The sequence below is a fragment of the Pseudorhizobium banfieldiae genome, assembly GCF_000967425.1.
Classification (GTDB): Bacteria; Pseudomonadota; Alphaproteobacteria; order Rhizobiales; family Rhizobiaceae; genus Neorhizobium; species Neorhizobium banfieldiae.
In genome coordinates this window covers 2,148,259-2,596,030 of record NZ_FO082820.1, presented here as the reverse complement: position 1 = coordinate 2,596,030, position 447,772 = coordinate 2,148,259, and the positions used below count along the sequence as shown (strand labels likewise).

Here is a 447,772-nt window from a genome sequence, read left to right as displayed (position 1 = left end):
ACCGATGAAAAGGTTCAGGACTGCGTAGGTAGACAGCAGGATGAACGGCACGAAGAAGGCCCAGGCCTGCGGATGGACCTCCATCACCGGTCTGACAATGCCCATGGACCAACTCTCCAAAGTCATCACCTGGAAAAGGGTGTAGAGCGAAGCCGACAGGGTGCCGAACCAGTCGGGAAAGCTCTGACCGAAGAGGTTGGTGCCCATGACCGCGGCGACGTAGAACAGCATTGCCATCAGAACCAGGATCGAACTCATGCCGGGCAGGGCGGAGATGAGACCTCCGACCACCCGGCGCAGCGCCGGCATTGTCGAGATCAGCCGCAGCGCCCGCAGGATGCGCAGGGCACGGAGCACCTGGAACGGGCCAGTGGCGGGAATGAGTGCAATCGCCACGACCGAAAAGTCGAACAGACTCCAGGGATCGCGGAAGAACCGTGGACCAAACGCGTAGATGCGCAACACCAGTTCCACCACGAAGATGGCGAGGATCACGGCGTCGAGGAACTGCAGGACGGCTCCATAGGCCGCGACGATCCCGGGGTAAGTCATTAAACCCAGGACAATCGAGTTCAAAACGATGATGGTGATGATCACCTGTTCCCATAGCCGGGAGGCGAGCAGTCGGACGAGCGTTTCACGCATTTGCAATCTTCCCCTGAAATCGCGCAGATGAAGATGCCGGCGAGCTTATTTCGTCAAGGGCGTCTATGCCCGCTGCGGCCAGGATTGGCCTGGTAAATATACTATGGGTATCTGCGGCGATCGTCGTCTTTCCTGAGCCGCGCCCCAAAGGGTAAGAATGGCCTCTCGATCAGGGTCGAGAGAGGCAATTCAAAGGGACAGGTACTCTGGGGTCCTTGGGCGACGAGCCCTCGTGGACTACATGGACACCCAGCCGAAGGCTTTGACCTTCTGCCCAAGAAGCCGCAAAGGCGCGAACCCGGAACTGCCTCTCGGTCGTGACGCCATTCTCGATAACGTGAACCTTGAAACGCTCGCTGTCTGTAGTCAGGACGACGCTGTTCGTTTCCATCGCATGATCCCCATCACGGAAATGCGACGATAGCGCGTTATAATCCTTGGAACAGTGCGAGAATTAGCACTGACTAAAGAATACATTAGACGAAAGTCGAATCCTTGACTTTGGCGGGCGCAAGCCCGAGTTTCCCGCTGCCTCAAAACGCCGGGACGCCATGCCGCTCAATACGAATACCTTCGCACGCTCATCCATCTTCATGCTGCTGATCGGAGCGGCGATCCTCGTCGGGATCGTCCTGTCATCCCTGTTCCAGGCGCGTATGACGCAGTCCTATTTTGAAACCGTCGTGCGCCTGCGAAACGCACGCGCCGCCTCTTCCGACATGCTGGTCCTGCTGCAGGCGGCAGAGACCGGTCAACGAGGATATCTCCTGACGCAGAACCGGGACTTCCTGGAGCCATACGAGCGGTCGCTGGCGGAGCTCCCGGCGCGGATGGAGAGACTGAAATCGGCGCTGGAGGCGGAAACCACCTTTTCTGATTCCATCTCTCGCGTCGAATCGCTCGTTACGGAGAAACTCGACGAACTGAAGCGCACGGTAGCGATGGTGGAACGCGGTGACGTCGCGGGTGCGTTGCAGGTCGTACGGGTGGAATACGGTCGCCAGGTGATGGTGGAGGCGCAAGATCTTTTACAGGGGCTCATCACCTCCTTTGAGGGTCGGCTGGACGAGGGGGTGGAGGAACTGTCCGCCTCGGCCGAACGGATGCAGTGGATTGCAATCGGCGGTGGCATCGTCATCATAGCGGTGGTCGGCGGCGCAATCCTCATCGTCGCACAGCATGTTCGGGAGCTTTCGCGAGCCCGCACTGCGGTCGAGGAACTCAATGCAAGCCTGGAGGAACGGGTCGAAGAGCGTACCGAGGACCTCATGCAGGCAAACCGGGAAATCCAGCGTTACGCCTATATCGTCTCACATGACCTGCGCGCGCCGCTCGTCAACATCATGGGCTTTACCAGCGAGCTCGATGCCACGCTCGCCGCGGTCAAGACCTATGTCCTGGCCGAAGGCGGGACGCTGACGGAAGAAGAGATCAGGGATGCGCGACTTGCCGTGGAGGAGGACCTACCCGAGGCGATTTCCTTCATTCGTTCATCGACCAAGAAGATGGATGCGCTGATCAACGCGATCCTGAAGATCTCTCGGGACGGGCGGCGTGAACTGAAGCCTGAGCCAGTCAACCTGGCAGAGCTGCTGGAGAACACGGCGGCCGCGATATACCATCAGGTCGACGAGGCAGGGGGCGAGATCCGCATCGCGGTCGGTGGTGCGCGGGGCATGGTCTCGGACCGATTTTCGCTGGAACAGATATTCGGCAACCTGTTCGACAACGCGGTGAAGTACCGGCACCCGGACCGTCCGCTGCATCTTGCGGTGCGGGCCATGCCTGCCAAGCGCAATGGCGTACGGATCGAAGTGGAAGACAATGGACGCGGTATCGCGCCGGAAGACCACGAGAGAGTTTTCGAACTATTCCGCAGATCGGGCGTGCAAGACAAGGCGGGAGAGGGTATAGGCCTTGCCCACGTGCGATCGTTAGTCAGAAATTTAGGCGGCGAGATTACCGTGACGTCGACCTTGGGGGGCGGATCCACTTTCATCATCCGCTTGCCCACGGATCTGTCCCAGTATGTTAGGAGTAGCGGGTCATGAAAGCTGCAGCGAAGGAAGTCACCATCGTCATGGTGGAAGACGATGAAGGCCATGCGCGCCTCATCGAGAAGAACGTCCGGCGCGCCGGCGTGAACAACGAGATCGTTCCGTTTATGAACGGCAATGCCGCTCTGGACTACATCCTCGGCAGCGATCGCACCGGCGTCAGTACCCAGGACCGCCACCTGCTGATCCTTCTCGATCTCAACCTGCCGGACATGTCAGGCATTGACATCCTGGAGAAGGTGAAGTCCAACCCGCATGCGAAGCGCCTGCCGGTCGTCATCCTGACCACCACGGACGACGAGCGGGAAATCCAGCGTTGCTATGACCTCGGTGCGAACGTCTACATCACGAAGCCCGTCGACTACGACAGCTTTGCCCACGCGATCCGTCAGCTCGGTCTGTTTTTCTCTGTGATGCAAGTGCCGGGGCAATAACGGAAGCAGATGCCGCAGACCATACTCTATGTTGACGACGATCTTGCGCTGGCCCGCCTGGCGCAGAGATATCTGGGGCGTGCCGGCTATGACGTCGTGCATGCCGCGGATTCGTCTTCGGCATTGGAGGCGCTGGAGAACGCATCGTTCTCGGCAATCGTGCTGGACCACTACCTGCGTTCGGAAACCGGGCTGCAGATCCTGGCTGCGCTGAAGCAGCGCAATATCTCGCTTCCGGTGATCTACGTCACCGGCTCGAGCGAGGCGACCATCGCTATCGAGGCTCTCAAGAGCGGTGCCTCCGACTACGTCATCAAGACGGTCGGCGAGGAGTTCTGGCCGTTGATGGAAAGCGCGCTGCGTCAGGCCATCACCAATGCGGAACTGCGGCAGGCCAAGGAAAAGGCCGACCAGGAAATCCGGTTTGGCAAGGAACGGGCGGAAGTCCTGCTGGCGGAAGTCAATCATCGCGTCGCCAACAGCCTGGCGCTCGTCGCTGCCCTCATTCGCCTGCAGGTCTCCAACAGCCGCAGCGAAGAGGTCAAGGAGGCGCTGACCGAGACCCAGGCGCGCATCACGGCGATCGCCGGCATGCACCGCAGCCTCTACACGTCCGACGATGTGCGGCAGGTGGAGATGGACAAGTATCTCGGGACACTCGTCAAGGAAGTCCAGAATTCGGTCAATATGGAACAGCAGGGGCCGGTGATCCGGCTTGAGGCCGATCCGGTGTCACTTGCCTCCGACCGAGCCGTGTCCGTCGGGATGATCGTCACCGAGCTCCTGACAAATGCGATCAAGTATGCCTATCCTGAGGGAGGCGAGGGAGAGGTTCGTGTCGCCCTGCAGCAGCAGGGAGGCGAGAAGGTGCTCCTGAGCGTCGAGGATGACGGAATCGGCTGGACGCAGAACGATGCGCCCAAGGGTACGGGCCTCGGCAGCCGCATCGTCAAGTCCATGGCTGCGACGCTCGGCTCAGCCGTCCAGTACAGGCCGAGAACCAGCGGGACACGCGCCGAACTCCTTCTGTCGCTCCAGTCCTGACGCCATGTCGACCAGTTGGCTGCCATTGCCACCGGGGCTCCCGGGCCCTATCATTTTCTTCACCTGGATAAGCGACCTCTGCCGGTGCGATATTGGCACGAGACGGCCGCGAAATCCCTGGACGGAAGTTTCTGGGCGACCTGCACCCAGTCGCGCTGCCGATGCGGTGTGCAAGCGGGTCGGTTCCGTCCCAACAGAGAGCTTCTCTTGTTAGTCGAAATTTCGATTGTTCTGGCCCTCATCGTCGTCAACGGCGTTCTCGCCATGTCGGAACTTGCCGTCGTCTCGTCGCGCCCAGTACGGCTGAAGGTCATGGCCGAGCAGGGGAACAAGGGTGCCAGGATGGCGATCCGCCTCGCCGATGACCCGGGCCGGTTCCTGTCCTCGGTTCAGATCGGCATCACGCTGGTCGGTATCCTGTCCGGTGCATTCTCTGGCGCAACGCTTGGATCGCGCTTTGCGGGATGGCTGGCGACGCAGGGTCTGGCAGTCGGCACTGCGAACGCCATCGGCGTCGGTACGGTCGTTGTCGCCATCACCTATCTCTCTCTCATCGTCGGTGAACTGGTGCCGAAGCAAATTGCGTTGCGGGCTCCCGAAACGGTCGCGGCCCGCGTTGCTCCGGCGATGACGCTGGTCGCCAAGATCGGCGCGCCGCTCGTCTGGCTGTTGGACATTTCCGGCAAGCTCGTCCTCGGCCTGCTGGGGCAGAAGGGCGAGTCTGCCGATCGGGTGACCGACGAGGAAATCCGGACCGTTCTTGCCGAGGCGCAAAGCGCCGGCGTCATCGAGACCGAGGAGTCCGCTATGATTTCCGGCGTCATGCGACTTGCAGACCGTACGGCGCGCGGGTTGATGACCCCCCGCCGCGACGTCGAGGTGGTAGACATCGAGGACGATGCGGCGGAAATCCGGGAGCAGTTGAAAGCTACTCAGCGTTCGCGCCTGCCCGTTCGCAACGGGAGTTCCGACGAAATCCTGGGCGTTCTCTTCGTCAAGGACGCCTTTGACTTCATAGCCACCGGCAAGAATCTTGAAATACGGTCCCTGATGCGGGAGGCGCCCGTCGTCTCCGACCTGACTGGCGCGTTGGACGTAATACAGGCACTGCGGCGCACGACGTCGCACATGGTCCTGGTCTATGACGAGTACGGGCACTTCGAGGGCGTTATCACCTCGGGGGATATTCTCGAGGCCATCACCGGTGTCTTCCAGGAGGACGAGACGGAGGAGCCGGCCATCGTCGCCCGCGACGACGGTTCCTTCCTGGTGGCGGGCTGGATGCCGATCGATGAATTCTCTCATGAGATGGGTCTTCGAGTAGACGGGCACCCGGATTATGAGACCGTCGCGGGATTCGTGCTCGACGAGATCAAGCATCTGCCTGAGCTCGGCGAATGCTTCGAACGCCAGGGCTGGAAGTTCGAGGTCGTCGACCTCGACGGCCGGCGGATCGACAAGCTTCTTGTCAGCAAAGCCGGAGAACCGGCTGCATGATGGACGACAGTGCAAGCAAGCCACACCTGAGGGCCGGTCGGCTGGCGGCCCGCGATGCGATCCCGGTGGCGGAGCGTATCGAAAAGAGCCTGCAACTGGCGGATCACGGTCTCGCTACAATCCCGGTCAGCCCCGGGGGCATCGTATCCGGTTTCCTCCCGATCCGCTCCGAAATGGACCTGCGCCCGCTGATGGCGGGCCTGAGGCAGCGCGGTGCGCGGATCTGCGTGCCGGTCATTCTCGACAAGGAGCGGATCGTATTCCGGGAACTCGTGCCCGGTGCGCCACTGGTCGACTGCGGTTTCGGTACGTCAGCACCGGGGCCGGATGCCGCCGAACTGGAGCCGGACATCATGCTGGTGCCGGTCGCCGCCTTCGATGCGACTGGCCAGCGGATCGGTTATGGAGGAGGCTATTATGACCGCGCCATCGCCCGGTTTCGCGAAAAAGGCCTGCAGCCGCGTTTGATCGGGATTGCTTTCGACTGCCAGGAAGTGGCATCAGTCCCGGCCGAACCGCACGACGTCAGGCTGCCGGCCGTGCTGACCGAAAGTGGCCTGCGCCACCTCGACTGATTTGATTGGACAAGCATGCGGCTTCTGTTTCTCGGTGACATGGTTGGCAAGAGCGGGCGCACGGCGGTGTGGGAACGCCTTCCTGGCCTCATCTCGGACCTGCGGCTCGATTTCGTTATCGTCAATGGCGAAAACGCAGCGGGTGGCTTCGGGATCACCGAAGACATCTTCCTCGAAACCATTAACGCCGGTGCCGATGTGGTCACGACCGGCAACCATGTCTGGGACCAGAAAGAAGCGGTGGTGTTCGCTGACCGCCACGAGCAGTTCCTCCGCCCCGCAAACTATCCGTCCGGTACGCCGGGTCGGGGTTCCGGCATCTACTACGGCCGCAACGGGGCGAGAATCCTGGTCGCCAACATCATGGGGCGGGTGTTCATGCATCCGGAACTCGACGACCCGTTCAAGAGCGCCGAGGCGATCCTCGATGCCTGTCCGCTGAAGGAACAGGCGGATGCGATCGTGTTCGACTTTCATGCAGAGGCGACCAGCGAGAAGCAGTGCTTCGGCCACTTCGTCGATGGCCGCGCCAGCCTCGTCGTCGGAACGCATACGCATGTGCCGACCGCCGATTGCCAGATTCTCAACGGCGGCACCGGCTACATGTCGGATGCCGGCATGTGCGGTGACTACGACTCCTCGCTCGGGATGGACAAGGAAGAGCCGCTGAACCGCTTCATCTCGAAGATGCCGAAGGGCCGTTTCGAGGCCGCGAGCGGTCCGGCGACCATTTGCGGTGTCGGCATCGAGATCTCCGATTCCAGTGGGCTGGCAGAGAAGATTGCGCCGTTGCGAATTGGTCCGCGCCTGAACGAGACGATACCGGCGTTCTGGGCCTGACCTACATGACACAAATGTGAGGAAGGTGGCGGTCAAAGCCGCTGGACCGCCTTTTGCTGTTGCCGCATTCTCTCCCGTGCAACGGGTCAGGGAGTGGCATGATGCTGCGGACTGTCGCCTTCCTTTTATTCGGACTTTCGCTTGCGGGGCCAGTCGCCGCACAGGATGCTACCGTGGCGGTCAGCCAGTGCCAGGCGATCGCGCAGTCACTGCCGGATACGCGCTTCGCCCGCTGGTCTCCCAAGGATGCCCTGCCGGTCATCCTTGCCCAGACCGAACAGCCTTCGGAACTTGTCGACAGGGAGACGGTGAGGATCACCTATGTCGGTCATTCCACCTATTTCATCGAAAGCCCCGGCGGCATCGGCATCGCGACCGACTACAGCGGCGTCTACAGGCCCTCGCGGCTTCCCGATGTCGTCACCATGAACAAGGCGCACTCCACCCACTTCACGCTCGCCCCGGATGCCGGCATTGAACATGTCCTTCCCGGATGGAGCGACATGCCGGGTGAGAAGGCGCAGCACAGTGTCGTCGTCGGCGACGCCTATATCCGCAATGTCCCGACCGATATCCGTTCCTGGGGTGGCGACTTCGAGGAGAACGGCAACTCCATCTTCATCTTCGAGATCGCGGGCCTGTGCATTGGGCACCTTGGGCATCTGCATCACGAACTGACCGACAGCCACTATAGCGAGATCGGACGTCTCGATATCCTCATGGTCCCCGTCGACGGTGGGTTGACGCTCGGCGCCGACAGCATGAGCCGGGTCGTCGACCGGTTGCGGTCGTCCATCATCCTGCCGATGCATCGGCCCGGCGCCCTCGACCGGTTCATTTCCATGCTCGGCGAGGGCTTTGATGTCACCTATGCGCGGGAGCCGACCATACGGGTTTCCATGCGCACGCTCCCCAGGCGGCCGACCATCCTCGTGCCCCAGGGGATGTGAGACGGCTGCGATGCGTGAAACGGTGACGGGCGCTTGAACCGGCGGCTCATCGAAACTATAACCCGCGGCATTCCACGAAATAGACGTGATCAGGGGTGTCATGGCCGGCCATTCACAGTTCAAAAACATCATGCACCGCAAGGGACGGCAGGACGCGATCCGTTCCAAGATGTTCTCCAAGCTTGCGCGCGAGATAACCGTCGCCGCGAAGTCGGGGCTGCCGGATCCCGCGGCGAACTCGGCGCTGCGGCTGGCGATCCAGAATGCCAAGGCGCAGTCGATGCCGAAGGACAATATCGACCGGGCGATCAAGAAGGCTTCCGGCGCTGACGCGGAAAACTACGACGCCGTGCGTTACGAAGGCTATGGCCCGGGTGGAGTCGCCGTCATCGTCGAAGCGCTAACCGACAACCGTAATCGCACCGCATCTTCCGTCCGCTCGACCTTCAGCAAGGCCGGCGGCGCGCTCGGTGAGACAGGCTCGGTATCCTTCTCCTTCGACCATGTCGGCGAGATTACATACAAACTCTCGGCCGGCGATGCGGACAAGATGATGGAAGCAGCCATCGAGGCGGGCGCCGACGACGTCGTTACCGACGAGGATACGCACGTCATCACTTGCGCCTTCGAAAGTCTGGGCGAAGTGACCAAGGCGCTGGAAGCGAGCCTCGGCGAAGCCGAAACCGTGAAGACGGTGTGGAAGCCGCAGAACACCGTTCCCGTGGACGAAGAGAAGGCGCAGTCGCTGATGAAGCTCATCGACACGCTCGAAGACGATGACGACGTACAGAACGTCTACTCCAATTTCGAAGTCTCCGACGAAGTCATGGCAAGGCTCTCGGCCTGAGATACTTTGGGAGGAGGCGCCCCCCTAGAGCGCCTTCTCCATCATCGGCAGGCCGGCGAAGAGCTCGACCGACCTCAGCCGCGCCTCGATGTCGTGGATCGGCGTCGAGACGATCAGTTCATCGGCTCCCGTTTCAGTCAGGAAGGGCGTGAGCTTCGCCTCCAGCGTCGAGGGCGAGCCGACCGCAGCATACCGCAGCGTGTGCTCGACGCTCATGCGTTCCATGTCCGACCAGAGGCCGTCCATCGTGTCCACTGGCTTCGGAAACTTGCCACGGACATTGCGGCGAAGGTTGATGAACTGCTGCTGCGACGAGGTGAACAGTCGAGCGGCCTGTTCATCCGTATCGGCGGCCACCCCCATGACGCCTACCATCACATGAGGTCTCTCAAGCGTCTCCGAAGGCTGGAAGCGCTCGCGATAGATGGCGATAGCGTCGATCAGCATGTCCGGGGCGAAATGCGAGGCGAAGGCGTAAGGGAGGCCAAGAGCTGCGGCGAGGTGGGCGCTGTAGATGCTGGACCCGAGCAGCCAGAGGGGCACATTCGAGTTGGCGCCGGGTATGGCGAGTATCGGCTGGTCTTCCGTCGGCGCACCGAGGAGACGCTGCAATTCGACGATGTCATGCGGAAAGTTCTCCGCGCCTGCCTCGAGGTTGCGGCGGAGCGCCCGGGCGGTGCGCATGTCGGTGCCGGGGGCGCGACCAAGGCCGAGGTCGACACGACCGGGGAAGAGCGCCTCAAGGGTACCGAACTGCTCGGCAATCACCAACGGCGAGTGATTGGGCAGCATGACGCCCCCCGAGCCGATGCGGATCCGGCTGGTCGCTGCCCCGATGTGGCCGATGACGACGGAGGTGGCGGCACTGGCGATGCCCGGCATGCCGTGATGTTCTGCGAGCCAGATGCGCTTGTAGCCATGTTCCTCTGCCGTTCGTGCCATCTGCCGCGACTGGTCGAGCGCGTCGCGGACCTCGAGGCCGTCGGGTACGGGAGAAAGATCGAGAATGGAGAACGGAATCATCTGCAATCCTGAAAGAACGGAGCGGGAGGTCCGCCTCATATAAGCATTCGATCAGGCGATGCGAGCCGCTGACAGGCGATCCTTCCCAGCGGCCCGGTTCGTTCAGGATTTGACGAGCTTCAGATGACTGCGTCGGCCGCTTCCGGGGCTCGGCGTGATGGGCGGGTAGCTTTCTCCCGCCGATTTGAAGCGGTCCGCTTGCCGCTCGATCTCCGCGGCTGCCCTGTCAATGGCGTCCAGATGGAAAAGAGGCGGGTGTGGCATCCGGTCCGGATCCTGAACCCTGCGCGAGGTCAAGCCGAGCTCTGACCGGATTGTCTCCAGTTCTCTTTCCTGCCGACGGGCATCTTCACCGAGTGCCTGCGCCTGCGTGCCGGCTACCTCCAGATAAAGATGCTGCGCCTGAAACTCCCGATCCAGTTCGCCGATCGCATTCTTTGAAGCGTCGACGGATTGGATTGCCCCATCCGCTTCGCGGTCGATCGCTTCGAGCGTGGTGCCGATCTGCTGGGTCAGGGCATGTAGCGTTTTCGCAGCACCAAGAGTGTCGATGCTGGCGGGGCCGGCTTGCGCGGCATTGACGCCGCTGTTGAGGGCAAGCAGGGCTGCTTCCCGCACGACCGGCCGAAGGTCCTCCACCAGCGCCTTCAACTGGGCGAGAGAGTGGGCGGCATGGCCTGTCGTGGTTCCGGCTGCCGTCGCCGCCTGGCGGGGCCGGTCGAGGTCTAGACGGGCGTTGTGCAGGATGGTGGCGACATGCTCGGCGCGGCCGGACTGGCTGCGCGTGGCGTTCGAGACACCGCCAAGAGAAGCAAGGGCCGCGGATACGGCAGCGGTTCGCGCGGCGTCGTCTTCCCCGTTGAGGTGGAGGCTGAGACGCAGTTCGGTGGATTCCGAACGCAGCTCACGGGTGCGGCTGATGATCTCGTCGAGGCTGGCGGTCAGCGACCTCAGTCCTCGGTTGAAATCCTTCCGCATGCCATCGAAGGTGCGGGGAAACGCGATATCCATGTTCTGGTAGATGTCGCCGGCGGCAAATCTGCGAAGGCTGCCGTCAAGGGCGTCCGCCACCGCGCGTAGTTCCAGCAGTTCGTTCTCGAGCCTGTCTCGATCCCGCATGTCGGCCTCCTCATGATTCCGTATGCGCATGTTCTGGCGAGCTAATTCACCATGAGGAAGAGTGTTGCACGCGAGGCGGGTCTTTTGCACCGAACTTGGCCAACATGGTTAACGCCAGATCAGCAGTCCCGCTCGCCTTCCGTTTTTGTTTTGTTCACATTTTGCGTGGCAATGCTGATGCTCCAGCCTTAGGATGACGGCTATGACAAACACGATTCGCATCATCGGCATCGATCCCGGCCTCAGGCGAACAGGCTGGGGCATCATCGAGACGCTTGGCAACTGTCTGCGGTTCGTCGCGTCCGGCACGGTGACGTCGGACGGCGACATGGATCTCGCCTCACGCCTGTGCCAGTTGCATGATGGGCTGGCGGAAGTCGTGCATGCCTATCAACCCGACGAGGCAGCGGTGGAGCAGACCTTCGTCAACAAGGACGCGGTGGCAACGCTGAAGCTTGGGCAGGCGCGAGGTGTGGTGATGCTTGTTCCGGCACGGGCGGGTCTGCGGGTGTCGGAATATGCTCCCAACGCCGTCAAGAAGGCCGTGATCGGGGTGGGGCATGGCGAGAAGCAGCAGATCCACATGATGCTGAAGATCCTGATGCCGAAAGCCACCTTCGTGGGGAACGACGCGGCGGACGCGCTCGCAATCGCCATCTGCCACGCCCATAATCGCGGCGGTGACCGCATGCGGAAGGTGCTGGCGACTGCCTGACCGTGTTCTTGACTTGTTCCGTCGGTAATAGTAAGTATTACCAATCAGGAGCACGAACATGCGCGTGACGTCGAAGGGACAGGTAACCATTCCGCGGGATCTGCGGGAACTGGTTGGCATCGAACCGAATTCCGAAGTGGTCTTCACCGTCGAGAACGGCAAGCTGGTGGTCGCGCCAAAGAACGATCCGTTGCACGAGCAGGAGCGGCAGCGGCTTGACGGCTTCATGGCGACGCTGCGGCGTCTCGAGGGGACCGGGGATCCGTCTATCGATGCGGATGCCCTGATGGGTATGACGAGAGACCGTTGAAATGGCCGTTCTGGTCGACACCAACATCCTCGTCGATATCGCCGTACGCGACCCGGTTTGGCTCGAGTGGTCGCGCGGAGCGCTTGCGAAGCTCGCCGGGCGGGTGCCGCTGATCATCAATCCGATCATCTATGCCGAATTCTCCGTGCGCTATCGCGATATGAACGAGGTTGAGGCGTTGCTGCCGGCGGAGGAATTCCGACGCGAGGGCTTGCCGTGGGCCGCCGCCTTCGCGGCCGGCGCGGCGTTCGGCTTGTACCGGCAGGCTGGCGGAGCGCGGGAGCGAGTGCTGCCGGACTTCCTGATCGGGGCGCACGCCTTGGTCCGCGGTTATTCGATCGTCACGCGCGATCCGAATGGCTATCGCCGCTACTTTCCTGACGTTCGCCTCATCACCCCCGAAACCCGTCACCTGTAACGGACGAACCCACCCATGATCGGCAAGCTCAAAGGCACCATCGACGAGATCGGCGACGACTATGTGGTTGTGGATGTTCATGGCGTCTGCTACGAGGCATTCTGCTCGTCCCGCACCCTTTCCCGGATGGGGTCAGCCGGCGAGGCGGTGGTGCTTTTCATCGAGACCTATGTCCGTGAGGACCAGTTGAAGCTGTTCGGCTTCCTGTCGGCGCTGGAGCGGGAGTGGTTTAACCTGCTCCAGAGCGTGCAGGGCGTCGGCGCCAAGGTGGCGCTCGCCGTGCTCTCGACGCTGACGCCGTCGGAACTGGCCAACGCCATTGCGCTGCAGGACAAGACAGCCGTGTCGCGGGCGCCGGGCGTAGGACCCAAGGTGGCGGTCAGGATCGTCACCGAACTCAAGAACAAGGCGCCTGCATTCGGCGGCGAGGCTGTTGCGAACATCGGTCTGAAGCAGGAACTGGGAGAGGGCGTGGCCTCCGCGCCAGTGGCCGATGCCGTGTCGGCACTCACAAATCTCGGCTATTCCCGCGATCAGGCCGCCAATGCCGTTGCCGCCGCGCTGAAGACAGCGGGCGAGGGGGCAGACAGCGCAAAGCTGATCAGGCTGGGGCTCAAGGAACTGGCGCGGTGAGGGTTCTGTGCGGGTGCCAAGTCTGCCGCCTTCGTGTATGGATCGGCCAGGAGTTTCTGACGGACATGAATGATGAGTGATGCTGCCCGCCTCATATCGCCGGAAAAGCGGGGCGAAGACCTGGACACGACGCTGCGCCCGCAGTCGCTGGACGAGTTCACGGGCCAGGCGGAGGCGCGGGCCAATCTCAAGGTCTTCATCGAGGCGGCGAAGAACCGTGGCGAGGCGCTCGACCATGTGCTCTTCGTCGGACCGCCCGGCCTCGGCAAGACGACGCTGGCGCAGATCATGGCCAAGGAACTGGGGGTCAATTTCCGCTCGACCTCCGGCCCGGTGATCGCCAAGGCTGGCGATCTCGCAGCGCTCCTGACCAATCTCGAGGAGCGGGACGTGCTCTTCATCGACGAGATTCACCGGCTCAACCCGGCGGTGGAGGAAATCCTCTATCCGGCCATGGAGGATTTCCAGCTCGACCTCATCATCGGGGAAGGCCCCGCTGCCCGCTCGGTGAAGATCGACCTCTCGAAATTCACCCTCGTGGCGGCAACCACCCGGCTCGGGCTGCTCACCACGCCGCTTCGTGACCGATTCGGCATTCCCGTCCGGCTCGCCTTCTACACGGTCGAGGAACTGGAACTCATCGTGCGTCGCGGCGCGCGGCTGATGAACCTGCCAATGACCGACGATGGAGCGCGCGAGATCGCCCGCCGTGCCCGTGGAACGCCGCGCATTGCCGGGCGGCTGCTGCGGCGCGTTCGCGACTTCGCAGAAGTGGCGCGGGCCGAGGCGGTGACGCGGGAGATCGCCGACGAGGCACTGACGCGGCTTCTGGTCGACAATCGCGGCCTGGACCAGCTCGACAACCGCTATCTGACGATGATCGCGATGAACTTCGGCGGCGGTCCGGTTGGCATCGAGACCATCGCCGCGGGCCTGTCCGAACCGCGCGACGCGATCGAGGACATCATCGAGCCCTACATGATCCAGCAGGGCTTCATCCAGCGCACGCCGCGCGGGCGCGTCCTGACCGCGACCGCTTGGAAGCATCTCGGCCTGCAGCCGCCAAAGGACCACCTTGAGGCAGCGCAATTCCGCCTGACGCTCGAGGACGAATAGTTGCTCACGCGCCGAAGCTTGCTGAAGCTGGCGGGCGCGGGACTGGCGAGCCTAGCAGCGGCCGTTGCATTCCCGCGCGACACCGTTCTTCCGGAGCTTGGGAACGAGCGAGCATCCTAGCAGTTTCGCCGTCGGAACAGGGAGAACGAGATGGCGAAGATCAGCAAGGGCGACGACGTCGAGTGGACGTGGGGTGCGAACAAGGCCCAGGGCAAGGCGGATCAGAAGTTTACGAGCGACGTCGAGCGCACCATCAAGGGCACGAAGGTGAAGCGCAAGGCGAACGAGGAAGAGCCGGCCTTCCTGATCAAGCAGGAGGACGGCGATCGGGTGCTGAAGAGCCAGTCGGAACTCAAGAAGCGGTAGCGTTCGGTCGGAGATGGCCCCTTGCGAGCTTTTCGGCCGTCGCAGCAAGAAGCGCGAATCCGCCGGGCTCCCAGCCGAGGCTGCGGATTCGGTCTGTTGACATTACGGCGACCTGTGCGGTCTCGGCTTCCCGCGGCAATGGGTGAATGGAGCCAGCGATGCGCTGGACCGGCTCAAGGATCGTCCGGGTATCGGTGACGATGTCGGATATGTTGAAGGCGCCGCGGACGAGGTTCGCGTCGGATTCGATCATCAGGCGCACCGCCTGCGCGACGTCTTGCCCGTGCACCTCGCTGCCGGCGCGCAGGAAGACCGGTCTTCCCGCGAGGTAGTCGGCAATCAGGTCATCCCATTTGTTCGGACGAAGCTCGCCATAGACGCCGGTCAAGCGCAGGCTGGAGGTGACGAAACCGGGCCCCTCGAGGCGTGCCAGCGCCCGTTCTGCCTCCAGCTTGACCTGCCCGTAGAGCGACGTCGGGGAGAGAAACGCGTTTTCGTCGAGTTTCTGGCCGGGGGGAATGCCGTCATAGACGGCACGGCTGGAGAGAAAAATTGTCCGCCGAACCCCGGCTGCCTTGGCCTGCTCGAAAAGATGGGTGCTGGCGTGGAGGTTGAGCCGGCGAAAGCGCTCCGGATCGCCACCTTCGCCGCCACGATATCGACCGGGCAGATGGTCGAAGGCGGCATGAACGAACGCATCAATGCCGGCAAACGCGCCTCGCTGGTCGAGATCGGGATCCAGTGACAGCGGCACGAACGGGACCGGATTAACAAACCAGTCCGGCGGTGGCGCGGTCCTGCCGCCCACCACGACCTCATGTCCCGCGCCCAGCAGCCCGTTGACGATATAGCGGCCGACGAGGCCGGCGCCGCCGGAGACCTGCACCCTCATCCGGCTGATCCCGGTCGTGGGAGCGTCGACAGGTCGGGGAGCTTTCCGTTCCGGTGGACGAAGTTCCAGAGCTCGATTAGCGGCCGGAGCCTCTCCGCCTTCGGATGGTTCTCCTCCCACGGCTTCTCGTACTGGTAATGCAGGATCGAGATGCTGTTCCAGTCCCACAGTTCCGGCAGGTTGAACCAGACATATTGCAGCATGTTCATGAAGACCGGCAGGCCGTGCCAGTCCGGGAAGAAGGTCTCCAGGAAACTCTGGTCGGTGCGCCGCCAGAAGGCGTCCGGCTCATCCAGCCGCTCCAGCATTCGCCCGAAGGTCTTAGCGGAAGGCTTGGCAACGAAGACGCCGGAGTTCAGGCGGTGGAAGTCTGCAAGACCCTCATAGACATTCGGGGCTGCCGAGAATTCGGGATAATCAAACAGCCTGTCGATGTTGCGCAGCACAAGTGCGTCGGCATCGATGAAGACACAAGCGTTGTATTCCTCTAGCTGCCAGAGGCGCAGCTTGCAGAAGTTGTCGAGCGGCGTATGGAAATCGGGCTTTCTGCCCTTGGCGAAGGGCGCTGCGCCATGGACCGCTTTGCGGGCATGGCGGGCGTTGAACGCGTCCGACAGCGGCAGGTGGTCAACCTCCACAAGCCGGCATTCGAGAGCCTCCAGCGGCGCGAGCGTGGTTGCGTCCACGCCTCCGGTATGCAGGATGACGATGTCTGCGGACGTGGCGGTGAAACGCAGCGACTGCGCCAGCACCTTCGCACCGAGAGCGTAGTCGGCATTGGTGACCAGGGTAACGAAGGCCCGCCCAGCGGGGGGAGGGGCGGCGCGAGTTTCCGCTCCAGGTCGCCCGGTCATCAGGACACCGACTTCAGCCGCTTGCCCTCCGGATCGTGCTCGACCTTGGCGGCGATGTCCCTGGTCCAGGCGGAGACGGCCGGGACGCGGGAGCGGTCGACGCGATAGGCGAACTTCTTCGCCACGTCGACGATCTCTTCAAGCAGCCCTTCGCCGAGCGTCGTCGGCGCGAGCCCGAGGTTCAGGAACTTCTCGTTCTTCACCACCAGGTCGTTTTCCGCGGCTTCCTTGCGGGGGTTCGGCAGCCAAGCGATCTGCGCTCCGGTCATCCGTGCAACCATCTCGGCGAGGTCACGCACCCGATGGGTCTCGGTCATCTGGTTGAAGATCTCGACGCGGCCACCGCCCTGGGGCGGGTTCTTCAGGGCGATCTCGATGCAGCGGACGGAATCCTGGATGTGGATGAAGGCGCGGGTCTGGCCGCCGGTGCCGTGTACCGTCAGGGGATAGCCGATCGCTGCCTGGATGAGGAAGCGGTTCAGCACGGTGCCGTAGTCGCCGTCATAGTCGAAGCGGTTGACGAGCTGTGCATGGCGGCGCGTCTGCTCGGTATGAGTGCCCCAGACGATCCCCTGGTGCAGGTCGGTGATCCTCAGGCCGTCGTTCTTGGCGTAGAAGGCGAAGAGCTGCTGATCCAGGCATTTCGTCATGTGGTAGATGGAGCCCGGATTGCTCGGGTAAAGGATCTCCTGGCTGACCGTACGGCCGTCCATGGTTTCAATGCCGACCGGCAGGTAACCTTCGGGAATCGCCGCGCCGACGGTGGAATAGCCGTAGACGCCCATGGTCCCGAGATGGACGAGGTGGGCGTCGAGATCGAGTTCCACCATTGCGTTCAGCAGGTTGTGCGTGGCGTTGACGTTATTGTTGACCGTGTAGTTCTTGTGGCGGTCGCTCTTCATGGAGTAGGGCGCGGCGCGCTGCTCGGCGAAGTGGATGATGGCGTCCGGCCGATGCCTGGCGAGCCAGCCTTTTAGCAGCTCGTAGTCCTTGGCGAGGTCGATCAGGTGGAAGTGGATGCGCCGTCCCGTCTCCGCATGCCAGACCCGCGTCCGCTCCTGGATGGAATCCATCGGCGTCAGCGACTGAACGCCCAGTTCCGTGTCGATCCAGCGGCGTGACAGGTTGTCGAGGATGTGGATTTCGTGGCCCGCGTCGGAAAGGTGGAGGGAGGTCGGCCAGCCGACGAAACCGTCGCCACCAAGCACTGCAATCTTCATGAATCAACTCCGCTGGTTGTCCGTCCGGGTTTCAGATAGGGCGGATTTGTGACAGGAACACAATACCTCCCAACGGCCCGGCGGCCATCGGGGCATCACGTCGATCCACTAAGGCATGACTATGACAGACGAGGTTTTTCTTCTTTCGGGGCAGTTGACCAAGACCGGGCACCAGCTGGTTCAGCGGGTCTACTATGAGGACACGGATTTCTCTGGGCTCGTCTACCATGCCCGCTACCTGCATTTCCTGGAACGGGGACGGACGGACTATCTGCGATGCCTCGGCTGCCAGCAGAGCGATCTTCTCGCGGCGGACGAGGAGGGGCTGGTCTTCGTCGTTCACCGGATGGAGATCGACTTCAAGATGCCGGCGAGAATGGACGATGCCCTGACGATCCTGACGACGACGGAAAAGGCTGGCGGTGCCAAGATGGTTCTCAGCCAGGAGATCCGCCGCGGCGAGACATTGTTGATCGCCGCGAAGGTGGTAATTGCGGTGATCAACCGGCATGGCCGTCCGAGGCGGTTGCCGGAAAGCGTGGCTGAGAAGTTTCTGCGGTCATCGAACTAGGTCGCGATTGATCTCCGGTAACCGATCCTTAACCATAATGAGCGCTTACTGAAACGCGAGGAAGTTGTGCAACGCACGCCTTCCTTTGACCAAATTTGAAAGCGAGAAGCCATGCTGAAAGCTCAGGGCACCTTGGGATAGAGCGCAACCAGCGACCATGGTTTTTCGCGAGAGCGCTTTTGAACCCGCCCGGTCCCGTGCCGGGCGTTTGGATTCGGGGATATTGGATAGATGGAAGAGGTAGGTTTGGCGGCAGCGACCCACGACGTCAGTCTCTGGGCGCTGTTCATGCAGGCGGGTTTCGTCGTCAAGCTGGTCATGATCGGTCTCATCGGAGCCTCGGTCTGGACCTGGGCGATCGTCATCGACAAGTATGTCAGCTACAGCAAGGCGAAGCGCCAGTTCGACCAGTTCGAGCAGGTGTTCTGGTCGGGGCAATCTCTGGAAGAGCTCTACCGCACGCTCGCCGAACGGCAGAACGGCGGCCTTGCCGCCATCTTCGTTGCCGCCATGCGTGAGTGGAAGAAGAGCTTCGAGCGCGGCGCGCGGTCTCCGATCGGCCTGCAGATGCGTATCGACCGAGCCATGGACGTGACCATGGCGCGCGAGAGCGAAACCTACGAGTCCCGCCTCGGCTCGCTGGCGACAATCGGATCGGCTGCGCCGTTCATCGGCCTCTTCGGTACCGTCGTCGGCATCATGACCTCTTTCCAGGCGATCGCCGGCTCAAAGTCGACCAACCTCGCCGTCGTTGCGCCGGGTATTGCCGAAGCGCTTCTCGCAACGGCGATCGGTCTCGTGGCGGCTATCCCCGCTGTCATCGCCTACAACAGGTTCTCCGCCGAGGCTGGCAAGCTCACCGGTCGCATGGAAGGCTTTGCCGACGAGTTCTCGGCCATCCTGTCGCGGCAGATCGACGAGAAGCTGCAGCCCCGCGCTGCGGCTCAGTAAGCGGCCGAAGGAGACACGTCCATGGGTATGTCGGTAGGAGCCAAGGGTGGCAGCGGCGGGCGCAGAAGGCGCGGCGGACGCAAGAACGGCCTGGTGAGCGAGATCAACGTTACGCCTCTCGTCGACGTCATGCTCGTGCTCCTGATCATCTTCATGGTCGCTGCACCGATGATGACGGTCGGCGTGCCGATTGACCTGCCGGAAACGCAGGCGAAGGCGATGAACGCCGATACGCAGCCGATCACCGTCTCCGTCAATCCGGCGGGCGAGATCTATCTCCAGGAAACCGCGATCGCCCTCGACGAGGTCGTGCCGAAGCTCGAGGCCATTGCCACTACCGGATACAACGAGCGCATCTATGTGCGCGGAGATACCGCTGCGGCTTACGGCGTCGTCATGAAGGTGATGGCGCGCATTTCGGCTGCCGGCTTCAAGAATCTCGGGCTCGTCACCCTACAGGAACAGGAGCAGTAACAGGTCGCGATGAAGGGAAGTCTCGGGACATCTCTGGTAGTGCACTCGCTGGTGCTGGGCTGGGCGCTCGTGTCGCTCGGGTCCCCGGCGTCGTTCGACGTGGCCGAAGTCGAGGCGCTGCCGGTCGATATCATCCCGGTGGAATCGATCACCCAGATCCAGCAGGGCGACAAGAACGCGCCGATGGCAGAAAAAGCTGCGCCGGTGCCGACGACCAAGCCGAACATTGTCGAGAACGCCGAAAACGCCGGCGACAACGATATCGACCTGAAGTCACCGCCGACACCGGCGAAGCGTCCGGTCGAGACGGAGGTTGCCGCGGCGCCGGAGAAGACCGAAAAGCCGCTGCCCAACCCCACGAACGAGACAAATCAGGTCAAGGAGATCGTGCCGGAAGAGACGGCGCCGAAGCCGACCGAGGTCGCAGCACTTCCCGAATCGAAGCCCGAGATCGCGCCCGAGCCGAAGCCTGAGCCGACCCCCGAGCCGGTGCCTGAAGAGGCCGTCGCCGAGGAACTGCCTCTGCCCGACGCCGTTCCGGTGCCTGCTGCGCGGCCGAAACCGGAGCCGCCGAAGGAACAGGCGAAGCCCGTTGAGAAGCCGGCCGAGAAAAAGCAGGAAACACCAAAGGCGGCCGAGAAGCCAACAGACAAGAAGGTTGCGGACAAGAAGCAGGAGACCGCCAAGTCGACCTCTTCGAAGGAAAGCGACTTCAACGCCGATGAAATCGCCGCCCTCCTCAACAAGCAGGACGCCGCCGGTGGCGGCGCCAAGCGCTCGACGGAGACGGCCTCGCTGGGTGGCAAGAAAACCACCAGCGGCTCCACACTCAGCCAGAGCGAGATGGACGCCCTGCGTGGGCAGATCCAGAACAACTGGTCGATCATTGCCGGTATCGAGGGCGCCGAAGGCGTCATCATCACCGTCAGGATGAGCCTCGACGAAAGCGGCCAGATCGTCGGCCGGCCCCAGGTCTCGGCGACCGGCGGTTCCGACACGGCGCGGCGCACGCTGGAAGGCAGCGCCCTTCGCGCCGTCATGCGCTCGGCACCGTTCAAGAACCTCCCTGTCGAGAAATACGATGCCTGGAGCGAGGTTGTCGTGAACTTCGACCCCAGCGAAATGCTGTAAAAGCTGAAAGGCTGAACACTATGATGAAACGTTCTTTCATCCGCCTGATGATCGCGTTTGCCGGGATGGCGATGTCCTTCGCCCCGGCTCACGCGCTGGTGGAGATCAATATCAACAAGGGCAATGTCGAGCCGCTGCCGATTGCGATCACCGACTTCCAGTCGGGCAATGAGCTCGGCGCGCAGATCAGCCAGGTGATCGCCGCCGACCTTCAGCGCTCCGGCTTGTTCGCGCCGGTGAACAAGAGTGCCTTCATCGAGAAGATCTCCAACCCGGACCAGCAGCCGCGGTTCGAGGACTGGAAGGTGATCAACGCGCAGGCGCTCGTAACCGGCCGCGTCACCCGTGAGGCCGACGGTCGTCTTCGTGCCGAATTCCGTCTCTGGGACACCTTCGCCGGCCAGCAGATGACCGGACAGCAGTTCTTCACCCAGCCGGAGAACTGGCGTCGCGTCGCCCACATTATTGCCGACGCGATCTACGAGCGCATCACCGGGGAGAAGGGCTATTTCGACACCCGTGTCGTGTTCGTGTCCGAAAGCGGTCCGAAGAACGCTCGCCAGCGGCAGTTGGCCATCATGGATCAGGACGGCTTCAACGTCCGCCAGCTGACGAACAGCAAGGACATCGTCCTGACGCCGCGTTTCTCCCCCAACCGGCAGGAAGTCACCTACATGTCGTTCGAGGGCGACCAGCCGCGCGTCTACCTGCTGCAGCTTGAGACCGGGCAGCGCGAAGTCGTGGGCAATTTCCCCGGCATGACGTTCGCGCCGCGTTTCTCGCCCGACGGCCAGAAGGTCATCATGAGCCTCCAGCAGGAGGGTAACTCCAACATCTACACCATGGACCTGCGCTCGCGGACCACGACGCGGCTCACCAACACGGCAGCCATCGACACCTCGCCGTCCTATTCGCCGGATGGCAGCCGCATCGTCTTCGAAAGCGACCGCGGCGGGCGCCAGCAGCTCTACGTGATGGGCGCCGACGGTTCTGGGCAGACTCGCATCTCCTTCGGCGACGGGTCCTATTCCACCCCGGTCTGGTCCCCTCGTGGCGACCTCATTGCCTTCACGAAGCAGTCCGGCGGCAAGTTTTCGATCGGTGTCATGAAGCCGGACGGTTCGGGCGAACGCATCCTCACCACCGGGTTCCACAACGAGGGCCCGACCTGGGCGCCGAATGGCCGCGTGCTGATGTTCTTCCGGCAGAACGCCGGGGCAGGCGGTCCGCAGCTCTATTCGATTGACCTGACCGGCTATAACGAGCAGCAGATCAAGACGCCGGCGTATGCATCCGACCCGGCATGGTCGCCGCTGCTTGAATAATGGCGGAATGCGGACAGAGGCAGGTTGCTGCCTCTTTGCCGCCCCATTCTCCTGAAAAAGGAGCGACTTAAGGGACGTCGAATCGGTTTGTTAACCATATGCATTTCAGGTGGGTTAACCGAGACCAGTTAGAGTTCAGCAACTCTGATACGTTGATCTAAGGAGAGACCGGCTATGAGCCGCACCGTTACCCCGGCGATGAGCCGCATGCAGACACTCGCTCGCAACCCGGCCGTCATTGCCCTGACGCTGGCACTCGCGCTTGCCGGCTGTGCCAACAAGAAGAACCTTCCGAACAATGCGGGGGATCTCGGCCTCGGTGGTGCCGCCGGTGCCGCAACGCCCGGCTCCAGCCAGGACTTCACCGTCAATGTCGGTGATCGGATCTTCTTCGATACTGACTCCACCTCCATCCGTGCCGATGCGCAGCAGACGCTTGACCGGCAGGCACAGTGGCTGCAGCGCTACCCGAACTACGCGATCACGGTCGAAGGCCATGCCGACGAACGCGGCACCCGCGAATACAACCTGGCGCTCGGCGCGCGCCGTGCCGCCGCCACGAAGGAATACCTTGCCTCCCGCGGCGTTCCTGCCAACCGGATGCGCACGATCTCCTACGGCAAGGAAAAGCCGGTCGCGGTCTGCGACGACATTTCCTGCTGGTCGCAGAATCGCCGGGCAGTAACCGTCCTCGGCGGCGCCGGAATGTAGTCGTCCGCGACGACAAACGATTTCGTGAAGGCGGTCCAGGTGGCCGCCTTTTCACTTTTTCATAGTTTGGCCGAACTTCGCTCCAATTAAGGTTGAGAGTTCAGTTGCATTTTGGCGCGGATTGACAAAATCTCCACTCGCGCCAAAGGGGCGCAGATCAAAGCAGGACGGACGATATGAAGAAACTTGTCTTGGCAGCAATGCTGGGGCTGATGGTGGCGGGCGGCCCTGCCGGGGCATTCTCATTGCCCGAACTTCTGCCGGGGGAAAGACAGGCCCCGCAGCAACCAGGCGGCTCTGAACAGCCGATGGTCCTTGCGCAGAGCGGCGATGCATCCATCCGCGTCCAGCAGCTGGAGGAACAGATCCGGCAGTTGAATGGTCGGATCGAGGAAATGAGCTTCCAGTTGCTGCAGATGCAGGAGCAGATGCGAAAGACGCAGGAAGACAATGAGTTCCGCTTCCAGGAGCTCGAGAAAAGCGAAAACGGAGCGGCCGGGAAACCGGCCGTCGCCGCTTCAGGCTCGCCGCAAGCGGTCCCCGAGTCGCCAGCTGACGACGTAGCGCGTATCATCGAGACCCCGCCGGCAACGGAACCTTCGCGGGCCGCTCCCGGCGAAACGGTGCTCGGCTCGATCGAGTTCGACCAGAGCGGCAACCCGAAGACGGTTACCCGCAACGAGACAGACAACTCCGCTGGCCTCCCCGGTGTCGACGCGGGACCCGGCCTGCCGCAGGCGCAGGATCCCCAGCAGACCGCGTCGCTCGGTAGCGAGAGCGATGTCTACCAGGTTGCCTACAATCACATTCTCTCCGGCGACTATGCACTGGCTGAACAGGAGTTCACGCAGTATCTCGCCAGTTTCCCGGAAGGCTCCCGCTCGGCAGATGCGAGCTTCTGGCTGGGTGAGGCGCAGTATTCGCAGGGCAAGTACAACGAGTCGGCGCAGACCTTCCTGAACGCCCACCAGACCTACGGCACATCAGCGAAGGCCCCCGAAATGCTGTTGAAGCTCGGCATGTCCCTTGCTGCCCTCGACAATAGCGAGACGGCCTGTGCCACCCTGCGGGAAGTGACGAAGCGCTATCCCAAGGCCCCTCGCGCCATCCTTTCCAAGGTTTCTTCCGAGCAGAAGCGTCTCGGTTGCTGATCGCGGCCGTGCAAACCGGCACCCAGCCACCCATTTCGCCTGATGAAGCCATCCGCAGCCTGCTGGCGCGACTGGCAAGGCCGGCCCGGCTCCTCGTCGCCGTGTCCGGCGGGAGCGATTCACTCGGTCTCCTGCTCTCCCTGGCCCGCCATCCACATGAAGGCATCACCCTCCTTGCGGTTACCGTCGACCACGGCCTGAGGGCGGCATCGGCGCAGGAGGCGGCTGAGGTGAGCCGCATCTGCCAGGGACTTGGCATCCCGCATGCGACGAAGAGGTGGCTCGGAGACAAGCCCGCAACCGGTGTTGCGGCCGCGGCCCGCGAGGCGCGCTACCGCCTGCTCTGCGAAGCGGCGGATGAGGTCCGCGCAACCGCCATCCTCACCGGCCACACGCTTGACGATCAGATCGAGACGGTGACGATGCGGGCGGGGCGGACGAGCGAACCCGATGCCCCCGGACTTGCCGGCATGGCTGAGGCCGTGCTTCTACATCGCCGCCACTGGCTGTTGCGGCCGTTCCTTCGGACGCGCCGGGAAGACATCCGTGTATTTCTGGACAGATTAGACCAGGACTGGATCGACGATCCTTCCAACGCCGACCGCCGTTCTGAGCGGGTCCGCACGCGGCTTGCACTGGCGGAGAAGCCAGCGGTCCTGCTCGACCAGATCGATGCCGTCTCCCGCCGACGTCAGGACATCGCCAACTCTGCGGCCGAATGGCTTCTAACCAACGCCACTGTCCAGCACTCGGTGCTGATGCGGGTACCCGTCGAGGGGCTTTCGGCGGACCCGGTCGTTCTGCGTTATGCCCTGTCCACGTCGATTGCCGTTCTCGGCGGACGCGAGCAGGGACCGGCGGGCCACACGCTCGACAAGCTCGTTGACGCATGCCGGCTCTACACGCCCTGGAAGATGACGGCAGGACGGGTGCTGATCGACCGCCGCAGGTCCGCGCTCTATCTTTGCCGCGAGAGCCGCAATCTTCCTTCGCTGACGCTGAATGCCGGCGAGATAGCTGTCTGGGACGGCCGATTCCGGATCGTTAATCGCGGTGCTGAGCCGCTGTCGCTGGTTCCGGCGAGAAACCCCGAAGGCGCCGCAGGACTGTTTGGGGAGGTCCCACCCTCGATCGCACTGCGGGCAGCGGGGGTGTTGCCTCCCGACCCTGCCGAAGGTTCCGTGGGTACGGCACTGGAAGCCTTTTTCTGCACGCCGCTGCTTGCCCCATTCGACCGCTTTTTGCCGCAGTTCGACCTTAGTGTCGCGAGCGCCTTCGCAAAGCTGATGGGCTGCGACGATTTTGCGCCCGTTCCCATCGAGGATTCGGTTCGGAAAAGATAACCAGTCCAGCCGCTTTGCCTTGGCAAGGGCTAGGTGCACCCCTATGTTAGCCGCAAGCACAGGCGGCTCTCAGGCCACCTCTCACTTCCGGGGAGTTCGATGAACCCAAACTTTCGCAATTTCGCCCTCTGGGCGATCATAGCGCTTCTGCTGATCGCGTTGTTCAGCATGTTCCAGACGGCGCCGTCACAGACGAGCTCTCGGGAGATCGCGTACTCGCAGTTCCTCAGTGATGTGGAGAGCGGTCGCGTTCGTGAGGTCGTGGTCACCGGCAATCGCGTCATGGGGACCTATGTCGAGAACGGCGCCGGCTTCCAGACCTATTCTCCGGTGATCGACGACTCGCTGATGGAGCGCCTCCAGTCGAAGAACGTCACCATCGTGGCGCGGCCGGAGAGCGACGGCTCCTCGGGTTTCCTGAGCTATCTCGGAACACTCCTGCCGATGCTGCTGATCCTCGGCGTCTGGCTGTTCTTCATGCGACAGATGCAGGGCGGTTCCCGCGGCGCCATGGGGTTCGGCAAGTCTAAGGCGAAGCTGCTGACGGAAGCGCATGGCCGCGTGACCTTTGACGACGTCGCTGGTGTCGACGAGGCCAAGCAGGACCTCGAAGAAATCGTCGAGTTCCTGCGTGACCCGCAGAAGTTCCAGCGTCTCGGCGGCCGCATTCCCCGGGGCGTTCTGCTGGTTGGTCCTCCCGGTACCGGCAAGACCTTGCTGGCCCGCTCCGTTGCCGGCGAGGCCAATGTGCCGTTCTTTACCATTTCCGGTTCGGATTTCGTGGAGATGTTCGTCGGCGTTGGCGCGAGCCGTGTCCGTGACATGTTCGAGCAGGCCAAGAAGAACGCGCCCTGCATCATCTTCATCGACGAAATCGACGCCGTTGGCCGCCATCGTGGCGCCGGTCTCGGCGGCGGCAATGATGAGCGCGAGCAGACCTTGAACCAGCTGCTGGTCGAGATGGACGGCTTCGAGGCGAACGAGGGTATCATCCTTATCGCTGCCACCAACCGTCCGGACGTCCTTGATCCCGCCCTGCTGCGTCCCGGCCGTTTCGACCGCCAAGTCGTGGTGCCGAACCCGGACATCGTCGGGCGCGAGCGTATTCTCAAGGTTCACGTCCGTAACGTGCCGCTGGCGCCAAATGTCGACCTCAAGGTGCTTGCCCGCGGTACGCCCGGTTTCTCCGGTGCCGACCTGATGAACCTCGTCAACGAAGCAGCCCTGATGGCGGCGCGTCGCAACAAGCGGCTCGTCACCATGCAGGAATTCGAGGACGCCAAGGACAAGATCATGATGGGCGCGGAGCGCCGTTCCTCGGCCATGACCGAGGCGGAGAAGAAGCTCACCGCCTATCATGAAGCAGGTCACGCCATCACCGCGCTCCGGGTGCCCGTCGCGGATCCCCTGCACAAGGCGACGATCATTCCGCGGGGCCGGGCTCTCGGCATGGTCATGCAGTTGCCGGAAGGCGACCGTTATTCCATGAGCTACAAGTGGATGGTCTCACGTCTGGTCATCATGATGGGCGGACGCGTTGCCGAGGAACTCACCTTCGGCAAGGAGAACATCACTTCCGGCGCGTCCTCCGACATCGAGCAGGCCACTAAGCTTGCACGGGCGATGGTCACACAGTGGGGATTCTCCGACGTGCTCGGCCAGGTCGCCTATGGTGAGAACCAGCAGGAGGTCTTCCTCGGCCACTCCGTGTCACAGTCGAAGAATGTCTCCGAGGCAACGGCACAGAAGATCGATGTCGAGGTTCGACGCCTGATCGACGAGGCCTATAACGAGGCCCGTCGAATCCTCACGGACCATCATGACGAGTTCGTCGCGATCGCCGAGGGGCTGCTCGAATACGAGACCCTCTCGGGCGACGAGATCAAGGCGTTGATCAAGGGGCAGAAGCCCAGCCGCGATCTCGGCGACGACGCTCCGCCGGCTCGCGGGTCCGCTGTCCCGACTGCCGGGACCAAGAAGGACGAACCCAAGGGCGGCGAAGCCGAAGGCGGAATGGAGCCGCAGCCCCACTAGCTATCGGGTCATCAAAATTAACTCTGGAAAGAGCCGTCCCTTTGGGCGGCTCTTTTCTGTTGGTAACGGGATGTAATGGTCTTTGACGCTATTTTACGTGTCAGGACCTGTGAAATATGGCATGACCGCAGCCCCTGAGGGACGGATGAGCCCCGTTTGGCCGCGGCAGATGCCGCGAAGCGCGCCATGGAGGCGCGGCACGAAGGAGCATGCATGACACGCCGCTATTTTGGCACCGATGGAATTCGAGGGCATTCCAACGCATTTCCGATGACCCCGGACCTGGCGATGCGCGTCGGGATCGCCGTCGGGAAGATCTTCCGCAATGGCAGCCATCGTCACCGTGTGGTGATCGGCAAGGACACCAGGCTTTCGGGCTACATGCTCGAGAACGCCATGGTCGCAGGCTTTACCGCCGCTGGTCTTGACGCCTTCATCCTCGGGCCGATCCCGACACCTGCAGTGGCGATGTTGACTCGATCGCTGCGCGCCGATGTCGGCGTGATGATCTCTGCCTCGCACAATCCTTACCAGGACAACGGCATCAAGCTCTTCGGTCCGGACGGCTACAAGCTTTCGGACGAGCTCGAGATGCAGATCGAGGATCTGATCGAGCAGGACCTTGCCGGGCAGTTGGCAAAGGCCGGCGACATCGGCCGCGCGAAGCGCGTCGACGGGGTCCACGACCGTTACGTCGAGCATGCGAAGCGGACTCTGCCGCGCGATGCCACGCTGCAGGGTCTCCGGGTCGCCATAGACTGTGCGAACGGCGCTGCCTACAAGGTGGCGCCCGCCGTCCTCTGGGAACTCGGCGCCGACGTGGTGACGATGGGCGACGAGCCGGATGGCCAGAACATCAATCTCGACTGCGGCTCCACCAGCCCCGGTGCACTGCAGAAGAAGGTTCACGAGGTTCGCGCCGACATCGGCATCGCACTCGACGGTGACGCCGACCGCGTGATTATTGTCGACGAACTGGGCGAGGTGGTCGACGGGGACCAGCTGATGGCAGTCATCGCCGAAAGCTGGCTGGCCGAGGATCGTCTCCAGGGCGGCGGGATCGTCGCGACCGTCATGTCGAACCTCGGGCTGGAGCGCTACCTCACCTCCAAGGGGCTCGGGCTGGCGCGGACGAAGGTTGGCGACCGCTATGTCGTCGAGCACATGCGTGCGCACAACTTCAACCTCGGGGGCGAGCAGTCCGGACATATCGTGCTGTCCGATTTCGGCACAACGGGCGACGGATTGGTGGCCGCTCTGCAGATTCTCGCTCGTGTGAAGCGGACGGGGCTGCCGGTCAGCGAACTCTGCCGCCGCTTCGAGCCCGTGCCGCAGCTTCTGAAGAATGTCCGCTTTGGAGGCGGCAAGCCTCTGGAAGATATGATCGTCCAGCAGGCAATTGCGGATGCCGAAGCCGAGCTCGCAGGCAAGGGTCGGCTCGTGATCCGGCCATCGGGAACCGAACCGCTGATCCGCGTCATGGCGGAAGGCGACGATCGCAGCCAGATCGAACGGATCGTCAATGAACTGGTCGGCATCATTGCCAATGTACGGGCGGCGGCTGCCTGAGTTAGCCGTTGTCCCCTCCAAGGAAAGGCCGGCCACAGCGCCGGCTTTTCTATTTGCTTCTTGGTAAAGCGGTATAGTTAAGCGGGTCTTTACCTTTCCTCTTCATTATCCATCGCGGATCAACCCGTTGGTTATGGCGTCGCCGGCCAATGACGATGCGAGCTTGGAGATGAAGCCATGAAATGGAGCCTGCCCGGCGCGGCTGCGCTGTTGCTGACGGCGAGTTTTGCCCACTCCGCCGACCTTTACCAACCCGCCGAACCAATGCCGTTCATGGACGCGCCTGAGATCACCGTTCAGGAAGCCAGCGGCTGGTATCTCCGGGGAGATGTCGGCTATTCGTTCAACAAGATACGCGGTGCCAAATACTATCAGGGCTCGAACGAGCTCCTCAACGACTTCGACACCGCATCTCTGAAGGACAGCTTCCTGATCGGCGGTGGCGTCGGCTACCAGATCAACAGCTATCTGCGTACGGACGTGACCTTCGACTACCTCACCTCGGCAGATTTCCGCGGCAGCACGAGCGGGGTTTGCGGTGACGGGGCAGGCAATCCCTTCGTCGCCTGCTCGTCCACCGACAAATCCTACATGCAAGCCTACTCGCTGATGGCGAATGCCTATGTCGATCTCGGCACCTACGGCTATGTCACGCCTTATGTAGGCGCCGGCATCGGCGGCACCTATGTCAAATGGGGCAAGTTGAAGAATCGGATCTGCGACGATCCCTATCAGCCCGGGTGCTACGGCGGCGATCACGACGGCGAGAAGAGCTGGCGCTTCACCTACGCGCTGATGGCTGGTGCCACCGTCGATATCACCTGTGCCCTCAAGGCGGACGTCGGTTACCGTTTCCGTCACATCGCCGGCGGCGACATGTTCGGCTACCTCGACAGAGGCGGTCCCGGATACGACAAGGGCTTCTACAGCCATGAGGCCCGTGTGGGCGCCCGCTACGTCTTCGGCGGCTGCGACACCCCGGTCGCATATGAACCGGCGCCGGAGCCGATCGTCTACAAGTAAGGCAAACATCTGTCCGAATGCAAAAGGCCGCACGGGATTCCCGCGCGGCCTTTTGCATATCCGCAGGCACCACCGGAATCACAGCCCGCGACATTTCTCCCTTGACTACGACTCGATCGAGGAATACCCACGGCGGCGGGACACCTCTCCCCAACGAGAGGCTTTCTATCTGGAAGGATAGCCATATGGCGGATCTCGCACAAAAACCGGACGTACGTCCGAACAACACCCATTTTTCCTCTGGTCCTTGCTCGAAGCGTCCTGGCTGGTCGCTCGAAGCCCTCTCCGATGCTCCGCTCGGTCGTTCGCACCGCGCCAAGATCGGCAAGGCAAAGCTGAAACAGGCCATTGATCTCACTCGTGAAATCCTCAACGTGCCGGCGGACTACCGCATCGGCATCGTCCCGGCCTCCGATACCGGCGCCGTGGAAATGGCGCTCTGGTCGCTGCTCGGCGAGCGCGGCGTCGACATGTTGTCCTGGGAAAGCTTCGGTGCTGGCTGGGTGACTGACGTTGTCAAGCAGCTAAAGCTCAAGGATGTGCGCAAGTTCGAGGCCGACTACGGTCTGCTGCCGAACCTCGCCGAGGTCGACTTCGACCGCGACGTCGTCTTTACCTGGAACGGCACCACCTCAGGCGTTCGTGTTCCGAATGCCGACTTCATTCCGGCGGACCGGAAGGGCCTGACCATTTGCGACGCCACGTCCGCGGCCTTCGCGCAGGACATGGACTTCTCCAAGCTCGACGTCGTCACCTTCTCCTGGCAGAAGGTGCTGGGCGGGGAGGGCGGCCACGGCATGCTAATCCTGTCGCCGCGCGCCGTCGAGCGGCTTGAAAGCTACGTTCCGGCCTGGCCGCTGCCGAAGATCTTCCGCATGACCAAGGGCGGCAAGCTGATCGAGGGCATTTTCGTTGGCGAGACGATCAATACGCCGTCGATGCTCTGCGTCGAGGATTATCTCGATGCCCTCAACTGGGCGAAGTCCCTTGGCGGGCTGAAGGCGCTCATCGCCCGTGCCGATGCCAATGCAAAAATGATCTTCGACTTCGTGGCCAAGAACGACTGGATCGCCAATCTCGCCGTCAAGGACGAGACCCGTTCCAACACATCGGTGTGCCTCAAGATCGTCGATCCCGAGATCACGGCACTCGATGCCGATGCACAGGCGGCTTTCGCCAAGGGCATCGTCTCGCTGCTGGAGAAAGAGGGCGTGGCCGTCGATATCGGCGCCTATCGCGACGCGCCATCCGGTCTTCGTATCTGGGCCGGCGCCACGATCGAGACGGCGGATATGGAAGTTCTGATGCCGTGGCTCACATGGGCTTACCAGACCCAGAAGGCGGCGCTGAACAAGTCCGCAGCCTGACCTGACGTGCTTCCGATCCCGTACAAGCGGGATCGGCTCATCCCGATCCAGAGACTGAACCTCTTTCAAGGAGCCCAACAATGGCACCTCGCGTTCTCGTATCCGACGAACTTTCGGAAACCGCCGTCCAGATCTTCCGCGACCGCGGCGTCGAAGTCGATTTCCAGCCGAAGCTCGGCAAGGACAAGGAAAAGCTCGCCGAAATCATCGGCAACTACGACGGCCTCGCCATCCGCTCTGCAACCAAGGCAACGGAGAAGCTGATCGCCGCCGCCAGCAACCTCAAGGTGATCGGCCGCGCAGGCATCGGCGTCGACAACGTCGACATTCCGGCGGCTTCCAAGCGCGGCATCATCGTGATGAATACGCCGTTCGGCAACTCGATCACCACGGCCGAGCACGCCATTGCGCTGATGTTCGCCGTTGCCCGGCAGATTCCGGCCGCCGATGCTTCCACCCAGGCCGGCAAGTGGGAGAAGTCGAAGTTCATGGGCGTCGAGATTACCGGCAAGACGCTCGGCGTCATCGGTGCCGGCAATATCGGCGGAATCGTCTGCAGGAAGGCGATCGGCCTCGGCATGCATGTCATTGCCTATGATCCATTCCTCTCCGCCGAGCGCGCGGAGGAAATGGGCGTGACGAAGGTCGAGCTCGACGAACTGCTCGCCAAGGCAGACTTCATCACCTTGCACGTGCCGATGACCGACAAGACGCGCGGCATCCTGTCGAAGGAAGCGCTTGCCAAGACGAAGCCCGGCGTGCGCATCATCAACTGCGCCCGCGGCGGGCTCGTCGATGAGGCGGCACTCGCCGAAGCCATCAAGTCGGGCCACGTCGCCGGTGCCGGCTTCGACGTCTTCGAGGTAGAACCCGCCACGGAAAGCCCGCTCTTCGGCCTGCCCAACGTCGTCTGCACGCCGCACCTAGGCGCGTCCACGACGGAAGCCCAGGAGAACGTCGCCCTGCAGGTTGCCGAGCAGATGTCGGACTATCTCGTCAAGGGTGCCGTTTCGAACGCCATCAACATGCCGTCGATCACTGCGGAAGAAGCGCCGATCCTTAAGCCCTTCATCCGACTCGCCGACGTGCTGGGCGCCTTCGTCGGCCAGGTAACGGAAAGCGCGATCAAGGAAATCGAGATCCTCTACGATGGCTCGACGGCCGAGATGAACACCAAGGCGCTCACCAGCGCGCTGCTGGCCGGCCTCATCCGTAACCAGGTGTCGGACGTCAACATGGTCTCGGCTCCGATCATGGTGAAAGAAAAGGGGATCGTGCTGTCGGAGGTCAAGCGCGACAAGACCGGCGTCTATGACGGCTACATCAAGCTGACGGTGACGACGGAGAACCAGACGCGCTCGATCGCAGGCACCGTGTTCTCCGACGGCAAGCCGCGCTTCATCCAGATCAAGGGCATCAACATGGATGCGGATGTCGGCGCGAACATGATCTACATCTCCAATACCGACGTGCCCGGCATGATCGGCTTCATGGGCACGACGCTCGGGGAAGGCGGCGTCAACATCGCGAACTTCCAGCTCGGCCGCGACAAGCAGGGCGGCGACGCCATCGCGCTTCTCTACGTTGACGAGCCGGTGAAGCAGGAGGTGCTCGACAAGCTGACCGCCAATCCGGCGATCCGCCAGGCCAAGTCCCTGGTATTCAACGTCGACTGATCGTCCTCCCAAGGACCAGTGCGGAAGCCCGGGCGGAGAAATCCGTTCTGGGCTTTTCCGTTAGCCGCCTTTCTGAAGGTCGGTGATCAGCCCCTTCATCTCGTTGATCTCTCGGCGTTGGGCGTCGATGATCTCGTCTGCGAGCTTCCGGGCTCGCGGATCGGTGATGGTCGCCCGTTCGCTCGTGAGGATGGCAATCGAATGGTGCGGGATCATCGCCTTCATCCAGGCCACGTCTCCTACGGTTTCCTGGCTGCGGACCAGATAGAGCGAGCCAGCAAACAGGATGGCCGCGCCGGCGTATATCGCGAGGTTCGCAGCCATGTTGGTATACATGTTCAACATGAAGGTGAGCATGACAACGGCCATGACGGATCCCATGATCAGCGCCATGAACAGCCGCGTCTCGCTGAAGAAGACATGATCGAAGCTGAAGACGTTCAGGTACATCAGCCCGAACATGATCGCGGTGGAGACGGCCACCATCGTCAGGACGCGGATATAGGACATGGCGGGGCTCCTTTCCTTGCTACACTTTGAACGGTGGCAAGGACGTGCTGTTTCCCGCCCGGCTGGGGAAGCCCGCAGCGTGGATGTAAGGGCAGAGGACTTATATTCCGGAGGCGGGGTCGCTATATGCTGGACAATGTCCGCACGTTGCGGATCGAGAGGAGACAAGAATGCTTTCATCCATCCGCCGCTTCAGGCACGTCTTCGCGATCGCGGCGATCGCCATGGCGGTTTCACTGGTTGCCGTCGACTTCGCAGAGGCCCGACGTGGCGGCGGCTTTGGCAGCCGTGGAACCCGCACGTTCAGCGCGCCTCCCGTGACCCGGACTGCGCCCAACCAGGCCGCACCGGTGGATCGGACCATGGCGCCGCGTCCGCAGCAGAATGCGACGACGCCGAACGCCGCGCGCCCGCAGAACGCGCCGCAGAATCGCGGACTGTTCGGTGGTCTTGCCGGCGGCCTTCTCGGTGGCCTTTTCCTCGGTGGCCTGTTCGGCATGTTGATGGGCTCCGGCTTCGGCGGCGCGGCCGGCTTCCTCGGGATGCTGCTGCAGATCGCGCTGATCGGCGGTCTGGTGATGCTCGCCATGCGGTTCTTCGCGCGGCGCCAGCAGCCTGCCGGTGGTCCCTCCAGTGCCGGCCACGGTCATGCCTACCAGTCCCCACAGGGCGAGGGTCGCGGCTTTCAGATTCCAAAGATCGGCGGTCTTGCGGGCGGAGTAGGTGCGTCTGCGTCTCAAGCCGTTCGCCAGGCATCCGACGCTACTGACGAGATCGGTATCACCAATCGCGACCTCGACCAGTTCGAGAAGCTGCTGAAGCAGGTCCAGGCGGCCTATGCGGCTGAAGACTATGCGGCCCTTCGCGCCATCACCACGCCCGAGGCCATGTCTTACCTGGCCGAGGAGCTTGGCGAGAATGCCACCAGCGGCCTCAAGAACGACGTACGCGACGTGACGCTGCTGCAGGGGGACCTCTCGGAAGCCTGGCGTGAGAACGGTCAGGAGTATGCGACTGTCGCCATGCGCTATTCAAGCATCGACGTCATGCGCGACCGGAACACCGGAACTGTCGTTCAGGGTGATCCGGATAATGCCACAGAGACGGTCGAGATCTGGACCTTCGTGCGGAAGCCTGCCCAGGACTGGCAGCTTTCGGCGATCCAGAACGCTGTCTGAAATCAGAGGCGGGCGAGGGTGAGAGGATCCTCCTCGCCATCGTAGAAAGAATGGAGGGCTCGCTCGAATGGCGAGCCCTTTTCACTGACGGCGGCAAAGAGCGTCATTGAACTCCTGAACTTCATGTCGTCGGGGGAGCCGAGGATCTCGTTTGCACTTCGGTCTGGATGATCCAGCATCAGCCGCGTGCATTCGAGCAGCCGCGGACCGAGCACGGGGTGCTCCAGATATGCCTCGGCTTCTGAACGCGAGGCGATGGCATACCGCTGCGCCATGGCAGACGAGCCCAGCCCCTGCACCTGCGGGAAGACGAACCAAATCCAGTGCGACCGCTTGCGGCCATTCCTGAGTTCGGTCGTCACCTGCCCGTAGACGCTGCTTTGCGCGTCGATGAAGCGTTGCAGGTTGAATGGATCGTTCACCGCCTTCTCCTCGTTTCTCTGGCTGCCGCGAGTGTGCCGCATATGTGAAATTGTGGCGACCGGTCTTTTCTCCGCTGCATTGCACTCTAACCTAGGGAAGCATGGAAGCACGTCTGGAACAGTATATCCACGCCATCATCCGCTGGCTGCCGGATCCTATTCTCAGCATCCTGATCCTCACCGCGAGCTTCGGGGCAGGATGGCTCCTGCACAACATCATTTCCCGGATCCTCACACGGCTCACGGAGAAACGCGACCTTTTCTGGCGCTCTCTGGTGCAGCGGACGAAGCGTCCCCTGCGGCTCGCGATCCTCACCTGGACGCTCTCGCTTGGCGTGGTGGTTGCACCTCTCAGCAATGAAGGGGAAAGCACCCTCCGCCATATCCTCCTTCTCTGCTTCATCGTCGTCGTCGGCTGGATGGCGCGGACGACACTGCACATCTGGACCACGGTCTATCTTCGTCGGTTCAAGCTTGACGCGGAAGACAACCTGCTTGCGCGCAAGCATGTGACGCAGTCGCGCATACTGGAGCGGGTTGCGGCAACGCTGATCATCGCGCTCACCCTGTCGGCTGTGATCATGACCTTCCCCGCGGCCCGCCAATATGGCGTCAGCCTGCTCGCTTCCGCAGGTGTTGCCGGTATCGTCCTTGGTCTTGCCCTCCAGCCCGTCCTGAAGAACCTGTTCGCCGGCATCCAGCTCGCCATCACCCAGCCGATCCGCATCGACGATGCGCTGCTGGTGGAGGGTGAGTGGGGCAAGGTCGAGGAGATCACCTCCACCTACGTCGTGGTTCGCCTGTGGGACTGGCGCCGGCTGATCCTGCCGCTCGGCTACTTCATCGAAAAGCCGTTCCAGAACTGGACCCGCGAGGGAGCCGCGCTCATCGGCACCGTGATGATCTATCTCGACTACAGCGTCGCGGTGGAGGAGATCCGGCGAAAGGTCGAGGAGATTGCGAGAGGTTCCAAGCTGTGGGACGGGCAGGTTGTGAATATCGCCGTTACCGACTTCCGCGAGAACGTGATGGAGGTGCGCATCCTCGTGTCGGCCGCCGATGCGGGCAGGGCCTTCGACCTGCGCTGCGAGGTGCGCGAGAAGCTGATCGATTTCATCCAGCGCAATTACCCGTCGGGGCTGCCGAAGGTGCGGGCGGAGGGAGTGGCCGGTTCCGGCGCCGATGCCGCCGTGGTGGATGGGGCAGGGGCCCGGTCGCTGCAATCCTGATCAAGCCGTGCGATCTTGCGTGGAGGGGCATTCCTTTCTATATCCGGGCGATCCGGGCCGCGACGGACGATCCCTCCGAGCCTGTTCTGCTGCTTGCTGCGATTACCGCAGGCGAGCGACCGAGTGAGAGAGTTCCGTGAATACGCTGGATTTCAACAAGAGGCCGGAAGATACGCGCGTCGTGGTCGCCATGTCCGGCGGCGTCGATTCCTCGGTGGTCGCCGGTCTTCTGAAGCGACAGGGCTATGACGTGCTCGGCATTACGTTGCAGCTCTATGATCATGGTGCTGCCGTCCACCGCGCCGGCTCCTGCTGTGCCGGCCAGGACATCGACGATGCGCGGCGTGTCTCCGAGACGCTCGGCATTCCCCACTACGTGCTCGACTACGAGAAGCGCTTCCGTGACGCGGTGATCAATCCCTTCGCCGAAGCCTATGCCATGGGCGAAACGCCGATCCCCTGCGTCGCCTGCAACCAGACGGTCAAGTTCGCGGATCTGCTGGCGACGGCGAGGGAGCTCGGGGCGGACGCACTCGCCACCGGTCACTATATCCGCTCCAAGCCAAATCCGTCGCAGAGCAACCCGAAGCGCCGCGCCCTCTACCGGCCGATCGACGCCGATCGCGACCAGAGCTGGTTCCTGTTCGCCACGACCCAGGAGCAGATCGATTACCTGCGCTTCCCGCTCGGCGGCATGTCGAAGGCGGAGGTGAGGGCGCTTGCCGAGGAGATGGGCCTCGTCGTTGCCCAGAAGGCGGACAGCCAGGACATCTGCTTCGTGCCGCAGGGCCGCTACACGGACGTCATCAACAAGGTGCGGCCGAACGCAGCGCTGGGTGGCGACATCGTCCACATGGACGGGCGGGTGCTCGGGCAGCATGAAGGCATACTCCACTACACGATCGGCCAGCGGCGCGGCATTGGCGTGGCGACGGGCGAGCCGCTCTACGTGGTCTATCTCGATGCCCGCGGCCGCCGCGTCATCGTTGGCCCGAAGGAAGCGCTGGATACGCGCCGCGTCTACCTGCGCGACGTCAACTGGCTGGGCGATGGCACGCTGGTGGAAGATGCTGCCAACGGCTTTTCCTGCTTCGCCAAGGTGCGCTCCAGCCGTCCGCCCACCCCTGTCGTGCTCCACAGTGACGAAAGCGGCATCTATGTCGATCTCCTCGAAGGGGAGGCTGGCGTCGCGCCGGGACAGGCCTGTGTTCTCTATTCCGCGCAAGGCGCAGATGCGCGCGTCTGGGGCGGTGGCTTCATCGAGCGCTCGGAACGTGCGCCGGATGCCGAGGCTTCGCTCAAGGCGCTGCTTGCAGAGCCCGTAGCTGCCTGAGGCCACGGATCGCTCCTCGTGGCAAAAACGCGAAAGACCGTGCTTGACACTTCCATCGCACCGGTCTTATAAGCCGCACATCCGAACGGAGCCGCCTTTTCAGCACGCTGAAAACCAAGGGCCGGTCATCGTGTGGCGGGGTAGCTCAGGTGGTTAGAGCAGCGGAATCATAATCCGCGTGTCGGGGGTTCAAGTCCCTCTCCCGCTACCACTTTTCTCCAAAATATCAGCAGTCACTGCATCTCTGTCAGCTGCCGCGAAGGCGCCGTCGTGCCCTGTCCGCAATCGCTTGGACCCTTACCCGGTGAACGGACCTGATAATGCTGCTGCAAATCCTGGAACGGCTGCGGGTGGCTGATTGACGTCAATCAAGGATCGGCCGGCATCTATCGCTAATGCTCCTGTCGAAGGAGAATGATGATGATTGAGCCGAAGATGCTGACCGAACCAACCCGCTACCTGTTCTTCACAGGAAAGGGCGGGGTCGGCAAGACGTCGCTCAGTTGTGCAAGCGCCATCACGCTGTGCGACAGGGACAAGCGGGTGCTCCTCGTCAGCACCGACCCTGCCTCCAATCTGGACGAAATGCTGGCGACGCCGCTCCGGGATACCCCCACCGAAGTCTCATCCGTTCCCGGCCTTCACGCCATGAACATCAATCCGGAGGCGGCCGCTGACGGTTATCGCGAGCGCGTGCTGGCACAAATGGCCGCCGACGCCTCCGACGATGAACGGAGCACGGTCCGGGAGCAGCTCTCGGGAGCCTGCACGACCGAGATCGCGGCGTTCGACGCATTTGTCGGGCTTCTTGCGGAGGATATGCCGGAATTCGACCACATCATCTTCGATACCGCACCCACGGGTCACACCTTGAGGCTTCTCAGCCTACCGAAGGCCTGGACGGGTTTCCTGGAAGGAAACGACCGGGGCGCATCCTGTCTGGGGCCGCATTCCGGCCTGAAGATGCAGGAGGTGCGCTTCCGGGCGGCGCTTGCATGTCTGGGAGACCAGACGCGGACAACGATCGTGCTGGTTGCCCGTCCGGATGGGAGCGCTCTTCGCGAGGCCGCGCGTACATCCGCGGAGCTGTCGGCTCTCGGGCTGAGGAACCAACTGCTCGCGGTCAACGGCCGCTTCCATGCGACGAAGATCGATGATCCGATTGCGGTAGGTATAGAGCAAGCCCAGGATTCCGCGCTTTCGACGATGCCAGTTGCGCTGTCGACGCTTCCACGCGACGAGTTTCCGATGCTGCCCTTCGACATGGTCGGCCTCGACGCCTTGCGCGCCTTGTTCATGCCCGGATCACCTGTGGTGGCGGCTTCAGGATCGGTGGAGGAGGCCAAGGTCGGCCTGCCGCCCTTGGCCACGCTTGTTGACGAAATCGCCAAAGGTGAAAAAGGCCTCGTCATGGTGATGGGGAAGGGGGGCGTGGGAAAGACGACAGTCGCTGCTGCGATTGCAGTCGGCCTCGTCGAACGCGGCCATGCCGTTCATCTCACGACTACCGATCCGGCAGCACATCTGTCCTTTGTGGTCGAGGGAGCGATGCGTGGACTTACGGTTGACCGGATAGACCCCGTGGCCGAGACGAAACGGTATATCGACAAGGTGATGGCCTCCCGGGGCCGCGATCTCGACGAGGAGGGCAAGGCACTGCTTCGGGAGGATCTCGAATCTCCGTGCACCGAGGAAGTCGCTGTCTTCCATGCCTTCTCCAGGATCGTGGCAGAAGCCCGCGACGCCTTCGTGGTCATAGATACTGCCCCCACGGGCCACACGCTCCTCCTACTGGATGCGACGGGGGCCTATCACCGCCAGATGACGCGACAGATGGAAACGGTCGTTCCTGGTCGGATCGTCACGCCACTGATGCGCCTTCAGGATCCGGACTATACTCGCGTCATCCTCGTTTCCCTTCCGGAGACAACGCCGGTCTCCGAAGCGGCGATGCTGCAGGAAGACCTGCGGCGCGCGAAGATCGAGCCCTATGGCTGGGTCGTCAACAGGACCATGTCGGCGAGTGGCACGACGGACCCGCTTCTGCAGTCGCGGCCTGCGGGAGAGAGGGTCCAGATCGACCGAATCAAGCACCAGTTAGCCGAGAGAGCCTATATCCTCCCGTTCCAGGCCGTTCCTCCAGTGGGCATCGAGGTTCTGAGGCGGCTTTCCGGCAAGGGCTGAGGCAAGCGGAGACTCTCGCTCTCAAGCGCAACCCGATGCCCCGTTCTCCGCACGCCCGGTTGCAATCTCCATCCGGCTGCGCTAGGTACTCTTCAATATTTCAAGGATCGTAGAAATGTTGAATCAGAAGCAGGCACTTGGGGCCTTCAGTGCCCTCTCACAGGAGACCCGCCTCTCGATCGTGCGATTGCTCGTGGTCGCGGGGCCGGACGGCATGGCAGCGGGTTTGCTCGCCGAGAAGGCAGGCGTCTCTCCTTCCAACATCTCTTTCCACCTCAAGGAACTCGAACATTCAGGGCTGGTGTCCCAGCAAAGGGAATCCCGGTCGGTGATCTACCGCGCGAATATCGGGATGCTCGGTGACCTGGTTCGCTTCCTGATGGAGGATTGCTGTGCCGGGCATCCGGAAATATGCGCGCCTGCGGTTCAGGCGGCCTCCTGCAGAACGCCCGTTCAAGCCACGTCGTGAGTTCATGAAGTCATCCGGCGGCCAGTGCTGAGCCGGAAACCAGATGTCTGTCATCCACCGTTACCGAGGACAAAGTCATGTCGGACCGCATCTACAATGTTCTGTTCCTCTGCACGGGCAATTCGGCCCGCTCCATCCTTGCCGAAGCCATCCTGAACAAGGAAGGCAGTGGACGATTCAGGGCATTTTCTGCCGGAAGCCAGCCTAAAGGGGAGGTGAACCCGTATGCGCTGAGGGAATTGGCCGTCCTGGGCTATCCGACGGAAGGTTTTTCATCGAAGAGCTGGGACGTCTTCGCCGAACCTGGCGCTCCCGAGATGGATTTCATCTTCACGGTCTGCGACAGCGCGGCCGGCGAAGCATGCCCGGTCTGGATCGGTCATCCGGTAACCGCGCATTGGGGCGTCGAGGATCCGGCATCCGCTGTTGGAGCCGAAGCAGAGGTGCAGCGTGCCTTCGCTCAGGCTGCCCGCTTCCTGAAGAACCGCATCACCGCATTCCTCGCCCTTCCGCTCCAATCCATCGACCGCATGGCCCTGGAGGCGAAGCTGCGGCAGATCGGCTCCATGGAGGGAAGCACGAACCCGGAAGGAAAGGCGTCCTGACATGTCGACGTTCGAACGATATCTGACCCTCTGGGTCGCGCTGGCAATCGGTACGGGCATCGCGCTGGGGTCTATCTTTCCCGATCTGTTCCGGTTGATCGGCGCGGCCGAGATCGCCAAGGTCAACCTGCCGGTCGCCGTCCTGATCTGGCTGATGATCATTCCCATGCTGATGAAGATCGACTTTGCGGCAATCCGCGAAGTTGGAAGGCATTGGCGCGGGATGGGCGTGACCCTGTTCGCCAACTGGGCAGTCAAGCCTTTCTCGATGGCCCTGCTCGGCTGGATATTCATCGGCTGGCTCTTTGCACCTCTGCTGCCCTCGGACCAGATCGACAGCTACATCGCCGGCCTGATCCTGCTCGGAGCCGCACCCTGCACCGCCATGGTGTTTGTCTGGTCCAATCTCACGCGGGGTGATGCTCCCTTCACGCTCACCCAGGTGGCGCTCAACGACGCCGTCATGGTTCTCGCCTTCGCTCCCATCGTCGCGATCCTGCTCGGGGTATCCTCCATCGTCGTGCCGTGGGAAACCCTGCTGATCTCGGTCGCCCTCTTCATCGTGGTTCCGGTCGTCGTCGCGCAGGCGCTGCGGCGTATCCTGGGCGGCGGCGACGGTCGCGCCCTCCAGCGCTTCCAGGACAAGATCCAGCCGCTGTCGATCGGCTCGCTGCTTTTGACGGTGGTGCTGCTCTTCGCCTTTCAGGGCACCCAGATACTGGCGCAGCCGGTCGTGATCGCGATCCTCGCCGTGCCGATCTTCCTGCAGACCATCTTCATCTTCGGCTTCGCCTATATGCTCAACCGCATGACGGGGGAGGTGCATTGTGTTGCAGGTCCCTCCGCCCTCATCAGCGCATCGAACTTCTTCGAACTGGCCGTCGCAACCGCGATCAGTCTCTTCGGCTTCACTTCCGGGGCCGCACTTGCCACCGTTGTCGGTGTGCTCATCGAAGTTCCGGTGATGCTGATGCTGGTGGCGATCGTCAACCGATCGAAGGGCTGGTACGAGGCTGCGCCCTCCGTTTCCCGCAACACGCTCAGCGAAAGGGCATGATCATGGACGTCACGATCTATCACAATCCGGCCTGCGGAACGTCGCGCAACACGCTCGCCCTGATCCGGGCTGCCGGGATCGAGCCGAAGGTCGTCGAGTACCTCAAGACGCCTCCGACACGCGACGAACTGGCAAGGATGATTGCTGATGCAGGCCTGGCGGTCAGGCAGGCGATCCGGGAAAAGGGGACGCCCTATGCAGAACTGGGCCTCGATAGGCCGGACCTGACCGATGAGCAGTTGCTGGACGCAATGCTGAAGGACCCCATCCTCATCAACCGACCGTTTGTCGTCACACCCTTGGGCACGCGACTTGCCCGCCCGTCCGAGGCTGTCCTCGACATCCTGCCGGAGACGTTCAAGGGGGCTTTCGTCAAGGAGGACGGCGAACAGGTCTTGGACGAGAGGGGCAAGCGCATTGGTTGAGACATTCCCTGCCCTGGAAGGTGGGCACCTCAACGAGATAGACCTTGCAGGCTTGCGGCCCCCGTTCTCGACACACAAGCCCCGTATCCTCATCCTCTATGGGTCTCTCCGCGAGGTCTCCTACAGCAGGCTGCTTGCCCACGAAGCGCGGCGTCTGCTGGAACGCCTCGGCTGCGAAGTGCGGATGTTCGATCCGAAGGGGCTGCCGCTTCCGGACGAAGCGCCTGCGAGCCACCCGAAGGTCCAGGAACTCCGCGGACTCTCGGAATGGTCCGAGGGGCAGGTGTGGGTCAGTCCCGAACGGCATGGCGCGATGACCGGCATCATGAAGGCGCAGATCGACTGGATTCCCCTGTCGCTTGGGTCGATACGCCCGACGCAAGGCAGGACGCTTGCGGTGATGGAGGTTTCCGGCGGTAGCCAGTCCTTCAATGCTGTGAACCAGATGCGCATACTGGGCCGCTGGATGCGGATGATCACCATCCCGAACCAGTCGTCCGTGGCACGCGCCTATCAGGAATTCGATGCCGACGGCAGGATGAAGCCCTCCTCCTATTACGACCGTGTCGTGGATGTCTGCGAGGAACTGGTGAAGTTCACGATCCTGACGAGAGACGCATCGGCCTATCTGACGAACCGCTATAGCGAGCGCAAGGAAGATGCGGCCAAGCTTGAAAAGAGTGAAGCTGAAGTCGATCTGAATAATTCGACAACCGTGGAAATAGCCGTTGACGGCAGATCACCACGCTGTTAGCTTATTTCCATGGTTATCGAAAAAGCAGCATCGCAACTTGAAGCCTTGGGGAATGTCACGCGTCTGCGAATTTATCGTGCCTTGGTGCGGGCAGGAGAAGAGGGGCTGCCCGTCGGCCGCCTCCAGGAAAAGCTCGACATCCCGGGATCAACGCTGTCGCACCATCTGAAGCGCCTCGTCGACACCGGGCTGGTCGTCCAAGACCGTCAGGCTACGACGCTCATCTGTACTGCGAACTACAAGCACATGAACGATCTGATCGGCTATCTCGTCAATGAGTGCTGCGCCGATCAGGGATGTGGACAAGCCGCGGCGGGAGTCGCTGTCTGAGGCTTTTTTTGGATGCTATTTCCATAATTCTAGAAGCACCGATGAGGTGATGCCATGAAGTCTACTGATACTCTTCCTATTGCGGTGCTTGGAGCAGGTCCTGTCGGGATGGCAGCCGCTGCCCGGGTCATCGAGGCCGGTCTCACTCCGTTGATCTTCGAGCGCGGCAGCTCGGTCGGCACATCACTCCTCGAATGGGGTCATGTGCGGGTGTTCTCGCCGTGGAAATACAATATCGATGACGCTTCACGACGCCTACTCGATGCGGCAGGATGGACCGCTCCCGCCGCCGACGATTTGCCGACTGGGCGCGAGATCGTCGAGGAGTATCTGGTACCTATGTCACGTGTTCCCGCCATCGCGCGAGCGTTGCAGCTCGGGGCGACTGTGACGGCCGTCGCGCGAGTGGGGCTGGACAAGGTCTCTTCGACGAGAAGGACGGACACGCCGTTCCTCATCCGATATCGTGATAAAAACGGCGAGCAGGAGGTCACCGTGCGGGCGGTGATCGACGCCTCGGGGACATGGCTGCGGCCCAATCCGATGGGTGTGAACGGACTGCCGGTTCTCGGGGAAGGCGATTGCGACCGGATTTCCTATGGCATTCCGGATGTTGCGGGGGAGAGGCGCTCGGAGTTCCTCGGAAAGCGGACGCTCGTGGTCGGGAGCGGCCATTCGGCCATCAATGTCGCCATTGCCTTGCTCGAACTCCGGGAAACTGATCCATCCACCGTCATCTATTGGGCGCTTCGACGTCACGGCGTCGAAAGGCTTCTCGGCGGCGGATTGAACGATCAGCTTCCCGAACGGGGAGCCCTCGGCGTGAAGGCGAAGGATGCCATGGAGGCAGGTCACCTCCGGATGCTGACCTCCTTCTCGGCGACCAAGGTAACAACCACGGACGATCGGATTGTCGTGGCGGCAATCGCCGAGGGCAGCCCGGTGGAACTGGACCTGGACCAGATCGTGGTAGCGACGGGCTTCCGTCCCGACGTTTCCTTCCTGCGGGAAGTGCGCATCGAGCTTGATCCTGCGGTCGAAGCTCCCCCGGCACTGGCTCCACTCATCGACCCAAACCTGCACTCCTGCGGTACCGTACCTCCGCATGGCGTCGATGAACTGACGCACCCGGAAAAGGACTTCTACATCGTGGGTTCGAAGTCATACGGAAGAGCACCGACCTTCCTCATGAAGACCGGCTATGAACAGGTGCGATCGGTGGTTGCCGAACTGGCGGGTGACGCCGTTGCCGCACGCCGTATCGAACTGGTGCTGCCGGAGACGGGCGTCTGTTCGGTCTCTCCATCCCCGTCCACGTCCTCTACTTCTACCGGATGCTGCGGTGGCCCGGCTCCATCGGCCGTGGATGCCTGCTGCGTTGCCGATGCGGAAGCGAAAGCCGAAGGCAGGTCGGGCTGCGGCTGCGGATCGGCGATGGTCGAAGTCGAGCGGGCATGATGCCGGAAGGGCAGAAGCTGCCGATATGGGCACTTGTTGGCCTCGGCGCATCACAGAACATCGGCTACGGCACGGTATACTACGCCTTCAGCGTTCTGGTTCCCGATATTGCCCATGACATTGGCAGATCGGAGCAATGGGTGTTCGGCGCGTTCTCGGTCGCGTTGCTCGTCGGGAGCCTTGCAGCACCCTTGTCCGGACGTCTTGCGGACAGGATCGGCGCGGGACGTCTCATGGCCCTCGGCTCCTTCCTTGCCGCTGCCTCTCTGGTGGCGATGGCAATGTCGTCGGGTCCGCTTACCTTCGCGGTCGCGCTGACATTGACGGAGGTGGTATCGTCAGCGGTTCTCTATGCGACTGCCTTCACCGCCATCGTTCAGGCGGGCGGCAGGAAGGCGCAGACGTCCATCGTGCACCTGACGCTGATTGCCGGCTTCGCGTCATCGATGTTCTGGCCGTTGACGTCCTGGATGCATGGATTTCTCTCCTGGCGTGAAGTCTATCTCGTCTTTGCCGCCATGAACCTCATCGTCTGCGTTCCCGTTCATCTTGCTCTTTCGCGACTGACCACCAGCGCCGTCAAAGGTTCGGCACCCGCAACCCCGTCCGGCTTGCCGACGGCACCGGCCGGCAACACGAACCACCTCTTCCTGCTGATGCTGTTCGGCTTCGCCATCGAGGGATATGTGCTGTCGGCCATCCTGGTCCACATGGTTCCGCTGACGCAGGCGCTGGGCATGGGGGCGGCAGGGCTTCTTGTCGCGTCGCTGTTCGGGCCGTCGCAGGTCGCCAGCCGCCTGATCAACCTCGTCTTCGGCCGTGAGTTGCCGCAGAGGTGGCTCGCGATCATTGCGGCATCGCTGATCCCGCTCGGCCTCGCAATCCTGATGATGACGACGCCATCGATATCCGGTGCTGCCGTCTTCGCCATCTTCTTCGGCCTCGGCTCCGGGCTGATCAGCATCGTCAGCGGGACCCTCCCGCTGGAGCTGTTCGGAAAAGAGGGCTACGGGGGGCGCATCGGCTGGGTGACGTCGGCGAAGCAGATGACGTCGGCGATCGCGCCGATCGCCATGTCGCTTTCGCTGGCCGGGATTGGCGTCGGCGTCTCGATCTGGGTGACGGCAGTGATCGGGATCGTAGCGGCCGCAGCCTTCCTTGCGATTGCCGTTTCTGTCCGACGGGGGCAGGTGCTGGTCACAGCATCGGTCCCCGGATCGGAACAGGTGGCGCGCTAGCCCGGGACTACCGCCCCCAGATTGCGGTAGAGGATGTAGGCCGCGACGACGAAGATCAGGGCGGCGAACAGGCGATTGAGGACATTCTTGTAGGCACTGAGCCGTGTGGCGAGGAGCATGCCCAGTACGCCGCCGACGATGCCGCCGCCGATGAACTCCGCTGCGAGCCACCAGTCGACGAGTCCCGAACTTGCATAGTTCAGGGCGGTCGCCAGCCCAAATGCGCCGACAGAAAGGAGCGAGGTGCCGATGGCGTTGATCATCGGCATGCCCGTCGCAAGCATCAGCCCGGGAACGATCAGGAAGCCCCCGCCGATGCCGAAGAAGCCGGATGCTGCGCCAGCGGCGAGTGCCACTGCCGCAGTGGTAAGGCACATCCTGAGGTCGACTGGCCGGCATTCCGCCGTCAGCGCCTTCCTTGGCTTCAGCATCAGCACGCCGACAACGACCATCAGAACGCCGAAGAGAAAGATCAACCGGTCGCCATCCATCGCCTTGCCGAGGCTGGAGCCGGCAAGCGCGCCGATGACTCCGAGTGCGGAGAAGACGGCGGCACACCGCCACCAGACGTGACCCTTGAATGCGTGACTTGCGAAGTTCGCAAAGGCGTTCACCGAAACGGCAAGCGCGCCCGTTCCGATGGCGACATGCGGCTGTGCCACCCCGACGACGTAGAGGAGAAGCGGGGTGGCAAGAATGGATCCGCCGCCGCCGAGCAGGCCGAGCATGAAGCCGACGATCCCGCCGGAGCCGACGGCTGCCACCAATGAAGTGCTCATGAGCGGTTTCTCCATACCCGGTCATGCAAGGTCATGCCGGCCAGCATGGCGACAACGAACAGCGCCGTCTGGGGAAGTCCGATCGACAGCGACGCGACGGCCGGACCCGGGCAGAAGCCGCCGATCCCCCAGCCCAGGCCGAACAGGGCCGAGCCGATCAGGAGCGGCGCGTCGATCCGGTTGTTCACCGGCAGGTGAAAGCGGTCACCGAGGACCGGACGCCGCATTCGCTTCATTGCCTGCACTCCGACGAAGGCGACGATCACGGCGCCTCCGAGAACGAAGGCGAGGCTGGGGTCCCATGCTCCGAAGATGTCAAGGAAGCCCTGGACGCGAGCCGGGTTCAGCATCCCCGAAATCGAAAGTCCGAAGCCGAAGACGATGCCGGAAGCGAGCGCTGCGGCGAACTGGTAGACATTCCTGCTCATATACCCAGCCCTCGCAAGGTCGCCACGGCAACAACACCGGCCGTCAGGAAGGTGGCAACTGCCGCCATGGAACGGCGGGACAGGGTCGCGAGGCCGAGCACGCCGTGGCCGCTGGTGCAGCCCGAGCCCATCCTCGACCCGAAGCCGACCAGCAGTCCTGCGACGATGATCAGCGGCCAGCCGACGGTGATCTCGACTGCCGGAAAGCCGCCGAAGGCGAGCATGTAGACGATTGGTCCGAGCAGCAGCCCGAGCACGAAGGCGAGATTGGTGGTCAGTCCGATGCCCTGAGCGAGGCGACCGACGATCCCGCTGATGCCGGCGATCCGTCCGTTGAGGAGCAGGAGCATGACGGCCGACGCGCCGATCAGCAGTCCTCCGCCCAAGGAGAGGAGATAGGTGTTCATTCTTATTCTTTCACGCAAAAGATGTCATAGAGGGCGGCAACCAGCTGGGCAGCCTTTTCTTCCGTCAGGTGATAGAAGACCTGCTTTCCCTTGCGACGGGTTTCGACGATGCCGGAGCCGCGCAGCACGGTCAGGTGCTGCGACAGATGCGGCTGGTGGACGTCGATCTTGTCTTCCAGTTCGCCGACCGAATACTCGCCTTCCACCAGCGTGCACACAATCATGAGGCGCGCTGGGTGGGAGAGCGTCTTCAGGAGGTTTGCAACCTCCGCCGCGGGCAGGGCGAGCTCAGCCGGGGACATTCCCGGCTTCACCAGTCCATCAAGTTCGGCGTTCATTCCCAGGCTGCTCCCTGCAACGCATCGAGCGGGAACTTCAGGTAGCGCTTGCCATTCGATTCCGGCTCCGGAAGACGGCCGCCACGAATATTGACCTGCAGTGCATGGAGGATGAGTTTCGGCATTGGCAGCGTCTTGTCACGCTTCGTCCGGAGCGCCACGAATTCTTCTTCCGTCACGCCTGCAAGATGCGGATTGGACTTCTTCTGCTCGGCCACGGTGCTTTCCCAGCGGGGTGCCCGCCCGTTCGGCTGGTAGTCGTGGCCGGTGAAGATCCGCGTTTCGTCGGGAAGCGCCAGGATGTCCTGGATCGACTTCCACAGGATGCGCGCATCACCTCCCGGGAAGTCGGCGCGGGCAGTGCCGCTGTCGGGCATGAAGAGCGTGTCATGCACGAAGGCTGCATCGCCGATGACATAGGTGATGGAGGCCAGCGTGTGTCCCGGAGAGAAGAGCACCTTCGCGTCGATCGACCCGACCTTGAAGGTCTCGCCATGGGCGAAGAGCTGATCCCACTGCGAGCCGTCGGTGGCAAGTTCGGGCCAGTTGTAGATGCCCTTCCAGAGCTTCTGGACGTCCACGACTCGTTCTCCGATGGCCGTCTTGGCGCCGGTCTTTTCCTTCAGGTACTGTGCTGCGGAAAAGTGGTCGGCATGCGGATGGGTGTCGAGGATCCATTCGACCGTCAGCCCCTCGTCGCGGATGTAGTCCAGGATTGCATCTGCGTTGATGGTCGCGGTCGCCCCGGCCTTCTCGTCAAAGTCGAGAACGGGATCGATGATGGCACACTTGCGGGTCGTCGGGTCGGAGACCACGTACTGGACACTCCAGGTGCGCTTGTCGAAGAAGCCCTTCACATGCGGCCGGCGTGTCGCATGCTTATCGAGCCACTGGGCAGCGGCGCTCGTATCGTAGCCGCGGCTGCGTCCGAACCCGACCACCTCGTTGGCAGACATGCGGCCGTCAAGAACCTCTCCGATCAGATAGAGGTTCAGCGATCGAGTTCCGCTCTTGCAATGGGCGAAGACAGGACCGTCGGATTCATCGACGGCACGCTGAAAAGCCCGTACGTCCGCCTCGGTGATTGTGCCGCCAGTAACGGGGATGAAGGCATAGGACAGGCCGCAGTGTTTCGCTTCCTGCGCTTCCGCCTGCGTTCCCGGCTGATCCGGATCCTCGTCGTCCGGACGATTGTTGATCAGCGTCTTGAACCCCTGCGCGCGAAGCGACTGGATGTCATCGAGGCTCGGCTGCGACGAGACCGACAACTTTTCGGAAATGGTGGTAATCTTCACGTTCAGCTCCGTGTTCACATCATTATATGAAGTTATATATTGTAAATATAATATCCTTCAAGGCCGGTCGAGGAACTTTGTGCTTCTCCTATAGTTCCCGGGGGAGAGGAGATTGACCATGGCTACGACAGCGAACCGGGTGAGCGCCCAGACATCAGACGAAATCAATCGACGCCTGCGCTGGCAGATGGAAGAGAGGCTCGCCTACTACGAGGCTCATCCCGACCAGATCGATGCGCGGCTGGCGGAGCTCGGCAGGGAGTGGGATGTCGAACGAACGCTGGAGGCGAATGCTTCCACCCTGGCCTTCACGGGGACGGTCCTGGCGGCCACGGTGGACCGTCGATGGCTGGCCTTGCCTGCCATTGTCACGGGGTTTCTCTTCCAGCACGCCGTCCAGGGCTGGTGCCCACCGCTCCCGATCCTCCGCAGGCTTGGCTTCCGGACAGCGGAGGAGATCAATCAGGAACGTTATGCGCTGAAGGCGCTGAGGGGCGATTTCGAGGCAAAGGATGGCAACAGGTTCGATGCCGTCCTGCGTGCCGTGGGCCTGAGACGAGGTAGCCCATGACAGCGGCATCCGTCGGTCCGGAAGAGGCTGGTCGCGGCGGCTTGCCCGCAACGCTGATCTGGGCCGGGTACGCGCTGGGCTTCGGGCTGGGTGGGTTCTTCGACGGGATACTGCTGCATCAGATCCTGCAATGGCATCATCTCCTGAGCGGCCTGGAGGAGGCGCGTCAGGACATCCGCCTTCTGATCCTGACGGACGGTCTTTTCCACGCTCTCATGTATGTCATCGCCGCGGCGGGGTTGTGGCTGCTGTGGCGTTCTCGCGCTGCCTTCGCTGTCAGCGGTGCAGACAGGCTTCTGTTCGCGAACGCGATGATCGGTTTCGGCGCCTGGCACATCCTCGACAGTGTCCTTTCCCACTGGATACTCGGAATTCACCGGATCCGGATGGACGTCGACAACCAGTTGTTCTGGGACCTCCTCTGGTTTGTCGTCTTCGGCCTCGTCCCCTTGGCCCTTGGCACCTACTTGCGCCGGAACGGCAATGGAGGCGGCGGGCGTCGGGTCCCCAAGGGGCCGGCCGGACTGGCCTTGGCGGTCCTCATCGCAGGCCCCCTCGCAGCGCTGCCTGCGCCAGACGACGGGACTGTGATGGTCGTGTTCGGTCCCGGCACCACTCCGGCACAGGCCATGCAGGGACTTGAGGCGAGCGGCGGACGCCTCCTTTGGTCCCACGCGTCCGAGACGGTCTGGGCTGTCGACATTTCCGGTGGAGGGGATGCGAACCGGTTCTACGACCATGGAGCCCTCCTGATCAGCAATTCGATCCTGTCGGCAGGATGTCTCAACTGGACTCAGCTCTAGGCCGTCGATGAGGCGCGTGTGTTTCCACGAGAACCAACGAGACGGTCCATTGGCTCCTGCAAACAGGACAGGCGATGGCGTTACATCCGTATCTTGTCGGGATTCGACTTGGAGCGAAGCGTGGTCACAAGCTTCCAGCCGAGTGCGATGGCGACGGTCCCCGTAACCAGGAACCACGTCAGGGACCCGAGGATATCCGCCAGTGCTGCAACGCTGCTGCTGAAGAGCATCCCGGCACCAAGATAGACGGAAACCCAGACGAACTCCCCTGCGATCACGAGAAGGGAAAACCTGGCCCACGAGTAGTGGGTGAGGCCGGAATAGAGGTTGACCCAGGGCCCGAGCGGGCTGAGCAGCCAGCGGCTGAGAAAGATGCCGAGATCGCTCCAGCGATTCTGGAAGGCTGCGGCTCTGGCAAGCGATGTCGCCAGCCAGGCCGGTCCGCCGCTCCCTTGCTCAAGAAGGCCGGAACCAAGCCTACCGATCATGTAGCCGGCCTGGTCTCCGGCGACCGCTCCACCGAAGCCGATGAGGAAGTAGGGGAGGATGTCCATGTCTTCATGCTGAAGGAAGGATCCGAGCGCCATCATCACGAGCGAGCTGGGAACGGGCAGACCTACGCAGCTCGCCATCAGGATCGCGGCAAGGCCTAGCGCGCCATAGTCCTGGACGATGGCGATGAGCTGTTCCGGCACCTACGGCTCCTGTCCCAAGGCAGGGGCTTCCGCGGCCTTCCGCTTCTCCTCGGCGATCGCCGCTTCCAGCAGTGTGCGGATATCTGCGAACCGCTTGTTCTGCTCACGTGCAATCTCTCCCAGCGGACGGCGATCCCGTATATCGGTCGGAAGACCGAGCGCAACGAGGAGCGCGGCGGGGGCGACCTGATGGGAGCGCGCGACATATCCCACCCACATCCATTCCTCGATGGATTCGTCGCGATGGGACGCCCAGTAAAGGGTGTGGATGAGAAGCCGGACTCCGAAAAATATCGCTGCTGCGAGCGCCAGCAGGAATGCTCCAGCCAGGAGAAGGAGCCGTCGACGGCTGAGGTTCGATCTCAAGCTGCCCCCACGAGATACTCCACGCGATGCCACAAGGCCTCGCTCCCGCCCGGCGTGAAGGAGCCGAGCCTACCACCGCCTTATTCCGTTGGAATGAGTGATAGCCTGGGCAACCGAGGCTGTCGATCGCTGGTCGTTTTCCCGGTCATCGAGCGCATGCTTAATCGCCGGTCGTTTCGTCCACGATCTCTTCAAGAAGAAGATTCACCTCGTCGCGGCCGTCACCGGCGGGCAAGCGACGGAAGCCGACGCGCACGGTTCCAGGCACCGTCTCGGCTTCGTAGACAAAGAGGACATAGGGGCAGAAGCCGATATTCTCCAGATCAGCTTCCATCGCCTTTCGAGAGACCGTCGCGGAGCAGAACTGCATGAACTCGGCATTGCGATAGAGCGCTTTTGCGGCACCGACATCATCAGCTGTCCGCGCCAGCATATCGCCGATCCGGCCATGGTAGTCCACCACATAGCCCCGATTGACGATTGCATCCTGCAGGTCAGCCACGACGTCTTCAAACGCCGCGTCCGTCTCGCGAATCGTCAAAGGAGAATCCTGCGCACTGGCTCCCATTGGCGACAGCGCCAAACCGGCAACAAGACATGCGTACATCCACCTGGTCATGAGTTCCTCCCGCTCGCGAGACCGCTGAGGACACTCTAGCTCAACGGGTTGAAATATGCAAAAATATATATGTATTGATGGTGGAGGAATATGAAGTGACCCCGAACAGATTAAGCGCTCTTGGCAGACGCCACTTTCTCATGGCCACTGCCTTGGCCGCAGGTTCCACGCTCATGCCGTTCCGCAGTCTTGCGGTCACGCGGCAGCAGGTGGGCGACGGCGAGTTGATCGTCATCAGCGACGGGGCGCTTTCGTTGCCGATGAACTTTCTTTACCCGGACGTCCCGAAGGAGGAGCTCGAGGCCTTCCTGAAAGCAAACGACCTGCCCACGGACGCATTGCAGCCGCCCTGCAACGTCACCCTGCTGCGCCAGGGCGACCGGCTCGCCATCTTCGACGTCGGGTCGGGAGCGAACTTCATGCCGACGGCGGGGAAGCTTCTCGAAAACCTGGCTGCTGCGGACATCGACCCGGCCGAGGTCACGGACGTGCTATTCACGCATGCCCACCCCGATCACCTCTGGGGTGTAACGGACGACTTCGACGAGCTCGTCTTTCCCGAGGCGCGCTACCAGATCGGTGAGGCGGAATGGGCCTATTGGTCGTCCAAGGATACGCTGGACAGCGTTCCTGCGGACCGCCAGACCTTCGTGGTCGGTGCGCAGAACCGCTTCGCCGCGATCGAGGACAAGGTGGAGATGATCAAGCCGGGGCAGGAGGTGTTGGCCGGAGTGGAGGCGATCGACACGTCTGGTCACACGCCGGGTCATCTCTCGTTCCTGGTGCATGGCAATGGAGCAGGTACGCTGATCGGCGGCGATGCGCTGAGTCACGCCACCATCTCCTTCCAGCATCCGGAATGGCGGACCGGCAGCGACCAGGATCCCGACAAGGGTGTGGAGACGCGCCGCCGCCTGCTTGACCGACTCGTCGCCGACAAGCTGCACCTGATCGGGTATCACTTCGACCATTCCGGCGCAGGTACCGTCGAGGCGAAGGATGGAGCCTACTCCTTCGTTCCGCTTGCATAGGCGGTCGTCAGGCTCCGGCGGCGTTGGAGCGGAAGGCGGCCAGGCCGGAGCCTTCGATCAAGTAGGCTAGTCCGATCCGGGCTCCGAATGCGATCGAGATGAAGACCAGCGGCGCTGACAGTGCCAGCGCCGACACGGCCGTGACGCCTTGACCGATGGTGCAGCCCATCGCAAATACGCCTCCTATGCCCATCAAGGCCGCCCCTGACAGATGCCTGCCCAATTCCCGGGCATCGTCACAAGCCTCCCAGCGCACGGTGTGATGCGCCAAGGCATGGATGGTGGAGCCGAGTACCACGCCGACGACGAGACCGACGCCGTAGTCGGGGACGGTGCCGGTAAACGCCACCAACTGCATCAGGGTATCGGCAACCGGAACGACGAAAGAGGCAGCCTCGATCTGGACGATCTCGAAGGATTGCTCCGAGGCGAGGGTCGTGGCGACCCAGCCGAAGCTGATGATGGCGCCAATCACGACACCGGCTGCGATTGATCTTGGCCGACGTCGGTAATTGCCATCGGAGAAGATCCAGAAGAGAAGAGGTGCCGCCAGCAGGAGTGTGACGAGGATGCTCAGATCAACTCCCGCGAAATAGCTGGCGATCAGACCCAGCGACTGGCCGCCGGCAAAGCCGAAATCGATGGCGAGATTGTCGATGATGTAGACCCGCCCCTGTGCGACCAGTCCCTTCTGGGCCGAAAGAGCAGTCACGGCCAGCACGAGAAGGACGATAAGGGATCTCAGGCTTCCACCGCCGAGCCTCACGAGCGCACCGAAGCCGCAAGTGCCGACGAGAGCCATGCCCATCCCGAACATCAACCCTCCGAGGATGGCGCCGGTCCAGGCAAAGCTCGAATGGACATAGAAGCTCTCGTTGATGGCGGCGAATTGAAATACCTGGAGCGTCTGGCTGAACAGCAGCGCCGATGTTGCCGCCAGGATCCAGGTGCGCAGGCCGGTTCCGTCGCCGACATACCAGTACCGTTCAAGTGCGGACATCGTGCAGAAGCGCTGGCTTCTGGCGACGTAACCAAGCAGGGTGCCGGCGAGCAGGCCAGCCAGAGGCAAGAACCAGGCTGATGAGGCGATTTCCTCCATCGAACTCCTCCTGCAGACCGAGATCTGCCTTTCTCGGCGATTGCCGCTCTGTCGAGGCCGTCAGGCTTCGGTTTCGCTATTCCTGATAGGTGCGCAGAACAGGTCGTATAGGGTGCCGATAACCGGGGCGACTTCCGTGCTGGCGAGCGAATAGTATATTACGCGGCCATCCCGGCGCGTATTCACCAGTCGATCGAATCGCAGGCGTGCTAGCTGCTGGGAGACGGCGGCCTGGGTCATGCCCATAGTCTCCTCAAGCTCGGAGACGGACCTTTCCCCCTCAGTCAGAAGGCAGAGAATGACCAGTCGGTCTTCGTGCGATAGCGCCTTCAGCAGTTCGCTGGCCTTGCGCGCCTGGGCAAAGAGCTTCTCTCGCTCCTCCTGCGTCTGCAGCGTGCTGAACTGAGGGAGGCTCATGCGAATGCTCCTGGTGTCACGTCTCCGGTGCCGCGGCTTGCTTCCGTGGATAGCTAGTCTTTGGGAAGCCTGTCAATGAGTTCACCGATCTGAAACCAGAAGAACTCGTCGCCGGGATATCCCCGCAAGCGCCCCAGTTCCTTGCCGTCATCGATGAGGATGAAGGTTGGCGTGAACCGCTCCGGTTCAAGTTTCGGAAGATCCTCCGGCCACGGCTGCGTGATGTCGACCCGGCGAAGCGGTGCGCGCGCGCCTTCTGCAGTGCGCGGCCAGGCTGGCGCGATCTCGGCGTTGAACTTTGCGCACCAGGGGCAGCCCGGCTGCTCCAGCATGATGAGCTGCGTCTGGGCATCCGCTCGCACCGGCAGTGCAAGAGCCGAAAGAAGTCCCAGCAGGAGAATTGTGCGGTGAAGGATCGAAAGCGTCATTTGCAATACATAGCAATTTCTGAATACATAGGACAGTCAATAGTGCGGCGTGTTCGGGAGGAATTGCATGCTTGACGTCAGTCTGTGGGGGGCGTTCCTGGCGGGGCTTCTCTCCTTTGTGTCGCCTTGCGTCCTGCCCATCGTGCCGCCCTACCTCGCATGGCTTGCCGGCGTGAGCTTCGATCGACTCAAGGACAGCAATCCGGGTGCAGCCGAACGTCGCCAGATCGTGCTGTCGGCGGTGTTCTTCGTCCTTGGCTTTTCAACGGTCTTCGTTGCGCTTGGCGCGACCGCCAGCGTCATCGGCAAGACGATCGCGCAGTATTTCGATGTGCTGTCCGTCGTCGCGGGCGTTCTGATCATCCTGATGGGTCTGCACTTCCTGAAAGTCTTCCAGATCGGCCTGCTCTACAGGGAAGCGCGCGTCCAGGTGGCGTCGAAGCCTGCCGGGTTCGCCGGTGCCTTCGTCATGGGTCTGGCCTTCGCCTTCGGCTGGACCCCTTGTGTCGGCCCGGTTCTTGCCGCCATTCTCTTCGTCGCAGGCGGGGAGGGGACGGCGGCAAAGGGCAGCCTGCTACTCGCGGCCTACTCGCTGGGGATCGGCCTTCCCTTCATTGCATCGGCCGTCTTCGCCAGCCGCTTTCTGGACTGGGCGGCACGGTTCCGGAGGCACATGCGCAAGGTGGAGATTGCGCTCGGCCTGTTCCTGATCATGACCGGCATCCTGTTCGTCACAGGCCAGATGTCGGCGATAGCATTCTGGCTGCTGGAGACCTTCCCGGTCTTCCAGTCCATCGGATAGGAGGAGAGAAGATGTTGAAGTTTCTGGGCCTGACCCTGCTCGCGGTCGTGGTGGCGAGCCTGCCTGCCCGTGCGGTGACTGTGGGCGAAGATGGTCTTCACAAGGAAGACTGGTTCTCAATGACGTTCCGCGACATCAAGGAAGATGTCGCGGACGCGAAGGCCGCGGGAAAACGGCTTGCAATCGTCTTCGAACAGCGCGGCTGCATCTACTGTCGGGAGATGCACGAGAAGATCCTCTCCGACCCGGAGGTTCGCGACTACATCAAGGCGAACTTCATGGTGGTCCAGTACAACATGTTCGGCGACGAGGAGGTGACGGATCTCGACGGAGAGACGCTGACCGAGAAAAGTGCTGCCCGGAAGTGGGGCTATGTCTTCACGCCGACCATCGTCTTTTTCCCCGAGGAGGTGACCGGCGATGTTCCCGTCAGCGAGGCCGCCGTTGCGACCATGCCGGGTGCCTTCGGGAAATGGACGTTCCTCAACATGTTCCGGTGGGTACGCGAGAAGGGCTACGAGGGGGACGAGCACTTCCAGACCTATCACGCGCGCATCATCCAAGAATTGCGGGCAGCGGGCAGGCTGGGTGCGGAGGAATAGCTGCCGACAGAAACATTCAAGAATTCATATTTATCTATTGATAGCTGCAGGGCATGAAGCTATCGTCTCGGTCAAGACTCGAGCCGCCGTTCAGGTTCGACGAGTTTGGGAGGACTCGACACATGCATCGCTTCTTCGTCTGTGCCGTCATGGCCGGTGTTCTCGGCTCGCAGGTCGCAATAGCGTCCGACATCGCGCCCACTGATGTGAAGTTTGAGGACATGAGCATCGGTCAGTCGCTGACGGGCGTGCCGGGCAACCCGGAGGAAGGCGCCAAGGTGCTCGCCAATCGAGGCCTCGGCAACTGTCTTGCCTGTCATGCGGTGACGCCGCTCGAGAACGAGCAATTTCACGGCAACGTGGGGCCATCCCTCGATGGTGTGGCTGATCGATGGTCGGCCGAGGAACTGCGGGCGATCGTGGTGAATGCCAAGCACATCTTCACAGAGCAAACCGTCATGCCGGCCTTCTACAGCCTCGACTACGGGATCAACCCCCGCAAGGATCTGGAGGGCAAGACCATACTGACGGCGCAGCAGGTGGAAGACGTGGTCGCGTATCTCGGTACGCTGAAGGAACCCGAGTGAGATTTCCGGAAAGAGGAGAAGAATTATGAGTATCACCAGGCGTCAGATGCTCGGCGTTTCAGCCGGATTCGCGCTGATGTCGGTGGCGGGCACGCGCATTGCCCTCGCCGATGTCGAGGCTACGGACAAGTTCATCATGGAGTTTACCGGCGGCAAGAAGCCGGAGACCGGCAAGATCACCCTTACCGCCCCGGAGATTGCGGAGAACGGCAATACGGTACCGGTGTCGGTCGAGGTGGAAAGCGCGATGATCGACGGTGATCTGGTGGAGTCGGTCCTGCTCGTTGCAGACGGCAACCCCAACCCAGACGTCGCGACGTTCCATTTTACCGCGATGAGCGGAACTGCGGCAGCCACCACTCGCATGCGCCTCGCGAAGACGCAGAACGTGATCGCCGTCGCCAAGATGGCAGACGGCTCGGTCTTCATGGACAAGAAGGAAGTCAAGGTCACCATCGGCGGCTGCGGCGGCTGACGGGATCGACAAGGGAGTAATTTGAGATGGCAGCAAAACCAAAGCCGCGGATCAAGGTGCCGAAGGAAGCCAAGGCAGGCGAGGTGATCTCGCTGAAGACCCTGATCAGCCACGAAATGGAATCCGGTCAGCGGAAGGACAAGGAAGGCAAGGTGATCCCGCGGAAGATCATCAACAAGTTCGCCTGCGAGTTCAACGGCGCACCGGTCTTCTCGTGTGACATTGACCCGGCAATTTCGGCGAACCCCTATTTCGAGTTCACCGCCAAGGTGAGCGAAAGCGGCACGTTCAAGTTCACCTGGACCGATGACGACGGCTCTGTCTACACGGATGAGCACGAGATCACCGTCAACTGAGAAATTGCCCGCCGGAATCCGGCGGGCTTCGCAATCCGGTTCGCCTGAGGGCGGTGTTATCTTGGGAGGGGTAACGATGAGGAAAATTTCTGTCCTGGTGCTGGCCGGAATGTCATCGATTTCGAGCTTGGCCATGGTCGCTTATGCAGACCCGGTCGACGACAGCCTGGAGATCGACGGCGCGCCGATCATCACACGGGCCAAGGCACCCGAGGGGCATCCCTTCGACGAAGTGCTGTCGGGCTGGCTTTTCCGGGAAGCTGAGACGCGGGCGACGGAAGCCGATTCCTTCGCCAATCCAGGCATGTTGTCGGTCGAGCGGGGCGAGGAAATCTGGAATACCGTGGAGGGCACCGCAGGGAAATCCTGCGCCTCTTGCCACAACGACGCGTCGGAAACGATGAAGGATGTTGGCGCGCATTTCCCCAAATGGGACGCCGCCGCAAACAAGCCGAAGAACCTCGAGCTCCAGATAAACCACTGTCGCACCGAACAGATGGGTGCGGAGCCCTACAAGTTCGATGCCGAGGGGCAGGTGGCGCTGACCACCTATATCAAGCACCAGTCTCTCGGCACACCAGTCTCGATCGACCTCAAGGAAGGGGAGATGCAATCCTGGTGGGACAAGGGCAAGGAGCTCTACTACACGCGCACCGGCCAGCTCGACTTCTCCTGTGCCTCCTGCCACGAACAGAGCATGGGCAAGTACATACGGGCGGACCATCTCAGTCAGGGGCAGAACAACGGCTTCCCGACCTATCGCTTCAATACCGGCGGCATGGTCTCGATCCACAACCGCTTCCGCGGCTGCATTCGCGACACTCGTGCCGAGATGCCTGCGGCATTCTCCGATGAGTTGATGGCGCTCGAGGTCTACGTGACCTGGCGTGGGACGGGCCTCTCCGTCGAGACGCCGGCCGTTCGCCAGTAGTCGGCGGCGATACAAACGCAGATGATTTTGTCAGGGTGCAGCATGGGCTGCACCCGCCAAGGAGTGCATGAATGTTTTCACGTCGAGAGATGCTCATGGGCGCAGCCGCCCTGTCGGCGATCCTCGGGTCCGGCCTCGCCGGCCGGTGGTCGCGCGTCGCGGCGCAACAGTCCCTGTCCGAGCAGGACCTGCTGGCCTTTGAGCCCCTCGGTAATGTCACCATCCTGCACCTCACGGACATTCACGCCCAGCTCATGCCGGTCTACTTCCGGGAGCCTTCGGTCAATCTCGGCGTCGGTAGCGTCGCCGGCTTGCCGCCGCATGTTTCGGGAGCGGACTTCCTGAAGCTCTACGGCATCGAGCCGGGCACCCCGGAAGCCTATGCCTTCACGTCGGAAGACTTCGTGTCACTCGCGAGAAGCTACGGCAAGATGGGTGGTCTTGATCGGATCGCCACCATCGTGAAGCAGGTGCGCGCCGAGCGTGGCGAGGACGTGCTCCTCCTCGATGGCGGAGACACCTGGCAGGGCAGCTACACGTCGCTCCAGACCAAGGGGCAGGACATGGTCGATGCCATGAACAGCCTTTCGCCGGACGCCATGACCGGGCACTGGGAATTCACCTACGGCACGGAGCGAGTCCAGGAAATCATCGACGGCTTGCCGTTCCCCTTCCTCGGCAGCAACATCTTCGATGCCGAATGGGACGAGCCCGCCTTCGACGCCTACAAGATGTTCGAGAAGGGCGGCGCCAAGATCGCCGTCATCGGTCAGGCCTTTCCCTATACGCCGATCGCAAACCCGCGCTGGATGTTCCCCAACTGGTCGTTCGGCATCCGCGAGGAAGAGGTTGCGAAGAACGTGGCTGCGGCCCGCGAGGAGGGAGCCGACATCGTCGTGCTGCTCTCCCACAACGGCTTCGACGTGGATCGCGCGCTTGCCGCGCGTGTCGAAGGGATCGATGTCATCCTCACGGGCCATACCCATGACGCAATCCCTGAGCCTGTCATCGTCGGCAAGACGCTGCTGATCGCGTCCGGATCGCACGGCAAGTTCGTGACGCGCCTGGACCTCGACGTGCAGGATGGTGCTCTCAAGGGATATCGTCACAAGCTGATCCCGGTCTTCTCCGACGTCATCAAGCCGGACGCCGATATGGCGAAGCTCATTGCTGACATTCGGGCGCCGTATGAGGCCGAGCTGTCGCGCGAGCTGGCCACCACGGAGAGCCTGCTTTACCGCCGCGGCAATTTCAACGGCACCTTTGACGATCTCATCTGCCAGGCCCTGCTCGATGTCCGGGAGGCGGACATTTCGCTTTCGCCGGGCTTCCGGTGGGGCACGTCCGTGCTGCCCGGCCAGAAGATCACGGTGGAGGATGTGCACAACGCATGTTCGATGACGTATCCCAGCGCCTACCGCAACACGATGACCGGCCAGACGCTGAAGGATGTGCTGGAGGACGTGGCCGACAACCTGTTCAACAAGGATCCCTACTATCAGCAGGGTGGCGACATGGTCCGTGTCGGCGGCATGGGCTATGCGATCAATCCGGAAGGCGAGATGGGTTCGCGCATTTCGGGAATGACGCTGCTCAAGACCGGCGAGCCGATCGAGGCGTCGAAGGAATATACCGTGGCCGGCTGGGCGTCCATCAACGAGGCAACTGAAGGGCCAGCAATCTGGGACGTGGTCGAGGAGTTTCTTGCCCGCAATCCGGTCGTGACGGTCGAGGAAAATCGATCGGTCAAAGTGGAAAGCCGCAAAATCTAGGCTCATGCCGCATTGGCAGGAGTAGCGCGCCCTGATATATAGGAAAAATTGAATGTTTATCTGTGTCATCTGTTCGGGAGGAACTGATGAAATCTGACACCAATCCCACCCGCCGATCCTTCCTGCGAGCAGGGCTTGCAGGCGGCGCTGCGATCGCGGGGGGCGCAGGCGGCGCCTTCGCAGCCGGCGATCCACTGATCACCGAGATCCAGGACTGGAACCGTTACCTCGGTGAGGGAGTGGATGCCCGTCCCTATGGTTCGCCATCGCAGTTCGAGGCGCATGTCGTTCGCAAGAACGTCCCCTGGCTGACGTCGGACGCGGTTTCCTCCATCAACTTCACGCCGCTGCATGAACTGGACGGCATTGTCACGCCGAGCGGGCTCTGCTTCGAGCGACACCATGGCGGGATTGCAGAGATCGATCCGGCCCAGCACCGCCTCATGATCAATGGCATGGTCGAGAAGCCGCTGGTCTTCACGATGGCGGACCTCAAGCGTTTTCCGCGCGAGAACAAGCTCTATTTCCTCGAATGCGCCGCCAATTCCGGCATGGAATGGCGGGGCGCACAGCTCAATGGCTGCCAGTACACCCATGGCATGATCCATTGCGTGATGTATAGCGGCGTGCCGCTGCGGACCATCCTGGAGGAAGCCGGGGTCAAGCCGGAGGGCAAGTGGCTGCTCGCCGAGGGTGCGGACGCCTCCGCGATGACGCGCTCCATCCCGCTGGAGAAGGCGATGGACGACTGCATGGTCGCCTTCGGCATGAACGGAGAGGCTTTGCGTCCCGAGCAGGGCTACCCGATCCGCCTAGTCGTTCCCGGCTGGGAAGGCAATATGTGGGTCAAGTGGCTGCGTCGACTGGAGATCGGAGACGAGCCTTGGCATCAGCGTGAGGAGACGTCAAAGTACACGGACCTTCTCCCCAACGGGAAGGCTCGCCGCTTCACCTATGTGATGGATGTGAAGTCCGTCATCACCAACCCCAGCCCCCAGGCGCCCATCACGCACGGCAAGGGACCACTGGTGATCAGCGGGCTCGCCTGGTCCGGCAATGGCCGCATCAAGCGTGTCGACGTGACGACGGATGGTGGCCGGAACTGGCATACCGCCCGTATTGACGGGCCTAGCCTGCCGAAGGCGCTTCACCGCTTCTACTACGAATTCGAGTGGGATGGTTCTGAACTGTTTCTGCAGTCGCGTGCCATCGACGAGGATGGATTTGTTCAGCCGACGAAGGACGAGCTGCGATCGGTGCGCGGAACGAATTCCATCTACCACAACAACGGCATCCAGACGTGGTACGTCAACAAGGACGGAGGCATCGAAAATGTCGAGATCTCTTAAGACGATCGCGGCTCTGGGCCTCGCCGCATTCGCAGGCGCGACCAGTGCATTGGCGGACGATCCGGAAGCCGGCAAGAAGGTCTTCGCCAAGTGCGCCGCCTGTCATGCGGTGGGAGAGGGGGCAAAGAACAGGGTTGGCCCGCATCTCAATGGCGTGGTCGGTCGCAAGGCCGGGGCGCTTGAAGACTACAAGTACTCGAAGGCGATGACCGAAGCCGGTGCAGGGGGGCTTGCCTGGGATGAGGACAATCTGACGGCCTTTCTCGCCAATCCGCGCGGTGTCGTGAAGGGGACGAAGATGGCCTTTGCCGGCCTCAAGTCCGAAGATGATCTGAGCAATGTCATTGCGTATCTTGAGACGTTCTCGGAAAAGCAGGCTTCGACCGCCCCGACCACAGAAAAGGTAACGGAGCCGGAGACGAAAGCCGCAGAGGATGTAGCGGAAGCGACGCCCCCCACGGCCCCGCAGGATGCTCCCGCCAAAGCGGAGGCGCCCGCGGGCGCAGAGCCCGGTGCAGGGAAGCACCTCAAGCTCGGCCGCGCGGCAACGCCCGAGGAGATCGCTGCATGGGATATCGACGTGCGCCCGGACGGCCTCGGTCTGCCCGAGGGTCGCGGAACCGTGGCCCATGGCATGGAAATCTATGATGAGAACTGTGCCTCCTGCCATGGCGATTTCGGCGAGGCGGTCGGACGGTGGCCGGTTCTCGCCGGTGGCCAGGGAACGCTTCAGGCGGAACGTCCGGAAAAGACGATCGGCTCCTATTGGCCCTATCTGTCCACAGTCTATGACTATGTGCGTCGGGCCATGCCATTCGGCAATGCGCGCTCCCTTTCCGACGACGACGTCTACGCGCTCACCGCCTATCTGCTCTACCTCAACGATGTCGTGACGGACGAGGAATTCGAGCTGTCCAAGGAGAACTTCACCGAGATCCAGTTGCCTAATGAACCCAATTTCATCGACGACGATCGCCGGGAAGAGCCATTCTATGCGGAGAAGAAAGAGCCGTGCATGGAGAATTGCCGTCCCGGCAAGGCAGAAATCAGCATGCACGCTGCCATTCTCGACGTCACTCCGGAGGACGCCGGCGAAGACGACCAGCCAGCCGGTGGCGGTATCGACTGAGCGGCTAAAGCGTAACTCGCCGCCAAGGCAATGGCCTGTTGCTTACGCACGGGCCAAGTCCTTGGCGGGGTCGCATCTTCTTCAGTTCACAAGGACGGCGACGCAGAAGGCACGCGTTGCGGGCTCGGGTTCCGCATTGTGCAGATGATGTTGCCGAAAACAGGAGAGTATTCGTGAAGACACTGATTCTTGCAGCGTTCGTTTCATCCATGCTTGCTGGATCCGCGCTTGCCGCTGACTACAGGGTGGAGATGAAGAACAAGGGCTCCAACGGGTCGGCGATGGTCTTCGAGCCGCGCCTTGTGAGGGTCGAGGTTGGTGATACCGTGACGTTCATCGCAACCGACAAAGGCCACAACTCCGCCAGCATGAAGAATGGCGTACCTGATGGTGCCTCCCCCTGGAAGGGCAAGGTCAACGAGGAGATCACCGTTACCATCGAAACGCCGGGCGTCTACATGTACCAGTGCACGCCGCATGTCGGCATGGGTATGATCGGTGCCATCGTCGCGGGTGAACCTTCCAATCTGGAATCCGCCAAAGCGGTGAAGTATCCGGGGAAGGCGAAGAAGGTTGCCGAAGAGATCTTTTCCGAGATCGAGGCTGGCAACTGATCGGTTACCGAGGAGGGCTCTGCGAGGCAATCGCAGAGCCCTCCATTGATTAGGATCGTTCCGCCCTGCGTCATTTTCCGGACGTGAGCGCATGCCTTACCCGCAGGATCGTCAGTGCCACGGCGCCGACGACGACAGGTATGGATATCAGCATGACGAGTGGGCTTACGCTGTAGCCGGCATATTTCATGCTCTCGATCACCACCTTCATGAGGCTCAGGAGGTAGTAGCTGATGGCGATGATCGAGAAGCCCTCGACAGCCCGTTGAATCCTGATCTGGGTGGCGGTCCTCTCCGCCATCGCCTTTATCTGCAGAGAGTTCTGGTATTCGATCTCGACCTGTATGCGAGTCTGCAGCAGGTCGATGAGATGCATCGTCGCGCGTGACAACTGATCGAGGCGCACGGCTGTTGCGGCGCAGGTTCGCACGGCAGGCTTGAACCGCCGGTCAACAAAGACGCCGAAGCGCTGGAAGCCTTCGACGCGTTCTTCGCGAAGCTCCGCGATCCGTTCATCGACGATTGCCGCATAGGCGGCCGTTGCGCCGAACCGGTTGCGTGTCTCTGCCGTCGCCGAGATCACCTCGGCTGAAAGCGCGGTAATGTCGTCCAGCAATCTCTTGTGCTCGGACCTCGGCGTCGCCAGATTGCGATTGCTCAGTTCAACCAGCTTCGCATCATAATCTCCCAGAAGCGGAGCGAGGCGTCGCGCCTCAGGCAGGCCCAGTAGTGCCATGGCACGGTAGGTCTCGATCTCGTAGATCCTCCTCACCATCCGCCCCAAACGGGAGGCGTTCAGGTCCTGATTGAAGAGAACGACGCGGGTCGACCCGTCGCCGTGGAGACGGAAGTCGGAGCAGACATGGGCAGAACCTTGGCCGACCGAGGAGACGGCGGTGTCGCCGAAACCAAGCTTCGAGAGGACCGGTGCGATCTCGCGCGGGGCCGTACCGGCGACCAGGATGGACGTCCGGCAGATGAGCTCTGCATCGGGTGTCGCCGCCAGTTTTTGGAAATCTGCGACCGAAAGCTGGCTTTCAGGCCATTCCGCCGGCTGCGTGTCCAGTTGCGTCACGACCGTGATGGTTATGAATTCCGTATGATATTCGATCTGGCTGCTAACATGCCTGTCACCAGCAACAGACGCACCGACGACCGCCTGCGTACTATGCTGCCCAACGAACTTGGCCGGCATGAGTGCAACGTGCTCGACAATCGCGGGCCCAAGAAACTTGATGGAGGGACGCGCATGCAGTTCGGCATTGAAGTCGTTGGCCATAGAACCGGTCCTCGCTTCGCAATCCGACTGTTCTAGCAGCTATTTTCACGCCCTCTCAGATCGCAGCATCGTCTGCGACAGCAAGTCGCTGGTGCGTCCGGCAGATGTGCGACCCTTAAAGCTAAGACCGTGGTTGCTCAGTCCTGCCGCGGGATGATGCTGAGCGAGCCGTCGCTTTCCAGGATCACTGCTTCCACGTGCTCCAGCCCTTGCAGGCCCTGCGCACGCACGGCCGACAAGACCTCGTCCTCGGTCAGCCGTTGCCTCACCATCGCATCGCCATAGAAGGTCCCGTGGCGGGCGAGGAGGCTCGGCTGGGACCTGACCAGCTTGGCAAACCGAGTGGAGCGCACGGAGAGGAACGTCACCAGATACTGAAGGGCGATGAGCAACCCAAGTGCGGTGACACCCTGGGCCAGGGATATCGACTTCTGCAGGAGGACAGATGACAAGGTCGATCCGAGCGCAACCGTCACGACCAGGTCGAAGGCATTGAGCTTGGCAAGCGTCCGCTTGCCGGAGATCCGTATGAACAGGATGACCGAGACGTAAGCCAACAGCCCCACCACGATGGTCCTGAATATATTCTCCCATTCCTGGAAGAACATGTCGCTCCAGTTCAAAACGTCCTCCTTCTAAAGAGGCTTGAACCGGTTGGCGCGGGCTTGGTTCCATGGGCCGCGCAGGACACTTGAACATGTCGGGGTGCATTGAAACGCGGCGCGGCTAGACGTCCGGAAGGCCAACTCGCTCGCTACCGCATTTCTCTAGAGTGAGTGTCCGGCTTCCTGCCGCAGCCTCAGCGCGGCGGAAAGGAGCGATCTTGTCCGGAAGGCAGCCATCGGCAGTGGCCCCTGACCATCCCGGGCAGAGCGAATCTGCTCCTCCACATAGTCGAGCGCCTCAGCGATCTCCTTACTGCACACAGTATCGTCGCCTGCCAGTCTTCTTGCCATCACTGCTATTGGGTCCTGCATGACGCTCCCACTGGATGGATACGCATTCAACGTAGTTGTTTATGTGCGTATTGCATCCTCTACTCACGTTGCGCTGCATTCAAGCCGCCCCAGAAGTATTTTCGTACCTTGGTTAAATTCAGAGGTTCGAAAATACTACGCTCAGTCACCCGGCTTCAGCGTAGCCGGACGCAAACGTCGCCATTCCTGCTCGACCATTCTGGAAGAGTGCGGCGATGAGATCGGACTGGGTGATGATGCCGACGACATGATTGTCGTGGTCGACAACCGGCATGTGGTGCAGGCCCATGTCCGCCATCGGGGGCACAAGCTTGGCGATCATGGTTTCGGGGAGGGCAGACTGGACGCGCCGCGTCATGATGTCGGAGACCGTCCGCGGAATACCTGGACGGCGGACAAGCCCCCCGGCGCGCGTCGCGAGCTTCAGCCCGCCTTTCTGGTTGAGCACGGACATGCGCATGAAATCCGTCTGTGTCACGATGCCCACAAGCTGGCGGTCCGGCGCGACCACGGGTAGCGCCTTGATCCTTGCACGGACCAGCACCTCCCAAGCGGCTTTCAGGCTGGTTTCCGGTGAGACGGTCAGGACGTCGCGGGACATGATTTCGGCGCAGGTGATCTCGCCGGAGCGACGCTCGTAGGCGCGGATCTGCGCCTGGTGGAGGAGAGCGTCCAGATCCTCGAGGCTGATGTTGACGACCTCGTCATACTGCTCCAGCACAGCGCGGAGATCGTCGGGAAGGACGCCGATGCGGTGGGAGGGGGTGGCATCAACTGTTTCATGGGAATTCTGCGCGGCTGGGGGCGCGACATGTGGATAGCGTCGCCCGGTCGCATTGTTGAAGGCAAAGGCGCTGACCAGCAGCAGGATCGTGTTCAAACCGACCGGCAAGAGGACGAACCAGTAGCCCAACTCATGGATCGAGGCGCCGCCGACGACGGCGGTGAGCGCGACGGCGCCGCTCGGTGGGTGCAGGCAGTTGAGGAGCAGCATGAGCGCGATCGAGAGCGCGATCGCACTTCCGGCGGCGATCACCGGATCCGCAATGGCGAGTGCGCAGGTAACGCCGATGACGGCCGAGACGAGATTGCCGCCAAGGATCGACCATGGCTGGGCAAGCGGGCTGCTTGGTGCCGCGAACAGCAGTACGGCAGAGGCGCCCATCGGCGCGATGAGCAGGGGGAGCGCGTCGCTATTGCCAAGCGCCATCCGCGACAGGAGACCCGTCAGCATGATGCCGACCAGCGCACCGACGGACGCTCGCATGCGTTCTGCCGAACTGACGGGCACGATCGAAGGGTTGAGGCGTCGGAGGAGAGACATGGGGGCGGGGGTACTCGACTGCGGGAGCAGACGACTAGCAGACCGAGCGATGATGCAGGAGGCAAATTCCACCAAACTTGGCCTCTCTGCTAGAAAATCCGTGGCGGTCAGCGTTCGGCAACCGGCTCCACGATGTCACGTGACCTGCCGTGCCTCGGTGCGACGCAGGCGCCACTTGTCCAGTTCCGTCACCACAATGACCGATGCAGCACCTAGCAGCATCAGGGCCCATTCCGCCAGGCTGATCGGGGCGAGGTCGAGGGTGTCGCGCAGCCAGGGTATGTACATTGCGGCGATATGGAGCCCTTGGGCGGTGATGACGGTCCCCAAGAGGAGGGGGTTGCCGAAAAACGGGATCGAAAAGACCGAACGGCGCTCGGACCGGCTGGTGAATGTCTGGACGTTCTCAAACATCACGAAGAGGAGGAGAAGCAGGTTGCGTGCCTGGGAAACTTCGTATCCTTGCGCGAGCAGCCAGTAGAACAGGCCAAAGCCACCGAAGCCCATTACTGCGACGGTGACAAGAATGCGGCGGATCATGATGGCGTCGAAGATCGGCTCCCGGGGGCGTCGCGGAGGGCGCTGAAGTTCGTCTCCTTCCCGCTTCTCGCCGGCCAGGGCCACATCCTGGATACCGTTGGTTACGAGGTTCAGCCAGAGCAACTGGACGGGCAGGAGCGGCATCGGCAGCCCGAGCGGAATCGCCAGCAGGAACAGCAGGACCTCGGCGATCCCGGTCGTCACCAGCATCAGGATGACCTTGCGGATGTTGCTGTAGGCGACACGCCCCTCGCGGATGCCGCTGACGATGGAGGAGAAATTGTCGTCGGTGATGACGATATCCGCGCTCTCCTTCGCGACGTCCGTCCCCTTCCGGCCCATGGCTACGCCGACATGCGCATGCTTCAGCGCCGGTGCATCATTGATGCCGTCCCCCGTGACGGCGACGAAGTGCCCGTTGCGGGCAAGCGACCGAACGATGGCAAGCTTCTGTGCCGGCGCGACGCGAGCATAGATGCGGGCGTGCGCGGTCAGTGAATCGAGGCCTGCTTCTCCAGTCTCCTCGGCCAGTTCGACGTCGTGGCCAGTAACCACCTGGTCCTCTTTGAAGGAGAGTCCTGCGTGCCGTGCAATGGTGGCGGCCGTCTGCGGGTCATCGCCCGTAACCATGGCAATCTCGACGCCCGCCGAACGGCAATCGGCAACCGCCTGGGGCACTTCGGGACGAACGGGATCCTGCATGCCGACCATCCCGAGAAAGACGAGATCGACCAGATGGTGTGCCCCAAGGTCGCTGCTCTCTCCCGAGGAAATCTCGCCGTCGGCGAATGCCAGCACGCGAAGACCTCGTGCCGCCATCTCCTCCTTCTGTCGCAGAAGGGCTTTCCGGTCGATCGGCACAAATTCCGTACCCATGTCCATCCGGTCTGCCATGCCGATCAGCGTCTCCGGGGAACCTTTGGCGAAGACGCGCACGACATCGCCGCGCTGGTGGAAGGAGGCGGCGTATTTCAGGTCGGGCTCGTAAGGGATGCGAGTGAGAAGCGGATAGTGCTCCGCCAGTGCCTGATGCTCGAGGCCTGCCTTGCGTGCGGCGGCCAGCAGGGCGACGTCGACGGTGTCACCGACACCCGCCCAGCCATTCTCATCCCGGATCAACGCGCCCTCGTTGGGCATTGATGCTGCCTTGAACAGACGGGAGACACGTTCGTTTGCCGAGACGTCGTGTCCTGCAACGCCGAGGATTCGGCAGGCATCGATCTCGCTTCCCGTCTCGCACTCGAAACGGCTGCCGCCCGGAAGCACGATATCCGTCACCGTGAGTTCATTCAGGGTGAGTGTGCCGGTCTTGTCGGTGGCGATCATCGTGCAGGAGCCGAGCGCTTCGACGGCGGGCATGCGGCGCACGATCACGTTCTGTCTCGCCATGCGACGCATGCTGATTGCCAGGGCGACGGAAATGGCCACCGGCAATCCTTCCGGTATCGCGCTGACGGCGAGGCCGACCGCCATGAGGAAGAGGTCCCCCCAAGCGAGCCCCCGGATCAGGCCCACCAGGATCAGGAAGAGCATGGCAAAGCCGACGAGCCAGGCAATGAGGTTGGAGAACCTCGCGAGTCGGATCATCAGCGGCGGCTTGGCAGAAGGCTCGTTTCCAAGCTCCGCCGCGATCCTGCCGATCTCGCTCGACATGCCCGTCGCGACAACCACGCCCCGCCCGCGTCCCCTCGTGACGAGGGTGCCGGCAAAGGCGGGAACGGCATCGTCCTGGCCGGGCGGGATGATCTTCTTGACGGGAGCGGATTCTCCGGTCAGCAGGGACTCGTCGCATTGAAGGTCGTTGGCCTGGAACACGCTGACGTCGGCAGGCACCCGCGCACCCGCCTCCAGCAGCACGATATCACCCGGTACGACGAGCCGGGCGGGGATGGTCACCACGGCCTGATCGCGCAGCACCGTGGCACTCGCCTCCTCGAGCTTCCGCAGAGCCGCGGCGGCCCGTCCGGCGGAGTGCTCCTGCAAGCCGCCGACGATGCCGTTCAACATGAGCACGATCCCGATGAAGAAGCTGTCCTCAAGGTCTCCCAAGGCTGCCGAAAGGGCCGCTGCGACAAGCAGGATGTAGATGAGCGGGCTGCGGAACTGCAGCAGGAAAGTCGTCAGGAATGAAGGGATCTTCGGCTCGGGCAGGAGGTTGGCGCCGAATCGGGCCAGCCGTTCCTCAGCTTCGAGCGCTGTCAATCCCATCTTGGCAGAGGTCGGGTTGCTCACTCGGCTTTTCCGGTCATTGTCAGAGAGACGTGCGGGTTGTCCGCCAGCCTATTCGAGATAACCAAGCCCAGGTTGATATATGTCAACAAGGGTTCCGCTCCCTGTGAAAGGATCAGCATGCTTGGGGTAGCTCCCCGCAGACTGCCGATGCCGGTGAACGGCTTCGAGACTGATACGAGAGGAGATCGTAATGCCGTTCAAGACCGTTCTGGCCGTAGTCGGCGGCAAGGAGACTGCCGCCGACCTTCAGCAGGCGATATCACTTTGCGCCGCAAGTGAGGCGCATCTTTCGGTCCTGGCGTTGCAGGTCGCGCTGTCACCGACGCTGAGTGACTACCCCGTTGACACGGATTGGCTGGATCGCCGGCACCATCACCAGCACGATTTCAAGGCGGCTGCCGAGGCGCATGACGCTGCCTGCGCCGCCAGCGGAATCTCCTATGACTTCGCCAGCTTCTACGACGAGCCGGTGTTCCTGACCGAGGAACTGACCCGGCGCGCCTTCTATGCCGACCTCATAACGGTAGGTCCACGGGTCATGGCAGATGCTTCCTTGGTCGGCATCGCCGTCAACGGTGGGCTGTTCGACGCCATGTCGCCGGTGCTGCTCCTGCCCGAAGGCAGTCAGGCCAGCCTGCGTCCGAAACGGATCATGTTGGGCTGGAATAACAAGATCGAGGCCATACGGGCGGTTCGGGAATCGATGGACACGCTGATGGCCGCCGAGGCGGTTTATGTGGCCGTCGTCGATCCGGAGAGCCCCTATGCGGATCATGACGGCGAGCCCGGCGCCGAACTTGCGACGTTCCTGGCGCGGCACGGGGTGAATGTGACCGTGGACCAGATACCAAGCGGCGGGCGGCCCGTCGAAGACGTGTTGAACCAGCGTGCTCTCGAAGTATCGGCGGATATGCTGGTTCTCGGTGCCTATGGCCATGCCCGCTGGCGGCAGCGAATCTTCGGCGGCGTAACCAGTTCAATGATGAAGGGTGTCAGACTGCCCACGCTTCTGGTTCGCTGACCGGCAGGCCCACGTCGCGAAAGGGCCCCGTCTGACCGCTCTGGGAACCCTCGTCTTCCGGATGAGTTGTCGCCGCCTGAAGACCCGGTAACGAGAACAGTATGGAAAGCGGTACGACAGGCGCAGGTTCTGCGCGGCAGGATATGTCGGGGACGCCGTTCGACTGCGTGGTTGTCGGCGGTGGGCCCGGCGGTATGACGGCTGCAATCTACCTCGCCCGAATGAACCGGAAGACGCTCGTCGTCGATGGCGGAGCAAGCCGTGCCTCGCTGATTCCGCGCTCCTATAACCATCCAGGTTTTCCCGGCGGTATCAGGGGCGAGGCTCTTCTGGCGCGAATGCGCGAGCAATTGGCGCTGCTGCGGGTCTCGGTGGTCGAAGCCGCGGCTTCAGGCCTCGAAAAGACAAGGGACGGTTTCTTCCGAGCGCGCCTAGATAACGGTTCCGGCCTTGTGGCGCAGAGCATCATCCTGGCCACCGGGCTGAAGGACAACCTCCCGCCGTTTGCGGACGCGGAAGACATGATCGCCGGCGGTTATCTGCGGATATGCCCGATCTGCGACGGGTTCGAGATCGCCGGCCGGCCGGTCTGCGTGATCGGCAATAGCCTGCGGGCAGTGGCCGAAGCCCGTTTTCTGCAGACGTTCAGCGATGCCGTCTGCATCGCCACGCTGGGCGAAAGGCCGGAGTGGGACGGGGACACCGAAGCGTCCCTTTCGGAGGTGCGGATCGACGTGATCACGGCTTCCCTTTCATCGGTGGAGCGGGCAGGCGAGAGTGAGACGTCGCTGACATTCTCTGACGGTAGGCGGCTCGAAGAGGTGGTTCTTTATTCCGCTCTCGGGGTGCGTCCGCGCTCGCGCCTTGCTGCGGGCCTCGGGATCGTCCTCGAGGAAGACGGGCGGATCGGTACCGGCGCCCATCAGGAGACGGCGGTTGACGGCTGCTTTGCGGTAGGTGACGTAGTGACAGGGCTCAATCAGCTGGGGGTGGCCATGGCGCAGGGCGAGATCGCTGCGGTGGCCATCCACAATCGGCTGCGGGGCGTCTGACGCCGGAGGAACCGGTGCGGCCGCTCATCGTTTTCCGGTGAAGCACGCCGACCAGGGAGAGTGGGCTATGAGACATTTCCTGATCATCGCAGCCTTGGCGCTGACCGTCTCCGGGTGCACATCCGGCTCGCTCAGCGATGCGCCAGGTCTGGAGCCGATTCCCGGCAGCATCACCTACGGCGGCCAGCCGCGCACACGGTTGACGAAGGCGCCGGTCGGCAGCTCGGTCAACCATCAGTTCACGAACAATCTCGGCCAGCGGGTCGAGGAGCGCTACGTGATCCAGCCCGATCGCAGCCTCAAGCTCGTCTGGCGGCGCATCTACCGGGGCTGGCCCTTCGACGATCTTTGATTGGCCGGCGTTCGACACCTCCCCGCATCGGGTCACTTTGACGCGCACCGCACGAAACCCTTGCCGCCTGCCGGGGTTGGGCGTTTAAGGGACCGGTTCGGGAAAGGAAATAGCATGTCATCTGATGCCCAGTGGCCCCCATTGTCTCCCTATAGTACCGGTGTTCGGGGACGCTGCCCGCGCTGTGGCCAAGGCCACCTGTTCAACGGCTTTCTGACGCTCCGGCAGAAATGCGAGGTGTGCGGCCTCGACTATTCCTTCGCGGATCCTGCGGATGGCCCTGCCTTCTTCGTCATGTGCTTCGCCTGCGTGCCGAGCGTCGCGCTCGCGGTCTGGATCGAGGTGGCCTTCCAGCCGCCTTTCTGGGTGCACCTGCTGACCTCGCTGCCATTCATGCTGCTGACATGCATTCCGCCACTGAGGCCGCTGAAGGGGTGGCTGGTGGCGAGCCAGTATTTCTACAAGGCGGAGCAGGGACGGATCGACCGGGAGCATGGGCGACATCCTGTCTGACGGGCGCGGGCGCGGGCTCCACGAAGATCAAGGAACCTTTCCCGCCTGAAACAATTCGTCAGGTACAGATATGGACGGAGCCTGATGATGTTGAATGTCGAGAACAACACCGATGACGAAACCCACCGCCGCGCTCTCGCCGTCGAAGGAGCGATGCTCATGCTGATCGATGGGCTGGCGGCACGCGGCACGATCTCGGCCGACGAGGCCGAAGACATGTTGCGCATACTCTCGAAGAGTTCCGACTTTTCGGCGGCACGTGCTTCCGGTTCGCTCCGCATCATCGATCACTTGCGGCGGCTGCGCGGTGGCGACGGTCAGGTGACCCCTGGCGCTTGACCAGTGCCTGCGGCTCTGCGGCCGCTACCCCGGACACCCTCCAGCGATATTTCATGCCGCCGCATCTCATGGATGCGGCGGCATTTTTCGTTTCGCCCCTTGGCTGGCTGCTTCTTGAACCGCCGGGAACTTAGCTCCAGCGTTGCCGTTCGGACGTTGAACTCCCAGCAAAGAGGACATCATGAGCCACTATCCTAAACCGCCCTTTCCCGACCAGCAGCAGTCGATGCCGGGTTACACGAGCAGGATGCAGCCGATCCCTGACCACGGCGAGCAGTCCTACAAGGGATCAGGCCGACTTGCCGGCAAGAAGGCGATCATCACCGGCGCCGACAGCGGCATCGGCCGGGCTGTGGCGATCGCCTATGCTCGAGAAGGCGCGGATGTGCTGATTTCCTACCTCGACGAGGATCAGGACGCGCAGGAAACGAAGAAATGGGTCGAGGAGGCGGGCCGCAAGGCCGTTCTCGTACCGGGCGACATCCAGTCGGCCGAGCACTGCCGGAAGATCATAGACACGGCGGTCAAAGAACTCGGTGGCGTCGACATCCTCGTCAACAATGCTGCCCACCAGGCAACCTTCGCCGATATCGGCGACATCAGCGACGAGGAGTGGGATCTTACCTTCCGCGTCAACATCCACGCCATGTTCTACCTCACCAAAGCCGCGGTGCCCCACATGAAGCCCGGCAGCGCGATCATCAATACTGCATCGATCAATTCCGACAGTCCCAATCCGAGCCTGCTCGCCTATGCGACCACCAAGGGCGCGATCCAGAACTTCACGGCCGGCCTCGCGCAGTTGCTGGCGGAGAAGGAGATCCGCGCCAATGCCGTGGCGCCCGGTCCGATCTGGACGCCACTCATTCCATCTACGATGACGGGGGACAAGGTGAAGAACTTCGGCAAGCAGGTGCCGATGCAGCGCCCGGGCCAGCCGGCGGAACTCGCCACGGCCTATGTGATGCTTGCGGAGCCGCTGTCGAGCTACGTCTCGGGTGCGACCATCGCCGTGACCGGCGGCAAGCCCATCATCTGACGCCAAGGCGCGGCGTCGGCAGGCGCCGTGCCGTCCTACCGATTCCGTTCACGTACGGCGCCCGACCTCGCGTGCAAGGTCCTCGAAGTCGAAGCTCTCGCCCCGTTGCGCGGCCTCGTTGGCGAGAAGCAGGATCCGGATCGGGAACGCCACCGCCTTCTGATGCGACTGCGAGACAGTTAGCGGCTTGCTGTCGTCGAGCACGGTCTGCTCAGCGGCCTGCAGTGCCTGCTCAACTTCCTCATGGCTGACGATCCCCTTGCTGACCAAGAGACTGTTGATGGCCCCAATGGCAAGATAGAGGCCCTCGAGTTGAGGATTGGCGGTGTTCATGTCTCTGTCCTTTCCGTCGATGCGGGAACTGCCGCGGCGGCATTCTCGTCGATGATGCGGGCACCGCGTTGCCTTGTGGCGTAGCGCCATATCCACTGGATGCTGACGAGCAGCCGTTTTTCGAAGTTGACCAGCAGGTAGACGTGCACGATCGCCCAGAGGAACCAGGCGAACCGCCCCTTGAGGCGCCGTTTCCCGAAGTCGAAGATGGCGGCGTTTCGGCCGATGACGGCGGTGTTGCCCCGCTCGTTGAACCTGAAGGGTTCGGGCTGCCGGCCCTGCGTCAGGCGCAGACGCAGCGCCTTCCCGAGGTATTCGCCCTGCTGCTTGGCGACCTGCGCCAGTGCGGGGAGGGGCTTGCCGTCTTCCGCGAGGCCGAGCGCGGTGTCGCCCACAGAGTAGACGTCGGGGTGGCCTGTGACGCTCAGGTCCGGGTTGACGGGAATCCGACCCCCGGCCTTTCCTTCGATCCCGAGCCATAAGGCGGCAGGCGATGCCTTGACGCCGGCACCCCATATGACGCTGCCGGTCCTGATGGATCGGCCGCCTGCAACGACAACCTCTTTGCTGATCGACTCCACCGGCAGGTTCGTGAGTACCTCGACGCCCGCCTTCTCCAATTCCTTGCGCGCATAGTCCGCCAGTTCCTCGGGGAAGGCGGAGAGAATGCGGGGGCCGGCTTCGACCAGGATGACCCGGAAATGCTCCGGCTGCAGCCGGCGGAAATCGCGAGAAATCATGAAATGCCCGAGTTCGGCGATGGCGCCCGCCATCTCTACGCCGGTGGGTCCGCCGCCGATCACGACGCTGGTCAGTAGCGCCTGTTTTTCCTCGGAATCGGTCGAGAGTTCCGCCTTCTCGAAGGCCAGAAGCAGTCGCTGGCGGATCAGGCGTGCCTCGTGGATGGTCTTCAGGCCGGGCGCCCAGGCACGCCAGTCCTCGTGGCCGAAATAGTTGTACTCTGAGCCGGTGGCGAGGACGAGGATGTCATAGTGGACAGGCTCGCCCTCATCGAGCAGGATACACTTGGCCAGAAGGTCCAGACCGGTGACTTCTCCCAGCAGCACCCGGATGTTGCGGTAGCGCCCCAGCGTCCTGCGGATCGGTTCGGAAATATCGGCGGGCGACAGGGCGGCGGTCGCCACCTGATAGAGCAATGGCTGGAACAGGTTGTGGTTGCGCCGGTCGATGACGGTGACCTCGATGTCGGAGTTGCCGAGCTCGCGGGCGCAGGCCAGACCGCCGAAGCCACCACCGACGATCACGACGTGACGCCTGGCCGCCGGAGTATTCTGATCCGTTGCTTGAAGCACGTGCTGATCCCCTCGTTGACGCTGGTTCCTTGCCCTGGCGAAAGTCAACATCGCCTGTCGCCAAAATGTTCCAGGGTCATTGGACAGACGGAACCTTTTCCACGAGCCGCCGTTCCCTTCCCCAAGAAACAAAGGAGAACGCTATGTACAGCATCGTGTGGTTGGTGGGCGCCGTCGTGATCGTCATCGCCATTCTCAACCTCGTCGGCTTCGCCTGATCCCCCACTTCCCCAGAGATCTGATCAACAAGGAGAGAGACATGAACAGCATTGTTTGGCTTGTCGGAGCGGTCGTTATCGTTCTCGCCATCCTGTCCTTTATCGGCCTCGGCTGAGAGCGGATTAGACCCGAAACACGAAAAAGGGCGCCGATCTCGCGATCGGCGCCCTTTTTCGTGGGTTTATGCCTCATGCCGAGAGAAGCAGCGCAAACGGATGGTCGACGAATGCCCAGGCGATTGGCAGGCTTTCGGCAGGATCGAACCGCCGACCCGTAAAGACGTCCCGATAGGCGCGACCGCCGACTGAGCCTGGCAGTGGCAGCAGCGTTTCCTGCCACCGGTCCGACAGTGGTCGATCCCCTTCCCGGAATGCGCCCAGCACAAGACGGGGCGCGATCAGAATAAGTGACTTGTCTTCGGTTTGCCGGGCGAAGGAGACAAGGTGCTCTGCCCGCTTGCCCGCAGGCGCCAGCGGCAGGTAGTCGCCGGTGCGGAACAGGAGCGGGTGGTTGCGGCGCAGGTGAAGGACGCGGCGGACGATCTGCTGCTTGAGCCGCCCTGATCGCCAATCCTCCTCTTCCGTGGGAAGCCTGCCTTCCGCAAGTCCGGTCGTGAGGGTGTCGAAGTCCGGCTCCCGCCGGTTGTCGGGATCGACCAGGCTCAGGTCCAGCCGCTCGCTGCCCTGGTAGATGTCTGGTACTCCGGGTGCCACGAGCTTGATGAGCGTCTGCGTGACGCCGTTGACGAGGCCAGCTCTGACGAAAGGTTCGAGCGTTGCCCGGTAGTCTTCCAGGAAGGATCGATTTTTCGACGAAAGCAGGTGGCTTGCATAGGCGCGAACCGCTCCCTCGTAAGCCTCGTCCGGATCGCCCCACGTCGTTCGTTGCTTGGCTTCTCGCAGGGCTTTCTCGACATATTGCAGAAAGCGCTCCTCCAGTGCCTTCAACCCGTCTGTGTCATCCGACGCAAGATCGGTCGGCCAGACGCCAGCGAGCGCCTGGTAGAACATCCATTCGGTTGCCGGCTCGGGTGCCGGCCCACCGGGCAGCGCCCTGATTGCAGCCCGATTCATCTCGCGCCAGCGGTTCACGGACTCCGCCCAGTGATCGGGAGCCTCGCTGATGGCATAGAGGCGGGCGCGGGCGTCCTCGCCCCGCTTCGTGTCATGGGTAGACGTGCCCGACAGGGCATCCGGCTGATGCTGCAGCCTAGTCTTCATCTCCACGTGAAAACGGGCGAGGGATGCCGGGTGCGGATCGGCTTCGCTGCCGACTTCATTCAGCGCCAGAAGGCGGTGATTGCGGAAGAAGAGCGTATCCTCCAGCGACTTTGCCATCAGCGGCCCGGTAAGCTGCTGAAAGCGGGTACGGAAGAGGCGCGCCTCGTCACTGTCGTCGCCCTCGGTTCCTGCAAGCAGGCGATGCAGGAAGGCGAGGGCCTGATCGTCAGGTGCGTGGCTGCCGCCTCTGACGTCGCCGACAACGCGATCCAGAAGCGCCTTTCCTTCGGCGGGCATGCCGTCCGTCGTCCCATAGGTGCGGTAGACGGGAAAGGCGACCAGCAGTTCCCGAAGGGCCTCATGCATCGCCTCGGATGGAATGGCCGTGGCGTCCTCTGCTTCGTGCAGTTTCAGAGCAAGCTTCAGAAGCGTTGCGACTTCGCCTTCGAAGTTGTTGTTGGCCATGGATAATTTGGCGTCGCGCAACGCATCTTCTGGTGTCGCAACGTCGCCGGCCACGCTCCGGTAGGCTGCCGTCAGCGCTTCATGCGTGCTGCCGTCCACGAGGACGTTGCCCAGCGCCGTGATGAATTCGTAGCCGGTGGTACCGGAAACCGGCCAGTCCTGCGGAATCTGCTCGCCTTCCCCGAGGATCTTTTCGATGACGATGTAGACGTCCGGCCCGACCGCTGCCCGCAGCCGGTCGAGATACCCCTTCGGATCGGCGAGGCCGTCGACATGGTCGATTCGCAGGCCATCCACGCGGCCCTCCCGAACCAGATCGAGCACCGTCCGGTGCGCTGCCTCGAAGACATGGGGATCCTCCACCCGCAGCCCGACCAGACCGGTGATCTCGAAGAAGCGCCGATAGCTCAGGTCGCGCGGAGCGTCCCGCCAGGACATCAGCCGCCAGGGTTGGTGGTCGTGAAGTGCCGCGATCTGATCCGGCCTCGTGGCTTCCAGGACCTCTCGCTCCCGTCCTTCATAGGAGGAGGGGGTGAGGGGATAAAAGCTCTCGTAATAGGCGATCGCCGGCTTGCCGGTTTGCGGATCTGCCTTCACCGAGAGGTCGCCCTTCGCCAACACCTCCTCGAATGTGTCGCCGAGAAAGGGCAGGGTCAGCCTGCGGCTCCAGTCGATGTCGAAATAGCGGGCGTAGCGGCTCTCTTGCCCGTGCTCCACCACGTCGCGCCACCATGGGTTCTCGAGCGAGGCGGCCATGTGGTTCGGCACGATGTCGAGGATCAGCCCGAGGCCATGCTCCCGCAGGGCATCGGACATCCTCAGGAAGCCGTCGCGACCCCCGAGCACAGGGTCAAATTCGTTGGCATCGGTCACGTCGTAGCCATGGGTGGAGCCGCTGGTGGCGGAGAAGATCGGCGAGGCGTAAAGATGGCTTATGCCGAGCCGCTGGAGGTAAGGCACCAGACCAGCCGCGCGATCGAAGGTCATGCCATTGCGGAACTGAAGCCTGTAGGTGGAGGTCGGGATCGTCATCCTCGCTCTCCGGCCCTGATGGTGACCACGATGCTGGCGGGACCAAGCTCGCCGCCCGCGCCCGCATCCGCAGGCAGGCGATGGACGTGTTCGCCCGGGAGCTCCGGCAGCGGCTTTGGCTTGTCGCCGAGGTTGATCGCCATGCCGATCTCTCCCTTGGGGAAGTCCCACGCGACCGCGACCAGTCCATCCTCTGCCTTCAGAACGCGACCGCCTGCTGCCCGCGCTGATCCCAGCATAGGCACGATCACCTCGCGGCGGAGCGCCAGCAGGTCGCGGGTCAGGTTCATCCATTCGACCCCATCCGGCGAGGCCGGCTTGCGCCAGTCGATCTTGCAGTCCGTGAACGTTGCTTCCGCATTGGGGTCGGGAATCTCCTCATCCTCCTTGCCGTGCCCGGCATGACCCTCGAATTCCTTCCGCCGTCCCTCGCGCACTGCCTTGGCCAGATCGCCATGGAAGTCGGTGAAGAACAGGAAGGGCCGGGTTTCGCCGAATTCCTCGCCCATGAAGAGGAGCGGGATATGCGGTGACAGCAGGAGAGCCGAAAGTAGGGCCTTCGTCTTCTCCGGGCCGGCCAGGGTGAGCAGCCGCTCGCCGAAGGCGCGGTTGCCGACCTGGTCGTGGTTCTGGATGAAGTCGACGAAGGCGACGGGTGGTTGGGCGGTACTCGTGATGCCACGCGCCTCGCCAGAATGCTGCGAGACCTCGCCCTGATAGGCGAAGCCTTCCGCAAGCGTGCGGGCAACAAGTCGCTCGGTCTCCACGGCGAAGTCCTTGTAGTAACCGTCGGTCTCGCCGGTTGCGTAGACGTGGATAGCGTTGTGGAAGTCGTCGTTCCATTCGCCGGTGAAGCGGGGCACGCTGCCGTCTTCGCCTCGCTCGTGCAGGAAGGTGACGTTGCGGGAGTCCTCGGTCGTCAGGTGGATGTGGCGGTCCGGGAACTCGCGGCGAATCCGTTCGGCCATCTCCAGGAGTATGTGCTGGTCCGACTCCTCGTCCCCGATCTGGTCGATGGCATCGAACCGCAACCCGTCGAGCTGGAACTCATGCAGCCAGTAGAGCGCGTTCTCGACGAAGAAGCGCCGGACCGGCTGCAGTTCGTAGGCGATCGCAGCACCCCAGGGGGTGTGCTTGTCGGGGTGGAAGAACTCGGGTGCGAGGAGCGGCAGGTAGTTCCCTTCCGGGCCGAAGTGGTTGTAGACGACATCCAGCAGCACCATCAGGCCGTGGCCGTGAGCGGCATCGATGAAGGCCTTGAAGGCCTCCGGCGCGCCATAGGCACTGTGCGGGGCATAGAGCAGCACGCCGTCGTAGCCCCAGCCGCGATTGCCGCCGAAATGGGCGACGGGCATGACCTCGACTGCGGTAATGCCGAGTTCCACGAGGTGCGGCAGCTTCTCGATCGCGGCGCGGAATGTCCCTTCCTCGGTGAAGGTGCCGACATGCATTTCGTAGATCACGGCCTCCTCCCATGGGCGACCGCGCCACTCGGCGTTCCGCCACTCGTAGGAGGTCGGGTCGATGACCAGCGAAGGCCCGTTGACGTCATCCTTCTGGCTGCGCGAGGCAGGATCCGGCAGGGCGGTGCCATCCGCCAGCACATAGGAATACTCGCTTCCGGCGGAGACACCGACGGCCAGAAGCTCGAACCAGCCATCGGCATCCCGCGTCATCGGCGTCTCGCTGCCGTTGAGGCGGAGCGCGATCTGCTCCTGGCCAGGGGCCCATAAACGGAAACGCACTTCACCGACGGCGGTGTACTCGGCACCCCATGTGCGGGGAAAGGCATGGAACTCGTCAGCTGCTTGGATGGCGGAAGTCATGTATTACCCCTTGAGAGAGAGTGCGCCAAACGGGCGAAATGGCCCCGGGTTCCGCTCCTGTCGCAGGCGTCGCGGAAGCCGCAAGAAAATTGCCGGTCCGCAATACAATTCGCAGTTTAGCGTCACGCAATAAAATTGCTCAACCAGCCTGTCGGCCCTAGATTATCGGGAGGTTTTGTTTCGAGGAGGAAACGAGCCTCACAATCGGTTCTCAGGGAGGAGAAGCGAGAATGACCGAAGCCCCAAGGCTCAGTCTGCATGTGCCGGAACCGGAAGTGCGGCCGGGCAACAAGCCTGACTTTTCCCATGTCACCATTCCCAAGGCGGGCTCCGTGCGGCGGCCTGAGGTCGATGCCGACCCTGAGAGTATCCGCGACCTTGCCTTTTCCATCATCCGAGTCCTCAACCGCGAGGGCGAGGCGGTCGGCCCCTGGGCCGGAACCCTGACGACCGAGGAACTGATGGACGGGCTGAAGCACATGATGGTGCTTCGCGCCTTCGACCAGCGCATGCTGATGGCGCAGCGTCAGGGCAAGACCTCCTTTTATATGCAGCATCTCGGGGAGGAGGCGGTCTCCTGCGCTTTCCGGCGCGCGCTGCAGCCCGGAGACATGAACTTCCCAACCTACAGGCAGGCGGGCCTCCTGATCGCCGGCGACTATCCGCTGGTCGACATGATGAACCAGATCTACTCGAACGATGCCGATCCGCTGAAGGGACGTCAGTTGCCGGTTATGTATTCCTCCAAGGAGCACGGCTTTTTCTCGATCTCCGGCAACCTCGCCACGCAATATGTACAGGCGGTGGGCTGGGCCATGGCCTCCGCGATCAAGAACGACACCAAAATCGCCGCGGCCTGGATCGGCGACGGTTCCACCGCGGAATCGGATTTCCATGCGGCGCTTGTCTTCGCATCGACCTACCGGGCGCCCGTCATCCTCAACGTTGTCAACAACCAGTGGGCCATCTCGACCTTCCAGGGGATCGCCCGCGGCGGCTCGGGAACCTTCGCCGCCCGCGGCCTCGGTTTCGGCCTGCCGTCGCTCCGGGTCGACGGAAATGACTACCTCGCCGTCCATGCGGTGGCGAAATGGGCGGCGGAACGGGCCAGACGCAATATCGGCCCGACCCTTGTCGAGTATGTCACCTACCGCGTCGGCGCCCACTCGACCTCCGATGATCCGTCCGCCTATCGGCCGAAGGAGGAATCGGAAGTCTGGCCCCTCGGCGATCCCGTCATCCGGCTGAAGAACCACCTCATCCGCATCGGCGCCTGGAGCGAGGAACGCCACACCCAAATGGAGGCGGAGATCCGCGACACCGTCGTCACCGCCCAGAAGGAGGCGGAACGGCACGGGACGCTGCATTCAGGCGGTAGGCCGTCGATGCGCGACATGTTCGAGGGCGTCTATGCGGAGATGCCGGCTCATCTGAGGCGTCAGCGCCAGAAGGCGGGGGTCTGAGCCATGGCACGCATGACGATGATCGAGGCAATCCGCAGCGCCATGGACGTTGCGATGGGGCGCGACGCGGACGTGGTGGTCTATGGCGAGGATGTCGGCTATTTCGGCGGCGTCTTCCGCTGCACGCAGGGGCTCCAGCAGAAGTACGGCAAGACCCGCTGCTTCGATGCGCCGATCTCGGAGTCCGGCATTGTTGGCACGGCGATCGGCATGGCGGCCTATGGGCTGAAGCCCTGCATCGAGATCCAGTTTGCCGACTACATGTACCCGGCCTACGACCAGTTGACCCAGGAAGCGGCGCGCCTGCGATACCGCTCCAACGGCGACTTCACCTGCCCGATGGTGGTGCGCATGCCGACCGGCGGCGGCATCTTCGGCGGCCAGACGCATAGCCAGAGCCCGGAGGCGCTGTTCACGCATGTCTGCGGCCTGCAGGTCGTCGTGCCGTCCAATCCGTATGACGCGAAAGGCCTGCTGATCTCGGCGATCGAAAACCCCGACCCGGTGATTTTCCTGGAGCCGAAGCGTCTCTACAACGGACCCTTCGACGGTCATCACGAGCGGCCGGTGACCTCCTGGGCCGGTCACAGGCTCGGTGAGGTGCCGGAGGATTATTTCTCGGTGCCGCTCGGCAAGGCGGTGGTGCGACGCGAAGGTTCGGCCGCCACCATTCTCGCCTATGGCACCATGGTTCATGTCGCCGAGGCGACGGCGGAGGAGACCGGCATCGACGCCGAGATCATCGATCTGCGGACGCTGGTTCCGCTCGACCTGGAGACGATCCTGCAGTCGGTGAAGAAGACCGGCCGCTGCATGGTTGTGCACGAAGCGACGCTGACATCCGGCTACGGCGCCGAACTCGTGGCCCTGGTGCAGGAGCACTGCTTCTACCATCTCGAGGCGCCGATCGCGCGCGTGGCCGGCTGGGATACGCCTTATCCGCATGCTCAGGAATGGGACTACTTCCCGGGCCCGGCGCGGCTCGGCGAAGCGCTTCGCGACCTGATGGAGGCGTAGGATGGGAATTCAGTCGATCAAGCTTCCGGATGTCGGCGAAGGCGTTGCCGAGGCCGAACTGGTGGAGTGGCATGTCAATGTGGGTGATCCGGTCCGCGAGGACATGGTGCTCGCCGCAGTGATGACCGGCAAGGCGACCGTCGAGATTCCGTCGCCCGTGGAGGGCGAGGTCGTCTGGCGGGGCGGTGAAGTCGGGGACGTGATCGCTACGGGCACCGTCATCCTCAAGATCAAGGTCGCAGGCGAGGGCGGCGACGAAGAGGCAGCGGAAGCGGCTCCTCCTGAAGAACCCGCCGTTGCCGACGAGAAGCCTGCTTCGATTGTGCCGGCAGATGTCTCGGAGCCTGCGCGGCAGCCGGAACAGAAATCTCCGACGCCTCAATCGACACCCAGCAGCGGTCCGCCGCGGGCGCAGGGCGAAAAGCCGCTCGCCTCGCCGGCCGTGCGCCTCAAGGCGAAGGAGGCAGGTATCGACCTGCGGCAGCTATCCGGCAGCGGACCCGCGGGGCGCATCACCCACGACGATCTGGATGCCTTTCTCCAGCAGGGAAGTGCCGCTCCGGTCAGGGGCGGTCTGCAGCCAAACAAGGCCATCACGGAGATCAAGGTCGTCGGGTTGCGCCGCCGCATTGCCGAGCGCATGGCGCTGTCGAAGTCGCGCATCCCACACATTACCTATGTGGAGGAGGTCGACATGACGGCGCTGGAAGAGCTGCGGGCCCGCCTCAACGCCGACCAGAAGCCTGGACGCCCGAAGCTGACGATCCTGCCTTTCCTGATGCGGGCGATCGTCAGGGCGGTGGCGGAGCAACCCATGGTCAATTCGCTCTATGACGACGACGCGGGGATCATCCGCCAGCATGGCGGCGTCCATATCGGTATTGCGGCGCAGACGCCGGCGGGACTGGTCGTGCCCGTGGTCAAGCATGCGGAAGCGCGCGACCTCTTCGGCTGCGCCCGCGAGGTTGCGCGGCTAAGCGAGGCCGCCCGTAACGGCACGGCGCAGCGGGAGGAACTGACCGGTTCCACCATCACCATCAGCTCGCTGGGTGCCATGGGCGGCATCGTCTCCACGCCGGTGATCAACCATCCGGAAGTGGCGGTCATCGGCGTCAACAAGATCGCAATGCGCCCGCAGTGGGACGGCACCCAGTTCGTGCCGCGCAAGATGATGAACCTGTCCTCCAGCTTCGACCACCGCGTGATCGACGGCTGGGACGCCGCCACTTTCGTGCAACGCCTCAAGGCGCTGCTGGAGGCGCCGGCCATGATATTCGTCGAGGGATGAGATGAAGGACATCACCTGCAAGCTTCTCGTCATCGGTGCCGGTCCCGGCGGCTATGTCTGCGCCATCCGGGCCGGACAGCTCGGCATCGACACGATGATCGTCGAGATGACGAAAGCCGGCGGCACCTGCCTCAATGTCGGCTGCATTCCCTCCAAGGCCATCATCCATGCGGCAGACGAGTTCGCCGCCGCGGTCGGCATGGCGGCGGGGCGAAACCCGATGGGGATAGGCGCTGCCGATCCGGCCATCGATTTCGGCAAGACGATTGCCTGGAAGGACGGCATTACCGGACGCCTGTCTATGGGGGTCGTCAACCTCCTGAAGAAGGCGGGCGTGAAGGCACTTGTCGGCCGGGCGCGCTTCCGCGACGGCAAGACGGTAGAGGTGGAAACGGAGACAGGCCTGCAGGTCGTCCGCTGCGAGAATGTCGTCATCGCCACCGGATCGTCGCCGGTGGAACTGCCGGCGCTGCCCTTCGGCGGCAATGTGATCTCATCGACCGAGGCGCTGTCGTTGAGGGAGGTGCCGAAGAGCCTCGCCGTCGTCGGTGCTGGCTATATCGGTCTGGAGCTCGGCACCGCCTTTGCCAAGCTGGGATCAAAGGTCACCATCGTGGAGGCGCAGGAACGCATACTGCCACTGTACGACTCTGCGCTGACACAGCCGGTTGCCAAGCGGATGGCGGCGCTCGGGATCGAGGTGCTGACGACGACGTCGGTCAAGGCGCTCTCCCCGGATGGCGACGGTCTCGTGGTGGAGCACAGTGGTGGCGAGCGGCGCATTATTGCCGACAAGATCCTCGTTACCGTCGGACGCCGTCCGGTCACGGAAGGCTGGGGTCGGGAGGAGCTTGAACTCGACATGGAGGGCCGCTTCATCCGGATCGACGGCCAGTGCCGGACCTCCATGCGCGGGATCTACGCGATCGGCGACGTCACGGGCGAGCCCATGCTGGCGCACCGGGCGATGGCGCAGGGCGAGATGGTGGCGGAAATCGTTGCCGGCAAACGACGTAGCTGGGAGAGGGTGGCGATCCCCGCGGTGTGCTTCACGGACCCCGAAATTGTCTCGGTGGGGCTTGCCTCGGAAGAAGCGCGGCGAGCGGGCCACGAGACGAAGGTCGGCCAATTTCCGTTCACGGCGAATGGCCGAGCGATGACGCTGGCATCGGAAGACGGCTTCGTGCGGGTCGTCGCGCGGGCCGACAACCACCTGGTCCTTGGCATCCAGGCTGTCGGGGCCGGGGTATCAGAACTCTCCGCCGCCTTTGCGCTGGCGCTCGAGATGGGCGCGCGACTGGAGGATATCGCCGGAACGATCCACGCCCATCCGACCCAGTCGGAGGCATTTGCGGAGGCCTCGCTAAAGGCGCTCGGGCACGCCCTGCATATCTAGAGCCTGCGTTCAAGGTCCCGGTGCCGGGCTGCCCCTCGTGCCGGACTCGCGGCTCGTCTTCTCCTGTTCTGCGTTCCGGTCCTTGCTGTCCTGACGCGCCAGTTCGCGATCGATGGTCTCGCGGGATCCTTCCGCGGGGTCCTGCTCCGGGTGGTTCTTCGGGTCTGTCATGGTGACGGTCTCCTTCCTTGCCATCCGAACCGCCGGCACGCCGGCTTGTTCCTAGAGTTCCAGCAGCGCATAGGGGCGACCGGTCGGCTTTTCGATGTGGGAGGCGACGTTGTAGACGGGTGCGCCGCCCGGCGTCCTGCCTTCGTAGGTGCCGCGATGGGCATGGCCATGGACGACGGCGGAGACCGGGAAGCGATCGATGGTTTCCGCGAGGCGCGAAGATCCGAGGAAGGGATAGATTTCCTGTGGCTCGCCGACAACCGTCTCGGGGATGGGGGCGTAGTGCAGCACCACCATGGCGCGCTCGGAGCGGACCTGTCGCAGTGCGTTCTCCAGCCGCATGGTCTCCTCGACGCTTTCGGCCACCATGGCCTTGATCGCCGGCTCGCCGAAGGAACCCAGCATGTACCGGCCGAAGCCGCCGGCGAAACCCTTCACGCCGGCAAAGCCGACACCGTTGATTTCCACCGCCTGTCCCTCGAGCAGCTGTACCCCGGCATCCTTGATGATCGATTTTACCTCCTCGACATGCCCGCATTCGTAGTCGTGGTTGCCGAGTACGGCGACGATCGGGATGGAGCAGGAGCGCATGTCCGCCGCCAGCAGTTCGGCCTCCTTCGGCTTGCCAAGGTCGGTCAGGTCGCCGGTCAGGACGAGGATGTCGGCAGCCTGCGAGATCTCGGTAAACAATTCCTTGTAGGAAGTGCCGCCATTTTCCTTAACGTGCAGGTCGCCCATCGCGGCGATCTTCTGCTTGCTGTTGCCCCTCTGCGGCGTCTTCGCCGCCGCGTCCTCGATCGTCGTCTTTGCCACCCCAGACCTCCTTATGCCGGTTCCTCGTTTACGCCTTCGCGCCATTCGCCTTCGCCGCCGACGTCGGCAAACCCCCATTCCTTGACGTCGATTTCGAAATCCACCCGACTGAACATGCGGCCGCGGCAGACCTTCATCTGCGGCAGGGGCAACTGGCGCTGCGCCTGCAGACGATCGAGTAGTTCGTCGAGCAGCCAGTCAGGCACCTTGTCGCGCTCGGTCGGATAGATCCACCTGAAGTTCAGGAGGTGGATCAGGAGCACCTCCCAGTGGACTTCCATATGGTTCAGCAGCCGTTGCCAGTCGATCTGGTCGTGGGCGCGCAGGATGATATGCACCACGTCACCGCCATCGTACCGGTGGCGAAGCTGCACGAAACACTTCGACCAGATGAGTTCCGTCGGGGCGACGATCCTCACCGGACGGCCGTTCATGTCGATCTGGCGGGCATTGTCGAACCAGGCATCGCCGATCGGCATGGTGCCGTTGGAGCCCGCGAATATGACGTCGAAGAAGTGCTTCCCCCTGATCACCTTGCCCAGCCAGCGGTCGTCCTCAACCTCGATGTCGTAGCCCTTCGCCTTGAAGTGGGCGAGGATGCGGGCGTAGTCGCCGGCGCGGCAGAAGATGTCGAGGTCCTTCGTCGGTCGCGAAATCCCCGTATAGGCGCTTACGGCATAGGTGCCGGCGAGCAGGAAGGGGATATCGGCCCGCGTCAGTTCCTCAAGGGCTTCGCTGACGAACGCCTCGGCCTCAGCATCGACCAGCGTCGGTGCCGCCTTCGCCTCGATATGCGGCATCGTGTCGATCATGTCTCGCTTGGCCCGCTCCGGAGGCGGTGCGATTTCGGCGTCCATTGCATTCTCCAGAGGGTTCCTGGCTGGAAGAGCCGCTCAGCGTTCCGGATTGTCGGCATTAGCCAGCGCGCTGATGCTGCCGTCGTCGTTCTCGATGTCCTCACGGTCTTCGAGCTCCTCCAGATCGCTCTCGACCAGATAGGTATCACCGCCCCCGAGCCTTGATGCCTCTCGGACCGCGTCGAGGCTGGTCATGTCGGTCGTGGCGTGAAGGGCGTCTTCCGCTCGCTCGCGGCCTTCCTGTTCGAAGCGGGCGGAGGAATTCTTCTGGTCGGCAATCTTGTCCTTGGCGTCCATGGCCGGGGTCCTTTCATCGCTATGCCGCCTTCCAACGGCAGCCAATCCGCTTGGTTCCCTGCAGGAAGCGGAACCAGTCGCGCCGACGCCGGTTGAATCCTGCAGTTGCAACCGAAGGAGGCAGACATGCCGGCAAAATCCCAGGCACAGCAGAAGGCGGCGGGTGCTGCGCTCGCCGCCAAGCGCGGTGACATCAAGAAGAGCGAACTGAAGGGCGCATCGAAGAGCATGGAGAAGTCGATGAGCGAGAAGGAACTCCACGACATGGCTTCGACCAAGCGGAAGGGAAAACCAGAGCACGCCTCGCAGTAGCCCGTCCATCCGATACGGAACCCGCGGGTGGAGCGGGCGTTCAGCAATCCTGCAGCACGCCTCTCTTTCCGCGGGACCTCCATGACGGAAACGCCGACGACGCCCCTCCACGACCTCGAGCCTCGCACGGGCACCCCAAGCCCCCGTATGGAGCGGGACGAATTCATCCGCCGCTTTCTCACCCGGTTCCGCGACCCGGCTTTCGATCCGCTGTCGAGCGAGTTGCGGAAGGTGGCCGACGCCGCATGGGACGGCTATTGCAATTCGCGCAAGAGCCCAAGAACCCGCAAGGCCGGTCCGGGCTTTGCCGATCCGGATTACGATCTGTCGGTCGACTGGCTGGCGGCGCAGGAAGCGATCAGGCTGGCCGAGCAACGTTATCAGGATGCAGAGAGCCCTCTGCGTGTTCTCCTGATCAACTCATCACCGCGAAGCGAGCACACCTGTCCTGGCGAAATGTCGAAGAGCTACCGCTTGGTAGACGTGGCAAGGGACGTGCTGCATCAGCAGCCGGGCGTCGAGGTCAACCTACTCGATCTCAGCCGGCTGACATCGGAATACGGCCGGCAGATCCACCCGTGCAAGGCCTGTTTCTCTACGGCTGCGGCGCTCTGTCACTGGCCGTGCTCCTGCTATCCCAATTACTCGCTCGGGCAGGTCCACGACTGGATGAACGATATATATCCGATGTGGGTGGAGGCGCATGGGATCATGATCGTGACGCCGGTCCACTGGTACCAAGCGACCTCGCCGCTGAAGCTGATGATGGACCGGCTGGTCTGTGCCGATGGCGGCAATCCCGATCCAACGAGTACGCATGGCAAACACCCCAAGGAGGCCAAGCAGATGGAGATGCGGGGCTGGGACTATCCCCGCCACCTTGCAGACCGGCTGTTTTCGGTGGTCGTACATGGCGATGCCGAAGGCGCCGAAAACGTCCGGCGCAGCATGAGCGACTGGATGCAGTCAATGGAACTCCTTCCGGCGGGTAGCCTCGCGGAGCTTGACCGCTATATTGGCTATTGGGAACCCTATGCCACCAGCCACGAGGCGCTTGATGCGGACGAGGCCCTGCAGGAGGAGGTGCGCAATGCCGCGCGCACCCTCGTGGAGGCAATGCTGGCAAAGAGGGAAGGCAGGCTCGTCGTTCCCGGCGCGAAGCTGAAGCAGCCGCGTCAGAAGTAGCAAGATCAGCACCGGAGGATCGCATGCCGCCCGAGGAACTCGACAGGACATTGACCGCCCTCCCGCTTCGGGTAGGGACGTATGTGCCGGATGATTTGCTGGAAGACTGGTTTGCGCCGGGAACCGGCATGAATCCGGTCAGTGCGGAGGCGCTGAAGGCGGCGGAGGCGTATGGCCGGCGCTTCGAATGCGAATTCAAGTATTATCCCGAGAGGCAGGAGGGGGTGTTCTGGAAGTGGGTTCCCGCAATCTAAAGCGGCTCAGAAGCTCTCTTCCGTTTCCTGCTCCGGAAGCCCTTGCCCGCAGTCCATCCATGGACGCCGGCTTTCGACGCCGTAGTGGTACTGCGGCTTGACGCGTTCGGGATGATCGAGCGAGCCGCCCGTAAGGCGGATCCTGTTGTCATCGTCGTAGCGGAGGAAAAGCGGGCTGCCGCAATCCGGACAGAAGCTGCGCTCGGCAATCGGGGAGGAGCGATAGACGGCTGGAGGGGGCGGTCCATTCAAGCGCTGCCTCATCTACCCTCACCAGGAAGGCGAAAGGCCCGCCGGTTGCCCGGCGGCACATGCTGCAATGGCAGTAGCCAGCGTTGGAAGGTGCTTGCCGGAAGCGATAGCGGCGCTTGCCGCAGAGACATCCACCGGTCCAGTCGTTGTCGCTCATGACGCGCGAACATCCGGCATGTGCCGGATGTTCCACGGGTAAGAAAAATCAGGCGCCGGCGTATCGGTCGCGCAGCGCCTCGAACTGCGCCAACTGCTCGCTGATCAATTCCCGCTGCTCGTTGCGGCGGACGAAGATCTTGAACATGGCAGAGCCCTTCTCGTTCATGAACCAGACGGAGCAGGAGCGGCGTCCATGGAACTGGCGGTCGACGAAGGTGATCGCGGCGCAATTGTCCTTACGGATATGACCGCCGATCGGGCTGTCGCCGTGGATGTTGAACCAGCCATGGCCCTCCGATCCCTGCGGCAGGCTGCCTTCCGCCTCCAGCACGATATCCTCGGTGTGCACGATCAGGAGAATCTTGCCCCAGCCGGTCATGTCGGTCCAGATGTCAGCGAATGCATCCTTGGCGACGGTGACCGCCGCGCCTTCGGGCAGGAGGCCGAGAATCTCGGAGGGCGTGACCTCGGCCTTGGCGGCAAGAGCCTCCACCACGCCATCGGGCTTTTCCGCAAGTGCTGCAAGCGCCCGTTCGCGGCGATCGTCAGAGGATTGTGCGAGTGCGCTCATGCCGCCCTCACGCGGCATCGGCTTTGCGGGCGCCACTGCGGTCCTCGTGGATGATGACCTCGAAGCCTTCGAAGTGGGGGCCGGAGAGGTATTCCACCTTGCCGCGATTCTCGCCGGCCTTGGCATGGGCTGCACGGAACTGCTCGGACTTCGTCCAGGCCTGGAAATGTTCGAAGCTCTCCCAGACGGTGTGGGATGCATAGAGTGTATGATCCTCCGCCTTCGGGCCCTTCAGCATGTGGAATTCGATATAGCCCGGCATCTCGGCCAGGCGGCCTTCGCGGCCGCGCCAGATGGCCTCGAAAGCCTCTTCATAGCCTGGAACGACGCGGAAGCGGTTCATCGCGATGTACATTCTCGAAGATCCCTCTTTTAAAGTTTCACTTTGCGCTCAAGATATCTCTCGGCGGGCCGCTTGAAAAGCTGAAAAAACTTGCGTAGTCAACTCAAGTTATCGGTGCGAGGGCGCCGCCGGCCCCACAACAGGGCGCAAAGTGGCACATGACGGGATATGTCGGTATGTTGAGGACGAATTTTCTTGCGGCTGCGGCCACGGTTTTGATGTCGGCTTTGCCGGTCCTGGCGGCGAGCGAAGGCAACCCTTCGGCGCAACGCATCGTATCCATCGGCGGGACGATCACCGAGGTGCTCTACGCGCTGGGCGCGCAGGATCGGGTCATCGCCGTGGATTCGACCAGCACCTATCCGAGCGAGGCAATGTCCAAGCCGGATATCGGCTACATGCGTGCACTTTCTGCTGAGGGAATTCTGGCGCAGCAGCCGGACCTGGTGCTGGCGGAAGAAGGCTCGGGACCGCCACCGGTCATTGAAATCCTGAATGCCAGCAAGATTCCGATGGTGACGGTGCCTACGCCTCCGGAAGGCATAGCGATCGGCCAGAAGATCCGCGACATCGGGAAGGCGGTCGGCCTGGACAGCGAAGCAGAAGCGCTCGCTGCGAAGACCGAAAGTCAACTCGCGGCGCTTGCGGAGGATGTCGCGAAAATCGCTGAGCCGCGCAAACGGGTTCTTTTCGTGCTGTCGCTCGCGAACGGGCGGGTCATGGCCGGCGGGGCCGGGACGGAGGCAGCCGCCATCATTGAAATGGCGGGCGGCATCAATGCCGCTTCCGGCATTTCGGGCTACAAGCCCTTGTCGGACGAGGCGGTGATCGCTGCCAAGCCCGACGTGGTCCTCACCATGATTCGTGGAAACCATGAACTGAAGCCGGAGGATGTCTTTACCCTTCCGGCGCTGCAGACCAGCCCCGCGGCCCAGGCAAAGGCGCTCGTGTCGCTGGATGGCCTGCTGCTGCTGGGATTTGGTCCCCGCACGTCGGAAGCCGCGAGAACGGTGATGAAGGAGCTCTATCCCGCCGGAACGAACTGATGAGCACGATGGCATTGCCGACGAAGTCCTCGCGGGTCGAGGGAGACCGGACGTTGCATGGCTATCTGACACTGGCGGCGCTGGTCGTGCTTGTCGCCGTGGCGTCACTGATCTCTCTGTCGAGTGGGCCGACCGGGGTGGGCCTGGGCGATTTCTTTGTCTACCTGCTTGGCAAGGGAGAATTGTCGGACCAGGACATCGTGGTGCTGGAGGCGGTGCGTCTGCCGCGGACGGCGCTTGGCCTGCTGGTCGGGGCAGGGCTCGCCGTTTCCGGTGCCATGATGCAGGGCCTGTTTCGCAATCCACTGGCCGATCCGGGCATCGTCGGTGTCACATCGGGTGCAGCACTTGCGGCCGTCGTCTCGATCGTGCTCGGTCCGACGCTACTTGCCCCGATCGCGATTTTGCTGGGCAATCAGTTCCTGCCGCTGATGGCCTTCCTGGGCGGCCTCCTGAACACGTGGGTGCTCTATGTCATCGCGACGCGGGACGGGCGCACGTCGACCACGGCACTCATCCTTTCCGGCATTGCCATCGGCGCGTTGGCGGCAGCGGTGATGGGGCTCCTGATCTTTCTCGCCGATGACCGGCAGTTGCGCGACATCACCTTCTGGAGCCTGGGGTCGCTTGGAGGCGCCACCTTCGGACGGCTACTTTCCATCCTGCCGTTCATCGCCATCGTGATGGCGGTGATCCCCTTCGTGGCACGCGGCCTGGATGCGATCGTCCTCGGAGACGCGGCCGCCTTCCACATGGGCGTGCCGGTGCAGCGGCTGAAGCGGATCGTCATCGTCGCGGTGGCAGCAGCCTGCGGTTCGACCGTCGCCGTCGCGGGTTCGATCGGTTTCGTCGGCATCGTTGTGCCGCATCTCCTGCGGCTCGTCACCGGACCCTCGCACCGCTTCCTGCTGCCCGCATCGGCGCTCGGCGGCGGCGCATTGTTGCTGATTGCCGACAGCGTTGCGCGCACCGTCGCCGCACCCGCGGAACTGCCGATCGGCGTGATAACGGCGCTGTTTGGTGCTCCCGTTTTCCTCTTCCTGCTGCTCGGCAAGGGAGGCATCCGGATGGGAGAAATGCCATGATTTCCGCCCAGTCCATCGGTGTCACGAGAGGCGACCGGAAGCTTCTGGACGATGTCGCTGTAGACCTGCAGCCTGGACGCTTCACTGTCATCATCGGGCCGAACGGCGCGGGCAAGTCTACCCTGTTGAAGGCGCTTTCGGGCGAGATGCGGCCGGATGTCGGCAAGATAGCCTATCACGGTCGGGAGATCGGCGGCTACCAACCGGTCCAGCTTGCACGTCTGCGGGCCGTCCTGCCGCAATCGGTGCAGCTCTCCTTTCCCTTTACAGCCCTGGAGATTGTCCGCATGGGCGCGGTCGCTCAGGGCTCCCGCCATCCGACGGAGCAGGCGAGGCAGGCGCTGTCGCGGGTCGGCCTGCGTGGCTTTGAGGCGCAGCCCTATCCCTCGCTCTCCGGGGGCGAACAGCAGCGCGTCCAGTTTGCGAGAGCGCTGGCACAGGTTCCGGAACCTGTCATCGATGGGGAGCCGCGCGCGCTCTTCCTCGACGAGCCGACGGCAAGCCTCGATCTCGGCCACCAGATCTCCGTGCTGGAGGTCGCCCGCGATTTTGCAGAGGCCGGCGGCATCGTGCTCGCCATCCTTCACGACCTGAACCTGGCGGCTGAATTCGCAGATCACCTGCTGGTACTCGACAAGGGGAGGGTGGTGTCGCAGGGCGCGTGCCTCGAGACCGTCAAAGACGCCACGATTGGCGGCGTCTACGGGATTGCCGGTGCCGTCGGACGGCTTCCGGCAGAGCACATCCCCTTCGTGCTGCCGCAGGCGCGGTACAGGCCGGGCGCCTGACAGCCTGCTGCGGCTTCAGGCGGATGGCGGCTCTGGTCGTGTCACGACGTAGATGGCCGGCAGGATCATGACAGCCGCGACGATGGCCGCGCGCAGTCCCGGTGGAGAGGTGACAAACCAGAAGAACGCGTAGCTAATCGACATCATCACCACGGCGGCAATCTTCGCTCGTCGGGGTATTGCTCCCCGTTCTCGCCAATCCCGCAAGGGGCCGCCAAACCTCGGGTGATCGAGCAGCCATGCCTCCAGGCGCGGCGAGGATCGGGCGAAGCAGGCGACCGCCATGATCAGGAAAGGCGTGGTCGGGAGGATCGGCATGAAGGCGCCGAGGATGCCGATCGTAAGAAGAAGCCAGCCGAGGCTGAGATAGACGATGCGCATGAAGTCCCTTTCCGGACCAGCCGGTTTCCATCCATGCCATGCGGCGCCGACGCGGGGCACAGCGCCATATGATCATCCCGCCCGCCTATTTCAATCAGCCGCGACGCCGCAAGCTCGATGTGAATTGCGCGATAGCGCGATTGGCAACGGGCGCAGGATTTCCGATAAAGCCATCCGATGCACTAGAGGAGTTGTGACGTGGCAAAGATGATCCATTCGATGATCCGGGTGCTGGACGAGGAACGATCGGTCGATTTCTACCAGCGTGCCTTCGGCCTCCGGATTGCGGAGCGCGTCCCTTTCGATGGTTTTAGCCTTAACTATCTCTCCAATCCGGAAACCGGCTTCGAACTGGAGCTCACGGTCAATGCCGGACGCGACAAACCCTACGACCTGGGCGACGGCTATGGCCATCTCGCGGTGACGGTCGAGGACGTCGAGGCCGAACACAGGCGCTTCAGTGAACTTGGCTTCACCGTGGGCAAGCTCGTCGACATGCCGCGCGACGGCAAGCCGTTCGCGCGCTTCTTCTTCGCTACCGATCCGGATGGCTACAAGATCGAGGTGCTGCAGCGCGCTGGCCGGTTCCAGTAGAGGCTGCCGTGGTGGAGGGGGTGAGACTGGAGGAGAGCTGGAGACAGGCGCTGGCGCCCGAGTTCGGCAATCCGTACATGAGCGAACTGCGCCGCTTCCTCATGAGCGAGAAGGAAGCGGGAAAGCGTATATTCCCCAAGGCAGGGGAGTATTTCCGGGCCCTCGACCTGACCCCGCTCGACCAGGTCAAGGTCGTGATCCTCGGGCAGGACCCGTACCATGGCCTTGGCCAGGCCCATGGCCTCTGCTTCTCCGTGCAGCCCGGCGTGCGGATCCCGCCGTCGCTCGTCAACATCTACAAGGAACTGCAGAGCGATCTCGGCATCCCGCCCGCCAGTCATGGCTTCCTGGAGCATTGGGCGAGGCAGGGTGTTCTCCTCCTGAACAGCGTGCTGACGGTGGAGGAGGCGCAGGCTGCGTCGCACCAGCGCAGGGGGTGGGAACGGTTCACCGATGCCGTAATCCGCGCCGTCAACGAAAGATGCGACGGCGTCGTCTTCCTGCTCTGGGGCTCCTACGCCCAGAAGAAGGCGGCCTTTGTCGACCGCGACCGGCATCTCGTCCTGCGCGCGCCGCATCCATCGCCTTTGTCGGCGCATAATGGCTTCTTCGGCAGCCGGCATTTTTCGCAGGCCAACGCCTTCCTCGTTTCCAAGGGCAGACAGCCTATCGACTGGAAACTGCCGGAACGGGTATGATTTCTTGAACGCCCTTAGCGGGGTCTTCGTATGAAATGTGAACAATGCGTTCGTTTCGGCTCTCTATGCGAAGGCGGTCGCAATGGCCAAATATAGCCCCAAGAAAGGCTCACGGAGCCAGAAAGGGTTTTCACATGCTCGACCAGATCAAGGGGCTGCATCACGTCACGTCGATGGCGGCGAGCGCCCGCACCAACAACAGGTTCTTCACCGATACGCTCGGCCTGCGCCGGGTGAAGAAGACCGTCAACTTCGACGCGCCGGACGTCTACCACCTCTATTACGGGGACGAGGTCGGTACGCCCGGCTCGGTGATGACGTACTTCCCGTTCCCGCATATCGCCCGCGGCCGTCCCGGTTCGGGGGAGGTGGGGACCACGCTGTTCTCTGTTCCGGAAGGGTCGTTCGGATACTGGAGAGAACGGCTGACGAAGGCGGGCGTCGAGGGACTGAAGACGGACAGCGCCTTTGGCGAAAACCGGCTTCACTTCGCGGGGCCTGATGGTGACGGGTTTGCCCTCGTTGAAGTCAAGGATGATCCGCGGGAAGCCTGGACCGGTAATGGCGTCGGCGAGGATCACGCGATCCGCGGCTTCCACTCGGCCTCGCTGCGGCTGCGGGACGAGGGGGCGACGGCGGAACTCCTGAAGTTCATGGGTTATGATAAGGTCGATGCGAAGGACGGTGTCCAGCGCCTGCGTATTCCGGGTGGCAACGGTGCCGACGTCATCGACATCGAGACGATGCCGAACATCAATGGCGCCCGGCTCGGTGCGGGGTCGGTCCACCACATCGCCTTCGCCGTCGAAAACCGCGAGAAGCAGCTCGAGGTCCGCAAGGCGTTGATCGATACCGGCTACAACGTCACGCCGGTTATCGACCGGGACTATTTCTGGGCGATCTACTTTCGCACGCCCGGCGGCGTGCTGTTCGAGATCGCCACCAACGAACCCGGCTTCGATCGCGACGAAGACACCGCGCATCTCGGCGAAGCGTTGAAACTGCCCACGCAGCACGCGCATCTGCGCGCGATGCTCGAAGAACATCTCGAACCGTTGGACGCTTAGGATGTTAGGCGCGCAAGGAGGCAATCATGAGCCATGACAGTTACGTGCACCGGGCGCGGCCCGGTGCAGCCGGTGCGCCGATCTTCTTCGTGTTCCACGGGACCGGCGGCGACGAGAACCAGTTTTTCGATTTCGGTGGCCACCTCTTGCCGGAGGCGACCATCATCTCGCCACGCGGCGACATTTCGGAACACGGAGCGGCACGCTTCTTCCGTCGCAAGGCGGAAGGTGTCTATGACTGCGAGGATCTGGCCCGGGCGACGAACCGCATGAGCGAATTCGTCGCCGCGAACCGGGAGTTCTACAAGGCAGGCCCGGTCATCGGGCTCGGCTTTTCCAACGGCGCCAATATCCTTGCGAGCATGCTGATCCACAAGCCGGGCCTCTTCGAGGCCGCCGTGCTCATGCATCCGCTCATCCCGTTCGAGCCAAAAGAAAGGACGGAGAAGGTGGGTGGAAGGGTCCTCATTACCGCGGGAGAGCGCGATCCGATCGCCTCCGTAGAACTGACCCAGTCGCTCGCCGATTATTTCCGGCGGTCGGGCGACGAGGTGGAGCTCGAATGGCATCCGGGCGGGCACGAGATCCGTGCGGTCGAGATCGATGCGGCCAAGCGTTTTCTCGCCCGCTACGGCAGCTAGAAAGGCGAGGCATTCCGCTTGCGGATGGATCGGGTGTGCCCGATAGTGAAGCCGCCTTCCGCAGCGGAGCCTCGCCCATGAGCAATCACCTCAAGTTCTTCATCGACGGTCGCTGGGTGGAGCCGGCCATTCCGGTGGCCCTCGATGTCATAAATCCTGCCACGGAAGAACCGTTCACGCAGATTGCGCTGGGCTCGTCCGAGGACGTTGACCGCGCTGTGGCTGCCGCGAAATCGGCCTTTCCCGCATTCTCGCTCTGGTCTAAGCAGGAACGGCTGACGCTGCTCCGCCGCATTCTTTCCGAATACAAGGCTCGCTACGAAGAGATTGCCCGGGCGGTGAGCCGTGAAATGGGCGCACCGATCGCGTTTGCGCGCGACAGTCAGACGGCCGCCGGCAAGGCGCACCTCATCGCGACGATCGAGGCGCTGGAGGACTTCGTCTTCACCGAACGGCGCGGCACGACCATGGTGGTGCGCGAGCCGATCGGCGTCTGCGCATTGATCACCCCGTGGAACTGGCCGCTGAACCAGATCGTCTGCAAGGTTGCCCCGGCGATCGCCGCCGGCTGTACCATGGTGCTGAAGCCGTCCGAGATCGCGCCCGTCAGCGGCATCATCTTTGCCGAGATCATGGAGGCGGCCGGAACACCCGCGGGCGTCTTCAACCTCGTCAACGGCACGGGACCGGACGTCGGGCAGGTGATGGCTGGTCATCCTGATGTGGACATGGTCTCGTTCACCGGCTCCACGCGCGCAGGTGTCATTGTTGCCAAGACCGCAGCGGATACCGTCAAGCGTGTGGCGCAGGAGCTCGGCGGTAAGTCTGCCAACATCATTCTCCCCGATGCCGATCTTGAACACGCGGTTTCGGAAGGCGTCGTCTCCTGCTTCGGCAATTCCGGACAGTCCTGCGACGCGCCGACCCGCATGCTGGTGCCAAGCGATCGGCATGGCGAGGCGATGGGGGTCGCACGGCGTGCTGCGGAGCGAATGAAGGTGGGCGACCCGCAGGCGGCCGATACCGATCTCGGGCCGGTCGTCAGCGAGCAGCAATACGACAAGATCCAGCGCTTGATCGAAGCGGGCATCAAGGAGGGGGCGACGCTCGTGACAGGCGGTCCCGGGCGGCCCGAGGGGCTCAATCGCGGCTATTACGTCCGGCCCACCGTCTTCGGCAACGTCTCCAACGACATGACGATTGCCCGCGAAGAGATCTTCGGCCCTGTCCTGTCCATCCTACCCTACAATGACGAGGAGCAGGCGATCGCCATCGCCAACGACACCCTCTACGGTCTCGCAGCCTATGTGCAATCCGGAGATCTGGAGCATGCCCGCAATGTTGCGGCCCGGTTGCGAGCAGGTTCCGTCTACGTCAACTATCCGGACTGGGATACCCGAGCTCCCTTCGGCGGCTACAAGCAGTCCGGCAACGGCCGTGAGTACGCCGACTGGGGCATCCACGACTTCCTCGAGATCAAGGGCATCGTCGGCTACGGCGGGTGAGCGCCGACTGTCAGCGCGTGTCGCAGTCGGTGAGGACGTCCCATGACCGCTCGATGGACACGAAAACGGCTTCTCAAGCGGCGTCTCCTGCCGCTAGGATGCCGTACGGCCCCGTGCCGTCACAGAGGATGGAACACATGAAGAAAACACTGCTAACATCGACAGTCTTCGCCATGACCGCCGCCTTTACGTCCTTCGCCGCAGCGCAGGACGCCGAAATTCGCATTGCGACCGAGGGAGCATACCCGCCCTTCAACTTCACGGATACGGATGGGTCGCTGAAGGGCTTCGATGTCGATATCGCCAATGCCCTTTGCGAGGAGATGAAGGCGAAGTGCGCCATCGTGGCGCAGGACTGGGACGGCATCATTCCCGGACTGATGGCCAACAAGTACGACGCCATCATCGCGTCGATGAGCATCACCGAGGAGCGCAAGCAGCAGATCGACTTCACCAACAAGTATTACACGACGCCGCTTGCCGTCATCGCGCCGAAGGACGGCGACGTGAAGGGCGTGTCGGTCGAGGACCTGAAGGACAAGGTCGTCGGTGCCCAGGCCTCCACGACCCAGGCCAACTATGCAACCGACGTCTATGAGAAGGCCGGCATAGAGGTGAAGCTCTATCCGACGCAGGAAGAAGCGGCAGCCGATCTGCAGAACGGTCGTATAGACGCGCTGATCTCCGACAAGTTCGTCGTTGTCGACTGGCTGAACGGCGACGGCAAGGATTGCTGCGCCATGGTGGGCGACGTGCCGGGCACGGAGACAGAGGCCGGCATCGGCATCCGCAAGGGCGAGGAAGAGTTAAAGGAACGCTTCAACACGGCGATCGACGCGATCGTCGCCAACGGCACCTACGGCAAGATCGTCGCCAAGTACTTCCCCTTCGATATCTACTGATCGGGCCGAAACGATCTTATGCGGCCGCCGGCTTGTCCGGCGGCTTTTTCGTCAGTAGCCGCAGGAGCGCAACTGGGCCTCGTATTTCTGCGCCATGCCGGCGGAGCGCTGGGCCGCCTTCCTCGCCGTCGGTGTGAAGTTGCCACGGGAATAGCCCGCATGGCCGGAATAATAGGCGAGGTAGAGGTTGTAGGTGTCGTTGCGGGGGATGCCGTTCTTGACGCTGCTGCGGTTGTGATACCAGCCGACGAAGTGGATCGCGTCGCCGAAATCGCTGCGGCGGGCCGACCAGCGTCCGGTGGATCGCTGGTATTCAAGCCATGTGCCGTCCAGCGCCTGCGCGTAGCCATAGGCAGACGACTGCCTCTTCCACGGGATGAAGCCGAGCAGCTTGGTGCGGGGCGGGCGGGCATGCGCCTTGAAACCTGACTCCGTGTAGATCGTCGCCATCAGTACCGGGACCGGGACGCCGAACTCGCGCTCGACGTTCCTCGCCTCTCGCGACCAGTTGTTGAATAGCCCGTCCTTCTGCTCGAACACTGCACAGGCATTGTTGATCCGGCTCGGTGCCGATGCGCAGGCAGACAGCAGCAACAGGAGCGCGATGGAGAACGCAATACGCATCGCTTAACCTCTCGTTTCGGAAGATTAATGACGCGTAAAATTTAACGAAAGGTTTCAGGGCCGCGGCCGCGTGCACGAAAGGCGTCCCGTCGCGACCTGTGCCAAGACAGGAAAAAATCCGATTTCCATAAAATTGCATCTTTCGACTTAAGCGCCCCGAAAAGGCGTTCGTCTATGGTGAGGGCATAGGCGGCATGAAGCCCATAGATCCGAGATGACTTCGGAACATCAAGCGAGACGGCGGAAAACGCTGTCCATCAAAACAGGGTTTCGAACATGCCGATGAAAACTCTCCTTGCTGTGGCATTCATGGCAGCTCTCGTCTCTGGTGGCTCCGCGCAGGCTGGCGGCCCCGGCGGCTTTGCCCGCTCCTTTGCCTCGTCGCCTGCCGTCCAGTACGACCTGGCGATGAACGGTCCGATCCGGTCCAGTGTCGGAGCGGAAGTACCGGCCCTGACCGAGTCCCTCGCCGTGGAACTGGCGCGCATCAACCGCAGCGTCAACACGTCCATCAGAGCCATCGACAGCTACCTCGACGGCTTTGCGCCGGATCTCGCCAGCGCAATCGGCAGCGAGCGCTGCCACGATTGTGCGGATCTGAAGCGCGAACGTCTCGCTGCGCTCGGCTGGCCTGCCGGTGCTATGCGGATTTCCTACGCGCTGACCAGCTCCGGCAGTGTGGAGCGGGTCCTCGTCGTCTCGACCGACCGAGGGCAAGTGATCCTCGGTGAGCGCCTGACGATGATCGGCAAGCGCGTCACGGCCGGTTCCCGTTCTTCGGCAAGCACCTGGGCGCGGGGCGCGATGCGACCGGCATACGCCGACATCTGACCTTCTGCGGAGCCGGTCCTTCTCCGCACCCGCCTTCCTTCAGGGGGAGGCGGGCTTTCCCTTTTCGGCGATCGCGATGCCGCCCAGCGCCAGCACGAGCGCGGCAATGTGGAAGAACTGCAGCTCCTCCCCGATGATCGCAACAGAAAGCAGCGTGCCGAAGACGGGGATCAGATTGATGAAGAGGCTCGCGCGGTTCGGGCCGATCCCTTCGACACCCTTGATGTAGAGCACCTGGGCGAGCAGCGACGCGAACAGCGCGGTGTAGAGGGCGATCACCCAGCCGCGTGTATCGGGCCATAGCGCAGCATCGCCGGCATGTTCCCAGAGGACCAGCGGGACCGTGGTCAGGAGCGCGAAGAGCGCCGGGATGGCCATCAGCGTGCGCCAGTCGATGACCGGCTTCCACCGCAACGATACGGTGTAGACGGCATAGGCGACGACGGCGATCAGCATGAGCGCGTCGCCGAAATTGAGCGTGAGGTCGAGGAGGCTCGCGAGGTCGCCATGCGATGCCGTCAGGGCGACACCGACGAGCGTCAGGGAGAAGCCGAATACCTGTGCGAGCGATACCCGCGTCCTGAACAGCACGAAGTTGATGAGGAAGATCAGCATCGGAATGCCGGCCTGCTCGATCGCGACATTGATGGCCGTGGTGTATTTGAGGGCAGTGTAGAGCACTGCGTTGAAGGTCGTGTAGCCGATGACGCCGTAGAAGATCAGGATCGGCAGCCGCTTGCGCACGACAGGCCAGTCCTTCCTCAACTGCGGCAGGGAGATCGCGAAGATGATCGCGACTGCGATGGCCCAGCGCCAGAAGGTCAGCATCATCGGGCTGATATGCCCGAGCGCAAGCTTGCCGGCCACGGCATTGCCACCCCATGACAGCGTTGCGATCACGAGACAAAGATATGCGGTTCTGTGCAAGATCATCTCCGTCGGAGAGCAGGGTGGATGCAGCGTGGGCCGATCGCAGATAGACCGCGGCCCGCGGTTTTGTCACGTAAAAACCTCTTTTGGAGGCACAAACAGATCGCAATCCTCGAAACTAGGCCTTATAGATGCGCCGGTTTGAGTTGGCGCAAGAGCTTGCGCGAAAACAGGAAAGCGAAAGATGACGAACGTCGTGGTAGTCGGCTCCCAATGGGGTGACGAGGGCAAGGGCAAGATCGTGGACTGGCTCTCGGAGCGTGCCGACATCGTCGTCCGTTTCCAGGGCGGGCACAATGCCGGTCATACCCTCGTGATCGACGGCGTCAGCTACAAGCTGTCCCTGCTGCCCTCGGGCGTCGTGCGTCCCGGCAAGATGGCGGTCATCGGCAATGGCGTCGTGGTCGACCCGCATGCGCTGATCGCCGAGATCGACAAGCTGGCGAAGCAGGGCGTGACGATCACCCCGGATAACCTTCGCATCGCCGACAATGCGACCCTGATCCTCTCGCTCCACCGGGAACTGGACGGCATGCGCGAGGATGCGGCCTCCAACAGCGGCACGAAGATCGGGACGACCCGCCGCGGCATCGGTCCGGCTTATGAGGACAAGGTGGGCCGCCGTGCGATCCGGGTCATGGATCTCGCCGACCTCGATACGCTGGGCGGCAAGGTCGACCGCATCCTGACCCATCACAATGCCATCCGCCGCGGTCTTGGTGCGCCGGAGGTTTCCCACGAGACGATCATGGAGGAACTGACTTCGGTTGCCGAGCGCGTTCTGCCGTTCCGGGAAACTGTCTGGCTGCTTCTCGACAAGGAGCGCCGCAAGGGCGCCCGCATCCTGTTCGAGGGCGCGCAGGGTTCGCTGCTCGACATCGACCACGGTACCTATCCCTTCGTGACCTCGTCGAACACCGTCGCCGGACAGGCGGCGGCCGGCTCGGGCATGGGCCCCGGCACGCTCGGTTATATCCTCGGTATCACCAAGGCCTATACGACGCGCGTCGGCGAGGGACCGTTCCCGACCGAACTCCACGACGAGATCGGTCAGTTCCTGGGCGAAAAGGGCCATGAATTCGGTACGGTCACCGGTCGCAAGCGCCGGTGCGGCTGGTTCGATGCGGCTCTGGTGCGCCAGTCGGTGGCGACCAATGGAATAACGGGGATTGCCCTGACCAAGCTCGATGTCCTTGACGGCCTCGACGAACTCAAGATCTGCGTCGGCTACAAGCTCGACGGCCAGGAAATCGACCACCTTCCGGCGAGCCAGGCGGCGCAGGCTCGCGTCCAGCCTATCTACATCACGCTGGAAGGCTGGAAGGAATCGACGGTCGGCGCCCGCAAATGGGCGGACCTGCCGGCGCAGGCGATCAAGTATGTCCGCCAGGTGGAAGAGTTGATAGGCGCCCCTGTCGCCCTACTTTCCACCAGTCCGGAACGCGACGACACCATACTTGTGACCGATCCGTTTGAGGATTAAAGTTCCGGCCACGTTATCGTTACCAGCCGGTTAATCGACCGGTGACCATGAGAAAGTGCTGATGGCAGATTTTGTAGCGGTTATCCGCCGCGCTGTGGACGGTCTGGCGAACAATACGCCGGACATGCGTGCAAAAGTGTACGACAAGGCGCGCGGTGCGGTTCGGCGGCAGCTCGAAAACATGAAGCCCACGCCGTCCGAGGACATGATCCTCAGGCAGATGGGCAAGCTCGAGGCGGCGATCGAATCCGTCGAGGCGGAGCATGCCGAGGCACTGCCGCCGGACGAACCTTCCGCCGCGCCGATTCCACTGGCGCCTGATGTCGTCGATGAGCAGGAGCCGGTGACCGAGCCGCCGTTTGCAGAGGCTGAACCGGAAGCTCCGCCGGTGGCATCCGCGACGGAGGGGCGGCAGGACGACGAGCTTCCGGCGGCGCGGCCCGGATACACCGGAGAGCCTTTTGGCGAGGCGGTGGAAAGTCAGGTCGACCACGGCCAGCCTGTTCATGACTACGACCAGCCTGTCGCCGATACCTATGCGGCAGAGCCTCTTGCTGCGCACGAACAGGACTACGTGGCGCCGTCGGAGGAATCCGATAGATTCGCCGAAGCCCCAGAGGAGCCGTGGGCGCAGGAGACCGAGGCTGGTACCCAGGACGACCCGTATCCGGACTTTGGGGGCGAACCCGCGGAGGCCGGCGAGCCGCCTCATGTGGAAACGGAGATCCAGCCCGCCGCTTGGCCGGCAGAGGAGGAAGCGTATCCGGCCCACGAAGAGCCGCAGGCTGATCACGAGCCGCTGGAGACTGTCTCCCCGGAACCCTCCGTCGACGAGAACCGAGGATGGCATCCCGAGGAGGTTCAGCCAGCCGCACCCGCTGCAGCGGACGAGTGGATCTGGCCGCCGGAGGAGCCTCGGAAGGATGCCACGCCTGCCTGGGATCAGGGCGATTCATTCGAGACCAGCGCTGAGCCTGCGGATGCTTCGCCGGAGCACCAGCGCCCGATCGAGCCGGTCGAGGCGCATTTTGGCGAGGAGACGCATGTCTCCGCCGACTCCGTCCGGATGCCGTCGGTTGCCGATTTCCCGGGTCTTGGACAGGCCGAACATGTGGACCTGGGGCGGCCGGAAGACGAGGCCGCTTATGCCTCGCCGGTTGCCACTGACCAGCCGCCCCGGAAAGACGAAAGCGATCCCTGGAGCGATCTCGAGGAGCTTATCGGCTACAACAAGGACGCGCTTCCTGCGGCCGGTGCGGCTGCTATCGGCGCCGAGGCCGACGAGGACATGGTTCCGCCGCCGCCGCGCACCTACCGCGTGGCGCCCAAGAAGCGCAGCTATACCGGGCCGATCCTGGCATTGATCGGCCTGCTGATCGTTGCCGCCGGTGGTTATGCGCTCTGGATCAACAGAGACGCGATCACCGATGTCGCGGGCCTGTCCGACACATCGACACCCGCTGTAGCCCCGACGGCAACGACAGAGGAGCCGGCTGCAGAACCACCGGAAACGGCACAGGAGGCTGCTCCCCCTGAAGGTGAAGCCGCCGAAACCGACACCGCTCCTGTGGCGCCGGAAGACGGTGTTGCCGCGGACGCGAAGTTCACGCAGCGGCTGCTGCCCGACGGCACAGAGGTAGACGAAGGTCCCGCAGCGGCAGGTGCCACCGGGGAAGGACAATCCGTTGCGCAGCTGAACGCTCCACCTGCAACGCCTGCGGAAGCGGGTGCTGCTGCCGAGGCGCCGGCCGAACCGTCCGCCACTCCGGCGGATGCCGCGGCTCTCGCCGGCGAGAAGATGTTCCTCTACGAGGAGCGTCTTGGCCAGACGGCGCCGACGGCAATCGAGGGTGCCGTGTCATGGACCCTCCAGCAGGAGGCCGGCCAGAATGGCAGACAGGAACCTGTCGTGCAGGGCCGCATCAACGTGCCTGGCCGTGGTTTGACCGCGCTCCTGACGTTCAAGCGCAATACCGATCCATCGCTCCCCGCCAGCCATCTGGTGGAGATCGTCTTCGCGGTTCCGCCCGGTTTCGAAGGCGGAGCGATCGACAGCGTCCAGCGGATTGCGATGAAGCAGACGGAGCAGGATCGCGGCGACGCGCTGATCGCCGTGCCGGCGAAGATCACCGACGATTTCCATATGATCGCGTTGAACGATTTCCCCGATGCCCGAGCGACCAATATCGAACTTCTGCGGACGCGGAACTGGATCGATATTCCGCTTGCCTACCGCAACGGACGACGGGCCCTCCTCACCATGCAGAAGGGGGAAGCGGGAACCCAGGCCTTTAATGACGCGATCCGCGAGTGGAGTGCGCTCAGCGGAAGCACGACACCGGCCCCCGCCCCGGCTCCAGCGGGGCAGTGACAAGAAAGGCCGGCGGAGCGATCCGCCGGCCTTTTTCATTGGATGTCACGAAATCGTATCGCGATCAGGCGTCGACGACGCGCAGTGCATTGGCCTGGGCCAGTGCTTCCTTCAGAACTGCTTCCTGAACCTTCTCGAAGGCACGAACCTCGATCTGGCGGACGCGCTCGCGGCTGATGTCGAATTCGGACGAGAGCTCTTCCAGCGTGATCGGATCATCGGCCAGACGCCTGGCCTGGAAAATGCGGCGCTCGCGCTCGTTCAGGACGCCCATCGCCTTGGCGAGCATGCGCCGGCGCGTATCCAGTTCGTCCTGTTCGATCAGCACTTCTTCCTGGCTGTCCTGGTCATCCACGAGCCAATCCTGCCACTGTCCGGATTCGCCTTCCGTCGCGCGGATCGGCGCATTCAGGGAGGCATCACCGGAGAGCCGGCGGTTCATTGAAACCACTTCCTCCTCGGAGACATTCAGCTTGGTGGCGATCTCGGCTACCTGCTCCGGCTTCAGGTCGCCTTCCTCGATCGCCTGCAGTCGGCCCTTCAGCCTGCGCAAGTTGAAGAACAGGCGCTTCTGGTTGGCGGTGGTGCCCATCTTAACGAGCGACCATGAGCGCAGGATGTATTCCTGGATCGAGGCCTTGATCCACCACATTGCATAGGTGGCGAGACGGAAGCCGCGTTCCGGATCGAACTTCTTGACGGCCTGCATCAGGCCGACATTGCCTTCGGAGACGACCTCGCCGATGGGGAGGCCATAGCCGCGGTAGCCCATGGCGATCTTCGCCACGAGGCGGAGGTGGCTGGTAACCAGTTGATGTGCGGCGTCGCGATCCCCATGTTCGGCGTAACGCTTGGCGAGCATGTACTCCTGCTGCGGCTCAAGCATCGGAAATTTGCGGATTTCATCAAGATAGCGATTGAGACCGGCTTCGCCGGCCGTAATCGACGGCAGTGTATTGCGGGCCATAAAGCACCCCCTTCCGAAAGATTTCTCCTGGCTCCCTCTTCACGAGCGACAGGCGCTGAGGCGAGCCAAACGGTACGGATCATTTCCGACCCCGCACCGACCCAAGTGACAGATAAGTACGGCAGAACATTGATGCAAGCGGCGGGCCGGCATCACATGAACGTTATTCCATTACATTTCTGTAATGAAGCTGCGCCTTCGATATGGGCCCTAACTTCGCAGTGCGTCGACCAGTTCCCGCATGTCTTCCGGCATCGGAGCCTCGAACTCCATGACCTCCCCGGAACGGGGGTGCTCAAAGGCAAGGAGGAACGCGTGAAGGGCTTGCCGATTGAAGCGGCCGGCGATCGTTTTGGCCGGCTCCGGCAGGACGTTCACCTTCGTCCGAAAGCCGCCGCTGTAGTCCGAATCTCCGATGAGCGGGCAGCCGATATGGGCCATATGAACCCGGATCTGATGCGTACGCCCCGTTTCCAGCCGGCATTCCACAAGCGAGGCGAGGGCGGTTGCATCCGGTTTCTCGTGAAAGCGCTCAACCACTTCGTAATGGGTGATTGCTTCGCGCGCGTCGTCGCTATCCTCGCGCTTCACCGCCCGCTTCGTACGATCACCGCCACCACGGCCGAGCGGTGCATCGATTGTTCCCTTCAACTGCTTCGGCCGGCCCCAGACGACCGCCTGATAGGCCCTTTCCAGCGGCCCTGTCCGTCCGTGATCAGCGAACTGCGCGGCCAGGTGCCGGTGGGCAATGTCGTTCTTGGCAGCAACCAGTACGCCGCTGGTATCCTTGTCCAGCCTGTGGACGATGCCCGGTCGCCGGACGCCGCCTATTCCCGACAGGCTCTCCCCGCAGTGGTGGATCAGCGCATTGACCAAGGTGCCGGTCCAGTTGCCGGCGCCGGGATGGACGACGAGTCCGGGAGGCTTCAGGATGACGATGACATCCGCGTCCTCGTAGAGCACGTCGAGAGGGATGTCCTCGCCTCTCGGTTCGGCATCCTCCGGTTCCGGCAGGACAATCTCCACGGCGTCGCCCGGCGCAATCTTCCGCTTCGGCTCGGTGCAGACTGTCCCCTTCAGCGAGACGGCTCCCTGCTCGATCAGGGCCTTGATACGGCTGCGCGAAAACTCTCCCTCCAGCGCCGTCGTCAGCCAGGCGTCCAGCCGGCCTTGCGCGTCTTCATCGGCAACCAGCACTTTCCTTGGCGCATCGGCTTGTTTAAAGGGGTCATTCATTCACGGTAATCCGAAAGCAGCGAGGACGTTCAGCAATGGCCCATCCTGATCCCGAGGAACAGGAAGAACCACTTGATCCGGCAATGGAAAGGATCCGCCGGAAGATGGTGCTTCTGCAACTCGTCTCGGGCGGCATTCTGTTCGTCTGCTTTATGGCGGTCCTCGCAGCGGTTGTCTACAAGGTCTCTCAGGGGCCGGAGGAGGCCTCTGTTGCCTCGTCGGGCTTTGCAGTGCCGTCGGACCAGCCGCTCACCTCTTCCGTCGATCTTCCTGCAGGGTTCGAGATCCAGTCGGTCTCGATCTCCGGTTCGCAGCTTCTGTTCTACGGGCGCGTTGCGGGAGCGCAGAAGGCACTGGTCTATGACCTTTCGCTCGGCCGGATGGTCGCCGACGTTGCGGTCGGGACTGCACCCTGAGCCGTGGCCGCTGACCTGATCCGCATCTGCGATCCGGACGATGTGCGCATCGCCGAGTTCCGGAACATCCGTGAGCGCGACCTGACCGGCCGTGAGCACCGGTTCATCGCCGAAGGCACGGTGGTGCTGAGGATGCTTGCGGCCGCGCATTCGCGGAAAGATGCTTTCGCTGCGGAGAAGATCCTGCTTCTCGAGAACAGGGTCGCTGGACTTTCCGAGGAACTGTCGGCCTTCCCCACTGATGTGCCTGTCTATGTCGCGTCGGCCGAGGTTCTCGATGCGATCGCGGGTTTCCACCTGCATCGGGGCGTGCTCGCCCTCGGCCGGCGCCTCAGTTGCTCAGAGCCTGCACAACTGCTGGAGACGCTGCCGGAGCGCTCGCTCGTGGTTGCCGCCTGCGGGATCTCGAACCACGACAATATTGGTGCAATCTTCCGCAATGCTGCGGCCTTCGGAGCCGATGCCGTCCTGTTGGACGAGACCTGCTGCGACCCGCTCTACCGGAAGGCCTTGCGGGTGTCCGTCGGGACGGTGCTCAAGGTGCCTTATGCGAGAGGTGGCGCGATAACGGACAATCTCTCGGCGCTCGTGGAGGCCGGTTTTCATGTGTGGGCGCTGTCGCCTTCCGGATCAACCGACGTCCGCGATATTCCTACGGCTCCCCGTGTCGCACTTGCGACTGGGACGGAAGGGGCGGGCCTTCCCCAAGATGTTTTGGAGAGATTCGATACGGCGAGGATCGCCCAGGCGCCGGGCTTGGACAGCCTCAATGCGGCAACCGCAACTGCCGTGGCTCTCTACCAGATCGCCGCCGGGCAGGGCCGCATCTAGGTCAGCTTGCGGCCTCCTGGGGCGCACCGATCGCCGCTGCCGCGCGCCCGGCCAGGCTTTCGCGGTCGGACGATGACGTAGACGCCTTGTTGGCAAGAATTGGAAAGATCGGCGAATCCGGCCCTTCCGCCTTCGCCGTCAGCGCAACCATGGTCGCGGCGATCGACGCAAGCTCGTCGCGCAGGGCTTCATCATGAATATCCGACTTCGCCTTCAGCAGCCGGTCAGAAAGCGCCCTGGAGCGGTTATGGACCTCGTCTGCCATGGCGGAAAGTTCGGGCGAGGCCGCGATCACATCGGAAATCGTAGCGTCTGCGTTACCATTCGCTTCAGGCAGTTCGGCAGCTTCGTTTCTGGGAGTCGAGACGTCCTTCAATGACACGCCATTGGACTTGCCGGACTTTCTTGGAACGCGGGACACTTCGCGCATTTCCGATCCGGAATTCCTGAGCTTCTCCTTCAGCCGCTCGATCTCCTGAAGGCGTCTTTCGAGTGCATTCTCCTTGTCGCTGCGCGCGGCAATCTCGCGGGCAAGCTTGTCCTCCAGGCGCATGGCGCGGTGCTCTTCCTGAGACAGCCGCGTTTCTGCGTCCTTGGCCCGCGAGGTCTGCAGCTTGATGTCGGCCCGTAGCGCGTCGCGCTCGTCCCGAAGCGACGTGATGCGGAACTTCAGGTTCTCGATCTCGGTATCGCGCGCCGAGATGTCGATGCGCAGACCGTCCAGGTCGGTGGTCATCTTCGCGAGTTGCCGCTCGAGGGTCTCGATTTCCATGCCCTTTGCCGCATCCGCCTCTTCGGCCGCCTCGACAGCCGCTTTCAGTTGCTGGATGTAGCTGTCTTCCTGGCGCAGGCGCGAACGCAGGTCCGCTGCCTCGACGTCCATGTCGTTGATCTGCATCTGCAGGTCGTGGTTCTCGGACTGGAGTCGGCGCGCCTCTTCCGCCAGTTTTTCGTGGCGCAGCTTCAAGCTCAGCGACTTGTCTCGCTCGTCCACCAGCTCCTGCTTGGTGCGGGCGTTCTCGGCCGCATACACAGCGCGTGCAAGATCCCGCTGGGCACGCACCTCCTGCGGGCTGATCGGCATGGTCGCCTTGAGGCGGTTCTCCGTGTACCGGACAATCCTGCCGTGAATGGCAGGCGCAATCAGCATTGCAAGGAGTGCGGCGGTCAGGAAACCCAAGCCGAAAAGAAGGGCGAACTGGATCACGATGCGGTACCGCCGGCCTGGATGGTTTGAGGGATTGCCAAGCCTTTAAGCATAACCCCTGTTCGCCCGCAAGCGAGTGCAGCATCATCGAATGGTTCGGAATGCATGAAATCCCTCCCTGTGGCCGGGAGGGATAATCGGCTGGATCAGAATGGGTTCCACGTCGGCGAACGCGTCAGCTTGAGGTAGCCGACATTGATGCCGAGCCGGGCGCCGACGCCCGTGCGGATCGGCACCAGGACCACATCATTGTTGCGCATTACGGTCATGCCGACACCGGCGACGACGAAGGCGGAGCCGGACACGCCGCCGAAGCGGGCGTAGAGGGCTTCGATCGCCGGCAGGTCGTAGACCAGCATCATCGCGCGTGAACCCTGGCCGCCATAGTCGATCCCCAGTGAGGGGCCCTGCCAGAAGACCGGGTGCTGGCCTGCATTCTTCGTGTAGAGTTCACCCTCGCCATAGGTCAGGCCGGCGATGAAGGCGCCCGAGCCCTCCTGGCCCAGGATATAACCGTTCGGAAGGCCATACTGCTCGAAGGCTCTCTCCACGACCTTAGCCAGGCCGCCGCTGGTATTGCCGAAGAAGCTGTGGCCGGCGTCGATCACTTCCTGCACCGAGTACTGGCTGCTGTCCTGCGCCAGCGCTGGCCGCACGGTTGCCGCGCTCATCACGAGCAGGGCGAGCATGGTCGCAGCAAGGCGGGCGAGGGGGGAGTTGTCATAAAGGCGCATCGTTCGGTCCGTCTTGTTTGTCGGTACGGGTGCGGGTTTCCCATATTGTGTCGAGGGGTCTTAACAATCGGTTTACCAAATATGTTGTCATTATGGCCGGGGTCACGCCATGTTCGCGCAACCTTGCTGAGGCATCAGCGGTCGCGTGACCAGCATCAGGAGAAAGATATGCCCAAGAACCCGAATCTCACCCTCGAAGGGCCAGATCTTGCGGCGCTCCTGTGCAGTCGCGTCTGCCACGACGTCATCTCGCCGGTCGGCGCGATCAACAACGGCCTTGAACTTCTCGACGAGGGCGCGTCCGACAGCGATGCGCTCGACCTGATCCGCACCTCGGCACTCAATGCCGCCGTTCGCCTCAAGTTCGCACGGCTTGCCTTCGGCGCATCCGGTTCCGTCGGTGCGTCGATCGATACCGGCGAGGCGGAGAAGGCGGCGAAGGATTTCGCATCGGCAGAGAAGAAGACGGAGGTGACGTGGAACGGACCGCGCGCCATCGTGGCCAAGAACCGGGTCAAGCTCCTGCTCAACCTCTTCCTGGTGGCCTATGGCGGCATCCCGCGCGGTGGCTCAATTGACGTCACGCTGGAGAATCCGGAATACGACGCGCGGTTCATCATCACCATCAAGGGGCGGATGATGCGCGTGCCAGCAAAGTTTGTAGAGATCGCCGAAGGCACGCTGGAAGAGCCGGTCGACGCTCACACCATCCAGCCCTATTATACCGTCCTTCTGGCGGAGGAATGCGGCATGGATCTCCGGCATGTCGTGTCCGAGGACAAGATCGTCTTCATCGCCGAAGCCCGCCCGACCTGATCGACTTTAAGACGTCCGGTAACCATTCCTTAGCGGCATAGGCCTATGCTGGAGCTTGTCCCTGTCCAAAGGCAGGGCCATTGATGGGAGTGGTCAATGCAGCGCCTGATGATTGCCGATGCTTCGGATGTCGTCCGCAAGGTCGGAAAGCGTATCCTGTCCGAGCTCGGGTTCGTGGTCGTCGAGGCCGAGAGCGCCCGCGACGCGATCAGTCGCTGCCAGGCCGAATTGCCAGCCTTCCTCATCGTGGATGCCGCACTGGAAGGCGCCCTGGACGTGATCCAGGCGGTCAGGGGCCTGCCGAACGGCAAGGATGTCCGCATTTTCTACTGCGTCATCGAGGCGGACCTGAAGAAGATGATGCTCGGCAAGCGGGCCGGCGCGAACGACTTCCTGCTCAAGCCCTTCGACCGTAAGATCCTCACCTCGGTCTTCGGTGGCCTGGCGGTCGCCGCCTGATATCCCCTCCGGACAAGCGTATATCGACGGCTACACGGCTGCGACTGTACGAGCGCTGCATGGAGCGTGACCGCAACCTGTTGCCACATACAAAAACGCCCGCGGCAAGCGCGGGCGTCGTCAAGGCGATTGGGCGGGGGTGCCTGTTCAGGCGATGTCGGCGTATTCGTTGCCTTCCGGCTCGCGCAGCACATAGCCGCGGCCCCAGACCGTTTCGATGTAATTGGCGCCGCCGGCCGCATTGGCGAGCTTCTTGCGCAGCTTGCAGATGAAGACATCGATGATCTTCAGCTCCGGCTCGTCCATGCCGCCATAGAGGTGGTTCAGGAACATTTCCTTCGTGAGCGTCGTGCCCTTGCGGAGCGAGAGCAGCTCCAGCATCTGGTATTCCTTGCCGGTCAGGTGAACGCGCTGACCGCCGACTTCCACCGTCTTGGCGTCGAGGTTCACGATGAGCTCGCCGGTGATGATGATCGACTGCGCGTGGCCCTTCGAACGACGGACGATGGCATGGATGCGGGCAACCAGTTCGTCCTTGTGGAAAGGCTTGGTCATGTAGTCGTCGGCACCGAAGCCGAGGCCGCGCACCTTGTCCTCGATGCCGGCCATGCCGGAGAGGATGAGAATCGGTGTCTTGACCTTGGAAAGCCGCAGCGTGCGGAGAACCTCGTAACCCGACATGTCGGGCAGGTTCAGGTCGAGGAGGATGATGTCGTAGTCGTACAGCTTGCCGAGATCGACGCCTTCTTCGCCCAGATCGGTCGTGTAGACGTTGAAGCTTTCCGATTTCAGCATCAGTTCGATGCTCTGCGCTGTCGCGCTGTCATCTTCGATGAGTAGAACCCGCATGTTTTTCCCCTTTACCGCCGCTCAGGCAGTCCGTTCCACCTGAGCGATACGGATCCAGCCGCGCCTGATTTGGAAGCTGCCACCAAATGGTTAACAAATTCTGATTCACTCTGGCAAGAGATATCGAACTTATTAAGCATAAAGCTCAGCCAACTGATTTACCATGAGGATTGGTCATCGCCTGACTTGAACCATCGCGTGAGGAAAACCCGCTAAGTGATTCATGCGACTCTCCATTGTCGCGCCCAATTTCGGCCTCGGCATTTACCGACCCTTAAATGATCACGCGTATTGTTAATGATGCCCGTAAACGAAAGGTTAACGCGGAAGGAGTTCGGATTAACACAACCGGATATTTTTGACCGGCAGTGTATCGATCCGGTTACAGGCGGGGTGCCGCTACCCACGGAGTATTGCGTATGAAGTCGCGTGACAGCCTAGTTCGCCTGAAGGAATTTCAGGTCAATGAGAAACGCCGCCAGTTGCAGCAGCTACAGATGATGATGTCTGAGTTCGAGCGGATGGCGAAGGAACTCGAACACCAGATCGGTCTGGAGGAGAAGAAGTCCGGTATCTCTGATCCGGCCCATTTTGCTTATCCGACCTTTGCGAAGGCGGCTCGCCAGAGGGCAGACAACCTGCAGGTCTCGATCCGCGAGCTGAAGGTACAGCAAGAGGCTGCGGAACTGGCGCTGGAGGAGGCCCAGGCCGAATTCGCCAAGGCGGCAGCCCTGGAAGAGCGAGACGGTGCAATGCGCGCCCGCGCCTGAACGAGCGGTTCTGGCGCATCTCACTCCTGGCCTTTCGAGAACGTCCGCCGGCATTCTGCCGACGGTCGCTACGTGCTTATCGTGTCCTTCCAATCCGAATGCCGTAGAGCCTGGTCACGCATGAACGGGCAGAGCGGCAGGATCTTCCAGCCACCGCGGCGCGCCTCTTCTACGGCATGCAATGCCAGCGCCTGCCCTACGCCCCGGCCGCGCAAGGCGTCCGGAACGCCGGTGTGATCAACGATGACAAGCGAGGCTGACGCGCGCGAGTAGGTGAGCTCTGCCTCGTGGCCGTCGATCCGTGCCACGTAACGGCCGCCGGATTTCGCCGGCTCATGTTCGATGTCCACTGATTTCCCCTATACGCTGGCTAACAGACCGCATATCGGGCGCACATAGGGAGGCCGGCCCCGAAGGGAAGGCTGGCGACGGCTCCAAGACCCCATGGCAGGCATCGGACAAGGTCGGCAATGCGAAAAGGCGCCGCGGTGTGGTCTCCCGTTCGGCGCCTAAGTTGCAAGTCGTTCCGTACCGGGCCTAGTGCCGGTACTGCTGTATCCGTGTCGTCCGCAGACCGGCAAGCCCGTGATCGTTGATGGAGGACTGCCAGGAGAGGAACTCTTCGACGGTCAAGGTATAGCGCTCGCACGCCTCTTCGAGGCTGAGCAGACCGCCCCGTACCGCGGCAACCACCTCCGCCTTGCGGCGGATGACCCAGCGGCGGGTATTGGCCGGCGGCAGGTCGGCAATCGTCAGCGGACTGCCATCGGGGCCGATGACATATTTAACTCGGGGTCGTATCAATTCGGTCATGGGACTCTCTACACAAACACAAGACCACGGAGGGGAGCCTAGACCCGCAGTTTTAACATTTACCTAAATGTGGCGAAGCAATTGTTCCAGAAGCTGCCAGCAGTTGAAATCGGTCTGGCGGCCTGGGCTTCGCGCCGTTGAAACTTGTCGGCGCGGCTTCTCCGCCGACCTGATCGCTCGACGAATGCTGCTGTTCGCAGCACCTACAACATCGCCAGCGACAGGTGCGTGCTGTCGTCCCCCAGCATGACCGTAGCGGTGCCGCTATGATGAAGGGATAGAAGGTCCCCGGCTTCCAGTTCCATGACCATGCTGGCGGAAAGGGTTCCCGATGACCCGGTGGCGCTCGCGACTTGGAGGGCGCTCGGACTACCGTTTGCGGCGACGGCGGTCACATGGCCGGAGGAGGAGGCAGTCCTGACTTGCAGGCTCGCCAGGTAGGTTCCGCTCGCCGGGACAAGGATTGCGCTGCCGCCGCCGGGGGGCGAGCCCGATAGCTCGAGGCCGCCGCGATTGACGCCAAAATGCGTGAAGCCCGTTTGCTGCCCGTCCGCCGGTTCCATGCTGGCGCCTGTCCGGTAGGCCCTCATCGCCGGCTGGTTTGGCCGGGTGTGGCGACCACCGGCGTCGATGGCGAGCGCGGTCTTCCACATGTTTCCGTCGCTGACCTTGATCGAGAAGGCATTGTCTCCGGCAAGGCCGAGTTCGGCATAGCCCGTATACGCTGTCTGGAAGAGCAGCGATCCGGTATCGCCGGCGGCAGCCTTGTTGATCTTCAACTGGTGGCCGCTTCCGGTGTGGTCGAAGAGCGAGGCGGGGGAGGTGACAACCAGCCGATTGGTGGCGTCACTGTCGGCATTGATCCCGATCCCGTCGAACCTCGGCGAAAGAGGCAGGACAGAACGCCACTCGTTCTCCCAGAAGACCTTGAGCGCGCCGGTGGTTGCAAACCATGCGCGCCAGCCGGGAAGAGGCTGGTGAAAGCTCCACCCACCATCCTGCCATGACGCGATCTGTTCCTCCTTGCCAGACCAATCGCCCGAAGCTGCTTGTGCGACCAAGAAGCAGGTGCCCTCCGGTGGGTTGGGCGGGGGATCGGCACGATCGTCGGTGATGGTCAGTTGCACCATCGTATCCAGAACAAGCAGTGCCTCATTGTGGGTGACATGCTTCTGTGCCTGAGAGGGAAGGATGAAAGGCATTTCCAGCTTGGTGGTCCTGTCGGCCATTGTCTTTGCTCCGCTAATGGAGCTTCAGAATAGGCGGGGTGGAGACTGCGGGGATGGCGCACCAGGCAACCGGTTGTTTTTCTGATGCTGCCCGCGCAAATTCGCACCCGCTCAAGCGAGCTTTCCAGGTGCGCGCGCCGGAAGGAAACCGCCTTGGACGTGAGGCGCAGCAATTTTGGGCGGATGGCTGCCTCAGAACCGAAAACTGCGCCTTTTCAATAGGCAGGCTGTTGAGAAAGACGCGTTTTCGCCTCGTTCTCGGCTTTTTGTCTTCACATTTGACCTGAAACCGGTATTGGATGCGCGCCGGAGCCCGGGAGACTCGCCGGGGCGGGAATAGAGAAGATGCGGCCTTCGGGAACCGCATCCAGGGGAAAATTGATGGAGTACTTTATCCAGCAGCTCGCGAACGGGCTGACGCTTGGATCCATCTATGGCCTGATCGCAATCGGCTATACGATGGTTTACGGCATCATCGGCATGATCAACTTTGCCCATGGTGACATTTTCATGCTCGGCGCCTTCGCCGCACTGATCGTCTTCCTCATCCTCACCTCATTCATCGCTGGCGTGCCTGTCGCGCTGGCGCTGCTGGTGATGCTGGTGGTTGCCATGCTGATGACCAGCCTGTGGAACTGGACGATCGAGCGCGTGGCATACAGACCCCTTCGCGGCTCGTTCCGCCTGGCGCCGCTGATCACCGCAATCGGCATGTCGATCGTGCTGTCCAACTTCATCCAGGTGACACAGGGACCGCGCAACAAGCCGATCCCGTCGCTCGTGACCGATGTCTACCACTTCGGTGCCATCACCATCTCGCTAAAGCAGATCATCATCATCGCCGTCACGGCGGTTCTGCTGACGATCTTCTGGTACATCGTCAACAAGACGCCGCTCGGGCGTGCCCAGCGCGCCACGGAGCAGGATCGCAAAATGGCTGCGCTTCTCGGCGTGGACGTGGATCGCACGATCTCGATCACCTTCGTGATGGGCGCCGCACTCGCTGCCGTCGCCGGCACGATGTACCTGATGTATTACGGCGTCGCGACGTTCAACGACGGCTTCATCCCGGGGGTCAAGGCCTTCACGGCTGCCGTTCTCGGCGGGATCGGATCCCTTCCGGGCGCCGTGCTCGGGGGCCTGCTGATCGGTCTCATTGAATCGCTCTGGTCTGCCTATTTCACGATCGCGTACAAGGACGTCGCAACATTCGCGCTCCTTGCCTTCGTGCTGATCTTCAAGCCGACCGGCATTCTCGGTCGTCCGGAAGTGGAGAAGGTTTGACATGTCGCAGGCTTCCACTTCCGAAAACGCGGGGCTCATGAGCAAGGCGCTGAAGGAAGCGCTCTTCGCGGGCGCCATGGCCTTCGGCCTCTTCCTTCTCTATGTCGGTATCGAGACCTACCAGAACATCAACAACCAGTTGGTCTGGCGTACCCGGTGGGGATTGCTGGCAATCTTCGTGATCGTTGCCGCAGTCAGCCGGTTCATCGTCGTGGCCTTTGTGAAGCCGCACCTTGACAAGCGAAAGCTTGCCAAAGCCAAGGCTGGGGTCCCGGAGGTGTCGGACGAGCAGGGCTTCTTCCACAAGCACTTCCTCAAGATCGCGCTGGTGGCACTGCTTGTCTATCCGATCGTATCGGTGATGCTGGCGGGGACGCAGGGGTCGCTCAAGTATGTCGACAACTTCGGCATCCAGATCCTCATCTACGTCATGCTTGCTTGGGGACTAAACATCGTCGTCGGTCTGGCGGGCCTGCTCGACCTGGGGTATGTCGCCTTTTATGCCGTCGGCGCCTACTCCTATGCGCTGCTTTCGGAACACTTCGGACTTTCCTTCTGGCTGCTGCTGCCTTTGTCGGGCATCCTCGCCGCCTTCTGGGGCATCATCCTAGGCTTTCCGGTGCTGCGTTTGCGGGGCGACTACCTTGCCATCGTGACGCTCGCCTTCGGCGAAATCATCCGCCTCGTGCTGATCAACTGGACGGACGTGACCAGGGGCACCTTTGGTATCTCCGGTATCCCGAAGGCATCCTTCTTCGGCATCTGGTCCTTCGACGTCGGGGCGGCGAACAATTTCACCAAGGCGTGGGGCCTCTCCATGTCGTCCGCCTACTACAAGATCTTCCTTTTCTACCTGATCCTCGCGCTCTGCATGCTGACAGCCTATGTGAGTATCAAGCTGCGCCGCATGCCGATTGGCCGCGCGTGGGAAGCCTTGCGTGAGGACGAGATCGCCTGCCGTTCGCTCGGCATCAATACGGTGACCACGAAGCTCACGGCATTTGCCATCGGTGCCATGTTCGGTGGTTTCGCCGGCGCCTTCTTCGCAACCCGCCAGGGCTTCGTCTCCCCCGAGAGCTTCGTCTTCCTGGAGTCGGCCGTGATCCTCGCGATCGTCGTCCTCGGCGGCATGGGTTCGCTGACAGGCATCGCCATTGCAGCGGTCGTCATGGTTGGCGGTACGGAACTGTTGCGCGAGATGGAGTTCCTGAAGCACGTCTTCGGCCCGGACTTCACGCCGGAACTCTACCGCATGCTGCTGTTCGGACTGGCGATGATCACCGTCATGGTCTTCAAGCCGCGCGGTCTGGTCGGTTCGCGTCAGCCGACGGCCTTCCTCAAGGAGCGCAAGGCGGTCTCAGGCAGCTTTACCAAGGAGGGCCACGGCTGATGACCCTCGGAACGAACAGCATGAACAAGGACACGATCCTCAAGGTCGACCACCTGTCGATGAAGTTCGGCGGCCTGATGGCCATCAATGACTTCTCGTTCGAGGCCCGTAGGGGCGAGATTACGGCGCTGATCGGCCCAAACGGGGCGGGAAAGACAACCGTCTTCAACTGCATCACCGGCTTCTACAAGCCCACCATGGGGATGATCACCCTGCAGCAGAAGGACGGCCACACCTACCTTCTCGAGCGCCTTCGGGACTTCGAGATCACAAAGATCGCGAAGGTATCCCGCACCTTCCAAAACATCCGCCTGTTCTCTGGACTGACGGTTCTGGAAAACCTTCTTGTGGCCCAACACAACGCGCTGATGAAGGCCTCCGGCTACACGGTCCTCGGTCTTCTCGGCTTGCCCGCCTATACCAAGGCATCGGCAGCCGCGATCGACAAGGCAAGATATTGGCTCGACAAGGCGAATCTCACCGAGCGAGCTGATGATCCTGCCGGTGATCTTCCATATGGCGCGCAGCGTCGGCTGGAGATTGCCCGCGCCATGTGCACCGGACCGGAGCTTCTTTGCCTGGACGAGCCGGCCGCGGGTCTCAATCCGCGCGAGTCGGCGGCTTTGAACGCGTTGTTGCACTCCATCCGCGACGAGGGCGTCTCGATCCTGCTGATCGAGCACGACATGTCGGTGGTGATGGAGATCTCGGACCATGTCGTGGTGCTGGAATACGGCCAGAAGATCTCCGATGGCACGCCGGATCACGTGAAGAACGACCCGAAGGTCATAGCGGCCTATCTCGGCGTCGAGGATGACGAAGTTGAAGAAATCGAGGACCAGCTCGACGAGGGGAGGATCTGATGTCCGGTGAGCCCCTTCTGAAAGTCCAAGGCGTACAGACGTTCTATGGCAATATCCGGGCGCTCGACGGCGTCGACGTGCATGTCAACCGTGGCGAGATCGTGAGCCTGATCGGCGCCAATGGCGCCGGCAAGTCGACGTTGATGATGACGATCTGCGGCAGCCCGCAGGCCCGCCACGGCTCGATCATATTTGATGGTGAGGATATCACGCACCAACCGACGCATCTGATTGCGCGGCGCCGCATAGCGCAATCGCCCGAGGGCCGGCGCATCTTCCCGCGCATGACGGTCTACGAAAACTTGCAGATGGGTGCGGGCCTCGACAACCTCAAATATTTCAACGAGGACGTCGAGAAGATCTTCACGCTCTTCCCGCGCCTGAAGGAGCGGCAGAGCCAGCGTGGCGGCACGCTTTCCGGCGGCGAGCAGCAGATGCTGTCGATCGGGCGCGCGCTGATGGCGCGGCCGAAGCTTCTCCTGCTCGACGAGCCGTCGCTCGGGCTAGCGCCTCTGATCATCAAGGGCATTTTCGAAGCCATTAAGAAGCTGAACCAGGAAGAGGGACTGACGGTCTTCCTCGTGGAGCAGAACGCCTTTGCCGCGCTGAAGCTGTCGGACCGCGCCTATGTCATGGTCAACGGCAAGGTGACCATGTCTGGAACCGGCAAGGAACTGCTGACGAATCCTGAAGTGCGCGCTGCCTACCTCGAGGGTGGCCGGCATTGATCGGCGCGACTGGGAGAGATTGAAATGCAAGGTTTATTCTTCGAAACGGATACCGGTGTTCGCTACGTCCTGCGCACGCTGGTCATGCTGATCGGCTTCTGGACAGCCTGGCGGACCGGAAAGGCTGTGGCCGAAGGGTGGAATAATTATCCGACCGTCATCGTCTACACCTTGCTGCTTGCGATGGTGATGCGTTTCCTTCACTACGCCCTGTTCGAGGGACCGTTCATCAGCCCCTTCTTCTACGTCATTGACGTGGTGTTGCTGCTGGTCTTCTCGACGATCGGATACCGGACGTGCCGCACCGGCCAGATGGTGAACAACTACTACTGGCTCTACGAACGAACCTCAGCTTTCTCATGGAAGAAGAAAGATTGACAGTCACGGAAAACTGGCCTCAGATTGGCTAAAGGTTCAACCGTGACAAGACCTTAGAGTGGAACAGTTTCCGGCGCGATGATGGTGGGTATCGTGCAGGCTTTCTCAACCCAACCCGCTTATAAAAACTGGGAGTAACATGATGAAGAAGTCTCTTCTTTCGGCCGTCGCACTGACAGCTGTGGTCGCCTTCGGCGGCAGCGCATGGGCTGACGTGCTGATCGGCGTCGGTGGTCCGTTCACCGGTCCGAACGCTGCCTTCGGTGCGCAGCTCCAGAAGGGTGCCGAGCAGGCGGCTGCAGAGATCAATGCTGCCGGCGGCATCAATGGTGAGCAGGTCAAGATTGTTCTGGGCGACGACGTCTCCGACCCGAAGCAGGGCATTTCGGTTGCCAACAAGTTCGTTGCCGATGGCGTGAAGTTCGTGGTCGGTCACTTCAACTCCGGCGTTTCCATTCCTGCTTCCGAGGTTTATGCCGAGAACGGCATCCTGCAGATCACGCCAGCCTCCACCAACCCGGAATTCACCGAGCGCGGCCTGTGGAACACCTTCCGCACCTGCGGCCGTGACGACCAGCAGGGCTCGATCGCCGGCGCCTATCTCGCCGAGAACTTCAAGGACGCCAAGATCGCCATCATCGACGACAAGACGCCTTATGGTCAGGGCCTTGCCGAGGAGACCAAGAAGGCGATGAATGCGGCGGGTGTCACCGAAGTCGTTCGTGAAGGCGTCAACACTGGCGACAAGGACTTCTCCGCACTCATCGCCAAGATGAAGGAAGCCGGCGTGTCGATCATCTACTGGGGTGGCCTCCACACCGAAGCTGGTCTGATCATCCGCCAGGCTGCCGACCAAGGCCTCGACGCCACGCTCGTTTCGGGGGACGGCATCGTCTCCAACGAGCTGGCTTCGATCGCCGGCGACGCCGTTGAGGGCACGCTGAACACCTTCGGCCCCGACCCGCGCCTGGCCCCGCAGAACAAGGAGCTTGTCGAAAAGTTCCGTGCCTCGGGCTTTGAGCCGGAAGCCTATACGCTGTACTCCTACGCAGCGATGCAGGTGCTCGCCGAAGCTGCGAAGAAGGCCGGTTCCAACGATCCGGAAGCCGTTGCCGAGGCAATGAAGGCCAACACCTTCGCGACCGCTCTGGGCGATATGGGCTTCGACGAGAAGGGCGACCCGAAGCTTCCCGGCTACGTCATGTACGAGTGGAAGAAGGGTCCCGACGGCAACTACAGCTACTTCCAGAAGGAAGACTGATCGCTGTACGCAGTTCGCGAGTTTTGGGAGGCCCGGCGCAAGCCGGGCCTTTCTGTTTCATGTGCTTGCCGGCTGGAGTTGTAGCACTGGCAGACATTTAGTTCCGCCGGTCATCGATACTTTTCGGACAATTTGGACTCCAGTCTTTCCCGTGCCCAAGTTGAGGCGAAAGAATGGCGGGCTATTACTGTTAACGGGTCAATAATCGCATGGCTTCCATGCGTTTTAATCGTTTAAACAGTCGCTAATAAATGCTATCACTTCCGCAGTTTTCCAACAGGCCGCAGAGAGTTGAAGACCCTGCACCCCGCTAGCGAGGCGCTTGATGGCATTTGCACGCATTGATGGTTTTTCCGGTTCCGCCGCTCTTGCCAGGTTGATCGCCGCAGGTGCGTTTTTCTTGGGCGCAAACGCCGCGCTTGCTGACGGATGCGGGCGGCCGATCCAGCCGGGCCGGCATGAGTTCAAGGTCCAGTCGACGGACGCTGAACGTACCGGTGTCATTTTCGTACCGTCATCCTATGCCGGGACCGAAAAGGTTCCGGTGGTCTTCGACTTCCACGGCAGTCACAGCAACCCCGTCGGGCAGTTGAAGCGCAGTTCGTGGGACCAGGTGGCCGAAAAGGAGGGTTTCATCGTCGTGGCCCTGCAGGGCAGCCTTGCGGGGGCCTTTGATGGAACCCACGCCTGGAACGTGCCGCTGGTGACGACGCAGGAGGGTGGACTTGACGAAGTCGCCTTCATTGGCGCCGCGGTCAAGGCTGTTGAACAGGCGGCTTGCGTCGACCGCAGCCGCATCTATGCTTCCGGCTATTCGGGCGGCGGACGCATGCTCTCGCAATACATCTGCAGTGGCCGCAGCGATTTCGCGGCTGCCGGTTTCGTCCATTCCTTGAGGGCAGGGGCGCCGGTGAACGTGGACGGTCAATGGAAGCCCGATCGCGCAACCTGCGCACCGTCCCGGCCGATGTCGATCATTGCCTTCGCCGGCGAGAAGGACGATGCCAATCCCTATGCGGGCGGGGGAAAGCCCTATTGGCAATATGGTTTCCTCACTGCCCTGCAGCGCTGGGGCCAGATGGATGGCTGCACGGGCGACGCCGTGACCCATACGGTCGGCGACGTGACGCAGCGCCTCTACGATACCTGCAAGGCCGGCGCGCGCATTGCTGCCTATGTCTACGCCAATGGTACGCATGCCTGGCCGAAGACTGCGGCTGCCGAAGGCATGATGGCTTCGGCCTCGTCCTCGTCTTCACCGTCCGGCGTCGTGCAGGTCGCGTCGGCGGTCAAGGCGCCTGCCTTCGATCCATCTGTTGATCCGGCTCCGCGGATGTGGGAGTTTTTCTTTGAGGCCGACAAGCGCAATGTCGTCGCGGAGGCAGCGCCGGCCATCGTGACGACTGGCACGACTGTTGCTTCCGATTGTGCCGTGAACGGTGATCTTCAGGAGACGAATTGCAGCAGCCAGCCGAGCAATATGCGCCGCAGCGCGCAAGGGGTAAGGGGCGCCTTGTAACCAAGCCTCTCGACGGGCGGACACGGCTTGCCGAGTTCTACCAGGAAGGCTGCGCAAAAATTCGCCTTCCCGAAACATTCTCGCCCGATATGGAGGCGATCCTCATCAATACGTCAGGGGGACTGACGGGCGGCGACGTGATCGAATGGTCCGTCGCCGCCTCTGATTCCACCCGATTGACAGTCACGACACAGGCGAACGAGAAGGTCTACAAGGCCTCTGCTGGCACTGCCTCCGTGACCACCCGGCTCGCCGCCGGCGCCAATGCGAGCCTTCACTGGCTGCCGCAGGAAACCATTTTATTCGACCAATCCTCCCTCAGCCGGCGGCTTGACGTCGATCTCCACGAGACGGCAGAGTTCCTCGCCGTCGAAGCAGTCCTCATGGGACGGCAGGCGATGGGCGAGCGGCTCCGTCACGGTCTCTTCCGGGATCGCTGGCGCGTCCGGAAGGGCGGTCGCCTGCTGCACGCGGAAGAGATGCGGCTCGACGGTGAGATCGACCTGCTCGGCTCCGGGAATGCGACCCTCGGTGGCGAGACTGCCTTTGCCACGATCCTCTATGCCGGACCCCTGGCAGAGGCTATGCTGGCCAAGGTGCGGGAGGTGCTCGGCAACGGAAATGGCGGTGCCAGCTGTTGGCAAGGGAAGCTCATCGTCCGGATGATCGCTCCGAGCGGCTTCGAACTCAGAAAAGTGCTGGTACCGGCAATTGCCGTATTGCGGAACGGCGCGCCGGTGCCGAAGGTCTGGAACATTTGACGGCGAGCGCAGGACCAAGATGAACCTCACCCCCAGGGAAAAAGACAAGCTGCTGATATCCATGGCCGCGATGGTGGCGCGGCGGCGGCTGGAGCGTGGCGTCAAGCTCAACCATCCCGAGGCGATCGCGCTGATCACGGATTTTGTCGTAGAAGGGGCACGCGACGGCCGCTCCGTGGCGGATCTGATGGAGGCGGGGGCCCATGTCATCACCCGCAGCCAGGTGATGGAAGGTGTCGCGGAGATGATCCACGACGTTCAGGTGGAGGCGACGTTCCCTGACGGTACGAAGCTCGTCACCGTACATGAACCGATACGTTAAATAGGTGCGAGGCTGATTCATGATCCCGGGCGAAGTCATTGCTGCTGCTGGTGAAATCGAGCTGAATTCCGGTGCGCCAACGATCACGATCGACGTCTCGAACACCGGTGACCGCCCGATTCAGGTCGGCAGCCACTACCATTTCTTTGAAACCAATGAGGCTCTGTCCTTTGCGCGCGAGATGACCCGCGGCATGCGGCTCGATATCCCGGCCGGCACGGCGGTCCGGTTCGAGCCGGGCCAGACCAGGCAGGTGACGCTGATCCCGCTGTCGGGATCGCGCAAGGTTTTCGGTTTCCAGCAGAAGGTCATGGGGGAGCTATGAAGGAGCTGGTGATTTTGTCGGCGATGCTGATGGCAGCATTCCCAGCTACCGCGCAGGACGATCCGGAGGTCGATTGCGAAAACCCGGTGACGCAGATGGAGATGACCTATTGCGCCGAGCAGGATTTCGCCGAGGCCGATGAACAGCTGAACGCGCAGTACAAGGTCACTCGTCAGGCCATGAAGGACTGGGATGGGGATGCCATGGATGGCCTCGGCAGTGCCGCAGACGCTCTCCTGGCGTCGCAGCGGGCTTGGCTCGCCTTCCGCGATGCGCAGTGTGCCTTCTACGGCTACCAGGCGCGAGGCGGCACCGTGGAACCCATGCTCATCTATGGCTGCCAGGCGGAACTGACGCGGCAGCGAACCCAGCAATTGAAGGAACAGACGGATCTCATGGGCGGCAACTGACGCGCAATCCGGCCGGTTCAACACGTCCTCTCAAAAGGTCTCTTCATGCCCCACAAGATCTCCCGCGCCGCTTACGCCTCCATGTTCGGCCCAACCGTCGGCGACAAGGTGCGGCTCGCCGACACCGAACTCTTCATCGAGGTGGAAAAGGACTTCACCACCTATGGCGAGGAGGTGAAGTTCGGCGGAGGCAAGGTGATCCGCGACGGCATGGGCCAAAGCCAGGCGACCCGCGCCGAAGGCGCTGTCGACACCGTCATTACCAATGCCCTCATCGTCGACCACACAGGCATCTACAAGGCCGATGTCGGCCTCAAGGACGGCCGCATCCACGCAATCGGCAAGGCCGGCAATCCGGATACCCAGCCGGGCGTGACCATCATTGTCGGTCCCTCGACCGAGGCCATCGCTGGTGAAGGCAAGATCCTGACCGCCGGCGGCATGGACGCGCATATCCACTACATCTGCCCGCAGCAGATCGAGGAAGCGCTGATGAGCGGCTTTACCTGCATGCTGGGCGGCGGCACGGGTCCCGCCCATGGCACGCTCGCGACGACCTGCACCGGCGCCTGGCACATCGAGCGGATGATCGAGAGCTTCGATGCCTTCCCGATGAACCTAGCGCTCGCCGGCAAGGGCAATGCATCGCTGCCGGCGCCGCTGGAGGAGATGATCCTGTCTGGCGCCTCGTCGCTGAAGCTGCACGAGGACTGGGGCACGACACCGGCGGCGATCGACAACTGCCTGACGGTCGCCGACGAATACGACGTGCAGGTGATGATCCACACGGACACGCTGAACGAGTCCGGCTTCGTCGAGAACACGGTGGCGGCAATAAAGGGACGCACCATCCACGCCTTCCATACGGAAGGGGCGGGCGGTGGCCACGCGCCGGACATCATCAAGGTCTGCGGTCAGCCGAATGTAATTCCGTCGTCGACCAACCCGACGCGGCCTTACACGGTTAATACACTTGCCGAACACCTCGACATGCTGATGGTCTGCCATCACCTGTCGCCGTCGATCCCGGAGGACATCGCCTTTGCCGAGAGCCGCATCCGCAAGGAGACCATCGCGGCCGAGGACATCCTTCACGATATCGGTGCCTTCTCAATCATCTCTTCCGATAGCCAGGCCATGGGCCGTGTCGGCGAGGTGGCGATTCGCACCTGGCAGACCGCCGACAAGATGAAGCGCCAGCGCGGGCGGCTTGCCGAGGAAAAGGGTGAGAACGACAACTTCCGCGTCCGCCGCTATATCGCCAAGTACACGATCAATCCTGCAATCGCCCATGGCGTCTCCCACGAGATCGGCTCTGTGGAAGTCGGCAAGCGGGCGGACCTGGTACTGTGGAGCCCCGCCTTTTTCGGCGTAAAGCCGGAAATGGTGTTGCTTGGTGGCTCGATCGCTGCTGCACCCATGGGTGACCCGAACGCTTCCATTCCGACGCCGCAGCCGATGCACTACCGGCGGATGTTTGCCGCCTACGGAAAGCTCAGGACCAATTCCTCCGTCACCTTCGTCTCGCAGGCTTCGCTCGATGCCGGGCTCGCGCAACGCCTCGGTGTGGCAAAGAAGATGGTCGCGGTGAAGAACGTACGTGGCGGCATCTCCAAAGCTTCGATGATCCACAATTCTCTGACGCCCCATATCGACGTCGATCCGGAGACCTACGAAGTACGCGCCGATGGCGAGCTCCTGACCTGCGAGCCGGCGACCGTCCTGCCGATGGCGCAGCGCTATTTCCTGTTCTGAGGATGACCTTGAAACCTGTATCCGTCAGACCGCTGACGTCCCTCGACGGGGAGCCGTGGTCAAGGCTGCGGCAAGCCCTGTGGCCGGATCAACCGGCTGACGCGCATCTGGTCGAGATAGAGGAGATGCTGGGCGGGCAGGGCGCTGTCGGCTACGGCTACGGCGCGTTTGATCCCGAAGGCGAGCTCGTAGCCTTCGCGGAGGTCTCGATCCGTGCCTATGCCAATGGCTGTACCTCTACGCCCGTACCGTTTCTCGAAGGCATATTCGTTGAAGAGCGCAGCAGGCGAACGGGCGTTGCTGGCCAGCTGCTGGCCCAGATCGAGTCTGATCTTCGAAACAGAGGTTTTGTCGAGCTTTGTTCGGACGCCGAAATGCACAACACCTCCTCCCATCTGGCCCATCGACAGTGGGGCTTTGTCGAGACAGAACGCGTCATTTACTTCCGCAAGCCGCTGGGGACATGATCCTCGCTCAAGGATGAACGCATGCAACGCATCACCGCCTACCACCATGCCGGTGTCATCACCGATCCTCCGGTCGACATCATCGCCTTGCCGCATGACTTGCGGCATCTTCGCCGCAAGGTGCTCCACCTTTCAAACGGCGAGATGGTAATGCTCGACCTCAAGGAGCCGGTGCTGCTTGCCGAGGGCGACCGGCTGATCCTCGAGGACGGCAGCAATGTCGCGATCGCCGCCGCGCCGGAGAAGCTCTTCGAGATCACCGCGCGGGACCGCCTTCATCTGACGGAGCTCGCCTGGCACCTTGGCAACCGGCATCTATCGGCGCAGATCGAGGAGGGGCGCATCCTCATCCTGCGCGACCATGTCATCCGCAAGATGCTGGAGGGCCTCGGTGCCACAGTAACGGAGGTCGAGGAACCCTTCCATCCGGTTCGCGGCGCCTATCACGCCCATGGCGGGCACGCCCACGGACACGATCATCCTCATGCGCACGACTGAGCAAGATGGGTGAGGGGCTGCAGACGCAGGCACTGCTTCGACTGATGGCGTGGATGTCGCCGGCCTTCCCGATCGGCAGCTTTGCATGGTCGGGCGGGCTCGAGCGGGCCGTGCATGACGGGCTGGTGAAGGATGCCGATGACCTGGTGTCCTGGCTCGACACAATCCTCGGCCACGGCAGCCTCTGGAATGACGCGACCCTGTTCGCCGAGGCTTGGCGGAGCCATGCTGACACAGAAGCGATACGGGAGCTATCCGAACTGGGGCTGGCGCTTGCCGGTTCAGGTGAGCGACACTTTGAAACGCTGTCGCTGGGAAAGGCTTTTGCTGCCGCTGCAACCGCTTGGCCCCATGAGGTTCTCGGACGGCTACCGCAAGACGTGCCGTTTCCGGTGGCGGTGGGTGCGATTGCCGCTGCCCATGCCGTGCCGCTTGAGGACGCGCTGGCGGCTTTCCTGCATGCAGCAATTTCGCAGGCCGTTTCGGCCGGTATCCGCTTGGGTGCCTGCGGACAGGCCCAAGGGCTGGCGATACTGGCTGAACGGGAGCCGCGCATCCTGGATGTCTGCCGTCGCGCCTCCGCCAGCACACTGGATGCGCTCGGCAACGCAGCCATCCAGGCGGAGATCGCTTCGCTCAAGCACGAGACCCAGCATTCCAGGCTCTTTCGATCCTGACGAAGGCCTGTTGAGGAAAGGACAAGACGATGAAATCTGCAAACGGTCCGTTGCGTGTCGGCATTGGCGGCCCTGTCGGCTCCGGCAAAACCGCGCTGACGGAAAAGCTCTGCAAGGCGATGCGCGAGGACTATTCCGTCGCTGTGGTGACCAACGACATCTACACGCGGGAAGACGCCGAGGCGCTGGTGCGGATGCAGGCGCTGTCTTCCGACCGTATTGTCGGGGTGGAGACCGGAGGCTGCCCGCACACCGCCATCCGCGAGGATGCGACGATCAACCTGCAGGCGATCGCAGGCCTCAACGAGCGCTTCCCCGACCTGGATGTCGTCTTCATCGAGTCCGGCGGAGACAATCTGGCTGCCACCTTCTCACCGGATCTCGCGGACCTTACCATCTACGTGATCTCCACCTGCCAGGGCGAGGAGATCCCCCGCAAGGGCGGGCCGGGGATCACGCGCTCAGACCTGCTGGTGATCAACAAGAAGGACCTGGCACCCTATGTCGGCGTCGATCTCGACGTGATGGACCGCGACGCCCACAGGATGCGGGAGGCAAAGCCGCATCTCTTCACGGACCTGAAGCGCGGCGACGGCGTCGATCACGTCGTAAGGTTCCTGAAGGAGAACGGTGGCCTCTGAGGGGGCGTGGCCCGTCCTTCAGACGTCCCGCAACGACTTCACGTCGCTGATCTGAATGATTCGGCCGCGGACGGTGACGCCGGCGCGGCGCAGGGATGAGAAGGCGCGTGACAGGGCCTCCGGCGCCAGGCCCAGCATGCCGGCGAGAAGGCTCTTCTGGAACGGCAGGCGGACGGATGCCGGACCGCCATCTACGGGACAGGCCTTCAGCAGATATTCCGCCACGCGTTGCGGTGCGGTGTGAAGACGGTCGTTCGCAACGCAGTCCATGGTCGTCAGCAGATGGTGTGACAGACAGGACATGAGAGCCCTGGCGATATCGGGCTCCTGCTCGGCCAAATGGCGCGCGGTGCGGATATCGAACCGGGCAAGTGTGGCGTTTTCGGCCGTCTGTGCATTGAAGCGGTAGATGTCGTCGCCGTAGATCAGGCATTCCGCGAAGGTGTCGCCCGGACCGCAGATGCGGATATCCGCTTCGCGGCCTTCCCGGTTCAGGCGGTAGAGGCGGACGTAGCCCGAAAGCACGCAGTAGAAATGGTCGGCGGTCATGCCTTCGCGGAAGACGATATGGCGGGCGGGGGCGCTGGAAATGGACGCCGCATTCAGCATCTTCACCAGCGCTTCCCCACTCAGGCCGGCCATGAACGGCGCCCGCACCAGAACGGCTTTGTCGCGGCTATTCACTCTCAGGCTCTTGTTCATGGTGACCGTCGGTTTTTCCATCGCGATAGGCGGTTGCTCGTGGAATCCTGAAACCAAATCTAGCATCTGCGACAAGAAAGCCTTTGACATCGATCAAACAGGAAAGCGGTTCCCATGAACGGAAAGGGCCGGGTTCTCACCCGGCCTTTTCCGCTGGTATCGCTCTTTAGGCTATTCTGCGGCCCAGGGCGTCATTCGCATGACGTTCGACCCGGGTGAGGTACCGGACGCCTTGTCGTCATTGGCGCCCTTCTGCTTCTCGATGGAAGCGAGGCGTTCCTCGAGCGTCGCAATCGAAGAGGCGGCCTCGTGCGCACGGCGGCTGAGCTCCTCGGTCGAGAGGCCCACGGCTTCCTCCTCCTTCTTGCCGAACATGCCGCCGAAGATGCGGCCGAGCAGTCGCGACATGTCGTCCATGATCAGGAAGAAGGCAGGTACCACGACCAGTGACAAGACGGTCGAGACGATGATGCCGCCGATTACGGCAATCGCCATCGGGGAACGGAAGGAGCCACCTTCGCCGACACCGAGCGCGGACGGCAGCATGCCGGCCGACATGGCGATGGAGGTCATGATGATCGGCCGGGCACGCTTGCGGCCGGCTTCCACCATGGCATGGACACGCTCCATCCCGTGTCGGCGCATCTCGATCGCGAAGTCGACCAGCAGGATGGCGTTCTTCGTGACGATCCCCATCAGCATCAGGATGCCGATCAGAACCGGCATGGAGAGCGAATTCTGCGTGATGATCAAAGCCACCGCCACGCCGCCGATGGCGAGCGGCAGCGAGAAGAGGATGGTGAACGGCTGTATGACGTCCTTGAACAAAAGGATCAGCACGACGAGCACCATCATAAGGCCGAGCAGCATGGCATTGCCGAAGCTCTGGACCATCTCGGCCTGCACCTTGGCATCGCCGCTCTCCGCCAGCCGCACCGTCGCCGGAAGCTCCGTCGCATCGACAATGCGCTTGAACTCCTCCGTTGCGGTATCGAGCGCGGTGCCGAAGGGAACGTCGGAGCCGATTGCCACGACGCGGCTTCGGTCGTTGCGCTTGATCGAGCTCGGGCCTTCCGCATAGTCGATGTCAGCCACGCTGTAGAGCGGTACCGTCTCGCCGGTCGCGGTCTTGATCTTCAGCGCGCGGATAGACGCGAGGTCCCGCCGCAGGTCGAGCGATGCCTGGACGCGGATCGGGATCTGCCGGTCGTCGATCGACATCTTCGCAAGCTGCGCGTCGATGTCGCCGATGGTTGCGACGCGAACCGTTTCGGCGATCTGCTGCGGCGTGATGCCGAGCCGGGCCGTTTCATCCTTGCGCGGGCGGATCTGCAGTTCCGGCCGCGGCAGGGCACCTTCCGAGCTGACATTGGCGAGGATTGGCGAGGCACGCAGTCGCGATTCCAGCAGGCTCACGGCTTCGTTCAGGTCCTGCTCGCTGGACGAGAGGAAGTTGAAGCTGAGTTCCCGCTCCGCGCGGTCATTGAGCTTGGAGATGCGGACGTCCGGAATGGTCCGCACTTTCTCGAACAGTTCCCGTTCGACCTCCCACTGCGGCCGGGTGCGGCCGTTGTCCGGGATCTTGGGAACCAGGTCGCCCAGCAGCGGAATGCCGCCAAGGCCCTTGTTGACCAGGGTCTTCAGAAGCGAGTGGTCGATGTTCTGCAAGATCACGCGAACGGTGGCGCGGCGCAGTTCCAGATCACCCTTGGGTGACGCGCCGCCGAGGATGAAAACACTCTCGACGCCGTCGATGTCGCGGACGGCATCGTAGATGACGTCGGTGGTCGCGGCGGTCTCGTCCAGGGTCGCGTTCGGCGGCAGTTCGACTGAGAGCACGATGCGCGATGAGTCCTCCGGCGGCATGAAGCTGCCCGGCACCTGGCTCAGCAACGCAATCGATCCAATCAGGAAGGCAATGGCGCCAAGCAGCGTCGCGTAGCGCATATACCACTTGCGCGTCGTGCCGGTGACGAGGCGCGTATAGGCCTTCATCAACCGACCGTCATTGTCCTGGTGGTCCTCCATCGCGTCTTCGGCGCGCATCCAGTAGGCGGCCATCAGCGGTGTGATCAGACGCGCCACCATTAGCGAGAAGAAGACGGAGAAGGCGACCGTCAAGCCGAACTGGATGAAGTACTGGCCCGGAATGCCCGGCATGAAGGACACGGGCACGAAGACGGCAATAATGGTAAAGCTCGTCGCGATCACCGCAAGACCGATCTCGTCGGCGGCCTCCAGCGCGGCGCGATAGGGCGTCTTGCCCATCTTGATGTGACGGGCAATGTTCTCGATCTCGACGATCGCATCGTCGACGAGGATCCCCGTCGCGAGCGTCAGCGCAAGGAAGCTGACAAGGTTCAGCGAGAAGCCGAGCAGGTCCATCACCCAGAAGGTCGGGATGGCGGAAAGCGGTAGGGCGACGGCTGCAATGATCGTCGCCCGCCAGTTGCGGAGGAAGAGCATCACGACGATGACGGCGAGAAGCGCGCCCTCCATCAGTGTATGAAGCGCGGCCTCGTAGTTGCCGTAGGTGAAGTAGACGGAATCGTCGACCATTTCGATCGTGACGCCGGGATGGGCGGCGCGAACCGTTTCAAGACTTTCCGCCACCGTCTCCGCAACCGAGACCTCGCTTGCACCCTTGGCGCGGAAGACGGCAAACGTCACCGACGGGGAGCCGTTGAAGCGTGAGAAGGACTTCGGCTCCTCATAGGTGTCGGTGATGGTGCCAAGTTCAGACAGCTTCACGAAGCGGCCGCCGGAAAGCGCGATCGTGGTATCTGCGAGCTGCGTAACGGTGCGGGCGTCGCCGAGCGTACGGATCGTCTGTTCGTTGCCAGCCACCTGGCCGCGGCCGGACCCAAGATCGACGTTGGTGCCGCGAAGCTGGCTGTTCACGTCGACGGCGGTGATGCCGTAGGAATCCAGTTTCGCGGGGTTGAGCGCGACGCGGACTTCGCGGTCGGCGCCGCCATAACGGTCGATACGGCCGATCCCGGGCTGTCCCTGCAGTTCACGCTTGATCGTATCATCGACGAACCAGGACAGCTCCTCGAGCGTCATGTTCGGGGAGGTGACGGAGAAGGTCTGGATTGCCTGGCCTTCGACGTCGATCTTCGAGACCACCGGTTCCTCGGCGCTCGCCGGAAGATCGCTGCGAATGCGGTCAATCGCATCCTTCGTGTCCTGGACGGCTTCGTCCGTCGGCTTCTCGATGCGGAAGAGCACGACGGTCTGGGACTGGCCGTCGGTCACTGTGGACTGTATCTCGTCCACTCCGCTGATGGAGGCGACGGCGTCCTCGACTTCTTTCGTCACCTGCATCTCGAGTTCGGCCGGGGACGCGCCGCTCTGTGCGACGGTGACGGAGACGACAGGAACGTCGATGTTCGGGAAGCGCGTGATCGGCAGCGAGTAGAAGGACTGCAGCCCCATGAAGAGCAGCAGCGCAAAGCCGAGCAGCGGCGCGATCGGATTGCGGATCGACCAGGCTGAGAAGTTCATCTTTCGTCCTCGATCAGTTCGACACGGTCGACGCGGCGGGCACCGGCTTGATCCGGTCACCATCCCGCACGAAGGCACCGGCCTTCTCGACGACCATGTCGCCAGCTGCCAGCCCGCTTGTCACCTCGACGAAGCCGCCATCCTGAATGCCGATGGCAACCTCGACCTGCTTCACGACCCCGTCTTCCACCTTGCGGGCGTATGAGCCGTCACGTGCTGTTGTCACCGCGGAAAGAGGCAAGGCGAGGGCGGTCTTCTCATCGATGATGATTTCGGCGTTGCCATACATCCCGGCGCGCGCGCCGCTCTTCTCGTCGATGTCTATCCGCACGTTGCCGAGGCGGCTGACCGGATCGACAGTCGGTGACACGAGGCGGACTTCTCCCTCGATCTCGCTGCTGCCTCCGGCGATGGTGATCACTGCCCTCTGGCCGGGCTTGATCCTGTGGATGTCCGTCTCGGTCAGTTCTGCTACCAACTCAAGCGCACCGTCGCGGATAACGGTAAAGAGGGGTTCACCTGCGCCGCTGGCAATCGCGCCAACCTTCGCATTGCGCGCCGAGACAATGCCGGCAACAGGGGTCTTCACCGCGGTCCGGGCGAGCTTCAGGTCGATGTCGGCGATCTGGCTCTCGACAACCTTGATGTCCGCCTCGCCCACCGAGATGGCCTGCTGGGCTGCCTGGAGGCGCGCTTCGGCCACTTCGGCGGCCGCCGTCGCGCGTTCGACTTCGGCGACCGAACTGGTGCCGGTCTTCCCCAGCCTCGTTGCGCGGTCACGCTGGCGGACGGCATCGTCCAGGTTGGCCTGTGCTTCGACGACCTGGGCGCGGTATTGCGCAAGCCCGGCCTCGGCCTTTGCCTTGTTCGCTTCCAACTGGCTCTTCTGCAGGATCAGCGTGTCTTCATTCAGGGTCGCGAGAACCTGTTCTGCCTCGACCTCATCGCCCACATCGGCTTCTAGCGTGCGGATGGACAGGCCATCCACGAGCGGCTGGACGTAGACCTCCTGCACGGCCCGGATCGTTCCCGTAGCCATAACGCGATCGGTCAGTTGTCGCTCCAGAGCCTCGGTGACGATGATCGACGGCAGGGTAGCCTCGGGTGTGGCTGCCGGCTGGGCGTTCTCCTGTGCCGCACCGGGGAGTGCAGCAAGCGAGAACAGGGCAGCCGGTATGATACAGGCCAGGCGAAGAGACGTGCGAAGCATGCGTACGGGATCCAGTTAGGCAATGGGTTCAATCGGCCCCGCCATCATGCGGGAAGAATCTATCTGGCCCTCGACGGTCCAAATCGATTTACAATTGGTGCCGGGCAGAAAGGCTTGCAAGAGCGGCCCGGAAGTTTCATCGGCTGACGTTTCTATGATCCTCCAGCCCGCAAATCAAGCCTGTTCGGTTATTGTTCTCATTACATTTTGTTATGTATTACGTAACAACGCGCGGCGGAGGCCGCGCGTTGCTTGTCTGCCATCAAGTATACCTTAGCCGTTATTGCATGGCCGCGTCGGTGATCTCGGCGGTGTAAGCGCCTTCCGGCTCCTTGGTGATGATCTTCTGGTCGAGAAGCGCCTTGGCAGTACGCTCGTAGACGGCCGGATCGAGTTTGCCGGTGCCGTCACCGATCAGCTTGGCGACCTCGCCCATCATGCGCTTCTGGTGGTTTTCGTCCTGGCCGCCGTTGTCCATGACGATCTCCGCAGCTTCATCCGGGTTTTCCATGGCGTATTTCCAGCCCTTCATGGAGGCGCGGACGAACTTCACCATGTTTTCCTTGAATTCCGGATCGGCAAGCTTGTCCTCCAGAACGTATAGGCCATCCTCCAGCAGGTCGTTGCCCATCTCCGTGTAGTTGAAGACGACAAGGTCCTCCGGCTTGAAGCCGGCATCGATCGCCTGCCAGTACTCGTTATAGGTCATGACGGAGATGCAGTCCGCCTGCTTCTGGACGAGCGGCTGCACGTCGAAGCTCTGCTTCAGGACCGTCACCCCGTCCGGACCACCTTCGGTGGAGAGGCCGAGCTTGTTCATCCAGGCAAAGAACGGATACTCGTTGCCGAAGAACCAGACACCCAGCGTATGTCCCTTGAAGTCAGCCTCGGTCTGGATCGGTCCGTCCTTCGGGCAAATCAGTTGCAGGCCGGACTTCTGGTAGGGCTGGGCGATGTTGACGAGCGGCACGCCTTTTTCGCGGGCGACCAGCGCGCCGCCCATCCAGGCGACGATGACGTCGGCACCGCCGCCGGCGATCACCTGTTCCGGTGCGATGTCGGGGCCACCGGCCTTGATCTCGACGTCCAGGCCTTCCTCATCATAGAAGCCCTTGTCTTCGCCGACGTAGTAGCCGGCAAATTGCGACTGGGCCACCCACTTCAGCTGCAGGGTGATGTCGGCGGCCGAGGCCGCCTGAACCGCCGTGAGCGACATGGCACTCGCCATCAATGCAACAAGGATATTTCTCATTGTTCTTATCCTTTCCCTCTGAGGTTTTGCCGCCCTCCGTCGTTGCGGAAGGCGGATGCGTCTAGCCACCACGGTTAGACGGATGCCAGAATGTCGTTGCCCGCTCGGCGAGCGCAACGACACCATAAAAGACCGATCCGATGACCGCCGCAACGGCGATTTCCGCCCAGACCATGTCGACGTTCATGCGGCCGATCTCGGTCGAGATGCGGAAGCCCATGCCGACGATCGGCGTGCCGAAGAACTCCGCCACGATCGCGCCGATCAGCGCCAGGGTGGAGTTGATCTTGAGCGCGTTGAAGATGAAGGGCATGGCGGCGGGCAGGCGCAGCTTGACCAGCGTCTGCCAATATCCGGAGGCATAGGAGCGCATGAGGTCGCGCTCCATGGACCCGGAAGCCGATAACCCGGCGACGGTATTCACCAGCATGGGGAAGAAGGTCATCACGATGACGACGGCAGCCTTCGACTGCCAATCGAAACCGAACCACATGACCATGATCGGTGCCACGCCGATAATGGGAAGCGCCGACATGAGGTTGCCGATCGGCAGCAGGCCACGCCGCAGGAAGGAGATCCGGTCGGCGAGGATTGCGACCGCGAAGCCGGCGGCGCATCCGACCACGTAGCCGAACAGCACGGCCTTGAAGATGGTTTGTCGCACATCTGCCGCGAGGATCGGCACGGAGCTGACGATCCGGTCCCAGATCGCCGACGGTGGAGGTAGCAGGATGAAGGGAACGCCGGCCCCGCGGGTGATGGATTCCCACAGGATGAGGACCCAGGCGCCGAAGATCGCCGGGATCAGCAGCCGCAGTGCCATCATGGTCTGCCGGCTGGCCGGCCGGATTTCCGCCAGTTCAGAAATGCACCGCCAGCCGAGGAGCCAGCTTGCCGCGATCAGCAGGAAATAGGACAGGCGGGCATCGCCCTCGTTGCCGGAAATGCCGCCGATCAGCAGCCAGGCAGCGGTGTGTGCCGTGACGAACAGGATCAATGCCCTTGCAGCCCGGCTGTTACGCATGAAGGAGGCGAGGGCGCCGACCGCGGTCAACAGCAGGATGGCGATCGTCCCTCCGGCAGCGAATGGTGTCGATGCGCCCGTCGCGAGCAAGGGCAATCGCGCTACCGCGAGAAGACAGAGAAGAAGGGCAATGCTGCCCTGCCAGGAGCGGAGAAAGAGGGTCATGCCGATCGCACTCCCATCCGCCGGTCGATCAGCCGGGCGCCGATCCCCACGAGGGTGACGAGCATCGCCGCCAGCAGGGAGCCCGCGATCAAGGCGGCCCACATGTCGATCGTCTGGCTGTAGTAGGAGCCGGCAAGCAGTTTGGATCCGATGCCGGCGGCAGCACCCGTCGGAAGCTCGGCGACGATGGCGCCGACGAGGCTTGCGGCAACCGCGACCTTCATCGAGGTGAAGAGGAAGGGCATGGAAGCAGGCACCCTAAGTTTCCAGAAGGTTTGCCACCGGCTGGCATTGTAGGTGCGCATCAGTTCGAGCTGGATGATGTCCGGTGAGCGCAGGCCCTTCACCATGCCGACAGCCACCGGGAAGAAGGAGAGGTAGGTGGAGATCAGCGCCTTCGGTATAAGACCGGTGACGTTGATTGCCGCCAGCACGACGACCACCATCGGGGCTATCGCGAGGATCGGCACTGTCTGCGAAGCGATGATCCACGGCATCAGGCTACGGTCGAGCGCCTTCACATGCACGATGCCGACCGCGATCAGGACGCCGAGCAGCGTTCCGAAGGCGAACCCCGCGAGCGTCGAGGAAAGCGTGACCCAGGAATGATAGACGAGGCTGCGATTGCTGGTCACCTTGCGCAGGAAGGTATTCTCGAAGACATTCTGCGCCACCTGGTGCGGTGCAGGCACGATCGGCTTCGGCTGCGACAGCGTCTTGCCGATGAACTCCATGGTCGTGGAGGTGACGTCTCCCCGCCGGTCCAGATCGCGCTGGAAAGGCGCGTTCATCCAGACCGCAGCTGCGTACCAGATCACGATGATGGTCGCGACGATGGTCAGAACGGGGCCGATGCGGGAGGCGAATGTCTCACTCCTCATAGCTGTGCCCCGCCCTCAGTCCCTCCCGCACGCGGTGGGCGATCTCCAGGAATTCCGGCCTCTCGCGGATTTCCAGGGGCCGTTCACGCGGTAGAGTTGAATGGATCACGTCGGTCACCCGGCCGGGCCGCGGCGACATGACGACGATCTTGGTGGAGAGGTAGACCGCCTCCGGGATCGAGTGGGTGACGAAGCAGATGGTCTTCTCCGTTGCCGCCCAGAGCTTGAGGAGCTGTTCGTTCAAGTGGTCGCGGACGATCTCGTCGAGAGCCCCGAAAGGTTCGTCCATCAGCAGCAGGTCGGCGTCGAAGGCGAGCGCGCGGGCGATGGAGGCGCGCTGCTGCATGCCACCCGACAGTTGCCACGGGTATTTCTTCCCGAAACCGGAGAGGTTGACGAGGTCGAGCGTGCGGCGGACGCGCTCCTGCTGCTCCGTCTTTCCATGACCCATGATCTCGAGCGGCAGGGCGACGTTCTTCTCGATCGTCCGCCAGGGATAGAGCGCTGGGGCCTGAAAAACATAGCCGTAGCAACGCGACTTGCGGGCCTCCTCCGGCGTCATGCCGTTGATGGTGATCTCTCCCGCCGTATTCTTCTCAAGGTCGGCGATGACACGTAGAAAGGTGGTCTTGCCACAGCCGGAGGGGCCGATGAAGGAGACGAAATCTCCCTTTTCCACCTCCAGGTCGACGTCGGACAGCGCGTGCACCGGCCCGTCACTGGTCTGGAAGGTGAGGCCGAGTTTCCTGGCCGATACGACGGAGGCGGGAGAAGCATTCATGGGATGCGGCCAGTCATGAGTTCTGTGGATGCGAAAACGCGAGTGCGTGTTATGATTGCAGGCGAGAGGGCGCCTGGCGATGCCGGCTGCCGGTCAAGGGAGGAAGTCCATGGACGCGTCATCGAAGCCCACCTGCCGGATCGTGAAGCCGGGCTCCACCTATGACGGCAAGCAGGGGCTCAGCTACTTCGAAGGCATTGCGGCGGAGACAGTCGGATCGGCAGGCATCTACATGCACCTCCTGACCATTCCGCCGGGCGGGCGCGCCAAGGCGCATCTGCACCAGAGCCACGAGACGGCAATCTACATGCTCTCCGGCTCGGCCCACACCTGGTACGGCGACCGGCTGGAGCACCACGTCGTCGTCCATGCCGGAGAACTCTTCTACATCCCTGCCGGCGTGCCGCATCTGCCGGCCAATCTCTCCAACACCCCCTGCACGGCGATCATCGCCCGGACAGATCCCAACGAGCAGGAGAGCGTTGTGCTCCTGCCGGAACTGGATGGGTTGGTGGAGATTTGAAGCGCAACCGATCTCCCCCCTTGAGGGGGAGATGCCCGTCAGGGCAGAGGGGGGTAGTGTGTCTTCAGCGGTCAATGAAGTGCTCCATCCCGATGGTGCTTATGATAGCAGCGCAAACATTCTGCGGCTGTTTCAACACCTCGTCATTCCAGACTCGCATGACTTTCCAGCCGAGAGCCTCCAGTCGCCCCGTCCTTGCCTGATCATAGGTGATGGCGTCAGCCTCACCGTGTTGGGAGCCATCGACTTCGACGACGAGTTTGTATGCTGGGCACGCAAAGTCCACGATGTACCCCGCGATTGGCATCTGGCGTCGAAAGCTCAGCCCCATGAGCCGATGAGCCCGCAGCTCATTCCATAGCCTCAACTCCGCATCGGTCAGAGCACGCCGCATGCGCTTGGCGTTTTTTCGATTGGTCGGAGCGACCTCAAAATGAGGCATAGATCAGGCCTCCAGCATACCCCCCTCTGTCACTTCGTGACATCTCCCCCTCAAGGGGGGAGATCGGAGCAACACCGAGACGCATCCGCACCATCTCAAACCCCGCTCGCCGGAATGCCCGCGCGCTCCACCTTGCGCGGCGACGTCAGTTCCTTCCAGGTCGAGAGCGCCTTGTTGACCGCCTGGAAGGGTTCGCGCTTGACGAATTTGCCGTGGCCTTCCTGCGTCTTGACCGTGCTTTCCTCGATCGCGACGACGCCGCGGGTCAGGGTGTAGCGCGGCAGGCCGGTCACCTGCTTTCCTTCGAAGACGTTGTAGTCGATCGCCGACTGCTGGGACTTCGCCGAAATCGTCTTCGAGCGCTTCGGGTCCCAGACCACGATGTCCGCATCGGCACCGACGAGGATCGCGCCCTTGCGGGGGTAAACGTTGAGGATCTTTGCGATATTGGTCGAGGTCACAGCGACGAATTCATTCATGGTGATGCGGCCAGTCGCAACGCCATAGGTCCAGAGCATCGGCATGCGATCCTCCAGGCCGCCGGTGCCGTTCGGGATCTTGCGGAAGTCGCCGACGCCGGTGCGCTTCTGGTCTGTGGTGAAGGCGCAATGATCGGTCGCCACGACCTGCAGCGAGCCCGACGCAAGGCCTGCCCAGAGACTGTCCTGGTGCTGCTTGTTGCGGAAGGGCGGGCTCATGACCCGGCGGGCCGCATGGTCCCAGTCCTTATCGAAATATTCGCTCTCGTCGAGCGTCAGGTGCTGGATCAGGGGCTCGCCGTAGACGCGCATGCCGTTCTGCCGGGCCCGACGGATCGCCTCGTGCGACTGTTCGCAGGAGGTATGGACGACATAGAGCGGCACGCCAGCCATGTCGGCAATGATGATGGCACGGTTGGTTGCCTCGCCCTCGACCGACGCCGGACGGGAATAGGCATGCGCCTCCGGGCCGTCATTGCCTTCATCCATCAGCTTCTGCTGCATGGCGGCGACGACGTCGCCGTTTTCGGCGTGGACGAGGGGCAGGGCGCCGAGCTCGGCACAACGCTGGAAGGAGGCGAACATCTCGTCGTCGTTCACCATCAGCGCGCCCTTGTAGGCCATGAAGTGCTTGAAGGTGTTGATGCCGTGGTTCAGAACGACCGCCTTCATCTCGTTGAAGACCTGCTCGCCCCACCAGGTAACGGACATGTGGAAGGAATAGTCGCAATTGGCGCGGGTCGACTTGTTGTCCCAGCGCTTCAGCGCATCAAGCAGGGATTGGCCCGGGTCAGGCAGGCAGAAGTCGACCACCATGGTCGTGCCGCCGGCTAGGGCCGCGCGCGTGCCGCTTTCGAAGTCGTCGGAGGAATACGTGCCCATGAAGGGCATTTCGAGGTGGACATGGGGATCGATACCGCCCGGCATGACATAGCAGCCGGTCGCGTCGAGAACCTCGTCGCCGAACAGGCTGGGGCCAATCTCGACGATCTTGCCCCCGTCGATCTTGACATCGGCCTTGTAGGTCAGGTCGGCGGTGACGATGGTTCCGCCCTTGATCACTGTGCTCATGGTCCCGTTCCCTCTGGTTTTTTCTTGGGGGACCACCGGCCGCATCGGGCCGGAGGCCCTATGCTATCGTCGTCTTCGTCGTCTGGTGTGGTTGTCTTCTCGCTCAGACCTCGACGAGGTCGAGGCGCTTTTCCACCCGTTCCAGCCGTTCGTCAATGCGGTCGACGCGGCGAGAGATGCTAGCATATTGTTGCTCGAGAAATCCAAGTCGCTCCTTGGTCTCGAGATGGTACTGCGTGTGCAGCGCGAGCGTCTCCTGGATGCGCTTGAGCGTCTCGAAGATAAGCTCGTTGGTAACCTTGTCAGACATCGCGTCATCCTTCCACGATGGGAATATAGAGAAGCGCCGTTCACTCGACAATCTCCGCGGTTTCCAGCACCGCATGGAACAGCACGTCCGCGCCGGCACTTGCCCATTCCTTCGATATCTCCTCCGCCTCGTTGTGCGACAGGCCGTCGACGCAGGGGCACATGATCATTGTGGCAGGTGCCACCTTGGCGGCCCAGCAGGCATCGTGGCCGGCGCCGGAAATGATGTTCATATGGCTGTAGCCGAGCTTCTCCGCCGCTTCCCGGACGCGACCAACGAGAACCGGATCGAAGGTTATCGGATCAAAATGTCCGACGGCCTCGACGGAACAGCCGACGCCGAGCTTGTCGCAGATCTCGGCCGCCTGCTTCTCGATCTTCGCGCGCATCCGGTCGAGCTTCTCTTGGCTCGGGGTGCGGATGTCGACCGTGAAGACGACCTTGCCCGGCAGGACATTTCGCGAGTTCGGCGAGAAGAACATCTGCCCGACACCGCCCACGGCGCCTGGCTGCTCGGCCATTGCCACGTCCTGCACCATCTCCAGGATACGGCTCATGGCGAGGCCTGCGTTGACGCGCATGTTCATCGGCGTGGAGCCGGTGTGGGCTTCCTTGCCAGTCAGCGTGAACTCGAGCCACCAGAGTCCCTGGCAGTGGGTGACGACGCCGATCTGCTTCTTCTCAGCCTCGAGGATCGGACCCTGCTCGATATGATACTCGAAATAGGCGTGCATCCTGCGCGCACCGACCTCTTCCTCGCCGACCCAGCCAATGCGCTTCAGCTCGTCGCCGAACGTCTTGCCGTCCGGATCCTTGCGCGCATAGGCATAGTCAAGGTCGTGGATGCCGGCAAAGACGCCGGAGGCGAGCATGGCAGGCGCGAAGCGTGCGCCTTCCTCGTTCGTCCAGTTGGTGACGACGATCGGATGCCTGGTCCTGATGCCGAGGTCGTTGAGCGTGCGAACGACCTCAAGGCCGGAGAGCACGCCGAGGACGCCGTCATACTTGCCGCCGGTCGGCTGCGTATCGAGGTGCGAGCCGATATAGACCGGCAGGGCGTCGGGATCGGTGCCGGCGCGGGTCATGAACATGGTGCCCATCTGGTCGACACCCATGGTCAATCCGGCGTCGTCGCACCATGCCTGGAACAGCTTGCGGCCCTCGGCATCGGCGTCCGTCAACGTCTGGCGATTGTTGCCGCCGGCAATGCCGGGGCCGATCTCCGCCATTTCCATGAGCGAATCCCACAACCTGTCGCCATTGATGCGCAGGTTCTCGCCGGGTGCTGCCACCATCAGCTACATCCTCACCTGTTCTGGACCGCCCTCGGCGGTCTTGTCTGTTCCCGCCGGTTCTTTATTTCCTGCCCCGTCGACAGTGAAACTCAGCATTGCCTTTGTTGGACTTGTCGCTGATAATTTGACCGGTTGGTAAAAACATACAATTTCCGCGCCGCCACTCAAGACGAAAAATCGCAAATCTCACCGATGGATGAAAAGGTGATGGGCGCGTCGGGACGTGGGGATCGTGGCGGGGGATCGTGGCGGGACTGGGGGCAGCGAGCGCATGGCAGTACCGAGGGCGGCGAAGACGCAGCGGCGGACGCGGATCCAGGAGGAAAAGGAGGAGCGAATCCTCGATGCGGCTCTGGAGGTGTTCTCCTCCAATGGCTTCCGCGGTGCTACCATAGACCAGATCGCCGAGGCGGCTGGAATGTCGAAGCCGAACCTCCTCTATTACTTCCGCACGAAAGAGGCGATCTATAGGACTCTCCTGGAGAGCATGCTCTTCACCTGGCTGGAACCGCTGAAGGCGCTGGACGCGGAAGGAGATCCGGAGGCGGAGATCCGGTCCTACATTCGCCGCAAGCTCGAAATGTCGCGGGATTTCCCGCGCGAGAGCCGGCTCTTTGCAAACGAGATGCTGCAGGGGGCTCCCCATATCGAAGACGATCTCACCGGGCCGCTCAAGGCACTGGTCGACGAGAAGGCGGAGGTGATCCGAAGCTGGATCAAGAACGGCAAGATTGCGCGCTGCGATCCTTATCACCTGATCTTCGCGATATGGGCGACGACGCAGCATTATGCTGATTTCGATGTTCAGGTACGCGCCGTCCTGGGCGAAAATCGCGCGGGCGAGGGGCGTTTCGAGGACGCGGCGCGGTTCCTTGAGCAACTGTTCTTCGAAGGGCTTCGCCCGAAGAAGGCTTGAATAGGACGGTGTTCAAAGTTCCGTTCGGCGCAGCAGATAGTCCAGGCCGCCGACCCGGAACCAGCGATAGGCATGGGCCTCCAGCAGCAGGCGGTGGCGTCCCTTGCCGTCCGCCTCGCTGCTTTCGCTATCGGCGATGTCGATGAGCAAGTTGCCGTGCTCGCCGCAGCCGACGTCGAGATGGATTTCGACCGGCTCCGGCTTCAGGTTGTGGACGATCAGGACCGAATTGTTTCGCCAGTCGTAACGGATAGCGAGCACACCCGGTTTTCCGGTATCCAGCACGGTATAGTCGCCCCAGCCGATCTCCGGTACCTCCTTGCGCATGCGGATCAGCCGCTCCATCCAGTTGAGCAGGGATTCCGGATCGCGCCGCTGCTCCGCGACGTTGATGTGCTCGAAGCCGAAAGGTCCCTTGGAGATCACCGGCAGCACCGGCTTGTCGCTTTTGGTGAAGCCACCCTGCGGTTCGTCAGACCATTGCATCGGCGTCCGGGCGCAGTTGCGCTCCGGCAGGTCCAGGTCATCGCCCATGCCGATCTCGTCGCCATAGCGGATGACGGGCGTTCCCGGCAGCGAGAACATCAGGCTGTAGGCGAGTTCCAGACGGCGCTGGTCGCCGCCCAGCATCGGCGCGAGCCGCCGGCGGATGCCGCGGTCGTAGAGTTGCATGTGCTTCTCGGGCCCGAAGGCCGCAAAGACCGCCTGCCGCTGATCCTCGCTCAGACGCCCGAGATCGAGTTCGTCGTGGTTGCGCAGGAACATGCCGAACTGCGCAGTGTGCGGCTTCTCGCGCGTCTGCTCCAGTGCGGCGACCATCGGTTCCGTGTCGCCGCTCGCCAGCGCATAGAACAGCGACTGGTTGACGGGAAAATTGAACATCATCTGGATGCGGTCGCCATCGTCGCCGAAGTACCTGATGTTTTCCTTCGGCAGTATGTTCGCTTCCCCGAGGATGATCGAATCCCCCTTCCGCCACTGCAGAAATTCGCGGAAGGTACGCAGCATTTCGAACTGCTCCTTTGGCTTCTTGATGTCCGCACCCTTCTCGGCGATAACGAAGGGGACGGCATCCATACGGAAGCCGCTCACGCCAAGCTGGATCCAGAAGCCCATGATCTTGAGGATCTCCGCCTGGACGTGCGGATTGGCGGTATTGAGGTCCGGCTGGAACTCGTAGAACCGGTGGAAGTAGTATGCGCCCGCTTTCTCGTCATAGGTCCATGTGCTTTCCTGGACGCCTGGAAAGATCATTCCCTCGTCGGCATTTGCCGGCTTCTTCTTCGACCACAGGTACCAGTCGCGATAGGGCGAGTTCGGATCGCGGCGGGCCGACTGGAACCAGGGATGCTGGTCGGAGGTGTGGTTGACGACGAGATCGATCAGTACCCGGATGCCGCGCTGCTTGCAGCCATGGGTGAAGTCGACGAAATCACCCAGCGTGCCGTAGCGCGGGTCGATGTTGTAGTAATCGGCAACATCGTAGCCGTCATCCTTCCCGGGAGAGACCTGGAACGGCATCAGCCAGATCGCATTGACGCCAAGCCCCGCGAGGTAGTCGAGCCGGCGCGACAGCCCCTCGAAATCCCCGACGCCGTCGCCGTTGGAATCCATGAAGGTTTCGACCGACAGGCAGTAGATGACGGCGTTCTTGTACCAGAGGTCGCTGATCACGATGGCTCTCCTTGGGGCAGACCTCGTGGCAATGTGGAGCAGGGGAGGTTTGTTCCCGTCTGTTCGGAAGCCACTTACCCGGGGGTGCAAACGCAAACAGCGCGAAGCGGTGCTCCGGGCCGTAATTTCCTGATCGTCAGCGGAATCAGGCTGCGTTGCGCATCCGGCGGCCTGCCGTGGCCGACTGGTGCTGGCCTTCGAGCCTGAAGTTCGCCAGCATCGACTGCAGTTGCGCGCTCTCCTGCGCCAGTGTCGCGCTGGCAGCCGTCGTCTCTTCCACCATGGCTGCGTTCTTCTGCGTCATCTGGTCCATGTGGTTGACAGAGGAATTGATCTCCGCAAGGGCGGTTGCCTGTTCGCGGACCTCCTGGGCGACGACGGCAAAGCCTCGACCGGCTTCACCCGCACGGGCGGCCTCGACGCCGGCGTTGAGAGCCAGGAGGTTCGTCTGGAAGGCGATCTCGTCGATCACGGTGATGATCTGGCTGATCCTGTTGGACGAATCCTCGATGCGTCCCATAGCATCGACGGCGCTGCGAACGATCTCGCCGGATTTGGCCGCACTCTGGCGCGTCTCGTAGACCATGTCCCGGGCCTCGTTTGCCCGCGAGGAGGCGGCGCGGACGGTCGCAGTGATTTCGTCGAGCGCCGCCGCCGTCTCCCCAGCGCCGCGGCCCGCTGCTCCGTGCGCTGGGAAAGGTCGGTTGCACAGGCGTTGACGCGCGAAGCCTGCCGGCCGGATGGGAGCCTGCCGCAGAATTCAGCCAACGGATGTCAGGTTTGCGCTAAGCCTTGGTTAAAACCTGGAGGACATGTTTCGCACTGCAACAACCTTGAGCGGCATGGCCGTCTGCTGCTGCCCCATTCGAGGCGCGACGAGCAGGAGAGGCCGCGGCGGCAAGCCGCGAACCTCTCCCGTCGCGGGAGGTTCTATTCAGCGGCCACCGGGGCGGCCATCGGGTTGTTCGGATGCATCGTCCAGTTGGCGTAGGTGGGTTCGACCACCTTGCCGGTGCGCTGGTCCAGTTCGCCCGCCGCCAGCGGCTCCATCGTGATGCAGTTCTCGACCGGACAGACGTTGACGCAGAGATTGCAGCCGACGCACTCGTCCTCCATCACCTCGAAATGGCGGATGCCATCCACCTGAGAGGTGATTGCCTGGTGGGACGTGTCCTCGCAGGCAATGTGGCAACGGCCGCACTTGATGCAGAGCTCCTGGTCGATATGGGCCTTTGCCACGTAGTTGAGGTTGAGGTAGCGCCAGTCGGTGACGTTGCTGACGGCCCGGCCGCAGATGTCGTCGAGGGTCCGGTGGCCCTTGGCATCCATCCAGTCGGATAGACCGGTGATCATCTCCTGCACGATCTTGAAGCCATAGGTCATTGCTGCCGTGCAGACCTGCACATTGCCCGCCCCGAGCGCCAGGAATTCCGCCGCGTCGCGCCAGGTGGTCACCCCGCCTATGCCGGAGATCGGCAGGCCGTAGGTCTCCGGGTCTCGGGCGATCTCGGCCACCATGTTGAGCGCGATCGGCTTTACGGCCGGGCCGCAATAGCCGCCGTGGCTGCCTCGCCCGTCGATCGTCGGAACCGGGGCGAAGCTGTCGAGGTCGACCGACACGATCGAGGAGATGGTGTTGATCAGCGACACGGCATCCGTGCCGCCCGCCTTTGCTGCGCGGGCAGGGTAGCGGATGTCGGTAATGTTCGGCGTCAGCTTGGTGATCACCGGCATGCGCGTGTACTGCTTGCACCAGCGCACCACCATTTCGATATACTCCGGCACCTGCCCGACTGCGGAACCCATGCCGCGTTCCGACATTCCGTGCGGACAGCCGAAGTTGAGCTCGATGCCGTCGACTTCGGTTTCCTCGACGAGCGGCAGGATCGCCTTCCAGGCCTCCTCCTCGCAGGGCACCATGATGGAGGCGACGATCGCCCGATCCGGCCAGTTCTTCTTGACCTCCTTCATCTCGCGCAGGTTCACGTAGAGGTCGCGGTCGGTGATCAGTTCGATGTTGTTGAGACCAAGAAGGCGCCGGTCGGCACCCCAGATAGCGCCGTAGCGGGGGCCGTTTACGTTGACGACCGGCGGGCCTTCGGCGCCCAGCGTCTTCCAGACGACGCCACCCCAGCCGGCCTTGAAGGCGCGCTCGACGTTGTAGGCCTTGTCGGTCGGCGGGGCCGATGCCAGCCAGAAGGGGTTGGGCGACTTGATGCCGACGAAGTTGTTGCGGATATCAGCCATGGTTCTTCCTCCCCTCAGGCGACCGCTACAGCCGGACGGGCGGCGGCAGCGAAGGCTCGGTTGATGCTCTCTGCCGCATCGCGCCCCTGCGCGGTTGCGGACACCGTGAGGTCTTCGCCGTGACCGGTGCAGTCGCCGCCGGCCCAGACGCCATCGATCGAGGTGCGGCCTTCCAGATCGACGGCGATCTTGCCGCGCTCGATCCTGAGCGAACCCAGTGTGCCTCCCACGAAGCTCTGGCCGATTGCCTTCATCACCTGGTCGGCCGCGATGACGCCGGTTTCCCCGGTGCCGACGAGCTTGCCGTCGCGGATCGCCGTGTATTCCACCTCGATACCGGCGACCTGGCCGTCCTTGCCGATGATGCGCTTCGGTGCCAGCCAGTGACGGATGATGACGCCGTTGGCGGTGGCGAGATCCTGCTCGTAGCCGGAGGCGTTCATGTTCTCCTTGCCGCGGCGGTAGCAGATCGTCACTTCCTCGGCGCCGAGCAGCTTTGCCTGGATTGCGGCATCGATCGCCGTCATGCCGCCGCCAAGGACGACGACGCGGCGGCCGATCGGAACTTCCGCCTTGTCGGTGGCTTGGCGGAGTGCAGCGATGAAGTCGACAGCATCCTCCACGCCCGAGAGATCCTCGCCCTCGATGCCGAGGCCGTTGACGCCGGCAAGGCCCATGCCGAGGAAGACGGCGTCGAAATTGCTCGTCAGTTCCCCCAGGGTGAAGTCACGCCCGAGCATCTGCCCCGTTCGGATCTCGATGCCGCCGATCGCGGTGATGTACTCCAGCTCGCGCTGCGCGAAGTTCTCCGTCGCCTTGTAGGTGGCGATGCCGTATTCGTTGAGGCCGCCGGCCTTCTCGCGGGCGTCGAAGATGACGACGTCGTGGCCATGCATGGACAGCCGATGCGCGCAGGAAAGGCCTGCAGGGCCGGCACCAACCACCGCCACCCGTCGCCCGCTCGAGGCGGCGCGGTGGTAGAACTGGCGGTTCATCTCCATCGCGATGTCGGTCGCGTAGCGCTGCAGCTTGCCGATCTCGACAGGCCGATCCTCTGCGGTATTGCGCACGCAGGCCTGTTCGCACAGCGTTTCGGTGGGACAGACGCGGGCGCACATGCCACCGAGGATGTTCTGGTCGAAGATGGTCTTGGCGGAACCGAGGGGATTGCCGGTCGATATCTGCCGGATGAACAGCGGGATATCGATGGCGGTGGGACAGGCCGTCATGCAGGGCGCGTCGTAGCAGAAGTAGCAGCGGTCGGCTGCGACCAGCGCCTCATGCTTGTCGAGGCGCGGGTGGAGGTCGGAAAAATTGGATGCGTATTCGTCGGGCGACAGGCGGCCAGCCTGTATCCCGCTTCCCAGTCGTTCCATCTGAGTTCCCTCTTTTATGGCTTTATGGACAACTATTGGAAGCAGGCTATCACAGGCCGAATTTTTATCAAACGGTAAATAAATCGGCGAGAGCGAGCGGCTCTAGAACTTGACAAGCGTCATCAACTTTAATCTTGCCCGAGATAATCAAGTTAAATATGGTCCCGCCGTCGAAGGGGCTGAGGCCACGGAATCGAGAGGGATTTGAACCATGGCGAAGAAGCAGAAGCGCAAGGGCAACAGCGGCAATAGCGATGGCGCCAGCGTCCAGGCCGCGCAGGAGCAATCCGCTCTGGATATCCGCAGCTTCCTCTATGTCGGCGGGCGTGACTGCCAGGTCGCCCACCTTCGCCAGATCGCCAGCAAGCACGGCGCGGAACTCATTCATCATGACGGGGGCCTGAGGGAAGCGGTCTCGCGCATCGATACGGTGCTGCCCTCCGTCGACTGCGTCTTCTGCCCGATCGACTGTATCAGCCACGATGCGTGTCTGAGGGTGAAGACCGGATGCAAGAAGTTCGGAAAAACCTTCGTCCCGCTGCGCAATGGCTCGAAGTCGAGCCTGGAGCGCGCGCTGCAGACCATGAAGGAACGCAATGATGAGAGAAGAACGTCCTGACGCAAGCCTGTTCATCGGGCTCCACAAGCTCGCCGAACAGACCGGTGACGGTCTGGTGCCCGAGCTTTATGCGCTGTTGACGCAGAATGAGCCGACGTCCGACATGACGAATGTCGTCACCTTGCGGGACCGCCAACGCCGCGATGTCGAACGTGAGGTTGCATCGGACGCCCCCGCCCGCATTCTCGCCTTCCGCCGATAGGTGGCTGCGAGCTATCCTTCAGAACGAAGGAAGGCTCCGGCGGCGACGATCAGCCAGCCAAGGATCATGGCCGTGCCGCCGGTCGGTGCGGCCATGGGAAAAAGTCCGCTGCTGAGGAAATGCCGCGCGAGCAGGTCACCGGCAAAGACGAGCGTACCGAGGCCGATCACCAAGGCTGCGAGCGTGGCAGTTCTGACCCGCCGACCAACCGCATATAGCGCGACGAGGGCAGGGGCGTGCACGAGACACATCATCGACGCCGTTCCAAGCAGCCGCGTGTCACCCCCATGGCTCGCCGCAGCCGCAAGTGCCACGCCGGCTGCCCCGAAGATGCCGCTCAGAAACAGAATCAACGGCCGCAGATTGTCGAGTCTTTCCAACAGGCTATTCCTTGTTCTGCATATGGTATGCAAGGCGCTCGATCGGCGGCCAGATGATGTCGCGGAGCTTGGGGTTGTCGACCGTTTCGTCCAGAGCACGGCGGAAGCAGAGGAGCCATTCCGCCGTTTCCCCGGGACCGATGGGCGCTGCGAAATGCCGGGAGCGCAGCCGCGGATGCCCGTGCTTTTGCACATACACAGGCGGGCCCCCCAGATAGCCTGTCAGGTAATCGTAAAGCTTGGCTTCGCTGCCCTCCAGGCTCGGGGGATGCACGGCGCGGCAGCGGGCCGCCTCCGGCAGCGTATCCATCAAATGGTAGAAGCGCCGCGTCAGCGCCCTGACGGTCGGTTCGCCGCCGATTGCCTCGTAGAGGGTAACTGTCTCGCCCGACATCCCGGTTCCTGTCCGTTCGCCTTCCTCTAGCCGTCAGGTCGGGGTGAGGCAAGCGCCGGGACGTCGCAGTCAGTCGGGTCCGACATCGGCCTCCTTGGCGGCATCGTCGGGCAGCGAGCCTGTGCCGGGCGTCTTCTCCTTGTCGGTCAGACCCTTGCGGGCGTGCGGCCCTTCGGGGTTCTTGTCGGTCTTGTCGTTGGTCGCCGGCTCACGCTGTTCGATGGCGTCCTGCGCCTGTCTGTCCTTGTTCATCACGGTCTCCTTCCGGTTCCCATCAACCGCATCCCGCCACGCTTGGTTCCGGGCGAGAGAGGTGGTGATTTTTCCGCTGGAGGAGGAACGTAAGACTGAACCGGCGGTTTCAGGGCAGGACGGAGGCGCAATGATGGCCTCGGTCAGATCTGAGGGGACCGCTAAAAAATGCCTTCACGCATACCCGTGCTCGTCGTTGAAGATGAACCCATTCTACGTTTCGATATCGTCGATACGCTCAACGATGCGGGCTTCCATGTCCATGAAGCCGGCAGTGCCACCGAGGCAATCGAGATCCTGACACAGAACACGGGCATCCGCCTCGTCTTCACCGATGTCGACATGCCCGGCGGCATGGATGGGATCAAGTTGGCCGCCTATATCCGCGACCGCTGGCCGCCCTTGAAGATCATCGTCACGTCCGGATACCGGAAGGTCACCCTCGAGGAGATTCCCGCCGAGAGCTGTTTTTTCAGCAAACCCTATGACCCCGCCCGGATCGTCAGCACCATGCACAGGATGCTTGCAAACTAGCGCCCATCGACCGCTTTTCTGCATCAACGAGCCTCAAGCGACTATTTTCGGATGAATTCGTCGACTTTTGCGGCATATCGCAAACTGCTTTTTTAACGTTTGTCTGATGTTCTCCCCTTCAGGGCTGCAAGGTGCCATGAAGGCCGGCGGCAGATGACGCTTGGCCCGGGTGGCATCGAGAGTGTTCCTCCCTCTCTTTCATCCTTGTCGGGCCTTGGGATCCCCAGCGGATAGGCTCGGGAGCAGCTGATGCAGTTCGTGCGTACGTTCATTGCCTTCTTCGATACGAGTTCCGACAGTCTGGAATTCCGGCGCGCTCAGTATGCGGAGCTTTCCCGCCAGGTTCCCCTGATGTACGGCATCGTCGTCATCAACATGGTGATGCTCGCGCTCACGCATGTCGATAGGGCCCCGGCAGTGTTGACGATCTGGCTTCCCGCCGCCTTCGTCGTGATCTGCGTTCTGCGTGCCATCAAGATGATGCGGGCGCGCAAGCGGATCCCCACCGACGAGGTGATCGAGCGGTCGTTGCGAACCGTCGTCTGGCTTGCCTGCACGCTCGGCGCCGCCATTTCCGTCTGGTCACTGCTGCTCTTCGGTTATGGTGATGCCTATGCCAAGAGCCAGAACACCTTCTTCACCGGGATCACAATCGTCACCGTGATCACCTGTCTGAGGCCGTTGAAGCAGGTGGCGCCGGCGATATTCGTGCTCGTCGTGATTCCGACGATCGTCTTCCTCGGGCTTCAGGAGCATGAGGTCTTCCGGGCGATCGCGCTCAACATGCTGCTGGTGATGGGCGGCATGATGGTGGTGATGCAGCGGTCCCACTCCGATTTTCGCCAGCGGGTCGAGAAGGAGATCGAACTTGCCGCACAGCATCGGCAGTTGCAGTCGCTCAACGGGACCATCTGCCAGATGGCGAACGAGGATGCGCTGACGGGACTGGCCAACCGGCGCTGTTTCTTTGAGCGACTCGAGCAGCAGATCGCAGCATCGACTTCCGGCAACGAACCCTTTGCGGTCGGGATTCTCGACTTCGACGGCTTCAAGCCCGTTAACGACATCTTCGGCCACAGTGTCGGTGATCGCCTGCTTCAGGAGGTCGCCTGCCGGCTGTCGTCGAGCCTTCCGGAGAACGCGCTGCTGGCGAGGCTCGGTGGTGACGAGTTTGCATTGATCCTTCTGACCCCTGGCTCCGACGAGGACTTGCAGAAGACCTGCCGGGAGGCGCTGGACGCGCTCGTACCGGCCTTCGTATTCGAGGAGGGGAGCGTCACCGTCTCTGCCACCTGCGGGCTTTCCCGCTTCCCCGAAGCGGGCGGCACCGCCGGCGAGCTCTACGAGAAGGCGGACCTTGCGCTTTACTATCTGAAGCAGAACGACCGCGGTGCGGTCACGATCTTCTCCGACCTGCACGCCGAGGAAAACCGCCAGGCCGCGGCCGTTGCCCATCGGTTACGGGCGGTGGAGAGCGAGGACGTCTTTCACCTCGAGTACCAGCCGATCGTCAACCGCGACGGGCGTGCGATCGGCTTCGAGGCGCTGGCGCGCTGGGATGATGCGGTGCTCGGTCGGGTCTCGCCGGATGTCTTCATCCGCGCGGCGGAGCAGGCAGGGACGATCGGCAAGATCACGATGCCCCTGTTCCGCAAGGCGCTGCAGGCGGCTCGCGCCTGGCCTGATGATGTCAAGCTCTCCTTCAACCTCTCCGCCCGTGACGTCTGCAGCCCGAAGACGATGACAGCGCTGCTCGAGGAGATCGACAAGGCCGGGATCGACCACGGGAGGCTGATCCTCGAGGTCACCGAGTCCGCAATCATGCAGGACTTTTCGCGCGCCACCCTTGCGTTGCAGGCTGCGCGCGAAAAGGGCGTCTGCGTCGCACTCGACGACTTCGGCACCGGCTATTCCAGCCTGAGCTATGTGCGTCGGCTGCCAATCGACCGGATCAAGCTCGATCGTTCCTTCACGCTCGACATCGAACGCGAGCGCGTCGCGCGCGATATCGTCGCAACCATGGCCTCACTCTGCCATAGCCTCGACCTTGAATGCATCGTCGAAGGCGTGGAAACGGTGACGCAGATGCAGATCCTGGCGGCCGCGGGTGTCAGCGGCTACCAGGGCTATCTCTTTTCGCGGCCGATGCCGGAAGAGGCGGTGGGCAGCTATCTCGCCGGACAGGCCGGTCGTGCCAGGCGACCGCAGGCAGTCTGAGCCTCAGATGCCGTTGAGGCCGATGAAGACGAGGGCGCCCGCGCTTGCGGCGACCGCCGTCGCGGCGGCAAGCGGCAGCCAGTAGCGCGCGGGGCCCGCCACGGCAGCCAGCAGCAGCCGCCCGCAGGCGTTCGCCGTCAGGGCGACCAAGACGGCTTGGCCGATCAGCGAAAGCGAAACCTCTGTGCCAGCGAGGCGAAGCGCGCTCAGCACGGCGACATCCACGTCGAAGGCGCCCGATACCGCGGAACTTGCGAGGATGCTCGCCGAGCCGAAGCGGGCGGTGAGGGCGGCGCTTGCCGTGGAGACCGTCGCGAAGGCCGCCGCGAAGACAAGGAGGGCGGTAAGCTCGAATGGATTCCGGGCCTGCCGTTCGGGATCGGCATTCGTCTTCGGAACGGACGAAAGTAGCAGGAAGGCGATGGCAGCGAAGGCCGCGGCGGCGGCGAGAGCGGGCGGCCCGGCGACCTCCAGCGCATGCGGGGCGAGGATCAGCATGACGACGCTGACCCGCAGCACCGACACCATGGCAGCAAGCGCCGCCGCCCCCGACAAGGCCCGTGCGTTACCGCCGCTACTTGCCGTCCGCGCGAAAGCGACCGTGACCGCCGTCGAGGAGATCAACGCGCCGGCCAGCCCGCTCACTACCAGCCCGCGGGCCGGACCGAGCAATCGCACTGCGATGTAGCCGAGATAGGAGAGGCTGGCGGTGAGGACGGTGAAGAACCAGATCTCCCACGGATTGAAGCCGCCCCAGGGATCGATGGCGCGATTGGGCAGGAGCGGCAGGATGATCGTCGTCATCACCGCAAGCAGAAGAGCGGAGCGCAGTTCGATCCAGGTCAGACGCTTCAGCAGCGCATGCAGGACTTCACGGCTGGCAAGCACGGCGGCGAGGGCAGCGCCCCCGGCGGCCGCGGCTCGATAGTCGCCGCTGACGGCGAGACCGCCCAGCGCGAAGACGCAGAGGCCGACGATCACCCTGGTGACGCTGAAGCTCTTCTCGGCGATCGCTTCGCGGGCCTGGAACCAGGCGAAGAGCAGCGAGAAGCCGAGGAAGCCGACGGCGAACACCGCCGCCGTCTGCATGCTTTGCGAGAGCGCCGCGAAGATGCCGCCAAGAAGCCCGGAGATCGCATAGGTGCGGATGCCGGCGGTGCGGCTGCCGGCAGGTTCGTCCCGCTCGCGCCAGCCGCGCTCGAGCCCGACCAGCATGCCGATCGCCAGCGCCACACCGAACCGCAAGATCAGGTCGTCCATCAGCTTCACGCCCACCCATTCCGTTCCCGCATAGCGGGGCCGATGACAGGCGGCAAGGTGGAGGTGGCGGAGCGGCTCAGGAAAACCCGGCCAGCATGGCGGCGAACCGACGGCGCGCGGCGTCGCTTGCGCCAACCATGCGGAGGAGCCGGTTCCTCGTCCAGCGCAGCACCGGGCTTTTCAGGGTCGCCAGCTGCGTCAGCCGGTCGGTCCGGCCGAGGACTTCGCGCGCCGCACCGCGCCGGGAGCCATCATAGCGTTGCAGCGGCTCGTCGTTTTGGGTGTCGATCGCGACTGAGAGCGCTTCGGCAAGGGCAACTGCGTCCCGCAATCCAAGGTTCATGCCCTGGCCACCGGCGGGGCTGTGCACATGCGCGGCATCGCCGACCAGTAGCAGCCGCCTGTCATGAAATGTCTCGGAGAGCTTGTGGTGGACGTGAAAACCCGAGCCCCACAGCACCTCCTCCACGCGTGCTCCCGAACGGGGACCTCTTGCGTCGAGGATTGCCTGGACATCGGCAAGATCAGGTTCTGCCGGCGCATCCGGGTGCTGTGCCACAACGCGATAGCGCCGCTCCGACATGGGCGCGACCACGAGCGTGCCTGCTTCGGAGAAATAGAGCGTCACCTCGTCACTGGCGATCGGCCATTGCATCCGCACGTCGGCGAGCATGAAGGAGCCGTAGGTCTTGCCCGGAAAGCCGATCTCGCCCGCGTCGCGAACGGCGCTTCTCATCCCGTCGGCTCCGACAAGATAGCGGCAGTCGAGGCTGACCTCATCGCCAGCCATGTCGAGTGCGATCCTGAAGCCGTCACCCGCCCTGTCGAAACGACGTAATTCGACAGGTCGCATCACCTCGTGGCCAAGTGCCCGCAGCCGGCCTGTCAGGGTGGCTTCGGTCTCGTCCTGGGGGATCATCAGCGCGTGGCGGTATTTTCCCGGCAATACCGTGAAGTCGATATGAAGGAGTACGTCGTCCCGGTCCCTGATCCTGAAATTCGGCACCTTGATACCCCGAGCCAGAAGATCCCCGGCCACGCCGAGAATTTCGAGCTTTTCCAGTGTCGCGGCATGGACCACCGCAGCACGAGAAGTGTTCTGTGCGTCCGGCAATGCATCGACGATACGGAAATCCACTCCCTTCTGCGCGAGCCCGACTGCCGTGGCCAGCCCCGCCGGCCCGGCACCGACGATCAGGACCTGCGTGGACATCGTGCTCATTGAGCCATCCTCCCGAATATTGTAAACACGTGTTTACTAACCTGCGGGTTCAGGTAAGTCAACGGCTGTTTACAAGAGGTGCAGGATGCGGAATGCAGAGGCGACGCGGGAGAGACTTGTGCAGGCGGCGCGTCGCATATTCTCGGAGCGGGGGTACGAGCGTACGACCGTGCGTGACATCGCCGCGCAGGCCGAAGTCAATCCCGCGCTGATCAACCGCTATTTCGGGGGCAAGGAGCAGCTTTTCGCCGAGGCAGTTTCGGTGGACCTGGCACTGCCTGACCTGAGCGGGCTGGAAAGCGGCCGGATCGGCCCCGCATTGGCCGCCCATTTCTTCCGGCGCTGGGAAGGGGCGGAGCATGACGACCTTCTGCGCACGCTGATCCGCACCGCCGCCACCAATCCCGAGGCGGCCGTCCGCATCCGCGAAATCCTTGGCAGGCAGGTCGCTCCAATGATCAGCCGGGTCGCCGGATCCGAACGTCTGGCCGAGCGCGCCTACCTCGTCGCCACGCAGATCCTCGGACTGGCCTATGCCCGCTACGTGATCAATCTATCCGACGACGACATCGCCCGCGACACGCTGGTCGCCGCCATAGGCGAAACGCTACAACGATACCTGACCGCCCCGCTGCCATAGCGGAGGGGATCTGCTCACTGTGAGAATAATGTCCGACCTGAGAGATAGGTGACATTTCGTACCGGAGACATGGGTAACACTTTTCGACTTTGTCGGGAGGTGTTGATGCCGTGGAGAGAGACTTCGGTCATGGAGGAACGTCTACGATTTGTCGCCCGGCTGCTTGAGGGCGAAGGCATGAGCGAGGTGTGCCGAGCGTTCGGCATCTCGCGCAAGACCGGCTACAAGATCTTCAACCGCTACAAGGATGATGGCCTAGAAGCGCTGACCGATCGATCCCGACGGCCGGTGCGCTATGCCAACCAGTTGCCGGATCCGGTTGAGGCGATGATTGTTCGCCTCAGACAAGAGAAGCCTTACTGGGGTGCCAGGAAGATCAGGGAACTGCTCGTCAAACGGCTGGCCGGCGATGTGCGCATTTCGGCAAAGAGCACCGTACACGCCGTACTCGATCGTCACGGCCTTGTGAGCCAGGCCCGCAAGAGGAACCGGGCGAACAAGGCCGTCGGCACGCAGCTATCGGCGGCACCTGGTCCCAACGATCTCTGGTGCGCCGACTTCAAGGGCGAGTTCAAGCTGGGCAACGGCAATACTGTTACCCCCTGACGATCACCGACCAGCTCTCGCGCTATCTTCTGTGTTGCGAGGCCTTCGAATCGACGCGCGAACAGGGTGTCTTCGAGGCCTTTCGGCGGGTTTTTGCCGAGCGGGGCCTACCGGCCGCGATCCGCTCCGACAACGGCCTGCCCTTCGCCAGTCCCAACGGGCTCTACAATCTGTCAAAGCTCTCGGTCTGGTGGCTCAGGCTCGGCATCGCCCTCGAGCGCATCCGTCCCGGTCACCCGCAGGAGAACGGCCGCCACGAGCGCATGCACCTGACGCTCAAGAAGGAAGCGACGAGGCCGCCGGGCCGCAATATCCTGCAGCAGCAGATGCGTTTCGACGCTTTCGTAAGCGAATTCAATGAAGAACGGCCGCATGAGGCGCTGTCTATGAAGGTACCGGCAGAGCTCTACACCACGTCGCCCAGACTCTATCAGGGCCTGCCGGACATCGACTATCCCTTCCACGATCGCGACGCCATCGTCACCAACTGCGGGCGGCTTTGCGTCCATCGCAAGAAGATCAATATCTCGACGGTGCTGGCCGGACAGAGGCTCGGGCTCAAGGAAGTCGACGACGGCATTTGGCTCGTCAGCTTCATGCACTATGATCTCGGATATATCGACCTGGAGCAGAGAACATTGCAAACCATCGACAACCCGTTCGGCACGAGGTTGTCACCCATGTATTAGGGACAAACCGTTACCTATGTCTCCGGGTCGGACAGAACGTAAATGGCGCACCCGACAGGATTCGAACCTGTGACCTTTGGAATCGGAATCCAACACTCTATCCAGCTGAGCTACGGGTGCTAACCGCCGGCGAGTCTCGCTCGCCGCTCCGATGGCTGGTACTTAACCCAGGATGCGGCCGGCATCAATGCCCATGATTGGTTGGCGCGGAAAATAGATCGCGCGCCTGAACCGGTGGCCGGAGCGCCTCGTACAGGGTCATGATAAGGCCGGTCAGGCGGCCGCAGCCGCGTCTGCGGTCAAGGCGAGCGGGCAATGCCAAGGGGAAGGATGAAGTCTCTGCCATCGGGATACCGTGCCTTGGTCGTCGGCGCGAGCGGCGGGATTGGTGCGGCCGCGGCGGAGCTGCTGCGGGACGAGCCCGGCTGCGGCGGCGTCGAGACGTTGTCGCGCCGCGACGACGGTCTCGACCTGACGGAGGAGGGCACCATTGCCGCTGCCGCTGAAAGGCTGCGTGACGGCGCGCCGTTCGATCTCGTGTTGGATGCGACGGGCGCGCTGACGATCGACGGCATCGGGCCCGAAAAGACCATCCGCGTGCTCGATCCGCAGGCGATGGCGAAACAGTTTGCCGTCAACGCGATCGGGCCGGCGCTCATCTTCAAGCACTTCCTGCCGCTCCTGCGCCGCGATCGCCGGGCGGTCTTCGCGACCCTGTCTGCCCGGGTCGGCTCGATCGGCGACAACCGGCTCGGCGGCTGGATCTCCTACAGGGCCTCGAAGGCGGCGCTCAACCAGATCGTCCGGACCACCGCCATCGAGGCGGCGCGGACGCATCCGCAGGCGGTGATTGCGGCGCTTCATCCCGGTACGGTGACGACGCCGTTGTCGGAGCCTTACGGCGCGGGGCGCGAGCGCCTGTCCCCCGATCATTCGGCGCGGATGCTGCTCGACGTGCTGGACGGTTTGCAGCCGGCCCAGAGCGGGCGGTTCTTCGCCTATGACGGCAGCGCGATCGAGTGGTGACACGATCGGGCAGAAAGGGAAGGGGCTCCGAAGAGCCCCCCATTCATGCCATCATCATTGCACCCGGCCCGGGCGTGGCGCCGGGCGGGCACTTGCCGAGGATGATCATGCCGAGCACCTCGTCCTTGGTCACGTCCTCGGTGCGGGCATGGCCCACCACCTGTCCGTTCTTCATGACGAAGACGCGGTCGGCGAGGTCGAAGACGTCGTGAATGTCGTGGCTGATCAGGAAGATGCCGATGCCTTCCTTCTTCAGCTGCTTGATGAGGTCGCCCACCTGCGCCGTCTCGTGCGGCCCAAGCGCTGCCGTCGGCTCGTCCATGATCAGGATGCGGGCGTCGAAGAGGATCGCACGTGCGATCGCCACCGACTGCCGCTGGCCGCCCGAGAGCGCCTTCACCGGCTCCTTGAATCGCTTGAAGTTGGGGTTGAGGCGGCCCATTACCTCGCGCGCGTTGGCTTCCATGGCGACGTCGTCCAGCGTGCCCCAGGCCGTCTGCAGTTCGCGGCCGAGGTAGAGGTTGGCGGCGGCATCGACGTTATCGGCGACGGCGAGCGTCTGGTAGATCGTCTCGATGCCGAACTTCTTGGCGTCGCGCGGGTTCTTGATGTCGGCGGGCTCGCCGTTGATGAGGATTTCGCCGGTATCGCGGCGATAGGCGCCCGACAGGATCTTGATCAGGGTCGACTTTCCGGCGCCGTTGTGGCCGAGCAGGGCGACGACCTCGCCCGGATAAAGGTCGATGCTGGCATTCTCCACGGCATGGATCCCGCCGAAGGAGATGGAAATATTCCGCATTTCCACGAGCGGAGTGTGTTGGTCCGTCACGATGAAAACTCCTGTTACTTGGCGCGGGCGCGGTAGACGGTGTCGAGCCAGACGGCGAGCACCAGAACCGCACCGACGACGATGCGCTGCAGCGGCGTGTCGATGCCGAGCAACACCATGCCGGACTGAAGGGACTGCATCACCAGCGCACCGAGCATGGCGCCGGCGATCGTGCCCATGCCGCCCGAGAGCGAGGTTCCGCCGATCACGGCGGCCGCGATCGTGTAGAGTTCGTCGAGTTCGCCTTGCGCATTCGTCGCAGCGTTCAGGCGGGCCGTGGAGATGGCGGCAGCGATGGCGCAGAGCACGCCCATCAGCGCGAAGATGCGGACGGTCACCCAGCGGGTCTTGATGCCGGCCAGCTCCGCCGCCTCCGGATTGCCGCCGATGGCAAAGACGTAGCGGCCGAACCGCAGGCGGGTGGCGATGAAGGTCATGACGATGCCGACGCCGATCGCGATCAACACGGGAATTGCAATCCCGTGCGAGATCAGGAGGCCGCCCTCGGGCCAGTCGATGCCGCTGGCATCAGCATAGCGGCGGGCAATGGCGACGGGCCAGTAGTAGCTGTTGGCGACCATGACTGCGCCGAGGACGATCAGGCAGCCGATGGCGCCGATGACGTACTCGGCCCAGATTGGCTTGCGGGGAAAGGCGAAGCGCTTGCGCTGGCGACGTGCATTGATGATCGCGGCGGCAATCGCCAGACAGGCGAGGATTCCCACGATCCAGCTCCAGGTGGCGCCGATCGAGCCGGTCGTGCCGCCACCCATCAGGCGGAAGGTCGGGTCCATCGGCGCGACCGTCTGGCCGCTCGTCACGAACCATGTCGCCCCGCGCCAGACAAGAAGCCCGCCGAGTGTGACGATGAAGGAGGGAACTCCGAGGAATGCGATGATCAGTCCATGAAGCGTGCCGACCATCGCGCCGACCAAAAGCCCTGAGAGGAGCGCCAGCGCCCAGATGGCAGGATGACCGAAGCCCAGCATGTCCGGCAGAATCTGCGCCTGCATGACGCCCATGATCATGCCGGTAAAGCCAAGAATCGAGCCGACCGAAAGGTCGATATTGCGCGTGACGATCACCAGCACCATGCCGGTCGCCATGACGGCGACGGAGGAGGTCTGGACCGTCAGGTTCCACAGGTTGCGTGGCGTCAGGAAAAGTCCGTCGGTCATGACGTGGAAGCCGATCCAGATGATCAGCAGGGCGCCGATCATGCCGAGCAGGCGCGTGTCGATCTCTGTGGCGCGGAAGAAGCGCGTTACCGGGTTCGCATCCGCCTGGCGCGGACCGCTGGTTGTCGTCGTTTGCATTGTGTCGGCCATTCCCGCCGTCCCATCTCTCGGGGGCGCAGCCCGCACTCGACCTGCATGGTGGAGCAAGGGGCGCGCCGTCTCAGGCAAGCGGCCGCAGGACCTGCGACGCCGCCCATGAAAGGGTCCCGACGCTGCAGAACAGCGTCGGGACCCGAACTGCCAACCGGTTTAGTCGCAGGCGGCGACCGAGCCGGCCTTGACACCCTGGCAGGCCTCTTCCTTGCTGATCCAGCCCGCGTCGATGACCACGTTCAGGTTGTCCTTGGTGATCGGCAGCGGGTCGAGGAAGACGGACTTCATCTCGGCGCCCTTCGGTCCGCCGGTGAAGGTTTCGACACCTTCGATCTCGTCCATGGTCTTGCCGCCGGCAAGGGCGAGCGCGATCTCGGCTGCATTCTTGCCGAGTTCACGGCTGTCCTTCCAGACCGAGACGGTCTGCGTGCCCTTGGCGACGCGGTTCAGAGCCGCCTTGTCGGCATCCTGGCCGGACACCGGAACGGAGCCTGCCATGCCCTGTGCGTCGAGAGCGGCAATCGCACCGCCTGCCGTTCCGTCGTTGGAGGCAACGACCGCGTCGACGTCGTTGTTGTTGGCCGTCAGGAACTGCTCCATGTTCTTCTGGGCGTTCTCCGGCTTCCAGCCATCCGTATAGGCTTCGCCGACATTCTTGATCTTGCCGGAGTCGATTGCTTCCTTCAGCACTTCCATCTGGCCGGAGAACAGGAAGTCCGCATTCGGATCGGAGGAGGAGCCCTTGATGAAGACGTAGTTGCCTTCGGGTGCCACCTTGAAGACCTCCTGGGCCTGCATGCGGCCGACTTCCTTGTTGTCGAAGGTGATGTAGAAGGCTTCCGGGTTCTCGATCAGGCGGTCATAACCGACGACCGGAATACCTTCCGCAGTCGCCTTCTCGATGGCCGGGCCGATCGCGTCGCTGTCCTGCGCCAGGACGATCAGTGCGTTCGCGCCCTGCGAGATCAGCGACTCGACGTCGGTGAGCTGCTTTGCGGCGGACGACTGGGCGTCGGCGGAGATGTACTTCGCGCCGGCTGCATCGAGGGCGGCCTTGATCGCGGCTTCATCGGTCTTCCAGCGTTCTTCCTGGAAGTTCGACCAGGAAACGCCGACGACGAGTTCCTGCGCCAGAGCGGCGGTCTGCATGGTGACGACGATGGCTGCACCAGCCATCAGCTTGACGATTGACTTCATGATGTCCTCCCGAATGACGGCGGATGGCCAAAGCCTTCCGTGCTCTCCCCCCGCCAGATTAGCTGCCAGTCAAAGCAGGATCGCTTTTTTCTCGACAGTCGAGAAATTAACTGTCAGAGATTTTCCGGGGAGTCAATGAGGTGGATTGAGTGAAGTCGCCTCTTCGACTATCGGAGGATGAACCCGAAGGAGACGCAGGCGTAGATGCTGGGCAAGTCGAGTACCGAACTGGTCCGGCACCAGAACAGTGCGCTGGTCCTTTCCGCTCTGCGGCGCAGCGGCAGGCTCTCCCACACGCAGCTTGCCGAAGCGACCCGCCTTTCCTCGGCCACCGTCTCCGCTATCACGGCCGAACTCGAGCGCAGCGCGATCATCGAGAAGAGCGAGCAGCAGGCGGCGACGGGGCGCGGGCGCCCGCGGGTGCTCTTCAGCCAGAGGCGCGGTTGCGGCTACGTCATCACCGTCATCGTCTCCTCCGATTCGATCCAGTATTCGCTCGTCGACTATGCCGGCACCCTGCTTGATCGGTTTGCCGAGGCAAGGCGCGGGGCGGCCCCTGAATTCATTGCGGCCATCACGGCCGGGCTGGAGCGTGCGGTGGAGCGTTCGTCTATCGGCCGCGAGCAGGTGCTCCTCGTGTCGATCAGCAGCAAGGGTCTCGTCAGCGCCGACGCGCCGGTGCTCGTCTGGTCGCCCGTGCTCGGTGCCGATGCCGTCGATTTCCGGCTGGCTCTTGGCGCCGGGTGGGGCGGCAAGGTTATCCTCAACAACGAAACCCTGCTGGTTGCAAAGGCGCTGCAGCAGCGTCTTGCCCGGGAGGGCGAGGCGCCTGCGTCGCTGGCGGCGCTTTCGCTCGGCCACAGTATCGGCCTCGGCATCGCACGCATCACCCGCGACGGGGAGACCGAAATCTCGGCGCCGAATTTCGGTCATATGCTGCATATTCCGGGCGGTGCGCTCTGTCGCTGCGGGGCGCGCGGCTGTATCGAGGCCTATGCGGGGTTCTATGCCGTGCTGCGGACGGCGTTCGAGGTGCCGGTGGACACCGTGCCGGCGAAGTTCGTTCCGCTGCCGGAGGTGGACAAGATTGCCCAGCAGGCCCGACAGGGGCATCGCATGGCCGGTTTCGCTTTCCGGCAAGCAGGTATTGCGCTCGGGAACGGCCTGTCGCGCCTCCTCAGCCTGCACGGCCACATGCCGGTCCGTATCACCGGCCCGGGAATGCGCTATTACGACCTGATGCGGGCGGGCGTCGAGGAAGGGCTGGCGCAGACGCATGTGGTGCGCCTGTCCGGCATGCCGCAGCTCGACGTCGTGCCCGATGAGCCGGCACTGGTCTTCGAGGGGCATCTGGGGCTTGCGTTTCAGCGCATAGATCAGGATATCCTCTCCATGCGCGCACCAATCCAGGCGGCCGGAGAATGACGACATGATCGACCTCGACCATCCCTTCTACAAGCCCCTCTGGGCCCGGCTGCTGATCGTCGGCGTCTGTGTCGGCTGGGCCGGCCTGGAATTCTGGAGCGGGGCGCCGGTCTGGGGAATGATCGTCGGCGGGCTCGGGATCTATTCCGCCTACAAGCTCTTCTACGAATTCAACCGCAGGCCATCAGCAGATGCGGCCCAGAAGTCTGCTCAGGAGGAGCGCCAGTAGAGGTCCTTGATGGCGCGATCGATCAAGAGGTTCGCGGTCTTCATCCTCAGCGTCGCATTGTCCCGCAGCGCCTCCGGCACCCGGTCCGGATGATTGTCCTTGGCAAACCGTCTCCGCTTTTCCGCCAGCGTCTCGGCCGTGTCGGTTTGGCTGACGGCCAGTTCCTCGGCAATCTCTGCTTCGGCAAGGCGGAGCAGGTGCGGTGGTGTCGGTTCTTCGGGCGGCTGCTCCGTCACCTGTTCACCCATCGGCTCCGTTTCGGGTTCCGGGATGTCCTCCAGCAGGTCGAGATAGGCGTCGCGGGCGGCGTGGCCCGTCGCCTCCGAATCGGTATCCGCCTCCGTCGTGGCGGCGACGAAAGCCGTCTTCAGCCCAGCCTGCCGAAAGGTGGGCTGGTCCGTCCCGTCCTCATCCTGTTTGCCTTCCTCGTCCAGCCGGGTCAGTACCGACTGGAACAGCGATTGCCCGACCAGCATGCCGTTTCCCCATTTCGGGGAGACAGGATCACACGGAGTTGGCGCCGGGCTTGCGGGCGGGCGCTCGTCACGGCGGATGGCAACTCCCGAACGTGTTTCTTTAACGGCCTGTATACTGGTTCGCTTCTACTGTTCGCGCGTCTGGGTCTGTCTTTGAGTACGGGGGCATTATGAGTGAAATACAGAATCGGGCTGTCCAACTTCTGCAGCTTCAGCATCCCTCGCTCGACAACAAGGCCGCCGATTTTCGCTTCCAGATGCTGAAGGCGTCGCTTCTCCTCTATCGCAGCATCGGTGGCTCGCCGAGCGTCGGCCACGAGCTCGTTCGCGAAGCCTTTGAGACCGATCCCGGCGATGTGGCCGATTGTGTGGGCGAACTGATGAAGGCGATTGCCGCCGTCAGCCATCTGCAGGATCTCGACATGATGCAGGCCGCCTACAACACGCTCGACGTCAGCTTCCGCCGCGTGCTCTCGCTGCAGGCAAAGGTCGCCTGAGGGCCGGTACCTCCGGTGCTGCTCCGCGCCCTCCGGTTCTTCCTGCTCAACCGGGCTGATCCTCACTGTCAGCATTTCTGCTTTGACGTGCCGCCGGTCGGCGACTAGGAAGGCCGTTCCCTCCTTGCCGTCTGCCGGAACTCCTTCATGCTCGACCGCCTGGCTCCGGCCCTCTTCGTCCTTCTCTGGTCCACCGGCTGGCTGGTCGCCAAGTTCGCGGTCGCGCATGCCGATCCGCTGACCTTCATGGCGGCCCGCCATGCGCTGGCGGCGATCGCGTTTACCGGCCTCTGCCTCGCCGTCGGCGCGACCTGGCCTTCAAGCCGCAGGGTGGCTGGCTATGCGATGCTCTCCGGCGTGTTCCTGCATGGCCTCTATCTGGCCGGCGTCTGGTGGGCGATCGGGCAGGGGGTGCCGGCGGGGCTCTCCGGGATCATCGCCGGGCTGCAGCCGCTGCTGACGGCTGCCATGGCGCCGCTGCTGATCAGCGAACGGCTTCGCCCCCGCCAGAAGATCGGCATCGTCGTCGGCTTCGTCGGCATCCTGATAGCCATCTCGCCGCAACTTCTCGACACGTTCGAGAAGGGACTGGCAGGACTGGGCTTCCCCGTGATGGTCAACCTTCTCGCGATGTTTTCGGTCACCTATGGCACGCTCTACCAGAAGCGCCACCTGCAGGAGGGGGACCTCCTGACGATCGCCGTCTTGCAGTTCGTCGGCGCCTTTCTGGTGACGCTGCCACTGGCCCTTGCGTTCGAGGACCTGCGCTTCGACTGGACGGGGGAGGCGATCTTCGCCATGGCCTGGTCGGTCTTCGGCATTTCCATGGGCGCCGTTGGTCTGCTGCTCTACCTGATCCGTCGCGGCCAGGTATCGCGTGCCGCTTCGCTCATCTACCTGATGCCGCCGGTGGTGGCGATCGAGGCCTTCTTCCTGTTCGGCGAGCCGATGACGCTGCCGATGATCGTCGGCACGGTCATCGTCGTCGCCGGCGTCTACATGGTGAACCGCAAGACATAGCGGCACTGTTCTCGGGTCAGGGAACGGGTGTCGGCAAAAGCCGGCACTGGCTAGGCAATGGGTCTCAGCAGTGAAGGAGACCCAGATGCTTGAGAACAAGGTTGCCATCATCACCGGCGCGTCCAGCGGAATAGGGCTTGCCGCCGCAAGGCTGTTCGCGGCCGAGGGCGCGGCGCTCGTCCTCAACGCCCGCCGGCAGGAGAACCTCCAGGCGGTGGTCGAGGAGATCACGGCTGCCGGCGGGCGTGCCCATGCCGTTGCTGGCGACGTGGGCGAGGACGAGACGCATCGAAGAATGATCGAGGCGGCGCGTGACATGTTCGGCGGCCTCGACATCGCGTTCAACAACGCCGGCTCGGTCGGACCGTATAAGCCGCTTGCCGACGTGATGCCGGAGGAATGGGGAGAGGCTCTCGCCGTCAACCTCACCGGCGCCTTCCTCGGCGCAAGACGGCAGATACCCGCCATGCTCGAACGGGGGGGCGGGTCGATTATCTTCACCTCCACCTTCGTCGGAACAAGCGTGGGCATTCCCAACATGGGGGCCTATGCGTCGGCCAAGGCCGGCCTGATGGGATTGGTGAAGGCGATCACGGCCGATTACGGCTCCCGCGGCATTCGCGCCAATGCGCTCCTGCCGGGAGGCGTGGATACGCCAGCCGCTGGCGATGCGGCACAGAAGGAATGGGCGGCCGGCCTGCACGCGCTGAAGCGAATCGCCCAGCCGGAGGAGATCGCGCGGGCGGCGCTCTTCCTTGCCGGACCGATGGCGAGCTTTGTTGCCGGCACGGCACTGTTTGCCGATGGAGGCAATGCAGCGGTCAAGTAGCGAAACAGAAAGAGGCCGCGATGGCGGCCTCTTTCGTATCATCTGGCCGAGCGGACCACTCAGGCCGGACGGCGGCTGCGGCCTTCGTTGCCGCCGCCGAAGCGAACCGGACCGGGGTTGCCGCTGGCCTTCTGGGCCGGGCGGCCATGGCCGTTGCGGCTGCGCTGGTTGCCGCTCTCGTGGGCACCGTGAGCTGCCGAAGCGTTGCCCTTGCGGTGGTCCTTGCGGGCCGGGCGGTTGGCCTGAGGCTGGGCGCCCCGCTCCTGGCCATCACCGCGCCCTTCGCCGCCTTCCGACTGGAAGAACGGCTTGCGGGCCGGACGCTTGCGCTGCTGCGGGCGTCCTTCACCACCGGCCGGCTGGCCGTTGCCGCGACCGCGATTACCGCCGCGGCTGTTGTTGTTGCCGCGTGCCGGGCGATTGAGCCCCTCCGGGCGCTCGCCGGAGGCCGTGGCGATCTCGATCCCCATCAGCTTCTCGATGTCGCGCAGCAGCCCGGTTTCTTCTGACGTGCAGAAGGCGATCGCGATGCCGTCGCGACCGGCGCGTGCTGTACGACCAATCCGGTGGATATAGGCATCCGGGACTTCCGGCAGGTCGTAGTTGAAGACGTGGGTGACATCGGGGATGTCGATGCCGCGGGCAGCGACGTCGGTCGCGATCAGCGTCTGGATCTCCCCGTCACGGAAACCCTTCAGTGCCCGCTCGCGCTGGCCCTGGCTCTTGTTGCCGTGGATGGAGGCAACCGAATAGCCCACCTGGTCGAGATGCTTCATCAGCTTCTCGGCTGTATGCTTGGTGCGCATGAAGACGATCGCCCGGCCACCGGCATTGGCGGTCAGCGTCTTCTTCAGGAGCTCGGTCTTGTCGTTCTTGCCGCCGACGAAGTGCACGTACTGCTCGACCTTGTCGGCAGCCTTGCCCGGAGGCGTCACCGACACCTGGATCGGATCCGTCAGGTAGTCGCCAGCCAGTTCGGCAATCGCCTTCGGCATGGTCGCCGAGAAAAGCAGGGTCTGGCGCTTCTTCGGCACCATCTTGGAGATCTTGCGAAGGTCGTGGATGAAGCCGAGGTCGAGCATCTGGTCGGCCTCGTCGAGGACGAGATAGCGGACGGTGGTCAGGCCGATCGCCTTGCGGGCAATGAGGTCCAGCAGGCGCCCGGGCGTTGCGACGAGGATGTCGGTGCCCTTTTCCAGCATCTGCTGCTGCTTGTTGATGGATGCGCCGCCGACCACCGAATTGACCTTCAGCGGCATGCCACGGACATAAGCCTTCAGGTTGACGGCGATCTGGTTCACCAGTTCGCGAGTCGGTGCGAGGATCAGAGTACGCGTCGTGCGGTTGTCGGGACGCTTGGGGTCCTTCGACAGCATCTCGATGAGCGGCAGGCCGAAGGCGGCCGTCTTGCCGGTGCCGGTCTGGGCGAGACCAATGAGGTCGCGGCCCTGGAGAAGATGCGGGATAGCCTCAGCCTGGATCGGCGTCGGAGTGTCGTAGCCCAGGGTGGAAAGGTTGGCTACGAGCTGCTTGGCGAGGCCAAGCTCATGGAAATTCGTCAAGTCGAATACCTTTTCGGGGCGCCAAAAGCGCACGACCGGCTACGGCACCATGCCGTCCGGTTTGCCCTTGGCGTCAAGAACCCCGCGTGAAGTGGGAACTTGTGTGTTGGAAATTGCTTCCCAGCGCGTAAACCCTCGGGAGCGAGGGCGATCTGTCTGTGCGCCTTGTTCCTTCTTCGCGAACCTGTGTCGCAGGGCCAGCTCACGCGGCGGCCGGAAGGTGAAAGCTGAGCCTCATTTGGTGGATGAGTGGTCGAAAGTCAAGCTGCGATTTCGCAACCGCAAAAAGAAGGGCCCGCACCGGAGTACCGGACGCGGGCCTTTCGAACTGCTGATGAATGGATCAGTAGCAGACGCGGGCGCGATAGGCTTCGCCCCATTCATTCTCCACCCATTCGTAGTGGCAGCGTGGTGCCGCGCGATAATAGGTGCGGCGGTAGACGGGCCGCGGAGGGGGCGCGTATTCGTATTCCGGCTCGACGTAGACGCGGCGCGGCTGGGATGCGATGGCGCCGCCGATGATCCCGCCGGCCAGGCCTGCCGCGACACCAACCCAGACGTCGTCATTGTGGCGCCCGCCGGCCTGGGCCGCAGGCGCGGTCGAAATCATTGCGCCGGCCAATGTCAGCGCGACCAGACCCGCAGAAGCACTTTTCTTCAGTATCGACATTTCTCGTTCCTCTCCCTTTCCGGGCACGTCAGGAGCCTCAACTATGATGGTGGCAGTTTGATGGAATTCTAATGAACGCAGGCTGAACGGCTGGTTCAGGAACATCTACCGTTCGCTCCGAATTGGCCCTCGGGCATCGGTGGCGGTCGTGAAGGCGCTGGAGTTGACAAAAAGCAACGAAAATTGCCCCGCCAGCCGGCGCGGGAAGAGGTTGTTAACCCTAACCGTGATGAGATTGCCGAATCGGAGGATAGAGAGATCGCTGCGGCGCCGGCCGGATGCGGTTGGAGCGGAAGACGGTGGAGATGCATGGCAAACTCCTGATGACGGCCTGCGCGCGGATCGAGGATCTGCGCGAACCGGCGTTCATCAAGGACAGCACGCTCAATTATGTTGCCGTCAACAGCGCCTATGCGGCGCTGTCCGCGATGATTCCCGATGATTTCGTCGGACAGTCCACCCATGATGACATGGCGGGTCTCTCTCAGCCGGATCGCAAGGAGCGGGAGTGCCGGGCGCTCATCTTCGGCACCGAAGAGATCGTTCACTGTTTCGATGCGTCAGGAGCGCTGCGCCACGAGATCATGATCGAGCGTTTCGTGACGGAAGACGACCGGACCTATCTCTTCGGGACCTTCCTGCCGGCGGGGGAGCCGGGCAGGGTGCCGATGCCTGAACCGAAATCTGGGGGAGGAAAGACGATGAGCCAAGGCGGGGATGAGCAGGACCTGCAGCTGGAGGATGCGCTGGACCTTCTCGATGTGGGGATCGGCATCTACGACGAGACGGACACTCTGGTCTACTACAACGCCCAGCTGATCGACTTCTTCGATTCGTTCGACGTGCGTCTCCAGATCGGCGTGACGTTCACGCAGATCTGCGAGCAGGTCTACGACAAGAGCGTTCGCAACAGCCCCCGCCTTGCCGGACGCGAGCCCCCGGAGCGGACCGCATGGGTGCGCGACAGGGTTGCGACATTCCGTTCTCCCTATTCGGAAAGCATCGAACAGCTTGCCGACGGCCGCTGGCTGAAGAGCGTCAACAAGCGCCTCGACAACGGCCTCGTCATCACACTCCGGTCGGATGTCAGCGATTTCAAGGAGCAGGAGCACCTCCTGCGCAAGAACATTGGCGAAACGGAAATCCTGCGGGCCGTTCTCGAAGACCTGCCCGTAGCGGTCTTCATGCGCGACAGCGAGCAGCGGCTCGAATTCGTCAACGCGGCCTATGAGCGGATGTTCGGCGACAAGCGTGAGAACATTCTCGGCAAGACCGACGCGGAAATGTTCCCCTGGAAAGCCGAACGCAGCCAGAGCGAGAACGACAGGATTCTGGCCGATGGCGAGGTCGCCGAGAAGGCGGAAGACAAGGCCTTTCCCGACGGGCGCGTCATTCCGGTCATCACGCGGCAGATGCGGGTCGTGGATGCCGACGGCCATCCGCACCTGGTCGGTTCGATTACAGACATAACGCCCTACAAGGAAGCCAAGGAGCACGCCGAGAAGCTTCGGGAGGACATGCAGACGATCCTGCACGGCATTCCCGTCGGCATCGGCATCCTCGACAAGGACTTCGTCTTCGAATCCGCCAATCCCGCCTTCTACGGCTTCTGGGATGCCGGCGAGCAGTTCGATCTCGTGGGCCGTTCCTACCGGGATTTCCTGAAGGTCAATTACGACCACGGCATCTACGGGGATACCGACAAGAGCTTCGAGGAAATCTACGAGCAGCGCATCGCCAACCTGACGAAGGATGGCGAGCGGCCGCCGATCGAGGTCCGTAGCGCCCAGGGCCGCATAATCCTGATTTCCGGCACGAAACTGTCCGGCGACAAGCTGCTGCTCAGCTATACGGACATCACCGCCATCCGCAAACGCGACGAGGAGGTGCGCGCGGCTCAGCAGGCGCTCGACCGGCAGGGCGCGCTCATGCGCGAGGCCACGGGGGCGATGTCGCAGGGCCTGCTCATCCTGCATGACGGCGTGATCATGTTCTCCAACAAGTCACTGCCGGCGATGCTGGAAATCCCGGAAAGCCTTGGCGCGCCGGGGTCGCTCTGGCGCGATGTCTTCCGCTATTGCGTCAAGCGCGGCGATCTGGGTCCTACCGACGAGGCGATGGAGATCCTGCGGCTCTGGGAGGAGAATGTCAGCCAGGGCAATTCCGTGGAGGCAACCTTCCGGATCGAGGGCCGCAAGTGGATCAATGTCGAGGCCAATCTCAGTGGCGACGACCATTGGCTGGCCGTCTTCACCGATGTCACCGACGTGAAGGAACGCGAGGCAGAACTGACCCGCCTGGTCGAACGCGCCGAAGCCGCCGATCGCGCCAAATCGGAATTCCTTGCCAATATGAGCCACGAGATCCGCACGCCGATGAACGGCGTGCTCGGCATGGCCGAACTGCTGGCGAAATCCGACCTCGACACACGCCAGAAGACCTTCATCGACATCATCGTCAAGTCCGGCAATGCGCTCTTGACGATCATCAACGACATCCTCGACTTCTCCAAGATCGACGCCGGCCAGATGAAGCTCCGCAAGGCGCCCTTCGATCCGGTCGAGGCGATCGAGGATGTGGCGACGCTCCTGTCGTCTTCCGCCGCGGAAAAGGACATCGAGCTCATCGTCCGTGGCGATGCCTCCGTGAAGGAGACGGTGCTCGGCGATGCCGGTCGCTTCCGCCAGATCATCACCAACCTCGTCGGCAATGCGGTAAAGTTCACCGAGAAGGGGCACGTCTTCATCGACCTCCACTCGGAAGCCGTCAGCGATACCGACATGATGCTGACCGTGCGGATCGAGGATACCGGGCTCGGCATTCCCGACGAGAAGCTGAAGTCGGTCTTCGAGAAGTTCTCGCAGGTCGATACCTCCTCGACCCGCCGGCACGAGGGAACGGGGCTCGGCCTTGCCATTACCGCCGGCCTTGTCGAACTCTTCGGCGGCCATATCGAGGTGACGAGCGAGGTCGGCAGGGGATCGGTCTTCACGGTACACCTGCCGTTCCCCGTCGTCAGCGAGCGCGGTACCAACACGGTTCTGCCGATCAACACCGCCGGCGCACGGGTGCTGGTGATCGACGACAACGCCGTCAACCGTCGCATCCTGACGGAACAGCTGACCATGTGGGGCTTTGATACCGTGGCCGCCGATGGCGGTGCCGAGGGACTTGCCTTCATGAACGAGGCGTCACGCCTCGGGCTCGTGATCGATGCCGTCGTGCTCGACTACCACATGCCGGAGATGAACGGCCTGGATGCCGCCCGCCATATCCGCGCCGACCGCAGGTTGGACGACCTGGGGATCATCTTCCTCACCTCCATGGACATGGCCGGCGACGAAAACCTCTTCGCGGAACTGAACATCCAGGCGCACCTCATGAAGCCGGCGCGTGCCAACCTCCTGCGGGCTACCATCATCGACGTCGTGCGCTCCGTACGGATGAAGCGCCGCACCGCGCCCGTTACGGCTGCCGCGCAGGCAGTTGCCGCACCGCAGCTGGTCCTGCCTGTCGAAGGCGCGGCGTCCACGCCCGTCGTCCGCTCGCTGCCCGCGCTCGACGTGCTCGTGGCCGAAGACAACGAGGTCAACCAGATCGTCTTCACGCAGATCCTGCAGGGAACCGGCTGGCGGTTCGAGATTGTCGAGAACGGCGCCAAGGCCGTCGAGGCGTGGCAGGAAAAGGATCCGGCACTCATCCTCATGGACGTTTCCATGCCGGTCATGAACGGTCACCAGGCGACGCAGAAGATCCGCGAGCTGGAGAAGCAGGCTGGTGGCCACGTGCCGATCATCGGCGTGACGGCCCACGCGCTTGAAAGCGACAAGGAACTCTGCCTTGCTGCCGGCATGGATGACTACATGTCGAAGCCGATCAGCCCGGAACTGCTGGAGCAGAAGATCAAGGCCTGGCTGGGGGAGACATCCACCTCGGCTTCTTCCGGATGACGGGTGGCGGCACCGGATGATCCACAACGAGCGTACGAAGCTTACCGCGAACTGGTTGAATGCCATGGCATCCGGCGTGATCATAACCGGTGTGGTCGCGCCCTCAATCGCGGTGCTGTTTCAGCTCAGCATGGGGATCGGGGTTAGCCCGTTGCTGCTGGTTGCGGCCAGCGGCGTTTGGCTTTCCTCCGGAATTGCACTACATTTGCTTGGGCGAAAAGTTCTCGGGAGGCTCATGTGAGCTGGTTCACTGCCTACGCTTTCTTTGGCATGCCGCTGATTGCCCTGGCAGTCGGTGTCGGCGTTTATTACTTCACCGCTCCCGGCAATCGTCAGGGCATTCATCCCGGCGAGTAGAACTGCGCCTTCCTACTTCCGTCCGCACAGCATTTCGCGCTTCCCTGCAAAGCCCGACCGTCGCTCAACCGTGAAGCCCGCTGCCTGCAGGTTGCGGCGGACGAAGCCTGCCGCGGCATAGGTGGCGAAGCTTCCGCCTTCGACGGTGCGGTCGTAGACCGCCTGCATCAGTTCCGGCGACCACATGTCAGGATTGCGCGACGGCGCGAAGCCGTCGAGGAACCAGGAGTCGAACTGCGCTGGCGCAGCCATGACGCCCTCCAGCGCGGGATCCACGACGACCGTCAGGCGCGTCTGGGCATCGGCGGCGATCTCCAACCGTCCCTGCGGCGCCGCGGGCCATGCCGCCGTCAGCGCCTGCCGCTCGGCATTGATCTCCGGCCAGTGCGACAGTGCCCGGTCCAACTCCTGTGCCTGCATCGGGTAGAGTTCGAACGAAACGAAGTGGAGGGTGGAGCCCGGGCATCGCTGAAGCTTCCACTGCCGCCACGTCTCGCAGAAGTTCAGCCCCGTGCCGAAGCCGAGTTCGCCGATTCGGAAATCGCCGCCGGCCTGCCATCGATCCGGCAATCCGTTGCCGGCGAGAAAGACGTGGCCGCATTCGAGCCGACCGTCGCTGCGGCAATAAAAGTGGTCGCCAAACTGGGTGGAAAAGGGCATATCGCCCTCGTGCCACTGAAGGCCCTTGTCACCATTTTCGGAAATGTCGTCGCTCATGGCCAATGCCGATAGTCCCGCCGGTGGGGCCGGTCAATCGCTTCCCGCTTCTGCCGACCTCGTCATCCTCGGAGGAGGAGTCATGGGACTGTGGGCAGCTGTGAAAGCGGATCGGCTCGGCATCCCTACGCTTCTCCTTGATGCAGGTCGAACTGGGGGCGGGGCGAGCGGCGGGCTCCTCGGTGCGCTGATGCCGCATACGCCGGATCGCTGGAACGACAAGAAGCAGTTCCAGCTCGAAGCGCTCGTCTCGCTGGAGGAAGAGGTCGCGCGGCTGGAATCGGAGACGGGTCTTTCGACCGGCTATCGCCGCTCCGGCCGCCTGATCCCGCTGCCGAAGCCCCACCTGCGGGACATCGCCGTCCGCAATGCCGAGGAGGCGCGGGAGAACTGGACCACCTCTGGGCGGAGCTTTCGCTGGCAGGTCCTGGACAACGCGCTCGATGCCGGGTGGCCTGACGCGGCGGCCTGCGAGGCCGGCCTCGTGCACGAGACCCTGTCCGGCCGCATTTCGCCACGCCTCCTGACAGCCGCGCTGCAGGCCCGACTGGAGCTGTCGGATCACGTACAGGTCGCAGAGAATGCCGCTGCTGAGCGGATCGATCCGAAGGCGCGGCTGGTGCATCTTTCCGGCGGGACAAGTATCGCTTTCGGCCACTGCATCGTCGCGACGGGTCCCCAGTCGTTTCCGCTCCTGCAGGCAATCGAACCGGCCGCGAACCGTCCGCTCGGGCGTCCGGTAAAGGGGCAGGCGGCACTCCTGCGGGCCGATATCGATCCGACCCAACCGGTGGTCTTCCTCAACGGCCTCTATGTCGTGCCGCATGACGACGGAACGGTTGCGATCGGCAGTACGAGCGAAGAGGAGTTTGCCGATGCCGTCACCACCGACGGCAAGCTCGACGACCTGCTGGATCGCGCGCGCCAACTGGTACCCGGCCTGCAGGAAGCCACGGTGCTCGAGCGTTGGGCGGGGCTTCGCCCGAAGGCGATCGGCCGCGAGCCCATGGTCGGCCCCCATCCGGACCATGCCTCCCTCGTTGCGCTGACGGGCGGCTTCAAGGTGAGCTTCGGGCTCGCCCACCGGTTGGCCGATGCCGCACTCGCGGGCGTGGCTGGCAACCCGGTACCGTTGCCGCCGTCCTTCGTGTTTGCGGATCATCTGCGGCTGGCGCGGGACCCATCCTGAGGCTCAGGAATCTGCCATCTCGACAGAGGGTGGAGGGCTGGCTACCGTCAGACTTCTTTTTCGCAAGGTGATTTGATGTCGTCGAAGGACTACCCTCGCAATCTCGTCGGTTATGGCCGCAACCCTCCCGATCCGAAATGGCCGGGCGGCGCCCATGTCGCCGTCCAGTTCGTGATCAACTACGAGGAGGGCGGCGAAAGCTGCATTCTCGACGGGGATCCCGCCTCGGAAAATCTGCTGTCCGAAATAGTCGGTGCGCAACCCTGGCCAAACCAGCGCAACCTCAACATGGAATCGATCTACGAATACGGTTCCCGCGCCGGCTTCTGGCGGCTGTGGCGCATGTTCACCGAGCTCAAGGTGCAGACGACGGTCTACGGTGTCACGCTTGCCATGGCGCGCAACCCGGAAGCGGTCGCGGCGATGAAGGAAGCCGGCTGGGAAATCGCCAGCCACGGCTACCGCTGGCTCGAATACAAGGACTTTCCGGAGGACAGGGAGCGCGAGCATATACGCGAGGCGGTCCGCCTCCACACGGAGCTGACGGGCGAGCGCCCTCTCGGCATGTACCAAGGCAAACCGTCTGACAACACGCTTAGGCTCGTCATGGAGGAGGGCGGTTTCCTCTACTCCTCCGACTCCTATGCCGATGATCTGCCCTACTGGGTGCCGGGGGTCGAATGGAAGCCATTCCTGATCATCCCCTATACGCTGGAAACCAACGACATGCGCTTCGCAACGCCCCAGGGCTTCAACTCCGGCGATCAGTTCTACACCTACCTCAAGGATGCCTTCGACGTGCTCTACAGGGAAGGCCAGGAGGGTGCGCCGAAGATGATGTCGGTGGGCCTCCACTGCCGCCTCGTCGGTCGCCCCGGTCGCGCCGCGGCCCTTCGCCGCTTCATCGAATACGTGCTCTACCACGACAAGGTCTGGATTCCGCAGCGGATCGAGATCGCCCGCCACTGGCACGAACATCACAAGCCAGGAGATGCCTCATGACCGCCCGCGAGGATTTCATCGCCCGCTTCGGCGGCGTGTTCGAGCATTCGCCCTTCATCGCGGAGCGCGCCTATGACCGCGGGCTGATCTTCGTACCGCTGACGGCAAGGGGTGTGCATCAGGCAATGGTGTCGGTCTTCCGCGAGGCTTCGCAGGAAGAGCGGCTCGCTGTCCTGCGGGCGCATCCGGATCTCGCGGGGAAGCTCGCCATTGCCGGTGAACTCACCGAAGACAGCCGTCAGGAACAGGCGGGCGCCGGCCTTGATCGCCTGAGCCCGCAGGAGCATGCGCGCTTCACCGAACTCAACACCGCCTATACGGAGAAGTTCGGCTTCCCCTTCATCATCGCCGTGAAGGGGCTCGACAAGGACGACATCCTCGGCGCCTTCGAGCGCCGCATCGGCAACAGCCTCGAGGAAGAGTTCGAGACTGCGTGCGCCCAGGTGGAACGCATCGCCAGCCTTCGGCTTGCGGCACTCTTGCCGGAAGGTTGAGCAGCTTTCCTCAACTCGCTTCCCTGCCTATATTGAGGAGGCATATCGAGGTGATGCCATGAGACCGTCCGAAGTCCTGGAGAAGAACCGCGAGGCGATCCGTCGGATCGTAGCGCGACGCAGTCTGTCGAACCCGCGCGTATTCGGTTCGGTCCTGCGCGGGGAAGACGTGCCGGGCAGCGATCTCGATATCCTCGTGGATCCGTCGCAAGACACCAGTTTACTTACTCTGGGCGGTTTGGAAGGTGATCTCTCCGAGGCGCTCGGCATCCGGGTCGATGTGAAGGTCCCAGGCGATTTTCCGCCAGCGGAACGAGCACGCATCGTGAGCGAAGCGGTCGCCATATGAGCGATGAACGACTTCACGTTTATATCGGGCGAATGCTCTCAGCTGCAGAAAAGGTCATCTCCTATACACGGGAGATGCAGCGAGAAGCGTTTTTGGCGGATCAACGAACGCAGGATGCCGTGATTGCCAACATCATGGCCATCGGCGAATGTGCCATAAAGGTTTTGGAGCGGTATCCGCAATTCATTGCGGAGCATCCCCAAATCGCTTGGATTGACATCCGCAACATGCGGAACCGTATCGCGCACCAATATTTCCAGCTCGATGTGGATACCATCTGGCAGACCGCCAATCAGGTGATGCCTGAGTTTATCGAGCAGCTCGAGTCTCTTCGCCATTGGCGTCCGCAGGGGGAATAGCCCCAGACGGATAGCTCCTTCCCACCTCGAAGCCCGTCGCCTATAATCCGGCAACGAGGGGTTCAGAATGAGACCGTCCGAAGTCCTGGAGAAGAATCGCGAGGCGATCCGCGAAGCGACGAAGCGCTTTAACGCGGCGAACCCGCGCGTCTTCGGTTCCGTGGCGCGGGGGGAGGACAAGGATGGCAGCGATCTCGATATTCTCGTCGACGCACTGCCGGGTATGACATTGCTCGATCTTGGCGGCCTGCAGCATGAACTCGAGCAGCTTTTTGGTGGAACGAAGGTGGACGTAGCCACTCCCGGCGCTTTGCGCGACAGGATGCGCGATCGGATCATGGCGGAAGCAAAAGCCATATGACTGCTGATCGCTTGGCGGGCTACATCGCGCAGATGAATGAGGCGGCGCTCAAGGCAAGCGACTTTCTCTCCGGCATGGGGTATGACGCTTTCGCTGCAGACGAGCGGACCCAGATGGCTGTCGGAATGACACTCGTTTTGATCGGTGATGCGGCCGCGCGGATCATGCAGCACTACCCTGATTTCCCAGTTGAGCATCCCGAGATCCCTTGGAACAAGATCAAGGGCATGCGCAATGTCGTCGTGCATGACTACTACGAGCTTGATCTGCCGGTTGTCTTTGAGACAGTACAGAAGGCATTGCCGGACCTGGTTATCCAACTTGACGCCCTTCGCCACTGGCGCCCGCAAGGCGAATGACCATGCCACAGCATCTCCAGATCCAACTCCTTACCAAAGCCGCCTTCGCCCCTTTCGGTGATGTCATTGAGGCCGACCCCGCCACGGTCCGCCTCATCAACAACGGCACCACGGAGCGCTTTCACCGCCTCGGCACAGTCGAGACGGATGGCGCGGGCGCCATCATCAGTCTGTTTCGCGGCCAGCCGCGGCAGTTCCCCTATGCAATCGACATGATGGAGCGGCATCCGTTCGGCAGCCAGAGCTTTCACCCGCTGTCGGGACGGCCCTTTCTCGTGGCGGTGGCGGAGGATGTCGGGAGCCGTCCTGGCGAACCGAAGATATTCCTCGCCCGCGGCGACCAAGGGGTCAACTACCGCCGCAATGTCTGGCATCATCCCCTGATGGTGATCGGATCGCCCAGCGACTTCCTGGTCGTCGACCGCGACCGGCCGGAAAACAATCTCGAAGAATTGTTCTACGACACGCCTTACTTGATCTCGGAGCCAATCCCATGACCGGCCTTACCACCCATGTCCTCGACACCGCCCGCGGCGTGCCAGCCAAGGGGCTGAAGATCGATCTCTATCGTGTCTCGGGGGATGTCCGCGAGAAGGTGAAGAGCGTCAGCACCAATTCCGACGGCCGCGTGGATGACGGCCCTATCCTCGCCGACGATACGTTCAAGGCGGGTGAATACGAGTTGGTGTTCCATGCCGGCGATTACCTGCGCATGACCGGCCACTCCCTACCGGAGCCTGCTTTCCTCGACGTCATCCCGATCCGCTTCGGCATCGCCGATACTACGGCGCACTACCATGTGCCGCTGCTGCTTTCCCCCTTCGGTTATTCCACTTACCGCGGCAGCTGATCGATCTTCGGATGGCGATCGAAACGTTTCGGAAACCATAGGCGAGGATACTGCGCCGGAATCGATGAGAGGTTCTGATGGCCAGTTCCAGACGGAAGCCGCAGCGCAGAAGCGGCGGCAGGAAGAAGCGTACCGCAAGCGGCCGCGGCGGGTCCACATGGCTCTGGGGTGGAGCGCTGATCGCGCTCGTCGGAGGGATCGCCGCTTACGACAACTCTGCTGATCTGAGGCGCTTTGCAGGCAATCTGACGGGCGGCGTGGAGCAGAAGGTTGCAGCCCGACCATCGCCCTCGAAGGCGCAGCAGAAGCCGGCGTCGAAGGACCCCGCTACTGTTCGGCCGGCTGCACCCGTTCCACCGCGCGGCCTCGCCTCGAAGGAAGAGAAGCGGCAGGGTGCGCCCCAGCGCCAGGATGCGCTGCAGACGGCAGCCATCACCCCACCGGCGCCGATCGGCCGTCCGGCCCCGCAGCGTCCGGTACCCGCTGCCCTCAAGCGCGATGGGCCTTCCGTCACTCTCGGCCGCCACCAGACCAAGTTCTACCTTTGCGGCACCGCCAAGCAGGATGACTGCGTCATCGCTGGCGACAGCTTCATGTTCCATGGCGAGAAGATCCGCCTTGCGGGGATAGAGGTGCCCGATATCGACAAGCCCCGCTGCGAGGCGGAGCGGATCAAGGCAAGCGATGCGGAACTGCGGGTGCGGGCCTTTCTCGACTCTGGTCCCTTCGAACTGGTCGCTGCCGGAGCCGATGATGCCGATAGCAAGGGCCGCAAGGTACGCGCCGTGATGCGCAATGGTGTGTCGCTCTCCGACGTGCTGGTGCGCGAGGGGCTGGCCCGGAAACCCGGTGCGCCCGGTGGCTGGTGCTAGCGACATTCGTGTGCTCTGCTTCGCGGCGGGCGTGCTTCAGGCGGAGCGGGAGCCAAGCCTGTTGGGGCTGTCCTGGAGTTTCGCAGTACGGTAGCTGTTCAACCGCCGTGAAAGGGGTTCTCCATGGATGCCGCATTTGGTCAGTTGCTGCATGTTACGACCCGCGCCATCGAGGTCGCAGGCGTGGCGGTGATCGTCATCGGAATGTTCTTCGCGGCCTTCAACTTCCTTAGGGCGAGATCGCGCGAGGGTGCCTATCATGAGCTGCGCGCCACGCTTGGCAGAGCCATCCTGCTGGGCCTGGAGCTCCTGGTGGCGGCGGACATCATCAACACCGTGGCCATCGAGCCGACCCTCGACAGCCTCGCCGTGCTGGCAGGCATCGTGCTGATCAGAACCTTCCTGAGTTTTTCGCTGGAGGTGGAGATCGAAGGAAAGTGGCCCTGGCAGCAAGCCAAGCCTTCATCCGGTCAATCCTCGGGAAGTTCCGCTCGGACCGAGCTTGTCGATCGTCCGCACTGAGACCTTCCGGGCAACCTCCACCGACCCCTGCCGGCCTGGTCTTTCCCTTGCTGATCCCCTGCTTCAGGAACCTTTCGATTCCTCATGGATTCTGGAGGCGATGCAGTCTCAGGAGGAATGCGAGATGAGCCAGACAAACCGTGGTCGCGCACAGGACAGGGCCCGCGTCGCCGCCGGCCAGGATCATGAACTGCGCTATGAAGCCGACAAGGAAGGCGTGTCGAAAGCCGACGTCAAGGACGCCGTGCATGAGGTCGGCAACAGCCGAAACAAGGTAGAGCAGAAGCTGGAAGAGGGCCGCTGAAGCAGTCCTCGCTCATGATGCGGCTCTGGCGCCGTCAGAACCGCGTCTCGGCGATCACGCTGCGGTCCACCGTCTGGATGTCCCGCTTGCCGCAGAGCGCCATGGTCACGTCCATCTCCTTTCTGATGATCTCCAGCGCCGTCGTCACGCCGGCCTTGCCCATGGCTCCGAGCCCATAGAGATAGGGGCGGCCGATATAGGTGCCGCGGGCGCCAAGCGCCACCGCCTTCAGCACGTCCTGGCCGGAACGGATGCCGCCATCGAGATGCACCTCGATCTTGTCGCCGACAGCGTCTACGATGCGCGGCAGCATGCTGATCGATGACAGCGCACCGTCCAACTGCCGGCCACCGTGATTGGAAACGACGATCGCGTCCGCGCCGCTCTCGGCCGCCGCCCGCGCATCTTCCTCGTCGAGGATGCCCTTGAGGATCAGCTTGCCGCCCCAACGCTCCTTGATCCAGGCGACATCCTTCCAGGACAGCTGCGGGTCGAACTGTTCCGCCGTCCAGGAGGAGAGCGAGGAGAGGTCGGAGACGTTCTTGGCGTGACCAACGATGTTGCCGAAGCCGCGGCGCTTGGTGCGCAGCATGTCCATGCACCAGAAGGGCTTGGTGGCCAGCTGGATGCCATGATGGACGGTCCACTTCGGCGGTGCGGAGAGACCGTTGCGCAGGTCCTTGTGGCGCTGGCCGAGAATCTGCAGGTCGAGCGTCAGCATCAGCGCCGAGCAGTTTGCTGCCTTGGCGCGGTCGATCAGGTTGTTGATGAAGTCGCGGTCCTTCATCACGTAAAGCTGGAACCAGAAGGGCTTTGAGGTGACGGAGGCGACGTCCTCGATCGAGCAGATCGACATCGTCGAGAGCGTGAACGGCACGCCGAATTCTTCCGCCGCCTTGGCTGCCAGCATCTCGCCGTCGGCATGCTGCATGCCGCACAGCCCGGTCGGCGCGAGTGCCACCGGCATGGAAGCATCCTGGCCCGCCATGGTCGTCGCCAGCGACCTGTTTGTCATGTCCACCAGCACCCGCTGGCGAAGCTTCACCTTCGAGAAGTCTTCCTCGTTGGCGCGATAGGTGCCCTCCGTCCAGGAGCCGCTGTCGGCATAGTCGAAGAACATCTTCGGCACCCGGCGCCGGGCGCGCGTCTTCAGGTCGGCGATGGTCAGCGGCTTGGACATGATCGGTACTCCCCCGGCAGAACGTATCGTCAGCTAGCATGAGTCATTCGAGCGCGTCAGCAAAAAAGACGAGAAAGATGTTCAATGTATGCAAAGGTCGAATCGACCAACAGCTGATAGATAAGGCCGGAACATATGCTCGTCTCAGCGGAGGAGCCGCGGCGGTTGTCTTCGGAAGAAGCCGCATCCTCCACCCGACCATGGCAACTAAGTCTTGCTGTTACGCAGCCGACTTGGCTGGCCGGATGGGCTGGATCAGCACTTCTGCTGGGATATCCAACTCGGCGTTGAGGCGGCGGATCATCTCAAGGGAAAGGGGACGTTTCCGGTTGAGGATTTCCGCAACCCTCCCGCGGCTGCCGAGGACAGGCTCCAGATCCTTGCGGGTAAGTCCCTGCTGTTCCATGCGGAACAGGATAGCATCGACAGGATCAGGCAGATCGATGGGGTGGCGGGCGCTTTCGTAGATATCGATCAGAGTGACTAGCAGGTCGAGCCTGTCGCCCTCCGGCGTTCCGGTTTCGGCCCCCCACAGGGTCTCGAGGAGCGTCATTGCCTGCTGGTAATCGCCTTCACTGCGGATGGGTCTAATCTCAGTCATGTTCCACCGTTGCGGCATCGATCCGGTCATAATCACCGTGTGTTCCGATCCATTTGATCCATACTGTGGCTCGTCCGAAATCCACCGAGGTGATCAGCCGATAGTCATTTCCCTTGATGTTGAACACGACGCGTTCCGCATTGATGATGCTTGCATGGACGTATCGCTTCTTGATGTCGGCGGATGATCGCCACTCCGCCTTGCTTGCTTCATGAAACCAGGAATCCAGCGCCGCCTTCAAAGCCGGTCCGCCTTTTTGGCCCTTTGGGCTTTCTGCGAATTGCCTCAATGCTCGGCGCGAGATTATTCGCATCGGAGACTATCATGCTCCCAAATTGGGTTCAAGGCCTTGCTTCATCGCCTTGCCCGCGACATAGGTCTCCGCCACCGCCCGGTCGTCCCCCATGGTCTGCAGCAGGAAAAGCTCCTCCGGCAGGGTGGTGACCGTCTCCAGCCTCAGCGCCATGGCCGGCGTCGCGGCTGCGTTGAGCACCACGAGGTCGGCGTCCGTGCCGACCTCCAGCGTTCCGATCCGGTCCACGAGCGATAGCGCCTCGGCGTTGCCGCGGGTCATCAGGTGGAAGCTGTCCAGCGGGTTCAGCCGCTGCCCAAGGACCTGCTGGATCTTGTAGGCCTCGTCCATCGTGCGCAGCATGGAATAGCTCGAGCCGCCGCCGATATCGGTTGCTACCGCCACCCGCACCGGCTTGTTCCGCCGGCGGATGGCGTTCAGCGGGAAGAGGCCGGAGCCGATGAAGAGGTTGGATGTCGGGCAGTGGACGGCGACCGATCCCGTCTCGCTCAAGACGTCTGCCTCGCGGTCGGAGAGGTGGATGGCGTGTCCGAGCAGCGTCTTTGCGCCCAGCAGGCCGTAGCGCGCATAGATGTCGGTATAGTCCTTCGCCTCCGGATAAAGCTCGCACGTATATCGGATTTCGTCGAGGTTCTCCGAAAGATGCGTCTGGATGTGGAGATCCGGGAATTCCTGTGCCAGCGCCTGGGCGGCCTGCATCTGCTCCGGCGTGGAGGTGATGGCGAAGCGCGGTGTGATGGCGACGTGGTTGCGCCCCTTGCCATGCCATTGCTCGATCACCGCACGCGTCTCCTCATAGCTCATCTGTGGCGTGTCGAGCAGGCCCTGCGGGGCGTTGCGGTCCATCATCACCTTGCCGCCGACCATGCACATGCCGCGCTTCATCGCCTCGGCGAAATAGGCGTCGGCAGATGCCTTGTGAACCGAGCAATAGGCGGCGGCCGTCGTCGTGCCGTGGCGGATCATCTCGTCGTAGAAACGGGTGGCGATGCGGGCCGCATGGTCGCTTTCGACGAAGCGGCATTCCTCATGGAAGGTATAGGTGTTGAGCCATTCCAGAAGGCTGCCGGCATAGGAGGCGATCACCTGCATCTGCGGAAAGTGCAGGTGCGTGTCGATCAATCCGGGCAGGATGAGATGCGGCCGGTGGTCGATCTCATGGGTGTCCTGGGCCGCCTGCGCCTTGATGTCCGCATAATCTCCGATGGCGGCGAAGATGCCGTCCTCGATCAGCAGCCCGCCGTCATGCTCATAGGCATAGCTCTCGGTGTCGGTCAGGCTCATCGGCGCGCGTTTGAAGGTTAGCAGGCGGCCGCGGATCAGGGTCTTCGTCATTGCGAAACTGTGCTTTCATACCAGGCGGCGAGCAACTGGCGCTCCTCCGCCGAAATCTCTGTAATGTTGCCGGGCGGCATGGCGTGGCTCCGGCCGGCCTGGATGTATATCTCGCGGGCGTGTGCGGCAATCTCCCGGTCGGTCTCCAGCTTCACGGCCTTCGGCGGGAAGTTCACGCCGTCCCAGACGGGTTCAGCCGCGTGGCACATGGAACAGCGGGACAGCACAACGTCCCGGGCGGCGTCGAAATGGGCGTTCGATGCGAACTTCTGCTGCAAGGGGGACAGTGCTGCATTCTCGGTCTCCCCGGTCAGCACCTTCGGCACGGTCGAAAGCCACATGATGGCGATGAAGATGAGCAGCGTCACGAGCCAGGTCCAGGTCGGCCTGCCCTTCCTTGCATGGGTCGTGTTGAACCAGTGACGGATCGTCACTCCCATCAGGAAGACCAGCGCCGCGATGATCCAGTTGAACTCCGTCGCGAACGCCAGCGGGTAATGGTTCGACAGCATGAAGAAGATGACGGGAAGCGTCAGGTAGTTGTTGTGCAGCGAGCGCTGCTTGGCGATGACGCCGTATTTCGGGTCCGGCGTCCGTCCGGCGATCAGGTCGGCCACAACGATCTTCTGGTTCGGGATGATGATGAAGAAGACGTTCGCCGACATGATGGTGGCAGTGAAGGCGCCGAGATGGAGGAAGGCGGCGCGGCCGGTGAAGACCTGGGTATAGCCCCAGGCCATGGCCACCAGCACCGCGTAGAGGACCGCCATCAGGCCCCAGGTGTTCTTGCCGATCGGCGACTTGCAGAGCTGGTCGTAGATGATCCAGCCGACGCCGAGCGAAGCGACGGATAGGCCGATCGCCTGCCACTGGGAAAGCTCGATCACATGGCTGTCGATCAGGAAGAGGTCGGCCCCGGCATAGTAGACGATTGCCAGCATCAGGAAGCCGGAAAGCCATGTCATGTAGCTTTCCCACTTGAACCACGTCAGGTGCTCCGGCATCTGCGCCGGCGCCACCAGGTATTTCTGGATGTGATAGAAGCCGCCGCCATGCACCTGCCACTCCTCGCCATAGGCGCCGACCGGAAGGTGCGGCCGCTTCACCAGCCCGAGATCGAGCGCGATAAAGTAGAAGGACGAGCCGATCCAGGCGATGGCGGTGATTACGTGCAGCCAGCGTGCGGCGAACGACAGCCATTCCCAGGCCACGGCATATTCATACATTCGGCAATCCTCTGGAACCCCTGTTCTCCGACTCGCCACATTGCGAAAAAACGGCGGGTGAGGGAAGGGGCGAGGCAGAGGGATAAAATCTCGTGGCCGGAACTTCCTCCGCGACCTCCGGTTAGCGCGAGCACGCTGCGCTGGAACATTTCCACTTCAGTTGCGGCGTGCGGACCCGGCGCGACAGACGCCCGGTCGCAAACCAGTGCATGCCAGCCAGTGGCAGGGTAGGTAGGGGCTCGCCGGCTGTTGATCATTCGTCAACGGAGAATGAGCAGATGCGCAACCTACCACTGACCCTTCTTGTGGTCTTCCTGTTGTCCGCCCCGGCCGGCGCACACGACGCCCATACAGGCTGGGATTATGACAAGTTCTGCTGCAACGGCGACAACCACAGCGGCGACTGCCAGATGATCTCGACGAAGAACGTCCGGATCATCAATGGCGGCTATCAGATCTCGCTCGGTCCGGGCGACCACAGGCTGGTGACCCGTCCGCATAATTTCAGCCTACGACAGGACCAAGCCCGTCGCTCCCAGGACGAGGACTACCACATCTGCCTCTACCCGACGGAGGATACCTTGCGTTGCTTCTATGCGCCCGACATGGCGTTCTGAGGCAGCGCCTCAGGCCTGGAAATCCGGCATCATCTTGCGCATGAAGTCGCGGAAGACGCGGATCTTGCGAGAATTGCGGCGCGACTCCGGGTAGACGAGCCAGTAGTCGGAGCCATCGCTGGCGAGCAGGTCGAACGGTTGATAAAGCCGTCCGAGGGCGACGTCGTCGGCATAGAATTCCGGCCTCAGGATCGCCACACCCTGTCCCGCAATCGCTGCGGCTGCATGGAAGTACTGTGCACCGTACTGCGTCGCTGGAAATCTTGAGAAGTCAACGTCCTGCAGCCCAGCACGGGAAAACCACAGCGGCCACCACTCGTCCTGCGGGTCGATGATCGGCAGCTTCAACAGGTCCGCGGGTTCATGTACGCCGCCGATGGTTGCAGCCAGCGTCGGGCTCAGCATCGGCGTGAAGTGGCTTTTCATCAGGAAGTGTGACTTCAGCCCCGGCCAGACTCCCTTGCCGGAGCGGATCGCCACGTCTCCCTCCGTGCGTGAAAAGTCGATAACGGACTGTGACGTTTCCAGCCGAACCGCGATCCCCGGGTTTTCGACCTGGAATGTGCCAAGGTGGTGGGCGAGCCAGTGGGAGGCGAAGGTCGCGGTCGTGTGGATCGTCAGCGTGGCTTCCGATTGATCGCGGATGCCGCCCAGCGCTTCTGCCAGCATGTCGAAGGCTTCACCAACTTTCGGGGCAAGTCGCTCACCCACTTCGGTCAGCGCGACCTGTCGCGGGCGCCGCAGGAAGAGAGGTTCGCCCAGCGTGTCTTCCAGCAACTTGATCTGGTAGCTGACGGCCGTTTGCGTCATCCCAAGTTCCTCGCCCGCCCGGGTGAAGCTTTTGAGTCGCGCGGTTGCCTCGAAGACGCGCAGGGCATTGAGCGGAAATTGTCGTGATAGCTTCATGAATAAGTTCTCTTGATCCATCCAGACGATTGTTCGATTGGATCATGGGTGCAAGGAGGCTCATTCTAAACCCACCAGACGAACCAATGGAAGTGGGTGTTTCGATGTCCTTCGCCCTGAATTCACGGCGTGCTCAACCTTGCCTGCCAGATCGCGGGCGTCTCCTGTCGAAGATCTGGAACCGCTTTTTCCTCAGACGTCGCGGCATCAGCCAGATTGATGTCGGCGACCTGCCGGAAGATGTTCTGCGCGACATCGGGCTGCGGGATGGGAAGGCGGCGCATCGGCACGTCTGCGGCAGTTCTGCCTGGCGGGACGCGATGCTCAGCTATCCGCCACGCGGCCTCTGAGCGGTTGCCATCGACAGCACCGTCAGCAGCTCGGCAGCAACCATGGCAGCGATCACTTCCGGGCGCTTGTCCTTGACGGCGCTTCCGCCGATCGGCAGCACCAGGCGTTCCGCCATCTCCGCTGCCATGCCTTCGCGCCGGGCCCAGCTGGCAAATGTGGCACGCTTCGTCGCCGATCCGATCATCCCGACATAGGCGAGATCGGTACGGGCGAGCGCCTCGCGGGCGATCAGGAAATCCAGCGCATGGTCGTGGGTGAGGATAACCGCGGCGCCGCCTGGTGGAATGTCGGCGACCAGCGCCTCCGGCATTGCGGCGTGGCGCGCCGTGACCTCCGGCGAAACATCCCGCAGGGCGTCTGCCCTCGTTTCCACCACGGTGACCGAGAGCGGCAACGGAGCAAGGGCACGGGCCAGCGCCAGGCCGACGTGCCCCGCGCCGAACAGAAAGACCGTCGGGTAGCCCTCTTCCTCCTCCGCCCGGCGCTTCGTGAGCTCCGCCTCGATATCCGGCGTCACCAGGCGGAAGGAAAGCAGTGTTCTTCCGCCGCAGCACTGGCCGATCTCGGGCCCCAGCGGAACGCTCATCTGCGCATCGCCTCGGCCGTGCAGGATCGCACGGGCATTGTCGATTGCCATGAACTCCAGCTGTCCGCCGCCGATCGTGCCCCAGCAGGCTCGGTCTGCGACGAGCATGGTCGCGCCTTCTTCCCGTGGCGTCGAACCCTTTGCCTCGGTGATTTCGACGAGAATTGTCCGGGGATGTGCCGCCAGGAAGGCCGGGAGGGAACGGGTTGTCATGGTGGATCAACCTAGCATTGGCGGCGCTCCACCGCACCCGCATTTCCGCACCCCAATCGATCTCAGTTCATGATTGCTGTTAAAAACTTGTAAGCATCTCTCCCTTATTTCTGGGGATGCAAGAAACACTCTCTCTGGAGCCTGCGGAACAGATGGCCGCGGGCAATACCCATGACAAGCAAGCATTTTCCGGACGTCTCCCGTGACACTGCGCCTCAGGATATCTATCGCAAGATCGTGTCAGAGATCGATGATGGCGTGATCGGCATAGACGCCGGCGGCATCATACGCCTCTGCAATCCTTCTGCGGAACGTATCTTTGGCTGGGAGTACGGAGAGCTTCTTGGCAAGCCGCTGGATGTTCTGCTTCCGGAACATCTGCGCGCCTTCCACGCCAAGCTTGTCTCGAACTTCTTCGCGGGCGCCGGTGAAGCGCGATACATGGGTGCCAGGACTGCCGAGATCGTCGGGCTGCGCGCCGACGGTTCCGAGGTCCATCTGGGGATCACGATCCTCAAGACATCGACGACGTCTGAGCACATGATGATCGCCGTGATCCGCGATATCTCCGAGCGCATCTCCTATCAGCGGGAGCTGCTGCGACTGGCGCAGACGGACCCGCTCACGGGCCTCCTCAACCGGCGGGCCTTCCATGAGAGCTTCGCCGCCCGGATGGCCCATGGCGAGCCGGCGATGTCGTCGGTGGCCCTGCTCGACCTCGACGAGTTCAAGGCGCTCAACGACCGCTACGGCCATGACGCCGGTGACGAGGCGATCATTCGCTTCGCCGACATACTCCGGCAAACCATCCGCAGCGGCGATCTCGCAGCGCGCTGGGGTGGAGAGGAATTCATCCTCTTCCTCCCCAATACCTCGTCGCAATCCGCCGTTGCCGTGGTCGAGCGGGTGCGTGCGGCCTTTGCCGACGCCGTCTTCGGCTGGCGGCGGGGCGGCTCCGGCAGCCTGACCGTCAGCGCCGGCATCGTCACCGACCGGATCGGCAAGGGCGGTCTGGATGCGGCCGTCGCCCGCGCCGATATTGCTCTCTACGATGCCAAGAGGGGCGGGCGGAACAGGATCGTTCGCATTCGCGACCCGCAGGACACCGTGGCAATGTCTGCCGATCACTGAACCGTTCTTGTCCCGTCACATCAATGCTGTGCTAGGCTTGGCACGACCAACCGGACGGGACGTTTCATGACCAGACGCGCGCAATCCCTTGCCTGGCTGCTTGTCGCTCTCCTTGCAGCGGCCATGTTCTTCTTCAATCCCCTGGCCGAGACTGCGGCCAGCTTCAGCCGCGAGGTAACGCTCGGCAGCGGCGCGCTCTATGGCACGCTGCGTGTCGCCAACTCGCTGATGAGCGTCGCCAAGGATGCGGACGTCACGGGCGGGGTCGGCGTGGCCTCCGTCACCGCAAGCCCCGGACAGCTCCTGCAGCCCGTAACCAACACGATCGATCGCATGGCCGATCTCCTCTTCTACCTCGCCATCGCGTCCGGTATCCTGTCGATGGTGCTCGTCCCGGTAGCCAAGGTTGCCTCGGCGGTGCTGGCGCTCGGAGCCGGTGCCATTGCCATCCTGCTCTTCAAGGCGCGTTCTGTGCCGCCGGCGCTGGACCGCTTCTCGCGTTCCGCTGCGGCCATCGGTCTCCTCGGCGCCGTGCTTCTGCCGGCCTCCTATTCTCTCGCCTTCCATGCCGGCAATGCCATCACCGAGGGAGCCTGGAAGGATGCGACGGAGATCTTCCAGCGCATGGACGCACAATACGAGACCGCGGCCGTGCAGGGCCAGGTGGAGGCGTTGCGCGAGGGATTGCCGGCAGACGGTGCCGCTCCTCCACCTGTCGAGGACGAAGGACTTCTCGGCCGCCTCGGCTCCGCCGTCGATGCCTCGCGCTCGGCCCTTTCCGGTACGCTCGACGCCGCCTCGGGGCTTGCCCAGTCGGTAACGGGCGGCGTTACCGCCAACGCCCGGATCATCAACGAGGGTCTCGCGCTATCAGCAGACCTCTTCACCGCCTCGATCGGCATCGCCGCGGCCTATCTGGTGAAACTCCTCGTCCTGCCCTTGCTGATCCTCGGGGCGCTGATCTATCTGATGCGGGCTCTTGTCCGCTGAAGGCGGCGGGCTTGGATTTCTCATCGGGTGCTCTAGGTTTCCTCCGTGGTAACGGTTGCGCCGGAAGGCGTATGGGCTCTCCGCGAGATAAAAAAATCCGCTTCTTATGGCACACGACATCCAGAATGACATTGACACGATGCAGGGTATCGCGGCGATCCCTGCCATCCTGGAAATGGTTTGCCGGACCACGGGAATGGGGTTTGCCGCCGTCGCGCGCGTGACCGAGGAGCGCTGGGTAGCCTGTCAGGTGCTGGACAATATCGGCTTCGGCCTTCCCGCCGGCGGCGAACTGGATGTGGAGACGACGCTCTGCCATGAGGTGCGCCAGCTTCGCGAGGTGATCGCCATCGACAATGTGGCGGAAGACCCCGTCTATTGTCAGCACCACACCCCTCGGCTCTATGGCCTGCAAAGCTACATTTCCGTCCCGGTCATCCTGCCCGACGGCCGTTTCTTCGGCACGTTGTGTGCGATCGACGCCAAGCCGGCGAAACTCAGCGACCCGCAGACGGTGACCATGTTCAAGCTGTTCACCGACCTCATCGGCTTTCAGTTCGACGCGGCCGAGAAACTGAGTTCAACCCGCGCCAGCCTGATCGATGCAAAGACCGCCTCGGAATTGCGTGAGCAGTTCATCGCCGTGCTTGGCCATGACCTGCGCAACCCCGTGGCGTCGATCACCGGGGGAATCAGCATCCTCTCGCGGGAGCCGCAGAGCGAGAAGTCCACGCGGGTGCTAAGCATGATGCGCGGCAGCGTGCTGCGCATGTCGGCCCTGATCGACAACGTGATGGATTTCGCACGCGGGCGTCTCGGGGGCGGTATCGCGCTGCAGAGAGACCAGGAGACGTCACTACAGCCAACGCTGGAGCAGGTCGTCTCGGAAATACTCTCGGGGCATCCCGAGCGCAGGATCGAGGCGAACTTTCAGCTGTCCGGGGTGGTTCCGGTCGACCACCAGCGGATCGCACAGATGTTGTCCAACCTCCTCGGCAATGCCGTGACCCATGGCTCCCCGGGTCACCCGATCCGCGTTGATGCCGCGATCGTCGATGGCGAGTTGCGCCTGTCGGTTGCCAATTCGGGTACTCCCATCCCCAAGGAATCGCTGCAGAAGCTGTTCCAGCCCTTCAAGCGCGGGGAGGGCAGTTCAAGCCTGCAGGGCCTCGGCCTTGGTCTCTACATCGCCTCGCAGATCGCCGAGGCGCATGGCGGGCAACTGGACGTGCATTCCGACGAAACGGAGACGAGGTTCACGTTCCGGATGCCGGTGGAGCCGCAGCACGGTCAGGCGGCAGGGTAACGAAAAGCTCTACGGCGTTTTGACGTCGAATGCGGGCGAAAAGGCCAGATGGCCGCTGGGCTCTTCGTCGGAGAATGCGATCCACTGGACATATTTCCCGTCGACACCCTCGTAGACGAGGGCGCCGTCGCTCGTGAAGCCGCAACTGCGATAGACGTCCGGATCGCCGATCAGGGCGCAACCTTTGGCATTTCGTTCCTTCAGGCGGTCGAGACCTTCACGGATCAGCAGCTTGCCGATGCCACGCTTTTGCAGTTCCGGCAGTACGGAGATGGGGCCGAGCCCGAACCAGCCGCTGGAGACGTCGCCGACCCTGACTGGAGAGAAGGCGACGTGGCCGACGACCCGGCCGTCCTGTTCGGCGACCAGCGACAAGGCAAGATTGCCGGAGCCGCGCAGCGCCCGGATGATGGCCGGTTCGGTGCCGCTGCTGTATGGCATGGTCTCGAAGGCCCGCGCCGTCAGGTCATGGATGGCCTCCTCGTCGCCCGGCCGCTCCGGGCGAATGTGCAACTCCGACATCAAAGCGCCTTCAGCCGTTCCACCGCCATCAGCACCCGTTCCGGCGTCGCCGGCGGGTCGAGGCGAGGGCATTCCCGATAATCAGCGATGCTCGCGACAGCCATGGAGATTGCCTCCAGCACCGAGATCGCCAGCATGAAGGGCGGTTCGCCGACGGCCTTTGAGCGGCCGATGGTCGGCTCGGCATTCTCGGACCATTCCGCGAGCTTCACGTTGAAGACCTTCGGCCGGTCGGAGGCAAGCGGGATCTTGTAGGTGGAGGGTGCATGGGTCCGGAGCCGCCCCTTGTCGTCCCACCACAATTCCTCCGTCGTCAGCCAGCCCATGCCCTGCACGAAGCCGCCCTCGATCTGGCCGATGTCGATCGCCGGATTGAGCGACCTGCCGACGTCGTGGAGGATATCGGTGCGGTCCACCATGTATTCGCCGGTCAGGGTGTCGATCGAGACTTCCGAGCAGGCTGCGCCATAGGCGTAGTAGTAGAAGGGCCGGCCGCGGCCCGCCTCGCGGTCCCAGTGGATCTTCGGCGTCTTGTAGAAGCCGGCGGCGGAGAGTTGCACCCGGTCGTAATAGGCAGCGCGTACCAGCGTGTCGAATGGCACCACTTCCGTCCCCACGCGGACCCGGTTTGGCAGGAATTCCACCTCCTCGCGCGGCACATCCCATTGCCGCATGGCGAAGTCGATCAGCCGTTCCCTGATCTGGCGGGCGGCATCATAGGCGGCCATGCCGTTGAGGTCGGAGCCGGAGGAGGCCGCCGTTGCCGAGGTGTTCGGCACCTTGGCGGTTGTCGTGGCGGTGATCTTCACCCGCTCGATGTCGACGTTGAAGGCATCGGCCACCACCTGCGCCACCTTGACGTAGAGGCCCTGGCCCATCTCGGTGCCGCCGTGGTTCAGGTGGATCGAACCGTCCTGGTAGATGTGCACCAGTGCGCCGGCCTGGTTGTAAGCGGTCATGGTGAAGGAGATGCCGAACTTCACCGGGGTCAGCGCGATGCCCTTGCGGATGACGGGACTGTTCTCGTTGAACGCGATGATCGCCTTGCGTCGTGCCTGATAGTCTGAAGAGCGTTCCAGTTCCTCCACCACGCGGGCGATGACATTGTCCTCGACTTCCTGGTGGTAGGGCGTCGTGGTGCGGCCGGAGCCGGGCTGGCCGTAGAAGTTCAGCTTGCGGATCTCCAGCGGGTCCTTGCCCAGCGCATAGGCGATCTCCTCGATGATGCGCTCGGCGCCGAGCATGCCCTGCGGCCCGCCGAAGCCGCGGAAGGCGGTATTCGAGACGGTATGGGTTTTCAGCGGCTGCGAGGTGAGGTGCACATGCGGATAGAAGTAGCTTGAATCGGCATGGAAGAGCGCGCGGTCGGTGACCGGGCCGGAGAGGTCGGCGCACCAGCCGCAGCGGGCGGCATAGGTGGCATTGACCGCATGGATGCGGCCCTCGTCGTCGAAGGCGACGTCGTAGTCGACGCGGAAATCGTGGCGCTTGCCGGTGACGGCCATGTCCTCGTCGCGGTCAGGGCGAAATTTTACCGCGCGGCCAAGCTTCTTGGCGGCCACGGCTGCAAGGCATGCGAAGTGGTTACCCTGTGTTTCCTTGCCACCGAAGCCGCCGCCCATGCGCCGCGTGTTGATCGTCACGGCATGGTTGGGGATGCCCAGCACATGCGCCACCATGTGCTGCACCTCGCTCGGATGCTGGGTGGAGGACCAGACGGTCACGTCATCGTCCTCGCCGGGAATGGCCATGGCGATCTGGCCTTCCAGGTAGAAGTGCTCCTGGCCGCCGATCTCTATGCGGCCCTGCAGGCGGCGCGACGCCTTGCCGATCTCCACCTCCGGTGCGCCGCGCTGCAGCGTCATCGGCTTGACGACCAGAGGTGCGCCGTTGGTGACCGCGCCTTCGATATCGGTCCAGTGCGGCAGGTCGCGATATTCGATCTTCGCCAGCCGTGCGGCCCGGCGGGCCTGGTCGCGCGTCTCAGCGATCACCGCGAAGATCGGCTGGCCGTGGAACTCCACCTTGTTCGTTGCCAGCAGCGGCTCGTCGTGCTGGCCGGTGGAGCCGACGTCGTTGAAGCCCGGAATGTCGTCGGCCGTCATCACCCAGAGGACGCCCGGTGCCGCCTTCACCGCATCGAGGTTGACCGACAGGATCTCCGCATGGGCCCGGTCCGCCATGCCGAGTGCTGCGTGCAGCGTATCTGCAGGCTCGCGAATATCGTCGATATATTCGGCGGTTCCGGTCACATGCTTATGCGCTGAGTCATGCCGGAGCGACGCGTGCATGGGGCCGTTGATGGTGTTCTTCGTTTCGAAGGTCGTCTTGTCCATCTTACGCCTCCTCCAGTTCGTGCCGCTGAAGCTCCGTCGGCGCGCCGGCGGTTTCCAGGAAGAAGCGGGTCAGCAGGTTCTTGGCCGTCAGCGACCGGTACTGGGCCGTCGCCCGCCAGTCGGTGAGCGGCTGGTAGTCCTGGTCGAAGAGTTCGCGGACGGCGGAAACGGTCGCCCAGTTCCAGTCCTGCCCCGTCAGCGCTTCTTCCACATGGCGCGCCCGCTTCGGCGTCGCCGCCATGCCGCCGAAGGCGATGCGGGCGCTTGCCACGCGACCTTCCATATCGAGCTCGACATGGAAGGCGCCGCACAGGGCGGAAATGTCCTCGTCGCGCCGCTTGGAGATCTTGTAGACGGCGAAGTAGGCGTCTTCCCGCGGGCGCGGCACGAAGACCTTCTCGACGAACTCGCCGGCCATGCGATCCTGCCTGCCGTAGGCGAGGAAGTAATCCTCCAGCGGCATGGTCCGCTTGCCGCTGTGGGAGCGCAGGGTGAGTTCAGCGCCGAGCGCAATCAGGGGAGGCGGCGTGTCGCCGATCGGCGAGCCGTTGGCGATATTGCCGCCGATCGTGCCCATGTTGCGCACCTGGCCGCCGCCGATCCGGTCGATCAGCCGTGCCATCTGAGGGATTTCTTCCGACAATACCTCGAAGGCCTGCGTATAGGTGACGCCGGCGCCGATGGTAATGCCCTTCTCGTCCGCGCTGATCGACTGCAGTTCCGTCAGGTGATTGATGAAGACGACCGGGTCGAGCAGGCGCATCTGCTTCGTCACCCAGAGTCCGACATCGGTGGAGCCCGCGACGATCGTCGCCTTCGGCTCGTCGGCGATGAAATCCGCAAAGGCCTGGAGGTTTGCCGGGATGACGGATCGGGCCCCGTCCTTCTCGACGACGATGGTCTCAGGATGGGCGCGAATGTCCCAGAGCCTCGCGGAAATCTCCGTGCGGTCGCGCTCCAGCGGGTCGAAGAGGGAGCTTGGACGTTCCGCTGCCACCTGTTCGGCGGCCTTCACGATGGGCTCGTAGCCGGTGCAACGACAGAGGTTACCCTGCAGCGCGCTCTCGATCTCGGCGCGCGAGGGCGCGTCGTTGGAGAGCCACAGGCCATAGAGCGACATGACGAAGCCCGGCGTGCAGAAGCCGCATTGCGATCCGTGCTGGTCGACCATCGCCTGCTGCACCGGATGAAGCGTGCCATCCTTGGCGGCCAGATGCTCCACGGTCACCACATGGGTTCCGTGCAGCGAGCCGAGGAAGCGGATGCAGGCGTTCACCGTCTCATAGCGCAGGATGCCGTTGACCAGCCGACCCACCAGCACCGTGCAGGCGCCGCAGTCGCCCTCGGCACAGCCTTCCTTGGTGCCGGTCAGCCGGCGCCTCAGTCGCAGGTAGTCGAGAAGCGTCTCGGTGGGACCGAAATCGCCCAGGGTCACGTCTTCGCCGTTGAGGATGAAGCGGATCGCATCTGTCATGCCATTGTTCTCTTTATTGGGCGGTCCAACCGCCATCGATCGAAATATGGGTGCCGGTGATCTGCCGTGCCGCGTCGCTCGCCAGGAAGACGGCCGTCGCGGCCACTTCCTCGATAGACACGAACTCCTTCGTTGCCTGCAGCCTCAGCATCACGTCCGTCTTAACCTGCTCTTCCGAAATGCCGCGCTCACGGGCGGTGTCCGGGATCTGCTTCTCGACCAGCGGTGTCAGCACGTAGCCGGGGCAGATCGCGTTGACCGTAATCCCGAATTCGGCAAGTTCCAAGGCAGCTGTCTTCGTAAGTCCTAAAATACCATGTTTTGCCGCGACATAGGCAGACTTGAAGGGTGAGGCTGTCAGCGCATGGGCGGAGGCGACATTGATGATCCGGCCCTTGCCCTTCTCCTTCATCAGCGGGATCGCCGCGCGCATGGTGTGGAAGGAGCTCGTGAGGTTGATGGCGATGATCTGGTCCCACTTCTCCAGCGGGAAGTCCTCGATCTTGGCGACATGCTGGATGCCGGCATTGTTGACGAGGACATCGACGGAACCGAATGTTTCCTTCGCCGTGCCGATCAGGTCGGCGATCTCGTCCGGTTTCGTCATGTCGGCAGCGTGGTAGATCACCCGGCCGCCGCCGAGCACTTCCATCTCGCGCCGCGCCGCCTCGATTTCGTCGGGCCTTCCGAAGCCGTTGATGACGACATGACAGCCCTCGGCCGCAAAGGCTCTCGCGATGCCGAGCCCGATCCCGCTGGTGGAACCGGTGACGACGACGGTTCTGGACATGCCCGACCTCCCAATCCGTGGCTGTTGTGCACTGCACTGATTTGGGGAGGTTATGCGCAAATGCCCGGCGCTGGCAATGAGGGGAGGCGCCTGCTGCGATTGTTGGCCTCAAAGCCGAGAAATGCTATACTCCGCGAGGAGGAGAAGGAGATGCAGGCATGCGACAGGCATTGAATGCAGGATTCCACGGGCTTCCCACAATCTTCCGGTCGACGGCCGTAACCGCAATAGGAGTGGCTGTCACGGTAGCCATGCCCGCCTGGGCCGCAGAGCCCGTCACCGTTGCCACGGCAGGCTTCGACTTCGTCGACACCTCAGGCGAGATGCGGGATCAGACCGCCGAGCACGACCAGCGCCTGCAGGCGCTAGACCGGACCATCTTCGACAGCCTTGCTGCGGAGAAGAACCTCAGGACGGTCCCGCTGGACTGCGTAGACAAATGCACTGTCGGAAGCGCCGGCGTCGAAGCGCTCTCCAGGCGAGCGGTAGAGGCCGGGGCGAGCCATCTGCTCGTAGGTCAGGTGCGCAAGATGAGCACCCTGGTCGGCGGCGTGAAGTTCGCGGTCATCGACCTTGATACCAACAGGCCGACCTGTGACCGCTTTCTCAGCTACCGGGGCGATACGGACGAGGCATGGAGCCGCGCCGCGGCTTTCGCGGCGCAGGATGTCGCAAGACACTGCCTGCCACACCCGTAAGGCTGCCGGTCAGGCGTCCTGCGGGATGCGCGCGATCACCTTGATCTCGAAGTCGAAGCCCGCCAGCCAGTTGACGCCGACCGCCGTCCAGTTGGGGTAGGGGGCTGCGGGGAAGGCCTCGTTCTTCACGGCCATGATCGTCTCGAACTGGTTCTCCGGATCGGTGTGGAAGCTCGTGACGTCGATGATGTCGTCGAAGCTGCAGCCGGCTGCCTCGAGGACCGCCGACAGATTGGCAAAGGCGCGCTCGACCTGCGTCTTGAAGTCCGGCTCAGGGCTGCCGTCCTCGCGGCTGCCGACCTGGCCGGAAACGAACAGGAGATCGCCGGAGCGGATCGCGGCGGAATAGCGGTGCGCATCATAGAGCGCGTGTCTGTCACTCGGGAATATTGCCTGGCGCTGGGTCATTCCCGGCTCCTTTCTTGATGGTTGCTCAAAAGGTCGAGCCCGGCCTTCACTCCGGCCACTCGCTCTGATATACGGCTCGTATGTGAAATAGAACCATACGTGACGTATGTCAACTTAAATACGCGTCGTATGTGAAATCATGGAGCAGCCATGGCGAAGAAGCGTGCGCAGACGATGGAGGAAAACCGTGGACGGCTGATCGCTGCTGCACGAAAGGCCTTCGCCGAGCAGGGCTATGCCGCCGCATCGATGGACGAGCTGACCGCGCAAGCGGGCCTCACGCGCGGCGCGCTCTACCACAACTTCGGTGACAAGCGGGGACTGCTCGCGGCCGTCGTCAACCAGATCGACGCGGAGATGGCCGCGCGGGCGCAGGAGATTGCCGCAAAGGCTGGTGACGGCTGGGAGGCCTTGCTGGCGGAGGGTGCCGCCTATATCGAGATGGCGCTCGAGCCGGAAGTGCAGCGCATCGTGCTGCTCGACGGACCTGCGGTTCTCGGAGATCCGTCGCGCTGGGACAGCCAGAACAAATGCCTGGAGGTTACCATGAGCACCCTCAGGCGGCTGATTGCCGAGGACGTGGTGAAGCCTGTGGATCCGGAAGCTGCGGCCCGGCTGATCAACGGGGCGGCGCTGAACGCCGCGCTCTGGGTTGCTGCGTCCGATGAACCGCGCGACGTGCTGGCAAAGGCCGTCGACGCGTTCCGGGCTCTGGCAACCGGCCTCCTCGCCGAGCCGGCCTGACATCCCGCCGGTTGCCTTCTTCCAGCTGTATACATCGTGGGCGCCAACCAGCGCCGTCACGCAAATATGAAACGCTTTTCCCATTGCGTGGCGATGTGCGTGAGAGCAGGATGAATACATGCTGGAGGCGGAGAGGCTTCCCATGTCCGGCTGTCGGGAAACGGGAGGAGACGTTTACCGTGCCGGAATTTCGGTGTCTGCAGAGGAGGAGCACGCATGAATGTCATGGCCACGCCCGGAACGGCCTTTCGCGCCCCGGAAAAGTTCTTTATCGGCGGCGAGTGGGTTGCACCCCGCTCATCGGCCACGCTCGACGTGGTCTCGCCGGTCACCGAAGAGACCATCCTGCGCTATCCCGAGGCCTCGGTGGAGGATGTCCATCTCGCGATCGCGGCCGCCCGCGAGGCGTTCGACAAGGGACCTTGGCCACGCATGTCGCCGCGTGAGCGGGCCGGCTATCTGCGAAAGGTGGCGGAGCACCTGAGGGGCCGGCTGGACGAGATCGCCCGTGCCTGGACGGTGCAGATCGGCGCGCCGATCATGATAACCTCGAAGCTCGTCGGCCAGAATGCGCAGCTTTTCGATTTCTACGCCGATCTCATCGACGGCAATGCCTATGCCTTCGAGGAAGAACGCACACGACCCGGCGGCGGCAGGACCCGGATCGTCAAGGAGCCGGTCGGCGTCTGCGCGGCGATCACCCCCTGGAATGCGCCCATGGTGCTCCTGAGCTACAAGATCGCCGCCGGGCTCGCGGCCGGCTGTACATTCGTCGCCAAGCCGTCCCCGGAAACTCCGCTCGAAGCCTATATCCTGGCGGAGGCGATTGAGGCCGCCGGGCTGCCGCCGGGCGTCTTCAACCTCGTCCCGGCAGGACGGGAGGTCGGCGACCATCTGATCCGCCATCCGGCGATCGACAAGGTAGCCTTCACGGGCTCGACGCCTGCGGGACGCCACATCGCTGCCGCCTGCGCCGAGAGACTAACCCGCGTCAGCCTCGAACTCGGTGGCAAGTCCGCCGCGATCCTGCTCGACGATGCCGATTTCGCGGCGGCACTGCCGAGCCTGATGGTCTACACCATGCCGATCACCGGACAGGTCTGCTTTGCGTTGACGCGCATCCTCATGCCGGAAAGCCGGGCACAGGAATTTACCGACCTCTATGTCGGCGCCGTCGGCAATATCAAGGTCGGTGACCCGTCCGATCCGAGCGTGCACATGGGCCCGCTCGCGCTTGGCCGTCAGCTCGACCGGGTCATGGATTATATCGAGACCGGCCGCAAGGAAGGGGCGAAGCTCGCCTGCGGCGGCGGACGGCCGGAGGGGCTGGAGAAGGGCTATTTCGTCCAGCCGACGGTGTTTACCGAAGTGACGCCGGAGATGACGATCGCCCAGGAGGAGATATTCGGCCCGGTCGTCTCGATCATCACCTATACGGACGAGGAGGATGCGATCGCCAAGGCCAACGACAGCATCTACGGGCTGAACGGTGCGATCTATTCGGCCGATCCGGAACGGGCCTATCGGGTGGCGCGGCGCATCCAGTCTGGGCACCTGTCGATCAATGGCAATATCGTCGACATCACCATGCCCTTCGGCGGCGTCAAGCAGTCCGGCCTTGGCCGCGAGGGCGGTATCGAAGGACTCGACAATTATGTGGAAGTGAAGACCGTCAACTTCGCCTGACCAGACGGCTGCGCCCCGTGTTGCGCGGGACGCAGCCTTTAGCTCTATGGCGCATGAAGCGCGGGAGTGGCAGGCCCTAGAAGTCCTGCCACTGATGGGCGGCTGCCGCGGCGCTTGCGCCCATGCCCCGCCCGATCCTCTGCGTCAGCTGGTGTACGGGGGAGGCGGCAGCGGCACGATGATTGTCCTGCGCAGGTGTGGCCGCAGCCGGTTCGCCGGCCTCGACGCGGAACTGCGCGAGCAGCTGGAACAGCGCCTGGGCCTCGCTCGCGAGGCTGTGGCTCGCCGCGTTCGACTGTTCGACCATGGCGGCATTCTGCTGCGTGCCCTGGTCCATGGTGTTGACGGCGACGTTGATCTCCCGCAGGCCGACGGCCTGTTCGCGTGCACCCTCGACGATCGCCGCGACGTTGACGTTGATCTCCTTGACCTGCTCGACGATCCGCGCAAGCGCTTCACCGGTCTGACCGACCAGACCGACGCCGGTCTTGACCTGTTCACCGGACTGGCTGATCAGCGCCTTGATCTCCTTGGCGGCGGTGGCCGAACGCTGGGCGAGTTCACGCACCTCCTGCGCAACCACTGCAAAGCCCTTGCCGGCTTCCCCCGCGCGCGCCGCCTCGACGCCGGCGTTCAGGGCAAGCAGGTTGGTCTGGAAGGCGATATCGTCGATCACGCCGATGATGTTGGTGATCTCCTTCGATGACTTCTCGATTGCGCCCATGGCGTTGATCGCCTTGCCGACGATCTCGCCGGAACGTTCCGCATTTTGCCGTGCATCGACCACGAGCTTGCCGGCTTCGTCGGCACGGCGGCTGGAATCGGCGACCGTCTGGGTAATCTCCTCCAGCGCTGCGGCCGTTTCCTCGACGGAGGCGGCCTGCTGCTCCGTGCGGCGGGACAGGTCGTCGGCTGCTGACTTCATTTCACCCGAGCCGGCCGCGATTGCCTTGGCGTTCTCGCGGATAGCGCGCATCGCCTCCCGCAGGCGGGCCGCTGTCTGGTTGAAGTCGACGCGAAGCTGCTCCAGGCTCGGGATGAAGGCACGGGGGATGTCGCAACAGAGATCGCCCGACGCCAGCGATTGCAGGCCCTTGCCGAGCGTCACGACGTTTTCCACCCGACCGGTGACGTCGGTTGCAAACTTCACCACCTTGATGACCTTGCCGTCGGGACCGAGGATCGGATTGTAGGAGGCCTGGATGTAGATCCTGTTGCCGGCGCGGCCAATGCGGGTGAATTCCTCGGAGAAGAACTCGCCGTTGCGCAGCCGCTCCCAGAAGCGCTGGTAGTCGTCGGTGCGGACGTAGTCCGGTTCGCAGAACATGGCGTGATGCTTGCCGACGATTTCGGAGAGCTGGTAGCCCAGCGTCTTCAGGAAGTTCTCGTTGGCGGTGAGGATGTCTCCGTTCGGTGTGAACTCGATCACGGCCTGGGCGCGCGAGAGTGCGGACAGCTTGCCGGCATCCTCGGTACTTCTCAGCTTGCTCTCGGTGATGTCGGTCGCGAACTTGACGATCTTGTACGGCTTGCCGCGGCGGAAGACCGGGTTGTAGGAGGCCTCGATCCAGATCTCGCGACCGCCCTTGGCGATGCGGCGGTACTGGCGCCGGTCGAAATGGCCCTCGGCGAGACGATCCCAGAAAGCCTTGTAGTCGGGGCTTACAGCATCTGCCGGATCGACGAACAGCCGGTGGTGCTGACCGACGATCTCGGAGAGCTCGTAGCCGAGCGCCTTGCAGAAGTTCTCGTTGGCATCCAGGATTCGTCCCGTCAGGTCGAATTCGATGATCGCCTGCGAGCGGCCCACCGCGTCGAGGATCGCCTCGGCGTCGCGGTTGTTCATGAACGGTATTCCCATAGATCACTCCTCTGTACGCGGTATTGCGGTCGCGCTTGATCGCCGCTGTCGCGTCGGCGACAGGCGTCGTGGTTGCCTTGAAGGCGCCCCGACGGCTCATCAGGCGGCGGTACGCGGATATTTGCTGGGTAGTCTCCCGCTGCGGGCGGCAGGTTGCGGACAATCATCCGCCTCCGCGTCCTCGGGCCCGCACTGCAAGAACTAGTAGTGAGTCATTGACGGATGATTAACGAAGTTGTCTTGTGCCTGCGAAGGAACATTTTTTCGGGACATCGCCTGCATCGGCGACCGTGTTCAATGCAATCTACGGCCATTGGTTGCGACCGGATCAGATCGCGATCAAGCTGGGTTAACAGACACTTATCTTCCTAGCGGTACTTCGATTGGTGCGCGCCAGATGGAGCGCCCGCCCAGCAGGTCAACAGGGTTCGGTGGAAATATTTCGGCGCCAAGCCATTGGCTCGTCCTCACCGGCGCGGTTAGCGCGGGTGCCGCAACCGCCGTCTCAGGACTTCGCGGCGAGATAGTCCACCGTCACGGAATGCAGCGGCTTGCCGGTGTCGCGGAAGCTCACGATGTTGCCGATGGTCGTCTCGGCAATTGCGTCGAGTGCCTCGCGGGTGAAAAAGGCCTGGTGGCCGGTGATCAGCACGTTGGGAAAGGTCAGGAGACGGGCGAAGACGTCATCGCGCAGAACCTCGTTCGACAGGTCCTCGAAGAAGAGGTCTGCCTCTTCCTCGTAGACGTCGAGGCCGAGGCTGCCGATGGTGCCGTCCTTGAGGCCGGCGATTGCCGCATGGGCATCGATCACCGCGCCGCGACTGGTGTTGATGAGCATGACGCCCGGCTTCAGGAGTGGCAGCGTTTCCGCGCTGATCATGTGACGGGTTTCGGGCGTCAGCGGGCAGTTCAGGCTGAGGATGTCGGACTGTCGGAAGAGTTCCTCCCGCTCCACGTAACGCATGCCGAGCGCCTCGCATTCGGGGTTCGGCCGGACATCATGGCCGAGCAGCCTGCAGCCGAAGCCTGCGGCGATCTTCGCCAGGACCGCGCCGATCTTGCCGGTGCCGACAATGCCCATCGTCTTGCCGTCGAGGTCGAAACCGAGCAGGCCATCCAGCGCAAAGTTGCCCTCACGGACGCGGTTGTACGCACGATGGATCTTGCGGTTGAGCGATAGGATGATCGCCATTGTGTGTTCGGCCACCGCATGCGGCGAATAGGCGGGAACGCGGGCGACGGCGATGCCGATCTCGGTGGCCGCCTCGAGGTCGACATTGTTGAAGCCGGCGCTGCGCAAGGCGACCAGCCGCACGCCAAGCTGCGCCAGCCGCTCCATCACCGGGCGGGAGAGCTCGTCGTTGACGAAGGCGCAGACGGCTTCCGAGCCCTCCGCCAGCGCTGCCGTGTCCAGCGAGAGGCGTGATTCCGAATAGCGCAGCTCGACCCCGCGTACGGCGGCGCGATCGAGGAACAGCCGGTCGTAGGGCTTGGTGCTGAAAACGGTGACTTTCATGTTCCCCTCGTTCGCTTCGCCGGGACGATGCCATGTCGCTCGCCGCCAGTCCATCAGTGGCAGCGAGCGAGATGCCGGCCGCCGGGGAGAAGGCAGCCGAAAGGAAGGACCTTGATCAGCCGCCCGGCTGGACGGCCGCTTCAGGTTCAGTCGCCGGCACGTCCGTCTGCGGCGGCGCCGGGCGCTCGCCATCTGGCGCGGCTTCGGGAGCCTCACCGGCCGGCGGGGTTTCGGGGTTCGCAGGCTCCGCCGGAACAGCGCCCGGGATCGCCGCAGGCGGCGTGTCCGGAGCTGTTGCAGGCGGAGCGGCTGCGGGTGCCGTGCCCTCAGCGGTGCCCGGTTCTGTCGCCGGAGAGGGCGCAGCCGTGCCGGCTCCAGCGGGGGCGGCACCGCTTGCTGCACCCTGCGGCGGCTGGTCCGTGGCAATCGGCTCCGGAATGGTCGTGCCGTCGGCCGGTGCAACGCGCCAGACCGTGTTGCCGGAATCATCGGCGACGAGCAGTGCTCCCGTACCGTCGATCCCGACACCGACCGGCCTGCCGCGGGCATTGTCGCCGTCGAGGAAGCCGGTCACCACGTCCTGCGCCATGCCGGACGGCTTGCCGTTCTCGAAGGGGATATAGACGACCTTGTAGCCGTTGAAGGCGCTACGGTTCCAGCTGCCGTGCTCGCCGACGAAGGCGCCGTTGGCATAGGGTTCCGGCATGGCCGATCCGTTGGTGAAGGTCATGCCGAGGGCAGCCACGTGGCTCGACAGCGCATAGTCGGGCTTGATTGCCTTCTCGACCAGCTCCGGCCGCGGCGGATGCACGCGTTCGTCCACGTGGTCGCCGAAATAGCTCCAGGGCCAGCCGTAGAAGCCTCCGTCCTGGACGGATGTCATGTAGTCGGGAACAAGGTTCGGGCCGAGTTCGTCGCGCTCGTTGATGACGGCCCAGAGTTCCCCGGACTCGGGATGAAAGGTGAGGCCGTTCGGGTTGCGTAGCCCCGAGGCAAAGATGCGCGAGGCACCGGTTTCCCGGTCGACCTGCCAGATGGCGGCACGGCCTTTCTCGGCCTCCAGCCCGCGTTCCCCGGCATTGGAATTGGAGCCGACGGAGGCGTAGAGGAAGCGGCCGTCCGGGCTGAGTGCCAGGTCCTTGGTCCAGTGGTGGTTGATCGGCCCGCCAGGAAGAGGGGTCAGCACGTCAGGTTCGCCGCCAATGGTCGTCTCGCCGAGCCGGTATGGATAGGCGAGGATGGCGTCGGCAGCGGCGACGTAGAGCGTATCATCGGCCCAGGCCACGCCGAAGGGCGAGTTCAGCTTGGTCAACAGGTCGTGGCGCTCATCCACCTCGCCGTCACGGTTCGTATCGCGCAGCAGAGTGATGAGATTGCTCTCCTTCTGGGCGCCACCGCCTCCGCCACGGGCCATCGACATGATGAAGCCGCGCACATAGTCCTTGGGCCGCTCGGTCGGCTTGCCTTCCGGTGCCTTGCCCTGCACCACGAGGACGTCGCCGTTCGGCAGCGTGTGCACGGTGCGCGGATTGGCAAGATCGGTGGCGTAGGCGGAGATCGTCAGCCCTTCGGGCACGGTGGGGGTCTCGCCGTCCTGCCAGCCGACCACTTCGGCCACCTTCAGGTCCGGGAGGAGTTCCGTCGATGGCTCGGGCAGCACCGGGTCGGGGCCAATCTGCTGGCTGACGTCGAAATTGCCGTTCTCTTCACTGCAGCCCACAAGCGAGAGCGCCAGGAGCGAGACTGTGGCGAGGGTGGAGGTTCTGCTCATAAAAGTCATCGTTCGACACTCCAGATCACGCGGGACCGTCGGCGGGCGGCAAGGATCACGGTCAGGACCGCCAGCACGACGGTGACGACGGAAAGGATGAGGCCGTTCGGCACGACTGCGGTCCAGCCGTCGCCTGCATGGACGAAGCTGTTGACGACGGCCACGGCAAGCATCAGGGCATAGCCGATGGCGGCTGCCCAACCGGGCCCCAGGATGCGCGTCGAGCGGCGCAGCATGTCGACGAGCCCGGCCAGCAAACCAACGGCGCCGACGATCAGGCCGAAGAAGAGAAGCCAGGACGAGAAGTTGCTCCACATCAGGAACGAGGTTCGCCAGTAGGCGATGTCGGTTACCAGTGCGAGCGTGAAACAGACGAAGGGAAAGGGCACGAAGAAGGTCCGAAGTGGAAACCCGGCCCTTCCGGTCGTGGTGGTGGTATAGGTGGTGGTCATCTCGGCGCCTCGATGCGAGTGGGTCGGACACGACTGTTACGGCTGACGACGATATTTGTTCCAAGGCTTTGTCGGCGTTCCATCCTTTCGGCCTCTGCCGTTGACAGCCCTTCTGCGCATCTGCTCAAACCTTGGCCAGGAATGAGGAGCATGAGGAGGGACCTATGGCTGGTTATGTGCTGGCGATCGACCAGGGAACGACGTCCAGTCGCGCGATCGTTTTCGACGGGAACATGAAGATCGCCGGGGTCGGCCAGAAGGAGTTCACGCAGATCTTCCCGAAGTCCGGCTGGGTCGAACACGACCCCGAGGAAATCTGGGGGAGCGTGGTGCTGACGATCCGCCAGGCGATCCGCAAGGCCGGCATCCGGGCCTCCGACATTGCCGCGATCGGCATCACCAACCAGCGCGAGACGGTCGTGGTCTGGGAGCGCGAGACCGGCCAGGCGATCCACAATGCCATCGTCTGGCAGGACCGGCGTACGGCGGGCGACTGCGAGCGGATGAAGGGGGAGGGGCTGGAGACGCTCTTCACAGAAAGGACCGGCCTGCTACTCGATCCTTATTTTTCCGGTACGAAGCTCTCCTGGTTGCTCAAGAACGTCGAGGGTGCCAGGTCGCGGGCGGCGAATGGCGACCTCTGCTTCGGCACCATCGACACCTACCTCATCTGGCGGCTGACCGGTGGCCGGAGTTTCGTCACCGACGCCACCAATGCCTCGCGCACGCTGATCTACAACATCGCGGAGAACCGTTGGGACGATGACCTTCTCGCGATCCTGGACATTCCCGCCGCCATGCTGCCGGAAGTGAAGGATTGCGCCGATGATTTCGGGGTAACCGACGAGCGGCTGTTCGGCGCAGCAATCCCGATCCTCGGGGTTGCCGGCGACCAGCAGGCGGCGACGATCGGTCAGGCCTGCTTCGAGCCCGGCATGATCAAGTCCACCTATGGGACCGGCTGCTTCGCGGTGCTGAACACAGGCTCCGAGATCGTGCCATCTAAGAACCGCCTGCTGACGACAATCGCCTACCGCCTGGACGGCGAAACCACCTATGCGCTGGAAGGCTCGATCTTCATCGCCGGCGCCGCCGTGCAATGGCTGCGCGACGGGCTGGGGATCATCCGCAAGGCGGAACAGACCGGGCAACTGGCCGACAGTGCAGATCCGGAGCAGGCCGTCTATCTCGTGCCGGCCTTTACCGGCCTCGGCGCCCCCCATTGGGACGCCGAAGCGCGCGGCGCGATCTTCGGCCTCACCCGCAATACGGGGCCGGCGGAACTGTCGCGGGCTGCGCTGGAGGCGGTCTGCTACCAGACCCGCGACCTCCTCGATGCCATGCACAAGGACTGGCAGAGCGATGGCCGGCAGACTGTGCTGCGGGTGGACGGCGGCATGGTAGCCTCCGACTGGACGATGCAGCGGCTCGCCGATCTGCTCGACGCCCCCGTCGATCGCCCGACCATCCTCGAGACCACGGCTCTTGGCGCCGCCTGGCTTGCCGGTTCAAAGGCGGGCGTCTGGCCGGGGAGGGAAGAGTTCGCGCGCCGCTGGGCCCGCCAGCGCTGCTTCGAGCCGCAGATGGACGATGATGTGAGGGAGGCGAAGATCCGCGGCTGGAAGGACGCCGTCAGGCGGACCCTGACCGGAGGATGACGGCGCCCGGGTGCTATTTGAAGCGCTCGCCGGGATAGACGCCCCAGAGAGACGACTGGTCGACATAGCCTTCGACGCCGTTGCGTGGCAGGCTGACCTCGCACCACCGGCCGTCGCAGGTCTTCACCTGCATCAAGACCCTGGGGGAGAGCTGTGCCCGGACCGCTGCGCCGGACGAAGCGGATCGTCTGAGCGGGATCGGTTCGTCGAGCCATGGCCCGACGATGGCCGTCCGGTCTCCGGACAGAAGCGCTCCGGACATCCAGCCGCTGACGCCCTCGAAGTCGCGTACGCGGCGCCAGTTGCCGTATTCCTCGGTGATTTCCAGCGGCAGGCCTCGCTGCGTATAGAGCCAGCTGGTGGCATAATCGGTGGACGGACCGATGCGCATGCGCGCCTTGGCAGCCTTCAGCGAGACAAACCGTGGAACGGCGTAGCCGGTTTCCCGGCCGCTGCGGAAGCCGGAGCCGGCATCCGCAGCGATTGCCAGCGGCAGGCCGGCCAGCAGGGCGGCGACTGCAACGAGACCGGCCGCGCAATGGAGTGTAAATCTTCTGCCGTTCATGCGGGTGCGAATGTCGTGCAGGCGAGCTTCGCCGCGATCAGTTGCACTTGCGCACTTCGTTCAGCGCAGCGGTCACGCCCTTCAGGGAGTAGGCATAGCTGGTATTGGTGCCGCGCTGCGAGGTCGCCTCGATGACGAGTTCGCGACCGGCCCGCATGGCGTTGACCATTTCCGGCTCATTCGCCTGGTTCTTCACCCAGGCAGCGTTGTCCTTCGGCGCCATGGTAAAGCTCTTGTCGTCGACACGTACCCTGACCTCGGCCGACGGATTGAGGGTGTAGCCCATGATAGCCTGCGGCGCGTAGCTCGATCCCTGCGGTGCAACCAGCACGAAATTGTCCCCATGGTTGACGTTGCCCGGCTGCTTGGTCACGGGAACCGATAGCGCGTAGCAGTTCTTCTGGCCGTTCTGGGTATAGGAATAGACGCCCCAGGCATCGAATTGCTTGATCCTGGTGGGCTGTGCGCTGGCGACCGCGGCCGATCCGAGCATGAGCGAAAGAGCAAAGCAGCACGTCCGGGTGAACATCTTGCCTCCATCTGTTTGCGTGCGTGGATGATGGCCCGCATGTCGCTGCGCAGCCGTCTCTGATAAGGCTCTAATACAGATGGCGAGGGTTACCGGGAAGTTAAAAGCCGACCCAAAATAGTGCGTCTCCCGCTCACAAAGGGGTGAGGAGGAGCGTGAACGAGGGCGGGCGGCCGCGCCGTCCACCCTCTCTTCAGGACATGCGCCAACTTATGACGTCACGGGCTCGTTCATCGCCCAGAGGACCCCGAAAGGGTCGCGCAGCTGGCCGTAGCGGTCACCCCAGAACATTACCTGGAGCTCCGTCACCACCTCCATGCCGGCATCCACAGCGCGCTTCCACCAGGTGTCGATGCCCTCGACCGGCAGCATGACCGTGAAGGCCTGCGGCTTTTCGAGCGGATAGCCGTAGTCCGGGTAGGGGTCGCACAGCATCAGCGAACCGCCGTTGATGTAAAGATGCACGTGCATGGTCCGGCCCTGATCGTCCGGCGGATGGGCGCCCGCGAAGGTGGCATCCAGAGCGCGCTTGTAAAAGTCGGCCGCCTTCATTGCTCCGTCCACCTGCAGGTAGGCGACAATGCCGCCCTTTACCGGTTCGGCTTCCTGCTGTGGCGTATTGGCTTCGACAGTCGTGTCCATCTCATTACCCTCCTGTTGCTCGCCCGCGTGGGCGGGTGCTTCAAGGACGGCTCAGGGGAGGCCGCGCCGACACGTCGGAGCGAAATTTTCAGGCGCGCGCCAGGAACTCCTTCGTCAGCGCCTCATAGGCTTCCATGGGCGGGAACTCCGGGAAGCTGTGGGTGGCGCTGGTCGTAGCCCAGGGAAGCTTGGCGCTCGTGTAGGTTTCGACAAAGGGGGAAAACCATGAGGCGTCGTCGAGCATAGTCGGTCGTATGTTGACAAAGGCATCGATGAAGGTCGCCTTGGTGAACATCCAGCTCTTGCAGTGCGGGCAGTGGTAGTGCTGGACATCGTCGCCGTGTGCGCCGCCGATCACCGGTTCTCCCTCGAGCACCTCGAACCCCTCGGACGGAATGGCGGCGCTGCAGGAAAAGGCGCTGGCGCTCATCTTCTGGCAGCCGCGGCAGTGGCAGGCCATGGTCAGAAGCGGCGGCGCGCTGATGCGGATGCGAACCTGACCGCAACGGCAGGAACCCTCCATCGGCAGGACTGGCATGGGCATGAGGTCTCCTCCCTACGGTCTCGTCGGAATGGTCAGCCCACGGTCTACCGCGGGTCTCGCGAGACCTCGCTCCAGCCATAGGGGCACGTGCTTCAACTCGTCGTACTGGACCAGTTCGCCGGCGCCATAGAAGCCGATCAGGTTGCGAACCCAGCCCAGCATGGCGATGTCGGCGATCGTGTACTCGTCGCCCATGATCCAGTCGCGGCCGCCGAGCCGGGTCTCCAGTACCCGGATCAGACGGGCGCTCTCCTTGGCGTAGCGGTCGCGCGGGCGCTTGTCCTCGTAGTCCTTGCCGGCGAACCTGTGGAAGAAGCCGAGCTGGCCGAACATCGGGCCCATACCGCCCATCTGCCACATCACCCACTGGATTGCCTGGTAGCGTGCGGCTGGATCGGCAGGAAGGAGCTTGCCGGTCTTTTCCGCCAGGTAGACCAGGATCGCGCCGCTCTCGAACAGCGCCAGAGGCTGCCCGTTGGGGCCGTCAGGATCGAGGATCGCCGGGATCTTGCCGTTCGGGTTCAGCGACAGGTATTCCGGATCCCAGGTCTCGTCCTGGCCGATCTCGATGTAGTGCGGTTCGTGGGGCAGGCCCGTCTCCTCCAGCATGATCGACACCTTCACGCCGTTCGGTGTCGGTGCCGAGTAGAGCTGGAGGATGTCCGGGTTCTTCGCCGGCCAGCGGCTGGTGATCGGGAACGTGGAGAGATCGGCCATAGGTCCTCGCAGGCGTTGCAGTCGTGCAGAACTATAGAGCGCCGGGTAATGGATGCCAGTCGAGCGCCTGAGGTTTTGCGGCCGAAATGTGGCGGAAGGGGTTGCCCTTGCGAGGCGGCTGCGCCATCTACGCCCTCCTGATGCTGGCCTGCCTCCCGCTTCGCGTGGGCAAGGCGAGGCTGCCGCGATTAAGCGTGTGCGACGTGCCCCGGCTTTCGCCGAACCTATCCGGACGACCCGAAGGTCGTGGCACCGGCCGAAGAAAATGGAGCAGATGATGACGGACCTGAGCGCTTCCAGCGCAGACGAAGCCATTCCCGCGCCGGAGGGCAGAACGCAGATCATCGATACCGAGTACGAGATCGGCCAGGACAACATCAACTACCGGCGGCGCTTCGTCTTCGAGCTCGACATCCACAACATCGTGTTCAGCGTCTCGGCGCTGACGATCGTCGCGTTCACCTTCCTGACGCTGATGTTCCAGACGACGCTCGGGCCGGTCTTCACCGCCATTCGCGACACGCTGACCTCGAACCTCGCCTGGTTCTTCCTTCTGGCCGGCAATATCTTCGTGATTGCCTGCGTTGCCCTGATCTTCCTGCCGGTCGGGCGTGTCAGGCTCGGCGGACCCGATGCAACGCCGGACTACAGCCGCATGTCGTGGTTCTCGATGCTCTTTGCCGCCGGCATGGGGATCGGGTTGATGTTCTACGGCGTGTCCGAGCCCCTCGGCAATTACACCGCCGCCTTTGAAGGGCCGGTGGTGGAGGACGGCGTGCGGACGGACTGGGCGCCGCTCGGTGGCGTTCCCGGTGACGAGGAGGGCGCACGCCGTCTCGCCATGGCCGCCACTATCTTCCACTGGTCGCTGCATCCCTGGGCGACCTATGCGGTCGTCGCGCTGTCGCTGGCGCTGTTTGCCTACAACAAGGGCCTGCCGCTGACGCTCCGCTCCGTCTTCTACCCGATCTTTGGCGAGCGCGTCTGGGGCTGGCCGGGCCATGTGATCGATATCCTGGCCGTCTTCGCCACCATCTTCGGCCTGTCCACATCGCTTGGCATCGGTGCCGAACAGGCGGGGGCAGGGCTTAATTTCCTCTTCGGGCTACCCTCCGGCGTCGGCATGACTGTCTTCCTGGTCATCATCATCACCGGTATCGCCACCGCCTCGGTGATCGCCGGCATGGACAAGGGCGTAAAGCGCCTCTCCGAGGCCAACATGGCGCTTGCCTTCCTGCTCCTGATGTTCGTGATCCTGGTCGGACCGACGCTGCAGATCCTGCGGAACTTCTTCCTGAACCTGCTCGCCTATGTGGAATACCTGCCGGCGCTGTCGAATCCGTTCGGCCGTAACGATGACAACTTCCGGCATGGCTGGACCGCCTTCTACTGGGCCTGGTGGATCAGCTGGTCGCCCTTCGTCGGCATGTTCATCGCCCGCGTCAGCCGGGGGCGCACGGTGCGCGAGTTCCTGATCGCGGTGCTGCTCATCCCGTCACTCGTCTCGACGATCTGGATGACGGCGCTCGGCGGCACGGCGATCAGCCAGGTGGTTTCGCAGGGGCTGACCTCGGTGCAGGACGCGGCGCTCGAGATCCAGCTCTTCGAGATGCTGGCGCACCTGCCGCTGACGCAGCTCACCTCGCTGATCGGCATCATCCTGGTGATCGTCTTCTTCGTCACCTCGTCCGATTCCGGCTCGCTGGTGATCGACACGATCGCGGCCGGCGGCAAGGTGAATGCGCCGGTTCCGCAACGCGTCTTCTGGGCGACGTTCGAGGGACTGGTTGCGATCGCCCTGATGCTGGGCGGCGGGCTTGCGGCGCTGCAGGCCATGGCGGTCTCCACCGGCTTTCCGTTTGCCATCGTGCTGCTCGCGGCGACCTGGTGCCTGTTCAAGGGCCTGATGGCGGAACCGCGGCCGCTCTCCGGGACGCCCAAAGCCGCCTGAGGCAGGCTGCCGGCCGCAGATTTTTTTGCTGCGGCCGGTCGGCGGTGGCGCTACTCCTTCGTCTTCCAACGGAGAAGGAGTTGACGATGCTTTACGCAATCCTCTGCTATGCCGACGAGGAAAAGGTCTTTGCCTGGTCGAAGGAGGAAGAGGCGGCCGTGATGGGGCGTCTCCAGGCCGTGCAGGAGCCGCTCGCAAAGGCCGGCAAGCTCGGGCCCACCGGACGGCTGATGCCGACGACGGCAGCCACCACGGTGCGCAAGGGCAGGGACGAGCCGCTGGTCGTCGATGGCCCCTTTGCCGAGACGAAGGAAGTGCTGCTCGGCTTCTATACCGTCGACGTCGAGAACCTCGATGAGGCGATCGCCTTTTCCAAGGAACTCTCTGCCGTCAACCCCGGCTCCACGTCCTATGAAATCCGGCCCTTCTACGTCTTCCATCCCGGGAGTTCCCCCACATGAAGGACCTCGCCTGGATCGATCTTGCGCTGACGGCGGCCCGGCCGCAGGCCATGGGCGCTCTCTTGCGCTATTTCCGTGACCTCGACACGGCGGAAGAGGCGTTCCAGGAGGCGTGCCTGAGGGCGATCCGAACCTGGCCTGACAAGGGGCCGCCGCGCGATCCGACCGCATGGCTGATCTTCGTCGGCCGGAACAGCGGCGTCGACCAGATCCGCAAGACGGCGCGCAACACCGCGCTGCCGGACGAGAAGGTGCTGTCCGACCTCTCCGATGCCGAGGCCGACATGGCCGAGCGGCTCGACAGCTCGCATTACCGCGACGACATCCTGCGGCTGATGTTCATCTGCTGCCATCCGGACCTGCCGGCGACGCAGCAGATCGCGCTGGCGCTCCGGATCGTGTCCGGCATCAGCGTCGCCCAGATCGCACGCGCCTTCATCGTGTCGGAAAGCGCGATGGAGCAAAGGATCACCCGGGCGAAGGCGCGCGTCGCCAAGGCGGGACTGCCGTTCGAGGCGCCAAGCGCCGCCGAGCGGGCCGAGCGGCTGCCGCCGGTCATGGCGATGATCTACCTCGTCTTCAACGAGGGCTATTCCGCGGGCATGAGCAATCCCGATGTTGCGGCGCTTTGCGAGGAGGCGATCCGGCTCGCGCGTCTGCTTCAGCGGATCTTCCCGGCCGAGCCCGAGATCATGGGGCTTGCCGCGCTGATGCTGCTGCAGCATTCCCGCCGCGAGGCACGCTATGACGGAGAGGGCCAGATCATCCTGCTCGAGGACCAGGACCGCTCGCTCTGGGACCGCCGGCAGATCGACGAGGCGCTGGCGCTGCTCGACAAAGCGATCCGCCACCGCAAGCCAGGGCCCTACCAGGTCCAGGCGGCAATCGCCGCGCTGCATGCACGTGCCCTGACGGCGGACGAGACGGACTGGAAGGAGATCGAACTCCTCTACCAGCTCCTGGAAAAGCTCAACCCGTCGCCGGTCGTCTCGCTGAACCGGGTCGTCGCCTTTTCGAAGCTGCGCGGCCCCGTCGAGGCGCTCACCATGCTGGAACCGCTGGCGGATGCGCTCGATGGATACTTCTATTTCCACGGCGTGCGCGGCGCGCTGCTTGCCCAGACGGGCGAGACGAGGGAGGCGAGGGAGGCGTTCGGCCGGGCGATCTCCCTTGCCCGCTCGCCGGCGGAGGCCGCCCATGTGCGGCTGGAACTGGACAAGCTGAAGGAAGAAGCCATCCTCTCCTGAAATCTTCACCTCGCCATGTCGGCAAACGCCACCGTCATCCGTCCTTGGGACATCACCAGATCATCGGAGGGATTGAAGATGGACATGACGAACAAGACACCGGGCCACGAACTCGTTCTGGTGCGCGAATTCGATGCGCCGCGCGAGAAGGTCTACAAGGCCTGGACCACGCCGGAACTGATGAAGGTGTGGTTCTGCCCGGAGCCCTGGAAGGTGACCGAGGCCGATCTCGATCTTCGCGCCGGCGGGCGCTGCAATATCGTCATGGAGGGGCCGAACGGCGAGGTCATCCCGAACCGGGGCGTCTACCTCGAACTGGTCGAAAACGAGAAGCTGGTGGTGACCGACGCCTTTACCGAAGGCTGGGTCCCGACGGACAAGCCCTTCATGGTGGCGACCGTGCTCCTGGAGGAACTGCCGGGCGGGCGCACCCGCTATACCGCCAGGGCACTGCACTGGACGGAAGAGGACAAGAAGGCCCACGAAGAGATGGGCTTCCACGAAGGCTGGGGCAAGGCAGCCGACCAACTGGCTGCGTTGCTGGCGCGGATGTGAACGGGCGCCAGTCGAAGACGAGAGGGAAGGGGTGATCCCTTCCCATCTTCGGGTTGAAGCGATTGGTCTCCAAGTGTCCGGTAGGCCATGCCCTCCGCGCCAAGGCCTAATCTGGTTCATGAGAGACGCAAGAAACCGTCTGTTGAGCCGAAGCGAAACTCATGCAGACATGGGCGGCACTCGTTTCCACATCTTCGGCTCGACCATGAAAGCTCTGCCTCTCGCTATCGCATCGTTTCTTCTGTTTGCCGCTGCGGCCTCCGCCCAGCCTGCGCCATCGCTCTACACGACCTGCGAAAAGCTGGTGGAGGACTTGAAGGATTTCCATCCCCCTGAGGGCGATCTCGTCGTTATTGAGGTGACCGGCCGGCTGGAAGTGGCCGAGACCGGTGACGGCCTCGCCTATATGGGCGTCTGCGGAAACCAGGCGCCGAAGGTCATGTGCGTCACCTACAAGCTGAACGGGTTCGACGTCGGCGATCGCGTCACGGTCACCGGCTCCTTTCGGCGGCTGGAGCCGGACTTCATCGTGCTCGACCCCTGCCTGAACTCGCCTCCGGGAGGGGAGTAAGCCAGTTCCGGAAGCACATGAACTGCTTCTCGCTTCGATTCCGCTATCATGCGCAAGCGATTGACCACGCTTGTCTATTCAACCCATTTGATCCAGCTGGACCTGTCGCGTCTCGCGCCTTGGGCGGTCGCTGCGGGCGAGGTAGAGCTCGGCGAGGATCAGGTTCGGCACCCAGGCCAGGAAGGAGATGATCGGGTAGCTGACATCGAAGGGGATGCTGAGCGCCCCGGCAATTGCGAGATAGACGCGCAGGTTGACGGCCGCAAAGGTGAGGGCCCAGGAGCGGATCATCCAGCGGCGGTGGTCGGGGAAGCGGCGCTCGCGAGCCCGCTGCCAGCCATAGCTGATCGTGACGGCCCAGATCGCCGACAGGCTGCCGAAACCGGCCATGGCGACCGGACCCATCGTGGTGCCAAGCGCGAGGGCCAGCCCGGTGACGGCGCCGATCAGGCAGGCGACGGCATAGACGCGCCCCGTCCACCGGTGTACCGCGGGCCGCGTTCTCAGCAGCCGCCCGACGAACTGGAAAGACCCGATCAGCAGGGCCGTGGCGGCGGCAGCAGCGTGGAGGGGGAGCCAGGGCATGGCAAAGGCGTTGGCGACAATCTTCGGCGGCATTGGGCCGACGCCGATGACGTAGCGATACGAGGCGGCTGCTACCGCTACGCTGGCGAAGGTAGCGATGAGCCAGGCGACATTCCCAAGCGCCGGTACGCGTTGCATGACTGCATTCATGGGGCGATCTCCACAGGTTGCTGCCAGAAAGCTCGCTTCCTGCCGAAGCGGGCGCCAGCCGGACTTCGCCAATGGTGCCATGGCTTCGCGAGCGGTGCGGGATCGGGTAGGCTCGCGTCTCGACTTCCGTCCTTCCCTGGGGCAAGAAACGGCAATGCGGCACGTCTCGGAGCTTGGCCTCTTCATCCTGATCGGCGCGGTTCTCGCGGTCCTTGGGCCCTATGGCACGGTGGCTGATCCAGTCCTTCCGCGAGCGCTCTTCTGGCTGGGCACGATCACGGCCGGCGGTGTGGTCGGGATCCTGTTCGACATGGTCGTGCAGCGAAGGCTGAAGGAGCCCTGGCTGCGCATGGCGGTCGTCTCGGTGGTGATGACGCCGGTGGTGACGCTGATCGTGCTGCAGGCGATGAACCTGCTGCTCGGTCACGACCATGCCGTCATGTCTCCCTTCACGCGGCAGCTGCTCTGGCAGGTCTTCATCGTCTGCCTGGTGGTCATGGGTCTGCGGACGCTCGTGCAGCACAGGCCTGAACCGGTGATCGAAACGCGTACCGTGATTGCGCCGCCGCTGCCGGAGGCGGAGGCGAAGCTGCGCAGCCGGCTTTCCGCCCGGCGGCGGACGGCGCGGCTGATCGCGCTGGAAGCTGACGATCATTACGTGCGGGTCCATACCGATGCTGGCATCGAGCTCCTCACCCTGCGTTTCTCCGATGCGGTGGAGGAGCTCTGTAGCGCGCATGGCTATCGCGTCCACCGGTCCTGGTGGGTGGCGGCCGATGCGATCCGTTCGGCCCGCTGGCGGCGGGGAAGCGGAGAGCTGGAGCTGGAGGACGGGTCGCTGGTTCCGATCAGCCGCAGCGGCGCGCCCTTGCTGCGCGCTGCCGGCTGGCTCTGAGGCTGGACGACGGCCGCGGGGGAGGTCTTACCCGCGGCCATCATCCGGTCCGCCGCCGTGGTCAGAGGCGGGCTTCGAGGATCAGGTTGAACGGCGTCTGCATCGCCCGGCGGAAGCGGGTGAAGCCCGCCTTGCGGAAGATGTCCTTCAACCTTGCCTCGCCGGCCTGGGCGCCAAGGACGGTGTGGCCTCCATCCGAGATGGCATGGGCGCAGCAGATGGTTGTCGAGGCCGCATAGTAGAGCCGCCCGACGGGTGAGATATTGTCCTCGACCCGGTCGTTGGCGAAGGGCTCGACGAGCATCACCGTTCCGTCCTTGGCCAGGGCTCCGGCCGCATGCGTGGCGGCTGCCACCGGATTGCCCATGTCGTGCAGGCAGTCGAAGAAGCAGATGAGGTCATAGCCGGTTCCCGGGTAGTTCTCTGCCCGTGCCGTGGAGAAGGTCACCCGGTCGGAGACGCCGGCCTCCTTCGCGACCTTGTGGGCCTCCAGCACTGACTTGTCGTGCGTGTCAAAGCCGTGGAACCTGGACTCGGGGAAGGCTTCCGCCATCAGCACGGTCGAATGGCCGTGGCCGCAGCCGACATCGGCGACCCGTGCCCCTGCCTTCAGCTTGTCGACCACCCCGTCGAGCGCCGGCAGCCATTCCGGCACGAGGCTGGCGCGGTAGGCGTTGCGGTAGAAGGACGCGACCCCGCAGAAGAGCCGGCCGTCATGGTCGCCCCAGGGAATGCCGGCGCCGGTGCGGAAGGCCTCCACCGCCTTTTCCTCGTCGGCCCACATCGAGGCCGGAGTCGCCCAGGCATTCGGGATGAACACCGGGCTGTCCTCGTTTGCCAGCACGAAGGCCTGTTCCGGCGTCAGTTCATAAGTGCCGCTGACGGCGTGGTAGGTCACATAGCCGCCCGCGACCTGCGAGTTCAGCCACTCGCGGACATAGCGTTCGGCGCAGCCGGCGCGGCTGGCAATCTCGCGGGAGGTGAGCGGCCCGCGATCTGCCATCGCCTTGTAGAGGCCGAGCCGATGGCCGAGGCTGACCATGACGCCGCCATAGCCGGCGGAGAGGTCGCTGACAACGCGGCCGACCAACGTATCAAGCTTGGCGCTGTCGATTGCCCTGGTTTGCAAGGTATCCATGATGTTTCTCCTGATTGAAAACCTCCGTTCGAGGTGAGGAGACCATCGCAGGCGGGGAGGTCAGGCGGCAGAGCGGTGCCGGCCAGAACCGGGCCATTTGCGCCATTGGATGATGAAGCGCTTCACCCACGCCATGGTGCCCGATGCGCTTCGGGCATAAGATGGTCATCGTCAGGGACGGACGATGGACAAGTCAGTCGGAGAAAAGAATGGCGGGCCGCAGCCGCTTCATGTCAGCCTCCTGGCGTTGCCGGAGGCGGCGGTGTCGACGCTGAGCGGCATCTTCGACGTCATGAACGCCTTCTCCATCGTGCCTGCCGGAGTGGGCATCCCGAAGACGCCACCGTTCCACGTCGAGATCGTCGGCGAGCGGGCCGGTCCGCTGACGCTTGCGAGCCACGTGCCGATGATGGTGCAACGGCCAATCTCAGACATCGAGCGCACCGATATCCTTATCGTACCGTCGGTGGTGCTCTCGGCAGATGGCTGGGCCAAGGGTCGCTATCCCGAGCTGGTCGACTGGTGCCGCAGGATGCACGCGAAAGGCGCCCTGATCTGCTCCGCCTGTTCGGGGATTTTCCTGCTTGCCGAAACCGGGATCTTCCATGGCGCCGACGCGACCGTCCATTTCGGCTATGCCGACACCTTCCGCCGCGCCTATCCGCAGGTGCCGATCCATCCGGAACAGGTGCTGGTGGTCGCAGGGCAGAGAGACGAGCTGATCACCTCAGGCGCTTCGATGACGTGGCACGATCTCGTGCTCTACCTGATCGCCCGTCATGCGGGGGCGACGGCGGCGCAGACGGTGGCGCGCTACTTCGCGCTGCAATGGCACCAGGACGGGCTTTCTCCCTACATGGTGTTCGAGGGCAGGCGCGACCACGGCGACCAGGCAATCCAGACAGCGCAGGACTGGCTGGCAGGCCATTTCTCCGTCGCCAATCCGCTGGAGGAGATGGCGAGGAAGGCGGGGCTCACGGAGCGGACCTTCAAGCGCCGCTTCACCCAGGCGACCGGCATGAGCCCGATCGCCTATGTCCAGCGCCTGAGGATCGAGGAGGCCAAGCGCCGGCTGGAGCGAACCGAGGCGCCGGTCGACGAGATCAGCTGGCAGGTCGGCTATGAGGAGCCGGCCTTTTTCCGCCGGCTGTTCAAGCGGGTGACGGGGCTTTCGCCCGGCGTCTACCGGCGACGATTCCAGGTGCCGGGATTTGCGCGGCAGGGGGCGCGGCGGACTCAAACCGTAGCAATTGAAGATGGCTAGAGATCACGCTCATTGTTGCGTCGCCGCGCACTACGGTCCTGCCAAAGTTCCCACGACGGAAGTTATTCCTGAGATAATCAAGCCCATGAATATTCCTCCTAATACTACCCTGTGTGTAGTGGCATTGTCCTTGTTCTCCTCAAGAACATTCACTGGGAAAGCCCACTTCAGATACATAAACAAGGCCCGATAAAGGATCAGACACATGCCGCTTGCGTAGATGAAAAATGCCACCCGGTAGGATGCGAGCGGGCCGTTAGCGGGGAAGAAGTAGTCATTGTAGACTGTCACCCAATAAAGCGCGTACGGGATAGCAACAAACCAAAGCCCGATATCGTATGCGAACTTCTCATGAATAAATGAGTGGAACCTGCGCTTGCTGCAGAGCTTGCTGGTGACAATGGTCTGCACTGCGCGGAAGTACCCAACATCATCCGCTTTGATTTCCACTAGACTTGAATTCGCTGTTGGCTCGGACACCAGAGGGTTTGGGTCAAATAACGGTGGCTTGTCGAAGTGGAGCCACACATAGAAGCGGTTACGTGGCTCTGCCCCATCAGAATGGCGTTTGAAGGCTGTGACATTGGTAAAGAGGATCGTCTTGATGGGCTGAGGCAAATGCGTTGACTCAAAAATAGTCTCGTCTTCGCCGTATGTTGTCTCTCCATCGAAGCCGATTATCGACACCGTGACGCGGAATGCGTCGTCCAGGAGAAACGTATTCCTTTTCGCAAAATCCTCTTCGCTTACCTCTTCCGGTCTTGCGAGTTTAGATATTATGGCTTCCCCCTCTTTCTGAGTGAGCGCCGTCAGTTCCCGGTAAGCTGCTTTGACAACAGATAAACTAAGTTGGCATCCTCTGATCGGAATATCGTCCGCATACCACTGGACTTTTCCCTTACTTTCCTTCCGAAGTGCGTCATCACTCATTTAGCGGCCACCAGTTATTTGTTTGGCTCCAATATTAGCCAATTGCCACACTTATCCAATCCGTCGAACGCATCGTTCGACGGATTAGCATTTGCCGATCGCGCCAGGGCTCTCTATCTCCGGGAAAACCTTCGGATTGGATGCCGCCCATGGAACTCGGACTCTATACCTTTGCCGACGTCGACCCCAATGCCGCCGACAAGGGTGCGGCGGGAGCTGAGCGGCTGAAGAACCTTCTCGAAGAGATCGAACTGGCCGACCAGGTGGGGCTCGATGTCTTCGGGCTCGGCGAGCATCACCGGCCTGACTACGTGGTTTCCTCGCCGGCGACGGTGCTGGCGGCAGCGGCGGTGAAGACGAAGAACATCCGGCTGACGAGTGCGGTCTCCGTGCTTTCCTCCGACGAGCCGGTGCGGGTCTTCCAGCAGTTTTCCACCCTCGACCTTCTCTCCAACGGCCGTGCAGAGATCATGGCCGGGCGCGGCTCCTTCATCGAATCCTTCCCGCTGTTCGGCTACGATCTCGGCGACTACGACCAGCTGTTCGCCGAAAAGCTCGACCTGTTGATGGCGATCCGCGACCAGGAAGTGGTCACCTGGACCGAAGGGCAGTTGCGGCCGCCGATCAACGGGCGCGGCGTCTACCCGCGACCGCTGCAGGAGAAGCTGCCGTTGTGGATCGCCGTTGGCGGCACGCCGCAATCGGTGGCGCGGGCGGGCGCGCTCGGCCTGCCGGTGGCGCTCGCCATCATCGGCGGCGAGTACCCGCGCTTTGCGCCGCTCTTCCACCTTTATCGCGAAGCGGCGCGGCGGGCAGGCAATGACCCTGCGACGCTGAAGACAAGCATCAACGTGCACGGCTTCATCGCCGACACGACCGAGCTTGCGGCCGACCAGTTCTACGGACCGCAGGCGGCGGTAATGGACCGCATCGGCCGCGAGCGCGGCTGGGGGCCGACCAACCGTGCGCATTACGATGCTGCGCGCGGACCCATCGGCAATCTCTTCGTCGGCGATCCGGAACTGGTGGCGGAGAAGATCGTCGCGGCTCACAAGGTGTTCGGCAATGACCGGTTCCTGATCCAGATGGCGATCGGGCTGATGCCGCACGACCAGATCATGCGCGGCATCGAGCTCTACGGCACGAAAGTCGCGCCGCTGGTCAGAAAGGCATTGACCGGCTCGGCGGATGGCGGCAAACCCGCCGCCAAAACCGGATGATGGAATGATCGTTAGAACGGAAGACGAGCTCGCCAAGCTCAAGGATGTCGGGCGCCTCTGCGCCATCTCGATCGAGACGATGGCGAAGGCGCTTGAGCCGGGTATCACCACCGCCGAGCTCGATGCGATCGGGCGCAAGGTGCTGGAGGACAATGGCGCCCAGTCCGCGCCGGAATTCTGCTACAAATTTCCGGGCGCCACTTGCATCAGCGTCAACGAGGAAGTCGCCCATGGCATTCCCGGTGCGCGGGTGATCCAGGCGGGCGATCTGGTGAATATCGACGTGTCGGCGGTGAAGGACGGCTTCTTCGGTGATGCCGGCGCGTCCTACGCGGTGCCGCCGGTGACGCGGCAAGTGGAAAAGCTCTGCCGCGACGGGCGCCGGGCGCTCTGGACCGGGCTGCAGCAGGTCAGGACCGGCCGGCCGCTTGCTGGGATCGGCAATGCGATCGGCGCCTTCGCAAAAAAGAACCGCTATACGCTGATCCAGAACCTTTCCAGCCACGGCATCGGGCTGACGCTGCACGACGAGCCCAAGGAAGTACCGACCTGGCCCGACCCGACGGAGACGCGGGTCATCGAGGAGGGGCTGGTCTTCACGGTTGAGCCCTTCCTGTCTCTCGGCGCTGACTGGGCCGAGGACGGCGACAACGGCGATCCCTGGACGCTCTACAGCGAACCGCGGGCGCCGACGGTGCAGTACGAGCACACCATCGTCGCCACGAAGAACGGGCCGATCATCCTGACGCTGCCGGATTGAGGTTCTATCGGGAGCCGCGGGATGTAAGAGCCCCTGACGGCCGGTCCATTCATTGAACCTGCACCGCCAGGGGGCACTGCACGCTTGCGAGACGATGGCTGGCGGGGCCTCATGCCCGGCCCTTGCCGACGACCTCATGTCGCCCGACCGACTCGACTGGTGGATCTAAGTCATAATCAGAGGAAAGGTTCAGATGCTGGCTGTGGGCGTGCCTGCTACTGGTCAATGAAGTGTGAAGCCGCTTGTGTAGCTGTGTCGTTTGGAGGCAGGGCTGACCGGGTTCAAGACAGAATTAGCGCCTCGTGAAATGCCGGCCTGTGGATAAGATCAAGACCCGGCGCAAAGGCGCGATCGCGAATCAATGTCAAAGGCGGGGGCGGCGCACGTGCCGCACCCGCCTTTGGTGAATCTTTTACATCTGTTCTTTCTGGGCGCCGCTGTTCGGCTTTGCGGGGCCAAGGACTGGCTTCTTGCCGAGTGGCGCCATGGGCGTCGGTTTGAATTCGCCCTTGCCGTCGATCGACGAGCCTTCCGACCAGCGGCCCGGAGCGGGATTGTCGTCGCCGACCGTGAAGCCGAGGAAGGAATAGCTGAATTCCTGGTTCTCCTGCTCCTGCGGGAAGCTGTTGGGGATCGGGAAGACATCCTGCGGGCCGCCCAGTTCCTCGAGAGCTGCCATCCACTGGTTCTGGTGCATGGTATCGCGGGCGATCAGGAAGGACAGCATGTCCTTCATGCCTGGATCATTGGTCATGTTGTAGAGGCGAACCGCCAGGATGCGGCCCGTCGACTCCGCCGTCACATTGGCCGTCATGTCGGCGGCGATATTGCCGCTGGCGTAGATATGCGACATGTCGAAGGGCACGCCGTCGGAATCGACCGGCATGGCCGAGAGACCGGCGGACAGCAGGTTCTTCAGGTTGATGCCCCCAAGCACGGCGCCGCCGACCGGGTCATTGGCGACCTCCTCGCGAAGGCTGAGCGGAGCGCCTTCGAGATTGAGGGCCACGGCCGTTGCCAGCATCTCGATATGGCCGAGTTCTTCAGCTGCGGTGTTCATCAGCAGGTCGCGAAACTTGGGATTACCGCGGGCACCGCAGGCCTGGAAGAAATACTGCATAGCGACGCGGATCTCGCCCTCGACGCCGCCGATCGCCTGCTGCAACGCACGCGCGAACAGCGGATCGGGATTTTCGACACGCACGGGATATTGCAGCTTGCCGTCGGTATAGAACATGACTCTCTCCTTCATGTTGGGGACGGGCGCCGAACAAGACGAGCCCGGCAAGGTTCCTGCGGGATTTTTGGCGGACGCGCATTTTTGTGATGCTGGCTGCGACCGCGATCGCGGGTGGCCCGATATGCGGGCCACCTCCTTTGCTCATGAGAGATGGGCAACGGGTGCGTTACAGGTTCCGAAGCGCTCGATCACGTCCGCCAGAGAGGCGTGGCCGAGGCAGGCATTGCTTCCTGGCGCATCGCAACCGCCTTCGAGCGCGGTGGCGTAAGCCACGGCGGGATCGGCTTCCAGCCTCCGCCGCAGTGCCGACAGCTTCGGCCAGCGTTCCCGGTCGGTCACCTCGTGGATATCCAGCCATCTTGCTACTCCGACGAACAGCGCATCGGCCAGCGTCGGCCGGTCGCCGACAAGGTAGGGCGTCTGCTCGATCATCGCCTCCAGCTTGTCGTGGCGCTCGATGACCGCCTCGCGCCCCGCCCGGCTCAAGGCGGCCTGATAGACCGGATCGGGATCGGCCAACTCCATCGCAGTCCAGAGCGGTGAGAAGGCGCCGGTGAAGCCGGTGTTCACATAGGCCATCAACTGGTGCATGCGATCCGCCTCTTGCGAGCGCGGATCGAAGCTGATGCGCCGCTGCGTATCCCGCGCCTCCAGCCAGGCTGCGATGGCCATTGTCTCGGACAGCGGGCGCCCGGTATCAGTGATTAGTACCGGTGTCTCGTGGCGTGCGTTGACGCGGGCGTAGGAGGGATCACGCATTTCGCCCAGCATGTCGACCCGGCACAGGCGATAGGGACTGCCTAGCCATTCGAGCGCCGCGACAAGGCCGAGCGAGCTTCCGGCAGGGAAGCCATAGAGGAGGATCGGTTCCATTCTTTCGTTCTCCGTGATTTCTGATGATCACGCTGCGCAGCGGCCTGGAAGCTAGCCGGATCGCGGCTTAAGTAAATTACGCACATTTCTGTAACCGCGGAGGATCATTATGAAGGACCTCGTCTCCCGCTGCCCCATCGAGGAGGTCATGCAGGTCCTGAGTGGCCGTTGGCCGACGCTGCTGATCTACTACCTGAAGGACGAGACCAAGCGGTTCAGCGACCTTCGCCGGGATAATCCGACTGTCTCACATCGCATGCTGGCGCTTGAACTCCGCAAACTGGAGAAGGCCGGTATCGTGCGGCGGACCAGTTACGCGGGCTATCCGCTCCGGGTGGAATATGATCTGACGCCTGCCGGGCGGCAGCTTGTGCCGCTGGTCGACGCGATCGGCGACTGGTGGGAGGACCTGCATCCCTTGAGTGGTGAGGTTGCCGAGGCCCGGTCCGTCGCGTGAGCCAGCCTGGCGAATACGGGGTGATCGATCATCTCCCATGGGGAGATGCATGAGGATTTGTGGTTTGTCGTGCCGGCGCGGTGGTGCGATAAGCCGTTCATGGCAGCACGCTTTCCTGGCGAACACGCTTCTCCCTTCCTGATCGGCGTTGCCGGCGGTGCCGCCATGGCCGCCGCAATGGGTTTCGGCCGCTTCGTCTATACGCCGATCCTGCCAGGCATGATGGAAGGGGCCTCGCTCTCCGCCGCCGATGCCGGGCTGATCGCGGGTGCAAATTTTGCCGGCTATCTCCTGGGTGCCGTGCTTGCCGGGTTCGGATGGGCAGCCGGGCGGGAGAGGGCGGTGGCAATGCTCGGCCTCGTGTCGACGGTCGTCCTGCTCGCGGCCATGGCCATGGTCGACGGCCTTGCCGCCTTCACTGTCATCCGCTTTCTCGCCGGACTGGCGAGTGCCCTCGCCATGGTCTTCACGTCGTCTATCGTGCTGGCACAGTCGGCACGCGGCGAGTCGGTGCAGATCCTGCATTTCGGCGGCGTCGGCCTTGGCATCGCGCTTTCGTCGGCGCTGGTCTTCGTCTTCAACCTGATTGCCGGAGACGGCGCCCATGGCTGGCGGAGCGAGTGGATCGGCAGTGCGGTTGCCGCTGGCATCCTCGTGATGCTTGCCATGCGGTTCCTGCCGCGCCCGACCGGCGGGCAGGCGACGGTGCGCGAGCCGCAACTTGTGTGGGAGCGGCCGCTTCTGCTGGTAACCGCGTCCTACGGACTGTTCGGCTTCGGCTACGTGATCACGGCGACGTTCCTAGTGACCATGGCGCGGGCGGCTGATGCCGGCGCCTCTGTCGAGTTCCTGGCGTGGCTGGGGACAGGTCTGGCGGCGGCCCTGTCGCTCGTTCTCTGGCGCGGGTTCGTGCGGCGGTTCGGCCTGATCGCAACCTATGCCGCCTGCATCGCCGTCGAAGCGATCGGGGTTCTGGCTTCGGTTCTGCTGCCACCGGCGGCCGGCGCGCTTGTCGGTGGCATATTTTTGGGCCTTACCTTCATGGCGGTGACGGCTTACGGCCTGCAACTCGGGCGTCGGTTGGCGGCGGACAGCCCACGGCGGGCGCTCGCATCGATGACGGCAGCCTTCGGGACAGGTCAGATCATCGGGCCGCTGCTGGCGGGTTGGCTGGCGGAGGCCAGCGGCTCCTTCACCTGGCCGACGGTGCTGGCGGCGGCCGTGCTGGCGGTTTCCGCGGCGCTGGCTGCGCCGCTTATAGCGCCCGGCCGCATAATCCGCTGAGGGTATTAGCGCCGCTTTGACCGGGCCGCTGATTACAATTGGGTAAGGGAGCGGTGACGGCATTGCTGGTCACACAGTTCTGCCCTAGTTTGCGGCCACCTAGCAGAGGCCCAGACGGGCGAAATCCAGCCAAGCGAGCCTGCCCCACGTGTTCAAGTCATTCTTCCCGCAGCCGAAGCTGTTCTTCACGTCCACCGCCATTTGGTCCATTCTCGCCATCGTGTTCTGGTACACGATGGGCGAAGACCTGGGCGCCGCCTTCGGCATGCCGCCGGTTCCCGTCAACGACGCGCCGGAGGTCGGCATATCTACCTTCTGGTCGCCGGCATTCCTGTGGTTCTACATCTACTTCGCCCTGATCACGCTGATCTTCGCGGCGTTCTGGTTCTGGTACCAGCCGCATCGCTGGCAGATGTGGTCGGTGCTCGGCTCTGCGCTCATCCTCTTCACGACCTATTTCCAGGTGCAGGTGAGTGTTGCGATCAACAACTGGTACGGGCCGTTCTGGGATCTCGTGCAGCAGGCGGTATCGCAGTCGGCGCCGGTAACGGCGGAGCAGTTCTACGGGCAGATCGCCATCTTCCTCGGGATCGCCATGGTGGCGGTGGCGGTGGCGGTCATGACGCGCTTCTTCGTCAGCCATTACATCTTCCGCTGGCGCACTGCGATGAACGAATACTACATGTCGCAGTGGCCGAAGCTGCGCCGTATCGAGGGTGCTTCCCAGCGCGTGCAGGAAGATACGATGCGCTTCTCCTCAACGGTGGAAGGGCTCGGCGTCAGCTTCATCGATTCCATCATGACGCTGATCGCGTTCACGCCGGTGCTGATGCGGCTGTCGCAGAACATCACCGAACTGCCACTGGTCGGCGAGATACCTTACCCGCTGGTGACGGCGGCCATCCTCTGGTCACTGTTCGGCACCGTCTTCCTGGCACTGGTGGGCATCAAACTGCCGGGGCTCGAATTCCGCAACCAGCGTGTCGAGGCCGCCTACCGCAAGGAGCTCGTTTATGGCGAGGACCATGCGGATCGCGCCGAACCGATGACCGTGGCGGAGTTGTTCGACAACGTGCGGCGCAACTACTTCACGCTCTATTTCCACTATCTCTATTTTAACATCGCCCGCATCTTCTACCTGCAGATCAACAACATCTTCTCGCTGCTGATCCTGGCGCCGTCGATCATCGCGGGGAAGATCTCGCTGGGGGCGCTGAACCAGATCTCCGGCGCCTTTGGTCAGGTGACGTCGTCCTTCCAGTACCTGGTTTCCTCCTGGCCGACGATCGTCGAGCTGCTATCCATCTACAAGCGCCTGCGTGCATTCGAGAAGGCGATCGACAACCAGCCTCTGCCTGAGATCGACCAGCATTATCTGGAACGGGAAGCAAGAGGCGGCGAACTGGAAGCCGACCGCCCGACCTAGCGGCAGCATGCTTGCCCGCGCCGGAGCAATCCGGGCGGTTGGGTGGGGAGAGGGCAGGCGGTGGCGTAAGGGGTTGGTGTTTCAGGCGTTCCGCCTGCCCCGGCTGCATATTCTGTCGGAAATCGTACCTGCATTTCCGGCAGTCCTCACAGCCGTCACCGGCGCCGAGCCTTAAACCCAAGTGGGCAGCCGGTTCGCGACCCGGCATCCCCTTCCGATGACGCCGCCATTGTCGCAGCATCGGCGGGCGGGGGGATGAATAGGGAGGATGGCGGTCGCTATGTCGTTGAAGATGCAGGACTGAGGCTCCGCGACGGACGGAAAACGTCCCCGCACCGAACCTGCCTAAGCTGGCTCCGGGTCGATAGCACTGACGACCCGGGCAACGATTTCCGCCATCGTCGCCTCGTCCAGTGTTTCGATGTATTGCGCCGTCCGCTGCTGTATCCGAGCCTGGATGTCGAAGCTTCGCACCTGGTTACAGACGGCGACACCGGTGGTGTCGTGGCCCGTCACCGGAACAGCGAGACCGACTTCGCGCGAGAAGGCTCCGCCTGTCGTTATCGGGACCGTCATCGAGACGCCCAGCGCATTGATCTCGCGCGGGGTGATGACAACATAGCGATGCCTGTTCTTCATCTCGCGCCCGGCGACGGGATTGGGATCGATCCAGTAAACGTCGCCGCGCTTCGGCACGTTGCTGCGGATCATCAACCGATCTCACGACCGACGGGATCGCCGTCCAGCGGTGTCGTTTCCGCAAGTTTAGCCATCTCGTCGGATCCTTTCAGCAGTTCGCCGAGCGTGTACCGTTTCCTTGCCGCCTGGACCGGGCGGGCAACGAGGGCTCCGTCGGTCACGACCAGGGACAACTGATCGCCGACTTGGGTCTGCATCAACTGCAGGAGCGCCGGCGGGATGGTGACGACTGCGGCCCCGCCCTGTCGCCTGATCTTCGTGGTGATGGTCATTGTGTCACTCCGGGTGTGCTACATATGTAGCACATTTGGAGCCAATATCCAGTCAGCTGCTACAGACCTGAGACATCTCGGCCATCGCGACCCTCCATTTCCTTTATCGCCTCGCGATAGGTGACGCAGCCGACGTCCGGTTGGCCGCAGACTTCGGTGACGAGGCGCTCCATGGCCCGCCAGTAGGCGCCCTCGTTCATCTCGACGAAATGCAGGCCGATCTGCATGGGAATGCGGTCGCCTTCATATTGCCGGTCGAAGGCCGCGCGGAAGGCGGCATAGGCGCGCTCCTCGAATTCGGCCGAGCGGCTCGGGTTCTCGACGCCGGCCGAGTGGCGGATGAAGAGATTGTAGTCCATGGCGATGATCGGGCGGCTCTTCGGTCCTTCCGGAATAAGGGGAAGACCAAAAGCAAGCACGCCCTTCCGCTCCTTCGGCATCAGCGGCCCCTTGGTCACCGTGCTGGCGTCATAGACGAAGCCTTCGGCGCGCTCGGCCTCGAACAGGCTGTCGGGGGCGGAGAGATAGGGCGCGCGAAAGCCGTCGATGCCGGCCACGAAGCCGTTCCAGCCCTCCGGTTCCTCCGCGGCAGCGTCATTCGCCGTCCAGGCGCCGGAGAGGATGGCGCGAAAGCTCTGCATCTCGTTCTTCCAGTCGGACACCGACCAGGGCGCGCCGTCGAAATGGCCGCAGGTGTGGCTGGCGATCTCATGGCCTTCCCGGTGAGCCTGCCAGACATGGGAAAGCCGGGTGCGGGCTTCCTCGCGCGTCTGCGCAAAGCCGATATTCGAGCGTCCTGCCTTGCGATCAGGGCCCTTGTAGGCAGTAGCGTCCTCGCGGGCGATGACCAGCGAGCAGGAAAGGAAATAGGTGAAGCGGATATCTGCCCTATGGGCAAAGTCTCGGCTGCGCTGCCAGAGCCGATTGTCGCCTCCGCCGTCGAAGGAGACGAGCAGGAGCTGGCGCGGCCGATTCGCCTCTTCGGCGATCGAGAGGGTGGAAAGGCCGAGGAAAAGGGCGAGGTAGAGGGAAAATCGATAAAGCATGGGCACCACGGATAAAAAGGCAGGCCACCTTGTGTGGCTCGAATGCGGCGAAGCTTTGGAGAGGCTGGCAGGTCGCGGCGTTTCCGGGTAATTCGAGAGCACGGATTCACATCAACGGGGACGTCCGCATGCTCCTGCTCGTCATCAGCCTCATCCTGTTCCTCGGTATCCACCTCACACGCGTCATCGCGCCCGGCTGGCGCGCCTCGGTCATTGCCGCAAAGGGTGAGCGCGCGTGGAAGCTCGGCTATACGCTCGCGAGCATCGCGACCCTGATCCTGGTTGTCTATGCGTTCGGACAGGCGCGGCAGGAGACCGGGGTCCTCTACACGCCGCCGGTATGGATGGCGCATCTGTCATCGCTGCTGATGCTCGTCGCGATGATCTGTCTGGTCGCGAGCCTGATGCCACCCGGCCACATAGCGACGAAAACCAAGCACCCGATGGTGTTGTCGGTGAAGATCTGGGCCTTTGCGCATCTGCTCGCCAATGGCGAGACCTCCTCCGTCATCATGTTTGCAGCCTTCCTGGCCTGGGGCGTGGTGCTGAGGATTGCCCTGAAGCGGCGCGAACGGAACGGCGAACTGGTGCGCAAGCCCTTCGTGTCTGCCCGCTATGACGCCGCTGCCGTGGTGATCGGCACCGTGGTCTACCTGCTGTTCATCTGGCGGCTGCATGTCTGGCTGATCGGCGTCCAGCCGCTGCCGATCTGAGAATCGCTGCTTCACCCCTTACATCATGCGGAAAATGCGCTAGAAGGCGCCTTTCCGCATGATCGATGATGATGGGCCCTGCGGGGCCGGAGACTTTGATGGCGCAAGACAACGACAGCTTTATCCGCGAGGTGAACGAGGAACTGCGTTCCGACCAGTTCAAGAACGCCTGGAGCCGCTACGGCAAAATCGCCATCGGCGTCGCCATCGTCATCGTGGTCGCCACGGCCGGCTATCGCGGCTACGAGTACTGGCAGTCACACAACGCATCCCAGTCGGGCGACCGCTTCCTGGCGGCGCTGAACCTTGCTTCCGAAGGCAAGCACGACGAGGCGCTGGCGGCTTTCCAGGCGCTCGAGCAGGATGGCACCGGCGATTATCCCGTGCTGGCGCAGATGCGCGCGGCAGCCGTTCTGTCGGAGAAGGGAGATACGGCCGGCGCCGTGGCTGCTTTCAAAGAGGTGGCGGCCAATACTGCGGCACCGGACGCCATGCGCGACGTGGCGAAGCTCAGGGCTGCCTGGCTGCTGATCGACACAGGTACTTATGAAGAGGTTTCCGCCGAGGCGGAGGTGCTGACCGGGGGCAACCACGCGCTGCGCAATTCCGCGCGCGAGGCGCTGGGGCTTTCCGCCTACAAGGCCGAGGACATGGCGCGCGCGAAGGAGTGGTTCCAGGCGATCGTCGACGACGCGACCGCGCCACGCAATGTCGAAAGCCGCGCGCAGATCATGCTCGACAACATCGCCGCATCCGGCAAGGCGCCCTAAGTCCCGCAAAGGGAAGGGCTGAAGGAATAGACGCATGAGCTTCACCGTCGCGATCGTCGGACGCCCGAATGTCGGCAAGTCCACGCTGTTCAACCGGCTGGTGGGAAAGAAGCTCGCGCTCGTGGACGACACCCCGGGCGTGACCCGCGACCGCCGTCCAGGCGATGCCAAGCTCGTCGACCTGCGCTTCACCATCATCGATACGGCTGGGCTCGAAGAGACGGGACCGGACACGCTGGAAGGCCGCATGCGGGCGCAGACCGAGATGGCGATCCAGGAAGCCGACCTGACGCTCTTCGTCGTCGATGCCAAGATGGGACTGACGCCGCTCGACAAGACCTTCGGCGAACTCTTGCGCCGCAGCGGCAAGCCGGTGGTGCTGGTGGCCAACAAGTCCGAGGCGCGCGGCTCCGACGGGGGCTTCTACGACGCCTTCACGCTGGGGCTCGGCGAGCCGGTGCCGATCTCGGCAGAACACGGGCAGGGCATGATCGACCTGCGCGACGCGATCGTGGAAGCCATCGGCGACGAGCGTGCCTTTGCCGGCGAGAACGACGAAGAGGCGGTCACCGACGTCAGCATCCCGGCCGGGGAACTGGAAGGCGACGAGGACGAGGAAATCGAGCCCGTCTACGACGACACGAAGCCGCTGCGCGTGGCCATCGTCGGGCGGCCGAATGCCGGCAAGTCGACGCTGATCAACCGCTTCCTTGGCGAGGACCGGCTGCTGACCGGGCCCGAGGCGGGCATCACCCGCGATTCCATCTCGGTGGAATGGGATTGGCGCGGCCGCACCATCAAGATGTTCGACACCGCCGGCATGCGGCGTAAGGCACGCGTGCAGGAGAAGCTGGAAAAGCTGTCCGTCGCCGATGCGCTACGGGCGATCCGCTTTGCCGAGACGGTGGTGATCGTCTTCGACGCGACGATCCCCTTCGAGAAGCAGGACCTGCAGATCGTCGACCTCGTACTGCGCGAAGGCCGGGCTGCCGTTCTCGCCTTCAACAAGTGGGATCTCGTCGAGCATCCGCAGGAAGTCCTGGCGGACCTGCGCGAGAAGACCGAGCGGCTCCTGCCGCAGGCGCGCGGCATCCGCGCCGTGCCGATTTCCGGGCAGACGGGCTACGGTCTAGACAAGCTGATGCAGAACATCATCGACACCGACAAGGTGTGGAACAAGCGCATCTCGACCGCCAAGCTCAATCGCTGGCTGGAGGGCGTGCAGGTGCAGCATCCGCCACCGGCGGTTTCTGGCCGGCGCCTCAAGCTCAAGTACATGACCCAGGTGAAGGCGCGGCCACCGGCCTTCATGATCTCCTGCACGCGCCCGGACGCGGTGCCGGAACACTATCTGCGCTACCTGACCAACGGCTTGCGCGCCGATTTCCAGATGCCGGGCGTGCCGATCCGCATCCATCTCAAGGCCTCTGAAAATCCTTTCGAATCAAGGAAGAAGCGCCGCTAGCGGAGAAAGGTCTTCAGGCTCCCGAGGCGCCGATGCGGCGGGGGGATTTTGCCATCGCCGCGCGTCGTACGTTGTCCAGGAACTGGCGCGTCGCGGCTTCCCAGGTGAAACTCCTTGCCAGCGCCCGAGCGTCTTCCCTCGAGCAGTCCAGCGCAGCAATACAGGCTTCCCGCAGATCCTCACGCAGCACGCCGGCCCGGCTTTGCGGTTCGATGATGTCGATCGGGCCGGTGACCGGATAGGCGGCGACGGGAACACCAGAGGCCAGCGCCTCGAGGATGGTGTTGCCGAACGTATCGGTGCGCGAGGGAAAGACGAAGACATCTGCCTGCGCATAGGCTTCGGCGAGTTCCGTCCCCGTCTTGATGCCGGTGAAGAGGACGTCCGGATAGCGCTGCTGCAGTTCTGCCCGCGCAGGCCCGTCACCCACGACGACCTTGGAGCCCGGCAGGTCGAGGTCGAGAAAGGCCGGCAGGTTCTTCTCAGGGGCGATGCGTCCGACGGTCAGGAAGATCGGCCGTGGCAGACCGAAGGGCAGGTGAGCCATCGGGCGCGGATAGAACACACCCTGGTCTATGCCGCGGCTCCACCGCCTGAGATTGCGCAGGCCCAATTTCGAAAGCTCGCGCTCCAGGCTGGCTGTCGCCACCATGCATCCGTTGCCGGCATTGTGGAACCAGCGCACGAAGGCCTGCACGCAGCGGATCGGCACGGGGAAACGGGCCGCCACATATTCCGGAAACCGCGTATGGTAGCTCGTCGAGAAGGACACCCTGTTCTTCAGGCACCAGCGCCGTGCGAGCAGGCCGAGCGGGCCTTCGGTCGCGATATGGACCGCATCGGGCGTGGACGCCTCAATGGCGCGCGCGACCTGCCAATAGGTCGCGACCGACAGGCGGATTTCGGGATAGGTGGGGCAGGGGATGCTGTGGAAGGTTTCCGGCGTCACCATGGTGACCTCCAGACCCATCCGCTCGAGGTGGCAACAGGTGTTCTGGAGAGAGCGGACGACACCGTTCACCTGCGGATACCAGGCATCGGATACGATCGTGATCTTCCTCAAGACGTCAGCCTCGCTCTGCGGGCGGCGACTCAGCCAGTCTGCGACGCCGGTGCGGGCATGCTAAAGCCGGGATTGTTACAGGCGGATGTCAGCCGGGGGTCAACCCGGCAGCAGCGCAGGATTGATCAGCGCGCCGTGGTGGCCAATGACCACGGAGGCGACGGCAGCACCATAGGCGGCGGCATCTTGCGGGGAAGCACCGCATACGAGGCGGGAGAGAAAGCCGCCGTTGAAGCTGTCGCCGGCGCTCGTCGTGTCGACCACCTGAGGAGCCGCGACGGCGGGTACGTATGTCCGGTCGCTGCCGAAGCTCAGCGTCGCGCCGTCTTCGCCGTTCTTGACGACGACGCCTTCCACGCCCAGGCCGTGGTAACGGGCGATGGTTTCCTCCACCGAGGAATCGCCGAAATGGGTGGTCTCGTCGTCGAAGCTCGGCAGGACGAGGGTCGCGGCGCGTGCGCCGTCGCTGATCGTCTTCAGCATCGTGTCCTTGTCGGACCAGAGCCGCGGGCGAATATTGGGGTCGAAGGCGACGCGCTTGCCGGCCGCCTTGGCGCGGCGCAGTTCCGCCAGAAGCGTGTCGTTCGCTTCCGGCGTCAGGATACCGAGCGTGATGCCGGAGAAATAGACGATATCGGCGGCCTCGATGCACTTGCGCAGGTGATCGGCATCATCGGCAAGCCTGCGGGCGGCGGCGGTATCGCGCCAGTAGCTGAAGGTGCGCTCGCCGTTCTTCAGGGTGATGAGGTAGAGGCCCGGCGTCTTGCCGGGGATGCGGCGGATCGCGTGGGTACCGATGCCCGCTTCCTTCATGAAGGTCAGCATCTCGGAGGACATCGGGTCATCGCCGAGGGCGGTGAAGTAATCGACCGTCCACTCCGCCGGCAGGCAGGCGCGGGCATACCAGGCAGTGTTGAACGTGTCACCGGCAAAGCCGCGGCGCAGCAGCCCTTCGCCCGCCTGCGACAGCTCGACCATGCATTCCCCGATGGATAACAGACGTCCCGCCACGCGCTCTCTCCCCTCAACAGTGTGGGGTCTGGCAATATTCTGAACTTCCCGCCAAGGCAAGCTGGCCGAACTCCATCAGGGTACGCTCGGAATGGGTTTGTCTTTTCGTGCCGTGGCTCTAGGTTGCCATCGCGACACGAGACAGGAGGCCGGAATGGCAATGGACAGAAGCAGGGTGGAAGACGCAGACTGGTGGCGCGGCGCCGTGATCTACCAGGTCTATCCGCGCTCCTTCCAGGACACCAATGGCGACGGGATCGGCGACCTGAAGGGCATCACGCAGCGGCTGCCCCATATCGCCTCGCTCGGCGTCGACGCGATCTGGCTGTCCCCCTTCTTCACCTCGCCCATGGCGGACATGGGCTATGACGTCTCGAACTATTGTGACGTCGACCCGATGTTCGGCACGCTTGCCGACTTCGACGAGATGATGGCGGAGGCGCATCGCGTCGGGCTGAAGGTGATCATCGACCAGGTGATCAGCCACACCTCGGACAAGCATCCGTGGTTCGTGGAGAGCCGCGCCAGCCGCACCAACGGCAAGGCCGACTGGTATGTCTGGGCCGATCCCAAGCCGGATGGTACGGCGCCCAACAACTGGCTGTCGATCTTCGGCGGGCCGGGCTGGGAATGGGACGGCGTGCGCAAGCAATACTACATGCACAACTTCCTGACCTCGCAGCCGGATCTCAACTTCCACAATCCGCAGGTGCAGCAGGCGGTGCTGGATGCCGTGCGCTTCTGGCTCGACCGCGGCGTCGACGGCTTCCGTCTCGACACGGTGAACTATTACTTCCACGACAAGCACCTGCGCGACAACCCGCCGATCATCTACGATGCGGAAACGGCGGGGCTGGAGTCCGACACCAATCCCTATTCGATGCAGAACCACCTGCACGACAAGAGCCAGCCGGAGAACATCGAGTTCCTGAAGCGGCTGAGAGCGCTGATGGACAGCTATCCCAACCGTACGACGGTGGGGGAGGTCGGTGACGGACCTCGCTCGCTGACGACGCTGGCGATTTACACGAGCGGCAACGACAAGCTGCACATGTGCTACACATTCGACCTGCTGGGGCCGGCGTTTTCCGCCCGCTTCATCCGCCGCGTCGTCTCGACCTTCCAGGACACGGTGGTGAACGGCTGGGTGTGCTGGGCGTTCTCCAACCATGACGTGGTGCGGCACGTGACGCGGTTTGCCCAGACGCCGGCGGAGCGCGAGCAGGTGGCGAAGCTCTCGATCAGCGTGCTGGCCGCACTGCGCGGCTCGATCTGCCTCTACCAGGGCGAGGAACTGGGGCTGACCGAGGCGGAGCTTGCCTTCGAGGACCTGACCGACCCCTATGGCATCCGCTTCTGGCCGGCCTTCAAGGGGCGTGACGGCTGCCGCACGCCCATGCCCTGGGAGGTGCAGAAGCATCATGCAGGTTTCACCGACGCGGGCCGCTCCTGGCTCCCCGTGCCGCCGGAGCATTCCGCCGCCGCTGTCGACGTGCAGGAACTGGACCAGGACTCAGTGCTGCACCACTACCGGCAAGCGCTGGCGTTCCGGAAGGCGCACCCACCGCTCCTCGATGGCGAGATGACTTTCGTCGACACGCACAACCTCGACCTCCTCGCCTTCATCCGCGAGCGGGACGGCGAGCGGCTGCTCTTCGTGTTCAACCTCACTCGCGAAGCTCAGGATTTCCCGCTGCCGATGCCGATGCGGAACTGCCTGCCGATCCCCATGCCGGGCTTTGCGCCCGAGGTGGACGGCGGAGTGGTCAAGCTTTCGGCGCTGGATGCGTTCTGCGGGAGGGTTTGAGGCAGGATAGCTACGCCTCGGGTTCTACCCGAGACGTAGCCAGGCATTGCCGATTTAGCCGGCCATTGCCTTGCGTTCGAAAGATGCGATGTTCATCGTGCGGCTCTGGTTCTGCGACGACTCCCCGCCGATCCTGAACTGCGACAGCAACTGGAACAATGCGCTCGATTCCGAGGCAAGGCTATGGGCGGCCGCTGTCGCCTGCTCGACCATTGCTGCGTTCTGTTGCGTGCCCTGATCCATTGCGTTGACTGCCGTATTGATTTCCTTCAGCCCGCCGGCCTGCTCCCTTGACGATTGGACGATAGCGCCGACATTTCCGTCCACCTGCTGGACCTGGACCACGATCTGTTCGAGCGCCGCACCCGTTTGTCCCACCAGCGCAACCCCGTTGCGGACGTGGCCGTTGGATGTGTTGATCAATTCCTTGATCTCCTTTGCCGCCTGAGCCGACCTCTGAGCAAGCTCGCGGACCTCCTGGGCGACGACGGCGAATCCCTTTCCGGCGTCCCCCGCGCGTGCGGCCTCAACGCCGGCATTCAAGGCTAGGAGATTGGTCTGGAAGGCGATTTCGTCGATGACGCCAATGATGTTGCCAATCTCGGTTGCGGATGCTTCGATCTTGCCCATCGCTTCGACGGCGTCGCGTACAACACGACCGGAATGCTCGGCATTCTCCTTCGTCTGCCGAACGAGTTGCCCCGCTTCCTGGGCGCGGCTGCTGGAATCGGTTACCGTGGTGGTGATCTCTTCCAGCGCAGCCGCTGTCTCTTCGACCGAGGCAGCCTGCTGTTCCGTCCGTCTGGCCAGATCGTCGGAGGCAGAGCGGATTTCCGCTGCGCCGGCCGCTATCGCGCTGGCGTTCTGGGCAACATCCTGCATCGCTCCACGAAGTTTCCCGACAGCCTGATTGAAGTCGATCCGGAGCTGGTCCAGTGACGCATGGAACGGTGTCGTGATCTGCCGCGTCAGGTCGCCGTCCGCGAGTGCCTGAAGTGCTGCAGCCAGTTGCTCGACCACCCTGTCAGTCTGCTTAGCAAGCTCCTCGCGCTCCAACGCCTCGGCTTCGATCCGCTGACGCTCCTCACCCGCGCGCCGCGCCTCGTTGTCGGCATCCCGTGCGGCCTTGGCAGCAATCGCGTCACGCAGTGAGGCAACAGCCCGGGCCAGCATGCCGATCTCGTCCTTGCGACCTTCAAGGGTGCGGTCGCCTTCCAGGTCACCTTCCGCCATCGACTTCAGGGAGCGCTGAAGCTTGTCCAGCGGGGAGACGATCGATCGGGCGGTATAGGCAGCCACCAGGATCGCGAGAAAAATTGCGACGCCAAGCGCGGTGAACGCGAGAGAGTAAAAACCGCTTGCCGCGCTACGCACGTCCGCGCCGATCGACTTGTTCAAAGCTTCCTGGTAATCGATAAACTTGTTGATCGCTCCGAGCCAGTCAACGAACAACGGACGTGCCTGCTCCAGCAAAATCCCGCGGGCCGTTTCTCCGTCGCCTTGCCCTTGAAGGGCAATGATCTTGGCGACCAGCGGGTTCGTTTTTGATTGAATGTCCGCAATTTCACCGAGGATGGCCGTTTCCTCGGCCGAGGAACCGGTGGCCATCATCTCGGACATCTTCTTCTCATTCTCCGCGTAGGCGGCGGCCAGCTTTTCGATCAGATCGATGGCTGCCCGGCGCTCCTCCTCGGAGGCGACCAATGTAACGTCCCGGATCGCGATCGCGCGGTCATGGACAGAGCCGCGATAGTTGATCGCGTAACGCTGTTTGACGCTGTTGACATCGTTGATCACTTCCAGATCAGCGTCGATCATCGCGACTTCCTCGGTGGCATAGATCGTCAGGCCCACCATCAGAAGGAGCAGGAACCCGAAACCTGCTGCTAGACGCGCAACGACACCAAATGTTCTCATGCTTCTCATGCCCGTTCCCCTCTTGAGAATCTGTCGCTGACACATCGTCGGGACAGCGCAGAGGGGCCAGGAGATGCTGCGTCTGTTACCGCCTCGGCCCGCCCGCACGCCTCTACGGAAGAGCAGTGTAAAGCGGGATGGTTAAATTTAGGCAAATGTTGTAAATGGTTTGCTAACCAGTGGGCCGAGGCCTCTGATTCCGATATCCTCATGCCGCAGGACGACGCGCCGGCCTGGTCCTGACTTCGAGAGGGGAAGCATCAAGCCGAAGGTGCCGATCACGACCATCATGAGGAAGCCGAGAAGGGTAAGCCGCACAGGATGTCGAAACTCGGATCTCACGCTTGTCGGGACTGCGTCTTAGCCGTCATGGGATCCGGCTAGCCAGTCGGTAGCGGCATAGGAAGTGTCGAACCCGGTGTGGCGATTGCGGTTGGCGGAGCAACGCTCGTCCCTCGCGCTGGCTAGCGCTGTTCGATCGATCAGGCTAGGCTGGCACGAGAGGGAACCCCACATGCGCATTTCCATCCACACGCTTGGTACGCGCGGTGATGTCCAGCCGTATCTCGCCCTGGCGCTTGGGCTCCAGGCGCATGGGCACGAGGTGCTGATCGTGGCGCCGGCGCAATTTGCTGACATGGCGAGTGCACGAGGTCTCGCATTCGCGCCGCTGCCGGCGGAGTTCCTGGCGATCCTCGAGTCACCCGAGGCAAAGGCGATGATCGGCCGCTCCGGGGCTGGCTTCGGCGCCGGCTTCAAGCTGCTAAAGCATTACCGTCACCTGGCGCGGAGCCTGCTCGATGCGGAATGGGCGGCGGCACGGGATTTCGCCCCGGATGCCATCATTCATCATCCCAAGGCTCTGGGAGCACCTCATATTGCGGGTAAGCTCGACGTCCCGCTTTTCCTGGCCTCGCCGCTGCCGGGGTTCACGCCGACCTCGCAGTTCCCGACGCCGATCCTGCCGTTTGCCTCGCTTGGGCCGCTCAACCGGGCAAGCCATGCCCTGATGATTCACGGCAGCAAGATGCTTTTCCCGGGCACTGTTCGTGCATGGCGTCGCGAGGTGCTGGGGCTGGATTCAAGGAGCAAGCCTCCCGAGCTGTTGGGTACGCTCTACGCCTACAGTCCCCATGTTCTCTCCAAGCCGGGTGACTGGGGGGCGGAGGTGGCGGTGACCGGCTACTGGTTTCTCGACAGCCCGGATTGGCAGCCTGACCCGGATCTAGCAGCGTTCCTCGCGGCAGGCGAACCGCCCATCTATGTCGGCTTCGGGAGCATGCCTGGCACCGATCCCACACGATTGACCGAGTTGGTGGTCGATGGCCTGCGCCGCGCCGGCAAGCGCGGACTGCTCGCGACAGCGGGCGGCGCGCTGGGCAATGCTCAGGCTTGCAATGACGTGCATGTCATTGCCGGCGCACCCCATGACAGGCTGCTCCCACACGTCCATGCGACGCTCCACCATGGCGGGGCCGGGACGACGGGTGCCGCGCTTCGTGCCGGCAAGCCGACTGCACTCTGCCCCTTCATTGGTGACCAGCCGTTCTGGGCGCGTCGGGTTGCCGAGCTGGAGGTGGGCCCGGAGGCGCTCGACAAGCGGAAGATGACGGCGGAAGACCTTGCCACGGCTTTTCGGGCGATGGATGACCCGGAGATGCGACGCCGCGCCGCCGATCTCGGCACCGCGATCCGGGCGGAAGAAGGCGTCGCCGTTGCGGTTCACTTCGTGGAGCAGAGGCTGGCGGGCTTCGGTTGAAAAGGCGCCGCTGGTGGCCGGCCTTCGCTCCCGGGACACTTACCCTGCCGGCGGCATGCGCGGGAAGCTGGCGGCGGTGGGGTCGACGTGGTCCCATGCCTGGGCTGCCTCGGTCCAGGTGACCAGTGTCGGCTTGTAGTGCTCCGGCTGATCCAGGCTTGCGGGGCGGAGGATGAAGATATCGGGCGTGGCCGGGAAGGTCATGAAGACGGGAGAGCCACAGGTCGGGCAGAAGGCCGGGCGCTTGAGGGTGCCGCCGTCGCCGGTCATCTCCCAGGCAGAGGTGCTGCCATGGATTTCCACCTCCGCCGCCATGAAGACCATGTGCGACTGGTGGCCGGTCCCGCTCTCGCGCTGGCACTGCCGGCACTGACAATCGACCATGGCGACCGGCTCGCCGGATACATTGTAACGGACAGCACCGCAGGCGCAGCCGCCGGAATAGGAAGTGCTCATGGCATTTTCTCCTGGCGTGTGCCGGCTTCCGGCGGGGCTGCCCCCGCGCGGAAGCCGCAGCGGCTCTCAGGCCGGGATGCGTTGCTCGTATTCCTGCCTGAGACGGTTCCAGCCCGCCCAGAAGGATTCCGGCGTCGTATCACTGAGGCGGGCGGTCAGGACATCGAGATGCAGGTGCCAGCCGGCGCCGACCATCACCATGTTCGAGCGATCGGAGATGCGCCGGTGTGTGATGGTCAGAAGGATCTCCTTGCCCGCCGGCTGAAGCTCGAAGGAGACTTCTCCACCCGGTGGCCAGGAAAAGGCCAGCCGATGGGGTGGATCAAAGGCAATGATCTCGCTCTGCATCGTGTGCTCGGCGCCGAAGCCATCCGGCCTCTCATCAGAGCTGTCGCTCAGCTCGTCGTTCCGCCAGGTGAGGTCGAAAGGTCGGCCTACCTCCTGGGGCATGATACCCGAGGCGAGCCACTGTCTGCGCAGGTCGCTGTCCGTCAGATAGGTCCAGATCCGTTCGGCGGGACCGGGGAGCTTCCGCTGTATCGTCAGGGTCATGGGGCCGGTAACCTTGCCATAACCGTTCATGGGGCTCATGTCGTTCATTGCTCTTCTCCCGTTTCTGTTTCTTCCGTGGAAGGGGCTGCTGATGTCGGCGGGGCCGGGGCCTTCGAGGCATTGGCATCCTGCGTGCGCAGGAGGCCCTCGAGGATGTCGAGCCTGTCGCTCCAGAACCGTTCGTAGAAGGCAAGCCATTCATGGGCAGTGGCGAGCGGCCCGGGCTCGAGCCGGCAGATATGCGTCCGCCCGTTGATCTCCCGGCGGATCAGGCCGGCGCCTTCCAGCACCTTGATGTGCTTGGAGGCCGCTGCAAGCGACATGTCGTGCGGTTCCGCCAACTGGCCAACGCTTCGCGCTCCCGATGACAGTTCCCGCAGCATGCTGCGGCGCGTGGCGTCGCTCAGGGCGTGGAAGACGGAATCGATCCGTGTGTCTAATAATTCAACCATGTGGTTGAAGATGCGCGTTGCAAGAGTGACTGTCAACCGTTTGGTTGAATTTTGTCCCTACAGATAGCCTGGAGGTCAGGTCTCGGCGAACCGCTCCGGCTCCTGCCTCAACCGCGCGACGTCCTGGATGGGAGGGGCGCCGAAGAGGCGGCGGTATTCGCGGCTGAACTGCGAGGGGCTGTCATAGCCGACGCGCTGGGCCGCCGTGGCGGCATCGACCGCGCTCGTCAGGATCAGGCGGCGGGCCTCCTGCAGACGAAGTTGCTTCTGGTATTGCAGCGGGCTCATGGCCGTGACGTCGCGGAAATGCTGGTGCAGCGAGGAAGGGCTCATGCGGGCTTCCGCCGCGACCTGCTCGATGGAGAAGGGGGCGGCGTAGTTCTGGCGGATCCAGGTGATCGCGCGGGTCACCTGCTGCAGACGGCTGTCCGGCATCAGCATGCGGCGCACCTTGTGGGCCTGCGGCCCGCGCAGGAGACGGTACATCAGTTCGCGTTCGGCAAGCGGAGCGAGGTAGGCGATATCCTCGGGGCTCGCCAGAAGACGAAGGAGCCGCAGCGCGGAGTCGAGGAATTGCGGCGAAGTATCGGCCAGGCAGACTCCCTTGCTGCAGCCGCCCGCCGGCTCCCCCGTTGCCGGAGTGATCTCCATGAACATCTCGCCGAGCGCCGGTAGATCGAGATCGAGACGCATGCAGAGATATGGCTTTTCCGGGGTCGCCTCGATGATCTGGCCGGTGACGGGCAGGTCAACGGAGACGACGAGATGCTTGGCGGGGCCGTAGACATAGATTTCGTCTGCCAGCATCACCTGCTTGGAACCCTGCACGACGATGCAGAGCGCCGGATGCTGCAGTGTCTGGCACGGCTCTGTCTGCCGGGAAAAGCGAATGAGGGAGAGGCGCGGGATGCTCGTCTCGAACACGCCATCGTCGCTGGTGTTTTGTGCAATGATAGCGGAGAGCTCGTCCAGCTGCGGCATGTGGGTCGGCGTAGGGAGCAATGGAATCTCCGAAGTTGCAGCGCTTTTCTGCGATAATCAATACGTTCGGTCCAGGCGCGAAGGAAGCGGAAAATTACCGTCTCGGAGAATCGTGCAATCACTTCGGAGCTTTTGTCTACCGCCTGTTGCCGTAGATGCTCCATATTCCGCCTCGTCCGAACGAGCCAACCCGGACAGAAATGGAGATGGTGATGGACAATTTCCAGCGTCTACTCGAAACCCCATTCCGCTGGCTTGCCGGTCTCGGCGGCCGCCTTTTGCGGCTGATCGGCCAGGCGCTTTCGCGGCGCCAGCAGCACTCTGTCAGACGGAAATACATGAATGGCTGAGTGTGGCCTTCGCCACCACCTCGCCCTGGCCGCCTTTGCCGCGGCCTTCGTATTCATTGCCGGCGTGACGGCATTCGCCGCCGACGGGAACCAGGAGATAGCCATGAGCAAGCACCCCTATGTCGGCCTGTGGGTCAGCCAGGACGACTACATCCGCTACGAACTGCTGCCGAACGGCCGCTATTTCGAATCCCACGGCTTCCGCGAAAGGGTCTATCACGGCGAGTACCGCGTGACCGGCGATCACATCGACTACAAGGATGACAGCGGCTTCATCGCCGACGGCGAGTTCCGCAACGACGTGCTGTATCACGCCGGCGTGCGACTGATGCGGGCGTAATTACGCATCAATCAGGACGAAGGGAAGGCCGGCCGATGCGCCGGCCTTTCTCGTTAGATCAGTTCGAACCGGTCCACATCCACCATGCCCTTGTCGGAGATTTTCAGGTGCGGGATGACGGGCAATGGCAGGAAGGCGACCTGGAGGAAGGGTTCCTCCAGCGTGGTGCCGAGGGCGTAGGCGGCTTTGCGCAAATCGTGCAGCGTATCGCGGACCACTTCATACGGCTCGAGGCTCATCAGCCCGGCGACGGGAAGAGCGATTTCGCCCGTGACCTTTCCGTCTTCGACCACGACGAAGCCGCCCTTGATCTCCCCGAGGCGATTGGCGGCGAGCGCCATGTCGTCCTCCGAGACGCCGACGACGCAGATGTTGTGGCTGTCGTGGCCGACGGTGGAGGCGATGGCACCCTTCTTCAGCCCGAACCCCTGGACGAAGCCGTTGGCGTGGTTGCCGTTCCTGCCGTGGCGCTCGATGACGGCAACCTTGATGATGTCGCGGTCGAGGTCGACGCCGGTCTGGTTGCCGGCGGCGGGCAGGCGGTAACGGCGGTGTTCGGTGATGATCTTGCCGGGAAGGACGCCAATGACCGGCGTTTCGTTCTCGCTCACGGGCACGCCGAAGTGCATGGCCTGCACGGGACGCGCCTTGACGCTGTCAAGACCAACGGGTGCGACAGGCTTTCGGGTGGCGAAGATAGCGTCGGTGACACGGCGGCCGGCGGCGAAGACCATCTCCGCCTTGCAGTTCTCGAGGCTATCGATGACGACGAGGTCGGCCCGCCAGCCGGGAGCGACGTGGCCGCGATCGCGCAGGCCAAAGGCGCGGGCGGCGGAGATGGAGGCGGCGCGGTAGACGGCGATGGGCTCCACGCCGTTCGCGATGGCTGTGCGGATCATGTAGTCGAGATGGCCCTGCTCGGCGATGTCGAGCGGATTGCGGTCGTCGGTGCAGAGCGCCAGGAAGGGCGAGAGCCGCTCGGTCAGGATCGGCATCAGGGCTGCCAAGTCCTTGGAGACGGAGCCCTCGCGGACGAGGATATGCATGCCCTTGCGAATCTTTTCGAGCGCCTCTTCCGCCGTCGTACACTCGTGATCGGTGCGGATGCCGGCGGCGAGATAGCCGTTCAGGTCATTGCCGCGCAGGAGCGGCGCATGTCCGTCGATATGGTCGTCCCAGAAGGCGTCGAGCTTGGCCAAACAGCCGGGGTCCTTGTGGATGACGCCGGGGAAGTTCATGAACTCGGCAAGCCCAATCACCTTTGGATGGTCGCGGAAGGGCAGGAGCTTCTCGACCGGCAGGTCTGCGCCAGCGGTTTCCAGATGTGTGGCGGGGACGCAGGAGGAGAGCTGGACGCGGATATCCATGATCGTTTGTTCAGCGGAATCCAGGAAGAAGCGGATGCCTTCCTCGCCGAGCACATTGGCGATCTCGTGCGGATCGCAGATGGCGGTGGTGACGCCGTAGGGCAGGACGCAGCGGTCGAATTCGTGCGGCGTGACCAGCGAGCTTTCGATGTGAAGGTGCGTATCGATGAAGCCGGGGACGACGATGCGGCCGGTGATGTCGATCTCGGTTTTGCCGGCATAGTCGCCGCAGGTGCCGACGATGCGCTCGCCGCAGATGGCGATGTCGGAGGCGACCAGTTCGCCGGTGACGAGGTCGAAGAAGCGGCCGTTCTTCAGGACGATGTCGGCCGACTCACGCCCGGTGCCCTGGTCGATCAGCTTTTCGAGGCGCTGGCTCATGTCGGTTCTCCGCATTGTTCTTCTGGAGCGTTCTAGGGGCTGCGGGGCGTCGGGGGAAGTCTGCGGCGGCGTTTGCGAGCCAAAACCGCTGGATGCGGCAGGGCGGATCGACTAAGGGACTGCGGATGAGCAAGTCCTGGAAAAATCCCGTGCTTATCTCGATCGGCGAGCCGCCGGTGGAGACAGTCATCGATAGCGTACAGGCGGCCTCCTGGGCCATGATCGAGGATTGGCCGCTGGACGAGGGGCCGGCACTCGACAAGGCGCTTCATGCCTGCACCGGCGTGATCGAAGGCAAGCGCAAGTCGGAGGATGCACGGGCGGCCTTCGTCGCCGCGGCGGAAGAGGCGGGAATCCTGGTCCGGGCGTAGACGGCGGCGGCACACGCGACGCTCGACATCAGGCCGTCGGTTCCTATGTCACGCCAGATGAAAAGAGCGATCGTGACAGGTGGTGCCGGCCTCATCGGCACAGGTTTATGCGCAGCCCTCCGGAAAGCTGGCTTCGACGTGGCATCCTTCGACTTGGAGCAGGGGCCGGAGGAGACGCGCCAGATCCACTGCGATGTCGGTGACGAGACGTCAGTCGCCGGCGCCTTCGAGGAACTCGGCTGGGACAGCTTGGACCTGCTGGTCAACAATTCGGGGATTTCCGGGCCGGACAACGGGCCGATCTCGGAGTTGTCGCTGGAGGATTGGCGAAAGGTGACCGACAGCCACCTGACCGGCGTCTTTTTGATGACGCGTTCGGCCGTTCCGCTGATGGGCGAGGGTGCGTCGATCATCAACGTGGCATCCACCCGCGCCTTCATGTCGGAACCGCAGACGGAAGCCTATGCGGCATCGAAGGGCGGGCTCGTGGCCCTGACCCATGCACTCGCCGTCAGCCTCGGGCCGAAGATCCGCGTCAACGCGATCGCGCCGGGCTGGATTTCCGGCGAAGAGGATCTGCGGCCGGTCGACCACGAGCAGCATCCCGCCGGGCGCGTCGGACGGCCGCAGGACGTGGCGGACGCCGTGCTCTATCTCGCTTCCGCTGGTTTCGTGACAGGCCAGGTGCTGGTGCTCGACGGCGGCATGACGCGAAAGATGATCTACGCGGAGTAAAGCCTGAGAGGTCAATCAAGGTCCGTCTGTATCCAACGCGGCGAGTGGTGGATGTCGATCGTCTGCAGCCGGTCCTGCCCGATATTCTCGAAGCGGTGCGGAACGCCGGCGGGCCCGAGGACGGCTTCTCCCGCGCCGGCCTCGATGACCTCGTCACCGACGAAGAACCTTGCCCTGCCTTCGACGACGACAAAGGTCTCGTCATAGGGATGGACATGCAGCCGCGGACCTTCCCCCGGTGTGTCGTTTCCATAGGCGAGAACGGTTACCTCTCCACCGATCACCTCTCCGGCAAGAAAGCCGCGCCAGGGACCACCCGCCCCGGCGTCGAAGACGACGCCCTTTGCCGCGACGCGTCCGTCCGCCCTCACGGTCTCGGGATCAAAATCTCTTCGCGACATCGAAACTCTCCCCCCGCTGTGGTTCTTCGGTAGGATGGCAGCGACCAGCCCGCCCGCCAACGAAAAAGCGGCCGTCTCCGGCCGCTTTTTCGTTGTGCAGATGGCTTGTCGTTACTCGACGGCGACGATCTTGCCGTCTTCCCACTTGAAGAGCGAGAAGCTCTGCGAGGTGAGGTCGCCGGTTTCGCCATAGGTCACTTCGCCGATGGCCGTCTTGATCGCCTGTCCGTCCTTGAGTGCTGCCGCGACAGCTTCGGTGTCTTCGGCGCTACCCGCCTTCTCGATGCCGGCCTTGATGACCTCGACGGCCGCATAGGCATTCAGCGTGAAGGCCTCGGCCGGGATGTTCTTGGCGCCGAGAGCATCGGCAGCGGCCTTGGAATCGGGGTTCTTCGTCGCGTCCGTGGCGTTGGTGAAAACGGTGCCCGCGGCCTCCTCGGTCGCAATGTTCCAGTACTCGCTGTTCGACAGGCCGTCGCCGCCGATGATCACCGCATCAACGCCGGCATCGGCGAGCTGGCGCGCGAGCAGGCCGGCTTCCGGGTGGTAGCCGCCGAAATAGATGAGCTCAACGCCATCCGACTTCATGCGGGTGGTCAGTGCGCTGAAATCCTTGTCGCCCGGGGTGAGGGCATCGTTGAAGACTTCCGTCACGCCGCCGGCATTGAGGGTCGCCTTGAAGGCGTCGGCAAGACCCTTGCCGTACTGACCCTTGTCGTTGATGATGGCGATCTTCTTGTCCTTGTGGTTTTCCAGAACATAGTTCGCCGCCACTTCAGCCTGCTGGTCGTCGCGACCGCAGGTGCGCAGCACGTTGGTGAGGCCGCGGGCGGTCAGGTCCGGTGCGGTCGCGGTGGGCGTGACCATGAGGATGCCGTTTTCGGCCAGGACGTCAGATGCCGGGATGGCGACACCCGAGGTGACGGGGCCGACCACGAAGCGCACGCCTTCCCCAACAAGCTGGTTGGCGGCGGAGACGCCCTGCTTCGGCTCGCCGGCGTCGTCGGCGATCTTCAGCGTGACCTGCTCACCGTTGATGCCGCCGGCCTTGTTGATCTCTTCGACGGCTACTTCGGCGCCGTTCTTGACCTGCTCGCCATAGGCGGCGACCGGGCCGGTCAGCGGTGCGATGAGGCCGATGACGAGTTCGGCATGGGCGAGGGGGGCGAAAGCCAGCGAGGCGAGCATGGTCGCGCCGGCGAAAAGTTTCCGGTTCATCTTGGTTCTCCTTCTAGGGTCGAAGACCCGTCAATCCGCACCTCATCCGCAGCGCGTCGACCGGAAGAGGTCGTGCCAAGACACGCGGCCGGTGCAGGCTTCAATCCGGCGCGCCATGTTTGGCTGCGGCGCGGACCTGAAGAAGTGGTAGAGCGTCCCCGGAGGCTTCGCAAGGATATTGCCGAAAATCTGGGCGTTTGACGCCATCGCTGCTGAAGATTTGATCGGACAGCGCTGAGCCGAGCTACTTGAAAAGTCCTTCGGCTGCGGCTTTGCCCAGAACGGCCAGCCGGCGGTAGTGCTCGCTCCGCACGCTGCCCCGGCGCCAGAAGAAGCCGATGGTACGGGAGCCGGGCCAGCCATCGACACGAAGCAGATGCACGTTCTGCTCGCCCTGGAACTCGGACCGGACATAGAGTTCCGGAAAGAGCGAGAGGCCCATGTCGATCGACACCATCTGCCGCAGCGCGTCGAGGCTGGTGCCTTCGTAGTCCTCGACCAGATGAGCGCCGGAGGCGCGGGCGAGGTCGCGGACGGTATCCAGGAGGCGATGGCCGCGGCCGAGGGTGAGGAGCGGCTCGTGCGCCAGCGAGGCAAGGTCTACCGTTTCCCGGCCGCCCAGCCGGTGTCCGCGGGGAACGCCGAGAAATGGAGGCCCCGGCGATCCTGACGGCGCTGTGGCTCATCCTGCGGCATCCTATGCCGGGAGCCGATCCCGCGATGGCGCAGAGCCGGCAGAAGGCGGCGCTACGGGATGTCATGCTCAACGTCACCATCGTCATCCTGATCGGAGCCTTCGCCATTGGTGCGGTGACCGGGGAGAAGGGGCTGGGCGAGCTTTCCGGCTTCGTCATCGACCCGTTCCGCGGCGTGCTCTGCCTCTTCCTCCTGGACCTCGGTGCCGTGGCGGGAAGTGGCATCCGCAAGGAGTGGCGGCTCCTGTCTCCGGGGCTTCTCGGGTTTGCGCTGGCCATGCCGCTCATCGGTGCTTCGCTCGCGCTGGTGCCGGCATTGGCTGCCGGACTATCGGTGGGGAATACAGCGCTTCTCGTCACGCTCGCCGCCAGCGCGTCGTATATCGCCGTACCCACCGCGATGCGGATCGCGGCACCTGATGCACGGCCGGAGATCTATCTCAGCCTGTCGCTGGGGCTGACATTCCCGTTCAACCTCGTTGCTGGCCTGCCGATCTACGTCCAGCTGGCAAGCCTCGGCGCCTGAGAACGAAGCGGAAAGGGTGGCCCAACGGCCGCCCTTTCGGGATTCGGGAGGCTTTGTTCAGATGTTGCTCTTCCGGATGCCGGCGTCTCGTCAGCCCTTCGTCTCCTCGGTGTCGAAACGCGCATCGACCGGTACGCCGAGCGCCGTCGCAAGCGCATTTGTCTGGCTCGCCATGGCAATGACCGCCATCAGTTCAGCATGCATTGCCGGTGTCATGCCCTTGGCCCTAGCCGACGCCGTATGTGAATGGACGCAGTAGCCGCAGCCATTGGCGGTGGAGACGGCGACATAGATGAGTTCCTTCACCAGCGGATCGAGCGCACCGGGAGCCATGACGGACTGGATCCTGTCCCAGATCGACTTAAGCTGGGCGGGGTCATGGGCAAGCGCCCGCCAGAAATTGTTGACATAGTCGGTGCCTCGTGCCTCGCGGATTTCGTTGAAGACGGCGAGCGCTTCGACGCTCGCCTCTTCGTCATTCAGCAGTGGAACGACGGCCATCGGATCTTCCTCTAGACCAGTGCCAGGACGCGAGCCGGGCCGCCGGTGCCGCCCCTATGCTTCGGCGCGCCAACGACGATCGTCGCGCCCTTGACCGGAAGCTCTTCGAGATTGGCCAGCGCCTCAATGCCGTAGCGGCCGGCGGGCAGCCATGAGTTGTGGACGGCGAAGTCTGCCGAATTGCCGGGGTCGAGCGATAGCGTATCAACGCCGATGGCCACGACGTCGAGCGTCAGCAAGAGGTCAGTCGCCGACTTGCCAAAGCCGGGGAAGGCAAAATTGCCCGCTTCATCATTGCGGAAGGAGGCTTCCTTGACCTTCTTTGCCCAACCGGAACGCAGGGCGACGATGGCCCCTGCCGGAATTTCGCCATTGGCACTGATCCAGGCTTCGATATCGGCGGCCTCGACCGCGGTGTTAGCCTCTTCCCTTGCCCGATCCGTGATGTCGACGATGACAAGCGGCGCCACGAGTTTTTCCGGCTCGATCTGGTCGACGCTGGTGCCGTCGGCGCTGAAATGGAAAGGAGCGTCGATATGCGTGCCGGTGTGCTCGAAGATGGTCAGCTTGTGAAGCTGGTAGCCGTTCTGGGCGAATTCAACGGCCCATTCATACTCGATCCCCGGGTTGCCGTCGAAGGTCAGGAACGTCGAATCATAGGCATGGGTGAGGTCGACGACCTTGCTGGTGGGCTGGGCGAGGACCTCGCGTGGCGTGCTCGTCGCGACCATGGCGGCAGCCCCGGCGAAGGCTGCTCCCTTGAACAGCGACCGGCGCGACAGCATGTTTCGCTTCACGTTTTCGATGACGCAGTGATTGCACATTGGAATTCCCCTCTTCTTAGGCTTTGCGCCGCCTGAGAGTAATCCAGAACCGCCGGGGAGCAAGGCCGTCTCGACGAAGGTGCGTGCAGAGGGAGGAAGAGGTTCCTCAAGTGAGCGCTAAGAATGAAAAGAGGCCCCGCAGGGCCTCTCGATGGTGCAGACCTTGGGCCGGAATCCGAACTGGCGGATGCCGGGCGAGACGGTTCAGATGTTTGACTTCAGGATCTCGCGCAGCTTGCCGAAGATCTCGTCGATATGGTGCTTCTCGGCGATCAGCGGCGGAGACATGGCGATGATGTCGCCGGTGGTGCGGATCAAGAGACCGTTCTCGTAGGCCTTGAGGAAGGCGGAGAAGGCGCGCTTGGTCGGCTCGCCGGCGATCGGATCGAGTTCGATCGCGCCGATCATACCGATGTTGCGGATGTCGATCACGTTCGGCAGGTCCTTCAGCGAATGCAGGCCGTCCTCCCAGTAGGGCGCCATGTCGCGGGCCCGGTCGAAGAGGCCTTCCTCCTTGTAGGTTTCCAGCGTTGCGAGGCCGGCGGCGGCGGCAATCGGATTGCCCGAATAGGTGTAGCCGTGGAAGAACTCGATCATGTGCTCCGGGCCACTCATGAAGGCGTCGTGGATCTCGGAGCTGACGAGAACGGCACCCATCGGGATGACCCCGTTGGTAAGGCCCTTGGCCGTCGTCATGATATCGGGCGTGACGCCGTAGTATTGCGCGGCGAACGGCGTTCCCATGCGGCCGAAACCGGTGATGACCTCGTCGAAGATCAACAGGATGCCGTGCCTAGTGCAGATATCGCGGAGCTTCTGAAGGTAGCCCTTCGGCGGAATGAGGACGCCGGTGGAGCCGGCCACCGGTTCGACGATGACGGCGGCGATGGTCGAAGCATCATGCAGGGTGACGATGCGCTCCAGCTCGGAGGCGAGGTCGCCACCATGTTCGGGCTCGCCGCGGGTGAAGGCATTCTTGCCCGGCTGATGGGTGTGCGGCATGTGGTCGACGCCGGTGAGCAGCGTGCCGAACATCTTACGGTTGGCGACGATGCCGCCGACGGAGATGCCGCCGAAGTTGACGCCGTGATAGCCGCGCTCGCGGCCTATCAGGCGGAAGCGCGAACCGTTGCCCTTCACGCGATGATAGGCGAGGGCGACCTTGAGAGCGGTGTCGACCGACTCGGAGCCGGAATTGGTGTAGAGGACGTGGTTCAGGCCTTCCGGTGCGATGTCCACCAGGCGATTGGCAAGCTCGAAGGCCTTCGGATGGCCGAGCTGGAAGGCGGGAGCATAATCCAGTTCGCCTGCCTGTTCGCGAATCGCCTCGGTGATCTTCGGCCGGCAGTGGCCGGCATTGACGCACCAGAGGCCGGCCGTCGCATCGAGAACCTGGCGCCCGTCATGCGTCGTATAGTGCATATCCTTTGCACCGACGAAGAGGCGCGGCTCCTTCTTGAACTGGCGGTTTGCCGTGAACGGCATCCAGAACGCGCGAAGATCGTTCGGCGTGGTGTTGAGGCGGTTGGACATGACATGCTCCCCGTCCGGCAGAGGCCGGCTTTTTTGACTACGTGGTCAAATTATCAGGGGGCGTTGCGCCGTCAAGCGTGGCGACTCGCCCATCAGAGAGTGGTGTCACGCGAGATCGAGGCACAGGCGGCGCTTCAGAACGCCTTCTGTGTCGTCATGTCAGCGCTATCATCAGGCGGCTGCGAACTTGGCCTGAAGCGGCGTGCAGTAGATATCCTCGAGCGATTCGAGGATCTTCAGCACGGCCGGTGAAGAGCAGGAATAATAGATCGTCTGGGCATCGCGCCGCGTCTTGACCAGTTTCTGTGCCCGCAGCTTCGACAGATGTTGAGAGAGAGCCGACTGGCTCAATCCGACGCGAACCGCCAGCGCACCGACCGCGACTTCTCCCTTGACGAGGCAGCAAAGGATCATCAGGCGCTTCGGGTTTGCCATGGCAGAAAGCAAGCCGGCGGCGGCGAGCGAATGCTCGGAAAGTGGCAGCATGTCCATAAGTCTTTATTTCCCCTCGAAGCGGGAACGCTTCAATAATGCCCTTGAACTGGAAAGCCAAAGATTAACAATTGTAAACGAGCCTTGTATATCCCTAAATTTCGGGTCGGGAACCACTTCGTGGGCCCGTTTCAGCAATTTTTGAAATCGTTGTAAACGCGGCGTCCGGCGACGAAACCGGCCTATCGAACTCATATCGGACCTGTAAATCCCCCGAAACGAGGTCGAAACCGGCCGGATCGGCTCCGGCGAAACGCGATTTCGCGGATTTCGGCGCCGAGATCGCCTCTGCCACTGTCGCGGCAAGTTCCTGCATTTCCCGCAGTTTTGCCTGCAGCACCTGCCATTCGGCGACGTCGATCGGAATCGGCATGACGAGGTCGCTACCGGGCAGAGCGTAGGCGCGACCGAAGCCGCCGTTCAGCGAGGCAGATTGCGGTTCGAGGCGGAAGAACCGGAAGTCGGGGAAGTCGATGTAGAGGGACGCCTTGGGGTGGCGGTCGAGAAAGCGTTGCCGGAGGCGGTCATGAACCTCATCGCCGCGAGGAACGGAGGCGGCGCGGCATTGCAGCGTGATGCGCGGATGCGCCAGGGGATCGCCCTTGCCGAGTTCTCCTGCAAGGAGCGAGCAGCGGGGATCCGCCAGCAGGGCCTTCGTGTGGGTCGAGAGCGAGGAGGCGAGGATGACCGGGGTGCCGTCGAGATCGGTTGCCGTCAGCGCGCGGCTGGCGGACGGGAAGCCGGTTTCGGGATCGATGACTGCCAGAGCCATGTGCCGGGCGCCGCGAACCAGGGTGCGGGCGAGGCGCCGCGCCTCCTCGTCGGTCTCACGCAGGACTGCCGGCTTGTCGGTCATGTCGCGTCATCCCTGTGCCGGTGCCGGGTCAGCCCATGGATGACGTCGTCGGCCGAGATCGTGCCGATCACCATACCCTTCTCGACCACGCCGACCACGCCCGGCTGGCGTGCCAGCGCGTCGAGAATATCGACGAGGGGGGTCTCCCGGGGGGCGGTGGCGGTCACGCCGTTGCCCGATCGGGTTTCGGCAACGCCCGGTCGCATAACATCCCCGGCAGTCAGCATGGCGATCGGGTTCATGTTCTGGACAAAGTCCGCCACATACTGGTTGGCGGGGGCGCGGACGATCTCCTGTGGTGTCCCGCACTGGATGATGCGGCCTCCATCCATGATGGCGATGCGGTTGCCGATGCGGAAGGCCTCGTCGAGGTCGTGGCTGACGAAGAGGATCGTCTTCTTCAGCCGCCGCTGGAACCCGAGGAGTTCGTCCTGCAGGCGGGTGCGGATCAAGGGGTCAAGGGCCGAGAATGGCTCGTCCATCAAAAGGATCGGTGCGCCGGTGGCAAAGGCGCGGGCGAGACCGACACGCTGCTGCATGCCCCCGGAAAGCTCACCGACCCTGCGGTCCGCCCATTGGTCGAGGTTGACCAGTTCGAGCTGCTCGGCGACGCGCTTGCGGCGCTCCGCTTCCCGGACGCCCGCGAGTTCCAGGCCAAAGCCGACATTCTCCTCGACCGTGCGCCATGGCAGGAGCCCGAACTGCTGGAACACCATGGAGACGGTATGGGTCCGCAGCCTGCGCAAGGTCTTCGCGTTCGCCCTGTAGGGGTCGATCGGCCCTTCGGGCGTCGTCACCTCCACCTCGCCGCGCGCCACGGGGGCGAGCCCGTTGACGGCGCGGAGGAGGGTGGATTTGCCCGATCCGGAGAGGCCCATGAGAACGAGGATCTCGCCCTCCTTCACCGACAGCGAGGCATCGGCCACGCCAACGACGATCCCCGTCTTTTCGCTGATCTCGTCCCGGCTCATGCCCCGGTCGATCAGTTCGAGGATGCGTTGCGGCTTTTCGCCGAAGACGATGTCGATGTTCCTGAAGACGACTGCGTCGGTCACGTGGCGTCTCCGGAGGCGGGGCGGAACATCCGGTCGAGGATGATCGCCAGGATGACGATGCACAGGCCGGCCTCGAAGCCGCGGGCGATATTCACCGTGTTGAGAGCGCGCACGACGGGGACGCCCAGTCCGTTGGCGCCGACGAGGGCGGCGATCACCACCATGGAAAGCGATAGCATGATGGTCTGCGTCAGCCCGGCCATGATCTGCGGCATGGCGTAGGGCAGTTCCACCTTGCGGAGCACCTGGCCCGGCGTGGCGCCGAAGGCGATGGCGGCCTCGGTAAGTGCTGCAGGGGTCGAGACGATGCCGAGCCGGGTGAGGCGGATGGGGGCAGGAATGGCGAAGATTACCGTCGCGATGAGGCCGGGTACCATGCCGAGCCCGAAGAGGATGAGTGCGGGAATCAGGTAGACGAAGGTCGGGATGGTCTGCATCAGGTCGAGGACCGGGCGCATGACCTGGTAGATCCATTCGCGGCGGGCGGCCATGATGCCGAGCGGCACGCCGACAAGCATGCTCACCGTGGTTGCGGCGACGACGAGAGCAAGCGTCTCGGTGGTTTCCTTCCAATAGCCCTGGTTGATGATGAGAAGCAGGCCGAGAACCGTGAAGAGCGCGATGCCGATCGAGCGGCGAAACCACCAGGACAGCGCTGTCATGGCGGTGACGATCACCAGCGGATGGGGGGTCTGGAGCACGTAGAGCAGCGCATCGATGACGGTGGCAAGCACGCTTGACAGCCAGTCGAAGAACCAGGCGCCGTTGTCCGTCAACCAGTCGACGAACTGTTTCGCCCACGTGCCGAGACGCAACTGGCCGTCGTCGTCTACGAGCCATTCGGGAAGCCAGGTCACGCGATGCTTGCCTCTTCCGTAACTGTTGCGGGAGAATTGGAAAGCGGGCCGCCGTTGGCGACCCGCGGAAGATCGTCAGAGGCCGAGTTCAGCCTTCACCGCAGCCACAGCGTCGCCGCCGTCCTTTGTGGTCACACCCGCGAGCCAGGGAGTGACGGCGTCGGGATTGGCCTTGAGCCAATCCTTGGCGGCATCTTCGGCATCCTTCCCGTCATCAAGGATGGCGCTCATGATCTCGTTTTCCATCGCCAGGGTGAACTTCAGGTTCTTCACGAAGGCGCCGACATTGGGGCATTCTTCGGCATAGCCGGCGCGCAGGTTGGTGAAGATCTCCGCACCACCCAGGTTCGGGCCGAAGATGTCGTCGCCACCCGTGAGATAGGTGAGATCGAAGTTGGCGTTCATCGGATGCGGTTCCCATCCGAGAAAGACGACGGGCTCTCCCGCCTTGTCTGCCCGCGCCACCTGCGCCAGCATTCCCTGCTCGGAGGATTCGACGACTTCGAAATCCTTGAGCCCGAAAGTGTCGTTCTCGACCATGCCGAGGATCAGGCGATTGCCGTCATTGCCGGGTTCGATGGCATAGATCTTGCCGCCCAGCTCATCGCTGTGTGCCGCGATGTCCTTGAAATCCTTAATGCCGAGTTCGGCGCCCTTAGCGTTGGTCGCCAGGGTGTATTTTGCACCCGTCAGGTTGGGGCCGTAGGATTCAACGGACTTGTCTGCGCGATAGGGAGCGATATCGGCCTCCATGGTCGGCATCCAGTTGCCGAGGAAGACGTCGATGTCCTTGTTCTTGAGCGAGCTGTAGGTGACCGGAACCGAGAGAACCTTGATGTCGGTCTCATAGCCGAGTCCTTCAAGGATGACCGAGGCCGTGGCCGTGGTGGCCGTGATGTCGGTCCATCCGACGTCGGAGAAACGGACCGTCCCGCAGGATTCGGGCTCCGCTGCATGGCCTACCTGGGTCAGGACCAGCAGCGATACGGCTCCGGCAAGCAGGATCTTCATCGGATGGTTCATGGTTGGCGCTCCCTGTCTTTGTTCCCGGCCATTTATAAGTATATGGGAAGTCGAGGCAAGCTGGCCCGCCGGGATCGTCCTCTCCGGAGCAAGCAGATACTGCTCGTCGCGCCCTCCCTCCCTACGGTTTTCTGTGGTTTCAGCTTTCTGTGGACTTTTCCCGCACGCCGATGCGGAGGAGAAGAGCAGGCATGGCAAAACTCTATTTTCACTATGCGTCGATGAACGCCGGCAAGTCCACGCTGCTCCTGCAGGCTTCCTATAACTACCAGGAGCGGGGGATGCGGACGCTGATCCTCACCGCTGCGCTCGACAGCCGAGCCGGCGTCGGGCGCGTCGCCTCGCGCATCGGGCTTGGTGCCGATGCCATTCCCTTCGAGGCGGCCGACGACCTGTTCGCACTGGTCGAGCGCATGCACGGCGAGGAGACCGTCGCCTGTGTGTTCATCGACGAAGCGCAGTTCCTGGCGCCGGAGCAGGTGTGGCAGTTGGCGCGGGTCTCGGACCGGCTCGGCATTCCGGTCATGGCCTATGGGCTGCGGACGGACTTCCAGGGCAAGCTCTTCCCCGGATCGCAGGAACTGCTGGCGATCGCTGACGAATTGCGGGAGGTCCGCACGATCTGTTTCTGCGGCCGCAAGGCGACGATGGTGGCGCGGCTGGACGAAGAAGGTCAGGTCGTTCGCGAGGGGGCCCAAGTCGACGTAGGCGGCAACGAGAAATACGTCTCCTTCTGCCGGCGGCACTGGGAAGAGAAAATCCGCTACGGTGAAGATACTTGATCTTCGTCAAAGAGGGAGGGGGCGGATCACCCTATTAAGGTCCTCGACGCCTCCCAAGGCTCACTTCAGGAGATTGAAAATGTTCAAGACTGCAAAGACCGCCTTCGTCCTCGCCACCAGCCTCGCCATCTTGTCGTTCCCGGCGCTCGGTGCGGAGATCGAAGTGAAGATGCTCAACAAGGGCAGCGACGGTCAGGCAATGGTATTCGAGCCCGCCGCCATCAAGGCAGCGCCCGGAGACACGATCAAGTTCGTTCCTACCGACAAGGGGCATGATGCCGCCGCGATGAAGGGGATGATCCCGGACGGCGCCGAAGAGTTCAAGGGCAAGATGAACCAGGAGTTCTCCGTCACGCTCGACAAGGAAGGCGCCTATGTCGTGAAGTGCACGCCGCACCTCGGCATGGGCATGGTTGCGGTGGTTGTCGTCGGTGACGGCGCTCCGGCCAACCTCGACGCCGTGAAGACCGGCAAGCTGCCTAAGAAGGCCCGCGAGCGCGTCGACGCCGCTATTGCGGAACTCGGCCTCTGACAAGAGCCTGCCGCTTTACATCGGGCCACCATGGTATAAGTCCATGGTGGCCTTTTTTTATGGATTTGCGGTGGACGGAATGGGAAGGGCGGATCGCAGCCGAAGCGAGCTGGAGGCACTCCAGTCAGAGCTGGCTGAACTGGAGGGGGTGATCGCGCAGGCGGCTCAGGCCGTCTCAACGATCGCGCGCGCCAGAGCGATTCCGGCATTGGACGACCCGCTGCCTGGTTCTGCGGGAACGCTGGCAGACGGATGGTCTTCGACCGGCCCTCGCATCGCTGCGAAGCTCAGCGCACTCTCTACCCGCATAGACGCCGCCATGGCGCCGCTGGAAGACGAGCCGCAGCGTACACTCAAGGAGCGTGTGTGGATCGCGCTCGTTTCCCTGTTTTCTCTCCGCTGGACCAGACCTGCGAAAGTGCCGGCGGACGAATTGAGCACGGTACTTGCCGATCTCGATGTCCTGCAGTCGCTGCTCATCACCTACCGGGAGCGGCTCGTTGCGGTGAGGCATTCGGTGGAGGCGGATCTGATCGACCTCAGCGGACACCGGGCGATGCTGGCGGACAGGCTGGCGGAGCATGGGGCGGCGCAGGGTGAGCCTATCACCGGGACGGCGGTCGAGGTGGAAACCCGGTTGCAGTCCATCCAGGACCTGACCATCGAACTCAACCGCCAGGTCAATGACGCCAATATCCTGCTCAACAAGCTGGCGATCGAAGCGGAACGCGCGATCCTCCTGAAGGACGTGCTTTCGCCGGACAATCCGGAACTGCTGGTCCGGCAGGAATGGCCGGTCTTGCCACACCTGGCGCCGCTGATGGGCCTTCGCGAGAAGGACATGCTTTCCAGCGTCGAGATCGACCGACGAAAGCAGAAGATCGATGCTCGTTTTAGCGAGCGATTTGCGATGAACAGGAGCCCGGCGGAGCGAGCCGGGCACGGCAGGCCCCTGGAGCCGGAGGTACACCATGCTTGACCCGATCGTGCGTTTTTTCCAGCGTGCCTTTGCGGCGCTCGGCCGTGGTATCGGCCTGCTGGTCGCCTGGCTGGTCTGGCCCTTCATGGCCGCTCACGGCTGGTATTCCGGTCGCAGCTGGATCATCAAGGGCCCGCTTCTGGCGCTGCTGGTCCTGTTCGTCGGGCTCTATGGCTATTTCTTCTGGCAGACCCAGGTGTGGAGCAGGTTCGATCCGGATTTCGTCGAGGAATACCGGCTGACCGAACGTACCGTGCCGGCCGGGCAGGAGATCCCCGCTCCGACGCCGGCGGCGACGGATGCACCGTCGGCCGGCGGGGCGCAGTGCCAGTCGTCCGCCATCGTGGACGTCGTCGCCGACCTGACCGACGTCAACGTCAACCAGAATGCATGGATTTCTTCCATGCTGCTCTACCGGCTGGGCCTGTTCGGGATCGACTGGGACCATACGCCATTTCTCGACAACAAGGCGTCATTCCAGCGCGGCGTGAACCAGGCGGTGCGGCGGACCTCGGTCGAGCTCGTCGACACGCTGGCGCGCGTGCGCGGCACCTCCGGCATCAACAACGACCTGCAGGACGCCCGCAACAACCTGCAGTTCGACGAGTATTCCTGGTATTTCGGGCTCAGCCCGTTCGGACCGAAGACGCCGACGCCGAGCTACTACCGGGCGGCGATCGACAGTTTCCGCAAGTTCAACACCGACCTTGCCGCCTGCCGCTCCACCTTCGACAGCCGTGCCGACAATCTGGTGCAGTTTGTCGACCGGATTGCCAATGATCTCGGCAGCACATCAGCAATCCTGCGCGAGCGCTCGGAGAACTACAACGGCGGCTGGTTCGACACGCGCGCGGACGATCGGTACTGGTTCGCCTATGGCCAGCTCTACGGTTACTATGCCGTCCTGTCCGCAGCGGGCGCCGACTTCTCGCAGGTGATCCGCGAGCGCAATCTCGCGCCGCTATGGGCCGAGACGCTTTCGCAGTTCCGGTCGGCGCTACGCATCCAGCCGGCAATCATCTCCAACGGCCGCGAGGACGGCTGGATCATGCCAACGCATCTGGCGACCATGGGCTTCTATATCCTGCGGGTGCGCTCCAACCTGGTGGAAGTGCGATCGGTGCTCGACCGCTAAGACGCTTTGTCTTTTCGCACTTCCCTACGCAAAACCGCTTCACACTTTTGCTGGAAATGCTCTCGGGCAGGTCAGGGGATCAGGCCGAGGCGGATCGCCTTGGCGACGAGCTGCGTGCGGTTGACGCAGTCGAGCTTCTTGATGGCGTTCGTCAGGTGCGCGTTGATCGTATGATCGGAGAGCGAGAGGATGCGACCGATCTCGACCGAGGTCTTGCCCTGTGCCGTCCAGCGCACGACTTCCAGTTCGCGCATGGAAAGAGGGCGGGGGATGGCGATCTCCTCGGTGCGCCGGATCCTGTCGAACACCTCGAATGCATGCAGGGAGATCACGGCGAATTCGTTGATCTCGGACTGGCGCAGGGATGGCCGCTTGCCGTCAAAGCGGAGCAGGAAGCGGGCGCCGTCGAAGCTATGGAGGGGCATGACGACTGTCGTGAACAGGCTGAAGCGGCGCATCAGCCGGGTGATCGGCGCCGGCACGATTCCATCCCGCTCGAGACCTCCCAATGTCCAGGCCTGGGGCAGCATGGTGTCGAACAGCGTCGGCATGACCGGACAGGCGACGAGGAAGCGATTGCGATCGAACTGGCGCACGAAGTCTTCCGGCAGGGTCGTCTGGATGATCAGCCGTGACATGTATTCGTCGTCGTCACCCGGCTTCGCCATCAGGGTGACATGGGCGAAACCGAAGGCTTCAGCCGCATCCTCCATGGCGGTGAGGACTTCGGAGCGCGTAGCGGCCGCGGCAATCGCGCTGCTGAGCGCTACCTGTCTCTCGACTGCTGCTGAGGGCACTGCCATGGTCCGTGAGGTAGGTTCCAATACCGCTGACATATCAGGGCGCCCCTTCCACCCGTTTACGATAGTTCGTCAGATTTTAGCTACTTAGCGGGTCTGTATGCATCTGGCAATCTGACTTTGGTTCAGGGGATACACCCGACATCCCGCCAGCGACCTAACATCAAACATGACAAACTTCATCCACTTTTTATCTTGACTCCATAAATCATGTTTTTTAGATGGCGAAGTCACGGCAGAGCCTGCCGCCCGCCATTGTGATCGTCAAACCGGACCGCTTCCACCAGCGGCGTGCCTTTGCGCGCCGATGATGGTGCGTGCCCGCCACAGGGGAACAAGATGAATATCCGCGCCACCCAATTCTTCCTTCTTACCTGCACCGCCATCGCGGCACTGTCGCCTCTACCTGCAATGGCGCAGGACGCCCCGGCAGATGCGACGGCGCTCCAGACGATCGTGCTGAAGGGCAAGCGGGTGAAGGCCGGCGATATCGTCAACACCCCGCTGGCCTCGCAGACGACAGAGGAAGAGATCGACAAGAAGCAGGTCCAGAGCATCGAGGATCTGGGGCGGAGCCTGGAGCCAGGCGTGAACTACAGCCGGGGAACCACGAATTCCCTCAATATTCGCGGACTTGAAGGCAACCGCGTCGCCACCGTCATCGACGGCGTGCCGCTGACCTATCTTCAGGACACGGCCCGCAGCACTGCCGGCGGGGCCGAGAGCTTCGACTTCTTCGCGCTGACATCGGTCGATGTCGTGCGCGGAGCCGATTCCAGCCGAATCGGCGATGGCGGACTTGGCGGAGCCCTTGTGCTGCGAACGCTCGAGCCGGAGGACCTGATCGGCGAAGGTCGCGACTGGGGCGGCAAGGTCGGGACCGGTTACGACAGCATGGACAACAGCTGGTACGGCGGTGCCGCGGTGGCCAAGCGGGTGGAAAACACCTCGGCCTTGTTCCTCGGCTCGTACAAAACGGGCCATGAGCGGGACAACAAGGGGGATGTCGGCGGCTATGGCGCAACGCGCACCGAGCCCAATCCGGCGGACTACGACCAGCACAACCTCCTGTTCAAGCTGAGGCAGGACACCGAGTTGGGCCATGTCTTCGGCCTGACGGCAGAGCGGTTCCGGTTCGAGAAGGATACCGATCTTCGCCGGGACCAGACGCTGACGGGCAATTATCGGCCGGGCAACCATTCCAACGGGCAGCTCAACGAACGCGACCGCGTTTCGCTGGATTACTTCTACGAGGCTCCGGGTGCCGATGGCCTTGTCGACGCGGCGGAGGCCACGCTCTACTGGCAGCGGCAATTGCGCCAGGACAGCCAGGATTCCATCCGCTGGACGAGTGTGCCGGGTGTTTACAAGCGCTGGAACGACATCGAGGAGAGCGGTTTCGGCTTCAACGGCTTCTTCGACAGCGGCTTCGAGACGGGTGGCGTCAGCCATGTGCTGACCTTCGGCACAGACATCTTTATTTCGCAGGCGGAGCAGTATTCGGCAGGCATCGATTCATGCCCGGCATCACCACCCTATACCGGCGTCTACGGGGCCTGCGGCAACCTGCATACCAACCAGGCGGACATGCCCGATGTCGACAGCAAGCGAATGAGCTTCTACGTGCAGGACCGCATGAGCTTCGGCGACAGCGGCTTCACGCTCACCCCCGCTCTCCGCTACGACTGGTTCGACCATGATCCGCAGGAGACCGCGGCCTATCTCGGCAACGCGATGAAGCCGGACACTCCCCCCGGCTCCAGCGGCGACGCATGGTCTCCGAAGCTCCTGGCGGAGTATGAACTGTCCGACACGTTCACGCTCTTCAGCCAGTGGGCCATGGGCTTCCGTTCGCCGACTGCGAACGAGCTCTACATGACATTCGGTGCGCCGGGCACCTATCTGCGGACGGGTAATCCTGATCTCGAGCCGGAAACCAGCAACGGCTTCGATGTCGGCGCGCGCTTCGGGGACAGCGACTTCGGCGGCAGCCTGACGTTCTTCTATACCCGCTACAAGAACTTCATTGAAAACCGCAACCTGACGGCGGCGGAGCAGATTGCCCGCGGGATCGATCCGAGCGCCGGCTACATGTTCGTCCAGACGCCGGTCAACGTCTCGCGCGCCGAGATCTACGGCATCGAGCTTGCCGCTCACAAGCGTTTCGACAACGGCTTCAACATGCGTGCCGGCCTTGCCTATGCGCGGGGCACGAACCTCGAGACCGATCAGTTGCTGGCGTCCGTGCCGCCCTTGAAGGGGATCATCGGCGTCGGCTATGAGACCGAGGCCTGGGGCGTCGACCTGTTATGGACAGGCGTCGAGGGCGTTGACGACCAATCCGCCGCCAGCTTCAAGGCGCCGGGCTACGGAATCTTCGATCTAACCGGATGGTGGGAGCCGGAACAGGTAAAGGGCCTTCGCATCCAGGCGGGCGTCTACAACCTCTTCGACCGGACCTACTACGACGCCCTGAACACGAAGGATTACACGACAATCACGGCGGCCAACAAGGAGTACTATTCGGAGCCGGGGCGGACGTTCAGGATCTCGCTGACGCAGCGGTTCTGAGGGATCGCGCGGGACGCGGGCGACGCAGTGAACAGCGCCGCCTATTTCGTTCCTGAACTGGCCCCGTCTGCCGGGGCGCCGGCCGAAACAGTCAACCGGACGCTGCCATGGTTGTTGTTGTAGCACTGCCAGGCGTCATTGGCGAAGCAGTAGAGATAGCCGTCCTCGGTCGGGGTGAAATGCCTTTCGCTGCCGATCAGGAAAGTCTCGTGGGGAAATGGCGGTATGCGCGACCCAGCATGACGCGCCGGCTTTTGATCATTCGCAACCAATCCGACCAGCGAAAACCACGGGAGGTCCTCATGTCGGCGGCTGCCAGGCGCATCCATTCTGTGGTTGCCGATCAAGGCGCGGAAACCTCGTTCGACCAGACCGATCAAGGTGCCAAGGAGATGAGCGAGCCTTCCCAAGGGATATATCCCAAGGCCGACGCCGTCTGGACCCGCCCGCACGCTCTTGTCCAGCCACTCCCCTTCCGCGCTTAGCTTGTATGTCGTTCCTGCTCGGAGGTAGATGCCGGTCCAGTTCCAGTGCGGCTTGGCATAGACACGCACCCTGCAGGAGCCGGGTGCCCGCCCGTCCCAGTTGAGCGTGCGATACTCGCCTTGAAGCAGAGGCGGGTCATCCCGCCGCGCAAGGACACTCTCATGCACCAGAGTGCCCTTGTTGTCGGCAGAAAGCAGCGGAAATGATCTTGGACGGGTCTTCAGTCGACGGAAAAAGCCGGAGACCGAATTGTGCAGCACGCCGTGGTGGTGCGGGTTGATCTGCGTGTCCAGATCCGGGCGAAACTCCAAGCCTTCCTCTCTCGCTTCATCGATCATCCATTTCAGCGCAATGTCAGACAGTCCGGCATGGGCATAGCCGCCACCGACGTCGCCGTGGGCACCGGCGAACCAAACCTGCTTCAAGTCGGCCTGCTGCCCAGGCTCCAAGGTCCATAGCGTGGGAATGAAATTCTGACGCATTTCATCAATCGCCAACGCGTGGCACGCTGTCGCTACGATCGTGCTTAGTCCGGCGTCGTGAAATTCGTGTCTGCCGCGGAAATCGAGGAGGTTGAGTATTCCGAGGTCATCAGGGATGCCAAGTGAGCCCACCGTATCCCATACGCCAATGAACCGGATGGGCGTCTTCTTCGCTCCGGGCTCGCCGAGGTTCGCATTGTGGAAGTAGAGCCTGTCGCTTGAAACAGGGGGTTGTTCCGGCTTCATTCGATAGATGTCGAATACCTCGTCCACGGCGTCCCAAATTCTGCGGGCGTCGTCGTCATAGGTCGAGAGGTCCAGCAGGCCGCATCGAGAGATCATGCCTCCAAGACTGCGGGCGGTATAGGCGCCCCGGCTGAAGCCAAACAGCCAGATCTTGTCGCCAGGCTGATAGGTGCCTGCCAGCCAGCAATAGGCGTTTTTGATATTCCGGTTCAGCCCCTTTCCGGTGCTGCCGCCCAAGATTCGATCGCGCCAGTTGCCTTCGCTGCCGACGCCTGGATGGTAGTAGGACTTCTGTGGCGCACCCTCCGCATCGTTAGGTGCCAGGGCATTGTAGAGCTTCACCACGTTGGTGGGGCTCGGAACGCCGTTTTCAAGATCATTGGGTGTATTCCAGGTGCCGTCGCAGCAAACGATGATGTTCATCGATATCCCTCCAGGGCCGCTGGACAAGACTAAATGCATCCATAGGTAACAATCAAGGGCAAATACACCAGGAAGTAGAACTCGGACTTGCATACGACTACAAGGGGAGCTTGCCATGCTGCAGGCTCTGTGGCCAATTCGGCGAGATGCCACGGGGAACGAGATTGGCAATGCAGTCTGACATCGAAATCGCGCGGGTGGCGCGGAAGAAGCCGGTCCTGGAGGTGGGGGCGGTACTTGGAATCCCGCCGGAGGAGCTGGCGCCCTACGGGCACGACAAGGCGAAGATCGGGCCCGGCTTCATCCGCTCGCTGGGCGAGCGGCCGGATGGCAGGCTAATCCTCGTCACGGCCATCAATCCCACACCGGCCGGGGAGGGCAAGACGACCACCACGGTCGGTCTCGTCGACGGGCTCAACCGCATCGGCCGCAGGGCGGTGGTGTGCATCCGCGAGCCCTCGCTCGGTCCGTCCTTCGGCATGAAGGGTGGTGCCGCCGGCGGTGGCCACGCACAGGTGATCCCGATGGAGGAGATCAACCTCCACTTCACCGGCGACTTCCACGCCATCACCTCCGCGCACAACCTGCTCGCGGCGATGATCGACAACCATGTCTACTGGGGCAATGCGCTCGACATCGACGTGCGGCGGATCACCTGGCGGCGGGCGATGGACATGAACGACCGGTCGCTGCGCCAGATGGTGGGCGCGCTGGGCGGCGTGGCAAACGGCTTTCCTCGCGAATGCGGCTTCGACATCACCGTCGCCTCTGAGGTGATGGCGATCCTCTGCCTGGCGGAGGATTTCGACGACCTGGAGCGGCGGCTGGGATCGATCATCGTCGCCTACCGCCGTGACAAGACGCCGGTCTTCGCGCGCGACCTGAAGGCGGACGGGGCGATGGCGGTGCTGCTCAAGGACGCCATGCAGCCGAACCTCGTGCAGACGCTGGAGAACAACCCCGCCTTCGTGCATGGCGGGCCCTTCGCCAACATCGCCCATGGCTGCAATTCGGTGATCGCCACCAAGACGGCGCTGAAGCTTGCCGACTATGTGGTGACGGAAGCGGGTTTCGGCGCCGATCTCGGGGCCGAGAAATTCTTCGACATCAAGTGCCGCAAGGCGGGGCTGACGCCCTCGGCCGCCGTGATCGTCGCGACGGTCCGGGCGCTGAAGATGAACGGAGGGGTGAAGAAGGAGGATCTAGGCCGGGAGGATGTTGGCGCACTGACGCGGGGCTGCGCCAATCTCGGCCGTCACATCGCCAATGTCCGCCGCTTCGGGGTGCCGGTGGTGGTGGCGATCAACCACTTCACCTCCGACACGAAAGCGGAGATTGCCGCAGTGAAGGACTACGCCTCCCGCCACGGCGTCGATGCCATCCTCTGCCGCCACTGGGCCGAGGGCGGCGCCGGGATCGAGGAACTGGCGCAGCGCGTGGCGGAAATGGCCGATGGCGGGCAGGCGGACTTCCGGCCTCTCTATCCGGACGATATGCCGCTGATGGAGAAGATCGAGACGGTCGCCTCGAAGATCTACCATGCCGGCGAGGTGACGGCCGACAAGGCGGTGCGCGACCAGCTGAAGGCATGGGAAGAGCAGGGTTACGGCGGCCTGCCGGTCTGCATGGCCAAGACGCAGTACTCCTTCTCCACCGATCCTAACCTGCGCGGTGCCCCGGAGGGGCATGTCGTGCATGTGCGCGAGGTGCGGCTTGCTGCCGGCGCCGGCTTTGTCGTCGCCATCACCGGCGAGATCATGACAATGCCGGGTTTGCCGAGTTCACCCTCGGCGGAACGGATTTTCCTGAATCAGGACGGGCACATAGAGGGGCTTTTTTGAACGGGATTTTATCTGGCGCGGTGGCTGCCGGCGGCCGAAGGCGGACATTCACCAGATGCTCCGAATGACGGCTAGGTGAGCACCTTCCACGCGATCCCCAGCACAGCAGAGGCGAAAAGAACGGCGATGACCGACTGTTTCAGGCGAAACAGTGCGAGTGCTGCCAGCAGGGTCAAGACGAGCGATGGCCAGTCGACCGAATGTAGGATCGGAACGTCCCAATTTAGCGGTCCGATGGTGAGCGTGGTGGTATCGCGGAACAGCACGTGCAGGCCGAACCACACCGCGAGGTTGAGGATCACGCCGACGACGGCTGCCGTGATTGCAGCCATGGCTCCGCTGAGTGCCGCATTACCCCTCATCCTTTCCATGAAGGGTGCACCGGCGAAAATCCACAGGAAGCTCGGAATGAAGGTGACCCAGGTCGTGAGCACGGCCGCCAGCGTCGCAGCGGCAAGCGGGTTGATGCTTCCGGGGTCGCGATAGCCTGCGAGGAAGCCGACGAACTGCGTGACCATGATCAAGGGACCTGGCGTCGTTTCCGCCATTCCCAGGCCATCGAGCATTTCGCCCGGCCATAACCAACCAAACCCTTGGACGGCTTGCTGCGCCACATAGGCCAGAACTGCATAGGCACCGCCGAAAGTGACGACTGCCATCTGACTGAAGAAGATACCAATCTGCGTGAAGACGCTATGCTGACCCAAGGCCAGCAGCAATGCAGCAACCGGAAGAAGCCATAGTGCCGCTAGGACCCCTGACGTCTTCAGCGACCATGCAAGGTTCGGCGCAGCGTGAGGTGGGATTTCTTCGCCCAGAAGAGAGTCCCGATCCTCCAGTACCTTGTCGCTACCTGCCTTGTGTCCGCCGCCGACGCGAAATGCAGATGCACCCGTGCGTCCGCCAATGTAGCCGATGACACCAGCGGCGATGATGATGACCGGAAAAGGCACGTGCAGGAAAAAGATCGCAACGAAGGCGGCAGCAGCCAAGCCGACCATCAGGCCGTTCCTGAGCGCCCGGCTTCCGATCCTGAACACTGCCTGGACCACGACCGCCAGCACTGCGCACTTCAGGCCGAAGAACATGCCCTCGACGACAGTGACATTCCCGAACAAGACGTAGATGTAGCTGAGTGCTAGGATAGAAAGAAAGCCAGGCAGCACGAACAGGAGGCCCGCGATCATACCCCCCAAGGTCCTGTTGAGGAGCCAGCCGATATAGATCGCAAGCTGATGGGCCTCGGGGCCGGGTAGCAGCATGCAGTAGTTCAGAGCATGAAGGAAGCGATGCTCGCCAATCCATCGTTTCTCGTCGACGATAATCCGGTGCATCACCGCAATCTGTCCTGCGGGTCCCCCGAAGCTCAACGCTGCTACCCGAGCCCAAACTTTCACCGCTTCGGAGAGGGGAACAATGTCATCATCAACCACGCTAGGATCTGCTGCCTTCCCGAGGTCTGTCATGACCGCCACCCCTTCTTAGGGTTCGGCCAGTTGTGGCTCTCGCCCGTGGCGTCGCGGCACCAACGGTAGAAGGCGTCGTAGAGGGTCAGGCCTGTCTCCAACTGTTCCAGGTCATCATTGAACATGCGCGACAATCCGAGAGATGCGGCCAGCAGACCAGCGACCTCCGGAGCAAGCTCCGGTCGAGCGGTATCGGCGCCGCGCACGATCCTGGCCAGATGAAGCAGGGGTGCCGATGTCAGGCAGAACTCCTCGACCATCACGTCGAATGTGCACAGCTCGCCGCGATGGCTCCAGAAGACATCCTCGATGTCGAAGGGTGTCGCCGCAAACCGATCTCCGACAAGTGCTACTTCGCTCGCCGGGACAAACAGGAAGATGGCGGACGGATCGATGAAGCGGCGGATAAGCCAGGGACAAGCGATGCGGTCGATCTTGGGTCGTGCGCGGGTCACCCAGACCGTACGCCCATTGGCGTCTCGGACAGGAAGCTTCCCTTCAGGCACGAGTAGCCCTTCGGTGTCACGCCAGGCTTCGAAGCCACCTTCCAGCACTTCCGCCTGCTTGCCCATGGCACGCAGGTGAGCGGCAACTCCGTGGCCGAGCTTCTGTCCTCTCTGGCAGAAGATGATGGCCGACTCGGCGATGCCAGGACCCCATTCGATAACACGGCGGAAGTCCCGTCGGATGGAGCCGGGGATCAGCCGTGGATCTCTGCCGAAGTCCTCGTCGTTGCGCACGTCGATGAGAGGTGGGAGATTGGGGGTCCCAATGATACGAGCCAGTTTGTCAGGTGTGATTTCCAGGTATGACGGCATAGCGCGTCCCTCCGTTTGCTCGGGTTTTAAGGACGCGATTCTTCAGCCGTGGCCTCGTGGGGTGATCGCAAGCCCCATGAGAGGGATTTTGCTCCAGCCGCCCGAGTTGTCAAGCGCCTAACGGAGCCGGCCTCTGCCGACGTCGATGGTAGCCGCCGAGGGCGCAGATCCCCGTTCCGTGCCCGTTGCTCCCATCACCTACAATACCGGTACCCGCTGTCTCGCTCTAGCACGTCGAGATGCAGGTGGTCCTGGTGGGCGGCGTCGCTGCCGGGGGCAAGGACGGTCGAAAAATGCAGGCAGGCGCCGGCTGAGACGGTGCGCTGGAAGGCGCCTTCCATCGTGCCGTCCTCGGCGCGCGGCTTCATGGTGATCTCCGTGCCGTCGTCCAGCCGGAAGGCGGCGATGTCGATGGCGTTGCCGCGGGCGTGCTCTGAAATCTTGCCCTCCGAGGCCCCATTGCGCAGCCGGCAGGCATAGGTGGAGCCCGTGGTGAGGCCGGTGATCTTCCGGTCGGGCAGGGCGATATTCAGCGCCGGATTGACCGTATCCTTCAGCCAGTGGCCGAGGGCGCGTGCGGTTTCGCAGCGCATCTGCGCGCCGCCGGTATCGACGCCGGGCAGCACCTCCGCCACCTCGAGCGGCTGGTCTATGCCGCAGCCTTCGCCGTCGTCGATACGGGTGGCCGTTTCATACTTCGTCCCCAAGGCCGCGAGATCGGCGAGGCAGGACTTCAGGTCCTCGGGGTCTTCCCTGGCGATCGGCGGTGGAGGAGGGGGCGGCGGCTCCTTTGGCTCCTTTGCCGGCTCTTGGGGCTCCTCTCCCTTCTGTTCCGTCTCTTTCTCTGGCCTTTCCGTGGCTGGTTCGGCCTCGGCCTCCTTACGGTCGGCGGTCGCGGGCGGGCTCTTTTCACCTGGGCCTTCTTCGGGTGGCGACCCAGCGGATTGGGTGTCTGAGGGTTCTTCCGGAGCTGGGGACGGTGCGGCAGGCGCTTGCTTCTCCGGCTTCGGTTCAGGCGTCGGAACCGCCGAGGCACCCGGCGGAGGTGACGCGGCCGGAGTTCCCGCTTCCGGCGACTTCTCCTGTCTGTCCTCCTCGGCTGCGGGCTTCGACGCCGGTACCGGACCGGTGCGCGGCAGGGCGGCGGCGGCCAGAAGGGGCATGGCCAGGAGGAGGACGAGGGCGGGACGCAGCATGGGGCAGGCTCCGTGGATCGGCCATAGCCAACGCTTGAAACCGGATTTGGTCTCACCCGTTAGAAATCCGCTTGCGGAGAAACGAGACCCGCTGTATTTCTTCGCGCATGATCAATTCGATGAACATCGGTAACTGGTGGTGGGCACGCTGACGCGGCCTTGACCAGTCATGTCCATCGACAAGACCCCAAAGCCGCTCGAGAACCGAGGCGGCTTTTTTTGTTGTCCGCGGTTTCGGGTGAGGGAAAACGGAGAGCAGGAAATGGTGACGATCATCCGGGACGACGGTTCGGAAACCTACGAGACCAAGGGCGGTATCGCCGTCAGCCGGACGCGCCGGCCGACGCCCTATGCGGATGCGGTCTCCGGCTATGTGGACAAGCTCGACGAGCGGCGGGGCGCCGTCTTCTCCTCCAACTACGAATATCCCGGCCGTTATACCCGCTGGGATACGGCAATCGTCGATCCGCCGCTTGGCATTTCCTCGCACGGCCGCAAGGTCTGGATCGAGGCCTATAACGAACGCGGCAAGGTGCTGCTCTCGTTCGTGGCGGAGAGGCTCGCAACTGTGGCAGACCTGACACTCGGTGCGCGAACTGCACGCCGGCTGGACCTGACGGTCAACGAGCCGTCCCGCGCATTTACGGAAGAAGAACGCTCCAAGATGCCGACAGTGTTCACCGTGCTGCGCGCGGTGGTGGACCTCTTTTATTCCGACGCGGATTCGGCGATCGGCCTGTTCGGCGCCTTCGGCTACGACCTCGCCTTCCAGTTCGACGCGATCAAGCTTTCCATGCAGCGTCCGGAAGACCAGCGCGACATGGTGCTGTTCCTGCCGGACGAGATCCTCGTCGTCGACCACCATGCGGCAAAAGCCTGGATCGACCGTTATGACTTTGCCAAGGACGGCGTGACCACTGCCGGCAAGTCAGGCGAGATTGCGCCGGAGCCGTTCCAGCGCACCACCGTGACGCCGCCGAAGGGCGACCACAAGCCCGGCGAATATGCGGAGCTGGTGGTGAAGGCGAAGGAGAGCTTCCGCCGCGGCGACCTGTTCGAAGTGGTGCCCGGACAGAAGTTCATGGAGCGCTGCGACAGCAAGCCTTCGGAGATCTCCAACCGGCTGAAGGCGATCAATCCGTCGCCCTATTCCTTCTTCATCAACCTCGGGCACCAGGAATATCTGGTGGGCGCCTCGCCGGAAATGTTCGTGAGGGTATCGGGCCGGCGGATCGAGACCTGCCCGATCTCTGGGACGATCCGACGTGGCGAGGATGCGATCGCCGATAGCGAGCAGATCCTCAAGCTGCTCAATTCCAAGAAGGATGAGTCGGAGCTGACGATGTGCTCCGACGTCGACCGCAACGACAAGTCGCGCGTCTGCGAGCCGGGCTCGGTGAAGGTCATCGGGCGGCGGCAGATCGAGATGTATTCGCGGCTGATCCACACCGTTGACCATATCGAGGGGCGGCTCCGCGAGGACATGGACGCCTTCGACGGTTTCCTCAGCCACGCCTGGGCCGTGACCGTGACCGGCGCGCCAAAGCTTTGGGCAATGCGCTTCATCGAGAACCACGAGAAGAGCCCACGCGCCTGGTATGGCGGGGCGATCGGCATGGTCGGCTTCAACGGCGACATGAATACGGGCCTGACGCTCCGGACCATCCGCATCAAGGATGGGATCGCCGAGGTGCGCGCTGGTGCGACGCTCCTGAACGACAGCGACCCGCATGAGGAAGAGGCAGAAACCGAACTGAAGGCATCGGCGATGATTTCGGCAATCCGTGACGCACGTGCAGGCAATGCGGGCAAGGTGGCGCGCGACGTGGCGCGGGTCGGGCAGGGAGTGAAGATCCTGCTCGTCGACCACGAGGACTCGTTCGTCCACACGCTCGCCAATTATTTCCGCCAGACCGGCGCGGAGGTCTCCACCGTCCGCACCCCTGTTCCGGAGGAGATTTTTGACCGAGTCGACCCGGATCTCGTCGTCCTGTCGCCGGGGCCGGGCAATCCGAAGGATTTTGACTGCAAGGCGACGATCAGGACCGCGCGCGCGAAGAACCTGCCGATCTTCGGCGTCTGCCTTGGTCTGCAGGCGCTGGCGGAAGCCTACGGTGGGGAACTGCGGCAACTCGCCGTGCCGATGCATGGCAAGCCGTCGCGCATCCGCGTTCTGGAGCCGGGGATCGTCTTCTCGGGACTCTCCAACGAGGTGACGGTTGGTCGCTACCATTCGATCTTCGCGGACCCGAGGACCTTGCCGAGTGATTTTACCATCACCGCCGAGAGCGAGGACGGCACGATCATGGGGATCGAGCACGTGAAGGAGCCGATCGCGGCAGTACAGTTTCACCCCGAATCGATCATGACGCTCGGCCAGGATGCCGGCATGCGCATGATCGAGAATGTCGTGGCGCATCTGTCGAGAAAGCGGAAGGTGCAGGCGGCCTAAAGCGGGGAGCGCAACTTTCGCCGTCACTTCCGGGTTAAGAGGTCGATCGACCTCAAACCGGGAAAGACAGATGAGCAGAAATGTATTGATCGGACTAGTCGCCGTCCTCGTGATCGTGGTGATGGCGCTGACGATGATGCCGGAATCCGGCGACAACACGACGCCGCCGCCGGCAGTCGGAGACCAGCAGCAGAACCCGGCGGCACCGGCGCAAAATTAGCGTAGGACGCCGGCCGACGCGTCTTACGCTTTGACAAACAAGCTGTCGTGCGCCATACGCGCAGCATTCGAAACCGCCCGGGTCCCGCCCGGGCGGTTTCGCCGTTCAGGGGCGGGGCTCCTGCAAGTGGTTTGCATGCGCAGAGGGACTTGGCGTGACAGCGAGAACCGATCCGATCGTTGAGAGACTGGCCTTCTGGGGCATTCCGCTGGCCTTCGGAGTGATGGGGCTGAAGCTCGTCGCCTGGTGGGTGACGGGGTCGGTGGCGCTGCTTTCCGACGGGATGGAATCCACTGTCAACGTGGTCGCCGCCTTCATCGCCTATTTCCTGATCCGCTATGCGGCGAGGCCGGCCGACGACGACCATCAGTTCGGTCACCACAAGGCCGAATACATGTCGGCGGTGCTGGAGGGGGCGCTGATCATCGTCGCGGCGCTGCTCATCGTCCAGGAGGCGTGGGGCGAGCTCTTCGCGCCGAAGCTTCTCGAAGCGCCGGTTCTGGGGCTCGGAATCAATGCTGCCGCCGGCGTGATCAACATTGTGTGGGCGCGTGTTCTGATCCGGGTTGGGCGGCAGCATCTGTCGCCCGCGCTCGCGGCGGACGGCCACCACATCATGTCGGATGTCGTCACCTCGGCCGGCGTCTTCATTGGACTGGTGCTCGCAGTATCGACGGGATACGCGATCCTCGATCCGCTGCTTGCCTTGGCTGTCGCGGTCAACATCCTCTACCAGGGCTACAAGGTCATCAGTCACTCGCTCGGCGGGCTGATGGACCGGGCCGTGACGCCCGAGGAAGAGGCTGCCATCCGCGCGGCGATCAAGGCCAATTCCGTGGGCTCGCTGGGCGTGCACGATCTGAGGACACGACGGGCGGGTGCAGCCGCTTTCATCGATTTCCATCTGGTGGTTCCGGCCGACATGCCTGTGGCGGAGGCGCACGAGATCTGCGACCGCCTTGAAGACGCCATCAAGGAGGTCATACCGGGCGCCAGTCTCGCCATTCATGTAGAACCCGAAGGGGAGCGTGCGCATGGCATCAAGGTCAAGGTAGAAGGAACATCCCAGTGAGCATGACTGACACTTCGAGCCTCTCCCAGCTCGGCCGGCAGGTGGAGGCACCGCAGAAGCCGGAAGAGGCAGTGCTGGAAAAGGTGCCGAACGGCAATCAGGGGACGAATTACGTCGTGCGCTTCACGGCACCGGAATTCACCTCGCTCTGCCCGATGACAGGTCAGCCGGACTTCGCCCACATCGTCATCGACTATATTCCCGATGCGCATCTGGTGGAATCGAAGTCGCTGAAGCTCTTCCTGCACTCGTTCCGCAATCACGGCGCCTTCCATGAGGACTGCTCGATCTACATTGCCAAGCGGCTGGTGGAGCTTCTGGAGCCGAAGTGGCTGCGGATCGGCGCCTACTGGTATCCGCGCGGCGGCATTCCGATCGACGCTTTCTGGCAGACGGGCGAGGCGCCGCAGGGCGTGTGGCTGCCGGAGCAGGGAGTGGCGACCTATCGCGGTCGCGGCTGATCTGCGCAGTTAAGCATGAGAGAAAGGGCACCTCGTCGGGTGCCCTTTTTGATGTGAGGTCAGCCGAAGGCGAGGGTAAGGCCGGCAAGGGCGGTGAGACCGCCGGCGACGCGGGTTGCCCAAGGGGCGAGGCGGCCGATGCCGAGCCCGAGTCCGATACCGGCGGCATGCAGCAGGGCCGTGGCAGCCACGAACCCAATGCCGAATTGCAGGGCGCGGGCCGTGCCGAGTTCGCCGCCATGCGCATGGCCATGAAAGAGGGCGAAGACGGCGACGACGGCGGCCGAGCCTGCGATAGGCAGGCGAGCCGCCATGGCGACAAGGAGGCCGAGCGCAACCACCGAAGCGAGGATGGCAGGCTCGACGAAGGGAAGGTCGATGCCGGCCACCGCAGCCAGGAAGCCGAGTGCCATGGTGCCGACGAAGGCTGCCGGCACGATCCAGAGCGGGCGGCGATTCCCGGAGTTCACAGCGATCTGGCAGGCCCAGAGCCCGACAGCCACCATCGCAAGAATATGGTCGGCGCCGAAGAGCGGGTGCGAAACGCCAGCCATGAAAGAGCCGTGTTCTGTGGGGGCGAGATGCGCAAAAGCCGGTGCGGCGGCAGTGACGGAAATGGTTGCGGCGATGAAAAGGCGTTTCAACATCTCTTTGACCCCTCTGGAAGGCACCTCGGACCCTGTCAGGCGCGAGGCAGCAATATCGGCGGACACGATAAGACAGGCTAAGGGCGCGTGTCCATGCCGGTACAGACCCGGTGAGGCGCTGCACCTACGTCATTCACCTTAGTGGGTTTCGCGCATTGTTTTACCGGCACGAAGGCATTATGTCCGTGAAGACAAATCCCATACTGGAGATGCTGATGAACGACGAAAACGACGACGACAAGGTCAAGGAATTGCCGCTCGGCAAGGAAACGGAAGCGAACCTCTTCAAGTCGCGTTCGATCTTCATCTATGGTCCGATCACCCAGGAACTGGCGCAGAAGGTCAACACGCAGCTCGTGGCTCTTGCCGCAGCCAGCGATGAAGACATCCGCATCTACGTCAATTCGCCGGGCGGTCACGTGGAATCGGGAGACTCGATCCATGACATGATCAAGTTCATCAAGCCGAAGGTATGGATGATCGGCACGGGCTGGGTCGCCTCCGCCGGTGCGCTGATCTACGTGGCTGCACCGAAGGAGCGCCGCATTGCGCTTCCGAACACGCGCTTCCTCCTGCACCAACCGTCCGGCGGCACGCGCGGCATGGCCTCCGACATCGAAATCCAGGCTCGCGAGATCATCAAGATGAACGAGCGGCTGATCAAGATCTTCGCCAAGGCCACCGGCCAGAGCGAAGAGAAGATCGCCAAGGACATCGACCGCGACTACTGGCTTTCGGCGGAAGAGGGCGTGGCCTACGGGCTCGCTTCCCGGGTCGTCGTGAACCAGTCCGAGATCGGCTGACACTTCCAGGTCAGATGCAGATATCAAGCCCCGTCGGCCTCCGCTGACGGGGCTTTTCGTTTGGCTGCAACCTGACAGCCGACGGAGCCGAACTGCTGGCGAGCCGGGTTGGCTTGCCAAGACCCGTCAGCTTTGCTCGATAAGCGTGTTCTTCAATCGCTTTTCCTGAGTCCCTCATGCTCAAAGACCTTTCGCTTCAGAGCTTCTTCATGGGCTGCCTGACTGCCTTTGTCGGCTTTGCCAGTTCTTTTGCGGTAGTGCTCCAAGGGCTGAAGGGCGTCGGCGCCACGGATTATGAAGCGGCTTCGGGGGTGATGGCGCTTTCGGTCTCGATGGGGGTTTGCGCCATAGTGCTCAGCGCTTGGACGAAGCTGCCGGTGTCGACCGCCTGGTCCACGCCGGGGGCGGCACTGCTTGCGACAGCAGGTGCAGTCGACGGGGGCTTTCCAGCCGCCGTCGGCGCCTTCCTTGTCTGCGCGGTGATGATTGTCTTCGCCGGCCTGTTCAGGCCGCTCGGCCGGGCGGTGGCGTCCATTCCGGCACCGCTTGCCAATGCCATGCTTTCCGGCGTTATCCTCGGCCTCTGCTTTGCACCGTTCAAGGCGATCGCTTTCGATCCGCTGCTCGGGCTGCCGATCCTTGTGGCATGGGCGGCGGTGCTGATGGTGAAGCGGCTCTTCGCCGTCCCGGCAGCGCTTGCGGCTTTCGTCGCAGTCATGGTCTTCGGTGTCGAACTGCCCGAGGGGGCGATGGCCGAGTGGTCGCAGTCGCTGGCGCCGCCGGTGGAATTCGTAGCGCCTCTCTTCACACTGCCGGCGCTGATTTCGATCGCGCTGCCGCTCTTCATCGTCACCATGGCGTCGCAGAACATTCCGGGTATCGCTGTGCTGAAGGTCAACCACTACGAGCCAAACCCGGGTCCGCTGTTCGCGACCACGGGGGTCTTCTCGCTGCTGTCGGCACCGTTCGGGGGACACGCAGTCAATCTCGCCGCCATCACGGCTGCCATGTGCGCAGGCGAGGATGCGCATCCCGACCCTGCCAGGCGTTACTGGGCGGCGATCATTGGCGGCATCGGCTATGTTGTGCTCGGCCTGCTGGCGGGGGCAGTGACAGCCTTCGTATCGCTCGCTCCGCCGATCCTCATCCAGGCGGTGGCAGGATTGGCATTGATTGGCGCGTTTTCGGGGTCGGCCGTGGCCGCCTTCAGGGAGCCGGAGGCGCGCGAGGCGGCGGCGGTTACCTTCCTGATCACCGCATCCGGCGTCTCGTTTGCCGGCATTTCCGGCGCCTTCTGGGGGCTGGTTGCCGGCGGGCTGATGATGGGGCTGCAGCGGGTGATGGCACGACGTGCCAGGTGAGGGCGTACCGGAATGACGTCCTCCGCCTTGTCAGGGCTGCCCTCTCGGCGTATAGATTCGCCGATGACCATGACAGGCGCGATCATGTCCGACCGTTTTGCCACCCGCTGCATCGCAGCCGGGGTGACGGTTCTCGCGCCTCTCTCGCTTCTTAGCCTCGACCTTACGCGCGGTTGCCGGGTCCGTTGAGGAGCGCCCGGCGGCCGAAAAGCCTGCCGGCGCAAGAGCTCCTCTCACAATCAATCAATATCGACACCTGAAGACCCGATAGGGTCCGCATCTGCAGCGGCAAATGCCAGCGGTGCGTGAGCGAGAAGAGACGACGACAATGGATGCGAAAACCCCCATTTCAGCCGAGGGCATGCCGGACGCGGCAATGAAGTACCGGCCCTATCCGCAGATCAATATTCCTGACCGTACCTGGCCGTCGAAGACAATCGACAAGGCGCCGATCTGGTGTTCCGTCGACCTGCGCGACGGCAACCAGTCGCTGGTCAACCCGATGGGCCACGACCGCAAGGCGCGCATGTTCAAGCTGCTGCTCGACATGGGCTTCAAGGAAATCGAGATCGGCTTCCCCTCCGCCTCGCAGACGGATTTCGACTTTGCGCGCTGGTGCGTGGAAGAGGGCGGGGTGCCGCAGGACGTGTCGCTGCAGGTCCTGGTCCAGTGCCGGCCGGAGCTGATCACCCGTACCTTCGAGGCGCTGGAAGGCGCGCATCGCCCGATCATCCATTTCTACAACTCGACCTCGGAGCTGCAGCGGCGCGTCGTGTTCGGCAAGGACGTGGCCGGGATCAAGCAGATCGCGGTGGATGCGGCGAAGATGATCACCGACATGGCGGCCAAGGCCGGCGGCGGCTATCGCTTCGAATACTCTCCGGAAAGCTTCACCGGGACCGAGTTGGAAGTCGCGCTGGAAATCTGCAACGCGGTCATCGCCGAGGTGAAGCCGACGGCGGACAACAAGCTGATCCTCAACCTGCCGTCCACGGTCGAGATGGCGACGCCGAACATCTATGCCGACCAGATCGAGTGGATGTGCCGCAACATCGACAACCGCGAGAACATCATCGTATCGCTGCATCCGCACAATGACCGGGGCACCGGCATCGCGGCCACCGAACTAGGGCTGATGGCTGGCGCAGATCGCGTGGAGGGCACCCTGTTCGGCAATGGCGAGCGGACCGGCAATGTCGACATCGTGACACTGGCGCTCAACATGTACACGCAGGGCGTCGATCCGGAACTGGACTGCACCGACATTGAGCGGATCAAGGCCGTCTACGAGTATTCCAACGAGATGACGATTCCGGAGCGCCACCCCTATGTGGGCGAGCTGGTCTACACGGCCTTCTCCGGCTCGCACCAAGACGCCATCAACAAGGGAATGAAGGCAATCCGCAAGGCCAATTCGCCGGTCTGGGAAGTGCCCTACCTGCCGATCGACCCGCAGGACGTCGGCCGCTCCTACGAGGCGATCATCCGCATCAACTCGCAGTCGGGCAAGGGCGGCATCGCCTATATCCTCCAGGAGGACTACGGGCTGAACCTGCCGCGCAACCTGCAGGTGGAGTTCCGCGAGGATATCCAGCGCATTACCGATGAAGAGGGCGTGGAGCTTCCTGCCAAGCGCATCTATGACCGGTTCATCGAGCGCTACGTGGAGCAGCCCGGCGGGCGGCTGAAATTCGTGGATCATCACACCTATCCTGCCGGCACCGACCACAAGGGTGTGCGGATCGTGGCGGCGGAGATTACCGATGGCGGCGAGACCAAGCGGATCGAGGGGACGGGTACGGGGCCGATTGATGGTTTCATCAATGCGCTTTCCACCTACCTGGGAATCGAGCTTTCGGTGAATGATTATTCCGAGCACTCGCTCCAGCATGGCTCGAACGCGTCGGCTATCGCCTATGTCGAGGTCGAGCATCCGGGCGGGAAGCTGTTCGGGGCAGGCATCAACAAGAACATCGTCGCGGCGTCGCTCGAGGCGATCGTGTCAGCGGCCAATCGCGTGCTGGAAGAGCGGGCGGCGAAGCGCTGAGCAGTATACTGCATTGCGAGAGATGGGGCGGGACGGATGCCGAGGCGCTTCCGCTGGTCCTGCTCCACGGCTTCGGCGGCAGCGCCGCCATCTGGCACGCGCTGGCACCGAAATTGGCGACAGAACGCCAGGTCCTCGCCTTCGACCTGCCCGGACATGGCGGCTCGCTGAGTGTGCGGGCCGGTGGTGCAGGCTCCATGGCGAAGGCCGTAGGTCAGGCCCTGCAGCAGCGGGGCATTCCGCGGTTTCATCTGGTGGGACATTCCATGGGTGGGGCGGTGGCCGCACTGCTCGCCCTGCGGCAGCCAGAGAGCGTGGCAAGCCTGACGCTTCTGGCGCCGGGCGGGTTTGCACCGGCTATCAATGGAGCTCTGTTGCGCCACTATGCTGCGGCAGATGACCATGAGACCATGGCGGCTGTTCTGCAGGAGATGTGCGCCCCGGATCATCCGGTGGATCGTCGCAGCGTTGCCGCCTTGCTGGAGGCCCGGGCGCCTGCCGAAGCACGTGCTGCGCTCGCTGCCATCCTGGATGTCATCCTGGTCGATGCCGCGGGACGGACGCAGGGCGTCTTACCGGTTGGCGCGCTGGGGCGCTTGCCCTGCCGATCACCGTTCTGTGGGGCAATGCCGATCCCGTTCTCCCGGTCGCGCAGGTCGAAAGACTGCCAGCGAATGTTCAGGTCCGGAAGCTAACCGAAACAGGTCACATGCTGGTCGAAGAGCGCCCGCTGGACGTGGCGAGCGCCATCCGAGAAACGATCGCTCGGGCCGGCTGACGCACGATCAGATCAGCCCGGCAGCCTTGGCGGCAATCTCATCGAGCGACGCTGCGGAGGAGGGGCCGACCACGACATAGGTCGCGGTTGCGCTTCTCCACGATACTAGCGCGATGTTGTCGCGGATCAGTTCGGAGAACCCGTCTTCATCGGGTCGGTTCTTGCGGAAGAGCAGACTGATGACCTCTCCCTCGCCGGATGTATAGACCAGCTGGCCGACGGGCATTCCGCCTGCCACCAGCATGCGCGCGCCTTCGAAAGCCAGTCCGTTGTCCGACAGGTCGGGAATGCGGAAGTTTACCCCGGTATTGCCCAGCAGCCATTCGATGATAGCCGCCGGCTCGGACGCAGGCAGTTCCGCAAGCCGGCCGTCCATCCGCGAGAACGTCCGATAGTGGGCGACGACGTCGTCCAGCCATGCGTCTCCGGCATCGGCGATCAGGGTCGAGACGGCCGACGCAGGCTTCAACGCGAGCATGTAACCGAGGCCGCCGCCGAGCACGAAGGTCAGGAGAAAGGCGGCCGCCACGCGGGGAAGGGTCAGCTTCGCCTGCCGACGCGGCGAGGGGAGCCGGACCGCCTTCCGGGCCTGCGGGCTCGTCCTGATCCGGCGAACAAGATCGAGGGGCACCGGCTCCTTGAGTAGGTCCTCGAAGATCTCACGGCCACGGAGGTTTCCGAGCTTCAGAGCCTCCTGCGCTTGGTGCAGGTGGGCCTTCTGTTCGGCGAGGTCGAGATCTGCGTCCGCGAGTTCACCATCGAGCTGTCGACTGGCGGCCAGCCTGGATGCGTGGGTGTCTCTGGACTGCTTCACGCTCGTCTCTCCGTCACGTCCGAGGGGAGGGTGGAGAAATAGAGGCGAGCCTCGCAGAGCTGCAACGCGACTGCATCGCTCGATATGTCGAGGACATCGGCAGCCTCGGCATATGACAGGCCTTCCACTTCGACGAGCAGGAAGCTTACGGCAAGGTTAAACGGAGCAGTAAGGACAAGCGACTGGCACCTTGAGGGCGCCGACGCTCCGCTTTTGGGTGACGTGCCGGCATGGGCGTTGGCGAGCGTTCGAATGGCGGCGAAGAGGTGGAGGTCCAGCCTCGGTGCATCGCCCGGCAGCCCATCTGCCACCACGGCCGAACAGGCGCCGAGTACCAGATCGTCCGCCTCGGAAACGTCCGAGGCCAAGGTCAACGCGAACCGCCGGAGGCGCGGAAGCAGGGAGACCAGGTCGCGTCTCGGATCAATGGATGCAGCGGGTTGCGCCATGCTAGGAAAAAAGCCTTGGTTCATGTTCGAGGCGGGTTAGACCGAATTTATGAATCGAATGTGGCGATTCGACAACTTCGTGCCTCAAATCATCCTTGCCGCTTCGGGCACGGCCATCGGTCGCACCGCTTCGCCATAGAAGCGGTGACTGTGGTCAAGGGCCACTGCGTCGCCCGGTTCCGTCAGTCCGTAACGGTCGCAGACGAGGTTCCACGCCCCAGGTTCGCCGCTCAGGGTGAAGAGGTTGTAGGCCGCACGGGGCTTGTGGCCGCCCGGTCCCTGCGAGGCGGAGGCGATGCCTACCACCGGCACCTGGCCATTCTGGCTCTTCAGCCAGTAGACCGTGTTCAGATGGGTATGGCCATGCAGAACGAGCTCGGCGCCGCCGGTGGAAATGGCGGCAGCAAAACGGCGGATGCCGATCATCCGCTTGTGCGAGGAGGCAGCGCCATGGATCGGCGGGTGATGGATGAGGACGACCCGGAACAGGCCTTCATCGCCGGCCTTCTTCAGCAGGTTGACGGTCTCGCGCGCCTGGCGCGGGCTGAAATACCCGGACGCCGAGAAGGGCGGCGTGGCGACGGATGTCGAGCAGCCGATGATGGCGACAGGACCGCGGCGACGGATGGTCGGGAAGACCTTCGTCTCATCATCCCAGTCACGCGTCCCCTCGTCGCCGATGATGAAGGGGTACCAGGCCTTCACGGACCGGTCGTGAGCGCCCCGGACGTAGGCGTCGTGGTTCCCTGGCACGACGGTCGTATCGGTTGGATCGCCGATTGTCTCGAGCCATTCGGCGGCCAGCCGCGTTTCGATGCCGGTCGCGAGGTTGACAAGATCGCCGGTAATGACGAGGTGATCGGGTTCGCGGGTGCGCAGATCGCTCAACAGCAGGTCGAGCGTATTGACGAAGAGGTGCTTGCGCCGGTTCCGGTGCCAGTTCACAAAGCCGGTGATCCGCTTCGAGAACAGCTCACGGAGCGTGAGTTTTGGCAGCGGCCCGAGATGGATGTCGGAGATATGGGCAAACTTGAACATGTCGCAGACATAACGCATGAGCGGGTAATTCGTTATCCCTTTTCTCCAGACACGAGGACGTGAGATGTCAGGGCCGGGCATTCCAGAGGTGAGCGGGCTGCGAAGCCGCCTGGTGGTCTGGCTGTTCCACCACTTCTTCTTCCTCAGGCGAGGCATGACGCTCGGCGTCCGCGCCGCCTGCTTCGACAGGGATGGGCGGATCTTCATGGTGCGACATACCTATGTGCCGGGATGGTATCTTCCGGGCGGCGGGGTCGAGCGGCACGAAACGGCGCTCGGCGCGCTGGAAAAGGAACTGCGCGAGGAAGGCAACCTGGTGATGACGGGGCCGCCGGAACTTTTCCACGTCTATTACAACCGCGGGGCCAGCAAGCGTGACCACGTCCTCTTCTACCGGGTCGAGGTGGAGCAGACGGAACCCAGGAAGCCCGACCGGGAGATTGCCGAAAGCGGCTTCTTTGACCTCGAGCGACTGCCCGAGGATGTCACCTCCGCCACCCTCAGGCGGATTCGCGAAGTGACGGGGCAGGAGCCGCCATCGGACATGTGGTAGGTCAGGTGCCGATGCCGCCCCGCTCGTGGGGCGCATCCAGATCCAAGGCTGGACCGAGCGGAACTACGCCCGTCGGATTGATGGTCTTGTGGCTGCGGTAATAGTGGCCCTTGATATGATCGAAGTGGACGGTCTCAGCCACGCCCGGCACCTGATAGAGATCGCGAAGATAGCCGTTCAGGTTGAGGTAGTCGGCGATCCGGCGGATATTGCACTTGAAGTGACCGACATAGACCGCATCGAAGCGGACGAGCGTCGTGAAGAGACGCCAGTCGGCCTCCGTGATCCTGTCGCCGAAGAGATAGCGGCTGGTGGCGAGGCGCTTCTCCAGCATGTCGAGTGTCTCGAACAGCGGGACCACGTTCTCCTCGTAGGCCTCCTGCGTCGTGGCGAAGCCCGCCTTGTAGACGCCATTGTTGACGGTATCGTAGACGAGCGCGTTGATCTCGTCGATTTCCTGGCGCAGGTCCGGCGGGTAATAATCGTCTCTCGAGCCGGTCAGATCGTCGAAGGCGGTGTTGAACATGCGGATGATTTCGGCGCTCTCGTTCGAGACGATCGTCTGCTGTTGCCTGTCCCAGAGAACCGGGACGGTGACCCGGCCCGAATAGTCCGGGTCCGCCTTGAGGTAGACCTCGTAGAGGAAATCGGCCGCGAACAACGCATCGCCGGTCGAGCCGCTGCCACGCCTGAATTCCCAGCCGTTCTCCAGCATGACGTAGTCGACGACCGAGACCGATATCAGATCTTCGAGCTGCTTCAGCGTGCGGAAGATCAGCGTCCGGTGCGCCCACGGACAGGCATAGGAGACGTAAAGGTGATAGCGTCCGGGCTCCGCCTTGAACCCGCCGGTGCCGCTCGGCCCGGCAGAGCCGTCCGCGGTGATCCAGTTGCGGAACCGGGACTCTGAACGCTTGAAGCGTCCCTTCGTCGCCTTCGTGTCATACCAGACGTCCTGCCATTCACCGTCGACGAGTCTGCCCATCATGATCTCCTCTTGCTGCAGGCATAATTGCGTCACGGGACCGAAATTGCGAGGGCAGGTCCGATGAACGGTGCGTTTTGACCTTGGCGGCGAAAATATTTGCTGCTATTGGGCTTGCCATCATTCAGGAACCCTCGATGACCGAAGTACGGGCACTGCGACGACGCTGATCCTCCGACGTGACGCTCCACGAGCGCCGCCACGATCACCTGTCTCATCCGTATTCTCCAAGGCTTCGGTTCACCCATGGCTCCGCAACTCTCGCCCAAGCACGATCTTGTCTACCTCACCGAGGACGCTTCGCATGACGACGTCATCGAACTGATCAATGCCGAGGCCTTCGGGCCTGGGCGGCATACGCGTGCGGCTGCCCGCATCCGCGAGCAGGGCCACCATGATCGGTCGCTGTCCTTCGTCTGCGCCGACGACGGCGAGACGATCGCCTCGGTCCGGATGACACCGGTGATGGCAGGATCGGTGAAGGGGCATCTGCTCGGGCCGCTTGCCGTCCGCCCGTCGCACAAGAACCGGGGAATCGGGCGGGAACTGGTCCGGATCGCTGTCGAGGCGGCCCGGCGGAGAGGTTCGGAAGCGGTCATCCTGGTGGGCGACCCGCCCTATTACATGCCGCTGGGCTTCGAGAAGGTCGCCTATGGCGCGCTCGCTTTCCCAGGGCCGGTCGACCCGGCGCGGGTGCTCGTCGTGCCCATGGCTGCCGATGTCCATGACCGGCTCAAGGGCACAATTTACTGGCACGACTGGGACACATCCTCTATGGGGGCTTGAGCCGCGGGAGTTCCGGGGCCTTCGTCAGCACAGGGGACGGTGGAATGACGACGCTTACCATAGACGAGGCGCTGGATCGCGCCGGGGCAGGGACATACCAGAAACGACTGATCGGCATCTTCGGGCTCGTGTGGACGGCCGATGCCATGCAGGTGCTAGCGGTCGGTTTCACCGCAGCCTCGATCGCTGCAACCTTCGGCCTGACGGTGCCGCAGGCGCTCCAGACCGGGACGCTCTTCTTTCTCGGCATGCTGGTCGGCGCGATCGGCTTCGGCCGGCTGGCCGACCGGATCGGCCGCCGCAACGTGCTGATCGTGACCGTGCTCGCCGATGCGATCTTCGGTACACTTTCCATCTTCGCGCCGGACTTCACCATCCTGCTTCTGCTCCGCTTCCTGACGGGGGCGGCCGTGGGCGGGACGCTTCCCGTCGACTACGCGATGATGGCGGAGTTCCTGCCGGCGCGGAACAGGGGGCGCTGGCTCGTCATGCTCGAAGGCTTCTGGGCGATCGGCACGCTGATCGTCGCCCTTGCCGCGTGGGTGTTGAGCCTCCTGGAGGTCGAGGACGCCTGGCGCTACATCTTCGCCGTGACCGCGCTTCCCGCACTCATCGGTTTTGGCCTGCGCTTCCTGGTGCCTGAATCGCCGCTCTATCTGATGCGGACCGGAAGGAGCGACGAGGCGAAGTCGATCATCGACCAGATCCTGGTGACCAATGGCAAGCACATGCTGCCCGCCAGCCAGCAACTTGCGCAGCCGGCGCCGGTGCCGGAGGTGAAGATATTCTCCGGCCCGCTTCGCCGCCGCAGCATCCTGATCCTGGCGGTGTGGTTCCTGGTCTCGATTTCCTATTACGGTGTCTTCGTCTGGATGCCGCCGAAGCTTGCCGGGGAGGGCTTTGGATTTGTCCGCGGCTATGGCTTCCTCGTGCTGGTCGCGCTCGCCCAGCTTCCGGGCTACGCGCTTGCGGCCTATGGCGTCGAGAAGTGGGGCCGACGGCCGACTCTGGTCGGCTTCTGCCTGCTCTCGGCAGCGGGATGTTTCCTCTTCGTCGTGGCGAGCGGAAGCATCCTGATCGGAGCCTCGCTGCTGATCATGAGCTTCGCCCTGCTCGGCACATGGGGCGCTCTCTACGCCTTCACGCCGGAACTCTACCCGACGGCGTCGCGGGCAACGGGCATGGGCGCGGCAGGCGCCATGGCCCGCTTCGGAGGGCTGATCGCACCTTCGGCGATGGCCTTCGTGGTGGCGCAGAGCTTCGGGCTGGCGATTGCGGTCTTCGCGGGCCTGCTGGTCCTCGCTGCGCTAGCGGCGTTCCTAATCGATGCGGAAACCCGCGAGGCCTCGCTAGCCTAGGGCATGTCAGAGGCGCTTCTTCAGCCAGGTGACGGAATGGCCTCCGGTGAGGCCTTCCAGCCTGCCGATGGGTTCATACCCCTGCTTCAGGTAGAAGGGCAGGGCCAAGGCGTTCATCGTGTCGAGATAGGCACCGACGCAGCCACGGCTGCGTGCCTCCTCTTCCGCCATGGCGAGCAGTCGTTTCGCAATGCCCTGGCCGCGAAGGTGTTCGGGAACAAACAGCATCTGCACGTAAAGCCAGCCGCGTCCGGTGCGGCCGAGAAGCCCGCCCTCCGGGTCGCCGGCCCCATCCCGCAGGATGATGGCGAGATCCTTGCGGTCCATCGGCCCGAAGTTCTCGATATTGTAAGCCTGCAGGCGGTCGAGGATCGCCTGTTCTTCCTCGGGAGTGAAGTGGTCGGTAATCGTCAGTTCGGGTAACATGGGACAGCCGGTCGGTTTCAGCGGCGTGCGCAATAGCAGCCGCGAAGGCGTGGCGGAACCCCAAAACTAGCTTATCCCTAACGACCTTCGCGCCACCACATCGCCGCCACGGCGAGGAGCAGGATGGACAGCCCGCCAAACCCCGCAAACAGCGGGATCGTGTTGATGCCCCGCAGCACGGTCTCGTCGGTCAGACGGATCACCATGCGGTTGCGATCCTGCACCCGCACCTCGCCGCGCACCGGCAGGATATCCGGCAGCGACAGGTTTTCCCCGTTCGAGACCCTCGTCACCAGGCCCTTGGTTTTCTCGGCATAGGGAGCAAGTGTCTCCTCTGTCGAGATCATCGCCTTAAACTCCGGCGCATCGACCGTCCCGACATGGACAAGGGTAGAAAACTCGCCGCTCGTAACTTCGAACAGACCCGTCTCCTCCATGCGCCGCTCGAAGCGGTGGAGACCGGGGCCCGCCTCAACGAGCGGAACGGTTTCGCTGCGGCCAGAGGGATAGGTGATGGTGGCCGGACCCGGATCATCCCCGATCGTCTGGCGTGTCGCCTCCAGCGTGCGGCCGATGGCGCGGGCCGTGAGCGCCTCCTCTTCGAGGTCTGGCTCCTTCATCAGCCAGTGCGCGATCCGCCGGTAGAGCGAGACATGCGGGCCGCCGCCTTCGAAGCCGCGGGCCCAGAGCCAGCCATGGTCGGAAAGCAGCATGGCGACGCGGCCCTCGGCCTCGCGGTTGAGGACGAGAAGCGGCCGCCCCTGGTCTGCGAGCATGACAGTCTCGCCCTGCGGTGCGGCAACGTCGATGGAGCGGAACCAGCGGCCCCAGGCGGGCGGCTCCTGACCTGCGCCGTCAAGCCCGCGCGTTACGGGATGCTTCTGGCCATCCTCCGACAGGCGCGGATAGAAGCCGGCATTGTGGACCTCTCCGGTCGGCTCTGCCGGCAGGATCTGCGAAAGCGGCGTTGCGGCAATGGAGTTGTCGCCGGCATGCTCGGGGCCTGCGGCGATCAGCAGGGCCCCGCCGTTCTGCACGTACTGCGCGATGTAGTCATAGTAGAGGATCGGCAGCACGTTGCGGTGCGTGTAGCGGTCGAAGATGATGAGATCGAAATCCTCGATCTTCTCGACAAAGAGTTCACGCGTCGGGAAAGCAATCAGTGACAACTCATTGATCGGAGTACCATCCTGCTTCTCCGGGGGACGCAGGATGGTGAAGTGGACGAGATCGACCGACGCGTCGGATTTCAAGAGGTTGCGCCAGGCGCGCTCGCCGGCATGGGGCTCGCCCGACACTAGGAGCACGCGCAGGTTCTGCCGGATACCGTCGATGACATGGACGGCGCGGTTGTTGACGGCGGTCACTTCGCCGGGGACTTCGGCGACGGAGAACTCCATGACATTGCCGCCGCCGCGCGGGACGGTAAAGGAAAACGGCGTGTCAGCGCCGGGAGCCGCCTGAAGTGTCGCGATCTCCTCGCCATTCATGCGGACGGTGACATCCGCGACCTCGCCGGTGCTGCGGCCGTCGTCGAAGACACGCAGGGTCATTTGCTGTTCTTCGCCGACAATTCCAAAACGGGGTGCGCGAATAACCTGCACGCGCCGGTCGAATTCCTCCGGCTGACCGGTGATCAGGCCGTGCATCGGGGCATTGGTCGTGAGTTCCTGATTGACGCCGGGCAGGTCGTGGATCTGCCCGTCCGTCAGGAAGACGGCGCCGCCGATACGTCCCGGAGGCACGTCGGACGTGGCCGAGGCGAGGGCGGAAAACAGCCGCGTGGATGGCGTCTCCGTGTCCGGGTCGTCCGAGACTTCGACGATGCGCGTCTCGATCCGCGGGAAGCGGGCGAAGCGGTCCTGCAACCCGGCAAGCGCCGAATCGGTCTGCTCCTGTCGCCCTGCCATGGCCTGGCTCTGCGACCTGTCGACGACGATCGGCACGACCGTCGAGAGCTGTTCGCGGTCTTCCTGCATCAGTAGCGGATTTGCGAGGGCCATCAGCAGTGCCGCGAGCGCCACGGTGCGGAGGCCGGCGCCCCGTATGCCGCGCCAGAGGCTGAGGGCAGAGAGGAGAGCGGCTGCAATGGCAAGGGCCGCTAGTGCCGGCCAGGGGAGGAAGGGGGCGAATTCGATGCTCACGACGGTGCTCCTACTGGCCGAGCCGTTCGAGAAGATCCGGCACGTGGACCTGGTCGGACTTGTAGTTGCCGGTGAGCATGTACATCATGATGTTCACGCCGGCTCGGTAGGCGTATTCGCGCTGCATTCCGTCCGGCGGCACCGTTGGAAGTACGGAGTTACCCTGGCTGTCGATCGCCCAGGCGCCTGCGAAATCGTTGGCGGTGATCAGCAAAGGCGTCACGCCGTCGCCGGAGGATGAGAGTTCGCTGCTCGTCTCGGCGGCCTCCTGCCTGGCCTCCACCCAGAGGGGGCTGCCAGCGTAGCGGCCGGGAAAGTCCTTCAACAGGTAGAAGGCGCGCGCCAGGACATGATCCTCCGGGGTCGGTTCCAGCGGCGGGATGTCGATATTGGCAAGGATGACCTGCAGCCGCTCGCCATTGGCGGTCGTGGCGCCGAAGCTGTCGAGGCTGGAGAACTGGTCACGCGTGTCGAAGAGGACGGTGCCGCCGTTGCGCATATAGGCATCGATCCGCGATATCGCCGCCGCGGACGGCATGGGGGCGTTGGCGGAAATCGGCCAGTAGATGATCGGATAGAAGGAGAGCTCATCGGTGGCGATGTCCAGCCCGACCGGCTTTCCCGGTTCAAGCGTTGTGCGGTAGGTCAGGAACTCCGTCAGTCCCGCAAGCCCCTGCTCGGACAGGCGGTCGACCTCTGCTTCTCCGGTCACGACATAGGCGAGATGCGTCGTGTCGAGGCGCTGCATGAGGAGATCGTCCCCGGGCCTTGCATCCTGCGCCAGTCCGGAGTCGGGGGCTGCGAAACAGAGGACGGCCAGAGCCACGACGGCGGCGGTTGCCCGGCCCGGGCGCCGCGGCAGACGGGAGAAGGCGCCGTTCATGAAGAGAACGACGAGGCTGTCGAGCAGGATCAGTCCGAAAGCGATCGCGAAGAGGAGCGGGCGAAGCGAGGTCGCCTCTTCCCCGATCAGTGTCTCGCGAAGGACCTGCTGACCCGCAAGCTCGGGATTGAAATGAGAAAGCTCGGTGCCGGCGGCCAGCAGGTTGACCGCGGTAAAGCCGTCCTCGCTGCCATAGAGACCGGGGGGATGGTCGAAGCTCGCGACCGGCGTCTGGCCGGCCGTGATCGCGATCGGCTTTGCCGTACCCGTCTCGGTCGACAGGATCCCCTCGGCGTCCAGCAGGCGGTAGGGTGGAAGGGTGGCAGCAGCCTCAGTTCCGCTGCTCGTGGTGGTCGCACCACCGGCGCGGGCCATCTGCACGAGGCGTCTCAGCATCTCGACGAAGTTTCCGGACAGCGGCATGTTCGACCACGTGGCTTCGGCGCTGGTATGGAAGAGAACGATGCGGCCCGCCTCCTGTTCCCGGGTCGTCACCAGCGGCGTTCCGTCGCCGAGGCTCGCCCAGGTGCGCTCCGCAAGATCCGGCGTGGGTTCCGCGAGCACCTGCCGGTTGATGGTGATGTCCGCGGCCCGCGGCATTCCGGTGAAGGGCCCGAAGTCGGGGAAGTCGGCGAGCGGCTGGGGTTCCGACCAGGAAAGCGCCCCGCCGAGGGCGCGTTCCCCCTGGCGCAGGATCACCGGCACCAGCGGATCATCGGCCGGAGCCGCGGCGAGACGCGGACCGGCAAAGCGGATCAGCATGCCGCCGCGTGATATCCACTCCTGCAGCGGTTCGTAGGTTTCGGCTGGGAGGCGTCCGACATCGGCGAGGATGATGGCCGAGGGGTTGCGTTCGAGGACCTGCGGAATGGAAACCGAGAGATCTGCCGTGGTCGGCTCGATCAGGTCCGCATAGGGCTGCAATGCCCGGCTGATGTAGTAGAGCGGTTGAAGCAGCGGCTGGAAATCGCTGCCGCTTTCGCCCGCGAGCAGTGCGACCCGGCGACGCTTGAAGCCGTCATCGAGAAGATGCGCTGCGCCGGCCGTCGCAAGGCCTTCGATGCCGAGACGGGCGAAATCATTGCGCAGTTCGAAAGGCGCTTCGATCTCGGCCGTGGCCGTTGCCGCGCCGGCCGCGAACTGCAGGGTGCCGGACGCGAGGGGACGGCCCTGGATATCCAGCGCATTGACGGAGATGCTTCGGGGGGCAGGTGTCGGCAGGCGCGTCGCCGTCACCGACATGGCTTCGGCGCTGTTGCCGGCGGAGGTGAGCGCGACGGCACCTTCACCCTCGCCCTCGATCAGCCGCAGTTCGGCGGGGGAAAGTGCGCCCAATGCGGCGAGTGCCGCCTCGTCGGCGTCGGTCGCGATCCCGTCGGAGATGTAGGCGAGCGTCCCGGGCGTGGTGCCGTTCAGCGCCTCGCCAATGGCGGAGGCCGCTCTCTCCCGGTCCGGCACGAGTGGCCGGGGCCGGGCGGCAGCGAGCTTCTCGCGTGCCGTCACCGCGTTGCCCGGCACGGCATCATGCGTGGCATCGGCGGTGAAGGCAATGGAGACGGGAATGTCCGCAGTCTCGGCATCTGCGATCAGCGCCTCGGCGGTCTCGATCCGTCGCTCCCAGTCCGTCGACGTCGCCCAGCCATTGTCGACGACGAGGACCAGTGGGCCACCGTTATCCAGCGAGCCGTCGCGCGGATTGAGGACCGGATTGGCGATCGCCAGGATAAGGGTCGCCGCCAGCAGCATGCGCAGCAGCGTCAGCCACCACGGGCTTTGCGCCGGCGTTTCCTCGCGCTTGAGGACGCCGGCGAGGATGCGCAGCGGCGGGAAGACTTCCGTCTTCGGCCGCGGCGGAGTCAGCCTCAGCAGCCACCAGATGATCGGCAGCGCCAGAAGGCCAAGGAGAATTGCCGGGTTGGCGAAGGCGAAGGCACTCATAGGCGTCCTCCGACCATGCCGCCGGCTGGCATGCCTGAAAGATAGCCGTGCACAGCGACAAGCGCCTCTGACGCAAGATGATCCGTGCGGTGGAAGACAAAGCTCCAGCCCAGTCGTCGCAGCGCATCGCCCAGCATCTCCCGGCGAAGAAGATAGGCGCGGCGGTAGTCATCGCGGATCGTTTCTGCCCGGCCGGACACAAGCTTCTCGCCGGTCTCTGGATCAGTAAATTCGGTGCGGCCGGAATAGGGGAAGCTTTCCTCTGCCGGGTCGGCGATCTCGACGACGTGGCCCCGCAGGCCGCGCCGTGCGAGCGGCGAGAGGCGGGACATGATCAGGTCCGCCTCATCGAGGAAATCGCCGATCAGCACGAGGTCGCTGTGGCCACGGATCATCGCGGTCTCCGGCAGGCCACTGGCCGGCGGCGCATGCATGATGGCGGAGGCCAGCCGCTCGGCGGCATTGCGGGCCGAAACGGGTTCCATGACGCCGGGGCAGCCGATGCGTTCGCCGGAGCGGGCGAGGATTTCGGCAAGGGCCAGCATCAGCACGAGCGCGCGGCTTTCCTTGGAGACCGATCCGAAGGTCGACTTGTACATCATCGACGGCGACAGGTCGCACCAGAGCCACACCGTATGGGCGGCTTCCCACTCGCGGTCACGGACATAGGTATGGTCGTCCCGGGCGGAACGGCGCCAGTCGATGCGTGACAGGCTTTCGCCCTCCGAATAGGGCCGGAACTGCCAGAAGTTCTCCCCGACACCCCGCTTGCGGCGTCCGTGCCAGCCGGCGATCACCGTGTTGGCGATCCGCTTCGCCTCGACCATGCAGTCGGGAACGAGGGCCGCACGCGCCTGGGCGCGCGACAGAACCTGGCTGCCGGAAGTCTGCTGGACGATCTCGCCAATGGGTGCCACGCGCGATCCCTTCTATGGACGCAGGTTCAGCCGCGCGCCTGCCTGACAAGACCGGCGATCACGTCGCGGACGGACATGCCTTCCGCGCGTGCCGCAAAGGTCAGCGCCATCCGGTGCTGGAGGACAGGTTCGGCCAGCGCATGGACGTCATCCAGCGACGGGGCGAGACGCCCCTGGTAGAGGGCGCGGGCGCGGGCGGTGAGCATCAGCGACTGTCCGGCGCGTGGTCCGGGTCCCCAGGCGACGTTCTTGTCGGTGGTGGCGTTGCCATGGCCGGGACGCGCGGAGCGGACGAGCTGCAGGATGGCGTCCACCACCTTGTCGCTGACCGGCATCTGGCGGATCAGCGACTGGATCTCCTGGAGACGTGCAGCGTCGATGACGCCTCGCGCCTTTGCTTCCGCGGAGCTGGTGGTTTCGAGCAGGATCTGGCGTTCGGCGGCGAGTTCCGGGTAGAGCACGTCGACCTGCAGGAGAAAGCGGTCGAGCTGGGCTTCCGGCAGGGGATAGGTGCCTTCCTGCTCCAGCGGGTTCTGCGTTGCGAGCACGTGGAAGGGCGAGGGGAGGTCATAGCGCTGGCCGGCGACGGTGATGTGGTATTCCTGCATGGATTGCAGCAGGGCGGACTGGGTGCGGGGCGAGGCGCGGTTGATCTCGTCCGCCATCAGCAACTGCGCAAAGACCGGACCCTTCACGAAGCGGAAGGAGCGGCGGCCGGAATCATCCTGGTCCATCACTTCCGATCCGAGAATGTCTGAGGGCATCAGGTCGGGCGTGAACTGTATGCGGCTGGAGTCGAGCCCGAGAACGGAGCCGAGCGTCGTCACCAGCTTGGTCTTGGCGAGGCCGGGTACGCCGACGAGGAGGGCATGGCCACCGGAGAGGAGCGCAAGCAGGGTATTCTCCACCACGCGTTCCTGGCCGAAGATGACCTTGGCGACCTCGCTGCGAACCGCTGCTATGTCGGCCAGCGCCTGTTCGGCGGCCGCGATCACGGCCTTTTCGTCCGCAACAGTCTCGGTGGAATTCATCAGACCCATGTCGCTCTCCTTGAGGCCCTACCGGATAATCCGTGGCGGCGGACGAATCGTTGCGCTGGGGCAACCACTTCCTATCGAACAACTTATTACCGCATAAGCGGCTGACAAGAACGCCTCGAATGACTATCTCGTGACAGAGTTTGCTTAGAGCGGAACCGGGACTGAAAGATGGCAGGCGAAACCATTCAGACAGCGACTGACCCGGCCGGACTGGCCGCGCTGATCTCCCGGGCCGCGGACCAGAAGGCGGGCGGAAAGCCGGGCCTGCCGCCGGTCAACAAATGGAATCCGCCCTTCTGCGGCGACCTTGACATGGAGATCCGGGCCGACGGCACCTGGTTCTACATGGGTACTCCGATCGGTCGGCAGCCGCTGGTCCGGCTGTTCTCGACGGTGCTCCGCAAGGACGAGGACGGCAAGACCTATCTTGTCACGCCGGTGGAGAAGGTGGGGATCCGTGTCGAGGACGCGCCGTTCCTGGCCGTGGAGATGAGCCGGTCGACCCGGGACGGCCAACAGGTGCTGACGTTCCGGACGAATGTCGGCGATGTGGTGGAAGCCAGCGCCGAGCACCCCATCCGCTTCGTCATCGAGGGCGAGAACAGCGAGTTGAAGCCCTATCTTCTCGTGCGGGGACGGCTGGAGGCGCTGGTGTCGCGGCCGGTCATGTATGACCTGGTCGAACTCGGTGAAACCGTCGACATCGACGGCGTGTCGATGTTCGCGATCCGGTCGGCGGGAGAAGTCTTCCCGGTCATGCCCGCCTCCGAACTGGAAACACTGTCGCATGACTGATGCTCCGCTTTATTCGGCAGCTGGTTTCAAGGCGCGGGCCTTGAACCAGAACGGCGGCCCGATCGAGCATGCCTGGCGCGATCATGGCGACCATCTGCTCAATCCCGAGCTCCTGCCGGTGATCGAAGACCTGCATCTGAAGGATGCCGCCGTTCTCGTGCCGGTCGTCGACGATGGCGAGGAGGCCAAGGTGATCTTCACGCAGCGCACCGCGACCCTTCGCAAGCACTCCGGCCAGATCGCTTTCCCCGGCGGGGCGATCGATCCCGAGGATGCCTCGCCGGAAACGGCGGCGGTACGGGAGGCGGAAGAGGAGATCGGGCTGTCGCCCATGTTCGTCGAACCGGTCGGGCGACTGCCGATCTATCTTGCGCCGAGCGGGTTCCGGATCACGCCGGTGCTTTCGGTGGTGCGCCGCGGCTTCGATCTCAAGCTCAACCCGCACGAAGTGGATGAGGTCTTTGAGGTGCCGCTGTCCTTCCTGATGGACCCTGACAACTACCGCCGCGGCAGCCGCATCTGGGATGGTCGGGAGCGGCATTTCTACGAGCTGCCCTATGGAGACCGCAATATTTGGGGCATTACTGCGAGCATTGTCCGCACGCTCTACGAAAGGCTTTACGCATGACATCGGTTGCCGGCGAGGCGTGGTTCCGTGACCCCGCACTGCGACGCATCATGGACGTGCTGAACGCCGAAGGCGGCGAAGCGCGCGTGGTGGGCGGTGCTGTCCGAAATGCACTGATGGGCATGCCGGTCGGGGATGTCGACATCGCGACGACGCTTCGGCCCGAGGAGGTCGTCGAGCGTGCCAAGACGGCGGGCATCAAGGCCGTCCCGACCGGGATCGACCACGGGACGGTGACGCTCGTGCTGGACGGGCAGGGCTTCGAGGTGACGACGCTCCGCCGAGACGTTGAGACGGACGGGCGCCGCGCGCAGGTGGCCTATGGTACCGACTGGACGGTGGATGCCGAACGGCGGGACCTGACGATCAATGCTCTCTACGCGGATGCAACCGGCGATGTGATTGATCTCGTGGGCGGTCTTGCGGACATCGAAACGCGCAATGTCCGCTTCATAGGCGATGCGGCGGCACGGATTGCCGAGGACTATCTGCGTGTCCTGCGCTTCTTCCGGTTCTTTGCCTATTATGGGGATGGGCGCCCCGATGCAGACGGGCTGAGGGCCTCGGCAAGAGCGAAGGACAAATTGGGCACCCTGTCGGCCGAGCGCATCTGGAGCGAGACCAAGAAGCTGCTTGCCGCTCCCGATCCGTCGCGCGCCCTCCTCTGGATGCGCCAGACGGGGGTCCTCACCGAGATCCTGCCGGAAACCGAGAAATGGGGCATCGATGCGGTGCACGGGCTCGTGGCCACCGAGCAGGCGATGAGGTGGGAGCCCGATCCCGTGCTGCGTCTTGCGGCAATCGTGCCCGACGATCCCGAGCGCATGGAAGCGATGGCGAAGCGGCTGCGCATGTCGAATGCGGAAGCTGCAAGACTGCAGGCATGGTCAACAACGCCTGTTCTTCCTGACGAGGTGACGGATGTGGGTTTTGATCGTCTGCTATACCGCTATGGTCGGGAAGGGGTGCGCATGCGGCTGAGGCTTGCGCTCGCCAGTTCGCGCGCATCCGGCCAAGGCGACCCGATGGCCATGCGCAAGACTGCAAGACTGAGCGCCCTCTCTGCTCGCTGCGACGCGTACGAACGGCCGAGCTTTCCGTTGTCAGGGAGTGACGTGCTTGCCACCGGCGTTCCCGCCGGCAAGCGTGTCGGCGAGGTTCTGGCGGCGCTCGAGACGCTCTGGGTGGAGCGCAACTTCACGCTTGGCCGGGCAGAGCTGACTGCCCGGCTGGAGCAGATGGTCAAGGATATGGGCTGAGGCCGACGTCAGGCTGCGGCCGCTTCGTCGCGGATCCGTGCCTTGATGTTCTCGACCATGTTCTCGCGGATGATCTCTTCGCCATGGGCGATGCGCAGGTGCTCGACTGCGCGTCGGACGATTTCCGCATCTTCATTTGCGCGGGTGTGCCAGGAGCATCCGGGAACGAGGGTTCCGCATTCGAAAAGTCTCATTGCGTCCTCCTTGTGATGGGCGACGAAAACTATCCGAGGATACCTCGTCGCCCTAGCGTAACTAGAGAGATCGGCAGGCGTTCCCTTTCACCTAATCGCGTAGCGCCCAGGCATGGAAAACGGAAGCCGACTGCAGCGGCATGTGCCGCCGCCCGAAGATCTGCTCCCTGGCCGCCGCGTTGGTGAGGCCTGTACGGCCGGCCAACTGCCGTCTTACCTGCTCGAGATAGTACTCCCTGGGCAGGCACGGGTCGCTACGCGAACGCAGTTCGTCAGCGAGATGCTCGATCATGTCGGGGATATCCAGGAAACGTGCCCTTTCCGAAGTCCATTCGGTCGGGGTCCTCTGCGGCACAGGCATGCTATTCGACGCAATCATCGCGTTCCTCCTCCGGTGCAACCAAGGAGAAGACTAGCATCAAAGATATTGCCTGAACATGTCAAATGTTAGCGATGCGACATATTGCGTGATCGTACCGACGGCCGCACGATGCGAAGCCATAGGTTCTCCGCCCCCTCAGGGCCAGCGCACGACCGGGGGCAGGGACGAGAGGATCGATTCGACGTTGCCGCCGGTCTTCAGACCGAAGATCGTGCCGCGATCATAGAGAAGGTTGAACTCGACATAGCGACCGCGGCGGACCAGCTGTTCGTCCCGGTCCGCCTCCGTCCAGGCCTGGTTGAAATTCGCCTCGACGATCTTCGGATAGACGAGGGCGAAGGCCCGGCCGACATCCTGGACAAAGGAGAAGTCGGCCTCCCAGCCGCCCTTTTCCTCGCCGGAATGCAGCCAGTCGAAGAAGATGCCGCCGATCCCGCGCGGCTCGTTGCGGTGCTTCAGGAAAAAGTACTCGTCACACCACTGCTTGTAGCGCTCGTAGTCGGCGACCGCCTCGTGGCGCCGGCAGGTGATCTCCATGGCGCGGTGAAACAGGGCCGCGTCCGGATCGGTCTGCACCCGCCGCCGGTCCAAGACGGGTGTGAGATCGGCACCGCCCCCGAACCACTGGCTGGTGGTCACCACCATGCGGGTGTTCATGTGTACAGCGGGGACATTGGGATTTATCGGGTGGGCGATCAGGGAGATGCCGGACGCCCAGAAGCGGGGGTCTTCATCCGCGCCTGGCATCTGCGCGCGAAAGTCGGGAGAGAATTCGCCATGCACGGTGGAGGTATGGACGCCGACCTTCTCGAAGACGCGACCTTCCATCATCGACATGCGGCCGCCGCCGCCGAGGCCTTCCTCCCGTTGCCAGTCCTTCGCAACGAAGCGTCCTGCGGGCTGGTCGGACAGGGGACCTTCCAGCTTGTCCTCCAGTGCCTCGAAGGAGGCACAGATCGTGTCGCGCAGGCTTTCGAACCATGCGCGCGCCGTCGCCTTCTTCTCTTCGATGTCCTCCGGCAGACCTTTCGGCAAAACTGGACGTTCCATGGGCTTCTTCCCGCTCGCGATTCTTTTTCTAGCGATTCCCTTAGCAGCAACGGCTCAATGCAGCCAATCCGATGGCGTCTGACCCAGCTTTTCCGACTCGCAAAGCGCGCAGCGCCGCATTATCTTCAGCCCAGAGAGGTAGACCCATGGCGAAGTTCACGCCGCCGCCGCTCGACGGCCTGAAGAGAAGGATCGACCGGCACCGCCAGGAGAAGTCTGGGCGTTCGTCGATGTTCGTGCGGGAAACCTTCTGCCTTTCTCGCGACGAGGCCCGCCAGAAGGCGCGGGAGTGGTTCGACGCGTATCCGAAGGCGGCCTACTGGACCGAGGTCGAGAGTTGGCGCCAACTCGACGGCGACCGGATCGAATTTACCATGCGCCGGCTGCCAAGCGCGGATTGACTATCCAGCATACTCCCTTCCGGCTTCTTCTTCTAGAATGACCGGCCCTGGCCCCTTGTCACTCATCACGTCGTAAGGATTGCGCAGAGGGCAGTCGGTCATGGACAGGCAGCCGCAGCCGATGCAGCCGGTGAGATGGTCGCGTAGTGCAGTCAGGCTGGAAATCCGTTCATCCAGTTTCTGCCTCCAGGTCTCCGACAGTCTGCGCCAGTCCTTCGCGGTGACCGGGCGGTCGTGCGGCAGGACGGAGAGGGCGTCGCGGATCTCCGCCAATGGGATGCCGGTCTTCTGTGCGACCTTGATGACGGCGACACGCCGCAAGACCGAGCGCCGGTAGCGGCGTTGATTGCCCCTATTCCGATAGCTCTCGATCAGCCCCTTCGTCTCATAGAAGTGCAGCGTCGAGACCGCGACGCCGCTGCGCCGGGCAATTTCTCCGACCGACAGCTCCCGCCGGATGCCTTCGTGAATCGTTTCGCTCATTTTTCTCGGATGCCTGTTGACCTCAACTATGGTTGAGGTTTTATAGCAGGTGCTCTCTTGAACGCAAACCAGGGAGCAACCCCATGAAACCAAGACTTACGCTCGCCCTCATCTATGGCAGCGCGCGCGACGGCCGCTTCTGCGACACCGTCGCAGACTGGCTGCTTCGGCACCTGCCGGATATGATTGAAGCCGATATCCTGACTGTAGATCCTGCCCATCTGAATGCTGGATCTTCAATGGCGCGGACCGAGGTGGAGCGGCGGATCGGTCGTGATCTTGCCCGCGCGGACGGTTTCCTCGTCGTGACGCCGGAATACAATCACGGCTATCCCGCAGCGCTGAAGGAGCTCATCGATTGCTACCAGAAGCCCTGGTCGGCGAAGCCCGTGGCCTTCGTGAGCTATGGCGGTGTGTCGGGCGGCTTGCGGGCGGTCGAGCAGTTGAGACAAGTGTTCGCCGAGGTTGGTGCTGCAACAACCCGCGAGACGGTCAGCTTCGCCAATGCCTGGGAGCAGTTCGATGCCGAGGGAAATCCCCGTGCGCCCGAGGATGTGCTGCGACGTCTTCGCGCGCTCGTCGTGCAATTGGACTGGTGGATGACGACCTTGAAACACGGCCGCGATACGGTCGTCTTCAGGGAGGTGGCGTGATGGCCTTCCGCTCCCTTCCGTCTGCCGGACCTGTCCTGGCCCGGGAGACGCACCGCGCCCGAAACGCAACCATGTTGGCCGTCAGTTCGCTGACGATCATGTCCGGCGCGGCGATTGCCGCGTCGCTGCCAAGCATCGAGGCCAATTTCCAGGACACGCCGAATGTCGAACTGCTGAGCCGTTTCGTCCTGACGCTGTCGGCGATCTTCATCGCCGGGTTTTCGCCCGTCGCCGGCTTCCTGATCGACCAGTTCGGGCGCAAGCCTCTGCTGATCCTCGCGCTGGCAACCTTCGGGCTTGCGGGGTCGTCGGGACTGTTTGCGGAGACATTGCCCGGCCTGTTGATCGGGCGTGCGGTGCTGGGCATTGCCGTCGGCGGCATCATGACCTCGGTAACGGCGCTTGTCGGCGATTATTTCACGGGTGCCGCCCGCGATCGCTACATGGGCCTGCAGCAGGCGTTCGTGGGCCTGGGCGGGACTCTATTCCTGACGGGCGGCGGGTTGCTCGCCGAAATCCACTGGCGCATGCCGTTCCTGGTCTATGCGCTGGCCTTCCTGCTTCTTCCGGCCGCGCTGTTCTTCCTCACCGAGCCAGCACGCGCTTCGGCGGCACAGAGGACGCTGGAGGCGCGGCCGCTCGACCGGCGAACGACGATCCTTCTCGGATTGCTGCTGGTCGGCGCGATCTTCAACATGGTCGTCTTCTACATGATCCCGACGCAGCTGCCGTTCTTCCTGAAGTCCATGGGAATCTCATCGCCGAGCCTGGCCGGCGGAGCGATTGGTCTCGGGCAGGGGGTCGGCGTCGTCAGCGCCCTTCTGTTCGCAAGGGTGCGGCAGCGACTGGGAGTGATGGGTGTGTTTGCACTGGCCTTCGGATCAATCGGATCTGCGTTCGTGCTGCTTTCGTTCGCAGATAGCTATCCTGGGGTGCTGATGGCGCTGGCGATCTCGGGCATCGGCATGGGAACCGTGATGCCGAACTTCGCCGGCGCAGTGATGCTGCTTGCGCCGCCACAGATCAGGGGGCGGATCTCGGGCCTGCTGGTCTCCAGCATCTTCCTAGGCCAGTTCGTGTCGCCGCTCATCTCGCAGCCGGTGATCGGGGCGGCGGGATTCTCCGCGGCATGGGGACTGGCGGGACTTGCGGCTCTCGCCGTCGCCTTCGGGTCGCTCGCCGTGCGGGTTGGTATGCCGGTCCTGGCGCATGTGCGACCGGGAGACCAGTCATGACGAGAGGCGGAAGACGATCAGGCGCCGGGTTCTGCCTGGCGCAGGCGGCTCTCACGAAGCAGCCCGCTATCATCGAGGATCGGATGAGCGACCGAGACGATATGGGCGTTGATACGCTTAAGGTCGCGGAGGATGTCCAGATGCAGGGAACTCGTCTGCAGGCTTTCCAGTCGGCCATCGCGAAGCCTCTCGAGGTGCCGCTCCGCCGATAGCTTCTCAGCCTTTCGCACGTCGACCTTCATCTCCATCAGGCGCAGTGCGAGGTTGAAGTCTCCGGTCACGAAGATGGTCTGGGCGATGCGCAGGTTCTCGATCGTGAGGTCGAAGAGGTTCTTCAGCTCCTGGTAGCCATCCTCGGAGAACTTGAGGCTGCCCGATATCTTCTTGCGGACCTGCTCGCCCAGGCCCTTCTCGATGATGTCGCCCGTATGTTCCAGATTGATGGCATAGTCCATCACCGCGAGAGACCGGCGCAGGTTCTCGCCTTCGAGGCCCTCGCGGCCGAGCTTCGAGAGGTAGATCTTGACCTCCTGCTGGAGGTTGTCGACCCGCTTCTCCATCGCCTCTATCTCGGCAAGCGGCGCGAGGTCATTGTGCCGGAAGGCATTTTCCACGCGGACGAGCATACGTTCGATGAGATCGCCGACGCGAAGGACCTCGCGGGTGGCGTTCGCGAGAGCGACCACGGGAGTGGACAGCGCCTGGGCGTCAAGGAACTTCGGACCGGTATCCGGGTCTTCGGCGGTCGGAATGAGGCGCTTCATCAAGTCGGAGAGAAGGCCTGAGAAGGGCCATGCAAGAAGTGCCAGTGCGATGTTGAAGGCGAGATGCGCGTCGACCGGCAGTTTTGCCGGATTGAGCGGCAGCGTTTCCAGCAGTTCGGCGGCAAAGGCGACCAGCGGGAGGGTGATCAGGCAGCCGATGGCCCGGACCACAAGATTGCCGGTGGTGATGCGGCGGGCGGAGGCAGGTCCCGAAAATGTTGCAAGCACCGGTGGAATGGCGCCGCCGAGATTGGCGCCGAGGATCAATACTATGATGAGTTCAGTGGACAGGGTCCCGGTGGAAGCGAGCGACAGGACGAGCACGACGACCGCGAGGCTGGACGAGGAGACGACGGCCAGCAATGCTGTCAGGGCCAGCGCCACGGGCCATGCGCCATCGAGGAGCCGGATGAAGGCCGAGAGTGCCGGCGATTCCCGCATCGGTTCGGTCGCCATGGACAGGAGGTGGAGCGACAGGAGCATGAGGCCGATGCCGATCAGCGCCGTGCCGCCGCCCTTGCGCGCGGTCGAGCCGCCGCGGTGGACGACGAGGCCGACAAGGATCAGCAACGGCGACAGCCACTCGATGCCGGTAGCGACGATCCAGGCCGTGACGGCAGTTCCGACATTGGCGCCGAGCAGGACGATCTGCGCCATTCGCGCGCGGATCAGGTCCCGCTCGACGAAGGAGGCAACGGTAAGTGCCGTGGCGGTCGAACTTTGCAGAGCCACGGTTGCGACGAAACCCGACACGAAAGAGCGGAGGCCACTCTGCGTTCCGGTGGCGAGACCTGTGCGAAGCCGGGTGCCGAATGCACGGGTGACGCCATCCTTCACCTGGGCAAGGCCAAAGAGCAGCAGGGCCACCGCGCCGAAGAGATTGATGATGACGATCGTCGATTCCATGCCGAATTCCGAAATGCCCCTGCAGGACAAGGTAGTTCTCTTGCCGGCTAAAGAAAATATGCCGGAGGAGTGGTTAAGGAAGATGTCGCCTGCGACGGTTTTCCGTGCAGTTCCGTCCTCAGGCCCAGACGGTCTGACGAAGCGCCTCTCCTGCGATCATGGCCGCCGACATGGCGACATTGATCGACCTCTGCCCCTCGACCATCGGGATCAGGATGCGCGCATCCGCGGCCCCATGGACATAGTCCGGGACGCCAGCGCTCTCACGGCCGAAGAGGAGCACGTCGCTCGGACGAAACTCGAAGCTAACATAGGGCAGGGCGGCCTTTGTGGAGGCCAGGACCAGCCTGCGATCGGAGGATTGCCGCCAGTCCTGGAACGCCTGCCAGGTGACGTGGCGGGTCAAGGAGGCGCTGGCCAGATAGTCCATGCCGGCCCGCTTGAGATTGCGGTCGGAGATATCAAAGCCGGCCGGCTCGATGATGTGAACCTTCATTCCTAGGCAGGCGGCAAGGCGCAGTATGGTTCCGGTATTGCCCGGAATATCAGGCTGGTAGATGGCGATGTGAAGATCCGGCATGATCTGCCCTTAGGCGATCCGGCCTTGGCAGTCAAAGCCGGTGAGGGGGGCTCAGGCGTTGTGGCCGGGCCTCAACAGACAAGCATCGGCAGCGTGTGCGCCGAGGGATGCGACGATTGGCCCTTCCAAATTCCGGTGAACGGAGCTAGAAGACCTCCGTCTTCAACGCCAGCCCCAGGAGGCCCCCATGGATATTGCCGTGAATTCCCGCCTTCTGCCATGGGCATCCTGCCTTCTGGCATAGGCGTATCGCAGTCTTACGCCTTCCATTTCTTTCCTGATTTGCCTCGCGGCCGGTTGTGGCCTCGTCTTTTGTTTTCTGCCCATCCGGCTACCCGTCTCAGAACGGACGAAGCTCGGTCCGGGCCTATCGTTTCTGGAGAATGACGATGTTTTCGTGGTTCGAGCGTCGTGTCGATCCCTATCCCCAGGATCCGCCGGGTCTTCCGCCAAAGGGACTGCTTGCCTTCTGCTGGCACTACACGAAACCCACGGCGCCCTGGCTCCTGCTGCTCGGCATCTGCTCAATGGTCATCGCCATCGCCGAGGTCTTCCTCTACCAGTTCCTCGGCAACATCATCGACTGGCTGTCGAACGCCGACCGTGCGACCTTCCTTGAGCAGGAGAGTGGCCGTCTGTTCTGGATGGGGGTGGTGCTGCTTGTGGTGCTGCCGCTCGCCGGCGCCATCCACACGATGACGATGCACCAGGTGCTGGCCGGCAACTTCCCGATGATCGCCCGCTGGCAGATGCATCGCTTCCTGCTGCGCCACTCGATGACCTTCTTCGCCAACGAGTTTGCGGGCCGCGTTTCGACCAAGGTCATGCAGACCTCGCTCGCCATCCGCGAGACGGTGATGAAGATCATAGACGTCTTCGTCTACGCGATCAGCTTCTTCGTTTCCATGCTGGCGCTGGTGATTGTGGTGGACTGGCGGCTCGTCGTGCCTCTCGTCCTGTGGTTCGTGTTCTACAGCCTGATTCTCTGGCACTTCATCCCGAAGCTCCGGAAGCTTTCCAGCGAGCAGGCCGACGCGCGCTCGATGATGACGGGCCGGATCGTCGACAGCTATACCAATATCGGCACGGTCAAGCTGTTCTCGCATGCGGGCCGCGAGGAGACCTATGCACGGGAGGGGATGGACGAGTTCCTCGGCACCGTTCACCGGCAGATGCGTCAGATCTCGCTCCTCAACATCTGTGTCGACGTCAACAATGCGGTGACGATCTTCGCCGTGGCCGCTGCGAGCATCGCCTTCTGGCTAACGGGCGAGGTGTCCGTGGGCTCCGTCGCGGTGGCTATCGGCCTTGCCATGCGCATCAACGGCATGTCGCAGTGGATCATGTGGGAGGTCTCGGCCCTCTTCGAAGCGATCGGCACGGTCTATGACGGCATGTCCATGATGACGAAGCCGCACGAGGTAACGGACAAGAAGGGCGCGCCGCAGCTGCAGGCGAAGAAGGGGCATATCCGCTACGAGAATGTCCGCTTCCACTACGGCAAGAAGAAGGGCGTGATCGAGGATCTGACGCTCGATATCGCAGCGGGCGAGAAGGTCGGGCTGGTGGGACGTTCGGGTGCTGGCAAGACGACGCTGATGAACCTGCTGCTGCGCTTCTACGACCTGGAGGCGGGCCGGATCACGATCGATGGGCAGGACATCGCGCAGGTTTCGCAGGAGAGCCTGCGCTCGCTGATCGGCGTGGTGACGCAGGACACCTCGCTGCTGCACCGCTCGATCCGCGACAACATCGCCTATGGCAAACCGGAGGCGAGCGATGCGGAGATCATCGAGGCGGCGAGGCGAGCCAATGCCTGGGAGTTTATCCAGGGCCTCTCGGACATGCAGGGCCGGACTGGCCTTGATGCGCATGTCGGCGAGCGCGGCGTGAAGCTCTCCGGTGGCCAGCGGCAGCGGATCGCAATCGCCCGCGTCTTCCTCAAGGATGCGCCGATCCTGGTGCTCGACGAGGCGACATCGGCCCTGGACTCTGAAGTCGAAGCAGCGATCCAGGAGAACCTCTTTGCCCTCATGCAGGGCAAGACGGTAATCGCGATTGCTCACCGGCTGTCGACGCTGACGGAGATGGACCGGCTGATCGTGCTCGACAAGGGGCGGATCGTGGAGACTGGGACGCACCAGGAACTCGCTGCCTCGGACGGGATCTATGCCGACCTCTGGAGCCGCCAGTCCGGCGGCTTCCTCGGCAACCACGACCTGGAGGAGGCGGCGGCGGAATAGAGCTGGCCCGCCTTCCACACCGTCAGATACCTGTGAGCCGCGCGTGGGCGCGACTTACCTTTGGTGGTTCAATTCTTGCAGTGAGGGTTTTGTCCCGCAACCGGAAGCGCCTATATCCCGCCAATGATCACATCCGTCGTCCGCTATTTCGAGAACTGGATTAGGCCCTTCGAGCGGCGGGACGACCTCAATCCACCTGCCGGTCTCGCGGCCTTCATCTGGTTCTATGTGCGTCAGGCGAAGCTGCCGTTCCTGGCGATGCTGGTGCTCGGAGGGGCTGCTGCCGGTGTCGAGGCGGCGATGTTCTGGTTCGTCGGTCGCGTCGTCGACATCCTGGCCACCGTGGATCGAGGTGCCGGATGGGCGGGCTTGATGGAAGCCCACGGCAACGAGCTGCTGCTGATGGCCTTGGTCATCGGCTTCGGGCGCTTTGCGATCGCCTCGCTGACGGCCCTCGTCGACCAGCAGATCATCACGCCGGGCTTCTATAATCTGGTGCGCTGGCAATCCTATGTACATGTGTCGCGGCAATCGCTGTCCTTCTTCCAGAACGACTTTTCCGGCCGCATCGTCACAAAGGTCTGGTCGGCGGGCCAGGCGACCGGCGACGTCCTGACGACGCTGATGGAGAGCCTGTGGTTCGTGCTGATCTACTCGGTGTCGACGCTGGTGCTGGTGGCGCAGCTGGATCTGCGCATGGCGGCCGTGGTTCTTGTCTGGCTGACCATCTTCGCCTTCCTGGCGAAGTACTTCGTGCCGAGGATCCGCGAGCACGCCAAGCTTTCGGCCGAGGCCGGGTCGATGATCAGCGGGCGAATGGTCGATTCCTACTCCAACATCCAGACGCTCCGGCTGTTCGGCAGCGACGAAGCGAACGACCGCTACATGCGCTCCGGGTTCGAGAGCTTCCAGTCCACCATCATCCGCTTCACACGCCTGCTGACCGGTGTGCGCGCCTCCATGGCGCTCCTGTCCAGCACGATGATCGTGATGATGGGAGCGCTCAGCATCCACCTGTGGCTTGCGGGACTGATCAGCTCCGGTGCGGTTGCCTTCACCATGGCGCTGATGCTGCGGCTGAACTTCCTGCTCGGCCGGCTGATGACGCAACTGAACGGGTTGATGCGCAATCTCGGCACCGTCCAGAACTCGGCAGAACTCATCTCGCAGCCGATAGGCCTTCTCGACAAGCCGGATGCCGAGAGGCTGACCGTGCGGGCGCCTGAGATCCGCTTCGAGAACGTCAGCTTCCACTACGGCAAGGGCAGGAGCGTGATCGACGACCTGTGCCTCACCATCCGACCGGGCGAAAAGCTCGGTATCGTCGGGCGCTCAGGCGCTGGAAAGTCGACACTGGTCAACCTTCTGCTTCGGTTCTACGAGATCGAGAAGGGCCGCATCCTGATCGACGGCCAGGATATCTCGCGGGTGACGCAGGAATCGCTGCGGGTGCAGATCGGCATGGTGACGCAGGACACATCGCTGCTGCACCGGTCGATCCGCGACAACATCCTGTTCGGGAGGCCGAATGCGAGCGAGGAGCAGTTGCGCGAGGCCGCCCGGCGGGCGGAGGCCGACGGTTTCATCGCCGAGCTGGAGGACCAGCGCGGCCGCCGTGGCTATGATGCCCATGTCGGCGAGCGGGGCGTCAAGCTTTCCGGCGGCCAGCGGCAGCGCATCGCCATCGCCCGCGTCATGTTGAAGAATGCGCCGATCCTGGTGCTGGACGAGGCGACGTCGGCGCTTGATTCCGAAGTGGAGGCTGCCATCCAGTCTAACCTCGAGCGCCTGATGCAGGGCAAGACCGTCCTCGCGATTGCCCACCGGCTCTCCACCATCGCGGCACTCGACCGTCTGATCGTGATGGATGAGGGGCGCATCGTGGAGCAGGGGACGCACGCGCAGCTGGTCGCGGCGAATGGAATCTATGCCGATCTGTGGGCGCGCCAGTCGGGAGGCTTCCTGGCGGCAGACGCCGCACAATAGGCGGTCACGGCGCGAGGACGATGTCGGCGACCAGCCCGTAGTGGTTGGAGCCCAGTGATGACGGCAACCGCTGCAGCGATCTTATATGCAGCGGTTTGCGGACATAGACGTGATCGATCGGCACACCGAGCCATCCTCCCCAGTCCGGCCATGTGGGAGGCTCCCAGGATGCGGTGCGAAGGCCGGTCCAGCGCAGGAACATGCGGATGTTCGGCGCCAGGCTGGAGGCGTTGAAGTCTCCAGCGACGAGCAGGGGACCCTCGATCCGGTCCAGCCTGCGGGCGGCGTTGGTGAGCTCCAAGGTCTGGAAATCGTCGAAATAAGGCTTGGTCGTATGGATGGCCGCCAGATGAACGATGCGTCCCTGCCATGACAGATCCGAAAGGATCATCCGGTTTTCGAAGATCGTGCTGAGCGAGTGAACGGAGGGCGAGGTCAAGGGTGTCTTGGACAGCACCATGAGGTCGCAGGTCTTTGTCATCTCGCCACAACCGATACGATGGGGATAGATCCGCGAAAGGGCGTCGAGTTCCCCCCGCAGCGGCATCGCCTCGAGGACGTTCACCACATCGGCGCCGGAGGCAAGGATCAGGTCGCGGATCGCGCCGGCATTCTCCCTGTTCTTCGACAGGATGTTGAAGGACATCAGCCTGAGCGCAGGAGCAGCGGCATTGTCGCCGACCAGCGGCTGCTGGACCATCTCCCGGGTCATCCAGAGCGCGTGCAGCCCAAGCGCCAGCGAGGCTGCAAGCAGCAGTACGGGAAGCAGGCTGCGGTGAAGCACGAAGGCAGCGACAGCCGCCAGGATGCATGTAACGGCAAGGTGGAGTTGCAGGCTGCCGATTGCCGCAAAGATCCAGATGTCGCCGACATAGCGTGCAGCCGCGATGAGGATCACGAGCGACACGATGACGCATATCGCCACCGACAGAAAATACCTCATTCCGCCCTGTTCCCATTGATGCGCCGGCGCGTTCGGGCGTAGCACGCGGGTTGCTGCACTGCAACGCGAAGCCTGCGCGGAGGTTAACGTGCGAGGCGGACATGGAAGGCCGGGGATGGGGGCGCGCAACGCTCATGTCACAGCCTTGGAAAAGCTTACGGAAAGGCCGCGACAAACTGGCTCCTATCCACTTGCCAAGACTGGACATAATTTGCGATCAGGCATAGAAGGCGCCGAATTGCCGGGGAATCTGTGTTCCAATTGTGACCAGTTCCACATCTCCGGTTGAGGGGCAAATGCGGGTTTTCGCGAATTGCGTGAGAAGGATGTTTGAGCCGTGAGCGAGCACGAGACACACAGCGAAGCACTGGGCGAGCCCACTCGCCGTGATTTCCTTTACCTGACCACCGGCATGGCCGGCGCGGTCGGAGCGGCGGCAGTGGCATGGCCCTTCATCGACCAGATGCGGCCGGACGCCTCGACGCTGGCACTCGCCTCCATCGAGGTCGACGTCTCGGGCGTCGAGCCGGGCATGTCGCTGACGGTCAAGTGGCGCGGCAAGCCGGTCTTCATCCGTAACCGTACGGAGCAGGAGATCGAAGCCGCCAACGCCGTTGCGCTCGAGGAACTCAAGGATCCGATCGCAAGAAACGACAATATCGATGCGACCGCGGAAGCGACCGACTTGGCTCGCTCGGCCGGTGAAGGCAAGGAGAACTGGATCGTGATGATCGGTTCCTGCACCCATCTCGGTTGCGTTCCGCTCGGCCAGGCCGGCGATTTCGGCGGTTGGTTCTGTCCCTGCCACGGTTCGCACTATGACACCGCAGGCCGCATCCGTAAGGGTCCAGCGCCGACCAACCTGCCGGTGCCGACTTTCACGTTTACGTCCGACACAGTGATCCAGATCGGGTGAGGGGTTCTAGATAATGAGCGGTCATTCCACATACCAGCCGACCTCCGGCATCGAGAAATGGATCGACTCGCGGCTTCCATTGCCGCGAATGATCCATGACAGCTTCGTCTCCTACCCCGTTCCCCGCAACCTGAACTATGCCTACACCTTCGGCGCGATGCTGTCGGTGATGCTGATCGTGCAGATCCTGTCGGGTGTGGTTCTGGCCATGCATTACGCGGCCGAAACGACGGTTGCCTTCAACTCCGTCGAGAAGATCATGCGCGACGTCAACCACGGTTGGCTGCTGCGCTACATGCATGCCAACGGCGCGTCGTTCTTCTTCATCGCCGTCTACCTGCACATCGCCCGCGGTCTCTACTACGGCTCCTACAAGGCGCCCCGCGAAATCCTCTGGATCCTCGGCGTTGTGATCTACCTCCTGATGATGGCGACCGGCTTCATGGGCTACGTTCTGCCCTGGGGTCAGATGTCCTTCTGGGGCGCGACCGTCATCACCGGCTTCTTCTCCGCCTTCCCGCTGGTCGGCGAGTGGATCCAGCAGTTCCTGCTGGGTGGCTTCGCAGTCGACCAGCCGACGCTGAACCGCTTCTTCTCGCTGCACTACCTGCTGCCGTTCATGATTGCCGGCGTCGTCGTGCTGCACATCTGGGCGCTGCACGTGACCGGCCAGACGAACCCGACCGGCGTTGAGGTGAAGACGAAGACGGACACCGTTGCCTTCACGCCCTATGCGACGCTCAAGGATGCGCTCGGTGTGTCGGTCTTCCTGCTCGTCTTCGCCTGGTTCATCTTCTACATGCCGAACTATCTCGGCCACCCGGACAACTACATTCCGGCGGATGCCCTGAAGACCCCGGCCCACATCGTTCCGGAATGGTACTACCTGCCGTTCTACGCGATGCTGCGCGCCATCACCTTCAATGTCGGCCCGATCGACTCCAAGCTCGGTGGCGTGCTCGTGATGTTCGGCTCGATCATCGTGCTGTTCTTCCTGCCCTGGCTTGACACGTCGAAGGTTCGCTCGGCCGTCTACCGTCCGTGGTACAAGCTGTTCTTCTGGATCTTCGTTGCCGACTGCATTCTTCTCGGCTGGCTTGGCGCCATGCCTGCGGAAGGCGTCTACGTCATCCTGTCTCAGCTCGGCACGCTCTATTACTTCGGCTTCTTCCTGGTGATCATGCCGCTGCTCGGCCTGTTCGAGACGCCGCGCCGCATACCGAACTCGATCACCGAGGCGGTTCTCGCGAAGCAGAACAAGTCCGACATGGAAAAGCTTCCGCCTGCAGAAGCCAGCGTCCGATAGCCGAGACCGAGAGGGAAAAAGAGTTATGAAAAAGCTTGTTACAAGCATCCTTTCGTTGGCCGTCGTGGCAGGCCTCGGCCTCGGCACCGCGCTCGCCCAGGACGAGCATGCGGCCGATGGTGAAGCCCATGCAGAAGGCGCAACACCGCACTACCCCATCAATAAGCCGCGGGAGGTGGACTGGAGCTTTGCCGGCCCGTTCGGCCACTACGACAAGGGCCAGTTGCAGCGGGGGCTGAAGGTCTACACCGAAGTCTGTGCCGCCTGTCACTCCATGACACTGGTATCATTCCGTACGCTCGAGGACCTCGGCTATTCCGAAGAGCAGGTAAAGGCCTTCGCCGCCAACTATCAGGTGACCGACGGTCCCAACGACGATGGCGACATGTTCGACCGGGCTGCGGTTCCGTCCGACTACTTCCCGCCGCCGTTCCCCAACGCACAGGCCGCAGCAGCTTCCAACAACGGCGCGGCGCCGCCGGACTTCTCTCTGATCGCCAAGGCGCGCGGTGTCACCCGTGGCTTCCCTCAGTTCGTGTTCGACATCTTCACGCAGTACCAGGAAGGTGGCCCGGACTACATCTACTCGCTGCTGACGGGTTACCAGGAGCCGCCGGAAGGGGTCGAGGTTCCGGAAGGGACCTACTACAACCCGTACTTCATCGCCTCGGCATCGCTTGCCATGGCCCCACCGATCTCGGATGGCCAGGTCACCTATGATGATGGCGCTCCGGAAACACTCGACCAGTACGCTAAGGACGTCTCCGCGTTCCTGATGTGGGCTGCAGAGCCGCATCTGGAGGATCGCAAGCGCACGGGCTTCATGGTCATGGTCTTCCTGCTGATCTTCACCGGGCTCATCTATCTGACGAAGAAGTCGGTCTACGCGAGCAAGGAACACTGAGGCAAACCCTCAGCTACAACAAAAAAGGCGACCTCCGGGTCGCCTTTTTTGTTGGGGGACCTTGGATAAACCGTTAGGTTTCCTCCGCCCGTTCCTTCCCTTCCAGCAATTCGGACTTCCCATGACCAAGCCCATCGACCTCGCTGCCTCCGTCCGCTCGATCGTGGACTACCCGAAGCCCGGGATCATCTTCCGTGACATCACGACCCTGCTCGGCGACGCGGTGGCCTTCCGCCAGGCGGTGGACGAGCTTGTGCGGCCCTATACGGGCCTGGGGGTCGACAAGATCGCCGGCATCGAGGCGCGCGGCTTCATCCTCGGAGGGGCGTTGGCGCACCAGCTCTCGGCGGGGTTCGTGCCGATCCGCAAGAAGGGCAAGCTGCCGCACGAGACCGTACGGATCGCCTATAGCCTTGAATACGGCGTCGACGAGATGGAGATGCATGTGGATGCCGTTAAGCCCGGCGACAAGGTCATCCTAACCGACGACCTGATTGCCACCGGTGGCACTGCGGAAGGCGCTGTCAAGCTATTGCGCCAGCAGGGCGCTGAGATCGTCTCGGCCTGCTTCGTCATCGACCTGCCGGAGCTGGGCGGGCGCCGCAAGCTCGAGGCGCTCGGCGTCGAGGTGCGGACGCTGATGGAGTTCGAGGGGCACTGACGTCTGGCGCCACCGCGGGCGGCTATTCGAACTCGAGCACGGTTCCATCGTAGCGCATGACGACCTCGCCATGCTGGTTCACCCCGTCATTGGAGGTCAGGTTTAGCCATGTGCCGGGACGTGATGCCAGCGGTCGACTGTCTACGACTTCGACCGAATAGGTGATGCTGTCGCCGGCATAGACGGGCTTCAGCCACTGGAGTTTCTTGAAGCCTGCGGAAGGACCAAGCTTCGGCGCGACCAGCCCTTCGGCTTCCAGCCTTGCCACTTCTGCATCCCAGTAGGCGATATAGGTCTTCATCCAGCCGGCGCAGGTGTGCCAGCCGGAGGCGCAGAGGCCGCCGAAGACGGAGCCTTTGGCCGCTTCCGGATCAGTGTGGAAGGGCTGCGGGTCATATTTTCGCGCAAAGCGGATGATGTCCTCGGCGGTGAACAGCATGGTGCCGGTGATCACCTTCCTGCCTGGCGGAGAAAGCTCGATCAGTCTCATAGCGGTTCTCCGACGGGAGTGCGCAGGCGCATCATGATCGGGTTCTCCCCCTTCATCACGAGCTCGCCCCGCTGGTTCTCCACCTCATGGAGGAAGGTCACCATGCCGATGCCGGGGCGCGAGCGGAGTTCGCGGGCCGACACGACGGTCGAGCGCCCGGAAAGCGTATCGCCCGCGAGAACCGGCCTCTTCCATTCCATGAAATCGATGCCGGGCGATCCTTCCGAAGACGATTGCGACAGCCATCCGTCATACATCATGCGCATGAACATGCTGCCCGTGTGCCAGCCGGAAGCGGAAAGGCCTCCGAGGATGCTTGCCTTGCCCGCCGCCTCGTCGAGGTGCATGGGCTGCGGGTCGAACTCGGCAGCAAATTCGACGATCTCCTCTGCGCTGACCTGCCGCTCGGGCAGCGGAAGGACGCGTCCAGGCGTGAAGTCTTCAAAATGATAGTCCGGTTCCGCCATTCGGATTCCTCTTGCCGATTCCGCGTGGCACAATGGCGGGGCAGGGGGGCAAATTCAAGGAGCGTCCATGCCTAACTGGCTGGATCAGGCGGATTTCCTCAGCGCGCTGGAAGCGCCGGCACGCGCGGTGCTCGAGCCTCTGCGCCTGGCACATGTGCCGCGAGGAACGGTGCTGTTTCGCCCGGGTGACGAGGCGCAGGCGTTCGTCATCCTCATCTCCGGACGGATCGGCGTCTATCTCACCGGCCGAAGCGGTCGCGAGATGCTTCTCTATTCCGTGGCGCCCGGGCAGACTTGCGTGCAAACCACGCTCGGCGTTCTGGGGCAGGCTCACTATACTGGCGAGGCTATCGCAGAGACAGACGTCTCGGCGGTGATGGTCCCGCGCGCGCAGTTCGAGGCTCTGGTGTCGAGTTCGCCTGTCTTCCGCAACTTCGTCTTCGGGGCCTTCGCCTCCCGGCTTTCGGACCTGATGTCTCTCCTGGAGCAGGTTGCCTTCGTGTCGGTCGGCCAGAGACTTGCACGTACGCTGCTTGAACGTGCGGGACCTGATGGCGAAATAACAGCGACCCATCAGGAGCTTGCCGTTCTGATCGGCTCGGCCCGCGAGGTGGTATCGCGCCGTCTGGAGGCTCTATCGTCGAAGGGGCTGGTGGAAAGCGAACGCGGCCGGATTCGCATCAGGAACAGAGCTGGCCTGCAGCGGCTCGCAGGGGAGACGGAACCTGCTCTGTGACTTAGTCACCGACGCGGCCCGTGGCCTCGACTAGACTTCTAGGATCGGACGAGGAAAGGAAGCGTCATGTTCGCCAAGAATGTCGGGTCCGCGGACCGTATCATCCGCGTCGTTGCCGGAATCCTGCTGTTGTCGCTGTTCTTCATCTATCGGGAATCGCCGTGGCGCTATTTCGCGCTGATCGGCATCGTGCCGCTCGTAACCGGGCTATTCGCGACATGCCCGCTCTATTCGCTTTTCGGGATTTCGAGTTGCCCGATGAAGAAGGTGCGCTGATCGCACGCGGAGATCGGGAAACAGGCGCCGATCCTCTCCCGGCGCCTGTTCAATTCATCTAGGTGTTGAAGCGGAAGTGGATGACGTCGCCGTCGTGGACGACGTACTCCTTGCCTTCGTCGCGGCCCTTGCCGGCTTCCTTCGCACCGACTTCGCCCTTGTAGGCGATATAGTCGTCATAGCCGATGGTGAAAGCGCGGATGAAACCGCGCTCGAAATCCGTGTGGATGACGCCCGCCGCCTGCGGGGCCTTCGTGCCGCGCACGATCGTCCAGGCACGGGTCTCTTTGGGGCCGACGGTGAAATAGGTGATCAGGTCGAGGAGGTTGTAGCCGGCACGAATAAGGCGATCCAGGCCGGCCTCCTCGAGGCCGAGAGCCGACAGGAACTCCGTCGCTTCGTCTTCCGGCAACTGGGCCACTTCAGCCTCGATCGCAGCGGAAATGATGACGCATTCGGCGCCCTGTTCGGCCGCCATCTTGGAAACCGCTTCCGTATGCGCATTGCCGGTCGCAGCATCGGCTTCCGCGACATTGCAGACGTAGAGCACCGGATGAGAGGTGAGAAGGTTCAGGCCCTTGAGGATGTCGATCTCCTCGGGGCTCATGGTCTTCAGGAGCAGGCGCGCCGGCTTGCCGTCCTGCAGCAGCTTGATGACCGCTTCCATGACAGGAAGCTGGGCAAGGGATTCCTTGTCCTTGCCGGTCGCCCGCTTGCGGGTCTGCTCGACCCGGCGCTCCAGGCTTTCGAGATCGGCGAGCATCAGCTCGGTCTCGATGGTCTCGGCATCACCGACCGGATCGATGCGACCCTCGACATGGGTGATGTCGGTATCCTCGAAGCAGCGCAGGACATGAACGATCGCGTCGACCTCGCGGATATTGGCGAGGAACTTGTTGCCGAGGCCTTCCCCCTTCGATGCGCCCCGGACAAGCCCGGCGATGTCGACGAAGGAGATGCGGGTCGGGATGATCTCCTTCGAGCCGGCGATCTGGGCGAGCTTCTGCATGCGCGGATCCGGGACGGCCACTTCGCCGGTATTCGGCTCGATGGTGCAGAAGGGATAATTGGCGGCTTGCGCCGCAGCCGTCTTGGTCAGAGCATTGAAGAGCGTAGACTTGCCGACATTCGGCAGGCCCACGATGCCGCACTTGAAACCCATCGGTAGAGATACCTGTTGCTGAAAACGATCGTTGGCTTGGCTATGGGATAAACGGCCCGAGGGGTCAAGGGTCGATCCCGGTTGCTGTTGAATGCGGCCCGGGCCGGTGCCATACTTTCCGCCGTTCATCCGATGTCACGGCGAGGTCGACATGCCGACGAAGGACGACACGATCCTCCTGCCCAGGACAAAGACCAAACCGAAGCTTGAACGGCCGAAGCTCTACAAGGTCATCCTGGTCAATGACGACTATACGCCGCGAGAATTCGTGGTGATGGTCCTGAAGGCTGTCTTTCGCATGACCGAGGAGACGAGCTACCGCGTGATGCTGACCGCCCACCGGATGGGCACCGCCGTGGTGGTGGTCTGCGCCAGGGACATTGCAGAGACGAAGGCGAAGGAAGCCATCGATCTCGCGAAGGAGGCGGGCTATCCGCTGATGTTCACCACCGAACCGGAGGAGTGATCAGTGCGCCGGGCGGTAGAGGTAATCATTCGGCAAACCAAGGCGGCGGCAGGCCTGGACGGGCGGTGAGGATTTCAGGAGAAGCCGGTCGGCGGCCTTGGCCGCAAGGCCGACTGCGATCCGCTCGCGGCGCGACAGGTGGTACTCTTCGCCGATGCCGAGCCGTGTCCTGACCCAGGGCGGAAGGATTGCAACTGCCGCCTTGACAAGCGCAACCTGCATCGGATTGGCGATCCGCGGCAGGGCGTCCACGCGCTGCATGATGTCGAGAAATTCGAAGACGATAGGGGAGGGTGTCAGGCGATCGCGCATGCCCTCCAGCATCCGGGCCCACTCCGCCTCGGAGGCCGGGGCGCCGACGGCGCCGTAGAGCCGGGCGGCCGGGGCGGCTTCCCGAAACAGCGCCTCCCGTTCCGCCTGCGACAGGGGACGGACATAGCGGTGATAGGCCTCCATAAAGCCGAAGCCCGCCGTCGCCTGGACCCAGTCCAGTAGCGCGGGGTCGTTGGCGTGATAGGGCTCACCCTCGGACGTGACGCCGGTGATACGGTCGTGGGCGCGGACCACGCCTGCAATCATCGCCTCGGCGCGGCTTTGCGCGCCGTAGACGGTCACCATGGCGGCGAGGCCGGTGCGCTGCAGGCGCTTCAGCGGTTCGGTGCGGAAACTCGTGTGATGCCAGACACCGTCCCGCACCTTCGGCTCGCCCAGTTCGAGCAGAACGGCGGCCACACCACCGATGAAGAGCGCTACCTGATTCTTGAAGATGCGCCAGGAAACGGAATCGGGACCTACGAGCGCCTGCTCGCCAGAAGGGCTGGAGAAGTCGAAGCGGGGCCCCGATTCCGTCAAGAAGCCTCGAAGGACACTGTCCAGCTTGTCATGCACCGGCGCAGGAAGCGGGAGGACCGCAAGATCGAGCATAGGGAGTCTCCTTTCGGGTAAGGAAAGGCGGTCCAGTGCCGATGGTTCCGGATTAGTCGCCTTTGCCGCCGAACAGCTTCTTCAACATGTCGGCCATCGGTCCCGTCGCCGGCGCGGCGGGCTTCTGGTTCCGTGCCTGGCGGATGTGCGACTGCATTGCCGGCTTTTTCGGGTCGGGTGCCGCGGCTTGAGCGGCGGGCTTGTCGCCGACCGCGAGAGCCAGCTTGTTCAGGAACTGCGAGTCCTCGCCCTTCACCAGCATCGCCGCATTGTCGGCGATTGCATCCAGAAGCGGTTCGAGCCATGTGCGATCCGACTTGGCGAAGTCACCCAGGACATAATTGTGCACGAGCTCCTTGGAGCCCGGATGGCCAATCCCGAGGCGCAGCCGGCGGTATTCCTTGCCGCAATGGGCGTCGAGAGACTTGACGCCGTTGTGCCCGCCATGTCCGCCGCCGATCTTGAGGCGCGCCTTGCCCGGAGCAAGGTCGAGTTCGTCATAGATTGCTAGAATGTCGGCCGGGGCGAGCTTGTAGAAGCGCATCGCTTCGCCGACCGCTTCGCCGGAGAGGTTCATGTAGGTCTGCGGCTTCATCAGCAGGACCTTCTCGCCGGCAAGTTCGCCTTCCGAAATCTCTGCCTTGAACTTCTTCGACCATGGCGCGAACCCCGGCAGGCGCTGAAGCGCGTCGGCAGCCATGAAGCCAATATTGTGGCGGTTTCCGGAGTATTTGGGGCCAGGATTTCCGAGGCCAGCGATGATCTTCATATGCAAGAAACCAGTGTTCAGCGGTATGGCCTTCTCCACCTTGAACGCCCGCGGAAGTCAACCGGTTTCCTCGCCACCAGCGCGCTCCGCCTTTCGCCGGGTAGATCGTCTCGGTGGTCCGAAAACAAAAAACCCGCCACGAGGGCGGGTTTCGTTCGGCAAATGCGGAAGCTTACTCGGAAGCTTCGCCCTCAGCCGGCTGCTCTTCTTCCTCGACGCCGGCCGCCGGGGCGACGATGGTCGCGATGGTGAAGTCGCGGTCGGTGATGACCGGCTTCACGCCCTTCGGCAGGGTAACGTGCGAGATGTGAATGCTGTCGCCGATCTTGAAGCCGGTCAGGTCCACGGTGATGGAGTCCGGAATGGCGTCGGCCGGGCAGTTGAATTCTACCGTGTGGCGAACGATGTTCAGGACGCCGCCGATCTTAACGCCGGACTTCTGGTCGTTGATGAAGTGGACCGGCACGTCAACGGTAACAGCGGTGTCCTTCGAGACGCGCAGGAAATCGACATGCATGGTGAAGTCGCGCACCGGATCCAGCTGGTAGTCCTTCGGCAGAACCTGGTACTTCTTGCCGTCGACATCGATGGTCGCGATGGTGGTCATGAAACCACCGGCGTGGATACGCTTCGTCACTTCGTTGGTCGAAAGTGCGATGGAAATGGGGGGCTGCTTGTCACCATAGATGACGGCAGGGATGAAACCGTTGCGGCGAAGTTCACGGGCGGACCCCTTACCGACCCGTTCGCGCGCCTCGGCCTTGAGCTCATAAGTTTCCTGGCTCATGGCATGTCCTTTCGAGGTTGTTTGGAGAGTCTGACCGTGCAACCGGTGCACGGCGGAGACTGGGAGGACACCTCGCGATGCTCTCCATCCGCGTTGCCTCCAAGGGTGTCTACGCGGACCGGCGGGCTATAATACAAAGGTTGCCGGATGGCAAGCCGACGCCGGAGGGGCTGACATTCGTCGAGTCTTTACCATGTCAGCGAACGGATAGAACACATATGGGATGTTAGGAAGCCATCATATTCTCATGGATCGGCTCATCATGTCCCGTATTTTCTCCTGCCTTTTCATCGAACACGATCTCCGCTACGTCGCTGCGGCCGTTCTTGTTCTCGCAATGGGCGCGACGTTGACGATCCGGCTGTTCTCGCGGGTCACGCGGCGCCGGGGTCTGGAGAAGGGGATATGGCTGTTCCTCGCCGGGTTCATCGGCGGATCGACCACCTGGGCGACGCACTTCCTCGCCATGCTCGGATACACGACAGGCGGGATCGCAGGTTACGAGCCGGGCGTGACGCTCGCATCCCTTGCCGTGTCGATCGGAGGTGTCACGGCGGGCCTCGCCATCTCGGCCTATGGCGGCCGGAGCATGCTCCTGGAGGCGGGAGGTGTGGTGCTGGGCCTCGGGCTCGGCGCCATGCACTACCTTGGCATGTCAGCCTATGAGGTGCAGGGGGAGATCGTCTGGCGTCTCGACTATGTCGCGATGTCGCTTCTGGCCGGTGCCTTCTTCTCTGCCGTTGCGATGAACCGGGCCGCGCGTCCGGTCACTCGTTTCTGCCGCTATGGGGCGGTCGCCGCATTGATCGTGGCGATCGCGTCCGTGCATTTCATCGGCATGGCTGCCATTGACCTGGTACCGGACACCACGCTGGAGGTCCCGCAATCGGTGATCTCGTCCGCGGTGCTCGGTCTCGGGGTGCTCGGCCTGATGATGGTGCTGCTGGCGCTCGCGGCGGCAAGCTACCTCATCGATGCCAGCACGATGCGTGAGGCGGTCGAGCGATACCGGCAGCTTTCGCTACAGGACCCGCTCACGGGCCTCCCGAACCGCTCGGCCTTCCAGGAAGAGCTCTCGGAGGCTTCCGTCCACGCAGTGGGATTGGGAGCCAGGGTCGCGATCCTCTCCTTCGATCTCGACCGCTTCAAGGAAGTGAACGATGTGCATGGGCATCTGGCCGGAGACGCGGTGCTTCGCACCATCGGCGACCGCCTGGCAAGCGTCATCAGCGATGGCGAGTTCGTCGCGCGGATCGGCGGCGACGAATTCATCGCCATGACGCGCCGTTATTATGGACGCGCCGATGCCTCGCGGCTGGCGGCGCGGATGATCGCGGAGATCGTCAAGCCCATCGAATGGAACGGCAACAGCCTCAATGTCGGCACCAGTGTGGGTGTTGCCATTCTGGACGACGATGTGGAGGTAGAGGACCTCCTCGCACGGGCGGACGTCGCCATGTACCGCGCCAAGGAGACAGGCTCGAACGCCGTCTGTTTCTATGATGCCTCCATGGATCGTGCCGTGCGGGAGCGGAACGTGTTGGCGATGGACATGCGTTCGGGCTTGCTAAGGGGGGAGTTCCAGCTCCACTACCAGCGCCAGAACGACACATTCACCGGCGCTGTGGTCGGGTTCGAAGCGCTGCTGCGCTGGAACCATCCTTATCGCGAAAACGTGCCGCCGTCCGAATTCATACCGATCGCCGAACGTAGCGGCTTCATCGTCGAACTCGGGGAGTGGGTGCTTCGTGAAGCCTGCCGGGAGGCGGCAAGCTGGCGCAATCCGCTGTCAATCGCCGTCAATGTCGCGACACAGCAGCTGGCCGATCCGCGTTTTCCCGGTCTCGTCCAAGACATTTTGCAGGAAACCGGCCTCGATCCGGCGCGCCTGGAGCTGGAAATCACCGAGACCGGCATCATCGCCGATCATCAACGGGCTCTGCAGACCATACGCCACCTCAAGAGCCTGGGAGCCAGGATCGCGATGGACGATTACGGAACGGGCTATTCCTCGCTCTCCATGCTGCTCGCCTTTCCCTTCGACAAGATCAAGATCGACCGCCAGTTCGTCGATGGCGTCGCCACCAGCGCGCAATCTGCTGCTATCGTGCGATCGACGCTCATTCTCGCCTCGAGCCTGGAAATCCCGGTCCTGGCCGAGGGGGTCGAGACGGATGAGCATGTCAACTTCCTGCGCGAAGAGGGCTGCGTGCAGGTACAGGGCTATTTCTACGGCAAGCCTGTCCCGCGCACAGAGATCGAGGCAATCGTCAATGCGGTTGCCGATCACAGACCTGATCAGGCGAAGGTCGCCTAGAGCCGCGCCTCCAGTATCGCTCCTGCTCCGCTAGCGCGGCTCGCCCCCCGGCGGATACGCCGTCTTCTGCTCAAACCGGAACTTGTGGCCGCACTGGCAGCGGACCATGTATTTGCGGGGATCATGGGACGGGAACTCCGCCAGGAACCCCGCCGGCATCTCGTCGATGCGGAAGTCCCTGTTTCCCCCGCGTCTCTCCTCGCTTTCAGACACTTCGGCAAAACCCGAGTGGCCGCATTGGGAGCACTCCAGCTTTCTCGAATAGCGATCGCGCGCAGCCATGATTGCTCCTGGGGATGTTTTCCTCTTCGGCGGGTACACGTAGAGCCTTTGTGGCGGATTGAAAACGGGAGCGATAATCAAGCCCACAAAGAAAAGCGCCGGCTCCTGGTGGAGCCGGCGCTTTGAACGACGAGAGTTAGTAGGTCAGGCCGCGCGACGATCGCCCTGGCTTGCGCCGGCATTGCCGACGGAGAAGTGGCTGATCTGCTCGTTCAACACTTCCGCCTCGTTGGCCAGCGAATGCGCCGACGCGGAGGTCTCCTCGACCATGGCGGCATTCTGCTGCGTCACCTGGTCGAGGCCGCTGACGGCGGAATTGATCTCCGTCAGGCGCGCCGACTGTTCACGCGACGAGCCGACGATCGCGCCGATATGCTCGTTGATCGACTGGATGTTGCCCTGGATGTGTTCCAGGCTTTCTCCGGTCTTGAGGACGAGTGCGACGCCGTTCTCGACATCAGAGGCCGATGCCGTGATCAGAGCGCCGATGTCGCGCGCCGCGGTCGCCGACTTCTGCGCGAGTTCCCGGACTTCCTGAGCCACGACCGCAAAGCCCTTGCCGGCTTCACCGGCACGTGCCGCCTCGACGCCGGCATTGAGCGCCAGCAGGTTGGTCTGGAAGGCGATCTGGTCGATCACGTCGATGATCTGACGGATCTTGGAGGATGAGCTTTCGATCCGCTCCATCGCACCGATCGCATCGCGCACCACGGCTGTGGAGGTGTGTGCGCCCTTCAACGTATCGGCCGCGACGTCCACCGCCGTCTCGCAACGGTTCAGGGCGCCGTTGACGGCTCCAGTCATTTCGCCGAGAGCCGCGGCAGCCTCTTCCAGTGCCGCAGCCTGACGTTCGGTGCGCCGCGACAGATCGTCGGAGGCCATCTTCAGTTCGCTCGAACCTGCCCGGATGGTGGTGACGCTGCTGCCGATCGCGGAGATCGTCTCCTCAAGACCGGCCAGCGAGTTGTTGAAGTCGTGGCGCAGGTGATCGAGCGACGGGGCGAAAGCCTTGGTGATGCGCTGGTCGAGCTTGCCGCGGGAGAGGGCGGCGAGACCGGTTGCGAGCGCCGAGACGGCTTCTTCGATCTCACGGGCGCTGGCGGCCTTCTCGGCCTCCCGCTGCTGCCGCTCCTCGTCGATCTCCTCGCTCTTGCGGTGAGCCTCTTCCTCCATGCGTTCCTTGTCCAGGGCACCCTGGCGGAAGGATTCGAGCGCGCGAGCCATGGTGCCGACCTCGTCGCCGCGCCCGGTATGCTCGACGACGATCGATTTGTCGCCGTCATTGAGACGGTTCATCAGCCTTGCGAGTTCCGTCAGCGGACGCGTGAGGCGGGCGGCGATGTACGTGCCGGCGAGGCCCATCACGACCAACACGGCAAGCGTGGCGAGGATCGCCCAATAGGCGAGTTCGCGGGCCGATGCCAATACCTGCGCTTCGTTCTGGCCCACAGCCAGAAGGTGCTTCTCGCCGAAGAGGGAAACCGGCTGATAGGCGAAGAACAGCGGCTTGTCGGCCACGGTTGCGAACGCCGAGCCGGTGGTCTGCCCCGTGGCCGCTTCGGCAAGATCTGCCGGGACGTCGTGCGATTGTCCGTCGACGAAGGAGCCGGTGCGGAAAGTACCCTTGCTGTCGAGCAGCAGCGCCTCGTCGATCGACGTGCCGTACTCCTTGGGAGTGACGGCGTTGACCAGTCGCTCTGCCGACACCCTGAAGATGACCGCACCCTTGACGACAGTGTCCCCCCAGGAGGAGACGGCCAGTTGCTTGCCGATCAACGCAGAAGGCTTGCCGCCATCGGCATCGAACGGAGCGAAGGTCGAGGTGTGGATCTGGTCAGAAGAGCCGCCGTTTATCCGGCCGAGGATATCGTTGATGCCGGAGATCGCGGAGGCCTGTTCGAGGAGCTCCGAGCCCTTGGTAACGGAGTAGATCACCTGGCCCTTCGTATCGACGATATAGATTTCACTGACGCCGGCGTTCTTCCAGGCGCTCACGATCGTGCCGTGGATGGTCGCGTGCTGGATTGCGTAAAGGAGCTTCAGCCCGGCGTCGCTCAACTCGGCGCGCTGCATGGGGGTGAGGTCCGACTTCTGGTAGGCGGCCCGGATCTGGTCTCCCTCGGCGGGGATGATGTTGGACATCGTATCGACCGCCTGGCCGATCGCGCTGTTCTGACCGAGTTCGCTCAGCGCCTGTTGGATCCTGGCCTGGTATGTCGAGAGATCGTCGGACTGGTTAGCGGCGATCGACTCAAGTCGAAGCTGGCTGGCTTCGATGAGCCCGCTCTTGCCGATCTGATAGCTCAGCAAGCCGACGGAAAGGCAGGATACGAAGGTTGCACCAACGACGAGCCCGGCGAACTTGGCTTTCAGCGACCAAGATTTTCCGGCGCCGACACGCTTCAATGGCTGCGACATGACGATAAAGATCCCCCACACACGTAAAACTGGTGCGGAAGCTTTGTCAGTAATTCATTGCGGCAGCGTTAATGAACGACTCTCGTATACTGCCGTCTGAGCCGCCGGTCAGTCGAAGAGGCTGGAGACCGATTCCTCTGAAGCCGTCCGGTTGATGGCTTCGCCGAGCAGGTTTGCGGTGGTGACGACGCGGATATTGTGGGCCGACTGCACGGCCGTGGTCGGCTGGATCGAGTCGGTGATCACGAGTTCGCGCAGCTTGGATGAAGTGATGCGGGCGACGGCGCCTCCGGACAGGACGCCGTGGGTGATATATGCGGTAACGCTGGTTGCGCCCTTGTCCAGAAGGGCTTCGGCAGCGTTGCAAAGCGTTCCGCCGGAATCGACGATGTCGTCGACCAGCAGGCAATCCTTGCCGGCGACTTCGCCGATCACGTTCATCACCTCGGACTCACCGGCACGCTCGCGGCGCTTGTCGACGATGGCAAGCGGACAGTCGATCCGCTTGGCGAGCGAGCGGGCGCGCACGACGCCGCCGACATCGGGAGAGACGACCATGACGTTCCTGACGTCGTAGTTGTCCTTTACGTCGCGGGCGAGGATCGGCACGGCGAACAGATTGTCCGTCGGGATGTCGAAGAAGCCCTGGATCTGGCCTGCATGAAGATCGAGCGTCAGGACGCGGTCGGCGCCCGCCTCGGTGATCAGGTTGGCGACGAGCTTGGCGGAGATCGGCGTGCGGGGGCCGGCCTTGCGGTCCTGGCGGGCATAGCCGAAATAGGGGAGGACCGCGGTGATGCGCTTGGCAGAGGACCGACGGAAGGCGTCGATCATGATCAGGAGCTCCATCAGGTGGTCATTGGCAGGGAACGACGTGGACTGGATGACGAAGACATCCTCGCCTCGCACGTTTTCCTGTATCTCTACGAAGATTTCCTGGTCCGCAAAGCGTCTGACGCTGGCTTTTCCGACTGGTACATTGAGATAGCTGCAGATCGCATCGGCAAGCTGCCGGTTCGAATTGCCTGCGAAAACCTTCATTTCGGTCCGCCCGTTCTGACGCTGGATGGGCGCCTTTTACCGTTGCACTAGCCGAATGCAAGAGCGTTCGGTCCAGCTCCCCTAATTTTATGAATAAACCGTGACGTCCGTCAGCCGGGACGCGTATTCTTCCAGGCCACATATTCGTTGATCGTCTTGGTGGCGATCGTCTCCATGGTGGCAGTGGGAACAGCCGACCACGGATCGCCCCGCGGAGAGGCCGCGATCCGCTCCTGACCCTGCACGCGGTGCAACCGGCCCCCACTGTTGTCGAGGATGTCCCAGACATAGACGACGGTCACGGCTTCGCCGTCGGCGAAGGCGGAGAAATATCCCTTGAGGATGTGATCCGTCGTGCTGTCGCCTGAGGCCCGGATCGTCAGCCCGCTCGCACGTGCCTGTGTTCCAAGCTGGCGCGAAAGCGGCGTTACCGCCTGCAGGGGCGCCCCGATGATGGGTAGGAAGCGGACCGAACCTTGCGTGGCGACGGCCTGTGGGGCCGGCTGTGCCGGTGCGGCCGCTGGCTCTGCTTGCTGGCGCTGTTGGACGGGCGGCGAGGAAGCCGCTGGGGAAGCGCCGGATTGCAGAGCCTGGGCTTGCGCTTCGAGCGTGTTCTGCGGCGGGTACTGTCGGGGCTGTTGGCCGTAGGTGTCGGAGCCGTAGTCCTGTGGATCAGGCGTCCGCGCGAGCCGGTCGGCCTCGGCCTGCGTCACCGGTGTCGACGGTCGCAGCCCCCCACCAACATCGGCCGGCGGCGTCAGAGCGTCGGTCGTGCATCCCGCCAAAATTGCCGAAGACAATGCGATGACCAGTCCTGCTATCACCAACCGCATGCCGCCTCCGTCGCCCGGTCCGCCCGCGCCGAACTTAGAAGCTCGGTTTCCGGCCTGTCAAATCGGCCTGTGGATGCCTCATCTCAGGATGAGATCGAGGCCGTGGCGCGACAGTGGTTCAGGAGCGTCTTCCGTGGTGAGATAGGTGTGGCCGAGGGTCATGGCGGTACCGGTGTCGGAATCCATGATGATCATGTGCGTGAACAGCGTCATGTTCGGCAGGATTTCCTGCGGGTTGCCGACATGGAACATCTGGTGCTCCATCCAGGACGGGGAGAAGCGGGCGCCGAGAGAGTAGCCGCAGGCGTTGAGCCTATGGCGCGTCAGTCCGCGCTCGTCGAATATCTCCGCGTGGGTATCGAAGACGTCCCCGAACGTATTGCCCGGGCGAAGCACGCCTTCGATCCCTTTGATCGCTTCGTGGCACGCCTTGTAGAGCTCCCGGTGACGAGCGCTTGGCTCTCCAATCACCACGGTGCGCATCATGGCGGCGTGGTAGTGGGCACTGACGCCGGCCCATTCGAGCGTGAGTTGGTCGCTGGCTTCGAGTGTCCGCCGGCCGGCCTTGTAGCGGCAGAGCAGGGCGTCTGGGCCCGAGCCTATGATGAATTCGTTCGCCGGGTAGTCGCCGCCGCCGCTGAAGACGGCACCCTGCATGGCGGCGAGGATATCGGCCTCGCTTCCTCCGGCCTTGATGAGGGGAAGAGCTGCATCCAATGCATCATCGGCCAGTTCGGCCGCGCGCCTGACATGGGTGACTTCGGCCGGGCTTTTGACGAGGCGAAGCCCGCTGACCAGGTATGAGGCGTCGATGATCTGGCCGAACGAAGCCAGTTGATTGTCCAGGAGGCGCGCCACCCGTCCCGTCATGCCGTGCGTGTCGAATTCGATGCCGATGCGGGCGCCAAGCAGGTCGAAGTCGCTCAGGAGGTTCTTCAGGTCGAGCGTCGGGTCGGCGTTCACACGGTCGACCCAGACGACCACATTCTCGATGATCGACGTGTGGCGCGCCTGCCGGAGGTCGGCCGAGCGCGTCAGGAGCGTCATCGTCCCGTCCGCCTTGACCACGAGCGTCTGGAAGAAGCAGTAGCCGAAGCTGTCGTAGCCGGTGAGCCAGTACATGCTTTCCTGGGCAAAGAGCAGCAGGGCTTCCAGCTTTTCCTCGCGCATCTTCTCGACAAGGCGCTCGAGCCGGGCGGCATATTCCTCGCGTTCGAAATGCAGCGCCATCTTACTTCTCCGTCATCGCTATTGCGGAAATCTGGCGACCGTAATCCGGCTCGCCCCGGTGCGTGGTGCGGCGATAGGAATAGAACCTCGTCTCGTCGGCATAGGTGTCCATCCCCAGATGCGTGGCACGAATGCCGGCGGCTTGCAGCCGGTGCAGGGTCAAGGCCTGAAGGTCGAAATAGGCGTGCCCCTGCTTCGGCGCCGGCGTGAAAAAGGCGTCGTAGCCATCATCGAACTGAAGGAATCGTTCGATGAACTCGGGTCCGACTTCGTAGCTCTCCGGCCCTATCGAAGGGCCGAGGCATGCGGTGATCCCGTCGCGATCGGCGCCGATGCTGACCATCGCCTCGACGGTGTTTTCCAAGACGCCGCCCAGCGCTCCCTTCCAGCCTGCATGGGCAGCTCCAATGACACCGTTGTCTCCGTCGCAGAACAGGACAGGGCCGCAGTCCGCCGTCAATACGCCCAGTATCACGCCCGGGGTCGCGGTCACCAGCGCGTCCGCCTTCGGACGCTCTCCTCCGTATTGCGCATCTACCACCACCACGTCCGGCGAGTGGACCTGATGCACGGTGGCAAGCCGGTCGAGTGGAAGGCCGAACCATGTAGCAACGCGGTCACGGTTTTCCCTGACCTTGTGCGTCTCGTCGTTGGAGCCCACACCTACATTCAGCCCGGCATAGATCCCTTCGGAAACGCCGCCCTGGCGGGTGAAGTAGCCATGGCGCACGCGGCTGCCGCCGTTTTCATTGAGGAGCGGGCTTTCGATGGGCGTCGGCGAAGACTTTTCCGTCATGGGCAGGCTGTCTCTCATGTCTGGAGGGGTAAGGCCAGGGGCCGATGCACAGGTTGTGCTGCTTCGTCGGCGGCGATGTTGGCGCGACCGTGGCTGGGCTGTCAATCTCCATGTTCGTCACGCCACCGGACGAAACGGTGCAAGATCAAGCGCCGGGGAGGATACTGCAATCACCTTGAAAAGCTCGCCCATCTTGCCCGCTCCCTCGCCAGCGAGCCTGTCGACGGCGGCGGCGATAAGCTTCTGGTCGGCTGCGTTCTTGCCGCCGGCGAGTGCTGCAGCCCGCTCGGAGAGCCCGAGGCCGCGAAGGAAGTCTCCTTGCCTCATGCCACCATTGAGGTGGATGCCGCAACCAAGCGCTATCCGCGCCAGGTCCTCGAAATCCACGTGGCTCGTCAGATCGGCTTCACCCGGATGTGCCAGCGGTGGATCATATGCATGACCGCGAATAGCCTGCAGCGTATCGCCAAAGCCGGTGACCATGTGGCCGTAATCTATGATCAGCGCGGTGCCGCCCGTGGCCTTCAGCCGGTCGCACAAGGTCGACATCACCGCCTGCCGGGCCGGGGCGACCTCGAAGATCGTACCGTCCGGCACGGACGAGGCTGGCGAAGGGAGAAGGGCAGGATCAAGTCCAGCGACACCAAGCGAGAAGGACAACTGGTCGTCCCCCTCGAGTGCCACGACGCGTTCGCGAAACCCCTCCGGCGTCTTGACGAACTGGCGGATAGGAATGGCGTCGAAGAGTTCGTTCGCCACGATCAGAGCAGGGCCCGGCGGCGCTTCCTGGAAATCGCGATGCCAAGCGATCCGGCGGGAATGCGATTCCAGCGTTATCCGCTGCAGGCCGCGCAGGCGCTCGCTCGTTTCCACCAGATGAATGCTCATCCCGTCGAACAGTCGTGGTGCGAGACGGCTGATGACCCGGAGCATGTCCGCCATCATGGTGCCTCGGCCCGGGCCAATCTCCACCAACCGGACGTCTGCGGGTGAACCATGCTGCTGCCAGGCATGAATCATGAAGATCCCGAGAATCTCCCCGAAGAGCTGGCTGATCTCTGGCGCAGTTATGAAGTCTCCCGCTGTCCCAAATGGCTCCCTTGTACGGTAGTAGCCGTGCTCCGGATCGGCGAGACACATGGCGAAGTAATCGCCCACACTCATGGGGCCGGTCGCCCGGATCAGCCTCTTGATCTTTGCGGCGAGCGGCGTGCTCATGGTACCCAAAGTCTCCGTTCAGGCGGCGCTCTTTCGAGCCCGCAACATCAGCCAGACGCCCAGGGCGACCATTGGCAGCGACAGCACCATCCCCATCGTCAACCAGCCGAACGCAAGATAGCCGAGCTGGGCGTCCGGCTCGCGGAAGAATTCCACGAAAATCCGGGAGAGGCCATAGCCGCAGACAAAGGCGCCCGCCACGAAGCCCGGCCATTTCAGCGCCTTCCAGCGCAGAACGAGAAACGCGAGGACGGCCAGAAGGAGGAGGCCTTCAAGGCCCGCCTCGTACAACTGGCTTGGATGACGAGAGAAGGGCCCGCCGGTGGGGAAGACCACCGCCCATGGGACATCGCTGATCCGTCCCCACAATTCGCCATTGATGAAGTTGGCGATGCGCCCGAAAAACAGGCCGAAGGGAACGACTGCGGCAATCGTGTCGAACATGCTGAGGACCGGTATGCCGTTGCGGCGGGCAAAGAGGATCATCGCCAGCGTCGCGCCCAGAAAGCCCCCGTGGAAGGACATGCCGCCGTTCCAGATCTCTATCGCCCGCATCGGATCCTGCGAGACCGCGGCCAGATCGTAGAAGAGCACATAGCCGATGCGGCCGCCGAGAACGATGCCGACCGCCACCCAGAGCAGGAAGTCGTCCAGATGCGCGGCAGTAAGGGGGGAGCGGTCCTGCGGCCACAGTGCATCATTCGCAGCCAGCCTCCTGGCATAGAGCCAGCCGCAGAGGATGCCGGCGACATAGGCCAAGCCATACCAGTGAACCGCGACGGGTCCGATCGCGAAGGCGACCGGATCAATGTCCGGAAACGGCATGACGGCGAGCGTATTCAGAACTTCCAACAAGGCGTGCCTTCCCACGGATGCGACAGGGGCGGAACATGGCGACAGGCCCGACAGCGGTCAAGGCCAATCTCCGGGCTGTCTATCGGCTTGCAAGAGAAGGCGCAAAACCCTACTTCACCAGCACGGCGCTGGCCGCAACCACGGGAGCTCATGACCATGTCCAACGGCACGAACCGAATCCTAGACGATTTCGCCAAGTTGATGACCGACGCAGCCGGGGCGGCCCAGGGACTGCGGCGAGAGGCGGAAACGGCCTTCCAGGCCCAGGCGGAGCGCTTCCTCAACAACATGGATGTGGTCAAGCGCGAGGAGTTCGAGGCGGTGCGCGAAATGGCGGCACGGGCGCGCGATGAGAACGAGGCGCTGAAGGCGCGCATCGAGGCACTCGAGGCAAAGCTCGCGACGCAAGGGTGACGCCTTCCGCGCAGCTTAGGCGCCGTAGACGGCTCACGGTCGCGGGATCACGCCGCGGCCGCTAGATCGTTAAAAAACGAAGAAAATTTCGCTCCTGTGGACAGGTCCAAAAAAGACAATCCCCAGAGTCGCTTATGACTCCCAGCTGAAGCCGTGCAGCAACCGCTCCAGCACTCCGTCCACGTCAAAATGGCCCTCGGGGGCTGGCAGCCGGACTCGGCAACTATACACTGATTTTAAATGATGATTCGAAACGGCCCGTAAGCTCCGGGCAGGTTCGCGGCCCTATACTTGTCGGTGTCGGGCGATCATCAGAATTGTTGTTTCCGGTGGTGTGTCCTGCGTCTCGCGTCCTTCACGAACGTCAGATTTCACTCCGGTCGAAAAGGTGCTGCATGAGCCTCATGGAATTTGAATTCGGTCGCCAGTCCAATCCCGTCGACATGATCGAGGTCGTCGCGGCATCGAACGACTGGGCGTTCGAGCGCTCGGGCGAAGACGAGATTGCCATGACGGTCGAGGGCCGCTGGGCAGATTATCATGTCTCCTTTTCGTGGATGGAGGAGTTCGAAGCCCTTCATCTCGCCTGCGCCTTCGACATCAGGATCCCCGACGCAAGGGTCAACGAGGTGATCCGCCTGCTGTCACACATCAATGGGCAGGTGTTGATGGGGCATTTCGACCTGTGGCGACAGGAGGATGTGGTCATCTTCCGTCAATCGCTGTTGCTCGCTGGCGGGGCCGAGCCCACGAGCCAGCAGGTGGAGGTTTTGTTATCCAGTGCGCTCGACGCCTGCGAGAGCTACTTCCAGGCCTTCCAGTTCGTCGTGTGGTCCGGAATGGACGCCAAGAATGCCATGGAGGTTGTGTTGTTCGAGACCGTGGGGGAAGCATGAGCGGCGCGGCTCCCGCGGGTTCGGTCGTTCTCGTCGGTGCCGGCAACATGGGCGGTGCCCTGCTTGCCGGATGGGTGGATGCCGGAGTGCCCGGCAAGGCGATCATCGTGATCGACCCTTCGCCGTCGCCGGAGATGCAGACGCGCATTGTCGATGCCGGCGCCCGACATGCGGTTACCCCGCCGGAAGGCATCGTGCCGGAGATCATCTTTCTTGCGGTGAAGCCGCAGGTGATGGACGCAGTGCTGCCATCCCTCAAGACCATCGTCTCCGCCGACACGGTGATCGTATCGATCGCCGCGGGGAAGACGCTTGCCTCCATCGAGGGGCATCTGGGGCAGGGAGCGATGGTACGCGCCATGCCCAATACTCCCGCCATGATCGGCCGTGGGGTGACGGGTGCCTATGCCAACGGTCGTGTGACCAGCACGCAGCGCGCACAGGTGGACGCATTGCTCCGGGTCAGCGGACCCGTGGAGTGGGTGGCGAGCGAGCAGGATATCGATGCCGTCACCGCCGTATCCGGCAGTGGACCCGCCTACGTCTTCTATCTCGTCGAATGTATGGCGGAGGCAGGCCGCAAGGCCGGCCTGCCGGCGGACCTCGCCATGCGCCTCGCACGGGAAACAGTCTCGGGAGCCGGTGAGCTGTTGCACCGGTCTCCCGAGACACCTTCGCGCCTTCGCCAGAACGTTACGTCTCCGGGTGGAACCACGGCTGCGGCGCTCGCGGTGCTGATGGCGGAAGAGGGCATGCAGCCGCTGTTCGACAAGGCAATCGCAGCCGCACGGCAGCGGGCGGAAGAACTCGGCAGCTGAGGGCCGGCAGATGACAGACGAAATCTCCTACGGCGACTTCGAGAAGGTCGATATCCGCGTGGGGACGGTGATCGAGGTTGCGCCGTTCCCGGAGGCGCGCAAGCCGGCCTGGAAGCTGAAGATCGACTTCGGCGCCGAGATCGGCGTCAAGAAATCTTCGGCGCAGATCACGGTGCACTATGACGAGCAGGATTTGGTTGGCCGCCAGGTGCTCGCGGTGGTGAACTTTCCGCCGCGACAGATCGGCCCCTTTCGCTCCGAGGTGCTGACGCTGGGCTTCGAGGACGAGGCGGGGGCTATCGTGCTGGCGGCCGTGGAGCGGCCGGTGCCGAACGGTCGGAAGCTGATGTAACCGCCTCAGGCTATCAGGCTGGCACCCGGACTACTGCTCTCAGGCCACCTTGCGGACTGTCGGAAAGGGTGACGTTGCCGCCATGGGCGTGGGCGATGTCACGCACGATCGACAGGCCGAGACCGGTGCCGGACTTGTCGATGTTGCGCGCCTCGTCGAGCCGGAAGAAGGGCTTGAAAACCTCCTCGCGGGATGCCGCGGGAATTCCGGGGCCATCGTCATCGAAGATCAGGGTCAGCCAGCGGGCCGTGTGCCGGGCCTCCACATGCAGCGCATCTCCATAGCGCTCGCTGTTGGCCGCAAGGTTGTTGACCAGGCGGCTGAACGCGTTCGGCCGCACGGCGATGTCGTCGTCCCCGTCGATCTCGTAGGTCATCTTCTTGCCCTTGAGCCGGAAGTCCTCCCGGATCTTTTCCAGGACCTCGCTGAGGCGCAGGTGGCCGACATCCTCCTCTGATTCACCCTTGGCGAAGGCCAGATACCCTTCGAGCATGTTCTGCATGTCATCGACGTCCTGCGCCATGCCTTTCAGTTCCGGCCTGTCGCCGGCAAGCGCCAGCTGCAGCTTGAAACGGGTCAGGATGGTTCGAAGGTCGTGACTGACGCCCGACAGCATGGCCGTCCGCTGCTCGAGCTGCCGTTCGATGCGTTCGCGCATGAGGATAAAGGCGGACCCCGCGAGCCGGATTTCGTCGGCGCCACGCGGAGTGAAATCGGCAATCCGCTGGCCCTTGCCGAAGGCCTCGGCCGCCTGGGCGAGCATCAGGATCGGTCGGATCTGGCCGCGCAGGAAGAGAACGGAAATGCCGATGAGGGCTAGCGCCGTGCCGGCCATCCAGACCAGGAAGATATGCGTGTTGGAGGCGTAGGTCTGACTGCGGCGCGTGAAGACACGGAGCACTTCGTCTTCGAGCTTGATGCGTATTTCGACAAGGTTGCTGTCGCCCACCGTGTCGATCCAGAAGGGGCGCTGGATACGATTGCTGATCTGGTCCGCCAGGATGCCGTCGAGAATGGAGAAGAAGGGCTTGGGGCGGGGCGGCGGCAGTTCCCCTCCAGGCTCAATCGCAACGGTCAGGTTCAGTTCGTTTGCTATGCGGGAAATATAGCCCTGATCGACGCCGTCCGGATCGGTTTCTATCATGGTGATCAAGGCTGCTATATCCCGCGTCACCCCCTCCGACAGGCGCTCGGTCACCATTCGCCAGTGGCGTTCCATGAAGACCGCGGCGACCACGCTTTGCAGCAGCAGCATCGGTATGATGACGATCATCACCGAGCGGGTGTAAAGCCGGGTCGGCAAAAGCCGCTTCAACCGGCGCTTGATCAGGCGCAACCCCGGAATCTGGATGGCGCGGAAGTCCCTTCGAAGGGTGTCGAACGCCGCGATGGCTCTCGTGCGTGCGTCCGCCATCGGGTTGCTCAATCGATGCTCAGGCGGTAGCCGATGCCTCGGACCGTCTGGAGATAAACAGGATTGGCGGGGTCGTCCTCGATCTTGCGGCGCAAGCGGTTGATCTGCACGTCGATGGTGCGTTCACCGACCTCGGCATCATCGCCGATCAATTCATGGCGGGGGATGGTTTCGCCTGCGCGCAGGGCGAAGAGGAGCATGATTTCCTGCTCCCGATCGGTGAGCCGGATATGTTCGGAGGCCTTGCGGAGTTCCTTGCGAACAATCGAGAACGTAAAAGGGCCAAACATGATCTGCTCGATCTTCGGCGCATCGGGCGAGGCATTGCGCTTGATGATGTTGTTGATCCTCAGCACGAGTTCGCGGGGATCGAAGGGTTTGGAGAGATAATCGTCGGCACCGGCTTCCAGTCCGGCGATTCGCGATTCCGCCTCGGCCTTGGCGGTGAGCAGGATCACCGGCGTGGTTCTGTTCTGGTAGAGCGACTGCGTCAGGGACAGGCCGGATTCGCCCGGCATCATGACGTCGAGGATGATGAGGTCGTACTTCAACCCGTCCAGCTTGCGTCTTGCCTCGGCGGCGTCGCCCGCTACCGTGACGCGAAAGCCCTGTTCGCTCAGGTATCGGCTGAGCAGATCCCTGATGCGGGTATCGTCATCGACGACGAGGAGGTGAGGGGCATCATCGGATAGAAGTACCGTCATCAATCCAGCTCGCTTTCAATCACCTGCAGGCTTGGGTCGCGCCCGCGCATCTTGCCGAGGAAGCTTATCACCGCATCCCGCCCGTCGGGAGAGAGGGAATTCAATGCGTTGGTGATGCGACGCGACTGTGGCTCGGAGAGGGCAAGCGCCAGTTCGCGCCCGGCAAGCGTGGGGTAGAGCCGCCGTTGGCGACGGTCTTTTGCGCCTGCCATCTGGCGGATGTAGCCCATCTCGATCAATTGCTTGAGGACGCGTGCAAGGCTCTGCTTGGTGATCTGCAGAATGTCGAGAAGGTCGGTGACCATCATGCCCGGATGACGTGAGACGAAATAGACGACGCGATGATGGGCACGCCCCATGCCAATCCTGGCAAGGATCGCATCCGGATCGGACACGAAATCGCGATAGGCAAAGAACAGAAGTTCGATGGTCTCGAAATCGATCTGCGCCTCGTTCACCGCCGGTAGTACCGGCCGTTCCTTCTTCACTGCTTTTGCTGCCGGTGCACGTGACACCCTGTCCTTCCCCGGCGTCTGCCGCAGCCATGCGCCGGACGCTCTTCTTCTTCGCCAAACCTGTCCCGATAAAGCGCGAACGGGCGGAACAATCAACCGCAATCGTGAGAGCAGGGAGTGTGACGCGGCGCTGTTTGCCGTGATGCCCGCAGCGGCTGTGGCGCCGCGGTCGATCTCACGCAGCAGAGGCGATGCCTTGGGCCCATCGTGTCGTAACCCCCTTGGAAGCAACCTGTTCCCGCGAAAGAGCATGGCAGAAGCGCGCGGCGGCGGCGAAGGAGCAAAGCTTGATTTTTGCGGAACCGAAGCCGGGGCAGCGCCGTTGCCGTGTCCATACAGATCGGAGAGAGACAATGCATACAGAAGACACTTCCAAGACGGCCGGCGCTCCCGAAAAGCAGTCTCCGTCGAACTCGCTTCGGCCGCTGCTGATCACCGTCTTTACCGCAAAGGTTGCCGTTTCTGCCCTGTTGCTTGCCACTGCATCCTTCGCACCTCCGGTATCGGCAAATGGCGCCTACATGACGGCCTCCAACTAGTCCTGCCCGCACAAGCCTTGCCACCCTCGCCAAAGGCATTGTAGATCGGCCCGAGATTGTGGAGTTCCTCATGGGCAGATTGCAGGCCGGTATCGTCCCGGTGACCCCCTTCCAGCAGAATTGCGCCATCCTCTTCGATGCTGACACGAAGGGTGGCGTGGTCATCGACCCGGGTGGCGACGTGGAGCGGATCGTCGAGGCAATCGATGGCAACAAGCTGACCATCCGCGAAATCTGGCTCACGCATGGCCACATCGACCATGCCGGGGGCGCGGATGAATTGCGGGAGGCGCTCGGGGTCAAGGTTATCGGACCTCATCGCGATGACCTGCCGCTCCTGCAGGGGCTAGAAGCCCAGGCGAAGATGTTCGGTGTGCCGATGAAGGTTCGCAACCTAGAGCCCGACCGAATTCTGACCGATGGTGAGCAGGTTTCCTTCGACGGGCATGTCTTCGATGTCTACCATTGCCCCGGCCACGCGCCCGGCCACGTGATCTATTTCCACCGGGAGCAGCGGTTTGCGCACCTGGGGGATGTGCTGTTCAACGGCTCGATCGGGCGCACCGACCTGCCTGGTGGCGACCATGCAACCCTTCTCCGCTCCATTCGGGACAAGGTTCTGCCGCTGGGCGATGATGTCGGTTTTCTCTGCGGCCACGGCCCCGGCGGTCGTATCGGCGAGGAGCGGAGGAGCAACCCGTTCCTGCAAGGGATAGAAGCATAAAAAAACCCGGCATGACTGCCGGGCCTCAACTCGAATGGAAAGCCTTCCGGGCTTAACCGGAGATCTGCAGGTTGACCGCCTTGGGTCCCTTGCCACGACGATCCGGTTCCGTGTCGAAGCTTACTTTCTGATTTTCCGAAAGACCGGACAGGCCGGAAGCCTGTACAGCAGAGATGTGAACGAAGATATCGGCGCCACCATTGTCTGGCTTAATGAAGCCGAAGCCCTTGTCGGTATTGAAGAATTTTACAGTGCCAGTCTCGGCCATGCATCAGGTCCTTTTCTTCCTGTCCGTGTTCAGCGGCGGACAGCATCACAGAAACGCCCCGAAGGGCGGGCGGCAGGCAGCTTTAAGAAAGGGTCCCTGTCGTTACCGCGGTTATCTGGCTGGTGAATTTTGATTCCGTCCCCAGAAGTCCGCCCGAAGTTTTGACGCCTTCGGATCGCATTATTATAGGTCTTCCCATGCTCGTAAATTGCCCGAACTTGCACAGAGTGCTGTGTTTCTTGGGAATTGGCAAGAAAAAGTTTTGCGTCACCGGAAGGGGCTGAGTCGGTGCGTTGTATACTCCGGACAATGCGAGATTTCGCAGTGAAACTGAAGTAGAGACCTGACCTGTTCTGTTGCTCTAAACAGTCCGCCTGGTGGTGCAGAGATTTTGTCAATGGCGGTTAGCTGCGAGGCAGTAATGGGCGTTCAACTGGTGACGCTTCGGGATCTGCGACGGGTGAGTTCCGGCACCAGTTCCACCAGGAGCATGGTCGTGAAGATGATGGCACAGCCGACATAGCCGATCGGCGGCAGTATTTCCCCCAGCAGGAGCGCCCCGAGGAAGCTGCCGAACAAGGCTTCGCTCGACAGGAAGATGGCGGCCTGCGGTGCGGTCGTATAGCGCTGGCCAATGACCTGCAGCACGAATGCCAGGCCGGACGAGATTAAGCCAACATACAGGATTTCGGCAGCCGACGCCCGTATGACCTCCCAGCCGATGGTCTCTGTCGGGACTGCGAATGACAGCGCGAGCACCGAGCAGGTGGCGAATTGCGCAAAGGCGAGCGCCAGCGGCCGCCCGGTGGAGGTGACGAAAAGCCCGGCAAGAATGATCTGCACGGCCCAGAAGAATGCGCAGACGATCGTCAGGTAGTCGCCTGGCGTGAGGTTCGTCAGTTGTCCGCCGCTCATCAGGAAGATGCCTGTAAGCGACATGGCCGCTGCAGGCCAGATGATCCAGTGCGGGTAGCGTCGCAGGACGATGACGGAGATCAGCGGGACGAAGACGACGTATAGACCAGTGAGGAAGCTGGAGTTGGTAACGGTCGTGGTGAGAAGCCCGATCTGCTGCGTGATCGCGCCGCCGAAGAGGGCGAGGCCGACCGCTACGAAAGCAAGCCAGTCCCGGCGGCCCAGTTGGGTGGTGGCCTTGCGGCTTTCGAGCCAGGCAAAGGGCAGCACGGCGAGGGCGGCAATGGCGAAGCGCAGGCCGACAAACCAGAAGGGCTGGATATTGTCCATGGCGGTGGACTGCGCCACGAATCCGCCGCCCCAGATCGCGGCGGCGAGCAACAGAACAAGGTTCGCTTGGATGCGGGTCATGGAGCGTAGTCGGCTGGGTGAGGGGTGACGCTGGCGTGGACGCGATGCCTAGCAGCGGCGGCGTTGCGCATCAAGGGCAGGTGAGGGAGGTGGGCTCCGCTTTAGTCGCGCCCGCGCTCGTTCTCGGCCTTCAAGACGTCGCGGAAGCTGCGCCGCGAGAGGATGAAGCCTCCGCCCGCCATCAGCAGAAAGCCACCGATGGTGACGATGAAGGCCAGGCGGGGGTCGAGCACGGCCGAGATCGGACGAAAGGCCTGAACGACGGAGAATGTAACCGGCAGTTCGCTAGCGCCCATGGGGCCCTCAATGAGGACCAGCATCATGGCGACACAGGCTGCCAGCGCCGCGATGGCGATCGAAAACGGCGAACGCAAGAATGCGAACCTACGAGCTACCCTCTTTTCGTCGAGGAACATCGTCCGTCTCCATCGCGCTCCACACCTGACACAGGAGGCGATGGAAGAAGGGCGGATTTTGGGCAGACGAAGCGCAATTGTTCGAAGGTCGGCAAATGCTGGATCACAGCGGCTAAGCGATGCTCGCTTTCGGCTTGAAACCCGGTCCCACATTCGACATACAACTTTCGGCGGTTCCGGTGCGCGGTCCCGCAGTGTTCAACCGACTTTCCAGGACTTGAAATCATGGCCTTTCTTGCCGACGCACTTTCTCGCGTAAAGCCATCTGCTACCATTGCCGTCTCCCAGAAAGCTCGCGAGTTGAAGGCAAAGGGCCGCGATGTCATCGGCCTGGGTGCCGGTGAGCCAGATTTCGATACGCCGGATAACGTCAAGAAAGCAGCGATCGACGCGATCAGCCGGGGCGAGACGAAGTACACGCCGGTCTCCGGTATTCCGGAATTGCGCAAGGCGATCGCCGAGAAGTTCAAGCGCGAGAACGGCCTGGACTACAAGCCGGAGCAGACGATCGTCGGAACGGGCGGAAAGCAGATTCTTTTCAACGCCTTCATGGCCACCCTTAATCCCGGCGATGAAGTGGTCATTCCGGCGCCCTATTGGGTTTCCTATCCCGAGATGGTTGCCCTGTGCGGCGGTACCCCGGTCTTCGTCACGACGAAGCAGGAGAACAATTTCAAGCTGACGGCCGAAGAACTCGAAAAGGTCATCACGCCTAAGACCAAGTGGTTCCTCTTCAACTCGCCTTCGAACCCGTCGGGTGCGGCCTACAGCGCTAGCGAGCTGAAGGCGCTGACCGACGTTCTCCTGAAGCATCCGCAGGTCTGGGTCCTGACAGACGACATGTACGAGCACCTGACCTTCGGCGACTTCAAGTTCGCAACGCCGGTCGAAGTGGAGCCGAAGCTCTACGGCCGGACGCTGACGATGAACGGTGTCTCGAAGGCCTATGCCATGACCGGCTGGCGCATCGGCTATGCCGCCGGACCGCTGGAGCTCATCAAGGCGATGGACATGATCCAGGGCCAGCAGACGTCCGGCCCCTGCTCGATTGCCCAGTGGGCAGCCGTCGAAGCGTTGAACGGGCCGCAGGATTTCGTGGCGAAGAACAAGAGGATCTTCGAAGGGCGCCGTGATCTCGTCGTCTCGATGCTCAACCAGGCGACCGGTATCAAGTGCCCGACGCCGGAAGGCGCCTTCTACGTCTACCCGTCCTGCGCCGGCCTGATCGGCAAGACCGCTCCGTCCGGCAAGGTGATCGAGACCGACGAGGATTTCGTGTCCGAGCTTCTGGAAGCCGAGGGCGTGGCCGTCGTGCATGGTTCGGCATTCGGCCTTGGCCCCAACTTCCGCATCTCCTACGCGACCTCCGAGGAGGAACTGGAGGAAGCCTGCAAGCGGATCCAGCGCTTCTGCGCGGCCTGCCGCTAAGCAAGATGCGACTTCTTGAAAGGGGCCCGCCGGCAAGCCGGCGGGCCCCTTTTTTCATCAGCCTGCCTTGGTGAGCTTGACGATCGTCGACCCGCCGCCGCCGCGTTGCTCGGTGACCGCATAGACCGCACCGTCCGGTCCCACCTTGACGTCCCGGATGCGGGCATTGAGAGGAACTCGCTCCTCGTACTGCACGCGGTCACCGTCCATATGGACCACGACGATACCCTGTGACACCAGACCGCCTATGAGGAACGCGCCCTGCCATTCCGGAATGGCGTCGCCATCGTAGTAGGCCATGCCGGAAGGGGCGATGACCGGATCCCAGTAATAGACCGGCTGTTCGGTCTCTGCCTGCTGGGTAATGCCTTCACCGACGGGGTCGCCGCTGTACTCGAGACCGTAGGTCACTTCGGGCCAGCCGTAATTCTTGCCGGGCTCGGGCCGGTTCAGCTCGTCACCACCGCGGGGACCATGCTCGACGGTCCAGAGACGACCCTGCCCATCCAGTGTCGCCGACTGAAGGTTGCGATGACCGAGGCTCCAAATCTCGGGCTGGGCATTCTCCTGGCCGACGAAGGGATTGTCGGGCAGCGGCTCTCCATTCCTGTCGATCCGGAAGATCTTGCCAAGGCCGCTGGAGAGATCCTGGGCCTGAACCCGCGGCTCGGGATCGGACCGCTCGCCGACCGTGACATAGAGCTCGTCGTTCGGGCCGAACACCAGCCGCGAACCAAAGTGCTTGTTGCCGTCATAACTCGGCGTCTGCCGGAAGATCACCTGGACGTCCTCGAGCGTTCCGCCGCCCTGATCGTCCGTGACCAGCTTGGCCGAGGCGACCGATGTCCCGTTGCCGTGGTCCCGCTGTTCGGAGAAGGAGAAGAAGATCATGCCGGACGATTCGAAGTCAGGCGCGAGCGCGACATCCAGAAGGCCCCCCTGCCCATCGGAGAGGACCTCAGGGACGCCTTCCAGTGCAGGCCCGGCTTCGCCTTCGGCGGAGACGATGTGCATGGCGCCTTGCTTCGCGTTGACGAGCATTCGTCCGTCCGGAAGGAATTCCATTGCCCAGAGATGAGGCAAGTCTTGGGCGACAACCTCCGTCTCGATCTCGACAGTCTCGGCTGGTTGTGGCGCCCGCGTCTGACCGGCAAATGCGGGCTGCTGGTCGGGTGCGTTGGCGGGCTTCGTCTCGACCGGTTCTCCGCTTTGCGTGTTCTCGTTCCCGGTGGCTGGTGCTGCACCTTCTTGTGCCAAGGCTGGCACCGACAACAATGCCGCAGTGAGCATGGTTCCGGACAGAAGCACGAGCAGACGGTTCATGATTGATCTCCTTTCTATGACAGGTTCCCGGGATGCGAGACTTCCGGTTGTGGACCTCATCTAGGGCGTCATGGCCAAGCCGTTGAACACGCGACCATCAAGTTATGTTTATCGCAGGATGCAATGAGGACCGGTGATCGCGACGTGCGGCGAGGGTCTCACAGGCCCAGGATGGTCAGCATCACGAAGGTTGCGAAGAGGACGAAATGGGTCATGCCCTCGATGGCATTGGTCTGGCCGTCGTTCAGGTTGATGGCCACCGCGATCAGGGTGATGGCGACCATGACGGTCTGAACCGGGGTCATCGCCATCAGGAAGGGTTGGCCGGTATAGAGGGCGATCGCCTCCATCACCGGGACCGTCAGGATGACGGTGGAGAGCGACGCTCCGAGGGCGATGTTGACCACCGCCTGCATCTGGTTTCGGAGCGCAGCGCGTAGCGCGGTCAGGATTTCCGGCGCTGCCGAGATCGTCGCCACGACCACCGCCATCATTGCGGGCGGGGCGCCGGTTCCCTCCAGTCCGGCGTTGAGGAGGGTGGACATGAACTCTGCGAGCACGCCGATGATGATGACGCCGACGAGGATCACGCCGATGGAGACGGCAGCGGATTCCTCGGCCGGATCGTGCTTTGGCTCTTCGTCGGCACGCCGGACGGCTCCGTTCGCAGCGGCCCGTCGATGGGTCGTCGGATAGCTATAGCTGAAGAAATAACTATGGGTGCCAACCTGCATGCGCAGGAAGAGGGCGTAAAGAGCCACCATGGCGCCAATGGTGAAGGCGGAGTACAGATGCCAGCGATCGCGCGGGACGAACTCCGGTACCACCATGGAGATGCCCATCGCGGTGAGGATCATCACGCTATAGGTGCGACTGGAATCGTCATTATAGGACTGCTCGCCGTGCCGCAGCCCTCCCAGCAGCGCAGCGAGCCCGAGGATGCCGTTGATGTCCAGCATCACCGCTGCGTAGATCGTGTCGCGGACGAGGGTCGGCGACGATGCGCTACGCATCATGATTGCGAGGATCAAGACCTCGACGGCCACGGCCGACAGCGTCAGGATCATCGTGCCATAGGGGTCGCCTACCTTGCGGGCCAGGACCTCGGCGTGGTGGGCGACGCGAGTCGACGCAAGGACGATGACGGCGATCAGCGCGGCTGAGGCAATGAGTGCAGCCGTCTGCCCCATCTCCAGCAGCGAATGTTCGGTGAAGAAGAAAAGGACCGCAATCGCTGCCGCGACCGGCAGAAGCCTTTCCTGTTTCAGAATCGATGCAGGCGCCACTGGCTGTTCCTCAGTCTGTGCAGCTATCTATGGTGCCGGAGCGGCGCATCAAGTCTGGTCGGGGGTGGTTTGCGGCCTTGCCGGTTTGATGTCATATTTCTCCCCGCACTGGAACCTCGCGGCGCCAACGACACTTTCTCAGAACCTGATGCGCCGGGGCGTTCCCCGCGCGACGGGCGAAAGAAAGGACGTGAGAAGCATGACCAAGGTTGTCTACAAGGTCGTCCAGCATGATGGTGGCTGGGCCTATCGTCTCGGTGACGTCTATTCCGAGACGTTCGCCACGCATTCCGATGCCCTGCAGGCGGCCCGCATCGTGGCAGCGGAGCAGCAGGTCGGTGGCGAGCCGGAAGAAATCAGCTGGCAGGACGAGAACGGCGTTTGGCACACCGAGTACAGTGACGGCGGCGATCGTCCCGAGGCAGAGGTAGTCGACGGCGAGGACGAGCAGCGTCAGGCTTGATCGCGGACTTTTCAGGCGGACATTCTGTCCCGAACCAAGTGGCACCGATCGTGCAGGCTATTGAGGGACAATGGCTTGCCCGGGGAAGAGGGGCGCCGAAGGCACCCCTCTGAAGATCAGGCCGCTTCGAGCGAGGGGTAGTCGGTGTAGCCCTTTGCGCCTCCACCGTAGAAGGTATCGCGATCGGGCGTGTTGAGCGGGGTGCCGGAGCGGAAGCGTTCGACCAGGTCGGGATTGGCGATGAACAGACGCCCGAAGGAGACGAGATCGGCGCGGCCGCTGGCGACAGCCTCCATCGCCGCATTCCGATCGTAGCCATTATTTACCATCCAGCCTGCCTTGCCGCCGGCCTCGCGATAGGCGTTGCGGAAGGCGTCGTAGTCGAATGCAGTTCCTTCGTACTGGAAGCCGCGCTCACCACCGGTCGCTCCCTCGATGACATGGATGAAGGACAGGTTGCGCTTGGCCAATTGCTCGGCGACATAGTTGAACAGCGGCTGGGGGTTCTTGTCCGAAATCCCGTTGGCGGGCGTCGTCGGCGAAAGACGAATGCCGGTGCGGCCGGCGCCGATTTCCGCAGCCACGGAATCGACGACTTCCAGCAGGAAGCGGGAGCGGTTCTCGATCGACCCACCGTAGTCATCGGAGCGCTCGTTGGCGCCGGTTTTGAGGAACTGGTCGATCAGGTAGCCATTGGCGCCGTGGATCTCGACACCATCGAAGCCGGCCTCGATCGCGGCACGAGCCGCCTTGCGGAAATCATCGACAATGCTCGGGATTTCGGGGGTCTCCAGGGCCCGCGGTTCCGACGTCTCGACGAAGGCGCCGGTGCCGTCCTCGTTGATGACATAGGTCTTGGACTTGGCGGGGACAGCAGACGGTGCGACAGGCAGGCCGCCGTTCGGCTGTAGGGAGACATGCGAGACACGGCCGACGTGCCAAAGCTGGGCGACAATCTTGCCGCCCTTTTGATGGACGCCCTCAGTGACCTTCTTCCAGCCTTCGACCGCCTGCGGGAGGTAGAGGCCAGGTACGTCGGCGTAGCCTTGGCCCTGCTGGCTGACGGGGGTGCCTTCGCTGATGATAAGACCGGCAGTGGCGCGTTGTTCGTAATACGTGGCATTCAGGTCGTTGGGGATCGCCTGCGGGGAGCGGTTCCGGGTGAGCGGTGCCATGGCGATACGGTTGGCGACATCGATGTCACCGATCCTGATAGGGTCGAAGAGATTGGTCATGGAAGTCCTTTCCTTGGGAGGATGCTGTGAGGTAATCAGAGCCTGTCTTTTAGCTCAGAGAGGAAAGCCTGGATCGCTGGCTCGTTGCGGCGATAGAAGGACCATTGGCCGACACGGCTGATCTCCACCAGACCAGCCCGGGCGAGGGCGGCCAGATGGGCCGAGACTGTCGATTGCGAAAGACCACAGCGCTTCTCGAACTGCTGCGAACAGATGCCCATCTCCAGTGGATGAAGCTGGGAGGTGAAATGCTTCTCGGGCTCACGCATCCAGTTTAGGAATTCCAGCCGCGTGGGATGGGCCAAGACCTTCAGGATATCGACGTGATCAATCGAGCTTATATCGTCCATAAACGATATATAGATCGCATTATTCCGATTTTAAGAGGCAAAAAAGAGGGCCGGGAGAAAACTCCAGGCCCGAGGTGTGAAGGTCAAACCTCCAGAGGGGAACAGCTGAAGCGGCAACTTTAGGTTGCCGTGTCCAGCCAACCCGTCGCAATAAGGGGGCTCGCCCCGATCGGCAAGAGCCGGGCCAGCATCAAGACAAAAAAAAGGGCCACCGGATCGCTCCAGGGCCCTATAAGTGTGAAGGTCAAAAAACCTCCAGAGGGGAACAGCTGCTGCGGTGGAACTGGGAGGAAAGCCACCATGTGCATCAGCTGTGTGCGATATGGTGGTTTTTTGTGCACTGAACAATGGTCAAAACTGCAGGCCAGCCATGCAGCATGCGCAGGACTTGGGCATCTGCCCAGTACAACCTCTCAAAAGTTCCAGTTCCTCGCCTTGGTGACGATGAAGTCGCGGAAGACCTTCAGCTTGGCGGCGTTCTTCATCTCGTCCGGATAGCAGAAATAGGTATCGAAGGAGGGGATGTCGGCCGCGAGCGGCAACTGGATGAGCCCGGGATCGCGGCCGACGATATAGTCCGGCAGGACGGCGATGCCGATCCCCAGTAGGCAGGCTCTCTTGATCGATGTCTGACTGTTGATCTGCAGGTGAGGTGCCCGCGGGTTGTCGGAGGACCGCCCAGCGTTTTCCAGCCAGTTCACGTCGAGGAGGTAGTTAGGAGCAGGCTCACCGAAAGTGATGATGCGGTGATTGTCGAGGTCTTCGATCGTGTGGGGCTCCCCGAAGCGATTGATGTAGGAGGGCGCGGCATAGACATGCATGTGCACCGTGAACAGCTTGCGCTGAATGAGGTCGGACTGCTGCGGCTGGCGCAAGCGAATGGCGCAGTCGGCATGGCGCATGTTGACGTCGAGTTCCTCGTTGTCGAGGAGGAGCTGAATCGACATTTCCGGATAGAGCTGCAGGAACTCCTGGACCTTGTCCGTCAGCCAGCCTTGGCCCAGACCGACGGTGGTGGTGACGCGGAGCTTGCCCGACGGCTTTTCCGTCGTCTCCGTCAGTTGCATCTTGACCGTCTCGAGCTTCAGCAGGACGTCGTGGGCCGTCCTGTAGAGGAGCTCGCCCTGCTCGGTCAGGATGAGACCGCGCGCATGGCGGTGAAAGAGTTTGACGCCGACATCCTGCTCCAGCGCGCTGACCTGGCGGCTGATGGCCGACTGGGACAGATGCAGCTTGTCGGCGGCATGGGTGAAGGAGCCTGCCTCAGCCGCTGCGTGAAATATCCTCAGCTTGTCCCAGTCGAGAGGTACCCCCATGCTATCCGGTCACTCCGCGGCCTGAACGATCGGCTGGATGCCGGCAAGATAGCGTTCCGCCTCGAGCGCGGCCATGCATCCCAGCCCCGCGGCCGTGATGGCCTGCCGGAACGTGTCGTCGGTGACGTCGCCCGCTGCAAAGACGCCTGGAACGCTGGTGGCGGTCGAATCCGGCGCCGTCCAGAGATAGCCGTTCGGCTTCATCCGGAGCGTGTCCTTGAACAGTTCAGTCGCCGGCGCGTGGCCGATTGCGATGAAGACACCGTCGATTGCGTGTTCGCTCACTTCGCCGGTTCGCGTGTCGCGCAGCCTTACGCCATTGACCGAAGGCGGCATCGGAGGCTTGGCCGGCTCGCCGGTAATCTCGGCGATTTCCGTGTTCCACAGTACCTTCACGTTCGGTCGCTGGGACAGGCGTTCCGCCAGGATCTTCTCGGAGCGGAAGCTGTCGCGGCGATGAACGACGGTCACCGTCCTGGCGATATTGGAGAGGTAGAGGGCTTCCTCGACCGCAGAATTGCCGCCGCCGACGACGATGACGTCCTTGTTGCGGTAGAAGAAGCCGTCGCAGGTTGCACAGGCGGAGACGCCGAAGCCTTGGAAGCGCTGCTCGCTTTCGATGCCCAGCCACTTCGCCTTCGCGCCCGTTGCAATGATCAGCGTGTCGGCCGTCCAGATGGCGCCCGAATCAGTGCTGACCGTAAAGGGACGGCGAGCGAGTTCAACTTCGGTAACGAGGTCGTTGACGATCTCGGCGCCGACATGGACTGCCTGATTGAGCATCTGCTCCATCAACCAAGGTCCCTGGATCGGGTCAGCAAAGCCGGGATAGTTCTCGACATCGGTCGTGATCATCAGTTGGCCGCCCTGTTCCATCCCGGCGATCAGGACGGGTTTCAGCATGGCGCGCGCCGCGTAGATGGCGGCCGTATAGCCGGCAGGGCCGGAGCCGATGATGAGTACTTCAGTATGGCGGGCAGACATCGAATTTCCTTTCAGCGGGCCGATCGTCGCGCGGTCGCGCTTCCTCATATAAGGAGGCCGATGCCAATCTGCCGCTCTTACTGCCATTTAAGGGTGATCCATGCGCTACATCAAGGGCAGCCTTGCGTTAACAACAGATCAGTTGGCACGACGGAGCGGATATGCCTGCGCACATTCTTGCGTTCAAGCGGCTTTCGACTAAAAGCTTCGGGAAAACGAAGGGGATGACCGTGCTTCGCGCCGACCTGGACGCCATCGACATCAAGATATTGCGCGAACTTCAACGCGACGGACGGATGACCAATGTGGAGCTGGCCGAACGGGTGGGGATATCCGCCCCGCCTTGTCTCCGGCGGGTACGCAAGCTTGAAGAGGGCGGGGTGATCGAGGGCTATCACGCACTGCTCAACGGGCCGAAGCTCGGCTTCGATCTCGTCGCCTTCTGCATGGTCGGCCTGAAACGGCAGGCCGATGCCGACCTCAAATCCTTCGCGAAGCGTGTGGAGGCCTGGCCGATCGTGCGCGAGGCCTGGATGGTGTCCGGCGACAGCGATTTCCTGCTGCGCTGCACGGCCCAAAATCTGACCGTATTTCAGAACTTCGTGATCGAGGAGCTGACGGCGGATGAGCACGTCGATACGGTTCGCACCATGCTGACCATCCGCCAGGTGAAGCAGTTGGGGCTGGTGGAAGTGTAAGACGTCCTTCGGGGTGGGACTTCAATCCCACCAAGCGTTTCTTTGGCGGTGATGGAGGGCCCGTAGCCGGCTATAGGCGGTGTCGTGTTCCTGAAGACGCGCAAATACCTCGGCGGCCAACTCGCCTGCGGGACCGTGAGCGAAGTAAGGTTCTAGCCTCCAGCGCATGTTGCGAAGCGTATCATCAATGCCGACGTTGATGAACGTTAACCCGTCGAACAACGCGCGATAGCCATTATTGACCCGCTTGATGCGCTCTTTCTGTACTGTGCTCTCCCCACCGTGAATGAACCGGTCGGTCTCGCAGACCTTGATCGTGTTGACGAGAAGGGATGTCATCATGGCAGTAGCCCGCGTGAGAGGATCTTCGTCGTGATCAGCAAAGGTGTCGGCAGCTGATACCAGCCATCTCAGATCCGATCGCTCGCGAAGAAAGGCGCTTTCCCGCTCCCAAAGAGCCCGGAAACGCCGATAATTCTCGTGGGTGTCAAATTCGCGGCGGACCAACACGATCAACTTGGCATGATGGAAAAGAAGTTCAGGTTTTCCGGCGAATTGGATGCGCAGGTTGTCCATATGCTTGTCGAGTGACTTGATCTGGCCCATTTCGGGCGTTCTATTATCAGACTCGACCAGCATAGATTTCAGTTGCTCAAGGTCTTCGGGTAGATCCGAATGCTTGCGCCCACCCCATCTGCGTTGATGACGCGTAAACGAGAAGAAGCTTTCAAACCGGGTCTTTTTTCTGGGCATTAACCTTTCACTCCCGCGGGACGCGGTCTCATCGTCTCGGGTTAGACGCTATCCGACATCCAGGCTCGCCGCAGCCAGTCCACGTTGCCGATACGGCGATACCACTTCTGCCCGCCACCGGCCAACACCTCGCTCATCTTCGGATTGCCGGCGAACACAATGATACGTGCGCCTGACGGGGGAGCGGGATTGGCAAAAAAGCTCTTCAGGTAGCGAGGCACGCAAGCATTCTTGAAGCTAACGCACCATTGCGCCGGCCAGTAGCGTAGCTCCCCGTCCTTGAAGACGCGGTCGCTAAGGAATTGCTGCTCATGCTCGAATTCGACGGCGGCCTGTCCGGGATCGGCTAGGTAGTCGTCCAGAATGTGCGCATGTTTTCCGAATTCGAATCGGAAGACCGAGCTGTTGCCCACCATCGCGAGGAAGCGGTTACGGCTTGGGTTTATCTTCCTCAGCGGCTTCGAGCGGAACAGGTCGTCGTCGCGAATGATGAAGAACTGCCCTTCAAGGTCGAAAAACGGGTCGATGTCGTCGATGATGACAAGGTCCAGGTCGAGGAAAAGCGTGGGACCTGCAAGTCCGGCCAGATCGGCGGCCAAGATGGAGAGCTTCCGCCAGCGAAGGTCCGTTTCGCCCTGACGCATCTGTAGAAGCGGCAGGGGCTGTACATCGATCTCGGGGTTCAGTCCGCTTGCATCGTCGGTGAAGCAGACGAAGCGGTGTGGGCGCCGAAGGTGCCTAGTGACGCCGTTGAAGAGATTGTTCACGTAGTCGGGACCATAAAGGGTCCCCCACTTCATGCAGATGACGTTGACAGGATCATCGGGATTGGAAGAGGCCATAGGATGCCGACGGGAGACTGAGGGACGGATTAGGTAACCAGTCGGTTAGAGATTGATCATTGCGCTGTAAACCCTCTCAAGCGCCTCGGCTTCTCCACGAAGTGCAAAACTTGCGCGAACATGCTCCAGTCCCTTGCGCCCATGCTCTTCCGCGAGGGCTGGGTCGGCCAGATAAGGTTCGATCGCATCGCGCAACGCGTCGTAGTTTCCGGCAGGCACAATCGCTCCCGTCTCGCCGGCGACGATCTGCTCTGCATAGGCTCCGGCATCGCTCGCCACGACGGCGGTCTGCGAAGCCATGGCTTCCAGCGGAGTGAGCCCGAAGCCTTCGTTGCGGGAGGGGGCGACATAGAGCGTCAGGCGGCGATACCATGGCTTGATGTCGTCGACTTCGCCCAGGAAACGGATGCGGTCCGACAGGCCGGCTTCGGCGACAGCGCGCTTCAACTCGTCCCCGAACACCTGGTGCTCGGCCGTAACCCGCCCGCAGACGACGGCTGTCCAGTCGGGGTGCTGCGGCAGGAGTTCGATCATCGCGCGGACGAAGAGATCAGTCCCCTTCTGGTGGCGAACACGTCCGAAGCAACCAACGAGGAAGCGGCCCGGCAAGCCGGTCGCGCCGATCGTATCGTCCAGATCCTGAGGAGGATGGAAAACCTCAAGGTCGATGCCGTGCCGGATGACGGTATGGGGAACTTCCAGGAAGGAGCCGGAGCGGGCGCTGGTCGCGACCACCGCATCCATCTGGCGGATGAGCCATTTCGTATAGCGGGAGTGATTGCGTTGTGCCGCGGAGGTGAAGAGGAGCTTCAGCGGCATGCGCAGGACGGATCGCATGAGGATGCCGGGCAGCATTTCACTGTTGCGCCGGGCGTGCCAGATGCGACTGCGCCCGCCCGCGGGGCGTTTCCAGAGCTCCGGCAGTTGCGCCCATCGCATCTTCGGCAGGCTGTCGGGAAGTCCCGGCCCCAGCGTGACAATGCCGCGGCCGAGCCGCACCTGTTCGGGCACGAGCTGGACTACGGTCGACGTCACCCCGGACAAGCGCCGCTTAAAGTGCGGCGCGATCACGGTGATGTCTCTCAGCGAGCTCAAGGGGGCGTCAGCCCCAGCTGACGGAGAGGATCTCGTAGCCCTTGGAGCCACCGGGCGCATTGACCTCGATCGAGTCGCCGGCTTCCTTGCCGATCATGGCACGGGCTATCGGCGAGGAAACGGAAATCCGCCCCGCCTTCACGTCGGCCTCCTGGTCGCCGACGATCTGGTAGGTCTTTTCCTCGTCGGTGTCTTCGTCAACGAGCTTGACGGTGGCGCCGAACTTGATCTTCGAGCCAGACATCTTCGTCAGATCGATTACTTCGGCCCGCGCGATAAGATCCTCCAGCTCGGTAATCCGGCCCTCGTTATGGCTCTGAGCTTCCTTGGCCGCATGGTACTCCGCATTCTCCGAGAGATCGCCATGAGCGCGTGCCTCTGCGATCGCCTCGATGATGCGGGGACGCTCTTCCTGCTGGCGCCAGCGCAGTTCTTCTTGCAGCTGGGTGAAGCCATTCTGCGTCATCGGTACCTTTTCGACCATTTCCTTGCCCTTCACGATGCAACCGCGCTCGTCGCGGCCACAAAAAGAAACAGGTTCCGGAGTGAAACTTCGGAACCATCCACACATCAGAATTTCTGGAACTATAACAGAGATCATCGCGAAAGTTCCAGCAATTTCGAGATGGGGCGGGTTGCGCCGGTTTCAAGGTCCCGGCGGAGTTGCGACCGGTCCCTTGACCCGACTTAAAAGAACATATAGTGAACGCACTAATGAAGAAGTCGCTAAAAGAACGATTGGTCATTCTCTCCGACGCCGCCAAATATGACGCATCCTGCGCCTCCAGCGGTACCGCCAAGCGCAGCTCGGAGGCTTCCGGCGGATTGGGGTCCACGGAAGGATCGGGTATCTGCCATGCCTATGCACCCGACGGTCGCTGCATCTCGCTCCTGAAGATCCTGCTCACGAACTTCTGCATCTATAACTGCGCCTATTGCATCAACCGCTCGTCCAGCAATGTGGAGCGGGCGCGGTTCTCGGTGGAGGAGGTGATCTGGCTGACGCTGGAGTTCTACCGTCGCAACTATATCGAAGGGCTTTTTCTTTCGTCGGGCATCATCCGCTCCTCCGACCACACGATGGAGGAGATGGTGCGGATCGCCCGGGAACTGAGAGCGACTCACAACTTCCGGGGCTATATTCATCTCAAGTCCATTCCAGAGGCCTCTCCTCATCTGATCGAGGAGGCGGGGCTCTACGCAGACCGGCTGTCGCTCAACATCGAACTGCCGACCGATGCCGGCATTACCCGATATGCGCCGGAAAAGCAGCCGGATGGCATTCGTCGCTCTATGGGCGAACTGCGGCTCAAGATAGAGGAAATGAGCGAGCCGACGCTGCAGACGAAGCGAAAGCGCCGTTTTGCTCCTGCCGGACAGAGCACACAGATGATCGTCGGCGCGGACGGCGCCAATGACGCAACGATCCTCGGAACGAGCGCGCGGCTCTATGGAAGCTATGGCCTGAAGCGCGTCTACTATTCCGCCTTCAGCCCCATTCCGGATTCATCGAAGAACCTTCCGCTAATCAAGCCGCCGCTGATGCGCGAGCATCGGCTCTACCAAGCGGATTGGCTTTACCGGTTCTATGGGTTCGATATCGGCGAGATCACGTCGGCGCGCGCAGACGGTATGCTCGATCTGGATCTCGATCCGAAGCTCGCCTGGGCGCTGGGGCATCGCCACCGGTTTCCGGTTGATATCAATCGTGCCGACCGGGAAATGCTGCTGCGAGTGCCGGGGCTCGGCACCAAGACGGTGAAGGCAATCCTCTCGGCGCGCCGGTTTTCGCGGCTGCGGCTGGACGACCTGAAGCGGCTCGGCGTGTCGCTGAAGAGGGTGCGGCCCTTCATCACCGTCGACGGCTGGACGCCGCACCGCCTCGTCGACCGGCCGGATCTGCGGGCGATGTTCGAGCCGAAGCCGGAACAGTTGTCGCTGCTCTGATGTATACCGTCACGCTGGAGGGCAGGGGCGATCTTGGCGAGTGGCGAGAGGCTGCGCGCCCGCTTCTCCAGGCCGGTGTGGACCCGGATAAGGTTGTCTGGCAGACGCCGGACGCGACGGGCGGCCTCTTTGCCGACGAGCCGCAGAATGTGCTGCCGCCGAGCGTGCAGGGCAAAGCTATTTCGGTGCCGCCCGATTTCCTTAAACTAGCGGGCGCGGTCGTCTGCCACAGTGATCCGCGACGTTTCGCGCTGCTCTACAGGCTCCTCGCCCGGTTGGCGCGCGACCGATACACACTGGCAATGGCGGCCGATGTCGATGTGGTGGAAGCACGGCAGATGGCGAAGTCCGTCGGGCGTGACTATCACAAGATGACGGCCTTTGTGCGTTTCAAGGAATTGCCGCTGCCACCGGGAACCGCCGGACGGCGGCGCTTCGTCGCCTGGTTCGAGCCGGATCATTTCATCGTCGAGCGGGTCGCACCCTTCTTCCAACGCCGGTTCAACGACATGGACTGGCTGATCGCGACGCCCAAGGGATCGGCGTCCTGGGATGGCGAGACATTGCGCACGACGACCGAGCCTGCGGAGAAGCCGCATCTCAAGGACGAGACGGATGATCTGTGGCGGACCTATTATGCATCCATCTTCAATCCTGCTCGATTGAAGGTGAAGGCGATGACGGCGGAGATGCCGAAGAAATACTGGAAGAACCTGCCTGAGGCGGAGCTTATTCCGGGTCTTATCGCCAATGCCGAGCGCAATGTGCTGGAGATGGCGGCAAAGGCTGCAAGTGAGCCCCTGCCGTTTCACCATCGGCTTCAGGCTGCCGCGGAAAGCGTGCCGCCGGTTGCAACGGCTCCTGCGGGAACACTGGAGGCGGTCAGGCAAGAGGCGCGACACTGCACCCGTTGCCCGCTCCACTGCATGGCAACGCAGACCGTATTCGGGCAGGGGCCGGAGCAGGCGAAGGTGATGGTCGTTGGGGAGCAGCCAGGCGACCAGGAGGATCTTGCCGGCAGGCCGTTCGTCGGGCCGGCGGGGAAGGTGTTCAATGACGTCCTGCAGGAGGTGGGCCTTGATCGGCGTTTTCTGTACGTCACCAACGCGGTGAAGCACTTCAAGTACGAGGCGCGTGGCAAGCGACGCATCCACCAGAAGCCGAACCAAGGCGAGATCCAGCAATGCCGCTGGTGGCTGAAGCAGGAGCTTGATCTCGTGCAGCCGAAACTGATCGTCGCCATGGGAGCGACGGCCTATTTTGCACTGACGGACGAGAAGCAGAAGCTCGCGGATGTCCGAGGCAAGCCGCTGACCATGGAGGATGGACAGATCCTCTTCGTGACCGTCCACCCGTCCTATCTGCTGCGCATTCCGGATCCAGACTTGAAGGCGAAGGAGATGATCCGCTTCCGTCAGGATATGGAGTCCGTTCAAACGCTTGCGGCAGGCTTTGCATGAGCCGGTTGAGCTGTGCCTGGTTCAGTGGGATGCCAAAGCGCTCTCGTCGATCCGGGCTGCGGCATAGACGCGGCGGGCAAGCAAGGCGAGGAGAAGCAAGGTGGCGGTGGCGACGATGCAACAGAGCGAGAAGCCCAGCGCGAAGCCGCTCTTTGCCGCCGGGAGCCAGATGGCCGAGGCCGAGATTGGAAGCTGCTGGGCAGTCTCCACTGCACCGGCGAGGGTCTCCGACACTGCTTCCGCCTGCTGGGCGTTGAGCCCCCTGAGATCGGTGCCGTTCATCGCCGTCCGGTAGACGAGCGTTGCCAGGCTACCGAGGAGGGCGACGCCGAGCGCTCCGCCAAACTCGGCGCTTGTTTCCGAGATCGCCGAGGCCGAGCCCGCCCGTTCCGGCGGCGCCGTGCCGACGATCAGACCGGTCGTCGTCAGGATGACGGGAACGAAGCCGAGGCCGATGATCATGCTGGCGCCGAGGATGCCGAGCAGGCTCTCCGAATAGGCTGCGACGGCCATGGCCGCCGTGCCGATCGCATTCACCACCGGCCCGCCGAGCACGGTCCTGATCGGGCCGAAGTGGTTTGTGAAGCGGTAGGCCTGCAAGGACATGATCGTGAACACCAGGGCTGACGGTGCGGACCAGAGGGCGGCCCTCAGGGGCGAGAGCCCGAGCACGAGCTGAAGGAACAGGTTCTGGAACAGGAAGACGCCGAAGACAAAGAAGATGCCGGCGAGATTGACCAGCAGAGAGGCATTGAAGGCGGGATTTCGGAACAGGGCGAGGTCAATCAGGGGATGGGAAAGCCGCTTCTGGCGCCGAATGAAGACGGTGCCGAAGAAAAGCCCGACGGCAAGATACAGCAGCTGGATGAGCTCGAACCCGTCGGCGGCCATGTGCTTGATGCCGTAGATCACAGGCAGAACCGTCGCCAGCGACAGCAGCACGCTCACGAGATCGAGGCGGCCGGCGTCGTCGCTCTTGTACTCCGGCAGCAGGAACGGAGCGACCGCCAGGAGCACCAGCATGACCGGAATGTTGATGAGAAAGACCGCACCCCAGTGGAAGTATTGAAGCAGCAATCCACCGATCAGCGGGCCGACGAGACCTCCCAATGCGAACGCCGTGCCCCAGATGCCGATGGCCCTGTTTCGCTCCGCTTCATTGCGGAAGAGGTTGACGATCAGCGAGAGGGTTGAGGGAGCGATCGTAGCTCCGGCGATACCCAACAGCGCTCGTGAGGCGATCAGTTGTCCGGCTGTCTGCGAAAAGGCGGCGAGGGCCGACGCGACGCCGAAGGCGAACGCTCCGATCAACAGGACCCGCCGCCGGCCGATACGGTCGCCGAGGGTTCCCATGGTCATTAGGAAGCCTGCGACCATGAAACCGTAGATGTCATTGATCCACAGGAGTTGCGCCGCCGACGGATCAAGATCGGCGACGATTGCAGGCACCGCCAGAAACAGCACTGACAGATCCATGGAATAGATCAGGCAGGCGATCGAAAGGACGGACAGGCCGATCCATTCGCGCCTGCCTGCATGCTGAGGCGTTTCAACAGGTGCCGCCATCGTTGTTCTCCCCGAAAAACCGGCGGAGATTTTATCGAAACGGGGCGCTTGACAAGTGTCAGATCTGGCAAGCGCCCCCCATCGCTCAGGCTTGTGTCAGCGGTGCCGTGACATAGGCGTCGAGCCGCGCCAGTGTCTGCCTGCCGCCTTCGACCGCGCCGAACTTCATCGATTCTTCGCGTGCTTCCGGTGTGGGGAAGATGAGGGTGATCGCGATGCGGGTTCCTTCGCCTTCGGAGGTCAGCGTGATGGTTCCTTCGAACCAGGCGGGCTCTCCGATCTCGGCTCCATGGTCATAGGCAATTCGGCCGGGCGGGGTGATCTCCTTGTAGCGGATCCAGTTCGGCCAGTCCTTGTCCGGGCCATGCATCGTGTAACGCCAGACCCCGCCGACGGAAAAGTCCATCTCGTGCGTTTCAGTCCTGAAGCCATCAGGGCCCCACCATTGATCGAGGTGTCTTGCCTCCGTCAGCATCTTGAAGACGAGCTCCGGCGGGGCGGAGATGAGTCGGTCTACCTCAATGATCCTGTTGCTGTCTCGTACTGTCGTCATGTCAGCGTCCTTCGTTCAGCTGTTGGAGGAGGTCTTGGAGGCGGTCGAAATTCTGCTCGTTCGCGGCGGCAATGAACTTCTTGAGCTGCAGGTTTTCTTCGGTCGGCTCGAAGAGCATGCGCCAGTGGAGCCGGGTGCCGCCGCTTTCGCCGACGAACCGCATCTCCATGGTGTAGACGTGCATGGGGAGGTGATGCAGGAAGACGATCCGCTCAGTGGGCACGACTTCTTGGAATGTCGAGTGGTTGTCGAAGTCGGTGCCGTTCGACGCCGTCATGGTGATGCGCCAGTCACCGCCGGGGCGAAAGTCGAACTGGTCGATCCGGTTGGTGAAGCCGTGCGGCCCCCACCATTGCGTGAGCTTCTCCGGGTCTGCGAAAGCGTCGAAGAGGGTAGGCGGGTCGACCTCGAACAGGCGGTCGTTGAGGATCTCCATCTTCTCCGTCATTTTTGCTCTTCCTTCTCTTCCGTCTTCAAAGTCGCGAGATAACCCTCGAGCCGATCCAGCCTGTGTTCCCAGAGGGAGCGGTAGTCGCCCAGCCAGCCATCGACGGTCTTCAGCGTCTCGGGCTCCAGCCGGCAAGGGCGCCACTGTGCCGTGCGGCTGCGGGAGATCAGCTTTGCTCTCTCCAGAACCTTCAGGTGTTTGGAAACGGCGGGTAGGCTCATGTCGAAGGGTCCGGCCAGCTCGTTCACGGTCGCCTCTCCCCTTGCCAGCCGCGCGAGGATGGCGCGGCGCGTGGGGTCGGCAAGGGCGGCGAATGTCTGCGAAAGGGCATCGGCCATGGTTAGCCATCCGGTTAATTAACTGAAAGGCTAAATACAGCAGAAAAAGAAACCGGTCAATATCGGCCGACCGGTTCCTGGATGCTGGTTAGAAGTAGCTCTGCAGGGGGCGAACTTCGAGGTTGCCGGCCTTCAGCGCCCGGATCGCCATGGCAGCTGCTTCGGCACCGGCCATGGTGGTGTAGTAGGGCACCTTCTGCATCAGCGTTGCCCGACGCAGCGATTTGGAGTCGGAAATCGCCTTGTTGCCGTCCGTCGTGTTGATGACGAGCTGGACCTGCCGATTGCGGATCGCATCCTCGATGTGCGGACGTCCTTCCAAGACCTTGTTGATCTTCGTTGCGGAGATGCCCTGTTCGGCCAGAAAGCGGCAGGTGCCGCCGGTCGCTAGAACCTTGAAGCCAATTTCCGTCAGGATGCGGATCGCCGGCAGGACGCGCTGCTTGTCCTCGTCGCGGACTGAGACGAAGACCGTGCCTTCGCGCGGGAGTTCGACGCCGGCGCCGAGCTGGCTCTTGGCAAAGGCGAGCGCAAAGTCGGTGTCGAGACCGATGACTTCACCGGTGGAGCGCATTTCCGGCCCGAGAAGCGTGTCGACGCCGGGGAAACGGGCAAACGGGAAGACGGCTTCCTTGACGGCGATATGCTTCAGGTTGCGCGGGTCGGGCTTGGCCCCGTAGGCGCCGATCGCTGCGTCCAGCTTTTCGCCGGCCATGATGCGCGCAGCGATCTTGGCGATCGGCGCGCCGATGGTCTTGGCGACGAAAGGCACGGTCCGCGAGGCGCGCGGGTTAACCTCCAGCACGTAGATCGTACCATCCTTGATCGCGTACTGCACGTTCATCAGGCCGCCGACGTTGAGCGCCTTGGCAAGCGCCGTCGTCTGGCGTTCCAGCTCGTCCACCGTCTCCTTGGACAGTGAGCGGACCGGCAGCGAGCAGGCCGAGTCGCCGGAGTGGATGCCGGCTTCCTCGATGTGCTCCATGATGCCGGAGACGAAGACGCTCTCGCCGTCGCACAGCGCATCGACATCGACTTCAACGGCATTGGTTAGATAGCTGTCGAAGAGCAGCGGGTTCTTGCCGAGCAGGGTGTTGATCTGGCCGGTCTTGTCGTTCGGGTAGCGCTGCTTGATGTCTTCGGGAACGAGGCCCGGTACGGTGTCGAGCAGGTAGGTCTGAAGCATGGATTCGGAGTGGATGATCTGCATGGCGCGACCGCCGAGGACATAGGACGGGCGCACGACCAGCGGGAAGCCGATCTCGCCCGCCACCAGGCGCGCCTGCTCGACCGAATAGGCGATGCCATTGTTCGGCTGCATGAGGTCGAGCTTCATCAGGAGCTTCTGGAAGCGATCGCGATCTTCGGCAAGATCGATCATGTCGGGCGCCGTGCCGAGGATCGGGATGCCGTTCTTTTCCAGCGCTTCTGCAAGCTTCAGCGGGGTCTGGCCGCCGAACTGGACGATGACGCCGACGACTTCGCCCTTTTCCTGCTCGGCACGCAGGATCTCGATCACGTCTTCCGCCGTCAAGGGTTCGAAATAGAGGCGGTCGGAGGTATCGTAGTCGGTAGAGACCGTTTCCGGATTGCAGTTGATCATGATCGCTTCGAAACCGGCGTCCTTCAGAGCGAAGGCGGCGTGGCAGCAGCAGTAGTCGAACTCGATGCCCTGACCGATGCGGTTCGGGCCGCCGCCGAGGATGACCACCTTCTTGCGGTCGGAAACCTGCGCTTCGGAACGGAGCGAGCCGACGAAGGGGGTCTCGTAGGTGGAGTACATGTAGGCGGTGGGCGAGGCGAATTCGGCGGCGCAGGTGTCGATCCGCTTGAACACCGGGCGCACGTTCAGACCGTTACGCAGTTCGGCAACTTCCTTCGGACGCTTGCCGGAAAGGCTCGCAAGGCGGGCGTCGGAGAAGCCCATGGCCTTCAGCATGCGCAGGTTCTCGGCGTCGGTCGGCAGGCCGTGCTCGCGCACGCGCGCTTCCATGTCGACGATCGCCTTGAACTGGCTGATGAACCAAGGATCGATCTTGCAGCCTTCGTGGACGTCGGCTTCGGACATGCCCATGCGCAGCGCCTGGACGACCATGCGCAGACGATCCGGGGTAGGGGTGCCGATGGCGGCACGGATGGCGTTGTTGGCGTTTTCGCCATCTTCCAGGCCGGGGATCTCGATCTCGTCGAGGCCCGTGAGGCCGGTCTCCAGGCCGCGAAGCGCCTTCTGCAGCGACTCAGCGAATGTCCGGCCGATCGCCATGACCTCGCCGACCGACTTCATGGCGGTGGTCAGCGTCGGCTCTGCACCGGGAAACTTTTCGAAGGCAAAGCGCGGGATTTTGGTGACGACGTAGTCGATCGACGGCTCGAAGGAGGCAGGCGTGGCACCGCCGGTGATGTCGTTTTCCAGCTCGTCCAGCGTGTAGCCGACGGCGAGCTTGGCCGCGACCTTGGCGATGGGGAAGCCGGTGGCCTTGGAGGCCAGTGCCGAGGAGCGCGAGACGCGCGGGTTCATCTCGATGACGACGAGACGACCGTCCTTCGGGTTGACGGCGAACTGCACGTTGGAGCCGCCAGTTTCCACACCGATCTCGCGCAGCACCGCAATCGAGGCGTTGCGCATGATCTGGTATTCCTTGTCCGTCAGCGTCAGTGCCGGCGCAACAGTGATGGAGTCGCCCGTGTGGACGCCCATCGGGTCGATATTCTCGATCGAGCAGATGATGATGCAGTTGTCCGCCTTGTCGCGGATCACCTCCATCTCATACTCCTTCCAGCCGAGCACCGACTCCTCGATCAGGACCTCGGTTGTGGGCGAGGCGTCGAGGCCGGATCCGACGATCTCGAAGAATTCGGAGCGGTTGTAGGCGATGCCACCGCCAGTGCCGCCGAGCGTGAAGGAGGGACGAATGATAGCCGGCAGACCGACCACATCGATTGCCTGGGCGGCGATCGCCATGGCATGGCTCATGTAGCGCTGCTTGCGATCGGTCTCGCCGAGGTTCCACTGGTTCTCGAGTTCGTCGAGCGCCTTGTCCAGCGCGTCACCGGAAAGGCTTGCACGCAGCTTCGCGCGTTCCGCTTCGTGCGCGTTGCGATCCTTTTCCTTGATCTCCGTCGCATTGGCGAGCATCGACTTCGGCGTCTCGAGCCCGATCTTCGCCATCGCCTCGCGGAAGAGGGCACGGTCCTCGGCCTTGTCGATGGCTTCCGGCTTGGCGCCGATCATCTCGACATTGTAGCGGTCGAGGACGCCCATGCGCTTCAGCGAGAGCGCCGTGTTCAGGGCCGTCTGGCCGCCCATGGTCGGCAGGAGTGCATCGGGACGCTCCTTGGCGATGATCTTGGCGACGACTTCGGGCGTGATCGGCTCGACATAGGTCGCGTCGGCGAGGCCCGGATCGGTCATGATGGTCGCCGGGTTAGAGTTGACCAGGATCACCCGGTAGCCTTCCTCGCGCAGCGCCTTGCAGGCCTGGGTGCCGGAATAGTCGAACTCACATGCCTGGCCGATGACGATCGGGCCTGCGCCGATGATGAGGATCGATTTGATGTCTTGGCGCTTGGGCATAGCTTCTTTCCGTTTCCTGGCTGCGCGAAAAACCGGCCAAGGTGGAAGGTTCACCGGCCGGGCGCATGAGCTTGGTCTTTTGAGGCTAGACGCGGCTTATAGGCAAATGTCGAAGCGAACGGAACCCCATAATTTGCCAAATCGACAGGAATTGATGGCGCCCAAAATGCGCTAGGAAAGAGGAATTGCATACAGCCGTACTGCGAGCCCGTTCATTGGCATGGACAGGACGAATCCGCAAGAATAGACCTGCAGTTTTCCGCGGCATGGCGACGCAGCCGCGTACTGCATGGAGAAGACTTCATGGTCGATGCCACCTCTCAGCCGATCGGCACGCCAGCGACCGCCGTGGCCGAGAAGACCGTTCTGCCGATCATCCTGGCGACGAGCTTCTGCCACATGCTCAACGACATCATGCAGTCGATGATTTCCGCGATCTACCCGATGCTGAAGGCCGACTTCAATCTCGAATTCTGGCAGATCGGCCTGCTGACGCTTGCCTTCCAGTGCACCGCGTCGCTGCTGCAGCCGATCATCGGCACGATCACAGACAAGAAGCCTTATCCCTATTCGCTGCCCATCGGTATGGGCTCGACCTTTCTCGGCCTGCTGCTGCTGGCCGGATCCCATACCTACGTGATCCTCGTGCTTGCCGCGGCCATGGTTGGGATCGGCTCCGCCGTCTTCCACCCGGAGGCATCCCGCGTCGCCCGTCTCGCCGCCGGCGGCCGCTATGGCTTTGCCCAGGCGACCTTTCAGGTGGGCGGCAACTTCGGCCAGTCGATCGGGCCCCTGCTTGCGGCTTTCCTGATCGTCCCGAACGGGCAGGGCAGTGTCGCCTGGTTTTCCGGCATCGCACTGCTCGGCATCATTGTGCTCACCTGGATCGCGCGCTGGTACAAGGCACACATGCTCGCCAGCAAGGGACGCAAGAAGGCGCTTCACGCCCACAGTCTTCCCAGACGCGCCGTGGTGATCGCGCTCGTGGTGCTGACGATCCTGACCTTCTCGAAGAACGCCTACATGGCCTCGATCAGCAGTTACTACACCTTCTTCGTGATCGAACGCTTCGGGGTCACCGTGCAGCAGTCGCAGATCATGCTCTTCGTGTTCCTCGGTTCGATTGCGCTGGGCACCGTCGTTGGCGGGCAGGTCGGCGACCGGTTCGGGTCGAAGGTGGTAATCTGGATCTCGATCCTCGGGGTGCTGCCTTTTACGCTTGCGATGCCCTTCGCCAGCCTGCCGATGACGATCCTTCTCTCGGCAATCATCGGCTTTCTCATGGCCTCCTCCTTCCCCGCCATTGTCGTAATGGCGCAGGAGCTCGTTCCGGGGCGGGTGGGCATGATCGCCGGCATTTTCTTCGGCATCGCCTTTGGTGTCGGCGGCATCGCCGCAGCGCTTCTCGGCGTGCTCGCCGACAGCTATGGCCTCTCCACGGTCTATACCATTTGTGCATTCCTGCCGGCGCTCGGGCTCCTGACGATCTTCCTGCCGGGAAAGAGCGCCCTGCGGGTTGCCTAGAACGGTAGGTAACAGGGGACTGGATCATCTTTGCCTTCGCCGCGTTGTACGGTCCTCAAGAGCCTGAGGAGAGCGTGAGATGGAATGGAGAGGTCGCCGCCAGTCGAGCAATGTCGAGGATCGGCGCGGAGCCGGAGGGCGTAGCCCGTTCGGGCGTGGCGGCCTGCGCATCCCCGCCGGGCGTGGTGGCGTTCGCCGGGCCGGTGGCGGCATCGGCATCGGCGGCATCATCCTGATCCTGATCATCTCGTGGATCCTCGGCATCAACCCGCTGACATTGCTCTCAGGCGGCGATATCGGCCTCGATGGCGGTGGCTACGAGCAACAGACCAGCAGCGCTCCGGCTGACGACGAAACGGCGGCATTCATCCGAACTGTGCTTGCCGAGACCGAGGATACCTGGAACGGCATCTTCCAGGCGAGCGGCGAGAATTACCGCGAACCGACCCTGGTGCTGTTCTCGGGCCAGGTGCAGTCTGCCTGTGGCTTTGCGTCCGCCGCCACGGGGCCCTTTTACTGCCCCGGCGACGAGAAGGTCTATCTCGACACCTCCTTCTTCCAAGAGCTCAAGCAGAAGTTCGGTGCAGCAGGCGATTTTGCGGAAGCCTACGTGATCGCCCATGAAGTCGGTCACCACGTTCAGAACCTCATAGGTGTGCTGCCGCGCTTCAACCAGGCCCGGCAGCGGATGAGCGAAGTCGAGGCCAATCGCATGTCGGTTCGCGTGGAGTTGCAGGCTGACTGCTTTGCCGGCGTCTGGGCCAAGTTCACGGACCAGAGGGGCCTGCTGGAACAGGGTGACCTCGAGGAGGCCCTCAATGCCGCGCAGCAGATCGGCGACGATACACTGCAGAAGCGCAGCCAGGGCTATGTGGTGCCGGAGAGCTTCAACCATGGCACTTCCGCGCAGCGGATGGAATGGTTCGGTCGCGGTTTCGAGAGCGGTGATGTCAACGCCTGCGACACCTTCTCAGCCGATCTGTAAGCCGCCGGCCACTTGCGAGGCGTTTCCGTTCGGTGTTCGTGCAGGATTGGTTCCCATCTGCCATCAACATTCTTGGCGGTCGCATCAATAACATTGACTGTTGATGCATTGTTGCAGCTTCCGGCCGCCGCTAGGTATGGCATCGACGCCGCGCCGCCGCTTGCCATGTCTGGAAGCGGCGTTTTTGCGCTTGGAGATGCCGCATGTCCAGCCACACCATCTCATCTGACCCGCCGCGCGGGGTGAACGCCTGGGGACACCATATCCGTTCGACCATCGGCCTCGGCATCCCTTTCGTGGGGGCGCAGTTGGCGCAGATGGCGATCAACACCACCGACGTTATCATGGTTGGCTGGCTGGGGACGGTAGAACTGGCGGCTGTGGTGCTCGGAAGCCAGGCCTTCTTCATCGTCTTCATCTTCGGCTCTGGGTTCGCAGCGGCGGTCGTGCCCATGGTGGCGCATGCCGTCGGGCAGGGGGATGTGACCTCCGTGCGACGCGCGGTGCGGATGGGGATCTGGGTCGTGCTGGCCTATGGACTTCTCACGTTCCCGATCCTGTTCTTCTCCAAGCCGATCCTGATGCTGCTGGGGCAGGAGGAGCAGGTCGCGACAGTTGCCCAGGATTATCTGCGCGTGGCGCAATGGGGCATCTTCCCGGCCCTGACGCTCATGGTTCTTCGCAGCTTCCTGAGCGGACTGGAGCGCGGGAGCATCATTCTCTATGTCACGATCGGCATGTTCCTGGCCAATGCGCTCCTCAACTATGCCCTGATCTTCGGGAACTTCGGTGCACCCGCCTGGGGCCTGGTCGGGGCAGCCGTCGCGTCGGTTTGTGCCAGCACGATCGGCTGTGTCGCGATGATCATCTACATCGAAAGCCGGGTGCAGACCCGCATTTACGAGTTGTTCGTTCGCTTCTGGCGCGCTGACTGGGGCGCCATCCGCGAAAACCTCGTGCTCGGCCTGCCGATCAGCTTTACGATCCTCGCCGAGACGAGTCTCTTTGCAGCCGCGTCGCTGATGATCGGCACGATCGGCACCAGAGAACTCGCGGCCCATGGTATCGCGCTGCAACTGGCGTCCATCGCCTTCATGATACCCCTCGGGCTGGCGCAGGTTGCGACGGTGCGGGTCGGGCTCGCCTACGGCCGGCGTGACATGCAGGGGGTAAGGCGTGCGGCCGTGGCAGTACTGCTGGTCAGCCTCGTCTTCTCGATCTGCGGAAGTACGCTGTTTGCCCTTCTGCCGCGGGTGCTCGGTGGGCTCTTTCTCGACACGACGCGGGAGGATGCACAGGCGGTGCTCGACTATGCGGCAACGCTGATCGTAATTGCGGGTGTGTTCCAGTTGGCGGACGGATTGCAGGCGGTGGGGGCTGGACTGCTGCGGGGGCTCAAGGACACCACGATACCCATGGTGCTGGCGCTGATTGCCTACTGGCCGATCGGTTTTGCCTGCGCCTGGATCTTCGCCTTTCCGCTGGGCTATGGCGGCCCAGGCGTCTGGTTCGGCTTCGTCACCGGTCTTGCTGCCGCGGCCGCGATGCTGTGCGGTCGCTTCTACCTCCTCGTGCGATCCAAATGAAAAAGGCCCGCTTGCGCGGGCCTTGACCGTCCGGGATCAGCGCTCGGCAAGCGCCGGCTCGCCCTTGCGCTCGCGCACCATGTTGATGAAGCGCCGGAACAGGTAGTGGCTGTCCTGAGGGCCGGGCGATGCTTCCGGGTGATGCTGGACGGAGAAGATTGGCTTGCCGCTGACGCGCAGGCCGCAGTTGCTGCCGTCGAAGAGGGAAACGTGAGTCTCTTCAACGCCTTCCGGAAGCGTGTTCGCATCGACCGCGAAGCCGTGGTTCATCGAGACGATCTCCACCTTGCCGGTCGTGTGGTCCTTCACGGGGTGGTTTCCGCCGTGATGTCCCTGGTGCATCTTGACGGTCGTTGCGCCTAGAGCGAGGCCGAGCATCTGGTGGCCAAGGCAGATGCCGAAGGTCGGGATGTCCTCGTCGAGTACCTGCTGGATCATCGGCACGGCATAGTCGCCGGTGGCGGCCGGGTCTCCCGGTCCGTTCGAGAGGAAGACGCCATCGGGGTTCAGCGCCATGATGTCTTCCGCCGAGGTCTGCGCGGGGACGATGGTCACCTTACAGTCGAGACCCGCGAACAGCCGCAGGATGTTGCGCTTCACGCCGTAGTCCACGCAGACGATGTGGTACTTGGCCTCGTCTGGGTTCGACTCGCCATATCCCTCGTTCCAAACCCAGGGCGTCTGTGTCCACTGCGACGACTGGCCTGAGGTGGCTTCCTTGGCGAGGTCTAGGCCTTCGATGCCGCTCCAGGCCCGTGCCTCAGCCTTCAATGCCTCGATGTCGAAGACGCCGTTCGGATCATGCGCGATGACGGCGTTTGGGGCGCCATTCTCGCGGATCCAGGCGGTGAGCGCGCGCGTGTCGATGCCAGAAAGGCCGATGATGCCGCGCGACTTCAGCCACTCGTCGAGATGCTTGGCAGCACGATAGTTCGACGGCTCGGTGATGTCGGCCTTGAAGATCACGCCGACGGCGCCGTGCCGGGCGGCAGGCGTCAGGTCCTCGATATCGTCCTCGTTCGTGCCGATATTGCCGATATGGGGGAAGGTGAATGTGACGATCTGGCCGAGATAGGACGGGTCCGTCAGAATCTCCTGGTAGCCGGTCAGCGAGGTGTTGAAGCAGACTTCCGCGGTCACCTTGCCGGTTGCTCCGATGCCGATGCCTTCGATCACCGTGCCATCTGCGAGAACGAGAACGGCGGTGGGTTTCTTGCTTGTCCAGGGAGCAGTCGCGGTCATCTCTATCCTTCTGCCCGCAGGCCCCGCCACTTGAAGTCGCAGGGTGCGTGGGCCATCTATGGTCGCAGAAAAAGGCGCGCAGGACGACCCGCGTAGCCTTGAATACCTAAATCTCGTGCAGGTGCCGGAAAATAGACAAAGCGCGCGGAGCGGTCAATCTAGGCCGAGTTCTTTCTACGTGGAATTCGCATCCATGGAAATCAAGGGCTTGGCGGATTTGATTTGATCGAAGCCGAATGCTTGTCTATGAGGGCCGCCCGAATGACAAGGAAAAGCCGCAATTCCACTCACGCGCCGGCTTTCCGAAGGAGCAGAGACAATGATGCGAGACAAGCTCGCCAATGCCTTGAAAGAGGCGATGAAGGCCAAGGACAGCCGCCGCCTTTCGACCGTGCGTCTCATCCAGACGGCGATCAAGGATCGCGACATCGCCAATCGTGGCGCCGGCAAGGATCCCGTCAGCGACGACGAAATCATGCAGATCCTCCAGAAGATGGTGAAGCAGCGCGAAGAGTCCGCGAAGATCTACGAGGAAGCTGGCCGCGCCGAGCTTGCGACGCAGGAGCGCGAGGAAATCGGCGTCATCAAGAGCTTCATGCCGGAGCAACTGCCGGAGGAGAAAGTCCGTCAGCTCTGCCAGTCCGTCATCAGCGAGACAGGTGCCCAGGGCCTGCGGGACATGGGCAAGTGCATGAACGCGCTGAAGGAGAAGTACCCCGGCCAGATGGACTTCGCCAAGGCGTCCGGCATGGTCAAGGACATGCTGAAGTAACACGGCCGCCGATAGCGGTCGGAGGGGCGGGGTCTCGAAGGCTCCGCCCTTTCTGTTTCCGTGCGCCGGGACTGTGGATAGCGTGTATGTTTCCTTAGACGATGGATAGATGAAGCCGCAGGCACTATAGGAACAGTCTGCCTTGAGGTAACGATGCGCTTCTCTAATAGTTTTCTTGACGAAATCCGCGACCGGGTGCCGATATCGGCGGTCGTCGGGCGTCGCGTGACGTGGGATCGTAAGAAGACCAATATCTCGCGCGGCGACTACTGGGCGTGCTGCCCCTTCCACGGTGAAAAAAGCCCGAGCTTCCACTGCGAGGATCGCAAGGGCCGCTACCATTGCTTCGGCTGCGGCGTTTCCGGCGATCATTTCCGCTTCCTGACCGAGCTGGAGGGGATGAGCTTTCCGGAGGCCGTCCAGCAGATTGCCGACATGGCGGGTATCGCCCTGCCTCAGCCCGATCCGCAGGCAGAGCGGCGGGAAAAGGAGCGTATGTCGCTCCTCGACGTCATGGAGATGGCGACGCGCTTCTTCCAGGACCAGTTGCAGACTGCGGCCGGCGCCAAGGCGCGCGCCTATCTGCGCGACCGCGGGCTGACCGGCAGGACGATCGAGACGTTTCGTCTGGGCTACGCTCCCGAGAGCCGGAACGCGCTCAAGGAGCACCTCGCCGGCAAGGGTGTGTCGAAGGAGCAGATCGAGGCTTGCGGGCTCGTCGTGCACGGGGAGGGGATTGCAGTCTCCTACGACCGGTTCCGCGACCGCATCATGTTCCCGATCCTGTCGGCGCGGGAGAAGGTGATCGCCTTCGGAGGCCGCGCCATGGCGCCCGATGCGCCGGCGAAATATCTCAACTCCAACGAGACGGAGCTCTTCCACAAGGGGCAGGTGCTCTACAATTTCGCCCGGGCCCGGCGCGCCGCACAGGGACGGGCCGGGGAGCGCGACAGCACGACGATCATTGCCGTGGAAGGCTATATGGACGTCATCGCGCTCCACCAGGCGGGCGTGGAAAACGCGGTGGCGCCTCTCGGCACGGCCTTGACCGAGAACCAGCTCGACCTGCTGTGGCGGATGTCGCCGGAGCCGGTGCTGTGCTTCGACGGCGACGGCGCCGGCATGCGGGCAGCCAATCGCGCAGCCGATCTTGCGCTGCCATTCCTCAAGCCTGGCCGCTCCGTCCGCTTCGCACTCCTGCCGGAAGGCAAGGATCCCGACGATCTCGTCCGCCATGAGGGGCGGGCACCTTTCGATCGGGTGCTCGCGGAGGCTCGGCCGCTGGCCGAAATGATCTGGATGCGTGAAACGGCAGGTGCCAGTTTCGACACGCCGGAAAAGCGCGCCGAGCTTGAGGCGCGGTTGAAGCAGGTCGTGTCGGTGATCGCCGACGAGAATGTCCGTCGCCATTACCAGCAGGACGTCCGCGAGCGGTTGAATGCCTTTTTCCAGTCGGCGGGACGGGGAGGCGACCGGCGCCAGAATCTCCAGTCGAGGGGTGGCAGGCAGGGTCAGGATCGCGGACAGGCGCCGCAAGGCCCAAGGGCCGCGGGACGCGGTGTCGCCGTGTCAGACCGGTTGGCGCGATCCGGTCTCGTCCGCGGTCACCGCGACCTGCCGGCATTGCGCGAGAGCGTGCTGGCGCTGACCGTTGTCAACCATCCGGAACTCCTCCTGCAGGACTACGATGAAATCGCCGGCATCGAGTTCGAGAACCGCGACCTGCAACGCTTCTGGTCCTGCCTCCTGACGGTGGTGGCGAAGGCCGGGGCGCGGCTGGAGCGTGAGAACCTAAGGGAGCAGTTGGAGGAGAACGGCTTCGAAGCGCTTTTGAAGGTGATGAACCAGCAGATCCGCAATGCACGCCTGTGGACGGCGACCGAGGAGGCTGACCTGCATGATGTCGTGCAGGCCTACCGCCAGGCCTTTGCCCTGCATTCCCGCAACAAGGAGCTGCGGTGGCAGAAGATCGAACTGGAGCGGGAACTTGCGGAAGCCGGTTCGGATGAGGTCGAGCGAGGGTCGGCGCTGATCAGGGCTCTTTCGGAGGTCCAGCTGGAGATTGCACGGCTTGAGAACCAGGAGGCGATTATCGATGGGTTCGGCGTCATGTCGGGGCGGGTGAAAGGCCCCGCCGTCAGTCATGGCTGAAGCGAATCAGGAGTTCGAGGAAAGCCTGTGGGTGTAGTAGCGGTCGTTAAGGGCTAGAGGGCGGTGGATGCCCTTGTCATTCTGCGACCACTGACTACATATCGGGCGAAACGTGTGCGCGTAGACCTCGAAGCCCAAGAGACAGACGGTTTTTCCACTTTTCCTAGGCTGATCGCCTCAGAAAAGCTTGACGGAGCGTTAATTTGTGGGAATCACCACAGCAGGCAGAAAAGGTGGAGTGGGTCAAGCACACCGGGCCACGAGCGGCGATGCGTGGACCAGCGGTCTCGGTAGTTGACGTCCGCCTCGGTGGTAATCCGGAATTAAAGGTCATTCCGTACGTGTTGAACAGTGATTCGCGGCTGAGGACTTGATCCCAGCCGGCGGCCACCGCGGCGAGGTGGCGTTCAGGGAAAGCGAAAATTCATGGCAACCAAAGTCAAAGAGAACGAAGAAGCGGAAACCGAGCGCGAAGGTACGCAGGATGGACCGCTTCTCGATCTTTCGGATGACGCGGTCAAGAAGATGATCAAGGCCGCCAAGAAGCGCGGCTATGTGACGATGGACGAGCTGAATTCGGTCCTGCCCTCCGAAGAGGTCACGTCCGAACAGATCGAGGATACCATGTCCATGTTGTCGGACATGGGTATCAACGTCGTCGAGGATGACGAGGCCGAAGAGGCCACCGCCGACGACGACGACAGCTCCGACGACGGTGAGAGCGAGGGTGGCGAAATCGCCCCGACCTCCGGCACCGCGCTCGCGACTGCGAAGAAGAAGGAGCCCACCGATCGTACCGACGATCCGGTGCGCATGTACCTGCGCGAGATGGGCTCGGTTGAGCTTCTTTCTCGCGAGGGCGAAATCGCTATCGCCAAGCGCATCGAGGCCGGCCGCGAGACGATGATCGCGGGATTGTGCGAAAGCCCGCTGACGTTCCAGGCGCTGATCATCTGGCGCGACGAACTCAACGAAGGCACGACGCTCCTGCGCGAGATCATCGATCTCGAAACCACCTATTCCGGTCCCGAGGCAAAGGCTGCCCCGCAGTTCCAGAGCCCCGAGAAGATCGAAGCCGACCGCAAGGCGGCCGAAGAGAAGGAAAAGGCCCGCAAGACGCGGACTGCCGCAAACGACGACGACATCACTGCCGTCGGCGGTGAGGGCCTGCCTCCGGAAGAGGAAGAAGAGGACGACGATGAGTCGAGCCTGTCTCTTGCCGCCATGGAAGCGGAACTGCGTCCGCAGGTCATGGAAACCCTCGACGTCATCGCCGACACCTACAAGAAGCTGCGCAAGCTGCAGGATCAGCAGGTCGAGGCGCGCCTCTCCTGCACCGGCACGCTGTCGTCCGGCCAGGAGCGTCGCTACAAGGAACTCAAGGATCAGCTGATCACGGCGGTGAAGTCACTGTCGCTCAACCAGAACCGCATCGAGAGCCTCGTCGAACAGCTCTACGACATCTCCAAGCGCCTGATGCAGAATGAAGGCCGCCTGCTTCGGCTGGCGGAATCCTACGGCGTCAAGCGCGATTCGTTCCTGGAGCAGTATCAGGGTGCCGAACTCGACCCGAACTGGATGAAGTCGATCGCCAACCTCTCCGCACGCGGCTGGAAGGATTTCGCCCGCGAGGAGAACCAGACGATCCGCGAGATCCGCCAGGAGATCCAGAACCTTGCGACCGAGACCGGCATTTCGATTGCCGAGTTCCGCCGCATCGTGTCGATGGTCCAGAAGGGCGAACGGGAAGCCCGCATCGCCAAGAAGGAAATGGTCGAGGCCAACCTGCGTCTCGTGATCTCGATCGCCAAGAAGTACACGAACCGCGGCCTGCAGTTCCTGGATCTCATCCAGGAAGGCAATATCGGCCTGATGAAGGCGGTCGACAAGTTCGAGTATCGCCGCGGCTACAAGTTCTCGACCTATGCCACCTGGTGGATCCGGCAGGCGATCACCCGATCGATCGCCGACCAGGCCCGCACGATCCGCATTCCGGTGCACATGATCGAGACGATCAACAAGATTGTCCGCACGTCGCGCCAGATGCTGCACGAAATCGGTCGCGAGCCGACGCCGGAAGAACTGGCAGAAAAGCTCGCCATGCCGCTCGAAAAGGTCCGCAAGGTCCTGAAGATCGCCAAGGAGCCGATTTCGCTCGAGACCCCTGTGGGCGACGAAGAGGACAGCCACCTCGGTGATTTCATCGAGGACAAGAACGCGCTGCTGCCGATCGATGCAGCCATCCAGGCGAACCTGCGCGAAACGACGACCCGTGTCCTCGCTTCGCTCACGCCGCGTGAAGAACGTGTCCTGCGCATGCGCTTCGGTATCGGCATGAACACCGATCACACGCTCGAAGAAGTCGGCCAGCAGTTCTCGGTCACCCGCGAACGTATCCGTCAGATCGAGGCGAAGGCGCTGCGCAAGCTGAAGCATCCGAGCCGCTCGCGGAAGCTTCGGAGCTTCCTGGACAGCTAAGCAGTCCTTCATATCAGAAATTGACCCGGCCCTGCGGCCGGGTTTCTTTTTGCGCCGAATATGGGCGAGGGTCTCGATCTCGTCGGGCAGGAGTCTTACATCGACGACCATGCAGGATGATCAGCACAAGCCGCGCAGCGACTTTCGATGGGGCATTCCGGTCTCCATGGTTGCGCATCTTCTTGTCGCTGCGATCGTGACTCTCGGGCTGCCGCTGGAGCTGCCGACACCGCCGGAAGAGGAGACGGTGACGGTGGAGATCGTCGAACCTCCTCCCGAACCCGAACCCGAACCCGAACCCGAGCCGGAACCGGATTCCGAGCCGGCGGAGCAGGAAGCCGCCGAGGAGCCGCCCCCACCGCCACCCGTCGAGGAGGATCAGGCGCCGGAGCCTCCTGCCGAGGAAGAGGCCGCCGCGGCACCGCCCATCCCGACGCTCCGGCCCGTCTTCGAGTTCGGTGAGGAAACCACGGGACCGCGTGTCTCGCCCGCGGGCAATTCGTCCGAGGAAGGGGCCGAAGGACCGCAAGAGCAGGAACAAGAGGACCAAGCTTCGCAGACACCCCCGCCTGAAGCGCCGGAGGAACTGGCTGCCGAACCGCAGGACGATGCCGAAGTCGCCGGCCTGACAACCGCGCCACCGGAGGCCAGCGCGGAGGCTGCCGAGACACCGGAGCAGCCGGCCGAGGAGCCTGCCGAGACGCTGGCCGAGGCGAAAACGCTGTTTTCCCCGGACATCACGGAAGACCCCGTCGCGCGAACGGCGATGGAGGGTATGCCCCGCGCCATGCGGGCGACCCAACTGTGCGAGACGGAACTGACCGAGCAGTTGCGCAATGCCTCGCCCCCGCAGGATCCCGACTTCATCCCGCGGTCCCCGCTTTCGGAAGGCACCGTGCTCGAGCTTCGTCGAACCGCGTTCCGCGCCGAAGGGGCATGGTTCGACCTGAGCTTCCGCTGCCAGATCAACGAGGAGGCCACCAAGGTGTTGAGCTTCGCCTTCCGCATCGGCGCTCCTGTCCCACGCAGCGAATGGCGGCGGCGCGGCTTTCCAGGCTCCTGAGGTCGAACTTCCGTCGGGTTTAGCCGATTGACCGACCGTTCCGGCGAGCTATGCTCCGGGCAAACGAGGGACCCCATGAAAGCCATGCTCTACGACGCCTTCGAGAAGGCGCCGCAAATCCTGACCCTTCCCGATCCCACTCCAGGCGAAGACGGCGTCGTCATCAAGGTTGGCGCCACCGGCCTTTGCCGTAGCGACTGGCATGGCTGGATGGGGCACGACCCGGATATCCGCCTGCCGCATGTGCCCGGCCATGAACTGGCCGGCGAAGTGGTGGCGACCGGCAGGGGCGTGATGCGTTTCAAGGTCGGCGACCGGGTGACGGTCCCCTTCGTCTCCGGTTGCGGCCATTGCAGCGAATGCCATTCTGGCAACCAGCAGGTCTGCCCGAGCCAGTTCCAGCCCGGCTTTACCCACTGGGGCTCGTTCGCGGAATATGTGGCGATCGGCTATGCCGACACCAATCTCGTGCATCTGCCGGAAGAGATTGATGACGCGACCGCCGCCAGCCTCGGCTGCCGCTTCGCCACCTCCTTCCGCGCGGTCGCGGACCAGGCGCGCGCGGGGCCTGGCGAGTGGATCGCCGTGCATGGCTGCGGCGGCGTCGGTCTCTCGGCCATCATGATCGCCACGGCGCTCGGGGCAAACGCGATCGGCATCGATCTCTCAGATGAGAAGCTGGAACTGGCCCGCGCTTGCGGTGCGGTGGCGACCATCAATGCCAGCAGCGTTGCCGATCCGGTCGAGGCGGTGCGGGAGATCACCAGGGGCGGGGCGCATGTCTCGATCGATGCACTTGGCCATCCGACCACCTGCTTCAACTCGATCAAGAATCTCCGCCGGCGGGGTCGCCACGTCCAGGTCGGGCTAATGCACGGCGAGCATTCGACGCCGCAGATTCCCATGGCGCAGGTGATCGGCCACGAGCTCGAGATCTACGGCAGCCATGGCATGCAGGCCTGGCGCTATGATGCGATGCTGTCGATGATCGCCGCCGGCCGGATGGAGCCATCGAGGCTCATTTCGTCGCGCATCACGCTGGAAGAGGCGGTGCCGGGGCTGATGGCCTTGGACCGCGCGACAACACCCGGCATCAGTGTCATCACCCGCTTCTGACGCGAACAACGGCAAAATCACCATCGGGTGTCGGATCGCCGTCCGGTCATTCGTCCTAGCTGCATCCGAGCAACAGGAGGAGGAAGACAATGGCTTATGTGGATGGGTTCATCGTGCCCGTGCCGAAGGCGAAGCTCGAGGCCTACAAGGAAATGGCGCGCACGGCCGGCGACGTCTGGATGGAATATGGGGCGCTCTCCTATGTGGAGTGCATCGGCGACGACATCCCCTATGGGGAGGTGACGTCCTTTCCGCGTGCCGTCCAGGCGACGGAAGAGGAGACGGTGGTCTTTTCCTGGATCACCTACAAGGACCGTGCGAGCCGCGACGAAATCCTCGCCAAGGTGATGGCCGACCCGCGGCTTGCCGGGGAAGAATGGAAACAGGTCTTCGACGGAAAGCGGATGATCTATGGCGGCTTTCAGGCGTTTCTGACACTGTGAGCGGGCGCCCTCGGGCGCTCATCTCAAGGTGAAGGACGCTTCATGCCGCAGACGCAACTGACGATCCAGACGCGGGGCCAGGGCCTCTACGAATTCACGGACGAGGTTACGGAGTTCGTGAGGCGGCAAGGGGTAGAGGAGGGGCTGCTGACGGTTTTCGTGCGGCACACCTCCTGCTCGCTGCTGGTTCAGGAAAACGCCGATCCCGATGTCCAGCGCGACCTCAAGACCTTCTTCTCGCGCCTCGTGCCCCCGTCCGACGCGCCGTCGATGGCCTGGGTGACGCATACGATGGAGGGACCGGACGACATGCCGGCCCACATCAAGGCGGCGCTGATGGCCGTATCGCTTGCGATCCCGGTGAATGCGGGTGGACTTGCGCTCGGCACGTGGCAAGGCATCTATCTCTTCGAGCATCGCGACCGCCCGCATAGCCGCAATGTCGTGCTGCATCTTTCCCCCGGATGCTGATGAACCTCTCCTGAACAGCGGATTCGGACGGCGTTCAGCGGGCCCGAACTAGGGTGCCTTCAATCCCGGCGGACGGGAGAAATCAACGGCGCCAGGTTCTGGCCCTTCTCGGGAGAGACTTCCATGACCAATATCCTCGTCAAGACCGGACTTGCCGCTCTCGTTGCGCTTTCCGGCCTCACCGCCACCGCGTCGACGGCAGCCGCCGGAGGGCCCGAATTCCGCATCTTCGTCCAGCACGGATGGGACGACCGCGACCATCGCCGCGACCGGTGGGAGCGTCCGCGCCGTGACCGTGGCGGTCGTTGCAACCCATGGCTCGCGGAGGAAAAGGCCAGCCGCATGGGGCTGCGCCGTGCGCGCGTGGTCGATGTCGATCGCCGCACCGTCACAGTCGTCGGCCGTGACCGGCATGGCCGCGACCGCATCGTCTTTGCCAATGACCGCGGTTGCCCGGTCATTCGCCGATAATAGTTGCCATCAAGATCGACGATAAATGAAAGAAGGCCCCCGCGAGATCAGGTCTCTCGGGGGCCTTTCTTATCCGTCCTACTGTTCGAGGGCGAAGGTCAGCTCTACCCGGACGGTGTAGGTGTTCTCGCCGGCCGCGACCGGAACCGCGTCGGAGGCGGCCTCCTTGGCCATGGCCATCCGGTACATGGGCTGCGGCGGCATGGGGGCCTCAGCCTGTTCGACGATCTCGATCAACCGCCCGAGCCTGACGCCTGCCGCTTCCGTCAACACGCGTGCCTTGGCGACCGCCCGTTCAACCGCCTGCTTTCGGGCCTGCGTCAGCGCTTCCTCCGGATCGTCGTTTGTGAAGCTGATCTGGCCGCCCTGGTTGACGCCAAGCTTCACGACGCGGTCGAGGATGGTGCCGACCTTGGCGACGTCGCGGATCTTCACCATCAGCGTGTTGGTGACCTCGTAGCCGACGACCTCCGGCGGATCGATCGTGCCGTCCTCCTTGGGCTGGGAATGTTGATACTGCGGCTGGATCGAAAAATTGGCGGTCTGGATATCCTTCGCCTCTACCCCTTGCGACTTCAAGGCCGCCATGACGGCGTTCATGGCCTGGCTGTTCTGGTCCATTGCGACCTGTGCCGTGTTCGAATTGCGCACGACCGAGAAGCTGACGATGGCAATATCCGGCGCAATCGAGGCCTCGCCCTGCGCTGAGACGCGGACCACGGGCTCGCGCTGTGGCGAGGGCTCTTGCGCAGCGACCGGCGCGACGGCTGCCAGGACGAGAAGTCCGCCGAGCGACAGGCGGGACAGGAGCGACGGCAGGGCACTGGTCGGATGGAAAACGGGGAGGGACGGATGCATCGTGATTCCTCTCGGGGATGGGCAATCCGTCATTGGTGGTCTGCGATTGTGAAGCGAATGCGGCGGTGGCTTGAGGCGGCGGCGGAATTGCGTTAGAGCGGGGCCACGGGCCGGCGAACCATTGCGCCACCCGATGCCAGTCTGGCAGGGCCTGTAGCTCAATGGTTAGAGCCGGCGGCTCATAACCGCTTGGTTGGGGGTTCGAGTCCCTCCGGGCCCACCACTCATTTCAGAGACTTTCCGCTGCGCGCCGGTATCGTCTCGCCGCCTCGGGCGACAGATCAAAGGCTTCCAACCGGCCCTCTGTCTACGTCAGAATAACAAATCATCCCGAATTTTCAACCGGTTGCCATCGCCGGAATCGGGCAACGGGCCAGAACCCCGCGAGCCGTAAGACTGGACACAGCGGTTGATAACCGTGGTGGCGGAAGTTCGAGCTCATCAAGGGGGTGCCTTGAATCGGTGTTAATCGACGGTCGCCTCGGCCTGACCGGTGTCGGTGGGCAACATTTCGGGCAACATCAACGATCGCGGGCAAACGAGTCATCGCCGGCAGCCTGTGCCAAGCAGACTGGCCCTTCGCCATCGCATTCCGCCCGCTACTCCAGGCGCTCCGGTCCAAGCCGATACTGGGCAACTTCCAAGAAACGTCTATAGGATTTTGATGTCCAAACCATGATGCTCCGGACGCCAGCGGACACCGGCACCGACAATTTCGCTGCTTTCGGCATTGACGGCGATGAACTGAACGCGGTTCTCCTCGAGTACGACGCGCAGCTTATCACTCACCTTGGCGGTCAAAGGCTTCTTTCCGAGTTCGAAGTCGCTGAGCGCCTTCTGCGTTACGCCGGACCTCCGCGCCAGCTCAAGCTGGGTCCAACCGAGCAAGGCTCGGCCTGCCCGTATCAGATCAGCCGTCAACAAGGTTGCCATGAAGACCTAGAACCGGCTGCGGTGTGAAATGTCAAATTGTACGTAATTTATGTACTCGGGTCTTTCAAATACGTATAAAAATTCGTAGATAAGGCACCTGCCGCGCGATTCGGAATTGCGACTCCCCGAGGCCGTGGCCCCACCAAGACAAGGACGGGTGTAGACATGAGCGACTCAGACTGTTCGGAATGGCTAGGGCAAGGCCGCGAGGCGTTGGTAGCTCAGCTTAGACGGCTGGCAGATGATCTTGAGACAATAGGTAGATTGAACTGGCCGCCGTCGGATGCCGTGTACATCAATGACTGGTTCGTCGGGCGTCGAGCCGTTTCCTGTCTCGTGGGCCGACCGCTAGGCCACCCATTCATCGACAACGGCCATCCGATGGTTTCCAGCGAACTTTTCTTCATGGATGTGGATCACGGATACGCCCGGTCGTTCTCCCGATGGTATCGGCTGGGAACCCAGATAGGGGATGCGGATGACCACAACCGACGGAGGCCGCAATGAGAGCCTGGATAATCTCCGATCTTCACCTGGAGATGGACAGATCGCTGGACTGGCTCCAAATCCCCGACGCCGATGTCTGCATCTGTGCCGGCGACATTCTGGACGGCGGTGTCGTCCCGAGCATCGAATTTCTCGGTGAAGTCATCGCGCCCCATATGCCGGTCGTGTTTGTTGCCGGCAACCACGAGTTCTACAGGGCATCTGTCCGGGAAGGCATGGCCGCAGCCTACGAGGCCGTAGGGCGATACGACAGCGTCTACCTTCTCGAACGAGATGTCGTTCTTTTCGACCGTTTTCGGTTTGTGGGCGCTACTCTGTGGACCGACTTCATGCTGTTTGGCCACGCAGGCATCGCAATGGCCGAAGCCAAGGAGTTGCTAAACGACTACCGACAGATCAAGCTCCAGAAGACGCCGTTCAAGCGGTTTACCCCGCGCGAGAGCCAATACCTCCACAATATGGCTAGGGTCGGGATCGAGCAGGTACTGTCCACGCCATCGGCTTTGGCGACGATCGTCGTTACGCATCACGCCCCAAGCCTGATGTCCGTCCCCCGCGCTTTCCTGCATGACCCGCTGACGCCATCCTTCGCGTCGAATCTCGAAGCCAAGATACTGGAGTATCAGCCTCTGCTGTGGGTGCACGGGCACCTTCACACATCTAGCGACTACTCGATCGGCCAGACCCGGATCATCTGCAATCCGCGCGGATATCCCGATGAAGTCTCACAAACATTCAATCCAGCGCTGGTTGTCGATCTTGCAGAGCTTGCCAATGGCTAAATCGACTACGAAACAACCTGGCTGGCCGATAGATCAACAGAAGGGAAAGGGTCGTCCAGTCACCCTTCCGACCATTCTGGCGTATCTCGGCATTGCAGCCGCGCTCCGCCCACTGCGGCGGGTGAAGAAGAACGTTTTGGCAATCATTCGCATCGAGGCACAAAATGCCGTGGACAGTTACGTCGAAGCCATCAGATTGTTCTATCGACGCGCCGCCTCCGAGGTCCCCGATCATGAAGAGGTCTGGGTAAATGCCGTGACACGGTCAGGAAAAGGACTGCGCGCTGAAGATGAGCTATTCTACGCCGCGCAAGAAAGGAAAGTCGCCATCCTCGTCTGCGAAAGCGACACCAAGTTTGAGGACGACACGCTCCTTTTCTGCGATCTGGAGATATCGGTACCGCGACCAACCGCAAGTCAAGTCGCGCTCGTGTTCAGCCACTTCGGTCACCACATAACTGATCCTGACACCAAGCTCTTACTCTCTGCGACATGGAGAAATTTGCGTTTCGCCTTTCCGCCGGGCCGGTCGCTGGTTGATGGGTTGAGACGTTTGCGGGCGGTGCAGCAACTATCGGCACCCGCGGAGCCAGATACCAGATCACAAGGGCCTACTCTGCGTGAACTGCATGGTTTCGGCGAGGCAGCTGAATGGGGCCTTGAGCTTGCTCTAGACTTTGCTGACTTCAAATCCGGAAAAATCGGGTGGGAGGACGTAGATACGGGCGTTCTTCTGTCCGGACCGCCAGGTACCGGCAAGACGATGTTCGCCGACGCATTGGCGCGGACGTGCAACGTCCCAATGGTCTTCGCTTCGTCTGCACAATGGCAGGCCGCCGGACACCTGAACGACTTCCTGAAGGCGATGAGAGGTTCGTTCGACGAGGCGAAGTCCAAGGCACCTTCGATCTTGTTCATCGATGAAATTGACGCGTTCGGTGACCGGGTGGTGGATGATCACAATGCAGACTATAAGCGTCAGGCGATAAACGGCTTCCTGGAACTCCTGGATGGCTACGAGCGTCGAACTGGTGTGGTGGTTGTTGGGGCAACGAATCTTCCTTCGAAACTCGATCCGGCGATCAAGCGAGCCGGAAGGCTGGACAAACACATTCCGATCCCGCTGCCGGATGCAGAAGCCCGCTCGCATATTCTCCGGTTCCATTCAGGTCTTGATATGCCGAGCGCACAGCTAGATCGTTTTTGCCGCTCAACTCAGGGAATGGCGGGGGCCGACCTCCAGCAACTGGTCAGGGACGCGAGGCGGCGCGCGCGACGGGCCTCGCGTCCGCTGGAGGTGGATGATGTCATAAGCCTATTGCCAACCCTGCACTCCATCCCGTTGGAGCATCTTCGCGCAAATGCGATTCATGAAGCCGGCCACGCGATCGTGGGCCTTGAGCTGCTTGTCGGGGAACTGGAGTTTGTCCGCATCCTGGACAGCGTCACGCTAAGGGGCCCGGAGATCGTGGGTGGTGCGGTGTTCACGCAGCCTCCCATAGGAAGGAAAAATAGGAGCTTCTACCTTGACCAGATTGCCCTGTACTTGGCGGGGGTTGCCGCTGAAACGTTGGTCCTTGGAGACCACTCTGACGGCGGAACGGGCGGGTATGCATCAGACTTGGCTCGTGCAACCGAATTGGCGACGCAGGTGGAGACGACTTTTGGCTTAGGCAGAACACTAATGGTGGAATTGGTCGAGAATGCAGATTTGTCAAAGTTGCGGTCACTCGACCCGGACCTTCGCGGGGCTGTGCACCGAACGCTTGAACAGCAAAAGGAACGTGCGATCTCGATCCTGAATAATCACCGCGCGGCGCTGGATGAGACCGTTGAGGAACTGTTAGCCGCTCGAAAACTGTCTCGAGCCGAAGTGGTGTCTATCCTTCGCAGACACAGACCACCGCCTCAGGAAGGGTCGCCCGCGGCGTCCGGCAACTCCGTCAAGCAGTAAAGGTTCTTCTAGACAGCTACTCTCCGTGGGATACCGAATGGGATCGAGATGACAGAAGGCAACGATCAGAAGGACACCGCTTTAGATGCGGGTAAGTCACTGGGCTCGGGTTTGGATGAGATCGGATGGCAGGCGAATGATCTACGGATAATGTTGAAACCCAGGCCGCTCCGTCCTAGAATCCGCCGGTATTGCGTGACGCCAGCGGGAGATGAACAGGTATGACGGGTGCTCCTTTTGGCTCGCGGCGCGGATGGACGCATCTAATGACGTGCTCCGCCCAGGACCTTAGGCTTCTTCCGCTTCGCACCGAACGCGGACAAGTACGGCGGGCAGTAGTCGAGTTTGCTAGGCCAACTCTTCGCGCTCTTGAGGGGGACCTTGACATCCGATCCGTCACCACTAATGGTTTTGTTAAGGGCAGCCTGTAGGCCGCCAACGAGGCAGCCAAAGTGTGTTTCCGGTCACTCCTGACGGCTAATAGCGGAAAAAACCGGGTTAGGGCCGCGCCGGAGACGGGGCGGCCCTATTGCTAGACTAAGACTAGCGCAGCGAACTGAAAGCGATCCTTCCGATTTCTTTAGCCGGCTTCGCTGCAAAGGCAGTATATCCAGGGCGCTTTACGCCACCTCTCGTTTTGTCATAGTATACGGACAATATTCCTGACAATAAAAACTGAAATCCCTGGTGCAATTCGTCATCATCTAGCTCCACATACATATACCTCGCGAAGCTATTTGTAGGAGTCAGCCTGAGCGGTGGGCGAGTCTTGAATACGTGCCAGGCGGAAAGATCGCCGATGAAACCTATCATATCGTCAAAAACACTATCGCTCCCGTACACTGCCTCAAGCTTATCAAATAGTCTTTTTTCTTTCGGTTCTTGCTTATCAGCAAGGTCAGAGGCGGTTGCGACTAACGCTAAAAACGGCCCGCGGCGGCGCGATTCCAGATTGTTCTCGTCACAGCGGCAGGCCTTCGAACCCTCTAAAAGTGCATTACATTCTGCGATGATCTCTGCATCCCGAAGGGTCTTCTTAACTGATAATACTGCGACTACGCCCTCGGGCGGAACAATCACGGTATCAACCATTCGTTGGAACACGGGGTAAGTTCCGGAGTCATAGATTATTATGTCAAGCTGGGTTGTATGAAGGTCTTGCTCCTTGGACCTTGATCGATCGTTTTCTCCCAGCTTAACTGCCGGTCGAAGGATAAAGCCGGTTAGGACCTCGAGGTCTTTTGGCAGATACTTTTGAAGGTACGAGCGCACCAACGTTTCAACATACCGACCGTCCTCGCCGCGATGCTCCGCCCCTGCGGTATGGGGATTTGGCAGCAAGGTCTCGAACTGCTTGTAGACTGCTAGAAGTGATTTCACCTCTTGATTCCAGAATACTTGAAGACGTTGGCCGTCCATGTGATCCTTCTCGGCGAATAGTTTTGGTTGTGCTGGCGCAGATGCGTATCGGAGGCGGGTAGTTACAACAGATAAGTAAGATCGATTAGTCGAACGGAAGTCCGCGGGGGCCCCACTCTGTCGTCAAGTCAAGCCGCAGAATGGAATATCACCATTATAAGTGGAATCTGGCTAACCCTGCCAGTGAAGAATGATCCAACTCCGTCGTCACCGCTCCTGCTCCGTTAATATCAAGGCCCTGCTAGGCTCGTCGGCGGGTGGATCGAGGACTACAACGAAATCCATCCTCATTCCGCGCTCAAGATGGCTTCCCCTCGACAGTTCATCGGGGCTAAATCAAACTAGCCGACATGTCCGGCGAAACGGGGTGCACTCCAGTGCCCTCGGTAAGGCGGCGTAAAATGGGAGGCGGAGTCGAAGAATAGTAAACTGCCCAAACAACAGTGATCGCGGCGGCAGCAGCTATGCTGCTCGGCGGTGTTTACGGCTAATGCTTGTTGTCTGAACTGAGCCATCCGCTGGGGAGGAATCGATCGAATGGCCAGACTGATCACCAGAGGAAGAACTATCAGATCGTCGAGGGAACCGAGAACCGGTACCTAATCTGGAATGAAAATCAGCGGTGCTAAGGGGATGGCGGCATCGCCCCGGCAACAGCCTTGGCATTCCAATAAGTGCAATGGTCTTGTGCGGCAATCCAGAAAGCGACTATGGCGCGTTCAAGGTTTCGAGCCCGCTGATTTACTCGATCTGGTAGCGTGTGGATGTACTTCTCATGCTGTATCTGTGACCGCAATGAGCGGGAGGTGTCTGCCGCTCAGCGGTGGTCAGCGTTGAAGACAAGAGCAACCGGGTCATGGCCGAGAGAGGACTTTCGGCTTGCAGATAGCGAGTCCAGTAGGCATACATCCACCAGCCTCGCATCTTGCGATGTGCAAGCGGATTTTTTCGTTCCTCAGATCGTCTGAGCGATTAGCCCGTTAATCGGGTTATGCCCGCCCCAGGCGCGCTTGCAGGTCCTGCGTTCCATCGCGGTCAGGTACTTAGATGAGAACAGTATTGCGCTCCGCACGTACTCTGAGGGCTCGTCCTCGTAGGCGGTGCGTACGGCCCGCTTCTGCTGCGCGACGCCGTGTTTCGCCGCGAAAATGGCAGCCATGGCCCGCGTCTCCTTCGCGACCCTGCGGTTCTGGAGCCACTGAAGGGCCGTATTCACCGTCGGCCGGCTGACAGTCCTCGCCCTCACAAGCGCGGCCAGCAGGAACATCCGCTGGTAGTCCGACACCGTTTCGTCCGCCACCAGTTCTTCCAAGGCACCGACCACATCTTGGCTCGTCCGGACGAAGGTGGAAATGTAGGAAAAGTATAGTCGTGTTTGGTGCGGCTTTTCCTTCAGTTTCCCGAGCACATGCTCAACGGCGCTTTCCGATTGGGCGGATCGCAGGATAGGGAGGCAGAACTTCTCGATCTGGTCCTCCTGGTTCGGGTAGTTGCTGATGCTTTCCATCAGGCGTTCGACCGCGGCGTTCTCAAGTTCCACGTTGTCGTCGACCTCGTCGCTTGCTTCTGCCTCGTCGTCCTCGTCTTCCCACTCGACCTCGAAACCGTATGGGCTGGCGCGATTGTAAGACTCATCATCCTCGATCTCCTCGCGGATTTCGTCGAACAGGCGGTCGATCGCGGTCTCCTCTTGGATGACCTCGTCGGCTGGCATGATCTTGGACTTGTACTCGTTGAGGTGCAGGCCGTCTTTGCGTAGCGTCTCTATTAATTCGGCGAGGCCTTGTCGCGCCTCCGCTTCGGACGGGAACCCCATGTAGATGTCGTCCACGTAGCGCGCTGACATAATATCGGCGAGTTCGCAGTAAGCGTCGAAGTCGGAAAGGAAGAAGTTGCCGAGCGCGTCGGAAGGATAGACGCCTTGAACGATGCCAAACGAATTCCGCTCGCGAAACGCCAGCATCATTTCTTCCAGGAGGCTCACGACCTCCGGAGCGCAGCCGGCCGCCGACATCAGGTTCACGAGATGGTGCTGCGGCAGCCGCTCAAAATAGTTCGAAATGTCCGCCTTCAGGATAAAATCGCTATGCGCGCAGATTTCGGCGACCCGCTCCTGAAATCGTTCCCACGCTTCGTGGTTGGGAGCGAACATCTGCCCTTCCTCTTCCGAGGGAACGTGGCTGAACGAACGGCTGCGGTCATGCCCCCCCTCCAGTTCATCCATGATGTTGTCGACGAGAGCTTGGTACATGAAACGGTCGGCGGGCCTGAGAATGCTTCCCGGTCGCGTGAAAAAACGCTCCTTCGGCACACTGATAGTGATGGGCAGTTCTGGCTGGTAGTTTCCAGAACGTAGTTGCTGCTTGATCTGCTCCCACAGCTCATCGCCGGCGCGGCTAAAGATCGCGTTATAGTGAGGGGCCTGTTGGTTTCCACGCGGAACTGAGCCGGTTTTTCCACCGAGAAGTGAGCCACCTCTGAGTATGGTTTTCTGATCAGGGTTTGGTCAATGGGCTGGCCTTTTCTCCTCTCTTCTGTGCCGCTGCGGCCGAGCTGGCCTTGAAGCGGAAGCTGTCGTTTCCTGTTTCCAGGATGTGGCAACGGTGGGTCAGGCGGTCGAGCAAAGCGGTGGTCATCTTGGCGTCGCCGAAGACGGTAGCCCATTCGCTGAAGCTGAGGTTGGTGGTGATGATGACGCTGGTGCGCTCGTAAAGCTTGCTCAGCAGGTGGAAGAGCAATGCGCCGCCCGAGGCGCTGAACGGAAGGTATCCAAGCTCATCGAGGATTAGCAGATCGAGACGGACCAGGGCTTCGGCGATCTGACCGGCCTTGCCCTTGGCCTTCTCCTGCTCAAGAGCGTTGACCAGTTCGATGGTAGAGAAGAAGCGGACCTTTCTGCGATGATGCTCGATAGCCTGGATGCCGAGAGCGGTCGCGATATGTGTTTTGCCTGTGCCAGGGCCTCCGACCAGGACAACGTTCTGCGCTTCGTCCATGAACTCACACCGATGCAATTGGCGCACGGTGGCTTCGTTGATCTCGCTGGCGGCGAAGTCATATCCGGAGATGTCCTTGTAGGCGGGGAAACGGGCGGCCTTCATATGATAGGCGATGGAGCGAACCTCGCGCTCCGCCATTTCCGCCTTCAGCAACTGCGACAGGATCGGCACGGCCGCATCGAACGCTGGCGCTCCTTGCTCAATCAGATCCATGACCGCTTGGGCCATGCCATACATCTTCAGGCTCCGCAGCATGATGACCACGGCGGCACTGGCAGGATCATGACGCATGGCGACCCCCTACGATCCGAACACGCAGCCCGTCATAGCGTTCGACATTGGCCTTGGGTTCACGAGCCAATGCCAATGCGTGCGGCGTATCGATAATAGGGCCGTCGGTCGTTTTCCCGTCTACCAACCGATGCAGCAGGTTCAACACATGCGTCTTGGTTGCCACGCCGGCCTCCAGGGCCAGTTCCACAGCGCGCAGGACGACCTGTTCGTCGTGATGAAGAACGAGAGCAAGGATGTCCGCCATCTCGCGATCACCGCCGGGGCGGCGGAGCATCTGGTCCTGTAATTTGCGGAAGGCCGGTGGCAATTCCATAAAGGGTGCGCCGTTACGAAGTGCTCCGGGCTTGCGCTGGATGACCGCAAGATAATGCCGCCAGTCGTAAATCGTCCGTGGTGGCTTGTCGTGACTGCGTTCTATGATCCGCACATGTTCGCAAAGAACGTTGCCCTCGCCCGCAACGACCAGCCGCTCGGGATAGATTCGTAAACTGACAGGCCGGTTGGCAAACGATGCGGGCACGCTATAGCGGTTCCGCTCGAAGGTGATAAGGCAGGTGGGGGAGACTCGTTTGCTCTGTTCGACGAAGCCGTCAAAAGCTGCAGGCAGTGTCATCAATGCTGCCCGCTCATCAGCCCAGACATCCGCGATCGTGCCGGGCAAGGTGCCATGCGGTGTCTCCCGCCACAGGTCCTGGCAATGCTGTTCCAACCAGGCATTCAATGCCGGCAGATTCGGAAAGTCCGGCATCTGTTGCCATAGCCGTGGTCGGGCATCCTGAACATTCTTCTCGACCTGCCCCTTCTCCCAGCCTGCCGCCGGATTGCAGAATTCGGGCGCAAAGACGTAGTGGTTCGTCATCGCCAGGAAGCGGACGTTGACCTGCCGCTCCTTGCCGCGGCCGACGCGATCAACCGCGGTGCGCATGTTGTCATAAATTCCACGCGCGGGCACGCCGCCAAGGACACGGAAGCCGTGCCAGTGGGCGTCGAAGAGCATCTCGTGTGTCTGCAGCAGGTAAGCTCTGACCAGAAAGGCCCGACTGTGCGCCAACTTGATATGCGCGACCTGAAGCTTCGTGCGCTCGCCGCCTATCACGGCATAGTCTTCACTCCAATCGAACTGGAATGCTTCGCCTGGGCGGAAAGATAGGGGAACGAATATGCCGCGGCCGACCGCCTGCTGCTCAACCCGCCAGTCACGGGCGAACGCAGCGACGCGACCGTAGGAGCCGGTAAAGCCCAAAGCCACCAGATCGGCATGAAGCTGCTTCAGCGTTCGGCGCTGCTTGCGTGATCTCCCGGTCTCGGTCTTCAGCCAGGCCGCCAGTTTGTCAGCGAACGGATCAAGCTTGCTCGGCCGTTCCGGCACAGTGAACGTCGGCTCGATCGTGCCAGCGCTCAGATACTTCGAGATCGTGTTGCGCGAAAGCCCCGTGCGCCGACTGATCTCACGGATCGACAGCTTCTCGCGCAGCGCCATCCGGCGGATGATGTTTAAAAGTCCCATGTGGATCACTCCGTTGCCCCCGTCGCTCTCCGCGTTGGGGGAAGGTTCACATGGCTCAATTCTCAATGGAAATTATGCGCCTAACCGGCTCAGTTCCGCGTGGAAACCAACAGGCGTCGCCCGTCAGCATCCAACCGCCAATCGCTTGCTCCCAACTATCGTGAAAGTGATATCTAGAGAGCGACACCTTTCCGCGCTTAGAAGCCAGCGGACCACAGTACAGCGTCATCGTCACGAGGTTATGGTCAAGCCAAAGCGCGTCATAGCAGTCACGAAGCTTGTCGCGGACGTGCGGGTCCTTGGCATTTGCCATGATGGCCTTCTTGTCGAGCGGTGTCCCAAACTCATCCTCTAGTGCTCGCTCGAAAGCGCGCATCAATTTGGTTCCCGGTAAGTGGACATAAGGGATCAGTGCCCAATTTATCGCTCCTTTCGGTGTCATAAGTTGGATGGTAGCGCCGGCCACTACCTGCTGCATCGCCGCGACACGGTCCGATCGACCTTGAACCCGGTTGGGGTCGGCAACCAACTCGGTCATTAGCCGCGGCGGCTGTGTCCACTCGGGAACGTAACCGTCCTCATCACCATCGTCGCTTAGATCAATTGGCAGGATCGGGCCTTCACCGCCATCGTCGTCTGAACCGCCCAAGAAGGTGATCGTCTCGACACCCCGACTGCCAAACCAACTGGCAAGATCGTTTGTGGCTTCGATGAACATGCCAGACAAAGCGCCGCTTGAAGCCTCTCGAGCCATGATTGCCAGCACCATCGACTCGTTGAGGTAGGGAAGGACGACCTCGCGTACCCTAACCTGGCAAAGCAGTTCATCCACGCCGCTGACATGGTCGCTATCAAGATGTGAAAGAAAGAGCATGTCGATGTCACCGCAACTGGCAGTGATCTTGATTTCGCGCCGTAGTGCGTCCCGCTGGTTCGAGCCGCAGTCGTAAACCCAGCGCCACGACGTTCGCTGTGTCCTCAGCTCGCCACTAAACAATCCGCCCTGGCCGACCGCGTGCTGCACCATCTTGACTTGCATGATCCCTCCTCGGCCTCCGACTCAGACCAAGGTAGTACTATGCTCGAGTCTAGGACACCAAGACCAGGGGCTGAATGACCACGGGAAGGTCGTGAGCCGGCTAGGCGACCATTGCCCCCCAGATCAGCACGGCCGCTGTATATACGAGAGCCGACAACGGTTCAAAGACGACCAAGGCGCACTAACAAGGAATGATGCACCGTCCGCTTTCAACCGCTGGCGCAATGTACTTGAACGACGAGACCAAGCGCTACGCGGAAGCTGCATCCGTGAGCGGTTGTGTCCGCTTTGGCCATAGTCACTATGGCCTTCAGCAGCTTTGCGCCGCCAGTAGCGGTCACCCAAGTCGCAGTATTTGGTCGCCGGTTCTCAAAGCGCACCAGCAGTACCTCTCCTCGCTAAGGCTTTTCACGCATGCAACAGGGGCTAAATCCAGCCCATCCAGCTTGCTGCGTGTCCCGCTATGGAGGTGAGCGCGAACAACAACGCTAGCGCGGAAATCACGTAGCCTAGCCAGTCGGGCATCTTAGTAATAACTTCTCATGACTCCAGTCATGTTTGAGAGATTAGGCTCCTGATCTTGATCATCCACCGAACTGCAAAAGGGACAGAAAATGCCCGCTCCACCACATCCGAATTGCCGCGAGCCAGTCCTTGGCTTTCGAGGGTGAGGTTCGCAGGCCCAGCCAGTGCCATTGGAGCTGTCGCAAGTTTCCATGACGTCGCTTACAGCAGTGACGGGTGAGTAGCAGAGGGCTCGCTTCCAACCGCGCGCTCCGGAAGCAGCACAAGCTCGCTCACCGGTAGGGGGCGCTGCAGCTCTCTTGCCTCCGACCACGGTGCCGTCAGCCATCGTTCCACCTCGTCCTCGCTGCCCAGGATCACAGGCATTGCTTTGGGGTGGATGGGAGCCACAACGGCATTCGGCTCGGTTGTGAGGAACGCGAAGAGATCGCAGCGGATGAGACCTTCTTTCACTTTCCGAACGCATTCCCAATCCCGCACCCAGAGACCAGCGAAGAACATCAGTGGCTCGCTCTCGTCGCGAGCGAACCACGCGTTCGGTGTCCGGCCGCCTTCTACCTTGCTCGCTGGATCGGGCTCGGCGAAACGGGTGAACGGAACAACGCAGCGGTTCTCGATGCCAGTCCAGCGAAGCCAATGCTTGCTGGTCGTATTCCGGATGTTGGTCGTCCCACCATCCGGCTCCATCTTCAGCAGCTCCTGGAAGTCGACTTCTTTTCCCTTTGCCCGCAGCTTGTCGGCCCGCTTCGTTGCGGCTTGGTAGAGTGCCTGCTGCGAACTCGGCATGCCCCAGCGCACCCATGACATCTCGCGGATACCGTCAATGTTGCGCACGATGGGTGCCATCTGGTCAGGATAGATGTCGAGTGATGGCTGGAGGTTGCCCAGGCGGTCGAGCGCCTTGGTAATTGCGCGGATGGCTTCCTGATTGGTGGTGACGTTGTAGAGGTTGCACATCTACAGCTCATCCTCATATCTGCTGGCGCTCAGACTGTGAGAACCGACATAATCCTCTGGCCGAACAGAAACGATCCTGCGTTCTCCGACCACGAACTTCCGCGTCAGTGCCCTGACAATGTCACGGGTGGCTTCTGCCCTGGCTGCATCCCATTCGGTCTTGCTGCCCCAGCGGCGGGCATCCTCATCGTCAATATCGAACAGAGCGGTCAAAACGGTCAAGTAGACGTCGTGGCTGGTAGCAGGCTCGCGGTTGCCGTGATCCCAGTGGAACGAGAATGGGTGCAGTCCCTCATAAACGATGCGCCTGGCGATGGCGTGAGTGGCCTGAAGTTCGCGTCGCCTTGATCTCCCGGTGCCCGCGAAGGCGTTGATCGTCACCCGGTCGATGCATGCGATGCGATGCCTGATGGCCTCCTTGAGTTTCCCGGCAGCGTCACCCGTCATGCTTCGCCCCTCTTCGGCGAAGGGCTCCAATCGCGCGTGAAACCCCGGCTCATGGCGGCTTCGGTCAACGCCAATTGAAGTCGCAGGTGTCGGCAATCATCGAGGAGGGTAGCGATGGCCGCGCGAGCATCACCACCGTGCCAGGCAACAGCAGCCTCGACTTCATCGATGGGGTCTTCTTCTACTGGCGGCTCTACAGGCAATGCGGACACGGGTTCTCCTTCGCGCCGAGGCGCGTCTGCTGGGTTCGAGATGTGATGGGAGCACGGCCGCCATGCGGCTCCTCTGTTCTCATTATGTTCTGCGGCGACGTGGAGTCAATGCGATTTCTTATTAAGCATTTCCTGCTGCAATAGCTCGATGACCAAGCGCCCTCGCAAGGCTGTTGCGCCACTGCTCCACGAGCACGACCTGCCGCTGAAAAGCGGGCGCGTCAGAAGGCGTGATCCGAAGCAGCCCGAACTACCTTTTGATCCCATGCCGGAGCGCGTGGAGCCTTGTCTCGCCAAACTGGTCACCAAGCCTCCTCATGGGGATGAGTGGTCATATGAACTGAAGTGGGACGGCTATCGTCTCGCGGTCCACATCGAACCCGGGCGAGTGCGAATCCTCACGCGCGGCGGCCATGACTGGACGCATCGCTTTCCAGGAATCGAGGAAGAGGCGAAACGGTTCTCACCATCGACGATGATCCTCGACGGAGAGGCCGTCATGTTCAACGAACGCGGCATACCGGATTTCGGAATGCTGCAGAACTCGCTTGGGGGCAGGGGCGGAAAACTGCCTTCACGGAACTCGGTGCTGCTTGCATTCGATCTGCTCTATCTGGACGGCCACGACCTGACGCGGATGGAGCACAGCGCCAGGCGAAGGCTTCTTGAGGATGTGCTGGCGGAGAAGACGGGCGCGATCCGTTTGTCGGAGGAGTTCGAAGAAGACCCGGACCAACTGTTCCGGCACGCATGTGTCCACGAGCTTGAGGGCATCATCGCCAAGCATCGCGATCGCCCATACCGATCTGGTCGTACCGGGGACTGGCTGAAGATCAAGTGCGTGCAGAGGGACACCTTCGCCATCGTCGGCTATGAGCCATCCAAGGCGGTGCCAGGTGCAGTCGGCAGCCTCTTGCTGGCGGCCCTCAAGGGCCCCGACTACGTCTATGTGGGTTCCGTCGGGACAGGCTTCAGTCAGGATCAGGCGAGGTCCCTCAAGAAACAGCTCGACAAGCTGAAGACGAGCGTTCCACCTGTGCGTCTACCGGGCAAAAACTTGGTGTCAGCGTCTCCATCGCTCTTGGCCGAGGTAGAGTACCGTGCCTGGACCCATACCGGTACGCTGCGGCATCCCTCCTTCAAGGGACTTCGGGAGGCGGAGGATTGGGCGGAGGTATACCGCCTATGAGCGCCATGCCTAGTTGAAATCGGCGACTTTCACTATTAGACTTGCGATACGATCGGCTAGATCGAAGCCGGCCCCATAAGGACGTGGATGCATTTGGACCTGAGCAAGCATATATTGTCGACCCAGTCTATCCAGCCGAAGCCTTTGATGGAGCGGCAGTCATCGGTACGCAGGACAATGGAAATTGTCCTGGACACGTGGAACTTCTTGATCCTTCGAGAGGCGTACTTTGGTGTCCGGAGGTTCGACAAGTTCCAGCAGCGCCTTGGCATCCCTCGGCAGACCCTGTCATCAAGACTGGCGTCACTGCTATCAAATGAAATTCTGGCGTTAGGAAAAAGGCCGAAAGAGCCGGGGCAACAGTACTTTCTTACTGAACGTGGAAAGGACCTGTTCCCGACGATGCTGTCTTTGATGGAATTCGGAGACAAGTGGCTCGCCGGCGATAATGAGCCGCCACTGCAACTGCTTCACAAGACCTGCGGATGCAGCTGTCGGCCGGTGACTGTGTGCAGCGAATGCCTCGAACCTTTCACGGCGAGGGAGGTTGCGCCTCGTGATGGTCCGGGAGCTGGGTACACACCCGTTGAGACCAGGCCCACATCCCGAAGGAGTTCTGACCCTGCGTTGCTTGAAAGAGTGAGGCCCTGCTCCGTTGCGCGGACCCTTGCGATCATCGGGGATCGCTGGAGTTTCCTTATTCTTCGAGAGGGTTGGAACGGCGTCCGCCGATACGAGGAAATGCGCGAGAACCTTGGAATCGCGACCAACATCCTCTCCGATCGGCTTGCACGGCTCGTTCAGGCAGGCGTTTTTCGCAAGACGCCATATGGTAGTGGGGACCGTTTCGAGTATCGCTTCACGGAAATGGGACTCGATCTCTACAAGCCGATGCTGGTCATGATGGCTTGGGGCGACCGCTGGTTGGCAAATGGCAAGCCCCCGATGCGCCTTCGGCACAAGAAGTGCGGCAATGATTTCTCTGCCGTCGTCGTCTGCTCCGAATGCAAGAAGCCGATCTCGGCCAAGGACACCGACTACAAGCTTAGGTACCCGTTTGACCTTTGATGCGAGGCCGGCGCGTTCGCTTGGAGTGCTACGCCGGCGTCTTGACCGGCTGACCTGCTAGTGCCTTGTCGCGCAGCAACTGGAATATCCGCTCGGGCGTAATGGGCAGGGTCTCGACTGAGACGCCAAGATGGGCCAAGGCATCAGATACTGCGTTGGCAATAGCTGCTGGAGCCCCGATTGTTCCGCCTTCACCCATTCCCCGGAAGCCGCCAACGTTGTTGGGCAAGTCGGCCTCTATGTGTACGATGCCGATGTTTGGTACGGTGCCTGCGACAGGTACAAGATAATCTGCAAGGCTGGCAGCCACTGCCTGTCCATTGTCGTCGTGAACGATCTCCTCGAGCAGCGCGGCACCGATGCCTTGCGCTACAGCTCCATGTACTTGCCCGTCCACGATCATGGGATTTATGATCTTGCCGCAGTCCTCTGCCACGACATAGCGGCGTATTTCAACACCGTAGGTCTCCGGATCGATCTCCACCATCGCCAGATGCGTGGATGAGCAAGCCGTCCCCAGGTAAGGATCGTAGGTTTCCGATGCGGTGAGGTCTTCGCGTTGCTCGCGTGGGATGCGCCCCATTTGAGTATACACAGCTGAGGCGACTTCCTTGAGCGTCATCGTTAGATTGGACTGGCGGCTCGCAATGATACCGTCGCGGATATCCAGATCATCGACGCTCTGCTCCATGAGAAAGGCCGCTGCCCGTAACACCTTGCCTTTAACAACCCGTGCGGCGAGCGTGGCCGCGCCACCTCCTAGCACTGCCGAGCGACTGGCGTAGGTGCCGCTGGACATTGGTACGAGTGCGCTGTCACCGTGTCTTACCTGGATGTCCTCCAACTTACAGCCAAGCTCATCGACGATCACCTGTGCAAGGGTCGTCTCCAAGCCTTGGCCATGTGACGAAATCCCGAAAGATGCTGTAATCGCGCCGGTTGCGTCTATCTCGATCTTCGAAGTTTCTGTCCCGGTGTTGATGGGCATGCCGGGCGCGACCGATATGCGTGAGCCTATACCCGTCAATTCCGCGTAGCTTGCCAGTCCGATGCCCACCCAACGGCCTTCGCTTCGTGCCGCGTCTCTCTGGCGAACCAGGTCCGCGTAATCGGCTTTCTCGCAAGCGCCTTCCAAACACTCTTGGAATGCGGACTTGTCCCAGATGATCCCCGAAGCCGTCCGGTAAGGGAATTCTTCCGCCCGCACCAAATTTCTTCGCCGGAACTCGACGGGGTCCATGTTCAACTCGCGCGCCGCCATTTCGACAAGCCGTTCCATGGCAAAGGTGGAGGAGGGACGGCCAACTCCCCTATAGGGACCCGTGGGCGGCTTGGGAGTGAGGACACCCCTGATCCGGCCCCTGTAGTGTTCCATCCGGTATGGACCAGGGAGGAAGCTGACGACCTGTACGGTTTCCAGTGCGGCGGTCCATGGATATATGGAGTACGCACCCACGTCGCCGATCACGTCTGCTTTGAGCCCGATGAGCAGCCCCTCGCTTGTGACAGCCAATTCCGCTTCGATCAGTTCGTCGAAGGCCTGGCTTGTGGCAGATAGGTCCTCCAGACGATCGCTGACGAACTTCACTGGACGTTTCAGCTTTCGCGCCAGGACGCAGACCAGCATCTCTTCGGGGTACAACGACCCTTTAGCGCCAAAGCTGCCACCGACGTCGGGTGCGACAACCCGCAAGCGTGTTCCGGGCAAATCCAGGCAACCTGATAGTACGTCGCGTATGATGCCCGGGCTGCCCGACGACGTGTGGAGGGTCAGCGACTGCTTTCTGCCGTCCCATTGGGCCAAGTAGGAACGGTTCTCCATCGGGACTGCGGTCTTGCGGGTCATCCTGAAGCGGCCCTTCACAATAACGGCAGCCTCCTCGAAGGCGGCATCAACATCGCCTCGCTTGAACTCGCGGCGAATTATGGTGTTCGTTCCGGCCTCTTCGTGGAGTAACGGCGCATCATCCTTGACTGCGTCGACCTGCCGGATGGCGAAAGGCAACGGGTCGTACTGGATGTTTATGTGCTCAAGGGCATCCTCGGCGGCGTACCGGCTCTCAGCGACGACCGCAACAACGGGTTCGCCAACGTATCGTACTTTTCCTCGCGCTAGGGGCCAATTGGGAGTGGCGTAATAGCCGGGCATGCGGGATGTCGGGATCGCCGGCTTGATCTCGCCTTCGATGTCACTGATGTCATAGATGGCTACGACCCCGGGGACTGAGAACGCTTCGCCGACATCAATGTTCAGTATCCGAGCATGCGGCTGGTCGGAACGCCTGAGTGCTACATGCAAGGTTCCGGCGGGAGATATGTCGTCAACGTATTGCCCCATGCCTGCAAGAAGGCGTGGGTCCTCAGTACGTTTGACGCGGGTCCCGACCATTTTCGGTCGGAGTTCGGCAGGATGTTGGTGATCGGTCATTCGTAGAATTCCGATCCTTTCCGAAGGCCCTTCCACTGAGCGTCATCGTGCCCTGAAATAACAGTGTCGCCGCTGTCGCGCATGGATTTCAGACGCTTGAGGGCCAATCCGGCGAGCTCCATGTTCCAGGTATTCTTGGGCGCAATGCCACTGTCGATATTCTCCTGCAGAGGGGCGGCATCAGACGCGAGTACGAAAGCGCCGTCACGGTCCAGCTCAATTCTGGCGACGCTCATCCCCGGAGTGTGCCCCGGCATCGGGATGATCACGATCCTGCCGTCGTCAAAAAGATCATGCTCGGTGGCGAATGTCTGAAACCCCTGCGGCTGATCCCATTCGCGGGGAAGATAGCCCGCGCTAACGGCACCTTCAGTCCGTGCCGCTTGAAGCTCGGCCTCATGACAGATGATGGTGGCTTTGACAAAGTAGGCGTTACATCCGCAGTGGTCAGGATGGAGGTGCGAACAGATGACAACGTCAACATCATCTGATGTCAAACCCACGTGGTTAAGCTGATGAATGACGGTTTGATCCGGCTCGAACGCCGGCGTCATGACTTTGCTCAATCCTCCCCAACGCGCTTGGGGATCGATAGCGGCTTCGGGATTGCAGCCGCTATCGAAGAGTACGTTTCCTTGCGGGTGGCGTAACAGAGTAGCGTGCACAGGAAGCTCGATCGACTCTTCCTTTGGCGCTCCTGCGACATAGATCGACCGTCGCATGCGCAGCCGGCCACCTTCGAGGAAGTGCATTTTCATGTGAGAGGTCCTCTTTCCCGTGCCAGTTCGCGAACAGCATTGACTATGTTCTCATATCCCGTGCAGCGGCAGATGTTGCCCGAGAGGGCTTCCCGTATCTGCTCGTCCGATTCGAGCGGGTGATGCCGGAGAAGGTCCGTGACTGCCATGATGAAACCGGGCGTGCAGAAGCCGCACTGGAGCCCATGATGCTGGCGGAAGGCCTCCTGGACCCTGCCCAGGCAGTCGATCTCCCCCTGACCTTCGATGGTTTCAATCTCCAAGCCATCGACTTGGACCGCAAGAGTCAGACACGAGCGCGCGCTTCGACCGTCCAGAAGTACGGTGCAGGCACCGCACACTCCATGTTCGCAGCCGACATGCGTTCCGGTAAGGGTCAGTTCTTGACGCAGGAAATCGCTAAGAAGCATCCGCGGTTCGACGGTGCGGGTGTAGGATATCCCGTTGACGCCCACAGTAATTGTTTTCTCAACCATTGGTCGCCTCATTTCTACCGCCCGCTCTAACCCAGGCGGAGCGGAGCGCTCTCTTCGCGAGAACGCCCGACAAATGCCTGCGATAGTCAGCGGAGGCGTGGATATCGGTATTCGGCGTCAAGATGTCGTTGAGCTTTTCAGCGACCGCTTGGAGCACTCCTTGAGTCAACTGCGTCTCCTCGAGAATCTCTTCGACCTCAGGAAGACGCAGAGGTACTTCGCCGACGCCCATCATCCCGATACGGACGTCTCGTGCACGTCCGTTATCCATCCGGAGTGTGGCGGCAAAGGCGGCCAATGCAAAGTCTCCGTGACGCTTGGCGAATTCTTCGAAGCCCCAACCGGCTTCATCGGGCATCACGTCGATCTCCACTGCGAGCACCATTTCATCCGGCTCGAGACTGTTGACCAAAGAACCCACGAAAAAGTCGGCCGCTGGGATACGTCGCTCGCCCCGTATCGACAAGGCGATGATTGTTCCGTCCAAGAACCGTGTCACCATCGGCATTTCGGCTGCCGGGTCGGCATGGGCGACGCTGCCGCAGAAGGTGCCTCGGTTGCGGACCGTGACATGTGCGACATGTTGCATGGCATCATGGACCACCGGCAGATGCTTGGCGATCAATGGATCAGAGGCTGTCTGATGATGGCGGACGGTCGCACCAATCCTTACCCGCTTCCCGACTAGCTCTATGCGGTTGAGGCCTGCGATCCGATTCACGTCGATGAGGATCGACGGCTTTACAAGGCGGAAGTTGATCATGGGCATGAGGCTTTGGCCGCCGGCAATGATCTTGCCGTCGCCGTTCGATTCCGCAAGCAGCCGCGCTGCTTCCTCGACCGTTGTAGGGACTGCATAATCGAATTGCGCCGGCTTCATCGTGCCATTTATCCCATCGCATCGGAGACCTTGCCATCAACAGCCCTGTTATCAAGGCGCTTCGGCTGCCATCTCTTCGAGATGCTCCAAAATTCACTTGCATTATTAGACTTTACGAACGATTGTCAAGTGACCAGTGTGCGGCTTGGTGTCAGTCGCAAAGGGACATAGGTGAGGAGAGAATCAATGGAAATGACGGGCCAGCAGATGATCCCGGCAACAAAGGAAGAGGTCTGGGCCGCGCTCAACGATCCCGAGGTGTTGAAGCTCTGTATCCCTGGTTGCCAGGAACTGGTGAAAATTTCGGATACTGAGATGTCCGCGGTGGCCGTCATGAGGGTTGGTCCAGTCAAGGCAAGGTTTCAGGGCAATGTAACGCTGTCCGACCTCGACCCACCTCACGGGTACAAGATAAGCGGAGAAGGACAGGGCGGTGTCGCCGGCTTCGCGAAGGGCGACGCAACCGTGAAGCTGGAGGCCGTGGATGATGGAACCATGCTGCACTACAGCGTCGCCGCGCAGATCGGGGGCAAGCTCTCCCAGTTGGGCGGGAGGCTTATCGATGTTACCGCCAAACAGATGGCGGGGCATTTCTTCGCCAAGTTCTCTGAGGAGATTCAAGCCCGCAAGGCTTTGCCGGCCTCAGGCAGCCAGAAGCAGGACGGCTCGATTCAAGTTACAGCGCAACATGGTGGCGCGACGGAGCCTGCGCGTCCCGCGGCACCCGCCGCGCCTTCTTCCGGCCCATCTGGCGGAAGCCTAATTGCGGATACTCGTGGGACAGCATCCTTGCCTATGCTGTCCCTTATAGTCTTTGTGTCGGTGCTGGCGGCCTTGGCGGCTTACAGCCTGATCTCCCCGACCCTAACGTCCGAAAGCAGCGTCCTAGACGGGGTATCTCCAGATTTGACGACTGTAGCGCTCTTGGCGATGGCCGCGGCAATCGGTTACTTGTTCGGCGCAAGGTCGAGATAGTCTGCTGTTGGACGAAAAAAAGGCCGGATTGATCCGGCCTCCATGCTTGCATAACAAGACTTATCTACGCCTGACCTCGCTGGAGGAAGTGCTTCAATTCTCCAAAGACACCACGTCTGAACATCATGACGCAGACGACGAAGAAAAGGCCGATTATGAACGTGATCGGCAGGCCACTCGTTGCGAGGAAGTGTTCGAGGCCGACAACGACGGTTGCTCCGACGATGGGTCCGATAAGGGTACCCATGCCACCGAGGAGCGTCATCAAGATGACTTCACCCGACATGTGCCAAGTCACGTCCACGAGCGAAGCCAGTTGAAAGGCTATCGCTTTCATTGAGCCGGCGAAGCCCGAAAGCGCAGCCGACAGGGTGAAGGCGATCAGTTTGTAGCGCTCTGGCTTCAAACCCAACGAGATTACTCGCGTCTCATTCTCTCGGATTGCTGAAAGAGTATGACCGAAGGGTGAGTTGACGGTGCGCCAGATGATCACCAGGCCGAGGGCTGTGCCGCCGAGTACGGTGTAGTACATCGCAGTTATGTTTTCGAGGTTGACGATTCCCAATAGGTAGCCCCGAGGCACGCTCTGGATGCCATCCTCGCCGCCGGTGAAGGGCATCTGGACTGCGAGAAAGTAAATCATCTGCGCAAGGGCCAGCGTGATCATCGCGAAATAGATGCCGTGCCGGCGGATCGCGATCGCTCCAAAAATGAAGCCGACGATCGTCGCAAACGCGGTGCCAGCGAGAATCGCGAGTTCGAAGGGCAACTGCCAGACCTTCGCCGCATGGGCGGCGATGTATGCGCCCCCTCCGAAAAAGGCTGCGTGGCCAAAAGAAAGCAAGCCGGCGTATCCGAGCACAAGATTGAATGCGGCGGCGAAGAGAACGAAGCAGAGAATCTTGATCAGGTACAGCGGATACGTGAGCAGAGGTGCGAGCAGCAGAATCGACGCGACCAGTATCAGCAGGGCGAGACCAATAGACCGCGCCAGGTTGGACTTCGGCAGAGAGGAGGAAAGGGCTGTCATATTCATATTACGCCTCCCGTGTGAAAAGGCCCGCCGGCCGAATGAGGATAACCAGCACCATCACCACGAACACCGCAATTGAAGATGCGGCAGGGTAGAATGTCTTGGTCAGACCTTCGATTACACCCAATGCCAGCGCAGTGACGATCGCCCCTCCGATGGACCCCATGCCGCCGATCACGACGACGGCGAATACGACAATGATGATACTCGAACCCATCCCGGGGCTCACTTGATAAAGCGGTGCCGCAAGCGCTCCAGCGAAGCCAGCGAGACCGACGCAAAACGCGTAGGTCAAGGTGAGCATCAGTGGAACATTGATGCCGAACGCCTGAACAAGCGAGGGATTCTCTGTCGCAGCTCTTAGATAACCTCCGAGCTTCGTCCGTTCGATGACCAACCACGTAATCAAGCAGATCGCCAGCGACACTACGATCACCCACGCCCGATACATCGGCAGGAACATGAAGCCGAGGTTGAGGCCGCCGCTCAGTAGAGCAGGAACGGGATAGGGCTTGCCGGCCGATCCGAATACGTGTCGGAAGAGCCCTTCTAACATGAGAGCGACGCCGAATGTCAGGAGCAGGCTGTATAGGTGGTCCATGCGGTAGAGCCGCTTCAGGAGCAACCTCTCCACGCCAATCCCCGCCAGCCCGACAATTAGGGGGGCCGCGATCAAGGTCCACCAGTATCCCAGGCCAAGTCTTGAGAGCAGGTACCAGGCGACAAACCCGCCAAGCATATAGAAGGCACCATGGGCGAAGTTGATTACGTTGAGCATCCCGAAGATGATCGCTAGACCGAGGCTCAGCAGCGCGTAGAATGAGCCGTTGATCAGGCCGAGCAGCAATTGGCCCAAGAGGACGGGTATAGGCACCCCGAGGAAATCTGTCATTGGATTTCTACCTGTTGAAGTGTGTGTGCCACGGTCAGACCCCGAGGTACCGGTTGAGACGGTCCATGTTGGCGTCGAGTTCGCTGTTGGGGATTTCGTCGACGACCTTCCCTTGATCCAGCACAAAATGCCGGTCCGCGATGGAGGCTGCAAAGCGCAGGTTCTGTTCGACGAGGATGATGGTGATGCCTCGCTCTTTGAGTATCCGCAAGGCGGCCCCGATCTCCTCGATGATGACCGGAGCTATGCCCTCGGTCGGTTCGTCGAGAAGGATGATGTCGGCTCCAGTTCGCAACACCCTTCCGATCGCCAGCATCTGCTGTTCGCCCCCGGAGAGGCGCGTTCCGGGCGTTGCGCCACGTGCCCGGAGGTTTGGAAAGAGATCGTAAATCTCGTCGATGCTCATCCCTCCTGTTTTCCACGCGGGCGGGAACAGCAGGTTCTCCAGTACGTTCAGTTTCGAAAATATGCCGCGCTCTTCCGGGACATACCCGATGCCGTGGCGGGCTACCTTGTGAGGTGGAACCTTCAGGAGGTCTACGCTCCCCAACAACCCGCTGCCGGAGCGTTTTCCGACGATGCCGATCAGGGTCCGTAAAGTCGTAGTCTTGCCCGCCCCGTTCCTGCCAATGAGCGTTACAACTTCGCCTCTTCTTACATTGAAGTTCACTCCGTGCAGGACGTGGCTTTCGCCGTACCAGGCTTCGAGGTCCTTTACATCGAGCAGTGCGGGTTCAGACATGGGATGCTCCCATATAGGCTTGTCGAACTTCGCTGTTGGCGGACACTTCGGCGTATGAGCCTTCGGCGATCACTTCGCCACGACGGAGTACCGTGATCGTATCGGACAGGTCCGCCACAACCCCGAGATTGTGTTCTACCATCAGCACGGTTCTGCCTTTTCCAACCCGCCGTATGAGATCAGCGGTTCTGCCGATATCTTCGGTGCCCATGCCTGCCATCGGTTCGTCGAGCAACAAGACCTCGGGCTCCAGCGCAAGTGTGGTCGCCAACTCCAGTGCGCGCTTGCGCCCGTAGGAAAGTTCGCTTGCCAATGCTCCTGCCTTGTCGGAAAGACCCACACTCTCGAGAAGCGCGCTCGCTTCGTCATCGAAGCGTCTGAGGCACGTATTGGATTTCCAGAACGAGAAAGTCTCGTGCTCGCGGGCCTGAAGGGCAACGCGGACGTTCTCGTGTGCGCTTAGATGCGGAAACACTGAGGAAATCTGGAATGAGCGCACCAGCCCCAGCCTTGCGATGTCCGCCGGTGCCATGCCGGTAATGTCACGCCCCTTGAAAAAGATGTGTCCGGAACTGGGGGAAAGGAACTTCGTAAGCAAATTGAAGAGTGTGCTCTTGCCCGCGCCGTTTGGACCGATAAGGGCGTGAATAGTTCCCGGACTGATTTGGATGTCGACGTTATTGACGGCAACGAAGCCGCCAAACGAGCGCGTTAACCTGCGCGCTTCAATGATGGGTGCGTTTTCCGGCACGCGTCCTCCTACCGGCTCGAAATCTCCTCCAGCGCACCAATGAATGCTGTGCGCCCTCCCTTCCGAGAGGACTTCAAGAAATCACACAAAGTCTAATAATGCAAGCTTGCGTAGTTTGATAATTTCTGCTTTCCTTGCGGCACAGTAACTGTTGTGGCGCAATATGATCGTCTTATTTCACCGCATCAAGGTACGATAGCGCAAGTGCTATTGGCGTTGTGGAGGAGCCTCGACGCCGTAACTGGGAGAAGAAAGCCATGAGAAATCTGAGAGTCTTGTTGTCCTGCGCGGCAGCGTTTGCATCGGTAGGTATGCCCTTGCAGGCGCAGGAGTCAGGGCCGGTAAAGATCGGTGTTCTCACCGATATCAGCGGTCAGTTCTCGCATGAAAGCGGAGAGGGGGCAGTCGCCGCCGTCAAGATGGCCGTCGAAGATTTCGGCGGAAAGGTTCTTGGCCGTCCTCTGGAGGTGGTTGTCGCGGATCATCAGAACAAGCCAGAGGTCGCCGTTTCCACGGCTCGAGAGTGGTACGAGTCGCAAGGCGTCACCATGATCAACAACCTGATCAACTCGGGAATAGCGCTTGCGGTGACTCAGGTGGCGAAGGACGAGGACAAGATCGCCATCGTGAATGGCTCGGGTTCGTCGCGCCTGACCAACGACAGCTGCACGCCGAACTCAATCCATTATTCCTATGATACCTACGCGCTCGCGAATGGTACTGCGAATGAGCTGATCCGCGAGGGCAAGAAGGACTGGTACTTTCTGACCGCCGACTACGCGTTCGGACATGCATTGGAAGCGGACGCAAGCCAGATCGTAAAGGCTAATGGTGGGACCGTCTCAGGCTCGGTCCGATATCCGATCGAGACCTCTGACCATAGCGCGTTTATGTTGCAGGCCCAGGCTTCGCCTGCGGAGGTTGTCGCATTGGCGGGTTCCGGCACGACCTTCGTCAATGCGGTCAAGTCCGCTTCTGAATTCGGTCTCGCAGCGTCTGGCAAGACGGTCGCAGGTCTGCTGGTGTGGGCCACCGACGTCCATGCGCTGGGACTGGAGACGGCTCAGGGGATGATCCTCACCAACGCATTCTACTGGGACCGTGATGACGAGACGCGCGCTTTCGCCAAGAAGTTTCAGGAGCGGGTCGGTCGCCCCCCTCACATGGGAGACGCCGGGGATTATTCGTCCACGATGCACTACCTGAAATCCGTCGAGGCGGCAGGTACGACTGACGCGAAGGAGGTCATGGCGAAGATGAAAGAGACGCCAATCAATGACTTCTTTGCGACGGGCGGCAAAATTCGCGAAGACGGGCGGATGGTCCACGACATGTATGTGTATCAAGTCAAGACACCTGAGGAGTCCAAGGGCGAGTGGGACCTGCTGAAGCTCGTCACAACGATCCCAGGAGACGAGGCATTCCGCCCCCTCTCCGAGAGCGAATGCCCCCTAGTCAAGAAGTGAGCCGACCAATGCCCGGCGGCGACGCCGGGCACCCTTGAACTGCCCCATCAACTGGCGACGGGCCAGGAGCAAAGACGGACCACATGAGCGATCTTCTGCTTGAACGATCAGACGGCGTAGCTGTCGTCACCCTCAACAAACCGAAGCAACGCAACGCTGTCACCTACGACATGTGGCGCGGGCTGGCAGAGCTTTTTCAAGACCTCGACGCCGACCAAGACGTTCGTTCGATTATCCTCACGGGAGCCGGCACGGATTTCTCTGCCGGCGCGGACATCAGCGAGTTCGACGCGATTAGAGGTAGCGCTGACGCGAGCAAACATTACGAAGTTGCCGTAGATGCAGCTGGAGACGCGATCTTTAGCGTTTCCAAGCCCACTATCGCGGCTATCCGTGGCTATTGCCTTGGCGGCGCTGCGCACCTCGCAATGTCTTGCGACTTTCGAGTAGCGGAGCACAGCGCAGTGTTCGGCATTCCGGCGGCCCGGCTGTCGATCGTCTACGGGGTTTCCGCAACGCGGAAGCTGCTTTCACTCGTCGGAGTGACGGAGGCAAAACGAATCCTCTACACCGCCCAACGTTTCGGAGCCGAAGACGCCCTCGGGAATGGCTTTGTCGACCAGTTGACGGATGACGCTTTACAGGCGGCCAAGGAACAAGCGGCTTCCATGGCCCCTAGCGCTCCCCTGACGATCCGGGGAGCGAAATACATTCTGAACGGATGCGTCAGAGGCAATTTCGACCCGGCCGAAGCGGACCGGCTGATCGACGAAGCGAGCGGGAGTCAGGACTACGCTGAGGGGCGAAGAGCCTTCAGCGAGAAGCGCCCCCCACGGTTTCTCGGTCGATAAAGAATTCGAGTGCTGAACACGTTCGCGACGCTGGCAGCACGTTCCAATAGGAGACATGGAATGCAAACCAATCTGAATGGCAAGGTAGCGCTTGTAACGGGCGGTGGCCGCGACGTCGGCGGTGATATAGCTCGTTCGCTCGCCGCAGAGGGCGCTGTCGTAGCCGTCAACTACAGCCGCTCGAAAGCCGAGGCCGACAGTGTTGTCGAGTCCATCGTCGCCAAGGGCGGTAGGGCAAAAGCCTATCAGGCTGACATCAGCGTCAATGACCAAGTTAAAGCCATGGTTGCTGCTGTTAAGGAAGACTTCGGCACGATCGATGTGCTGGTCAACAACGCTGGCTACGTAAAGTACCAGAGGTTCACCGAATCGACCCCCGAGGAGTGGAGGAAGCAGATCGATGTCTGCCTCTACGGTGCGATCAACTGCTGTCACGCGGTGGCACCGCTGATGATCGGTCAGAACGCCGGCCGGATCATCAATCTTGTTGGCGATAGTTCCCGAATAGGAGAGGCAAACCTCGCAATCGCAGCTGCCGCTCGCGGTGGAACCATCGCGCTTGGAAAATCGCTGGCGCGCGAGTTCGGTAGAAACAGTATCACCGTCAACACGGTGTCCCTCGGCCTTGTCGAGACCTCCCATTCGGACCCCGAGTTCCTGGAGAAGAACCGCGAGAAGATCGTGAAGGCGTATCCGCTTCGCCGCATCGGCAAGCCCGACGATATTGCTCCGATGGTCACATTCCTCGCATCTGAAGCCTCGTCGTGGATCACGGGTCAAGTGATCAGCGTCAACGGTGGTTTCAGCATGGTGTGAGCGAGTAGGGGAGGAGCTTGCGATGATACACTTCGATCTCATAGCGCCCGTTGGCGATATTCTCCGCCGCAACGCGCGGGTGCGTCCCGAAAAGATGGCCTTTGAGGATAAGCATCGGGCCATTTCATACAACCGGCTTGACGAGGAGACGCGGGCGCTCGCCTCCCATCTAAGGGCGGCTGGCCTGAAAGAGGGGGAGGCTGTCGCGGTCTTCCTCCCCAACTCGGTCAACTGGGTGGTCGCATGCCTGGCGGTCGTCAGGGCAGGAGGCGTCTCCGTACCAGTGGCCATCGAATCCACCGACGCGGAATTGGCGTATCGGCTCGCCGATGCGGAGTGCTCAATTCTTATCAGCGTTCCGGAAAAGAGGACGCTGGTTGATGCACTGCAACCGCGCCTGGAAAGGTCCGTGAAGATCATAGAAGCGAGCGACACAGCCGGCTTCGAATCTCTGGGGCCCAGCCCGGGTGTCGTGGAAGACGACCCCGATGTCGACCGAGCAGCGTATATCGTCTATACATCCGGGACGACGGGGCAGCCCAAGGGTGTACTGTTGTCCACCCGTTCGATGCTTTGGGTGACATCGGCCTGTTGGGCACCGATAGCGGGCTTGAACGAACATGACGTCGTCCTCAACACGCTGCCGCTATACCACTCCTATGCCCTGAATATCGCCGTCCTGTCCATAATCGCGACCGGTGCGAGTGAATACATCATGGAGAAGTTCTCGACGACAGAGGCAACGAGACTGCTTCGAAGCGGACGCTTCACCTTCATGCCGGGGGTCCCGACCGTCTTCCATTACTTCCTCTCTGCCTGCCAGGCGAACGGCGAAAAACTACTGTCATCAGTGCGGCTGTGCGTTTCCGCAGGCGCGATTATGCCCGGGACATTGAACAGTGACTTCGAGGCGTTCTTCGGGGTGCCGTTGCTCGACGGGTACGGCATCACCGAGACATCGACCATGGTAACGATGAACTGGCCTGGCCGTTGGCGCGTGCCGGGGTCCTGTGGGTTGCCTCTTCCTGGGCTGACTGTGCGTCTGGTCGATCCAAAGACGGGGCTCGATGTCCCTCCAGGGACGGAAGGAGAACTCATCTGCAAAGGGCCTAACCTGATGCAGGGCTATCATAACAAGCCTCTCGAGACCCAGAAGGCGGTGGTCGAGGGGTGGTATCACACTGGAGACCTGGCAAAGTCAGATGCGAATGGGTTCCTTACGATTACGGGCCGGCTGAAGGAATTGATAATCCGCGGAGGACAGAACATCGCGCCAGCGGAAGTGGAGGAGGCAATACTTCTCAACTCGGCCATCATGGATTGTGCTGTGATTGGCATGCCGCACACAATGCTGGGCGAAGTGCCGGTTGCTTGTGTCGTTCTGAAAGACGGCGTGCCTTTCGATCAGGATGCATTGCTCAAACACTGCAGGGACCGTCTTTCGACCTACAAGGTCCCTGACCGGATTTACGTGGTCGGTCAAATTCCCCGCACCGGCTCCGGAAAGATTTTGCGTGTGAAGCTCCGCGAGAGCATCCCCGCCGCATAGACGAGACCGCATAGGAGACGCGCATGAATCCGTTTGTTTTCAGTACAACGGCGCAGATTGTATTCCGGCCGGGTGCGGCAGCTGCGATCGGCGAATTGATCGGGCAAAGGCTCGGTCGCCGAGTGCTTTTTGTGACAGACCCGGGGTTGCGGAAGCTCGGCCTCTGCGAACCTGCGCTCGCGTCCCTGTCAGCATCCGGAATCGAAACGACGATTTTCGACGGAGTCGAAGCCGATCCGTCGATCGGTACGGTCATGTCCGCCGCTGCGGCCGCAACGGCAGGAGATGTCTCGGGGGTTATTGGCTTTGGCGGCGGATCATCGCTTGACGTAGCCAAGGTTGTCGCCTTGCTATGCGGTTCCGGCGAGCCGATCGAGGAGGCATGGGGCGTAGGAAACGCGAAGGGACCCCGCCTTCCTTTGGTGCTGGTGCCCACGACGGCCGGCACGGGGTCAGAGGTGACCCCGGTTTCGATCATTACCGTGGGAGGCGACGAGAAGCGTGGTGTCTCATCGCCGGTAATCCTGCCTGATGTCGCAGTTCTTGATCCCGATCTAACCTTGGGCCTCCCACCCGGGATAACTGCTGCGACGGGAATCGACGCCATGGTCCATGCGATAGAGGCATATGCGTCAACGAACGCAAACAACAATCCTCTGTCGAAGATGCTTGCACGGCAAGCCCTGCTGCTTCTTGGCGCAAATATTGAGAAGGCGGTATTCGAGGGACAAGATCGTGAAGCACGCGGCGCGATGCTCTTGGGCTCGATGCTGGCTGGCCAAGCTTTCGCGAACTCGCCCGTGGCGGCAGTACACGCCTTGGCCTATCCGATCGGGGGGAGATTCCATGTGCCGCACGGTCTTTCGAACGCGCTTGTGCTCCCGCATGTCCTTCGGTTCAATGCGCCTGCCGCCAGCTCTGTATACGCTGAGATTGCCGGTGACGTCTTTCCAGAGATCACCTGGGAAGAAGGAGAGCAGGGAAGATGTGCTGCTTTCATCGAGGGCCTCGCTGAGCTGTCGGTGAAACTCGGGTTGCAGTCCAGGCTCCGCGACGTCGGAATCGGCCAAGCCGACCTGCCGTCAATGGCTCGGGACGCCATGAAACAGACACGGCTGCTAGTGAACAATCCACGCGAAGTTACCGAGGCTGACGCCCTCGCAATTTACAAGGCGGCGTGGTGATGGGAGAACGAGCAAAACCCGGAGATCGCTCTGCTTACAAGGTGTTCCGCACTATCGATCTAAGATGGTCGGATAACGATATCTACGGGCACATGAACAACGTTGTACACTACAGCATGTTCGACACGGCGGTGAACGCCTTTCTGATCGAGAATGGAGCGCTTGATATGCGGGGGGGCTCCGAGGTGTTCCTGGTGGTTGAGACGGGGTGTCGCTACCACGCGGAGATGGCTTTTCCGGATCGCGTGACCGCGGGAATACGCGTCGCCAAACTCGGAAACTCATCCGTACGATATGAAATCGGGCTCTTCAGGAACGATGAAGACATCGCGTCGGCGGAGGGTTTCTTCGTTCATGTGAATGTCGATCGTTATTCGCGGCGACCGGTTCCGTTCGGCGGCAAGGTTCGCGGAGTGCTCGAGCCCCTCCTGACGCAGCCCTAAGAGACTCCTGTAGAGGTAAAATTTCATGGCCACTCTGAGACTGAAAGACCCATCGCTCCTGGCTGACAAGTGCTTCGTCGCTGGTGAGTGGCGAGATGCGAACAATGGGGAAGTCCTGGAAGTCACCAATCCCGCCGATGGTACGGTTGTCGGGAGCGTTCCTCGAATGGGTGCCGGCGAGACGAGGTTGGCCCTGGAAGAGGCCGGCAAGGCCCTTTCCGGCTGGAGAGCTCTTTCCGGCAAGCAACGGGCGGTAATCCTGCGAAAATGGTTCGACCTCCTGATGGAGAACCAGGATGATCTCGCTGCCATCATGACCGCGGAGCAGGGCAAGCCTCTCGCTGAGGCGAAGGGAGAAATAGCTTACGCGGCATCCTACATCGAGTGGTTTGGTGAAGAGGCAAAGCGCGTCTACGGCGACACCATACCGGCTCCCACTGCCGACAGGCGTATCGTTGTCCTGAAGCAGCCGATCGGGGTGTGTGCGGCGATCACGCCGTGGAACTTCCCCGCTGCGATGATCACTCGCAAGGCCGGCCCGGCGCTAGCAGCTGGATGCACCATGGTGATCAAGCCCGCGAGCCAAACGCCGCTGTCCGCCCTCGCCCTATGCGTTTTGGCGGAGCGGGCAGGCGTTCCGAAAGGAGTGTTATCCTGTATTACCGGGTCGGCTGCGGAGATCGGTGGCGAGCTTACGTCCAACCCAGTGGTCCGAAAGCTCAGCTTCACCGGTTCGACCGAAATCGGCAAGGTTCTGATGGCCCAGTGCGCAGCGACTGTTAAGCGTACATCCATGGAACTCGGAGGAAATGCCCCCTTCATCGTTTTTGACGATGCCGATCTGGAAGCCGCTGTTAAGGGGGCTGTCGCCTCCAAATACCGCAACGCCGGACAGACTTGCGTTTGCGCCAATCGGTTCCTCGTCCAGAACGGCATTTACGACAGGTTCGTGCAACGCCTGGCGGAAGTCGTCGGGGCAATGCCGGTCGGAAACGGCTTCGAGGCGGATACTCAGATTGGTCCCCTGATAGATCAGAAGGCGGTAGCGAAGGTTGAGGAGTTGGTTTCTGACGCTGTCCAGCGGGGCGGGCGGGTACTGGTAGGCGGCGAGAGACATGCCCTCGGGCACAGCTTCTATCAACCGACAGTTCTGGCTGACGTGCCGCCCGGGTCTCAAATCTTCAACGAAGAAATCTTCGGGCCGGTCGCGTCTATCTTCCGCTTCGAGACAGAGAGCGACGCGATCAGACTCGCCAACGACACGCAGTTCGGGTTGGCAGCGTATTTCTACGGCCGTGACATCTCGCGGATTTGGCGGGTGGCGGAAGCGCTCGAGTACGGCATCGTCGGCATCAACGAAGGAATCATCTCTACTGAAGTCGCACCGTTCGGCGGCGTGAAGGAAAGCGGGAACGGCCGCGAAGGGTCTAAGTACGGCCTGGACGACTATCTGGAGATCAAATATCTCTGCATGGGCATCGAGACCGACATACCCTAGCCGCAAGGCGCAAAAAACCAAGAGAGGGCGACCAGCGTGACCCTGTTGCTGTCGGCCGCCAAATCTGGCGTTTACGGACGAGCGCGCTCTGCAACCGAGCGAATAACGGCGCGTGTATTGCCGGAAGGCCCTTCAACCGGCTGAGTTGCGGATGCGCCCGCACCCTCTTGCCGCGATTTCGGCGCAGGGTGCCGATCTCATATAAATGCTACTGCTGGCCGTGACTTCTTCGGTAGAATTGTAGACGTCACTTGCAGTTCCCGTTGATTGGGTCTAGCGTTTCCATCCCGCATTTTCGAGAAATGGAAGACTTTAAATAACGTAATATTTACCGTAACTTATAGCTTATACTTAAATTTTTTTGTGAGGAATTTTGGGTTGATCCACCATCCATCCAGGGTGTAGTATTCGTGCACCGCAAATCGCGTCTGACGTCGACCGTGCAATTGGTTTCCGGGCCGCAGATGCGGGTTGATCCGGACGGGGTCGAGCCGGAGTGTTGCGGTGCTCGCTGGCGCGCGACGGGAGGAGCTGTCGTTCGTCGGTGCCCAAAAAATGCAGGTGGGAGTTTCGGCCAGTGTTCGAGCTGCAGGGCTACTATACACTCAGAGAGGTCTGTAAACTGACGACGCTCTCCGCCACGACGATCTGGAGGCTCCGGAGGGCCGATAAATTTCCTGCGCCTGAGAGGCTCACAAGCGGACGTATCGGGTGGCTGAAAACCGTCATACATCTCTGGATGGCAAATCGGTCGACGCAGTGAATACACGTGAGACACGCTATATTCTGGAATGAATGCTGCCCCAGTTCCGCATACGGCGTTCTCCGGTCAAAAATAGCGGCCCGCCTTCTCCAGCTCGATGCCCAAGCCAACTGCCCCGCCCTCGATAACCGTTATGACCCCGTCGATGCCGCTGCCAAGGGACCATTTGGGCGTTTCCGCCCATTCCTTGACCCAGGGGAACCCATGAAAAGGGCTGTATGCTATCAGTTCTATTAGTCCTGTCGGCATTGATCGCTCGACCGTACTGGTGGGGCCGGGGTGCCGGTCCGGCCGGTAGTCTTTCTCGGGAATGTACCGACCCTCTCCTACGTAGCGCAGTTTCTTCTTCGCGGCGGCTTCCATCACGCAAAGCCCGATGGGCACGCCGTGGATGTAGGCCACGGTCGGCCGTAGGGGCGACCATAGCGCGCCTGCGCCATCGGTTTTTGTCATCAATGGATCGGGTCGTATAAGTCGTTCGAAAGCGGGTGCGATCATCACCCGATGTCCCCTGGATTCGAGTACGTGGAACAGGTCGCTTGCAAAGCGCAGACATCGCGCGGCCCCATCCCTGGAGGTTATGATGTCAGGCAGCAGCTTCTTTCGGGGACGGAGATAGCCATCTACACCGTGCTCGCTCTCACGGTAGTGTTCTTCAGCCTGCTTCACCAGCTCGTGCGGCGGCCTTCTCCTTCGTCCCGCAGACGGCTGGGCGGGTTCGGCCTGATAACGGGGCCGCTGCGCTGCCGGTTGGGCAGTTGCCTTCCCTTTGGTCCAGACCCGAGGCACGCCCGGTCGCGGGTCCGGGAGTTCGGGCCGCTGGTGGGCCTTTCCGGTCGCGAGCTTCCGCCAATACCCACGAGGCGGCGTGGGTACCTCGAGCAAACCGCAGACACGCCCGAGGTAGACGTCCGACACTCCCAGGTCTTTGGCAACGGTTGAGACCGGGTTGGACCAAACAAGGTCGTAGAGCTCTTCCCGCGTCAAGGCACACCGTCTCCCGGAGCACCATGCCAGCTTTTGGGAACATTTGGATCATCCCCAAAATGGTCGACCGTACCATCGAGGATAAAGTGCAGCCTTTCCGTGAAGCGGTCCAGCGCGTTTCGCATCTGCGGGAGATACTTGTATTGGTCATACACACCCTCAATGCCCTTTCGTCCATGGCCAATTATCAACTCGGCGACGACGTCGGGAACGTCAAGTGCCGAGAGGGCGCTCCTGACCAGGCGGCGCGTGTCGTGCAGGATGATGTGCTGGCTCCCCGCAGCGGGTGCGATTTCCCGTAGAGCGTCATCGATTCGTCCGCGGAACGCTTTCATTGCCTTCCCGAACCCGTTGATCGGTTTTTGTCCATACGTCGTGCTGAACACGTAGTAGCCGTGACCTGCGGGCTGGTTGCGCCGCAGTCGGTCAAGTAATGAGATCATAGTGTATGTGAGGGGAACCAGATGCTCCGGCTGTTCCTCCCCGTTCTTCACGCGGGACGCTGGTACTGTCCACAGAGCCATGTGCAAGTCGAATTCAGACCAGCGCGATCTGGCCAGTTCCGCTTTCCGTACCGCTCCGGTAAATATCACGGCCTCGAAAAAGGGTCCGTAGGGATAGGGGGTCGCCCTGGCAGCCATCATATATGCCCTCAGCTGGTAGACAGTCGGCAGAACCTTCCTCTTGTTTTTCCAGAGCTTGAGATCAGCGGGGGTTATGTTTGCGACCGGGTTGGCGGTTACGCCGTATTCGCCGCGTCGCGCGGGGAACATCGTCCAGTGGAAGAAGCCCTTCAGCAGGGCCAAGCAGTTGAAGGCCTGCGCGCGTGCCGGCCGGTCGCGAATGTCTTCGAGTAGTTTGGCGATGTCGGCGTCCGTGACGTCCGCGATCGGTTTCTCCAACCAGCTGTTCCCGGCGGGGTCGAGCATGTTGTGACGTATCGTCATGATATCGTTGGCGACGTGGCGGTTGCGTTTCCGCGTCGGTAGGTCGACGATGTAGTCCTCCATGACAGACCTGAACGTCCGCCGCCGTAGCATGAGCCTCTCACGTTCGGCGATCTTCCTTTCTTCTTTGGGGTCGAGGCCCCTTTGGACTTCGCGGCTCCATTGGAGGGCGGTCGCACGCGCTTCTTCCAGTGACATTGCCGGGAAGACCCCGATGGTCTTTCGGGTGGGTGATTTCCCGCCGGCGAAGCGCGCGACGTATACGAAGACCTTTTTCTTGGTGCCGACCCTTATAAAGAGGTTCGGCGTCTGCAAGTCGGCAACGTCATACCGCATGCCCGCGGCGGCGGGCGGCAATGAGCTAATGCCTTCCTCTGTGAGACCACGGTTTCTCGCCATGACACGGCTCCTTTTCGGGCAACATCTCGGGCAACCCCGGCGACGAGCGGCTCATTCTCGCCGACCACCGAAGTAGCGCGCGTTTTCCACGAAAAGTCAACGATTTCAATAGGTTCGAATTCAATTGAAACCTCCTGAAATCATCTGAAAGGAGGCGGCCAGTTGGCTCATAACCGCTTGGTTGGGGGTTCGAGTCCCTCCGGGCCCACCATTTCCGCTCATATCAAATTTTATCTCACCATCCAGTTAGGCCGCTCGCCCTACCGCGACCTACCGACACTGGCGCCGGGGGCCGCCGCCGTAGGGTTGGTAGGTGTTGTCCTCGGGGCGATAGGAGCGGTAGCGGGCGAAGCAGGATTTTGCGTGTTCCCAGGTGCCATAGCTGCTGGGCATTTCATCTGCCGCTGCCTGCTCCACGTTCTGGTTCGCGGGTTCCGCCGCGTCCTCCGCGAAACTGTCTTCTGCCGTGGGGGGCGGCGAGATCGTGTCTTCCTCGGACAAGGCGGCCTGGTTCTGCGGCGTCGTCGAGAAGGGCGACTTGCACTCCCGCCGGCCGCCGCTGTAGGGCGTGTAGCTGTTGTCCCGGGGGCGGTACGACCGATACCTGGAGGAACACCACTCAAGATGCGCCTCGCTCAACTGCGGCTCTTCGGGTGCGCCCGCGGATGCCTCAAGCTGGTCAGGCGATATGGAGCCGGTCATCGTGGTGTCGATCGCCACGTCTTCCATGCCATCAGCGGTGTCGCCTGCAGCGGCCATTGCCGTTCCTGCACTTGTCGGCGGCCGGGATCGATCCTGGTTGGCCGCCAACGCCGGCTCTGGTGCCGCTGCCCGACTCGGAAGGCGCTCGAAGTTGTTGCTCGCAGAGTCGATCCGCACCGGATGGTTGGTCCACAGATCGGTCGTGTCCGCCAGCTGCTTCTTCTCATCGCCAGAGGAGAAATAGAGGGTTGCTGCAACGAGACCAGCTACGAACGTGATGACGGAAAAGCAAAGCCCGCCCAAGATCGTCAAGACCACCTTCATGATGCACTCCAGAATTAGCTGAAGGCAAAATGTTCACAGATGGTGTGGGTTCCCTGAAAAACGCATCTGGGACCAAAGTCCGGCAGTCGTTGGGCGCTATCGGCCCTCCGCGTGATTCAGCTCATCAAGGCACCGAAGTCGACTTCCTGGCGCACGCCGCGCTCGTAAAGCTGGACAAGATCGGCCGCGATATTCTCGGCTTCCACGCTGGTCTTCTCGAGCCCCCGCCGCTGACAGACAAGGTTCAGAACGCATTCCAGAAGCTGCAGTTCAGCGGGCTCCAGGGGCCTGAGGTTCGGTTGATAATCAGTCATGTCGCCAGTGTGGCCCTGCCAGTATGAACGGCAGGTGAACCAGCGATAGGGACTGAAGTCCTATCCAATTCCGAGCAGGATTCGTAAAAAGACTGTCTTTTGTCAATTTTAGCATTCTCCTCAATCCCGCTGTAACGGGTTGGTGCCACGCTTTCCTCTGAAGCAGCGTGAGGAACTGTTGACATGCACCAACTGAGCGGGAAGGCAGGGGGTAGAAAGACAAGGAGGGCGCTTCGACGGCAGACCTCCGCGGACGTTGCGATCATCTACATGGGCCTGGAAACGCCAGGCCTGCTGCGGGACCTATCGACGAGCGGCGCGGCAATTGAGTTGAGAGGCGGCTTCCGCGGCATGGTGGGAAGCTCGGTCAAGCTCACCTGCGATGGCTTGTGCACGGTGGAGGCGCACATACGGTGGTTCCGCAATGGCCGGATCGGCGTCGAGTTCGACGGCTGCTCCAACACCGCGGCGAAGGTCCATGCCTATTTCAAGTACTATCATCGGGAGATGATGTTTCAGGTGGCGTGATCCCGGTTGCAAAGCCCCGTCACGCCGACATTACGGATGTCGGCTGCTCAGCCGAATGGCGACATGCATTGCCGCCGCGGCCCGTCATAGGGTTGATAGCTGTTGTCTTCCGGACGGTAGGATCTGTATCGCTGCAGGCACCATTCCACATGCGCATCCATAGGCGCTTCCATGTTGGCAGCACGGGTCGCGCCGGTGAAACTAACCGGTTCCGCAGCGGGAAGGCCTGATTGGGCAATATCCTCGTAAGCGGCTTCGTCCGGCAGATCTACATCCCGCGATGCAATCACCTCAAGATCAGCCATATAGGGCGACTCGCATTCCCGGCGCGGGCCGTTGAATGGCTGATAGCTGTTGTCTTCCACGCGATAGGAGCGATACTGGCCCGAGCACCAGTGTGCATGCGCGGTGGAGGCGAGGTCCATGGGATCCACCGCCCCGGTTGCGGTCTGGTCGAGACCTGGATCTGCTTCCTGCCGGCCCCTTGATGCGAGCCGCATCTCCTCTTCCATCTCGTTGGGAACATCCACGGCCATCGCCGCGAAGACCGGTGGCACCGGTGCCGCCGCGATCCGTTCGTAGTCCTGCGCTTCACGGTTTACCGAGACCGGATCATTGGTCCACAGTGGCGCCCCGTCGAGGTTCGCGAAACGGTGCGGCTCGTCCTCGGAGATCAGCCAGCTGAAGCCCATGAACCCGCCGATGAAGAGGAGTACTGCGAGGCCTAATCCGAGGATCAGCGACACGAGGGACTTCATGGTATTCTCCGCATTCGACATTTCAGGTCTAGAATGCGGGTCGGACCGAGGAGTTCCCGGCCATGCTCCGGAGTGGGTGGTTCAGGTCCTGGTAAGAATCTTCGCCTAATCTGAACGGCGTAGAATACTGGAGACCGCCGTGAGAATTCTTGCCCTGATCGCCGTCCTGATGCTTGCCGCCTGCACGACGACTGTGCCGTCCGACTACGAACCCCCGAAGACGACGCCCGTCTACAATTAAAGTTTGGAAGAATTAAGGATCATCCTGCCGCCAGGCGTTCTCGATGAGCCAGCCGAACAACCAGGCTTCCGCCTTCGAGCGCCATTCTTCTGCAGGCTCGCCTGTGGCCTGCGGCAGGAGTTCGCGTGCAAGGAACGGGTTGCTTTCGTGCCCGAGGCCGCGCAGCCTTGCGGCTATGCCTTCCTGCTGATGACTGACGAGCGTTTCGAGCGACACGGTTAACCTGCTGGCGTAACTGCAATATCAGTTGATTCTAATTTCCGCGACCATGTCAGAGTCGACGAAGCAGCGCAACGATCCGAATTGACCTTCGTCAGGTGAGGCCGTCTGGGAGGATCGATGGCGCAACTGGTGCGTTTGCTGCCGCATGATCTATTTCACGAGCGATACTCATTTCTCCGACCCTCGTGTCCTTGCGATCGACCGTCGGCCGTTTTCCAGCAGGGCCGAACACGACGAGGTTCTGGTCGACTTGTGGAACGCAACGGTTCTCCCGGACGACGAACTCTGGCACCTGGGGGACTTCATGTGGGCCCGGCAGGGGGAGCCGGACATGTTGCTCCGGCGACTGAACGGCAGAAAGCACCTCATCATCGGCAACAATGACCCGGATACAGTCATCAGGGCGACGGGCTGGGCGAGCGTGCAGCATTATGCGGAAATACGGATCGACGGGCAGATGCTCGTGCTCTGTCATTACCCTTTCCGAACCTGGAACCAGATGGGCAGGAAGTCGATCAACCTGCATGGCCACTCGCATGGGCGGCTGAAGCCGATGCCGCGGCAGTTCGATGTCGGGGTGGATGCGAGGGAGTTTAGGCCGGTCACTCTCGAAGACCTGACCGCCGGACGCCGCGGGACGACGTCAGGAGGCCGAGGCGACGGGCAGGGGGGCTGACGGTTCGTCCGGCTCCGTTTGGGAGGGTGGTGCGATCGAAGCGCGAATGCGGCTCTTGCCCACCTCGATCACGTGCCGCATGGCCTGCACCGCCTTCTCCGGATCGCGCGAGGCAATCGCATGGGCGATGCGAAGATGATTGCTTGCAACTTCGGCGATCTTTTCCGGTGAGGCCGCCGGCGAAGAGAGCTGGAAGGAAATCGCCAGCGCCGCTTCGACGATGGCGCTTGCCGACCGCATGAAAGGGTTGCCGGACATGCGCGCGATCGCCTGGTGGAATTCCAGGTCCACCTGGGCGATGGTTTCTGGCGTGTGGCTCTGATCGTCAAACCTTGCCGCGATGGCATAGAGCTGGACGATATCGTCATTGGAGGCGCGCCGGGCCGCTGCCGCTGCCGCCGCGGGTTCAAGGGCCATCCGCATCTCGGCGAGGTGCTCGATGAAGTCGAAGTCCAGCCCGGACTGGCAGCGCCAGCCGAGCACATCCGCATCGAAGAAGTTCCACTTCGAACGATCGAGGACACGGGTGCCGACCTTGGCTTTAGGTTCTATGAGCCGCTTGGCAGCAAGCGTCTTCATCGCCTCTCGCAGCACCGTGCGCGAGACGCCGAACCGGGCCGAGAGTTCGGCGTCACCGGGAAGCAGGGAGCCTTCGGCAATCCTGCCGGCGACGATTGCGCTGCCGAGTTCCGCGACCACATGCGCATGACTGCTGCGACCCTTGCGGCCGGTGATCGTCGATTCAAGCAGTCCCAATCATGCCTCCTTCAGGCGTCCCTCTGCCAAGCGCCCCTCTGCAAGCTTGCGATCCGAATACCATACAATGCCGCGCTGCAGGACAATGAAGGTGAACAGCAGGATGCCGATCACGATCTTCGTCCACCAGGAGGATAACGTGCCGTCGAACACGATATAGGTCTGGATGAGCCCCTGTATCAGTATGCCGACAAATGTTCCCGCCACAAGTCCGGCGCCGCCGGTCAAAAGCGTGCCGCCGATCACCACGGCGGCGATGGCATCCAGTTCCACCCCGACGGTCGCCAGCGAATAGCCGGACGAGGTGTAGAGCGTGTAGGCAATCCCGGCGAGGCCAGAGAGGAAGCCGGAGAGTGCGTAGATGCCGACGGTCGTGCGCGTGATGGGAACTCCCATGAGTTCGGCGGACTGTGGATTGCCGCCGATCGCATAGACGTTCGCGCCGAAGCGTGTGCGGCCGGCGACAAAGGCTCCGATGACGAAGACGAGCAGCATCAGCATGGCCATGGCGGTGAGGCGCCCGCCGCCCGGGAAGCGGCAGTAGAAGCCCTGGATGGCATCGATCACGGGATGGGAGATCGGCACGGATTGCGTCGAGATCAGATAGGCTACGCCGCGGGCAAGGAACATGCCGGCTAGTGTCACCACAAAGGGCGGAATGCCGAGGAAGCGGATCATGAGCCCCATGGCCGCCCCGAAGGCGGTGGAGATGGCGAGTACGGCGCAGAAGGCGATGATCGGATTGACGCCGAGGCTTCCGACCATGACCGCGACGAAGACGCTGGTGAACGCGATCACCGAGCCGATCGACAGGTCGATGCCGCCCGACAGGATCACGAAGGTCATGCCCACCGCCGCAATGCCGAGGAAGGCGTTGTCGGTCAGCAGGTTGCCGATCACGCGGGTCGACAGCATGTTGGGAAACTGCAGGATGCAGGCGAGGTAGGCGAGCAGGAAGATCGCCAAGGCCGCGACGAAGGGCAGGTTGCGGGCGTGGATCATGGCGCTGTCCTTTCCGCCTTGACCGGCTCGGCCGTCCGCCGGCCCGGCTTCAGGAAGCCGAGCAGGGCCACGATCGCCGGGGACTGCAGCGTCAGCACAAGGATGATGATGCCGGCCTTGATGACCAGGTTGAACTCCGGAGGGAAGCCGGAGACGAGGATGCCGGTGTTGATCGACTGGATGATCAGGGCGCCGATGAGCGCTGCAAGGATCGAGAAACGACCACCGTTCAGGGAGTTGCCGCCGATCACCACCGCCAGGATGGCGTCGAGTTCCAGCCAGAGCCCGGCATTGTTGGCATCGGCGCCACGGATGTCGGCGGTGACGATCAGCCCGGCGACCGCCGCCATGAGGCCGGATATCGCGTAGACGAAGAAGAGCAGGAAGCGGGCGCGGATGCCGGCAAGCATGGCGGCACGACGGTTGATGCCGGTCGCCTCCATGAGAAAGCCGAGTGCCGAGCGGCGGACCAGAAGGCCCACCAGAAGCGCTGCGCCGACCCACATCAGGATCGGGATCGGAATGCCGAGGAGTGTGCCAGACCCGAAGGCTGCAAAGCTCTCGTTGTTGAAGGTAAGGATGACACCCTCTGTGATAAGCTGCGCGATGCCGCGGCCGGCAACCATCAGGATCAGCGTGGCGATGATCGGCTGGATGTCGAGGACGGCCACGAGAAAGCCGTTCCACAGGCCGCAGAGCAAGCCTACACCAAGCGACAGGGCAATAACGGTCACCAAGGGGTGACCATCGCTGATCAGCGTCGCGGCAACCGCACCGCAGATGGCGATGACGGCACCGATCGAGAGGTCGATACCGCGGGTCGCGATGACGAGCGTCATGCCGATCGTCAGCAACGCGACCGGTGCGGCGCGGACCAGCACATCCACGAGACTGCCGTAGAGGCGGCCATTCTGGAGGGTGATGTCAAGGAAGCCGGGCGATAGCAGGCTGATCAGTGCGATGATGATTGCCAGTGCGGCGAGCTGCGGCGCGATGCGGCGCAGGCGTCGGGTCAGCGCGTTCATCAGACGACCTCCGTCTGCGACGGCGCTGCGATCGCCTTCATGATGTTATCGGCGGTGATGGCCTCACCGGTAAGTTCGGCCACGTGACGACGATCGGCAAGCACGATCACCCGGTGGGCGACGGCGGTCAATTCCTCCAGTTCCGAGGAGATGACGACGATCGACATGCCGTCGGCGCACAGCTTCTCGATCATCTTGAGGATTTCGGCATGGGCCCCGATGTCGATGCCGCGGGTCGGCTCGTCGAGGATCAGCAGGCGCGGATGGGTAGCGAGCCAGCGCGCCAGGATCGCCTTCTGCTGGTTGCCGCCGGAAAGGAACTTGATGGGGCGATCCGGATCCGGCGGCCGGATGTCGAGAGACCTGATGTACTCGTCCGCCAGGCTGCGCTTGTCGCGGGAGGAGATCGGTCTTGCCCACCCCTGTCTTGCCTGCAGGGCGAGCGCGATGTTCTCGCTGACGGAAAAATCGCCGATGATCCCGTCGGACTTTCGCTCCTCCGGGCAGAAGCCGAAGCCGTGGCGGATGGCGCTCTCTGGCGAAGTTATCCGGACTTCCCCGCCATCGATGCTGGCCGTGCCGCTGTCGGGTGTTTCCACGCCGAAGAGCAGAAAGGCGGTTTCCGTGCGGCCGGAGCCGAGCAGGCCCGCGATGCCGACCACTTCACCAGGTCGGATGTCGAGATCGAAGGGCGCAACGGTTCCTCGCTTTCCGTAGCCGGAAAAGCGGATCGGTGCTTCGCCTGCCTCCACCGTGGTCTCCGCGGCGTGGTGATCCCGGGTGATGTGCTGGAGCTCCCGGCCCAGCATCATGGAGATCAGGTCCATACGCGGCAACTCGCCGATCGGCCGGCTACCGACTAGACGGCCGTTGCGCAGCACGGTCACGCGGTCCGAAATGGCGTAAACCTGGTTGAGGAAGTGCGTGATGATGATGATCCCGAGCCCCTGGTCGCGCAGGCGACGCAGCACGGCGAACACCATCTCGACCTCATGGGAATCGAGGCTCGCCGTCGGTTCGTCCAGCACCAGGACCTTCCCTGACAGGTCGACTGCCCTGGCGATCGCGATGATCTGGCGAATGGCGACGGAGTAGGAAGAGAGAAGGGCATCGACATCGATGTCGAGGCCATAGCCTTCCAGCAGGTTTCGCGCTTTCCTTCGCATCTCCCGCTTGTCGACCAGGCCGAACCGTCGCGGCTGGCGACCGAGAAACAGGTTTTCCGCAACGGTCAGGTTCTCCAGCAGGTTCACCTCCTGGTAGACGGTACCAATGCCAAGCGCCTGCGCCTCTGCCACGTTGCCGGGTTCGATCTTCGCCCCGTCCAGCATGACGCTGCCTCTGTCGCGGGTGTAGACGCCGGTCAGGATCTTGATGAGCGTCGACTTGCCGGCACCGTTTTCGCCGAGCAGCGCGTGGATCTCTCCGCGGTTGAGCGTGAAATCTACGTTATCAAGAGCGGTGATGCCGAGAAAGCTCTTGCCGATGGCGCGCGCTTCCAAAAGGGGAGTGGGTTCCATGTGCGGAATGTCCTGCGGCCGGCGGCCGGAACCGCGTGCGACGATTCCGGCCGTTGGTTCAGGGAGGAGACGGCGAAGCGCCCCCTCCGGCTCGATCAGTAACCGAGGTCCTTCTTGGACTCATAGACCTTCATCGGGTCATCAGCGGCCGTATAGAGCTTGGACTCCGTCTGGATCCACTTCGGCGGCTCTGTCTTGTCCTTCAGATAGGCTTCGAGAACGTCGAAGGCCGGTCCGGCCATGTTCGGCGTCAGTTCCACCGTAGCATTGGCTTCACCGTCTGCCATGGCCTTGAAGATGTCCGGCACGGCGTCGATCGAGACGATCTTGATGTCGGAGCCCGGCTTCAATCCCGCTTCCTTGATCGCCTGGATTGCGCCGACGGCCATGTCGTCGTTATGGGCATAGACAGCGCAGATATCCTGGCCGCCGCCTTCCGCCTTGATGAAGCTCTCCATGACTTCCTTGCCCTTGGTGCGGGTGAAGTCCCCAGTCTGCGAACGGGCGATGGTGATGTTGGAATGACCTGCGATGGCTTCTTCGAAGCCCTTCTTGCGGTTGATGGCAGGCGAGGAGCCGGTAGTGCCCTGGAGTTCCACGACCTTGCAATCCTTGTCGCCCACCTCCTTCACCAGCCAGTCTCCGGCGACCTTGCCTTCGTGAACCTGATCGGACGTGACGGCGGTGAGGTAGAGATCGTCAGGTGCCTCGATCTGGCGATCGAGCAGGATGACGGGGATCTCCTCTTCCTTGGCTTCCTTCAACACCGCTTCCCAGCCGGTGGCGACAACGGGAGCCACGAGGATTGCATCAACCCCCTGCGCGATGAAGCCACGGATGGCCTTGATCTGGTTTTCCTGCTTCTGCTGTGCATCGGCGAATTTGAGGTCGATTCCCCGCTTTTCAGCTTCCTGCTTTGTCACGGTCGTTTCGGCTGCACGCCAGCCGGACTCGGAGCCGATCTGCGAGAAGCCGACGGTCAGTGATTGCGCGGAAACAGTGGATGCGAGGCATGCGGTAAAGGCGACGGTAACCGCCGCGAGAGCCTTCTTCATCTTAAATCCTCCCAGAAGATGATTGGCATATGGACGCTACACAGTTTGCATATTGTCATACTTTTGCAAGACGTTTTTGACCGGTGTCAGTCGGGAATTTGTAGGGAAGATACCTTGATACTGTCATAACTCGTTGAAATGTCAGCGTAAGATACGGCTTTCGTTTTGTGGTTGTCAGACAGCCTGATAATCTATCCTCGCCTTGACAAGCCTGCTTCACGTCCAATAGTGCTATTAATGTTCCATTGCCTCGAGGTGATGGGAGGAGGGTGCCGCGTCGGCATCATTGCAAATGCTCAGGTTGAGGATCCATGCTTCGAATTCTTCAGGTGCGTGACGGCGACAGCCAGGTGGTTGTCGCATGGGATGGTGTCGGATCGGCTCGGGTGGTCCGTGGCGTGACTTCTACCTACGAGCTGGCCAAGGGCGCCATCGAGGCGGGCCAGTCGCTTGCCGAAAGGGTCGACGCGCTCGGCTACGGAGCGGAGGTCGACCTGGAGCTTGCACGCCGCGAGGGGCGTCTCGGCCTTCCTGTCGCGCACCCCGATCCCGCGCATTTCTTCGTCGCCGGAACCGGCCTCACGCATCTCGGTTCTGCCGACGGACGCGACAAGATGCACAAGGCTGCGCAGGCGGCGGAGAAGCCAACCGATTCCATGCGCATGTTCCAGATGGGCGTCGAGGGCGGCAAGCCGGCGGAAGATCAGGAAGGCGTGCAGCCTGAGTGGTTCTACAAGGGCGATGGTTCGCAATTGCGCGCCACGGGCGAGGATCTCGTGTCGCCAGCCTTTGCACTCGACGGCGGCGAGGAGCCGGAGTTGGCCGCCATCTATCTGGTCGGCCCCGACGGCACGCCCTATCGTCTCGGCTTCTGTCTTGCCAACGAGTTTTCCGATCATGTGACGGAGAAGGGCAACTACCTCTGGCTTGCGCATTCGAAGCTTCGCCAGGCGGCGCTCGGTCCGGAGCTGTTCGTCGGCGACCTGCCGCAGAGCGTGGAGGGGACCTCGCGCATTCGGCGTGGCGACGAGCTCGTCTTCGAAAAGCCCTTCGTCTCCGGCGAGGCGAACATGTCCCATTCATTCGCCAACCTCGAGCACCACAACTTCAAGTACGAACTCTTCCGCAGACCGGGAGACCTGCATGTCCACTTCTTCGGCACGGCGACGCTTTCCTTCTCGGAGGGAGTGAAGACCGAGCCGGGCGACGTCTTCGAAATCTCGGCCGAGCCCTTCAAGCTCCCGCTCGTGAACAGGCTGACCGTCGCCGCGGCGACACCGGTCTTCGTCCGCAAGCTCTGAGGTCGCGATGACCATCCGCCTCGCCATTGTCGGGCTAGGGAAGATTGCCAGGGATCAGCATCTCGGGGCGATCGCCGCGAGCGCGGGGATCGAGCTCGTCGCCGTTGCAAGCCGCAACGCCGCACTGGACGGCATTGCCTCGTTCAACGACATCGACGAACTCCTCGCCTCGAACATGGAAGTGGATGCCGTATCCCTTTGCACGCCGCCGCAAGGTAGGTTCGCGCAGGCAAGGGCGGCCCTCTTGGCAGGCAAGCATGTCATGCTGGAAAAGCCACCCGGTGCGACGCTGGCGGAGGTCTATGCTCTTGAGGCCCTGGCGAAGGCCAGGAATGTCACCCTCTTCGCCACCTGGCATTCCCGGGAAGCCGCCGCCGTCGAGCCGGCACGCGCGCTGCTCGCCGGCCGCACCATCCGCAGCGTTGCGGTTGAGTGGAAGGAGGACGTGCGCCATTGGCATCCGGGCCAGGCCTGGATCTGGGAGTCTGGCGGCCTTGGTGTGTTCGACCCCGGAATCAATGCGCTGTCGATCGTGACCCGCATCCTGCCGGAGGCGTTCCACCTCGTGCGCTCCGACCTCTTCTTCCCGGAAAACCGCGCCGCGCCGATTGCTGCGACGCTGTCTTTCAAGACTGGTTCAGGGGTTCCAGTCGAAGCCGAATTCGACTGGCGACAGACCGGACTTCAAACCTGGGACATCCGCATTGAAACGTCCGAGGGGCCGGTGGTGCTGACCCATGGCGGCAGCCGGTTGACTGTCGACGGCGAACCGCGGATCGTCGAGGAGGACCAGGAATACCGCAACCTGTACCGTCACTTCGTGTCGCTGGTCGGTGACAGTCGCATCGATGCCGATTTCACGCCGCTGGTGCATGTCGCCGACGCCTTCATGCTGGGAAGACGCACGGCCGTAGAGGCTTTCGAGGACTGACGGCATCCACGCCGTCCGTCCCAATTCAACGCTTGAGAAGAAGAACATGAGCAATTCCGAGAACCTGCCCTCCACCGAGATCGCCGAGACCGACCACCGTCGTGGCGAAGCGCGCAAGCTGCGCTCCCGCGCCTGGTTCGACAATCCGGCCAATGCCGACATGACGGCGCTCTACCTGGAGCGCTACATGAATTTCGGCCTCAGCCAGGCCGAGCTGCAGTCGGATCGGCCGATCATTGGCATCGCCCAGACCGGTTCCGACCTTTCGCCCTGCAATCGCCACCATCTGGAGCTGGCCAAGCGACTGCGCGAAGGCATCCGCGAAGCAGGCGGTATTGCGATCGAGTTCCCGGTTCATCCGATCCAGGAGACCGGCAAGCGTCCCACGGCGGGCCTGGATCGCAATCTCGCCTATCTGGGCCTCGTAGAGGTCCTCTACGGCTATCCGCTCGACGGCGTCGTGCTGACGATTGGATGCGACAAGACCACGCCGGCCTGTCTCATGGCTGCCGCGACGGTCAACATCCCCTCGATCGCGCTGTCCGTAGGACCGATGCTGAACGGCTGGTTCCGCGGCGAACGGACGGGTTCTGGCACCATCGTCTGGAAGGCACGTGAACTTCTGGCGAAGGGCGAGATCGACTATGCGGGCTTCGTCAAGCTCGTTGCTTCCTCGGCGCCATCCACCGGCTACTGCAATACGATGGGCACGGCGACGACGATGAACTCGCTCGCCGAGGCGCTTGGCATGCAGTTGCCGGGCTCCGCCGCAATCCCGGCGCCCTACCGCGACCGCCAGGAGGTTTCCTACCTGACGGGGCTCAGGATCGTCGAGATGGTGAAGGAGGACCTGAAGCCATCCGACATCATGACCCGCGAAGCCTTCATCAACGCCATCCGCGTCAACTCCGCGATCGGAGGCTCCACCAATGCGCCGATCCACCTGAACGGCCTTGCCCGCCACATGGGCGTGGACCTGTCGGTCGACGACTGGCAGACGTATGGGGAAGACGTGCCCCTGCTCGTCAACCTGCAGCCGGCCGGTGAGTACCTTGGGGAAGATTACTACCATGCCGGCGGCGTTCCGGCGGTCGTCAACCAGCTTATGAGCCAAGGCCTCATCCACGAGGACGCCATGACGGTCAACGGTAAGACGATCGGCGAGAACTGCCGCGGTGCGATCATCGAGGACGAGAAGGTCATCCGCCCCTTTGATCAGCCGCTCAAGGAGCGCGCCGGCTTCCGCGTGCTGCGGGGCAACCTGTTCTCCTCGGCGATCATGAAGACCAGTGTCATCTCGCCCGAGTTCCGGGACCGCTACCTTTCCAATCCGGACGACCCTGACGCGTTCGAAGGTCGTGCGGTGGTCTTTGATGGACCGGAGGACTACCACAAGCGGATCGACGACCCGTCGCTGGAAATTGACGCCAACACGGTGCTGTTCATGCGCGGCGCCGGTCCAATCGGCTATCCCGGTGCTGCCGAAGTCGTCAACATGCGCGCTCCGGACTACCTGCTCAAGCAGGGCGTTACCTCGCTGCCATGTATCGGTGATGGACGCCAGTCCGGCACGTCCGGCAGCCCGTCCATCCTGAACGCTTCGCCCGAAGCCGCTGCCGGCGGCGGCCTGGCGCTCTTGAAGACGGGCGACCGCGTCCGCATCGATGTCGGTCGCGGCACGGCGGACATCCTGATCTCGGACGAGGAACTGGCGACGCGCCGTCGCGAGCTCGACGCCCAGGGCGGCTATCACTATCCGAAGCACCAGACGCCCTGGCAGGAAATCCAGCGCGGCATTGTCGGGCAGATGGAATCAGGCGCGGTTCTCGAGCCCGCCGTGAAATACCAGCGGATCGCGCAGACGGAAGGCATTCCGCGCGACAACCACTGAGTTGACAGAGGGGACGGGGGCAGGGGGTCTCCGTCCCATTTTACCTGCGGGTCGTGGAGCCCGTTCATTTGGAGGAGCAGTCATGAAGTTCATGAAGTATCTGACGACAGCCGCAATGCTGGCGTCCATGGCATTTGCCGCACCGGCGTCTGCGCAGGAGAAGGGCCTCGTCGGCGTCGCCATGCCGACCAAGTCCTCGGCGCGCTGGATTGCCGATGGCGACAACATGGTGAAGGTGCTGCAGGAGCGCGGCTACGAGACGGATCTGCAGTATGCGGAAGACGACGTGCCGAACCAGCTTTCGCAGATCGAGAACATGATCGTGAAGGGCGCCAAGGTGCTGGTGATCGCCTCGATCGACGGCACGACGCTTTCCGACGTCCTGCAGCAGGCCGCCGATCAGGGCATCAAGGTCATCGCCTATGACCGCCTGATCCGTGACAGCGCTAACGTGGACTACTACGCCACGTTCGACAATTTCCAGGTGGGCGTCCTGCAGGCGCAGTCCATCGTCGACGGCCTGAAGGCCAGCGGCAAGGAAGGCCCCTGGCACATCGAGCTCTTCGGCGGCTCGCCGGACGACAACAATGCCTACTTCTTCTATGATGGCGCGATGAGCGTTCTTCAGCCGATGATCGACAGCGGCGAGCTCGTCGTCGGCAGCGGCCAGACCGGCATGGACAAGGTGGCGACGCTTCGCTGGGACGGTGCGACTGCACAGGCGCGCATGGATGCGCTTCTGAGCTCGACCTATGCCGACAAGCGCGTCGATGCGGTACTGTCGCCCTATGACGGCATCTCGATCGGCATCCTGTCGTCGCTGAAGGGCGTCGGCTACGGCTCCGGCGACATGCCGATGCCGATCGTATCCGGTCAGGATGCGGAAGTGCCTTCGGTCAAGTCCATCCTTGCCGGCGAGCAGTACTCGACGATCTTCAAGGATACCCGCGAGCTTGCCAAGGTGACGGTCGACATGGTCGATGCCGTGATGGGTGGCAAGGAGCCGGAAGTCAACGACACCAAGACCTATGACAACGGCGTCAAGGTCGTGCCGTCCTATCTCCTGAAGCCGGTGGTCGTGAACAAGGACAACTGGGAAGAAGTGCTTGTCGGCAGCGGTTACTACACCGCCGACCAGATCAAGTAATGTACGGGAAGGCGCCCGACGAGGGCGCCTTCATCTCACACGGAGTTCCGGATGCTTGCACCCGTGGTTTCGGCGGATCGACCGCCCATTCTCGAGATGCGCGGCATCTCGAAATCATTTGGCGCCGTCAAGGCGCTTTCCGACGTGAGCTTCACCGTGCGCGAAGGAGAGATTCACGCGTTGGTCGGGGAGAACGGTGCGGGAAAATCGACCCTGATGAAGGTCCTCTCCGGCGTCTATCCGCATGGCAGCTACGAAGGTTCGATCCTGTTCGACGGTCAGGAGCGCCAATTCCGCGACATCAACGATTCCGAAGCACTCGGCATCATCATCATCCATCAGGAACTGGCGCTCATTCCGCTGATGTCGATTGCGGAGAACATTTTCCTGTCGAACCCGCCGTCGCGCTTCGGCATCATCGACAGGCCGGCCGTCCACGAGCGCACAAAGGCGCTGCTTGCGAAAGTCGGCCTCAGCGAAGCGCCGGACGCACTGATCACCAATCTGGGGGTCGGCAAGCAGCAGCTGGTGGAAATCGCAAAGGCGCTGTCGAAGGACGTGCGCCTGCTGATCCTCGATGAACCGACCGCCAGCCTCAACGAGAGGGACAGCGCGGCGCTGCTGGAACTCCTGAAAGAATTCCGGGCGCAAGGGATCACCTCGATCCTGATCTCCCACAAGCTGAACGAGATTTCCGCCGTCGCGGACCGTATCACGGTTCTTCGTGACGGCCGCACGGTCGGTACCCTCGACTGCCACGAAGGCGTGGTGGAGGAGGACGAGATCATCCGCAGGATGGTAGATCGCGACATGGAGAGCCGCTATCCGAAACGCGAACCGAAGATCGGCGACGTGATTTTCGAGGTGAAGGACTGGTCGGTCTACCATCCGCAGCATTCGGAGCGCCACGTCGTCAAGAACGTCTCCATGCACGTCAGAGCCGGTGAAGTCGTCGGCATTGCGGGCTTGATGGGAGCCGGCCGCACCGAATTCGCCATGAGCCTCTTCGGGCGCTCCTGGGGACGCGATATCTCCGGAACGGTACGCCTGCGCGGCAAGGAGATCGACGTGTCCGACGTCCACAGGGCGATCAGGGCCGGTTTGGCCTATGTCACGGAGGACCGCAAGCAGCTCGGACTGATCCTGCCGGAAGACATCCGCAAGAACGTCTCCCTGGCGCATCTCGGCGGCGTCTCGTCGCGCGGCGTCATCGACGACATCCGCGAAATGAAGGTGGCCCAGGAGTTCCGCAACCGCATGCGCATCCGCAGCCACAACGTCTACCAGGAGACGGGCAAGCTCTCCGGGGGCAACCAGCAGAAGGTGGTGCTATCGAAGTGGCTCTTTACCAACCCGGATCTGCTGATCCTCGATGAGCCCACCCGCGGCATCGATGTCGGCGCCAAATACGAGATCTATTCGATCATCAACGAACTGGCGGACGCCGGTAAGGCTGTCATCGTGATATCGTCTGAAATGCCGGAACTGATCGGCATCTGCGACAGGATCATGGTGATGCACGAGGGAGATCTCGTTGGTGAAGTGGCCGGAGAGGAGGCCACACAAGAGAACATCATGCGTGCCATCATGCGCCGCAAAGAGAGGGAAGAATGAGTAACCCGCCCAACACCATGGCCTCGCCTCAGCGGGGCACCGGCTTCTGGAAGGAGAACCTGCGCGAATACGGGATGATGATCTCGCTGCTGGCGATCGTGATCTTCTTCTACTTCGCGACCGATGGCGTTGTCCTCAAGCCCCTCAACCTGACCAATATCATCCTGCAGAACAGCTACATCGTCATCATGGCGCTTGGCATGCTGATGGTGATCGTGACCGGACACATTGACCTCTCCGTCGGATCCGTCGCCGGTTTCATTGGCGCAGTCGCAGCCATGTTGATGGTGCAGTACGACGTCCATTTCGTTGTCGCCGCCATCCTCTGCCTAGTGCTTGGCGGTTTAATCGGGGCGGTTCAAGGATTCTGGGTTGCCTATTTCAAGATCCCGTCCTTCATCGTGACCCTGGCTGGGATGCTGGTCTTCCGTGGCCTCATGATCGCCGTACTGAGCGGTCGATCGATCGGACCGTTCGATCCGACGTTCCAGAAGCTGTCGTCGGGCTACATCCCGGAACTCATCACCTCGGCAAACGGCCTCTATGTCACCTCGCTTATCCTTGGCCTGGCCCTGGCTGCGCTGCTTGTCTGGCAGAATTTCCAGAGCCGGGCGCGTCGTGTTTCGCATGATGTGGAAACGGAGCCCTTCGGTTTCTTCGTCGCCAAGAACATCGTCATCTTCGCGATTGTCGGCTATATCGCCTACCTGATCGCTTCGCACCGGGGCATGCCGAACGTTCTGATCATCATGGCGCTGCTGATCGCGACCTATGCCTTCTTTACCAATCGTACGATCCTCGGGCGGCAGATCTACGCGGTCGGCGGCAATGAAAAGGCCGCCGCGCTTTCGGGTATCAAGACCGCGCGGCTGACCTTCTTCACCTTCGTCAACATGGGTGTCCTGGCTGCTCTTGCGGGCCTTGTCTTCGCTGCCCGCCTGAATACGGCGACGCCCAAGGCCGGCCTCGGTTTCGAGCTCGACGTCATCGCGGCCTGCTTCATCGGCGGGGCTTCGGCCTATGGCGGCGTGGGCAAGGTGACCGGTGCGGTTATCGGAGCCTTCATTATGGGGGTGATGAACAACGGCATGTCGATCCTCGGGATCGGGATCGACTACCAGCAGGTGATCAAGGGGCTCGTGTTGCTCGGCGCAGTCTGCGTCGACGTCTATAACCAGCGGCGCTGACCCTGCGCCATCCTTGAAGGCGCGCCCGGCGCGCCTTGACCTTTTCTGTCTGGCGCATGCCGGAACCGGCCGCCGGGCTGCGCGTTCGCCTGTCTTTACGGGAGAGTGCGAATGGATCGACTGAGTTCCGAATGGCTGGCGCGTTCGGGCTACGCCGCCCGCGGCATCGTCTACATCCTGGTCGGGGGCATGGCGTTGCTTTCGACCGTTGGCGGCGGGGAAGCGGATTCGAAATCAGCGATGCAGATGGTCCTCGAGCAGCCGCTTGGCGCGGTCTGGCTAGGACTGATCGGTATCGGCTTGGTTGGCTTCATTGTATGGCGGCTGGCGCAGGCAATCCTGAATGCCGACCAGCACGACAACAACATGAAGGCCTACGTCATCCGAGCAGCTATGTTCGTGAGTGCCGTCACATATACGGGTCTGGCTTCCTATGCCATCGGACAGGCATTGAAGATTTCGTTCGGCAGTGGTTCCGGCAACAGCCGGGAAAGTTGGACTGCCTGGCTGATGCAGCAACCATTCGGGCCATATCTGGTTGCAGCTCTCGGCCTCGTGGTGATCGGGGCCGGCGCGGTGCAGGTGTACAAGGGTGTGACGCGGCGATACGAAAAGTTCGTCCGCATCAGCGGCGGACATAAGCGGCTTCTCGACCTTCTGTGCATTTATGGCTTGGCCGCACGCGGAGTGATCTTCGCCATCATCGGCGGCTTCTTCCTGTATGCGGCCTGGGCTGCTGACCCGCAGCAGGGGGGAAGCACGGCGGATGCGTTGGCCTGGGTGCGGAGCCTGCCCTTTGGTGGCGTTCTCTACGGGTTGGCGGCGCTCGGGCTATTTGCCTTTGGTGCCTATGGTGTGATCGAGGCCAGGTATCGCATTATCCGGGAACCCTCGCTAAGTGAGGCACGGCATGCGCTACGAACGTGAGCGATGGCAGAAATCTTCAGGAGTGAGGGATGGTGTTTGATCAGAGGGTTGGCCGCAAGATCATCGACCGGATCTTAACGTTCGAGCCGATGAGCCTTATCCTTATTGCCGTCGCAGCCGGCGGTCTATTTCTCTTCCTACAGCTCACTGGAGAGGTCATCGAAGGGGATACGCACGCTTTCGATGAGCAATTCCTCCTGCTGCTTCGCTCGGCTGCAGACCCGGTCAATCCGATCGGGCCGAACTGGCTGCCGCATGCCATGGATGACATCACCGCGCTTGGCGGCGTGACCGTGCTGTCGCTGATGACGGCGATGGTAGTCGGTTACTTGCTACTCGCTCGCAGAGGGAAGATCGCGCTTTTCACGCTCGTGTCGGTGGCTGGTGGATGGGCTCTGAGCGCCGCGTTAAAGGTCGGCGTGGCGCGCCCGCGTCCCGATATCGTACCGCATCTGGTCGAGGTCCATGACCTGAGCTTTCCGAGCGGTCATGCCATGGTGTCGGCCGCGACCTATCTGACGTTGGGAGCGCTCCTCTCACGGGCCGAACCGACGCGCACGACGCGTTTTTATACCATCGGCGTTGCGATTTTCCTCACCTTCATCATCGGTTTGAGCCGCGTCTATCTTGGTGTACATTATCCGACGGACGTGCTCGGCGGCTGGTGTGCCGGTGCGACCTGGGCCTTGATCTGCTGGCTGATCGCCCGCCGTTATATCGCCCAAACACCGGGTTAAGTGCGTCGCTCGCCGATGGGGAAAACGAGGTTCGTGCTTGAGCAAAGCGGTATCAACCTCTAGACCTTGAGCGGCTGGAGCATGGCCGAAAATCAGGTGGGACACGTTGATCGATCCATACGAGACCCTCGGCGTCGCGCGCGATGCCGATGCCGCGCAGGTCAAGAACGCTTATCGCAAGCGCGCCAAGAACGCCCATCCGGACACCGGGGGCGACATCGACGCCTTTGCGAAGCTGAAGACGTCCTACGAGCTGCTCTCCGACCCGGTGCGCCGCAAGGTTTTCGACGAAACGGGCTATGATCCGACCTTGGCCGATACCAAGGACCTCGAGGGCCTGCTGGTTCTGGAAGGCCTCATTAACGATTTCATCCTGGACGAGCGGGAACCTGGCAGTTTCGATCCGGTGGCTGCGATGCGGCGCAAGCTGACGGACAAGATCGTCAATGTGCGCTTCCATATCCTCGAACTGGAGAGGCATCGGGCGAGGATTCGCAACCACCTTGACCGGATCGGCAAGCGGCCGGAAACCGATTTCCTCGGCAGCATGATGCGGGCCCGAAGCGAATCGATAACCGAGGCGATCGGCAAGGCCGAAGCCCAGATCGCCACGATCGAACAGGCTTATCAGATGCTCGATGGCTATTCCTACGAAATCGAAGTTGAGGCCAAATCCGCTGCCGAGTAGCTGTCGCCTCTGGCCGTGTCCCCGCTATCGCCTAGCTTAGCGTTGTGAGACAGCATGGAGGCGGCAGATGGTGATCGATCACTTCTTTCTTTCGGAAAACGACTGGGTTCCCAACAATCCGCATCTGCCAGTAATCGTCTGCCACGGCATTGCGGCGGCGGAGGGCGATCTGGCAACGACCTTCGAGAAGACCTTTGCCCGCAACGGCTGGCAGGGGATCTGGCGAAACGGCATCTTCGACTATCATCACTACCACACGATGGCGCATGAAGTGCTGGGGATTGCTCGCGGCCAGGGCGTCGTCATGCTCGGGGGGCCGGGAAGCCGGCAAGTGAAGGTGGCTGCGGGCGATTGCCTGATCCTGCCGGCCGGTACCGGGCATTGCCGGTTGTCGGCCAGCGACGATTTCGTCGTCATCGGTGGCTATCCGCCCGGACAGGACCCCGACCTTCGGCGGGACGCGCCGGGCGAAGCTGGACTCCACATCATTGCTACACTGCCTGTTCCGCAGAGCGATCCGCTTGGAGGCGAAGCCATCGCTACGCTGTGGCGCAGCGATGACTGATATCGGCTGTCAGCCTTTCCAGCGCAGGTAGATGGTCGAGAGCGGTGGCAGCACCAGTTGCACCGATTGCTCCTTGCCATGCGAGGAAACCCCGTCTGTCCACGCATCGACATTCCCGAGGTTGGAACCGCCGTAGCAGGAGGCGTCTGAGTTCAAAACCTCTACCCAGCGACCCGGACGTGGTACGCCCAGCCGGTAATCGTGGCGGGGCACGGGGGTCATGTTCGACAGGGCAAGAATGCAGGATGAGCGATCCTCCGACCACCGCATGATGCCGAAGATCGAGTTTTCGGCATCGTCTCCAACTGCCCATTCGAAGCCCTCTGGATGAAGGTCGCCGTACTGAAGCGCAGGCTCGTCAGCATAGAGATGGTTGAGGTCGCGGATCAGGCGTTGCACGCCGGCGTGCATCGGATCGTCAAGCAGGTCCCAATGCACAGAGCTGTCATGGTTCCACTCGGTTCCTTGCGCGATTTCGCCGCCCATGAAGAGCAGCTTCTTGCCCGGATGGGCCCACATGAAGCCAAAATAAGCTCGTAGGTTCGCGTGTTTCTGCCAGATGTCGCCGGGCATCTTGCCGAGGAGGGAGCCCTTGCCGTGGACCACCTCGTCGTGTGACAGCGGCAGCATGAAGCGCTCGGAATAGGCGTAGACCATTCCGAACGTCATCATGCCATGATGATATTTCCGGTAGACCGGATCCTCCTGCATGTAATGTAGGCTGTCATGCATCCACCCCATGTTCCATTTGAAGTCGAAGCCGAGCCCGCCTTCCTCCGGCGGACGCGTGACGCCAGGCCACGCGGTGGATTCCTCGGCTACCGTGAAAGCATGCGGGCATCGCTGATGGATGATGCTGTTCAGGTGCTTGAAGAATTCGACCGACTCCAGGTTTTCCCGACCGCCATACTGGTTCGGTATCCACTCGCCGGCATTGCGGCTGTAATCGCGGTAGAGCATGGAGGCGACCGCATCGACGCGGAGCGCATCCACATGGTAGTGCTCGAGCCATTCCAACGCGCTGGCAATGAGGAAGCCTTTCACTTCGTTGCGGCCGAGGTTGTAGATCAGCGTGTTCCAATCCTTGTGGAAGCCTTCGCGAGGATCCTCGTGCTCATAGAGGGCGGTGCCGTCGAAACGGGCGAGACCCCAGACGTCGGTCGGAAAGTGCGCCGGTACCCAGTCAACGATGACGCCAATGCCTGCTGCATGGCAACGGTCCACGAAATAGGCGAAGTCTTCCGGGGTCCCATAGCGACCGGTCGGGGCGAACAGGCCGAGCGGCTGATAGCCCCAGGACCCTCCAAATGGATGCTCCATGATCGGCAGGAGTTCGATATGGGTGAAGCCGAGGTCGGCGACGTAAGGGATCAGACGCTGGCTGAGTTCGATCCAGTCGAGGTTGCGATTGCCGTCTTCTGGAACGCGTAGCCACGATTCCAGATGCACCTCATAGACGGACATTGCGCCTTCGCCTTCGCGTACGTCATGCCGACGCATCCATTCGTCGTCACTCCAGCGGAAGGGAGCATTAGACGCGACGATCGAGGCCGTGGAGGGTGCCGCCTCGCTTGCGCGGGCTACAGGATCGGCCTTCTGCGGCAGCGTGTGACCATTGCGATCGATGATCTCGAACTTGTAGCGTTCGCCCGGCCCGAGCCTCGGGACGAATAGCTCCCAGATGCCAGCGGATGCGCGAAGCCGCATGGGATGGCGCCGTCCGTCCCAGGCATTGAAGTCGCCGACCACCGAGACGCGCTGCGCGTTCGGGGCCCAAACGGCGAAGCGAACGCCGGAGACATCCTCGACTTCAATCGGCTGCGCACCCAGCGCCCGCGCCAGATCATAATGCGTCCCCTGGGCAATCAGATGGAGGTCTAGCTCACCAAGGAGCAGTCCAAACGAATACGGGTCTTCCGTTTCCTGGACCGCATCCGGCCAATGGATCTGGAACCGGTAGGTACCATGGCTGCCGATATCGGCGGCAAAGAGACCGCCTTGGAATACCTGCTCCATCCTTGCAATCACAGTGTCGCTGTCGGCATCGACCACGTCGACTGACGTTGCGCCCGGGAGGAGTGCCCTGACGACATAAGTGTCACCGACCGGGTGGCGGCCAAGGATCGAGAACGGATCGCCATGGCGCCCCTCCACGAGAGCGTGAAGGGCTCCGTGATCATGATTGGCGAGGAGTTCAGCGCGCTCAAGGTTCATTCAGAATTCTCCAGGAGCCTCGTTGAAATTTGGGCGAAGCCTTCGAGCGGTATGGGAAGCCACTTGGGCCTGTTCCGGGCTTCGTAGGTGATCTCGTAGGCCGCCTTCTCGAGCAGGAACAAGTCCAGCACCGCATTGCGCTTCGCAGGGTCCATGTTAAGGGCGGGTGCTGCCGTGAGCGCGTCGAAATAGCGTTCGCGGAAGGCCTGTTCCGCTTCCCTGCCGAAGAAGTCCACGATCTGGTGGCGTCGCGTCTGATCGGCATCCACTACGACATCCTGCTCGAGATCGGCGGTTGCCGCGAGGTAGCTCAAGGAACGGAGCAGGCCGGCCACATCTCGAAGCGGGCTCGACTTGGCGCGCCGGTCGGCGAGGTCGCGGGCAGGCTCGCCCTCAAAATCGATCAGGTAGGCATCGCTTTCCGCCACGAGGATCTGGCCAAGATGGAAGTCTCCGTGGTGACGTGTCATCAGAGCGCCCTCCGCCGCATCTGCGAGGCGTGCGGCAGCCGCAAGAAGCTCCTCCCGCCGCGCGAGAAGGGGCTGGATGCGCTGTGCGACGGAGGCGTCGAGGTCTGCAGTCTCGCTTGTCAGGATGTCCAGAGCGGTTTCGATCTGCGACGTGACCGACTGTCGCCAGGTAGCCACGTCGTCCTGTGTCGCCTTGACCGGCTTGAAGTCCGGATCGTCCGTCTCCCGGGCGAGTGCGACATGGAGTTCTCCCAGTCTCTGGCCGATCGTGCCGGCAAAGTCTACCAGCGGCCGGAACTGGTCGTGGATGACCTCGTCCTCCCCGCCAGTAAGCAGGATTTCGTCCATGCCGCGGCGCAGGTTGCCGAGCATCCACGTCCATGCGTCGCCCTGGTTTCGAATGGCGCCCTGGACGATGATGAGCGTGAAGCGGCTGCCATCGGGGGCGATACGCGCCACTTCGCCCAGCAAGGGGGCCGTGTTCGCATAACCCACCTTGGTGAGGTAGCGCGTCATCTCCACTTCCGGATGAATCCCCGCGAAGATGTGGCGGATCAGCTTGATCATCGCCATGTCGCCGACGATCAGGGAGCTGTTGGACTGTTCGGCGGAAAGCCAATGCACCTGCATCTCGTCGGTGATGCCCATGCAGTCGAGGTTTTCCGTACCGACGAATTCGAGTGTCCCGGCCCGCCCGGATACCCGTGACCTCTCGCACAGGGCGCGGATGATGCCCCGGGCCATGCTTTCCATCGCAAAGCCGTCGGTGAGGAACCCGACGCGTCGTCCCTGGCGGATCCGGCCGAGTGCAAGTTGCTGCGCCAGAGCGGAAGGATGCGTCTCGTCCCAGGCTGCGGCAAGCGGAAGGAGGTAGGTTTCGGTGTGGCCTTCCAGATTGGCCTCCAGTTCGCCGAGCAGGATGTTGCCGACGAAGGGTAGCGGCGTTGCCGACACGAGGCTCACCCCATCCAGCCGCTCGCCCTTCGAGCCGAACCAGCGACGCTTTGAAACATAGGCGGGCAAGATCTCGCGGGACAGGGTGCCCGCAACCCGTGCCTCCTCCAGAAGCTCGTAAAGGTCGCGGCGAATGACCATGGTCACGAGGTCCGGCAGCTGCTCCGGTGGCTCGTAGCGCCAAGCCGGTCCATCGGCTTCGGCAACCAGCTGGAACCAGAAGAAGCCGTAGGGCGGCATGGTCATCAGGTAGGTCAGCTGGCCAATCGGCGGGAAGGGCGACATGCCCGTGAGTTCGATCGGCACACGCCCTTCGAATTCGGATAGGTCGAGTTCCACGGCCTGCGGCAGGCGCGACAGGTTTGCGACGCAGAGGATCGTCTCCCCCTGGTGCTCGCGCAAGTATGCGAGGATCTTCCTGTTCCCCGGTGCGAGGAAGCGCAGGCTGCCGCGACCGAAGGCGGAGTGCTTGCCGCGCAGCGCCAGCATCCGGCGGGTCCAGTTGAGGAGGGAGTGGGCGTCAGCGACTTGCGCTTCGACATTGACTGCCTCGTAGCCGTAAAGTGGATCCATGATGGGAGGCAGGACGAGGCGGGCAGGATCGGCCTTTGAGAAGCCGCCGTTGCGGTCTGGGGACCATTGCATTGGGGTACGGACACCGTCACGGTCGCCCAGATAGATGTTGTCGCCCATGCCGATTTCATCGCCGTAGTAGAGGACGGGCGTCCCGGGCATGGAGAGGAGGAGCGCATTCATCAGCTCGATGCGGCGGCGGTCGCGTTCCATGAGAGGCGCGAGCCGGCGGCGGATGCCCAGGTTGATGCGGGCGCGCCGGTCGGCGGCATAGGTATTCCAGAGATAGTCCCGCTCCTCGTCGGTGACCATTTCGAGCGTCAGCTCGTCGTGATTGCGAAGGAAGATCGCCCATTGGCAGTTTTCCGGGATTTCCGGTGTCTGCCGCATGATATCGGTGATCGGGAAGCGATCCTCCTTGGCGATTGCCATGTACATGCGCGGCATCAGCGGGAAGTGGAATGCCATGTTGCATTCGTCGCCATCGCCGAAATACTCGCGGGTATCCTCCGGCCACTGGTTGGCCTCCGCGAGCAGCATCTTGCCCGGATGGGTGGCATCCAGTGCCGCGCGGATCTTCTTCAGGATGTCGTGTGTCTCGGGCAGGTTCTCGTTGATGGTGCCTTCTCGCTCGATCAGATAGGGGATGGCGTCGAGGCGGAAGCCGTCAATTCCGGTTTCGAGCCAGAACCGCATGACCTCAAGGAGTTCATCCAGCACTGCTGGATTGTCGAAGTTGAGGTCCGGCTGGTGGGAATAGAAGCGATGCCAGTAGTAAGCGCCGGCGACCGGGTCCCAGGTCCAGTTGGACTTCTCCGTGTCCAGGAAGATGATACGGGTTTCGGGGAATTTCTGGTCGGTATCCGACCAAACATAGAAGTCGCGCTCCGGCGATCCGGGCGGTGCGTGCCGTGCCCGCTGGAACCAGGGATGCTGGTCCGACGTGTGGTTGATGACGAGTTCGATGATGACCCTGATGCCGCGCTCGTGAGCCGCATCGACGAAAGCCCTGAAGTCATCCATCGTGCCGTAGTCGGGGCTTACGTCACCGTAATCGGCGATGTCGTAACCATCGTCCCGGCGAGGCGAGGGGAAGAACGGCAAAAGCCAGATCGCAGTCGCACCAAGCGAGGCAATGTGGTCCAGCTTCTCGTGCAGACCCTTGAAGTCGCCGATCCCGTCGCCATTGGCGTCGAAGAAGGACTTGATGTGAAGCTGGTAGATTATCGCATCCTTGTACCACAGAGGGTCAGCAATAACCTGAGCCTGCGACTGCAGGGTATCCATTCGTAACCTCCCTTATCTCACGCGCCAGATGGCGAACGGCATTCCGGCCTCCAGCCGCAGCCGCTGCATTTTCCCGGTCCAGGTGAACTTCTGACCCGAGATCAGGTCCTCCATGGAAAGTGATCCCTGGTCCGGCAGGTTCCATGACCACAGCGGGATTTCGACGTCCGCTTCCTGGGCATTGTAGGGATCGAGGCTGATCGCGATCAGCAGCACGTTTTCCCGGGCGGCGCTCGCCTTCTCGAAGAACATGACATTGTCGTTCCAGGCGGTGAGAAGCGTGAGGCCCAGATGCGAGTGGAGTGCCGGGTTCTCCTTGCGGATGCGGTTCAGGAGGCCGATCTCGTGCTTGATGTTGCCCGGCCGGTCCCAGTCCCACGCCCGGATCTCGTACTTCTCGCTGTCGGCGTATTCCTTGCGCTTGGCATCTGGTCGGCCTTCGCAAAGCTCGAAACCGTTGTAGACGCCCCAGAGCCCGGAAAGGGTCGCCGCGAGAGCTGCCCGGATCAGGTAAGCCGGGCGGGGCGCGTTCTGGAGGAAGTCGGGATTGATGTCGTGCGTGTTGACGAAGAAGTGCGGGCGGAAGAAGTCCTTCGGAGCTTCGATGGTGATCTCGCGCATGTACTGCTCGAGCTCCCACTTGGCGTTGCGCCAGGTGAAGTAGGTGTAGGATTGCGAAAACCCGATCTTTGCCAGCCGGTACATGACCTTGGGCTTGGTGAAGGCTTCTGACAGGAAGATCACGTCAGGATGGCGGGAGCGGATATCGGCGATCAGCCATTCCCAGAACGGGAAGGGCTTGGTGTGCGGGTTGTCGACCCGGAAAAGCTTCACGCCCTGGTCCACCCACATTTGTACGACGTCACGAAGCTCCTGCCATAGCGAAGGAACCGCGTCCTTGGCGTAGAAGTCGACATTGACGATGTCTTCGTATTTCTTGGGCGGATTCTCGGCGTAACGGATCGTCCCGTCCGGCCGCCAGTCGAACCAGCCTGGATGCTCCTTCAGCCACGGGTGGTCGGGGGACGCCTGGATCGCCAGATCGAGGGCGATCTCGAGGCCATGGTCGTGGGCTGCGGCGACGAGGCGGCGGAAATCCTCGAAGGTTCCAAGCTCGGGGTGGATTGCGTCGTGGCCACCTTCCTCCGAACCGATCGCATACGGGCTCCCTGGATCGCCCGGCAGCGCCTTCAGGCTGTTATTGCGGCCCTTGCGGTTGGTCGAGCCGATCGGGTGAATAGGTGGGAAATAGAGGACGTCGAAGCCCATCTCCCGAATAGCTGGCAGGCGATCGATGACGTCATCGAAGGTCCCATGCCGGTTCGGATCACCGCTCTGCGACCGGGGAAAGATCTGATACCAGCTGGCGAATGAAGCTCCTAGCCGTTCGGCGTCGAGAGGGATGATCTGCGATCGGAGCCGGAAAGGTCGGCGATCTGCCTTGGCCATGAGTTCGGACGTCTCGTGTGCGAGCAGGAGCCCAATCCGTTGCGCCTCCGAGGCCTGGTCCAGATCATCTACAAGTCTCTGCAGCGGGATCTTCAATGCCGCTTCCGCCGAAGCAACGGCGTCCTTGATCAGGTTGATCCCTTCCTGAATCTCCAGCTTAAGGTCCAGCCGCGCGTCGTGCTTCTTGGTGAACTCGTAGCGGAAGATGGCGAAGGGATTTCGCCAGGCTTCGATCGCGAATTCGTGGCGGCCCATGCGCCGTGGCGTGAATTCGGCCCGCCAGCGGTCGTTCTCGAACAACTGCATGCGAACTTCCTGCCACTCGTCTTCGTCAGCCGGCCGCCACAGGAGCACGGCCGCTAGCGGATCATGGCCGTCGCCGAAGATGTCGGCCTCGACGCGAACCGTCTCGCCGACCACCCGCTTCACCACGAAGCGCCCTTCATCCACGGAGGGCGTGATCTTCTCGATGGCGAGGCGCGGTGCGGCCGCCGCCACTGCCAGATCGGGGAGCGAAGACGCGGAGAGGATCGGCTTGGAGACGCGACCTTCCAGGACGCGCACTTCCGCCGGCTTCAACCTTGGGCCGGAGGAGCCTTCCGCGTCTTTTAGTGGGAGGAATGACGACGCGATCTGGTGGATGGCGTTGAGAGGAGGGGCTGCCGTCTGCCTCAGGTCGCGGTTGACGAGGACCACCCGCAGCCTGTCGGAGGTCCGCAGATCTTCCCGGTTCGACTGCACGACGGCGACGACCTGTGTGTTCGCTGCGGAGATCAGGGTGAATGGACGTCGCTGGAACTGCCCCTGATCCTGCCGGAGCATGTCGTTGACAGAGCGGATCTCACCGCCGATGTCATAGGTTGACTGATCCCTCAGGCCTGCGAGCCCCAAGCCATCACCGAACATCTGGTCCAGTGGTGTGGAAACGCCGTATTCGAAACCCATCGGAAGCATGAGGCCGCCGCCGAAGTGGCCAGCAAGCTTCAACGATCGCAACGCCTTTCGCTGCAGGACCTCGCAGCCTTCCGCCCCGTGGGCGAGCCGCTTGCCGTAGGGAGCCTCCGGAAAGGCGATCTGAACCCCCAGTCCACGCTGGACCTCATGTTCTTCCGAGAGCCAGCCGTCCTGCAAGTTCCACCAGGCGAAGGAGGAGAAGCAGCCATCCATCCCTATGTCCCTAAGGGCGCGTCTCCGCTCAAAACCGGTGCCAGGGGTCCAAGCGAAAAATGAAACCTCTTGTCGATGGTTCCGCGCCGCCTTGATCAGTGACGACCATGCTTCCTCCGGAACCCTCTCGATGCCGAGGCAGCGGAAACCGGAGATTCCGCACTCTAAGAGCGTGCCGATCCGTTTCCGCCATTCCTCGAGATAGTTGTAGGTCGTCTCGCTCGGGGAAAGGTCAACGGACTGGCTGCAACTCGCATCGGGACCGATCCGCGGATCGGCCGCTATATCGCCAGTCCCGCGATCTTCGCGCGCAATCCGGTCGATGACGAGGTCGAGCATCAGCCTGAGACCTTGCTCTGCCGCCATTTTCGACAGACGGGACAGGCCGTCATCGACTTCCTCGCCGAGCCCAAGGTCGGCGTCTAGTCGATCGAATCTCCTGGAGACGAAAATGCTCGTCTTGCTGCCGCGCTCGAATAGTGGAGCTGTCAGGACCGTATCGAAACCCAGGGCCTTCGCATGCGCGAAAACCTCCCCCCAGGCTTCGTATCCCTTCAGCAGAAGAGGATGGACGTAGTAGATGCGAGGGGACTGAGTGAGGCGGGAGACCGGAGCATTGAATGTGGGAACAGAATTCATCGCAGGGGCCTTGGCGTTTGCTTCGAGAGCTTAACGACAAGGCCGCGGGCTTGTTCCCTTCGAATATGTCCTAGTTCAGCTGCGCCTCGGCAACGGCATCCTTGAAGGTTTCGCGCGCCACTTCCGCTGATTCCCGACCATCCAGGGCGGCAAGGCACGCATACCGCGCCTTGACGAAGCGGGGGCCTTTGATGTTGGGCCAGTGGTGGTCCAGGAGATCGAGCGCCTCAAAGGCGTTGGAGACGGCGGTGACGCTGGTTGCGACAGGTCTTTGCCAAGGAACATTCTGCATATCATCCTCCCATGATGTCAGGTCTTCCGGCCAAATGGCCAAGACGTCCAGTGAACGTCCAGGAGTTGCAGCAGTTGCACTGCCCGAGAACTCTAACACGACGCCGCCGCGATCCCACCATCTTTTTGATGCTGCCATCCGTGTGGAATTATAGCAGGTCCTTAAATAGGTTCTTCACCCTGATCCGAGCCTTCACTCGACAAGCGGCACCGAGAGTCTAGCCTGCAACCTCCATACTTGGGGGATTTGCATGCGTTTACCGAAACTTTTCACACTCCTTGGCCTTTCGCTCGCGATCGCGGCATCGCCGCTTGCCTTTGGCGTAGCCGACTTCTCATCCTCTGCTCTGGCCAAGGGAGGCGACGGTGGAGGCGGTGGCGGTGGTAACGGCGGCGGAGGAGGCGGCGGTAACGGTGGCGGCGGCGGCAACGGCGGCGGTGGCGGCGGTGGCAACGGTGGCGGTGGCGGCGGTGGCAACGGCGGCGGTGGCAACGGCGGCGGCAACGGCGGCGGAGGAGGAAATGGCGGCGGCGGCAATGGCGGTCGCGACGGAGGCGGCAAGGGCGGAGGCAACAGTTCCAGCGCCAACAATGGCGGCGGTTGGGCCAGTATCTTCGGCGGCATCTTTGACGGCGGGAGAGGCAAAGAAACGCGCGGCGGAAAAGCAGGCGGCTCATCAAAGGGCAGCGGCAAATCCGCTAAATCCGGGCCGTCGACAAAGGCCGGTAAAACAGCCAAGTCGGGAAAGGAAACCAGTTCAAGATCAGCCAAGGCTACTAAGACTACAAAGGCCAGCCAAGCTGCCGTAACGCGGGCGGAAAAAACCCGCAGCAAGCCCACCACCGTGGGGGTTCCGACAAAAAAGCCGGCCGCTCAGCTCGCTGGCCTGAACTCCTTGAACCGCAACTACAAGGCGCTGATGAACTCAGCCGATCCGCGCATCAGCGCAATTTCGGCCTTCGCGATCGCCTATGCGCAGTATGAGATCGCCAACGGTGCGCCCCCGGCCATCGATGATCCAGAGTTGGGCGACGCAGCACTGGAGGCAGCACTTGCTGCGGCTACGAAAAGCGGCACCCTGAGCCCGGAAGCCCTGTCATGGTCCAAGGAGGTGTTGGGCGTTGGCACGACGGTCGGTAAGATCGACGAGGTGCGTCAAGCTCTTGAGCTTCAGGCGGCCATCGTAGCCAACCCTCCTGAAGAGGATGAAGCGGTCACGGAGGAAGACGAGGCCGGTGAGACGGCAGAGGCCGACGACGTGGCCGCTGACGGCACAGGGGAGGGAGCTGTCGTCGAAGAGGCGGAGGATCTCAGCGGTATCGGAGAGCCAGACGTCGCTGCTGGTGCCGGCACGGACAATGGAACGGCTCCTTCGGCGGACGCGGTCGCCCTGCCGCTTTGAGAGAACCCTGCAAGATCTAGATGGAGAGCAGCCCGGCCCGTGCGAGGCTGGGCTGTCCTGTAGGCGGACTAGAAGTCCATGCCTCCGGCAGGCATTGCGGGAGCGGCTTCCTTCTTCGGTTTTTCGGCGATCATCGCCTCCGTCGTCACCAGAAGGCCAGCTACCGAGGCTGCGTCCTGGAGCGCGGTCCGGACGACTTTGGCCGGATCGATCACGCCCATGGCGTAAAGATCACCGTACTCGTTGGTCTGGGCGTTCCAGCCGAAGGAGAACTCGGTCTTCTCGCGCAGCTTGCCAACGATAATGGAACCTTCGGCACCGGCATTCTCGGCAATTTGGCGTACCGGAGCCTCGATGGCGCGGCGGACGATTTCAATGCCGACCTTCTGGTCGGGGTTGGCTGTCTTCACGTCATCGAGAGCCTTGACTGCACGTAGGAGGGCTACCCCGCCACCCGGAAGGATGCCTTCCTCGACGGCTGCGCGCGTAGCATGCAGCGCGTCGTCCACGCGATCCTTCTTCTCCTTCACTTCAACTTCCGTCGAGCCGCCGACGCGGATCACGGCAACGCCGCCAGCGAGCTTTGCAAGGCGTTCCTGTAGCTTCTCGCGGTCGTAGTCCGAAGTGGTCTCCTCGATCTGCGCCCGGATCTGATTTGAACGACCCTCGATTTCCGCCTTGGAGCCGGCGCCGTCGATGATGGTCGTGTTCTCCTTCTCGATCGACACCTTCTTCGCGCGGCCGAGCATGTTGAGTGTGACATTCTCCAACTTGATGCCGAGATCTTCGGATATGACTGTGCCGCCCGTCAGGATAGCAATGTCCTCAAGCATCGCCTTGCGACGGTCGCCGAAGCCGGGTGCCTTGACGGCGGCAACCTTGAGGCCACCGCGCAGCTTGTTGACGACGATTGTTGCAAGGGCTTCGCCTTCGACGTCCTCGGCGATGATGAGGAGCGGCTTGCCCGACTGAACCACGGCTTCGAGGACCGGCAGCATGGCCTGCAGGTTGGAGAGCTTCTTCTCGTGGATCAGGACATAGGGATCCTCAAGCTCGACGCGCATCTTGTCCTGATTGGTGACGAAGTAAGGAGAAAGATAACCGCGGTCGAACTGCATGCCTTCGACGACTTCAAGTTCCGTCTCCGCGGTCTTGGCTTCCTCGACGGTGATGACACCCTCATTGCCGACCTTCTGCATGGCTTCAGCCAGATAGCGGCCGATCTCGGTATCTCCGTTCGCGGAGATCGTACCGACCTGGGCGATCTCGGAATTGTTGGAGATCTTGCGGGCATTGTTCTTCAGTTCGGAAACCACCGCATCCACGGCGAGATCGATGCCGCGCTTCAGGTCCATTGGGTTCATACCCGAGGCAACGGCCTTGGCGCCTTCCTTGACGATGGCCTGGGCGAGAACGGTTGCGGTCGTGGTGCCGTCGCCGGCCAGGTCATTGGTCTTGGACGCGACCTCGCGTAGCATCTGGGCGCCCATGTTCTCGAACTTGTCTTCCAGTTCGATTTCCTTCGCGACGGAGACGCCGTCCTTGGTAATGCGCGGTGCGCCGAAGGACTTGTCGATCACGACATTACGACCTTTCGGACCAAGCGTCACCTTCACGGCATTGGCAAGAACATCGACCCCCCGCAGCATGCGTTCACGGGCATCGATGTTGAATCTGACGTCTTTAGCAGCCATGGTTCACTCCTCTATAGGCAGCTGGTTATGACTGAAACTGCGGCGCACTCAGGCGGCCTTCTTCTCGGCCACTCGGGCCTCGATCACGCCCATCACGTCGCTTTCCTTCATGATCAGAAGGTCTTCGCCGTCAATCTTGATCTCGGTGCCGGACCATTTTCCGAACAGGATGCGGTCGCCGACCTTAACGTCGAGCGCCTGGATCTGGCCCTGCTCGTTGCGGGCGCCTGGGCCGACGGCGATCACTTCCCCTTCCTGGGGCTTTTCCTTCGCGGTATCGGGAATGATGATGCCGCCCTTGGTCTTCTCCTCTGAGTCGACGCGGCGCACCAGAATGCGATCATGAAGCGGTCGGAACGTCATCTTTTCCTCCTGGACAAACAATGATGATCAATTTCCCCCTGCCGGACCGGATGACCAATCCGGACAAGTGCCGATCCTCTGCTGTAGCAATCGGCGGCACTCGATTTGGTTGGGCATTTTCCGGGATTCAAGAGGCTTCAACAAAAAAATCAGCACTCGGTGGTCGCGGCTGCTAACGCTATGTAAAGGAACGCCTATTCGGTCTGGCAGTTACGGTTTCTGTTGATCGGAGGGCGCATTTGCGGCAGCCTGTCATGCAGTTGTAACGGAGATGAAGAATGCGATTTTCGTCTGATCTGGAATACCAGCTGAACGGTTACGGCCTCACCACCGCCCACATCCTCTATCGCCTGCCGGATTTTGGTTCAGTGCTGCAGACGTACGTCTGGCAGGACTACGACCTGGCGCCCGAGTTCCCCGAGATGCGTAAGTTCCTCGATTTCTGGGAGAGCAATCTGGAAGGGCCGCTTCATTCGATCCGCTACACTCATAAGCGGCTCATCGGACCTCAGGAGTGGAGACAGATCGACGGCGAGTTCAAGCTGCATTGAACGGAGGGACCGCTCCAGCGGCCCCAGGAATCAGACGGGCTGTCTCGCGTCTGCCGGTGCGTCGGTCAGGATCGCGGGCAGGTGATCGTCTTCGTAGGCGAGCAGCCCATGTCTGCGCGCGAAGGCCGTGAAGGCCGTTCGCGCAGTTTCAGCCTCGATCTCACCGGCCAGAGCGGCACGGCAGGCCTTCAGGGCAAGTGAATACAGACGGTCCCTTTGCCAGGACGGGCGATCGTTCAGGAACGCTGTGGCGCCGAGCACACTCTCGATCTGGGCGGGGTAGCCGACGCCGACGACAATCGGTACAGGGGCAAGAAAGCAAAGGTCACGCATCTCTCCTCCTCGGATCATCAAGCTTCTATGTCAGCAGGTAACCCGATTGTCTTCCTGCTGGATGGCTGTGCAGTGGTTCCATTAGGTGGTGGCCGGGGCGTCCCTTCGTTCACAGGAGGACGCTCTTGAGACAGTTTAAGCTGGGGGCTGCCCAACCCGAACCTATTACCTGCGGACCCAAACCGCCTGAAAATATCGGATAAAGCCCGATTTTCTTCAAGATCGCGAGCAGACGATATTAAGATTTTCCGGCTCGGATGAATCGGCAGCTTAGCCATGGTCGGCAGCGCAATTGTCATCCCCGGCGGAAGCTATATAACCAGTACGTAATCTGGCATGGGAATGGGTATGTTTCGGCGGACTGGCCTATCGAATTTCGATCTGAACGAGTTGTTCAATCTCTCTCCCAATCCCTACGTCCTCCTGGACCGGGATCTGCGTATGGTCGGTGCGAATAACGCGTATTTGGCGGCAACCGCGCGGTCCGAGGAGGAGGTAATCGGTCACCTCATGTTCGAGGTGTTTCCCAGCGACCCGAATTCCGGGCACGGAAAGATGCTGCGGGATTCCTTCGCCAGGGTGTTGGCAACCGGGGATGTCGACCATCTTCCAATGATTCCCTATCCCATTGCTGGGCCCGACGGGCTGATGCAGAACCGGTATTGGAGTGCCACTCACACGCCGATCAAGGACGCCGAGGGCAGGGTAAGCTTCATTCTCCAGCACACGGTCGACGTGACGGAACTGCATACACTTCGGCAGGGAGCGGGTGCTGCCGAAGACTGGAAGATGCAGACCGACCTGCTGCGCCGGGTGGATGCGGTTCAGGGGCAGAACCGTATTCTGGGGGAGGAGCGGGAGTACCTCCGCAAGCTGTTCGAGCAGGCGCCCGGATTCATGGCAGTGCTGCGTGAACCGGAGCACATCTTTACGATCGCCAATCGCTCCTATCGAGAACTGGTCGGTCGGGAGGACCTGATCGGCAAGGCCGTGCGGGATGCGCTTCCGGACATTAGCGGGCAGGGCTTCTACGAACTGCTCGACCAGGTCTATACGACGGGGGAACCCTATGCCGCCAATGCGGCACGCGTCGTCTTGGATCGGGGGGCGCTTGGGCCGCAGGAGCGCTATCTCGATTTTGTCTACCAGCCGATCCGAGATGCTGACGGTAAAGTGTCTGGCATATTCGTTCAGGGACACGACGTCACCGCCCTGAGACTGGCCCAGGAAACGGCCAAGGAAAACGAGAACCGTTTCCGAACGCTTGCACAATCGCTCCCCAACCAGGTCTGGACGGCGAGACCGAACGGCGAGGTGGAGTGGTGCAACGACCAGGTATACCGCTACAGCGGGATGCAGAAGCTGCATTTCGATGCCCATAACCGCTCCGCCATGGTCCATCCCGACGATGCCGAGCGAGTCTCGCATGAATGGCAGCAGTGTCTGCGCACCGGCAAGCTCCTTGAGGTGGAGTTGCGACTGCGCCGCAATGACGGCGTCTACAGGTGGTTCATCAGCCGAGCCGCCCCGTTGACCAACAGCGACGGCGACATCATCCTCTGGGTGGCTACCAACACCGACATCGAGGAACAGAAGCAGACTGAGTCCCACCTCGAGTATCTGGCGGAATCGCTTGGTCAGACTATCGAGGCGCGCACCCAGGAGCTCGAACGCACGCAGGAGGCGCTGCGTCAAAGCCAGAAGATGGAGGCGATCGGCAACCTCGCCGGGGGCATCGCCCATGACTTCAACAATCTGCTGCAGGTCATCACCGGCAATCTCCAGCTCCTCGGCCGCGACCTTGCCGGGAACGAGGTTGCAGAAAGACGGGTCTCAGGTGCCCTGGCGGGTGCCGCCCGTGGCGCGCGGCTCGCGTCTCAGTTGCTCTCCTTCGGACGCCGGCAACCGCTTGAGCCGAAGGTCATCAATCTCTCGCGCCTGATCCGCGAGACGGATCAGCTGCTTCGGCGAAGCCTCGGGGAGGCGATCGAGATAGACACCATTGTCGGTGGCGGCCTGTGGAACACGCTGGTGGATCCAAGCAATGTCGAGAACGCCCTTCTCAACCTCGCAATCAATGCACGGGATGCGATGGATGGAGAGGGCAAGCTGACGATCGAATTGGGCAATGCGTTTCTCGATGACGAATATGCGCGCAACGCCTATGACGTGAAGCCGGGGCAATATGTGATGCTTGCCGTCAGCGACACCGGGTGCGGCATGACGCCGGATATCCTGGAAAAGGTCTTCGATCCCTTCTTCACGACGAAGCCCGATGGCAAGGGCACCGGGCTCGGTCTCTCCATGGTCTATGGCTTCGTCAAGCAATCCGGCGGGCACATCAAGATCTACAGCGAGCCAGGCAACGGAACCACGGTGCGGATCTATCTTCCTCGATCGCTGGAAGCAGAGGATGTCGTTGCCGACAGCCTCGTCGGTCCGGTCACCGGCGGAACGGAAACAGTGCTTGTCGTGGAGGATGATGAGGCGGTACGCGAGGTCGCGGTCGGGCTGCTGACCGAACTCGGCTACAAGGTGCTTCGAGCCAAGGACGCGGACAGCGCACTGGCAATCGTCGAGAGTGGAGTGGCGATCGATCTGCTGTTCACGGATGTAGTGATGCCCGGCCGCCTCAAGAGCCGCGATCTCGCTCGCAAGGCGAAAGAGCGCCTGCCGATGCTCGGTGTGCTCTTTACTTCCGGATATACCGAGAATTCCATTGTTCATGGTGGGAGGCTCGACCCCGGGGTCAATCTTTTGAGTAAGCCCTATACGCGCGAGGCTCTCGCCAGGAAGCTGAGGCAGGCTATCGAGCAGGGTCGGGAAGAAGGTGCTTTGCGCAAGCAAGTGCCGGAACCCAATCCCGCCGCAAAGGATGCTCCGATCAACGTTCTTCTGTGCGAGGACGAGGCGCTGATCCGCATATCGACCGCGGATTTCCTGCAGGATGTGGGCATGAACGTCATCGAGGCCGGTACCGCAGGCGAAGCCATCGCCGCGGCGACCGGCCAGTCGATCGACGTGCTGGTCGCCGATGTTCACCTGCCCGACATGAGCGGCGTTGAACTGGTGCGAGAGGTCAGGCAGCGCTTGCCGGCACTGCCGGTCATATTCGCAACGGGGGACCGCAAGATGTCGGAAATGGACGGTCTCGAAAACACCGCGCTCATCACCAAGCCCTATGACTATGAGACGCTCGCAAGCCAGATCCGGTCAATGGCGTCGGCACGGGCTAACCTGCGTCTTCTTCCTTGATGCCGACCGCGATCTCGGTCTTGCGCAGCAGCCAGAGGACAACGAGGCCGGTCATGGTGGCGATGATGGCTACGACCCACATGCCAAGCCCGACGGTGAGTCCCACGCCGGCGGAAAGCCACATGCTTGCGCCGGTCGTCAAGCCGCGGACGGATCCGCGGGTATAGACAACAACGCCGGCGGCGAGAAATGCCACGCCTGACGTCACGGCTTCCACAAGGCGTATCGGATCCATCCGGGTGTCGGTGTCGCCCGTCCCCATGGTCTGCAGCATGTGCAGCGTCACCAGCGCGTAGATGGTGGCGGCAAGGCCAATGAGCATGTTGGTGCGAATGCCGGCCGTATTCTTTCGGATTTCGCGTTCCAAGCCAATAAGACCGCAGAGAAAAAGGGCGCCGAAAATTCGCAGGAACAGGATCCGGATGTCCACGGGAGAAGTATAGGAGAATTCGGCGGCCAGAACGTCAGTCATCGTGGGCGGTACCCGTCATGCAATCGTCATCCGACAACTGACGATCCGCGCGTAGGTTCCGACGCAAGGGCTGCCAGTCGATACCGCCTTGGCGCTACAGCCGGCCTCCGGTCTCCTGGATTGCGCGGACCAGGCTGCCGGTCGCGGGAAAGAGCGGGATGAGGCAGGCCTGCAGTGCGTGGTAGATATCACCTTTGCCCGGGAACAGGGCATGGGACGGTTCAAGCTCCTCCGTGAGTTCCTCGTGCCAACCCCCGTTTGCGTGGTCGATGAAGCGGTTGGCGATCATGCTCCAGACCAGCCGATAGGTATCTTCGTAGAAATCATCGGCCGGCAGGTGCTCGTTCAGGAAATGCGCTGCACCCGTCGCTTCGCACATGGGCCACCAGAGCTTGCTGGTCTTGGCCGGCCGGTCTTCCCAGTCAAGGGTGTAGAAGAGCCCGCCACGCTCCTTGTCCCACCCCAGTGACATCGCCTGCACGAAGAGTGACTTGGCGGCCTCGGGCATCCAGCCATGCTGCTTGCCGCCCAATGACCAAAGCTGCAGCAGAAGCCGCGACCATTCCATCCAGTGACCGGGGGTCGTGCCAGCGGGACGGAACATTT

The 447,772-nt window shown here is 62.5% G+C and carries 458 protein-coding genes, 3 tRNA genes and 4 pseudogenes (2 of these 465 running past the window's edge); 246 read left to right on the top strand and 219 right to left on the bottom strand.

All coding sequences use genetic code 11. From position 1 onward, the window contains the following. A protein-coding gene (locus NT26_RS12830; RefSeq protein WP_052639240.1) for an ion transporter crosses the window boundary here: on the bottom strand, positions 1-645 show its 5' portion. It extends 174 nt beyond the left edge of the window; only the first 645 of its 819 coding nucleotides appear in the window; the start codon lies at positions 643-645; its stop codon lies off the left edge, out of view. A gap of 551 nt (positions 646-1,196) precedes the next feature. On the opposite strand from NT26_RS12830, the gene NT26_RS12825 reads away from it, so the two are divergent. The 8 genes from NT26_RS12825 to NT26_RS12790 all read left to right on the top strand — a co-directional run bounded on the left by NT26_RS12825 (position 1,197) and on the right by NT26_RS12790 (position 8,889). After that, positions 1,197-2,696 (top strand): sensor histidine kinase, encoded by a 1,500-nt coding sequence (locus NT26_RS12825; RefSeq protein WP_152338615.1) that lies wholly within the window; start codon positions 1,197-1,199, stop codon positions 2,694-2,696. Beyond that, on the top strand, positions 2,693-3,136 hold the full coding sequence (locus tag NT26_RS12820; protein WP_052639238.1) for a response regulator: 444 nt from the start codon (positions 2,693-2,695) through the stop codon (positions 3,134-3,136). Before NT26_RS12825 ends, NT26_RS12820 begins: the two co-directional genes overlap by 4 nt. Before the next feature lie 9 nt (positions 3,137-3,145). Next, complete coding sequence (locus NT26_RS12815) at positions 3,146-4,180, top strand: sensor histidine kinase (RefSeq protein ID WP_052639236.1); 1,035 nt, start codon at positions 3,146-3,148, stop codon at positions 4,178-4,180. A gap of 207 nt (positions 4,181-4,387) precedes the next feature. Next, positions 4,388-5,677: a hemolysin family protein gene (locus tag NT26_RS12810; RefSeq protein WP_082077696.1), complete on the top strand. Its 1,290-nt coding sequence runs from the start codon at positions 4,388-4,390 to the stop codon at positions 5,675-5,677. Further along, positions 5,677-6,252, top strand: coding sequence for a 5-formyltetrahydrofolate cyclo-ligase (locus tag NT26_RS22785; RefSeq protein ID WP_052642159.1), 576 nt, complete (start codon positions 5,677-5,679; stop codon positions 6,250-6,252). The genes NT26_RS12810 and NT26_RS22785 overlap by 1 nt, the downstream gene beginning before the upstream one ends. A gap of 15 nt (positions 6,253-6,267) precedes the next feature. After that, on the top strand, positions 6,268-7,092 hold the full coding sequence (locus tag NT26_RS22780; RefSeq protein WP_052639235.1) for a TIGR00282 family metallophosphoesterase: 825 nt from the start codon (positions 6,268-6,270) through the stop codon (positions 7,090-7,092). A 98-nt stretch (positions 7,093-7,190) separates the two neighbouring features. Then, entirely contained in the window at positions 7,191-8,042 is an 852-nt protein-coding gene (locus NT26_RS12795; protein WP_052639233.1) for an MBL fold metallo-hydrolase, read from the top strand. Positions 8,043-8,142: 100 nt separating this feature from the next. Continuing rightward, positions 8,143-8,889 carry a YebC/PmpR family DNA-binding transcriptional regulator gene (locus tag NT26_RS12790; protein WP_052639232.1) on the top strand — a complete coding sequence of 249 codons (747 nt, stop codon included), beginning with the start codon at positions 8,143-8,145 and terminating at the stop codon, positions 8,887-8,889. 24 nt (positions 8,890-8,913) lie between these two features. On the opposite strand, the gene NT26_RS12785 is transcribed toward NT26_RS12790, so the two are convergent. Beyond that, complete coding sequence (locus tag NT26_RS12785; RefSeq protein ID WP_052639230.1) at positions 8,914-9,912, bottom strand: LLM class flavin-dependent oxidoreductase; 999 nt, start codon at positions 9,910-9,912, stop codon at positions 8,914-8,916. A gap of 102 nt (positions 9,913-10,014) precedes the next feature. Further along, on the bottom strand, positions 10,015-11,031 hold the full coding sequence (locus NT26_RS12780; RefSeq protein WP_052639228.1) for a methyl-accepting chemotaxis protein: 1,017 nt from the start codon (positions 11,029-11,031) through the stop codon (positions 10,015-10,017). 202 nt (positions 11,032-11,233) lie between these two features. Between NT26_RS12780 and ruvC the strand changes: the two genes are divergently transcribed. From ruvC to NT26_RS12750, 7 genes are all read left to right on the top strand, one after another. Continuing rightward, complete coding sequence (ruvC, locus tag NT26_RS12775; RefSeq protein ID WP_052639226.1) at positions 11,234-11,746, top strand: crossover junction endodeoxyribonuclease RuvC; 513 nt, start codon at positions 11,234-11,236, stop codon at positions 11,744-11,746. A 58-nt stretch (positions 11,747-11,804) separates the two neighbouring features. Further along, positions 11,805-12,056, top strand: coding sequence for an AbrB/MazE/SpoVT family DNA-binding domain-containing protein (locus NT26_RS12770; protein ID WP_052639225.1), 252 nt, complete (start codon positions 11,805-11,807; stop codon positions 12,054-12,056). Between the two features lies 1 nt (position 12,057). Beyond that, entirely contained in the window at positions 12,058-12,474 is a 417-nt protein-coding gene (locus tag NT26_RS12765; RefSeq protein ID WP_052639223.1) for a type II toxin-antitoxin system VapC family toxin, read from the top strand. 15 nt (positions 12,475-12,489) lie between these two features. After that, on the top strand, positions 12,490-13,107 hold the full coding sequence (ruvA, locus tag NT26_RS12760) for a Holliday junction branch migration protein RuvA (RefSeq protein ID WP_052639221.1): 618 nt from the start codon (positions 12,490-12,492) through the stop codon (positions 13,105-13,107). Between the two features lie 72 nt (positions 13,108-13,179). Then, the gene (gene ruvB, locus NT26_RS12755) at positions 13,180-14,223 is read left to right on the top strand and encodes a Holliday junction branch migration DNA helicase RuvB (protein ID WP_052642157.1); all 1,044 of its coding nucleotides are present in this window, start codon (positions 13,180-13,182) and stop codon (positions 14,221-14,223) included. Next, positions 14,224-14,343: a twin-arginine translocation signal domain-containing protein gene (locus NT26_RS23395; RefSeq protein ID WP_082077695.1), complete on the top strand. Its 120-nt coding sequence runs from the start codon at positions 14,224-14,226 to the stop codon at positions 14,341-14,343. It begins immediately after the preceding gene. A 30-nt stretch (positions 14,344-14,373) separates the two neighbouring features. Further along, positions 14,374-14,589, top strand: coding sequence for a hypervirulence associated TUDOR domain-containing protein (locus NT26_RS12750; protein ID WP_052639219.1), 216 nt, complete (start codon positions 14,374-14,376; stop codon positions 14,587-14,589). Here the strand turns inward: NT26_RS12750 and NT26_RS12745 are convergent. The 3 genes from NT26_RS12745 to NT26_RS12735 are packed head-to-tail and all read right to left on the bottom strand — an operon-like array spanning position 14,576 to position 17,555. After that, positions 14,576-15,481, bottom strand: a complete 906-nt coding sequence (locus NT26_RS12745) for an NAD-dependent epimerase/dehydratase family protein (RefSeq protein WP_052639217.1) — start codon at positions 15,479-15,481, stop codon at positions 14,576-14,578. The two genes, NT26_RS12750 and NT26_RS12745, sit on opposite strands and share 14 nt — an antisense overlap. Continuing rightward, on the bottom strand, positions 15,478-16,335 hold the full coding sequence (locus NT26_RS12740; protein ID WP_052639214.1) for a glycosyltransferase: 858 nt from the start codon (positions 16,333-16,335) through the stop codon (positions 15,478-15,480). The genes NT26_RS12745 and NT26_RS12740 overlap by 4 nt, the downstream gene beginning before the upstream one ends. Continuing rightward, positions 16,335-17,555, bottom strand: a complete 1,221-nt coding sequence (locus tag NT26_RS12735) for an NAD-dependent epimerase/dehydratase family protein (RefSeq protein ID WP_052639212.1) — start codon at positions 17,553-17,555, stop codon at positions 16,335-16,337. Before NT26_RS12735 ends, NT26_RS12740 begins: the two co-directional genes overlap by 1 nt. A gap of 121 nt (positions 17,556-17,676) precedes the next feature. Here NT26_RS12735 and ybgC point away from each other — a divergent pair, with 121 nt between their 5' ends. The 13 genes from ybgC (at position 17,677) to serA (ending at position 32,881) form a co-directional block, all read left to right on the top strand. After that, positions 17,677-18,126, top strand: a complete 450-nt coding sequence (ybgC, locus tag NT26_RS12730; protein WP_052639210.1) for a tol-pal system-associated acyl-CoA thioesterase — start codon at positions 17,677-17,679, stop codon at positions 18,124-18,126. Positions 18,127-18,357: 231 nt separating this feature from the next. Further along, complete coding sequence (gene tolQ, locus NT26_RS12725) at positions 18,358-19,077, top strand: protein TolQ (protein WP_052639208.1); 720 nt, start codon at positions 18,358-18,360, stop codon at positions 19,075-19,077. A 21-nt stretch (positions 19,078-19,098) separates the two neighbouring features. Then, positions 19,099-19,551: a protein TolR gene (gene tolR, locus NT26_RS12720; RefSeq protein ID WP_052639206.1), complete on the top strand. Its 453-nt coding sequence runs from the start codon at positions 19,099-19,101 to the stop codon at positions 19,549-19,551. Between the two features lie 9 nt (positions 19,552-19,560). Next, complete coding sequence (locus NT26_RS12715) at positions 19,561-20,682, top strand: hypothetical protein (protein WP_052639204.1); 1,122 nt, start codon at positions 19,561-19,563, stop codon at positions 20,680-20,682. A gap of 20 nt (positions 20,683-20,702) precedes the next feature. Further along, complete coding sequence (gene tolB / locus NT26_RS12710; RefSeq protein ID WP_052639202.1) at positions 20,703-22,007, top strand: Tol-Pal system beta propeller repeat protein TolB; 1,305 nt, start codon at positions 20,703-20,705, stop codon at positions 22,005-22,007. Between the two features lie 174 nt (positions 22,008-22,181). Beyond that, positions 22,182-22,718, top strand: coding sequence for a peptidoglycan-associated lipoprotein Pal (gene pal / locus NT26_RS12705; RefSeq protein WP_052639200.1), 537 nt, complete (start codon positions 22,182-22,184; stop codon positions 22,716-22,718). Between the two features lie 176 nt (positions 22,719-22,894). Further along, positions 22,895-23,869 (top strand): tol-pal system protein YbgF, encoded by a 975-nt coding sequence (ybgF, locus tag NT26_RS12700; RefSeq protein WP_052639163.1) that lies wholly within the window; start codon positions 22,895-22,897, stop codon positions 23,867-23,869. Beyond that, the gene (gene tilS, locus NT26_RS12695) at positions 23,863-25,212 is read left to right on the top strand and encodes a tRNA lysidine(34) synthetase TilS (protein WP_052639162.1); all 1,350 of its coding nucleotides are present in this window, start codon (positions 23,863-23,865) and stop codon (positions 25,210-25,212) included. Before ybgF ends, tilS begins: the two co-directional genes overlap by 7 nt. A 99-nt stretch (positions 25,213-25,311) precedes the next feature. Continuing rightward, positions 25,312-27,246 (top strand): ATP-dependent zinc metalloprotease FtsH, encoded by a 1,935-nt coding sequence (gene ftsH, locus NT26_RS12690; protein ID WP_052639161.1) that lies wholly within the window; start codon positions 25,312-25,314, stop codon positions 27,244-27,246. Positions 27,247-27,459: 213 nt separating this feature from the next. Next, a complete protein-coding gene (gene glmM / locus NT26_RS12685; RefSeq protein WP_052642155.1) occupies positions 27,460-28,815 on the top strand; it encodes a phosphoglucosamine mutase in 1,356 nt (451 codons plus the stop codon). A gap of 177 nt (positions 28,816-28,992) precedes the next feature. Continuing rightward, positions 28,993-29,838 (top strand): outer membrane protein, encoded by an 846-nt coding sequence (locus NT26_RS12680; RefSeq protein WP_052639160.1) that lies wholly within the window; start codon positions 28,993-28,995, stop codon positions 29,836-29,838. Between the two features lie 185 nt (positions 29,839-30,023). After that, positions 30,024-31,205 (top strand): phosphoserine transaminase, encoded by a 1,182-nt coding sequence (locus tag NT26_RS12675; protein ID WP_052639159.1) that lies wholly within the window; start codon positions 30,024-30,026, stop codon positions 31,203-31,205. A gap of 80 nt (positions 31,206-31,285) precedes the next feature. After that, positions 31,286-32,881: a phosphoglycerate dehydrogenase gene (serA, locus tag NT26_RS12670; RefSeq protein WP_052639158.1), complete on the top strand. Its 1,596-nt coding sequence runs from the start codon at positions 31,286-31,288 to the stop codon at positions 32,879-32,881. 60 nt (positions 32,882-32,941) lie between these two features. Here serA and NT26_RS12665 read toward each other — a convergent pair whose 3' ends face one another. Then, positions 32,942-33,391, bottom strand: coding sequence for a DUF305 domain-containing protein (locus tag NT26_RS12665; RefSeq protein WP_052639157.1), 450 nt, complete (start codon positions 33,389-33,391; stop codon positions 32,942-32,944). Between the two features lie 170 nt (positions 33,392-33,561). Between NT26_RS12665 and NT26_RS12660 the strand changes: the two genes are divergently transcribed. Beyond that, complete coding sequence (locus tag NT26_RS12660; protein WP_052639156.1) at positions 33,562-34,569, top strand: TIM44-like domain-containing protein; 1,008 nt, start codon at positions 33,562-33,564, stop codon at positions 34,567-34,569. A gap of 2 nt (positions 34,570-34,571) precedes the next feature. Here NT26_RS12660 and NT26_RS12655 read toward each other — a convergent pair whose 3' ends face one another. Beyond that, positions 34,572-34,991, bottom strand: a complete 420-nt coding sequence (locus tag NT26_RS12655) for a DUF1810 domain-containing protein (RefSeq protein WP_052642153.1) — start codon at positions 34,989-34,991, stop codon at positions 34,572-34,574. Between the two features lie 101 nt (positions 34,992-35,092). Between NT26_RS12655 and NT26_RS12650 the strand changes: the two genes are divergently transcribed. The 12 genes and pseudogenes from NT26_RS12650 to arsK all read left to right on the top strand — a co-directional run bounded on the left by NT26_RS12650 (position 35,093) and on the right by arsK (position 46,073). Further along, a complete protein-coding gene (locus tag NT26_RS12650; protein WP_052639155.1) occupies positions 35,093-36,220 on the top strand; it encodes a mechanosensitive ion channel family protein in 1,128 nt (375 codons plus the stop codon). A gap of 136 nt (positions 36,221-36,356) precedes the next feature. Next, positions 36,357-37,553, top strand: a complete 1,197-nt coding sequence (gene mnmA, locus NT26_RS12645) for a tRNA 2-thiouridine(34) synthase MnmA (RefSeq protein ID WP_052639154.1) — start codon at positions 36,357-36,359, stop codon at positions 37,551-37,553. Positions 37,554-37,687: 134 nt separating this feature from the next. Beyond that, positions 37,688-37,764 (top strand) — tRNA-Met (locus NT26_RS12640). Positions 37,765-37,973: 209 nt separating this feature from the next. Further along, positions 37,974-39,737 (top strand): arsenical pump-driving ATPase, encoded by a 1,764-nt coding sequence (gene arsA, locus NT26_RS12635; protein ID WP_152337900.1) that lies wholly within the window; start codon positions 37,974-37,976, stop codon positions 39,735-39,737. A 118-nt stretch (positions 39,738-39,855) separates the two neighbouring features. Then, complete coding sequence (locus NT26_RS12630) at positions 39,856-40,206, top strand: ArsR/SmtB family transcription factor (RefSeq protein ID WP_052642149.1); 351 nt, start codon at positions 39,856-39,858, stop codon at positions 40,204-40,206. Between the two features lie 77 nt (positions 40,207-40,283). Then, positions 40,284-40,811 (top strand): arsenate reductase ArsC, encoded by a 528-nt coding sequence (locus tag NT26_RS12625; RefSeq protein ID WP_052639153.1) that lies wholly within the window; start codon positions 40,284-40,286, stop codon positions 40,809-40,811. A gap of 1 nt (position 40,812) precedes the next feature. Continuing rightward, positions 40,813-41,868 (top strand): ACR3 family arsenite efflux transporter, encoded by a 1,056-nt coding sequence (gene arsB, locus NT26_RS12620; protein WP_052639152.1) that lies wholly within the window; start codon positions 40,813-40,815, stop codon positions 41,866-41,868. Between the two features lie 2 nt (positions 41,869-41,870). After that, on the top strand, positions 41,871-42,293 hold the full coding sequence (gene arsC / locus NT26_RS12615) for an arsenate reductase (glutaredoxin) (protein WP_152338614.1): 423 nt from the start codon (positions 41,871-41,873) through the stop codon (positions 42,291-42,293). After that, positions 42,286-42,994 (top strand): annotated as a pseudogene (gene arsH, locus NT26_RS12610) (arsenical resistance protein ArsH). Before arsC ends, arsH begins: the two are co-directional and overlap by 8 nt. Positions 42,995-43,056: 62 nt before the next feature. After that, positions 43,057-43,377 (top strand): ArsR/SmtB family transcription factor, encoded by a 321-nt coding sequence (locus NT26_RS12605; RefSeq protein ID WP_052639150.1) that lies wholly within the window; start codon positions 43,057-43,059, stop codon positions 43,375-43,377. Between the two features lie 54 nt (positions 43,378-43,431). Further along, complete coding sequence (locus tag NT26_RS12600; RefSeq protein ID WP_052639149.1) at positions 43,432-44,835, top strand: NAD(P)-binding domain-containing protein; 1,404 nt, start codon at positions 43,432-43,434, stop codon at positions 44,833-44,835. Continuing rightward, the gene (gene arsK / locus NT26_RS12595; RefSeq protein WP_052639148.1) at positions 44,832-46,073 is read left to right on the top strand and encodes an arsenite efflux MFS transporter ArsK; all 1,242 of its coding nucleotides are present in this window, start codon (positions 44,832-44,834) and stop codon (positions 46,071-46,073) included. The genes NT26_RS12600 and arsK overlap by 4 nt, the downstream gene beginning before the upstream one ends. On the opposite strand, the gene NT26_RS12590 is transcribed toward arsK, so the two are convergent. From NT26_RS12590 to blh, 5 genes are read right to left on the bottom strand one after another with little or no spacing between them, the layout of a single operon-like run. Further along, positions 46,070-46,852: a sulfite exporter TauE/SafE family protein gene (locus tag NT26_RS12590; RefSeq protein WP_425287710.1), complete on the bottom strand. Its 783-nt coding sequence runs from the start codon at positions 46,850-46,852 to the stop codon at positions 46,070-46,072. The genes arsK and NT26_RS12590 overlap by 4 nt on opposite strands. Then, entirely contained in the window at positions 46,849-47,280 is a 432-nt protein-coding gene (locus NT26_RS12585; RefSeq protein ID WP_052639146.1) for a YeeE/YedE family protein, read from the bottom strand. The genes NT26_RS12590 and NT26_RS12585 overlap by 4 nt, the downstream gene beginning before the upstream one ends. Beyond that, positions 47,277-47,687, bottom strand: coding sequence for a YeeE/YedE family protein (locus tag NT26_RS12580; RefSeq protein WP_052639145.1), 411 nt, complete (start codon positions 47,685-47,687; stop codon positions 47,277-47,279). The genes NT26_RS12585 and NT26_RS12580 overlap by 4 nt, the downstream gene beginning before the upstream one ends. A gap of 2 nt (positions 47,688-47,689) precedes the next feature. Next, positions 47,690-48,025, bottom strand: coding sequence for a sulfite-sensing transcriptional repressor BigR (bigR, locus tag NT26_RS12575; RefSeq protein WP_052639144.1), 336 nt, complete (start codon positions 48,023-48,025; stop codon positions 47,690-47,692). Further along, entirely contained in the window at positions 48,022-49,320 is a 1,299-nt protein-coding gene (blh, locus tag NT26_RS12570) for a bifunctional sulfur transferase/dioxygenase Blh (protein ID WP_052642145.1), read from the bottom strand. Before blh ends, bigR begins: the two co-directional genes overlap by 4 nt. A 118-nt stretch (positions 49,321-49,438) precedes the next feature. Between blh and NT26_RS12565 the strand changes: the two genes are divergently transcribed. Continuing rightward, positions 49,439-49,891, top strand: coding sequence for a hypothetical protein (locus tag NT26_RS12565; protein ID WP_052639143.1), 453 nt, complete (start codon positions 49,439-49,441; stop codon positions 49,889-49,891). Beyond that, positions 49,888-50,694 carry a DUF2243 domain-containing protein gene (locus NT26_RS12560; RefSeq protein WP_065814532.1) on the top strand — a complete coding sequence of 269 codons (807 nt, stop codon included), beginning with the start codon at positions 49,888-49,890 and terminating at the stop codon, positions 50,692-50,694. The genes NT26_RS12565 and NT26_RS12560 overlap by 4 nt, the downstream gene beginning before the upstream one ends. Before the next feature lie 80 nt (positions 50,695-50,774). Here the strand turns inward: NT26_RS12560 and NT26_RS12555 are convergent, their stop codons facing one another. From NT26_RS12555 to NT26_RS12545, 3 genes are all read right to left on the bottom strand, one after another. Further along, entirely contained in the window at positions 50,775-51,389 is a 615-nt protein-coding gene (locus NT26_RS12555; protein ID WP_052639142.1) for a DedA family protein, read from the bottom strand. Continuing rightward, a complete protein-coding gene (locus tag NT26_RS12550; RefSeq protein WP_052639141.1) occupies positions 51,390-51,755 on the bottom strand; it encodes a hypothetical protein in 366 nt (121 codons plus the stop codon). Positions 51,756-51,915: 160 nt separating this feature from the next. Next, positions 51,916-52,374: a hypothetical protein gene (locus tag NT26_RS12545; protein ID WP_052639140.1), complete on the bottom strand. Its 459-nt coding sequence runs from the start codon at positions 52,372-52,374 to the stop codon at positions 51,916-51,918. A gap of 140 nt (positions 52,375-52,514) precedes the next feature. On the opposite strand from NT26_RS12545, the gene NT26_RS12540 reads away from it, so the two are divergent. Next, a complete protein-coding gene (locus NT26_RS12540) occupies positions 52,515-53,405 on the top strand; it encodes an MBL fold metallo-hydrolase (RefSeq protein WP_065814531.1) in 891 nt (296 codons plus the stop codon). Positions 53,406-53,412: 7 nt separating this feature from the next. Here the strand turns inward: NT26_RS12540 and NT26_RS12535 are convergent, their stop codons facing one another. Genes NT26_RS12535 through NT26_RS12525 form a run of 3 tightly spaced genes read right to left on the bottom strand, consistent with a single transcriptional unit; the run spans position 53,413 to position 55,349 of the window. Then, a complete protein-coding gene (locus tag NT26_RS12535; RefSeq protein WP_052639138.1) occupies positions 53,413-54,504 on the bottom strand; it encodes a YeeE/YedE family protein in 1,092 nt (363 codons plus the stop codon). Positions 54,505-54,564: 60 nt separating this feature from the next. Next, positions 54,565-54,921, bottom strand: a complete 357-nt coding sequence (locus NT26_RS12530; RefSeq protein ID WP_052639137.1) for an ArsR/SmtB family transcription factor — start codon at positions 54,919-54,921, stop codon at positions 54,565-54,567. 53 nt (positions 54,922-54,974) lie between these two features. Continuing rightward, complete coding sequence (locus tag NT26_RS12525; RefSeq protein WP_052639136.1) at positions 54,975-55,349, bottom strand: thioredoxin domain-containing protein; 375 nt, start codon at positions 55,347-55,349, stop codon at positions 54,975-54,977. A 67-nt stretch (positions 55,350-55,416) separates the two neighbouring features. On the opposite strand from NT26_RS12525, the gene NT26_RS12520 reads away from it, so the two are divergent. The 10 genes from NT26_RS12520 (at position 55,417) to NT26_RS12475 (ending at position 63,966) form a co-directional block, all read left to right on the top strand. Continuing rightward, entirely contained in the window at positions 55,417-56,151 is a 735-nt protein-coding gene (locus tag NT26_RS12520) for a cytochrome c biogenesis CcdA family protein (protein ID WP_052639135.1), read from the top strand. Between the two features lie 11 nt (positions 56,152-56,162). Beyond that, positions 56,163-56,753, top strand: coding sequence for a SoxW family protein (locus tag NT26_RS12515; protein WP_052639134.1), 591 nt, complete (start codon positions 56,163-56,165; stop codon positions 56,751-56,753). A gap of 122 nt (positions 56,754-56,875) precedes the next feature. Beyond that, positions 56,876-57,340 carry a sulfur oxidation c-type cytochrome SoxX gene (gene soxX / locus NT26_RS12510; protein ID WP_052639133.1) on the top strand — a complete coding sequence of 155 codons (465 nt, stop codon included), beginning with the start codon at positions 56,876-56,878 and terminating at the stop codon, positions 57,338-57,340. A gap of 25 nt (positions 57,341-57,365) precedes the next feature. Then, a complete protein-coding gene (soxY, locus tag NT26_RS12505; protein ID WP_052639132.1) occupies positions 57,366-57,815 on the top strand; it encodes a thiosulfate oxidation carrier protein SoxY in 450 nt (149 codons plus the stop codon). Positions 57,816-57,841: 26 nt separating this feature from the next. After that, positions 57,842-58,171, top strand: coding sequence for a thiosulfate oxidation carrier complex protein SoxZ (gene soxZ / locus NT26_RS12500; RefSeq protein ID WP_052639131.1), 330 nt, complete (start codon positions 57,842-57,844; stop codon positions 58,169-58,171). Between the two features lie 76 nt (positions 58,172-58,247). Further along, positions 58,248-59,102: a sulfur oxidation c-type cytochrome SoxA gene (gene soxA / locus NT26_RS12495; RefSeq protein ID WP_052639130.1), complete on the top strand. Its 855-nt coding sequence runs from the start codon at positions 58,248-58,250 to the stop codon at positions 59,100-59,102. Between the two features lie 71 nt (positions 59,103-59,173). Further along, entirely contained in the window at positions 59,174-60,874 is a 1,701-nt protein-coding gene (gene soxB, locus NT26_RS12490; protein WP_052639129.1) for a thiosulfohydrolase SoxB, read from the top strand. A gap of 86 nt (positions 60,875-60,960) precedes the next feature. Further along, entirely contained in the window at positions 60,961-62,223 is a 1,263-nt protein-coding gene (soxC, locus tag NT26_RS12485; protein ID WP_052639128.1) for a sulfite dehydrogenase, read from the top strand. Continuing rightward, positions 62,207-63,352, top strand: coding sequence for a c-type cytochrome (locus tag NT26_RS12480; RefSeq protein WP_052639127.1), 1,146 nt, complete (start codon positions 62,207-62,209; stop codon positions 63,350-63,352). Before soxC ends, NT26_RS12480 begins: the two co-directional genes overlap by 17 nt. Positions 63,353-63,525: 173 nt before the next feature. Continuing rightward, entirely contained in the window at positions 63,526-63,966 is a 441-nt protein-coding gene (locus tag NT26_RS12475; RefSeq protein ID WP_052639126.1) for a pseudoazurin, read from the top strand. Between the two features lie 70 nt (positions 63,967-64,036). Here the strand turns inward: NT26_RS12475 and NT26_RS12470 are convergent, their stop codons facing one another. The 5 genes from NT26_RS12470 to NT26_RS12450 all read right to left on the bottom strand — a co-directional run bounded on the left by NT26_RS12470 (position 64,037) and on the right by NT26_RS12450 (position 70,294). Continuing rightward, the gene (locus NT26_RS12470; protein WP_052639125.1) at positions 64,037-65,245 is read right to left on the bottom strand and encodes a DUF3422 domain-containing protein; all 1,209 of its coding nucleotides are present in this window, start codon (positions 65,243-65,245) and stop codon (positions 64,037-64,039) included. 137 nt (positions 65,246-65,382) lie between these two features. Further along, complete coding sequence (locus NT26_RS12465) at positions 65,383-65,868, bottom strand: DUF421 domain-containing protein (protein WP_082077693.1); 486 nt, start codon at positions 65,866-65,868, stop codon at positions 65,383-65,385. Between the two features lie 144 nt (positions 65,869-66,012). Then, positions 66,013-66,201 carry a hypothetical protein gene (locus NT26_RS12460; RefSeq protein WP_152338613.1) on the bottom strand — a complete coding sequence of 63 codons (189 nt, stop codon included), beginning with the start codon at positions 66,199-66,201 and terminating at the stop codon, positions 66,013-66,015. A gap of 166 nt (positions 66,202-66,367) precedes the next feature. After that, on the bottom strand, positions 66,368-67,546 hold the full coding sequence (locus tag NT26_RS12455; RefSeq protein WP_052639122.1) for an HPP family protein: 1,179 nt from the start codon (positions 67,544-67,546) through the stop codon (positions 66,368-66,370). A 135-nt stretch (positions 67,547-67,681) separates the two neighbouring features. Beyond that, complete coding sequence (locus NT26_RS12450) at positions 67,682-70,294, bottom strand: cation-translocating P-type ATPase (protein ID WP_052642141.1); 2,613 nt, start codon at positions 70,292-70,294, stop codon at positions 67,682-67,684. Between the two features lie 214 nt (positions 70,295-70,508). Between NT26_RS12450 and NT26_RS12445 the strand changes: the two genes are divergently transcribed. From NT26_RS12445 to NT26_RS12420, 6 genes are all read left to right on the top strand, one after another. Next, the gene (locus NT26_RS12445) at positions 70,509-71,339 is read left to right on the top strand and encodes a universal stress protein (protein WP_052639121.1); all 831 of its coding nucleotides are present in this window, start codon (positions 70,509-70,511) and stop codon (positions 71,337-71,339) included. A 101-nt stretch (positions 71,340-71,440) separates the two neighbouring features. Further along, positions 71,441-72,391, top strand: a complete 951-nt coding sequence (locus NT26_RS12440) for an NAD(P)/FAD-dependent oxidoreductase (RefSeq protein ID WP_244467608.1) — start codon at positions 71,441-71,443, stop codon at positions 72,389-72,391. 67 nt (positions 72,392-72,458) lie between these two features. After that, positions 72,459-72,743 (top strand): hypothetical protein, encoded by a 285-nt coding sequence (locus NT26_RS12435; RefSeq protein ID WP_052639120.1) that lies wholly within the window; start codon positions 72,459-72,461, stop codon positions 72,741-72,743. Positions 72,744-72,857: 114 nt separating this feature from the next. Next, positions 72,858-73,256, top strand: coding sequence for a DUF983 domain-containing protein (locus tag NT26_RS12430; RefSeq protein WP_052639119.1), 399 nt, complete (start codon positions 72,858-72,860; stop codon positions 73,254-73,256). An 84-nt stretch (positions 73,257-73,340) separates the two neighbouring features. Beyond that, entirely contained in the window at positions 73,341-73,595 is a 255-nt protein-coding gene (locus tag NT26_RS12425; protein WP_152337885.1) for a hypothetical protein, read from the top strand. A 181-nt stretch (positions 73,596-73,776) separates the two neighbouring features. Beyond that, complete coding sequence (locus tag NT26_RS12420) at positions 73,777-74,634, top strand: SDR family oxidoreductase (RefSeq protein ID WP_052639117.1); 858 nt, start codon at positions 73,777-73,779, stop codon at positions 74,632-74,634. A gap of 48 nt (positions 74,635-74,682) precedes the next feature. On the opposite strand, the gene NT26_RS12415 is transcribed toward NT26_RS12420, so the two are convergent. From NT26_RS12415 to treZ, 4 genes are all read right to left on the bottom strand, one after another. Next, a complete protein-coding gene (locus NT26_RS12415; protein ID WP_052639116.1) occupies positions 74,683-74,967 on the bottom strand; it encodes a hypothetical protein in 285 nt (94 codons plus the stop codon). Continuing rightward, entirely contained in the window at positions 74,964-76,280 is a 1,317-nt protein-coding gene (locus NT26_RS12410) for an NAD(P)/FAD-dependent oxidoreductase (protein ID WP_052639115.1), read from the bottom strand. Before NT26_RS12410 ends, NT26_RS12415 begins: the two co-directional genes overlap by 4 nt. A gap of 407 nt (positions 76,281-76,687) precedes the next feature. Next, positions 76,688-79,216, bottom strand: a complete 2,529-nt coding sequence (treY, locus tag NT26_RS12405) for a malto-oligosyltrehalose synthase (protein ID WP_052639114.1) — start codon at positions 79,214-79,216, stop codon at positions 76,688-76,690. Further along, entirely contained in the window at positions 79,213-81,042 is a 1,830-nt protein-coding gene (treZ, locus tag NT26_RS12400; RefSeq protein ID WP_052639113.1) for a malto-oligosyltrehalose trehalohydrolase, read from the bottom strand. The genes treY and treZ overlap by 4 nt, the downstream gene beginning before the upstream one ends. Positions 81,043-81,272: 230 nt before the next feature. Between treZ and NT26_RS12395 the strand changes: the two genes are divergently transcribed. The 4 genes from NT26_RS12395 to lpdA are packed head-to-tail and all read left to right on the top strand — an operon-like array spanning position 81,273 to position 86,206. Next, complete coding sequence (locus NT26_RS12395; RefSeq protein ID WP_052639112.1) at positions 81,273-82,505, top strand: 3-methyl-2-oxobutanoate dehydrogenase (2-methylpropanoyl-transferring) subunit alpha; 1,233 nt, start codon at positions 81,273-81,275, stop codon at positions 82,503-82,505. A gap of 3 nt (positions 82,506-82,508) precedes the next feature. Beyond that, positions 82,509-83,522: an alpha-ketoacid dehydrogenase subunit beta gene (locus NT26_RS12390; protein ID WP_052639111.1), complete on the top strand. Its 1,014-nt coding sequence runs from the start codon at positions 82,509-82,511 to the stop codon at positions 83,520-83,522. A 1-nt stretch (position 83,523) separates the two neighbouring features. Beyond that, entirely contained in the window at positions 83,524-84,810 is a 1,287-nt protein-coding gene (locus tag NT26_RS12385) for a dihydrolipoamide acetyltransferase family protein (RefSeq protein WP_052639110.1), read from the top strand. 1 nt (position 84,811) lies between these two features. Further along, a complete protein-coding gene (lpdA, locus tag NT26_RS12380; protein ID WP_052639109.1) occupies positions 84,812-86,206 on the top strand; it encodes a dihydrolipoyl dehydrogenase in 1,395 nt (464 codons plus the stop codon). Between the two features lie 9 nt (positions 86,207-86,215). On the opposite strand, the gene NT26_RS12375 is transcribed toward lpdA, so the two are convergent. From NT26_RS12375 to NT26_RS12360, 4 genes are all read right to left on the bottom strand, one after another. Continuing rightward, positions 86,216-86,377: a hypothetical protein gene (locus tag NT26_RS12375; RefSeq protein ID WP_156157143.1), complete on the bottom strand. Its 162-nt coding sequence runs from the start codon at positions 86,375-86,377 to the stop codon at positions 86,216-86,218. A 51-nt stretch (positions 86,378-86,428) separates the two neighbouring features. After that, positions 86,429-87,115, bottom strand: coding sequence for a metallophosphoesterase family protein (locus tag NT26_RS12370; RefSeq protein WP_052642137.1), 687 nt, complete (start codon positions 87,113-87,115; stop codon positions 86,429-86,431). 86 nt (positions 87,116-87,201) lie between these two features. After that, the gene (locus NT26_RS12365) at positions 87,202-88,002 is read right to left on the bottom strand and encodes a nucleotidyltransferase family protein (RefSeq protein ID WP_052642135.1); all 801 of its coding nucleotides are present in this window, start codon (positions 88,000-88,002) and stop codon (positions 87,202-87,204) included. An 81-nt stretch (positions 88,003-88,083) separates the two neighbouring features. After that, positions 88,084-88,344: a hypothetical protein gene (locus tag NT26_RS12360; protein ID WP_052639107.1), complete on the bottom strand. Its 261-nt coding sequence runs from the start codon at positions 88,342-88,344 to the stop codon at positions 88,084-88,086. Positions 88,345-88,470: 126 nt separating this feature from the next. On the opposite strand from NT26_RS12360, the gene NT26_RS12355 reads away from it, so the two are divergent. The 3 genes from NT26_RS12355 (at position 88,471) to NT26_RS12345 (ending at position 90,095) form a co-directional block, all read left to right on the top strand. Next, on the top strand, positions 88,471-88,656 hold the full coding sequence (locus NT26_RS12355; protein WP_052639106.1) for a DUF3008 family protein: 186 nt from the start codon (positions 88,471-88,473) through the stop codon (positions 88,654-88,656). An 81-nt stretch (positions 88,657-88,737) separates the two neighbouring features. Then, a complete protein-coding gene (locus NT26_RS12350; RefSeq protein WP_052642133.1) occupies positions 88,738-89,841 on the top strand; it encodes a flavodoxin family protein in 1,104 nt (367 codons plus the stop codon). 23 nt (positions 89,842-89,864) lie between these two features. After that, positions 89,865-90,095, top strand: coding sequence for a hypothetical protein (locus NT26_RS12345; RefSeq protein WP_052639105.1), 231 nt, complete (start codon positions 89,865-89,867; stop codon positions 90,093-90,095). Positions 90,096-90,101: 6 nt separating this feature from the next. On the opposite strand, the gene NT26_RS12340 is transcribed toward NT26_RS12345, so the two are convergent. From NT26_RS12340 to hmuQ, 4 genes are read right to left on the bottom strand one after another with little or no spacing between them, the layout of a single operon-like run. Next, positions 90,102-90,359 (bottom strand): GFA family protein, encoded by a 258-nt coding sequence (locus tag NT26_RS12340; RefSeq protein ID WP_280136214.1) that lies wholly within the window; start codon positions 90,357-90,359, stop codon positions 90,102-90,104. Continuing rightward, on the bottom strand, positions 90,244-90,504 hold the full coding sequence (locus NT26_RS23450) for a GFA family protein (RefSeq protein WP_321209353.1): 261 nt from the start codon (positions 90,502-90,504) through the stop codon (positions 90,244-90,246). Before NT26_RS23450 ends, NT26_RS12340 begins: the two co-directional genes overlap by 116 nt. Before the next feature lie 48 nt (positions 90,505-90,552). Then, entirely contained in the window at positions 90,553-91,077 is a 525-nt protein-coding gene (gene hutX, locus NT26_RS12335) for a heme utilization cystosolic carrier protein HutX (protein WP_052642131.1), read from the bottom strand. 7 nt (positions 91,078-91,084) lie between these two features. After that, positions 91,085-91,432, bottom strand: coding sequence for a heme-degrading protein HmuQ (hmuQ, locus tag NT26_RS12330; RefSeq protein ID WP_052639104.1), 348 nt, complete (start codon positions 91,430-91,432; stop codon positions 91,085-91,087). Between the two features lie 164 nt (positions 91,433-91,596). Here hmuQ and NT26_RS12325 point away from each other — a divergent pair, with 164 nt between their 5' ends. The 3 genes from NT26_RS12325 to NT26_RS12315 are packed head-to-tail and all read left to right on the top strand — an operon-like array spanning position 91,597 to position 94,339. Continuing rightward, entirely contained in the window at positions 91,597-92,466 is an 870-nt protein-coding gene (locus tag NT26_RS12325) for a heme/hemin ABC transporter substrate-binding protein (protein ID WP_052639103.1), read from the top strand. Next, on the top strand, positions 92,466-93,551 hold the full coding sequence (locus NT26_RS12320) for a FecCD family ABC transporter permease (protein WP_052639102.1): 1,086 nt from the start codon (positions 92,466-92,468) through the stop codon (positions 93,549-93,551). Before NT26_RS12325 ends, NT26_RS12320 begins: the two co-directional genes overlap by 1 nt. After that, a complete protein-coding gene (locus tag NT26_RS12315) occupies positions 93,548-94,339 on the top strand; it encodes a heme ABC transporter ATP-binding protein (RefSeq protein WP_052639101.1) in 792 nt (263 codons plus the stop codon). The genes NT26_RS12320 and NT26_RS12315 overlap by 4 nt, the downstream gene beginning before the upstream one ends. Positions 94,340-94,354: 15 nt before the next feature. On the opposite strand, the gene NT26_RS12310 is transcribed toward NT26_RS12315, so the two are convergent. Continuing rightward, complete coding sequence (locus tag NT26_RS12310) at positions 94,355-94,720, bottom strand: YbaN family protein (protein ID WP_052639100.1); 366 nt, start codon at positions 94,718-94,720, stop codon at positions 94,355-94,357. A 198-nt stretch (positions 94,721-94,918) separates the two neighbouring features. Here NT26_RS12310 and NT26_RS12305 point away from each other — a divergent pair, with 198 nt between their 5' ends. The 6 genes from NT26_RS12305 (at position 94,919) to NT26_RS12280 (ending at position 100,127) form a co-directional block, all read left to right on the top strand. Continuing rightward, the gene (locus tag NT26_RS12305) at positions 94,919-95,314 is read left to right on the top strand and encodes a VOC family protein (RefSeq protein WP_052639099.1); all 396 of its coding nucleotides are present in this window, start codon (positions 94,919-94,921) and stop codon (positions 95,312-95,314) included. An 8-nt stretch (positions 95,315-95,322) separates the two neighbouring features. Further along, a complete protein-coding gene (gene ung / locus NT26_RS12300) occupies positions 95,323-96,012 on the top strand; it encodes a uracil-DNA glycosylase (protein ID WP_052639098.1) in 690 nt (229 codons plus the stop codon). 134 nt (positions 96,013-96,146) lie between these two features. Beyond that, positions 96,147-97,079 carry a VOC family protein gene (locus NT26_RS12295; RefSeq protein ID WP_052639097.1) on the top strand — a complete coding sequence of 311 codons (933 nt, stop codon included), beginning with the start codon at positions 96,147-96,149 and terminating at the stop codon, positions 97,077-97,079. A gap of 26 nt (positions 97,080-97,105) precedes the next feature. Next, positions 97,106-97,720 carry an alpha/beta hydrolase gene (locus NT26_RS12290; protein ID WP_052639096.1) on the top strand — a complete coding sequence of 205 codons (615 nt, stop codon included), beginning with the start codon at positions 97,106-97,108 and terminating at the stop codon, positions 97,718-97,720. A 77-nt stretch (positions 97,721-97,797) separates the two neighbouring features. Beyond that, positions 97,798-99,225, top strand: a complete 1,428-nt coding sequence (locus tag NT26_RS12285) for an aldehyde dehydrogenase family protein (protein WP_052639095.1) — start codon at positions 97,798-97,800, stop codon at positions 99,223-99,225. 137 nt (positions 99,226-99,362) lie between these two features. After that, positions 99,363-100,127, top strand: a complete 765-nt coding sequence (locus NT26_RS12280; RefSeq protein WP_052639094.1) for an ABC transporter substrate-binding protein — start codon at positions 99,363-99,365, stop codon at positions 100,125-100,127. Positions 100,128-100,178: 51 nt separating this feature from the next. On the opposite strand, the gene NT26_RS12275 is transcribed toward NT26_RS12280, so the two are convergent. Continuing rightward, positions 100,179-100,751: a transglycosylase SLT domain-containing protein gene (locus tag NT26_RS12275; protein ID WP_052639093.1), complete on the bottom strand. Its 573-nt coding sequence runs from the start codon at positions 100,749-100,751 to the stop codon at positions 100,179-100,181. A gap of 282 nt (positions 100,752-101,033) precedes the next feature. Between NT26_RS12275 and NT26_RS12270 the strand changes: the two genes are divergently transcribed. After that, positions 101,034-101,582: a transglutaminase-like cysteine peptidase gene (locus NT26_RS12270; RefSeq protein WP_162197790.1), complete on the top strand. Its 549-nt coding sequence runs from the start codon at positions 101,034-101,036 to the stop codon at positions 101,580-101,582. Positions 101,583-101,621: 39 nt separating this feature from the next. On the opposite strand, the gene NT26_RS12265 is transcribed toward NT26_RS12270, so the two are convergent. After that, complete coding sequence (locus tag NT26_RS12265; protein ID WP_152337870.1) at positions 101,622-102,509, bottom strand: DMT family transporter; 888 nt, start codon at positions 102,507-102,509, stop codon at positions 101,622-101,624. Between the two features lie 187 nt (positions 102,510-102,696). On the opposite strand from NT26_RS12265, the gene NT26_RS12260 reads away from it, so the two are divergent. Next, entirely contained in the window at positions 102,697-103,995 is a 1,299-nt protein-coding gene (locus NT26_RS12260) for an adenylosuccinate synthase (RefSeq protein WP_052639090.1), read from the top strand. 61 nt (positions 103,996-104,056) lie between these two features. Beyond that, positions 104,057-106,366, top strand: coding sequence for a hypothetical protein (locus NT26_RS12255; protein ID WP_052639089.1), 2,310 nt, complete (start codon positions 104,057-104,059; stop codon positions 106,364-106,366). A 64-nt stretch (positions 106,367-106,430) separates the two neighbouring features. On the opposite strand, the gene rpoH is transcribed toward NT26_RS12255, so the two are convergent. Together rpoH and NT26_RS12245 are read right to left on the bottom strand one after the other, a co-directional pair. Beyond that, positions 106,431-107,333 carry an RNA polymerase sigma factor RpoH gene (gene rpoH, locus NT26_RS12250; RefSeq protein ID WP_052639088.1) on the bottom strand — a complete coding sequence of 301 codons (903 nt, stop codon included), beginning with the start codon at positions 107,331-107,333 and terminating at the stop codon, positions 106,431-106,433. A gap of 210 nt (positions 107,334-107,543) precedes the next feature. Next, a complete protein-coding gene (locus NT26_RS12245) occupies positions 107,544-108,569 on the bottom strand; it encodes an RluA family pseudouridine synthase (RefSeq protein WP_052639087.1) in 1,026 nt (341 codons plus the stop codon). 35 nt (positions 108,570-108,604) lie between these two features. Here NT26_RS12245 and NT26_RS12240 point away from each other — a divergent pair, with 35 nt between their 5' ends. Further along, entirely contained in the window at positions 108,605-108,985 is a 381-nt protein-coding gene (locus tag NT26_RS12240; RefSeq protein ID WP_052639086.1) for a hypothetical protein, read from the top strand. Between the two features lie 3 nt (positions 108,986-108,988). Continuing rightward, positions 108,989-109,816 carry a TrmH family RNA methyltransferase gene (locus tag NT26_RS12235; protein ID WP_052639085.1) on the top strand — a complete coding sequence of 276 codons (828 nt, stop codon included), beginning with the start codon at positions 108,989-108,991 and terminating at the stop codon, positions 109,814-109,816. A 1-nt stretch (position 109,817) separates the two neighbouring features. Here the strand turns inward: NT26_RS12235 and NT26_RS12230 are convergent, their stop codons facing one another. Together NT26_RS12230 and NT26_RS12225 are read right to left on the bottom strand one after the other, a co-directional pair. Beyond that, entirely contained in the window at positions 109,818-111,023 is a 1,206-nt protein-coding gene (locus NT26_RS12230) for a coiled-coil domain-containing protein (protein ID WP_052639084.1), read from the bottom strand. Between the two features lie 146 nt (positions 111,024-111,169). Continuing rightward, a complete protein-coding gene (locus NT26_RS12225; RefSeq protein WP_052642129.1) occupies positions 111,170-111,712 on the bottom strand; it encodes a DUF1134 domain-containing protein in 543 nt (180 codons plus the stop codon). Between the two features lie 213 nt (positions 111,713-111,925). Between NT26_RS12225 and chpT the strand changes: the two genes are divergently transcribed. Together chpT and NT26_RS12215 are read left to right on the top strand one after the other, a co-directional pair. After that, complete coding sequence (gene chpT / locus NT26_RS12220; RefSeq protein ID WP_052639083.1) at positions 111,926-112,573, top strand: histidine phosphotransferase ChpT; 648 nt, start codon at positions 111,926-111,928, stop codon at positions 112,571-112,573. A gap of 96 nt (positions 112,574-112,669) precedes the next feature. After that, positions 112,670-113,032, top strand: coding sequence for a response regulator (locus NT26_RS12215; RefSeq protein ID WP_052639082.1), 363 nt, complete (start codon positions 112,670-112,672; stop codon positions 113,030-113,032). A 147-nt stretch (positions 113,033-113,179) separates the two neighbouring features. On the opposite strand, the gene ctrA is transcribed toward NT26_RS12215, so the two are convergent. Beyond that, positions 113,180-113,881: a response regulator transcription factor CtrA gene (gene ctrA / locus NT26_RS12210; protein ID WP_052639081.1), complete on the bottom strand. Its 702-nt coding sequence runs from the start codon at positions 113,879-113,881 to the stop codon at positions 113,180-113,182. A 419-nt stretch (positions 113,882-114,300) separates the two neighbouring features. Between ctrA and NT26_RS12205 the strand changes: the two genes are divergently transcribed. Beyond that, the gene (locus NT26_RS12205; protein WP_052639080.1) at positions 114,301-114,651 is read left to right on the top strand and encodes a hypothetical protein; all 351 of its coding nucleotides are present in this window, start codon (positions 114,301-114,303) and stop codon (positions 114,649-114,651) included. Positions 114,652-114,719: 68 nt separating this feature from the next. Here the strand turns inward: NT26_RS12205 and NT26_RS12200 are convergent, their stop codons facing one another. The 3 genes from NT26_RS12200 to NT26_RS12190 form a co-directional block, all read right to left on the bottom strand. Further along, a complete protein-coding gene (locus NT26_RS12200; RefSeq protein WP_052639079.1) occupies positions 114,720-115,001 on the bottom strand; it encodes a GNAT family N-acetyltransferase in 282 nt (93 codons plus the stop codon). A gap of 187 nt (positions 115,002-115,188) precedes the next feature. After that, positions 115,189-115,464 (bottom strand): CtrA inhibitor SciP, encoded by a 276-nt coding sequence (sciP, locus tag NT26_RS12195; RefSeq protein ID WP_007769470.1) that lies wholly within the window; start codon positions 115,462-115,464, stop codon positions 115,189-115,191. A gap of 203 nt (positions 115,465-115,667) precedes the next feature. After that, positions 115,668-116,693: a DUF2793 domain-containing protein gene (locus NT26_RS12190; RefSeq protein WP_052639078.1), complete on the bottom strand. Its 1,026-nt coding sequence runs from the start codon at positions 116,691-116,693 to the stop codon at positions 115,668-115,670. Between the two features lie 53 nt (positions 116,694-116,746). On the opposite strand from NT26_RS12190, the gene NT26_RS22775 reads away from it, so the two are divergent. From NT26_RS22775 to ureG, 17 genes are all read left to right on the top strand, one after another. After that, positions 116,747-116,980, top strand: coding sequence for a hypothetical protein (locus NT26_RS22775; protein WP_152337863.1), 234 nt, complete (start codon positions 116,747-116,749; stop codon positions 116,978-116,980). A 94-nt stretch (positions 116,981-117,074) separates the two neighbouring features. Continuing rightward, positions 117,075-117,977 (top strand): branched-chain amino acid ABC transporter permease, encoded by a 903-nt coding sequence (locus tag NT26_RS12185; protein WP_052639077.1) that lies wholly within the window; start codon positions 117,075-117,077, stop codon positions 117,975-117,977. Between the two features lies 1 nt (position 117,978). Beyond that, positions 117,979-119,367, top strand: a complete 1,389-nt coding sequence (gene livM / locus NT26_RS12180; protein WP_052639076.1) for a high-affinity branched-chain amino acid ABC transporter permease LivM — start codon at positions 117,979-117,981, stop codon at positions 119,365-119,367. Continuing rightward, positions 119,367-120,230 (top strand): ABC transporter ATP-binding protein, encoded by an 864-nt coding sequence (locus NT26_RS12175; protein ID WP_052639075.1) that lies wholly within the window; start codon positions 119,367-119,369, stop codon positions 120,228-120,230. Before livM ends, NT26_RS12175 begins: the two co-directional genes overlap by 1 nt. Next, entirely contained in the window at positions 120,230-120,958 is a 729-nt protein-coding gene (locus NT26_RS12170) for an ABC transporter ATP-binding protein (protein ID WP_052639074.1), read from the top strand. Before NT26_RS12175 ends, NT26_RS12170 begins: the two co-directional genes overlap by 1 nt. A gap of 24 nt (positions 120,959-120,982) precedes the next feature. Further along, a complete protein-coding gene (locus NT26_RS12165) occupies positions 120,983-121,336 on the top strand; it encodes a DUF6867 family protein (protein WP_052639073.1) in 354 nt (117 codons plus the stop codon). 142 nt (positions 121,337-121,478) lie between these two features. After that, positions 121,479-122,597 (top strand): branched-chain amino acid ABC transporter substrate-binding protein, encoded by a 1,119-nt coding sequence (locus tag NT26_RS12160; RefSeq protein WP_052639072.1) that lies wholly within the window; start codon positions 121,479-121,481, stop codon positions 122,595-122,597. Between the two features lie 325 nt (positions 122,598-122,922). Next, the gene (locus NT26_RS12155; protein WP_052639071.1) at positions 122,923-124,116 is read left to right on the top strand and encodes a CE1 family esterase; all 1,194 of its coding nucleotides are present in this window, start codon (positions 122,923-122,925) and stop codon (positions 124,114-124,116) included. Next, positions 124,056-124,877 carry an urease accessory protein UreD gene (locus NT26_RS12150; RefSeq protein ID WP_052639070.1) on the top strand — a complete coding sequence of 274 codons (822 nt, stop codon included), beginning with the start codon at positions 124,056-124,058 and terminating at the stop codon, positions 124,875-124,877. Before NT26_RS12155 ends, NT26_RS12150 begins: the two co-directional genes overlap by 61 nt. Before the next feature lie 19 nt (positions 124,878-124,896). After that, positions 124,897-125,199, top strand: coding sequence for an urease subunit gamma (locus tag NT26_RS12145; RefSeq protein ID WP_052639069.1), 303 nt, complete (start codon positions 124,897-124,899; stop codon positions 125,197-125,199). A 19-nt stretch (positions 125,200-125,218) separates the two neighbouring features. Beyond that, entirely contained in the window at positions 125,219-125,524 is a 306-nt protein-coding gene (locus NT26_RS12140) for an urease subunit beta (RefSeq protein WP_052639068.1), read from the top strand. A gap of 29 nt (positions 125,525-125,553) precedes the next feature. Then, positions 125,554-125,934 carry a lysozyme inhibitor LprI family protein gene (locus NT26_RS12135; RefSeq protein WP_244467607.1) on the top strand — a complete coding sequence of 127 codons (381 nt, stop codon included), beginning with the start codon at positions 125,554-125,556 and terminating at the stop codon, positions 125,932-125,934. Between the two features lie 45 nt (positions 125,935-125,979). Then, complete coding sequence (gene ureC, locus NT26_RS12130) at positions 125,980-127,689, top strand: urease subunit alpha (RefSeq protein ID WP_052639066.1); 1,710 nt, start codon at positions 125,980-125,982, stop codon at positions 127,687-127,689. A gap of 8 nt (positions 127,690-127,697) precedes the next feature. Further along, entirely contained in the window at positions 127,698-128,156 is a 459-nt protein-coding gene (locus NT26_RS12125; RefSeq protein ID WP_162197789.1) for a GNAT family N-acetyltransferase, read from the top strand. A gap of 21 nt (positions 128,157-128,177) precedes the next feature. Continuing rightward, complete coding sequence (ureE, locus tag NT26_RS12120) at positions 128,178-128,654, top strand: urease accessory protein UreE (RefSeq protein ID WP_052639064.1); 477 nt, start codon at positions 128,178-128,180, stop codon at positions 128,652-128,654. A gap of 5 nt (positions 128,655-128,659) precedes the next feature. Continuing rightward, the gene (locus NT26_RS12115) at positions 128,660-129,331 is read left to right on the top strand and encodes an urease accessory protein UreF (protein WP_052639063.1); all 672 of its coding nucleotides are present in this window, start codon (positions 128,660-128,662) and stop codon (positions 129,329-129,331) included. Positions 129,332-129,360: 29 nt separating this feature from the next. Then, positions 129,361-129,972: an urease accessory protein UreG gene (gene ureG, locus NT26_RS12110; RefSeq protein ID WP_052639062.1), complete on the top strand. Its 612-nt coding sequence runs from the start codon at positions 129,361-129,363 to the stop codon at positions 129,970-129,972. Between the two features lie 18 nt (positions 129,973-129,990). Here the strand turns inward: ureG and NT26_RS12105 are convergent, their stop codons facing one another. The 7 genes from NT26_RS12105 to NT26_RS12075 all read right to left on the bottom strand — a co-directional run bounded on the left by NT26_RS12105 (position 129,991) and on the right by NT26_RS12075 (position 139,494). Next, on the bottom strand, positions 129,991-130,674 hold the full coding sequence (locus NT26_RS12105; RefSeq protein ID WP_052642127.1) for a Crp/Fnr family transcriptional regulator: 684 nt from the start codon (positions 130,672-130,674) through the stop codon (positions 129,991-129,993). Between the two features lie 171 nt (positions 130,675-130,845). Continuing rightward, positions 130,846-134,181, bottom strand: a complete 3,336-nt coding sequence (locus NT26_RS12100; RefSeq protein ID WP_052639061.1) for an efflux RND transporter permease subunit — start codon at positions 134,179-134,181, stop codon at positions 130,846-130,848. A 13-nt stretch (positions 134,182-134,194) separates the two neighbouring features. After that, entirely contained in the window at positions 134,195-135,391 is a 1,197-nt protein-coding gene (locus NT26_RS12095) for an efflux RND transporter periplasmic adaptor subunit (protein WP_052639060.1), read from the bottom strand. A 280-nt stretch (positions 135,392-135,671) separates the two neighbouring features. Further along, positions 135,672-136,643, bottom strand: a complete 972-nt coding sequence (locus NT26_RS12090; protein ID WP_052639059.1) for an ABC transporter substrate-binding protein — start codon at positions 136,641-136,643, stop codon at positions 135,672-135,674. Positions 136,644-136,704: 61 nt separating this feature from the next. Further along, the gene (locus NT26_RS12085; RefSeq protein WP_052639058.1) at positions 136,705-137,832 is read right to left on the bottom strand and encodes an ABC transporter permease; all 1,128 of its coding nucleotides are present in this window, start codon (positions 137,830-137,832) and stop codon (positions 136,705-136,707) included. After that, positions 137,829-138,713, bottom strand: a complete 885-nt coding sequence (locus NT26_RS12080; protein WP_052639057.1) for an ABC transporter permease — start codon at positions 138,711-138,713, stop codon at positions 137,829-137,831. The genes NT26_RS12085 and NT26_RS12080 overlap by 4 nt, the downstream gene beginning before the upstream one ends. Beyond that, positions 138,703-139,494 carry an ABC transporter ATP-binding protein gene (locus tag NT26_RS12075; RefSeq protein WP_052639056.1) on the bottom strand — a complete coding sequence of 264 codons (792 nt, stop codon included), beginning with the start codon at positions 139,492-139,494 and terminating at the stop codon, positions 138,703-138,705. The genes NT26_RS12080 and NT26_RS12075 overlap by 11 nt, the downstream gene beginning before the upstream one ends. A gap of 109 nt (positions 139,495-139,603) precedes the next feature. On the opposite strand from NT26_RS12075, the gene NT26_RS12070 reads away from it, so the two are divergent. After that, the gene (locus tag NT26_RS12070) at positions 139,604-140,017 is read left to right on the top strand and encodes a cupin domain-containing protein (RefSeq protein WP_052639055.1); all 414 of its coding nucleotides are present in this window, start codon (positions 139,604-139,606) and stop codon (positions 140,015-140,017) included. 64 nt (positions 140,018-140,081) lie between these two features. On the opposite strand, the gene NT26_RS12065 is transcribed toward NT26_RS12070, so the two are convergent. The 4 genes from NT26_RS12065 to NT26_RS12050 form a co-directional block, all read right to left on the bottom strand. Continuing rightward, positions 140,082-140,459 (bottom strand): endonuclease domain-containing protein, encoded by a 378-nt coding sequence (locus NT26_RS12065; protein ID WP_052639054.1) that lies wholly within the window; start codon positions 140,457-140,459, stop codon positions 140,082-140,084. Positions 140,460-140,554: 95 nt separating this feature from the next. Then, complete coding sequence (gene hydA / locus NT26_RS12060) at positions 140,555-142,009, bottom strand: dihydropyrimidinase (protein ID WP_052639053.1); 1,455 nt, start codon at positions 142,007-142,009, stop codon at positions 140,555-140,557. Positions 142,010-142,112: 103 nt separating this feature from the next. Next, the gene (locus NT26_RS12055; RefSeq protein WP_052639052.1) at positions 142,113-142,319 is read right to left on the bottom strand and encodes a hypothetical protein; all 207 of its coding nucleotides are present in this window, start codon (positions 142,317-142,319) and stop codon (positions 142,113-142,115) included. 40 nt (positions 142,320-142,359) lie between these two features. After that, positions 142,360-143,613: a Zn-dependent hydrolase gene (locus NT26_RS12050; RefSeq protein ID WP_052639051.1), complete on the bottom strand. Its 1,254-nt coding sequence runs from the start codon at positions 143,611-143,613 to the stop codon at positions 142,360-142,362. 271 nt (positions 143,614-143,884) lie between these two features. Between NT26_RS12050 and rutR the strand changes: the two genes are divergently transcribed. Then, a complete protein-coding gene (gene rutR, locus NT26_RS12045; protein ID WP_052639050.1) occupies positions 143,885-144,529 on the top strand; it encodes an HTH-type transcriptional regulator RutR in 645 nt (214 codons plus the stop codon). A 12-nt stretch (positions 144,530-144,541) separates the two neighbouring features. Here the strand turns inward: rutR and NT26_RS12040 are convergent, their stop codons facing one another. The 4 genes and pseudogenes from NT26_RS12040 to NT26_RS12025 all read right to left on the bottom strand — a co-directional run bounded on the left by NT26_RS12040 (position 144,542) and on the right by NT26_RS12025 (position 149,826). After that, entirely contained in the window at positions 144,542-146,203 is a 1,662-nt protein-coding gene (locus tag NT26_RS12040) for an alpha-amylase family protein (RefSeq protein WP_052639049.1), read from the bottom strand. Positions 146,204-146,348: 145 nt separating this feature from the next. Then, positions 146,349-146,932, bottom strand: a pseudogene (locus NT26_RS12035) (methyl-accepting chemotaxis protein); the annotation flags it as partial. 201 nt (positions 146,933-147,133) lie between these two features. After that, the gene (preA, locus tag NT26_RS12030; RefSeq protein WP_052639047.1) at positions 147,134-148,450 is read right to left on the bottom strand and encodes an NAD-dependent dihydropyrimidine dehydrogenase subunit PreA; all 1,317 of its coding nucleotides are present in this window, start codon (positions 148,448-148,450) and stop codon (positions 147,134-147,136) included. A gap of 14 nt (positions 148,451-148,464) precedes the next feature. Continuing rightward, positions 148,465-149,826: an NAD(P)-dependent oxidoreductase gene (locus tag NT26_RS12025; RefSeq protein WP_052639046.1), complete on the bottom strand. Its 1,362-nt coding sequence runs from the start codon at positions 149,824-149,826 to the stop codon at positions 148,465-148,467. Positions 149,827-150,037: 211 nt separating this feature from the next. On the opposite strand from NT26_RS12025, the gene NT26_RS12020 reads away from it, so the two are divergent. Both NT26_RS12020 and NT26_RS12015 read left to right on the top strand, forming a co-directional pair. Continuing rightward, the gene (locus NT26_RS12020) at positions 150,038-150,445 is read left to right on the top strand and encodes a DUF2325 domain-containing protein (protein WP_052639045.1); all 408 of its coding nucleotides are present in this window, start codon (positions 150,038-150,040) and stop codon (positions 150,443-150,445) included. Beyond that, entirely contained in the window at positions 150,423-150,647 is a 225-nt protein-coding gene (locus NT26_RS12015; protein WP_139346354.1) for a hypothetical protein, read from the top strand. Before NT26_RS12020 ends, NT26_RS12015 begins: the two co-directional genes overlap by 23 nt. Before the next feature lie 11 nt (positions 150,648-150,658). Here NT26_RS12015 and NT26_RS12010 read toward each other — a convergent pair whose 3' ends face one another. The 3 genes from NT26_RS12010 to NT26_RS12000 all read right to left on the bottom strand — a co-directional run bounded on the left by NT26_RS12010 (position 150,659) and on the right by NT26_RS12000 (position 151,673). After that, positions 150,659-151,027 carry a DUF423 domain-containing protein gene (locus tag NT26_RS12010; RefSeq protein WP_052639043.1) on the bottom strand — a complete coding sequence of 123 codons (369 nt, stop codon included), beginning with the start codon at positions 151,025-151,027 and terminating at the stop codon, positions 150,659-150,661. A gap of 4 nt (positions 151,028-151,031) precedes the next feature. Further along, positions 151,032-151,421: a group II truncated hemoglobin gene (locus tag NT26_RS12005; RefSeq protein ID WP_052639042.1), complete on the bottom strand. Its 390-nt coding sequence runs from the start codon at positions 151,419-151,421 to the stop codon at positions 151,032-151,034. Between the two features lie 69 nt (positions 151,422-151,490). Then, on the bottom strand, positions 151,491-151,673 hold the full coding sequence (locus NT26_RS12000) for a hypothetical protein (protein ID WP_052639041.1): 183 nt from the start codon (positions 151,671-151,673) through the stop codon (positions 151,491-151,493). Between the two features lie 168 nt (positions 151,674-151,841). Here NT26_RS12000 and NT26_RS11995 point away from each other — a divergent pair, with 168 nt between their 5' ends. Together NT26_RS11995 and NT26_RS11990 are read left to right on the top strand one after the other, a co-directional pair. After that, complete coding sequence (locus tag NT26_RS11995) at positions 151,842-152,207, top strand: response regulator (protein WP_052639040.1); 366 nt, start codon at positions 151,842-151,844, stop codon at positions 152,205-152,207. A gap of 249 nt (positions 152,208-152,456) precedes the next feature. Next, entirely contained in the window at positions 152,457-154,424 is a 1,968-nt protein-coding gene (locus NT26_RS11990; RefSeq protein ID WP_052639039.1) for a putative bifunctional diguanylate cyclase/phosphodiesterase, read from the top strand. Positions 154,425-154,427: 3 nt separating this feature from the next. On the opposite strand, the gene NT26_RS11985 is transcribed toward NT26_RS11990, so the two are convergent. Beyond that, positions 154,428-155,684, bottom strand: coding sequence for an MgtC/SapB family protein (locus NT26_RS11985; RefSeq protein ID WP_052642125.1), 1,257 nt, complete (start codon positions 155,682-155,684; stop codon positions 154,428-154,430). Positions 155,685-155,760: 76 nt separating this feature from the next. Further along, entirely contained in the window at positions 155,761-156,906 is a 1,146-nt protein-coding gene (locus NT26_RS11980; protein ID WP_052639038.1) for an FAD-dependent oxidoreductase, read from the bottom strand. 85 nt (positions 156,907-156,991) lie between these two features. Between NT26_RS11980 and NT26_RS11975 the strand changes: the two genes are divergently transcribed. Together NT26_RS11975 and NT26_RS11970 are read left to right on the top strand one after the other, a co-directional pair. After that, positions 156,992-157,546 (top strand): TetR/AcrR family transcriptional regulator, encoded by a 555-nt coding sequence (locus NT26_RS11975; protein ID WP_052639037.1) that lies wholly within the window; start codon positions 156,992-156,994, stop codon positions 157,544-157,546. Positions 157,547-157,651: 105 nt separating this feature from the next. Next, positions 157,652-158,841 (top strand): annotated as a pseudogene (locus tag NT26_RS11970) (IS481 family transposase). Between the two features lie 43 nt (positions 158,842-158,884). Here NT26_RS11970 and NT26_RS11965 read toward each other — a convergent pair. Beyond that, a tRNA-Arg gene (locus tag NT26_RS11965) sits at positions 158,885-158,961 on the bottom strand. 210 nt (positions 158,962-159,171) lie between these two features. Between NT26_RS11965 and NT26_RS11960 the strand changes: the two genes are divergently transcribed. After that, positions 159,172-159,867, top strand: coding sequence for an SDR family NAD(P)-dependent oxidoreductase (locus tag NT26_RS11960; protein ID WP_052639036.1), 696 nt, complete (start codon positions 159,172-159,174; stop codon positions 159,865-159,867). A 43-nt stretch (positions 159,868-159,910) separates the two neighbouring features. Here NT26_RS11960 and NT26_RS11955 read toward each other — a convergent pair whose 3' ends face one another. The 3 genes from NT26_RS11955 to xylF all read right to left on the bottom strand — a co-directional run bounded on the left by NT26_RS11955 (position 159,911) and on the right by xylF (position 163,224). After that, a complete protein-coding gene (locus NT26_RS11955; RefSeq protein ID WP_052639035.1) occupies positions 159,911-160,696 on the bottom strand; it encodes an ATP-binding cassette domain-containing protein in 786 nt (261 codons plus the stop codon). Between the two features lie 14 nt (positions 160,697-160,710). Then, entirely contained in the window at positions 160,711-162,012 is a 1,302-nt protein-coding gene (locus NT26_RS11950) for a sugar ABC transporter permease (protein WP_425287732.1), read from the bottom strand. 171 nt (positions 162,013-162,183) lie between these two features. After that, positions 162,184-163,224, bottom strand: a complete 1,041-nt coding sequence (xylF, locus tag NT26_RS11945) for a D-xylose ABC transporter substrate-binding protein (RefSeq protein ID WP_052639033.1) — start codon at positions 163,222-163,224, stop codon at positions 162,184-162,186. Positions 163,225-163,428: 204 nt separating this feature from the next. On the opposite strand from xylF, the gene NT26_RS11940 reads away from it, so the two are divergent. Both NT26_RS11940 and NT26_RS11935 read left to right on the top strand, forming a co-directional pair. Beyond that, complete coding sequence (locus NT26_RS11940) at positions 163,429-164,649, top strand: ROK family transcriptional regulator (protein WP_052639032.1); 1,221 nt, start codon at positions 163,429-163,431, stop codon at positions 164,647-164,649. Positions 164,650-164,653: 4 nt separating this feature from the next. Continuing rightward, the gene (locus NT26_RS11935; RefSeq protein ID WP_052639031.1) at positions 164,654-164,878 is read left to right on the top strand and encodes a hypothetical protein; all 225 of its coding nucleotides are present in this window, start codon (positions 164,654-164,656) and stop codon (positions 164,876-164,878) included. Here NT26_RS11935 and NT26_RS11930 read toward each other — a convergent pair. Beyond that, the gene (locus tag NT26_RS11930) at positions 164,860-165,354 is read right to left on the bottom strand and encodes a hypothetical protein (protein ID WP_052639030.1); all 495 of its coding nucleotides are present in this window, start codon (positions 165,352-165,354) and stop codon (positions 164,860-164,862) included. The two genes, NT26_RS11935 and NT26_RS11930, sit on opposite strands and share 19 nt — an antisense overlap. A 170-nt stretch (positions 165,355-165,524) precedes the next feature. Here NT26_RS11930 and NT26_RS11925 point away from each other — a divergent pair, with 170 nt between their 5' ends. The 3 genes from NT26_RS11925 (at position 165,525) to NT26_RS11915 (ending at position 167,700) form a co-directional block, all read left to right on the top strand. Further along, on the top strand, positions 165,525-165,851 hold the full coding sequence (locus tag NT26_RS11925) for a hypothetical protein (RefSeq protein ID WP_052639029.1): 327 nt from the start codon (positions 165,525-165,527) through the stop codon (positions 165,849-165,851). A gap of 147 nt (positions 165,852-165,998) precedes the next feature. Continuing rightward, positions 165,999-166,871 carry a DMT family transporter gene (locus NT26_RS11920; RefSeq protein ID WP_052639028.1) on the top strand — a complete coding sequence of 291 codons (873 nt, stop codon included), beginning with the start codon at positions 165,999-166,001 and terminating at the stop codon, positions 166,869-166,871. 85 nt (positions 166,872-166,956) lie between these two features. Then, positions 166,957-167,700 carry an SDR family oxidoreductase gene (locus NT26_RS11915; RefSeq protein ID WP_052639027.1) on the top strand — a complete coding sequence of 248 codons (744 nt, stop codon included), beginning with the start codon at positions 166,957-166,959 and terminating at the stop codon, positions 167,698-167,700. Positions 167,701-167,759: 59 nt separating this feature from the next. Here NT26_RS11915 and NT26_RS11910 read toward each other — a convergent pair whose 3' ends face one another. Both NT26_RS11910 and NT26_RS11905 read right to left on the bottom strand, forming a co-directional pair. Beyond that, on the bottom strand, positions 167,760-169,262 hold the full coding sequence (locus NT26_RS11910) for a DEAD/DEAH box helicase (protein ID WP_052639026.1): 1,503 nt from the start codon (positions 169,260-169,262) through the stop codon (positions 167,760-167,762). A gap of 343 nt (positions 169,263-169,605) precedes the next feature. Next, positions 169,606-169,932 carry a hypothetical protein gene (locus NT26_RS11905; protein WP_052639025.1) on the bottom strand — a complete coding sequence of 109 codons (327 nt, stop codon included), beginning with the start codon at positions 169,930-169,932 and terminating at the stop codon, positions 169,606-169,608. Between the two features lie 305 nt (positions 169,933-170,237). Here NT26_RS11905 and NT26_RS11900 point away from each other — a divergent pair, with 305 nt between their 5' ends. Both NT26_RS11900 and NT26_RS11895 read left to right on the top strand, forming a co-directional pair. After that, positions 170,238-173,882: a response regulator gene (locus tag NT26_RS11900; RefSeq protein ID WP_052642123.1), complete on the top strand. Its 3,645-nt coding sequence runs from the start codon at positions 170,238-170,240 to the stop codon at positions 173,880-173,882. A gap of 16 nt (positions 173,883-173,898) precedes the next feature. Beyond that, complete coding sequence (locus NT26_RS11895; protein ID WP_052639024.1) at positions 173,899-174,123, top strand: hypothetical protein; 225 nt, start codon at positions 173,899-173,901, stop codon at positions 174,121-174,123. Between the two features lie 128 nt (positions 174,124-174,251). Here the strand turns inward: NT26_RS11895 and mnmC2 are convergent, their stop codons facing one another. Beyond that, entirely contained in the window at positions 174,252-174,956 is a 705-nt protein-coding gene (gene mnmC2, locus NT26_RS11890) for a tRNA (5-methylaminomethyl-2-thiouridine)(34)-methyltransferase MnmC2 (RefSeq protein ID WP_052639023.1), read from the bottom strand. Here mnmC2 and NT26_RS11885 point away from each other — a divergent pair. From NT26_RS11885 to NT26_RS11830, 12 genes are all read left to right on the top strand, one after another. After that, positions 174,955-176,145 carry an NAD(P)/FAD-dependent oxidoreductase gene (locus NT26_RS11885; protein WP_052639022.1) on the top strand — a complete coding sequence of 397 codons (1,191 nt, stop codon included), beginning with the start codon at positions 174,955-174,957 and terminating at the stop codon, positions 176,143-176,145. The genes mnmC2 and NT26_RS11885 overlap by 2 nt on opposite strands. Positions 176,146-176,220: 75 nt before the next feature. Then, a complete protein-coding gene (gene puuE / locus NT26_RS11880; RefSeq protein ID WP_052639021.1) occupies positions 176,221-177,147 on the top strand; it encodes an allantoinase PuuE in 927 nt (308 codons plus the stop codon). Continuing rightward, the gene (uraD, locus tag NT26_RS11875; protein ID WP_052639020.1) at positions 177,144-177,641 is read left to right on the top strand and encodes a 2-oxo-4-hydroxy-4-carboxy-5-ureidoimidazoline decarboxylase; all 498 of its coding nucleotides are present in this window, start codon (positions 177,144-177,146) and stop codon (positions 177,639-177,641) included. The genes puuE and uraD overlap by 4 nt, the downstream gene beginning before the upstream one ends. 58 nt (positions 177,642-177,699) lie before the next feature. Then, positions 177,700-177,990 carry a nucleotidyltransferase family protein gene (locus NT26_RS11870; RefSeq protein WP_052639019.1) on the top strand — a complete coding sequence of 97 codons (291 nt, stop codon included), beginning with the start codon at positions 177,700-177,702 and terminating at the stop codon, positions 177,988-177,990. After that, positions 177,987-178,349 (top strand): HepT-like ribonuclease domain-containing protein, encoded by a 363-nt coding sequence (locus NT26_RS11865; protein ID WP_052639018.1) that lies wholly within the window; start codon positions 177,987-177,989, stop codon positions 178,347-178,349. The genes NT26_RS11870 and NT26_RS11865 overlap by 4 nt, the downstream gene beginning before the upstream one ends. Before the next feature lie 67 nt (positions 178,350-178,416). Then, positions 178,417-178,710 carry a nucleotidyltransferase family protein gene (locus NT26_RS11860; protein WP_052639017.1) on the top strand — a complete coding sequence of 98 codons (294 nt, stop codon included), beginning with the start codon at positions 178,417-178,419 and terminating at the stop codon, positions 178,708-178,710. Next, the gene (locus tag NT26_RS11855; RefSeq protein WP_052639016.1) at positions 178,707-179,069 is read left to right on the top strand and encodes a HepT-like ribonuclease domain-containing protein; all 363 of its coding nucleotides are present in this window, start codon (positions 178,707-178,709) and stop codon (positions 179,067-179,069) included. The genes NT26_RS11860 and NT26_RS11855 overlap by 4 nt, the downstream gene beginning before the upstream one ends. A 2-nt stretch (positions 179,070-179,071) precedes the next feature. Then, positions 179,072-179,566: an ureidoglycolate lyase gene (locus NT26_RS11850; protein WP_052639015.1), complete on the top strand. Its 495-nt coding sequence runs from the start codon at positions 179,072-179,074 to the stop codon at positions 179,564-179,566. After that, positions 179,563-179,919 (top strand): hydroxyisourate hydrolase, encoded by a 357-nt coding sequence (uraH, locus tag NT26_RS11845; RefSeq protein ID WP_052639014.1) that lies wholly within the window; start codon positions 179,563-179,565, stop codon positions 179,917-179,919. Before NT26_RS11850 ends, uraH begins: the two co-directional genes overlap by 4 nt. 77 nt (positions 179,920-179,996) lie before the next feature. Beyond that, the gene (locus NT26_RS11840; RefSeq protein ID WP_052639013.1) at positions 179,997-180,791 is read left to right on the top strand and encodes a thermonuclease family protein; all 795 of its coding nucleotides are present in this window, start codon (positions 179,997-179,999) and stop codon (positions 180,789-180,791) included. Positions 180,792-180,914: 123 nt separating this feature from the next. After that, positions 180,915-181,313, top strand: a complete 399-nt coding sequence (locus NT26_RS11835; RefSeq protein WP_052639012.1) for a DUF1622 domain-containing protein — start codon at positions 180,915-180,917, stop codon at positions 181,311-181,313. Positions 181,314-181,437: 124 nt separating this feature from the next. Next, on the top strand, positions 181,438-181,617 hold the full coding sequence (locus tag NT26_RS11830) for a DUF3606 domain-containing protein (RefSeq protein WP_052642121.1): 180 nt from the start codon (positions 181,438-181,440) through the stop codon (positions 181,615-181,617). Between the two features lie 34 nt (positions 181,618-181,651). On the opposite strand, the gene NT26_RS11825 is transcribed toward NT26_RS11830, so the two are convergent. The 5 genes from NT26_RS11825 to puuD form a co-directional block, all read right to left on the bottom strand. Then, on the bottom strand, positions 181,652-182,797 hold the full coding sequence (locus tag NT26_RS11825; protein WP_052639011.1) for an alpha-hydroxy acid oxidase: 1,146 nt from the start codon (positions 182,795-182,797) through the stop codon (positions 181,652-181,654). A gap of 220 nt (positions 182,798-183,017) precedes the next feature. Next, positions 183,018-183,398, bottom strand: a complete 381-nt coding sequence (locus NT26_RS11820; RefSeq protein WP_052639010.1) for a helix-turn-helix domain-containing protein — start codon at positions 183,396-183,398, stop codon at positions 183,018-183,020. Beyond that, a complete protein-coding gene (locus NT26_RS11815; protein WP_244467606.1) occupies positions 183,391-183,639 on the bottom strand; it encodes a type II toxin-antitoxin system HigB family toxin in 249 nt (82 codons plus the stop codon). The genes NT26_RS11820 and NT26_RS11815 overlap by 8 nt, the downstream gene beginning before the upstream one ends. Positions 183,640-183,720: 81 nt before the next feature. Beyond that, positions 183,721-185,046, bottom strand: coding sequence for a guanine deaminase (gene guaD / locus NT26_RS11810; protein ID WP_052639008.1), 1,326 nt, complete (start codon positions 185,044-185,046; stop codon positions 183,721-183,723). Continuing rightward, positions 185,043-186,272 carry a urate hydroxylase PuuD gene (puuD, locus tag NT26_RS11805; protein WP_052639007.1) on the bottom strand — a complete coding sequence of 410 codons (1,230 nt, stop codon included), beginning with the start codon at positions 186,270-186,272 and terminating at the stop codon, positions 185,043-185,045. The genes guaD and puuD overlap by 4 nt, the downstream gene beginning before the upstream one ends. A gap of 278 nt (positions 186,273-186,550) precedes the next feature. Between puuD and NT26_RS11800 the strand changes: the two genes are divergently transcribed. Continuing rightward, positions 186,551-186,889, top strand: coding sequence for a hypothetical protein (locus tag NT26_RS11800; protein WP_052639006.1), 339 nt, complete (start codon positions 186,551-186,553; stop codon positions 186,887-186,889). Between the two features lie 9 nt (positions 186,890-186,898). Here the strand turns inward: NT26_RS11800 and NT26_RS11795 are convergent, their stop codons facing one another. From NT26_RS11795 to xdhC, 3 genes are all read right to left on the bottom strand, one after another. Next, on the bottom strand, positions 186,899-187,795 hold the full coding sequence (locus NT26_RS11795; RefSeq protein WP_052639005.1) for a LysR substrate-binding domain-containing protein: 897 nt from the start codon (positions 187,793-187,795) through the stop codon (positions 186,899-186,901). Positions 187,796-187,917: 122 nt separating this feature from the next. After that, positions 187,918-188,079 carry a hypothetical protein gene (locus NT26_RS22770; RefSeq protein ID WP_156157142.1) on the bottom strand — a complete coding sequence of 54 codons (162 nt, stop codon included), beginning with the start codon at positions 188,077-188,079 and terminating at the stop codon, positions 187,918-187,920. A 44-nt stretch (positions 188,080-188,123) separates the two neighbouring features. Next, positions 188,124-188,945 (bottom strand): xanthine dehydrogenase accessory protein XdhC, encoded by an 822-nt coding sequence (xdhC, locus tag NT26_RS11785; protein WP_052639003.1) that lies wholly within the window; start codon positions 188,943-188,945, stop codon positions 188,124-188,126. Between the two features lie 171 nt (positions 188,946-189,116). Between xdhC and NT26_RS11780 the strand changes: the two genes are divergently transcribed. From NT26_RS11780 to NT26_RS11770, 3 genes are all read left to right on the top strand, one after another. Further along, complete coding sequence (locus NT26_RS11780; RefSeq protein ID WP_052639002.1) at positions 189,117-190,076, top strand: GGDEF domain-containing protein; 960 nt, start codon at positions 189,117-189,119, stop codon at positions 190,074-190,076. A 66-nt stretch (positions 190,077-190,142) separates the two neighbouring features. Further along, positions 190,143-191,066 carry a hypothetical protein gene (locus NT26_RS11775; protein WP_052639001.1) on the top strand — a complete coding sequence of 308 codons (924 nt, stop codon included), beginning with the start codon at positions 190,143-190,145 and terminating at the stop codon, positions 191,064-191,066. Between the two features lie 106 nt (positions 191,067-191,172). Then, the gene (locus NT26_RS11770; protein WP_052639000.1) at positions 191,173-192,372 is read left to right on the top strand and encodes a GAF domain-containing sensor histidine kinase; all 1,200 of its coding nucleotides are present in this window, start codon (positions 191,173-191,175) and stop codon (positions 192,370-192,372) included. Positions 192,373-192,381: 9 nt separating this feature from the next. On the opposite strand, the gene NT26_RS11765 is transcribed toward NT26_RS11770, so the two are convergent. Genes NT26_RS11765 through NT26_RS11750 form a run of 4 tightly spaced genes read right to left on the bottom strand, consistent with a single transcriptional unit; the run spans position 192,382 to position 197,494 of the window. Continuing rightward, on the bottom strand, positions 192,382-192,894 hold the full coding sequence (locus tag NT26_RS11765; protein ID WP_425287709.1) for a GNAT family N-acetyltransferase: 513 nt from the start codon (positions 192,892-192,894) through the stop codon (positions 192,382-192,384). Next, positions 192,894-195,230 (bottom strand): xanthine dehydrogenase molybdopterin binding subunit, encoded by a 2,337-nt coding sequence (xdhB, locus tag NT26_RS11760; protein ID WP_052638999.1) that lies wholly within the window; start codon positions 195,228-195,230, stop codon positions 192,894-192,896. Before xdhB ends, NT26_RS11765 begins: the two co-directional genes overlap by 1 nt. A 1-nt stretch (position 195,231) precedes the next feature. Further along, a complete protein-coding gene (gene xdhA / locus NT26_RS11755) occupies positions 195,232-196,704 on the bottom strand; it encodes a xanthine dehydrogenase small subunit (RefSeq protein WP_052638998.1) in 1,473 nt (490 codons plus the stop codon). Positions 196,705-196,717: 13 nt separating this feature from the next. Next, complete coding sequence (locus NT26_RS11750) at positions 196,718-197,494, bottom strand: 3-hydroxybutyrate dehydrogenase (protein ID WP_052638997.1); 777 nt, start codon at positions 197,492-197,494, stop codon at positions 196,718-196,720. Between the two features lie 158 nt (positions 197,495-197,652). Between NT26_RS11750 and NT26_RS11745 the strand changes: the two genes are divergently transcribed. Continuing rightward, on the top strand, positions 197,653-198,192 hold the full coding sequence (locus tag NT26_RS11745) for a DUF2380 domain-containing protein (RefSeq protein WP_052638996.1): 540 nt from the start codon (positions 197,653-197,655) through the stop codon (positions 198,190-198,192). A gap of 9 nt (positions 198,193-198,201) precedes the next feature. Here NT26_RS11745 and NT26_RS11740 read toward each other — a convergent pair whose 3' ends face one another. Then, positions 198,202-198,600 (bottom strand): RidA family protein, encoded by a 399-nt coding sequence (locus NT26_RS11740; RefSeq protein ID WP_052638995.1) that lies wholly within the window; start codon positions 198,598-198,600, stop codon positions 198,202-198,204. Positions 198,601-198,750: 150 nt separating this feature from the next. Here NT26_RS11740 and NT26_RS11735 point away from each other — a divergent pair, with 150 nt between their 5' ends. Together NT26_RS11735 and NT26_RS11730 are read left to right on the top strand one after the other, a co-directional pair. Further along, the gene (locus tag NT26_RS11735; protein WP_052638994.1) at positions 198,751-199,344 is read left to right on the top strand and encodes a TetR/AcrR family transcriptional regulator; all 594 of its coding nucleotides are present in this window, start codon (positions 198,751-198,753) and stop codon (positions 199,342-199,344) included. Positions 199,345-199,560: 216 nt separating this feature from the next. Then, complete coding sequence (locus tag NT26_RS11730; protein ID WP_052638993.1) at positions 199,561-201,030, top strand: aldehyde dehydrogenase; 1,470 nt, start codon at positions 199,561-199,563, stop codon at positions 201,028-201,030. Between the two features lie 76 nt (positions 201,031-201,106). Here the strand turns inward: NT26_RS11730 and NT26_RS11725 are convergent, their stop codons facing one another. The 4 genes from NT26_RS11725 to NT26_RS11710 form a co-directional block, all read right to left on the bottom strand. Further along, positions 201,107-202,876 carry a methyl-accepting chemotaxis protein gene (locus tag NT26_RS11725; RefSeq protein ID WP_052642117.1) on the bottom strand — a complete coding sequence of 590 codons (1,770 nt, stop codon included), beginning with the start codon at positions 202,874-202,876 and terminating at the stop codon, positions 201,107-201,109. Positions 202,877-203,396: 520 nt separating this feature from the next. Next, on the bottom strand, positions 203,397-204,407 hold the full coding sequence (locus NT26_RS11720; RefSeq protein ID WP_052638992.1) for a 2-hydroxyacid dehydrogenase: 1,011 nt from the start codon (positions 204,405-204,407) through the stop codon (positions 203,397-203,399). Positions 204,408-204,522: 115 nt separating this feature from the next. Then, positions 204,523-206,178: a PQQ-dependent sugar dehydrogenase gene (locus NT26_RS11715; RefSeq protein ID WP_052642116.1), complete on the bottom strand. Its 1,656-nt coding sequence runs from the start codon at positions 206,176-206,178 to the stop codon at positions 204,523-204,525. 5 nt (positions 206,179-206,183) lie between these two features. Beyond that, positions 206,184-206,630 (bottom strand): DUF2231 domain-containing protein, encoded by a 447-nt coding sequence (locus NT26_RS11710; protein ID WP_052638991.1) that lies wholly within the window; start codon positions 206,628-206,630, stop codon positions 206,184-206,186. A 164-nt stretch (positions 206,631-206,794) separates the two neighbouring features. On the opposite strand from NT26_RS11710, the gene glpK reads away from it, so the two are divergent. Then, positions 206,795-208,288, top strand: coding sequence for a glycerol kinase GlpK (gene glpK, locus NT26_RS11705; protein ID WP_052638990.1), 1,494 nt, complete (start codon positions 206,795-206,797; stop codon positions 208,286-208,288). 13 nt (positions 208,289-208,301) lie between these two features. Here the strand turns inward: glpK and NT26_RS11700 are convergent, their stop codons facing one another. From NT26_RS11700 to NT26_RS11680, 5 genes are all read right to left on the bottom strand, one after another. Beyond that, positions 208,302-208,853 (bottom strand): SH3 domain-containing protein, encoded by a 552-nt coding sequence (locus NT26_RS11700; protein WP_052638989.1) that lies wholly within the window; start codon positions 208,851-208,853, stop codon positions 208,302-208,304. Positions 208,854-208,890: 37 nt separating this feature from the next. Further along, complete coding sequence (locus tag NT26_RS11695) at positions 208,891-209,382, bottom strand: invasion associated locus B family protein (RefSeq protein ID WP_052638988.1); 492 nt, start codon at positions 209,380-209,382, stop codon at positions 208,891-208,893. Positions 209,383-209,592: 210 nt separating this feature from the next. Beyond that, the gene (locus tag NT26_RS11690; RefSeq protein ID WP_052638987.1) at positions 209,593-210,024 is read right to left on the bottom strand and encodes a VOC family protein; all 432 of its coding nucleotides are present in this window, start codon (positions 210,022-210,024) and stop codon (positions 209,593-209,595) included. Positions 210,025-210,112: 88 nt separating this feature from the next. Next, positions 210,113-210,568, bottom strand: coding sequence for a GFA family protein (locus tag NT26_RS11685; protein WP_052638986.1), 456 nt, complete (start codon positions 210,566-210,568; stop codon positions 210,113-210,115). Positions 210,569-210,580: 12 nt separating this feature from the next. Continuing rightward, complete coding sequence (locus NT26_RS11680) at positions 210,581-211,285, bottom strand: glutathione S-transferase N-terminal domain-containing protein (RefSeq protein ID WP_052638985.1); 705 nt, start codon at positions 211,283-211,285, stop codon at positions 210,581-210,583. Positions 211,286-211,562: 277 nt separating this feature from the next. On the opposite strand from NT26_RS11680, the gene NT26_RS11675 reads away from it, so the two are divergent. The 5 genes from NT26_RS11675 to NT26_RS11655 all read left to right on the top strand — a co-directional run bounded on the left by NT26_RS11675 (position 211,563) and on the right by NT26_RS11655 (position 216,070). Next, positions 211,563-213,236: a BCCT family transporter gene (locus tag NT26_RS11675; RefSeq protein ID WP_082077805.1), complete on the top strand. Its 1,674-nt coding sequence runs from the start codon at positions 211,563-211,565 to the stop codon at positions 213,234-213,236. An 86-nt stretch (positions 213,237-213,322) separates the two neighbouring features. After that, positions 213,323-213,697: a YciI family protein gene (locus tag NT26_RS11670; RefSeq protein ID WP_052638983.1), complete on the top strand. Its 375-nt coding sequence runs from the start codon at positions 213,323-213,325 to the stop codon at positions 213,695-213,697. Beyond that, positions 213,694-214,944: an RNA polymerase sigma factor gene (locus tag NT26_RS11665; RefSeq protein WP_052638982.1), complete on the top strand. Its 1,251-nt coding sequence runs from the start codon at positions 213,694-213,696 to the stop codon at positions 214,942-214,944. Before NT26_RS11670 ends, NT26_RS11665 begins: the two co-directional genes overlap by 4 nt. Before the next feature lie 84 nt (positions 214,945-215,028). After that, positions 215,029-215,499: an SRPBCC family protein gene (locus tag NT26_RS11660; RefSeq protein ID WP_052642114.1), complete on the top strand. Its 471-nt coding sequence runs from the start codon at positions 215,029-215,031 to the stop codon at positions 215,497-215,499. Positions 215,500-215,641: 142 nt separating this feature from the next. Further along, the gene (locus tag NT26_RS11655) at positions 215,642-216,070 is read left to right on the top strand and encodes a hypothetical protein (RefSeq protein WP_152338611.1); all 429 of its coding nucleotides are present in this window, start codon (positions 215,642-215,644) and stop codon (positions 216,068-216,070) included. A 78-nt stretch (positions 216,071-216,148) separates the two neighbouring features. Here NT26_RS11655 and NT26_RS11650 read toward each other — a convergent pair whose 3' ends face one another. Beyond that, positions 216,149-216,805, bottom strand: coding sequence for a DUF2306 domain-containing protein (locus tag NT26_RS11650; RefSeq protein WP_197570685.1), 657 nt, complete (start codon positions 216,803-216,805; stop codon positions 216,149-216,151). A gap of 154 nt (positions 216,806-216,959) precedes the next feature. Here NT26_RS11650 and NT26_RS11645 point away from each other — a divergent pair, with 154 nt between their 5' ends. Continuing rightward, on the top strand, positions 216,960-217,700 hold the full coding sequence (locus tag NT26_RS11645) for a LytTR family DNA-binding domain-containing protein (RefSeq protein ID WP_052638980.1): 741 nt from the start codon (positions 216,960-216,962) through the stop codon (positions 217,698-217,700). Between the two features lie 61 nt (positions 217,701-217,761). On the opposite strand, the gene NT26_RS11640 is transcribed toward NT26_RS11645, so the two are convergent. Beyond that, complete coding sequence (locus tag NT26_RS11640) at positions 217,762-218,838, bottom strand: class I SAM-dependent methyltransferase (RefSeq protein ID WP_052638979.1); 1,077 nt, start codon at positions 218,836-218,838, stop codon at positions 217,762-217,764. A 184-nt stretch (positions 218,839-219,022) separates the two neighbouring features. On the opposite strand from NT26_RS11640, the gene NT26_RS11635 reads away from it, so the two are divergent. Next, positions 219,023-220,102, top strand: coding sequence for a GlxA family transcriptional regulator (locus NT26_RS11635; protein ID WP_052638978.1), 1,080 nt, complete (start codon positions 219,023-219,025; stop codon positions 220,100-220,102). Between the two features lie 30 nt (positions 220,103-220,132). Here NT26_RS11635 and NT26_RS11630 read toward each other — a convergent pair whose 3' ends face one another. Further along, a complete protein-coding gene (locus NT26_RS11630; RefSeq protein WP_052638977.1) occupies positions 220,133-221,032 on the bottom strand; it encodes a hypothetical protein in 900 nt (299 codons plus the stop codon). A 149-nt stretch (positions 221,033-221,181) separates the two neighbouring features. Between NT26_RS11630 and NT26_RS11625 the strand changes: the two genes are divergently transcribed. Further along, the gene (locus tag NT26_RS11625) at positions 221,182-222,252 is read left to right on the top strand and encodes an LLM class flavin-dependent oxidoreductase (RefSeq protein ID WP_052638976.1); all 1,071 of its coding nucleotides are present in this window, start codon (positions 221,182-221,184) and stop codon (positions 222,250-222,252) included. 4 nt (positions 222,253-222,256) lie between these two features. Beyond that, complete coding sequence (map, locus tag NT26_RS11620) at positions 222,257-223,012, top strand: type I methionyl aminopeptidase (protein WP_052638975.1); 756 nt, start codon at positions 222,257-222,259, stop codon at positions 223,010-223,012. Positions 223,013-223,424: 412 nt separating this feature from the next. Here map and NT26_RS11615 read toward each other — a convergent pair whose 3' ends face one another. Together NT26_RS11615 and NT26_RS11610 are read right to left on the bottom strand one after the other, a co-directional pair. Next, complete coding sequence (locus tag NT26_RS11615) at positions 223,425-224,249, bottom strand: manganese catalase family protein (RefSeq protein ID WP_052638974.1); 825 nt, start codon at positions 224,247-224,249, stop codon at positions 223,425-223,427. Between the two features lie 144 nt (positions 224,250-224,393). Continuing rightward, a complete protein-coding gene (locus tag NT26_RS11610; RefSeq protein WP_052638973.1) occupies positions 224,394-225,125 on the bottom strand; it encodes a glutathione S-transferase family protein in 732 nt (243 codons plus the stop codon). Between the two features lie 109 nt (positions 225,126-225,234). Here NT26_RS11610 and NT26_RS11605 point away from each other — a divergent pair, with 109 nt between their 5' ends. The 3 genes from NT26_RS11605 to sbmA all read left to right on the top strand — a co-directional run bounded on the left by NT26_RS11605 (position 225,235) and on the right by sbmA (position 228,292). Continuing rightward, entirely contained in the window at positions 225,235-225,582 is a 348-nt protein-coding gene (locus NT26_RS11605) for a winged helix-turn-helix transcriptional regulator (protein WP_052638972.1), read from the top strand. A 99-nt stretch (positions 225,583-225,681) separates the two neighbouring features. Beyond that, the gene (locus NT26_RS11600) at positions 225,682-226,866 is read left to right on the top strand and encodes a YbfB/YjiJ family MFS transporter (protein WP_052642110.1); all 1,185 of its coding nucleotides are present in this window, start codon (positions 225,682-225,684) and stop codon (positions 226,864-226,866) included. A gap of 148 nt (positions 226,867-227,014) precedes the next feature. Beyond that, positions 227,015-228,292 carry a peptide antibiotic transporter SbmA gene (sbmA, locus tag NT26_RS11595; RefSeq protein ID WP_052638971.1) on the top strand — a complete coding sequence of 426 codons (1,278 nt, stop codon included), beginning with the start codon at positions 227,015-227,017 and terminating at the stop codon, positions 228,290-228,292. Positions 228,293-228,637: 345 nt separating this feature from the next. Here the strand turns inward: sbmA and mazF are convergent, their stop codons facing one another. The 3 genes from mazF to NT26_RS11580 are packed head-to-tail and all read right to left on the bottom strand — an operon-like array spanning position 228,638 to position 230,309. Next, positions 228,638-229,003, bottom strand: coding sequence for a type II toxin-antitoxin system toxin MazF (mazF, locus tag NT26_RS11590; RefSeq protein WP_052638970.1), 366 nt, complete (start codon positions 229,001-229,003; stop codon positions 228,638-228,640). Next, on the bottom strand, positions 229,003-229,263 hold the full coding sequence (mazE, locus tag NT26_RS11585; protein ID WP_052638969.1) for a type II toxin-antitoxin system antitoxin MazE: 261 nt from the start codon (positions 229,261-229,263) through the stop codon (positions 229,003-229,005). Before mazE ends, mazF begins: the two co-directional genes overlap by 1 nt. A 59-nt stretch (positions 229,264-229,322) precedes the next feature. After that, positions 229,323-230,309 carry a polysaccharide deacetylase family protein gene (locus NT26_RS11580; RefSeq protein WP_052638968.1) on the bottom strand — a complete coding sequence of 329 codons (987 nt, stop codon included), beginning with the start codon at positions 230,307-230,309 and terminating at the stop codon, positions 229,323-229,325. A gap of 128 nt (positions 230,310-230,437) precedes the next feature. Here NT26_RS11580 and NT26_RS11575 point away from each other — a divergent pair, with 128 nt between their 5' ends. From NT26_RS11575 to der, 3 genes are all read left to right on the top strand, one after another. Further along, positions 230,438-231,022, top strand: a complete 585-nt coding sequence (locus NT26_RS11575; protein WP_052638967.1) for an NnrU family protein — start codon at positions 230,438-230,440, stop codon at positions 231,020-231,022. Between the two features lie 98 nt (positions 231,023-231,120). Continuing rightward, positions 231,121-231,792, top strand: a complete 672-nt coding sequence (locus NT26_RS11570; protein ID WP_052638966.1) for a tetratricopeptide repeat protein — start codon at positions 231,121-231,123, stop codon at positions 231,790-231,792. Between the two features lie 34 nt (positions 231,793-231,826). Then, entirely contained in the window at positions 231,827-233,257 is a 1,431-nt protein-coding gene (der, locus tag NT26_RS11565) for a ribosome biogenesis GTPase Der (RefSeq protein ID WP_052638965.1), read from the top strand. 13 nt (positions 233,258-233,270) lie between these two features. Here der and NT26_RS11560 read toward each other — a convergent pair whose 3' ends face one another. Further along, complete coding sequence (locus tag NT26_RS11560; RefSeq protein ID WP_052638964.1) at positions 233,271-234,320, bottom strand: glycosyltransferase family 4 protein; 1,050 nt, start codon at positions 234,318-234,320, stop codon at positions 233,271-233,273. Between the two features lie 99 nt (positions 234,321-234,419). Further along, positions 234,420-235,331 carry a sugar kinase gene (locus NT26_RS11555; protein ID WP_052638963.1) on the bottom strand — a complete coding sequence of 304 codons (912 nt, stop codon included), beginning with the start codon at positions 235,329-235,331 and terminating at the stop codon, positions 234,420-234,422. A gap of 160 nt (positions 235,332-235,491) precedes the next feature. On the opposite strand from NT26_RS11555, the gene bglA reads away from it, so the two are divergent. Next, on the top strand, positions 235,492-237,138 hold the full coding sequence (bglA, locus tag NT26_RS11550) for a beta-galactosidase BglA (protein WP_244467694.1): 1,647 nt from the start codon (positions 235,492-235,494) through the stop codon (positions 237,136-237,138). 54 nt (positions 237,139-237,192) lie between these two features. Here the strand turns inward: bglA and NT26_RS11545 are convergent, their stop codons facing one another. Further along, entirely contained in the window at positions 237,193-239,064 is a 1,872-nt protein-coding gene (locus NT26_RS11545) for a HAMP domain-containing methyl-accepting chemotaxis protein (protein ID WP_052638961.1), read from the bottom strand. Between the two features lie 505 nt (positions 239,065-239,569). Here NT26_RS11545 and NT26_RS11540 point away from each other — a divergent pair. Beyond that, positions 239,570-240,814, top strand: a complete 1,245-nt coding sequence (locus NT26_RS11540; RefSeq protein WP_052638960.1) for a glycosyltransferase — start codon at positions 239,570-239,572, stop codon at positions 240,812-240,814. A 39-nt stretch (positions 240,815-240,853) separates the two neighbouring features. Here the strand turns inward: NT26_RS11540 and NT26_RS11535 are convergent, their stop codons facing one another. From NT26_RS11535 to NT26_RS11520, 4 genes are all read right to left on the bottom strand, one after another. After that, on the bottom strand, positions 240,854-241,270 hold the full coding sequence (locus tag NT26_RS11535; RefSeq protein ID WP_052638959.1) for a GFA family protein: 417 nt from the start codon (positions 241,268-241,270) through the stop codon (positions 240,854-240,856). 66 nt (positions 241,271-241,336) lie between these two features. Next, the gene (locus tag NT26_RS11530; protein WP_052638958.1) at positions 241,337-241,870 is read right to left on the bottom strand and encodes an SRPBCC family protein; all 534 of its coding nucleotides are present in this window, start codon (positions 241,868-241,870) and stop codon (positions 241,337-241,339) included. Beyond that, entirely contained in the window at positions 241,867-242,274 is a 408-nt protein-coding gene (locus tag NT26_RS11525; RefSeq protein WP_052642080.1) for an ArsR/SmtB family transcription factor, read from the bottom strand. The genes NT26_RS11530 and NT26_RS11525 overlap by 4 nt, the downstream gene beginning before the upstream one ends. A 75-nt stretch (positions 242,275-242,349) precedes the next feature. Continuing rightward, on the bottom strand, positions 242,350-243,276 hold the full coding sequence (locus NT26_RS11520; protein ID WP_342023656.1) for an AraC family transcriptional regulator: 927 nt from the start codon (positions 243,274-243,276) through the stop codon (positions 242,350-242,352). 191 nt (positions 243,277-243,467) lie between these two features. Here NT26_RS11520 and NT26_RS22765 point away from each other — a divergent pair, with 191 nt between their 5' ends. Then, positions 243,468-243,605: a hypothetical protein gene (locus NT26_RS22765; RefSeq protein ID WP_156157141.1), complete on the top strand. Its 138-nt coding sequence runs from the start codon at positions 243,468-243,470 to the stop codon at positions 243,603-243,605. Next, positions 243,598-243,945, top strand: a complete 348-nt coding sequence (locus tag NT26_RS11515) for an Atu4866 domain-containing protein (protein WP_052638956.1) — start codon at positions 243,598-243,600, stop codon at positions 243,943-243,945. Before NT26_RS22765 ends, NT26_RS11515 begins: the two co-directional genes overlap by 8 nt. A gap of 53 nt (positions 243,946-243,998) precedes the next feature. On the opposite strand, the gene ade is transcribed toward NT26_RS11515, so the two are convergent. Next, the gene (ade, locus tag NT26_RS11510; RefSeq protein ID WP_052638955.1) at positions 243,999-245,693 is read right to left on the bottom strand and encodes an adenine deaminase; all 1,695 of its coding nucleotides are present in this window, start codon (positions 245,691-245,693) and stop codon (positions 243,999-244,001) included. Between the two features lie 125 nt (positions 245,694-245,818). On the opposite strand from ade, the gene NT26_RS11505 reads away from it, so the two are divergent. Next, positions 245,819-246,064: a DUF982 domain-containing protein gene (locus tag NT26_RS11505; protein WP_052638954.1), complete on the top strand. Its 246-nt coding sequence runs from the start codon at positions 245,819-245,821 to the stop codon at positions 246,062-246,064. A 57-nt stretch (positions 246,065-246,121) separates the two neighbouring features. Then, positions 246,122-246,799: an SDR family oxidoreductase gene (locus NT26_RS11500; protein WP_052642078.1), complete on the top strand. Its 678-nt coding sequence runs from the start codon at positions 246,122-246,124 to the stop codon at positions 246,797-246,799. Between the two features lie 11 nt (positions 246,800-246,810). On the opposite strand, the gene NT26_RS11495 is transcribed toward NT26_RS11500, so the two are convergent. The 3 genes from NT26_RS11495 to NT26_RS22380 all read right to left on the bottom strand — a co-directional run bounded on the left by NT26_RS11495 (position 246,811) and on the right by NT26_RS22380 (position 249,007). Then, positions 246,811-247,200, bottom strand: a complete 390-nt coding sequence (locus tag NT26_RS11495; protein WP_052638953.1) for a cupin domain-containing protein — start codon at positions 247,198-247,200, stop codon at positions 246,811-246,813. Positions 247,201-247,311: 111 nt separating this feature from the next. Next, positions 247,312-248,418, bottom strand: a complete 1,107-nt coding sequence (locus tag NT26_RS11490) for a branched-chain amino acid ABC transporter substrate-binding protein (RefSeq protein ID WP_052638952.1) — start codon at positions 248,416-248,418, stop codon at positions 247,312-247,314. Between the two features lie 244 nt (positions 248,419-248,662). Then, complete coding sequence (locus NT26_RS22380; RefSeq protein ID WP_244467693.1) at positions 248,663-249,007, bottom strand: LysR substrate-binding domain-containing protein; 345 nt, start codon at positions 249,005-249,007, stop codon at positions 248,663-248,665. A 59-nt stretch (positions 249,008-249,066) separates the two neighbouring features. Here NT26_RS22380 and NT26_RS11480 point away from each other — a divergent pair, with 59 nt between their 5' ends. Then, complete coding sequence (locus NT26_RS11480; protein ID WP_052638950.1) at positions 249,067-249,639, top strand: sodium-dependent bicarbonate transport family permease; 573 nt, start codon at positions 249,067-249,069, stop codon at positions 249,637-249,639. 90 nt (positions 249,640-249,729) lie between these two features. Here the strand turns inward: NT26_RS11480 and NT26_RS11475 are convergent, their stop codons facing one another. The 8 genes from NT26_RS11475 to NT26_RS11440 all read right to left on the bottom strand — a co-directional run bounded on the left by NT26_RS11475 (position 249,730) and on the right by NT26_RS11440 (position 256,768). Beyond that, positions 249,730-250,140, bottom strand: a complete 411-nt coding sequence (locus NT26_RS11475; RefSeq protein ID WP_052638949.1) for a carboxymuconolactone decarboxylase family protein — start codon at positions 250,138-250,140, stop codon at positions 249,730-249,732. A gap of 11 nt (positions 250,141-250,151) precedes the next feature. Continuing rightward, positions 250,152-250,964 (bottom strand): cyclase family protein, encoded by an 813-nt coding sequence (locus NT26_RS11470; RefSeq protein WP_052638948.1) that lies wholly within the window; start codon positions 250,962-250,964, stop codon positions 250,152-250,154. 204 nt (positions 250,965-251,168) lie between these two features. After that, entirely contained in the window at positions 251,169-252,497 is a 1,329-nt protein-coding gene (gene aptA / locus NT26_RS11465; protein WP_052638947.1) for an omega-aminotransferase AptA, read from the bottom strand. Positions 252,498-252,668: 171 nt separating this feature from the next. Next, positions 252,669-252,989: an ArsR/SmtB family transcription factor gene (locus NT26_RS11460; RefSeq protein ID WP_052638946.1), complete on the bottom strand. Its 321-nt coding sequence runs from the start codon at positions 252,987-252,989 to the stop codon at positions 252,669-252,671. Positions 252,990-253,083: 94 nt separating this feature from the next. Further along, positions 253,084-253,845, bottom strand: coding sequence for a HugZ family pyridoxamine 5'-phosphate oxidase (locus tag NT26_RS11455; protein ID WP_052638945.1), 762 nt, complete (start codon positions 253,843-253,845; stop codon positions 253,084-253,086). Continuing rightward, positions 253,842-254,900, bottom strand: coding sequence for a choline ABC transporter ATP-binding protein (gene choV, locus NT26_RS11450; RefSeq protein WP_052638944.1), 1,059 nt, complete (start codon positions 254,898-254,900; stop codon positions 253,842-253,844). Before choV ends, NT26_RS11455 begins: the two co-directional genes overlap by 4 nt. Further along, positions 254,897-255,757 (bottom strand): choline ABC transporter permease subunit, encoded by an 861-nt coding sequence (gene choW, locus NT26_RS11445; RefSeq protein WP_052638943.1) that lies wholly within the window; start codon positions 255,755-255,757, stop codon positions 254,897-254,899. The genes choV and choW overlap by 4 nt, the downstream gene beginning before the upstream one ends. Before the next feature lie 75 nt (positions 255,758-255,832). After that, complete coding sequence (locus NT26_RS11440) at positions 255,833-256,768, bottom strand: choline ABC transporter substrate-binding protein (protein ID WP_244467692.1); 936 nt, start codon at positions 256,766-256,768, stop codon at positions 255,833-255,835. Positions 256,769-256,971: 203 nt separating this feature from the next. On the opposite strand from NT26_RS11440, the gene NT26_RS11435 reads away from it, so the two are divergent. The 4 genes from NT26_RS11435 (at position 256,972) to NT26_RS11420 (ending at position 260,208) form a co-directional block, all read left to right on the top strand. Further along, complete coding sequence (locus tag NT26_RS11435; RefSeq protein WP_052638941.1) at positions 256,972-257,562, top strand: thymidine kinase; 591 nt, start codon at positions 256,972-256,974, stop codon at positions 257,560-257,562. A gap of 79 nt (positions 257,563-257,641) precedes the next feature. After that, positions 257,642-258,094 carry a pseudoazurin gene (locus NT26_RS11430; RefSeq protein ID WP_052638940.1) on the top strand — a complete coding sequence of 151 codons (453 nt, stop codon included), beginning with the start codon at positions 257,642-257,644 and terminating at the stop codon, positions 258,092-258,094. A 43-nt stretch (positions 258,095-258,137) separates the two neighbouring features. Then, positions 258,138-259,073 (top strand): hypothetical protein, encoded by a 936-nt coding sequence (locus NT26_RS11425; RefSeq protein ID WP_077546780.1) that lies wholly within the window; start codon positions 258,138-258,140, stop codon positions 259,071-259,073. Next, positions 259,066-260,208: a DUF2333 family protein gene (locus tag NT26_RS11420; protein WP_052638938.1), complete on the top strand. Its 1,143-nt coding sequence runs from the start codon at positions 259,066-259,068 to the stop codon at positions 260,206-260,208. The genes NT26_RS11425 and NT26_RS11420 overlap by 8 nt, the downstream gene beginning before the upstream one ends. Positions 260,209-260,279: 71 nt before the next feature. On the opposite strand, the gene NT26_RS11415 is transcribed toward NT26_RS11420, so the two are convergent. Beyond that, positions 260,280-261,005 carry a helix-turn-helix transcriptional regulator gene (locus tag NT26_RS11415; protein WP_413037858.1) on the bottom strand — a complete coding sequence of 242 codons (726 nt, stop codon included), beginning with the start codon at positions 261,003-261,005 and terminating at the stop codon, positions 260,280-260,282. Positions 261,006-261,347: 342 nt separating this feature from the next. Between NT26_RS11415 and NT26_RS11410 the strand changes: the two genes are divergently transcribed. Continuing rightward, a complete protein-coding gene (locus NT26_RS11410) occupies positions 261,348-263,579 on the top strand; it encodes a TonB-dependent hemoglobin/transferrin/lactoferrin family receptor (RefSeq protein WP_052638936.1) in 2,232 nt (743 codons plus the stop codon). A gap of 41 nt (positions 263,580-263,620) precedes the next feature. Here NT26_RS11410 and NT26_RS11405 read toward each other — a convergent pair whose 3' ends face one another. Beyond that, positions 263,621-265,333, bottom strand: a complete 1,713-nt coding sequence (locus NT26_RS11405; protein ID WP_244467605.1) for a DUF2235 domain-containing protein — start codon at positions 265,331-265,333, stop codon at positions 263,621-263,623. 29 nt (positions 265,334-265,362) lie between these two features. Here NT26_RS11405 and NT26_RS11400 point away from each other — a divergent pair, with 29 nt between their 5' ends. Further along, the gene (locus NT26_RS11400) at positions 265,363-267,057 is read left to right on the top strand and encodes a formate--tetrahydrofolate ligase (protein WP_052638934.1); all 1,695 of its coding nucleotides are present in this window, start codon (positions 265,363-265,365) and stop codon (positions 267,055-267,057) included. A gap of 71 nt (positions 267,058-267,128) precedes the next feature. Here NT26_RS11400 and chrA read toward each other — a convergent pair whose 3' ends face one another. From chrA to NT26_RS11385, 3 genes are all read right to left on the bottom strand, one after another. Beyond that, the gene (chrA, locus tag NT26_RS11395; protein ID WP_052638933.1) at positions 267,129-268,523 is read right to left on the bottom strand and encodes a chromate efflux transporter; all 1,395 of its coding nucleotides are present in this window, start codon (positions 268,521-268,523) and stop codon (positions 267,129-267,131) included. Then, entirely contained in the window at positions 268,520-269,341 is an 822-nt protein-coding gene (locus NT26_RS11390; protein ID WP_052638932.1) for a chromate resistance protein ChrB domain-containing protein, read from the bottom strand. The genes chrA and NT26_RS11390 overlap by 4 nt, the downstream gene beginning before the upstream one ends. Before the next feature lie 194 nt (positions 269,342-269,535). Continuing rightward, positions 269,536-270,537, bottom strand: a complete 1,002-nt coding sequence (locus NT26_RS11385) for an extensin-like domain-containing protein (protein ID WP_052638931.1) — start codon at positions 270,535-270,537, stop codon at positions 269,536-269,538. A gap of 262 nt (positions 270,538-270,799) precedes the next feature. Here NT26_RS11385 and NT26_RS11380 point away from each other — a divergent pair, with 262 nt between their 5' ends. From NT26_RS11380 to queF, 4 genes are all read left to right on the top strand, one after another. Continuing rightward, entirely contained in the window at positions 270,800-272,989 is a 2,190-nt protein-coding gene (locus NT26_RS11380) for an anthranilate synthase (RefSeq protein ID WP_052638930.1), read from the top strand. A gap of 70 nt (positions 272,990-273,059) precedes the next feature. After that, the gene (locus NT26_RS22760) at positions 273,060-273,209 is read left to right on the top strand and encodes a hypothetical protein (RefSeq protein ID WP_156157140.1); all 150 of its coding nucleotides are present in this window, start codon (positions 273,060-273,062) and stop codon (positions 273,207-273,209) included. A 154-nt stretch (positions 273,210-273,363) separates the two neighbouring features. Further along, a complete protein-coding gene (locus NT26_RS11375) occupies positions 273,364-274,281 on the top strand; it encodes a cation diffusion facilitator family transporter (RefSeq protein WP_052638929.1) in 918 nt (305 codons plus the stop codon). Beyond that, positions 274,278-274,742: a preQ(1) synthase gene (gene queF, locus NT26_RS11370; protein ID WP_052638928.1), complete on the top strand. Its 465-nt coding sequence runs from the start codon at positions 274,278-274,280 to the stop codon at positions 274,740-274,742. Before NT26_RS11375 ends, queF begins: the two co-directional genes overlap by 4 nt. Positions 274,743-274,801: 59 nt before the next feature. On the opposite strand, the gene NT26_RS11365 is transcribed toward queF, so the two are convergent. Continuing rightward, positions 274,802-275,389 (bottom strand): HupE/UreJ family protein, encoded by a 588-nt coding sequence (locus NT26_RS11365; protein WP_052638927.1) that lies wholly within the window; start codon positions 275,387-275,389, stop codon positions 274,802-274,804. A gap of 215 nt (positions 275,390-275,604) precedes the next feature. Here NT26_RS11365 and NT26_RS11360 point away from each other — a divergent pair, with 215 nt between their 5' ends. The 5 genes from NT26_RS11360 (at position 275,605) to NT26_RS11345 (ending at position 280,295) form a co-directional block, all read left to right on the top strand. Beyond that, positions 275,605-276,192 (top strand): ATP-dependent Clp protease proteolytic subunit, encoded by a 588-nt coding sequence (locus NT26_RS11360; RefSeq protein ID WP_052642076.1) that lies wholly within the window; start codon positions 275,605-275,607, stop codon positions 276,190-276,192. A gap of 176 nt (positions 276,193-276,368) precedes the next feature. Next, positions 276,369-277,553, top strand: coding sequence for a benzoate/H(+) symporter BenE family transporter (locus NT26_RS11355; protein WP_052638926.1), 1,185 nt, complete (start codon positions 276,369-276,371; stop codon positions 277,551-277,553). 63 nt (positions 277,554-277,616) lie between these two features. Further along, a complete protein-coding gene (locus NT26_RS23295; protein ID WP_280136213.1) occupies positions 277,617-277,742 on the top strand; it encodes a hypothetical protein in 126 nt (41 codons plus the stop codon). A 139-nt stretch (positions 277,743-277,881) separates the two neighbouring features. Then, entirely contained in the window at positions 277,882-279,600 is a 1,719-nt protein-coding gene (gene leuA / locus NT26_RS11350) for a 2-isopropylmalate synthase (protein ID WP_052638925.1), read from the top strand. After that, positions 279,597-280,295: an alpha/beta fold hydrolase gene (locus NT26_RS11345; protein ID WP_082077686.1), complete on the top strand. Its 699-nt coding sequence runs from the start codon at positions 279,597-279,599 to the stop codon at positions 280,293-280,295. The genes leuA and NT26_RS11345 overlap by 4 nt, the downstream gene beginning before the upstream one ends. A 90-nt stretch (positions 280,296-280,385) precedes the next feature. On the opposite strand, the gene NT26_RS11340 is transcribed toward NT26_RS11345, so the two are convergent. The 3 genes from NT26_RS11340 to NT26_RS11330 all read right to left on the bottom strand — a co-directional run bounded on the left by NT26_RS11340 (position 280,386) and on the right by NT26_RS11330 (position 282,679). Further along, entirely contained in the window at positions 280,386-281,192 is an 807-nt protein-coding gene (locus tag NT26_RS11340) for an anti-sigma factor (RefSeq protein ID WP_052638923.1), read from the bottom strand. Beyond that, positions 281,189-281,566, bottom strand: coding sequence for a sigma factor-like helix-turn-helix DNA-binding protein (locus tag NT26_RS11335; protein WP_162197788.1), 378 nt, complete (start codon positions 281,564-281,566; stop codon positions 281,189-281,191). Before NT26_RS11335 ends, NT26_RS11340 begins: the two co-directional genes overlap by 4 nt. A gap of 159 nt (positions 281,567-281,725) precedes the next feature. Continuing rightward, positions 281,726-282,679 (bottom strand): metallophosphoesterase family protein, encoded by a 954-nt coding sequence (locus NT26_RS11330; protein ID WP_052642074.1) that lies wholly within the window; start codon positions 282,677-282,679, stop codon positions 281,726-281,728. A 64-nt stretch (positions 282,680-282,743) separates the two neighbouring features. Here NT26_RS11330 and NT26_RS11325 point away from each other — a divergent pair, with 64 nt between their 5' ends. Next, positions 282,744-283,232, top strand: coding sequence for an NUDIX domain-containing protein (locus tag NT26_RS11325; RefSeq protein ID WP_052638921.1), 489 nt, complete (start codon positions 282,744-282,746; stop codon positions 283,230-283,232). Between the two features lies 1 nt (position 283,233). On the opposite strand, the gene NT26_RS11320 is transcribed toward NT26_RS11325, so the two are convergent. Then, complete coding sequence (locus NT26_RS11320) at positions 283,234-284,217, bottom strand: glutathione S-transferase family protein (protein WP_052638920.1); 984 nt, start codon at positions 284,215-284,217, stop codon at positions 283,234-283,236. A 246-nt stretch (positions 284,218-284,463) separates the two neighbouring features. Here NT26_RS11320 and NT26_RS11315 point away from each other — a divergent pair, with 246 nt between their 5' ends. Continuing rightward, positions 284,464-285,003 (top strand): GNAT family N-acetyltransferase, encoded by a 540-nt coding sequence (locus NT26_RS11315; protein ID WP_052638919.1) that lies wholly within the window; start codon positions 284,464-284,466, stop codon positions 285,001-285,003. A 44-nt stretch (positions 285,004-285,047) separates the two neighbouring features. Continuing rightward, positions 285,048-286,361, top strand: coding sequence for an MFS transporter (locus tag NT26_RS11310; protein ID WP_052638918.1), 1,314 nt, complete (start codon positions 285,048-285,050; stop codon positions 286,359-286,361). 6 nt (positions 286,362-286,367) lie between these two features. Here the strand turns inward: NT26_RS11310 and NT26_RS11305 are convergent, their stop codons facing one another. From NT26_RS11305 to NT26_RS11285, 5 genes are all read right to left on the bottom strand, one after another. Next, the gene (locus tag NT26_RS11305) at positions 286,368-286,787 is read right to left on the bottom strand and encodes a GNAT family N-acetyltransferase (protein WP_052638917.1); all 420 of its coding nucleotides are present in this window, start codon (positions 286,785-286,787) and stop codon (positions 286,368-286,370) included. Positions 286,788-286,864: 77 nt separating this feature from the next. Then, entirely contained in the window at positions 286,865-288,931 is a 2,067-nt protein-coding gene (locus NT26_RS11300) for a hypothetical protein (protein ID WP_052638916.1), read from the bottom strand. Positions 288,932-288,941: 10 nt separating this feature from the next. Next, positions 288,942-291,752 carry a DUF4159 domain-containing protein gene (locus NT26_RS11295; protein ID WP_052638915.1) on the bottom strand — a complete coding sequence of 937 codons (2,811 nt, stop codon included), beginning with the start codon at positions 291,750-291,752 and terminating at the stop codon, positions 288,942-288,944. Then, positions 291,749-292,669 (bottom strand): DUF58 domain-containing protein, encoded by a 921-nt coding sequence (locus NT26_RS11290; RefSeq protein ID WP_052638914.1) that lies wholly within the window; start codon positions 292,667-292,669, stop codon positions 291,749-291,751. The genes NT26_RS11295 and NT26_RS11290 overlap by 4 nt, the downstream gene beginning before the upstream one ends. A 26-nt stretch (positions 292,670-292,695) precedes the next feature. After that, positions 292,696-293,709, bottom strand: coding sequence for an AAA family ATPase (locus NT26_RS11285; RefSeq protein ID WP_052638913.1), 1,014 nt, complete (start codon positions 293,707-293,709; stop codon positions 292,696-292,698). Between the two features lie 168 nt (positions 293,710-293,877). On the opposite strand from NT26_RS11285, the gene NT26_RS11280 reads away from it, so the two are divergent. The 3 genes from NT26_RS11280 to NT26_RS11270 are packed head-to-tail and all read left to right on the top strand — an operon-like array spanning position 293,878 to position 296,391. Beyond that, positions 293,878-294,504, top strand: coding sequence for a DUF1285 domain-containing protein (locus tag NT26_RS11280; RefSeq protein WP_052638912.1), 627 nt, complete (start codon positions 293,878-293,880; stop codon positions 294,502-294,504). Next, positions 294,497-295,132, top strand: coding sequence for a CoA pyrophosphatase (locus tag NT26_RS11275; RefSeq protein ID WP_052638911.1), 636 nt, complete (start codon positions 294,497-294,499; stop codon positions 295,130-295,132). Before NT26_RS11280 ends, NT26_RS11275 begins: the two co-directional genes overlap by 8 nt. Continuing rightward, positions 295,129-296,391, top strand: coding sequence for a CCA tRNA nucleotidyltransferase (locus NT26_RS11270; RefSeq protein WP_052638910.1), 1,263 nt, complete (start codon positions 295,129-295,131; stop codon positions 296,389-296,391). The genes NT26_RS11275 and NT26_RS11270 overlap by 4 nt, the downstream gene beginning before the upstream one ends. A gap of 8 nt (positions 296,392-296,399) precedes the next feature. On the opposite strand, the gene NT26_RS11265 is transcribed toward NT26_RS11270, so the two are convergent. From NT26_RS11265 to hemF, 3 genes are all read right to left on the bottom strand, one after another. After that, the gene (locus NT26_RS11265; protein ID WP_052638909.1) at positions 296,400-296,585 is read right to left on the bottom strand and encodes a DUF1059 domain-containing protein; all 186 of its coding nucleotides are present in this window, start codon (positions 296,583-296,585) and stop codon (positions 296,400-296,402) included. 91 nt (positions 296,586-296,676) lie between these two features. Beyond that, positions 296,677-296,964, bottom strand: coding sequence for a hypothetical protein (locus tag NT26_RS11260; protein WP_052638908.1), 288 nt, complete (start codon positions 296,962-296,964; stop codon positions 296,677-296,679). Positions 296,965-297,102: 138 nt separating this feature from the next. Next, on the bottom strand, positions 297,103-298,017 hold the full coding sequence (hemF, locus tag NT26_RS11255) for an oxygen-dependent coproporphyrinogen oxidase (RefSeq protein ID WP_052638907.1): 915 nt from the start codon (positions 298,015-298,017) through the stop codon (positions 297,103-297,105). 146 nt (positions 298,018-298,163) lie between these two features. Between hemF and NT26_RS11250 the strand changes: the two genes are divergently transcribed. After that, a complete protein-coding gene (locus NT26_RS11250) occupies positions 298,164-298,418 on the top strand; it encodes a hypothetical protein (RefSeq protein WP_052638906.1) in 255 nt (84 codons plus the stop codon). On the opposite strand, the gene soxR is transcribed toward NT26_RS11250, so the two are convergent. Further along, on the bottom strand, positions 298,419-298,901 hold the full coding sequence (gene soxR, locus NT26_RS11245; protein ID WP_052638905.1) for a redox-sensitive transcriptional activator SoxR: 483 nt from the start codon (positions 298,899-298,901) through the stop codon (positions 298,419-298,421). 83 nt (positions 298,902-298,984) lie between these two features. Here soxR and NT26_RS11240 point away from each other — a divergent pair, with 83 nt between their 5' ends. Beyond that, positions 298,985-299,554, top strand: coding sequence for an NADPH-dependent FMN reductase (locus tag NT26_RS11240; RefSeq protein ID WP_052638904.1), 570 nt, complete (start codon positions 298,985-298,987; stop codon positions 299,552-299,554). Then, positions 299,554-300,789, top strand: coding sequence for an MFS transporter (locus NT26_RS11235; RefSeq protein WP_077546746.1), 1,236 nt, complete (start codon positions 299,554-299,556; stop codon positions 300,787-300,789). The genes NT26_RS11240 and NT26_RS11235 overlap by 1 nt, the downstream gene beginning before the upstream one ends. A gap of 17 nt (positions 300,790-300,806) precedes the next feature. Here NT26_RS11235 and NT26_RS11230 read toward each other — a convergent pair whose 3' ends face one another. Then, complete coding sequence (locus NT26_RS11230; RefSeq protein WP_052638903.1) at positions 300,807-302,459, bottom strand: Na/Pi cotransporter family protein; 1,653 nt, start codon at positions 302,457-302,459, stop codon at positions 300,807-300,809. Between the two features lie 118 nt (positions 302,460-302,577). Further along, positions 302,578-303,039: a tRNA (cytidine(34)-2'-O)-methyltransferase gene (locus tag NT26_RS11225; RefSeq protein ID WP_052638902.1), complete on the bottom strand. Its 462-nt coding sequence runs from the start codon at positions 303,037-303,039 to the stop codon at positions 302,578-302,580. A gap of 389 nt (positions 303,040-303,428) precedes the next feature. Between NT26_RS11225 and NT26_RS11220 the strand changes: the two genes are divergently transcribed. Next, positions 303,429-305,282: an ABC transporter ATP-binding protein gene (locus NT26_RS11220; RefSeq protein WP_052638901.1), complete on the top strand. Its 1,854-nt coding sequence runs from the start codon at positions 303,429-303,431 to the stop codon at positions 305,280-305,282. A gap of 123 nt (positions 305,283-305,405) precedes the next feature. Further along, a complete protein-coding gene (locus NT26_RS11215; protein ID WP_152338609.1) occupies positions 305,406-307,268 on the top strand; it encodes an ABC transporter ATP-binding protein in 1,863 nt (620 codons plus the stop codon). Between the two features lie 4 nt (positions 307,269-307,272). Here the strand turns inward: NT26_RS11215 and NT26_RS11210 are convergent, their stop codons facing one another. Further along, positions 307,273-308,211 carry an endonuclease/exonuclease/phosphatase family protein gene (locus tag NT26_RS11210; RefSeq protein WP_052638900.1) on the bottom strand — a complete coding sequence of 313 codons (939 nt, stop codon included), beginning with the start codon at positions 308,209-308,211 and terminating at the stop codon, positions 307,273-307,275. 337 nt (positions 308,212-308,548) lie between these two features. Between NT26_RS11210 and petA the strand changes: the two genes are divergently transcribed. The 4 genes from petA to NT26_RS11190 all read left to right on the top strand — a co-directional run bounded on the left by petA (position 308,549) and on the right by NT26_RS11190 (position 311,998). Then, on the top strand, positions 308,549-309,127 hold the full coding sequence (gene petA, locus NT26_RS11205; protein WP_052638899.1) for a ubiquinol-cytochrome c reductase iron-sulfur subunit: 579 nt from the start codon (positions 308,549-308,551) through the stop codon (positions 309,125-309,127). A gap of 10 nt (positions 309,128-309,137) precedes the next feature. Continuing rightward, positions 309,138-310,433 (top strand): cytochrome b, encoded by a 1,296-nt coding sequence (locus tag NT26_RS11200; protein ID WP_152338608.1) that lies wholly within the window; start codon positions 309,138-309,140, stop codon positions 310,431-310,433. A 25-nt stretch (positions 310,434-310,458) separates the two neighbouring features. Next, a complete protein-coding gene (locus tag NT26_RS11195) occupies positions 310,459-311,337 on the top strand; it encodes a cytochrome c1 (RefSeq protein WP_052638897.1) in 879 nt (292 codons plus the stop codon). 121 nt (positions 311,338-311,458) lie between these two features. Further along, a complete protein-coding gene (locus NT26_RS11190; protein WP_052638896.1) occupies positions 311,459-311,998 on the top strand; it encodes an adenine phosphoribosyltransferase in 540 nt (179 codons plus the stop codon). A gap of 22 nt (positions 311,999-312,020) precedes the next feature. On the opposite strand, the gene NT26_RS11185 is transcribed toward NT26_RS11190, so the two are convergent. Further along, a complete protein-coding gene (locus NT26_RS11185) occupies positions 312,021-312,488 on the bottom strand; it encodes a MaoC family dehydratase (RefSeq protein WP_052638895.1) in 468 nt (155 codons plus the stop codon). Next, the gene (locus tag NT26_RS11180; protein ID WP_052638894.1) at positions 312,485-312,955 is read right to left on the bottom strand and encodes a MaoC family dehydratase; all 471 of its coding nucleotides are present in this window, start codon (positions 312,953-312,955) and stop codon (positions 312,485-312,487) included. Before NT26_RS11180 ends, NT26_RS11185 begins: the two co-directional genes overlap by 4 nt. 67 nt (positions 312,956-313,022) lie before the next feature. On the opposite strand from NT26_RS11180, the gene NT26_RS11175 reads away from it, so the two are divergent. Both NT26_RS11175 and NT26_RS11170 read left to right on the top strand, forming a co-directional pair. Next, positions 313,023-313,691, top strand: coding sequence for a Crp/Fnr family transcriptional regulator (locus tag NT26_RS11175; RefSeq protein WP_052638893.1), 669 nt, complete (start codon positions 313,023-313,025; stop codon positions 313,689-313,691). A 66-nt stretch (positions 313,692-313,757) separates the two neighbouring features. Beyond that, positions 313,758-313,967, top strand: coding sequence for a YgaP family membrane protein (locus NT26_RS11170; protein WP_052638892.1), 210 nt, complete (start codon positions 313,758-313,760; stop codon positions 313,965-313,967). Between the two features lie 58 nt (positions 313,968-314,025). Here the strand turns inward: NT26_RS11170 and ychF are convergent, their stop codons facing one another. Then, positions 314,026-315,129, bottom strand: a complete 1,104-nt coding sequence (gene ychF, locus NT26_RS11165) for a redox-regulated ATPase YchF (protein ID WP_052638891.1) — start codon at positions 315,127-315,129, stop codon at positions 314,026-314,028. Positions 315,130-315,280: 151 nt separating this feature from the next. On the opposite strand from ychF, the gene clpS reads away from it, so the two are divergent. Continuing rightward, positions 315,281-315,595, top strand: a complete 315-nt coding sequence (gene clpS, locus NT26_RS11160) for an ATP-dependent Clp protease adapter ClpS (protein ID WP_052638890.1) — start codon at positions 315,281-315,283, stop codon at positions 315,593-315,595. Here the strand turns inward: clpS and NT26_RS11155 are convergent, their stop codons facing one another. The 3 genes from NT26_RS11155 to NT26_RS11145 all read right to left on the bottom strand — a co-directional run bounded on the left by NT26_RS11155 (position 315,596) and on the right by NT26_RS11145 (position 318,075). Next, positions 315,596-316,519 (bottom strand): oxygenase MpaB family protein, encoded by a 924-nt coding sequence (locus NT26_RS11155; protein ID WP_082077685.1) that lies wholly within the window; start codon positions 316,517-316,519, stop codon positions 315,596-315,598. It abuts the gene before it with no gap. A gap of 52 nt (positions 316,520-316,571) precedes the next feature. Further along, positions 316,572-317,288 (bottom strand): aminoacyl-tRNA hydrolase, encoded by a 717-nt coding sequence (gene pth, locus NT26_RS11150; RefSeq protein WP_052642069.1) that lies wholly within the window; start codon positions 317,286-317,288, stop codon positions 316,572-316,574. Between the two features lie 172 nt (positions 317,289-317,460). Then, positions 317,461-318,075, bottom strand: a complete 615-nt coding sequence (locus tag NT26_RS11145; RefSeq protein WP_052638889.1) for a 50S ribosomal protein L25/general stress protein Ctc — start codon at positions 318,073-318,075, stop codon at positions 317,461-317,463. Positions 318,076-318,337: 262 nt separating this feature from the next. Between NT26_RS11145 and NT26_RS11140 the strand changes: the two genes are divergently transcribed. Further along, positions 318,338-320,392: a putative bifunctional diguanylate cyclase/phosphodiesterase gene (locus NT26_RS11140; RefSeq protein WP_052642068.1), complete on the top strand. Its 2,055-nt coding sequence runs from the start codon at positions 318,338-318,340 to the stop codon at positions 320,390-320,392. Positions 320,393-320,422: 30 nt separating this feature from the next. On the opposite strand, the gene NT26_RS11135 is transcribed toward NT26_RS11140, so the two are convergent. From NT26_RS11135 to lgt, 8 genes are all read right to left on the bottom strand, one after another. Next, entirely contained in the window at positions 320,423-320,674 is a 252-nt protein-coding gene (locus NT26_RS11135; RefSeq protein WP_052638888.1) for a hypothetical protein, read from the bottom strand. A 144-nt stretch (positions 320,675-320,818) separates the two neighbouring features. Continuing rightward, positions 320,819-323,092 carry a methyl-accepting chemotaxis protein gene (locus tag NT26_RS11130; protein WP_052638887.1) on the bottom strand — a complete coding sequence of 758 codons (2,274 nt, stop codon included), beginning with the start codon at positions 323,090-323,092 and terminating at the stop codon, positions 320,819-320,821. Between the two features lie 108 nt (positions 323,093-323,200). Then, positions 323,201-324,133, bottom strand: coding sequence for a ribose-phosphate pyrophosphokinase (locus NT26_RS11125; RefSeq protein WP_052638886.1), 933 nt, complete (start codon positions 324,131-324,133; stop codon positions 323,201-323,203). A gap of 110 nt (positions 324,134-324,243) precedes the next feature. Continuing rightward, complete coding sequence (locus NT26_RS11120) at positions 324,244-324,966, bottom strand: hypothetical protein (RefSeq protein WP_052638885.1); 723 nt, start codon at positions 324,964-324,966, stop codon at positions 324,244-324,246. 78 nt (positions 324,967-325,044) lie between these two features. Continuing rightward, a complete protein-coding gene (locus NT26_RS11115) occupies positions 325,045-326,196 on the bottom strand; it encodes a M24 family metallopeptidase (RefSeq protein ID WP_052638884.1) in 1,152 nt (383 codons plus the stop codon). 1 nt (position 326,197) lies between these two features. Continuing rightward, on the bottom strand, positions 326,198-326,992 hold the full coding sequence (gene pgeF / locus NT26_RS11110) for a peptidoglycan editing factor PgeF (protein ID WP_052638883.1): 795 nt from the start codon (positions 326,990-326,992) through the stop codon (positions 326,198-326,200). Positions 326,993-327,109: 117 nt separating this feature from the next. Then, positions 327,110-328,210 carry a class I SAM-dependent methyltransferase gene (locus NT26_RS11105; protein ID WP_052638882.1) on the bottom strand — a complete coding sequence of 367 codons (1,101 nt, stop codon included), beginning with the start codon at positions 328,208-328,210 and terminating at the stop codon, positions 327,110-327,112. A gap of 18 nt (positions 328,211-328,228) precedes the next feature. Next, the gene (gene lgt, locus NT26_RS11100; RefSeq protein WP_052642067.1) at positions 328,229-329,035 is read right to left on the bottom strand and encodes a prolipoprotein diacylglyceryl transferase; all 807 of its coding nucleotides are present in this window, start codon (positions 329,033-329,035) and stop codon (positions 328,229-328,231) included. 186 nt (positions 329,036-329,221) lie between these two features. On the opposite strand from lgt, the gene NT26_RS11095 reads away from it, so the two are divergent. The 4 genes from NT26_RS11095 (at position 329,222) to NT26_RS11080 (ending at position 331,545) form a co-directional block, all read left to right on the top strand. Then, positions 329,222-329,479, top strand: coding sequence for an accessory factor UbiK family protein (locus tag NT26_RS11095; protein WP_052638881.1), 258 nt, complete (start codon positions 329,222-329,224; stop codon positions 329,477-329,479). Positions 329,480-329,874: 395 nt separating this feature from the next. Further along, positions 329,875-330,375, top strand: a complete 501-nt coding sequence (locus NT26_RS11090) for a type III secretion system chaperone family protein (protein WP_052638880.1) — start codon at positions 329,875-329,877, stop codon at positions 330,373-330,375. Further along, positions 330,372-331,193 (top strand): pyrroline-5-carboxylate reductase, encoded by an 822-nt coding sequence (proC, locus tag NT26_RS11085; protein ID WP_052638879.1) that lies wholly within the window; start codon positions 330,372-330,374, stop codon positions 331,191-331,193. The genes NT26_RS11090 and proC overlap by 4 nt, the downstream gene beginning before the upstream one ends. A 10-nt stretch (positions 331,194-331,203) precedes the next feature. After that, a complete protein-coding gene (locus tag NT26_RS11080; RefSeq protein ID WP_052638878.1) occupies positions 331,204-331,545 on the top strand; it encodes a tRNA-binding protein in 342 nt (113 codons plus the stop codon). Between the two features lie 13 nt (positions 331,546-331,558). Here NT26_RS11080 and NT26_RS11075 read toward each other — a convergent pair whose 3' ends face one another. Genes NT26_RS11075 through NT26_RS11065 form a run of 3 tightly spaced genes read right to left on the bottom strand, consistent with a single transcriptional unit; the run spans position 331,559 to position 334,178 of the window. Next, positions 331,559-332,959, bottom strand: coding sequence for an ATP-binding protein (locus tag NT26_RS11075; RefSeq protein ID WP_052638877.1), 1,401 nt, complete (start codon positions 332,957-332,959; stop codon positions 331,559-331,561). Positions 332,960-332,967: 8 nt separating this feature from the next. After that, positions 332,968-333,663, bottom strand: coding sequence for a response regulator (locus NT26_RS11070; RefSeq protein ID WP_052638876.1), 696 nt, complete (start codon positions 333,661-333,663; stop codon positions 332,968-332,970). After that, positions 333,663-334,178, bottom strand: coding sequence for a MarR family winged helix-turn-helix transcriptional regulator (locus tag NT26_RS11065; protein WP_052638875.1), 516 nt, complete (start codon positions 334,176-334,178; stop codon positions 333,663-333,665). Before NT26_RS11065 ends, NT26_RS11070 begins: the two co-directional genes overlap by 1 nt. A gap of 353 nt (positions 334,179-334,531) precedes the next feature. Here NT26_RS11065 and NT26_RS11060 point away from each other — a divergent pair, with 353 nt between their 5' ends. Further along, on the top strand, positions 334,532-334,717 hold the full coding sequence (locus NT26_RS11060; protein ID WP_052638874.1) for a hypothetical protein: 186 nt from the start codon (positions 334,532-334,534) through the stop codon (positions 334,715-334,717). Positions 334,718-334,787: 70 nt separating this feature from the next. Then, positions 334,788-335,441 carry an MBL fold metallo-hydrolase gene (locus tag NT26_RS11055; protein WP_052638873.1) on the top strand — a complete coding sequence of 218 codons (654 nt, stop codon included), beginning with the start codon at positions 334,788-334,790 and terminating at the stop codon, positions 335,439-335,441. Between the two features lie 52 nt (positions 335,442-335,493). On the opposite strand, the gene NT26_RS11050 is transcribed toward NT26_RS11055, so the two are convergent. The 3 genes from NT26_RS11050 to NT26_RS11040 form a co-directional block, all read right to left on the bottom strand. Then, the gene (locus tag NT26_RS11050; RefSeq protein WP_046633016.1) at positions 335,494-335,709 is read right to left on the bottom strand and encodes a cold-shock protein; all 216 of its coding nucleotides are present in this window, start codon (positions 335,707-335,709) and stop codon (positions 335,494-335,496) included. 429 nt (positions 335,710-336,138) lie between these two features. Beyond that, positions 336,139-337,035: a DMT family transporter gene (locus NT26_RS11045; RefSeq protein ID WP_052638872.1), complete on the bottom strand. Its 897-nt coding sequence runs from the start codon at positions 337,033-337,035 to the stop codon at positions 336,139-336,141. A 101-nt stretch (positions 337,036-337,136) separates the two neighbouring features. Beyond that, a complete protein-coding gene (locus NT26_RS11040; protein WP_052638871.1) occupies positions 337,137-337,451 on the bottom strand; it encodes a hypothetical protein in 315 nt (104 codons plus the stop codon). A 225-nt stretch (positions 337,452-337,676) separates the two neighbouring features. On the opposite strand from NT26_RS11040, the gene NT26_RS11035 reads away from it, so the two are divergent. Further along, on the top strand, positions 337,677-338,879 hold the full coding sequence (locus NT26_RS11035; RefSeq protein ID WP_052638870.1) for a pyridoxal phosphate-dependent aminotransferase: 1,203 nt from the start codon (positions 337,677-337,679) through the stop codon (positions 338,877-338,879). Between the two features lie 57 nt (positions 338,880-338,936). Here NT26_RS11035 and NT26_RS11030 read toward each other — a convergent pair whose 3' ends face one another. Then, a complete protein-coding gene (locus NT26_RS11030; RefSeq protein ID WP_052638869.1) occupies positions 338,937-340,202 on the bottom strand; it encodes a PQQ-dependent sugar dehydrogenase in 1,266 nt (421 codons plus the stop codon). Positions 340,203-340,360: 158 nt separating this feature from the next. Further along, positions 340,361-341,488 carry a calcium:cation antiporter gene (locus NT26_RS11025; protein ID WP_052638868.1) on the bottom strand — a complete coding sequence of 376 codons (1,128 nt, stop codon included), beginning with the start codon at positions 341,486-341,488 and terminating at the stop codon, positions 340,361-340,363. 199 nt (positions 341,489-341,687) lie between these two features. Between NT26_RS11025 and NT26_RS11020 the strand changes: the two genes are divergently transcribed. Continuing rightward, on the top strand, positions 341,688-341,951 hold the full coding sequence (locus tag NT26_RS11020; RefSeq protein WP_052642066.1) for a DUF2188 domain-containing protein: 264 nt from the start codon (positions 341,688-341,690) through the stop codon (positions 341,949-341,951). A 116-nt stretch (positions 341,952-342,067) separates the two neighbouring features. On the opposite strand, the gene NT26_RS11015 is transcribed toward NT26_RS11020, so the two are convergent. The 4 genes from NT26_RS11015 to trxB form a co-directional block, all read right to left on the bottom strand. Then, positions 342,068-343,186 (bottom strand): alkene reductase, encoded by a 1,119-nt coding sequence (locus tag NT26_RS11015; RefSeq protein ID WP_052638867.1) that lies wholly within the window; start codon positions 343,184-343,186, stop codon positions 342,068-342,070. A 35-nt stretch (positions 343,187-343,221) separates the two neighbouring features. Continuing rightward, a complete protein-coding gene (locus NT26_RS11010) occupies positions 343,222-343,536 on the bottom strand; it encodes an ArsR/SmtB family transcription factor (RefSeq protein ID WP_425287708.1) in 315 nt (104 codons plus the stop codon). Positions 343,537-343,949: 413 nt separating this feature from the next. Further along, on the bottom strand, positions 343,950-344,852 hold the full coding sequence (locus tag NT26_RS11000; RefSeq protein ID WP_052638865.1) for a LysR family transcriptional regulator VtlR: 903 nt from the start codon (positions 344,850-344,852) through the stop codon (positions 343,950-343,952). Positions 344,853-344,861: 9 nt separating this feature from the next. After that, positions 344,862-345,836 carry a thioredoxin-disulfide reductase gene (gene trxB / locus NT26_RS10995; protein WP_052638864.1) on the bottom strand — a complete coding sequence of 325 codons (975 nt, stop codon included), beginning with the start codon at positions 345,834-345,836 and terminating at the stop codon, positions 344,862-344,864. A gap of 230 nt (positions 345,837-346,066) precedes the next feature. On the opposite strand from trxB, the gene NT26_RS10990 reads away from it, so the two are divergent. Further along, on the top strand, positions 346,067-346,534 hold the full coding sequence (locus NT26_RS10990) for an Lrp/AsnC family transcriptional regulator (RefSeq protein ID WP_052642064.1): 468 nt from the start codon (positions 346,067-346,069) through the stop codon (positions 346,532-346,534). A gap of 21 nt (positions 346,535-346,555) precedes the next feature. Here NT26_RS10990 and NT26_RS10985 read toward each other — a convergent pair whose 3' ends face one another. The 4 genes from NT26_RS10985 to greA form a co-directional block, all read right to left on the bottom strand. Beyond that, on the bottom strand, positions 346,556-347,287 hold the full coding sequence (locus NT26_RS10985) for a hypothetical protein (protein ID WP_065814530.1): 732 nt from the start codon (positions 347,285-347,287) through the stop codon (positions 346,556-346,558). 41 nt (positions 347,288-347,328) lie between these two features. Next, positions 347,329-348,087: a hypothetical protein gene (locus NT26_RS10980; protein ID WP_244467604.1), complete on the bottom strand. Its 759-nt coding sequence runs from the start codon at positions 348,085-348,087 to the stop codon at positions 347,329-347,331. A gap of 87 nt (positions 348,088-348,174) precedes the next feature. Then, on the bottom strand, positions 348,175-349,215 hold the full coding sequence (locus tag NT26_RS10975) for a glycosyltransferase family 4 protein (protein ID WP_052642060.1): 1,041 nt from the start codon (positions 349,213-349,215) through the stop codon (positions 348,175-348,177). A 16-nt stretch (positions 349,216-349,231) separates the two neighbouring features. Beyond that, positions 349,232-349,708, bottom strand: coding sequence for a transcription elongation factor GreA (gene greA, locus NT26_RS10970; protein WP_052638862.1), 477 nt, complete (start codon positions 349,706-349,708; stop codon positions 349,232-349,234). 230 nt (positions 349,709-349,938) lie between these two features. On the opposite strand from greA, the gene NT26_RS10965 reads away from it, so the two are divergent. Together NT26_RS10965 and NT26_RS10960 are read left to right on the top strand one after the other, a co-directional pair. After that, complete coding sequence (locus tag NT26_RS10965; protein ID WP_052638861.1) at positions 349,939-351,171, top strand: putative DNA modification/repair radical SAM protein; 1,233 nt, start codon at positions 349,939-349,941, stop codon at positions 351,169-351,171. Continuing rightward, positions 351,171-352,631, top strand: a complete 1,461-nt coding sequence (locus NT26_RS10960; protein ID WP_052638860.1) for a UdgX family uracil-DNA binding protein — start codon at positions 351,171-351,173, stop codon at positions 352,629-352,631. The genes NT26_RS10965 and NT26_RS10960 overlap by 1 nt, the downstream gene beginning before the upstream one ends. 21 nt (positions 352,632-352,652) lie before the next feature. On the opposite strand, the gene NT26_RS10955 is transcribed toward NT26_RS10960, so the two are convergent. From NT26_RS10955 to carB, 5 genes are all read right to left on the bottom strand, one after another. Beyond that, a complete protein-coding gene (locus NT26_RS10955) occupies positions 352,653-354,197 on the bottom strand; it encodes an MFS transporter (RefSeq protein ID WP_052638859.1) in 1,545 nt (514 codons plus the stop codon). 85 nt (positions 354,198-354,282) lie between these two features. Then, positions 354,283-354,750 (bottom strand): SRPBCC domain-containing protein, encoded by a 468-nt coding sequence (locus tag NT26_RS10950; RefSeq protein ID WP_052638858.1) that lies wholly within the window; start codon positions 354,748-354,750, stop codon positions 354,283-354,285. Position 354,751: 1 nt separating this feature from the next. Next, positions 354,752-355,198, bottom strand: coding sequence for an SRPBCC domain-containing protein (locus NT26_RS10945; protein ID WP_052638857.1), 447 nt, complete (start codon positions 355,196-355,198; stop codon positions 354,752-354,754). Then, positions 355,195-355,536: an ArsR/SmtB family transcription factor gene (locus NT26_RS10940; RefSeq protein WP_052638856.1), complete on the bottom strand. Its 342-nt coding sequence runs from the start codon at positions 355,534-355,536 to the stop codon at positions 355,195-355,197. Before NT26_RS10940 ends, NT26_RS10945 begins: the two co-directional genes overlap by 4 nt. Before the next feature lie 88 nt (positions 355,537-355,624). Then, complete coding sequence (gene carB, locus NT26_RS10935) at positions 355,625-359,110, bottom strand: carbamoyl-phosphate synthase large subunit (RefSeq protein WP_052638855.1); 3,486 nt, start codon at positions 359,108-359,110, stop codon at positions 355,625-355,627. Between the two features lie 303 nt (positions 359,111-359,413). Here carB and NT26_RS10930 point away from each other — a divergent pair, with 303 nt between their 5' ends. From NT26_RS10930 to NT26_RS10920, 3 genes are all read left to right on the top strand, one after another. After that, complete coding sequence (locus NT26_RS10930; protein ID WP_052638854.1) at positions 359,414-360,634, top strand: MFS transporter; 1,221 nt, start codon at positions 359,414-359,416, stop codon at positions 360,632-360,634. 79 nt (positions 360,635-360,713) lie between these two features. Further along, complete coding sequence (gene ypfJ, locus NT26_RS10925) at positions 360,714-361,619, top strand: KPN_02809 family neutral zinc metallopeptidase (RefSeq protein ID WP_052638853.1); 906 nt, start codon at positions 360,714-360,716, stop codon at positions 361,617-361,619. Between the two features lie 203 nt (positions 361,620-361,822). Then, positions 361,823-363,205 carry an MATE family efflux transporter gene (locus NT26_RS10920; RefSeq protein WP_052638852.1) on the top strand — a complete coding sequence of 461 codons (1,383 nt, stop codon included), beginning with the start codon at positions 361,823-361,825 and terminating at the stop codon, positions 363,203-363,205. Between the two features lie 36 nt (positions 363,206-363,241). Here the strand turns inward: NT26_RS10920 and carA are convergent, their stop codons facing one another. After that, positions 363,242-364,447, bottom strand: coding sequence for a glutamine-hydrolyzing carbamoyl-phosphate synthase small subunit (gene carA / locus NT26_RS10915; protein WP_052638851.1), 1,206 nt, complete (start codon positions 364,445-364,447; stop codon positions 363,242-363,244). Positions 364,448-364,769: 322 nt separating this feature from the next. On the opposite strand from carA, the gene NT26_RS10910 reads away from it, so the two are divergent. The 8 genes from NT26_RS10910 (at position 364,770) to NT26_RS10875 (ending at position 373,412) form a co-directional block, all read left to right on the top strand. After that, the gene (locus NT26_RS10910; protein WP_172972500.1) at positions 364,770-365,219 is read left to right on the top strand and encodes a GatB/YqeY domain-containing protein; all 450 of its coding nucleotides are present in this window, start codon (positions 364,770-364,772) and stop codon (positions 365,217-365,219) included. 153 nt (positions 365,220-365,372) lie between these two features. Continuing rightward, positions 365,373-367,370: a DNA primase gene (dnaG, locus tag NT26_RS10905; RefSeq protein WP_052638849.1), complete on the top strand. Its 1,998-nt coding sequence runs from the start codon at positions 365,373-365,375 to the stop codon at positions 367,368-367,370. A gap of 426 nt (positions 367,371-367,796) precedes the next feature. Continuing rightward, entirely contained in the window at positions 367,797-369,848 is a 2,052-nt protein-coding gene (gene rpoD / locus NT26_RS10900) for an RNA polymerase sigma factor RpoD (RefSeq protein WP_052638848.1), read from the top strand. Positions 369,849-369,957: 109 nt separating this feature from the next. Then, complete coding sequence (locus NT26_RS10895; protein WP_052638847.1) at positions 369,958-370,911, top strand: DUF930 domain-containing protein; 954 nt, start codon at positions 369,958-369,960, stop codon at positions 370,909-370,911. Between the two features lie 75 nt (positions 370,912-370,986). Next, entirely contained in the window at positions 370,987-372,027 is a 1,041-nt protein-coding gene (locus NT26_RS10890) for a zinc-dependent alcohol dehydrogenase family protein (RefSeq protein WP_052638846.1), read from the top strand. An 89-nt stretch (positions 372,028-372,116) separates the two neighbouring features. Continuing rightward, positions 372,117-372,470: a DUF1428 domain-containing protein gene (locus NT26_RS10885; protein WP_052638845.1), complete on the top strand. Its 354-nt coding sequence runs from the start codon at positions 372,117-372,119 to the stop codon at positions 372,468-372,470. A gap of 42 nt (positions 372,471-372,512) precedes the next feature. After that, entirely contained in the window at positions 372,513-372,941 is a 429-nt protein-coding gene (locus tag NT26_RS10880) for a secondary thiamine-phosphate synthase enzyme YjbQ (RefSeq protein ID WP_052638844.1), read from the top strand. Between the two features lie 123 nt (positions 372,942-373,064). After that, positions 373,065-373,412, top strand: coding sequence for a hypothetical protein (locus NT26_RS10875; RefSeq protein WP_052638843.1), 348 nt, complete (start codon positions 373,065-373,067; stop codon positions 373,410-373,412). A gap of 78 nt (positions 373,413-373,490) precedes the next feature. Here NT26_RS10875 and NT26_RS10870 read toward each other — a convergent pair whose 3' ends face one another. Then, positions 373,491-374,270: an SIMPL domain-containing protein gene (locus tag NT26_RS10870; protein ID WP_082077682.1), complete on the bottom strand. Its 780-nt coding sequence runs from the start codon at positions 374,268-374,270 to the stop codon at positions 373,491-373,493. Between the two features lie 147 nt (positions 374,271-374,417). Between NT26_RS10870 and NT26_RS10865 the strand changes: the two genes are divergently transcribed. Continuing rightward, positions 374,418-374,493: transfer RNA gene (locus NT26_RS10865), tRNA-Ile, on the top strand. Positions 374,494-374,921: 428 nt separating this feature from the next. On the opposite strand, the gene NT26_RS23390 is transcribed toward NT26_RS10865, so the two are convergent. Continuing rightward, positions 374,922-375,203, bottom strand: a complete 282-nt coding sequence (locus NT26_RS23390) for a helix-turn-helix domain-containing protein (protein ID WP_065814529.1) — start codon at positions 375,201-375,203, stop codon at positions 374,922-374,924. 503 nt (positions 375,204-375,706) lie between these two features. Between NT26_RS23390 and NT26_RS10855 the strand changes: the two genes are divergently transcribed. Both NT26_RS10855 and NT26_RS10850 read left to right on the top strand, forming a co-directional pair. Further along, positions 375,707-376,492, top strand: coding sequence for a metallophosphoesterase (locus NT26_RS10855; protein ID WP_052638841.1), 786 nt, complete (start codon positions 375,707-375,709; stop codon positions 376,490-376,492). Continuing rightward, entirely contained in the window at positions 376,428-378,446 is a 2,019-nt protein-coding gene (locus NT26_RS10850) for an AAA family ATPase (RefSeq protein ID WP_082077680.1), read from the top strand. The genes NT26_RS10855 and NT26_RS10850 overlap by 65 nt, the downstream gene beginning before the upstream one ends. A 543-nt stretch (positions 378,447-378,989) precedes the next feature. On the opposite strand, the gene NT26_RS10845 is transcribed toward NT26_RS10850, so the two are convergent. Next, positions 378,990-379,865, bottom strand: a complete 876-nt coding sequence (locus NT26_RS10845) for a DUF6602 domain-containing protein (RefSeq protein ID WP_052638839.1) — start codon at positions 379,863-379,865, stop codon at positions 378,990-378,992. A 243-nt stretch (positions 379,866-380,108) separates the two neighbouring features. Between NT26_RS10845 and NT26_RS23135 the strand changes: the two are divergent. Further along, positions 380,109-380,210: pseudogene (locus NT26_RS23135) on the top strand (integrase core domain-containing protein); the annotation flags it as partial. Between the two features lie 610 nt (positions 380,211-380,820). Here the strand turns inward: NT26_RS23135 and NT26_RS10840 are convergent. From NT26_RS10840 to NT26_RS10815, 6 genes are all read right to left on the bottom strand, one after another. Then, complete coding sequence (locus tag NT26_RS10840; RefSeq protein ID WP_052638838.1) at positions 380,821-382,176, bottom strand: RNA-directed DNA polymerase; 1,356 nt, start codon at positions 382,174-382,176, stop codon at positions 380,821-380,823. 184 nt (positions 382,177-382,360) lie between these two features. Then, on the bottom strand, positions 382,361-383,155 hold the full coding sequence (gene istB / locus NT26_RS10835; protein WP_052638837.1) for an IS21-like element helper ATPase IstB: 795 nt from the start codon (positions 383,153-383,155) through the stop codon (positions 382,361-382,363). Further along, on the bottom strand, positions 383,145-384,665 hold the full coding sequence (istA, locus tag NT26_RS10830; RefSeq protein ID WP_052638836.1) for an IS21 family transposase: 1,521 nt from the start codon (positions 384,663-384,665) through the stop codon (positions 383,145-383,147). Before istA ends, istB begins: the two co-directional genes overlap by 11 nt. A 55-nt stretch (positions 384,666-384,720) precedes the next feature. Next, positions 384,721-385,704, bottom strand: coding sequence for a ComEC/Rec2 family competence protein (locus NT26_RS10825; protein WP_052638835.1), 984 nt, complete (start codon positions 385,702-385,704; stop codon positions 384,721-384,723). 726 nt (positions 385,705-386,430) lie between these two features. After that, the gene (locus tag NT26_RS10820) at positions 386,431-387,186 is read right to left on the bottom strand and encodes an SOS response-associated peptidase (RefSeq protein WP_052638834.1); all 756 of its coding nucleotides are present in this window, start codon (positions 387,184-387,186) and stop codon (positions 386,431-386,433) included. Beyond that, positions 387,187-387,633, bottom strand: a complete 447-nt coding sequence (locus NT26_RS10815; RefSeq protein ID WP_052638833.1) for a hypothetical protein — start codon at positions 387,631-387,633, stop codon at positions 387,187-387,189. 360 nt (positions 387,634-387,993) lie between these two features. Between NT26_RS10815 and ligD the strand changes: the two genes are divergently transcribed. Continuing rightward, positions 387,994-389,034, top strand: a complete 1,041-nt coding sequence (ligD, locus tag NT26_RS10805; RefSeq protein WP_052638831.1) for a non-homologous end-joining DNA ligase — start codon at positions 387,994-387,996, stop codon at positions 389,032-389,034. Positions 389,035-389,121: 87 nt separating this feature from the next. Further along, positions 389,122-390,102, top strand: coding sequence for a winged helix-turn-helix transcriptional regulator (locus NT26_RS10800; RefSeq protein WP_152338604.1), 981 nt, complete (start codon positions 389,122-389,124; stop codon positions 390,100-390,102). 28 nt (positions 390,103-390,130) lie between these two features. Here NT26_RS10800 and NT26_RS10795 read toward each other — a convergent pair whose 3' ends face one another. From NT26_RS10795 to NT26_RS10780, 4 genes are read right to left on the bottom strand one after another with little or no spacing between them, the layout of a single operon-like run. Continuing rightward, positions 390,131-392,530, bottom strand: a complete 2,400-nt coding sequence (locus tag NT26_RS10795; protein ID WP_052638830.1) for a xanthine dehydrogenase family protein molybdopterin-binding subunit — start codon at positions 392,528-392,530, stop codon at positions 390,131-390,133. Beyond that, complete coding sequence (locus NT26_RS10790) at positions 392,527-393,288, bottom strand: N-acyl homoserine lactonase family protein (RefSeq protein ID WP_052638829.1); 762 nt, start codon at positions 393,286-393,288, stop codon at positions 392,527-392,529. Before NT26_RS10790 ends, NT26_RS10795 begins: the two co-directional genes overlap by 4 nt. Further along, positions 393,285-393,764 (bottom strand): (2Fe-2S)-binding protein, encoded by a 480-nt coding sequence (locus NT26_RS10785; protein ID WP_052638828.1) that lies wholly within the window; start codon positions 393,762-393,764, stop codon positions 393,285-393,287. Before NT26_RS10785 ends, NT26_RS10790 begins: the two co-directional genes overlap by 4 nt. Next, complete coding sequence (locus tag NT26_RS10780; RefSeq protein ID WP_052638827.1) at positions 393,757-394,644, bottom strand: FAD binding domain-containing protein; 888 nt, start codon at positions 394,642-394,644, stop codon at positions 393,757-393,759. Before NT26_RS10780 ends, NT26_RS10785 begins: the two co-directional genes overlap by 8 nt. A gap of 186 nt (positions 394,645-394,830) precedes the next feature. Between NT26_RS10780 and NT26_RS10775 the strand changes: the two genes are divergently transcribed. Then, positions 394,831-395,619: an SRPBCC family protein gene (locus NT26_RS10775; RefSeq protein ID WP_052638826.1), complete on the top strand. Its 789-nt coding sequence runs from the start codon at positions 394,831-394,833 to the stop codon at positions 395,617-395,619. Positions 395,620-395,683: 64 nt separating this feature from the next. On the opposite strand, the gene NT26_RS10770 is transcribed toward NT26_RS10775, so the two are convergent. From NT26_RS10770 to NT26_RS10755, 4 genes are read right to left on the bottom strand one after another with little or no spacing between them, the layout of a single operon-like run. Beyond that, the gene (locus NT26_RS10770) at positions 395,684-396,655 is read right to left on the bottom strand and encodes a branched-chain amino acid ABC transporter permease (protein WP_052638825.1); all 972 of its coding nucleotides are present in this window, start codon (positions 396,653-396,655) and stop codon (positions 395,684-395,686) included. Between the two features lies 1 nt (position 396,656). Next, positions 396,657-397,544, bottom strand: coding sequence for a branched-chain amino acid ABC transporter permease (locus NT26_RS10765; RefSeq protein WP_052638824.1), 888 nt, complete (start codon positions 397,542-397,544; stop codon positions 396,657-396,659). 34 nt (positions 397,545-397,578) lie between these two features. Next, positions 397,579-398,286, bottom strand: a complete 708-nt coding sequence (locus tag NT26_RS10760) for an ABC transporter ATP-binding protein (RefSeq protein ID WP_052638823.1) — start codon at positions 398,284-398,286, stop codon at positions 397,579-397,581. After that, positions 398,279-399,037: an ABC transporter ATP-binding protein gene (locus NT26_RS10755; protein WP_052638822.1), complete on the bottom strand. Its 759-nt coding sequence runs from the start codon at positions 399,035-399,037 to the stop codon at positions 398,279-398,281. The genes NT26_RS10760 and NT26_RS10755 overlap by 8 nt, the downstream gene beginning before the upstream one ends. Positions 399,038-399,294: 257 nt before the next feature. Here NT26_RS10755 and NT26_RS10750 point away from each other — a divergent pair, with 257 nt between their 5' ends. From NT26_RS10750 to NT26_RS23385, 8 genes are all read left to right on the top strand, one after another. Then, positions 399,295-400,503 (top strand): ABC transporter substrate-binding protein, encoded by a 1,209-nt coding sequence (locus tag NT26_RS10750; protein WP_052638821.1) that lies wholly within the window; start codon positions 399,295-399,297, stop codon positions 400,501-400,503. Positions 400,504-400,586: 83 nt separating this feature from the next. Next, positions 400,587-401,354, top strand: coding sequence for an enoyl-CoA hydratase-related protein (locus tag NT26_RS10745; RefSeq protein WP_052638820.1), 768 nt, complete (start codon positions 400,587-400,589; stop codon positions 401,352-401,354). Between the two features lie 60 nt (positions 401,355-401,414). Beyond that, complete coding sequence (locus tag NT26_RS10740; protein ID WP_052638819.1) at positions 401,415-402,170, top strand: SDR family NAD(P)-dependent oxidoreductase; 756 nt, start codon at positions 401,415-401,417, stop codon at positions 402,168-402,170. Between the two features lie 22 nt (positions 402,171-402,192). Further along, the gene (locus tag NT26_RS10735) at positions 402,193-403,719 is read left to right on the top strand and encodes a class I adenylate-forming enzyme family protein (protein WP_052638818.1); all 1,527 of its coding nucleotides are present in this window, start codon (positions 402,193-402,195) and stop codon (positions 403,717-403,719) included. Positions 403,720-403,742: 23 nt separating this feature from the next. After that, entirely contained in the window at positions 403,743-404,903 is a 1,161-nt protein-coding gene (locus NT26_RS10730; protein ID WP_052638817.1) for an iron-containing alcohol dehydrogenase, read from the top strand. Continuing rightward, a complete protein-coding gene (locus NT26_RS10725; protein WP_052638816.1) occupies positions 404,903-405,346 on the top strand; it encodes an acyl-CoA thioesterase in 444 nt (147 codons plus the stop codon). Before NT26_RS10730 ends, NT26_RS10725 begins: the two co-directional genes overlap by 1 nt. 25 nt (positions 405,347-405,371) lie before the next feature. Then, positions 405,372-406,844, top strand: coding sequence for an NADP-dependent succinate-semialdehyde dehydrogenase (gene gabD / locus NT26_RS10720; RefSeq protein WP_052638815.1), 1,473 nt, complete (start codon positions 405,372-405,374; stop codon positions 406,842-406,844). Positions 406,845-407,340: 496 nt separating this feature from the next. Continuing rightward, positions 407,341-407,607 carry a helix-turn-helix transcriptional regulator gene (locus NT26_RS23385; protein WP_082077678.1) on the top strand — a complete coding sequence of 89 codons (267 nt, stop codon included), beginning with the start codon at positions 407,341-407,343 and terminating at the stop codon, positions 407,605-407,607. 66 nt (positions 407,608-407,673) lie between these two features. On the opposite strand, the gene NT26_RS10715 is transcribed toward NT26_RS23385, so the two are convergent. From NT26_RS10715 to NT26_RS10700, 4 genes are all read right to left on the bottom strand, one after another. Beyond that, the gene (locus NT26_RS10715; protein WP_152338602.1) at positions 407,674-408,276 is read right to left on the bottom strand and encodes a hypothetical protein; all 603 of its coding nucleotides are present in this window, start codon (positions 408,274-408,276) and stop codon (positions 407,674-407,676) included. Between the two features lie 314 nt (positions 408,277-408,590). After that, complete coding sequence (locus NT26_RS10710; protein ID WP_052638813.1) at positions 408,591-409,940, bottom strand: tyrosine-type recombinase/integrase; 1,350 nt, start codon at positions 409,938-409,940, stop codon at positions 408,591-408,593. A 270-nt stretch (positions 409,941-410,210) separates the two neighbouring features. After that, positions 410,211-410,966, bottom strand: coding sequence for a BA14K family protein (locus tag NT26_RS23125; protein WP_052638812.1), 756 nt, complete (start codon positions 410,964-410,966; stop codon positions 410,211-410,213). Between the two features lie 116 nt (positions 410,967-411,082). Beyond that, positions 411,083-411,280: a hypothetical protein gene (locus NT26_RS10700; protein WP_052638811.1), complete on the bottom strand. Its 198-nt coding sequence runs from the start codon at positions 411,278-411,280 to the stop codon at positions 411,083-411,085. Positions 411,281-411,463: 183 nt separating this feature from the next. On the opposite strand from NT26_RS10700, the gene NT26_RS10695 reads away from it, so the two are divergent. Further along, positions 411,464-411,808: a PilZ domain-containing protein gene (locus NT26_RS10695; RefSeq protein WP_052638810.1), complete on the top strand. Its 345-nt coding sequence runs from the start codon at positions 411,464-411,466 to the stop codon at positions 411,806-411,808. Positions 411,809-411,855: 47 nt separating this feature from the next. Here NT26_RS10695 and NT26_RS10690 read toward each other — a convergent pair whose 3' ends face one another. After that, entirely contained in the window at positions 411,856-412,566 is a 711-nt protein-coding gene (locus NT26_RS10690) for a BA14K family protein (RefSeq protein WP_052638809.1), read from the bottom strand. 253 nt (positions 412,567-412,819) lie between these two features. Continuing rightward, positions 412,820-413,023, bottom strand: coding sequence for a CrpP-related protein (locus NT26_RS10685; RefSeq protein WP_052638808.1), 204 nt, complete (start codon positions 413,021-413,023; stop codon positions 412,820-412,822). A gap of 151 nt (positions 413,024-413,174) precedes the next feature. On the opposite strand from NT26_RS10685, the gene NT26_RS10680 reads away from it, so the two are divergent. After that, positions 413,175-413,705, top strand: coding sequence for a hydrolase (locus NT26_RS10680; RefSeq protein WP_052638807.1), 531 nt, complete (start codon positions 413,175-413,177; stop codon positions 413,703-413,705). Here NT26_RS10680 and NT26_RS10675 read toward each other — a convergent pair. The 5 genes from NT26_RS10675 to ytfQ form a co-directional block, all read right to left on the bottom strand. After that, positions 413,673-414,461 (bottom strand): FadR/GntR family transcriptional regulator, encoded by a 789-nt coding sequence (locus NT26_RS10675; protein ID WP_082077676.1) that lies wholly within the window; start codon positions 414,459-414,461, stop codon positions 413,673-413,675. The two genes, NT26_RS10680 and NT26_RS10675, sit on opposite strands and share 33 nt — an antisense overlap. Beyond that, entirely contained in the window at positions 414,462-415,463 is a 1,002-nt protein-coding gene (gene yjfF / locus NT26_RS10670) for a galactofuranose ABC transporter, permease protein YjfF (RefSeq protein WP_082077675.1), read from the bottom strand. Beyond that, positions 415,460-416,488, bottom strand: a complete 1,029-nt coding sequence (locus tag NT26_RS10665) for an ABC transporter permease (RefSeq protein WP_052638806.1) — start codon at positions 416,486-416,488, stop codon at positions 415,460-415,462. Before NT26_RS10665 ends, yjfF begins: the two co-directional genes overlap by 4 nt. Continuing rightward, positions 416,488-418,008, bottom strand: a complete 1,521-nt coding sequence (ytfR, locus tag NT26_RS10660; RefSeq protein WP_052638805.1) for a galactofuranose ABC transporter, ATP-binding protein YtfR — start codon at positions 418,006-418,008, stop codon at positions 416,488-416,490. Before ytfR ends, NT26_RS10665 begins: the two co-directional genes overlap by 1 nt. Positions 418,009-418,103: 95 nt before the next feature. Beyond that, positions 418,104-419,063 (bottom strand): galactofuranose ABC transporter, galactofuranose-binding protein YtfQ, encoded by a 960-nt coding sequence (gene ytfQ / locus NT26_RS10655; RefSeq protein WP_052638804.1) that lies wholly within the window; start codon positions 419,061-419,063, stop codon positions 418,104-418,106. A 311-nt stretch (positions 419,064-419,374) separates the two neighbouring features. Between ytfQ and araD1 the strand changes: the two genes are divergently transcribed. From araD1 to NT26_RS10605, 10 genes are all read left to right on the top strand, one after another. Continuing rightward, on the top strand, positions 419,375-420,364 hold the full coding sequence (araD1, locus tag NT26_RS10650) for an AraD1 family protein (protein ID WP_052638803.1): 990 nt from the start codon (positions 419,375-419,377) through the stop codon (positions 420,362-420,364). Positions 420,365-420,371: 7 nt separating this feature from the next. After that, positions 420,372-421,295 carry a Gfo/Idh/MocA family protein gene (locus NT26_RS10645; protein WP_052638802.1) on the top strand — a complete coding sequence of 308 codons (924 nt, stop codon included), beginning with the start codon at positions 420,372-420,374 and terminating at the stop codon, positions 421,293-421,295. A 46-nt stretch (positions 421,296-421,341) separates the two neighbouring features. Next, positions 421,342-423,186, top strand: a complete 1,845-nt coding sequence (locus NT26_RS10640; RefSeq protein ID WP_052638801.1) for an IlvD/Edd family dehydratase — start codon at positions 421,342-421,344, stop codon at positions 423,184-423,186. 82 nt (positions 423,187-423,268) lie between these two features. Beyond that, on the top strand, positions 423,269-424,333 hold the full coding sequence (chvE, locus tag NT26_RS10635; protein ID WP_052638800.1) for a multiple monosaccharide ABC transporter substrate-binding protein: 1,065 nt from the start codon (positions 423,269-423,271) through the stop codon (positions 424,331-424,333). 51 nt (positions 424,334-424,384) lie between these two features. Further along, a complete protein-coding gene (gene mmsA / locus NT26_RS10630; RefSeq protein ID WP_052638799.1) occupies positions 424,385-425,947 on the top strand; it encodes a multiple monosaccharide ABC transporter ATP-binding protein in 1,563 nt (520 codons plus the stop codon). Next, positions 425,944-427,134 (top strand): multiple monosaccharide ABC transporter permease, encoded by a 1,191-nt coding sequence (gene mmsB, locus NT26_RS10625; RefSeq protein WP_052638798.1) that lies wholly within the window; start codon positions 425,944-425,946, stop codon positions 427,132-427,134. The genes mmsA and mmsB overlap by 4 nt, the downstream gene beginning before the upstream one ends. 111 nt (positions 427,135-427,245) lie before the next feature. Beyond that, a complete protein-coding gene (locus tag NT26_RS10620) occupies positions 427,246-428,061 on the top strand; it encodes a DUF1206 domain-containing protein (RefSeq protein WP_052638797.1) in 816 nt (271 codons plus the stop codon). 29 nt (positions 428,062-428,090) lie between these two features. Next, entirely contained in the window at positions 428,091-428,798 is a 708-nt protein-coding gene (locus NT26_RS10615) for a phosphatase PAP2 family protein (protein WP_052638796.1), read from the top strand. Positions 428,799-428,904: 106 nt separating this feature from the next. Beyond that, the gene (locus NT26_RS10610) at positions 428,905-429,486 is read left to right on the top strand and encodes a J domain-containing protein (RefSeq protein WP_052638795.1); all 582 of its coding nucleotides are present in this window, start codon (positions 428,905-428,907) and stop codon (positions 429,484-429,486) included. Positions 429,487-429,553: 67 nt separating this feature from the next. Further along, entirely contained in the window at positions 429,554-430,051 is a 498-nt protein-coding gene (locus NT26_RS10605; protein WP_052638794.1) for a cupin domain-containing protein, read from the top strand. A 9-nt stretch (positions 430,052-430,060) separates the two neighbouring features. On the opposite strand, the gene glgB is transcribed toward NT26_RS10605, so the two are convergent. The 4 genes from glgB to NT26_RS10585 form a co-directional block, all read right to left on the bottom strand. Beyond that, positions 430,061-432,265 carry a 1,4-alpha-glucan branching protein GlgB gene (gene glgB / locus NT26_RS10600; protein ID WP_052638793.1) on the bottom strand — a complete coding sequence of 735 codons (2,205 nt, stop codon included), beginning with the start codon at positions 432,263-432,265 and terminating at the stop codon, positions 430,061-430,063. After that, complete coding sequence (treS, locus tag NT26_RS10595; protein WP_052638792.1) at positions 432,262-435,549, bottom strand: maltose alpha-D-glucosyltransferase; 3,288 nt, start codon at positions 435,547-435,549, stop codon at positions 432,262-432,264. Before treS ends, glgB begins: the two co-directional genes overlap by 4 nt. Positions 435,550-435,561: 12 nt before the next feature. After that, entirely contained in the window at positions 435,562-438,804 is a 3,243-nt protein-coding gene (locus NT26_RS10590) for an alpha-1,4-glucan--maltose-1-phosphate maltosyltransferase (RefSeq protein WP_052638791.1), read from the bottom strand. A gap of 70 nt (positions 438,805-438,874) precedes the next feature. Then, complete coding sequence (locus tag NT26_RS10585; RefSeq protein WP_052638790.1) at positions 438,875-439,096, bottom strand: DUF982 domain-containing protein; 222 nt, start codon at positions 439,094-439,096, stop codon at positions 438,875-438,877. Between the two features lie 250 nt (positions 439,097-439,346). Between NT26_RS10585 and NT26_RS23075 the strand changes: the two genes are divergently transcribed. Further along, positions 439,347-440,498 (top strand): hypothetical protein, encoded by a 1,152-nt coding sequence (locus NT26_RS23075; protein WP_065814528.1) that lies wholly within the window; start codon positions 439,347-439,349, stop codon positions 440,496-440,498. Positions 440,499-440,566: 68 nt separating this feature from the next. On the opposite strand, the gene groL is transcribed toward NT26_RS23075, so the two are convergent. Continuing rightward, on the bottom strand, positions 440,567-442,192 hold the full coding sequence (groL, locus tag NT26_RS10575) for a chaperonin GroEL (RefSeq protein ID WP_052638789.1): 1,626 nt from the start codon (positions 442,190-442,192) through the stop codon (positions 440,567-440,569). 48 nt (positions 442,193-442,240) lie between these two features. Further along, a complete protein-coding gene (gene groES / locus NT26_RS10570; RefSeq protein ID WP_052642052.1) occupies positions 442,241-442,555 on the bottom strand; it encodes a co-chaperone GroES in 315 nt (104 codons plus the stop codon). A 20-nt stretch (positions 442,556-442,575) separates the two neighbouring features. Between groES and NT26_RS22955 the strand changes: the two genes are divergently transcribed. Both NT26_RS22955 and NT26_RS10565 read left to right on the top strand, forming a co-directional pair. Then, positions 442,576-442,731, top strand: coding sequence for a hypothetical protein (locus NT26_RS22955; protein WP_162197769.1), 156 nt, complete (start codon positions 442,576-442,578; stop codon positions 442,729-442,731). Between the two features lie 102 nt (positions 442,732-442,833). After that, complete coding sequence (locus NT26_RS10565; RefSeq protein WP_052638788.1) at positions 442,834-443,106, top strand: usg protein; 273 nt, start codon at positions 442,834-442,836, stop codon at positions 443,104-443,106. Positions 443,107-443,136: 30 nt separating this feature from the next. Here the strand turns inward: NT26_RS10565 and NT26_RS10560 are convergent, their stop codons facing one another. Beyond that, on the bottom strand, positions 443,137-443,439 hold the full coding sequence (locus NT26_RS10560; RefSeq protein ID WP_052638787.1) for a DUF982 domain-containing protein: 303 nt from the start codon (positions 443,437-443,439) through the stop codon (positions 443,137-443,139). Between the two features lie 348 nt (positions 443,440-443,787). On the opposite strand from NT26_RS10560, the gene NT26_RS10555 reads away from it, so the two are divergent. Beyond that, a complete protein-coding gene (locus NT26_RS10555; RefSeq protein WP_052642050.1) occupies positions 443,788-446,694 on the top strand; it encodes a hybrid sensor histidine kinase/response regulator in 2,907 nt (968 codons plus the stop codon). On the opposite strand, the gene NT26_RS10550 is transcribed toward NT26_RS10555, so the two are convergent. Then, a complete protein-coding gene (locus tag NT26_RS10550) occupies positions 446,672-447,166 on the bottom strand; it encodes an MgtC/SapB family protein (RefSeq protein ID WP_052638786.1) in 495 nt (164 codons plus the stop codon). The two genes, NT26_RS10555 and NT26_RS10550, sit on opposite strands and share 23 nt — an antisense overlap. A 94-nt stretch (positions 447,167-447,260) precedes the next feature. Beyond that, a protein-coding gene (locus NT26_RS10545; RefSeq protein WP_052638785.1) for an AGE family epimerase/isomerase crosses the window boundary here: on the bottom strand, positions 447,261-447,772 show its end. Its footprint extends 745 nt past the window's final position; the window shows 512 of its 1,257 coding nt (coding positions 746-1,257); the start codon falls outside the window, past its right edge; it ends in the stop codon at positions 447,261-447,263.

Coding starts and splice junctions, on each gene's coding strand:
- NT26_RS23125 (WP_052638812.1), bottom strand. CDS start 410,966: ATGAAGGTGGTCTTGACGATCTTGGGCGGGCTTTGCTTTTCCGTCATC.
- NT26_RS11915 (WP_052639027.1), top strand. CDS start 166,957: ATGCTTGAGAACAAGGTTGCCATCATCACCGGCGCGTCCAGCGGAATA.
- NT26_RS10855 (WP_052638841.1), top strand. CDS start 375,707: ATGAGAGCCTGGATAATCTCCGATCTTCACCTGGAGATGGACAGATCG.
- NT26_RS11495 (WP_052638953.1), bottom strand. CDS start 247,200: ATGTCGCGAAGAGATTTTGATCCCGAGACCGTGAGGGCGGACGGACGC.
- ychF (WP_052638891.1), bottom strand. CDS start 315,129: ATGGGTTTCAAGTGCGGCATCGTGGGCCTGCCGAATGTCGGCAAGTCT.
- NT26_RS11530 (WP_052638958.1), bottom strand. CDS start 241,870: ATGAACGACATGAGCCCCATGAACGGTTATGGCAAGGTTACCGGCCCC.
- NT26_RS12315 (WP_052639101.1), top strand. CDS start 93,548: ATGATTTCCGCCCAGTCCATCGGTGTCACGAGAGGCGACCGGAAGCTT.
- NT26_RS10615 (WP_052638796.1), top strand. CDS start 428,091: ATGGTGTTTGATCAGAGGGTTGGCCGCAAGATCATCGACCGGATCTTA.
- NT26_RS10645 (WP_052638802.1), top strand. CDS start 420,372: ATGACCATCCGCCTCGCCATTGTCGGGCTAGGGAAGATTGCCAGGGAT.
- NT26_RS12740 (WP_052639214.1), bottom strand. CDS start 16,335: ATGACCGGGCGACCTGGAGCGGAAACTCGCGCCGCCCCTCCCCCCGCT.
- clpS (WP_052638890.1), top strand. CDS start 315,281: ATGCCGACGAAGGACGACACGATCCTCCTGCCCAGGACAAAGACCAAA.
- NT26_RS12565 (WP_052639143.1), top strand. CDS start 49,439: ATGGCTACGACAGCGAACCGGGTGAGCGCCCAGACATCAGACGAAATC.
- NT26_RS11870 (WP_052639019.1), top strand. CDS start 177,700: ATGAGACCGTCCGAAGTCCTGGAGAAGAACCGCGAGGCGATCCGTCGG.
- soxB (WP_052639129.1), top strand. CDS start 59,174: ATGTTTTCACGTCGAGAGATGCTCATGGGCGCAGCCGCCCTGTCGGCG.
- NT26_RS11960 (WP_052639036.1), top strand. CDS start 159,172: ATGAAGTCTCTGCCATCGGGATACCGTGCCTTGGTCGTCGGCGCGAGC.
- NT26_RS10560 (WP_052638787.1), bottom strand. CDS start 443,439: ATGCGTGACCTTTGCTTTCTTGCCCCTGTACCGATTGTCGTCGGCGTC.
- NT26_RS11320 (WP_052638920.1), bottom strand. CDS start 284,217: ATGGGCAGACTCGTCGACGGTGAATGGCAGGACGTCTGGTATGACACG.
- carA (WP_052638851.1), bottom strand. CDS start 364,447: ATGACCGCGACTGCTCCCTGGACAAGCAAGAAACCCACCGCCGTTCTC.
- mnmC2 (WP_052639023.1), bottom strand. CDS start 174,956: ATGAGCGACGACATTTCCGAAAATGGTGACAAGGGCCTTCAGTGGCAC.
- NT26_RS11390 (WP_052638932.1), bottom strand. CDS start 269,341: ATGCCGTCATACCTGGAAATCACACCTGACAAACTGGCTCGTATCATT.
- NT26_RS11825 (WP_052639011.1), bottom strand. CDS start 182,797: ATGTCCAAGCCGCTGACCATCGCCGACCTGAAGACGCGCGCCCGGCGC.
- NT26_RS12460 (WP_152338613.1), bottom strand. CDS start 66,201: ATGGCAAGAAGACTGGCAGGCGACGATACTGTGTGCAGTAAGGAGATC.
- NT26_RS11730 (WP_052638993.1), top strand. CDS start 199,561: ATGAATGTCATGGCCACGCCCGGAACGGCCTTTCGCGCCCCGGAAAAG.
- pth (WP_052642069.1), bottom strand. CDS start 317,288: ATGAAGATCATCGCTGGCCTCGGAAATCCTGGCCCCAAATACTCCGGA.
- ybgC (WP_052639210.1), top strand. CDS start 17,677: ATGACAGACGAGGTTTTTCTTCTTTCGGGGCAGTTGACCAAGACCGGG.
- NT26_RS12560 (WP_065814532.1), top strand. CDS start 49,888: ATGACAGCGGCATCCGTCGGTCCGGAAGAGGCTGGTCGCGGCGGCTTG.
- treZ (WP_052639113.1), bottom strand. CDS start 81,042: ATGACTTCCGCCATCCAAGCAGCTGACGAGTTCCATGCCTTTCCCCGC.
- NT26_RS11630 (WP_052638977.1), bottom strand. CDS start 221,032: ATGAGTGATGACGCACTTCGGAAGGAAAGTAAGGGAAAAGTCCAGTGG.
- NT26_RS12790 (WP_052639232.1), top strand. CDS start 8,143: ATGGCCGGCCATTCACAGTTCAAAAACATCATGCACCGCAAGGGACGG.
- NT26_RS12480 (WP_052639127.1), top strand. CDS start 62,207: ATGTCGAGATCTCTTAAGACGATCGCGGCTCTGGGCCTCGCCGCATTC.
- NT26_RS12580 (WP_052639145.1), bottom strand. CDS start 47,687: ATGAACACCTATCTCCTCTCCTTGGGCGGAGGACTGCTGATCGGCGCG.
- treY (WP_052639114.1), bottom strand. CDS start 79,216: ATGACGATCCCGACCTCCACCTACAGGCTTCAGTTCCGCAATGGCATG.
- NT26_RS11380 (WP_052638930.1), top strand. CDS start 270,800: ATGGTGACGATCATCCGGGACGACGGTTCGGAAACCTACGAGACCAAG.
- bglA (WP_244467694.1), top strand. CDS start 235,492: ATGGACAGAAGCAGGGTGGAAGACGCAGACTGGTGGCGCGGCGCCGTG.
- NT26_RS12680 (WP_052639160.1), top strand. CDS start 28,993: ATGAAATGGAGCCTGCCCGGCGCGGCTGCGCTGTTGCTGACGGCGAGT.
- ftsH (WP_052639161.1), top strand. CDS start 25,312: ATGAACCCAAACTTTCGCAATTTCGCCCTCTGGGCGATCATAGCGCTT.
- greA (WP_052638862.1), bottom strand. CDS start 349,708: ATGGTCGAAAAGGTACCGATGACGCAGAATGGCTTCACCCAGCTGCAA.
- NT26_RS11865 (WP_052639018.1), top strand. CDS start 177,987: ATGAGCGATGAACGACTTCACGTTTATATCGGGCGAATGCTCTCAGCT.
- NT26_RS12175 (WP_052639075.1), top strand. CDS start 119,367: ATGACCCTCGGAACGAACAGCATGAACAAGGACACGATCCTCAAGGTC.
- NT26_RS12160 (WP_052639072.1), top strand. CDS start 121,479: ATGAAGAAGTCTCTTCTTTCGGCCGTCGCACTGACAGCTGTGGTCGCC.
- NT26_RS11045 (WP_052638872.1), bottom strand. CDS start 337,035: ATGACCCGCATCCAAGCGAACCTTGTTCTGTTGCTCGCCGCCGCGATC.
- NT26_RS11990 (WP_052639039.1), top strand. CDS start 152,457: ATGCAGTTCGTGCGTACGTTCATTGCCTTCTTCGATACGAGTTCCGAC.
- NT26_RS11605 (WP_052638972.1), top strand. CDS start 225,235: ATGAAGGACCTCGTCTCCCGCTGCCCCATCGAGGAGGTCATGCAGGTC.
- gabD (WP_052638815.1), top strand. CDS start 405,372: ATGGCCACTCTGAGACTGAAAGACCCATCGCTCCTGGCTGACAAGTGC.
- ypfJ (WP_052638853.1), top strand. CDS start 360,714: ATGGAATGGAGAGGTCGCCGCCAGTCGAGCAATGTCGAGGATCGGCGC.
- NT26_RS11060 (WP_052638874.1), top strand. CDS start 334,532: ATGCATACAGAAGACACTTCCAAGACGGCCGGCGCTCCCGAAAAGCAG.
- NT26_RS11190 (WP_052638896.1), top strand. CDS start 311,459: ATGACCAAGCCCATCGACCTCGCTGCCTCCGTCCGCTCGATCGTGGAC.
- NT26_RS11920 (WP_052639028.1), top strand. CDS start 165,999: ATGCTCGACCGCCTGGCTCCGGCCCTCTTCGTCCTTCTCTGGTCCACC.
- der (WP_052638965.1), top strand. CDS start 231,827: ATGAGCTTCACCGTCGCGATCGTCGGACGCCCGAATGTCGGCAAGTCC.
- NT26_RS10800 (WP_152338604.1), top strand. CDS start 389,122: ATGCATTTGGACCTGAGCAAGCATATATTGTCGACCCAGTCTATCCAG.
- NT26_RS10605 (WP_052638794.1), top strand. CDS start 429,554: ATGGTGATCGATCACTTCTTTCTTTCGGAAAACGACTGGGTTCCCAAC.
- NT26_RS10665 (WP_052638806.1), bottom strand. CDS start 416,488: ATGAACGCGCTGACCCGACGCCTGCGCCGCATCGCGCCGCAGCTCGCC.
- guaD (WP_052639008.1), bottom strand. CDS start 185,046: ATGACGAAGACCCTGATCCGCGGCCGCCTGCTAACCTTCAAACGCGCG.
- NT26_RS12345 (WP_052639105.1), top strand. CDS start 89,865: ATGCCGCCCGAGGAACTCGACAGGACATTGACCGCCCTCCCGCTTCGG.
- NT26_RS10885 (WP_052638845.1), top strand. CDS start 372,117: ATGGCTTATGTGGATGGGTTCATCGTGCCCGTGCCGAAGGCGAAGCTC.
- NT26_RS12065 (WP_052639054.1), bottom strand. CDS start 140,459: ATGCCTCATTTTGAGGTCGCTCCGACCAATCGAAAAAACGCCAAGCGC.
- NT26_RS11155 (WP_082077685.1), bottom strand. CDS start 316,519: ATGCTCGATCTTGCGGTCCTCCCGCTTCCTGCGCCGGTGCATGACAAG.
- NT26_RS11135 (WP_052638888.1), bottom strand. CDS start 320,674: ATGGCTGCGCGCGATCGCTATTCGAGAAAGCTGGAGTGCTCCCAATGC.
- NT26_RS11355 (WP_052638926.1), top strand. CDS start 276,369: ATGCTCAAAGACCTTTCGCTTCAGAGCTTCTTCATGGGCTGCCTGACT.
- NT26_RS11020 (WP_052642066.1), top strand. CDS start 341,688: ATGACCAAGGTTGTCTACAAGGTCGTCCAGCATGATGGTGGCTGGGCC.
- NT26_RS11140 (WP_052642068.1), top strand. CDS start 318,338: ATGTCCCGTATTTTCTCCTGCCTTTTCATCGAACACGATCTCCGCTAC.
- NT26_RS11430 (WP_052638940.1), top strand. CDS start 257,642: ATGTTCAAGACTGCAAAGACCGCCTTCGTCCTCGCCACCAGCCTCGCC.
- NT26_RS10825 (WP_052638835.1), bottom strand. CDS start 385,704: ATGCAAGTCAAGATGGTGCAGCACGCGGTCGGCCAGGGCGGATTGTTT.
- NT26_RS22785 (WP_052642159.1), top strand. CDS start 5,677: ATGGACGACAGTGCAAGCAAGCCACACCTGAGGGCCGGTCGGCTGGCG.
- ybgF (WP_052639163.1), top strand. CDS start 22,895: ATGAAGAAACTTGTCTTGGCAGCAATGCTGGGGCTGATGGTGGCGGGC.
- NT26_RS10920 (WP_052638852.1), top strand. CDS start 361,823: ATGTCCAGCCACACCATCTCATCTGACCCGCCGCGCGGGGTGAACGCC.
- NT26_RS11725 (WP_052642117.1), bottom strand. CDS start 202,876: ATGAACAACCGCGACGCCGAGGCGATCCTCGACGCGGTGGGCCGCTCG.
- NT26_RS11610 (WP_052638973.1), bottom strand. CDS start 225,125: ATGGAACCGATCCTCCTCTATGGCTTCCCTGCCGGAAGCTCGCTCGGC.
- NT26_RS12280 (WP_052639094.1), top strand. CDS start 99,363: ATGAAGAAAACACTGCTAACATCGACAGTCTTCGCCATGACCGCCGCC.
- arsA (WP_152337900.1), top strand. CDS start 37,974: ATGATTGAGCCGAAGATGCTGACCGAACCAACCCGCTACCTGTTCTTC.
- NT26_RS12245 (WP_052639087.1), bottom strand. CDS start 108,569: ATGAATGACCCCTTTAAACAAGCCGATGCGCCAAGGAAAGTGCTGGTT.
- NT26_RS11310 (WP_052638918.1), top strand. CDS start 285,048: ATGACGACGCTTACCATAGACGAGGCGCTGGATCGCGCCGGGGCAGGG.
- NT26_RS11670 (WP_052638983.1), top strand. CDS start 213,323: ATGCTTTACGCAATCCTCTGCTATGCCGACGAGGAAAAGGTCTTTGCC.
- NT26_RS12050 (WP_052639051.1), bottom strand. CDS start 143,613: ATGGTGGCAGCACCCGGCGAGAACCTGCGCATCAATGGCGACAGGTTG.
- NT26_RS12665 (WP_052639157.1), bottom strand. CDS start 33,391: ATGTCCTATATCCGCGTCCTGACGATGGTGGCCGTCTCCACCGCGATC.
- NT26_RS10985 (WP_065814530.1), bottom strand. CDS start 347,287: ATGCCCAGAAAAAAGACCCGGTTTGAAAGCTTCTTCTCGTTTACGCGT.
- NT26_RS12370 (WP_052642137.1), bottom strand. CDS start 87,115: ATGGGCGACCTGCACGTTAAGGAAAATGGCGGCACTTCCTACAAGGAA.
- NT26_RS11765 (WP_425287709.1), bottom strand. CDS start 192,894: ATGTCGGAGTTGCACATTCGCCCGGAGCGGCCGGGCGACGAGGAGGCC.
- hutX (WP_052642131.1), bottom strand. CDS start 91,077: ATGAGCGCACTCGCACAATCCTCTGACGATCGCCGCGAACGGGCGCTT.
- NT26_RS12020 (WP_052639045.1), top strand. CDS start 150,038: ATGGCGAAGAAGCAGAAGCGCAAGGGCAACAGCGGCAATAGCGATGGC.
- NT26_RS10725 (WP_052638816.1), top strand. CDS start 404,903: ATGGGAGAACGAGCAAAACCCGGAGATCGCTCTGCTTACAAGGTGTTC.
- NT26_RS12420 (WP_052639117.1), top strand. CDS start 73,777: ATGAGCCACTATCCTAAACCGCCCTTTCCCGACCAGCAGCAGTCGATG.
- NT26_RS11145 (WP_052638889.1), bottom strand. CDS start 318,075: ATGAGCCAGGAAACTTATGAGCTCAAGGCCGAGGCGCGCGAACGGGTC.
- xdhC (WP_052639003.1), bottom strand. CDS start 188,945: ATGACAACCCGTTCCCTCCCGGCCTTCCTGGCGGCACATCCCCGGACA.
- mmsA (WP_052638799.1), top strand. CDS start 424,385: ATGCTTGCACCCGTGGTTTCGGCGGATCGACCGCCCATTCTCGAGATG.
- NT26_RS10875 (WP_052638843.1), top strand. CDS start 373,065: ATGACCAATATCCTCGTCAAGACCGGACTTGCCGCTCTCGTTGCGCTT.
- NT26_RS11180 (WP_052638894.1), bottom strand. CDS start 312,955: ATGGCGGAACCGGACTATCATTTTGAAGACTTCACGCCTGGACGCGTC.
- NT26_RS12745 (WP_052639217.1), bottom strand. CDS start 15,481: ATGAGGGTGCAGGTCTCCGGCGGCGCCGGCCTCGTCGGCCGCTATATC.
- NT26_RS11710 (WP_052638991.1), bottom strand. CDS start 206,630: ATGACCACCACCTATACCACCACCACGACCGGAAGGGCCGGGTTTCCA.
- glpK (WP_052638990.1), top strand. CDS start 206,795: ATGGCTGGTTATGTGCTGGCGATCGACCAGGGAACGACGTCCAGTCGC.
- NT26_RS11130 (WP_052638887.1), bottom strand. CDS start 323,092: ATGTCGCAGCCATTGAAGCGTGTCGGCGCCGGAAAATCTTGGTCGCTG.
- NT26_RS12590 (WP_425287710.1), bottom strand. CDS start 46,852: ATGAGCACTTCATTGGTGGCAGCCGTCGGCTCCGGCGGGATCGTCGGC.
- NT26_RS12375 (WP_156157143.1), bottom strand. CDS start 86,377: ATGACAGACCCGAAGAACCACCCGGAGCAGGACCCCGCGGAAGGATCC.
- lpdA (WP_052639109.1), top strand. CDS start 84,812: ATGAAGGACATCACCTGCAAGCTTCTCGTCATCGGTGCCGGTCCCGGC.
- NT26_RS12260 (WP_052639090.1), top strand. CDS start 102,697: ATGACGAACGTCGTGGTAGTCGGCTCCCAATGGGGTGACGAGGGCAAG.
- NT26_RS12675 (WP_052639159.1), top strand. CDS start 30,024: ATGGCGGATCTCGCACAAAAACCGGACGTACGTCCGAACAACACCCAT.
- ureG (WP_052639062.1), top strand. CDS start 129,361: ATGAAATCTGCAAACGGTCCGTTGCGTGTCGGCATTGGCGGCCCTGTC.
- NT26_RS11105 (WP_052638882.1), bottom strand. CDS start 328,210: ATGAGCACGCCGCTCGCCGCAAAGATCAAGAGGCTGATCCGGGCGACC.
- NT26_RS11660 (WP_052642114.1), top strand. CDS start 215,029: ATGACGAACAAGACACCGGGCCACGAACTCGTTCTGGTGCGCGAATTC.
- NT26_RS23075 (WP_065814528.1), top strand. CDS start 439,347: ATGCGTTTACCGAAACTTTTCACACTCCTTGGCCTTTCGCTCGCGATC.
- NT26_RS12350 (WP_052642133.1), top strand. CDS start 88,738: ATGACGGAAACGCCGACGACGCCCCTCCACGACCTCGAGCCTCGCACG.
- NT26_RS11360 (WP_052642076.1), top strand. CDS start 275,605: ATGAACGACGAAAACGACGACGACAAGGTCAAGGAATTGCCGCTCGGC.
- NT26_RS11030 (WP_052638869.1), bottom strand. CDS start 340,202: ATGAACCGTCTGCTCGTGCTTCTGTCCGGAACCATGCTCACTGCGGCA.
- NT26_RS12205 (WP_052639080.1), top strand. CDS start 114,301: ATGAAGTCGCGTGACAGCCTAGTTCGCCTGAAGGAATTTCAGGTCAAT.
- NT26_RS12075 (WP_052639056.1), bottom strand. CDS start 139,494: ATGAATGCTTCTCCCGCCTCCGTCGTATCGGCCAGGAAACTCGGCCTC.
- NT26_RS22775 (WP_152337863.1), top strand. CDS start 116,747: ATGGCGCACCAGGCAACCGGTTGTTTTTCTGATGCTGCCCGCGCAAAT.
- soxZ (WP_052639131.1), top strand. CDS start 57,842: ATGGCAGCAAAACCAAAGCCGCGGATCAAGGTGCCGAAGGAAGCCAAG.
- NT26_RS12325 (WP_052639103.1), top strand. CDS start 91,597: ATGTTGAGGACGAATTTTCTTGCGGCTGCGGCCACGGTTTTGATGTCG.
- tolQ (WP_052639208.1), top strand. CDS start 18,358: ATGGAAGAGGTAGGTTTGGCGGCAGCGACCCACGACGTCAGTCTCTGG.
- NT26_RS10760 (WP_052638823.1), bottom strand. CDS start 398,286: ATGTCTGAACCCGCACTGCTCGATGTAAAGGACCTCGAAGCCTGGTAC.
- rutR (WP_052639050.1), top strand. CDS start 143,885: ATGGCAGTACCGAGGGCGGCGAAGACGCAGCGGCGGACGCGGATCCAG.
- NT26_RS11930 (WP_052639030.1), bottom strand. CDS start 165,354: ATGCTGGTCGGGCAATCGCTGTTCCAGTCGGTACTGACCCGGCTGGAC.
- ytfR (WP_052638805.1), bottom strand. CDS start 418,008: ATGGAACCCACTCCCCTTTTGGAAGCGCGCGCCATCGGCAAGAGCTTT.
- NT26_RS11515 (WP_052638956.1), top strand. CDS start 243,598: ATGGCTGAGTGTGGCCTTCGCCACCACCTCGCCCTGGCCGCCTTTGCC.
- NT26_RS11280 (WP_052638912.1), top strand. CDS start 293,878: ATGGCAGGCGAAACCATTCAGACAGCGACTGACCCGGCCGGACTGGCC.
- NT26_RS22765 (WP_156157141.1), top strand. CDS start 243,468: ATGGACAATTTCCAGCGTCTACTCGAAACCCCATTCCGCTGGCTTGCC.
- dnaG (WP_052638849.1), top strand. CDS start 365,373: ATGCGCTTCTCTAATAGTTTTCTTGACGAAATCCGCGACCGGGTGCCG.
- NT26_RS11425 (WP_077546780.1), top strand. CDS start 258,138: ATGGTGGCCTTTTTTTATGGATTTGCGGTGGACGGAATGGGAAGGGCG.
- NT26_RS10910 (WP_172972500.1), top strand. CDS start 364,770: ATGCGAGACAAGCTCGCCAATGCCTTGAAAGAGGCGATGAAGGCCAAG.
- NT26_RS12295 (WP_052639097.1), top strand. CDS start 96,147: ATGCTCGACCAGATCAAGGGGCTGCATCACGTCACGTCGATGGCGGCG.
- NT26_RS11420 (WP_052638938.1), top strand. CDS start 259,066: ATGCTTGACCCGATCGTGCGTTTTTTCCAGCGTGCCTTTGCGGCGCTC.
- glmM (WP_052642155.1), top strand. CDS start 27,460: ATGACACGCCGCTATTTTGGCACCGATGGAATTCGAGGGCATTCCAAC.
- NT26_RS12095 (WP_052639060.1), bottom strand. CDS start 135,391: ATGCTTCGCACGTCTCTTCGCCTGGCCTGTATCATACCGGCTGCCCTG.
- NT26_RS11690 (WP_052638987.1), bottom strand. CDS start 210,024: ATGGACACGACTGTCGAAGCCAATACGCCACAGCAGGAAGCCGAACCG.
- soxA (WP_052639130.1), top strand. CDS start 58,248: ATGAGGAAAATTTCTGTCCTGGTGCTGGCCGGAATGTCATCGATTTCG.
- NT26_RS11665 (WP_052638982.1), top strand. CDS start 213,694: ATGAAGGACCTCGCCTGGATCGATCTTGCGCTGACGGCGGCCCGGCCG.
- NT26_RS12530 (WP_052639137.1), bottom strand. CDS start 54,921: ATGAGCCTCCCTCAGTTCAGCACGCTGCAGACGCAGGAGGAGCGAGAG.
- NT26_RS10950 (WP_052638858.1), bottom strand. CDS start 354,750: ATGACGACAGTACGAGACAGCAACAGGATCATTGAGGTAGACCGACTC.
- NT26_RS11080 (WP_052638878.1), top strand. CDS start 331,204: ATGACAGACGAAATCTCCTACGGCGACTTCGAGAAGGTCGATATCCGC.
- NT26_RS11885 (WP_052639022.1), top strand. CDS start 174,955: ATGGCCAATGCCGATAGTCCCGCCGGTGGGGCCGGTCAATCGCTTCCC.
- ruvA (WP_052639221.1), top strand. CDS start 12,490: ATGATCGGCAAGCTCAAAGGCACCATCGACGAGATCGGCGACGACTAT.
- NT26_RS11820 (WP_052639010.1), bottom strand. CDS start 183,398: ATGACTGAGATTAGACCCATCCGCAGTGAAGGCGATTACCAGCAGGCA.
- NT26_RS11235 (WP_077546746.1), top strand. CDS start 299,554: ATGGCCTTCCGCTCCCTTCCGTCTGCCGGACCTGTCCTGGCCCGGGAG.
- NT26_RS10620 (WP_052638797.1), top strand. CDS start 427,246: ATGGATCGACTGAGTTCCGAATGGCTGGCGCGTTCGGGCTACGCCGCC.
- NT26_RS10980 (WP_244467604.1), bottom strand. CDS start 348,087: ATGAAGTGGGGGACCCTTTATGGTCCCGACTACGTGAACAATCTCTTC.
- NT26_RS10940 (WP_052638856.1), bottom strand. CDS start 355,536: ATGGCCGATGCCCTTTCGCAGACATTCGCCGCCCTTGCCGACCCCACG.
- NT26_RS11700 (WP_052638989.1), bottom strand. CDS start 208,853: ATGAACGGCAGAAGATTTACACTCCATTGCGCGGCCGGTCTCGTTGCA.
- NT26_RS10845 (WP_052638839.1), bottom strand. CDS start 379,865: ATGGACGGCCAACGTCTTCAAGTATTCTGGAATCAAGAGGTGAAATCA.
- NT26_RS12585 (WP_052639146.1), bottom strand. CDS start 47,280: ATGAGCAGGAATGTCTACCAGTTCGCCGCAGCGCTCGCTTCCGGCATC.
- NT26_RS11795 (WP_052639005.1), bottom strand. CDS start 187,795: ATGAAGCTATCACGACAATTTCCGCTCAATGCCCTGCGCGTCTTCGAG.
- NT26_RS11455 (WP_052638945.1), bottom strand. CDS start 253,845: ATGACCGACAAGCCGGCAGTCCTGCGTGAGACCGACGAGGAGGCGCGG.
- NT26_RS10880 (WP_052638844.1), top strand. CDS start 372,513: ATGCCGCAGACGCAACTGACGATCCAGACGCGGGGCCAGGGCCTCTAC.
- NT26_RS10765 (WP_052638824.1), bottom strand. CDS start 397,544: ATGACAGATTTCCTCGGGGTGCCTATACCCGTCCTCTTGGGCCAATTG.
- NT26_RS11460 (WP_052638946.1), bottom strand. CDS start 252,989: ATGGACATGCTGCCACTTTCCGAGCATTCGCTCGCCGCCGCCGGCTTG.
- NT26_RS11715 (WP_052642116.1), bottom strand. CDS start 206,178: ATGAGCAGAACCTCCACCCTCGCCACAGTCTCGCTCCTGGCGCTCTCG.
- NT26_RS10555 (WP_052642050.1), top strand. CDS start 443,788: ATGTTTCGGCGGACTGGCCTATCGAATTTCGATCTGAACGAGTTGTTC.
- NT26_RS12055 (WP_052639052.1), bottom strand. CDS start 142,319: ATGTCTGACAAGGTTACCAACGAGCTTATCTTCGAGACGCTCAAGCGC.
- ctrA (WP_052639081.1), bottom strand. CDS start 113,881: ATGCGGGTTCTACTCATCGAAGATGACAGCGCGACAGCGCAGAGCATC.
- NT26_RS12735 (WP_052639212.1), bottom strand. CDS start 17,555: ATGAAGATTGCAGTGCTTGGTGGCGACGGTTTCGTCGGCTGGCCGACC.
- NT26_RS11275 (WP_052638911.1), top strand. CDS start 294,497: ATGACTGATGCTCCGCTTTATTCGGCAGCTGGTTTCAAGGCGCGGGCC.
- NT26_RS10895 (WP_052638847.1), top strand. CDS start 369,958: ATGCAGGATGATCAGCACAAGCCGCGCAGCGACTTTCGATGGGGCATT.
- NT26_RS11470 (WP_052638948.1), bottom strand. CDS start 250,964: ATGTGCAATCACTGCGTCATCGAAAACGTGAAGCGAAACATGCTGTCG.
- rpoH (WP_052639088.1), bottom strand. CDS start 107,333: ATGGCCCGCAATACACTGCCGTCGATTACGGCCGGCGAAGCCGGTCTC.
- NT26_RS11780 (WP_052639002.1), top strand. CDS start 189,117: ATGACAAGCAAGCATTTTCCGGACGTCTCCCGTGACACTGCGCCTCAG.
- NT26_RS12105 (WP_052642127.1), bottom strand. CDS start 130,674: ATGAACAAGAGCCTGAGAGTGAATAGCCGCGACAAAGCCGTTCTGGTG.
- NT26_RS12715 (WP_052639204.1), top strand. CDS start 19,561: ATGAAGGGAAGTCTCGGGACATCTCTGGTAGTGCACTCGCTGGTGCTG.
- ligD (WP_052638831.1), top strand. CDS start 387,994: ATGACCAAGCGCCCTCGCAAGGCTGTTGCGCCACTGCTCCACGAGCAC.
- NT26_RS10960 (WP_052638860.1), top strand. CDS start 351,171: ATGTATACCGTCACGCTGGAGGGCAGGGGCGATCTTGGCGAGTGGCGA.
- NT26_RS12340 (WP_280136214.1), bottom strand. CDS start 90,359: ATGAGGCAGCGCTTGAATGGACCGCCCCCTCCAGCCGTCTATCGCTCC.
- NT26_RS11210 (WP_052638900.1), bottom strand. CDS start 308,211: ATGAGGTATTTTCTGTCGGTGGCGATATGCGTCATCGTGTCGCTCGTG.
- NT26_RS12145 (WP_052639069.1), top strand. CDS start 124,897: ATGAACCTCACCCCCAGGGAAAAAGACAAGCTGCTGATATCCATGGCC.
- soxR (WP_052638905.1), bottom strand. CDS start 298,901: ATGAGCGAAACGATTCACGAAGGCATCCGGCGGGAGCTGTCGGTCGGA.
- NT26_RS11270 (WP_052638910.1), top strand. CDS start 295,129: ATGACATCGGTTGCCGGCGAGGCGTGGTTCCGTGACCCCGCACTGCGA.
- NT26_RS11855 (WP_052639016.1), top strand. CDS start 178,707: ATGACTGCTGATCGCTTGGCGGGCTACATCGCGCAGATGAATGAGGCG.
- NT26_RS11745 (WP_052638996.1), top strand. CDS start 197,653: ATGCGACAGGCATTGAATGCAGGATTCCACGGGCTTCCCACAATCTTC.
- xdhA (WP_052638998.1), bottom strand. CDS start 196,704: ATGACAGATGCGATCCGCTTCATCCTCAACGGCGAAGACGTGACCCTG.
- NT26_RS10890 (WP_052638846.1), top strand. CDS start 370,987: ATGAAAGCCATGCTCTACGACGCCTTCGAGAAGGCGCCGCAAATCCTG.
- NT26_RS10565 (WP_052638788.1), top strand. CDS start 442,834: ATGCGATTTTCGTCTGATCTGGAATACCAGCTGAACGGTTACGGCCTC.
- xdhB (WP_052638999.1), bottom strand. CDS start 195,230: ATGGACAAGACGACCTTCGAAACGAAGAACACCATCAACGGCCCCATG.
- trxB (WP_052638864.1), bottom strand. CDS start 345,836: ATGTCTGCCCGCCATACTGAAGTACTCATCATCGGCTCCGGCCCTGCC.
- NT26_RS12395 (WP_052639112.1), top strand. CDS start 81,273: ATGACCGAAGCCCCAAGGCTCAGTCTGCATGTGCCGGAACCGGAAGTG.
- NT26_RS11265 (WP_052638909.1), bottom strand. CDS start 296,585: ATGAGACTTTTCGAATGCGGAACCCTCGTTCCCGGATGCTCCTGGCAC.
- NT26_RS12170 (WP_052639074.1), top strand. CDS start 120,230: ATGTCCGGTGAGCCCCTTCTGAAAGTCCAAGGCGTACAGACGTTCTAT.
- NT26_RS11090 (WP_052638880.1), top strand. CDS start 329,875: ATGAGCCTCATGGAATTTGAATTCGGTCGCCAGTCCAATCCCGTCGAC.
- NT26_RS12270 (WP_162197790.1), top strand. CDS start 101,034: ATGAAAACTCTCCTTGCTGTGGCATTCATGGCAGCTCTCGTCTCTGGT.
- NT26_RS12785 (WP_052639230.1), bottom strand. CDS start 9,912: ATGATTCCGTTCTCCATTCTCGATCTTTCTCCCGTACCCGACGGCCTC.
- NT26_RS12365 (WP_052642135.1), bottom strand. CDS start 88,002: ATGATCGACACGATGCCGCATATCGAGGCGAAGGCGGCACCGACGCTG.
- NT26_RS10945 (WP_052638857.1), bottom strand. CDS start 355,198: ATGACGGAGAAGATGGAGATCCTCAACGACCGCCTGTTCGAGGTCGAC.
- tolR (WP_052639206.1), top strand. CDS start 19,099: ATGGGTATGTCGGTAGGAGCCAAGGGTGGCAGCGGCGGGCGCAGAAGG.
- NT26_RS11720 (WP_052638992.1), bottom strand. CDS start 204,407: ATGAAAGTCACCGTTTTCAGCACCAAGCCCTACGACCGGCTGTTCCTC.
- NT26_RS11500 (WP_052642078.1), top strand. CDS start 246,122: ATGAAAAGAGCGATCGTGACAGGTGGTGCCGGCCTCATCGGCACAGGT.
- NT26_RS12025 (WP_052639046.1), bottom strand. CDS start 149,826: ATGGAACGACTGGGAAGCGGGATACAGGCTGGCCGCCTGTCGCCCGAC.
- NT26_RS12310 (WP_052639100.1), bottom strand. CDS start 94,720: ATGCGCATCGTCTATCTCAGCCTCGGCTGGCTTCTTCTTACGATCGGC.
- NT26_RS12015 (WP_139346354.1), top strand. CDS start 150,423: ATGATGAGAGAAGAACGTCCTGACGCAAGCCTGTTCATCGGGCTCCAC.
- NT26_RS11570 (WP_052638966.1), top strand. CDS start 231,121: ATGGCGCAAGACAACGACAGCTTTATCCGCGAGGTGAACGAGGAACTG.
- soxC (WP_052639128.1), top strand. CDS start 60,961: ATGAAATCTGACACCAATCCCACCCGCCGATCCTTCCTGCGAGCAGGG.
- NT26_RS12545 (WP_052639140.1), bottom strand. CDS start 52,374: ATGACCAGGTGGATGTACGCATGTCTTGTTGCCGGTTTGGCGCTGTCG.
- NT26_RS11645 (WP_052638980.1), top strand. CDS start 216,960: ATGCGGCACGTCTCGGAGCTTGGCCTCTTCATCCTGATCGGCGCGGTT.
- NT26_RS10815 (WP_052638833.1), bottom strand. CDS start 387,633: ATGACGGGTGACGCTGCCGGGAAACTCAAGGAGGCCATCAGGCATCGC.
- NT26_RS12795 (WP_052639233.1), top strand. CDS start 7,191: ATGATGCTGCGGACTGTCGCCTTCCTTTTATTCGGACTTTCGCTTGCG.
- NT26_RS12650 (WP_052639155.1), top strand. CDS start 35,093: ATGGAAGCACGTCTGGAACAGTATATCCACGCCATCATCCGCTGGCTG.
- NT26_RS12290 (WP_052639096.1), top strand. CDS start 97,106: ATGAGCCATGACAGTTACGTGCACCGGGCGCGGCCCGGTGCAGCCGGT.
- NT26_RS10695 (WP_052638810.1), top strand. CDS start 411,464: ATGCACCAACTGAGCGGGAAGGCAGGGGGTAGAAAGACAAGGAGGGCG.
- NT26_RS12825 (WP_152338615.1), top strand. CDS start 1,197: ATGCCGCTCAATACGAATACCTTCGCACGCTCATCCATCTTCATGCTG.
- istA (WP_052638836.1), bottom strand. CDS start 384,665: ATGGGACTTTTAAACATCATCCGCCGGATGGCGCTGCGCGAGAAGCTG.
- NT26_RS10790 (WP_052638829.1), bottom strand. CDS start 393,288: ATGAAAATGCACTTCCTCGAAGGTGGCCGGCTGCGCATGCGACGGTCG.
- chvE (WP_052638800.1), top strand. CDS start 423,269: ATGAAGTTCATGAAGTATCTGACGACAGCCGCAATGCTGGCGTCCATG.
- NT26_RS22770 (WP_156157142.1), bottom strand. CDS start 188,079: ATGCGCCGCCTTCCCATCCCGCAGCCCGATGTCGCGCAGAACATCTTC.
- NT26_RS12080 (WP_052639057.1), bottom strand. CDS start 138,713: ATGAGGAGTGAGACATTCGCCTCCCGCATCGGCCCCGTTCTGACCATC.
- NT26_RS11675 (WP_082077805.1), top strand. CDS start 211,563: ATGACGGACCTGAGCGCTTCCAGCGCAGACGAAGCCATTCCCGCGCCG.
- NT26_RS10680 (WP_052638807.1), top strand. CDS start 413,175: ATGATCTATTTCACGAGCGATACTCATTTCTCCGACCCTCGTGTCCTT.
- NT26_RS11220 (WP_052638901.1), top strand. CDS start 303,429: ATGTTTTCGTGGTTCGAGCGTCGTGTCGATCCCTATCCCCAGGATCCG.
- NT26_RS10590 (WP_052638791.1), bottom strand. CDS start 438,804: ATGAATTCTGTTCCCACATTCAATGCTCCGGTCTCCCGCCTCACTCAG.
- NT26_RS10770 (WP_052638825.1), bottom strand. CDS start 396,655: ATGAATATGACAGCCCTTTCCTCCTCTCTGCCGAAGTCCAACCTGGCG.
- NT26_RS10585 (WP_052638790.1), bottom strand. CDS start 439,096: ATGCAGAATGTTCCTTGGCAAAGACCTGTCGCAACCAGCGTCACCGCC.
- NT26_RS12415 (WP_052639116.1), bottom strand. CDS start 74,967: ATGAACACCGCCAATCCTCAACTCGAGGGCCTCTATCTTGCCATTGGG.
- NT26_RS11975 (WP_052639037.1), top strand. CDS start 156,992: ATGCGGAATGCAGAGGCGACGCGGGAGAGACTTGTGCAGGCGGCGCGT.
- NT26_RS11800 (WP_052639006.1), top strand. CDS start 186,551: ATGCGCAACCTACCACTGACCCTTCTTGTGGTCTTCCTGTTGTCCGCC.
- ade (WP_052638955.1), bottom strand. CDS start 245,693: ATGAGCCAGCGCCTCGAAAAGCTGATCGACCAGGGCACCGGGCGTGAG.
- NT26_RS12430 (WP_052639119.1), top strand. CDS start 72,858: ATGTCATCTGATGCCCAGTGGCCCCCATTGTCTCCCTATAGTACCGGT.
- NT26_RS11680 (WP_052638985.1), bottom strand. CDS start 211,285: ATGGCCGATCTCTCCACGTTCCCGATCACCAGCCGCTGGCCGGCGAAG.
- NT26_RS12115 (WP_052639063.1), top strand. CDS start 128,660: ATGGGTGAGGGGCTGCAGACGCAGGCACTGCTTCGACTGATGGCGTGG.
- NT26_RS12520 (WP_052639135.1), top strand. CDS start 55,417: ATGCTTGACGTCAGTCTGTGGGGGGCGTTCCTGGCGGGGCTTCTCTCC.
- NT26_RS11405 (WP_244467605.1), bottom strand. CDS start 265,333: ATGGCAAGCTCCCCTTGTAGTCGTATGCAAGTCCGAGTTCTACTTCCT.
- NT26_RS11035 (WP_052638870.1), top strand. CDS start 337,677: ATGGCCTTTCTTGCCGACGCACTTTCTCGCGTAAAGCCATCTGCTACC.
- NT26_RS11750 (WP_052638997.1), bottom strand. CDS start 197,494: ATGTCCAGAACCGTCGTCGTCACCGGTTCCACCAGCGGGATCGGGCTC.
- hydA (WP_052639053.1), bottom strand. CDS start 142,009: ATGAGCACAGTGATCAAGGGCGGAACCATCGTCACCGCCGACCTGACC.
- arsK (WP_052639148.1), top strand. CDS start 44,832: ATGATGCCGGAAGGGCAGAAGCTGCCGATATGGGCACTTGTTGGCCTC.
- NT26_RS11535 (WP_052638959.1), bottom strand. CDS start 241,270: ATGAGCACTTCCTATTCCGGCGGCTGCGCCTGCGGTGCTGTCCGTTAC.
- NT26_RS11330 (WP_052642074.1), bottom strand. CDS start 282,679: ATGTTCAAGTTTGCCCATATCTCCGACATCCATCTCGGGCCGCTGCCA.
- NT26_RS10730 (WP_052638817.1), top strand. CDS start 403,743: ATGAATCCGTTTGTTTTCAGTACAACGGCGCAGATTGTATTCCGGCCG.
- NT26_RS12240 (WP_052639086.1), top strand. CDS start 108,605: ATGGCCCATCCTGATCCCGAGGAACAGGAAGAACCACTTGATCCGGCA.
- NT26_RS12140 (WP_052639068.1), top strand. CDS start 125,219: ATGATCCCGGGCGAAGTCATTGCTGCTGCTGGTGAAATCGAGCTGAAT.
- NT26_RS11860 (WP_052639017.1), top strand. CDS start 178,417: ATGAGACCGTCCGAAGTCCTGGAGAAGAATCGCGAGGCGATCCGCGAA.
- ruvB (WP_052642157.1), top strand. CDS start 13,180: ATGAGTGATGCTGCCCGCCTCATATCGCCGGAAAAGCGGGGCGAAGAC.
- pgeF (WP_052638883.1), bottom strand. CDS start 326,992: ATGACGGAAAAGTCTTCGCCGACGCCCATCGAAAGCCCGCTCCTCAAT.
- NT26_RS12525 (WP_052639136.1), bottom strand. CDS start 55,349: ATGACGCTTTCGATCCTTCACCGCACAATTCTCCTGCTGGGACTTCTT.
- NT26_RS11400 (WP_052638934.1), top strand. CDS start 265,363: ATGCCACGGGGAACGAGATTGGCAATGCAGTCTGACATCGAAATCGCG.
- NT26_RS11250 (WP_052638906.1), top strand. CDS start 298,164: ATGGCGAAGTTCACGCCGCCGCCGCTCGACGGCCTGAAGAGAAGGATC.
- NT26_RS12225 (WP_052642129.1), bottom strand. CDS start 111,712: ATGCTCGCCCTGCTCGTGATGAGCGCGGCAACCGTGCGGCCAGCGCTG.
- NT26_RS12155 (WP_052639071.1), top strand. CDS start 122,923: ATGGCATTTGCACGCATTGATGGTTTTTCCGGTTCCGCCGCTCTTGCC.
- NT26_RS10740 (WP_052638819.1), top strand. CDS start 401,415: ATGCAAACCAATCTGAATGGCAAGGTAGCGCTTGTAACGGGCGGTGGC.
- puuD (WP_052639007.1), bottom strand. CDS start 186,272: ATGTATGAATATGCCGTGGCCTGGGAATGGCTGTCGTTCGCCGCACGC.
- NT26_RS11635 (WP_052638978.1), top strand. CDS start 219,023: ATGGACAAGTCAGTCGGAGAAAAGAATGGCGGGCCGCAGCCGCTTCAT.
- NT26_RS12820 (WP_052639238.1), top strand. CDS start 2,693: ATGAAAGCTGCAGCGAAGGAAGTCACCATCGTCATGGTGGAAGACGAT.
- NT26_RS12540 (WP_065814531.1), top strand. CDS start 52,515: ATGGCCACTGCCTTGGCCGCAGGTTCCACGCTCATGCCGTTCCGCAGT.
- NT26_RS12815 (WP_052639236.1), top strand. CDS start 3,146: ATGCCGCAGACCATACTCTATGTTGACGACGATCTTGCGCTGGCCCGC.
- proC (WP_052638879.1), top strand. CDS start 330,372: ATGAGCGGCGCGGCTCCCGCGGGTTCGGTCGTTCTCGTCGGTGCCGGC.
- araD1 (WP_052638803.1), top strand. CDS start 419,375: ATGCTTCGAATTCTTCAGGTGCGTGACGGCGACAGCCAGGTGGTTGTC.
- NT26_RS10775 (WP_052638826.1), top strand. CDS start 394,831: ATGGAAATGACGGGCCAGCAGATGATCCCGGCAACAAAGGAAGAGGTC.
- NT26_RS12445 (WP_052639121.1), top strand. CDS start 70,509: ATGCCGTTCAAGACCGTTCTGGCCGTAGTCGGCGGCAAGGAGACTGCC.
- NT26_RS12660 (WP_052639156.1), top strand. CDS start 33,562: ATGCTTTCATCCATCCGCCGCTTCAGGCACGTCTTCGCGATCGCGGCG.
- NT26_RS11525 (WP_052642080.1), bottom strand. CDS start 242,274: ATGGTTGAATTATTAGACACACGGATCGATTCCGTCTTCCACGCCCTG.
- puuE (WP_052639021.1), top strand. CDS start 176,221: ATGTCGTCGAAGGACTACCCTCGCAATCTCGTCGGTTATGGCCGCAAC.
- arsC (WP_152338614.1), top strand. CDS start 41,871: ATGGACGTCACGATCTATCACAATCCGGCCTGCGGAACGTCGCGCAAC.
- NT26_RS11980 (WP_052639038.1), bottom strand. CDS start 156,906: ATGAGCACGATGTCCACGCAGGTCCTGATCGTCGGTGCCGGGCCGGCG.
- NT26_RS11260 (WP_052638908.1), bottom strand. CDS start 296,964: ATGATTGCGTCGAATAGCATGCCTGTGCCGCAGAGGACCCCGACCGAA.
- NT26_RS11175 (WP_052638893.1), top strand. CDS start 313,023: ATGCCTAACTGGCTGGATCAGGCGGATTTCCTCAGCGCGCTGGAAGCG.
- NT26_RS11835 (WP_052639012.1), top strand. CDS start 180,915: ATGGATGCCGCATTTGGTCAGTTGCTGCATGTTACGACCCGCGCCATC.
- NT26_RS12190 (WP_052639078.1), bottom strand. CDS start 116,693: ATGGCCGACAGGACCACCAAGCTGGAAATGCCTTTCATCCTTCCCTCT.
- NT26_RS10550 (WP_052638786.1), bottom strand. CDS start 447,166: ATGACTGACGTTCTGGCCGCCGAATTCTCCTATACTTCTCCCGTGGAC.
- NT26_RS11010 (WP_425287708.1), bottom strand. CDS start 343,536: ATGGACGATATAAGCTCGATTGATCACGTCGATATCCTGAAGGTCTTG.
- treS (WP_052638792.1), bottom strand. CDS start 435,549: ATGGATACCCTGCAGTCGCAGGCTCAGGTTATTGCTGACCCTCTGTGG.
- NT26_RS12100 (WP_052639061.1), bottom strand. CDS start 134,181: ATGAACTTCTCAGCCTGGTCGATCCGCAATCCGATCGCGCCGCTGCTC.
- NT26_RS11410 (WP_052638936.1), top strand. CDS start 261,348: ATGAATATCCGCGCCACCCAATTCTTCCTTCTTACCTGCACCGCCATC.
- NT26_RS10690 (WP_052638809.1), bottom strand. CDS start 412,566: ATGAAGTCCCTCGTGTCGCTGATCCTCGGATTAGGCCTCGCAGTACTC.
- uraD (WP_052639020.1), top strand. CDS start 177,144: ATGACCGCCCGCGAGGATTTCATCGCCCGCTTCGGCGGCGTGTTCGAG.
- NT26_RS10955 (WP_052638859.1), bottom strand. CDS start 354,197: ATGGCGGCACCTGTTGAAACGCCTCAGCATGCAGGCAGGCGCGAATGG.
- NT26_RS12605 (WP_052639150.1), top strand. CDS start 43,057: ATGGTTATCGAAAAAGCAGCATCGCAACTTGAAGCCTTGGGGAATGTC.
- ureC (WP_052639066.1), top strand. CDS start 125,980: ATGCCCCACAAGATCTCCCGCGCCGCTTACGCCTCCATGTTCGGCCCA.
- NT26_RS11625 (WP_052638976.1), top strand. CDS start 221,182: ATGGAACTCGGACTCTATACCTTTGCCGACGTCGACCCCAATGCCGCC.
- NT26_RS11900 (WP_052642123.1), top strand. CDS start 170,238: ATGCATGGCAAACTCCTGATGACGGCCTGCGCGCGGATCGAGGATCTG.
- NT26_RS11775 (WP_052639001.1), top strand. CDS start 190,143: ATGACCAGACGCGCGCAATCCCTTGCCTGGCTGCTTGTCGCTCTCCTT.
- carB (WP_052638855.1), bottom strand. CDS start 359,110: ATGCCCAAGCGCCAAGACATCAAATCGATCCTCATCATCGGCGCAGGC.
- NT26_RS11295 (WP_052638915.1), bottom strand. CDS start 291,752: ATGAGTGCCTTCGCCTTCGCCAACCCGGCAATTCTCCTTGGCCTTCTG.
- chpT (WP_052639083.1), top strand. CDS start 111,926: ATGCCCAAGAACCCGAATCTCACCCTCGAAGGGCCAGATCTTGCGGCG.
- NT26_RS11055 (WP_052638873.1), top strand. CDS start 334,788: ATGGGCAGATTGCAGGCCGGTATCGTCCCGGTGACCCCCTTCCAGCAG.
- NT26_RS11050 (WP_046633016.1), bottom strand. CDS start 335,709: ATGGCCGAGACTGGCACTGTAAAATTCTTCAATACCGACAAGGGCTTC.
- NT26_RS12320 (WP_052639102.1), top strand. CDS start 92,466: ATGAGCACGATGGCATTGCCGACGAAGTCCTCGCGGGTCGAGGGAGAC.
- NT26_RS11740 (WP_052638995.1), bottom strand. CDS start 198,600: ATGACCCAGCGCCAGGCAATATTCCCGAGTGACAGACACGCGCTCTAT.
- NT26_RS11240 (WP_052638904.1), top strand. CDS start 298,985: ATGAAACCAAGACTTACGCTCGCCCTCATCTATGGCAGCGCGCGCGAC.
- soxY (WP_052639132.1), top strand. CDS start 57,366: ATGAGTATCACCAGGCGTCAGATGCTCGGCGTTTCAGCCGGATTCGCG.
- NT26_RS12360 (WP_052639107.1), bottom strand. CDS start 88,344: ATGGACGCCAAGGACAAGATTGCCGACCAGAAGAATTCCTCCGCCCGC.
- NT26_RS12625 (WP_052639153.1), top strand. CDS start 40,284: ATGTCGGACCGCATCTACAATGTTCTGTTCCTCTGCACGGGCAATTCG.
- NT26_RS11685 (WP_052638986.1), bottom strand. CDS start 210,568: ATGCCCATGCCAGTCCTGCCGATGGAGGGTTCCTGCCGTTGCGGTCAG.
- bigR (WP_052639144.1), bottom strand. CDS start 48,025: ATGAACGCCGAACTTGATGGACTGGTGAAGCCGGGAATGTCCCCGGCT.
- NT26_RS10735 (WP_052638818.1), top strand. CDS start 402,193: ATGATACACTTCGATCTCATAGCGCCCGTTGGCGATATTCTCCGCCGC.
- NT26_RS11950 (WP_425287732.1), bottom strand. CDS start 162,012: ATGCAAACGACGACAACCAGCGGTCCGCGCCAGGCGGATGCGAACCCG.
- NT26_RS11735 (WP_052638994.1), top strand. CDS start 198,751: ATGGCGAAGAAGCGTGCGCAGACGATGGAGGAAAACCGTGGACGGCTG.
- NT26_RS12515 (WP_052639134.1), top strand. CDS start 56,163: ATGTTGAAGTTTCTGGGCCTGACCCTGCTCGCGGTCGTGGTGGCGAGC.
- NT26_RS12440 (WP_244467608.1), top strand. CDS start 71,441: ATGGAAAGCGGTACGACAGGCGCAGGTTCTGCGCGGCAGGATATGTCG.
- NT26_RS12005 (WP_052639042.1), bottom strand. CDS start 151,421: ATGTCGGGCGAGACAGTTACCCTCTACGAGGCAATCGGCGGCGAACCG.
- pal (WP_052639200.1), top strand. CDS start 22,182: ATGAGCCGCACCGTTACCCCGGCGATGAGCCGCATGCAGACACTCGCT.
- NT26_RS12780 (WP_052639228.1), bottom strand. CDS start 11,031: ATGCGGGATCGAGACAGGCTCGAGAACGAACTGCTGGAACTACGCGCG.
- NT26_RS12355 (WP_052639106.1), top strand. CDS start 88,471: ATGCCGGCAAAATCCCAGGCACAGCAGAAGGCGGCGGGTGCTGCGCTC.
- NT26_RS11840 (WP_052639013.1), top strand. CDS start 179,997: ATGGCCAGTTCCAGACGGAAGCCGCAGCGCAGAAGCGGCGGCAGGAAG.
- NT26_RS10750 (WP_052638821.1), top strand. CDS start 399,295: ATGAGAAATCTGAGAGTCTTGTTGTCCTGCGCGGCAGCGTTTGCATCG.
- NT26_RS10785 (WP_052638828.1), bottom strand. CDS start 393,764: ATGGTTGAGAAAACAATTACTGTGGGCGTCAACGGGATATCCTACACC.
- NT26_RS11305 (WP_052638917.1), bottom strand. CDS start 286,787: ATGTTACCCGAACTGACGATTACCGACCACTTCACTCCCGAGGAAGAA.
- NT26_RS11615 (WP_052638974.1), bottom strand. CDS start 224,249: ATGTTCTATACCGACGGCAAGCTGCAATATCCCGTGCGTGTCGAAAAT.
- NT26_RS12285 (WP_052639095.1), top strand. CDS start 97,798: ATGAGCAATCACCTCAAGTTCTTCATCGACGGTCGCTGGGTGGAGCCG.
- NT26_RS11195 (WP_052638897.1), top strand. CDS start 310,459: ATGAAAAAGCTTGTTACAAGCATCCTTTCGTTGGCCGTCGTGGCAGGC.
- NT26_RS12535 (WP_052639138.1), bottom strand. CDS start 54,504: ATGGAGGAAATCGCCTCATCAGCCTGGTTCTTGCCTCTGGCTGGCCTG.
- NT26_RS11600 (WP_052642110.1), top strand. CDS start 225,682: ATGGCAGCACGCTTTCCTGGCGAACACGCTTCTCCCTTCCTGATCGGC.
- NT26_RS23295 (WP_280136213.1), top strand. CDS start 277,617: ATGACCATGACAGGCGCGATCATGTCCGACCGTTTTGCCACCCGCTGC.
- NT26_RS12165 (WP_052639073.1), top strand. CDS start 120,983: ATGCAAGGTTTATTCTTCGAAACGGATACCGGTGTTCGCTACGTCCTG.
- NT26_RS11830 (WP_052642121.1), top strand. CDS start 181,438: ATGAGCCAGACAAACCGTGGTCGCGCACAGGACAGGGCCCGCGTCGCC.
- NT26_RS12765 (WP_052639223.1), top strand. CDS start 12,058: ATGGCCGTTCTGGTCGACACCAACATCCTCGTCGATATCGCCGTACGC.
- xylF (WP_052639033.1), bottom strand. CDS start 163,224: ATGAAGTCAATCGTCAAGCTGATGGCTGGTGCAGCCATCGTCGTCACC.
- tolB (WP_052639202.1), top strand. CDS start 20,703: ATGATGAAACGTTCTTTCATCCGCCTGATGATCGCGTTTGCCGGGATG.
- NT26_RS22955 (WP_162197769.1), top strand. CDS start 442,576: ATGATGATCAATTTCCCCCTGCCGGACCGGATGACCAATCCGGACAAG.
- NT26_RS10930 (WP_052638854.1), top strand. CDS start 359,414: ATGGTCGATGCCACCTCTCAGCCGATCGGCACGCCAGCGACCGCCGTG.
- NT26_RS10850 (WP_082077680.1), top strand. CDS start 376,428: ATGAAGTCTCACAAACATTCAATCCAGCGCTGGTTGTCGATCTTGCAG.
- NT26_RS11385 (WP_052638931.1), bottom strand. CDS start 270,537: ATGCTGCGTCCCGCCCTCGTCCTCCTCCTGGCCATGCCCCTTCTGGCC.
- NT26_RS12450 (WP_052642141.1), bottom strand. CDS start 70,294: ATGGGATTGACAGCGCTCGAAGCTGAGGAACGGCTGGCCCGATTCGGC.
- NT26_RS11120 (WP_052638885.1), bottom strand. CDS start 324,966: ATGCGGTTGGTGATAGCAGGACTGGTCATCGCATTGTCTTCGGCAATT.
- NT26_RS11480 (WP_052638950.1), top strand. CDS start 249,067: ATGGAGGCCCCGGCGATCCTGACGGCGCTGTGGCTCATCCTGCGGCAT.
- NT26_RS10640 (WP_052638801.1), top strand. CDS start 421,342: ATGAGCAATTCCGAGAACCTGCCCTCCACCGAGATCGCCGAGACCGAC.
- lgt (WP_052642067.1), bottom strand. CDS start 329,035: ATGCCGTTTCCGGACATTGATCCGGTCGCCTTCGCGATCGGACCCGTC.
- NT26_RS12435 (WP_052639120.1), top strand. CDS start 72,459: ATGAGACATTTCCTGATCATCGCAGCCTTGGCGCTGACCGTCTCCGGG.
- NT26_RS11365 (WP_052638927.1), bottom strand. CDS start 275,389: ATGTTGAAACGCCTTTTCATCGCCGCAACCATTTCCGTCACTGCCGCC.
- NT26_RS10700 (WP_052638811.1), bottom strand. CDS start 411,280: ATGACTGATTATCAACCGAACCTCAGGCCCCTGGAGCCCGCTGAACTG.
- NT26_RS11475 (WP_052638949.1), bottom strand. CDS start 250,140: ATGGCCGTCGTTCCACTGCTGAATGACGAAGAGGCGAGCGTCGAAGCG.
- NT26_RS11185 (WP_052638895.1), bottom strand. CDS start 312,488: ATGAGACTGATCGAGCTTTCTCCGCCAGGCAGGAAGGTGATCACCGGC.
- rpoD (WP_052638848.1), top strand. CDS start 367,797: ATGGCAACCAAAGTCAAAGAGAACGAAGAAGCGGAAACCGAGCGCGAA.
- NT26_RS11075 (WP_052638877.1), bottom strand. CDS start 332,959: ATGGCGGACGCACGCACGAGAGCCATCGCGGCGTTCGACACCCTTCGA.
- NT26_RS11225 (WP_052638902.1), bottom strand. CDS start 303,039: ATGCCGGATCTTCACATCGCCATCTACCAGCCTGATATTCCGGGCAAT.
- ytfQ (WP_052638804.1), bottom strand. CDS start 419,063: ATGAAGAAGGCTCTCGCGGCGGTTACCGTCGCCTTTACCGCATGCCTC.
- NT26_RS12425 (WP_152337885.1), top strand. CDS start 73,341: ATGATGTTGAATGTCGAGAACAACACCGATGACGAAACCCACCGCCGC.
- NT26_RS11000 (WP_052638865.1), bottom strand. CDS start 344,852: ATGGGGGTACCTCTCGACTGGGACAAGCTGAGGATATTTCACGCAGCG.
- ureE (WP_052639064.1), top strand. CDS start 128,178: ATGCAACGCATCACCGCCTACCACCATGCCGGTGTCATCACCGATCCT.
- NT26_RS10710 (WP_052638813.1), bottom strand. CDS start 409,940: ATGGCGAGAAACCGTGGTCTCACAGAGGAAGGCATTAGCTCATTGCCG.
- NT26_RS10780 (WP_052638827.1), bottom strand. CDS start 394,644: ATGAAGCCGGCGCAATTCGATTATGCAGTCCCTACAACGGTCGAGGAA.
- NT26_RS12255 (WP_052639089.1), top strand. CDS start 104,057: ATGGCAGATTTTGTAGCGGTTATCCGCCGCGCTGTGGACGGTCTGGCG.
- NT26_RS12000 (WP_052639041.1), bottom strand. CDS start 151,673: ATGAACAAGGACAGACAGGCGCAGGACGCCATCGAACAGCGTGAGCCG.
- NT26_RS10745 (WP_052638820.1), top strand. CDS start 400,587: ATGAGCGATCTTCTGCTTGAACGATCAGACGGCGTAGCTGTCGTCACC.
- NT26_RS10870 (WP_082077682.1), bottom strand. CDS start 374,270: ATGCATCCGTCCCTCCCCGTTTTCCATCCGACCAGTGCCCTGCCGTCG.
- NT26_RS12385 (WP_052639110.1), top strand. CDS start 83,524: ATGGGAATTCAGTCGATCAAGCTTCCGGATGTCGGCGAAGGCGTTGCC.
- NT26_RS11505 (WP_052638954.1), top strand. CDS start 245,819: ATGAGCAAGTCCTGGAAAAATCCCGTGCTTATCTCGATCGGCGAGCCG.
- groL (WP_052638789.1), bottom strand. CDS start 442,192: ATGGCTGCTAAAGACGTCAGATTCAACATCGATGCCCGTGAACGCATG.
- NT26_RS11985 (WP_052642125.1), bottom strand. CDS start 155,684: ATGGACGACCTGATCTTGCGGTTCGGTGTGGCGCTGGCGATCGGCATG.
- NT26_RS11170 (WP_052638892.1), top strand. CDS start 313,758: ATGTTCGCCAAGAATGTCGGGTCCGCGGACCGTATCATCCGCGTCGTT.
- preA (WP_052639047.1), bottom strand. CDS start 148,450: ATGGCTGATATCCGCAACAACTTCGTCGGCATCAAGTCGCCCAACCCC.
- hmuQ (WP_052639104.1), bottom strand. CDS start 91,432: ATGTACATCGCGATGAACCGCTTCCGCGTCGTTCCAGGCTATGAAGAG.
- leuA (WP_052638925.1), top strand. CDS start 277,882: ATGGATGCGAAAACCCCCATTTCAGCCGAGGGCATGCCGGACGCGGCA.
- NT26_RS12185 (WP_052639077.1), top strand. CDS start 117,075: ATGGAGTACTTTATCCAGCAGCTCGCGAACGGGCTGACGCTTGGATCC.
- sciP (WP_007769470.1), bottom strand. CDS start 115,464: ATGACCGAATTGATACGACCCCGAGTTAAATATGTCATCGGCCCCGAT.
- ruvC (WP_052639226.1), top strand. CDS start 11,234: ATGACAAACACGATTCGCATCATCGGCATCGATCCCGGCCTCAGGCGA.
- NT26_RS12390 (WP_052639111.1), top strand. CDS start 82,509: ATGGCACGCATGACGATGATCGAGGCAATCCGCAGCGCCATGGACGTT.
- NT26_RS22760 (WP_156157140.1), top strand. CDS start 273,060: ATGAGCAGAAATGTATTGATCGGACTAGTCGCCGTCCTCGTGATCGTG.
- NT26_RS11215 (WP_152338609.1), top strand. CDS start 305,406: ATGATCACATCCGTCGTCCGCTATTTCGAGAACTGGATTAGGCCCTTC.
- NT26_RS10795 (WP_052638830.1), bottom strand. CDS start 392,530: ATGACCGATCACCAACATCCTGCCGAACTCCGACCGAAAATGGTCGGG.
- NT26_RS11895 (WP_052639024.1), top strand. CDS start 173,899: ATGATCCACAACGAGCGTACGAAGCTTACCGCGAACTGGTTGAATGCC.
- NT26_RS11230 (WP_052638903.1), bottom strand. CDS start 302,459: ATGGAATCGACGATCGTCATCATCAATCTCTTCGGCGCGGTGGCCCTG.
- NT26_RS11315 (WP_052638919.1), top strand. CDS start 284,464: ATGGCTCCGCAACTCTCGCCCAAGCACGATCTTGTCTACCTCACCGAG.
- NT26_RS11940 (WP_052639032.1), top strand. CDS start 163,429: ATGCTGGGCAAGTCGAGTACCGAACTGGTCCGGCACCAGAACAGTGCG.
- NT26_RS11440 (WP_244467692.1), bottom strand. CDS start 256,768: ATGAAGATCCTGCTTGCCGGAGCCGTATCGCTGCTGGTCCTGACCCAG.
- NT26_RS11325 (WP_052638921.1), top strand. CDS start 282,744: ATGTCAGGGCCGGGCATTCCAGAGGTGAGCGGGCTGCGAAGCCGCCTG.
- NT26_RS11545 (WP_052638961.1), bottom strand. CDS start 239,064: ATGAGAAGCATGAGAACATTTGGTGTCGTTGCGCGTCTAGCAGCAGGT.
- NT26_RS12455 (WP_052639122.1), bottom strand. CDS start 67,546: ATGTCTCTCCTCCGACGCCTCAACCCTTCGATCGTGCCCGTCAGTTCG.
- NT26_RS23390 (WP_065814529.1), bottom strand. CDS start 375,203: ATGGCAACCTTGTTGACGGCTGATCTGATACGGGCAGGCCGAGCCTTG.
- NT26_RS12600 (WP_052639149.1), top strand. CDS start 43,432: ATGAAGTCTACTGATACTCTTCCTATTGCGGTGCTTGGAGCAGGTCCT.
- NT26_RS11650 (WP_197570685.1), bottom strand. CDS start 216,805: ATGAATGCAGTCATGCAACGCGTACCGGCGCTTGGGAATGTCGCCTGG.
- NT26_RS11695 (WP_052638988.1), bottom strand. CDS start 209,382: ATGTTCACCCGGACGTGCTGCTTTGCTCTTTCGCTCATGCTCGGATCG.
- NT26_RS11580 (WP_052638968.1), bottom strand. CDS start 230,309: ATGCTTTATCGATTTTCCCTCTACCTCGCCCTTTTCCTCGGCCTTTCC.
- soxX (WP_052639133.1), top strand. CDS start 56,876: ATGCATCGCTTCTTCGTCTGTGCCGTCATGGCCGGTGTTCTCGGCTCG.
- NT26_RS11850 (WP_052639015.1), top strand. CDS start 179,072: ATGCCACAGCATCTCCAGATCCAACTCCTTACCAAAGCCGCCTTCGCC.
- NT26_RS11905 (WP_052639025.1), bottom strand. CDS start 169,932: ATGTCGATACTGAAGAAAAGTGCTTCTGCGGGTCTGGTCGCGCTGACA.
- istB (WP_052638837.1), bottom strand. CDS start 383,155: ATGCGTCATGATCCTGCCAGTGCCGCCGTGGTCATCATGCTGCGGAGC.
- NT26_RS12070 (WP_052639055.1), top strand. CDS start 139,604: ATGGACGCGTCATCGAAGCCCACCTGCCGGATCGTGAAGCCGGGCTCC.
- arsB (WP_052639152.1), top strand. CDS start 40,813: ATGTCGACGTTCGAACGATATCTGACCCTCTGGGTCGCGCTGGCAATC.
- mazE (WP_052638969.1), bottom strand. CDS start 229,263: ATGACCATCACCACGAAGATCAGGCGACAGGGCGGGGCCGCAGTCGTC.
- NT26_RS11070 (WP_052638876.1), bottom strand. CDS start 333,663: ATGACGGTACTTCTATCCGATGATGCCCCTCACCTCCTCGTCGTCGAT.
- serA (WP_052639158.1), top strand. CDS start 31,286: ATGGCACCTCGCGTTCTCGTATCCGACGAACTTTCGGAAACCGCCGTC.
- NT26_RS11040 (WP_052638871.1), bottom strand. CDS start 337,451: ATGTTCCTCGACGAAAAGAGGGTAGCTCGTAGGTTCGCATTCTTGCGT.
- NT26_RS11770 (WP_052639000.1), top strand. CDS start 191,173: ATGGCACACGACATCCAGAATGACATTGACACGATGCAGGGTATCGCG.
- NT26_RS11540 (WP_052638960.1), top strand. CDS start 239,570: ATGCGCATTTCCATCCACACGCTTGGTACGCGCGGTGATGTCCAGCCG.
- NT26_RS11285 (WP_052638913.1), bottom strand. CDS start 293,709: ATGGGTCTGATGAATTCCACCGAGACTGTTGCGGACGAAAAGGCCGTG.
- NT26_RS11435 (WP_052638941.1), top strand. CDS start 256,972: ATGGCAAAACTCTATTTTCACTATGCGTCGATGAACGCCGGCAAGTCC.
- NT26_RS12275 (WP_052639093.1), bottom strand. CDS start 100,751: ATGCGTATTGCGTTCTCCATCGCGCTCCTGTTGCTGCTGTCTGCCTGC.
- NT26_RS11125 (WP_052638886.1), bottom strand. CDS start 324,133: ATGAAGGTTTTCGCAGGCAATTCGAACCGGCAGCTTGCCGATGCGATC.
- NT26_RS12750 (WP_052639219.1), top strand. CDS start 14,374: ATGGCGAAGATCAGCAAGGGCGACGACGTCGAGTGGACGTGGGGTGCG.
- NT26_RS23450 (WP_321209353.1), bottom strand. CDS start 90,504: ATGAGCGACAACGACTGGACCGGTGGATGTCTCTGCGGCAAGCGCCGC.
- NT26_RS10820 (WP_052638834.1), bottom strand. CDS start 387,186: ATGTGCAACCTCTACAACGTCACCACCAATCAGGAAGCCATCCGCGCA.
- aptA (WP_052638947.1), bottom strand. CDS start 252,497: ATGTCCAACCGCCTCAACACCACGCCGAACGATCTTCGCGCGTTCTGG.
- NT26_RS11015 (WP_052638867.1), bottom strand. CDS start 343,186: ATGACCAATCTCTTCGACCCTATCAGGATCGGTGACATCGATGTCGCC.
- NT26_RS11115 (WP_052638884.1), bottom strand. CDS start 326,196: ATGGCGCTGCATTTCGAACGCGAGGAATATGCCGCCCGGCTCGAGCGC.
- yjfF (WP_082077675.1), bottom strand. CDS start 415,463: ATGATCCACGCCCGCAACCTGCCCTTCGTCGCGGCCTTGGCGATCTTC.
- NT26_RS10965 (WP_052638861.1), top strand. CDS start 349,939: ATGAAGAAGTCGCTAAAAGAACGATTGGTCATTCTCTCCGACGCCGCC.
- NT26_RS11995 (WP_052639040.1), top strand. CDS start 151,842: ATGCCTTCACGCATACCCGTGCTCGTCGTTGAAGATGAACCCATTCTA.
- NT26_RS12085 (WP_052639058.1), bottom strand. CDS start 137,832: ATGACCCTCTTTCTCCGCTCCTGGCAGGGCAGCATTGCCCTTCTTCTC.
- mazF (WP_052638970.1), bottom strand. CDS start 229,003: ATGATCCGCAGCAACGTGCCGAAGCGCGGCGACGTTTACTGGATCGAT.
- NT26_RS11925 (WP_052639029.1), top strand. CDS start 165,525: ATGAGTGAAATACAGAATCGGGCTGTCCAACTTCTGCAGCTTCAGCAT.
- hemF (WP_052638907.1), bottom strand. CDS start 298,017: ATGGAACGTCCAGTTTTGCCGAAAGGTCTGCCGGAGGACATCGAAGAG.
- NT26_RS11575 (WP_052638967.1), top strand. CDS start 230,438: ATGCTCCTGCTCGTCATCAGCCTCATCCTGTTCCTCGGTATCCACCTC.
- groES (WP_052642052.1), bottom strand. CDS start 442,555: ATGACGTTCCGACCGCTTCATGATCGCATTCTGGTGCGCCGCGTCGAC.
- NT26_RS12470 (WP_052639125.1), bottom strand. CDS start 65,245: ATGGCCAACGACTTCAATGCCGAACTGCATGCGCGTCCCTCCATCAAG.
- NT26_RS12770 (WP_052639225.1), top strand. CDS start 11,805: ATGCGCGTGACGTCGAAGGGACAGGTAACCATTCCGCGGGATCTGCGG.
- NT26_RS12135 (WP_244467607.1), top strand. CDS start 125,554: ATGGCAGCATTCCCAGCTACCGCGCAGGACGATCCGGAGGTCGATTGC.
- mmsB (WP_052638798.1), top strand. CDS start 425,944: ATGAGTAACCCGCCCAACACCATGGCCTCGCCTCAGCGGGGCACCGGC.
- NT26_RS12090 (WP_052639059.1), bottom strand. CDS start 136,643: ATGAGAAATATCCTTGTTGCATTGATGGCGAGTGCCATGTCGCTCACG.
- NT26_RS12215 (WP_052639082.1), top strand. CDS start 112,670: ATGCAGCGCCTGATGATTGCCGATGCTTCGGATGTCGTCCGCAAGGTC.
- livM (WP_052639076.1), top strand. CDS start 117,979: ATGTCGCAGGCTTCCACTTCCGAAAACGCGGGGCTCATGAGCAAGGCG.
- NT26_RS11640 (WP_052638979.1), bottom strand. CDS start 218,838: ATGGATACCTTGCAAACCAGGGCAATCGACAGCGCCAAGCTTGATACG.
- NT26_RS22780 (WP_052639235.1), top strand. CDS start 6,268: ATGCGGCTTCTGTTTCTCGGTGACATGGTTGGCAAGAGCGGGCGCACG.
- NT26_RS11490 (WP_052638952.1), bottom strand. CDS start 248,418: ATGAACCGGAAACTTTTCGCCGGCGCGACCATGCTCGCCTCGCTGGCT.
- uraH (WP_052639014.1), top strand. CDS start 179,563: ATGACCGGCCTTACCACCCATGTCCTCGACACCGCCCGCGGCGTGCCA.
- NT26_RS11935 (WP_052639031.1), top strand. CDS start 164,654: ATGATCGACCTCGACCATCCCTTCTACAAGCCCCTCTGGGCCCGGCTG.
- glgB (WP_052638793.1), bottom strand. CDS start 432,265: ATGAACCTTGAGCGCGCTGAACTCCTCGCCAATCATGATCACGGAGCC.
- map (WP_052638975.1), top strand. CDS start 222,257: ATGATCGTTAGAACGGAAGACGAGCTCGCCAAGCTCAAGGATGTCGGG.
- NT26_RS11095 (WP_052638881.1), top strand. CDS start 329,222: ATGTCCAACGGCACGAACCGAATCCTAGACGATTTCGCCAAGTTGATG.
- chrA (WP_052638933.1), bottom strand. CDS start 268,523: ATGACAGACCTCGGGAAGGCAGCAGATCCTAGCGTGGTTGATGATGAC.